Annotated in this window: 433 protein-coding genes, 48 tRNA genes, 6 rRNA genes, 2 other RNA genes, 6 pseudogenes, 1 riboswitch and 1 other annotated feature (2 of these 497 cut by a window edge); of the genes and pseudogenes, 406 read left to right on the top strand and 89 right to left on the bottom strand. The window is 40.9% G+C overall.

Annotated elements, in window-relative coordinates; genetic code table 11:
- The 3 genes from ACJYYY_RS09710 to ACJYYY_RS09700 all read left to right on the top strand — a co-directional run.
- Positions 1–316 carry the final stretch of an ABC transporter ATP-binding protein gene (locus ACJYYY_RS09710; RefSeq protein WP_035314974.1) on the top strand. It extends 359 nt beyond the left edge of the window, so only the last 316 of its 675 coding nucleotides appear in the window; the start codon falls outside the window, past its left edge; it ends in the stop codon at positions 314–316.
- Positions 313–2,742: an ABC transporter permease gene (locus tag ACJYYY_RS09705; RefSeq protein ID WP_408868881.1), complete on the top strand. Its 2,430-nt coding sequence runs from the start codon at positions 313–315 to the stop codon at positions 2,740–2,742. Before ACJYYY_RS09710 ends, ACJYYY_RS09705 begins: the two co-directional genes overlap by 4 nt.
- Before the next feature lie 404 nt (positions 2,743–3,146).
- Positions 3,147–3,392: a restriction endonuclease gene (locus ACJYYY_RS09700; RefSeq protein ID WP_408605188.1), complete on the top strand. Its 246-nt coding sequence runs from the start codon at positions 3,147–3,149 to the stop codon at positions 3,390–3,392.
- Between the two features lie 471 nt (positions 3,393–3,863).
- Here the strand turns inward: ACJYYY_RS09700 and ACJYYY_RS09695 are convergent, their stop codons facing one another.
- Complete coding sequence (locus ACJYYY_RS09695; RefSeq protein ID WP_035314971.1) at positions 3,864–4,415, bottom strand: TetR/AcrR family transcriptional regulator; 552 nt, start codon at positions 4,413–4,415, stop codon at positions 3,864–3,866.
- Between the two features lie 168 nt (positions 4,416–4,583).
- Here ACJYYY_RS09695 and ACJYYY_RS09690 point away from each other — a divergent pair, with 168 nt between their 5' ends.
- Entirely contained in the window at positions 4,584–6,029 is a 1,446-nt protein-coding gene (locus ACJYYY_RS09690; protein ID WP_051456980.1) for an MDR family MFS transporter, read from the top strand.
- A gap of 51 nt (positions 6,030–6,080) precedes the next feature.
- Here ACJYYY_RS09690 and ACJYYY_RS09685 read toward each other — a convergent pair whose 3' ends face one another.
- Positions 6,081–6,452, bottom strand: a complete 372-nt coding sequence (locus ACJYYY_RS09685; RefSeq protein ID WP_035314970.1) for a YxeA family protein — start codon at positions 6,450–6,452, stop codon at positions 6,081–6,083.
- Between the two features lie 136 nt (positions 6,453–6,588).
- On the opposite strand from ACJYYY_RS09685, the gene ACJYYY_RS09680 reads away from it, so the two are divergent.
- The 7 genes from ACJYYY_RS09680 (at position 6,589) to ACJYYY_RS09650 (ending at position 11,736) form a co-directional block, all read left to right on the top strand.
- Positions 6,589–6,957, top strand: coding sequence for an iron chaperone (locus tag ACJYYY_RS09680; RefSeq protein ID WP_408868880.1), 369 nt, complete (start codon positions 6,589–6,591; stop codon positions 6,955–6,957).
- Positions 6,958–7,053: 96 nt separating this feature from the next.
- Positions 7,054–7,461: a DUF2871 domain-containing protein gene (locus ACJYYY_RS09675; RefSeq protein ID WP_035314969.1), complete on the top strand. Its 408-nt coding sequence runs from the start codon at positions 7,054–7,056 to the stop codon at positions 7,459–7,461.
- A gap of 137 nt (positions 7,462–7,598) precedes the next feature.
- Complete coding sequence (locus tag ACJYYY_RS09670; RefSeq protein ID WP_035314968.1) at positions 7,599–8,576, top strand: ring-cleaving dioxygenase; 978 nt, start codon at positions 7,599–7,601, stop codon at positions 8,574–8,576.
- A gap of 119 nt (positions 8,577–8,695) precedes the next feature.
- On the top strand, positions 8,696–9,139 hold the full coding sequence (locus tag ACJYYY_RS09665) for a MarR family winged helix-turn-helix transcriptional regulator (protein ID WP_408868879.1): 444 nt from the start codon (positions 8,696–8,698) through the stop codon (positions 9,137–9,139).
- 24 nt (positions 9,140–9,163) lie between these two features.
- Complete coding sequence (locus ACJYYY_RS09660) at positions 9,164–10,096, top strand: VOC family protein (RefSeq protein WP_035314966.1); 933 nt, start codon at positions 9,164–9,166, stop codon at positions 10,094–10,096.
- Position 10,097: 1 nt separating this feature from the next.
- The gene (locus ACJYYY_RS09655; RefSeq protein ID WP_035314965.1) at positions 10,098–11,153 is read left to right on the top strand and encodes an LLM class flavin-dependent oxidoreductase; all 1,056 of its coding nucleotides are present in this window, start codon (positions 10,098–10,100) and stop codon (positions 11,151–11,153) included.
- A 16-nt stretch (positions 11,154–11,169) separates the two neighbouring features.
- Positions 11,170–11,736, top strand: a complete 567-nt coding sequence (locus tag ACJYYY_RS09650; RefSeq protein ID WP_035314964.1) for an NADPH-dependent FMN reductase — start codon at positions 11,170–11,172, stop codon at positions 11,734–11,736.
- A 327-nt stretch (positions 11,737–12,063) separates the two neighbouring features.
- On the opposite strand, the gene ACJYYY_RS09645 is transcribed toward ACJYYY_RS09650, so the two are convergent.
- Positions 12,064–12,642, bottom strand: coding sequence for a TetR-like C-terminal domain-containing protein (locus tag ACJYYY_RS09645; RefSeq protein WP_051456979.1), 579 nt, complete (start codon positions 12,640–12,642; stop codon positions 12,064–12,066).
- A gap of 184 nt (positions 12,643–12,826) precedes the next feature.
- On the opposite strand from ACJYYY_RS09645, the gene ACJYYY_RS09640 reads away from it, so the two are divergent.
- The 5 genes from ACJYYY_RS09640 to ACJYYY_RS09620 all read left to right on the top strand — a co-directional run bounded on the left by ACJYYY_RS09640 (position 12,827) and on the right by ACJYYY_RS09620 (position 17,616).
- On the top strand, positions 12,827–13,585 hold the full coding sequence (locus tag ACJYYY_RS09640; protein ID WP_035314963.1) for an SDR family oxidoreductase: 759 nt from the start codon (positions 12,827–12,829) through the stop codon (positions 13,583–13,585).
- A 370-nt stretch (positions 13,586–13,955) separates the two neighbouring features.
- Entirely contained in the window at positions 13,956–15,140 is a 1,185-nt protein-coding gene (locus ACJYYY_RS09635) for an MFS transporter (RefSeq protein ID WP_035314962.1), read from the top strand.
- A gap of 25 nt (positions 15,141–15,165) precedes the next feature.
- Positions 15,166–15,579 carry a MarR family winged helix-turn-helix transcriptional regulator gene (locus ACJYYY_RS09630; protein ID WP_035314961.1) on the top strand — a complete coding sequence of 138 codons (414 nt, stop codon included), beginning with the start codon at positions 15,166–15,168 and terminating at the stop codon, positions 15,577–15,579.
- A gap of 18 nt (positions 15,580–15,597) precedes the next feature.
- On the top strand, positions 15,598–16,764 hold the full coding sequence (locus ACJYYY_RS09625) for an MFS transporter (RefSeq protein WP_408868878.1): 1,167 nt from the start codon (positions 15,598–15,600) through the stop codon (positions 16,762–16,764).
- Positions 16,765–17,064: 300 nt separating this feature from the next.
- On the top strand, positions 17,065–17,616 hold the full coding sequence (locus ACJYYY_RS09620; RefSeq protein ID WP_035314960.1) for an NADPH-dependent FMN reductase: 552 nt from the start codon (positions 17,065–17,067) through the stop codon (positions 17,614–17,616).
- Positions 17,617–17,733: 117 nt separating this feature from the next.
- Here the strand turns inward: ACJYYY_RS09620 and ACJYYY_RS09615 are convergent, their stop codons facing one another.
- From ACJYYY_RS09615 to ACJYYY_RS09600, 4 genes are all read right to left on the bottom strand, one after another.
- Complete coding sequence (locus tag ACJYYY_RS09615) at positions 17,734–18,165, bottom strand: GNAT family N-acetyltransferase (protein WP_035314959.1); 432 nt, start codon at positions 18,163–18,165, stop codon at positions 17,734–17,736.
- Positions 18,166–18,317: 152 nt separating this feature from the next.
- A complete protein-coding gene (locus ACJYYY_RS09610; protein WP_198015754.1) occupies positions 18,318–19,793 on the bottom strand; it encodes an aldehyde dehydrogenase family protein in 1,476 nt (491 codons plus the stop codon).
- Between the two features lie 194 nt (positions 19,794–19,987).
- Positions 19,988–21,463, bottom strand: coding sequence for an aldehyde dehydrogenase family protein (locus ACJYYY_RS09605; protein ID WP_035314957.1), 1,476 nt, complete (start codon positions 21,461–21,463; stop codon positions 19,988–19,990).
- 141 nt (positions 21,464–21,604) lie between these two features.
- Positions 21,605–22,816, bottom strand: a complete 1,212-nt coding sequence (locus ACJYYY_RS09600) for an NAD(P)/FAD-dependent oxidoreductase (RefSeq protein WP_035314956.1) — start codon at positions 22,814–22,816, stop codon at positions 21,605–21,607.
- A 321-nt stretch (positions 22,817–23,137) separates the two neighbouring features.
- Between ACJYYY_RS09600 and ACJYYY_RS09595 the strand changes: the two genes are divergently transcribed.
- The 11 genes from ACJYYY_RS09595 to ACJYYY_RS09545 all read left to right on the top strand — a co-directional run bounded on the left by ACJYYY_RS09595 (position 23,138) and on the right by ACJYYY_RS09545 (position 33,817).
- Positions 23,138–23,926 (top strand): transporter substrate-binding domain-containing protein, encoded by a 789-nt coding sequence (locus ACJYYY_RS09595; protein ID WP_035314955.1) that lies wholly within the window; start codon positions 23,138–23,140, stop codon positions 23,924–23,926.
- Positions 23,927–23,959: 33 nt separating this feature from the next.
- On the top strand, positions 23,960–24,628 hold the full coding sequence (locus tag ACJYYY_RS09590) for an amino acid ABC transporter permease (RefSeq protein WP_156921194.1): 669 nt from the start codon (positions 23,960–23,962) through the stop codon (positions 24,626–24,628).
- Positions 24,621–25,346: an amino acid ABC transporter ATP-binding protein gene (locus tag ACJYYY_RS09585; RefSeq protein ID WP_035314954.1), complete on the top strand. Its 726-nt coding sequence runs from the start codon at positions 24,621–24,623 to the stop codon at positions 25,344–25,346. Before ACJYYY_RS09590 ends, ACJYYY_RS09585 begins: the two co-directional genes overlap by 8 nt.
- 85 nt (positions 25,347–25,431) lie before the next feature.
- Positions 25,432–26,115: a YjjG family noncanonical pyrimidine nucleotidase gene (locus tag ACJYYY_RS09580; protein WP_035314953.1), complete on the top strand. Its 684-nt coding sequence runs from the start codon at positions 25,432–25,434 to the stop codon at positions 26,113–26,115.
- Between the two features lie 80 nt (positions 26,116–26,195).
- Positions 26,196–29,120 (top strand): insulinase family protein, encoded by a 2,925-nt coding sequence (locus ACJYYY_RS09575; RefSeq protein WP_408868877.1) that lies wholly within the window; start codon positions 26,196–26,198, stop codon positions 29,118–29,120.
- A 162-nt stretch (positions 29,121–29,282) separates the two neighbouring features.
- Positions 29,283–29,645, top strand: a complete 363-nt coding sequence (locus ACJYYY_RS09570) for a helix-turn-helix domain-containing protein (RefSeq protein WP_408868876.1) — start codon at positions 29,283–29,285, stop codon at positions 29,643–29,645.
- 152 nt (positions 29,646–29,797) lie between these two features.
- Complete coding sequence (locus tag ACJYYY_RS09565; RefSeq protein WP_035314950.1) at positions 29,798–31,153, top strand: Nramp family divalent metal transporter; 1,356 nt, start codon at positions 29,798–29,800, stop codon at positions 31,151–31,153.
- A gap of 129 nt (positions 31,154–31,282) precedes the next feature.
- Positions 31,283–31,353, top strand: a tRNA-Gly gene (locus ACJYYY_RS09560).
- Positions 31,354–31,434: 81 nt separating this feature from the next.
- The gene (gene queG, locus ACJYYY_RS09555) at positions 31,435–32,574 is read left to right on the top strand and encodes a tRNA epoxyqueuosine(34) reductase QueG (protein WP_035314949.1); all 1,140 of its coding nucleotides are present in this window, start codon (positions 31,435–31,437) and stop codon (positions 32,572–32,574) included.
- Between the two features lie 8 nt (positions 32,575–32,582).
- Positions 32,583–33,095 (top strand): tRNA (uridine(34)/cytosine(34)/5-carboxymethylaminomethyluridine(34)-2'-O)-methyltransferase TrmL, encoded by a 513-nt coding sequence (gene trmL / locus ACJYYY_RS09550; protein ID WP_035314948.1) that lies wholly within the window; start codon positions 32,583–32,585, stop codon positions 33,093–33,095.
- 257 nt (positions 33,096–33,352) lie between these two features.
- The gene (locus tag ACJYYY_RS09545; protein ID WP_035314947.1) at positions 33,353–33,817 is read left to right on the top strand and encodes a hypothetical protein; all 465 of its coding nucleotides are present in this window, start codon (positions 33,353–33,355) and stop codon (positions 33,815–33,817) included.
- A 47-nt stretch (positions 33,818–33,864) separates the two neighbouring features.
- On the opposite strand, the gene ACJYYY_RS09540 is transcribed toward ACJYYY_RS09545, so the two are convergent.
- Entirely contained in the window at positions 33,865–34,878 is a 1,014-nt protein-coding gene (locus tag ACJYYY_RS09540) for an inorganic phosphate transporter (RefSeq protein ID WP_035314946.1), read from the bottom strand.
- A 21-nt stretch (positions 34,879–34,899) separates the two neighbouring features.
- A complete protein-coding gene (locus ACJYYY_RS09535; RefSeq protein WP_035314945.1) occupies positions 34,900–35,520 on the bottom strand; it encodes a DUF47 domain-containing protein in 621 nt (206 codons plus the stop codon).
- Between the two features lie 323 nt (positions 35,521–35,843).
- Between ACJYYY_RS09535 and ACJYYY_RS09530 the strand changes: the two genes are divergently transcribed.
- The gene (locus tag ACJYYY_RS09530) at positions 35,844–36,674 is read left to right on the top strand and encodes an aldo/keto reductase (protein WP_035314944.1); all 831 of its coding nucleotides are present in this window, start codon (positions 35,844–35,846) and stop codon (positions 36,672–36,674) included.
- 381 nt (positions 36,675–37,055) lie between these two features.
- Here ACJYYY_RS09530 and ACJYYY_RS09525 read toward each other — a convergent pair whose 3' ends face one another.
- Entirely contained in the window at positions 37,056–38,360 is a 1,305-nt protein-coding gene (locus ACJYYY_RS09525) for a hemolysin family protein (protein WP_035314943.1), read from the bottom strand.
- Positions 38,361–38,824: 464 nt separating this feature from the next.
- On the opposite strand from ACJYYY_RS09525, the gene ACJYYY_RS09520 reads away from it, so the two are divergent.
- The 7 genes and pseudogenes from ACJYYY_RS09520 to ACJYYY_RS09490 all read left to right on the top strand — a co-directional run.
- Positions 38,825–40,891, top strand: coding sequence for a transglycosylase domain-containing protein (locus ACJYYY_RS09520; RefSeq protein ID WP_408868875.1), 2,067 nt, complete (start codon positions 38,825–38,827; stop codon positions 40,889–40,891).
- Positions 40,892–40,963: 72 nt separating this feature from the next.
- Positions 40,964–41,320, top strand: coding sequence for a YlbF family regulator (locus tag ACJYYY_RS09515; protein ID WP_035314942.1), 357 nt, complete (start codon positions 40,964–40,966; stop codon positions 41,318–41,320).
- 133 nt (positions 41,321–41,453) lie between these two features.
- Positions 41,454–42,695: a DNA repair exonuclease gene (locus ACJYYY_RS09510; RefSeq protein WP_035314941.1), complete on the top strand. Its 1,242-nt coding sequence runs from the start codon at positions 41,454–41,456 to the stop codon at positions 42,693–42,695.
- Entirely contained in the window at positions 42,692–45,436 is a 2,745-nt protein-coding gene (locus ACJYYY_RS09505) for an AAA family ATPase (RefSeq protein ID WP_408868874.1), read from the top strand. The genes ACJYYY_RS09510 and ACJYYY_RS09505 overlap by 4 nt, the downstream gene beginning before the upstream one ends.
- Positions 45,437–45,507: 71 nt before the next feature.
- Positions 45,508–46,458, top strand: a complete 951-nt coding sequence (gene yhaM, locus ACJYYY_RS09500) for a 3'-5' exoribonuclease YhaM (RefSeq protein WP_035314938.1) — start codon at positions 45,508–45,510, stop codon at positions 46,456–46,458.
- 190 nt (positions 46,459–46,648) lie between these two features.
- A complete protein-coding gene (locus tag ACJYYY_RS09495; protein WP_408868873.1) occupies positions 46,649–46,876 on the top strand; it encodes a hypothetical protein in 228 nt (75 codons plus the stop codon).
- 50 nt (positions 46,877–46,926) lie between these two features.
- Positions 46,927–47,395: pseudogene (locus tag ACJYYY_RS09490) on the top strand (IS30 family transposase); the annotation flags it as partial.
- 48 nt (positions 47,396–47,443) lie between these two features.
- Here the strand turns inward: ACJYYY_RS09490 and ACJYYY_RS09485 are convergent.
- The 4 genes from ACJYYY_RS09485 to ACJYYY_RS09470 all read right to left on the bottom strand — a co-directional run bounded on the left by ACJYYY_RS09485 (position 47,444) and on the right by ACJYYY_RS09470 (position 49,980).
- The gene (locus tag ACJYYY_RS09485; protein WP_035315587.1) at positions 47,444–48,352 is read right to left on the bottom strand and encodes a peptidylprolyl isomerase; all 909 of its coding nucleotides are present in this window, start codon (positions 48,350–48,352) and stop codon (positions 47,444–47,446) included.
- A gap of 106 nt (positions 48,353–48,458) precedes the next feature.
- Complete coding sequence (locus ACJYYY_RS09480) at positions 48,459–49,013, bottom strand: DUF3267 domain-containing protein (RefSeq protein ID WP_035315585.1); 555 nt, start codon at positions 49,011–49,013, stop codon at positions 48,459–48,461.
- Between the two features lie 153 nt (positions 49,014–49,166).
- Positions 49,167–49,520, bottom strand: coding sequence for a YtxH domain-containing protein (locus tag ACJYYY_RS09475; protein WP_035315583.1), 354 nt, complete (start codon positions 49,518–49,520; stop codon positions 49,167–49,169).
- A 28-nt stretch (positions 49,521–49,548) separates the two neighbouring features.
- Positions 49,549–49,980, bottom strand: coding sequence for an HIT family protein (locus ACJYYY_RS09470; RefSeq protein ID WP_035315581.1), 432 nt, complete (start codon positions 49,978–49,980; stop codon positions 49,549–49,551).
- A gap of 152 nt (positions 49,981–50,132) precedes the next feature.
- Here ACJYYY_RS09470 and ACJYYY_RS09465 point away from each other — a divergent pair, with 152 nt between their 5' ends.
- Positions 50,133–50,879, top strand: a complete 747-nt coding sequence (locus tag ACJYYY_RS09465) for an ABC transporter ATP-binding protein (RefSeq protein ID WP_035315579.1) — start codon at positions 50,133–50,135, stop codon at positions 50,877–50,879.
- Positions 50,869–52,080, top strand: a complete 1,212-nt coding sequence (locus ACJYYY_RS09460; protein ID WP_408868872.1) for an ABC transporter permease — start codon at positions 50,869–50,871, stop codon at positions 52,078–52,080. Before ACJYYY_RS09465 ends, ACJYYY_RS09460 begins: the two co-directional genes overlap by 11 nt.
- 395 nt (positions 52,081–52,475) lie before the next feature.
- Here ACJYYY_RS09460 and ACJYYY_RS09455 read toward each other — a convergent pair whose 3' ends face one another.
- Complete coding sequence (locus tag ACJYYY_RS09455) at positions 52,476–52,997, bottom strand: hypothetical protein (protein ID WP_408868871.1); 522 nt, start codon at positions 52,995–52,997, stop codon at positions 52,476–52,478.
- Positions 52,998–53,194: 197 nt separating this feature from the next.
- Between ACJYYY_RS09455 and ACJYYY_RS09450 the strand changes: the two genes are divergently transcribed.
- On the top strand, positions 53,195–54,190 hold the full coding sequence (locus ACJYYY_RS09450) for a lipoate--protein ligase (RefSeq protein ID WP_035314012.1): 996 nt from the start codon (positions 53,195–53,197) through the stop codon (positions 54,188–54,190).
- Positions 54,191–54,235: 45 nt separating this feature from the next.
- On the opposite strand, the gene ACJYYY_RS09445 is transcribed toward ACJYYY_RS09450, so the two are convergent.
- Both ACJYYY_RS09445 and ACJYYY_RS09440 read right to left on the bottom strand, forming a co-directional pair.
- On the bottom strand, positions 54,236–54,772 hold the full coding sequence (locus tag ACJYYY_RS09445; RefSeq protein WP_051456883.1) for a nitroreductase: 537 nt from the start codon (positions 54,770–54,772) through the stop codon (positions 54,236–54,238).
- Positions 54,773–54,867: 95 nt separating this feature from the next.
- A complete protein-coding gene (locus ACJYYY_RS09440) occupies positions 54,868–55,479 on the bottom strand; it encodes a competence protein ComK (protein ID WP_035314014.1) in 612 nt (203 codons plus the stop codon).
- Positions 55,480–55,667: 188 nt separating this feature from the next.
- Here ACJYYY_RS09440 and ACJYYY_RS09435 point away from each other — a divergent pair, with 188 nt between their 5' ends.
- From ACJYYY_RS09435 to addA, 3 genes are all read left to right on the top strand, one after another.
- Complete coding sequence (locus ACJYYY_RS09435; protein WP_035314016.1) at positions 55,668–55,904, top strand: IDEAL domain-containing protein; 237 nt, start codon at positions 55,668–55,670, stop codon at positions 55,902–55,904.
- Positions 55,905–56,057: 153 nt separating this feature from the next.
- The gene (gene addB / locus ACJYYY_RS09430) at positions 56,058–59,537 is read left to right on the top strand and encodes a helicase-exonuclease AddAB subunit AddB (protein ID WP_035314017.1); all 3,480 of its coding nucleotides are present in this window, start codon (positions 56,058–56,060) and stop codon (positions 59,535–59,537) included.
- Positions 59,527–63,288 carry a helicase-exonuclease AddAB subunit AddA gene (gene addA / locus ACJYYY_RS09425; protein ID WP_408868870.1) on the top strand — a complete coding sequence of 1,254 codons (3,762 nt, stop codon included), beginning with the start codon at positions 59,527–59,529 and terminating at the stop codon, positions 63,286–63,288. The genes addB and addA overlap by 11 nt, the downstream gene beginning before the upstream one ends.
- Before the next feature lie 97 nt (positions 63,289–63,385).
- Here addA and ACJYYY_RS09420 read toward each other — a convergent pair whose 3' ends face one another.
- Positions 63,386–64,201 carry a Cof-type HAD-IIB family hydrolase gene (locus ACJYYY_RS09420; protein WP_408868869.1) on the bottom strand — a complete coding sequence of 272 codons (816 nt, stop codon included), beginning with the start codon at positions 64,199–64,201 and terminating at the stop codon, positions 63,386–63,388.
- 165 nt (positions 64,202–64,366) lie between these two features.
- Here ACJYYY_RS09420 and ACJYYY_RS09415 point away from each other — a divergent pair, with 165 nt between their 5' ends.
- From ACJYYY_RS09415 to ACJYYY_RS09305, 23 genes are all read left to right on the top strand, one after another.
- The gene (locus ACJYYY_RS09415) at positions 64,367–64,675 is read left to right on the top strand and encodes a metal-sulfur cluster assembly factor (RefSeq protein WP_035314053.1); all 309 of its coding nucleotides are present in this window, start codon (positions 64,367–64,369) and stop codon (positions 64,673–64,675) included.
- A 153-nt stretch (positions 64,676–64,828) separates the two neighbouring features.
- Entirely contained in the window at positions 64,829–66,241 is a 1,413-nt protein-coding gene (locus ACJYYY_RS09410) for an amino acid permease (RefSeq protein WP_035314021.1), read from the top strand.
- A 227-nt stretch (positions 66,242–66,468) separates the two neighbouring features.
- The gene (gene nrdD, locus ACJYYY_RS09405) at positions 66,469–68,340 is read left to right on the top strand and encodes an anaerobic ribonucleoside-triphosphate reductase (RefSeq protein WP_035314022.1); all 1,872 of its coding nucleotides are present in this window, start codon (positions 66,469–66,471) and stop codon (positions 68,338–68,340) included.
- A complete protein-coding gene (gene nrdG / locus ACJYYY_RS09400) occupies positions 68,333–68,884 on the top strand; it encodes an anaerobic ribonucleoside-triphosphate reductase activating protein (RefSeq protein WP_035314023.1) in 552 nt (183 codons plus the stop codon). Before nrdD ends, nrdG begins: the two co-directional genes overlap by 8 nt.
- A gap of 106 nt (positions 68,885–68,990) precedes the next feature.
- Entirely contained in the window at positions 68,991–69,953 is a 963-nt protein-coding gene (locus tag ACJYYY_RS09395) for an AEC family transporter (protein ID WP_084038534.1), read from the top strand.
- 179 nt (positions 69,954–70,132) lie between these two features.
- Positions 70,133–71,329 (top strand): ammonium transporter, encoded by a 1,197-nt coding sequence (locus ACJYYY_RS09390; RefSeq protein ID WP_035314024.1) that lies wholly within the window; start codon positions 70,133–70,135, stop codon positions 71,327–71,329.
- Positions 71,330–71,344: 15 nt separating this feature from the next.
- A complete protein-coding gene (locus tag ACJYYY_RS09385; RefSeq protein ID WP_035314025.1) occupies positions 71,345–71,698 on the top strand; it encodes a P-II family nitrogen regulator in 354 nt (117 codons plus the stop codon).
- A gap of 420 nt (positions 71,699–72,118) precedes the next feature.
- Positions 72,119–72,607, top strand: a complete 489-nt coding sequence (purE, locus tag ACJYYY_RS09380) for a 5-(carboxyamino)imidazole ribonucleotide mutase (RefSeq protein ID WP_035314026.1) — start codon at positions 72,119–72,121, stop codon at positions 72,605–72,607.
- Positions 72,591–73,721, top strand: a complete 1,131-nt coding sequence (gene purK, locus ACJYYY_RS09375; protein WP_408868868.1) for a 5-(carboxyamino)imidazole ribonucleotide synthase — start codon at positions 72,591–72,593, stop codon at positions 73,719–73,721. The genes purE and purK overlap by 17 nt, the downstream gene beginning before the upstream one ends.
- A gap of 16 nt (positions 73,722–73,737) precedes the next feature.
- On the top strand, positions 73,738–75,042 hold the full coding sequence (gene purB / locus ACJYYY_RS09370) for an adenylosuccinate lyase (RefSeq protein ID WP_035314028.1): 1,305 nt from the start codon (positions 73,738–73,740) through the stop codon (positions 75,040–75,042).
- Between the two features lie 150 nt (positions 75,043–75,192).
- Positions 75,193–75,900, top strand: a complete 708-nt coding sequence (purC, locus tag ACJYYY_RS09365) for a phosphoribosylaminoimidazolesuccinocarboxamide synthase (protein ID WP_035314029.1) — start codon at positions 75,193–75,195, stop codon at positions 75,898–75,900.
- Between the two features lie 45 nt (positions 75,901–75,945).
- Positions 75,946–76,200 carry a phosphoribosylformylglycinamidine synthase subunit PurS gene (gene purS / locus ACJYYY_RS09360; RefSeq protein WP_035314057.1) on the top strand — a complete coding sequence of 85 codons (255 nt, stop codon included), beginning with the start codon at positions 75,946–75,948 and terminating at the stop codon, positions 76,198–76,200.
- A complete protein-coding gene (purQ, locus tag ACJYYY_RS09355) occupies positions 76,197–76,877 on the top strand; it encodes a phosphoribosylformylglycinamidine synthase subunit PurQ (protein ID WP_035314030.1) in 681 nt (226 codons plus the stop codon). Before purS ends, purQ begins: the two co-directional genes overlap by 4 nt.
- Positions 76,867–79,086, top strand: a complete 2,220-nt coding sequence (gene purL, locus ACJYYY_RS09350) for a phosphoribosylformylglycinamidine synthase subunit PurL (protein WP_408868867.1) — start codon at positions 76,867–76,869, stop codon at positions 79,084–79,086. Before purQ ends, purL begins: the two co-directional genes overlap by 11 nt.
- Positions 79,071–80,504: an amidophosphoribosyltransferase gene (purF, locus tag ACJYYY_RS09345; RefSeq protein ID WP_035314031.1), complete on the top strand. Its 1,434-nt coding sequence runs from the start codon at positions 79,071–79,073 to the stop codon at positions 80,502–80,504. Before purL ends, purF begins: the two co-directional genes overlap by 16 nt.
- 13 nt (positions 80,505–80,517) lie before the next feature.
- Positions 80,518–81,558, top strand: coding sequence for a phosphoribosylformylglycinamidine cyclo-ligase (gene purM, locus ACJYYY_RS09340; RefSeq protein ID WP_035314032.1), 1,041 nt, complete (start codon positions 80,518–80,520; stop codon positions 81,556–81,558).
- 1 nt (position 81,559) lies between these two features.
- On the top strand, positions 81,560–82,141 hold the full coding sequence (gene purN, locus ACJYYY_RS09335) for a phosphoribosylglycinamide formyltransferase (RefSeq protein WP_035314033.1): 582 nt from the start codon (positions 81,560–81,562) through the stop codon (positions 82,139–82,141).
- Positions 82,141–83,676, top strand: a complete 1,536-nt coding sequence (purH, locus tag ACJYYY_RS09330) for a bifunctional phosphoribosylaminoimidazolecarboxamide formyltransferase/IMP cyclohydrolase (protein WP_035314034.1) — start codon at positions 82,141–82,143, stop codon at positions 83,674–83,676. The genes purN and purH overlap by 1 nt, the downstream gene beginning before the upstream one ends.
- A gap of 34 nt (positions 83,677–83,710) precedes the next feature.
- Positions 83,711–85,000, top strand: a complete 1,290-nt coding sequence (purD, locus tag ACJYYY_RS09325) for a phosphoribosylamine--glycine ligase (protein WP_408868866.1) — start codon at positions 83,711–83,713, stop codon at positions 84,998–85,000.
- 205 nt (positions 85,001–85,205) lie between these two features.
- Positions 85,206–85,454 carry a hypothetical protein gene (locus ACJYYY_RS09320; protein WP_408868865.1) on the top strand — a complete coding sequence of 83 codons (249 nt, stop codon included), beginning with the start codon at positions 85,206–85,208 and terminating at the stop codon, positions 85,452–85,454.
- Positions 85,420–86,595, top strand: a complete 1,176-nt coding sequence (locus ACJYYY_RS09315) for an ABC transporter permease (protein ID WP_408868864.1) — start codon at positions 85,420–85,422, stop codon at positions 86,593–86,595. Before ACJYYY_RS09320 ends, ACJYYY_RS09315 begins: the two co-directional genes overlap by 35 nt.
- A gap of 10 nt (positions 86,596–86,605) precedes the next feature.
- Positions 86,606–87,244: an ABC transporter ATP-binding protein gene (locus ACJYYY_RS09310; RefSeq protein WP_408868863.1), complete on the top strand. Its 639-nt coding sequence runs from the start codon at positions 86,606–86,608 to the stop codon at positions 87,242–87,244.
- Positions 87,245–87,439: 195 nt separating this feature from the next.
- Positions 87,440–88,141, top strand: coding sequence for a sensor histidine kinase KdpD (locus ACJYYY_RS09305; protein WP_035314038.1), 702 nt, complete (start codon positions 87,440–87,442; stop codon positions 88,139–88,141).
- A 288-nt stretch (positions 88,142–88,429) separates the two neighbouring features.
- On the opposite strand, the gene ACJYYY_RS09300 is transcribed toward ACJYYY_RS09305, so the two are convergent.
- From ACJYYY_RS09300 to ACJYYY_RS09275, 6 genes are all read right to left on the bottom strand, one after another.
- Positions 88,430–89,065 carry an ABC transporter ATP-binding protein gene (locus tag ACJYYY_RS09300; RefSeq protein ID WP_035314039.1) on the bottom strand — a complete coding sequence of 212 codons (636 nt, stop codon included), beginning with the start codon at positions 89,063–89,065 and terminating at the stop codon, positions 88,430–88,432.
- Positions 89,062–90,561: a hypothetical protein gene (locus ACJYYY_RS09295; protein ID WP_408868862.1), complete on the bottom strand. Its 1,500-nt coding sequence runs from the start codon at positions 90,559–90,561 to the stop codon at positions 89,062–89,064. The genes ACJYYY_RS09300 and ACJYYY_RS09295 overlap by 4 nt, the downstream gene beginning before the upstream one ends.
- 53 nt (positions 90,562–90,614) lie before the next feature.
- Complete coding sequence (locus ACJYYY_RS09290; protein ID WP_035314042.1) at positions 90,615–91,160, bottom strand: hypothetical protein; 546 nt, start codon at positions 91,158–91,160, stop codon at positions 90,615–90,617.
- 21 nt (positions 91,161–91,181) lie between these two features.
- Positions 91,182–91,544: a hypothetical protein gene (locus ACJYYY_RS09285; RefSeq protein WP_035314045.1), complete on the bottom strand. Its 363-nt coding sequence runs from the start codon at positions 91,542–91,544 to the stop codon at positions 91,182–91,184.
- Positions 91,545–91,640: 96 nt separating this feature from the next.
- The gene (locus tag ACJYYY_RS09280) at positions 91,641–91,964 is read right to left on the bottom strand and encodes a hypothetical protein (RefSeq protein ID WP_156921139.1); all 324 of its coding nucleotides are present in this window, start codon (positions 91,962–91,964) and stop codon (positions 91,641–91,643) included.
- Positions 91,965–92,081: 117 nt separating this feature from the next.
- A complete protein-coding gene (locus ACJYYY_RS09275; RefSeq protein WP_408868861.1) occupies positions 92,082–93,161 on the bottom strand; it encodes an IS30 family transposase in 1,080 nt (359 codons plus the stop codon).
- Positions 93,162–93,736: 575 nt separating this feature from the next.
- On the opposite strand from ACJYYY_RS09275, the gene ACJYYY_RS09270 reads away from it, so the two are divergent.
- The 21 genes and pseudogenes from ACJYYY_RS09270 to ACJYYY_RS09170 all read left to right on the top strand — a co-directional run bounded on the left by ACJYYY_RS09270 (position 93,737) and on the right by ACJYYY_RS09170 (position 117,358).
- Positions 93,737–94,915 (top strand): MFS transporter, encoded by a 1,179-nt coding sequence (locus ACJYYY_RS09270; protein WP_408868860.1) that lies wholly within the window; start codon positions 93,737–93,739, stop codon positions 94,913–94,915.
- 86 nt (positions 94,916–95,001) lie between these two features.
- Positions 95,002–95,310 carry a YerC/YecD family TrpR-related protein gene (locus ACJYYY_RS09265; protein WP_035314895.1) on the top strand — a complete coding sequence of 103 codons (309 nt, stop codon included), beginning with the start codon at positions 95,002–95,004 and terminating at the stop codon, positions 95,308–95,310.
- A gap of 339 nt (positions 95,311–95,649) precedes the next feature.
- Complete coding sequence (gene pcrA, locus ACJYYY_RS09260; protein ID WP_408868859.1) at positions 95,650–97,854, top strand: DNA helicase PcrA; 2,205 nt, start codon at positions 95,650–95,652, stop codon at positions 97,852–97,854.
- A 12-nt stretch (positions 97,855–97,866) separates the two neighbouring features.
- Positions 97,867–99,876 (top strand): NAD-dependent DNA ligase LigA, encoded by a 2,010-nt coding sequence (gene ligA / locus ACJYYY_RS09255; RefSeq protein ID WP_051456969.1) that lies wholly within the window; start codon positions 97,867–97,869, stop codon positions 99,874–99,876.
- Positions 99,876–101,042 (top strand): CamS family sex pheromone protein, encoded by a 1,167-nt coding sequence (locus ACJYYY_RS09250; protein WP_408868858.1) that lies wholly within the window; start codon positions 99,876–99,878, stop codon positions 101,040–101,042. Before ligA ends, ACJYYY_RS09250 begins: the two co-directional genes overlap by 1 nt.
- A 259-nt stretch (positions 101,043–101,301) precedes the next feature.
- Positions 101,302–101,592 carry an Asp-tRNA(Asn)/Glu-tRNA(Gln) amidotransferase subunit GatC gene (gatC, locus tag ACJYYY_RS09245; protein WP_035314896.1) on the top strand — a complete coding sequence of 97 codons (291 nt, stop codon included), beginning with the start codon at positions 101,302–101,304 and terminating at the stop codon, positions 101,590–101,592.
- Between the two features lie 22 nt (positions 101,593–101,614).
- Positions 101,615–103,066, top strand: coding sequence for an Asp-tRNA(Asn)/Glu-tRNA(Gln) amidotransferase subunit GatA (gatA, locus tag ACJYYY_RS09240; RefSeq protein WP_035314897.1), 1,452 nt, complete (start codon positions 101,615–101,617; stop codon positions 103,064–103,066).
- A 12-nt stretch (positions 103,067–103,078) separates the two neighbouring features.
- Positions 103,079–104,509 carry an Asp-tRNA(Asn)/Glu-tRNA(Gln) amidotransferase subunit GatB gene (gene gatB, locus ACJYYY_RS09235; RefSeq protein ID WP_035314898.1) on the top strand — a complete coding sequence of 477 codons (1,431 nt, stop codon included), beginning with the start codon at positions 103,079–103,081 and terminating at the stop codon, positions 104,507–104,509.
- 173 nt (positions 104,510–104,682) lie between these two features.
- Positions 104,683–105,513, top strand: a pseudogene (locus tag ACJYYY_RS09230) (transposase).
- A gap of 234 nt (positions 105,514–105,747) precedes the next feature.
- The gene (locus ACJYYY_RS09225) at positions 105,748–107,490 is read left to right on the top strand and encodes a M4 family metallopeptidase (RefSeq protein ID WP_408868857.1); all 1,743 of its coding nucleotides are present in this window, start codon (positions 105,748–105,750) and stop codon (positions 107,488–107,490) included.
- 236 nt (positions 107,491–107,726) lie between these two features.
- Entirely contained in the window at positions 107,727–107,894 is a 168-nt protein-coding gene (locus ACJYYY_RS09220; RefSeq protein ID WP_408868856.1) for a hypothetical protein, read from the top strand.
- Between the two features lie 86 nt (positions 107,895–107,980).
- Positions 107,981–108,961 (top strand): hypothetical protein, encoded by a 981-nt coding sequence (locus ACJYYY_RS09215; protein WP_035315659.1) that lies wholly within the window; start codon positions 107,981–107,983, stop codon positions 108,959–108,961.
- Complete coding sequence (locus ACJYYY_RS09210; protein ID WP_408868855.1) at positions 108,930–109,856, top strand: sensor histidine kinase; 927 nt, start codon at positions 108,930–108,932, stop codon at positions 109,854–109,856. The genes ACJYYY_RS09215 and ACJYYY_RS09210 overlap by 32 nt, the downstream gene beginning before the upstream one ends.
- A 128-nt stretch (positions 109,857–109,984) precedes the next feature.
- Positions 109,985–110,353, top strand: coding sequence for a GntR family transcriptional regulator (locus ACJYYY_RS09205; protein WP_035315658.1), 369 nt, complete (start codon positions 109,985–109,987; stop codon positions 110,351–110,353).
- Positions 110,350–111,222, top strand: coding sequence for an ATP-binding cassette domain-containing protein (locus ACJYYY_RS09200; RefSeq protein WP_035315657.1), 873 nt, complete (start codon positions 110,350–110,352; stop codon positions 111,220–111,222). Before ACJYYY_RS09205 ends, ACJYYY_RS09200 begins: the two co-directional genes overlap by 4 nt.
- Positions 111,212–111,943 (top strand): hypothetical protein, encoded by a 732-nt coding sequence (locus ACJYYY_RS09195; RefSeq protein ID WP_035315656.1) that lies wholly within the window; start codon positions 111,212–111,214, stop codon positions 111,941–111,943. The genes ACJYYY_RS09200 and ACJYYY_RS09195 overlap by 11 nt, the downstream gene beginning before the upstream one ends.
- A gap of 106 nt (positions 111,944–112,049) precedes the next feature.
- Positions 112,050–112,661, top strand: coding sequence for a superoxide dismutase (locus ACJYYY_RS09190; protein ID WP_156921232.1), 612 nt, complete (start codon positions 112,050–112,052; stop codon positions 112,659–112,661).
- A gap of 248 nt (positions 112,662–112,909) precedes the next feature.
- Positions 112,910–113,114 (top strand) — a binding site (T-box leader).
- A gap of 62 nt (positions 113,115–113,176) precedes the next feature.
- Positions 113,177–114,439 carry a tyrosine--tRNA ligase gene (gene tyrS, locus ACJYYY_RS09185; RefSeq protein WP_408868854.1) on the top strand — a complete coding sequence of 421 codons (1,263 nt, stop codon included), beginning with the start codon at positions 113,177–113,179 and terminating at the stop codon, positions 114,437–114,439.
- Positions 114,440–115,275: 836 nt separating this feature from the next.
- Entirely contained in the window at positions 115,276–115,884 is a 609-nt protein-coding gene (locus ACJYYY_RS09180; protein WP_408868853.1) for a hydroxyethylthiazole kinase, read from the top strand.
- Positions 115,885–116,226: 342 nt separating this feature from the next.
- A complete protein-coding gene (locus ACJYYY_RS09175) occupies positions 116,227–116,886 on the top strand; it encodes a transposase family protein (protein ID WP_408868852.1) in 660 nt (219 codons plus the stop codon).
- Complete coding sequence (locus tag ACJYYY_RS09170; protein ID WP_408868851.1) at positions 116,792–117,358, top strand: transposase; 567 nt, start codon at positions 116,792–116,794, stop codon at positions 117,356–117,358. Before ACJYYY_RS09175 ends, ACJYYY_RS09170 begins: the two co-directional genes overlap by 95 nt.
- A gap of 236 nt (positions 117,359–117,594) precedes the next feature.
- Here the strand turns inward: ACJYYY_RS09170 and rpsD are convergent, their stop codons facing one another.
- Positions 117,595–118,197, bottom strand: coding sequence for a 30S ribosomal protein S4 (gene rpsD / locus ACJYYY_RS09165; protein ID WP_035314202.1), 603 nt, complete (start codon positions 118,195–118,197; stop codon positions 117,595–117,597).
- A gap of 229 nt (positions 118,198–118,426) precedes the next feature.
- Positions 118,427–118,870 carry a GAF domain-containing protein gene (locus ACJYYY_RS09160; protein WP_035314204.1) on the bottom strand — a complete coding sequence of 148 codons (444 nt, stop codon included), beginning with the start codon at positions 118,868–118,870 and terminating at the stop codon, positions 118,427–118,429.
- Between the two features lie 170 nt (positions 118,871–119,040).
- Between ACJYYY_RS09160 and ACJYYY_RS09155 the strand changes: the two genes are divergently transcribed.
- The 7 genes from ACJYYY_RS09155 (at position 119,041) to ACJYYY_RS09125 (ending at position 127,289) form a co-directional block, all read left to right on the top strand.
- Positions 119,041–120,750 (top strand): septation ring formation regulator EzrA, encoded by a 1,710-nt coding sequence (locus ACJYYY_RS09155; RefSeq protein ID WP_035314206.1) that lies wholly within the window; start codon positions 119,041–119,043, stop codon positions 120,748–120,750.
- A gap of 78 nt (positions 120,751–120,828) precedes the next feature.
- Positions 120,829–121,968 carry a cysteine desulfurase family protein gene (locus ACJYYY_RS09150; protein ID WP_035314208.1) on the top strand — a complete coding sequence of 380 codons (1,140 nt, stop codon included), beginning with the start codon at positions 120,829–120,831 and terminating at the stop codon, positions 121,966–121,968.
- A gap of 3 nt (positions 121,969–121,971) precedes the next feature.
- Entirely contained in the window at positions 121,972–123,186 is a 1,215-nt protein-coding gene (gene thiI, locus ACJYYY_RS09145; protein ID WP_035314271.1) for a tRNA uracil 4-sulfurtransferase ThiI, read from the top strand.
- Between the two features lie 73 nt (positions 123,187–123,259).
- The gene (gene tpx / locus ACJYYY_RS09140; RefSeq protein WP_156921149.1) at positions 123,260–123,757 is read left to right on the top strand and encodes a thiol peroxidase; all 498 of its coding nucleotides are present in this window, start codon (positions 123,260–123,262) and stop codon (positions 123,755–123,757) included.
- Positions 123,758–124,438: 681 nt separating this feature from the next.
- Entirely contained in the window at positions 124,439–124,945 is a 507-nt protein-coding gene (locus tag ACJYYY_RS09135; RefSeq protein ID WP_269479267.1) for a methylated-DNA--[protein]-cysteine S-methyltransferase, read from the top strand.
- Positions 124,946–125,063: 118 nt separating this feature from the next.
- Complete coding sequence (locus tag ACJYYY_RS09130) at positions 125,064–126,056, top strand: class I SAM-dependent methyltransferase (RefSeq protein WP_035314215.1); 993 nt, start codon at positions 125,064–125,066, stop codon at positions 126,054–126,056.
- A 27-nt stretch (positions 126,057–126,083) separates the two neighbouring features.
- A complete protein-coding gene (locus tag ACJYYY_RS09125) occupies positions 126,084–127,289 on the top strand; it encodes an acetate kinase (RefSeq protein ID WP_035314217.1) in 1,206 nt (401 codons plus the stop codon).
- A 58-nt stretch (positions 127,290–127,347) separates the two neighbouring features.
- Here the strand turns inward: ACJYYY_RS09125 and ACJYYY_RS09120 are convergent, their stop codons facing one another.
- The 3 genes from ACJYYY_RS09120 to proC all read right to left on the bottom strand — a co-directional run bounded on the left by ACJYYY_RS09120 (position 127,348) and on the right by proC (position 129,128).
- Entirely contained in the window at positions 127,348–127,824 is a 477-nt protein-coding gene (locus tag ACJYYY_RS09120; RefSeq protein ID WP_035314219.1) for a universal stress protein, read from the bottom strand.
- A gap of 127 nt (positions 127,825–127,951) precedes the next feature.
- Entirely contained in the window at positions 127,952–128,086 is a 135-nt protein-coding gene (locus tag ACJYYY_RS09115; protein ID WP_269479268.1) for a hypothetical protein, read from the bottom strand.
- A 244-nt stretch (positions 128,087–128,330) separates the two neighbouring features.
- Positions 128,331–129,128 (bottom strand): pyrroline-5-carboxylate reductase, encoded by a 798-nt coding sequence (proC, locus tag ACJYYY_RS09110; protein ID WP_035314221.1) that lies wholly within the window; start codon positions 129,126–129,128, stop codon positions 128,331–128,333.
- A gap of 146 nt (positions 129,129–129,274) precedes the next feature.
- On the opposite strand from proC, the gene ACJYYY_RS09105 reads away from it, so the two are divergent.
- The 4 genes from ACJYYY_RS09105 to ACJYYY_RS09090 are packed head-to-tail and all read left to right on the top strand — an operon-like array spanning position 129,275 to position 133,685.
- Positions 129,275–130,054, top strand: a complete 780-nt coding sequence (locus ACJYYY_RS09105) for an ABC transporter ATP-binding protein (RefSeq protein WP_035314223.1) — start codon at positions 129,275–129,277, stop codon at positions 130,052–130,054.
- On the top strand, positions 130,029–131,948 hold the full coding sequence (locus ACJYYY_RS09100) for an FtsX-like permease family protein (RefSeq protein WP_408868850.1): 1,920 nt from the start codon (positions 130,029–130,031) through the stop codon (positions 131,946–131,948). The genes ACJYYY_RS09105 and ACJYYY_RS09100 overlap by 26 nt, the downstream gene beginning before the upstream one ends.
- Before the next feature lie 16 nt (positions 131,949–131,964).
- The gene (locus ACJYYY_RS09095; RefSeq protein ID WP_035314230.1) at positions 131,965–132,639 is read left to right on the top strand and encodes a response regulator transcription factor; all 675 of its coding nucleotides are present in this window, start codon (positions 131,965–131,967) and stop codon (positions 132,637–132,639) included.
- Between the two features lie 14 nt (positions 132,640–132,653).
- Positions 132,654–133,685, top strand: coding sequence for a sensor histidine kinase (locus ACJYYY_RS09090; protein WP_408868849.1), 1,032 nt, complete (start codon positions 132,654–132,656; stop codon positions 133,683–133,685).
- Positions 133,686–133,796: 111 nt separating this feature from the next.
- Here ACJYYY_RS09090 and ACJYYY_RS09085 read toward each other — a convergent pair whose 3' ends face one another.
- Together ACJYYY_RS09085 and ACJYYY_RS09080 are read right to left on the bottom strand one after the other, a co-directional pair.
- Positions 133,797–134,888: an iron-containing alcohol dehydrogenase family protein gene (locus ACJYYY_RS09085; RefSeq protein WP_232217923.1), complete on the bottom strand. Its 1,092-nt coding sequence runs from the start codon at positions 134,886–134,888 to the stop codon at positions 133,797–133,799.
- Positions 134,889–134,895: 7 nt separating this feature from the next.
- Positions 134,896–135,798 (bottom strand): LysR family transcriptional regulator, encoded by a 903-nt coding sequence (locus ACJYYY_RS09080; protein ID WP_035314234.1) that lies wholly within the window; start codon positions 135,796–135,798, stop codon positions 134,896–134,898.
- Between the two features lie 218 nt (positions 135,799–136,016).
- Between ACJYYY_RS09080 and ACJYYY_RS09075 the strand changes: the two genes are divergently transcribed.
- The 27 genes from ACJYYY_RS09075 to ACJYYY_RS08945 all read left to right on the top strand — a co-directional run bounded on the left by ACJYYY_RS09075 (position 136,017) and on the right by ACJYYY_RS08945 (position 156,997).
- Entirely contained in the window at positions 136,017–137,135 is a 1,119-nt protein-coding gene (locus ACJYYY_RS09075; protein WP_035314236.1) for a DEAD/DEAH box helicase, read from the top strand.
- Between the two features lie 15 nt (positions 137,136–137,150).
- Positions 137,151–137,387, top strand: coding sequence for a hypothetical protein (locus ACJYYY_RS09070; RefSeq protein WP_035314238.1), 237 nt, complete (start codon positions 137,151–137,153; stop codon positions 137,385–137,387).
- Between the two features lie 37 nt (positions 137,388–137,424).
- Entirely contained in the window at positions 137,425–138,804 is a 1,380-nt protein-coding gene (murF, locus tag ACJYYY_RS09065) for a UDP-N-acetylmuramoyl-tripeptide--D-alanyl-D-alanine ligase (protein WP_035314240.1), read from the top strand.
- Positions 138,805–139,236: 432 nt separating this feature from the next.
- Complete coding sequence (locus ACJYYY_RS09060) at positions 139,237–140,775, top strand: DEAD/DEAH box helicase (protein WP_035314242.1); 1,539 nt, start codon at positions 139,237–139,239, stop codon at positions 140,773–140,775.
- Positions 140,776–140,877: 102 nt separating this feature from the next.
- Positions 140,878–141,348 (top strand): PH domain-containing protein, encoded by a 471-nt coding sequence (locus ACJYYY_RS09055; RefSeq protein ID WP_035314244.1) that lies wholly within the window; start codon positions 140,878–140,880, stop codon positions 141,346–141,348.
- Entirely contained in the window at positions 141,341–142,777 is a 1,437-nt protein-coding gene (locus ACJYYY_RS09050; RefSeq protein WP_408868848.1) for a PH domain-containing protein, read from the top strand. Before ACJYYY_RS09055 ends, ACJYYY_RS09050 begins: the two co-directional genes overlap by 8 nt.
- A gap of 79 nt (positions 142,778–142,856) precedes the next feature.
- Positions 142,857–143,213 (top strand): holo-ACP synthase, encoded by a 357-nt coding sequence (gene acpS / locus ACJYYY_RS09045; RefSeq protein WP_408868847.1) that lies wholly within the window; start codon positions 142,857–142,859, stop codon positions 143,211–143,213.
- 3 nt (positions 143,214–143,216) lie between these two features.
- A complete protein-coding gene (gene alr / locus ACJYYY_RS09040) occupies positions 143,217–144,335 on the top strand; it encodes an alanine racemase (protein ID WP_035314251.1) in 1,119 nt (372 codons plus the stop codon).
- Between the two features lie 63 nt (positions 144,336–144,398).
- Positions 144,399–144,746 carry a type II toxin-antitoxin system PemK/MazF family toxin gene (locus tag ACJYYY_RS09035; protein ID WP_035314253.1) on the top strand — a complete coding sequence of 116 codons (348 nt, stop codon included), beginning with the start codon at positions 144,399–144,401 and terminating at the stop codon, positions 144,744–144,746.
- Between the two features lie 214 nt (positions 144,747–144,960).
- The gene (locus ACJYYY_RS09030) at positions 144,961–145,266 is read left to right on the top strand and encodes a hypothetical protein (RefSeq protein WP_408868846.1); all 306 of its coding nucleotides are present in this window, start codon (positions 144,961–144,963) and stop codon (positions 145,264–145,266) included.
- Positions 145,263–146,273 (top strand): PP2C family protein-serine/threonine phosphatase, encoded by a 1,011-nt coding sequence (locus ACJYYY_RS09025; RefSeq protein ID WP_408868845.1) that lies wholly within the window; start codon positions 145,263–145,265, stop codon positions 146,271–146,273. The genes ACJYYY_RS09030 and ACJYYY_RS09025 overlap by 4 nt, the downstream gene beginning before the upstream one ends.
- A gap of 15 nt (positions 146,274–146,288) precedes the next feature.
- Entirely contained in the window at positions 146,289–146,642 is a 354-nt protein-coding gene (locus tag ACJYYY_RS09020) for an anti-sigma factor antagonist (RefSeq protein WP_035314256.1), read from the top strand.
- Positions 146,623–147,063, top strand: coding sequence for an anti-sigma B factor RsbW (rsbW, locus tag ACJYYY_RS09015; RefSeq protein ID WP_198015716.1), 441 nt, complete (start codon positions 146,623–146,625; stop codon positions 147,061–147,063). The genes ACJYYY_RS09020 and rsbW overlap by 20 nt, the downstream gene beginning before the upstream one ends.
- Positions 147,064–147,076: 13 nt before the next feature.
- Positions 147,077–147,868 carry an RNA polymerase sigma factor SigB gene (gene sigB, locus ACJYYY_RS09010; RefSeq protein WP_035314257.1) on the top strand — a complete coding sequence of 264 codons (792 nt, stop codon included), beginning with the start codon at positions 147,077–147,079 and terminating at the stop codon, positions 147,866–147,868.
- Positions 147,869–148,002: 134 nt separating this feature from the next.
- A complete protein-coding gene (locus tag ACJYYY_RS09005) occupies positions 148,003–150,171 on the top strand; it encodes a Tex family protein (protein WP_035314258.1) in 2,169 nt (722 codons plus the stop codon).
- Positions 150,172–150,636 carry a SprT family protein gene (locus tag ACJYYY_RS09000; RefSeq protein WP_035314259.1) on the top strand — a complete coding sequence of 155 codons (465 nt, stop codon included), beginning with the start codon at positions 150,172–150,174 and terminating at the stop codon, positions 150,634–150,636. It abuts the gene before it with no gap.
- A gap of 109 nt (positions 150,637–150,745) precedes the next feature.
- A tRNA-Ser gene (locus ACJYYY_RS08995) sits at positions 150,746–150,833 on the top strand.
- Positions 150,834–150,844: 11 nt separating this feature from the next.
- Positions 150,845–150,916 (top strand) — tRNA-Glu (locus tag ACJYYY_RS08990).
- A gap of 2 nt (positions 150,917–150,918) precedes the next feature.
- A tRNA-Asp gene (locus ACJYYY_RS08985) sits at positions 150,919–150,995 on the top strand.
- 43 nt (positions 150,996–151,038) lie between these two features.
- Positions 151,039–151,115, top strand: a tRNA-Asp gene (locus ACJYYY_RS08980).
- Between the two features lie 5 nt (positions 151,116–151,120).
- A tRNA-Gln gene (locus ACJYYY_RS08975) sits at positions 151,121–151,192 on the top strand.
- Positions 151,193–151,338: 146 nt separating this feature from the next.
- Positions 151,339–151,423, top strand: a tRNA-Leu gene (locus ACJYYY_RS08970).
- A 68-nt stretch (positions 151,424–151,491) separates the two neighbouring features.
- The gene (locus ACJYYY_RS08965; protein WP_035314260.1) at positions 151,492–151,878 is read left to right on the top strand and encodes a CrcB family protein; all 387 of its coding nucleotides are present in this window, start codon (positions 151,492–151,494) and stop codon (positions 151,876–151,878) included.
- Positions 151,875–152,219, top strand: a complete 345-nt coding sequence (locus tag ACJYYY_RS08960) for a CrcB family protein (RefSeq protein WP_035314261.1) — start codon at positions 151,875–151,877, stop codon at positions 152,217–152,219. The genes ACJYYY_RS08965 and ACJYYY_RS08960 overlap by 4 nt, the downstream gene beginning before the upstream one ends.
- A gap of 96 nt (positions 152,220–152,315) precedes the next feature.
- Positions 152,316–153,713, top strand: coding sequence for an amino acid permease (locus ACJYYY_RS08955; RefSeq protein ID WP_051456907.1), 1,398 nt, complete (start codon positions 152,316–152,318; stop codon positions 153,711–153,713).
- A 117-nt stretch (positions 153,714–153,830) separates the two neighbouring features.
- Complete coding sequence (locus ACJYYY_RS08950) at positions 153,831–155,189, top strand: amino acid permease (protein ID WP_035314262.1); 1,359 nt, start codon at positions 153,831–153,833, stop codon at positions 155,187–155,189.
- A gap of 332 nt (positions 155,190–155,521) precedes the next feature.
- Positions 155,522–156,997, top strand: a complete 1,476-nt coding sequence (locus ACJYYY_RS08945; RefSeq protein ID WP_035314263.1) for a DEAD/DEAH box helicase — start codon at positions 155,522–155,524, stop codon at positions 156,995–156,997.
- Positions 156,998–157,039: 42 nt separating this feature from the next.
- Here ACJYYY_RS08945 and ACJYYY_RS08940 read toward each other — a convergent pair whose 3' ends face one another.
- Both ACJYYY_RS08940 and ACJYYY_RS08935 read right to left on the bottom strand, forming a co-directional pair.
- Entirely contained in the window at positions 157,040–157,237 is a 198-nt protein-coding gene (locus tag ACJYYY_RS08940) for a YdiK family protein (RefSeq protein ID WP_408868844.1), read from the bottom strand.
- A gap of 19 nt (positions 157,238–157,256) precedes the next feature.
- Entirely contained in the window at positions 157,257–157,934 is a 678-nt protein-coding gene (locus ACJYYY_RS08935) for a CPBP family intramembrane glutamic endopeptidase (protein WP_051456902.1), read from the bottom strand.
- 183 nt (positions 157,935–158,117) lie between these two features.
- Between ACJYYY_RS08935 and groES the strand changes: the two genes are divergently transcribed.
- From groES to ACJYYY_RS08920, 3 genes are all read left to right on the top strand, one after another.
- A complete protein-coding gene (gene groES, locus ACJYYY_RS08930; protein ID WP_035314264.1) occupies positions 158,118–158,402 on the top strand; it encodes a co-chaperone GroES in 285 nt (94 codons plus the stop codon).
- Positions 158,403–158,440: 38 nt separating this feature from the next.
- A complete protein-coding gene (gene groL / locus ACJYYY_RS08925; protein ID WP_408868843.1) occupies positions 158,441–160,069 on the top strand; it encodes a chaperonin GroEL in 1,629 nt (542 codons plus the stop codon).
- A 352-nt stretch (positions 160,070–160,421) separates the two neighbouring features.
- Entirely contained in the window at positions 160,422–162,311 is a 1,890-nt protein-coding gene (locus ACJYYY_RS08920; RefSeq protein WP_232217922.1) for a heavy metal translocating P-type ATPase, read from the top strand.
- A 42-nt stretch (positions 162,312–162,353) separates the two neighbouring features.
- Here ACJYYY_RS08920 and ACJYYY_RS08915 read toward each other — a convergent pair whose 3' ends face one another.
- From ACJYYY_RS08915 to ACJYYY_RS08900, 4 genes are all read right to left on the bottom strand, one after another.
- Positions 162,354–163,394, bottom strand: coding sequence for an NADPH dehydrogenase (locus ACJYYY_RS08915; protein WP_035314265.1), 1,041 nt, complete (start codon positions 163,392–163,394; stop codon positions 162,354–162,356).
- 165 nt (positions 163,395–163,559) lie between these two features.
- Positions 163,560–164,912 carry a glycerol-3-phosphate transporter gene (gene glpT, locus ACJYYY_RS08910; protein ID WP_035314266.1) on the bottom strand — a complete coding sequence of 451 codons (1,353 nt, stop codon included), beginning with the start codon at positions 164,910–164,912 and terminating at the stop codon, positions 163,560–163,562.
- Between the two features lie 318 nt (positions 164,913–165,230).
- Positions 165,231–168,257 (bottom strand): GW domain-containing glycosaminoglycan-binding protein, encoded by a 3,027-nt coding sequence (locus tag ACJYYY_RS08905; protein WP_408868842.1) that lies wholly within the window; start codon positions 168,255–168,257, stop codon positions 165,231–165,233.
- A gap of 86 nt (positions 168,258–168,343) precedes the next feature.
- Entirely contained in the window at positions 168,344–168,631 is a 288-nt protein-coding gene (locus ACJYYY_RS08900) for a DUF6509 family protein (protein WP_035314268.1), read from the bottom strand.
- Positions 168,632–168,805: 174 nt separating this feature from the next.
- Between ACJYYY_RS08900 and ACJYYY_RS08895 the strand changes: the two genes are divergently transcribed.
- From ACJYYY_RS08895 to ACJYYY_RS08805, 19 genes are all read left to right on the top strand, one after another.
- A complete protein-coding gene (locus ACJYYY_RS08895) occupies positions 168,806–170,767 on the top strand; it encodes a thioredoxin domain-containing protein (RefSeq protein WP_198015717.1) in 1,962 nt (653 codons plus the stop codon).
- Positions 170,764–171,201 carry a GNAT family N-acetyltransferase gene (locus tag ACJYYY_RS08890; RefSeq protein WP_035314269.1) on the top strand — a complete coding sequence of 146 codons (438 nt, stop codon included), beginning with the start codon at positions 170,764–170,766 and terminating at the stop codon, positions 171,199–171,201. The genes ACJYYY_RS08895 and ACJYYY_RS08890 overlap by 4 nt, the downstream gene beginning before the upstream one ends.
- Before the next feature lie 276 nt (positions 171,202–171,477).
- Positions 171,478–173,025, top strand: a 16S ribosomal RNA gene (locus ACJYYY_RS08885).
- 301 nt (positions 173,026–173,326) lie between these two features.
- Positions 173,327–176,256 (top strand): 23S ribosomal RNA (locus ACJYYY_RS08880).
- Positions 176,257–176,522: 266 nt separating this feature from the next.
- A 5S ribosomal RNA gene (gene rrf, locus ACJYYY_RS08875) occupies positions 176,523–176,638 on the top strand.
- Together the 16S, 23S and 5S rRNA genes form the textbook arrangement of a ribosomal RNA operon.
- Positions 176,639–176,791: 153 nt before the next feature.
- Positions 176,792–178,087 carry an NAD(P)/FAD-dependent oxidoreductase gene (locus tag ACJYYY_RS08870; protein WP_035314986.1) on the top strand — a complete coding sequence of 432 codons (1,296 nt, stop codon included), beginning with the start codon at positions 176,792–176,794 and terminating at the stop codon, positions 178,085–178,087.
- Positions 178,080–178,778, top strand: coding sequence for a tRNA (adenine(22)-N(1))-methyltransferase TrmK (locus ACJYYY_RS08865; RefSeq protein WP_035314987.1), 699 nt, complete (start codon positions 178,080–178,082; stop codon positions 178,776–178,778). Before ACJYYY_RS08870 ends, ACJYYY_RS08865 begins: the two co-directional genes overlap by 8 nt.
- Positions 178,779–179,576: a Nif3-like dinuclear metal center hexameric protein gene (locus ACJYYY_RS08860; protein WP_035314988.1), complete on the top strand. Its 798-nt coding sequence runs from the start codon at positions 178,779–178,781 to the stop codon at positions 179,574–179,576.
- A 24-nt stretch (positions 179,577–179,600) separates the two neighbouring features.
- Positions 179,601–180,974: an exodeoxyribonuclease VII large subunit gene (xseA, locus tag ACJYYY_RS08855; RefSeq protein ID WP_051456982.1), complete on the top strand. Its 1,374-nt coding sequence runs from the start codon at positions 179,601–179,603 to the stop codon at positions 180,972–180,974.
- Positions 180,946–181,182, top strand: a complete 237-nt coding sequence (xseB, locus tag ACJYYY_RS08850; RefSeq protein WP_035314989.1) for an exodeoxyribonuclease VII small subunit — start codon at positions 180,946–180,948, stop codon at positions 181,180–181,182. The genes xseA and xseB overlap by 29 nt, the downstream gene beginning before the upstream one ends.
- Positions 181,182–182,060 carry a polyprenyl synthetase family protein gene (locus ACJYYY_RS08845; RefSeq protein WP_035314990.1) on the top strand — a complete coding sequence of 293 codons (879 nt, stop codon included), beginning with the start codon at positions 181,182–181,184 and terminating at the stop codon, positions 182,058–182,060. The genes xseB and ACJYYY_RS08845 overlap by 1 nt, the downstream gene beginning before the upstream one ends.
- A 37-nt stretch (positions 182,061–182,097) precedes the next feature.
- Positions 182,098–182,922, top strand: coding sequence for a TlyA family RNA methyltransferase (locus ACJYYY_RS08840; RefSeq protein ID WP_035314991.1), 825 nt, complete (start codon positions 182,098–182,100; stop codon positions 182,920–182,922).
- Positions 182,923–183,070: 148 nt separating this feature from the next.
- A complete protein-coding gene (ahrC, locus tag ACJYYY_RS08835; protein WP_035314992.1) occupies positions 183,071–183,520 on the top strand; it encodes a transcriptional regulator AhrC/ArgR in 450 nt (149 codons plus the stop codon).
- A 51-nt stretch (positions 183,521–183,571) separates the two neighbouring features.
- Positions 183,572–185,245 (top strand): DNA repair protein RecN, encoded by a 1,674-nt coding sequence (recN, locus tag ACJYYY_RS08830; protein WP_035314993.1) that lies wholly within the window; start codon positions 183,572–183,574, stop codon positions 185,243–185,245.
- A gap of 98 nt (positions 185,246–185,343) precedes the next feature.
- Positions 185,344–186,432 (top strand): butyrate kinase, encoded by a 1,089-nt coding sequence (buk, locus tag ACJYYY_RS08825; RefSeq protein WP_035314998.1) that lies wholly within the window; start codon positions 185,344–185,346, stop codon positions 186,430–186,432.
- A gap of 16 nt (positions 186,433–186,448) precedes the next feature.
- Positions 186,449–187,864, top strand: a complete 1,416-nt coding sequence (gene lpdA, locus ACJYYY_RS08820; RefSeq protein ID WP_035314994.1) for a dihydrolipoyl dehydrogenase — start codon at positions 186,449–186,451, stop codon at positions 187,862–187,864.
- Positions 187,865–187,878: 14 nt separating this feature from the next.
- A complete protein-coding gene (locus tag ACJYYY_RS08815) occupies positions 187,879–188,901 on the top strand; it encodes a thiamine pyrophosphate-dependent dehydrogenase E1 component subunit alpha (RefSeq protein ID WP_156921196.1) in 1,023 nt (340 codons plus the stop codon).
- Between the two features lie 2 nt (positions 188,902–188,903).
- Entirely contained in the window at positions 188,904–189,887 is a 984-nt protein-coding gene (locus ACJYYY_RS08810) for an alpha-ketoacid dehydrogenase subunit beta (RefSeq protein ID WP_035314995.1), read from the top strand.
- An 18-nt stretch (positions 189,888–189,905) separates the two neighbouring features.
- Positions 189,906–191,159, top strand: a complete 1,254-nt coding sequence (locus ACJYYY_RS08805; RefSeq protein ID WP_035314996.1) for a dihydrolipoamide acetyltransferase family protein — start codon at positions 189,906–189,908, stop codon at positions 191,157–191,159.
- Positions 191,160–191,469: 310 nt separating this feature from the next.
- Here the strand turns inward: ACJYYY_RS08805 and ACJYYY_RS08800 are convergent, their stop codons facing one another.
- The 3 genes from ACJYYY_RS08800 to prli42 form a co-directional block, all read right to left on the bottom strand.
- Positions 191,470–191,847, bottom strand: a complete 378-nt coding sequence (locus ACJYYY_RS08800) for a hypothetical protein (RefSeq protein ID WP_408868841.1) — start codon at positions 191,845–191,847, stop codon at positions 191,470–191,472.
- 34 nt (positions 191,848–191,881) lie between these two features.
- Positions 191,882–192,139: a hypothetical protein gene (locus ACJYYY_RS08795; RefSeq protein WP_408868840.1), complete on the bottom strand. Its 258-nt coding sequence runs from the start codon at positions 192,137–192,139 to the stop codon at positions 191,882–191,884.
- A 140-nt stretch (positions 192,140–192,279) separates the two neighbouring features.
- Positions 192,280–192,375, bottom strand: a complete 96-nt coding sequence (gene prli42 / locus ACJYYY_RS08790) for a stressosome-associated protein Prli42 (protein ID WP_408868839.1) — start codon at positions 192,373–192,375, stop codon at positions 192,280–192,282.
- A 404-nt stretch (positions 192,376–192,779) separates the two neighbouring features.
- On the opposite strand from prli42, the gene gndA reads away from it, so the two are divergent.
- The 7 genes from gndA to ACJYYY_RS08755 all read left to right on the top strand — a co-directional run bounded on the left by gndA (position 192,780) and on the right by ACJYYY_RS08755 (position 201,052).
- Positions 192,780–194,195 (top strand): NADP-dependent phosphogluconate dehydrogenase, encoded by a 1,416-nt coding sequence (gene gndA / locus ACJYYY_RS08785; RefSeq protein ID WP_035313514.1) that lies wholly within the window; start codon positions 192,780–192,782, stop codon positions 194,193–194,195.
- Positions 194,196–194,738: 543 nt separating this feature from the next.
- Positions 194,739–195,881, top strand: coding sequence for a radical SAM family heme chaperone HemW (gene hemW / locus ACJYYY_RS08780; RefSeq protein ID WP_408868838.1), 1,143 nt, complete (start codon positions 194,739–194,741; stop codon positions 195,879–195,881).
- A 160-nt stretch (positions 195,882–196,041) separates the two neighbouring features.
- Complete coding sequence (locus tag ACJYYY_RS08775) at positions 196,042–196,266, top strand: hypothetical protein (protein WP_035313513.1); 225 nt, start codon at positions 196,042–196,044, stop codon at positions 196,264–196,266.
- Positions 196,267–196,479: 213 nt separating this feature from the next.
- Positions 196,480–197,520: a heat-inducible transcriptional repressor HrcA gene (gene hrcA, locus ACJYYY_RS08770; protein ID WP_035313512.1), complete on the top strand. Its 1,041-nt coding sequence runs from the start codon at positions 196,480–196,482 to the stop codon at positions 197,518–197,520.
- Positions 197,521–197,537: 17 nt separating this feature from the next.
- Complete coding sequence (gene grpE, locus ACJYYY_RS08765) at positions 197,538–198,086, top strand: nucleotide exchange factor GrpE (RefSeq protein WP_035313511.1); 549 nt, start codon at positions 197,538–197,540, stop codon at positions 198,084–198,086.
- 56 nt (positions 198,087–198,142) lie between these two features.
- Positions 198,143–199,969, top strand: a complete 1,827-nt coding sequence (gene dnaK, locus ACJYYY_RS08760; protein ID WP_408868837.1) for a molecular chaperone DnaK — start codon at positions 198,143–198,145, stop codon at positions 199,967–199,969.
- Positions 199,970–200,098: 129 nt separating this feature from the next.
- A complete protein-coding gene (locus ACJYYY_RS08755; protein ID WP_035313510.1) occupies positions 200,099–201,052 on the top strand; it encodes a DnaJ C-terminal domain-containing protein in 954 nt (317 codons plus the stop codon).
- Between the two features lie 85 nt (positions 201,053–201,137).
- On the opposite strand, the gene ACJYYY_RS08750 is transcribed toward ACJYYY_RS08755, so the two are convergent.
- Together ACJYYY_RS08750 and ACJYYY_RS08745 are read right to left on the bottom strand one after the other, a co-directional pair.
- Positions 201,138–201,821: an LPXTG cell wall anchor domain-containing protein gene (locus ACJYYY_RS08750; RefSeq protein ID WP_198015685.1), complete on the bottom strand. Its 684-nt coding sequence runs from the start codon at positions 201,819–201,821 to the stop codon at positions 201,138–201,140.
- A 75-nt stretch (positions 201,822–201,896) separates the two neighbouring features.
- Positions 201,897–202,496 (bottom strand): Ig-like domain-containing protein, encoded by a 600-nt coding sequence (locus tag ACJYYY_RS08745; RefSeq protein ID WP_051456837.1) that lies wholly within the window; start codon positions 202,494–202,496, stop codon positions 201,897–201,899.
- 261 nt (positions 202,497–202,757) lie between these two features.
- Here ACJYYY_RS08745 and prmA point away from each other — a divergent pair, with 261 nt between their 5' ends.
- The 13 genes from prmA (at position 202,758) to era (ending at position 213,137) form a co-directional block, all read left to right on the top strand.
- Positions 202,758–203,699, top strand: a complete 942-nt coding sequence (gene prmA / locus ACJYYY_RS08740) for a 50S ribosomal protein L11 methyltransferase (RefSeq protein ID WP_035313509.1) — start codon at positions 202,758–202,760, stop codon at positions 203,697–203,699.
- 1 nt (position 203,700) lies between these two features.
- A complete protein-coding gene (locus tag ACJYYY_RS08735; RefSeq protein WP_035313508.1) occupies positions 203,701–204,447 on the top strand; it encodes a 16S rRNA (uracil(1498)-N(3))-methyltransferase in 747 nt (248 codons plus the stop codon).
- 159 nt (positions 204,448–204,606) lie between these two features.
- Entirely contained in the window at positions 204,607–204,780 is a 174-nt protein-coding gene (gene rpsU, locus ACJYYY_RS08730) for a 30S ribosomal protein S21 (protein ID WP_029091162.1), read from the top strand.
- A 19-nt stretch (positions 204,781–204,799) separates the two neighbouring features.
- Entirely contained in the window at positions 204,800–205,243 is a 444-nt protein-coding gene (locus tag ACJYYY_RS08725; RefSeq protein WP_035313507.1) for a GatB/YqeY domain-containing protein, read from the top strand.
- Positions 205,244–205,329: 86 nt separating this feature from the next.
- Entirely contained in the window at positions 205,330–206,085 is a 756-nt protein-coding gene (locus tag ACJYYY_RS08720) for an NfeD family protein (RefSeq protein WP_051456836.1), read from the top strand.
- A gap of 43 nt (positions 206,086–206,128) precedes the next feature.
- Positions 206,129–207,136, top strand: a complete 1,008-nt coding sequence (gene floA / locus ACJYYY_RS08715) for a flotillin-like protein FloA (protein ID WP_051456835.1) — start codon at positions 206,129–206,131, stop codon at positions 207,134–207,136.
- A 20-nt stretch (positions 207,137–207,156) separates the two neighbouring features.
- Positions 207,157–207,666: a hypothetical protein gene (locus ACJYYY_RS08710; RefSeq protein WP_035313506.1), complete on the top strand. Its 510-nt coding sequence runs from the start codon at positions 207,157–207,159 to the stop codon at positions 207,664–207,666.
- Positions 207,667–207,782: 116 nt separating this feature from the next.
- Positions 207,783–208,745: a PhoH family protein gene (locus ACJYYY_RS08705; RefSeq protein ID WP_035313505.1), complete on the top strand. Its 963-nt coding sequence runs from the start codon at positions 207,783–207,785 to the stop codon at positions 208,743–208,745.
- A gap of 34 nt (positions 208,746–208,779) precedes the next feature.
- Positions 208,780–210,915, top strand: coding sequence for an HD family phosphohydrolase (locus tag ACJYYY_RS08700; RefSeq protein WP_408868836.1), 2,136 nt, complete (start codon positions 208,780–208,782; stop codon positions 210,913–210,915).
- Positions 210,916–210,937: 22 nt separating this feature from the next.
- Positions 210,938–211,420, top strand: a complete 483-nt coding sequence (ybeY, locus tag ACJYYY_RS08695) for an rRNA maturation RNase YbeY (protein WP_035313503.1) — start codon at positions 210,938–210,940, stop codon at positions 211,418–211,420.
- Positions 211,413–211,808 (top strand): diacylglycerol kinase family protein, encoded by a 396-nt coding sequence (locus ACJYYY_RS08690; protein WP_269479252.1) that lies wholly within the window; start codon positions 211,413–211,415, stop codon positions 211,806–211,808. Before ybeY ends, ACJYYY_RS08690 begins: the two co-directional genes overlap by 8 nt.
- A gap of 14 nt (positions 211,809–211,822) precedes the next feature.
- Positions 211,823–212,218: a cytidine deaminase gene (locus ACJYYY_RS08685; RefSeq protein WP_408868835.1), complete on the top strand. Its 396-nt coding sequence runs from the start codon at positions 211,823–211,825 to the stop codon at positions 212,216–212,218.
- Between the two features lie 4 nt (positions 212,219–212,222).
- Entirely contained in the window at positions 212,223–213,137 is a 915-nt protein-coding gene (gene era / locus ACJYYY_RS08680) for a GTPase Era (RefSeq protein ID WP_035313501.1), read from the top strand.
- Positions 213,138–213,302: 165 nt separating this feature from the next.
- Here era and ACJYYY_RS08675 read toward each other — a convergent pair whose 3' ends face one another.
- A complete protein-coding gene (locus tag ACJYYY_RS08675) occupies positions 213,303–214,457 on the bottom strand; it encodes a toxic anion resistance protein (RefSeq protein ID WP_035313500.1) in 1,155 nt (384 codons plus the stop codon).
- A 15-nt stretch (positions 214,458–214,472) separates the two neighbouring features.
- Complete coding sequence (locus ACJYYY_RS08670; RefSeq protein ID WP_051456834.1) at positions 214,473–215,132, bottom strand: 5-bromo-4-chloroindolyl phosphate hydrolysis family protein; 660 nt, start codon at positions 215,130–215,132, stop codon at positions 214,473–214,475.
- 144 nt (positions 215,133–215,276) lie between these two features.
- Between ACJYYY_RS08670 and ACJYYY_RS08665 the strand changes: the two genes are divergently transcribed.
- The 41 genes from ACJYYY_RS08665 (at position 215,277) to ACJYYY_RS08465 (ending at position 249,693) form a co-directional block, all read left to right on the top strand.
- On the top strand, positions 215,277–215,828 hold the full coding sequence (locus tag ACJYYY_RS08665) for an NUDIX domain-containing protein (protein ID WP_035313498.1): 552 nt from the start codon (positions 215,277–215,279) through the stop codon (positions 215,826–215,828).
- A gap of 165 nt (positions 215,829–215,993) precedes the next feature.
- Positions 215,994–216,440, top strand: a complete 447-nt coding sequence (locus ACJYYY_RS08660) for a Fur family transcriptional regulator (protein WP_408868834.1) — start codon at positions 215,994–215,996, stop codon at positions 216,438–216,440.
- Positions 216,441–216,588: 148 nt separating this feature from the next.
- Positions 216,589–217,482 (top strand): site-specific tyrosine recombinase XerD, encoded by an 894-nt coding sequence (gene xerD / locus ACJYYY_RS08655; protein WP_035313494.1) that lies wholly within the window; start codon positions 216,589–216,591, stop codon positions 217,480–217,482.
- A gap of 29 nt (positions 217,483–217,511) precedes the next feature.
- A complete protein-coding gene (locus ACJYYY_RS08650; RefSeq protein ID WP_035313492.1) occupies positions 217,512–218,327 on the top strand; it encodes a purine-nucleoside phosphorylase in 816 nt (271 codons plus the stop codon).
- A gap of 25 nt (positions 218,328–218,352) precedes the next feature.
- On the top strand, positions 218,353–219,663 hold the full coding sequence (gene lysA, locus ACJYYY_RS08645) for a diaminopimelate decarboxylase (protein WP_035313521.1): 1,311 nt from the start codon (positions 218,353–218,355) through the stop codon (positions 219,661–219,663).
- A 1-nt stretch (position 219,664) separates the two neighbouring features.
- Positions 219,665–220,402: a segregation/condensation protein A gene (locus ACJYYY_RS08640; RefSeq protein WP_035313490.1), complete on the top strand. Its 738-nt coding sequence runs from the start codon at positions 219,665–219,667 to the stop codon at positions 220,400–220,402.
- A 5-nt stretch (positions 220,403–220,407) separates the two neighbouring features.
- Positions 220,408–221,034, top strand: coding sequence for an SMC-Scp complex subunit ScpB (gene scpB, locus ACJYYY_RS08635; RefSeq protein ID WP_035313489.1), 627 nt, complete (start codon positions 220,408–220,410; stop codon positions 221,032–221,034).
- Positions 221,006–221,737: a pseudouridine synthase gene (locus ACJYYY_RS08630; RefSeq protein WP_035313487.1), complete on the top strand. Its 732-nt coding sequence runs from the start codon at positions 221,006–221,008 to the stop codon at positions 221,735–221,737. Before scpB ends, ACJYYY_RS08630 begins: the two co-directional genes overlap by 29 nt.
- A gap of 18 nt (positions 221,738–221,755) precedes the next feature.
- Entirely contained in the window at positions 221,756–222,478 is a 723-nt protein-coding gene (locus tag ACJYYY_RS08625; RefSeq protein WP_035313485.1) for a response regulator transcription factor, read from the top strand.
- A gap of 75 nt (positions 222,479–222,553) precedes the next feature.
- Positions 222,554–224,392, top strand: coding sequence for an ATP-binding protein (locus ACJYYY_RS08620; protein ID WP_051456833.1), 1,839 nt, complete (start codon positions 222,554–222,556; stop codon positions 224,390–224,392).
- Positions 224,379–224,894 carry an acyl-CoA thioesterase gene (locus ACJYYY_RS08615; RefSeq protein ID WP_035313483.1) on the top strand — a complete coding sequence of 172 codons (516 nt, stop codon included), beginning with the start codon at positions 224,379–224,381 and terminating at the stop codon, positions 224,892–224,894. The genes ACJYYY_RS08620 and ACJYYY_RS08615 overlap by 14 nt, the downstream gene beginning before the upstream one ends.
- A gap of 125 nt (positions 224,895–225,019) precedes the next feature.
- Positions 225,020–225,475, top strand: coding sequence for a helix-turn-helix domain-containing protein (locus ACJYYY_RS08610; RefSeq protein WP_051456832.1), 456 nt, complete (start codon positions 225,020–225,022; stop codon positions 225,473–225,475).
- 150 nt (positions 225,476–225,625) lie between these two features.
- Complete coding sequence (locus ACJYYY_RS08605; RefSeq protein WP_156921114.1) at positions 225,626–225,799, top strand: hypothetical protein; 174 nt, start codon at positions 225,626–225,628, stop codon at positions 225,797–225,799.
- On the top strand, positions 225,796–226,401 hold the full coding sequence (locus ACJYYY_RS08600; RefSeq protein ID WP_035313482.1) for a hypothetical protein: 606 nt from the start codon (positions 225,796–225,798) through the stop codon (positions 226,399–226,401). Before ACJYYY_RS08605 ends, ACJYYY_RS08600 begins: the two co-directional genes overlap by 4 nt.
- 51 nt (positions 226,402–226,452) lie before the next feature.
- Positions 226,453–226,788 (top strand): hypothetical protein, encoded by a 336-nt coding sequence (locus ACJYYY_RS08595; RefSeq protein WP_035313479.1) that lies wholly within the window; start codon positions 226,453–226,455, stop codon positions 226,786–226,788.
- Positions 226,785–227,627, top strand: a complete 843-nt coding sequence (locus ACJYYY_RS08590) for a hypothetical protein (protein WP_156921110.1) — start codon at positions 226,785–226,787, stop codon at positions 227,625–227,627. Before ACJYYY_RS08595 ends, ACJYYY_RS08590 begins: the two co-directional genes overlap by 4 nt.
- Entirely contained in the window at positions 227,620–227,937 is a 318-nt protein-coding gene (locus tag ACJYYY_RS08585) for an ATP-binding cassette domain-containing protein (RefSeq protein ID WP_051456831.1), read from the top strand. The genes ACJYYY_RS08590 and ACJYYY_RS08585 overlap by 8 nt, the downstream gene beginning before the upstream one ends.
- Positions 227,900–228,256 (top strand): ATP-binding cassette domain-containing protein, encoded by a 357-nt coding sequence (locus tag ACJYYY_RS08580; protein WP_198015684.1) that lies wholly within the window; start codon positions 227,900–227,902, stop codon positions 228,254–228,256. Before ACJYYY_RS08585 ends, ACJYYY_RS08580 begins: the two co-directional genes overlap by 38 nt.
- Before the next feature lie 79 nt (positions 228,257–228,335).
- Positions 228,336–228,458, top strand: a riboswitch (FMN riboswitch).
- A gap of 159 nt (positions 228,459–228,617) precedes the next feature.
- Positions 228,618–229,190 carry an ECF transporter S component gene (locus ACJYYY_RS08575; protein ID WP_035313475.1) on the top strand — a complete coding sequence of 191 codons (573 nt, stop codon included), beginning with the start codon at positions 228,618–228,620 and terminating at the stop codon, positions 229,188–229,190.
- A gap of 14 nt (positions 229,191–229,204) precedes the next feature.
- Positions 229,205–229,453 (top strand): ferredoxin, encoded by a 249-nt coding sequence (locus ACJYYY_RS08570; RefSeq protein WP_035313474.1) that lies wholly within the window; start codon positions 229,205–229,207, stop codon positions 229,451–229,453.
- A 109-nt stretch (positions 229,454–229,562) separates the two neighbouring features.
- Positions 229,563–230,600 carry a helix-turn-helix domain-containing protein gene (locus tag ACJYYY_RS08565; protein ID WP_035313472.1) on the top strand — a complete coding sequence of 346 codons (1,038 nt, stop codon included), beginning with the start codon at positions 229,563–229,565 and terminating at the stop codon, positions 230,598–230,600.
- The gene (locus ACJYYY_RS08560) at positions 230,593–232,023 is read left to right on the top strand and encodes an ATP-dependent DNA helicase RecQ (RefSeq protein ID WP_051456829.1); all 1,431 of its coding nucleotides are present in this window, start codon (positions 230,593–230,595) and stop codon (positions 232,021–232,023) included. Before ACJYYY_RS08565 ends, ACJYYY_RS08560 begins: the two co-directional genes overlap by 8 nt.
- Before the next feature lie 96 nt (positions 232,024–232,119).
- The gene (locus ACJYYY_RS08555; protein ID WP_408868833.1) at positions 232,120–232,797 is read left to right on the top strand and encodes a LysM peptidoglycan-binding domain-containing protein; all 678 of its coding nucleotides are present in this window, start codon (positions 232,120–232,122) and stop codon (positions 232,795–232,797) included.
- Between the two features lie 204 nt (positions 232,798–233,001).
- Complete coding sequence (gene cmk / locus ACJYYY_RS08550) at positions 233,002–233,685, top strand: (d)CMP kinase (RefSeq protein ID WP_035313468.1); 684 nt, start codon at positions 233,002–233,004, stop codon at positions 233,683–233,685.
- A 96-nt stretch (positions 233,686–233,781) separates the two neighbouring features.
- Positions 233,782–234,969, top strand: coding sequence for a 30S ribosomal protein S1 (rpsA, locus tag ACJYYY_RS08545; RefSeq protein ID WP_035313466.1), 1,188 nt, complete (start codon positions 233,782–233,784; stop codon positions 234,967–234,969).
- Positions 234,970–235,082: 113 nt separating this feature from the next.
- Entirely contained in the window at positions 235,083–236,393 is a 1,311-nt protein-coding gene (der, locus tag ACJYYY_RS08540) for a ribosome biogenesis GTPase Der (protein ID WP_035313464.1), read from the top strand.
- Positions 236,394–236,413: 20 nt separating this feature from the next.
- Entirely contained in the window at positions 236,414–237,421 is a 1,008-nt protein-coding gene (locus tag ACJYYY_RS08535; protein ID WP_408869240.1) for an NAD(P)H-dependent glycerol-3-phosphate dehydrogenase, read from the top strand.
- Between the two features lie 177 nt (positions 237,422–237,598).
- A complete protein-coding gene (locus tag ACJYYY_RS08530) occupies positions 237,599–237,874 on the top strand; it encodes an HU family DNA-binding protein (protein ID WP_035313461.1) in 276 nt (91 codons plus the stop codon).
- 235 nt (positions 237,875–238,109) lie between these two features.
- Positions 238,110–238,670 (top strand): GTP cyclohydrolase I FolE, encoded by a 561-nt coding sequence (gene folE, locus ACJYYY_RS08525; RefSeq protein WP_408868832.1) that lies wholly within the window; start codon positions 238,110–238,112, stop codon positions 238,668–238,670.
- A gap of 21 nt (positions 238,671–238,691) precedes the next feature.
- Complete coding sequence (locus ACJYYY_RS08520; RefSeq protein WP_035313457.1) at positions 238,692–239,420, top strand: heptaprenyl diphosphate synthase component 1; 729 nt, start codon at positions 238,692–238,694, stop codon at positions 239,418–239,420.
- Positions 239,417–240,142: a demethylmenaquinone methyltransferase gene (locus ACJYYY_RS08515; protein WP_408868831.1), complete on the top strand. Its 726-nt coding sequence runs from the start codon at positions 239,417–239,419 to the stop codon at positions 240,140–240,142. Before ACJYYY_RS08520 ends, ACJYYY_RS08515 begins: the two co-directional genes overlap by 4 nt.
- On the top strand, positions 240,143–241,120 hold the full coding sequence (locus ACJYYY_RS08510) for a polyprenyl synthetase family protein (RefSeq protein ID WP_232217897.1): 978 nt from the start codon (positions 240,143–240,145) through the stop codon (positions 241,118–241,120).
- 60 nt (positions 241,121–241,180) lie between these two features.
- The gene (ndk, locus tag ACJYYY_RS08505) at positions 241,181–241,597 is read left to right on the top strand and encodes a nucleoside-diphosphate kinase (protein ID WP_408868830.1); all 417 of its coding nucleotides are present in this window, start codon (positions 241,181–241,183) and stop codon (positions 241,595–241,597) included.
- A 183-nt stretch (positions 241,598–241,780) separates the two neighbouring features.
- The gene (gene aroC / locus ACJYYY_RS08500) at positions 241,781–242,950 is read left to right on the top strand and encodes a chorismate synthase (RefSeq protein ID WP_035313455.1); all 1,170 of its coding nucleotides are present in this window, start codon (positions 241,781–241,783) and stop codon (positions 242,948–242,950) included.
- Between the two features lies 1 nt (position 242,951).
- The gene (aroB, locus tag ACJYYY_RS08495; protein ID WP_408868829.1) at positions 242,952–244,028 is read left to right on the top strand and encodes a 3-dehydroquinate synthase; all 1,077 of its coding nucleotides are present in this window, start codon (positions 242,952–242,954) and stop codon (positions 244,026–244,028) included.
- A 25-nt stretch (positions 244,029–244,053) separates the two neighbouring features.
- Entirely contained in the window at positions 244,054–244,425 is a 372-nt protein-coding gene (gene aroH, locus ACJYYY_RS08490) for a chorismate mutase (protein ID WP_035313453.1), read from the top strand.
- A 2-nt stretch (positions 244,426–244,427) separates the two neighbouring features.
- Positions 244,428–245,534 (top strand): prephenate dehydrogenase, encoded by a 1,107-nt coding sequence (locus ACJYYY_RS08485; protein WP_035313451.1) that lies wholly within the window; start codon positions 244,428–244,430, stop codon positions 245,532–245,534.
- Between the two features lie 10 nt (positions 245,535–245,544).
- Complete coding sequence (gene aroA / locus ACJYYY_RS08480; protein WP_408868828.1) at positions 245,545–246,822, top strand: 3-phosphoshikimate 1-carboxyvinyltransferase; 1,278 nt, start codon at positions 245,545–245,547, stop codon at positions 246,820–246,822.
- Positions 246,823–247,101: 279 nt separating this feature from the next.
- Positions 247,102–248,370 (top strand): lipopolysaccharide assembly protein LapB, encoded by a 1,269-nt coding sequence (locus tag ACJYYY_RS08475; RefSeq protein WP_035313449.1) that lies wholly within the window; start codon positions 247,102–247,104, stop codon positions 248,368–248,370.
- A gap of 11 nt (positions 248,371–248,381) precedes the next feature.
- A complete protein-coding gene (locus ACJYYY_RS08470) occupies positions 248,382–248,930 on the top strand; it encodes a YpiB family protein (protein WP_035313447.1) in 549 nt (182 codons plus the stop codon).
- An 85-nt stretch (positions 248,931–249,015) separates the two neighbouring features.
- Positions 249,016–249,693 carry a zinc metallopeptidase gene (locus ACJYYY_RS08465; RefSeq protein WP_035313444.1) on the top strand — a complete coding sequence of 226 codons (678 nt, stop codon included), beginning with the start codon at positions 249,016–249,018 and terminating at the stop codon, positions 249,691–249,693.
- A 159-nt stretch (positions 249,694–249,852) separates the two neighbouring features.
- Here the strand turns inward: ACJYYY_RS08465 and ACJYYY_RS08460 are convergent, their stop codons facing one another.
- The 6 genes from ACJYYY_RS08460 to cymR form a co-directional block, all read right to left on the bottom strand.
- On the bottom strand, positions 249,853–250,059 hold the full coding sequence (locus tag ACJYYY_RS08460) for an IS3 family transposase (RefSeq protein ID WP_408868827.1): 207 nt from the start codon (positions 250,057–250,059) through the stop codon (positions 249,853–249,855).
- Between the two features lie 259 nt (positions 250,060–250,318).
- Positions 250,319–250,588 (bottom strand): hypothetical protein, encoded by a 270-nt coding sequence (locus ACJYYY_RS08455; RefSeq protein WP_408868826.1) that lies wholly within the window; start codon positions 250,586–250,588, stop codon positions 250,319–250,321.
- Positions 250,582–250,860, bottom strand: a complete 279-nt coding sequence (locus ACJYYY_RS08450) for a helix-turn-helix domain-containing protein (RefSeq protein ID WP_035312926.1) — start codon at positions 250,858–250,860, stop codon at positions 250,582–250,584. The genes ACJYYY_RS08455 and ACJYYY_RS08450 overlap by 7 nt, the downstream gene beginning before the upstream one ends.
- Positions 250,861–250,958: 98 nt before the next feature.
- Positions 250,959–251,330, bottom strand: coding sequence for a hypothetical protein (locus tag ACJYYY_RS08445; RefSeq protein WP_035315687.1), 372 nt, complete (start codon positions 251,328–251,330; stop codon positions 250,959–250,961).
- A 126-nt stretch (positions 251,331–251,456) separates the two neighbouring features.
- Positions 251,457–251,741, bottom strand: a complete 285-nt coding sequence (locus tag ACJYYY_RS08440) for a hypothetical protein (RefSeq protein WP_408868825.1) — start codon at positions 251,739–251,741, stop codon at positions 251,457–251,459.
- Positions 251,742–251,758: 17 nt separating this feature from the next.
- Positions 251,759–252,178, bottom strand: coding sequence for a cysteine metabolism transcriptional regulator CymR (gene cymR / locus ACJYYY_RS08435; RefSeq protein ID WP_035315690.1), 420 nt, complete (start codon positions 252,176–252,178; stop codon positions 251,759–251,761).
- Between the two features lie 186 nt (positions 252,179–252,364).
- Here cymR and ACJYYY_RS08430 point away from each other — a divergent pair, with 186 nt between their 5' ends.
- Positions 252,365–253,651, top strand: coding sequence for a replication-associated recombination protein A (locus ACJYYY_RS08430; RefSeq protein ID WP_156921236.1), 1,287 nt, complete (start codon positions 252,365–252,367; stop codon positions 253,649–253,651).
- Between the two features lie 7 nt (positions 253,652–253,658).
- Here ACJYYY_RS08430 and ssrS read toward each other — a convergent pair.
- Positions 253,659–253,844, bottom strand: a non-coding RNA gene (ssrS, locus tag ACJYYY_RS08425) — 6S RNA.
- A gap of 185 nt (positions 253,845–254,029) precedes the next feature.
- On the opposite strand from ssrS, the gene ACJYYY_RS08420 reads away from it, so the two are divergent.
- Together ACJYYY_RS08420 and mnmA are read left to right on the top strand one after the other, a co-directional pair.
- Positions 254,030–255,172 (top strand): cysteine desulfurase family protein, encoded by a 1,143-nt coding sequence (locus tag ACJYYY_RS08420; RefSeq protein WP_035315693.1) that lies wholly within the window; start codon positions 254,030–254,032, stop codon positions 255,170–255,172.
- A gap of 14 nt (positions 255,173–255,186) precedes the next feature.
- On the top strand, positions 255,187–256,305 hold the full coding sequence (mnmA, locus tag ACJYYY_RS08415; protein ID WP_408868824.1) for a tRNA 2-thiouridine(34) synthase MnmA: 1,119 nt from the start codon (positions 255,187–255,189) through the stop codon (positions 256,303–256,305).
- Between the two features lie 241 nt (positions 256,306–256,546).
- Here mnmA and ACJYYY_RS08410 read toward each other — a convergent pair.
- Positions 256,547–257,456: pseudogene (locus ACJYYY_RS08410) on the bottom strand (IS30 family transposase).
- Positions 257,457–257,643: 187 nt separating this feature from the next.
- On the opposite strand from ACJYYY_RS08410, the gene ACJYYY_RS08405 reads away from it, so the two are divergent.
- The 8 genes from ACJYYY_RS08405 to ACJYYY_RS08370 all read left to right on the top strand — a co-directional run bounded on the left by ACJYYY_RS08405 (position 257,644) and on the right by ACJYYY_RS08370 (position 264,195).
- Positions 257,644–258,441 (top strand): hypothetical protein, encoded by a 798-nt coding sequence (locus ACJYYY_RS08405; RefSeq protein ID WP_408868823.1) that lies wholly within the window; start codon positions 257,644–257,646, stop codon positions 258,439–258,441.
- Positions 258,438–258,869: an ATP-binding cassette domain-containing protein gene (locus ACJYYY_RS08400; RefSeq protein WP_408868822.1), complete on the top strand. Its 432-nt coding sequence runs from the start codon at positions 258,438–258,440 to the stop codon at positions 258,867–258,869. The genes ACJYYY_RS08405 and ACJYYY_RS08400 overlap by 4 nt, the downstream gene beginning before the upstream one ends.
- Positions 258,870–258,998: 129 nt before the next feature.
- Entirely contained in the window at positions 258,999–259,361 is a 363-nt protein-coding gene (locus ACJYYY_RS08395; protein WP_035314086.1) for a hypothetical protein, read from the top strand.
- A 134-nt stretch (positions 259,362–259,495) separates the two neighbouring features.
- Positions 259,496–260,158 (top strand): tetratricopeptide repeat protein, encoded by a 663-nt coding sequence (locus tag ACJYYY_RS08390; RefSeq protein ID WP_035314084.1) that lies wholly within the window; start codon positions 259,496–259,498, stop codon positions 260,156–260,158.
- Positions 260,159–260,174: 16 nt separating this feature from the next.
- Positions 260,175–262,556 (top strand): ATP-dependent RecD-like DNA helicase, encoded by a 2,382-nt coding sequence (locus tag ACJYYY_RS08385; protein ID WP_408868821.1) that lies wholly within the window; start codon positions 260,175–260,177, stop codon positions 262,554–262,556.
- Positions 262,557–262,668: 112 nt separating this feature from the next.
- Positions 262,669–263,088, top strand: coding sequence for an organic hydroperoxide resistance protein (locus tag ACJYYY_RS08380; protein ID WP_035314082.1), 420 nt, complete (start codon positions 262,669–262,671; stop codon positions 263,086–263,088).
- A 19-nt stretch (positions 263,089–263,107) separates the two neighbouring features.
- Complete coding sequence (locus ACJYYY_RS08375) at positions 263,108–263,539, top strand: MarR family winged helix-turn-helix transcriptional regulator (RefSeq protein ID WP_051456889.1); 432 nt, start codon at positions 263,108–263,110, stop codon at positions 263,537–263,539.
- Complete coding sequence (locus tag ACJYYY_RS08370) at positions 263,536–264,195, top strand: nitroreductase family protein (RefSeq protein ID WP_035314079.1); 660 nt, start codon at positions 263,536–263,538, stop codon at positions 264,193–264,195. The genes ACJYYY_RS08375 and ACJYYY_RS08370 overlap by 4 nt, the downstream gene beginning before the upstream one ends.
- Before the next feature lie 135 nt (positions 264,196–264,330).
- Here ACJYYY_RS08370 and ACJYYY_RS08365 read toward each other — a convergent pair whose 3' ends face one another.
- From ACJYYY_RS08365 to ACJYYY_RS08355, 3 genes are all read right to left on the bottom strand, one after another.
- On the bottom strand, positions 264,331–264,861 hold the full coding sequence (locus ACJYYY_RS08365) for a hypothetical protein (protein WP_408868820.1): 531 nt from the start codon (positions 264,859–264,861) through the stop codon (positions 264,331–264,333).
- Between the two features lie 100 nt (positions 264,862–264,961).
- The gene (locus ACJYYY_RS08360) at positions 264,962–266,386 is read right to left on the bottom strand and encodes an ATP-binding protein (RefSeq protein WP_408868819.1); all 1,425 of its coding nucleotides are present in this window, start codon (positions 266,384–266,386) and stop codon (positions 264,962–264,964) included.
- Positions 266,387–266,391: 5 nt separating this feature from the next.
- On the bottom strand, positions 266,392–267,087 hold the full coding sequence (locus ACJYYY_RS08355) for a response regulator transcription factor (protein ID WP_035314076.1): 696 nt from the start codon (positions 267,085–267,087) through the stop codon (positions 266,392–266,394).
- Between the two features lie 412 nt (positions 267,088–267,499).
- Between ACJYYY_RS08355 and alaS the strand changes: the two genes are divergently transcribed.
- From alaS to ACJYYY_RS08310, 9 genes are all read left to right on the top strand, one after another.
- Complete coding sequence (gene alaS, locus ACJYYY_RS08350; RefSeq protein ID WP_035314075.1) at positions 267,500–270,148, top strand: alanine--tRNA ligase; 2,649 nt, start codon at positions 267,500–267,502, stop codon at positions 270,146–270,148.
- Between the two features lie 84 nt (positions 270,149–270,232).
- On the top strand, positions 270,233–270,502 hold the full coding sequence (locus tag ACJYYY_RS08345; protein ID WP_035314074.1) for an IreB family regulatory phosphoprotein: 270 nt from the start codon (positions 270,233–270,235) through the stop codon (positions 270,500–270,502).
- Positions 270,503–270,505: 3 nt separating this feature from the next.
- Positions 270,506–270,922 carry a Holliday junction resolvase RuvX gene (ruvX, locus tag ACJYYY_RS08340; RefSeq protein WP_035314072.1) on the top strand — a complete coding sequence of 139 codons (417 nt, stop codon included), beginning with the start codon at positions 270,506–270,508 and terminating at the stop codon, positions 270,920–270,922.
- A 23-nt stretch (positions 270,923–270,945) separates the two neighbouring features.
- Positions 270,946–271,269, top strand: a complete 324-nt coding sequence (locus tag ACJYYY_RS08335) for a DUF1292 domain-containing protein (protein ID WP_035314070.1) — start codon at positions 270,946–270,948, stop codon at positions 271,267–271,269.
- A 181-nt stretch (positions 271,270–271,450) separates the two neighbouring features.
- Positions 271,451–272,521, top strand: coding sequence for an endolytic transglycosylase MltG (mltG, locus tag ACJYYY_RS08330; protein ID WP_035314068.1), 1,071 nt, complete (start codon positions 271,451–271,453; stop codon positions 272,519–272,521).
- Between the two features lie 18 nt (positions 272,522–272,539).
- Positions 272,540–273,172, top strand: a complete 633-nt coding sequence (gene udk, locus ACJYYY_RS08325) for a uridine kinase (protein WP_035314067.1) — start codon at positions 272,540–272,542, stop codon at positions 273,170–273,172.
- Positions 273,173–273,281: 109 nt separating this feature from the next.
- The gene (gene greA / locus ACJYYY_RS08320; RefSeq protein ID WP_084038540.1) at positions 273,282–273,758 is read left to right on the top strand and encodes a transcription elongation factor GreA; all 477 of its coding nucleotides are present in this window, start codon (positions 273,282–273,284) and stop codon (positions 273,756–273,758) included.
- Between the two features lie 145 nt (positions 273,759–273,903).
- Entirely contained in the window at positions 273,904–274,587 is a 684-nt protein-coding gene (locus ACJYYY_RS08315; protein ID WP_408868818.1) for a YrrS family protein, read from the top strand.
- Between the two features lie 15 nt (positions 274,588–274,602).
- Entirely contained in the window at positions 274,603–275,301 is a 699-nt protein-coding gene (locus ACJYYY_RS08310) for a 5'-methylthioadenosine/adenosylhomocysteine nucleosidase (protein WP_035314065.1), read from the top strand.
- Between the two features lie 133 nt (positions 275,302–275,434).
- Here ACJYYY_RS08310 and ACJYYY_RS08305 read toward each other — a convergent pair.
- The 5 genes and pseudogenes from ACJYYY_RS08305 to ACJYYY_RS08285 all read right to left on the bottom strand — a co-directional run.
- Positions 275,435–275,629, bottom strand: a pseudogene (locus tag ACJYYY_RS08305) (IS3 family transposase); the annotation flags it as partial.
- Between the two features lie 259 nt (positions 275,630–275,888).
- Positions 275,889–276,440: a transposase gene (locus tag ACJYYY_RS08300; protein WP_408869236.1), complete on the bottom strand. Its 552-nt coding sequence runs from the start codon at positions 276,438–276,440 to the stop codon at positions 275,889–275,891.
- An 85-nt stretch (positions 276,441–276,525) separates the two neighbouring features.
- Complete coding sequence (locus ACJYYY_RS08295; protein ID WP_408868817.1) at positions 276,526–277,071, bottom strand: transposase family protein; 546 nt, start codon at positions 277,069–277,071, stop codon at positions 276,526–276,528.
- A 115-nt stretch (positions 277,072–277,186) separates the two neighbouring features.
- Positions 277,187–277,393: a DDE-type integrase/transposase/recombinase gene (locus ACJYYY_RS08290; protein ID WP_035315625.1), complete on the bottom strand. Its 207-nt coding sequence runs from the start codon at positions 277,391–277,393 to the stop codon at positions 277,187–277,189.
- A 380-nt stretch (positions 277,394–277,773) separates the two neighbouring features.
- A complete protein-coding gene (locus ACJYYY_RS08285) occupies positions 277,774–279,567 on the bottom strand; it encodes a M3 family oligoendopeptidase (RefSeq protein ID WP_035315588.1) in 1,794 nt (597 codons plus the stop codon).
- Between the two features lie 269 nt (positions 279,568–279,836).
- Between ACJYYY_RS08285 and ACJYYY_RS08280 the strand changes: the two genes are divergently transcribed.
- From ACJYYY_RS08280 to holA, 12 genes are all read left to right on the top strand, one after another.
- Complete coding sequence (locus ACJYYY_RS08280; protein WP_035315626.1) at positions 279,837–280,349, top strand: YqeG family HAD IIIA-type phosphatase; 513 nt, start codon at positions 279,837–279,839, stop codon at positions 280,347–280,349.
- Positions 280,350–281,459, top strand: coding sequence for a ribosome biogenesis GTPase YqeH (yqeH, locus tag ACJYYY_RS08275; RefSeq protein WP_035315589.1), 1,110 nt, complete (start codon positions 280,350–280,352; stop codon positions 281,457–281,459).
- Between the two features lie 18 nt (positions 281,460–281,477).
- Entirely contained in the window at positions 281,478–282,299 is an 822-nt protein-coding gene (gene aroE, locus ACJYYY_RS08270; protein ID WP_035315590.1) for a shikimate dehydrogenase, read from the top strand.
- On the top strand, positions 282,293–282,586 hold the full coding sequence (yhbY, locus tag ACJYYY_RS08265) for a ribosome assembly RNA-binding protein YhbY (protein WP_035315591.1): 294 nt from the start codon (positions 282,293–282,295) through the stop codon (positions 282,584–282,586). Before aroE ends, yhbY begins: the two co-directional genes overlap by 7 nt.
- 18 nt (positions 282,587–282,604) lie before the next feature.
- On the top strand, positions 282,605–283,177 hold the full coding sequence (locus tag ACJYYY_RS08260; protein WP_035315592.1) for a nicotinate-nucleotide adenylyltransferase: 573 nt from the start codon (positions 282,605–282,607) through the stop codon (positions 283,175–283,177).
- The gene (gene yqeK / locus ACJYYY_RS08255; protein WP_035315593.1) at positions 283,167–283,757 is read left to right on the top strand and encodes a bis(5'-nucleosyl)-tetraphosphatase (symmetrical) YqeK; all 591 of its coding nucleotides are present in this window, start codon (positions 283,167–283,169) and stop codon (positions 283,755–283,757) included. The genes ACJYYY_RS08260 and yqeK overlap by 11 nt, the downstream gene beginning before the upstream one ends.
- A complete protein-coding gene (gene rsfS, locus ACJYYY_RS08250) occupies positions 283,750–284,103 on the top strand; it encodes a ribosome silencing factor (protein ID WP_035315627.1) in 354 nt (117 codons plus the stop codon). The genes yqeK and rsfS overlap by 8 nt, the downstream gene beginning before the upstream one ends.
- Positions 284,048–284,836 (top strand): class I SAM-dependent DNA methyltransferase, encoded by a 789-nt coding sequence (locus ACJYYY_RS08245; protein ID WP_408868816.1) that lies wholly within the window; start codon positions 284,048–284,050, stop codon positions 284,834–284,836. The genes rsfS and ACJYYY_RS08245 overlap by 56 nt, the downstream gene beginning before the upstream one ends.
- A gap of 221 nt (positions 284,837–285,057) precedes the next feature.
- A complete protein-coding gene (locus ACJYYY_RS08240) occupies positions 285,058–285,660 on the top strand; it encodes a helix-hairpin-helix domain-containing protein (RefSeq protein ID WP_035315595.1) in 603 nt (200 codons plus the stop codon).
- Between the two features lie 79 nt (positions 285,661–285,739).
- The gene (locus tag ACJYYY_RS08235) at positions 285,740–286,285 is read left to right on the top strand and encodes a ComE operon protein 2 (protein ID WP_035315596.1); all 546 of its coding nucleotides are present in this window, start codon (positions 285,740–285,742) and stop codon (positions 286,283–286,285) included.
- Positions 286,286–286,301: 16 nt separating this feature from the next.
- Positions 286,302–288,563, top strand: coding sequence for a DNA internalization-related competence protein ComEC/Rec2 (locus ACJYYY_RS08230; protein WP_408868815.1), 2,262 nt, complete (start codon positions 286,302–286,304; stop codon positions 288,561–288,563).
- A 68-nt stretch (positions 288,564–288,631) separates the two neighbouring features.
- Positions 288,632–289,636, top strand: a complete 1,005-nt coding sequence (holA, locus tag ACJYYY_RS08225) for a DNA polymerase III subunit delta (RefSeq protein ID WP_408868814.1) — start codon at positions 288,632–288,634, stop codon at positions 289,634–289,636.
- A 52-nt stretch (positions 289,637–289,688) separates the two neighbouring features.
- On the opposite strand, the gene thrB is transcribed toward holA, so the two are convergent.
- From thrB to rpsT, 4 genes are all read right to left on the bottom strand, one after another.
- The gene (gene thrB / locus ACJYYY_RS08220; protein WP_035315628.1) at positions 289,689–290,564 is read right to left on the bottom strand and encodes a homoserine kinase; all 876 of its coding nucleotides are present in this window, start codon (positions 290,562–290,564) and stop codon (positions 289,689–289,691) included.
- Positions 290,560–291,618: a threonine synthase gene (gene thrC, locus ACJYYY_RS08215; RefSeq protein ID WP_035315599.1), complete on the bottom strand. Its 1,059-nt coding sequence runs from the start codon at positions 291,616–291,618 to the stop codon at positions 290,560–290,562. Before thrC ends, thrB begins: the two co-directional genes overlap by 5 nt.
- Before the next feature lie 3 nt (positions 291,619–291,621).
- Positions 291,622–292,902, bottom strand: coding sequence for a homoserine dehydrogenase (locus tag ACJYYY_RS08210; RefSeq protein WP_035315600.1), 1,281 nt, complete (start codon positions 292,900–292,902; stop codon positions 291,622–291,624).
- Positions 292,903–293,076: 174 nt separating this feature from the next.
- On the bottom strand, positions 293,077–293,331 hold the full coding sequence (gene rpsT, locus ACJYYY_RS08205; protein ID WP_029091252.1) for a 30S ribosomal protein S20: 255 nt from the start codon (positions 293,329–293,331) through the stop codon (positions 293,077–293,079).
- 323 nt (positions 293,332–293,654) lie between these two features.
- Here rpsT and lepA point away from each other — a divergent pair, with 323 nt between their 5' ends.
- From lepA to srtB, 15 genes are all read left to right on the top strand, one after another.
- Entirely contained in the window at positions 293,655–295,472 is a 1,818-nt protein-coding gene (lepA, locus tag ACJYYY_RS08200) for a translation elongation factor 4 (RefSeq protein ID WP_408605193.1), read from the top strand.
- A 216-nt stretch (positions 295,473–295,688) separates the two neighbouring features.
- The gene (locus ACJYYY_RS08195) at positions 295,689–296,300 is read left to right on the top strand and encodes a glycoside hydrolase family 73 protein (RefSeq protein WP_408868813.1); all 612 of its coding nucleotides are present in this window, start codon (positions 295,689–295,691) and stop codon (positions 296,298–296,300) included.
- Between the two features lie 14 nt (positions 296,301–296,314).
- The gene (gene pepT, locus ACJYYY_RS08190; protein WP_035315603.1) at positions 296,315–297,538 is read left to right on the top strand and encodes a peptidase T; all 1,224 of its coding nucleotides are present in this window, start codon (positions 296,315–296,317) and stop codon (positions 297,536–297,538) included.
- 89 nt (positions 297,539–297,627) lie between these two features.
- Positions 297,628–298,515 carry a DUF975 family protein gene (locus ACJYYY_RS08185; protein WP_035315604.1) on the top strand — a complete coding sequence of 296 codons (888 nt, stop codon included), beginning with the start codon at positions 297,628–297,630 and terminating at the stop codon, positions 298,513–298,515.
- Between the two features lie 456 nt (positions 298,516–298,971).
- Positions 298,972–299,964, top strand: a complete 993-nt coding sequence (locus tag ACJYYY_RS08180; protein WP_035315605.1) for a serine hydrolase — start codon at positions 298,972–298,974, stop codon at positions 299,962–299,964.
- Between the two features lie 5 nt (positions 299,965–299,969).
- Positions 299,970–300,302: a thioredoxin family protein gene (locus tag ACJYYY_RS08175; RefSeq protein WP_156921229.1), complete on the top strand. Its 333-nt coding sequence runs from the start codon at positions 299,970–299,972 to the stop codon at positions 300,300–300,302.
- Positions 300,299–301,105 (top strand): DUF1444 domain-containing protein, encoded by an 807-nt coding sequence (locus tag ACJYYY_RS08170; protein WP_035315607.1) that lies wholly within the window; start codon positions 300,299–300,301, stop codon positions 301,103–301,105. The genes ACJYYY_RS08175 and ACJYYY_RS08170 overlap by 4 nt, the downstream gene beginning before the upstream one ends.
- Positions 301,102–301,716: a YtpR family tRNA-binding protein gene (gene ytpR, locus ACJYYY_RS08165; protein ID WP_035315608.1), complete on the top strand. Its 615-nt coding sequence runs from the start codon at positions 301,102–301,104 to the stop codon at positions 301,714–301,716. The genes ACJYYY_RS08170 and ytpR overlap by 4 nt, the downstream gene beginning before the upstream one ends.
- A 105-nt stretch (positions 301,717–301,821) precedes the next feature.
- The gene (locus ACJYYY_RS08160; RefSeq protein WP_035315609.1) at positions 301,822–302,649 is read left to right on the top strand and encodes a hypothetical protein; all 828 of its coding nucleotides are present in this window, start codon (positions 301,822–301,824) and stop codon (positions 302,647–302,649) included.
- 39 nt (positions 302,650–302,688) lie between these two features.
- The gene (gene murC / locus ACJYYY_RS08155; RefSeq protein ID WP_035315610.1) at positions 302,689–303,996 is read left to right on the top strand and encodes a UDP-N-acetylmuramate--L-alanine ligase; all 1,308 of its coding nucleotides are present in this window, start codon (positions 302,689–302,691) and stop codon (positions 303,994–303,996) included.
- 168 nt (positions 303,997–304,164) lie between these two features.
- Entirely contained in the window at positions 304,165–304,824 is a 660-nt protein-coding gene (gene isdC, locus ACJYYY_RS08150; protein ID WP_035315611.1) for a heme uptake protein IsdC, read from the top strand.
- Positions 304,825–304,833: 9 nt separating this feature from the next.
- A complete protein-coding gene (locus ACJYYY_RS08145; RefSeq protein WP_408868812.1) occupies positions 304,834–308,556 on the top strand; it encodes an NEAT domain-containing protein in 3,723 nt (1,240 codons plus the stop codon).
- Between the two features lie 58 nt (positions 308,557–308,614).
- Positions 308,615–309,487 carry a heme ABC transporter substrate-binding protein IsdE gene (gene isdE, locus ACJYYY_RS08140; protein WP_035315612.1) on the top strand — a complete coding sequence of 291 codons (873 nt, stop codon included), beginning with the start codon at positions 308,615–308,617 and terminating at the stop codon, positions 309,485–309,487.
- Entirely contained in the window at positions 309,477–310,448 is a 972-nt protein-coding gene (locus ACJYYY_RS08135; protein ID WP_035315613.1) for an iron ABC transporter permease, read from the top strand. Before isdE ends, ACJYYY_RS08135 begins: the two co-directional genes overlap by 11 nt.
- A 12-nt stretch (positions 310,449–310,460) precedes the next feature.
- Positions 310,461–311,180: a class B sortase gene (gene srtB / locus ACJYYY_RS08130; protein ID WP_408868811.1), complete on the top strand. Its 720-nt coding sequence runs from the start codon at positions 310,461–310,463 to the stop codon at positions 311,178–311,180.
- Positions 311,181–311,229: 49 nt separating this feature from the next.
- Here srtB and ACJYYY_RS08125 read toward each other — a convergent pair whose 3' ends face one another.
- Positions 311,230–312,345: an aminopeptidase gene (locus tag ACJYYY_RS08125; RefSeq protein ID WP_035315614.1), complete on the bottom strand. Its 1,116-nt coding sequence runs from the start codon at positions 312,343–312,345 to the stop codon at positions 311,230–311,232.
- Between the two features lie 268 nt (positions 312,346–312,613).
- On the opposite strand from ACJYYY_RS08125, the gene ACJYYY_RS08120 reads away from it, so the two are divergent.
- The 5 genes from ACJYYY_RS08120 (at position 312,614) to rlmD (ending at position 317,592) form a co-directional block, all read left to right on the top strand.
- The gene (locus ACJYYY_RS08120; RefSeq protein ID WP_408868810.1) at positions 312,614–313,054 is read left to right on the top strand and encodes a DUF948 domain-containing protein; all 441 of its coding nucleotides are present in this window, start codon (positions 312,614–312,616) and stop codon (positions 313,052–313,054) included.
- A gap of 16 nt (positions 313,055–313,070) precedes the next feature.
- Positions 313,071–313,598, top strand: coding sequence for a YtxH domain-containing protein (locus ACJYYY_RS08115; protein WP_408868809.1), 528 nt, complete (start codon positions 313,071–313,073; stop codon positions 313,596–313,598).
- Positions 313,599–313,847: 249 nt separating this feature from the next.
- The gene (locus tag ACJYYY_RS08110) at positions 313,848–314,918 is read left to right on the top strand and encodes a bifunctional 3-deoxy-7-phosphoheptulonate synthase/chorismate mutase (protein WP_035315615.1); all 1,071 of its coding nucleotides are present in this window, start codon (positions 313,848–313,850) and stop codon (positions 314,916–314,918) included.
- Between the two features lie 229 nt (positions 314,919–315,147).
- Positions 315,148–316,146 carry a catabolite control protein A gene (gene ccpA, locus ACJYYY_RS08105; protein ID WP_408868808.1) on the top strand — a complete coding sequence of 333 codons (999 nt, stop codon included), beginning with the start codon at positions 315,148–315,150 and terminating at the stop codon, positions 316,144–316,146.
- 78 nt (positions 316,147–316,224) lie between these two features.
- Positions 316,225–317,592, top strand: a complete 1,368-nt coding sequence (gene rlmD, locus ACJYYY_RS08100) for a 23S rRNA (uracil(1939)-C(5))-methyltransferase RlmD (RefSeq protein ID WP_035315616.1) — start codon at positions 316,225–316,227, stop codon at positions 317,590–317,592.
- Between the two features lie 58 nt (positions 317,593–317,650).
- On the opposite strand, the gene ACJYYY_RS08095 is transcribed toward rlmD, so the two are convergent.
- The gene (locus ACJYYY_RS08095) at positions 317,651–317,956 is read right to left on the bottom strand and encodes a hypothetical protein (RefSeq protein WP_035315617.1); all 306 of its coding nucleotides are present in this window, start codon (positions 317,954–317,956) and stop codon (positions 317,651–317,653) included.
- A 235-nt stretch (positions 317,957–318,191) separates the two neighbouring features.
- Between ACJYYY_RS08095 and ACJYYY_RS08090 the strand changes: the two genes are divergently transcribed.
- The 4 genes from ACJYYY_RS08090 to ACJYYY_RS08075 all read left to right on the top strand — a co-directional run bounded on the left by ACJYYY_RS08090 (position 318,192) and on the right by ACJYYY_RS08075 (position 325,011).
- The gene (locus ACJYYY_RS08090) at positions 318,192–318,680 is read left to right on the top strand and encodes an Rrf2 family transcriptional regulator (RefSeq protein ID WP_035315618.1); all 489 of its coding nucleotides are present in this window, start codon (positions 318,192–318,194) and stop codon (positions 318,678–318,680) included.
- 16 nt (positions 318,681–318,696) lie between these two features.
- Positions 318,697–321,423, top strand: a complete 2,727-nt coding sequence (locus ACJYYY_RS08085) for a YhgE/Pip family protein (protein WP_408868807.1) — start codon at positions 318,697–318,699, stop codon at positions 321,421–321,423.
- A gap of 240 nt (positions 321,424–321,663) precedes the next feature.
- A complete protein-coding gene (mprF, locus tag ACJYYY_RS08080; protein ID WP_408868806.1) occupies positions 321,664–324,270 on the top strand; it encodes a bifunctional lysylphosphatidylglycerol flippase/synthetase MprF in 2,607 nt (868 codons plus the stop codon).
- Positions 324,271–324,351: 81 nt separating this feature from the next.
- Positions 324,352–325,011 carry a DedA family protein gene (locus ACJYYY_RS08075; RefSeq protein WP_035315622.1) on the top strand — a complete coding sequence of 220 codons (660 nt, stop codon included), beginning with the start codon at positions 324,352–324,354 and terminating at the stop codon, positions 325,009–325,011.
- 32 nt (positions 325,012–325,043) lie between these two features.
- Here ACJYYY_RS08075 and ACJYYY_RS08070 read toward each other — a convergent pair whose 3' ends face one another.
- A complete protein-coding gene (locus ACJYYY_RS08070; RefSeq protein WP_035315623.1) occupies positions 325,044–325,979 on the bottom strand; it encodes a TIGR01777 family oxidoreductase in 936 nt (311 codons plus the stop codon).
- A 66-nt stretch (positions 325,980–326,045) separates the two neighbouring features.
- Between ACJYYY_RS08070 and recX the strand changes: the two genes are divergently transcribed.
- Positions 326,046–326,843 (top strand): recombination regulator RecX, encoded by a 798-nt coding sequence (recX, locus tag ACJYYY_RS08065; protein WP_035315624.1) that lies wholly within the window; start codon positions 326,046–326,048, stop codon positions 326,841–326,843.
- 295 nt (positions 326,844–327,138) lie between these two features.
- On the opposite strand, the pseudogene ACJYYY_RS08060 reads toward recX, so the two are convergent.
- Together ACJYYY_RS08060 and ACJYYY_RS08055 are read right to left on the bottom strand one after the other, a co-directional pair.
- Positions 327,139–327,395, bottom strand: a pseudogene (locus ACJYYY_RS08060) (transposase); the annotation flags it as partial.
- 144 nt (positions 327,396–327,539) lie between these two features.
- Positions 327,540–328,532, bottom strand: a complete 993-nt coding sequence (locus ACJYYY_RS08055) for a metal-dependent hydrolase (RefSeq protein ID WP_408868805.1) — start codon at positions 328,530–328,532, stop codon at positions 327,540–327,542.
- A gap of 139 nt (positions 328,533–328,671) precedes the next feature.
- On the opposite strand from ACJYYY_RS08055, the gene mutY reads away from it, so the two are divergent.
- From mutY to ACJYYY_RS07815, 48 genes are all read left to right on the top strand, one after another.
- On the top strand, positions 328,672–329,766 hold the full coding sequence (gene mutY, locus ACJYYY_RS08050; protein ID WP_035315413.1) for an A/G-specific adenine glycosylase: 1,095 nt from the start codon (positions 328,672–328,674) through the stop codon (positions 329,764–329,766).
- Positions 329,759–330,511 carry an enoyl-[acyl-carrier-protein] reductase FabL gene (gene fabL / locus ACJYYY_RS08045; protein WP_035315410.1) on the top strand — a complete coding sequence of 251 codons (753 nt, stop codon included), beginning with the start codon at positions 329,759–329,761 and terminating at the stop codon, positions 330,509–330,511. Before mutY ends, fabL begins: the two co-directional genes overlap by 8 nt.
- Positions 330,512–330,749: 238 nt before the next feature.
- A complete protein-coding gene (locus ACJYYY_RS08040; protein WP_051457039.1) occupies positions 330,750–331,313 on the top strand; it encodes a DUF402 domain-containing protein in 564 nt (187 codons plus the stop codon).
- Positions 331,314–331,441: 128 nt separating this feature from the next.
- Positions 331,442–331,879 carry a peroxide-responsive transcriptional repressor PerR gene (gene perR, locus ACJYYY_RS08035; RefSeq protein WP_035315411.1) on the top strand — a complete coding sequence of 146 codons (438 nt, stop codon included), beginning with the start codon at positions 331,442–331,444 and terminating at the stop codon, positions 331,877–331,879.
- A gap of 463 nt (positions 331,880–332,342) precedes the next feature.
- Positions 332,343–333,890, top strand: a 16S ribosomal RNA gene (locus ACJYYY_RS08030).
- Between the two features lie 301 nt (positions 333,891–334,191).
- Positions 334,192–337,121, top strand: a 23S ribosomal RNA gene (locus ACJYYY_RS08025).
- 265 nt (positions 337,122–337,386) lie between these two features.
- A 5S ribosomal RNA gene (gene rrf / locus ACJYYY_RS08020) occupies positions 337,387–337,502 on the top strand.
- A 3-nt stretch (positions 337,503–337,505) separates the two neighbouring features.
- A tRNA-Val gene (locus ACJYYY_RS08015) sits at positions 337,506–337,581 on the top strand.
- A 7-nt stretch (positions 337,582–337,588) separates the two neighbouring features.
- A tRNA-Thr gene (locus ACJYYY_RS08010) sits at positions 337,589–337,661 on the top strand.
- A gap of 88 nt (positions 337,662–337,749) precedes the next feature.
- Positions 337,750–337,822, top strand: a tRNA-Lys gene (locus tag ACJYYY_RS08005).
- 3 nt (positions 337,823–337,825) lie between these two features.
- Positions 337,826–337,897 (top strand) — tRNA-Gly (locus tag ACJYYY_RS08000).
- Between the two features lie 24 nt (positions 337,898–337,921).
- Positions 337,922–338,007: transfer RNA gene (locus ACJYYY_RS07995), tRNA-Leu, on the top strand.
- A gap of 21 nt (positions 338,008–338,028) precedes the next feature.
- Positions 338,029–338,102: transfer RNA gene (locus ACJYYY_RS07990), tRNA-Arg, on the top strand.
- Positions 338,103–338,110: 8 nt separating this feature from the next.
- Positions 338,111–338,184: transfer RNA gene (locus ACJYYY_RS07985), tRNA-Pro, on the top strand.
- A 39-nt stretch (positions 338,185–338,223) separates the two neighbouring features.
- Positions 338,224–338,299: transfer RNA gene (locus ACJYYY_RS07980), tRNA-Ala, on the top strand.
- 33 nt (positions 338,300–338,332) lie between these two features.
- Positions 338,333–338,406: transfer RNA gene (locus ACJYYY_RS07975), tRNA-Met, on the top strand.
- Between the two features lie 10 nt (positions 338,407–338,416).
- A tRNA-Ser gene (locus ACJYYY_RS07970) sits at positions 338,417–338,506 on the top strand.
- Between the two features lie 25 nt (positions 338,507–338,531).
- Positions 338,532–338,605: transfer RNA gene (locus ACJYYY_RS07965), tRNA-Met, on the top strand.
- 26 nt (positions 338,606–338,631) lie between these two features.
- Positions 338,632–338,705: transfer RNA gene (locus tag ACJYYY_RS07960), tRNA-Asp, on the top strand.
- 8 nt (positions 338,706–338,713) lie between these two features.
- Positions 338,714–338,786: transfer RNA gene (locus tag ACJYYY_RS07955), tRNA-Phe, on the top strand.
- An 11-nt stretch (positions 338,787–338,797) separates the two neighbouring features.
- Positions 338,798–338,870: transfer RNA gene (locus ACJYYY_RS07950), tRNA-His, on the top strand.
- 8 nt (positions 338,871–338,878) lie between these two features.
- Positions 338,879–338,949: transfer RNA gene (locus ACJYYY_RS07945), tRNA-Gly, on the top strand.
- Positions 338,950–338,964: 15 nt separating this feature from the next.
- Positions 338,965–339,038, top strand: a tRNA-Ile gene (locus ACJYYY_RS07940).
- Between the two features lie 6 nt (positions 339,039–339,044).
- Positions 339,045–339,117, top strand: a tRNA-Asn gene (locus ACJYYY_RS07935).
- Positions 339,118–339,120: 3 nt separating this feature from the next.
- Positions 339,121–339,208 (top strand) — tRNA-Ser (locus ACJYYY_RS07930).
- Between the two features lie 13 nt (positions 339,209–339,221).
- Positions 339,222–339,293 (top strand) — tRNA-Glu (locus tag ACJYYY_RS07925).
- Positions 339,294–339,327: 34 nt separating this feature from the next.
- Positions 339,328–339,400 (top strand) — tRNA-Thr (locus ACJYYY_RS07920).
- 70 nt (positions 339,401–339,470) lie between these two features.
- A tRNA-Lys gene (locus ACJYYY_RS07915) sits at positions 339,471–339,543 on the top strand.
- A gap of 3 nt (positions 339,544–339,546) precedes the next feature.
- Positions 339,547–339,618 (top strand) — tRNA-Gly (locus ACJYYY_RS07910).
- A 24-nt stretch (positions 339,619–339,642) separates the two neighbouring features.
- Positions 339,643–339,728 (top strand) — tRNA-Leu (locus tag ACJYYY_RS07905).
- A gap of 21 nt (positions 339,729–339,749) precedes the next feature.
- A tRNA-Arg gene (locus ACJYYY_RS07900) sits at positions 339,750–339,823 on the top strand.
- Positions 339,824–339,831: 8 nt separating this feature from the next.
- Positions 339,832–339,905: transfer RNA gene (locus tag ACJYYY_RS07895), tRNA-Pro, on the top strand.
- Between the two features lie 39 nt (positions 339,906–339,944).
- Positions 339,945–340,020, top strand: a tRNA-Ala gene (locus tag ACJYYY_RS07890).
- A 28-nt stretch (positions 340,021–340,048) separates the two neighbouring features.
- Positions 340,049–340,122: transfer RNA gene (locus ACJYYY_RS07885), tRNA-Met, on the top strand.
- An 18-nt stretch (positions 340,123–340,140) separates the two neighbouring features.
- A tRNA-Ile gene (locus ACJYYY_RS07880) sits at positions 340,141–340,214 on the top strand.
- A gap of 25 nt (positions 340,215–340,239) precedes the next feature.
- Positions 340,240–340,329: transfer RNA gene (locus tag ACJYYY_RS07875), tRNA-Ser, on the top strand.
- Positions 340,330–340,369: 40 nt separating this feature from the next.
- Positions 340,370–340,459 (top strand) — tRNA-Ser (locus tag ACJYYY_RS07870).
- A gap of 39 nt (positions 340,460–340,498) precedes the next feature.
- Positions 340,499–340,588 (top strand) — tRNA-Ser (locus ACJYYY_RS07865).
- Positions 340,589–340,628: 40 nt separating this feature from the next.
- Positions 340,629–340,718, top strand: a tRNA-Ser gene (locus ACJYYY_RS07860).
- Between the two features lie 25 nt (positions 340,719–340,743).
- A tRNA-Met gene (locus ACJYYY_RS07855) sits at positions 340,744–340,817 on the top strand.
- Between the two features lie 26 nt (positions 340,818–340,843).
- Positions 340,844–340,917 (top strand) — tRNA-Asp (locus tag ACJYYY_RS07850).
- A 10-nt stretch (positions 340,918–340,927) separates the two neighbouring features.
- A tRNA-Phe gene (locus tag ACJYYY_RS07845) sits at positions 340,928–341,000 on the top strand.
- A gap of 10 nt (positions 341,001–341,010) precedes the next feature.
- Positions 341,011–341,083: transfer RNA gene (locus tag ACJYYY_RS07840), tRNA-His, on the top strand.
- Positions 341,084–341,091: 8 nt separating this feature from the next.
- A tRNA-Gly gene (locus tag ACJYYY_RS07835) sits at positions 341,092–341,162 on the top strand.
- Positions 341,163–341,177: 15 nt separating this feature from the next.
- Positions 341,178–341,251, top strand: a tRNA-Ile gene (locus ACJYYY_RS07830).
- 6 nt (positions 341,252–341,257) lie between these two features.
- Positions 341,258–341,330, top strand: a tRNA-Asn gene (locus ACJYYY_RS07825).
- A gap of 3 nt (positions 341,331–341,333) precedes the next feature.
- A tRNA-Ser gene (locus ACJYYY_RS07820) sits at positions 341,334–341,421 on the top strand.
- A gap of 13 nt (positions 341,422–341,434) precedes the next feature.
- Positions 341,435–341,506 (top strand) — tRNA-Glu (locus ACJYYY_RS07815).
- 148 nt (positions 341,507–341,654) lie between these two features.
- Here ACJYYY_RS07815 and ACJYYY_RS07810 read toward each other — a convergent pair.
- Positions 341,655–341,828 (bottom strand): annotated as a pseudogene (locus ACJYYY_RS07810) (transposase); the annotation flags it as partial.
- A gap of 565 nt (positions 341,829–342,393) precedes the next feature.
- On the bottom strand, positions 342,394–343,314 hold the full coding sequence (locus ACJYYY_RS07805) for a 1,4-dihydroxy-2-naphthoate polyprenyltransferase (protein ID WP_051456984.1): 921 nt from the start codon (positions 343,312–343,314) through the stop codon (positions 342,394–342,396).
- 213 nt (positions 343,315–343,527) lie between these two features.
- On the opposite strand from ACJYYY_RS07805, the gene ACJYYY_RS07800 reads away from it, so the two are divergent.
- The 16 genes from ACJYYY_RS07800 to ACJYYY_RS07725 all read left to right on the top strand — a co-directional run bounded on the left by ACJYYY_RS07800 (position 343,528) and on the right by ACJYYY_RS07725 (position 361,943).
- Positions 343,528–344,919 carry an isochorismate synthase MenF gene (locus ACJYYY_RS07800; RefSeq protein WP_408868804.1) on the top strand — a complete coding sequence of 464 codons (1,392 nt, stop codon included), beginning with the start codon at positions 343,528–343,530 and terminating at the stop codon, positions 344,917–344,919.
- Positions 344,900–346,645, top strand: a complete 1,746-nt coding sequence (gene menD / locus ACJYYY_RS07795; protein ID WP_408868803.1) for a 2-succinyl-5-enolpyruvyl-6-hydroxy-3-cyclohexene-1-carboxylic-acid synthase — start codon at positions 344,900–344,902, stop codon at positions 346,643–346,645. The genes ACJYYY_RS07800 and menD overlap by 20 nt, the downstream gene beginning before the upstream one ends.
- Complete coding sequence (gene menH, locus ACJYYY_RS07790; RefSeq protein WP_035315000.1) at positions 346,632–347,438, top strand: 2-succinyl-6-hydroxy-2,4-cyclohexadiene-1-carboxylate synthase; 807 nt, start codon at positions 346,632–346,634, stop codon at positions 347,436–347,438. Before menD ends, menH begins: the two co-directional genes overlap by 14 nt.
- Positions 347,439–347,451: 13 nt before the next feature.
- Positions 347,452–348,273, top strand: a complete 822-nt coding sequence (gene menB / locus ACJYYY_RS07785; RefSeq protein WP_035315001.1) for a 1,4-dihydroxy-2-naphthoyl-CoA synthase — start codon at positions 347,452–347,454, stop codon at positions 348,271–348,273.
- Between the two features lie 17 nt (positions 348,274–348,290).
- Positions 348,291–349,727, top strand: coding sequence for an o-succinylbenzoate--CoA ligase (locus ACJYYY_RS07780; protein ID WP_035315002.1), 1,437 nt, complete (start codon positions 348,291–348,293; stop codon positions 349,725–349,727).
- A gap of 74 nt (positions 349,728–349,801) precedes the next feature.
- Entirely contained in the window at positions 349,802–351,148 is a 1,347-nt protein-coding gene (locus ACJYYY_RS07775) for a MurT ligase domain-containing protein (RefSeq protein ID WP_408868802.1), read from the top strand.
- Between the two features lies 1 nt (position 351,149).
- Entirely contained in the window at positions 351,150–351,890 is a 741-nt protein-coding gene (locus tag ACJYYY_RS07770) for a type 1 glutamine amidotransferase (RefSeq protein ID WP_408868801.1), read from the top strand.
- 349 nt (positions 351,891–352,239) lie between these two features.
- On the top strand, positions 352,240–352,446 hold the full coding sequence (locus tag ACJYYY_RS07765) for a hypothetical protein (protein ID WP_156921197.1): 207 nt from the start codon (positions 352,240–352,242) through the stop codon (positions 352,444–352,446).
- A gap of 374 nt (positions 352,447–352,820) precedes the next feature.
- Entirely contained in the window at positions 352,821–353,120 is a 300-nt protein-coding gene (locus ACJYYY_RS07760; RefSeq protein WP_035315004.1) for a PTS sugar transporter subunit IIB, read from the top strand.
- Positions 353,121–353,137: 17 nt separating this feature from the next.
- Complete coding sequence (locus ACJYYY_RS07755) at positions 353,138–354,382, top strand: PTS sugar transporter subunit IIC (protein ID WP_198015755.1); 1,245 nt, start codon at positions 353,138–353,140, stop codon at positions 354,380–354,382.
- 25 nt (positions 354,383–354,407) lie between these two features.
- Positions 354,408–354,755, top strand: coding sequence for a PTS lactose/cellobiose transporter subunit IIA (locus ACJYYY_RS07750; RefSeq protein WP_035315006.1), 348 nt, complete (start codon positions 354,408–354,410; stop codon positions 354,753–354,755).
- Between the two features lie 27 nt (positions 354,756–354,782).
- Complete coding sequence (locus ACJYYY_RS07745; RefSeq protein WP_408868800.1) at positions 354,783–356,678, top strand: BglG family transcription antiterminator; 1,896 nt, start codon at positions 354,783–354,785, stop codon at positions 356,676–356,678.
- A 6-nt stretch (positions 356,679–356,684) separates the two neighbouring features.
- A complete protein-coding gene (locus ACJYYY_RS07740) occupies positions 356,685–358,136 on the top strand; it encodes a glycoside hydrolase family 1 protein (protein WP_035315008.1) in 1,452 nt (483 codons plus the stop codon).
- Positions 358,137–358,205: 69 nt separating this feature from the next.
- Positions 358,206–359,042 carry a YitT family protein gene (locus tag ACJYYY_RS07735; protein WP_408868799.1) on the top strand — a complete coding sequence of 279 codons (837 nt, stop codon included), beginning with the start codon at positions 358,206–358,208 and terminating at the stop codon, positions 359,040–359,042.
- A gap of 97 nt (positions 359,043–359,139) precedes the next feature.
- Positions 359,140–360,255 carry an FAD-binding oxidoreductase gene (locus tag ACJYYY_RS07730; protein WP_035315009.1) on the top strand — a complete coding sequence of 372 codons (1,116 nt, stop codon included), beginning with the start codon at positions 359,140–359,142 and terminating at the stop codon, positions 360,253–360,255.
- A gap of 257 nt (positions 360,256–360,512) precedes the next feature.
- Positions 360,513–361,943, top strand: coding sequence for a helix-turn-helix domain-containing protein (locus ACJYYY_RS07725; protein ID WP_035315010.1), 1,431 nt, complete (start codon positions 360,513–360,515; stop codon positions 361,941–361,943).
- A gap of 11 nt (positions 361,944–361,954) precedes the next feature.
- Here the strand turns inward: ACJYYY_RS07725 and ACJYYY_RS07720 are convergent, their stop codons facing one another.
- Positions 361,955–362,287 carry a hypothetical protein gene (locus ACJYYY_RS07720; protein ID WP_035315011.1) on the bottom strand — a complete coding sequence of 111 codons (333 nt, stop codon included), beginning with the start codon at positions 362,285–362,287 and terminating at the stop codon, positions 361,955–361,957.
- A gap of 136 nt (positions 362,288–362,423) precedes the next feature.
- Between ACJYYY_RS07720 and ACJYYY_RS07715 the strand changes: the two genes are divergently transcribed.
- Both ACJYYY_RS07715 and ACJYYY_RS07710 read left to right on the top strand, forming a co-directional pair.
- Positions 362,424–363,314 (top strand): ABC transporter ATP-binding protein, encoded by an 891-nt coding sequence (locus ACJYYY_RS07715; RefSeq protein WP_035315012.1) that lies wholly within the window; start codon positions 362,424–362,426, stop codon positions 363,312–363,314.
- Positions 363,307–364,164, top strand: a complete 858-nt coding sequence (locus tag ACJYYY_RS07710; RefSeq protein ID WP_051456987.1) for an ABC transporter permease — start codon at positions 363,307–363,309, stop codon at positions 364,162–364,164. The genes ACJYYY_RS07715 and ACJYYY_RS07710 overlap by 8 nt, the downstream gene beginning before the upstream one ends.
- 59 nt (positions 364,165–364,223) lie before the next feature.
- Here the strand turns inward: ACJYYY_RS07710 and ACJYYY_RS07705 are convergent, their stop codons facing one another.
- The gene (locus tag ACJYYY_RS07705; protein ID WP_035315013.1) at positions 364,224–364,511 is read right to left on the bottom strand and encodes a hypothetical protein; all 288 of its coding nucleotides are present in this window, start codon (positions 364,509–364,511) and stop codon (positions 364,224–364,226) included.
- 561 nt (positions 364,512–365,072) lie between these two features.
- Positions 365,073–365,432, bottom strand: coding sequence for a Lin0512 family protein (locus ACJYYY_RS07700; RefSeq protein ID WP_035315014.1), 360 nt, complete (start codon positions 365,430–365,432; stop codon positions 365,073–365,075).
- A 159-nt stretch (positions 365,433–365,591) separates the two neighbouring features.
- Between ACJYYY_RS07700 and ACJYYY_RS07695 the strand changes: the two genes are divergently transcribed.
- The 6 genes from ACJYYY_RS07695 (at position 365,592) to ACJYYY_RS07670 (ending at position 370,979) form a co-directional block, all read left to right on the top strand.
- Complete coding sequence (locus tag ACJYYY_RS07695; RefSeq protein ID WP_035315015.1) at positions 365,592–365,927, top strand: nucleotide pyrophosphohydrolase; 336 nt, start codon at positions 365,592–365,594, stop codon at positions 365,925–365,927.
- Positions 365,924–366,718 carry a 4-hydroxy-tetrahydrodipicolinate reductase gene (dapB, locus tag ACJYYY_RS07690; RefSeq protein WP_035315016.1) on the top strand — a complete coding sequence of 265 codons (795 nt, stop codon included), beginning with the start codon at positions 365,924–365,926 and terminating at the stop codon, positions 366,716–366,718. Before ACJYYY_RS07695 ends, dapB begins: the two co-directional genes overlap by 4 nt.
- A gap of 11 nt (positions 366,719–366,729) precedes the next feature.
- On the top strand, positions 366,730–367,917 hold the full coding sequence (locus ACJYYY_RS07685; RefSeq protein ID WP_035315017.1) for a CCA tRNA nucleotidyltransferase: 1,188 nt from the start codon (positions 366,730–366,732) through the stop codon (positions 367,915–367,917).
- Complete coding sequence (locus ACJYYY_RS07680) at positions 367,898–368,869, top strand: biotin--[acetyl-CoA-carboxylase] ligase (protein ID WP_035315018.1); 972 nt, start codon at positions 367,898–367,900, stop codon at positions 368,867–368,869. Before ACJYYY_RS07685 ends, ACJYYY_RS07680 begins: the two co-directional genes overlap by 20 nt.
- Positions 368,870–369,310: 441 nt before the next feature.
- Positions 369,311–369,568, top strand: coding sequence for a hypothetical protein (locus ACJYYY_RS07675; protein WP_035315019.1), 258 nt, complete (start codon positions 369,311–369,313; stop codon positions 369,566–369,568).
- A gap of 550 nt (positions 369,569–370,118) precedes the next feature.
- Complete coding sequence (locus ACJYYY_RS07670; RefSeq protein ID WP_035315020.1) at positions 370,119–370,979, top strand: Cof-type HAD-IIB family hydrolase; 861 nt, start codon at positions 370,119–370,121, stop codon at positions 370,977–370,979.
- 167 nt (positions 370,980–371,146) lie between these two features.
- On the opposite strand, the gene ACJYYY_RS07665 is transcribed toward ACJYYY_RS07670, so the two are convergent.
- From ACJYYY_RS07665 to ACJYYY_RS07650, 4 genes are all read right to left on the bottom strand, one after another.
- Positions 371,147–371,566, bottom strand: a complete 420-nt coding sequence (locus ACJYYY_RS07665) for a hypothetical protein (RefSeq protein ID WP_035315021.1) — start codon at positions 371,564–371,566, stop codon at positions 371,147–371,149.
- A gap of 109 nt (positions 371,567–371,675) precedes the next feature.
- Positions 371,676–372,242, bottom strand: coding sequence for an ATP-binding cassette domain-containing protein (locus ACJYYY_RS07660; protein ID WP_408868798.1), 567 nt, complete (start codon positions 372,240–372,242; stop codon positions 371,676–371,678).
- Between the two features lie 715 nt (positions 372,243–372,957).
- Positions 372,958–373,428 carry a hypothetical protein gene (locus tag ACJYYY_RS07655; protein ID WP_408868797.1) on the bottom strand — a complete coding sequence of 157 codons (471 nt, stop codon included), beginning with the start codon at positions 373,426–373,428 and terminating at the stop codon, positions 372,958–372,960.
- 198 nt (positions 373,429–373,626) lie between these two features.
- Entirely contained in the window at positions 373,627–374,430 is an 804-nt protein-coding gene (locus ACJYYY_RS07650; RefSeq protein ID WP_035315024.1) for a hypothetical protein, read from the bottom strand.
- A 726-nt stretch (positions 374,431–375,156) separates the two neighbouring features.
- Here ACJYYY_RS07650 and ACJYYY_RS07645 point away from each other — a divergent pair.
- The 15 genes from ACJYYY_RS07645 (at position 375,157) to ACJYYY_RS07575 (ending at position 392,385) form a co-directional block, all read left to right on the top strand.
- Positions 375,157–376,101, top strand: a complete 945-nt coding sequence (locus tag ACJYYY_RS07645; RefSeq protein ID WP_035315025.1) for a sugar-binding transcriptional regulator — start codon at positions 375,157–375,159, stop codon at positions 376,099–376,101.
- Positions 376,102–376,196: 95 nt separating this feature from the next.
- Positions 376,197–376,862, top strand: coding sequence for a deoxyribose-phosphate aldolase (deoC, locus tag ACJYYY_RS07640; RefSeq protein WP_035315026.1), 666 nt, complete (start codon positions 376,197–376,199; stop codon positions 376,860–376,862).
- Positions 376,863–376,979: 117 nt separating this feature from the next.
- Positions 376,980–378,164: a NupC/NupG family nucleoside CNT transporter gene (locus ACJYYY_RS07635; RefSeq protein ID WP_035315027.1), complete on the top strand. Its 1,185-nt coding sequence runs from the start codon at positions 376,980–376,982 to the stop codon at positions 378,162–378,164.
- Between the two features lie 90 nt (positions 378,165–378,254).
- Positions 378,255–379,556, top strand: a complete 1,302-nt coding sequence (locus ACJYYY_RS07630; protein ID WP_408868796.1) for a pyrimidine-nucleoside phosphorylase — start codon at positions 378,255–378,257, stop codon at positions 379,554–379,556.
- Between the two features lie 174 nt (positions 379,557–379,730).
- Positions 379,731–382,499: an ATP-dependent DNA helicase DinG gene (gene dinG / locus ACJYYY_RS07625; RefSeq protein WP_051456989.1), complete on the top strand. Its 2,769-nt coding sequence runs from the start codon at positions 379,731–379,733 to the stop codon at positions 382,497–382,499.
- A 126-nt stretch (positions 382,500–382,625) separates the two neighbouring features.
- Positions 382,626–383,162 (top strand): DUF5590 domain-containing protein, encoded by a 537-nt coding sequence (locus ACJYYY_RS07620; RefSeq protein ID WP_408868795.1) that lies wholly within the window; start codon positions 382,626–382,628, stop codon positions 383,160–383,162.
- Between the two features lie 13 nt (positions 383,163–383,175).
- Positions 383,176–384,366, top strand: coding sequence for a pyridoxal phosphate-dependent aminotransferase (locus ACJYYY_RS07615; RefSeq protein WP_035315028.1), 1,191 nt, complete (start codon positions 383,176–383,178; stop codon positions 384,364–384,366).
- A gap of 20 nt (positions 384,367–384,386) precedes the next feature.
- Positions 384,387–385,679 (top strand): asparagine--tRNA ligase, encoded by a 1,293-nt coding sequence (asnS, locus tag ACJYYY_RS07610; protein WP_035315029.1) that lies wholly within the window; start codon positions 384,387–384,389, stop codon positions 385,677–385,679.
- Between the two features lie 179 nt (positions 385,680–385,858).
- Positions 385,859–386,587: a DnaD domain-containing protein gene (locus tag ACJYYY_RS07605; protein ID WP_051456991.1), complete on the top strand. Its 729-nt coding sequence runs from the start codon at positions 385,859–385,861 to the stop codon at positions 386,585–386,587.
- Positions 386,588–386,603: 16 nt separating this feature from the next.
- Positions 386,604–387,263 carry an endonuclease III gene (gene nth / locus ACJYYY_RS07600; protein WP_408868794.1) on the top strand — a complete coding sequence of 220 codons (660 nt, stop codon included), beginning with the start codon at positions 386,604–386,606 and terminating at the stop codon, positions 387,261–387,263.
- An 82-nt stretch (positions 387,264–387,345) separates the two neighbouring features.
- The gene (locus tag ACJYYY_RS07595; RefSeq protein ID WP_035315030.1) at positions 387,346–387,945 is read left to right on the top strand and encodes a TetR/AcrR family transcriptional regulator; all 600 of its coding nucleotides are present in this window, start codon (positions 387,346–387,348) and stop codon (positions 387,943–387,945) included.
- A gap of 85 nt (positions 387,946–388,030) precedes the next feature.
- On the top strand, positions 388,031–389,110 hold the full coding sequence (locus ACJYYY_RS07590; protein WP_035315031.1) for an ABC transporter permease: 1,080 nt from the start codon (positions 388,031–388,033) through the stop codon (positions 389,108–389,110).
- Positions 389,111–389,113: 3 nt separating this feature from the next.
- Entirely contained in the window at positions 389,114–389,800 is a 687-nt protein-coding gene (locus ACJYYY_RS07585; RefSeq protein WP_408868793.1) for an ABC transporter ATP-binding protein, read from the top strand.
- Between the two features lie 158 nt (positions 389,801–389,958).
- Positions 389,959–391,623, top strand: coding sequence for a PTS transporter subunit EIIC (locus ACJYYY_RS07580; RefSeq protein WP_408868792.1), 1,665 nt, complete (start codon positions 389,959–389,961; stop codon positions 391,621–391,623).
- Positions 391,624–391,626: 3 nt separating this feature from the next.
- Positions 391,627–392,385 carry an HAD-IIB family hydrolase gene (locus tag ACJYYY_RS07575; RefSeq protein WP_035315032.1) on the top strand — a complete coding sequence of 253 codons (759 nt, stop codon included), beginning with the start codon at positions 391,627–391,629 and terminating at the stop codon, positions 392,383–392,385.
- Positions 392,386–392,466: 81 nt separating this feature from the next.
- Here ACJYYY_RS07575 and ACJYYY_RS07570 read toward each other — a convergent pair whose 3' ends face one another.
- Positions 392,467–393,240, bottom strand: coding sequence for a MurR/RpiR family transcriptional regulator (locus tag ACJYYY_RS07570; protein ID WP_408868791.1), 774 nt, complete (start codon positions 393,238–393,240; stop codon positions 392,467–392,469).
- 251 nt (positions 393,241–393,491) lie between these two features.
- On the opposite strand from ACJYYY_RS07570, the gene ACJYYY_RS07565 reads away from it, so the two are divergent.
- The 3 genes from ACJYYY_RS07565 to ACJYYY_RS07555 all read left to right on the top strand — a co-directional run bounded on the left by ACJYYY_RS07565 (position 393,492) and on the right by ACJYYY_RS07555 (position 396,636).
- Positions 393,492–394,835: a DEAD/DEAH box helicase gene (locus tag ACJYYY_RS07565; protein WP_408868790.1), complete on the top strand. Its 1,344-nt coding sequence runs from the start codon at positions 393,492–393,494 to the stop codon at positions 394,833–394,835.
- 17 nt (positions 394,836–394,852) lie between these two features.
- Positions 394,853–395,743: a deoxyribonuclease IV gene (locus ACJYYY_RS07560; RefSeq protein WP_035315046.1), complete on the top strand. Its 891-nt coding sequence runs from the start codon at positions 394,853–394,855 to the stop codon at positions 395,741–395,743.
- Between the two features lie 74 nt (positions 395,744–395,817).
- A complete protein-coding gene (locus ACJYYY_RS07555; protein ID WP_035315035.1) occupies positions 395,818–396,636 on the top strand; it encodes an undecaprenyl-diphosphate phosphatase in 819 nt (272 codons plus the stop codon).
- Between the two features lie 52 nt (positions 396,637–396,688).
- Here ACJYYY_RS07555 and ACJYYY_RS07550 read toward each other — a convergent pair whose 3' ends face one another.
- Both ACJYYY_RS07550 and recU read right to left on the bottom strand, forming a co-directional pair.
- The gene (locus ACJYYY_RS07550; RefSeq protein WP_408868789.1) at positions 396,689–399,061 is read right to left on the bottom strand and encodes a transglycosylase domain-containing protein; all 2,373 of its coding nucleotides are present in this window, start codon (positions 399,059–399,061) and stop codon (positions 396,689–396,691) included.
- A 19-nt stretch (positions 399,062–399,080) separates the two neighbouring features.
- A complete protein-coding gene (recU, locus tag ACJYYY_RS07545; protein ID WP_035315036.1) occupies positions 399,081–399,686 on the bottom strand; it encodes a Holliday junction resolvase RecU in 606 nt (201 codons plus the stop codon).
- Between the two features lie 176 nt (positions 399,687–399,862).
- Between recU and ACJYYY_RS07540 the strand changes: the two genes are divergently transcribed.
- The 15 genes from ACJYYY_RS07540 to ACJYYY_RS07470 all read left to right on the top strand — a co-directional run bounded on the left by ACJYYY_RS07540 (position 399,863) and on the right by ACJYYY_RS07470 (position 413,464).
- Positions 399,863–400,219 (top strand): DUF1798 family protein, encoded by a 357-nt coding sequence (locus ACJYYY_RS07540; RefSeq protein ID WP_035315037.1) that lies wholly within the window; start codon positions 399,863–399,865, stop codon positions 400,217–400,219.
- A complete protein-coding gene (locus tag ACJYYY_RS07535; RefSeq protein ID WP_035315038.1) occupies positions 400,216–400,764 on the top strand; it encodes a DUF1273 domain-containing protein in 549 nt (182 codons plus the stop codon). The genes ACJYYY_RS07540 and ACJYYY_RS07535 overlap by 4 nt, the downstream gene beginning before the upstream one ends.
- 131 nt (positions 400,765–400,895) lie before the next feature.
- Positions 400,896–401,213 (top strand): cell division regulator GpsB, encoded by a 318-nt coding sequence (gene gpsB, locus ACJYYY_RS07530; protein WP_035315039.1) that lies wholly within the window; start codon positions 400,896–400,898, stop codon positions 401,211–401,213.
- 50 nt (positions 401,214–401,263) lie between these two features.
- Positions 401,264–401,632, top strand: an RNA gene (rnpB, locus tag ACJYYY_RS07525) — RNase P RNA component class B.
- Between the two features lie 207 nt (positions 401,633–401,839).
- Positions 401,840–402,988, top strand: a complete 1,149-nt coding sequence (locus tag ACJYYY_RS07520) for a class I SAM-dependent RNA methyltransferase (protein WP_408868788.1) — start codon at positions 401,840–401,842, stop codon at positions 402,986–402,988.
- A 368-nt stretch (positions 402,989–403,356) separates the two neighbouring features.
- Positions 403,357–404,865: a carboxypeptidase M32 gene (locus ACJYYY_RS07515; protein ID WP_035315400.1), complete on the top strand. Its 1,509-nt coding sequence runs from the start codon at positions 403,357–403,359 to the stop codon at positions 404,863–404,865.
- Between the two features lie 237 nt (positions 404,866–405,102).
- A complete protein-coding gene (locus ACJYYY_RS07510) occupies positions 405,103–405,333 on the top strand; it encodes a glutaredoxin domain-containing protein (RefSeq protein WP_035315398.1) in 231 nt (76 codons plus the stop codon).
- 16 nt (positions 405,334–405,349) lie between these two features.
- Entirely contained in the window at positions 405,350–405,718 is a 369-nt protein-coding gene (locus ACJYYY_RS07505) for a ribonucleotide reductase stimulatory protein (protein ID WP_408868787.1), read from the top strand.
- Positions 405,693–407,864 carry a class 1b ribonucleoside-diphosphate reductase subunit alpha gene (nrdE, locus tag ACJYYY_RS07500; RefSeq protein WP_035315394.1) on the top strand — a complete coding sequence of 724 codons (2,172 nt, stop codon included), beginning with the start codon at positions 405,693–405,695 and terminating at the stop codon, positions 407,862–407,864. Before ACJYYY_RS07505 ends, nrdE begins: the two co-directional genes overlap by 26 nt.
- Before the next feature lie 30 nt (positions 407,865–407,894).
- Positions 407,895–408,860, top strand: coding sequence for a class 1b ribonucleoside-diphosphate reductase subunit beta (nrdF, locus tag ACJYYY_RS07495; protein WP_035315393.1), 966 nt, complete (start codon positions 407,895–407,897; stop codon positions 408,858–408,860).
- Between the two features lie 165 nt (positions 408,861–409,025).
- The gene (locus ACJYYY_RS07490; RefSeq protein ID WP_408868786.1) at positions 409,026–410,030 is read left to right on the top strand and encodes a DUF916 and DUF3324 domain-containing protein; all 1,005 of its coding nucleotides are present in this window, start codon (positions 409,026–409,028) and stop codon (positions 410,028–410,030) included.
- Positions 410,031–410,296: 266 nt separating this feature from the next.
- Entirely contained in the window at positions 410,297–411,319 is a 1,023-nt protein-coding gene (locus tag ACJYYY_RS07485) for a branched-chain amino acid aminotransferase (protein ID WP_035315387.1), read from the top strand.
- 214 nt (positions 411,320–411,533) lie between these two features.
- On the top strand, positions 411,534–412,115 hold the full coding sequence (locus ACJYYY_RS07480; RefSeq protein ID WP_035315385.1) for a xanthine phosphoribosyltransferase: 582 nt from the start codon (positions 411,534–411,536) through the stop codon (positions 412,113–412,115).
- Positions 412,116–412,200: 85 nt separating this feature from the next.
- Positions 412,201–413,082, top strand: a complete 882-nt coding sequence (locus tag ACJYYY_RS07475) for a 5'-3' exonuclease (RefSeq protein ID WP_035315383.1) — start codon at positions 412,201–412,203, stop codon at positions 413,080–413,082.
- 13 nt (positions 413,083–413,095) lie between these two features.
- Positions 413,096–413,464 carry a YrvL family regulatory protein gene (locus ACJYYY_RS07470; protein ID WP_035315381.1) on the top strand — a complete coding sequence of 123 codons (369 nt, stop codon included), beginning with the start codon at positions 413,096–413,098 and terminating at the stop codon, positions 413,462–413,464.
- A gap of 21 nt (positions 413,465–413,485) precedes the next feature.
- Here the strand turns inward: ACJYYY_RS07470 and ACJYYY_RS07465 are convergent, their stop codons facing one another.
- The gene (locus ACJYYY_RS07465; protein WP_035315379.1) at positions 413,486–413,884 is read right to left on the bottom strand and encodes a ribonuclease HI family protein; all 399 of its coding nucleotides are present in this window, start codon (positions 413,882–413,884) and stop codon (positions 413,486–413,488) included.
- A gap of 336 nt (positions 413,885–414,220) precedes the next feature.
- Positions 414,221–414,427, bottom strand: coding sequence for a cold-shock protein (locus tag ACJYYY_RS07460; RefSeq protein ID WP_035315377.1), 207 nt, complete (start codon positions 414,425–414,427; stop codon positions 414,221–414,223).
- A gap of 229 nt (positions 414,428–414,656) precedes the next feature.
- On the opposite strand from ACJYYY_RS07460, the gene mntR reads away from it, so the two are divergent.
- Entirely contained in the window at positions 414,657–415,067 is a 411-nt protein-coding gene (mntR, locus tag ACJYYY_RS07455) for a transcriptional regulator MntR (protein WP_408868785.1), read from the top strand.
- A gap of 43 nt (positions 415,068–415,110) precedes the next feature.
- Here mntR and ACJYYY_RS07450 read toward each other — a convergent pair whose 3' ends face one another.
- Positions 415,111–415,380 carry a glutathione S-transferase N-terminal domain-containing protein gene (locus tag ACJYYY_RS07450; RefSeq protein ID WP_035315376.1) on the bottom strand — a complete coding sequence of 90 codons (270 nt, stop codon included), beginning with the start codon at positions 415,378–415,380 and terminating at the stop codon, positions 415,111–415,113.
- 457 nt (positions 415,381–415,837) lie between these two features.
- On the opposite strand from ACJYYY_RS07450, the gene ACJYYY_RS07445 reads away from it, so the two are divergent.
- Genes ACJYYY_RS07445 through ACJYYY_RS07415 form a run of 7 tightly spaced genes read left to right on the top strand, consistent with a single transcriptional unit; the run spans position 415,838 to position 421,622 of the window.
- A complete protein-coding gene (locus tag ACJYYY_RS07445) occupies positions 415,838–417,529 on the top strand; it encodes a formate--tetrahydrofolate ligase (protein ID WP_408868784.1) in 1,692 nt (563 codons plus the stop codon).
- Positions 417,530–417,558: 29 nt separating this feature from the next.
- Positions 417,559–419,454, top strand: coding sequence for an ABC-F family ATP-binding cassette domain-containing protein (locus tag ACJYYY_RS07440; protein WP_035315374.1), 1,896 nt, complete (start codon positions 417,559–417,561; stop codon positions 419,452–419,454).
- A 14-nt stretch (positions 419,455–419,468) separates the two neighbouring features.
- Entirely contained in the window at positions 419,469–419,729 is a 261-nt protein-coding gene (locus tag ACJYYY_RS07435; protein ID WP_035315372.1) for a NifU N-terminal domain-containing protein, read from the top strand.
- 15 nt (positions 419,730–419,744) lie between these two features.
- Positions 419,745–420,704 (top strand): thymidylate synthase, encoded by a 960-nt coding sequence (locus ACJYYY_RS07430; protein WP_035315371.1) that lies wholly within the window; start codon positions 419,745–419,747, stop codon positions 420,702–420,704.
- Between the two features lie 11 nt (positions 420,705–420,715).
- Entirely contained in the window at positions 420,716–421,201 is a 486-nt protein-coding gene (locus ACJYYY_RS07425; protein WP_035315369.1) for a dihydrofolate reductase, read from the top strand.
- 43 nt (positions 421,202–421,244) lie between these two features.
- A complete protein-coding gene (locus tag ACJYYY_RS07420; RefSeq protein ID WP_156921220.1) occupies positions 421,245–421,418 on the top strand; it encodes a hypothetical protein in 174 nt (57 codons plus the stop codon).
- A 30-nt stretch (positions 421,419–421,448) separates the two neighbouring features.
- Positions 421,449–421,622 carry a hypothetical protein gene (locus ACJYYY_RS07415; RefSeq protein WP_156921219.1) on the top strand — a complete coding sequence of 58 codons (174 nt, stop codon included), beginning with the start codon at positions 421,449–421,451 and terminating at the stop codon, positions 421,620–421,622.
- A gap of 57 nt (positions 421,623–421,679) precedes the next feature.
- Here the strand turns inward: ACJYYY_RS07415 and hisJ are convergent, their stop codons facing one another.
- A complete protein-coding gene (hisJ, locus tag ACJYYY_RS07410) occupies positions 421,680–422,513 on the bottom strand; it encodes a histidinol-phosphatase HisJ (RefSeq protein ID WP_035315368.1) in 834 nt (277 codons plus the stop codon).
- Between the two features lie 565 nt (positions 422,514–423,078).
- Here hisJ and ACJYYY_RS07405 point away from each other — a divergent pair.
- From ACJYYY_RS07405 to ACJYYY_RS07350, 12 genes are all read left to right on the top strand, one after another.
- Positions 423,079–423,492, top strand: coding sequence for a hypothetical protein (locus ACJYYY_RS07405; RefSeq protein ID WP_035315366.1), 414 nt, complete (start codon positions 423,079–423,081; stop codon positions 423,490–423,492).
- Between the two features lie 663 nt (positions 423,493–424,155).
- Positions 424,156–424,995, top strand: coding sequence for a DegV family protein (locus ACJYYY_RS07400; RefSeq protein ID WP_035315364.1), 840 nt, complete (start codon positions 424,156–424,158; stop codon positions 424,993–424,995).
- Positions 424,996–425,005: 10 nt separating this feature from the next.
- Positions 425,006–425,740, top strand: a complete 735-nt coding sequence (locus tag ACJYYY_RS07395) for a GDSL-type esterase/lipase family protein (RefSeq protein ID WP_035315362.1) — start codon at positions 425,006–425,008, stop codon at positions 425,738–425,740.
- A 13-nt stretch (positions 425,741–425,753) separates the two neighbouring features.
- A complete protein-coding gene (locus ACJYYY_RS07390; protein ID WP_035315361.1) occupies positions 425,754–426,353 on the top strand; it encodes a YpmS family protein in 600 nt (199 codons plus the stop codon).
- A 13-nt stretch (positions 426,354–426,366) separates the two neighbouring features.
- Positions 426,367–426,897: a peptide-methionine (S)-S-oxide reductase MsrA gene (msrA, locus tag ACJYYY_RS07385; RefSeq protein WP_035315359.1), complete on the top strand. Its 531-nt coding sequence runs from the start codon at positions 426,367–426,369 to the stop codon at positions 426,895–426,897.
- 2 nt (positions 426,898–426,899) lie between these two features.
- The gene (gene msrB, locus ACJYYY_RS07380; RefSeq protein WP_035315357.1) at positions 426,900–427,343 is read left to right on the top strand and encodes a peptide-methionine (R)-S-oxide reductase MsrB; all 444 of its coding nucleotides are present in this window, start codon (positions 426,900–426,902) and stop codon (positions 427,341–427,343) included.
- A 15-nt stretch (positions 427,344–427,358) separates the two neighbouring features.
- Positions 427,359–427,589 (top strand): YozE family protein, encoded by a 231-nt coding sequence (locus ACJYYY_RS07375; RefSeq protein WP_035315355.1) that lies wholly within the window; start codon positions 427,359–427,361, stop codon positions 427,587–427,589.
- Between the two features lie 38 nt (positions 427,590–427,627).
- Entirely contained in the window at positions 427,628–428,335 is a 708-nt protein-coding gene (gene deoD, locus ACJYYY_RS07370) for a purine-nucleoside phosphorylase (RefSeq protein WP_035315354.1), read from the top strand.
- A 302-nt stretch (positions 428,336–428,637) separates the two neighbouring features.
- Positions 428,638–429,747 (top strand): helix-turn-helix domain-containing protein, encoded by a 1,110-nt coding sequence (locus ACJYYY_RS07365; RefSeq protein WP_035315352.1) that lies wholly within the window; start codon positions 428,638–428,640, stop codon positions 429,745–429,747.
- Between the two features lie 3 nt (positions 429,748–429,750).
- Entirely contained in the window at positions 429,751–429,960 is a 210-nt protein-coding gene (locus tag ACJYYY_RS07360; protein WP_051457036.1) for a PLD nuclease N-terminal domain-containing protein, read from the top strand.
- Positions 429,954–430,865, top strand: a complete 912-nt coding sequence (locus ACJYYY_RS07355; RefSeq protein WP_035315350.1) for an ABC transporter ATP-binding protein — start codon at positions 429,954–429,956, stop codon at positions 430,863–430,865. The genes ACJYYY_RS07360 and ACJYYY_RS07355 overlap by 7 nt, the downstream gene beginning before the upstream one ends.
- Positions 430,862–431,623 carry an ABC transporter permease subunit gene (locus ACJYYY_RS07350; protein ID WP_408868783.1) on the top strand — a complete coding sequence of 254 codons (762 nt, stop codon included), beginning with the start codon at positions 430,862–430,864 and terminating at the stop codon, positions 431,621–431,623. The genes ACJYYY_RS07355 and ACJYYY_RS07350 overlap by 4 nt, the downstream gene beginning before the upstream one ends.
- Positions 431,624–432,364: 741 nt before the next feature.
- Here ACJYYY_RS07350 and ACJYYY_RS07345 read toward each other — a convergent pair.
- The gene (locus ACJYYY_RS07345; RefSeq protein ID WP_035315348.1) at positions 432,365–432,982 is read right to left on the bottom strand and encodes an acetate uptake transporter; all 618 of its coding nucleotides are present in this window, start codon (positions 432,980–432,982) and stop codon (positions 432,365–432,367) included.
- A gap of 159 nt (positions 432,983–433,141) precedes the next feature.
- On the opposite strand from ACJYYY_RS07345, the gene ACJYYY_RS07340 reads away from it, so the two are divergent.
- The 3 genes from ACJYYY_RS07340 to ACJYYY_RS07330 are packed head-to-tail and all read left to right on the top strand — an operon-like array spanning position 433,142 to position 434,837.
- Positions 433,142–433,366: a PLDc N-terminal domain-containing protein gene (locus ACJYYY_RS07340; RefSeq protein WP_035315346.1), complete on the top strand. Its 225-nt coding sequence runs from the start codon at positions 433,142–433,144 to the stop codon at positions 433,364–433,366.
- The gene (locus ACJYYY_RS07335; protein WP_408868782.1) at positions 433,366–434,277 is read left to right on the top strand and encodes an ABC transporter ATP-binding protein; all 912 of its coding nucleotides are present in this window, start codon (positions 433,366–433,368) and stop codon (positions 434,275–434,277) included. Before ACJYYY_RS07340 ends, ACJYYY_RS07335 begins: the two co-directional genes overlap by 1 nt.
- Positions 434,274–434,837, top strand: a complete 564-nt coding sequence (locus ACJYYY_RS07330; RefSeq protein WP_035315344.1) for an ABC transporter permease subunit — start codon at positions 434,274–434,276, stop codon at positions 434,835–434,837. The genes ACJYYY_RS07335 and ACJYYY_RS07330 overlap by 4 nt, the downstream gene beginning before the upstream one ends.
- A gap of 240 nt (positions 434,838–435,077) precedes the next feature.
- Here ACJYYY_RS07330 and ACJYYY_RS07325 read toward each other — a convergent pair whose 3' ends face one another.
- The gene (locus tag ACJYYY_RS07325; RefSeq protein WP_035315342.1) at positions 435,078–435,824 is read right to left on the bottom strand and encodes an NADPH-dependent oxidoreductase; all 747 of its coding nucleotides are present in this window, start codon (positions 435,822–435,824) and stop codon (positions 435,078–435,080) included.
- Positions 435,825–436,025: 201 nt separating this feature from the next.
- On the opposite strand from ACJYYY_RS07325, the gene ACJYYY_RS07320 reads away from it, so the two are divergent.
- Positions 436,026–436,226 (top strand): hypothetical protein, encoded by a 201-nt coding sequence (locus ACJYYY_RS07320; protein WP_035315340.1) that lies wholly within the window; start codon positions 436,026–436,028, stop codon positions 436,224–436,226.
- Between the two features lie 114 nt (positions 436,227–436,340).
- Positions 436,341–437,822 (top strand): S41 family peptidase, encoded by a 1,482-nt coding sequence (locus ACJYYY_RS07315; RefSeq protein WP_035315338.1) that lies wholly within the window; start codon positions 436,341–436,343, stop codon positions 437,820–437,822.
- 63 nt (positions 437,823–437,885) lie between these two features.
- Here the strand turns inward: ACJYYY_RS07315 and ACJYYY_RS07310 are convergent, their stop codons facing one another.
- Positions 437,886–438,767 (bottom strand): TetR/AcrR family transcriptional regulator, encoded by an 882-nt coding sequence (locus ACJYYY_RS07310; protein WP_035315336.1) that lies wholly within the window; start codon positions 438,765–438,767, stop codon positions 437,886–437,888.
- 157 nt (positions 438,768–438,924) lie between these two features.
- Between ACJYYY_RS07310 and ACJYYY_RS07305 the strand changes: the two genes are divergently transcribed.
- The 7 genes from ACJYYY_RS07305 to ACJYYY_RS07275 all read left to right on the top strand — a co-directional run bounded on the left by ACJYYY_RS07305 (position 438,925) and on the right by ACJYYY_RS07275 (position 452,916).
- On the top strand, positions 438,925–440,406 hold the full coding sequence (locus tag ACJYYY_RS07305) for a DHA2 family efflux MFS transporter permease subunit (protein ID WP_035315334.1): 1,482 nt from the start codon (positions 438,925–438,927) through the stop codon (positions 440,404–440,406).
- A gap of 371 nt (positions 440,407–440,777) precedes the next feature.
- Complete coding sequence (locus ACJYYY_RS07300; RefSeq protein ID WP_408868781.1) at positions 440,778–445,637, top strand: bacterial Ig-like domain-containing protein; 4,860 nt, start codon at positions 440,778–440,780, stop codon at positions 445,635–445,637.
- Between the two features lie 570 nt (positions 445,638–446,207).
- On the top strand, positions 446,208–447,620 hold the full coding sequence (locus ACJYYY_RS07295; RefSeq protein WP_408868780.1) for a lytic polysaccharide monooxygenase: 1,413 nt from the start codon (positions 446,208–446,210) through the stop codon (positions 447,618–447,620).
- 257 nt (positions 447,621–447,877) lie between these two features.
- On the top strand, positions 447,878–448,837 hold the full coding sequence (locus ACJYYY_RS07290; RefSeq protein WP_408868779.1) for an IS30 family transposase: 960 nt from the start codon (positions 447,878–447,880) through the stop codon (positions 448,835–448,837).
- Positions 448,838–449,215: 378 nt separating this feature from the next.
- Positions 449,216–451,258 carry a BglG family transcription antiterminator gene (locus tag ACJYYY_RS07285; protein ID WP_408868778.1) on the top strand — a complete coding sequence of 681 codons (2,043 nt, stop codon included), beginning with the start codon at positions 449,216–449,218 and terminating at the stop codon, positions 451,256–451,258.
- Positions 451,251–451,532 (top strand): PTS sugar transporter subunit IIB, encoded by a 282-nt coding sequence (locus tag ACJYYY_RS07280; RefSeq protein ID WP_035315290.1) that lies wholly within the window; start codon positions 451,251–451,253, stop codon positions 451,530–451,532. Before ACJYYY_RS07285 ends, ACJYYY_RS07280 begins: the two co-directional genes overlap by 8 nt.
- A gap of 19 nt (positions 451,533–451,551) precedes the next feature.
- Positions 451,552–452,916 carry a PTS ascorbate transporter subunit IIC gene (locus ACJYYY_RS07275; protein ID WP_035315291.1) on the top strand — a complete coding sequence of 455 codons (1,365 nt, stop codon included), beginning with the start codon at positions 451,552–451,554 and terminating at the stop codon, positions 452,914–452,916.
- A gap of 300 nt (positions 452,917–453,216) precedes the next feature.
- On the opposite strand, the gene ACJYYY_RS07270 is transcribed toward ACJYYY_RS07275, so the two are convergent.
- Positions 453,217–453,801 carry a GNAT family N-acetyltransferase gene (locus ACJYYY_RS07270; protein WP_035315292.1) on the bottom strand — a complete coding sequence of 195 codons (585 nt, stop codon included), beginning with the start codon at positions 453,799–453,801 and terminating at the stop codon, positions 453,217–453,219.
- Between the two features lie 284 nt (positions 453,802–454,085).
- On the opposite strand from ACJYYY_RS07270, the gene ACJYYY_RS07265 reads away from it, so the two are divergent.
- From ACJYYY_RS07265 to ACJYYY_RS07240, 6 genes are all read left to right on the top strand, one after another.
- Entirely contained in the window at positions 454,086–455,114 is a 1,029-nt protein-coding gene (locus ACJYYY_RS07265) for a hypothetical protein (protein WP_035315293.1), read from the top strand.
- A gap of 27 nt (positions 455,115–455,141) precedes the next feature.
- Positions 455,142–456,254: a glycerate kinase gene (locus ACJYYY_RS07260; RefSeq protein WP_035315294.1), complete on the top strand. Its 1,113-nt coding sequence runs from the start codon at positions 455,142–455,144 to the stop codon at positions 456,252–456,254.
- 369 nt (positions 456,255–456,623) lie between these two features.
- Complete coding sequence (locus ACJYYY_RS07255) at positions 456,624–457,964, top strand: aldehyde dehydrogenase family protein (RefSeq protein ID WP_051457029.1); 1,341 nt, start codon at positions 456,624–456,626, stop codon at positions 457,962–457,964.
- A gap of 366 nt (positions 457,965–458,330) precedes the next feature.
- Entirely contained in the window at positions 458,331–459,107 is a 777-nt protein-coding gene (locus tag ACJYYY_RS07250; protein ID WP_408868777.1) for a MurR/RpiR family transcriptional regulator, read from the top strand.
- A gap of 113 nt (positions 459,108–459,220) precedes the next feature.
- On the top strand, positions 459,221–460,807 hold the full coding sequence (malX, locus tag ACJYYY_RS07245) for a maltose/glucose-specific PTS transporter subunit IIBC (protein ID WP_035315295.1): 1,587 nt from the start codon (positions 459,221–459,223) through the stop codon (positions 460,805–460,807).
- Positions 460,794–461,373, top strand: partial view of a MalY/PatB family protein gene (locus ACJYYY_RS07240; RefSeq protein ID WP_408868776.1) — the beginning only. Its footprint extends 614 nt past the window's final position; 580 of the gene's 1,194 nt are visible here — the first part of the coding sequence; it begins with the start codon at positions 460,794–460,796; the stop codon falls past the right edge of the window. The genes malX and ACJYYY_RS07240 overlap by 14 nt, the downstream gene beginning before the upstream one ends.

The following is a 461,373-nucleotide window of genomic DNA, read 5'->3' as shown; positions in this document are numbered from 1 at the left end:
AGTATATGCAAATGACATCATTACCACACTAGGTATTGAGAATCGGATCCATAACCTCCCGAATACATTATCTGGTGGACAGCAGCAGCGAGTCGCAATCGCAAGAGCCTTAATCACAAAACCAGAAATACTTTTTGCAGATGAACCAACCGGTAATCTTGATTCAAAAACAAGCGACGAAGTAATTGGCCTGCTAAAAATGACGGCAAAAAAATATGGTCAGACCATCGTGATGATTACACATGATGATGAAATTGCACAGGTAGCAGACCGTATCTTAATCATTGAAGATGGACAAGTGGTGGATTTCCGATGAATACAATTACTAAAATCGCATTCAACAATAACAAGCGGAATAAAACGAGAAGTATCCTTATCATATTTGCTATTTGTTTAACGACAATGCTACTTACTATTATCAGCACTATTGGAAATGGCGTTATTAACCTACAAAAAGAAAATGCAGCGGACAGATATGGAAGAAATTATGGACTGTTCTTATCTGTAGATGATACGCAGTTACAGGAAATCGAACGACGAGCTGAAATAGATACGGTCGGGCTGATGTCTACAGCAGGTATCTTAAAAGGGAATGAGAAAGGCGCATTTGTTAGTGCAGACGAGCATGTCCGAGAAATGCTACCTTACAATCAAGAATATTTACTTTCGGAAGGATCCTATCCAAAGAGTCCACAGGATATTGCTGCAAGTAAAGCTTTCTTTAAGTCGCAAGGCTATGAGCATGTGAAAATTGGAGATAGTATTCGTCTTGAATATCGTTCTGGAATGAACGAGGAATATAGTAAGCAAGATTTTGTAGTTAGTGGCATTCTATTTGATCGAGAGGCATATAAAGCTAAGTCTTCCTATATAGTATTCACTTCTTCCGATTTTTATGATAGTCAATTTGTAGAAAACGAGCGAGCATACAATGTCTATTTTACATTGAATGATTCTGTCCATGTTTCTATGAATAACATTGATTCAGTGCTTACGAACATTGCAGATTCTTCCGGAATTGATAGCAAAAACCTGATTGTAAATGATTATTTCTTGTCTTGGACACTAGAGCCGAGCTATGAAATGATTGCGGTATGTGGCATTCTAATCTTAGGGATTGTGCTGTTTTCGGTTGTTGTTATCTATAATATTTTTCAAGTGGGTATCGCTCAAAAGATACAGGAATACGGAAAAATCAAAGCCTTAGGTGCAACAAAAAAGCAGATGAAACAGTTGATTTTTCGAGAAGGTATGATTCTTTCAGTGCTTTCAATACCTATTGGATGGGTACTTGGATTTTTTATGGCAAAAGTAAGCTTTGGTTGGTTAATCGAACAAGGGAATATGGCATCTATTGGAATACCAAATAGTCAGGTACCATTATTTTCAGCCACATTGATGCTAGTTAGTATTCTGATTTCATTGCTAACAGTGATATTAGCACTTCGAAAGCCGATGAAAATTGTTTTTAAAATATCTCCTATTGAAGCAACACGATATTTGGAAAACTCAACAAAAAAGAACCATGGAATGCGGAAAGGCCAAAAAAATATATCTGTATTCTCTTTGGCAATGGCAAATGTAGTTGGTAATAAGAAAAGAACAATCGGAACGATTCTTACAATGGGTCTTGCTTGTGTATTATTTGTGATTATCGCAAACTTTGTAGGAAATATCGATACGGAATACGAAGCAAGAAAAGGCATGAATCACGGGCAATTTGAATTGAAGCTTGATTATTCTTATGAGTGGGATGAAGCTTATCCAGAAAATAATCTGGATTCGATTCTTAAAAAGAATCCATTGAATGACACACTTATTGCAGAAATTGAGCGTATACCAGGCGTTAATAAAGTGCTAACGAGAGAAATTGCTGTTGCAAAAATAAATGGTTCAAAGCAGGTCGTCTCGATTGTGAATAAAGAAGATTTTGAAAAGATGCGATATGAAGGCGACCTTGGCCCAATGGATTATAACGAGGCTGTAAGAAATGGAGATGTTTTCTTCGGTTGGTCTATGTGGATGGCGTCAGATGGCTATTCATTGAATGATCCGATGACTTTTGAATTAGATAATGGGACAGAAGAATTTACTTATAAAGGAAATATTGATGGTGCATTTACAAGTGCGGATACCTATCTTGTCATCCCAGAGGAGGTCTATCAAGCGATGCAGCCAGAAGGGGTATCCTATGGCTATATCTGGATTGATACGGACGAAGGCGATGTAGCTTCGGTGGAGCAAAATGTAAGAAACCTAATTGCAGATACATCTTATGTCAAGTTTAAAACTTACCATGATGAATTGCAGACAGCTGAATTCGCAAGTACCATGATGAAGTTGGGAAGTTATTTATTTATGGCAATTGCAGGCTTGATTGGATTTATGAATCTTGCCAATACAATGATTATAAATATCATAACAAAAAGACAAGAATATGGCGTATTGCAAGCTGTTGGAATGACGAACAAGCAATTAAATATTGGCTTGCAGCTACAAGGCTTGATTTTCACACTAGGAACAATATTCGTCTCTCTTGTTGTAGGATTACCGATTGGATATCTACTCTTTTCTTATGCGAAGGTGAATGGCGTATTTGGAATGAATGTTTACCATATTCCATTTATACCTATTCTGGCGATGATTTTGGTGGTTAGTTTCTTGCAGATTGTACTATCTTTTGTTTTAAGTCATAATCTGAAAAAAGCAACTTTGGTTGAAAGAATCCGTTATCAAGGTTAATAGATGTAATTTTCAAATAGGAATTAAAGAAAAATTCATTATAAGCAAAATTTAGCCGACATACTAATATGTTCCCGAAAATGGGAAGATTGATAAAAAGACCCTCGATTTGTTCCTACGAACGTTCGAGGGCATTTAATATACATGCAATTTACTCGTGCCATGTTTAAGTTGCTATAAAGCTAACATTAAAATAAGAGCGAAATAGAAAAAATGGCGAACCTTCACGGTACGCACGACGAATGGCCGGCTGACTGAATTTTTCAGTTAGAGATATTAATTGGAGGAAATTTGAAGCTTTCACATGTGAATTCTTTGAAAAACAAGGATATTATATTGAAATTGATGACGGAATTGATGCAAGAGTTTGGTTGAAAGAGAATGAATAGTCTGGACCACCAACTATTCTTATTCAATGTAAGAGGTATAAAACAAAAATTGAAAAGATGGTGGTAAAATCTCTTTGGGCGGATATTCAAGAGTACGGTGCAGAATCTGGACTTATCGTTACAATAAGTTCCCTGTCTCCGGGTGCTGAAAAGGTATGTACAGCAAGAAATTATCCTATTCCTCAAGCAAATAGGGAAACACTAAAACAATGGGTTAATGTTATGAGAACTCCATATAAGGGTGTTTTCACGGCAGAATAACTTACATATATTCTTAAAAAAATTAAGCGATTTTGCTGAAGATTGAATCACAGATTATGATCAATCTTTTTTATAAAAATTGTACAATGGTTCACAAAGAAAGAAACCGTTTTGATCAAACTTTTTTCAAAACGGTTTCTTTTAATTTTAGGAGAAATATGGGTTTTGTGAGGTATCTTTGATCAAACTTTATTCCAAACCGACATCAACAGTGTATAAATTGGAAACATCGTGCTCGCGACTATTTCCCGTTGCTGACATGTTTTCTGAAATGTGAAAGATTCTGCGTGGAATTAACTGAAGAAACGAAAGCATCTTACAACCGGTTAGAATTAATGAAATTGGAACGGGCGAAATTGCCGAAGTTCTAGTTGAAAGTGAATGAAGCTCAATCACTTCAAAATTTTTAAGGATACACAAAAAAACGATCCCCCTGTCTGTCATAAGCAGGGGGATCGTTTTTTTATTTAGTCAAGAACGCAATGACTCAAAAAAAATGGGATGAAGTAGTTTGGTCAAATAGGCATCAAGCACCTGTGGTTGTTCTTGCTTACCGTTTTTGAGCCAATAGACGAGGATTGAACCAATCGTATGGGCATAGACTGGAAAAACAATCTCGAGCGGTACAGGAAAAACTTCGACATCGATGAGAAATTGCAGGTCAGCTCCTAAAATTTGTTCGACGACCGTGCCGACCAGCTGATTGAAGTGGCTATCGTCTTGGTTATTCAAGGCAATCTGCCACAATAAATCATAATTTTGCTGTTGCGCAAACATTTGAAACGGCTGTAGCAGTCGCTTTTTTCGTTGGTCAATTGTAATGGCATCGGTTAATGATATCTCAGCAAAAAAGAGGTCGTATTTATCGGTGTAGTAGTGATAAAAAGTGGAACGATGAACCATCGCTCGTTCGCAAATTTGTTTAACAGACACTTCCGCAAACCGTTTATTTTCAGTTTTTATTAACGTTAAGAGGCTATCATATAAAAGTTTTTTGGTGCGACGTACGCGTAAATCGGGCAAAAATACCACCCTCCTTTCGGCTAAAGTTACTTCGATTGTAACCCGGAAGGCGACAGATATGCAACTGTGTCGGATAACTATACAGTAGTGCGAAATTGACTGTTTTATTCTAACTAGTATTTTCATATAATACAAAGATACTATTAAATAACGAGAGGAACGTGTCACATGCAAGCAGCACAACAAAGCAGTAAATGGTCACCGATTGAATTGAAGAAGAAACAGCGTACCGGCATATTAGTGGCCCTCATTATTGGGGCCTTTGTCGCAATGCTCAATGAGACATTACTCGCGAATGCCTTAAACGTCTTAATGGGCGAATTTAAAGTAGAGGCGACAACGATTCAATGGTTGTCAACTGCCTATATGCTCGTCGTGGGGATATTAGTGCCGATTACGGCGATTTTACAAAAATGGTGGACGACCCGCCAAATGTTCTTAACAGCGATGATTGTGTTCTTTGTCGGAACAGTAATTGCGGCCTTTTCACCAACGTTTGGCTTGTTACTCGTTGGTCGGATTGTGCAAGCGCTCGGAACAGGCTTGATTTTGCCATTGATGATGAATACCATCCTCATTATTTATCCACCCGAAAAACGCGGGGCCGTGATGGGAATTATGGGACTTGTCATCATCTTTGCACCAGCGATTGGTCCGACCATCTCAGGTTTGATTATCGATAATCTAACATGGAAATGGTTGTTTTACTTAATTATTCCGTTTGCCTTACTGTCGATTTTAATCGGTCATAAATTTTTAAGTAACGTTTCAACCGTAACGAAACCAAAAGTGGATTATCTATCGATTTTTCTCTCAAGTATCGGTTTTGGTGGCGTTGTATACGGCTTTAGTTCAGCAGGCAGTGCGAGCTGGGATGCCCTTGAAGTATACGGTACGATATCAGTCGGTGTGATTGCCTTAATCATTTTCGTTTTCCGTTCATTAAAAATTACCAACCCGATTTTAGATTTACGTGCCTTTAAGTTTCCAATGTTTAGTTTAACAGTCATTTTAATGGTTGTTGTGATGATGGCGATGTTTTCATCGATGACGTTATTACCGATGTTCTTGCAAGGTGTGTTAGTCATGACCGCCTTCACTTCAGGCTTGATTATGTTGCCTGGTTCAGTGTTAAATGGTATTTTAGCACCGATTACAGGTAAGTTGTTCGATAAATTTGGCCCGCGTGTGCTAATGGCACCCGGCTTATTATTAGTCGCAGCAGCAATGTTCTTCTTCTCACGTCTCGGACTGGATTCAAGCACCGGTGAAGTGATTGCGATTCACATGCTGTTGATGGTCGGATTAGCCTTAGTGATGATGCCGGCTCAAACGTTTGGACTCAATCAATTAACAGCTGATTTATACAGTTCAGGTTCAGCGATTATGAACACGATGCAACAAGTGTCTGGCGCAATTGGCACAGCCCTGTTCATCTCAGTGATGTCGTCGCAAACGGATAACTACCTTGAAACAAAGGTTACTAATCCCCAAGATCCACAACAATTAGCAGCGGCAGCCTTACACGGGTTTGAAAGTGCCTTCCAATTAGGAATGGTGTTAGCTCTCATTGCCTGTGTCATTTCATTGTTTATTAAAGCCGCTAAAAAATAACGAGTACAGCCCCTTTCTAAGCTAGGTATCACTTAGAAAGAGGCTGTTTTTTTAGTTGAGTGCTTCACGTGCAGCCACAGGGACTTTATCACGAGGCACTTCATTGTATGTATTCACATGGCCACCTTTGGTGCTGAGTTCAAGGTAGTGGTCACGTTTTAGTTCATGATCAGCCGTAAATGAGATTGGGCGTGTGTTGCCATTGGCTTTAGCCCCCGTTTGACTGTAGGTGGCCGTGCCATAACCATTGATTGATTCGGCCTCTGTTGTCTTAACATAGAGTACAGATTCTTGTACTAGTGGATTTAACTGATCGATGAGTGCCGCAAATTCGCTGCTGCTATTTTTGGTGAAAAAAAGCGCGCCTCCGAGGACTGCTCCGATTATAAGGACGAGTATAAGTAAGGCTTTAATTGCTTTCATAAGTAGATGTGCTCCTTTAGTAGTTGATAGCTTAAGTATAACGGCACGAACTATTAGAAACATCGGACGTTAGTTGTAGCGCGACCAAGACTTAGTGCGGATATGCTATACTGAAAAAAAGGAAGGAGTGTGGCTAATGGCAGTGTTTGAAGCCTATATCGCAGACTTACCAGCTGAACACCAAGGACGGGTAAGTGAGGTGCTCAATTGGATCGCGACAACGTACCCGCAATTAGAGCAAGAAATCAAATGGAAGCAGCCGATGTTCATCGACCATGGCACCTTTATTATCGCTTTTAGTGTGGCGAAGCACCATTTAGCTGTTGCGCCCGAAGGGGAGAGTATCATTCATTTCGCAAGCGACATTGCTGCGGCAAACTATCAGCCGGGCAAAAAATTTATGCGGATTAAATGGGAGCAAGCTGTTGATTATGATTTGTTGAAGCGGATAATTGAGTTTAACATGCTCGAAAAAGCGGCGTGTCAAACCTTTTGGCGAAGCTAAAGATGGCAATACAGTGAACAATTGGCCTAAGCGTTGTTGTTCAGCAGTATCAGTGGTACGATTAGTTATAACTAATGATAACAAAGGAGCTGTAATATGAGAAAACTTGTGATGACTGCATTTGTCTATTGTTTATTGGGCTTAGCCTCTGGTGTTTATTACCGTGAATTCACTAAATACAATGACTTTACGGGCGACACACAACTGAGTGTGCTACATACCCATCTACTCATGTTAGGGATGTTTATGTTTTTAATTGTGCTACTACTTGAAAAAGCATTTGCCCTAACAACGAGCAAGAACTTTAAATTATTTTACTACTTATATAATGCTGGCGTGCTCTTAATGGCGACGATGTTTACTATTAAAGGATCAATGACGGTGTTAGGTAAAGAGACTGGGGCAGCTTTAGCGGGTGTTTCAGGCATGACCCATATTTTATTGACCGTTGGTTTAGTCTACTTATTCATCGTCTTATTCGAGAAAACAGCTAAAAAAACGTAACCAAAAACGGCAGAACTGACGAACGGAGTCAGTTCTTTTTTTATGAAATAGACAGTAAAAAAAGAAACAAGCGACTTGCTTTTTTATCACTTTACATGTAAACTGATGATATCGAAAACAAATAGGAGGTTATTAAAATGAACGAACTAATAGGGATTCATCACGTAACAGCAATTACAAGCAGTGCCGAACAAAACTACGCATTCTTTACCGAGGTATTAGGCATGCGCTTAGTAAAAAAAACAGTCAATCAAGATGATATCCAAACGTATCATTTGTTTTTTGCCGATGATAAGGGCAGTGCGGGCACCGATATGACATTTTTTGATTTTCCGGGCATCCCGCAAGGACGTCATGGAACTGATGAAATTCGGCGGACGAGTTTTAGAGTGCCAACCGATGCGTCATTAAATTATTGGCAAGCCCGTTTTGAACGTTTAAATGTTAGCCATGGTGAAATTACAACGCAATTTGGAGTAAAAAACTTACCGTTCGTTGATTTTGATAACCAACAGTATCAACTTGTGTCTGATGAAGGTAATCAAGGCATTGAAGCTGGAACACCATGGCAATTAGGTCCGATTCCGTTAGAACATGCAATTACAGGTTTAGGACCGGTACAAATTATCACTCCGCAGTTTAGTGATTTTAAACAATTGCTCGAAATTGTCTTTCAGTTTAAAGAGGTGGCACAAGCAGCTAACGCTCATCTGTTTGAAATGGGTGTTGGTGGTAATGGGGCGAGACTAGTAATTGTCGATCAGCCAAATGAAGCGGTCGGTTACCAAGGTTATGGCACAGTTCATCACGTAGCGTTTCGCGTCAAAGACCGTGCGTCCTTAGATGAATGGACCGAGCGACTCCATGGTTTTGGACTACGTACCTCAGGTTATGTCAATCGTCATTTTTTTGAGTCACTCTACACCCGTGTGAGCGGTAATATCTTATTTGAAATTGCGACTGATGGACCGGGATTTATGGGCGATGAACCGTATGAAACCCTCGGTGAAAAATTATCATTACCACCATTTTTAGAAGCGAAACGGTTTGAAATCGAACAACAGGTGCGCCCGATTAACACAATCAGAAGTACACGCACATTTGATAAACAGTAAGTCTATCTAGTGGTGAACAGATGGGTAATTATGGCAGATATGTGAATAATGATTGCAAAAAAAGCTTTAGCAAGTTAAAGTAAGAGTGGTATTACTATTACACAGAGGAGTTTGTCACGATGGAAAAAAACACAATTGGTTCACTCATTTGGCTTCGCTTAATTCGCTTTACCCATATCAGTAATCAACTTTCGAATGACTTTTTAAAGCCGTTTGGTTTAACCACCGCTCAATTTGACGTACTAGTACAAATTCAAGTGTATAAATCGCTGACTCAATCGGAGTTAGCCCAAAAGGCGACGGTGACACAGGGTGGTATTTCACGCATGCTCAGTCGTCTGGAAAAAGAAGGTTTTATTAGAAAAACGCAAGATTGGAAAACTAAATATATTACGTTGACTGCTCTAGGTGAAGACATTGTTAACAAGGCGATGCCACATCAATTAGCTTTTCAAAGTTCCTTTTTTGAGGAAGCACTCACAGTAGAAGAACAAAAAACAATGTATCGTTTAATGACAAAGGTTCATAAAAATAGCTTAAAAAAAGGGAATACTCAGAAATAAACACAGCATAAAGGAGTGAAACGAATGCCACTAATAGATGGTCATCATCATGTATCGATGTATACGAAGAATGTGCAAGCCAATAAACGTTTTTATACACAAACATTAGGGTTACGCCTCGTTAAACAAACAGTCAATCAAGATAACCCGACGATGTACCATCTTTTTTATGGCGATGCAACGGGGGCACCAGGAACGGAACTGTCGTTTTTTGAATTGCCGCGCTCAGGACATACTGTTGTTGGGACAAATCGGATTGCCCGTATTGGCTTAAGTGTGGCTTCACATGAGAGTCTCTTGTATTGGCAGGCGCGCTTTTTAACGATGGGGGTGACACATAGCGCTATTAGCGCTGATGGCACATCACTGTCGTTTGAAGACGATGAAGGTTTGACTTTCGTCATAGTCGTGGCAGCTAAGGCGAGACGTTGGCAAGCGTGGTCGCGCTCACCTGTGCCTGCTGACCACCAGTTACAAGGCATTCATACGATGGCGGTGGAAGTGAAACATCCGGAACGTTTTGCCACCTTTTTAGAAACTGTGCTTGATTATCGTTGCCTTGGTAATAATGGTACTGGCAAACGCTATCAATCGGTTCGTCAAGGTGGTGTCGGTGATATTACCGTCTATCAACGCGAAGGTCGGATGCAAAAACCGGGAAAAGGCAGCATCCATCACTTGGCTTTAACCGTCGCAGATGAAGCGAGTCTGGCGCGAATTAACGACCGTCTGCTTGCTTTTGGTTACGATACAACCGGAATTGTTGATCGCCATTTCTTTAAGAGTGTGTATGTGCGCGAACGCAATGGGATTTTAATTGAATTAGCGACAGATGGTCCAGGTTTAATTGCGGCTGATGCGCCACTGATTGGCAGTGAAATTGAACTGCCACCGTTTTTAGAACCGCAGCGAGAACAAATTGAACAAAACTTAATACGACTGGATGAGGAGGAATAGTATGGCACAATTGAACATTAACACAGCAAAGGGAATGGAATTTGGGTTGTACTCGATTGGTGATTTGACACCTAATCCGCATACAGGTGTTGCGATTTCAGCGCAACAACGCATTCATGAATTAGTGCAAGCCAGTCAATTGGCCGATCAATCGGGCTTAGATGTGTTTGCAGTGGGTGAAAGTCATGAACATTACTTCACGACTCAAGCACATACAGTGATACTCGGGGCTATTGCCCAAGCGACAGAACGAATTAAAATTGCCAGCTCGGCTTCGGTTATTAGTACAGCTGATCCTGTGAGACTGTATGAAGACTTTGCAACGATTGATTTGCTTTCAAATGGTCGTGCTGAAATTGTAGCAGGTCGTGGTTCACGAATTGGTGCCTATGATTTATTAGGGTACGACGTACAAGATTATGAAGAGTTATTTGAAGAAAAATTAGAGCTGTTATTACAACTCAATCGAGAAAAACGAGTGATTTGGGAAGGGCAATTTCGAGCGCCACTTAACAACGCGACGATTCTTCCTCAACCAGTCGACGAACGCCTGCCAATTTGGCGAGCTGTTGGTGGGCCGCCAGCCAGTGCGATTAAAGCAGGAGCTGCTGGCGTACCGATGATGTTAACAACGCTCGGAGGACCTGCAAGTAACTTTAAAATAGCAGTCGATGCGTATCGGGAAACGGCAACGGCCAATGGTCATGATATTACAAAACTACCGTTAGCGACGACGTCGTTATTTTATGTGGCAGAGAACTCACAGGATGCATTACGCGAGTATTATCCACACTTAAATACAGGGATGCAAGCTATTCGTGGTGTCGGCTATCCAAAACAACAGTTTGCCCAAGCGATTGATACCCGTGATGCATTAATGGTCGGAAGTCCGCAGCAAATCATTGAAAAATTATTGTATCAATACGAATTGTTTGGCCAACAACGTTTTATGGCACAGATTGATTTTGGTGGCGTACCACTCGCTAACATTGAACGTAACATTGAACTCATTGCAACGCAAATTATGCCAGCAATTAAGAAATATACAGCAAAATAAAGGGGAACACAGCGAGATGAAAATTATTGGATTAGCAGGCTCTAATGTCGGCAAGAAAACACGAACAGCGATGGATGTCGTCTTGAAACTGATGCGAACAAACTATCCGAGTGCAGAGGTTGAACTGCTAGACTTAGCAGACTATCAAATGGTCTTTAGTGACGGCCGAGATTATCGGAGTTATACCGGTGACACCTTAAAAGTAACCGAAGCTATCATGGCCGCAGATGCGATTATAATTGGCACACCGATTTTTCAAGCGTCGATACCGGCAACCTTGAAAAATATCTTTGATCTGTTACCCGTCAATGCCTTTCGTGATAAGGTTGTCAGTTTTTTTGTGACAGCCGGCTCACCGAAACATTTTTTAATCGCTGAACATCAGTTGAAACCAATCCTTTCGTATATGAAGGCAAGCATTGTTGAGACGTATGTGTTTATTGAAGAAAAAGATTTTTTACGCAATGAACTTATCAATGATGACAGCCATTTTAGACTGGCACGCTTAGTCGAAGATACTTATCAATTAACACTACTGCGCGAACGGCTACGGATTGAAAAAGACGCGGAGTATGATTTTTAGAGTTGAAAGTGGAATAAAAGTGGAATCAGCTCGTTCAACTTCGCAGATATTGGAGTGTAAAAGAATAGCGACTATTTCGCGTCGCTGACTTTTGCATGAAATATCCTAGAAGTTAGCTGATGAAACTAGAAGAATAAAAGTGGAATCAGCTCGTTCAACTTCGCAGATATTGGAGTGTAAAAGAATAGCGACTATTTCGCGTCGCTGACTTTTGCATGAAATATCCTAGAAGTTAGCTGATGAAACTAGAAGAATAAAAGTGGAATCAGCTCGTTCAACTTTGCAGATATTGGAGTGTAACAGACCGCGAATCATTTCGCGGTCTGTTTAATGTAAGAGCTTTGAACTGACGATTTTCAATAGTTGTTTGGACATGTAATGTGCACTGTATTTAAAATCACTTTCAACCCAAGTAACAATTAAGCCGAAGATGGCATGTGCTTGGTAACTCGCTAATAAGTCTAAATCAATTGTTTGATCATCGAGTTGTTGATTTATTTCGACAAGTGACAGTCGTTTAAGTTCAGACGTTATACGCTTTTGGAATAATAAAAAGCTTTCCTCCGCCAAAATAAGTTGGTAAAACGAAGCATGTGCTTCAACATGATTGAATATTTTGATTGATGAAGCAGTTAAGCGTTTGAAATCAAATATTTCTTCATTTTCTAAAGGTGAACGATACGAATTAATTAAATCGGTAATGACCTCGGTTATAATGTCATCTAAAATTTGTTCCTTACGTTCGTAGTTAGCATAAAAAGTGCCACGGTTTAAATCAGCGACTTGAACAAGTTTTGAAATGCTAATGTCATGTAGTCGTTGTGTCTTAAGGAGCGTCAGCAAGGCGGTTTGCAGCGCTTGTTTTGATTTACGAATGCGGCGATCGGTATAAGAATCTTTAGTCAACAGTGACACCCCTTTTTGTTGGATAAGTTAGTTAAGCACACGAAAAATGTAAGCGTGTTCACAAACGGACGATAGCATCTGGATTTGCTGATTGTGGAACGAATTATAATTGATTATACTAAAGATAGTAACAAATAACAAACAGTTGTTGATTATCTAAAATAATTTAATGGAGGGATTTACAATGAAATTAGCAGGGAAAGTAGCCGTTGTTACAGGCGCAGCTTCAGGTATGGGAAAAGCAATTGCAGAACTTTATGCAACTGAGGGAGCGAAAGTTGTTGTCTCCGATTTGAATTTAGATGGCGCGAATGAAACAGTTGTAGCAATTAAAAGCGCGGGCGGTGAAGCTTTAGCAATTAAGACGAATGTTGCAAGCTTAGAAGATATTAATACGTTAATCGATACGACGGTAGAAACTTATGGTCAAGTCGATATTTTAGTTAATAATGCCGGTATTATGGATGGGATGGAACCAGCCGCTGATATTACCGATGAGCGTTGGGATCTTGTGTTTGAAGTAAATACAAAAAGTGTGATGCGAACAACACGCAAGGTCATTCCTTTTTTTCAAAAACAAGGATCAGGTGTTATCGTTAATATTGCCTCAGCTGGGGGCTTATTCGGAGCACGAGCAGGTGGTACGTATACAGCCTCTAAACATGCAGTTGTCGGTTTTACCAAAAACACAGCTTTCATGTATGCCGATGAAAACATTCGGACGAATGCGATTGCACCCGGTGGGGTTGCAACGAACATCGGCTCATCGATGACGAATATTAATCCATTCGGTGCCGGTCGCCAACAATTAGGAATGGCGATTAACCCACGGATGGGTACGGCAGCAGAAATTGCGAAAGTAGCGTTATTCCTTGGTAGTGATGACTCAAGTTTCGTAAATGGTCAAATAATCGCAGCCGATTCAGGTTGGAGTGCCTACTAGAACGAAAGCAATTTAAAGCCGTTCTAAACTGCAGTAATTGGAGAAAATAACATCTCGACTATTTCCCATCGTAACTTTTCCATGAAATATCATCGAAGTTAGTTGATTAAACGAGCGGATAGAACAATATTTCCATTCAATCTAATCAGCTCGTAAACAAAGTCGCTTGATTACTTTTCACAGAAAAAGCAGTGTAATTCGATTTTGTTTACAATCTGAAGCACCGACAATGACTGTCGGTGCTTTTTTGAATGGTGATTGACAAAGACCACTTACAGGTACATAATAGCTCTGTATTAGTTTCGCTAACTAACTAATTAAACAATAGGTTAACAGCTGAAACGGTAATAAAAGGGAGCGTTTAAGAAAAATGAAAAAAGAAAAATTATTTACGAAGGATTTTATATCTACTTCGGTCGTTACATTCGTGTTAATGCTATCAATGTACTTGTTATTAGTTATTATGACAAGTTATTCAATTGAAAAATACGATGCCTCTACCAGTTTAGCGGGATTAGTATCGAGTATCTTTATTATCGGTTCGTTATTCGGCCGTTTAGTTGCAGGCCGTTTTATTACGCAGATTGGGACGCATAAAATGCTATTGATGGGTCTCGTTATTGTTGTCGTGACATTAATGCTTTATTTTATCCCAACGAATATTTACGTTTTAATGCTTATCCGTTTAATTCATGGTTTAGGCCTCGGGTTAGCAACGACGGCAACTGGGACAATTGTTTCCCAAATTTTACCACCGAGCCGCAGTGGTGAAGGAATTGGTTACTTCAGCTTGAGTACTGTGTTGGCGACAGCGATTGGACCACTAATCGGGATTGCCTTGCTCGGTCATTTTGGTTACACAAGTATTTTTGTGTTCTCATTCGTTGTTGGTATTATTAGTTTAGTGCTAGCCGGCTTTATTAAAGCGCCAGTCATTGTTGCTAAAGCACATCAAAAAGGTTTTCGCTTTAGTGACTATTTTGAAAAAAGAGCGTTACCGATTTCAATTGTGATTTTTTATGCCGCCTTTGCTTACTCTGGCATCCTCTCATTTATTACAGCTTATGCGAATGAAATCAAGCTCGTTCAAGCGGGAAGTTTTTACTTTTTAGTTTATGCTCTAGCTATTTTAGTATCACGCCCGTTTACTGGCCGTCTCTTAGACAGTAGAGGGGGCAACAGCATTATTTATCCCGGATTGATTTTATTTGCTGGCGGTTTATTCCTTTTGAGTCATACGACAACAACAGTGCTCTTTCTTTGTGCCGCTGTTATTATCGGTTTAGGTTATGGAAACTTACAATCAACGACACAGGCGATTGCTGTTAAAGTCACACCAAAAGAACGGATGGGCTTAGCAAATTCGACCTACTTTATCTTTTTAGACTTAGGTTTAGGGTTTGGTCCGTTCGCTCTCGGCTATTTAGTACCGACGTACGGTTACAGTGGTGTGTATTTGGCCTTAGCTATCTTTAGTTTGATTGGTCTTGTGTTATACTTTTTCTTACATGGTCGTAAAGATCACGACTTATTATTTCCAAATGGAAGAAAGTAAGCGTTGAAGTGAAAGAGGTGTCGTTATGAATCAGCATCGGGAATTATTTTTAGCCTTTTCACGGTTGCAACAACCGTATCGAAAACATTTAAATGAACGTCTAGAAAAAATTAATTTATCGAGTGCTCAATGGTTTGTGTTGTATTTCATTTCAAACGAAGGACCACAAACAGTCAGTGCAATTGCTACGCATCAACACATTGAACGTCCAACATCAACCAAAGTTGTTCAAAAATTAGTCGAAAGTGGTTATGTCGAAGTGACCCCAGGAGCAGATAAACGGGTGAAACATGTTTCTTTAACCACTGAGGGAAAAAATATTTGTGACGATGTCGAAGCATATTTGAGCAACTACCAACAAGAACTAGCGGCTGATTTCACGCAGGAAGAACAGGCGCTCGTCACCCGCTTTTTAAAAACAGTAATGAACAAACTATAAAAAAGAAGGTTTTAGCAGATGGAAAAAGAGAGATTATTTACCGGCAATTTTATTGCTACCTCCGTCGTCAACTTCGTTTTAACACTCTCAATGTATTTAATGCTGGTGACGATGGCAAGTTATGCAATGAGTGTGTATCATGCTTCGACAAGTCTTGGTGGGCTCGTCGCGAGTATCTTTATTATTGGCTCAGTCATTGGACGTCTCCTTGCAGGTCGATTAATCAATCAGCTTGGTTTAATCCGTATGCTCTGGTTTGGCATGGCGCTATTTTTAGTGATGACGCTCTGTTATTTTTTTGCAACATCACTTGTATCACTCATGGTCGTACGTTTTTTTCATGGCCTCGGTTTTGGTGTGGCAACGACAGCGACGGGAACAATCATCTCGTTAATTATTCCAGCTAGTCGTGCCGGTGAGGGCATTGGTTACTTTAGTTTAAGTACAGTTGTTTCGACTGCGATCGGCCCTTTAATCGGCATTGCGATGATGAATCGTCTCGGATTCACAAGTATTTTTACCTTTTCATTTATCATCGGTGTATTATGCTTAATCGCGATGTTCTTTGTTAAGGCACCTCCACTAAAAAAAGTGCAAAGTTTAAAAGGCTTCAAACTCAGTGATTACGTTGAAAAATCGGCATTACCAATCGCGCTTGTGATGTTCTTTATGGCATTAGGTTATTCCAGTGTGCTCTCATTTATGACGAATTTTACAGCTGAATTAAAGATGATTCAAGCGGGGAGTTTATATTTTCTCATCTATGCCTTAATTGTCTTAATCTCACGACCGTTTTCAGGACGCCTATTAGATAGTAGAGGGGCTAATGTCATTGTGTATCCATCCTTGCTTTTATTCGCTTTAGGATTTGCGATTCTTAGTCAAGCAACAACAATGTCGTTTGTCTTGTTAGCGGCTTTAATTATGGGCTTAGGCTACGGTAATTTTCAGTCAACAACGCAAGCCTTAGCCGTTAAACTGGCTCCGAAAGAACGGATGGGTTTGGCAAATTCAACCTATTTTATTTGCCTCGACTTAGGCTATGGTATTGGTCCGTTTTTATTAGGATACATCATTCCTGCCTCTGGTTTTCACGGCGTCTACTTAGGACTTGCATGTTATGTGTTACTTGGAATGGGGCTCTATTATGTGTTACATGGTCGTAAAGAAAGACAGTCAACCTAAAACGTCACATTATCCTCACATAATAGTGGTCTTATTTATGCTAAAATTAAACCATAAAGGATTCGGAGGAATTGATATGGCAGTAAGCCTTTTACTTATCATCGCGTTAGGATTACTCATTAGTGTTATTTTTTGTGTGAAAGTTTGGCGGACGAAATAGTCCTTAACATAGAATACTGCTCAAAAAAGACAGTTGCCACGGGCAACTGTCTTTTTTGAGCAGTATTACAGAGCTTTTAAACAAGAGTCGTTATAATGGGGAAGAAGAGAAAGTAATGCGTTTTGAAAGGAAGAGAGAAAGTGAATATTGTCGGATTAACAGGTGCTGTCGTTGGTAAGAAAACGCGAATAGCGATGGATCATGCGTTAACAACATTACGAAATAGGTACCCATTACATCAGGTAACCTTAATTGATATTAGTGACTATGAGCTTGTGTATAGTGATGGAAGACCCTATGAGACCTATACAGGTGATACACGCTATGTTACTGAAACGTTGATGGCTGCCGATGCAATTATTGTCGGAACACCAACATTTCAAGCCTCAATTCCCGGTGCGTTAAAAAATGTCTTTGATTTACTACCGATTGATGCCTTGAAGCAGAAGAAGGTCGGGATTATTGTCACAGCGGGATCACAAAAACATTTCTTGATGGTAGAACAACAGTTAAAACCGATTTTATCTTATATGAAGGCGGATTTACTGCCATCCTATGTTTTTTTAGAAGAGGCAGACTATGCGAATGATGCGATTATCACCCCGAACTGTTTACAGCGTTTAGAGGAACTGGCTCTTGCACTCGTTACGGGTGCCGAACAGTTAGAGCGAAAAGTGAAAGCAGCTCATTAAACTTTGAAGCTATTGGAAGGGTAAGGCAAGCGACGATTTGCCGACGATGAAGTTACTGTGAAATAGCCAAAAAGGAGTGAATCAGTCGTTACTGATTTACTCCTTTTAATTTATGGTCTATAAGTTTTTACTCATTTCAACATGTGGAATAGCTTCTTCGTAAAAAACAGCTGAGACGGTTTCGTAGCCGAGTTTATTATAGAAAACCTCAGCCTGTGTTTGTCCATGAAGAATTGCTCTAACTTGCTGATGAGCACGCGCATGTTCTTCAAGTCCGTCGATAATTAAACGTCCCATGCCACCTTTCCGATGATTTGCAAGCACACAAATTCGTTCGAGTTTAGCGGTATCATTTGCGATAAATCGTAGCCGAGCCGTACCAACGGGGCGCTCACCGTCAGTTAAGAGAAAATGATGAGCAGCGGTTAAAGTATCGTAGGCGTCAAGTTCATTGTCGGGGGCAACACCTTGTTCATCAACAAAAACCGCCATCCGAATTGCGAATGCAGCCTGTAGTTGTTCTGTGGTCTTAATCTCAATCAGTTTCATCAAAATCCTCCTAAGTATTGAAAGTTATGCTCAATTATAGCATAAAAAACACAGCCGCTTTCGGCTGTGTCCGATTGTATATCAAGTCGATAGCATTGAAAATAATTAAAAGTAAACGCCTTTTTACGAACAGCTAAGACTAACAGTCTTAGTTAATAAAGTCCGTCGGTCGCTTCTTTTGTGCTAATATAAATGTTTTTTGATTGTGAATAAGCATCGAGCATCATCTTATGTGTTTCACGACCAATGCCTGATTTCTTAACACCGCCAAAAGGAGCTCCGGCTGGAATTTGGTTATACGTATTGACCCAAACACGGCCTGTTTCCATGCCACGTGCGACCTTAAGTGCGGTGTTAATATTTGTCGACCACACACCGCCTCCTAAACCATAGTCAGAATCATTAGCGAGTGTGATGACCTCGTCGATTGTTTTGAATTTAATGACCGTTGCAACGGGGCCAAAGATTTCTTCTTGAGCGACGCGCATATCATTTGTAACATTAGCCAATAAGGTGGGCGCTAAAAAGGCCCCGTTACGATTGCCGTTAACTTCTAAGGAAACACCACCTGTAATCAAGGTAGCCCCCTCAGCTTCACCAATGGCAACATAGTCTTTGATTTTTTCTAGTTGACGCATATTCACTTGGGCACCCATTTGCGTATCCATTTCCCACGGTAAGCCAACCTTAACCTTTTCGAAGGCAGTTTTTAAGGCAGCGATGAACTTGTCATAAATACCTTCTTGGACAAAAATACGTGAACCGGCACAACAAACCTGACCTTGGTTAAATAAAATTCCCAGTTGAGCCCCTTCAATAGCACGATCAAACGGCATGTCATCGAAGAAAATGTTGGCTGATTTCCCACCTAATTCCAAGGTCGCAGGAATGAGCCGTTTGGCAGCTTGCTCCGCGACTTCGTAACCAATTTCAGTCGAACCAGTGAAGGCAAGTTTGGCAAAGCCGTCGTGTTTCAACATGTAGTCCCCAGAGTCAGAACCACGACCTGTTATTAAGTTAACGACTCCAGCAGGTAGTACTTGATCCAATAGTTTGAATAATTCAAGCAAGCTCAGACTTGTTGAAGAAGAGGGGTGAATTACTAAGGTGTTTCCTGCAGCAATCGCAGGTGCTATTTTCCAAGCTGCCATTAAGATAGGGAAGTTCCAAGGGACGATTTGCCCAACAACACCAATTGGTTCACGTAAAACGAGCGATAATGTATCTTCATCAAAGTCTTTAACACTGCCTTCTTCAGCACGGATAACACCCGCAAAATAGCGGAAGTGATCGGCAGCTAAGGGTACATCAACCGTTGAGGTTTCTCTAATTGGTTTACCATTATCGAGCGTTTCAATCATGGCTAACTTATCGGTATTAGCATCAATTAGGTCAGCGATTTTAAGTAACATTTTACTGCGGTTTACAACATCAACCTTTTTCCAACTTTTGAAAGCAAGATGGGCAGCTGCGACCGCTTGGTCAACATCAGCATGTGTCGCATCAACGAATTCAGCTAATGGTTCACCATTACTTGGGTTTTCGGCAGTAATAAATCGGGCATCATTTGCTGTTTGCCATTGTCCATCAATATATAGTCCGTAACGTTTGTCAATAAGTGTTGTCATCATAAAACTTCCCTTCGTAGTTGAATTGAGTATGTAGTGAAACGTGACGCTTCTCTTTTGGTAAGCGCTTACAAAGTAAAGTATAGTACAGTTCATGCTATTTGTAAAACAAAGGAGCTTAACAAAAAACAAGCTAGCAAGGTTAATAAAAGTGCTAGCTTGTTGCCTAGTAATTAACAGTGAGTGCGTTGTTGTTAATAGAGTCCTTCTGTTTCGGTTTTGGTACTAATATAAATATTTTTTGTTTGCGTATAAGCAGCCAACATCATTTTATGGGTTTCGCGTCCAATCCCAGATTTTTTCACACCGCCGAAAGGTGAGCCAGCAGGGACTTGGTTGTAAGTGTTGACCCAAACGCGTCCAGTATGAAGACCACGTCCCACTTTAAGTGCTGTGTTGAGATTAGTTGTCCAAACACCACCACTGAGACCATACTCCGAGTCGTTAGCGAGTGCAATGACCTCATCAATCGTCTCGAATTTTATGACAGTAGCAACCGGTCCGAAAATTTCTTCGCGGACGACACGCATTGAAGGTGTCACATTGGTGAGGAGGGTCGGTGCTAAAAAAGCCCCATTAGCTTGTTCATCAATCGCTAGCGTTACGCCACCAGTTAAGAGTGTTGCGCCTTCTTTTTGACCAATTGCAATATAGTCAGTGATTTTTTTGAGTTGACGTTGATTAACTTGAGCACCCATTTGAGTCTCTTTCTCCCAAGGGAGTCCCACCTTTACTTGTTCAAATGCTTTTTTCAGTTCGGCAATGAAGCGGTCATAAACACCGGCTTGAACAAAAATACGTGAGCCAGCACAACAGACTTGACCTTGATTATATAAAATGCCGAGTTGTGCTCCTTCAAGCGCACGATTAAACGGCATGTCATCAAAAAAGATATTGGCTGATTTTCCACCAAGCTCTAAGGTTGCCGGTATCAGCTTATTGGCAGCATGTTTAGCGACCTCGTAACCAATTTCAGTTGAACCGGTAAAGGCGAGTTTAGCAAAACCAGGATGTTCTAACAGTGCTTGCCCCGATTCTGAGCCACGGCCGGTAATTAAATTAACGACACCTGGAGGTAACACCTCTGCCATTAATTTGAACAACTCGAGTAAACTTAAACTTGTGGCTGAGGAAGGTTTAATAACTAAGGTATTACCAGCAGCAAGGGCGGGGGCCAGCTTCCAAGCGGCCATTAACAAAGGGAAGTTCCAGGGAATAATCTGACCTACAACCCCAATCGGTTCGTTTAAAACAAGCGAGAGGGTATCATTATCAAAGTCTTTGACGCTGCCTTCTTCGGTGCGAATGACACCGGCGAAATAACGGAAGTGATCAGCTGAAAGTGGCACATCAATCGTTGTTGTTTCTCTAATCGGTTTACCGTTATCGAGCGTTTCAATTAGGGCGAGCCGCTCACAATTAGAGTCGATTAAATCAGCTATTTTCAAGAGCATGTTGCTTCGGGTTACGACATCTACAGCTTTCCAATCATTAAAGGAAGCAGTGGCAGCGACAACTGCGTTATCAACATCAGTCGCAGTGGCATCAATAAACTGTGATAATATGTCGCCATTACTTGGATTAGTAGCGTTCATAAAGATGGCTCCTTTAGGAATAACCCATTCACCGTTAATAAATAAACCGTATCGTTCATCTAGTCTTGTTTGCATTTCACATCATCCTTTCGATTTGAAGTAATGGTAGAAAACGCTTACAAGTAAAGTTTAACGAACTGTAATCTGTTTGTAAAACGAAACAGCTTGCGAACAAAAAAAGATGACCGAATGGTCATCTTGAATGGTGTCTGTATCTTAAACAGTATACATGCTTTTCTTGCGGAAAATCTTTTGCTTTTTGAGGACAGTGTCGACGCCACCGATTAAAACAATTGATCGTGTATCAATCACCTTTTTTAAGACTGAGGCAGTAACGCCGCGTAATTGTTTCCCCATGACGACACCAACGGCATCATGACGGCCAATTGAGCAAACAGTGCCTTTTGGTCGATAAATAAACTCTTTTAGATTGCCCCCTTTGAGTAAGGCTGCAATATTGTTGGCGGCACAATCGGCTTGCTGCATTGCGATTTGGGCAGTAGTTGGATAAGGAAAGCCGGTTGTTTCATCCATCACAATGGAACAATCCCCAATCATCATTACATCTCGACAATCCGGTACCGTTAAGTTTTTATGAACCAAGACACGTCCACGATCGGATGTGAAGTTTGAGTTTGTAATAACAGAACTACCACGAACACCACCGGCCCAAACAAACATATCAGCAGGTTCAATCGAACTCGTTGCCGCGTCACGGTCAAGTTTATGATAGACGCTATCGACCGTTATTTTAGCAACACGACCTTTAATAAAGGTGACGCCTTTTTTCTCAAGTTTCTTAATGATGTAGTTACTTAATTCAGGTGAAAACATCGGTAAAACATTTGATTGGATACACGATACTTTGACCTGATTGCGTTTTATATTCGCTGCTTTTGTAAGGAAGGGCAGTTGTTCGACTAGTTCACCGATATATTCGATGCTTGTGAAACCTGCACCACCAACAACAATTGAGAGCGTTTCTTCGGGCTGTAATGCCCGTAATTTTTCATTTAATTGGTCATAAATATTTTTGACAGATGGAATATTTGTAATTTGATACGCATAATCATTTAATCCATCAATGCCAAACGATTCAAATTCAAAACCGAGGGCGATGAGTAGATAATCATAAGTGAGGGCTTCGTGATTATCAAATAAAACCATTTTTGTTTGATGATCGATTTGTGAAACTGTCGCTTCAATAAATGTTGTGTAATGAGGGTCGACAACACTTGAGACAGGATAACAAATATCGCCGGGATTAGCAGCTCCCGTTGCAACTTCATGTAAGGCTGTTTTTTCACAGTGATAACTGTGTTTATTAACTAAAATAAGCTCAGCATCTGGCTTTAAGTCTTGTAATCTTTTTAGTGCCCGTAAACCACCATAGCCAGCACCTAAAATGACGATTTTTTTCTTACCCAACCTACTCAACTCCTTTTGCCATTGATGACAAAAATTTGACACAACCTTAGTATAACGCAGTTGTAAGCGTCTTACAATTTAAAAAAACAACATGATTTTGATAAGTATCTTTCATTATAATTTATCAAATGAAATATCTGAAAATATAAATTAATGCATAAATGTATAAAAATACGAATAAAAAGGCTGTATTTTGTATAAAAACATCATTTTATTTATAAAAAGGACTTGACGTGCATAAATATTACAGGTAATATAATTAAATATAGAAGCGAAATGATAAATGATAAACTAAAAACAAATAGATGGGGGAAATGAAAAATGAAAAAAGTTATAATAATGATGATGACGGCATTATTGGTTGTGTTAGCGGCTTGTGGTGCGAATGCAGAGGCACCAACAAAGAAAAGTGAAGACGGCAAGAAAACAATTGTGATGGGTACAAGTGCCGATTATCCACCATTTGAATCTGTTGATACAAAAACAAATGAAATCGTTGGATTTGATATTGATGTTGCAAAATACATCACAAAAGAATTAGGTTACAACTTAGAAATTAAAGATCAAAAATTTGGTGGTTTAATTGCTGCCTTGAATAAAGAAAGCGTTGATTTCGTTATGGCGGGTATGGTTAAAAACGAAGAGCGTGCGAAACAAGTTGATTTCTCGAGTGTTTATTTCACCTCACATCAAGTTGTGTTAGTGCCAAAAGGTAGCGACATTAAAACAACAGCCGATTTAAAAGGTAAAAAAGTCGGCGTTCAAATCGGTTCGACACAAGCTGCTTTAGCTGAAGACTTGAACAAAAAAGCACCAATGAAAGTGGAACAATGGGATAAAGTAAACGAGATGGTTGAAGCAATGGCTGGTAACAAACTCGATGCGATTATTACAGTAGACACTGTTGCCTATGGTTATACGAAGGATTCAGATCGTTTAGCACAGTTTAATGTTGAAGATGATTCGTTAGAAACAGGTGACCCAATGTCAATCGCACTTCCTAAAGGCAGCAAATTAACAGCTGACTTCAATAAAGTATTGAAAGAAATGGAAGAAAATGGCGAAATGGATAAATTAGTTGAAAAATGGATTAAAAGTGGCGGTCAATAAGCATCGCAAAAATTGGAAGGAGTGAACGATGGCATGCAAGGTATGATAGACGTTTTTAATCAGTTAAAACCATCGATTCCTTATATATTAAACGGTGTGTGGGTTACGTTACAAATTGCCTTTTTCTCCGCTTTGTTTGGCTTTATATTAGGAATCATCTTAGCAATCTTCAAAATTAGTAAATTGAAAGCATTGAGCTTATTCGCTCGTTTTTATACTTCGATTTTTCGTGGCACACCGTTAATTATGCAATTATCACTCGTATACTTAGCGTTACCACAATTATTTCACTTCGATATTGAACCATTAACAGCTGCAATCATTACCTTTTCTTTGAATTCAGCAGCTTACATGTCTGAAATCATCCGTTCTGGATTAAATGCGGTTGATAAAGGGCAGTATGAAGCAGGTAAGGCTTTGGGCGTTCCTTATGGTAAACTAATGTTAGATATCATTTTACCGCAGGCAATCAAAAACATCCTACCGGCTTTAATGAATGAGTTTATTACGTTAACAAAAGAATCAGCAATCGTATCAACCATTGCTGTAACAGACTTAATGCGTCGTGCAGAAATTGTCTCAGCAAATATGTACATGTACTTCCCACCAATGATTGTGGCATTTATTGTGTACTACTGCTTAACAATGATCTTGACGTTCATTGGTTCGTTAATTGAAAGGAGACTGGGTCGCAGTGATTAAGATGGAAGCCGTTAATAAAAGTTTTGGTAAATTACATGTTTTAAAAGATATCACGACAACAATTAATGATGGTGAAGTTGTCACAATTATTGGACCATCAGGCTCTGGCAAATCAACCCTCCTTCGGACAATCAACTTGCTCGGTGAACCAACGACGGGTGCTATTTTTATCGATGAGCAAAACATCACATTATTAAAAGAGAAACAAGTGATGCAAATGCGTAGTGAAGTCGGCATGGTGTTTCAACACTTTAATTTATTCCCTCATAAAACAGTGCTTGAAAACATTACCTATGCTCCGATTAAGGTCCGTAAAATCGAAAAGGCACAGGCTGTAAAAGAGGCTGAAGCATTGCTACAACAAGTTGGCTTAGCCGACAAAGCCGATGTGTACCCATCGAAATTATCAGGTGGTCAAAAACAACGGGTGGCAATTGCACGTGCCTTAGCAATGAAACCGAAATACCTCTTGTTTGATGAACCGACTTCGGCGTTAGATCCAGAAATGGTTAAAGAAGTACTCGAAGTGATTCAATCATTAGCCACAACAGGTATTACAATGGTGATTGTTACGCATGAAATGGCCTTTGCTGAACGCGTATCGAGTAAAATTATTTTTATGGATGAAGGCAAAATTATCGAGGAGACAGAACCAAGTATTTTCTTCGAAGCACCACAATCTGAACGTGCTAAAATTTTCTTAGAAAAAGTATTGTAAGCCAAACTAAAGCTGTTAGAAATAGTAATTTCGAACGTGCTAACAAAAATGTTAGCACGTTTCTTATGTATAAAGGAGAGTACTTATGCCAACCTATAACACCTTATTATTCGATGTCGATGACACGTTGCTCGATTTCGCAGCGACAGAAAAAGCGGCCTTAATTAAATTATTTGCTCACGAACAAGTCACTTTATCATCTGCCATTGAAACACGCTATCAAATAATCAATCATCACCTGTGGCGTCGCTTTGAACAGGGCCAAATATCGCAACAAGAAGTTGTTTCTGGTCGTTTCCAGCAACTCTTTGATGAACTCGGAATTGCACGAGATGGGTCTGTTTGTGATGAGCGTTTTCGCGAGTATTTAGCAGAAGGGCATTTTTTAATCGAGGGTGCAAGACCATTAATTGAAAAATTACATCAGCAGGTCGCGCTTTATGTTGTAACGAATGGCGTCTCAAGTACACAGTATCGTCGCTTAACTGATTCGGGTTTGATGCCTTATTTTAAAGATGTCTTTGTATCAGAAGATACTGGGTTTCAAAAACCGATGTCGGGCTTCTTTGATCATGTATTTGAACGGATTCCGCAGTTTAATAAGGCAGACACAATGATTATTGGTGATTCGCTCACCTCTGATATTAAAGGCGGCAATATGGCGGGGATCGCCACCTGTTGGTATAATCCGGCACGTAAAGATAGTCAGGGTTATACGCCAACATTTGAAATAGCACATTTAGATGAAGTCATAGGGCTCACGCTATAAGTCGTAATAGGTTAAATGCCCCGTTTAATTTGCTATAATAGAATCATTGAACAAATAGAGTATTCACTAGGAGGAAATAGATGTTAGATTTAAAACTAGCTGCAAATTACCATGGTTTTAAGTATGAAGAACGTGAAGAAATTGCTGAAATCGAATCAGTGGTTCACCGCTTTACTCATAATAAGAGTGGGGCAAAACTGCTTTATATCGAAAATGATGATACAAATAAAGTGTTTTCGATTTCGTTTCGGACGCCACCAGAAGATGACACCGGCGTGTTCCATATTTTAGAACACTCTGTTTTATGTGGTTCTAAAAAATACCCATTAAAAGAACCTTTCGTCGAGTTGGTAAAAGGGTCGCTTAATACGTTCTTAAATGCAATGACGTTCAGCGATAAAACGATGTATCCGATTGCGAGTCAAAATGACAAGGACTTCCAAAACTTAATGGATGTATATTTAGATGCGGTTTTTAATCCTTTATTGACTGAAAAAGAAACGATTTTACAGCAAGAAGGTTGGCATCATGAGTTAACGCGTGCGGATGCAGATATTAGTTATAAAGGTGTTGTCTACAATGAAATGAAGGGTGTCTTCTCATCGCCGGAACAAATCTTGATGCGCAGTATTCAAAAATCACTCTTTCCTGATACACCATACCGCTATGAATCAGGTGGCGATCCTGTTGCAATTCCTTCGTTGAGTTATCAACAATTTGTTGCGGATTATAAACGTTTCTACAACGCATCTAACAGTTATATTACGCTTGCAGGAGACCTTGATTTACTAGAAAAGTTAGCATTCTTAGATGAAGCTTATTTAGCACAGTATCAACAGGTAGAAAATACGACAGCTCTTCCTTACCAACTTGCATTAGGTGATTTAAATGTTGAGGTCAAGCAGTATGCAGTATTGCCGACTGAAACATTAGAAGATAAAACGTACCTCAGTCTAAACTATGTTATTTCTGATATTTTTGATGCTGAAAATTACTTCGCTTTAGACGTATTAGAGTATATTTTATTAGAAAGTTCAGCTGCACCATTGAAACAAGCTTTACTTGATGCCAAATTAGGTAATGATGTGTTTGGGATGTATGAAAATGGTGTGCTACAACCGTTCTTTAGTATTGTCATTAAAAATGCCAATGCGAGTGATCAAGCACGCTTTCAAACTGTTGTACGAGAAACGTTACAAAAACTCGTGTCTGACGGTATCGACAAAGAGCTGATTGAATCAGCGATTACCTTGAAAGAATTCCAATTGCGTGAAGCTGATTTTGGCTCAATGCCAAAAGGGTTAATCTATTCGATGCGTGCGATGGATAGTTGGTTGTATGATGGTAAACCAACGACACATTTACAATATGAAAAAACGTTGGCAGGTGTTAAAAATGCCCTTCATTCGCCTTATTTTGAAAAGTTAATCGATCGTTATTTCCTCAATAGTTTACATGAAAGTCTAGTGATTGTTGAACCATCACATACATTGGCTGATGAACTGAATGAGGCAGTCGCAGCTGAATTGAATGACTTTAAAGCGGGGTTAACAGAAGCCGAAGTTGCTCAACTTGTTGCAGACAATCAAACGCTGAAAGCGTTACAAGAAAGTGTGGATACGGAGTTCGATTTACAAAAGCTACCGATGTTAGCACGCACTGACGTTGAACCGCAAGCGACCGATTATCCAATCGCTTTGAGCGCAGCTGATCAAATCCCAGTGATGTTCTATGAAACCAATACAAATAAAATTGCTTATTTGACACTGATGTTTAATACATCTCATATCGCACAAGCTGATATTCCTTATCTTGGGTTACTCGAAGATTTAGTCGGACAACTTGCAACAGGTAAATATAGTTATGGAGCGCTTTCGAATGAGTTGAACATTGTGACGGGAGGAACTAGTTTTTATAACAGTATTTTGAGTGAAAAAGTACCGTCTGAAAAATTCCAAACGTATTTTGCAGTTAAAACAAAAATCCTGCAAGGAGGCATCCGTTCGGGCTTAACTTTTGTGATGGACATCTTAAAAGACACGCGCTTTGAAGATCAAAAACGCATCACTGAAATTGTCCAAATTATCAAGTCGCGCATCGAAATGAGTATGAACCAAGCCGGTCATAATATTGCTGCTGCTCGTTTAGCATCGTATGTGGAACCTGTTAGTAACTATTCAGAAGATATTCGTGGTTTAGGTTACTATGATTTTATTTGTGAATTAACAACTGCATTAGAAACCGATTTTGCCACGGTTCAATTAAAATTGAATGAGTTACTTACGCAATTAATTAGTAAAGAAGCATTAAGTGTCGCGATTACGGGTGACCAAGTGATTTATGATGAAGTTGTGGCAGCTCTTGCGACGATAGACTTACCTCATAGTGATAACAAGGCTGATGCCAATCGAACGTATCCGTTAAATCCTTCAATTAACGAAGGCTTAAAAACGTCGAGCAAAGTACAGTATGTTGTTAAAGGTGGTCTCATTGATCAGACCAAATATCCATATTCCGGTCATATTACCGTCTTGAAGAAGATTTTATCGTATGATTATTTATGGAACCAAGTGCGTGTCTTAGGTGGCGCCTATGGATCGGGCTTTGTGATGCAAGACAATGGCAAATGGTTATTCTGGTCATATCGTGATCCAAACTTAGTCGACACGTTGGCCGTGTATGATAAAGTGGTCGCTTATTTACGTGCCTTTGATGCGAGTGATTACGAAATGACAAAATACATTATTGGCACAATGGGAAGCATGGATATGCCATTATCAGCCCGTCAAAAAGGCGCACGTGCAGTGGCACGCTACCAAAAAGGTCTGCAATTGGCTGATATCCAACAAACCCGTGATGAAATATTGAGTACAACAGCAGCCGATATTCGTGAGATGGCAAACATGTTTGCAGATGCTTTAGAAGATGCAAAAGTATGTGTGTTTGGGAACAGTGATCAAATCGATGCCCAAAGTGAGTTGTTTGATCACCTCCGTGAACTGTAGTTTGTTCAATTTTTAATATTCTAGTAGATGTTTAATTAGACTTTGTCTACAATCTGAAACGTATACGCATTAGTCGTATACGTTTTTTTAGGTTGAGGGCAACGCAAACGGTCGGATAAATGCTAAAATAGAAGTAGAAGCACGATAAAGGGGCCGATTACAATGAACATTGGTGAAAAGATTAAGGCAGAACGTTTAAAACGAGGCTATACACAAAAAGAATTGGCTGAACGCATTAAGGTTAATCCCTCTGCGATTAGTAAATATGAAATGAACCGTAACCGACCACCACTCAATATTTTAGTGGCGATTGCCCAAGAGGTCGGCACACCGGTGAACTACTTTGTTGATGACGTCAATGGTTTACGTGATGAAACAATTAATTCGACATTCCCACTGCTCGATAATCCAGAATTAGAGGCGTGGTACTTAGAACTACCCTATCGTTTAACACGTGAGCAATTACAACTATTAAAGCAACTTTCAAATCAATTGGAGACGTGGCAAATTTCAGAAAAAAAATAATTTTTTTTTAAGGTTGTTAGAATAGGTAATGAAGCGGTTACAACTGTAATCGTTTTTTATTTTGACGTTGACAATAATGTTTCCTTAGGGCAAAATATACAGTGTAGAAACAAAGCGAATAAAACAGTGTATAAACGAAGGAGATGTTGTGAATGACACATAAAGTAAAAGACGAGCATCACTCAGTCGTGGAACATGCGAATGGTGCCAGTTTAGAAGAGATTAACAACACCGTAGCGATGCCTGAAAAAGGTGGTTTCTGGAAAAAGTTAGCAGCCTATAGTGGACCAGGTGTATTGATTGCCGTTGGTTATATGGATCCTGGGAATTGGATTACCTCGATTGCAGGTGGTGCTCAATATGCCTACGCTTTACTGTCAGTTATTTTGATTGCTAGTGTTGTAGCGATGTTATTACAAAGCATGGCCGCCCGGTTAGGGATTGTTACAGGGATGGACTTAGCACAGGCCACACGTAAGGCAACCAGTAAACCCGTCGGTGTTGTTCTATGGATTATTACCGAGTTAGCAATCATGGCAACAGATATTGCCGAGGTTATCGGTGGTGCTATCGCCTTACATTTATTGTTTGGGATGCCTCTCATAGTCGGTGTAGCGATTACAGCCCTTGATGTAATGCTATTGCTGTTGCTTTCAAAAGTTGGTTTTCGTAAAATTGAAGCGATTGTAGCGACCTTAATTGCAACCATCTTCATTGTCTTTTTATACGAAGTTATTTTAGCGAGTCCAGAATGGGGACCGATGCTAAAAGGCTTTATTCCTGACCCACAAATTGCGTTACAACCAGGAATGTTATTATTAGCATTAGGTATTGTTGGTGCAACCATCATGCCCCATAACTTATACTTACATAGTTCGATTATTCAAGCGCGTCAGTTTAAGCGGACGAAAAAAGGTAAAAAAGAAGCGATTCGCTTTGCAACCATCGATTCAAACATTCAATTAACAGTCGCGATGATTGTTAACTGCTTATTGCTCATCTTAGGAGCAGCAATGTTTTATGGATTGGATAGTGAACTAGGCCGTTTTGTCGAATTATACAATGCCTTAAGTGATAATAAAATCGTCGGTGCAGTCGCGAGTCCGGTGTTAAGTACCTTGTTTGCGGTTGCCTTATTAGCCTCTGGTCAAAACTCAACCATTACTGGTACGTTATCAGGTCAGATTGTTATGGAAGGCTTTATCAAAATGAAGATTCCAATGTGGCTCCGTCGTGTTGTAACTCGTTTGTTAGCGATTATTCCAGTCATTATTATGGTAATTGTTTTCAACGGTCAAGATGCAAAGGTGGAAGAATTACTTATTTACACACAGGTGTTCTTAAGTATTGCCCTCCCATTTGCGATTATTCCATTAACGATTTTCACAAGTAGTAAAAAGTTAATGGGGGAATTTGCTAATCCGACATGGATGAAATACACCGCGTGGATTATCGCGATTTTCTTAACAATTTTGAACATATATTTAATTTACGGAACCTTTACTTAAGGCTAGTCAACGTTGTCAGTTTTTTATTGTGAAAAGCTGATGACGTTTTTTTATACTGTTTTAGCCTAAAAGACTTGATTTTCAATCGTTTTTTGGTATACTAAAGAAGTAATAAATAAGGAGTAATTAGCGGGTGTAGTTTAGTGGTAAAACTACAGCCTTCCAAGCTGTTGTCGTCGGTTCGATCCCGATCACCCGCTTAATGAACATAAAGCACTGCCGGGTTATTATTAACTGGTGAGTGCTTTTTTTTGATAATAAAGGGCACTGGGGGTGAAAAGATGGTGGATACGTTAAAGGACGAAATCAAGGCTTATGCAAAAACAATTGGCATTCAAAAAATCGGTTTTACAACGGCGGACTACTTTCAAACGTTAGAAAAGCGCTTAAGCTTTGCCCAAGAGCATGATTTATTAACTGGTTTTGAACATCCGGTCATTGCAGAACGGGTCAACCCCAGTCTCATTTTCGAGCAACCGCAATCGATTATTGCGATTGCCTTAGCCTATCCCAATCAGATGGATAATACGTTACGAAGTAAGCGTGGCGAGTGGCGTGGTGTCTTTGCGCGTGCCTCATGGGGGGTCGATTATCATACCGTCTTGCGTGAAAAACTGGCTTTATTAGAAGCGTTTATTAAAACAAAGGTGCCAGAAGCGCGTACAAAGTCGATGGTCGACACCGGGGAGTTATCCGATGTGGCAGTGGCCGAACGGGCAGGGATTGGCTGGCGGGGCAAGAACACGCTTTTAATCACACCAGAGTATGGTAGCTTTGTTTATCTCGGTGAAATGATTACCAATATTGCGTTTGAACCAGATGAACCGATGGGTGACCAGTGTGGGGAATGCACACAGTGCATTAAGGCATGCCCAACAGGTGCCTTGCTTGGTGATGGCAAGATGAATGGCAAGGAATGCTTGAGTTATCAAACCCAAACAAAGGGGATGATGCCGGAGCGATTCCGTGATAAACTGCATAATCGTCTTTATGGCTGTGATACCTGTCAGGTCGTTTGTCCGTATAATCGTGGCAAAGACTTTCACCTTCATCCGGCGATGGAGCCTGATGAGGCGAAGGTGAAACCGTTATTGAAACCATTGCTGACGATTTCTAATCGCGAGTTTAAAGAAACATTTGGACCGATGGCGGGGTCGTGGCGAGGAAAAAAACCACTCCAACGCAATGCGATTTTAATTTTAGGACGCTATAAGGACGAAACGGCAATTCCTGATTTGGTCAATTGCTTACTGGCTGATCCTCGACCAGTCATTCGAGGCACTGCTGCCTATGCCTTAGCTAAAATTGGTGGTCATATTGCCTTAGAGGCACTTCAAACCGCTCAACAAGAAGAAACAGATGACGAAGCACGCGCTGAAATTACAGCGGCATTATTAAACTTATCTCAGAAAGAAGGATGAACATAACCATGAATCATATTGTCTTATTCCAACCCGAAATACCAGCTAATACAGGAAATATTTCCCGCACGTGTGCCGGCACCAATACAGCCTTACATTTAATCCGCCCACTCGGATTTTCAATTGAAGATAAGTATTTAAAACGAGCAGGACTCGATTATTGGGACAGTGTTAATTTATCAATGCATGATTCATTAGAGGAGTTATTTGATAAATACCCTGACGGCAAATTTTATTTCATTACAAAATTCGGTGAGCATACATACAGCGACTTTGATTACAGCGATACAAGCTCAGATATTTTCTTCGTTTTCGGTAAAGAAACAACTGGTTTACCGGATTCTGTGTTGCGTGATCATCGTGAAAATTGCCTCCGCATTCCGATGTCAGATAACATTCGTTCGTTGAACTTGAGTAATACAGCAGCGATATTAACATACGAAGCGTTGCGTCAACAAAACTTTCAACATATGAATGTTGAGGCGCCAACGTATGATCATATTGTATTCGAGAAGGATTAGTAGTAATCCAAAAAAGTAGCAAACCAAAAAGGTTTGCTACTTTTTTTAAAATAATTAGTGCGTTGTTAAATTATGGTGTATTTATAATTACGCAAAAGATGGATTAAGAGTGGACAATACTTACAGTTAATGTCTCATTATGTTATTTTAAAAGGGGATTTGCAAAAAAACGACTGGAATTCATCGTCAAGAAGTATTTATTAAACGGCACAATCAGAAGAAATTGTTTATGATGTTTTTAAAAGAGGGGGGAACAGATGAAAAAAATACAGGCTGTTAAAGTGTTAAAACAATTCAATTTACGATTTAAATACGCGGATCAGTTATTTATTCGTGCGTTTATCGTGCCAGAAATCTGGTCGTTCAAAGAAATGGAAAAGTATTTACGAAAAACGTTTAATAAAAAAGACATCCATATCCTAAATCATCGTCAAGTAAAAGTATATGCCATCCAAGAAAACCTCTCTAAATCTAGAGTAAATAAAGCAGACACGATAAGCGAATATTGGAATGATGGTTTGCAAAGAGATATAGGAATTAAGTTAGAGGATGAGTGGATTGTTGTCAATTATATTACAGATACAAAAATAACTGTGGAGTCTTTTTTAGAGCTACTTAAAAAGCTGTATCCGTATTTACTGAGAATTGAAATGTTATATCAAGCTGAATGTTTAATAAAAAACGATTGTTTTGAATGTGATGACTTAGGTGATTACAGATAAAGCTGAAAAAAGGAGCCACTTAAGATGGCTCCTTCCTTTCAAATGGATTACATAAACAAGGTGAAAATATAATATACGAGCCCAGCAACTGCGGCTGAGATAGGTAAGGTAATGACCCAAGTGATAACCATGCGTTGGGCTGTATCCCATTTAACACCACGGATTCGGTGTGATGAACCAACACCAAGAATAGATGAACTAATAACATGCGTCGTACTTACGGGCAATCCTAAGCCAGTCGCAGTGAAAATAACAGACATCGAACCAAGGTCAGCAGCTACCCCGTTAACAGGTTTGATTTTCATAATCTTACTACCGACGGTTTTAATGATTTTCCAACCACCAATTGAAGTCCCAACTGCCATTGCAGTCGCGCAGGCTACCTGTACCCAGAAATGGACGCCATCAGCATCTGTTTGGTACCCATTAGCAATTAAGGCTAATGTAATGATACCCATTGATTTTTGGGCATCATTGGTACCATGAGCGTAGGATTGAAACGCAGCCGTTAGTACTTGTAAGTAACGAAAACGGCGGTTAGTCGCATCTAAATTAAAGTTTTTCAAGGTTAGCTTGAAAATTGTATAGATGATATAACCAGCAGCAAAGGCTAAGAACGGTGCTAAAATTAGAGCTTGGATAATTTTAGTGAATCCAGCGTAGTTAAGCGGTGACGATTGACCAGCTATAAAAGCAGCAGTTAAGGCTGCTCCGGCGATCGAACCGATTAATGCATGTGAAGAACTACTTGGAATTCCAAAATACCAAGTCAATAAATTCCAAATGATAGCAGAGATAAGCGCTGCTAAAATAACGATGTCACCATGTGGTAAGGCAAATGGATCAACAATATCTTTTGTTAACGACTTTGCTACACCTGTAAATGAAATCGCGCCTAAAAAGTTCATAATGGCTGCCATAATGATGGCGTGTTTTGGTTTAATTGCTTTAGTAGAAACACTCGTAGCAATGGCGTTCGCTGTATCATGGAAACCATTGATAAAGTCAAACACAAGCGCTGCAGCTACAATCGCAATTGTAATGATTAGTATATTATCCATAGATTATATAATTCTCCTTAATTAGGCGTTCTTCATAACGATGGTTTCAAGCGTATTAGCAACTGATTGGCAATCATCTGCAATATCTTCTAAATCTTCGTAAGCTTCACGGTATTTGAAAAATTGAATCGGATCAGTAATGTTATCATTTAAGTGACGGATTGAATCACGGTAAATATCATCACAGATTGATTCGTAATCCTTAATTTGAATCGCTAATTCACGGACGTTTTTAAGCTTTTTATCAAAGATATAACCAGTTGCTACAGAGATATCAGCTGTTGCTTTTGAAAGGTTTTCTAAAAACTTCGTAATGTATTCATCTTTTGGTGAAATATTGTACATTTCAAGGATGAAGGAAGCTTGTTCGAAACCATCTAAAATATCATCTAAGCGGTTTGTTAACTCAAGCATGTCTTCACGCTCAATTGGTGTAATAAAGGCGTTGTTTAACTCTAAGATGATTTTATGAACAAGCGTATCACCTTTAAGTTCATATTCTTTCATGACTTCTGCAAGTTTACGTAAATCATCTTGTGATTCAACTTGACACTCGCTGAAATATTTACCGGCCTCATTGATATTTAATGAGATTTCATGTAATAAATGTGCAAAACGATCTTTCTTATTCTTGAAAACCATTTTTTTATTCCTCCATTATATGAATATGTAATTTGTATTTACTAATTTATTAATTTATTATGACACCCAATTCAGCAAAGTACAATCTAATTCTAACATAAAAACAAAAACATTAGTGCTTTCTTAACAAAATCTTTACATTTGAAAAATGTCGTATTTTTGAGTAACGAATAATAACAAAAATAATGATATGAATTAGCTTGAAATCTAACTTTTACGGTCTTTTTCAAGGACTAATTGATTGGATTAATAGAGATACACGAACAAATGCGGTAAACTAGAAATTAGCAGGGATGTTTTAGTGAAAAAAGGAGGGAATCAATATGGAAACAATCTATTCAAAAAGAATCGTATTAAATAACGGTGTCGAAATGCCCCAAATTGGGTTTGGTGTCTTTTTGATGGAAAATCAACAACCCATTGAAGATGCCTTAGCGAGTGGTTATCGTGCGATTGATACTGCTAAACGTTATGAAAATGAGCGATTAGTCGGTGCAGCAATCCAAACTTCTGGCATTGCCCGTGATGAATTGTTTATCACCTCAAAAGTATGGGATGCTGATCAGGGGTATGATGAAACCTTGCAGGCATATGAACGCTCTTTAGCGGAATTAAAACTTGATTATTTGGATTTATACATGATACATTGGCCGATGAAAGCACATTTTAATGACACATGGCGGGCAATGGAAAGGCTCTTATCTGAAAAACGGGTTCGTGCCATTGGTGTTTGTAACTATGAACAACCGTTACTCGAACGTTTGATTAAGGAGCACGATATTATTCCGGCTGTTAATCAGGTTGAAACACATCCTTATTTTGCGCAAACAAACTTAATGGCTTATTTAGCAGCACATCATATTCAACATGAAGCATGGGGACCATTAGGTCAAAATAAAAGTGATGTGCTACAAAATGACGTGCTGCAAAAATTGGCACGACATCATCAAAAATCGCCGGCTCAAATTATTATCCGTTGGCATTTACAACGAGGGTCAGTTGTTATTCCTAAATCACAAACGAAACAACGGATTCAAGCTAACATAAGTGTAGCTGATTTTGAATTATCAAGTCATGAAATGCGGTTGATTAATGAGTTGAATAAAAACGAACGTGTCAGTCATGACCCAATGATTCGATATGAGCAGTCATAGAAAAAATCTCGTTTTTTATAAAGGGCCCCCTTTTTGTATAGCACATTTTGAAAAACATAGGCAATTTTTTCAGCACCTGTCTGTATTTTACAGACGGTAGCTTCTTTAAATTGTATTGACCACGATAGTAAATGTCAGATAACGCTTAATTTCTCATTTCACTTCTGCTATTGTGTGCATCTGTTAATTTTAACCTCATCCTTAAAGAAACTAAGAAACGAGTCTTGTACATTATGATTGTATTTTAAATTTTTCATGAAAGCTTTTTAGGCAGTTTAATCTGTTCCAATTTCTTTTTTTATTATAAACACAAAAACCCTCTAAGATGCGCTTTTTAAGTGGCGATCTTAGAGGGTTCATTTTATTAGATATTAAGCTTTTTTAGGCTTCTTCTGCTACACTCTTCGTTATTTCAATGAAGGAAATATGATGATCTTCTATCTCTTTTAGTGTGAAGAGATAGTTATCACAAGTAAGAGAGTCGCCTTGTTTTGCATCGAATTTTTGCGTTAAGAACCAACCGCCAATTGTATCAACATCCTCATCTTCGAGGTCGACGTGTAAAAGATTATTGATTTCATCAATGAGAACTTTACCTTCAACAACATAATGGTTATCAGCAATCTTCGTAATTTCAGCGATTTCATCATTATCAAATTCATCGCGAATATCTCCGACAATTTCTTCGAGAATATCTTCAGCAGTAACAAGTCCTTCGGTACCACCATATTCATCGAGTAAAATCGCAATATGGTTACGTTCTTTTTGCATTTTCAGCAGTAAGTCATTAATCGGAATTGTTTCAATGACACGAATAATCGGTTTTACAAGAGAAGCAATTGTATCACTCGGTTGTAACTCACCTGTTACATAAATACTCAATAAGTCTTTTAAATTAAGGACGCCGACGATATTGTCTTTATCGCCATCGATAACCGGGTAACGAGTATAGCGTTCAGATAAGGTAGTACTCGCTGCTTCTTCTATTGTATCTGTAATAGACAAGGTAACGATTTCTGTTCGAGGAACCATCACTTCTTTCGCTAGACGTTCATCAAATTCGAAAATCTTATTCAAATACCCGTATTCGGATTGATTAATTTCCCCACTCTTAAAACTTTCGGTTGCGATAAACCGTAGTTCTTCCTCAGTGTGGGCAACATCATGTTCCCCATTCATATCTAAGCCAAACAAGCGGCTTATGGCACGAGCAGAGTGGTTTAAAAACCAGATAAACGGATACATTACACGATAAAAGACATTTAACGGTTTCGCAACAGCCAATGTTACTTGCTCTGTTTTTGTAATTGCCATTGTTTTTGGAACGAGCTCACCAACAACAACATGTAAATAAGTGATGATTGAAAAGGCGATAATAAACGAAATTAAACTAACAGCGGCTGCAGGGAGATTAAAATAGTTGAAAACAGGTTCAAGTAAATGTGCAATCGTCGGTTCGCCGAGCCAACCAAGACCTAAAGATGTTAGCGTAATACCGAGTTGACATGCCGATAAATAGGCATCAAGATTGTTATGAATTTTTTTTGCCATCTCGGCATTGGGATGACCTTCTTCAACCAGTTGTTCTAAACGACTGCCTCGCATTTTTACAACCGCGAACTCTGTTGCAACGAAAAATGCTGATGCTAGTATTAAAATCACAATAGCCAATAAATTAAATATCAAATAAGTGGATCGCTATTCGAACTGAATAGGATCCAAACACCTCCTAGTAGTTTTTTAAAATAATGATTCAAGATGAATTGTATATATGAGTTAACGAATGGCAATAGTCCGATAGTTAACTAGCGTATAGACAATAACATCTTTAATAAAGTAGTAATAGGCATTAATGAGCCTAATAATTAGTTTTTCTGCCCCATCGGAATAATCCCCCCTCGTGTAAGTTTGAAAATTAGTGTAGCTATTATTTAATTATATAGTAGTTGATATAGCAAGGCAACTATTAGGAATAGCGATTTGAGAATGGCTATTAGAAAAAAACAACGACGAGTTTCTCAATATAATGAAATTGTTTGATAGAAGCAAAGAGCTCACATCGTCATCTTCGATTATCCTATGTTTTTATGATAAGATGAATTAATACCAAAACGAATGAAGGATGGCTTAAAAAGAATGGATGACAAATTATGAAAAATGAACAAATTAATTTTTTAAATATGAATAATATTACTCGTAAGTGGGTACTGTTCTGGCAAAAATATTACGTGACTAAAATCGTTATTATTACTATTCTAACGGTTGTCTTTTTGACAATTTTATACTTCACATTTATGGCTAAACAAGCAAATGTTAATGGGCTAAAAGCTGCGCTTGAAACAACGACAGGTCTTTACGATAAAGATAGCGATAAGGCGACAGAGGTGTCATCACGCAATGCAACTTTTGTCAAAATTGATAAAATATCTCCTAATATTAAAAACGGCCTTATATCTATAGAAGATAGACGCTTTTATACTCATAATGGCTTTGATATTCGTGGGATGGCTCGAGGTGTTGTCGGTTTACTAACAACGGGTCATATTACAGGTGGAGGATCGACTATCACACAACAACTTGCGAAAAATGCACTACTAACCGATAAACAAACATTAAAGCGAAAAGTTGAAGAATTATTTTTAGCAGCTGAAATTGAAAATAAATACACAAAAGATGAAATTTTAGAAATGTATTTGAATACGGTCTATTTTGGTAATGGTGAATGGGGCATCGAGAATGCGTCGCAAAAATATTTCAATAAAGCGGCTAAGGATGTTTCAATTGAAGAAGGTGCACTGCTAGCAGGGTTGGTTCAATTACCCTCTTCTTACGATCCAACAAAGTACATTGAAAAAGCGACAACGCGTCGAGATCAAGTGTTAAAAGCAGAATTAGAAAACGAAAAAATCACGCAGGAACAGTATGATACAGTTATTAAACAAGCCATTGTTTTGAATACGAAAGAAACGACTACAGCACAGACTAAATATCCGTTTTATACCGACGCTGTCTTGAATGAAGCTATCAATAATTATGGTTTGTCACAAGATGATTTACTTACAAAAGGTTACAAAATTTATACGATGATGGATCAAAACCTCCAAACAGCGATGGAAACAGTCTACAACAATGATTATAACTTTCCGAGCGATATGAACGGCGAGATGGTTCAAAGCGGTGGTGTGATGATGGAACCAAAATCAGGAGGAATATATGCACTAGTCGGTGGTCGTGGCGAACATGTCTTTAGAGGCTTTAATCGAGCAACACAATTGCGTACGCAAGTGGGGTCAACAATGAAACCGTTAGCTGTTTATGTGCCAGCACTCGAGGAAGGATTTGAAACAACTGACCAACTCCAAGATAAGTTCACTGACTTCAACGGTTATAAACCAACGAATATTGGCGGAGTTTATCAAGGGAAAATGCCGATGTATGAAGCAGTGCAAAATTCGATTAATCTACCGGCTGTATGGTTACTCAAAAAAATCGGTCTGAACACTGGTGTTAAATCAGTCGAACGATTTGGTCTTTCAGTCGCAAAAGCAGATGAAAACTTGTCTTTAGCTTTAGGTGGTACAAAAACAGGCTATTCACCAATGACGATGGCGCGGGCCTACGCTACTTTTTCAAACGAAGGTAAATTACCAGAAAAAGGGCATCTAATTAGAAAGATTGTTGATGCGAGTGGCCGAATCATTGTCGATAATGAAGAAACAACGAGTAAAAAAATCATTTCTGAAACGGTTTCGAAAGATATGACTTCGATGTTGTTAGATGTTGTGAAAAGCGGAACAGGTCAAGGTGCAGGCGTTCCAGGTTATGATATAGCAGCGAAAACAGGCTCAACTCAGGTGGATTGGACAACGGATGGAACCAAAGATCAATGGTTTGTTGGCTATACTCCTAACGTTGTACTATCGATGTGGATGGGCTTTGATAATACAGATGAAGAACATTATTTGCAAACTGACAGTTCATCAGGTGTTGTTAGTGTTGCGGGTAAAATCTTAAGTCAATCATTACCACAAATGAAAAACGAGAGCTTTGATATTGAAAGTGCTGCGACAGCAGAACAAGAACGCCAAACGACCAAGGAAACAGAAGAAAAAGGTATCTTTGATAGTGTGAAAGACACAGCTGACTCAGTCGGATCAGGAATAAAAAAAGGTGCTCAAAAAACGAAGGATTTCTTCAATTATTTTTTTGGTAACTAGTAGAAGTTTTTTGTGTTATCGAAATTGAAAACATGGTATAGTAATTATGAAATCGACTAGGAGGAATGCATAATGTCTGAAAATCTTTATGATATCGCAAACAATTTAGAAAGTAACTTACGTCAATCGGAGCAATACACTGAACTGAAAAATGCTTACCAAGTTGTCAAGGATACACCAGCATCGCAAGCATTATTTGATCGATTCCGTGTGATGCAATTAGAATTACAACAAAAACAAGTACAAGGCCAAGAAATTACTGAGACTGAAGTTGAGACTGCGCAAAAATTAGCGCAAGAAGTACAAGAAAATGAACATATTTCAGCCTTAATCGAATCAGAACAACGCATGTCGGTTGTAATTAATGACTTGAATGAAATTATTACACGTCCGTTACGTGACTTATATCAAGAAGAACCAAAAGCGTAAAGTTAAAGAGTGAATTACAAGCAAAGCAGTCACCCCTCGGTGACTGCTTTTTTGTGTGGGATAGTATTCTCTTTAAGGGGTAAGGTTTTTCGTGTTATACTAGAACATATATTCGTATCGAGGGGGATGGGTGATGAAAGACCTACGATTTATGCACATTGCTGACTTGCATTTAGATAGTCCGTTTGTCGGCTTGAAGCAGTTACCACCGCTCATTTTTCAAACAATGAAAGAGAGCACATTTAAGGCATTAACCGAACTCGTTACAATCGCAATCAATGAAGATGTAGAGTTTGTAATTATTGCCGGTGATATTTATGATGAACAAACACAAAGTATTCGTGCTCAGGCGCGTTTTATAGCAGAGATGCAGAGGCTAGAACAGGCTGATATTGCAGTGTATGCTGTAACCGGAAATCATGATTACCGTGGCAATCATGAGGTGGCGTTAAGTCTTCCGAGTAATGTAACGTTGTTTCCGAGCGAAACAACAACTGTGATTCACGAGTTAGGTGATGGCAGATCAGTCGCACTGCATGGTTTTAGTTATGACCGACGCCACATTAAAGACCGACGTGTCGATACCTATGTTAAGGATAAAACAGCATCTTATAATATTGGGATATACCATGGCGAAGAGCTAACTGAAGGTGGGAACTATGCACCATTTTCAATAGATGAGTTATTAGCAAAGCAGTTTGATTATTGGGCATTAGGTCATATTCATAAACGAGCAGTATTACATAAAGAGCCAATGATTGTTTACCCGGGCAATATTCAAGGTCGTCATCGTAAAGAAACGGGGCAAAAAGGTGGCTATTTGGTCACTCTAAATGAACTGAAAACGAAACTGTTATTTAAAGAAGCAGCTGCAATTGTATGGCACGAATGTTTTTTGGAAATCGAGGCAGATATGAGTCTAGATCATTTGTTGCAAAAATTAACTGAGCAAGTTGATGCTGTACGTCAGCTTCAAAAGGGGCAGGCCTTTTTAAGAATCGTCATTCGTTCAAATCGGAAATTAGGAAAGATAGTGCAACAAAAAATTAATAACAATGAAGTATTGGAACGGTTGCAAGATCTTGAACAAGAGCGTGATGATTTTGTCTGGGTTTATCAGATTGAACAACGATTAAACACTGATGTTTCAGCCAGTTGGTGGCAAGAAGATAGCGCCTATCAAACGCATTGGTTGGGTGCTATTAATCAATTGAAAGAAGCACAAGCATTTAATGATAGTATTCAAGAGATGATAATGCAACGTCTTGCTCGACGCTACATCGAAGTGCCTACTGATAGCGAACGCGAGCAGTTAATAACAGAGGCAACCTTGCTGATTGGGCAGTTGATTGCGGAGGAAGGTGAAACAAAATGATTATTAAACAGCTTGATGTGTATGGCTACGGTAAATGGCGTCAAATAACGTTTCCAACTTTTGGAAAAACACAATTGATTTATGGACCAAATGAAGCAGGGAAATCAACAATGATGGCCTTTATTGAAGCTATTTTATTTGGGTTTCCAACAAATAAAAGCAGTGAAAGACGATTAGAACCGAAGGATTACGATGGATTTGGCGGTCGGATAACGGTTGCAACCGATACCAATGAAATCGTCATGATTGAACGGAAGAAAGGCAAGGCGACTGGTGATGTCACCCTTTATTTTGCTGATGGTTCACGGGGCGATGAAGCCGATCTTGTGAAATTATTGCAAGGAATGACGAAGCAGATGTTTAAGGCCATCTATAGTTTTGATATCCATGGTTTACAAAATGTGCAAGCCTTAAAAGAATCTGATTTCAATCGTTATTTATTGGCAGCAGGGACAGTTGGTTCAGATGTATTGTTAAGAGTCGATACTCAATTGCAAAAAAAACGTGAAGATATTTTCAAACCAAATGGACGCAAGCCAAGCTTAAATAAGAAACTAAATCTTTTAAAAGATTTAGAACTGAAGTACAAGCAAGCAAAGGCAAATAATGGTGCTTTTTCACAGCTTACAGAGCAAGCGGGTTTGCTTGAACGACAGCTAGAGCAATCCCAGAAAAAAGAGGCTGACTTAAGCATACAACAGGAACAATACACTGACTACTTAAGCAAATGGTCAGTATTTGAAGAAGCGGAAAAAGGCCAACAAACGTTAAAAAAACTTGCGGTTACTCGTTTTCCAGCAGATGGATTTGAACAGATGAAGGCGTTGGTGACAGAACGAGAACAGCTGGAAAATGAGGCTTATAAACTGGAATTATCTTTAAATCATGTGTTGCGTCAAATGGTTGAAAGCAACCAGTTTGAAGGACTAGAATGGGATGAAATTGAACCTTATTTAGCAGATTGGTCACTTTTTCAAGAGCGTGAACGTCGCTTAACAGCATTAGGAACAGAGGCTATAAACGAACAGTTATCGCGTCAAATAATAACTGATCTGACCGAAGCTAATCTAGCAGAGGTGACACAATTGGTACAAAAATATGAACGCTTACAATGGCAGCTACAACAAAAGCAGCAAGAAAGTCAATCGCTGCTCGCTAAAATTGAACGGCAACAATTAAATTGTGATGAAATTGAAGAAAAGCTACAAGATGAGAGTGATCAAACTGACGTAACAAAAGCACCGTTGATTGGTAGAGGTGTTTATGTCAGTGTTGGAGCGATCATTGTTAGTGTTCTGCTCGCTACAGTTATTCATCCGCTGTTCTATTTGATGGCTTTGGGCGCGCTTATTCTACTGTTTAAAAGCTATAGTAGTTATCGTACGAAACCAGGAAAACTCGTGGAATCGAGTTCAACTCATACCGAGTGGGAAAAAATTTGGCAACAGCAGTGTGCCGTATTAGATGAACTGCAATTTGTAAAGTCAGAACATGATCGAACAAATGAAGGATTACTGGAGCAAAGTGAAGTTATTTGGCAAAGTTTAGCCTGTTATGCCCAACAAGCAAAACTGTCTCTTTCGCCGACGGAAACAGACGTCTTTTTAATCGCCTTCAACAAGCGACTTAACGAACAACGACACTGGCACCAAAAACAAGCAGAACAAAAGCAAATGACTGAGCTGATAATGGCACAAAATCAGTGGCTAAATGGGTTACAACAGGTGACAGCGGCTGTGAAGGATGAGCTAGATTGGGCTAATGTTCCAGCCACACTAGACCGCTTGTTGACTGAGCAAAAGGCCTATCATCATCAGACCGAAGCTGCGATTAATGCACGACAAGAAAAAGAGCAGCTACTCAACAATAAGACGCGCGTTGAGGCAACACTTGTTCGTAATGAGGAAAAACAAGCAGCTTTGTTGGCTGAAGTCAATGTGCCTGATATAGCAGCCTTTTATCAGAAGGCAGAACAAAAAAGACAAGCAGAGACAATTAAGACACGTTTGATGGTGCTACAGATGCAAGTCAGCAATAATGAGCGCAAAGCATTACGACAATTCGCTTCGAAAACAGCTATTTTAAAAGCATTAGCCAATCTAAAAGAACAGCGTCTAACGATCCAGAAAGAGCGCCAAATAGCACAAAAAAACTTACTTGAATTGAACCATCAAATTCAATTGTTAACAAAAGGTGAAGTTTTCGCGGATATAGCACACGAATATTTTTTACTAAAGGCTGAAGTAGCTAATCTCAGTCAGGAGTGGATGCGCTATAAAACTGCACAAACAATTGTCAACGAGATGGTCGAACGACTGCAAGCTGAACGACTTCCACGGGTACTGAAAAAGGCGAGTGAATTCTTAAGTTATTTAACGGAGGGACGTTACTATCGCATCGACTTTTTCGCGGATGAACTGCTCGTGCAACGACAAGATAATTTTCAATTTAAGGGTGAAGAATTGAGTCAAGGAACAAAGGAACAGTTGTATTTATCGATTCGATTTGCCTTTATTGAGGTGTTGGAATCGGCAATATCCTTACCGATTATAATTGATGATAGTTTTGTTAACTTCGATAAACGTCGAACAGACTTAATTATGAAATTATTAGACCGTATTAAAGATAAACAACAAATCATCTATTTTACCTGTCATGCCTATATGAAAGATTACTTGCCGGCTGAACAATGTTTGGATTTAACGACCTACCGCCAAAATGACACGGAGTCTGAATACTAACGTTTTTTTATAGTGACGAGCATTATGTTATAATAAGGGTAACGATTATGATTACGAAAGAGGAGATTTTGATGCAAAAGAAGTTGTTAGAGTACAATGTTGGTGAGGCTGTTGAGGCCTATGCTTTTATTAAAAGTGCTCAAAAAGGAATTGCTACAAATGGAAAACCTTTTTTATCGATTGTGTTCCAAGATAAATCAGGTGAGATTGAAGGGAAATTATGGGATGTTTCTGATGAAGATTTGAAACGTTACATACCTGAAAGTATTGTAAGTGTGGTTGGTGAGGTGCAAAATTATCGTGGACAAAAGCAAATGAAAATTAAAGGTTTACGTGAAACGAGCGCGTTAGACAGTGTATCGGCCGATCAATTTTTAAAAACAGCTCCAATAAAACGAGATGAAATTCAACAAGAACTGATGCATTACTTATTTGCGATTAAAAATGCGAACTTACAACGTGTCACGCATTATCTTGTGAAAAAGTATGAGGCAGAATACTTTAGTTATCCAGCTGCGATGCGTCACCATCATGAATTTGTCTCTGGTTTGTCATTCCATTCGTTATCGATGTTGCGCATTGCTGATCAGCTCCAACAACAGTACACTGAATTGGATGCCGATTTACTCTATGCGGGTATCATCTTACATGATTTAGGGAAGGTGATTGAATTAAGTGGCCCAGTGGCAACGACGTATACGATCACTGGTAATCTGTTAGGTCATATTTCAATCGTGTCGAATGAAATTGCTAAAGCAGCAGCTGAATTGCAAATTGACAGCGAAGAAATCGTCGTCTTACAACATATTATTTTATCTCATCATGGTAAAGGCGAATGGGGCAGTCCTAAACCGCCACTAGTGATGGAGGCTGAGTTGATTCATCTGATTGATCAAATGGATGCCTCATTAAATATGTTAACGAAGGCGCTTGCTCATACCGATCCAGGAACATATAGTGAACGGATTTTTGGTTTAGATAACCGCTCGTTTTATAATCCGAAGTACAATAAAGAAGAGTAATAGACTTAAATAAAGAGTGTCAGTGATTTGTAATCATTGCCACTCTTTTTATTATATGCCGCCGATAGTAAAATTAAGCGAGACAAATAAAAAAGCCATTTTGTGCGACACTCAAAATAGTTCCGACCAAAGAATTATTTTGAGTGTAGACAAATGACCTATAAACATCTCTACACCAAATGTACTTGTAATGATAGAAGCCTATTTCCAAACGAAACAATCTGTTTTAACCGGATTGAAGATACTAGGATGTTCAAGACAAACGATTGATAATGTCTACAATTTTTTAAAGAAAAGTTCCTCGGCCAGTGCTTTTTATCAAAAACACAAAGAAAATAAAACATATTGTGGCAGACGACCGATCATTTTAAGTACGGATCAACAAACCTACATTCAGAAAATGACGGCTAAAGGTTAGCCACCTGATGTATAGCTATTTCATGTTCTGGTAGAACGCTCTATTGCCTATTTAAAGCCAACTACTTCGGTATCACAAAGCTACCAATGAAAGGTAAACGTAAGCCAAACGGACACAACGAACGTCGAGGAAGGCGATACAATTGTCGGTGTTTATCATAAAAGTGAAAATCAGCAAATATCGAAAAAGAGACGACGGATTGTTTACAATCTATTCTCAAAAACATGTTTAAATCACTCACGTTTGATTGTGGAAAGAAATAAGTAACTCCAATGAGAGCTCTATTTTTTTGCAGAGACTGGAACACCTTCACAACGCGGGCTAAACGAAAATTCTAACGGCATTTTACGTAGAAATGGCTTGCCAAAAAAGCTGGACTTTTACCAAGTTAACCAAAACTTCGTTTCAGCTGTTGCTTCAAAAAGAAATCACATACCAAGGAAATCATTAAACTACCGGACACCATTGGAAGTGTTTTTGAGTTACGTAAACGAAGAGCAATTGTCCAGCTTAATTTGACAAATAATATGCAAAAAAAAACAACCCAGTGGGCTGTTTTTTTGCATATTATTTGTCTGATGATTTGTATGAAGCAAAGACATCTTTAAAGTCAGAATCTTTCACTTTAACATCAGAAGCTTTGTAAAGTTTTTTCAATGCAGCAGTTTGGGCTTCTTGAGTTGCTTTAGTAGTGTAATAAGATTCTGTTACCGTTTTTTTGTCTTTATCGAATGTTGATTTAGCTGGTTTTTTAACCATCTTGATTATTTCATAAGTACCAGAACTTGTTTTGATTGGTGCAGATACAGCACCTTCTTTAAGTTTGTAAACGTCAGCATAGAAATCACCATAGGCTGTTTGTGCAGCAGTTACACTGATAGGATCGGTTTTACCGCCGTTAGCACCAGTTGTTGTGTCTGTAGAGTCTGATTTTGCAAGTTTAGCAAAATCGCCACCATCTTTAAGTTTTTTAGCGACTTTTGTTGCAGCATCTTTGTCAGCTAAAACGATTTTTGAGATAGTGAAGTCTGGTTGCCATGTTTTGTCATAAAAAGTTTTTAATTCTTTAGTTGAAGGTTTTACATAATCACGAGCTGCTTGATTAAGCAACGCTTGTAAGCGTAATGTATCTTTATATGCTGCGATTGAAGTAATACCACTTTGTTGTAAGGCAGAAACTAAAGCATCTTTACCACCGTATTGTTTTTGTAAAGCTTCGACTTGATCATCGATTGTTGCTTTTTTAACTTTAGAACCAAATTTATCTTCTAAAATTGTTTTGAATGTTAGTGATTCAACAGCACTTGCTCCCGATGCATCTTTCATATAATCGTAAAGTTCTGTTTTTGTTACGTTACCACTTTTTGTTTTGACAATAGCACTGCTACTGTTTGAGAATAACATCACTGAAAGGACAATTACTGCGACAACAAGCACAATAATACTACCAATCATTAAATTGATTTTTGATTTCATTAATTTGACACACTCCTTAGGTAAATTGAATTAGTCTACAACATTTATCATATCAAGAACGGTCTGAAAAGACAAATTAAATAACTATTAACTAAATATGAATAAACTATGACCACTCGTCATCAAACTCATCTTTAATAAGAACTCTAACTCCACGGGAAGAGTCCTCAATAAAGCTGTTGTTGGGAAATTTCAAGTAGGTGAAAAAACAATAAATATCGGTTGTACAGATAGCTAAGTGTATCGCCAAGGCTAAATACATATAGACCGACTTTAAATCATAATAATAATAAATTAATAACCAAAGAAGCGACATGGTGAGAAATGGGGTAATTAAAGCGAATAAGTAACGGCGTTTTGGAACTGCTTTGTCTAACTTTACCTCGATAAAGGGAACAACAACAAAGTGTCGCTGGATTTGAAGATAGATTTCTCGTTTGTCAGGCATGATGATGTAATGAAATAACTTATGGAAAGGATAGATTAGTAATAAAATGAGAAAGCCGATTAATGGGTACTGGTACGTATAGTTATTTCCGAGCAATAGGTGATGCGTAATAATGAGCGTACTTAAGACAGTGATGAATACAAGGAAAGATACGATGAATAAACGGTAAAAACTTTCTTCTTGTTCATGTTTAATAGAGCGGATGCAATGCATGCCATATCTCCTTTCTAACTTCAAACAGTATTCTATCGTGATTGGTCACTGAAAGCAAGTACAAAAAGACCTCATAAACAAACGTTTCATGAGGTCAAAGTGATATTTTGAGGTTCTGTCTTTTTTATGAGCTATCGAAGGGCGGTGCTAAGCTTAACCTTTGACTGTTTTTTCAAGGGCACTGACAGTCTTTTGGAGATCTTTCAATTCATCTTTTAAGCGTTGTTTATCAGGTTCAATTGTTTTGTTCCAGTTACCAACGACTTCCTCAATTTCTTCGACAACATCTTTAACAACTTCAATCCCTTCGGTTGAGAAGGTTTTTAATTGTTCTGTTAACGTGTTGGCATTATAGGCAATTTCTTTTAAAACGCCGCCCATGCTAACTGATCGTTCAGCAATATCGTTACGTAATTCTTTACCTGCTTTTGGAGCTAAGAAAAGGGTTGCAATCGCCGAAGCACTTGCACCGATAACTAAGCCTAACACTAATGATTTTGATTTCATAAGTAACTCTCCTTTAGTAATAGTTTTATTAATTGATTGATTGCTTAATGATAGAGGCAATCGCTGTGAGTTGTTCGGCTGTGTAATCTTCACCATGTTCTTGCCATTTCAAGCCAAAGCCGTCGTCTGTTTTTGAATAACGAGGGATGAGGTGAACATGCCAATGAAAGACGCTTTGTGAGGCGATGTCGCCGGCATTACTTAATATGTTCATGCCTTCACAATCAGGAAACGCTGCCTGAATCGCGCGAGCAATTTTAGGGATGCGAGCAAAGACAGCACTAGCTATCTCGCTATCGGCCGTTAATATGTTAGTGGTTGCTTTTTTAGGAACAACGAGAGTGTGTCCTTTTGTAACCTGTGATAAGTCTAAAAATGCATAAACAGTATCATCTTCATAGACGGTGTAAGATGGGATTTCTTTACGGATAATTTTCCCGAATATTGTATCTGTTGTCATGGGGAATTCACGCCTTTCTATTGAACTAGTGTTATCTATAGATTACCACAAAATACGCTCGTCTAACAGTTTTTACAATGAATGTAAGTTTGTGTCTTTCTTAAATGAATTTTGTTATGATAAAGATGACTATGAAGAAAGTAGGTAGAAGAATGGCATTACTTGAAATTAAAAACCTCGTTGGAGGCTACACGAAATATCCTGTCTTAAAAAATATCTCATTTGACGTGAATGCTGGCGAATTAGTCGGTTTAATAGGCTTGAATGGTGCCGGAAAAAGCACAACGATTAAACATGTGATTGGTTTAATGCAACAGCAAAAAGGTGAGGTTAAAATTAACGGACGACAACTGCTTGATGGAGCGGATGAATACCGCCAACAATTTGCCGTTATTCCCGAAACACCGGTTTTATATGATGAATTGACTTTAAAAGAACATATTGAATTGACGGGGATGGCTTATAACTTAACGGAAGCAGAAATCAAAGCACGTATGATGCCGTTATTAGAAATGTTTCGTCTGACTAAACGACTTAATTGGTTCCCTAATCATTTTTCAAAGGGAATGAAACAAAAGGTCATGCTCGTTTGCGCTTTTTTAGTGGAGCCAAAACTGTATGTCGTTGATGAGCCATTTGTCGGTCTTGATCCGTTAGCGATTACAAATCTCCTACAAATATTACAAGATAAACGCGATGAAGGCTGTGGTATTTTAATGTCGACCCATATTTTAGCAACCGCTGAAAAATATTGTGATAAATTTGTTATTTTACACGAGGGTGAAATTAGAGCAGCGGGTACGTTGCAAGAATTACAATTGGCCTTTGCGATGCCGGATGCCTCTCTTGATGATATTTATATTCAATTAACAAAGGAAGAAACTGCTCATGGCAAATAATTTATGGCAAAAACGCTTAAGCGATTATTTAAAAGAAATTACGAAATATTTACGGTATATTTTCAACGACCATTTAGTGTTGGTAATGGTATTCATGTTAGGTGCTATTGGTCTGTATTATTCACAATGGATTAAAACATTAGGTCCGTCTTTTCCTGTTAATCCAATTATGATAGTGATACTTGTGCTTGTTTTATCATTAACGCAGGTAAATACACTGCTAAAAGCAGCCGATATGGTTTACTTAACAGTGATGGAAACACGAATGAAGGTCTATTTTAAGAAGGCAATTGTGACGTCTTTTTTCACGCAATTACCGCTCGTATGGGTGGCTTTTATTGTGCTTTTGCCGATGTATACAAAGGTTATGCCGCTTACTGGGTGGCAAGTGCTAGTTATACTGGTGTATTTAACGTTACTTAAGGGCTGGAATATTCTGATTTGGTGGTTTATTCATAAGCAACCACAACGCTTAAAAGGCAACATCGTTATCTGGTTCGTTAATGCCGCTACTGTGGCATTAGTTGTTTTATTCCCGGTTTGGTGGATGATTATCCTTTTAGTATTAGTAGCAGCAGCTGTCTTGTTAGGGACGATAAAGGCCGGTGCACACTGCTATATTAAATGGGATGTGTTAATTGCGAAAGAAGAAGCGCGTTTAAATCGCTTTTATCGTTTTGCTAATATGTTCACTGATGTACCGCATTTGAAAAACACAACGAAAAAACGGCAATGGCTTAATTGGTGTTATAAGGGTATTTCTTTTGCACAAAAAAACACCTATACGTATTTATGGCGTCGTGCTTTTATTAGAACGGATGAATTTAGTGGGTTATTTGTTCGTTTAACGCTGATTGGCTTATTGATTACGATTTTTATGTCTAATACGATTATGGCCGTGTTAGTCTTGCTGTTATTTAGTTATTTAACGGCGTTTCAAATGCTGCCGATGATTCGACTTTATGAATTACATCCAACGCGTTTGCTTTATCCGGTGCCGATGATAAACTACCGTCGATCATTTGTGCAGTTGTTACGGAGTTTGATGGCGATTCAAACCGTCTTGTTTATCGCGGTTGTCTTTATCACCTTTAACTTTAGTGCGGCGTTATGGATGAATGTGTTATTACTGTTGTTTTACCTGTTCTTCAACTTCATTTATGCCCCAAGCAAAATAAAAAAATTGACCGATAGTTTTTAAATAAGAAAAGAGCCAGCTATGCTTAGCTGGCTCTTTCAGATTGTAGACAAAGTCTAAACAGACTTCGTTTTCTTTGTAATGCTAGTACAGTGACTTTGTATACGAGATGATAAGACTGAATAGAAATGTTGTTATATCCTCTCGTATTTAAATCCTAAACTTGGGTGATTTCAAAAATAACGCATCGATGGGAAATAGTCGAGACGTTATTTTCTCCAATCACTGCCGTTTAGAACGGCTTTAAATTCTTTTGTTCTAGGAAAAACGAGCCTTTGAGGTGAGTGTACAGATGGTACTCGACTCCGATAAGGGGAGGCATTGACGACCTAGAACAGCATTTATCTTCAGCCTCGAGCCAGCTATGCTTAGCTGGCTCTTTTACTGTAGAAAGTATGTTAAATTGGTCTTTCAGTCCCTTGTTGTTCATCAGCAGGGTCATGAATAAGATAGTTTGTAATATGACCATAATCAAGTTGTCCCACTGGTGCGGTATATACGAATTTTTCTAATTTAGCATAGGCATCTGTTAAGGTGAAGGCCAGTCGGTCTTGTGATGTTTTCCACCCGATGAGTAAGGAATAAGGGGCTTGGTTGTGGCGCTTTCCGAATGCCAAATAGGTAACGCCCTGAGGTAATTCAGTCGCTAAACGATGGATAATATCGGTTAAGAACAGAGCATCTTCGGTTGAGACTGAAAACAGATAGGCATCGAGTCCATTGGATAAGGTCAGTGCGCCAGTTTGTTCAATCACATCATAGGTCGTACCACCAGCAAACGGCGTTTTTTTGCTACCTGTATTATCCAACAGCATTGTTTCGTGTGGGCTTGTTAAATAATAAAGTCCTGGCCGGCGATGAGCCTCGTAATATTTTGCTAAATAATCAGCTGTACCATGAGTAACATAAAAAGCGGTCATAAAAATCCCTCCTCAATCTAAATGAAAGGCGTTTGGTTGCGTCAATTGTTGGGCGCTCGTCTTTATGCCCATATAGTAACACATAACTAGCTCATTACGAATGAAAAAGGTCAGGGGCACTAACTCTTTACTTGTATATGTGTTCGAATTTTGGCATACTGAAAGCAGAATAAACGATTGAGAGGAGCAACACAACCATGTTATATATTGACAATAAAGGTATTACTGACCCATCGATTAATATCGCTATCGAGGAATTTGTGTTGAATAATTTAGAAGTGACAGAACCGTATTTGCTATTTTACATCAACCGTCCGTCAATTATTATCGGCCGCAATCAAAATACGATTGAAGAAATTAATACGGACTATGTCAATGCTAATAACATTAAGGTGGTTCGACGTTTATCAGGTGGTGGAGCCGTTTATCACGATTTAGGTAACTTAAACTTTAGCTTCTTAACGAAGGATGATGGCAATAGTTTCTCAAACTATCAAAAGTTTCTTGAACCGGTAATTGCCGCCCTCCAAACAATGGGTGTGAATGCAGAGCTTAAAGGCCGTAATGATATGGTCGTAGGTGAACGAAAGGTTAGTGGTAACGCACAATTTGCGACGCACGGTAAGATGTATTCACATGGAACATTAATGTTTGACAGTGATATTGATGAGGTCGTTAACTCATTAAAAGTCCGCAAAGAAAAGATTGAATCCAAAGGGATTAAATCGGTCAGAAGCCGCGTGGCCAATCTATCAGAGTTTATGTCAGAAAAAATGACAACCGAACAATTCAAGGAACGTTTGCTCTTATCGATTTTCGCGGTTGAGGCTATCGAAGATGTGAAAGAATATGTTTTAACTGAAGCAGATTGGGCCGAAATTAAAGCGATCTCTGAACGACGCTATGCTAATTGGGATTGGAACTACGGTAAATCACCTAAGTTCGATATTGAATTAACGAAACGTTTTCCAATTGGTTCGATTGATGTGCGGTTAAACGTAAAAAAAGGACATATCGTTGCTGCCAAAATTTTTGGTGATTTTTTCGGTGTCGGTGATGTAACAGATATCGAGCAACGTTTAATCGGTGTGAAATATGAGCGAGAATCCATTCGAACAGCGTTGGAAGTTTTATCGATTAAACATTATTTCGGTCAAATTACTTTGGATGATTTTTTAGCAGTTATTTATTAAAACAAAAGACCTTTCCAACATTTTTTGTTGGAAAGGTCTTTTGTTTTATTTTGTAATGACAGTGAAAACGTCTGCTGCAGGTTTACGTTCACGTCCAGGCTTAAGTTCACCTTCAGGTGTACCGACATGTACTAATGCCATCACGCGTTCGTTTGATGCAATGTTTAAAGTTGTTTTAAATGAATCAGAATTAATATAACCAGGTGTTTTCCAAGCGGTACCGATATTGTTGGCCCAAGCAAGTAAAGCAAAAGTTTGTGTCAAGGCCGCGGTTGCTTCTGTATCTTCTAACGCAACGCCGGCATCTTCGTGTGTCGTATTAATAACGAGTAAAATACCAGGTAAAGACATTAATTTTTCGTATTTTTTACCACTTTTGTCTGGAAACGCAGCAGCTGCAACCTTAGCGATGGCATCATTTGTGTAATATTCAAAGCGCCAAGGTTGTGTAAGACGGTGGTTAGGGACCCAAACGGCAGTCTCTAATAATTCTTCAATTTCTGTTGATGGAACAGGTGTTGTACTAAAAGCCGAAACCGACCGGCGTGTTTTAATGAGTTGTTCTAAATCTACTTTTGTCATCTAAGTAACCTCCTATAAGTAACTATTGCTATCATAGCACTTTTCGCTCGTTTTCGGGAAGGAGATTTTATTAAATGACGAAATTAACGGCGAAATTAACGTTGCTGCCGGTGTTGCAGTATATTGTGGTCAATGCTTTTTGACGGTGAAACTCGTGTGTGATATGGAGGGTCTCCCTCCGCAACTTGCATACTGTTGTAGGTGGCATCGGCATAGGTCGCTTTTCGTTTCGTCTTATCAAAGTTGCCTAATAATTTCATGTGTAATAAAGAGGTGCGGGCTAATTGATTTGAGAAACTATCGAAGGACATATCAAGTGTGAGTTCAAAACCGTTATAAAAAACTAAATGTGTTTTAGCATGAGGTGCTTTATGATACTGTGATAGATGTTGGGGGAAAATCCAAGTGCAATCTGTTTTTCGTTTCGGACTCGTTGTGGGAAATGTAAAAATAGACGACATACTGTCAATCATAATTGGTGCTTTATGCGTGAAACCAATCAAGTGTTTTGTCGCTGATTTACGCCCTTCAAAACTGGAACCGAAAAATTTACAACCATCCGAAATGAGTTTTACAGGATTTTGTGCAATTTGATGTGATCCTTCGGAATCAATCACAATAGCATGACAATCATATTTAGAGATCATTAAGGGTTGAATGATCATTGTACTCGCATTTATCTCATACTCATTTAAAATCGTCGTCATCGTAATCCCTACTTTCTTTTTTATATAGATACTACAGGTAACAAAATAAGCGTAGCATATTAAAAACGAACGGTTATCAATTTGGTATAAATGTTAAAAAAACAAGTTTATGCAATTTTCTGACAATTAACTTGTAAACAATCAGAATGTCACGTATAATTTAAAATAAAATGTGAGGAGTGATTATAATGGAAAACAAATTCAATGGTTCTTTCTTGACACAGCAACAAGGAAACGCACTGGATGGGAACGTTCCAATCAACCAAACAGTTGAATCGCTATTTGAGCATTGTCTTATGAACAATCGTGTTCTAAATCTGCAAGGGGAAATCGATGAGGCCTTAGATAACCGCCAACAAGAGCGTTTTCGTCTGTTAGTAAGTGAATTAAGTAGCGTTCAAGCACACATTCTGTCATATACATAGGAGGCAATCAGGTGGATAAAATAGTAACCTAGTGTAGTCACTGTTAAAAACAACGGTGACTACACTTTTTTTGCTGCCAAAATAATGCTTTTTTATCATCTGTTTGATACGGTGTGCTAAAATTGAACTATTAGAATAAAAGAGGTGACAAGCATGAGTTTACAATCTGTTATTGGTCGAAGCGGTAGTGGTAAAACAACGTGGATGATTGAAGCAATTATCCGACGAACAAAACAGTATCCAGATGAAATGATTTTTATCATTGCTCCCGATCAAATGACCTACCAAATTGAACATGAGTTATTAATTCATCCAGAAGTCGAAGGGTTGTTAAATGTACAGGTTTATAGTATGAACCGTTTAGCTTGGCGTGTTTGTCGTGAAACCGGTGGCTTAGCCCAAACTTATTTATCAAGCAATGGTTTGAATATGCTCATTCGCAAATTGCTAATGAGTGAGGCACCAGCTTTAAGTGTCTTTACGAAAGCGGCATCGAAACAAGGGTTTATTACAGAAGTACATGACACTTTTCGTGAATTTAAACAATATGAGGTTACACCGGATATTTTAGCAGCAGTTAAAGATAATCAACTGCCAATCAGTATCGCCTTGCGAGATAAATTAGCAGATATCAATGCTATTTATCAACATTATTTAGCTGAAACAGCCGATAAATATTTAGAAACAGAGGATTACCTAACGCTACTGGTTGATGCGATACCGAACTATCAAGAATTCAGTAATGCGAGCTTCTTTATTGATGGTTTCTTTGAGTTTTCACCACAGGAATACAGCGTAATTGAACAGTTACTATTAGTTGCTAATCGAGTGACGATGACGTTTACGATGAATCCGGCGGATACGACCAATGAATTAACTGATTTGGATTTGTTTAGCCTCGCGAAACATACGTATCGAAAAATCGCTGAGATGGTTCAACGCAATGGTATTGAAACGGAGCCTGAGCATTATGTCACAACGAATTATCAAAGTGAGCCGCTACAACATATCGAGGCGAATTTTGACCGTTTAACACATAAAATACCAAGTGATGAGGAACATGTCCATATTAGTATTGCCAACAATCGTCGAGCAGAAGTTGAAGGGATTGCCCGTGAAATTCGGCGTCAAATTGTACATCAAGGCTATCGTTATAAGGATATTGCTGTATTTATCCGCAATGCTTCAGCCTATCAAATGCTCCTGCCGGCTGTTTTTAAAATGAACGAACTGCCATTCTTTATCGATGAAGCTAAAAAAATGGCCAATCATCCGTTGATTGAACTGTTAAGAGGCAGCTTGGAAGCTATTACTACCAACTTTAATTACGATGCGATGTTCCAAATTGCTCGCACGGAATTGTTTGTACCACCGCGTTTTAATCCGAAAACAGGCCGACAACGGATTGATCAACTTGAAAACTATGTTTTGGCTCGTAACTATTATGGTAAGAAATGGTTTGATGAGGCTGATTGGGTCTATCGACGCTACCAACAAACGGGACAAGCGGTCGTTCAAACGAATGCTGAACGTGAGCAACAACAACAAATAAATGATACGCGTCGATGGATAACGAAGCCACTGGCTCAGTTGCATCGATGCTTAAAACAAGCAGAAACGGTACGAGAACAAGCTGCGGCCTTGTTTTATTATATGGAAGACTTGCAAGTTAGCGAGCATCTCAATCGCTGGCGCAACGAGGCTATTGCTAACGGGACGATTGAACAAACACAGATGCATGAACAGGCCTATAAGGCGAGTCTGCAATTGCTCGATGAACTTGTCGAAGTGATGGGGGATGAAACGCTCAGCATTACTCAGCTACGTGACATTCTTGCCACTGGGTTTGATGAATTAGAATTTACTGGTCTACCACCAACAATTGATCAAATTACCGTTGCCAATATTCAAACATCGCGGGTGTTAAACGTTAAGGTGGCGTTTGTGCTTGGCTTTAATGATGGCGTCTATCCGCAACGAGGGACTGATAAAGGCGTATTTAAAGAAGAAGATCGTCAATTGCTAGTCGATTCTGGCTTACCGATTCAATTAAGTGCCCGCCAACAGCTTGCATTAGAAGATTTCTATGCGTATCGTGCGTTAACCTCAGCTTCACAACAGTTATTTTTAAGTTATCCAATTGCTGATGAAGAAGGTCGGAGTTTATTAGTTTCACCGTATCTGCGTCGGATTGAACAGATGTTTAGCACAATGATTGTGCCACAAAAATATTTATCAGATATGTCTGATTTAAGTGAGGTTGAACAATTCCCTTATATTGCTCATCCAAAGGCGAGTCTCAATACCCTTGTGGCTCAGATGCAACAACTGAAGGTTGGGTCTGAACCGAAGCCGATTTGGCAGGAGGTTTACAATTGGTTTTTAACACCGGCTCATGGTTACGTTGATGTGACGAAACAGGCGTTAACGAGCTTGAGTTATGAAAATATTGCTAAACCACTGACCAAGGCAACCGCACGCTCACTCTTTCAGCCGGAGATTACTGCGAGCGTAAGTCGGATGGAGAAATTTTTCGGCTGTCATTTTTCTCATTTTGCCTCACATGGTTTAAAACTGCATGAACGTGAAATATATCGCCTCGAGAGTGTTGATATTGGTCAGATTTTTCATACGGCGATGGAAGATATTAGCCGTCGTTTAGCCGAGTCCGCCATTGAATGGGGAGCGTTAACAGCAGACGACATTAAAACATTGGCACAGGATGCCATCGATGTGCTGCGACCTGTTTATCAGTACGAAATTTTACTCAGCTCTAAAAAAATGGGCTATATTTCACATAAGTTGCAGATGATTATCGAAAAGGCGACTACCGTTTTAAATGAGCAAGCACGTCATAGTAAATTTAAACCCTCTAATTTTGAAGTCGGTTTTGGTAAGGATGAGGTCATTCCAGCCTTAACGCTACCGTTGAAAGACGGTACGATTTCATTGCAGGGGCGGATTGACCGGATTGATACCGCGGGCTACGAAGGACTTAATTATTTACGAATTATTGATTATAAATCAAGTGATCGTCATGTTGATTTTACAGAGGTGTATCATGGCATCGCCTTACAAATGTTAACCTACCTCGATATTGCGGTGACGAATGCGGCCAAACTTGTTAATGGTCCCGCTGAAGCAGCCGGGATGATGTACTTCCATCTCCACAATCCTTTCATCGAATATAAAAAAGAATTGGATGAACAGGAAATTGAAGCCGATACGTTAAAAGCGTTTAAGATGGATGGTTGGGTGCTTGATAATAAAAACATCGTTGAATTGATGGATACAACGCTCGAACCGGGCAAAAGTTCTGCGACAATTCCAGTTAACTATGTTAAATCAGGTGATTTTGGCAGTCGTTCAAAAATTTTATCAACGAAGGACTTTGGGGTCCTCAGACAACATGTACGTCAACAATATCAAACAGGTGGTAATTTAATTTTAGAAGGTAATATTGCGATTAATCCGTATCAACTGGATAAAAAAACACCGTGTCAATATTGTGATTACCGTTCAATTTGTCAGTTTGATGTGGTGAATGAAACAAATAGTTATCGGGTGATTGAACCAGAGAAGCAAGCTGACTTATTACGAAAAATGGGAGATGAAATAGCCGATGATGAGTAAAACAATTCCACAAAAACCCGCGGGTACCCAATGGACCGATGCCCAATGGCGGGCAATTCATACGACAGGCCAATCAACCTTAGTAGCGGCTGCGGCTGGCTCTGGTAAAACAGCTGTGCTCGTTAATCGGGTAATTGAACGGGTGAAAAATGCTACCGATCCGGTTGATATCGATAAGATGTTAATTGTAACCTTTACAGAAGCGGCTGCCGCTGAAATGAAGCAACGGATTGGACGAGCGTTAGAAGCCGAAATTGAAACGGCAACCCAACAAGTACTGCAAGGTGAAGCGGACATAACCGAAGCTCATTTACTGAATTTAAAACGACAGGTCAAGTTGCTCCATCATGCCTCGATTTCAACCATGCATAGCTTTTGTAGTCGTTTGATTCGCGACTACTACTATGTATTGGATTTGGATCCGAGTTTTCGTTTGCTCGATGAAATCGAAGGGGCATTACTGAAAGAAGAAGTGATTGAACAACTGTTAGAGGATGAGTATGCCGATTTAGAAAATACGGCCTTTTATGAGCTGATTGACAGTTATACGAATGACCGCAGTGATACAAAACTTTACCGTTTGATTTTAAAATTAAGTGAAATTGCCTTAGCACAGCCTGAACCGCAAAGATGGTTGCAAGAGTTACCACGGCTTTACGATACGACATCGTACCCAACTATCGATAATCTGCCGTATTATTCTTATATTCATCATGATATATGTACGAGTCTCGAAGCAATCGATGCTTATTTAGAGCAGGCGAAAAAAATTGCGGCTGCCCATGAGGTCGGTGTTAAATGGTATCCGCTACTTGATACGGAACAAACGGCTGCGCGTGAGTTGTTAACGATCGTTAAAGACCAATCGTTCGCTGCAATGCAGGCAATCCTCGCGACGCTAAAATTTGGTCGTGCTCCTGCCGTAAAAAAAGATGACGAGGTTGACCGTGAAGCGATTAAACAAATCGCTAGTTTACGCGACGATGCAAAAAAACAAATGAAAGATCTCACGGAAAAATGGTGTCAACGGACAGCCGAAAGTTTTTTAAGTGATTTTGACATTCTGCGTCCACAGGTTGAAAAATTAGGCGACATTGTGCAACAATTTTTAGCCGCTTATCAAGTGGCGAAGCGAAAGCGAGCTGTACTTGATTTTAGTGATTTAGAACACTATGCGATTGAACTGTTAGGCACACCTGATGCGCAGGGCGTGTTTCATCCGACTGAAATTGCCGCACATTATCGTCAAAAATTTGCCGAAGTTTACACCGATGAGTATCAAGATACGAATAAGGTACAAGAAACGTTGCTGTCGTTAGTGGCGCAACCAGAAGGAACCGATAGTGGTGGCAATCGTTTTATCGTTGGTGATGTGAAGCAGTCGATTTATCGTTTCCGTCTCGCTGAACCGGAGCTGTTTATCGATAAATATCAACGCTATCCGACGACGGCGGGTCCAACCGGCTATCGGATTGATCTATCACAGAACTTCCGTAGTCGCTCTAATATTATCAAAACAACCAATGCATTATTTGCACAATTGATGGATGAGCGTTTTGGTGAGATTGCCTACGATGAGGATGCCGCTTTAAAATTGGGGGCAAGTTACCCACCGCTGCCGGGCAACGAGGCCGCTCAATTAGCAGCAGAAGCAACCGAGATTATCTTAGTTGAAGGTGATTTTAAAACGGATGAGTTAGAACCAGAAACATACGTCGGCAGTAATCATGAAAAAGAAGCCGAAATTGTCGCTCGTCGTATTAAAGCCTTAAAAGAAGAAAAATACCAAGTGTATGATGGGAAAAAAGGCGCATACAGGGAGATTGACTATAAAGACATTGTTATCTTAGCTCGTTCGATGACCCAGGCCGACATTTACGAACGTGTCTTCCAAAAATACGAACTGCCGTTGTATGCCACCACTAATAATGGTTATTTTGAATCAATTGAAGTGATGACAATGATGGCGGTGTTAAAAGTGATTGATAACCCGTATCAAGATATACCGTTGGCAGCAGTATTGCGTTCTGCTATTGTAGGTTTAAGTGAAGAAGAACTCGCACAGATTCGTCTCGCCGATACAAAAGGGTATTTCTTTGATGCGCTTAGAGCAGATGTGGCTGAAACGAGTCCGTATCAAGCAAAATTGGCTTTATTTGTCGAGCGGTTGGAACGTTGGCGTCAACAGGCGCATCAAGCAACGACAGCTGAGTTAATTTGGCAAATCTATGAAGAATCGATGTACTACGATTATGTAGGGGGCTTAATTGGCGGTCGTCAGCGCCAGGCTAATTTACGGGCGCTTTATGATCGGGCGAATCAGTATGAACAAACGTCCTTTAGAGGATTGTTTCGTTTCATTCGTTTCATCGATCGTCTCCAGGTAAAAGGGAAGGATTTAGGAACTGCTAAATCGCTAGGTGAAAATGATAATGTCGTGCGGATGATGACAATTCATAAGAGTAAGGGACTTGAATTCCCAGTTGTGTTTGTTGTCGGTTTAGGCAAGGGCTTTAACCGTCAGGATATTAATAGTGCTGAACTGGTTGATAAAACCTACGGCTTCGCCTCGGTATTGACGCAGTTAGAGACGCGCACAAAACAGCCAACGATTGCCCAATATGCTTTTCGTTGCAAACAATTGAAGGAATTACAGGCTGAAGAAATGCGAGTGCTATATGTGGCTTTAACCCGGGCCGAAGAAAAATTGATTTTAGTCGGTTCATGTAAACAGTATGCCAAAACGATGACAAAATGGGCGAGTACCCGCCATTTTTCGGACATCGTTTTACCCGAGTACATCCGTTCGTCGGCGATGACTTACCTCGATTGGATTGGCTATGCCTTTAGTCGGGATGCGAGTTTTGTCGCTTTTAGTGGAGCGGATGTGGATGGTCGGAACTATCCGATGGACGAAACACCAATTATTAGCTGGCAAAAAGAAGACACCTTAATTACGAAAGACTCAGTGGCACAATCGAGTAGTCATGACTGGTTAATGGCTGCCCAAACTGCGACACCACTTGAAGCGGTTGATGTCAGTTTAGCTGTTTCGACCTTATTGGATTATCAGTATGAGTCACAGGAGGCGACAGGAATCCCATCTAAAACAAGTGTTACTGAGGTGAAGCGTCGCTTAGCCGAACGGGAATTGGCCGAGAGTGCGCCATATGGAGAAGAACTGACACCAATTTCGCTTGAGCGTCCGAAATTTTTACAGGCTAAAAAATTACAGGCCAATGAAATCGGAACGGCGATGCATAGTGTGATGCAGCAGGTGCCGTTAACAACGACGCCAACCTTAGCGAGTATCGCGACCTTATTAGAGGCGCTAGTTGCTAAAAAAATCATGACGCAAGCAGAGGTTAATGTGATTAATGTGGAGGCCATCGTTGCATTCTTTGCCTCAGATTTAGGACGGTTGGTGTTGACACATCGTACGCGTCGAGAGGTACCGTTCATGTATTTAATTGATGCCAGTGATGTTTATGAAACACAGACGAATGACCAAACAATCGTTCAAGGGATTGTTGATTGTTTAATTGAAACCGAGGCAGGCTTAATTATTATTGATTATAAGACCGATCGCATTGTTGGCGATTGGATCGAAGTAGAAGAAACGTATCGTGAAAAATACCGGGTGCAATTAGCGTTGTATGCGAAAGCGATTGAAGCAGCGAGCAATCGACCAGTCATTGCGAAGTATTTATATTTCTTTGATGGCGGTCATGTGAGCGAAGTGTCAGCATAAAAAACCGACCATTGTTGGTCGGTAGGAGCGTAGCAGTGAAAACAACCCGTTAAAACTGTCAAAAAAGGCGCAAACCAACTTGGTTTGCGCCTTTATATTATTTGTTCAACACATTAGCGGTTAAGAAGGCAGCAATGCCATCTTCTTCATTACTTAAGGTGATTTCATTGGCAATCCGTTTTGTTTCAGCATCGGCATTTCCCATCGCTACGCCGATACCAGCTTCTGCTAACATTTCCCAGTCGTTATCAGCATCGCCAAAGGCAATCACGTCAGCCATTGAAAAACCGAGATCACTGGCGGCTTGGCGGAGGGCGACGGCTTTATTAAGACCGGATTTTGTCAGTTCTAAATATTCGTAAGGCTTGCCCCAACTGCGGTGTTCAATCACGCCAGCAAAGGCGCTATCGAGCTGTGCTTTAATGGTCGCGAGTTGCTGATTATTTGCCGAGAACATTAAGGCGGTTGGATCAGATTGAATCAGTTGTGAAGGGGCGCCATAATGAATCAGACGTGGATCAGCCTCACGCATATTTTGTGGAACAGATTGATCGTTTTTCCAAATGTAGACAGACTCGTCAACTTCGGCAATGATATTGTTGAGATCAAGTGTTTTTGCGAAATCAAACACATCATGTGCTGTTTTTAAAGCAATATTTTGCCGGAAACCTTCGTAACGTGTGTTGGTTGGATGGTGTAAGTAGGCCCCATTAAAGTTGACGATAGGCGTATCTAAGCGTAACTCTTTATAAAACTGTTGGCTCATACGATAAGGGCGCCCCGTAGCAATCATCACGGCATGTCCTTGCGCTCGAACTTCAGCAAGTACGCGTTTCGTTTCATTTGAAATAGTAGCATCATTTCGTAACGTTGTGCCATCGAGATCAATGGCGATTAATTTTTTTTGCATCATCAAAGTCCTTTCAGTTTTACTTAATCAGTAAAGGTGTTAGCGTATAAGTAACTTCTATCTTGCCACATAAATGAACAATCGGCAAGTGACGAAAGATAATACAAGCATTCAACAATCGAATTTGTTATAATTGTTTCAGATAAAGAGGTGAGCTGAATGGCAGAAATGACAGAAGAATTACAAGATAACATGTTGGCTTGTCTCGAACAAGTCATCGATCCAGAACTTGGGATTGATATCGTCAATCTCGGCTTAATTTACGGCGTTGACATTGATGATGATGGCTTATGCACTGTAACAATGACCTTAACCTCAATGGGGTGTCCGTTAGCGGGCATCATTGTTGAACAGATTGAAAGTGCATTAGAAGATTTACCAGAAGTGAGTGAGACAAAGGTCGATATCGTCTGGGATCCGGTTTGGACCAAAGACCGGATGTCGCGTTATGCGAAGATTGCATTAGGGATTCGTTAAGTAAATAAAAAAACATCCTCTTGAGGGTGTTTTTTTATATATTAATTCTAAAATTCTAATTTAGAACAACATTAGAGAAATGATGGTAACGGCTCAGTCGCTATTATATAGTAGAAGCAGGAGCTGATTGACAATTTTTTGGAGGTGTTACTGATGACAAGTTCACTTTTTAAAAAGAAAGACATCGCAGAGCTGTTGCGTTATCAATCACCATTAAAGAAAGAACTAACCACTTTTGACCTCGTCTTTTTAGGAATCGGCGCGATTATTGGAACCGGGATTTTTGTCTTAACAGGTGTTGGTGCGTTAAAGGCGGGGCCATCACTGATGCTTTCGTTTGTACTGGCTGCACTCTGTTGCTTATTTGCCGCTTTTTGTTACGCAGAATTCGCCTCGACAGTGCCGATTTCAGGTTCTGTCTATACGTATACGTACATTACGTTAGGTGAATTTTTAGCCTTCATTATTGGCTGGGATTTAATCTTAGAATATTTACTTGCGACTGCGACCGTATCCGTTGGATGGTCAGGGTATTTGGTCTCATTCATCGAAGGTATTGGCATTCACTTACCGCAGGCCTTAACCGCAGCTGCGGGAACCTATGCTAATAAAACGACCTTTATTAATTTACCGGCTATTTTTATTATTGGTGTTATCACCTTGGTCATCGCGATGGGCATTCGCCAAACAAAACGGGTGAACAACATCTTAGTGGCCATAAAAGTCGCAATTGTGCTATTATTTATCGTTGTGACAATTTGGTATGTTAAACCCGAAAATTGGACACCATTTGCTCCGTTTGGTTTCTTTACACATTCTGGTGGTGAATCGGTTGGTATTTTACCAGCGGCATCCATTGTGTTTTTCTCTTATATTGGTTTTGACGCGATATCCTCAAGCGCCGAAGAAACGGTGAATCCGCAAAAAAGTATCCCACGGGGGATTTTAATTTCACTTGGAATTTGTACGATATTGTACGTGATTATGACGGCCATTATGACAGGGGTTGTTTATTACCCTCATTTTGCTGATTATTTAGCAGCACCGGTATCCTATGTCTTACAGTCAGTGAATCAAAACTGGATGGCAGGGATTGTTAATGTCGGTGCCATATTAGGGATGACGACGGTGATGATTGTGATGTTCTATGGTCAGACCCGTGTAGCCTATGCCATGAGTCGTGATGGACTGTTTCCAAAAATATTCTCGAAAATAAATCCTAAAACAGATACACCGTTTACCGCTACGTTAATTACGGGTGGGATTTGTGCCTTAGCGGGAGGGTTTATTAATTTGAACGTCTTGTCTGAATTAGTAAACATCGGAACATTAACAGCCTTCTTCCTCGTGTCTATTGCCGTTATTATTTTACGGAAAACACAGCCCGATTTGAAACGCTCATTTAGAGCACCCTTTGTACCGGTATTGCCGATTGTGGCTGCCCTCTTTTGCTTAATGCTGATTGCCGGATTACAGTGGCAAACATGGCTACGCTTCCTCGTGTGGTTGCTAATTGGCGTCGCGGTTTACTTCTTATATGCCCGTCATCATTCGAAGATGAAATAAAAGCTTTACAACCTTATACTTTCGGAGTGAAAGTCTTGTTAATTAGTTGCAAAGTAGCGCTCTTTCTAAAAGCTAACACTAGCCTCATTAGAGGGTGGTGTTTTTTGTTAACGAAACTTTAATAAAATACCGACAACTTTATGACGGATACAAAAATGTGAAAAAAGTCGAGAGCGTGTGTGCTAACCTTAAATCAGTTATATATCGATTAGTAATGGAGGGATAGTATGGGGAAGCACAAGCGATTTAGGCCATTAGAACAAGACATCAAAAAATTATGGCGTAAGGATAAACATATTGTGAATGAAAATGCGAATAAAGACAGCACGGTTTTTAATACGCAACGGGATTTAACGGCAGGAATTGTAGCAAAGTATTATGCGATGCGTTACCAGTTACCTGAAAATGTTGCAGCAGCACATGAGGCTGGCGATATCCATTTTCATGATTTAGACTATTCACCGTATCAACCGCTAACGAACTGCTGTTTAATTGATATTGCAGGCATGTTGGAACATGGCTTTCAAATAGGGAATGCGAGTGTGGAGCCACCGCATTCGATTCAAACCGCAGCTGCTCAAATCGCGCAAATCATTGCGAATGTATCGAGCTCACAGTACGGTGGCTGCTCAGTTGACCGGATTGATGAAATATTAGCGCATTATGCGGAGTGTAATTATGAAAAACATCTCGTTAAGGCGAGCGAATGGGTGGAACCGAGTCGACGTGAAGACTATGCGCTGTCATTTACGAAGAAGGATATTTATGATGCAATGCAAAGTTTAGAATATGAGATTAACACCCTTTATTCAAGCAACGGTCAAACGCCGTTTGTGACCTTAGGGTTTGGTCTGGGAACATCTTGGATTGAGCGTGAAATTCAACAAGCCATTTTAAACGTACGGCTTGCTGGCCTTGGTAAACAACGGCAGACCGCAATTTTTCCAAAGTTGGTGTTTAGCTTGAAACGTGGCGTAAACTTGGAAACGACGGATCCCAATTACGATGTAAAAAAATTAGCATTAGAATGTTCAGCAAAACGGATGTACCCCGATGTGTTGAACTACGATAAGCTTGTGGAGATTACTGGTGATTTCAAGGCGCCGATGGGCTGTCGTTCTTTTTTGCCGGCTTGGAAAAATGCGAAGGGCGAATTTGAAAATGCAGGCCGGATGAATATGGGAGTGGTGACATTGAATTTACCGCGTTTAGCGATTCGTTCGCAAGCTAATAGCGAGCGTTTCTGGCAGTTATTTGCTGAACAGATGGTGACGATGAAAGAAGCCTTGCTATATCGTATTGAACGAACAAAAGAAGCGAAGCCAGAAAACGCCCCGATTTTATACCAATATGGTGCCTTCGGCGAACGGTTACAAAAGGGTGAGGCTGTTGATACGTTGTTTAAAGACGGTCGAGCGACAATCTCGATTGGCTATCTCGGATTATATGAACTGGCGGCACATTTCTTTGGTGCTTATCCCGAAAAAAATACCGAAGCGAAGGCCTTTATTTTAAGTGTGCTCCAAAAATTAAATGACTATGCCGCTGAGTGGCGTGAGGAGACTGGCTATTGGTTTAGTGTCTATGCGACTCCATCTGAAAGTTTAGCTGATCGTTTTAATCGCATGGACCGGGAACGCTATGGCGAAATTGCCTTTTTGACAGATAAGGATTATTATCAAAATTCATTCCATTATGACGTGCGAGAAAAAGTCTCGGCGTTTGAAAAAATCGACTATGAAAAAGCGTTTGCCCCTTTATCGTCAGGTGGTTTCATTCATTATTGTGAATACCCTGTATTAGTACATAACTTAGCTGCGCTTGAGAGCGTATGGGATTATGCTTATGACCGCGTTGCTTATTTAGGTACGAATACCCCGATTGATAAATGCTTTGAGTGTGGCTTTGAAGGCGAATTTAGACCGACTGCTAAAGGGTTTGAATGTCCGACCTGTCATAATCACAATCCGCTGACCTGTGATGTGGTGAAGCGAACCTGTGGATATTTAGGAAATCCTGTGAAGCGGCCAATGGTTCATGGGCGTCACGACGAAATTGTAAATCGCGTTAAACATACGAAGGCATCAAACGATGAGTGAGCTGAAACAATGGGTGGCTGAAGCGGTTAGTAAGCAACGGATAGCGTCCTATCAACCATTTAACGCGATTGATGGTGAAGGAATACGTTGCAGTGTGTATGTATCAGGCTGTCTCTTTAATTGTGAAGGCTGTTATAACAAGAGTGCTCAGTCATTTAATTATGGCATGGTATACAGTGCGTCCTTTGCCGACAAGGTGTTAAAGGATGTTGGTCATGAAGGTGTGACAGGTCTGTCGCTGTTAGGTGGGGAGCCTTTTTTGAACACGCAGGTGTGTTTAGATCTTGTGAGGAAGCTCCGTGAACTATACGGTCAAACACGTGATGTTTGGATTTGGACAGGCTATACGTATGCTGAACTATGTCAGGCGAGTGCGGATAAACAAGCATTACTGTCTTACTGTGATGTGCTTGTCGATGGCAAGTTCGAGCAAGCCTTATTTAGACCGAACTTACCTTTTAGGGGCAGTTTGAATCAAAAAATCATTGATGTCAAACAAAGCCGTGAACAACGACGGGTTGTACTTTATAAACAGTACGATTAGCAAATAACAAAGTGAGCAGCCATTTGGCTGTTTTTTTTTGCAAATAGTCACGGTAGTAGTTGAGTAATGGTATAATGAAATAGTTTCAAAAAAGGACAGGAAAGAGATGATTTTTATGGCGGTTCTCTTACAGGGCGCCGAAGGCATTTTAACAATTTTAGTGATGATTGCACTTGGCTATTATTTATGCAGTAAAAAGTGGTTCGATGACCGAACAACCGGCGTGATTGTGCGCTTAATTATTATGGTAGCTTTACCGCTATACATGGTTAATAATATTTTAACGGATTTTACACGGTCACAATTGATTGACTTAATTCCAGGGTTAATCTATCCCTTTATATCAATGGCAGTGATGTTTTTACTCTCATTATTGGCAGTTAAGGTAGTTGGTGTTAATGAAGGACGTCGTGGCACCTTTAAATCGATGTTTCTTAATTCGAATACGATTTTCATTGGTTTACCAGTGAACCTCGCGTTGTTTGGCACAACGAGTTTACCGTATGTGCTGATTTATTACATGGCAAATACGATTTGTTTTTGGACACTTGGTGCGTATCTAATCGCCAAAGATGGTGAACATGAGCTCGAACGACCTTCTTTAAAAGTGACTTTATCACGGGTGTTCTCACCACCTTTTCTCGCTTTTTTAGTGGCGGTTGCCTTGTTGATGTTTAACGTCAAACTGCCAACGTTTATCATGGCAGATATGAATTATTTAGGCAGTATGACAACGCCATTATCAATGTTGTTTATCGGGATTTGTATTTTTAATGCGGGTCTTGAAAATGTTCGCCTAACAAAGGATGCCTGGGGAATTTTACTTGGTCGCTTTATTTTATCGCCCTTTGTGATGTTATGTATCGTTTATTATGCGGATATTCCGCAACTGATGAAAGAGGTTTTTATTATTCAAGCGGCAATGCCAGTCATGACCAATGCACCGGTGATTGCGAAGGTAAGTGGGGCGGATTCTGATTACGCTGCAATCATGGTGACGTTAAGTACCTTAACAGCTTTAATTGCAATTCCGTTCCTATTATTAGCAGTTTCGAATATTCAGTTTTAAGCGTTTTATTAACCAACGAGAACAGTATTATCTTAACAAGCTATCAAAAACGCCAATTTTGTTAGCTTATCTCACAAAAATAACGGAATATTCTGACAATTATTGCTTAGTACCTAAAAGTTGCCGTATAATTCAATCTCATAGAAGGATAACTTTCTAAATGCTTATCTTAAAAGGAGATGGTTCTTATGGCAGATACAGGTTTTGTATTTCTTTGCACATTGTTAGTATGGTTAATGACACCCGGATTGGCATTCTTTTATGGCGGTATGGGACAAACGAAAAATGTTTTGAGTACCGCGATGTATAGTTTTTCTGCAATTGTTGTTGTTTCTATTTTATGGGTAATGATTGGTTATAGTTTAGCTTTCTCAGAGGGCAATGCTTTCTTTGGTGGTTTTGATTATATCTGGTTAAATGATCTTGGTTTTAACATTCCGAAGGAAGGGATTCCTGATGTTTTAAATATGATGTTCCAACTGACCTTTTGTGCGATTACAGTCGCTATTATTAGTGGGGCAGTAGCCGAACGGATGAAATTTAGCGCATGGTTATTGTTCATCACCTTATGGGTACTATTAGTGTATACCTTCGTTGCTCACTGGGTATGGGGGGGCGGTTTTATCGGTGTTAATATCGGGGCCCTTGATTTTGCAGGAGGAACGGTCGTACATATTGCATCAGGTGTAACGGGATTAGTACTGGCGTTAATGCTTGGTAAACGGAAAGAAGTTACCTTACCGCACAATTTAACTTTAGTAGGTATTGGTGGTACGCTCGTGTGGTTAGGTTGGTTTGGTTTCAACACAGGGAGCGCGCTTAGCTTAAACGATGTCGCGATGCATGCCTTTGTTAATACGAGTACAGCTGCAGTCTTTGGGATTGTCGCTTGGGTAGGTCTTGAATGGGTGGTGAATAAGAAACCGACGTTACTAGGCACGATGAGTGGGGCATTAGCTGGTTTGGTAGGTATTACACCAGCTGCAGGTTTCGTTACCTTAACTGGTTCGTTGTTTATTGGTTTGTTAACAGGAGCCGGGTGTTATTGGGCAATTACGTTCTTGAAACCACGTTTAGGATATGATGATGCGCTTGATGCCTTTGGCTTACATGGTGTGGGTGGTGCGATTGGCGCGCTACTTACAGGTGTCTTTGCTAACAAAACAGTCGGTGGTGTTGATGGGTTATTGACTGGAAATCCACTGCTTGTTTGGGATCAGTTTTTAGCTATCATTATCACGGTTGTATTTGTAGCAGTCATGACGTTTGTGATTGCTAAGGTTGTTGGTTTAGTTACATCTTTACGCGTTACAAAACAAGCAGAACAAACGGGGTTAGATATAACAATTCATGGGGAACGGGCTTACCGCGAATAAGAGGAGGATGATACTATGGTAAATACAGGAATCTATAAAGTTGAAATCATTACACGAGATGGCAAGTTTTATGAGTTGCAAACAGCTTTGAAAGAAGTTGGGATTACCGGTATTACGGTGACAAATGCATTGGGAACAGGCCTTCAAAAAGGAGAACTTGAATTATATCGTGGTGTTAAACATGATACAAGCGTCTTTGAGCGAATCAAGATTGAAATCGTTGTGTATGAAGTGCCGGTCGAAACGGTGATTGATGTCACGAAAAAAATCTTGAGTACCGGCGAACCTGGTGATGGTAAAATTTTCGTTTATCCAATTTCACAGGTTGTTGATATTCGGACTGGTAAAGAAGGTAGCGAAGCGTTATAGGGAGAACTGAAAGTATTTTAAAGCCCGTTCTAAACTGCATTGATTGAATTAGGGGAAACGAAAGTGAAATCAGTTTGTTCAAGCGTTTATCAATTCGACAGGTCGTTCAAGCGCTTGTTTACCAGCGCTCGTAAATAAGTTGGACTTGGTCTACAATCTGACAGGAATCGCTCATTGCGATTCCTTTTTTTGAGCACCCAAAATAGCCAGATAGGGTGTTAAGTGTAACGAGTTAGTGATAAGGAAAACAATAAACGTGTAAAACACGAACATTAAATAAATACTTTGTAAAATCGTTCGATTATAAGTTGACGGTATTTATGTTTGTTTGTTACAATGAACATGAAAGCAAGACACGTGATTTTAGGGAAGAAAGATGGACTCAAAGTCGTATTAGAACAAACAACTCAGGAGGCGTCTATGACAATTGAAATTGGTGTAGTGATGGGCAGTACGTCAGATTGGCCCACAATGAAACTTGCCTGTGATTTATTAGCAGAATATGGTATCGCTTATGAGAAAAAAGTTGTGTCAGCACATCGAACACCAGATTTAATGTTTGACTATGCTAAAACAGCTCGAAAACGCGGTCTCAAAGTTATTATTGCCGGAGCAGGTGGTGCCGCTCATTTACCAGGTATGATAGCGGCACAAACAACCTTGCCTGTTATCGGTGTTCCGATTAAATCAAAAGCACTCAATGGCCTCGATTCATTGTTATCAATCGTGCAAATGCCAGGTGGTGTGCCTGTGGCAACAGTAGCAATTGGTGAGGCAGGTGCTAAAAATGCCGCTTTACTGGCCGCGCAAATATTGAGTATCACAGATGAGACAGTAGCTGAAAAATTAGCGCGAACACGCGAAAATATGCGCCTAAGCGTAATAGAAAGTAGTGATTCGCTTGAATAAACAGTTGTATCCCGGCCAAACAATTGGTATTATCGGGGGTGGGCAGCTTGGTCAAATGTTAGCCTTAACAGCAAAAGCAAAGGGCTTTTATGTGATTGTGGTTGATCCGCAAAGAAACTGTCCGTGCTCGCAAGTATGCGATGAACACATTGTTGCAGACTACACCGACCAAGCCGCATTAACAGTGTTAGCTGAACGTGCCGCTGTCGTGACCTATGAATTTGAAAACATTGATTACAATGCGTTACAACTGATTGAAAAAACAACAGTGGTGGCGCCTTCTGCATCGATATTAGCGATTACGCAGGATCGTATTCTTGAAAAGACATATTTGAGTGATTTAAGCATCAATGTTGCACCGTTTGCGGTCATCGTCGAACGTGATGACATCGATCAGGAAATTGTTGGCATTGGTTATCCGTGTGTCTTAAAAACAAGTAATGGTGGCTATGATGGTAAAGGACAAGTCGTGTTACACTCAGCAACAGATATTGATGAGGCCGTTGGATTATTAGCACACGGCCCCTGTGTATTGGAGGCTTGGATTCCGTTTGAAGCAGAGGCATCAATTATTGTGGCACGAAACCATGGGGGGATGATAGAAACCTTTCCCGTGGTCGAAAACATTCATCGGCATAATATTTTGCATCAAACATTGGCGCCGGCACGCTTATCTGCAGCCGTTGTGCAACAAGCAGAAGCGATTGCACAGAAACTCGCGTTAGCACTCGATCTGGTAGGTGTGTTGGCGATTGAGTTATTTGTGGCAGCAGATGAGATTGTGTATGTGAATGAACTTGCACCACGACCTCATAATTCGGGGCATTATACGATGGAAGCCTGTGATGTGTCGCAGTTTGACCAGCATATTCGCGCCATTTGCAACTGGCCGTTGCCAAAACCGCAGTTGTTAAGTGGGGCGGTGATGACGAATGTTCTTGGTCAACACGTCGAGCAAACTTATGCTCAGATTGGCCAAAAGGCGCACTGGCACATTCATATGTATGGCAAAGATGAGGCCAAACACAATCGGAAAATGGGTCACCTGACCATTCTAACGGACACACTCGAAACAACTCAAGCAGAACTAAAAAACACCCGTATTTGGGATTAATTGGAGGAAATTACAAATGATAGAACGTTACACTCGACCAGAGATGGGCAATATTTGGACAACAGAAAACCGCTATAAAGCATGGCTCGAAGTTGAAATTTTAGCTGATGAAGCATGGGCGGAACTCGGTGTGATCCCGAAAGAAGATGCCAAAAAAATTCGTGCGAATGCAACATTTGATAGCGCGCGTGTTGCTGAAATCGAAAAAGAAACGCGTCATGACGTGGTAGCCTTCACGCGTTCAGTCTCAGAATCGCTCGGAGACGAAAAAAAATGGGTACATTACGGCTTAACTTCAACGGATGTTGTCGATACAGCGAACGGTTATTTACTCAAACAAGCGAATGATATTTTACGCACAGATTTACATAACTTCATCGAAATCATTAAAAACAAAGCGATTGAACATAAAGATACCGTAACAATGGGACGGACGCACGGTGTACACGCCGAGCCGACAACCTTTGGTTTGAAGTTAGCCCTTTGGTACTCAGAAATGAAACGTAACTTGGAACGTTTTGAACATGCGGCAAAAAGCATCGAATGTGGCAAAATTTCCGGTGCGGTTGGCACATATGCAAACATTGATCCGTTTGTTGAAAAATATGTTTGTGACAAAATCGGCATCGATGCGGATCCAATCTCAACACAGGTGTTACAACGCGACCGTCACGCTGAGTATGTGAGTACATTAGCGTTAATCGCGACCTCAATCGAAAAATTCGCGACTGAAATTCGCGGATTACAAAAATCTGAAATTCGTGAAGTTGAAGAAGCCTTTGCCAAAGGGCAAAAAGGATCATCAGCGATGCCGCATAAACGCAACCCAATCGGTTCTGAGAACATGACAGGTTTAGCGCGTGTGGTTCGTGGGCATGTGATGACAGCCTTTGAAAACGTAACGTTATGGCATGAACGTGATATCTCACATTCATCAGCTGAACGTATTATTTTACCTGATGCAACCATCCTCTTAAACTACATGTTGAATCGTTTCGGGAACATTGTGAAAAACTTAACTGTTTTCCCTGAAAATATGAAGCGCAACATGGAAGCAACGCACGGCTTGATTTATTCACAACATGTGTTATTAACACTAATTGATAAAGGTTTAGCACGTGAAACAGCTTATGATACAGTGCAACCACTTGCGATGCAATCATGGGAAGAAGCTGTGCCATTCCGTACGCTAATCGAAAATGATCCATTAATTTCTGCTAAGTTATCAGCAGCTGAAATTGAAGCCTGCTTTGACTACAATTACCACCTCACAAAAGTTGATTTTATCTTTGAACGTTTAGGTTTACTCACTAAAAAATAAAGAAATGGCAGCGTGCAATGCTTATCACCAGTTGGGTTGATAGGCATTGCACACTACTTGTAAGGGATGACGACATACCGTTTTCTCTTATTCAATATACCGAATTTTCGGAGTATTCTAAATAAATAAGGCTATATAGGGGGAAATACCATGCAAAAAGGTCACTTACTATATGAAGGAAAAGCAAAATCGTTGTACGCAACAGATGAACCAAACGTCATTTGGATGACGTATAAAGATGATGCAACAGCATTGAATGGGGCACGTAAAACGGCATTTGCTAATAAAGGTCGTTTGAATAACCAAATCTCAACCTTATTATTTCATTACTTGGAAAAAAACGGTGTGCAAACACACTTACTTGAGACATTATCAGAAACAGAGCAACTCGTTAAAAAAGTGGATGTCATTGCGCTTGAAGTCGTCGTTCGTAATGTGATGGCGGGTTCGCTGGCTAAAAAACTAGGCGTGGCTGAAGGGGCTGTCTTGGCGGAACCCATCGTTGAATTTTATTACAAGGATGATGCCTTAGATGATCCGTTCATCAATGAAGATCACATCCGTTTTTTAGGACTAGCGACCCTGGCCGAAATCGCAGAGCTTAAAACAGTCGCACATACGATAAACGCCCTTCTGCAAGAGCGTTTCAAAGCCGCAAATATCGAACTTGTTGATTTTAAAATTGAACTTGGGCGTTTAGCAGATGGCTCAATTGTGCTGGCGGATGAAATATCGCCGGATAGCTGTCGCTTATGGGATAGTGAAACGAAGCAAAAACTCGATAAGGATGTTTTTCGCCGCGACTTAGGCGACCTAGTATCGGTTTATGAAGAAGTATTGAGACGATTAACGGCATAAGGTAGTGAGACACACATCATAAAATAAGGAGTGAATGTCATGACGATGTTTAAAGTAAAGGTGTATGTAACGTTGAAGAAGAGTGTGTTAGACCCACAAGGGGTGGCAGTTAAAGAGTCATTAAACAGTATGGATTATCAAGAGGTACAAGACATCCGTGTCGGTAAGTACATGGAAATCATGATAGCCAAAAGTGAGCGTCCAGTTGAGGAAGTCGTCAATGAAATATGTGATAAATTACTTGCAAATCCAGTGATGGAAAACTATTGGTATGAGATTGAGGAGGTTGAAGAAGCGTGAAATTTGCAGTCATTCAATTTCCAGGCTCAAACTGTGATTTAGATATGTTACATGCAATTCGCGACAACTTAAACGAGAAGGCAGACTACGTTTGGTATCAAGCGACATCGCTTGAAGGCTTTGATGCCGTATTATTACCAGGTGGCTTTTCTTATGGCGATTATTTAAGAACGGGTGCGATTGCTAAGTTTGCACCGATAATGTCAGAGGTGATGCGCTTTGCCACCGAAGGCAAACCAGTGCTCGGTGTTTGCAATGGTTTTCAAATTTTGACAGAAAGTGGATTGTTACCCGGGGCGTTAATTCGTAATCAAAACCTCCATTTCATCTGTAAGACAGTGACACTCAAAGTGGCGAATAATGCGACCTTATTTACGAATCAATATGACAAGGAGGCGCGTTTAAGCATTCCGATTGCCCATGGTGAAGGAAATTATTATTGTGATGATGCGACTTTAGCTGAACTGACAGCCAATCAACAAATTGTCTTTACGTACGAAGGTGAGAATCCAAACGGATCGCGTGAGGCGATTGCAGGTATAACAAACAGAGCGGGCAATGTATTAGGAATGATGCCTCATCCAGAACGAGCGGTTGAAGACTTGCTCGGTAGTGCAGATGGTTTAAAACTATTTCAATCAATCGTCAACCAATGGAGGGAAACAAATGCTAACTAAAACAGAGCCTAGTGCAGCAACAATTGCAACGGAACAACTTTACTTAGAAATGGGCTTGACTCCCGCTGAGTATGACCTCATTTGTACCATCTTAAAACGCCAACCGAATTATACCGAAACAGGGCTGTTCTCAGTGATGTGGTCAGAACATTGCAGCTATAAAAATTCGAAACCGGTGTTGGCGAAGTTTCCAACAACGGGTGAGCAAGTGTTAATGGGACCTGGTGAAGGTGCAGGGATTGTTGATATTGGTGATGGACAAGGTGTTTGTTTTAAGGTAGAAAGTCATAATCATCCGTCATACGTTGAACCGTATCAAGGAGCAGCGACAGGTGTCGGTGGCATTATCCGTGATATTTTCTCGATGGGCGCTCGACCGATTGCAATGTTAAACTCGTTACGTTTTGGTGAGATTGATAACGCCCATACAAAGTACTTAGTGAATGAAGTAGTCGCGGGTATTGCTGGTTACGGGAATTCAATTGGTATTCCAACAGTCGGTGGTGAAATTCAATTTGAACCAAGCTATGCTAAAAACCCGCTTGTTAACGCGATGTGTGTCGGTATTATCGATCAAAAAGACATTCAAAAAGGAAAGGCTGCTGGCGTCGGAAACTCGGTAATGTACGTGGGAGCAAAAACAGGTCGTGATGGCATTCATGGTGCAACCTTTGCCTCGGTTGAATTCAGTGAAGAAGGCGAACAACAACGGTCAGCTGTTCAAGTAGGCGATCCATTCATGGAAAAACTACTAATCGAAGCCTGTTTAGAAGTCATTCAAAACCATTCGGCTATATTAGTCGGAATTCAAGACATGGGTGCAGCCGGATTAGTGAGTTCATCGAGTGAAATGGCATCAAAAGCCGGATCAGGCTTACGCTTGAACATGGATGCTGTCCCGCAACGTGAAACGCAGATGAGTGCTTATGAAATGCTCTTGTCGGAATCACAAGAACGGATGTTACTCTGTATTAAAAAAGGGCATGAACATGAGATTCAAGCGCTGTTTGAACGCTATGGCTTAGAAGGCGTTATTATTGGCGAGGTAACTGATGATGGCATGTATACCATTAGTCATGGCGGTGAAATTGTCGCGAATGTGCCGGTAGATGCATTGGCAGAAGATGCACCCGTTTATCATAAAGAAGCACGTGAACCACAGCAATACCGTGATTTTCAAGCACAGGCACCGTTTGTGCCGGTCATTGCTGATACTGCGAAGTTGTGGGAGCAATTAATTGCCCAACCGACAATTGCGAGTAAACGTCATGTGTATGAACAATTTGACTACCAAGTACGTACAAATACGGTCGTGTTACCAGGTTCTGACGCCGCAGTGCTGCGCGTTCGTGGGACGAACAAGGCGATTGCGATGACGGTTGACTGCAATTCACGTTACCTTTACTTAGACCCAAAAGTCGGTGGTCAAATTGCGTTGGCTGAAGCCGCACGGAACATTGTGTGTTCAGGAGCGCAACCGTTGGCGATTACAGATGGCTTAAACTTTGGAAATCCCGAAAAACCCGAAATTTTTTGGCAAATTGAGCAAGCAGCGGATGGTATTGCAGAAGGCTGTCGTGTGTTAAATACGCCCGTTATTTCAGGAAATGTGTCCTTGTACAATGAAACAGATGGTGAGGCTATTTATCCGACACCGGTCATTGGGATGGTTGGTTTGGTGACGGAATTAGAACATGTCACAACGCAATCGTTCAAACAAGCGGGCGATTCCATCTTCTTAATCGGTCAAACGAAGGCTGAATTTAACGGTTCAGAATTGCAAAAACTGCAAGAAGGTGCGATTAGTGGTAAAGCTCCGACGATTGATTTAACTATCGAGCAAGCGTATCAATCACAATTATTAACAGCGATTCGTAGTGGATTAGTCGCTTCGGCTCATGATTTAGCTGAGGGTGGTTTGGCAATTGCATTGGCGGAATCAGCCTTTAAAGGCAAGTTTGGTGTTAATGTGACAGTGCCATTTACGAGTGACCTCTTGTTCAGTGAATCACAATCACGCTTTTTAGTCTCAGTCTCAGCGGCTAACCACGACGCTTTTGCGGCTCAGTTTGGTGAAGCAGCTGTTGCAATTGGGCAGGTGAGTGCTGACGGTGTGCTACGGGTACAGGCAACAAATGAAGACGTTGAAGTGAACACAGCTGTTTTAGAAACTGCTTGGGAGGCGACACTGCCATGTCTACTGAAATAAGAGGATTAAATGAAGAATGTGGGGTCTTTGGTGTTTGGGGACATGATGAAGCGCCATCTGTTACTTATTTTGGTTTGCATAGTTTACAGCATCGAGGGCAAGAAGGCGCAGGCATTTGTGTCACTGACGGCGAAAAAATCGACGGTCACCGTAACTTAGGCTTGCTCGCCGATGTTTTTAAAAATGGTGAATTGGATGAGCTACAGGGAGCAGGTGCCATTGGTCATGTGCGCTATGCCACAGCTGGTGGTAAGACGTTGCAAAATGTGCAACCGATGTTGTTCCACTTTCAAAACTCATCGTTAGCACTTGCTCATAATGGTAATCTAATTAATGCTGACACATTGCGTGGCAAGCTCGAGCGTGAAGGTGCTATTTTTCAGTCGAGTTCAGATACGGAAGTGCTTGCCCATCTTATTAAGCGCGGGATTTCAGATGACTTTTATGATAATCTAAAAGCAGCTCTCTGTCAGGTAAAGGGTGGTTTTGCCTACTTATTATTAACAGAGGATGCGATGATTTGTGCGTTGGATCCGAGTGGATTTCGTCCCTTGTCGATTGGTCGTTTAGGCGATTCGTACGTCGTTGCTTCAGAAACGTGTGCCTTTGATGTTGTTGGTGCTGAGTTTGTTCGCGATGTTGAGCCGGGTGAAATGATTATCTTTGATAAGGATGGCATGCACATTGACCATTACCGTACAGATACACAACATGCCATTTGTAGCATGGAATATGTTTACTTTGCGCGTCCTGATTCTAATATTGCTGGAATTAACGTGCATACGGCACGTAAACGGATGGGGGTTACCTTAGCCCAAGAAGCACCAATTGAAGCTGATATGGTGATTGGTGTCCCTGATTCAAGTATTTCAGCAGCGATTGGATATGCCGAAGAAGTCGGGTTGCCGTATGAACTCGGCTTAATTAAGAACCGTTATGTCGCCCGCACGTTTATCCAACCAAGCCAAGAGCTTCGTGAGCAAGGTGTGAAGATGAAACTGTCGGCAGTTAGTGGTGTCGTTAAAGGCAAGCGTGTCATTATGATTGATGATTCGATTGTCCGTGGTACGACGAGTAAACGCATTGTGAGGTTGCTGCGTGAGGCGGGTGCGTTAGAAGTACACGTGCGGATTGCCTCACCACCGTTAATGTACCCTTGTTTTTATGGCATTGACATTCAAACACGTCGCGAATTAATTGCAGCCAACTACACTGTGCCTGAAATTTGTGAGCAAATTGGGGCTGATTCATTGGCGTACTTAAGCTGTGATGGACTCGTCGATGCGATTGGTCGTCCGTTCCCGAATGAGAAGTATGGTGGCATTACGATGGCCTACTTCAATGGCGATTATCCAACGGGCTTATATGACTATGAACAATCGTACCGTGAGAGTTTAAAAGAGAGTTCAATACGCTAAGGAGGACGAGATGATGACAAAGAATGCTTATGCACGTGCCGGTGTTGATGTAAACGCAGGTTACGAAACAGTTGAACGTATCAAAAAACATGTGAAGCGCACAGAGCGCGTTGGTGTAATGGGGGCAATTGGTGGGTTTGGCGGGATGTTTGATCTCTCAACCCTTGGCTTAAAGCAACCGGTGCTTATTTCGGGCACTGACGGGGTCGGTACTAAATTAATGGTTGCTATTGCGGCCGATAAACATGAAACAATCGGCATCGACTGTGTGGCTATGTGTGTCAACGACATCGTTGCACAAGGAGCGGAACCGTTGTTTTTCTTAGACTACATTGCAACCGGCAAGGCGATACCAACACGACTTGAACAAATCGTAGCCGGTGTCGCGACGGGTTGTGAGCAGGCGGGCTGTGCTTTGGTCGGCGGTGAAACAGCTGAAATGCCAGGCATGTACGGTGAAAACGATTATGATTTAGCAGGCTTTACTGTCGGTGCAGTTGAAAAAGAGCAGGTGATTACGAACGAGCGGGTGCAAGCCGGTGATGTCTTGATTGGCATTCCTTCGAGCGGCATTCATAGTAATGGTTACTCGCTTGTACGTGCGATTATGTTTGAACAAAATAACTTTAGCCTCACTGAACAATTACCTAAATTAGCAGAACCACTTGCTGATGAGTTATTGAAACCTACGAAAATTTACGTCAAACCGATTTTAGCCTTACAAAAGGAAGTTGCAATTCATGGGATTAGTCATGTAACTGGTGGTGGTTTTGTCGAAAACATTCCACGGATGTTACCGTCAAACTATTCAGCCAAAATCACACTAGGTTCGTGGCCGATGTTACCGATTTTTGGGGCTTTACAAACGTATGGTGCTGTACCACCACTTGAAATGTACGAAATATTCAACATGGGGATTGGGATGATTGTCGCGGTTGCACCAGCAGATGTGGCGACGGCCCAAGCGGCCTTGCTAGCAGCTGGTGAGGCTTCTTATGTGATTGGTTCGGTTCAAACTGACGAAGCCCATACTGTTTATTTTGAGGAGGCCTAAGATGAAATTAGCAATTTTTGCTTCAGGTAACGGCTCGAATTTTGCGGCTTTGTTACGTGCGAGTCAGACGGGTGCATTAGCTGGTGAAATTGCCTTGCTCGTCTGTGATCGCGCGGAGGCACTCGTGATTGAACGGGCCAAAAGTCAAGGCATTGCAACATTGGTGTTTAATCCACGTGCATTTGAAACAAAGGCGGCGTTTGAAAAGATGATCGCACAACGCTTAGTGGAATTAACGATTGAGTTAGTCGTACTCGCAGGCTACATGCGACTGATTGGCCCAACCTTACTGGCGGCTTACGAAGGCCGAATCATTAATTTGCATCCGTCGTTACTACCACTTTATCCAGGTAAGGCGGCAATTGAGCAAGCGTATAATGCGGGTGACGCCCAAACAGGCATTACGATTCATTACGTCGATGCAGGAATGGACACTGGCAGACCGATTGCCCAATTTAAGGTACCACGCTTAAAAACAGATACATTAGACCAATTGGAAGAACGGATTCATCAAGCAGAATACAAACATTACCCAGCAGTCATTCAAGCACTTATACAATCGAAGGGAACGGTGGCAAAATAATGAAACGAGCATTAATTAGTGTGTCAGATAAAACAGGAATATTAGAGTTGGTTGAGCAATTAATTGCCCTTAATTTTGAAATTGTATCGACTGGAGGTACAAAGGAGTTAATCGCTGAGGCAGGTTTACCTGTAATCGGGATTGAAGAAGTAACAGGCTTTCCTGAAATGTTAGATGGTCGTGTCAAAACCTTACATCCACTCATTCATGGTGGCTTATTAGCCCGTCGAGATGATGAACAACATATGGCAGCAGTTGCTGCACACGATATCACACTGATTGATCTTGTTGTGGTCAATTTATACCCGTTTCAAGCAACGATTTCAAAGCCAGATGTGGCGTTAGCCGATGCGATTGAAAACATTGATATCGGTGGTCCCTCAATGTTACGTTCGGCAGCAAAAAACTATCAAAGTGTCACTGTGATTGCTGATGCGGCTGACTATGATGTCGTCTTAGCTGAATTACGCGAGCATGACGACACGACGTTTGCAACACGTCAACGTTTAGCTGCAAAAGTATTCCGTCACACAGCTGCTTATGATGCATTGATTGCTGGGTATTTAACGACGGTTGTTGGCGAAGAATACCCCGAAAAATTAACGTTAACCTATAATCGTAAACAAGCGTTGCGTTATGGTGAAAACCCGCATCAATCAGCGAGTTTTTATGAGGAACCGATTGCAACACAGGCATCGATTGCAACGGCTGATCAATTACATGGCAAAGAATTGTCCTACAATAATATCCGTGATGCTGATGCGGCCTTACAAATCGTCCAAGAATTTACTACTGAAGCAGCGGTTGTGGCTGTTAAACATATGAATCCTTGTGGTGTCGGTTTAAGTACAACGATTGAAGCGGCCTTCTTGAAAGCATATGAAGCCGATCCAACCTCGATTTTTGGAGGAGTACTCGCATTTAACCGTGAGATTGATTTAGCTACGGCTGAACATTTAAGCAAAATGTTCCTTGAAATATTAATTGCACCAAGTTATAGTGAAGCGGCCTTAGAGCTGTTGACACAAAAGAAAAACCTCCGATTATTACAATTACCAATTGATGGAGCGGCACCTGTGTCACATGTTAAAACAAGTGTAGCGGGCGGTTTACTGATTCAATCGAGTGATGTTGTCATAGAAGATGAGTCTCAGTGGGAAGTTGTCACTGAAGTGGCACCAACAGCTGAACAACTCGCAGCGCTTGCATTTCAGTGGAAGGTTGTTAAACATATTAAATCAAATGCGATTGTCATCGGTGACCATCAACAAACAGTTGGTGTCGGCGCCGGACAAATGAACCGCGTTGGTGCAGCTAAAATTGCTTTTGAACAAGCGGGCGAACGTACGCAAGGCGCGGTATTAGCAAGTGATGCGTTCTTCCCAATGCCTGATACGATTGAAGAAGCAGCAAAGGTAGGTATCCGTGCGATTGTTCAACCGGGTGGTTCAATGAAAGATCAAGCATCGATTGATGAAGCAAACAAACATGGTATCGCGATGGTATTTACGCGTGTGCGTCATTTTAAACATTAATTAATGGCTGTTGCTTAACTGAGGAGGAATTGAAATGAAAGTGTTAGTGATTGGCAGTGGTGGGCGTGAGCATGCCATCAGCAAAAAACTACAAAAAAGTCCCCAAGTGACTCGCGTCTATTGTGTACCAGGCAATGCCGGTATGGCGCAAGATGGTATTAAATGCATCGCTATTGCTGAAACCGATAGTCAAGAACTGATTGCCTTTGCAAAAAAACAGCGGCTTGATTGGGTCTTTGTCGGGCCAGAAGTGCCATTGTTAGCAGGTGTAGTCGATGACTTACAGGCAGCCAACATTCAGGTGTTTGGTCCGCAAAAAAAGGCGGCGATTATTGAAGGAAGCAAGGATTTTGCCAAACAGCTGATGCAATCGTATCACATTCCGACGGCAGCCTCTCAAACATTTACGGTTTATGACGAAGCGAAAACCTACATCGAAATGAAGGGAGCGCCAATTGTGATTAAGGCGGATGGGCTTGCAGCTGGTAAAGGTGTCGTTGTCGCTGAAACAACGACCGAAGCACTCGAAGCCGCCTATGCAATGCTCTGTGATAACCAGTTTGGCGCCTCAGGTGCGGCAATTGTAGTGGAAGACTTCTTGGTTGGTGAAGAATTTTCATTGATGGCCTTTGTTGATGGTGAAAACGTCTATCCGATGGTTATTGCTCAGGATCATAAGCGGGCCTTAGCGGGAGATAAAGGCTTGAACACGGGTGGAATGGGGGCATATGCGCCTGTACATCATATCAGTCAAGCGGTCATTAATGAGGCGGTTGAAACAATCTTAAAACCGACGGCGGTAGCAATGGTAACGGAAGAACGTTCGTTTACAGGGATTCTATATGCCGGACTTATCTTGACAGCATCAGGTCCGAAGGTAATTGAGTTCAATGCCCGCTTTGGTGATCCTGAAACACAGGTGGTACTCGATCGCTTGACCTCGGATTTCGCGACTGTGATTACCGATATATTAGCGCATCGCACACCCACACTTACATGGCAAACTGACGGTGTCACCTTAGGTGTTGTGCTCGCGAGCAAAGGCTACCCACAGGCGTATGAAAACGGCAAATTACTCGCTGGGTTTGAACAACTCAATCATGACACGGCTGTGTTTCATGCGGGTGTGGCTTTAAATGCCACAAACGAACTCGTTACTAATGGTGGTCGTGTCAGTTTGTTAGCAATGCGGGCGAAGACAATGCAAGCAGCCCAAGCAATGCTCTATCAAGAATTGAAAAAAATCGATACGCGTGAACTCGTATACCGTGAAGATATTGGACATCGGGCAGCGACAGCAGAACGACCAACGTCACCAAGATAGTCTTAATCGGTATTCGTAGCCAGAGTTGCTGCAATTAGTGTCACAGAAATAGCAGTTTAATTCGACTTTGTCTACAAGCTGGCAGGTAATCATTTGATTACCTGTTTTTTTGCGTGTAGCAACTTCATCTTAACTTCACATAGGGTTCATTCATGCTTTATATCGATTGTTTATACTAACGTTAACAAAGAAGAGGAGTGATTAAGTGAAGGTTTTAAAGCGAATGCTAAAGAGCACAATTAATTTAAAAAAGAGGACGTTAATTCTAGGGTTGTTATTTTTAGTCGTCTTAACTTTTTTAATATCAGGTTCCGCGGTGCAACAATCATTGAAGGAAGTCTTAAATACGAATCGCGATAAAGTGAATGCGATTGTCTCAATTAATATCAATCTTGATACGATTATGCAAGAGATGATGAGTGCTGATTCGGGAAAATCAAAAAAAAGCGATTGATGCAGAAATGGTCAAAAAAGTAAAAAAATCAAAATATGTGAAAGATTTTTCTGTGCAAGCAAAAGAAAGTGTCTTTACACAGTTTTCAAGTAAGGAAAAAGATCCACGTGCAGGTTATGCTGCAACAGATACACAGGTGTCAATTTTAGATAGTACTAATAAACAAGTGGCTTCATCAAACATTGATTTGTTAGATGGTAAGCTTCCAAGTGACTCGAAAGTCAAAAATCCAGTGATTGTATCACAGGCTTATATCGATGAATACAAGGTTAACATTGGCGACACCTTAGAGTTAGAATTACAAAATATGGATGACAGCCAAACAAAGAAAAAATTCAAAGCAACAATTACAGGTGTGTTTGAATTAACAGCCGATAACCCGGATGTTTTGAAACAGCAAGAAAAAACGTTGATGTATGCAAATGAAAAGCTAGTTAACACATTGAAAAAAGAAAACTTGGCAGGTCAAGCACCTTCACCCTTTACAGGCTATGACAAGATTAAAGTAGAACTTAAGGATCCCGCTGATACGGATAAGTTTATTGCCGAAATGAAAGCTGATGGCGGTGATTATGGTTGGCTTGAGTTCAAGAGCAGTTATGGTGAATTTAAAACGATTAGTGAAATGATTGATAAATTGATTAGCATGTTTACGACATTGAAAATTGTTATTTTTATTGTGGCAGCCTTAATTATCAGTTTGGTGATGCTGTTATCATTACGCGAACGAAAAAGAGAAATTGGCCTATTACTGGCGCTAGGTGAGAAAAAAGTGAATATCTTAGCCCAGATGTTTTTAGAAGTGGCCTTTGTGCTCATCGCAACTTTTATTATTAGTTTTGGGGTGGCTAGTTTTGTAACAACCCCACTGGCGACCAATTTTGTCAATGAAGAAATGTCGACGACCATTAGTGAAAATGACAGTGCCAATACGGGCATGCCAAAAGGGCCGAATTATGTCGAAGACACGAGTACAAAATTAGATGCTGATACAGGAATTGATGAAAAAAATAAGCTGGATATCACAGGTGCCCTCTTTGTATTCTTGATTACGCTTGTAATTACGGCGATATCGACCTTGATACCAACGATGCGTCTACTGAAAAAAAGTCCAACAACAATATTATCGACGAAAGAATAGGAGGAATACTATGTTAGAAATAAAAAAAATCTCACATCATTATCATGAGCAACAGGTGTTGAATCAAATTAGTTTTACGTTCGAAGCGGGTAAAATATACGCGATTGTAGGGGAATCTGGTGTTGGTAAAAGCACGTTTTTATCCGTTATATCAGGATTGGATTTTTTACAAACAGGTGAAATTTGGTATCAAACAAAAAAAGTGACGAACTTCGATTGTTACCGTCGCCAAATCGGCTATGTTTTTCAAGCCTTTAATTTAGTACCGTACTTATCAGCGGTTGAGAATGTTCGATTGGCACTCGACATTCATGCTAAAGTGAAAACAATCGCGCAGATAAAAGAAATTTTGAAATCTGTTGGAATTGTGGGACAAACGTTAGAGAAAAAATGTGCTGATTTATCAGGTGGTCAACAGCAACGGGTAGCGATTGCACGGGCGGTCGCCTTAGATGAAAAATTAATTATTGCTGATGAACCAACGGGAAATCTTGATAAAAATAATGCGAAACATGTGTTGGAAATCTTCGAGCATTTAAAATTAGAAGGTAAATGTATTATTATGGTGACGCACGATCGCCAACTAGCGAATCAAACCGATATCGTTTTAACGTTAAAGGCAGGGGAGTTAGTTGTGTTGAAAGATTAAGCTGATGTATCAAAACAGCCAGGTCGATGATAACATCGCTTGGCTGTTTTTATCGTAGTACGAGGGGAGTTAGTTGTACTGTAAAAGTGAGTCTGTTAGATTGAAATAAAGAGGTGAAACGATGTCTAAAAACATTTTGATTATTGAAGATAATATTACGATATTGAACAGCAGGTCAAACAGTTATATGCCTCATTGGAACAATCTCAGCGAAAAATCGAAACAGAAATGCAGGTCGTTAAGTCATTAGAACAGTCAAATTTAGCACTCTTACAAGGCATTACGCATGAAATGAAAACACCGTTGATGTCGACCAAGCTGTTGTTGAATGAATTGCAATTGGACGATGCCAATCGGACTGTAATTGGGCAGGTCAATCAACAAATGACTAATTTAGAAAAACTTATCAGAGAAATCTTATTTGTGACACAACGAAAATATTTAGCAAGTAATAATATGAAAAGTGCGGTTTCACGAGTATTAGATCGTGTCATTACCAACTATGATGTGTTGTTAGATGATAAGCAGTTGACGGTTGAACGAACGATTGAAACTGAGTTTTATATGAAGCTCGATGAAAAAATGTTAGAGAAAATTTTGTCGAATTTAGTGAGCAATGCCATTCATTATACAGTCGAGCGAACGGCAATTAAAATTTACGTATTAGCTGATCGCATCATCATTGCCAATCAGTTTGAAGATAAAGGGAAGATTAATTGGAATCGAATTGGTGAGCCGTTTATGGCCTTTGGCTCTGAGCGAGGAACGGGCTTAGGTATTTATATAATCAAAACGATTTTAATTAATACACCCTATGTCTTTACGATTGATCATCAAGCCAACAATTACTTCACGGCGGAAATCAGCCTTAAGAGTGCTCCTTGCGACGGTAAATAATCGCTCACCTTTTTCTTCCAAGCTGTTTGCTTCTAACGGGTTGCTTTCACTTTTAATTGTCCAGTTCAATCAACCAGAAGCTTTCACCTTTCAGAAAAAGGCTTGCGACGGTAAATAATCGCTCACCTTTTTCTTCCAAGCTGTTTGCTTCTAACGGGTTGCTTTCACTTTTAATTGTCCAGTTCAATCAACCAGAAGCTTTCACCTTTCAGAAAAAGGCTTGCGACGGTAAATAATCGCTCACCTTTTTCTTCCAAGCTGTTTGCTTCTAACGGGTTGCTTTCACTTTTATAAATAGATTACATCATCATAGCAGTTGTCGTACGTATCATCATGTGTGACTAGCACAACTGTACAGCCACTCGCATTAATCGCTTGGAGCAATCTCATGATGTCGGCAGCATTATCACGGTCGAGGGCGTTAATTGGTTCATCCGCAAATAATAGGCGTGGTTGTCGGAGTAAGCAGCGAGCAATGGCGACCCGTTGTTGCTCGCCACCACTCAAACGGAAAATCGGTTCATCAAGAAGGGTGTCAGCTAAATTAACCTTGCATAACACAGCTAGGCAACGTTGTTTGCACTTTTTAGCGGATAATCGTTCGTATCTTAGCGCGATGATAAGATTTTCCATGACGGTTTCGTTGGGCATTAAGCCGAAGTCTTGGACGATAAAACTGATGTCCTGGCGGTAAAGGCGACTTTTTTTAGACCAGGACAGCATGGTAACATCGGTTTCATCGAACAATAATTGACCACTTGTGAGGGGTTCAATTAAGGCGAGGCAATTGAGTAAGGTGGATTTTCCAGCACCACTTTTACCTTTAATGGCGACAAAGCTGCCAGATGGAATCGTGAAGGAGCACTGTTTGAATAAGATTTTATCATCGAAGCGTTTGGTTGCGTGACGTAAGGTGAGTTTCATTGCCGACTTCCTTTCAGTAAACTATTTTTAATACGGTAGAGGTAGCAATAGAGCAAACCGGACTCCAACAATGCGAGTGTGAAAAACAGCCAACTATAAATGACCTTATGTGTCCCAAATAAGTTGTAACAAAGTAGTACGAGCCATGGAAGGCAAGCGATGAGGAAGAGTGGGGCAAACAAGCGTGTCAGCGAGTAGCCGTGTTGGAGCAGTACCTGGTTTTTTTTTACATGGAGCAATAAATAATGGTGAGTGAAGGCAAAGGTTAGCAGTAAATAAAGCAAGCTTAAGACTCCGAGCAATGTGCCAAGCAGGCGTAAAAGGCTACTGTAATCACTCAATTTGTCTTTGAGATAATGCTGAGCAGGAATGATTTGGGGATACGTTTTTTGAAACCCGTGTTTTCGGATGATTTTTTTGAGTGATGCATGCGTTGTTGAGGGGTTTCCAACAAAAAAACTGTTTGCGTTGCCACTCATACTATCCGCATAGGCCGATAAGTTCGGATCAACATTTTGAACAGTTAACACTTTAATGACGGGATTTTTAAGCGGACGTTGATAGGGAAGAAAGGTGAGTAATGGCTGATTATCGAGAATTTCAATATAGCGGTAATGTAGTGGTTCAGGCTTGCTTTTTAAACCGAAGGCCTGTCCTAATTCAATGTTTTGGAAGCGATGTTCTTCTTCAATCGCTTTTTTGATGTGTGCGCGTTGCGAATAATAGTGCGAGGGTATGAGCGTGATGAGCGTGTCATCGTCATTGTTAAAGTGGAGTGCTTGTCCGTTCGTATCGCGGATATCGTTTAGCGCCAAGTAGTCAGGTGAGACCCAGACCTCATTCGTTGTATAAGGTTCATGACCTGGTGAGTAACGATTTTCCTGTAATTGTTCGTCGGTGTCAGAGGTTGGATAAAAAAGTAAGAGTCCTTCTTTGTAATAATCAGCAAACAGTTGATTGTGACGCACAAGTTGGCTCAAAATTGCTTTTTCGTCGGCCTTTTGTGTTAAGGCGAACCGTAGTGGTAAGTAATAATGATGAGCGACGGCAGTGATGATACGGTCTGTTTTTGCTTGTTCTGTCACGACATAATAAAATTGTTGATAGCCTAGTTGTAAAAGCAGTAGTAATAGAAGGCTGATGAATAGTTTTGCACCAAGAAGCAATTGTACCATTCGTTTGAGGGGAGTATCACCTTTGAGTGAGCGGGCGTTAAAAGGATAAAGACTGAGGGCAATGCTGAGGATGATATAGCTAATAATGAAGGCAAGTAAACCGAGGGAAATCGCAAATAAAGCAACCTTAAAGGCTGGCTGAATTCCATGATAAAAATAATCGAACAGGGCGAATGAAAGCGCCACCAATGGAATGAGTAGGGTATAGGGCAACTGTTTGCGGAGAATATCATGTAACAGAGAAAAGCGCCGGAAACCGAGCATTAATTTGATGCTATTGTGGCGGTAGTTAATGTAGTAATCACAAATTAACAGGAGCATTAAAATGAGGACTGTTAAAACGAGGCTAAGAAAAATAGCGGCTTGAGCCCCAATTATAGGGGGACTTCCTCCCGTTTGAGGTGGGGCGCGATGGTAATGGCAACACCTGTTTCTTGTTGGATATGTGCAACGATTATTTCGATTGCTGGCGAAGTCTTACTTCGTTGAATGCGATAGTTGCCACTTTTAAGGTCGTCGTCTGTCATTTGATTCAAAGGTAAAAGAACCAACTGATTCATTGCTGAAAACAGGTGGTTCCGATTACTATAATGGCTATTTCCAATCGCTTCAAGGTCTAATTCAGCCAGAATTCGTTGCTTATTCTGCGTTAATTGAGCATAGACGACTTGGGTCGTCGCGTTTGAGCGCGCGGCTATTTTATAAAGATTAAACTGATAGGTCTGACTAAGTGTCTTTAATTGTTGTGACCACGAGTGTGTATCGATGACATCAGCGTTATCCGCAAATGTCACGTTATAGGAGCGATTATCTTTGACTGCTTGGTAGTGCTGCGCTTGTTGAACTGTTAAAAAAAAGCGTGTTGAGAAGAACAAGAGCAAAGCAATGGTAGTGAAACTAAGGAGTAACGCTTTTTTCATTAGGGATGCACCCTTTCTTTATTAACGTGTTGACCAATAAGAGTTATTAGAGCTATAACTCCAATACCACGCAGTCTGAGCTTTTGCCGTTTTTTTTGCTTTAACCCATGGTGAATAGGAATAAACATCGTTCATCATCGATGTCGTCCGGTGTTCTTTTTTAGAGTGATCGTATTCACTCTTTTGTCTGTATTGAAATATTATTGACATTTGAACCATGTATCGGAATTTCCCACCACCGGCATCTATTTCTATCCGATTGATATCTGTAGGTGTCTGGTCAATATTAATTGAATCAGACAGAGTCTGTGCGTTAACAGGAGGGACGATGGATGTACTGAGGATGAGGAAAAGGAAAAAACACTTCACTGGAAAGTTAATCATGAAAATCATCTCCTTTATAATTGATAGACTTAGTCTAAAACATCGAATAGCTAATTACAAGGTAAATAGACTTTAAAAATTATTAAGGGTGAATAATTAAAGCGCGCTAGGCATGACTTTGATTGTTTTTATCAGTGTATGTTGTTCATCATAAAAGTTGAGTCGTTTGATTTTAGTTAAATCAAACACAGAAGCATTAATTTGCAGATGTTCTTTGTTGGTTAATGAGAAATCATTCGAGACAGATAAATAAACTTCTAACATAGCTGAATCTGTTTGATTGTTGTTACACCAATAACTTGTAAGGCTTTTATAAAAGGGTAAATCAGTGTAAACATCAATTGTAGCTTTTGCGGCATCCATGTGCGCATTAAGTATTTGTTGTGGCTGCGTGATACTTGTAACCTTAGGGTGAGCCACAAAAAAAAAAACAGAGCGAGAGTGAAAATTAAAATATAGCTAGACAGTATTTTAATTTCATGAATTGCAAGAATAAGTTAGCCACCACGTGCCGAATCATGATAGTAAGTTTACTTTTTAATTTGTGAACAGCTGAAGTTTTGTAATTTCTTCTAAAAATAGCTCTTTTGGTGTTTGAAATCCTAAAATCCGACGTGGCAAATTATTCATCCATGTTTGAATCCTTTGGACAAGTTGATCACTTACATCACTGACAGAACGTCCTTTTGGAATGAATCTTCGAATGATTCCATTATGATTTTCATTGGTGCCACGTTCCCAAGAGGAATAAGGATGTGTGAAATAAATAGCCAGTGTATCTTTGAGCAACTCATTGATGCCTGAAAATTCTTTGCCATTATCCGCAGTAATGGTTTTAAAGAGGGCTCCAAAATATGATCCACACTGTTTCTTAAGGTGTAAGAGGGCTTTATTCACAAAAGATGCTTGTTTTCCTTCGACTTTGAGTATGAATTCAAATCGTGTTTTACGCTCAGTCAATGTTAATAAAACAGCGTCTGCTTTATTTTTCAGACCAACAACAGTATCAATTTCCCAATGCCCTAATTCTTCTCGGACATCAACGATGTCTGGACGTTTTTCAATTGATTGTCCTAATATACGCTTGTTCTTACGACTTTTTTGTTTCTTAATTTGTCGTGATACCTTTTTATTCAAGTCAATGTTTTTGACGCCTAAGAAACCAGCATCAATCAGATGATAAAGTGTTTTTACTGAAAGCATTTCATCGTCTGAAAAAAGCTGATGGCGTTTGGCATAGCCAACGATTGCATCAGGTGACCATTTATCAATTGCTATTTTTCGAGTGACATATTCAATGAAGGCAACGCAGGAAATCCATTTGTATTTACGGCCACAATTTTTGCGCTTGAGTTCATAACAAGCTTGTCCCTTTTTGTGCGAGTAAGAACGAACAAGAAAGACGGTGCTTTGTTTTTTGTTTACTTTCAATCGAAATCTTTTCGTGATTATTCCCCTTTTAACTTCGTTGTTAATTGTTTGAGGTGACCGGTTGAGTAAATAAGCAATTGACCGATGTGATTCTTTCTTGCGGAGTAACATTTGTATCATCCTACGTTCGGCAACAGAAAGGTGTGTATGTTTTGTTTTAAATGTGTTATTCTTTATGAGTGTCATAGCAAAATCATCCTTTATTGTTTGGTGTCGTAACCTCAATAATACATGATTTTTCGCTAAGGCACTTTTTTTATAAATTCAGGTGGCTAACTTGATTATACAATTCGCCAGTATTTTAATTTTAAAACTTTTTTTTTACGTTGTTTAGTATCATTGGCAATATGTGTGACCACAGTTTCATCTCCTTTTAAGAGCGCATCTAACGAAATATCCAAGATGTTTGATAAATCAACAATCATTTGAATATCAGGGTAATTGCGGTTTGTTTCTCAATTTGAAATCGTTGATCGACTGACCAGGGCTTTTTCCACGAGTTGCTCTTGTGTGTAATTGAGTGCTTGACAAATCTTCATCTAAAAACCTCCTATATCCAATGTACCGCTGCTGCAAAGAATTAACGAGCCTGTATCTCGCACAAACAGAGAAAGATTGTGCGAGGTACGCACATCCTATTGTAACGGAGTTTTGGGAGAAAATAGTCTGCAAAATAGTAACACGTGTAGTCAGCTAGTCACATTAAACTATGCTAAAATAGATAATATTGAAACAGTTACTGTACGATGGAGGAGGAACGGATGAAAACAACACATAATGTTACAATCGGCATCTTATTAGCCAATTTATTTATCGCCTTTATTGGGATTGGCTTAGTCATTCCTGTAATGCCGACTTTAATGAACGAATTACATATTTCAGGAACAGTCGTCGGATACATGACCGCTGCCTTTGCCTTAACGCAATTAGTCGTATCGCCTTTTTCGGGTAAAGCAGCCGATAAATTCGGTCGAAAAATCATGATTGTGATCGGCTTGTTTATATTCTCGCTCTCTGAACTGCTGTTTGCAGTCGGTACCTCGGTGGAGCTCTTGTTCGTCTCCCGCATTTTTGGTGGCATGAGTGCCGCTTTTATTATGCCAGCGGTAACGGCTTTTATTGTCGATTCAACCACCTTAAAAGGCCGCGCCAAAGCATTAGGGTATATGTCAGCCGCAATCGGTACCGGCTTTATTATCGGCCCTGGTATTGGTGGCTTTTTAGCCGAATACGGCACACGAGCACCCTTTTTTGCGGCAGCAACCATGGCCTTGATCGCAGCCGTCATCTCGTTAGTGTTTTTACGCGAACCCGAACGACAAAATCTTGAAACAGCTGATAGTAAAGCAGCCGCTAAAGGCGGTCTGCGCAAAATAGTGTTGCCGATATTCTTAATGGCCTTTATCGTCATTTTTGTATCTTCCTTTGGGATGGCCTTGTTTGAGTCGTTTTTCAGTTTGTATACCGATCATAAATTTGGTTTCACACCACGTGACATCGCGATTGCGATTACAGGTGGGGCAATTATTGGCGTTGTGTGTCAAATCGTTGTCTTCGATAAACTCGTGCGAGCAATTGGCGAAGTCAATCTTGTACGAATGATGTTGATTTTATCAGGCTTACTCACTTTTGCAGTGACGATTACACATTCATATTGGCTCATTATGGCGGTCGTCTTTTTACTATTTACAGGCTTTGACCTTATCCGTCCGGCAGTCACCAACTACCTCTCGCGTATTGCGGGTAATGACCAAGGCTTTGTTGGGGGGATGAATTCCTTTTTCACCTCGCTTGCAAATGTGTTCGGTCCGGTTTTGGGAGGAATCTTTTTTGATATAAATATTGACTATCCTTTTTATGTCGCGACAATTGTGATTGTATTAGGGACAATCTTAGCGTTCTTTTGGAAAGACCCAACCCGTCATCAGACGGCTGATTAAGACAGAGAAGGCTTGCGTTTTAGTCATGTAATGCGTTAAAATGTTAAAGAGAGATACAGCAGAAAATGGATGAGGGGGAAAGTAACATGCAAATTGAAAAATTACGTGGTGAAGGCCTCGATGAGTTCTTTCGTGGTGTGTTAACAATGAAGAGTATTGAAGAATGTTACGATTTCTTTGATGATGTGTGTACAGTCAACGAAATTCAAGCATTGTCACAACGTTTTCAAGTCGCAAAAATGCTACGAAGTGGTCATACGTATAGCAAGATTGAAGCGGCTACCGGTGCGAGTACAGCAACGATTTCACGCGTGAAACGTTCGCTTAACTGGGGTAATGATTCGTATGAGCTTGTATTGGGACGTTTAGATGAAGAAGATAAAACTAAAGGCTAATACAACCAGCGCATATAACAATAGGTTTAGTCAGTCTAATGATTTCACAGTCACTTGCTTATTTTTAAATCAAAAAGAAGTCTTGTAAGACTTTGTCTACAATCTGAAACTTTAAAAGACCTGTGCTTTTAAAGTTTTTTTGTTTTCTAACGGAATGAAAACGGTGGATTACGCTAGGGCAACGAGTACCTTTTATGCGTGATGTTTGTTATAATTAGGCTAGTGTTTTTAAGAAGAAAAACAACGTGAATACAACACAAAGAAATAGGCAGCGAGATTAGTGTTTGCCTGTTTTTTTATGTATAATAAGAACGAATGTTCTGAAATAGGTGGTGCACAATGGAAATTACTGGAAAACAACTCATAGAAGGATTGAATCCTGAACAACAGAAGGCTGTCGTGACAACAGAAGGGCCCTTACTGATTATGGCAGGTGCCGGCAGTGGGAAGACACGGGTGTTAACACATCGTGTTGCATATTTAATTAAAGAAAAAAATGTTAATCCGTACAATATTTTAGCGATTACCTTTACAAACAAAGCCGCACGTGAAATGAAAGAACGGGTCGGAGCTATTTTAGGGAGCGATGCCGATGCAATTTGGGTATCGACGTTTCACTCGATGTGCGTGCGGATTTTACGTCGTGACGCAGAAAGAATGGGGCTTAGTCGTGCCTTTACGATTCTGGATTCAAGCGATCAATTAACCGTCGTTAAAAAAATTATGAAGGATCGTAACATCGATCCTAAACGGTACCAACCACGGGCAATGCTCGCATCGATTAGTAACGCCAAAAACGAACTAATTAATGCGACTGACTATGCGAAAGAAGCCGCTGGTTTCTTCGAAAAAATGGTTGCAGATGTTTACACAGATTACGAAAAAAAATTACGAAAAAACCAAGCGCTCGATTTTGATGATTTAATCATGATGACCATTGAACTGTTTCAACAAGTGCCAGAGGTGCTTGAATTTTATCAACGTAAGTTCCAATACATTCATGTTGATGAGTACCAAGATACGAATAAGGCACAGTATACGCTCGTTAAATTAATGGCGGCACGGTTCCAAAATATTTGTGTCGTCGGTGACTCAGATCAGAGTATTTACGGTTGGCGTGGCGCTGACATTAGTAACATTTTGGATTTCGAGAAAGATTATCCGAAATCAACGACGATTGTATTAGAGCAAAATTACCGCTCTACAAAACGGATTTTAGCGGCAGCTAATGGTGTCATTACGAACAACAGCAACCGTCGTCCGAAAGAATTATGGACAGGTAATAGCGAAGGAAATAAAATCAGTTACCACCGCGCGTTATCTGAACGTGAAGAAGCGACCTATGTCGTCGGAAAAATCCAAGAACGTTTAGCTGATTATAAATATAAAGATATGGCAATTTTATACCGTACAAATGCACAGTCACGTGTTCTTGAGGAGACGTTACTTAAATCATCGATTCCCTACACAATGGTCGGCGGTCAAAAATTCTACGATCGTAAAGAGATTAAAGATGTACTCTGCTACCTCCGCCTCATTGCCAATAACGCGGATGATATTAGTTTAGCGCGGGTGGTCAATGTGCCTAAACGAGGCGTTGGGCCAGGTTCGCTCGACAAATTAGCGGCGGCAGCCTTAGCTTATGATACAACAATGTTTGCGATGATTAATCAAATCGAACAAGTAGGCTTATCGACGAAGGTCAGCCGTGAGCTACTCGGTTTTTATGACATGATACGTGGCTTCTCACAGATGCAAGATTATTTATCTGTCGCTGAACTGATCGAACAAGTGCTTGATAAGTCAGGTTACCGTGAGATGTTGAAGGCTGAAAAAACAATTGAAGCCGAAACCCGCATTGAAAACATTGATGAGTTTCTCTCAGTGGCACAGCAATTTGAAAAAGACACCGATGATAAATCATTAATCGCCTTTTTAACGGACTTGGCATTAGTGGCGGATGTTGATTCGCTCGAAGATCAAATCAATGCAAAAGATGGGGCAATTACGTTAATGACGCTCCATGCTGTTAAAGGCTTAGAATTCCCGGTTGTTTATTTAGTGGGAATGGAAGAAGGTATCTTCCCACACAGTCGTGCGTTAGCAGACGAAGATGAGATGGAAGAAGAACGTCGAATTGCCTATGTAGGTATTACGAGAGCTGAAAAAGAATTATATTTAACCGCGGCATATTCACGTACGTTGTATGGTCGTTCAACCAGCAATGCAGAATCCCGGTTTATCAATGAAATTCCGGCTGAATTACTCGAACGTGCGAGTGACGCCAAGAACAAGCAAGCGATTCCGTTTGCCACAAAACAACGCTCATACGCCAAAACACCACAGGTTAAAGCGTTGCAAGAAACCGGAGCCAGTGCGGTTAGTTGGACCGTTGGCGACAAAGCAAAACATAAAATTTGGGGAATCGGTACCGTTGTTAGTGTTAAAAATGCCGGTAAATCAATGGAATTGGATATTGCCTTCCCAAGTCCAACAGGTGTAAAACGTCTCTTAGCTGAGTTTTCACCGATTGAAAAAGTATAGGACGGTGTCAAAATGAGTGAACGATTAAATGAATTGAAACAACAAATACAGGCGCTTAGCTATGCCTATTATGTGTTGGATGCACCGACGACAGAAGATAATGTCTACGATGCACTTTATGCTGAATTGGTGGCAATCGAAGCCAAACATCCCGAACTAGTCACAGCTGATTCACCAACCCAACGAGTTGGTGGTATCGTGCTCGATAAGTTTGAAAAAGTACCCCACGATGTTCCGATGCTTAGTATGGGGGATGTTTTTAACGAAGCTGAAATCCGTCAATTTGATCAGCGCGTCCGTAAAGAGCTCGGTGTTGAGCAAGTTTCTTATACCGTTGAACTTAAAATCGATGGACTTGCGTTATCTTTAAAATATGTTGACGGACAACTTGTTCAAGGGGCAACCCGCGGGAATGGAACAATTGGCGAAAACATTACTGCCAATGTACGGACGATTCGTTCTGTGCCATTGAAATTAACAGAACCGTTAACGATTGAAATTCGTGGCGAAGCCTACATGCCGAAACGATCATTTGCGCAGCTTAATGCCCAACGTGAAGTCGACGGATTGGCCTTGTTTGCCAATCCACGGAATGCGGCGGCGGGTTCGCTACGTCAATTAGATACAAAAGTGGCGGCTTCACGTAACTTGGATACTTACTTGTATGCTGTTGCGGATAGTTCCGTGCTTGATGTGACGACACATAGTGAAATGTTAGCCGCGATTGCGGACTTAGGCTGTCACGTCAATCGCGAATATCGAGTGGTTGATTCGATTGAAGCTGTGATGGCTTATATTGCGGAATGGACCGATAAACGCAGCTCGCTTCCTTATGACATCGATGGTATCGTTATTAAAGTGAACGATTTTGCAGCCCAACGACAGCTCGGTGCTACTGTTAAGGTGCCGCGTTGGATGATTGCCTATAAATTTCCAGCCGAAGAACAGTCAACGCAGCTCATTGATATCGAATTGAGTATTGGCCGTACCGGTGTCGTGACACCAACGGCCATCTTACAACCGATACAATTAGCAGGGACGACGGTACAACGGGCCTCGTTACATAACGCCGATTATATCGCCGCCAAAGATATTCGTCTCAAGGATGAGGTCATCGTCAAAAAAGCGGGTGATATTATTCCAGAAGTGGTCCGCGTTTTATTGGACAAGCGTCCTCCAACGAGCGAACCATACGAGATGCCAACCCATTGTCCATCGTGTGACAGTGAACTGGTGCGTTTAAATACAGAGGTGGCACTCCGTTGTATTAACCCGAAATGTGGGGCACAAATTCGTGAAGGTTTGATTCACTTTGCTTCACGGAACGCAATGAACATTGAAGGACTTGGCGATAAGGTCGTTTCGCAATTACATGACAATGGCTTAATTGCCGACATTGCTGATTTATACAAGTTGACAGTGGCAGATGTGTTACCGCTCGAACGAATGGGCGAAAAATCGGCCGCCAAACTGATGGCCGCGATTGAAGCGTCGAAGGCTAATTCACTTGAGCTGTTGCTGTTTGGCTTAGGTATTCGTCACGTTGGTGCCAAAGCGGCTAAATCACTCGCGCAACACTTTAGCACCATCGCTGCTTTGCAAGATGCAACGAGAGATGAGCTGATTGCGATTGCTGATGTTGGTGAAATTATGGCTGATTCGATTCTGGCTTATTTTGCGAATCCACAAGTGCATGAATTAGTGAATGAACTGCGTCAGGTCAATCTTAATTTAAGTTACACAGGCCCGGTCTTGGCAAATAAGTCAGCCAAGGAACTAGTTTTTAATGGTCAAACAGTGGTATTAACTGGTAAACTAGAACAAATGACACGGACTGAAGCAAAAGACTTGATTGAAAGCCTCGGTGGCAAAGTAACCGGAAGCGTGAGTAAAAAAACTGACGTAGTCGTTGCTGGTGCGGATGCAGGCTCGAAACGGGCTAAAGCAGAAAGCCTCGCGATTCCAATCTGGTCAGAAGCTGATTTACTCGTGTACTTAAAAGATGAAGGTGACCAAAAATAATGAAAAAACTAATTGTAGTTGTTGCCGGTTTAACACTTGCATTGGCAGGTTGTTCACCGCAATTATCAAGTGAAAAAACAGTTGATAACGATAGCTCAAGCAACACAAAAAAAGAAGCGCAAATCGTTACGAAAAATAATATATCAAGTGATTATTACCGTACGCTTTTGCCGTATAAAGAAAGTCCAACCCGTGGGTTAATCGTCTCTAATTTAAATACGCGTTATGACATTAATGAGATGGAAGTTGGCTTACAACGCATTGCAACAGGCATGTATAATACGGATGATTTTGTCTTCCAAGAAGGACAATATTTGAAAAAGGAAACCGTTGTGTCATGGTTGAATCGGAAGTATTCCGATAAACAACTGAAAGAGAAGAAGTTAAGTGACAGTGATAACGTTGGTCTGAATCCGGAATTCAACGGTAATGGTACCGATCGTAATCCGATTTACTTAGCGCACATCCTCGAGCAAAACTACTTGGAAAACAAAGGGGACACGGTTAATTTAAGTGGTGTCACTATCGGTTTGGCGATGAATTCGGTCGATTATTACCAAAAAGAAAGCTATGGTGCAACCTATACGACACCGATTACGACTGAAAAAATGAAAGCTGAAGGCGAGAAAATGGCTGCGACGATTATTACACGAATGCGTCAAATGAAAGGTCTCTCAGAAGTGCCAATTACAGTAGCCATCTTTGGACAAAACGCCAAAGATGCGATGGTGTCAGGCAATTATATCGCGTCTGCAACAGCTAAAGCCGGTTCATCTGAACTCGATAAATGGAATAGCACCGATGAAAAGTATGTTTTATTCCCATCTGATGATGCCAAAACCAATTATTTAGATGATTATAACTGGTTTAAGAGCTTCTCTGGTGATATTCAAACGTACTTCTCAAACTACAATGGGGTCATCGGACGTGGGTTCTACCAAGGAAAAGAGATGAAACGTGTAACGATTGATATTCCGGTTAACTTCTTTGGCGAAGCAGAGATTATTGGCTTTACACAGTTTGCTGCGGATATGGTGGCGAAACATGTACCATCGAGTGTTGATGTGGAAGTTAATATTAAAACAACTGACTCACAGGCGAATGCCGCTTTAATTACACGTGATTCAGGGAGCAAAAAGGCTGAAGTTCATATCTTTGACCGTTAAAGATGATAAAGGAAGTGGCACGTTCAACAGCAGTTCTAGTCATTCAAGTCATCTTGCAGCCAAAGTCACTTGAACTAACGTTCAAAGTAAAATCAGTTTAATTCGACTTTGTCTACAATCTGAAACGATGTGCCATAGGCGCATCGTTTTTTTCTCGTTCAAATACGTAAACAATTGACCGAAATCATTTATTTTAAAAGGGTTTTCGTGTAGAATAGAGGAGTATGTATCATAAAGTAGATATTTTAGGAGGGTTATTATGTCTGTTATTTCAAAAGCAGAAGTTGAAAAAGTAGCGAGTTTAGCTCGTCTTGAAATTACTGAAACCGAAGCGGAGCAATATGCAACGCAGTTGGAGCAAATTATTCAAATGGTTGAAAAATTAAATGAGTTAGATACGGATAACATCGAACCGACAACACATGCCGTGCCATTAACAAATGTGTTACGTGAAGATAAGGTCGTTGCAGGCTTACCACGCGACGTTGTTTTAAAAAACGCACCAGATTCACAAGATGGCTATATTAAAGTACCATCAATTATGGACTAGTAGGGAAGGAGCCCGATTAAACATGGCATTACTTAATTTAACAATTAAACAATTACATCAAAAATTAGTAGATAAAGAAGTGACGGCAGTTGACTTAGTCAATGAAGTTTACGCTCGCGTAGACGCCGTTGAAGATAAGGTACAAGCCTTCATTACTTTGACAAAAGAAACCGCGTTAGCACAAGCTGCAGCGCTTGATGCTAAAGGCATCGATGCAACAAATGTGCTAGCGGGAATTCCAATCGGTATTAAAGATAATATCGTAACGAAAGATATTTTAACAACAGCCGCATCTAAAATTTTAACAGGATTTGAACCTGTTTATGATGCAACTGTTATGACGAAATTGCATGAAAAAGACATGATTAATGTTGGTAAATTAAACATGGATGAGTTTGCAATGGGATCAACAACCGAAACGTCTTACTATGCAAAAACAGCGAATCCTTGGGATTTATCACGTATTCCTGGTGGGTCTTCAGGTGGTTCAGCAGCAGCGGTTGCTGCCGGTGAAGTCTCTGTTGCCCTCGGATCTGATACAGGTGGTTCAGTGCGTCAACCAGCCGCTTTTTGTGGGGTTGTCGGGATGAAACCAACTTACGGTCGTGTGTCTCGCTTCGGTTTAATTGCCTTTGCGTCTTCACTTGATCAAATTGGGCCCATTACGCGTACAGTCGAAGATAATGCCCTTGTGTTAGAAGCAATTGCAGGTGTTGATGTGCACGATTCAACATCGGTACCACAACCGATAGCTGATTTCACAACTGATATCCATAAAGATATCAAAGGCATGAAGATTGCTGTACCGAAAGAATACTTAGGCGAAGGCGTTCAAGCCGGTGTTAAAGCCCGCGTTTTAGAAGCGATTGAAACACTTAAAGGCTTAGGTGCAACAGTTGACGAAGTGAGTTTACCACACATCGAATACGGTGTGGCTGCATACTATGTCTTGGCTTCAAGTGAAGCTTCATCGAACTTATCACGCTTTGATGGCGTGCGTTATGGTTACCGTTCACCAGAAGCACATGACCTCGAAACGTTATATACAAAAACACGTGCTGAAGGTTTTGGACCTGAGGTTAAACGTCGTATTATGCTAGGTACCTTTGCGTTAAGCTCCGGTTACTATGATGCGTATTATAAAAAAGCGCAACAAGCACGTACGATGATTATTGAAGATTTCAAGAAAATCTTTGCTGATTACGATGTCATTGTTGGACCAACTGCACCAACAGTTGCCTTTAAATCAGGTGACTATGCTAAAGACCCAATCACAATGTACATGAATGACGTCTTAACGATTCCAAGTAACATGGCAGGTGTACCGAGTTTATCAGTGCCATGTGGCTTAAGTGAAAATATGCCAGTTGGCTTACAAATCATCGGGAACCAATTCGATGAAGCAACTGTTTACCGTGTCGGACAAGCATTTGAAACAGCAACTAACTTTAATGAGTTAACAGCTGAATTGTAGGAGGAAGATAGAATGAATTTTGAAACAGTAATCGGACTTGAAGTCCATGTAGAGTTAAAAACAGAATCAAAAGTATTCTCTTCTTCACCTGCACATTTTGGTGCTGAACCGAATACAAACACAAACGTCGTTGATTTAGGTTATCCAGGTGTGTTACCGACCTTAAATAAACGTGCCGTTGAATTTGCAATGAAAGCTGGGATTGCCCTCAATTGCCAAATTAATCGTGAAACGAAGTTTGACCGAAAAAACTACTTCTATCCTGATAACCCAAAAGCTTACCAAATTTCACAATTTGATAAACCAGTTGCTGAAAATGGTTGGATTGATGTGGTTGTTGGCGGCGAAACAAAACGTATTCGTATCGAACGCGTACATTTAGAAGAAGATGCGGGTAAATTAAACCATGCGGGTAAAGGCTATTCATTAGTCGATTACAACCGTCAAGGAACACCGTTAATTGAGATTGTATCAGAAGCTGACATGCGTTCTGCTGAAGAAGCGTATGCGTATCTTGAAGCTTTGAAATCAATCATTCAATACACTGGCGTATCGGATGTGAAAATGGAAGAAGGCTCATTGCGTTGTGATGCCAATATTTCAATTCGCCCATTAGGTCAAGAAAAATTCGGTACAAAAACAGAAATTAAAAATTTAAACTCATTCTCTTATGTTCGTAAAGGAATTGAATTTGAAGAAAAACGTCAAGAAAAAGTCTTACTTGCTGGTGGTATCATTGGTCAAGAAACCCGTCGTTTTAACGAAGCAACTGGCGAAACGTTGTTAATGCGTGTCAAAGAAGGATCAGACGATTACCGTTACTTCCCAGAGCCTGACTTAGTGAACTTAGTGATTGATGATGCGTGGATGGAAGCTGTTAAAGCAGAAATCCCTGAATTACCTGATTCACGCCGGACACGTTACATTAACGAATGGTCAATTCCAGCGTACGATGCGATGGTCTTAACCTTAACAAAAGAAATGTCTGATTTCTTTGAGGCAACAGTTGCAAGTGGTGCCGATGCGAAACAAGCGTCTAACTGGTTAATGGGTGAAGTATCAGCGTACTTAAATGCCGAACAATTGGAATTACATGACACAGCGTTAACACCTGACAACCTTGCGGGCTTAATTAAGTTGATTGAAGACGGTACGATTTCATCTAAAATCGCTAAAAAAGTTTTCCGTGATGTGATTACAGAAGGTGGCAACCCTGAAGAAATCGTTAAAGCTAAGGGCCTCGTGCAAATGTCTGATGCGGGCGAATTAACAAAAATCATTACAGCGATTATCGATGCGAACTTACAGTCGGTCGAAGACTTTAAAAACGGTAAAGATCGTGCCGTTGGTTTCCTTGTTGGTAAAACAATGAAAGAAACTAAAGGACAAGCGAATCCGAAAATGGTTAACCAAATCATTGTCGATGAATTAAATAAACGTTAAATATTTGATAAAAGTACTTATTCAGCTGTTTTATACGGTGGGATAGGTGCTTTTTCTATTTGAAGTAAAGTAGGTTAGTTTTATGGAAAAGTGAGTGTTTAAAGCGTTACAAAATATTTTCCGAAAAGCTTTTTTATTTTTGTTTACGCCGATAGTTAAATTAAGTTAGACAATTGACCTATAAACATCTCTACACCAAATGTGCTTGTAATGATAGAAGCCTATTTCCAAACGAAACAATCTGTTTTAACCGGATTGAAGATACTAGGATGTTCAAGACAACGATTGATAATGTCTACAATTTTTTAAAGAAAAGTTCCTCGGCCAGTGCTTTTTATCAAAAACACAAAGAAAATAAAACATATTGTGGCAGACGACCGATCATTTTAAGTACGGATCAACAAACTTACATTCAGAAAATGACGGCTAAAGGTTAGCCACCTGATGTATAGCTATTTCATGTTCTGGTAGAACGCTCTATCGCCTATTTAAAGCCAACTACTTCGGTATCACAAAGCTACCAATGAAAGGTAAACGTAAGCCAAACGGACACAACGAACGTCGCGGAAGGCGATACAATTGTCGGTGTTTATCATAAAAGTGAAAATCAGCAAATATCGAAAAAGAGACGACGGATTGTTTACAATCTATTCTCAAAAACATGTTTAAATCACTCACGTTTGATTGTGGAAAGAAATAAGTAACTCCAATGAGAGCTCTATTTTTTTGCAGAGACTGGAACACCTTCACAACGCGGGCTAAACGAAAATTCTAACGGCATTTTACGTAGAAAAGGCTTGCCAAAAAAGCTGGACTTTTACCAAGTTAACCAAAACTTCGTTTCAGCTGTTGCTTCAAAAAGAAATCACATACCAAGAAAATCATTAAACTACCGGACAACATTGGAAGTATTTTTGAGTTACGTAAATGAAGAACAATTGTCCAGCTTAAATTGGCAAATAATAGGGTTATTTATGGGGCATGTATATACTACAGAAATATAACCTTAAATATAACGATACATTTGGTTAATAATATCTTATTTGCTTTGCTTCCATACACAGGCATGTTCATAGAGGGATACTTGTAATTGTTTGTCATTTCACTAGTTATTTGATACTATCTAATTGTGACTATAATCTGATAATGGGGACTGATTTGATGACTGAACATCTTGATGAAAAAGAGCATTACACGATAATAGAAACGACTATACATAAGGAAAAAGGAGTTTGTTTATGAAACATAGAGACATTCAAGTGAAATCAAAGAAAATACTAGCAACAATTCTATTAACGACAACATTTTTCACAGTAGGATTTTCAACTATGACAGCTTCTGCGGACATCAATCCTGATACCGTAAAAGCAGAGGAACTGGAAAAGAAATTACCACAACTGATGGGTGGGGAAATTGATTCTAAGATTTTAGAACAATATAACGTAATCGGTAAAGTATCTGATGATAACGGTTTCACTCACTATGTCATGCAACAAATGGTTAATGCTATTCCAGCAGAAAACGGTGAATTGCACGTGCATGTCAACAAAGACAATATCATCACATCTGTTACAGGTGATGTGAACGAAAAAGAGATTCATTTGAATGGTAAAATCACAGTTGATGAAACAAAAGCGCAAGACATAGCAAAAGCTGCTTTTGGAGCTGAAGATGGCTTTGTATATCAAATCAAACAGTATGCAACGACAGACGGAATTGCATACTGGCAAGTAAGTGTCGGAAGTAAAGAAGGTTCAGAAACAGCTACAGTTTATAAAGTAGACGCAATGAATGGAACCATTATTGAGACTTACAAAGCCAACCATGATGTTGCAAATATTTCAGGGAAAGCATCAACAGGTATAGGGAAAACAACCGCAGGAAAAGACGTCACTTTCCCAACGTTAGTAGACCAACAGGGCACACACTATATGCAAGATTCTCCAGCAGATGACGCAAAGAATACCGTACTTGATATTCTTTCAGTTAAAAAGGATGCTAGAAATAATAAATTATATTCAGTTGGAATTATTAATAGTATCAATGGGCAGTTCACAGATAGAGGTGCGGTAGATGCTTATATAAATGGACGTGCTGTTTATAACTACTACAAAAATAACTTTAACTTTAGAGGAGTAGATGGTAAGAAACAACAAATTGTGTCTATGGTCAATGACTCATCAAGTCCAAGTAATGCTTTTTGGGATCCAAGTTCTCAGACAATGAAATACGGTGCGCGTAATGGATTGTCACTTGCTGCAGCAATGGACATAGTCGGTCACGAAACAACACATGGGGTGATTAATAATAGTTCAAATCTTGATTATAAAGGTCAATCAGGTGCACTGAATGAATCCCTTGCAGATACTTTCGGTCACTTCATGGATAACAAAGACTGGACAATGGGCGAAGATATTGGTTGGATTTTACGTGATTTTGAGCATCCAACTAATCACAATCAACCAGACCACATGAATAATTTTCAAAACTTACCAGAAACAAATGACCAAGGTGGAGTACACATCAACTCTGGTATTATGAATAAGGCAGCTTACAATGTGATTAATGCGATTGGTCAAGAAAAAGCACAACAAATTTTCTTTACAGTAATGCGTCACTACTTAAACCATGCCTCAGACTTTAACCAAATGAAAGAGGCAATGGTGCAAGCATCACATGACTTATATCCAAATGAGCCACAAGTAGCGGTTGAAGTGAACAACGCATATGCAAATGTGGGTCTGGGTGAAATAATTAATAATATTAAACAATCAAATATCTTACCAGAACAACAAATTGAAGTGACACAAACAGACAACGTGACATCGATAGAATTCAGCGAAGAATCTGGGACCTTACCAACTATTTACGGTCAAAAAGAAGAAAAAATAAAAAACGGTCAGCCTAAAGATAAAAAAGAATTCAAAAAATCAGGTTCAATATTTGATATGTTAAACGAAATGTATGGTTGGGACTTGTAAGAAACATGGACTCCTATAATCTGGGGTCTGTTGCAGAGTTATAAATCGCCGAGAGTAAAATTAAGCGAGACAAATAAAAAAGCCATTTTGTGCGACACTCAAAATAGTTCCGACCAAAGAATTATTTTGAGTGAAGGCAAATGACCTATAAACATCTCTACACCAAATGTACTTGTAATGATAGAAGCCTATTTCCAAACGAAACAATCTGTTTTAACCGGATTGAAGAGACTAGGATGTTCAAGACAACGATTGATAATGTCTACAATTTTTTAAAGAAAAGTTCCTCGGCCAGTGCTTTTTATCAAAAACACAAAGAAAATAAAACATATTGTGGCAGACGACCGATCATTTTAAGTACGGATCAACAAACTTACATTCAGAAAATGACGGCTAAAGGTTAGCCACCTGATGTATAGCTATCTCATGTTCTGGTAGAACACTCTATCGCCTATTTAAAGCCAACTACTTCGGTATCACAAAGCTACCAATGAAAGGTAAACGTAAGCCAAACGAACAAAAGGAAGTAAAAACAGTGCGTGATTTAAAAGCAGAACTAGCAAAAATCAGCGAAGATAAGCAGACGCTTTATTTTGATAATACAGCAATTATTAAATGGGCGAATGAACGATTGATCGCAAACTACAAAAAGGAAAGACCACCGTCACAGTTACAAGAGACAAGTTCCGAGACGATTGATGATGAGTACTATTATTATTTGGAAAATGTCACGAAGAAAACGAGTATAAGTAATATGCCGCAATTAGCTAAGAATGCATCAAGTAGCGAGATACGTGATCAATTTCACTCGCTTTTAAGCATGAAAGGCATAGATCCTAGTGATTTCTCACAATTAATTAACGAGGAAACAGTTGTTGTTGATGTGCCAGCGATGATTATCAATGATATTGAAGGTGATGCAATCAAGGAAACAAGTGATGTGATGTATGAGACGTATGCGATTAACAAAGCGCAATTGTCGCATTTTTTAGACAATAAACAACTTTCACAGCGTACTCGGATAATAAGCAGTGTGTCCTTAGTTCTAGGTTTACTATTACTTGGCGGTGCCACTCGGTTCATCCTTAAAGAACAAAATGACATCAAAAGTGCTTTACAACCCGTCACAATCACCACCGCAGTCGCCACATTCATAATCGGTATCGGCAGTGGATTAGTGCTTTTAATGTCAAATGAGATGCGGTGGCCGGTATTATTATTCATCAGTGTGCCGGTAGTACTTGCTGTTTCAGGAATACTTGTGCTGATTGTAGCTAGTAAAAAGAAGTGGCAGAGTATCTATGATGGTAAATTAGGTATTTACGTGAAACTGCCAATCATCGTTCACGGGCTGATTCTCCCCGTTCTCGGATTGATTTTATTAGTAACTTTAATCGTAATTTATCAAGATAACTTTTTTTGGTTTGTTATTACTGTTAGTGACGCTCGGATTATATCTTGTTTGGTGTAGTCTACCGTTTATCTATCGCTATCAACGAAGACGACAATTGAAACGAGCAATCGCAAACAGTTTACCACGTCATTTATTGACTGAGTTTGTCCCAGATGAAGTTTTAACTAATAAAGAGCCTCAAACAGTCGCTACACTATTCGCTGAATATGAGCAACTTCGCCAACTTATTTTACGTAAAATGAAACAAACGACAGCAAGTGAAACCTTAAAAACAGATTTGTTAACAAATGTAAGTCATGATTCACGCACGCCTTTAACAGCAATTATCAGTTATAGTGACTTGTTGCAGGCCACTGCTTTAGAAACGGATGAGCAGCAACAATATCTTGCGATTATTCAAGAGAAGGCGCAGCGTATGAATGAAATGATTACGGATCTATTTGAAGTAACGAAGATGGATAATGGTGCGGTGGCACTAAACTATGAAAACATAGATATCGTTGCGTTAATACAACAAATGATTGGTGAGTACAGTGAAGAAGCGGTTGAAAACCGTTATACGTTACGCATAACTTATTCCCAAGAAACGATAAGGTTAACGATTGATGCCAATAAAATATGGCGTGTATTGGATAACTTGTTGAAAAACTGTATGAAATATAGTTTGCCAGAGTCACGGATTTATCTGAAAGTTAGCGAAACAGCCGATGGATGTCGACTCGTTATTAAAAATATTTCACGGTATGAATTAGATGAAGATGCTCCTTTGTTGATTGAACGATTTAAACGCGGAAAGTTCGATGAAGCAAGGCAATCAGATGGTTATGGTTTAGGCTTGGCGATTGTTGCTTCGATTATTAATTTACACAAAGGAAACCTCGACATTAGCGTTGATGGTGATATGTTTAAAGTTGTCATCGACTTACCGAAAGGGCCACCAGTTACAGTGTAATAATAGCACTAGCGTTCTGTCTGTTCTCATTACGAGAATAGCAGGACGTTTTTTTGTTGACAAGGAGAAGAATAGGTTATATAGTTAGTTACATAAGTAACTAACCTAATCGATTAGGGGGAGTCATAATGGAATTTAACAGCACGAGTCGTTTACCACTGTTTCAACAGGTGGCAGAACAAATTGAAGAGGCTATTTTAAATGGCTCATTTAAAGAAAATGCACAAATTCCATCCACAACTGAAATATCAAAGGCGTTTCAAATTAACCCAGCGACGATTTTAAAAGGGATGAATATTCTCGTTGAACAAAATGTTTTAGTTAAACAAAGGGGGATAGGGATGTTTGTTGTGGACGGTGCGCAAGCTCAATTACAACAGCAACGCTCGCAACAATTTTTATCTACCAATCTGGTGCAATTTATTAAGGAAGCACAACAATTAAATATCACAGCAACACAACTCATTACATTAATTGAAAGAGGGTATGAAAGATGACACTAACGATAGCGAACTTAAGCAAGGTTTATAGTAGGAAACAGGTACTCTCGAATGTGACACTCGAATTGAAAGCAGAGACTATCTATGGTTTACTCGGACGCAATGGTGCGGGTAAAAGCACGTTATTGAATATCATCAATAACCGTAGCATTGCCACAGCTGGAGCAGTAGAACTAGACAGTATGCGTGTATACGAAAACGAAACGTGTTTGAATCGACTGTATTTGATGAGTGAAGACACTTTGTTTCCGTCGCAGATGAAAATTAAGCAAATGTTCAAACAGACCGCCGCGTTCTATGACGGCTTTGACGAAAATTTCGCTAAAAAGATGTTAACTGCCTTTGGTCTTGATGCGAACAGCTCGCTTCGTAAACTATCAACCGGTTACCGCAGTATTGCCAAACTAATTGTGGCTTTAGCGGTTGATTGTGATTACATCTTTTTGGACGAACCCGTTTTAGGATTAGATGCGCATCATCGTGAACTGTTTTATCAGTTTTTGCTCGAGACTTATCAACAAAAGCCACGCACCTTTGTGATATCGACCCATTTGATTGATGAAATTACGTATTTAATTGAAGAAGTGATTATAATGAATGAAGGTGAAGTTATCCAAGCGGCATCGACAGAAGAAATACTCCAAACAGGGGTGGCTATTACAGGACCAAGTGAATTAGTTGAAGCGTTCGTTGTCCTTGTAAAGGTCCTGGATAAAGAAACATTCGGTGGAACAATGACAGCTTATGTGACGGATGCTGATAAATTAGGTGCAGAGCTCCCCGAACAATTGCGACTAACGCCACTGAACTTGCAAACCTATTTTATTAAATTAACGAAAGAAGGCGGGCAAACAGATGAAATTTAAAGCGGCACTCAACTATCAGTTTAGCTATCAAATACGTGCATTCCTTATATATAGCGCTATCTATATTACTTCGGCTATTATTTTCCCGTTAATTGGGCTTTATTTTAGCAATACAACCGAGGTAATCAAATCAGATGTACTAATATCACCGCTTGTATTCATGGTGATATTAATGGCGGTGGGGAGTAAAATCGCATTTAATTTGTTTGTACAAAATAGCACCTCACGCCAGACAATTTTCTTGTCGTTACTAGTGAGTAATGGTGTCATTGCGATAATGACGACAGTTCTTAATATGCTATTAATTACGATAACAAATCATTTTAGTAACGGAAGTTTACAGTTATACAACTTCATTGGAAAAATCTATCGGAATGATCCGTTTTTCGGGATTGTGGCAACTTGTTTCTTTGTATTCTTTAGTGCGGGTTTGTTAGGCATGCTGATTACCACCTTTTCACAGCGTTTTTTAACAACGACAAAATTACTCGTGAGTGCAGGGATTGTCTTTTTAGGTATCATTCTTAGTATCGTTTATCAATTTTGTAATGAACAGTTGCAACAATCTTTTCAAACGTTCGTTCCCCGTTTGTTCGGTTTTACAGGCAATCAACCACAGGTGTCCTCCTTTATGTTAACGGTTGTCATTGTAATTATCCTAGAAGCAGTATTCCTTTATTTGATGAACCGTCATCGTGAGATAAAAACCAAGACAGCCTAAGAAAAAAAGGGTCTAAGCCGATAATCATCAAGCCGAAACCGTGAAAAACACCCTTAAATATGTTATCTTTGTTATAGTAATAAAAATAGATTCAAGGGGGCAACATATAATGACTTATACTTTACCAGAATTACCTTACGAATACGCGGCGCTTGAGCCACATATTGATGCAAAAACAATGGAGATTCACCATACTAAACATCATCAAACGTATATTACAAACGTAAACAATGCGTTAGCTTCATACCCAGAATTAGCAGCTAAATCAGTTGAAGAATTAGTGACAGACTTAGCATCTGTACCTGAAGAAATCAAAGGTGCTGTACGTAACAATGGTGGTGGACATGCCAACCACTCATTCTTCTGGCAATCACTTTCTGCTAACGGTGGCGGTGCTCCTGTCGGTGAATTGGCTGCAGCAATCGATGCAACATTCGGTTCATTCGAAGCGTTCCAAGAAAAATTCTTAGCAGCAGCAACAACTCGTTTCGGTTCTGGCTGGGCGTGGTTAGTTGTAACTGATGGCGAATTAGCGGTTATTTCAACACCTAACCAAGATTCACCGTTAACTGAAGGACATACACCATTAGTTGGAATTGACGTTTGGGAACATGCTTATTACCTAAACTACCAAAACCGTCGTCCTGACTATGTTAAAGCCTTCTTTAACGTCGTTGACTGGAACAAAGCTAACACGTTATATAACGCTGCGAAATAGTCTTGAAAGTGAAGTCAACCGGTTAGAAGCAACCAACTTGGAAGGGCAAGCGACTATTTACCGTTGCTCCCATTTTTTCTGAAAGTTGAAAGCTTCTGGTTGAAGTAGCTGGACAATAAAAGTGGAATCAACTGATTAGAAGAAAAATGAGAGCACTTTGAGAGAGCCATGTGGCTCTCTTTTTTTAGGGTTAGTGTAGTTGACAAAACGCATAAAATTCTCTAGTATAAGGGGTAACAACTTCATGAATCGATGCAAAGAAGGAACGAAGTAAATCCCTTATCCCTAGTTAAGAGAGCTTGTGGTCGCTGCAAACAAGTCTATATAAGGTGTTGAATTACACTCTGGAGCATTTGTACAGCAATGTACAACGGGTCATACCGTTAACTATACAAGCAGTAACCGTAATGGTTATTAAAATAGGGTGGTACCACGGTAACTATCGTCCCTTCGTTTCATTGTGAAACGGAGGGGCTTTTTTTGTGTCCATGAAGATAAAAAAGGAGCTGGCTGGAATGAACATTATTGAAGAATTACAATGGCGTGATGCGATTTATCAACAAACAGATGCAGCAGGGTTAAAAGAGTTAACTGAAAAAGAACGTATTTCATTATATTGTGGCATGGATCCAACCGGAGATAGTATGCATATCGGTCATTTAATTCCATTTATGGTCTTACGTCGTTTTCAATTAGCCGGTCATCGTCCGATTTTCTTAATGGGTGGGGCGACCGGTTCGATTGGTGATCCGAGTGGTAAGGCAGAAGAACGTCAATTACAATCGATGGATCAAATCAATGCGAACGTTGAAGGTCTCCGTGCACAACTTGAAAAATTGTTTGATTTTTCAGGAGAGAATGCCGCGGTCTTGGTGAATAACTATGATTGGACAAAAAACTTAAACGTGTTGGATTTCTTACGTGACATTGGAAAACGTTTTAATGTTAACACAATGTTAAGTAAAGATATTGTCGCGAACCGTCTTGAAACAGGGATTTCTTTTACGGAGTTCAGCTACCAAATTTTACAAGCGATGGACTACAAACATTTATATGAAAACAATAACTGCCGTTTACAAATCGGTGGTAGCGATCAATGGGGGAATATTACGGCCGGTTTAGAATTAATTCGTAAAGAACATGGTGAAGCATCGAAAGCCTTTGGTTTAACAATTCCTTTGATGTTAAAATCAGACGGTACTAAATTTGGTAAAACGGCTGGTGGAGCTATTTGGTTAAATCCAGAAAAAACAACCCCTTATGAGTTTTACCAATTTTGGTTAAATACGGATGACCGTGATGTCGTGAAATATTTGAAATACTTTACTTTCTTAGATGAGGCAACGATTACTGCTTTGGCAGAAAAAGTGGCAAACGAACCGCATTTACGAGCTGCCCAAAAAACATTGGCAAGTGAAATGACTATTTTTGTTCATGGTCAAGCCGCGTTAGATCAAGCGATTAAAATTTCTGCAGCCTTATTCAGTGGAGATATTAAAGTGCTAACTGCTGATGAAATTGAAGTTGGCTTTAAAGATGTGCCAACATTCACGGCAGCGAAAGAAACAGCGTTACCAATTATCGATTGGTTGGTTGATTTGAAAATCGAACCGAGTAAACGCCAAGCACGAGAAGATGTAACTCATGGTGCAATCTATATTAATGGTGAACGTCAACAAGATACAACAAAAATAATTGATGCAACCGATCGTATTGGCGATCGCTTTACAATCGTCCGTAAAGGGAAGAAAAAATATCATTTAGTTAATTATAAGTAATTAAAGCAACTGTAAACCGTGATTCTCCGTGAGACTTAAAGAGATAAAAATCGTGTAACTAAAATAGTAGTGGCTGAAGAGCCACTACTATTTTTATTTACCGTAATAGAAGTTAAAGGTTTAGTAAAAAAGATAGCGGGTATAATAGTAATGTAACAGGTCACCAGAAAATCGGAGGGAGTGATAACAATGATACGACAAGAACTTCGTCAACGTCACATGTTATTTCAACTGACGATGGTGCGTGCACCGGAACGAACAGATAATACATAAGGCTATTGCGAGTCCACCGGGACGCCCATTCGTAGATGTTAAACGAACATGTGCAAAAGATTGTAACGAATCGTGAGCAATATGAAGTTAAAGCATTAAGAAGGGTTAAGCAGTCAAATGAACAAAGCAAGAGAACAAAGCAAGAGAACAAAGCAAGTGAACAAGTGGAAATTTGCATTGGATCGGATAATAAAACACAAATTAATTGCGCCTTTTATACAAAAAACTGCAGACTATTTATAAGTGTTTAACTAAAGCTCATTAGTGAATCTGAAGTTAAAATGATGGTTTGCATGTCACTAGTGTATAATATTAATTAATTTAGAGGGAGGGTGTGTAATTCAGCACTCTCTTTTTTTGTTACTTACTGATATGATATAATACTTATTATACAATCTAAAAAGAAATGGAAGGTGTTCGTGATCAAAAAGATAAACAAATTGTTAACAATACCTAATAATAACTCGAAGTTACTATTTATTCGTAATGAACAAATAAAACTATCTGATTACTTTAGTGCGATTAACCTTTCATATGACTTTTTAACGTATCAACAACTTTTTTTGAAACCAAAAGAGCAACTAGCTGATTATGATGTTCTTGTTTTAAGTTTCGGAAAAATAACAGTTAATAAATTTGAGTGTTTATTAGCTCTTGGCAAGCAAGCTAATAAGAGAAAAATCCCACTTTTATTTAGCTTGGATGGATTGAGTGACAATAGCGTAAGTTTTCAAGCATTTGATAAGTTAAGTAATCAATTGACGTACACTGTGATGATTGGAAATTATCAGGATGTAATGGCGAGTGCTGGCTATAAAGGTGAACCTGGAGAATCACATGATATGGAATTAATAAAAAAGATAGCACGAGTTTATCGAAGTGTCGTTGTGATTAAAACAGAAAAAATCACAATTACTGATGGTGAAAATTGCTTTATTATTAATGATATGCAGGATCAATTGGCAATTTATGATATTACATTAATAGAGGCGCTCATTTCCCGCTATTTGGGAGAGAACAATGAACAGAAAATCATAAAAAAAGTCATTTTAGCTTGTCAGCATTATCAGCGAATTTTGGGAGCAATTGAAGCGGGGCCAAAACAACAACAAATATTAGAAATTATAAATACAGTGAATTTAACTGAAGCAATCAGTGGAACTGATATATGACTCAAGTGAAGGTCAGTTAAATCAAAATAAAAAGGACAGACGGCACAAGGCTATAGCTAAACACTGTTCTAGCTTGTTAAGTCTTGTAAAATGATCGTTACCTGTGTGTCATGTCGGAATGAAAGTGAAATTAACCGGTTTGAAGCAAACAAGTTGGAAAAAAAGTTAATTATAATTTTCTACAATCCGAGACAGTGCAAACGACACTGTCTTTTTTGGTTCTATAATTTATGGTGTTGGTGAATTTTCACTGATGCCTATTTTTCCGCGAAAAAATAGCAACATTTTCAAAATCCCTATAATATTAAGTCATCACAACAAATTTATAAGCGGGATTCGACAATGTCAGCTATCACTTTTAATAATATCGCGAATTCCTCTGGAATTACAGATGAAACTATTTCTTTTCCAAAAACATGGTGTTTAACTCAGTTAATTAAAGGTGTTTTAAGCACTTGTTATTTTGGCACACTCTCTTACATACCCTCACGGTGTGCGAATTGCGGCTTCAATAATAAAACAGTTAAACTCATTAAACACGGAACTAAACTATCACGTATCACACTCCTTAAAACCAATAACCTTCCAACCTATCTCTTTTTAAAGAAGCAACGCTTCTTATGTAAAGGATGTAAAACAACCTTTATCGCTTCAACTTCGATGGTAAAACGAAATTGTTTTATCTCCAAACGTGTCATCCAAACACTAGCTGCCGAAGGACAGTTTATTACTTCTGAAAAAGATATCGCTTTTAGACAGAGTGTTTCAACAACTACTGTTAATCGTGCTTTACACCAATGGTCTCCTCAATTCAAACCGAACTATCAAAGGCTTCCACTACATCTTTCAATGGATGAATTCAAATCGGTAAAGAGTGCTGATAGTCAGATGCGTTTTATTTGCACTGATGCGAAAAAATATGAAATCATTGATATCCTCCCATCTAGAAGATTGCATCATCGATCGTTTTCATTTGTCCCAATTAGTAACACGCTCCCTTAATCAAACACGTATTAAACTCATGAACCGTTATGATACTTCAAACTCAGAAGATAAAAAGATTTATCGTAAACTCAAAGCGTATTGGAAATTACTTCTCAAAAACAAAACAGACTTAAGCGATTTTGATTATCGCTATCATCGTTTATTTAACGGACAAAAAAGTTCGACAGGAATCATCGATTACTTTATGACACTGGATGTTGAATTCAAAGAAACATACGAACTAGCACAGCAATTACTGATTGCGCTACAACACAAAAATTCCCCTGCTTACCAATCACTGATTCAGACTAAAAAACCTTTCGTTTCTTCACAACTGAAACGCAGTTTAAAAACATTAAACAAGCATTTACCTGCAATCGAAAATAGCTTTAAATACGAGGATTCCAACGGGCATTTAGAAGGGATCAATAACAAACGTGCACGTCATGACGTTTGTGAAGGCGACTCTAGCGGGAAAAGTGGCCGCTGAATACCCCACAGCGGAGCGCGGAGGATGAAGCGTCACCCGCAGAAAGCGTCCTTCACATTAGGAATGACTACAAAAAAGCAACTACCAAAAAAGATAGCTGCAAAAATGACTTATTTTACTAAATTTTGAATAACAACACTATTTGACATAGTGCCTCTTTTTTTTGTGCGAAAAAAGACCCTGGATTCAATAAAGAATCCAGGGTCTTAAAAATTGCACAATAGAAAGTCTGAGACCTAACGAGAGTAAAACTCAACGATGAAGGCTTCGTTAATTTCTGGGTGTAATTCAGAACGTTCTGGTAAGCGAACTAATGTTCCAACGGTTTTTTCAGCGTCGAAAGATAAGTATTCAGCTACAGCTGGAGCCACTTCCAAAGCTTCTTTAATAGAAGAGTTGTTAAGTGATTTTTCGCGAACTGAGATAACTTGACCAGGATCTACTTGGTATGAAGGAATATCAACACGTTTACCATCAACCAATAAATGGCCATGGTTTACTAATTGACGAGCTCCACGACGAGTACGTGCTAAACCTAAACGATAAACCACGTTATCTAAGCGTTGTTCTAAAAGGATCATAAAGTTTTCACCTTGTTTACCTTGTAATTTACCAGCGCGTAAGAAAGTGTTGTGGAATTGACGTTCAGTAATACCGTAAGTGTGACGTAATTTTTGTTTTTCTTGTTGTTGTAAAGCGTATTCGCTTAATTTTGTACGTTGCGTAGGGCCATGTTGACCTGGAGCATACGGACGTTTTTCTAATTCTTTACCTGTTCCTAGAAGTGAAAGGCCTAAGCGGCGAGACAATTTCCAAGATGGACCTGTATAACGAGCCATTGAGAGACTCCTCCTTTGAATTTGTTTTAGCATAAAACAAATACGGATATGATTTACTACTGGCGGATTTCATCTTTACATACCTTCACCATGCAGCCGCAGGTTACACGATACACCTCATTATTAAAAACGGGAATGAAATACTGACCCAACAGCCACATACCAGCTGCACTATTTTACACAATATCTAGTATAACCCAGTAACTGATAATAAGTCAAGAACTAATCATTAAAGATAACGAACCACTTGTTCTAAATAGTGTTGGTCATCGGTCGAGAAACGCTCTTTTACGGGTGAATCAATATCTAAGACACCGATTAATTGCCCTTCTTTAATAATTGGAATCACAATTTCAGACTGTGATGCGCTGTCGCAAGCAATATGTCCTGGGAATTGATGGACATCAACTACGACGATACTTTCACGTTGTTGCGCAGCGGTACCACAGACTCCTTTGCCGATGGGGATATGAACACAGGCGACTTTCCCTTGAAAAGGCCCTAAAATAAGTTCTTCATTTTCATATAAATAAAAACCGACCCAGTTTATGTTTTCAAGTGTTTCATTGAGTAGCGCTGATAAATTACTCATGTTGGCAATGAGATTGGTCTCGCCAAATAAAAGGGCTTCTGTTTGTTTTACTAACCGTTCATATTTTTTAATATCACTCATATTTTATCCTCCCTTATCCATAGCACAAATTAAATAGAACAGACGAGCCAATTAACGGCTAAAATGTTTTATTTTTAAGCCTAATAGTGGTATTATAAACTATGTCTATAACCATTTACAATTAAAAAAATCACGTCGACATTAAAGTAATAACTGACAGGAGGATGACCATGTTTTTAAAAATCTTAATCGTTTTTATCATCATTGTATTTATTATGTTATTGGTGTTTTACACGATGAGACGTCGTGCAGATAAGTTGATTGAGACAATTGAAACACGTAAAAAAGTTTTATTCGACCGACCTGTCATTGAACAACTAAATACAGTAAAAAAAATCGCCCTTAGTGGTGCAACAAAAGTTGCTTTTGAAGAAGAACGTCAACGTTGGGAAAAAATCGTTGATGTTGATTTACCACAAGTGGAAAAAGCAATTGATGAGATGGAACAAGATAACGAAATGTTTCGTTTCACATCAATTAAACCGGCGATTGGACAAACGGAGCAAAGTTTAGCTAAGATAGAACAAACGATGAATCAAATAAGTGAAGCGTTAGCACTGCTACAAGAATCACATGAAACGGTGGGTGAAGCATTGCAGCAGGCAGACACCGATTTAGTTGAAGCTCGCAAAGTGATGTTGACACAAGCCTACACTTTTGGTGATCAAATTGACCGGCTTGAAAAAGAAGAAGAACGTTTACGAGCTGAAATCACAACAGCGGAAACAGATTATTATGAGGGTGATTTTTTAGCGTTTTATCATCGCAAAGATGAAATTGAAGCTGACATCGCGAAACTGAATGTCCAAATTATTGAAATTCCGCCATTATTACAACAGATTAATCATGAACTGCCTAATGAATTCATCCAGTTATCTCGTGGCTACAATGGTATGAAAGCGCAGGGATATTCTTTGAATTTAATTGATTGTGATGGTGCCATTGAACGATTGACTGCTGAAATTAATGGTGTGAAATCGTTACTTAATGCTGGTGAGAATCAAGAAGCCTTCTCAGAAGTAGAACGGATGAGCAACGAAGTGAATGGGTTGTATGATCAATTAGAAGCAGAGGCAGTGGCGCGTCAATTTGTCGAGGCGGAGCAGTTAGAAACAGAACAGCAACTCCAAGCAGAAAAAGCGGCGGTTGATCTATTGTATGCAGAGGCGAAACTCGTGTTTGAAAAGTACGAACTCGATGAAGAGATGACAGCTAAGCCAGCGACAATGCGCAAGCAATTAAAGGCAGCTGAACAATCGTATGAACGTGTGAAACTTGCTTATGGTGAAGGAACAGTTGATCATTCACAAATTGCAACTGTCATTAAAGACCTTCAACAGACAGTCTGTGATAATCGTGACGAACAATTGGCATATAGTGAACAGTTGAAAAAAATCCGTAAAGATGAGATGGCAGCACAAGCGAAAGCTCAAAGTTATCTCGAACGCCTGAAGCGTGTCGACAACTATATTCGACGTTGTCGCATACCGGGTGTGCCAGCAGATGTTAATGAAAAGATTGAGGAAGCTTATGCAGCTGTTCAAACCTTGAATACGTCGTTAGAAGCTTCACCGATTAATGTGAGTGAGATGACGGGGAATTGGCGTTCTGCTGACAATAGCACGACGCAAGCGGAAGATACTGCTCATGAAATGGTGGAAGATGCACGCTTAGTGGAGGCTATTATTCAATACGCCAACCGCTACCGTTTTAAGAATCAAGAGATGGCGATGCAATTGCAAATAGCAGAAAGTTATTATGACTCCGATTATAATTATAAGAAGGCGTTAGAAGTAGCTGCTAAACAGTTAGAGAAAGTCGAGTCGGGTGCTGTCAATAAAGTTGAAGCACAGTTAAAAGAAGGCAATCAACCGTATTAAGCTGAACGTTATTAAAGGAAGGATGCCAGATGAATCTTTCGGTTTATCTGGCATTGTTGTGTGAAGAAAGGTGATAAAATGATTTATTTAGATAATAGTGCAACAACCCAACCTTATCCTGAGGTTGTGAAATCCTACAGTCAAGTGGCAACACAGTTTTTTGCCAATCCATCGTCGTTGCATGGCTTAGGTGGAACGGTCGAAAAGTTATATCGCGAATCGAAAAAACAAATGGCGCAGTTATTACAAGTCGATGCCCATGAGCTCATTATGACAGCGAGTGGGACTGAAAGTAATAATATGGCGCTTAAAAGTGTCGCCTGGACATTTAGAAACCGCGGTAAACATATTATTACGACGCAGATTGAACATCCCTCAGTCTTGAACACGATGGCTTTCCTCGAAAAAAACGGTTTTGAAGTGACGTACTTACCGGTTGATAAACAAGGACAGGTGGCGGTGGCAGACGTCGAGAAACATTTGCGCCCAGATACAATTTTAGTATCGATTATGCACGTTAATAATGAAATTGGTAGTATTCAACCGATTCAAGCGATTGGTGATCTGCTTGCAGACTATGATCATGTCTTGTTTCATGTTGATGCGGTGCAGTCACTGACAAAAGTACCGCTCGCGATTAAAGCGATGAAAATTGATTTATTAAGTGCGTCTGCCCATAAATTTCATGGTGTACGTGGCGCTGGAATCCTATACAAAAACAAATACTTGCGTTTAGAACCACTGTTACATGGTGGTGGACAAGAAGAAGGCTTCCGTAGTGGCACTGAAAATGTTGCAGCCGTTGTTGCGATGGCGAAAGCGCTCCGCATGGAGATGGCGCGAATGCAAACAGAAGTTAGTCAATTAGCTGCCTTGAAAAACGATTTCATTTTATGGTTGCAAACAATCGAGGCGGTAACTGTCTACTCGTCAACCATAGGCGCGCCGCATATTTGTTGTTTTAGCATAAAAGGGCAAAAAGGCGAGGTCGTCGTTCATGCGCTAGAAGCTGAAGGTATTTACATTTCAACAACAAGTGCCTGCTCATCGAAGTCAGCGACGATTGACGGCACATTGATTGCGATGAAGGTGCCAAATCAAGCAGCAAAAGGTGCTGTTCGTTTTAGTTTTAATTTTGATATTACAGCAGCCAAAATGGCACAAGTGAAAACAGCAGTGACGAAAGTTATAAAAAATTTAAGTGAAGTGGTGAACTAAATGATAGAATATGATCGTATTTTAGTACGTTATGGTGAATTATCAACGAAAGGGAACAACCGCAAAGTGTTCGTTCGTCGATTAGAAAAAAGCGTCCGTCAACTGTTAAAAGATATGCCAGAAGTGCATATTTCCGCAGAGCGTGACCGCATGTTTATTACGTTGAATGGGGCCGATTATGCTGTTATCATGGAACGTTTACATTTGATTTTTGGCATTCAAAGTTACAGTCCTGTGATTAAAGTTGAGCGCGACATCGAGGCGATTAAAATGATGGCAGTCGCCTTGTTTAAACGTCATTTTACGGAAGGAAAAACATTTAAAGTGCGCACGAAGCGTGCCGACAAAACGTTCCCGTTCGATACGAACGATGTGAACCTCATGGTCGGAGATGCTATTTTTGATGCCTATAACGATGATGTTGAAGTGAGTATGCGTCAACCTGACATTGAAATTACCGTCGAAATTCGTCAAGAAGCAGCCTACCTCTCGAGCGAGACGGTAATGGGGCAAGGTGGCATGCCAGTGAGCTCAGCAGGTAAGGCGATGTTAATGCTCTCAGGTGGGATTGATAGCCCTGTAGCAGGTTATTTAGCGATGAAGCGTGGCGTTGAGATTGAAGCTGTTCACTTTTACAGCCCACCATATACAAGTGAACGTGCTAAACAAAAGGCAATTGACTTAACTCAAAAATTAACGCGCTATACAGGTGATATTAAAATTCACCTTGTACCATTTACTAAAATTCAAGAAACAATTAAACAACGGATTCCAGAAGGTTACATTATGACATCAACACGTCGTTTTATGATGCGGATTACAGATGAGTTGCGTCGTCAACATGGTGGTTTAGCCATCGTTAACGGTGAATCGCTTGGGCAGGTCGCTTCGCAAACGATGATGAGCATGTTAGCAATTAACGATGTGACATCAACACCGATTATTCGCCCGTTAATTACGATGGACAAAAATGACATTATTAAAATCGCTGAAGAAATTGATACGTTTGAATTATCAATTCAACCGTTTGAGGACTGCTGTACGATTTTCACTCCGAAACAACCGAAAACGCAACCACGACTCGATAAGGTTGAACGATTTGAGTCGAATGTCGATTTTGATACACTTATTGCGGAAGCACTTGCTAATGTCGAGACAGTCGTTGTTTCAATTGAATCGAATACAGGTGCAGACGATGCGTTCGAGGGCTTACTGTAAGCTGATATAATAGCGTACGTACTGAATTAATCGTATAATAAGAGGGTAGCAATTAAAGAGTGAGAGGATGATTATAAAGATGACAACATTTAAAGGCGGACAAGTCACGTTATTAGGTAATAAAGTAAAAGTGGGGGACAAAGCACCAGACTTTACAGTGATTGATAATGCAACGGCGCCAAAAACATTAGCTGATTATAAAGGGAAAGTGAAATTAATTGCAGCTGTTCCTTCAATCGATACAAGTGTTTGTTCACAAGAAAGTCGTCGTTTTAACGTCGATGGTGGCAGCTTAGAAAACACGGTCGTTTTAACAATTTCAAACGATTTACCATTTGCACAAAAACGTTGGTGTGCAGCAGAAGGTTTACCAAACGCAATTACGTTATCGGATCATAAAGATTTATCATTCGGAATGGCTTATGGCGTTGCGATTGAAGAGTTACGTTTACTTAGCCGTGCTGTTTTTGTGGTTAATGCAAACGATGAAATCGTTTATGTTGAGTATTTAGACGAGGTAACAGATCACCCTAATTACGAAGCAGCACTTGAAGCGGCTAAAAACGCTTAATTTACTTCAGAGTAAAAGTAAATGATGAAATGCCCCCTCGAAGTTCGGCTGAAAAGCTAATTTCGAGGGGGCATTTTTTTATGGCTTTAAAAAGCATCGTCAACGCAAGGGGAAATTAAACAGTTGAATGAAGATGGGATAAAGGATGCTCGTGATGTATTTTAAATGGTATCCGAATAGTAATTTTTCTTTAACAACAAATTAAGCTCAATATATATATAAAGAAGCAACTGATGTTTTCACAATGTAATGCAAGTTAAAATATGTTTTTTTTATGAATTTTTCGCAAGGAATAAAAACGTTGAAGGATATAACAAAAACGTAATAGGTTTGGCGTGTGTCGAAAACAGTGACAAAAACAACTAAATGAAAACGCTTTAAAAACAAGTGGTGCGGTGGGTTTGTGTGGGTGGTGTGAGCGGAACTGTTATAGTTTATTTATTTATCCGAATGATACACATATAATCAAAATGGTATGACTATGAAAGAAGGCGCTTGAAACAAGTTGAAAGAAACGGTTTAAACCAATGGGATTAATAGAAAAACACCACATTATCTGCTATTATTAGAGGTGAAGAAACACCATTAAATAGCAATACAGAAGGAATCTATACTAGTACAGATACTTTTTCTGTACTAGTTGTAAATCGGAGATGTCAGTTAATGGAGTTGAACGCAAGGATGGAAATTGAGTGGGCCATTTGTGAGGTTGAACCGTTTCAATTATGCCTGGCTGTGTCCAACAATCGCTTGGTGTTTGTTGGAGGCGATGCTAAAGGGGAAGCTGAGTTGTATCAATGGTTTCGTCAATCAAAAACGAAGGTGCATTATTGTTATAATCACTCCATCACTAAGGAGTATGCAACTCAACTAGAAGTTGCTTTGCGCGGAGAAGTAACGAGGCTGGTTGTTGAAATGTCGGGAACAGCTTTTCAACAGGCTGTGTGGTCAGCCTTACAAACAATTCCATACGGTGAAACGAGAAGCTATAGTGATATCGCGGCGCTGATTAACCGTCCGACAGCAACACGGGCAGTGGCAACAGCGATTGCCAAAAATCCGTTAACAATTTTGATTCCTTGTCATCGCGTGATAGCTAAAAATGGGCACCTCGCGGGTTATCGCGGTGGAATAGCGATGAAGAAACAGCTGTTGCACATCGAAGCGCAAAACAAAGGTATAATGTAGAGGCTAGCAAATCATTTATAGCGAAGTGAACTGAAAAAAGTGAACTTGCGTGGCTAGGCGTTACTCGATACAATATAAAGCGTATTGAGTCAGTAAAAAATAGGGGATGAATCAAATTATGTCAACAGAACAAACTTTCGAACAGCTATATGAGCAACTCAATCAAGTGATTGAAATGCTTAAAGGTGCACTTGGTACAACGTATTTAGAAGCCGTTTATCAAACGATTGAAAATATGTTTGAAGGGGAAATCAAGCAAGCTGAAGTGGCGCCAGAAACAGCGAAAACTTTATTAACAAGCTATCAAACAATTGATTTGGCGGATGTACCGGCTGAAGTCGTACGTCGTGCGTATCAATTGGTGTTGTTAAAAGGGTTACGTGAAGACAAAGTGCAAACTAATCATCAAATGACGCCTGATTCAATCGGTTTTATAATGGGGTACTTGGTTGATAAATTAACAGCTAAAACGAAAGAAGTGACCTTGTTTGATCCAGCGATTGGGACGGGAAATCTACTGATGACTGTGCACAATCAATTGAAGGCACGCGATGCGATTAACTTAGTCGGCGTTGAAGTCGATGATTTACTCGTGTCACTTGCGTATGCAGGTGCCAATTTACAAAGCACTCCAATTGAGTTAATGCACCAAGATGGCTTAGGCAACTTGTTGATTAATCCAGTGGATGCAGTTGTAAGTGACTTGCCCATCGGCTATTATCCAAATGATGAAGGGGCAAAAAGTTTCACCTTAAGAGAAAAAGAAGGGCATTCATTTGCTCATCTTTTGTTTGTCGAACAAGCCTTTAATTATTTAAAAGCAGATGGCTATGCAGTTCTTCTATTACCTTCTAATATTTTAGCAGGTGACGTTGGTAAGCGTTTAAACGCCTACCTCCAACAAGAGGGCAGCTTGGAGATGGTGTTGCAATTACCAGATTCATTGTTTGCTCAAAAAGAAGCTGTGAAAAGCATTATTGTCTTCAGAAAAAAAGGCAGTGTGGCTAAACCAGCCCACGATGTGTTAATCACACAGTTGCCTAATTTATCTGATGCTAAGAAAATGCTAGCTATTATTAAAAAATTGGAAGCGTGGTTTGAAAACACATAAAATATATCACGGAAGAGGTCGTATAATATGCATAAAATTATGGCAGTAAACGCAGGTAGCTCATCATTAAAGTTTCAATTATTTGAAATGCCAAGTGAAGATGTATTAGCAAAAGGTTTGATTGAACGTATCGGTATGAAAGATGCTGTTATTTCAATTAAAACACATACAGGCAAAAAACATGAGGAAGTTTCACACATCGCGGATCATGACCAAGCAGTAAAAATGATTTTAGAATTTTTAATTTCACTTGAAGTGGTTAAAAACCTCAAAGAAATTTACGGAACAGGTCACCGTATTGTTCATGGTGGTGAACAGTTTACTGGCGCAACAATTGTAACACCAAAAGTATTGGCTAAAATTGAACAGCTGGCAGAATTTGCGCCACTACACAACAAAGCTAATGCCACTGGTATTCGTGCGTTCCAAGAAGCAATTCCAACCGCTAAAACAGTTGCGGTATTTGATACAGCATTCCATCAAACAATGCCTCCAGCTTCATTCTTATACAGCATTCCTTACCGTTATTACCAAGAACATAAAATTCGTAAATATGGTTTCCATGGTACGAGTCATAAATATGTCTCACGTGAGGCTGCTAAATTTATGAACCGTGACTTAAAAGATTTACGTATTATTTCATGTCACTTAGGTAATGGTGCAAGTTTATGTGCGATTAAAGATGGTAAGTCAATCGATACAACAATGGGCTTCACACCGTTAGAAGGTTTAACGATGGGAACGCGTACTGGTAATATTGATCCAGCTGTTGTGCCATACATCATGGAAAAAGAAAACATGAGTGCGGCAGAAGTGATTGATGTCTTCAATAAAAAATCAGGTTTGTTAGGTATTTCTGAACTGTCGAGTGATTTACGAGATGTGACTTCGGCAGCTCAAGAAGGCAACTATCAATCAGGTTTAGCCTTATCAATCTTTATTAAACGGGTAAGAGAAACAATTGGAGCTTATGCTGTTGAGATGGGCGGCGTTGATGCCATAATATTCACTGCAGGTGTCGGTGAAAATAGTGTTATTGTACGAGAACAAGTGATTGATGGTTTACAATTTATGGATATTAAAGTTGATAAAAACTTAAATGAATCAAATGAAAACCGTGGGTCAACACGTTCAATCAGCTCATTCAATTCAAAAGTTGAAATCTTAGTGGTTCCAACCGATGAAGAAGTTGAAATTGCTCGTGACGTATTAAGTTTATCAAATCAAGGGTAATTAAAAAGAGCCTCATCTAAATAAATTAGATGAGGCTCTTTTTGTATTTGAAACGCTATTATAATTCTTCTTTAACGACTTCATCAAGATCAGAAGCTGTTCCTCGCACGATGAGAACGTCGCAAGGTGCGTGGCGGATAACGTATTCAGTTACACTACCAACGAGTAAACGTTCAACAGCATTAAGGCCCGTAGCTCCACACATAATTAAGTCGGCATTAAAACTCTTCGCTACCTCACGTGAGATAACTGTTTTAGGTGAGCCGTATTCGATATGAATTTCAACATGTTCAAGTCCGTTTTTGATAGCGACATCCTTGTATTCGCCTAATAACTTTTCGGCATACTCAGTAGCTTTATCTGTCATGGCGCCGTCGTACGATGTAACGGCAGAAAACGCGCGTGTATCAATCGCGTGTACAAGACCTAAGGTTGCGTTGTTTCGACGCGCTACCGCAGTTGCTTCTTTAAAAGCTTGTTCGGATGCTTTCGAACCGTCGATCGCTACTAAAATTCGTTTGTATGATAATGTCATGATGGATGTCCCCCTCAAATTTTAATCTTGTTCTACTTATAGTATACCCTTTAATTACTTATTTAAGCCCATGTCACAAAAAGTTCATAAAAAAGCCCCCTATCAAAAGATAGGAGGACTGAGCAATTTATTTAATTACTTTTTGTTTGCGTATTAATGAAGATTCTTTAGGGTTAGGAATCATTCCGTTCAATAATTGACGAAATTCATCATTGTTACGCGCTAAAATAACTTCTTTTTTAGAGTTATTTGTATAAATCATACAAGCACTTCCTTTCTTAAAGTACAACACTGCTAGTTAAATTTAACAATCGAATCAAGGCGGGTTCAATTATTAAAGCTCCGTATTAACCACGTGTAACAATAGTATATACCCACTAAGGCTAAAAGTAAACCATTATGTTTATAAATCACTATGATTATGACTTATATGAGAGGAAATGAAGTGAAAAAAGGTCTAATTATCTCTAGTGATAATGATTTTTTTGTGTAGGGATAAAGCACTGTTATTCTTTTGCTTTATCGACACAACGGCCAATCGCATCAATAACGGCATAACGGAAGTTGTGTTTTTCGAGTGTCTTTACAGCTTCGATAGTCGTTCCGCCAGGCGAACAGACCTGGTCTTTCAGTTCACCAGGGTGCAATTTTGAGACCTGCATTAATTTAGCACTTCCAATTAATGTTTGAGTCGCCATATCATAAGCCAGTTGACGAGGTAGGCCTTTTGCAACTGCGCCATCTGCTAATGACTCGATAAACATATCGATGAGGGCAGGAGCTGATCCAGCCAATGCCGCAGTAACGTCCATTAAGCGTTCTTCGATGACGACGGTTTGACCGAGCGGTGCAAATAAGGCTTCAACCGTTGCTAATTCGGCGGCTGAAACATTTTGATTAGGAACGATACTCATCATTCCTTCACCAACTGAAACAGGTGTATTAGGCATGATACGGACTAATTTGATAGCAGTCGATAACTGTTCTTCATATGAGGCGATGGTTAAGCTACCTGCTATTGTGATAATAAGTGTCTGTGGTGATTTGAGGAGTTCCGTTTTAATTTCAGCCAAGACGCTTGGCATAATAATCGGTTTAACACCTAACACTAAAATATCAGCCATGGCTGCTACATCCTTATTCGTTGTTAATTTGATACCTGTTTTTTGTTGCAGGGCTTTTGTACGGGGACCAGTTCCGCCAGACATGATGAAATTGGCTGCAGTCATAGTTGGTTGCGTAAGTAAGCCTTCAATAATTGCGCCGCCCATATTGCCGACACCGATAAATCCGAGTTGAGTCATGATAAATAACACACCTTTCGATTCTGAATATGCATTTACTGTACAGTTTTTCACAAAAGCTGTCTAGTTATTTGCCCGTCATAGGTGAAACATGCAATTTAGCTCAAAAACAGCTAAAATAAGAATGATAGTGAAAGGGTGACGAAATGGATCCGATTTTATCAGTAAAACATGTTCGTAAAATATATGGGACAAATGAAGCGGTCTCGACTGCAATTAATAGTATTTCATTCGATGTGCCAAAAGGTGAGTTTGTTGGAATTATGGGACCATCGGGTGCAGGAAAATCAACACTCCTAAATATTATGTCGACAATTGACGAGGCTTCAAGTGGTGATGTCTTTATTGAAGGCGTTGATATTACACAATTATCAGAAAAGAAAATGGCACAGTTCCGCAAAGAAAAACTTGGTTTCATCTTTCAAGAATATAATTTAATTGATACATTGACGGTGAAAGAAAATATTATTTTGCCGCTTACCATCATGAAACAGAAACGACAAATAATTGAAGCGAAGTTCCAACGGATTGTAAAGGCGTTTAGAATTACAGAGATGGCTGAGCGCTATCCGTCCGAACTGTCAGGTGGTCAGAAACAGCGAACAGCAGCGGCTCGGGCGTTCATTTCAAATCCAGCCGTGTTATTTGCCGATGAACCGACAGGGGCACTTGATTCAAATGCCTCGACACAGTTGCTCCAAATGCTCGAACAGGCGAATGAAGTCGAAAAAACGACAGTGTTAATGGTGACCCACGATGCTTATGCAGCGAGTTATTGTCAGCGAATCCTTTTTATTAAGGACGGGAGCATTTTTATTGAATTGTATAAGGGCGGTAAATCGCGCCAAGTGTTCTTGAAGAGTATCTTAGATGTGCTTGCAGTTATAGGAGGCGCTAACGATGATTTTTCGAATGGCCATACGTAACATTCGACGTAGCCTTAGTATCTATCGTGTTTATATGACAGCCTTAGTGTTTGCTACGACCGTTTATTATTTATTAGCGACATTAAAATACAATCAACAGCTCATGCGTTATTTTGATGTTAAAGGCTATGTTCAATTGGGCTTTAATATGTCAGCGGTCGTGCTCCTATTTGTTATGGCAATTTTGATTTTTTTCTCCAGCAATTATTTTTTCAAGGAGCGTCAACAGGAGTTAGGGATTTATTTTTTAATCGGGATGCGTAAATATCAAGTGCGCTTGTTAGTGTTTTTGGAAACCGTCTGTATTAGTAGTGTCGCCTTAATCGGCGGCTTTTTAGCAGGCATGTTTTTTTCACGCTTAGCGACAATGATATTATTTAAATTTATCGGATTGAATGAAACGACCGAGGTTGTGAATCATCATCTTGCCTTGCTTGAAACAGGTACGGTTTACGTTTCCTTGATTGTATTGGCTTCGTTGACAGGTCTATCACGCTTAAAACATTTTCCAATCATTCGTTTGAAGGAGAACAAAAAGAAGAGGGGTCATCTATGGCTCCGCTGGTTGTTAAGTATTTTAGGACTGGTAATGTTAGCGTCAGGCTACTATATCGCCTATGAGATAAAAGGAATCGATGGTCAGTTTATCGGCATCTCTTACTTGCTATGGATACCTTTGGTTACGATGCTTGTTAGTCTGGCGACGTATCTTATTATTCAATCGGTGATACCTACAGTTTTAGAGGGCGCTAGAGCACTGAAATTGTATAGTTATCATGGGATTAATATGATGTGGTTGTCACAACTAAGAGCACGAATGGGTTCCCAAGTGGTGATGATGACGACGATTACGCTATTGAGTGCAGTGACGATAACTTTTTTTTGTATCGTGAACAGTTTATTTATTTCCGAAAAAATCAAGGTCGATCAAAGCCCCATTATTAATTATCAAATCGTTAATCCAACAGCAAAATTGAGCGCAAACATTCTCGCAGGCATCGATAATAACAGTGTAGCGTTTAGTTTGAAAACGACATTAATAGAGGACGCTGTGAATGATGCAGCGAAAACCAAACCGTATCAATTATCGATTATTTCGTGGCAGACATATGCACAAATTAGTGAAACGTATCACTTTCCTGTCGGAGAGCAATTGCAAGGGGATGAAACAAAACTATTATTGGCTCAAGAAAATACTAAAGATGAGAGTAATACTACTCAGAAGTTAATACCGTATCAATTAAAGAAGCAGACGGTTAAGTTCGATGTTTCCAACGTAAGTGAACGGCAAAATGTGTTCAGTCGTTACGATGATTATTTAGTCGTGAGTCAACAAAAGTACAAGACGCTAAGTCGTGTGGTTACACCAACGTCGGTGTTGTATATCAAAATGAAAGCTCAGCAAGATAGCCCGCAGGTCGTTAAGACAATCAAACACGTGCTGAAAAACGCAGAAGATGTTTACCTCTATTCAGTTGAAGAAGATGCAAATTTCTTTAATTTAACTTTCGGTATTATTATGTATATAGGTATCTTTTTAGCGCTTGTGTTTATTGTGGCAACCGGCACGATTATTTACTTTAAACAAATGCTTGATGCCACCAAAGCTAAGCAAACATATCAGACTTTGTATCGTATGGGTGTGTCTTATGAAGAAATGCGCATGATTGTTATCAAGCAGTTAGGCTTCGTTTTCTTTATGCCATTGTTGTTAGCAATTGTCCATAGTTTGTTTGCCCTCAAGGCCTTTTATGCAATCATCGAGAGTTCGTTTGACCCGCTTATTTTAGGTAGTATCTTGTTGTATGCGCTGATTTATTTTGTCTATTATGTGATGGGAGTGCATCATTATTTAAAAATCGTCTGCCCACCCGAGATGCGCACAACTATTTAATTAAAGGAGTGAGACCATGAAAGTCTATGTTGTAGAAGATGATCCCGTTATTATTGAATCAATGGCCCTTAATTTAGGGCGTTGGGGTTTAGAGGTATTTAAGGTAACCGATTTTGAAAAAGTGTTAGAAGAATTTATTACAATTGAACCTCATTTTGTTATTTTAGATGTGACACTGCCGAAGTTTGACGGTTTTTATTGGTGTCGTCAAATGCGTGACATCTCGAAGGTACCGATTATTTTTATTTCATCACGTGATTCACAGATGGATCAAATTATGGGAATGAATATGGGGGCTGATTATTATATTGAAAAACCGGTCGATATGGATATTTTGATGGCACGAGTCAATGCCTTATTGCGCCGAGTGTATTCTTATAATGAGATTGCACAACCAGTCGTACTTGAACAAGATGGTTTAGTGTTACAGGTCGATACGAATGTAGTCAGCTATCAAGATGCCAAACAAGAGCTTACGAAAAATGAGTTTTTAATCCTCTACACACTGATGCAACAACGGCAAAAAATCGTATCACGTGATGAAATCATGAGAGTTCTATGGGAAGATGAAAGTTTTGTTGATGACAATACATTAACCGTTAATATCGTACGCTTACGAAAAAAACTGCTTGAAATTGGCATCAAAGACCGCATTCAAACGAAAAAAGGACAGGGTTATATGCTTAATTAATCGGAGGTGTCAATGTGAGTCTGTTGCATTATTTGAAAGAGAAAAAAAACTTTTTAGTATACACCAGCGTGCTTTTTACGGTTATTTCACTGTTTTTGATGACGCAACCTGGCAATCGGATGATGTTGACTGATTATCGTTATTTATGCTTAATATATATTGGTTTAACCTTGTTGTATTTAGTTAGCGATTATTTTAAAATGCGTCGCTTTTGGCGTGCGATTGAGGCAGTGATGTCACGCAATGAAACGATTGATAATATTGCAGCCTTGCCACGTGGTTACTCGACACAACAAAAATTATTTGTAAGGGCGCTAAAAAAGCAAGTGAATAATTATCATCGTTTTGTCGCCACGTCGATTGATAAAGATAAGGATAAACAAAATTTCGCGATGTACTGGGCTCACGAAATTAAAACACCGGTGATTGCCAGTAAGATGTTATTAGCGGATCATAAAGAGGTGCTACCAGAAAAAGTAAGGCAGCAGCTCGACTACCAATTGAATGAAGTCGATCGTTTGACGATGCAATCGCTCTATTTCGCACGATTGGATTCCTTTGAAGCGGATTATATTATAACAGAAGTTAATTTAGCGCGGATTATTAAAGATGTTGTTAAGCGTCAGGCAACGCTCTTTATAAGTAAAAAAATCAAGTTAACAATGACTGTGCCAGATGTATGGGTACGCTCTGATTCGAAGTGGTTGAGTTATGTGTGTGATCAAATCATTTCTAATGCAATCAAATATACACCTCCATCTGGTGAAGTGACCTGTTCAATTGAACAAAGAGATAATCATGTGAGTTTAAGCATCAGTGATAATGGTCCAGGCATTGCTAGCGAAGACCAACAACGAGTGTTTGATAAAGGATACACCGGCTCCTTAGGAAGAAGCAGCCATAAGGCTACAGGGATGGGGTTGTACTTAGCGAAACAAATGGCGCTGAAACTCGGACATGAGTTAAGCTTGAAGTCCGAACTTGGCAAGGGGACAAGCATCCAGATTATATTTGAGACGAAACCCCAGTATTTTATGCCAGAATAAAAGTGACAGCAACCGTTTAGAACTATCGAAATAGACTCGATATATTAAAATAGGCAAGACAGTGAATGAGCGACTGTCTTGCCTGTTTGTATGTAAGCTTCCTAAGATATGTTAGTTGGCTTGTTGTTGAAAGCTCTCTAATGCTTTGATTGTGTCAACGACCCGTTCTGGAGTAACGGGACTTGCTAAAAAGTGAATGCTTTCACCTGGTGCACAGGCACGTTGCGCAATCGTTAATAAAGCGTCGTCGTTTAGCTCAGAAAGGTTGAGATCAGCTAAGGTTTGAGGAAGCTTAAACTGCTCATAAAAAGGAGCTAGTTTAGTGATTTCGCTCCATTTATCCTCAAGTGCAAGTTGCACAAGCACACCGTAAGCGACTTTGAATCCGTGTAAAAAAACATGTGTTTCAGTTCGAGCGGTCAAGGCATCATGGATTGGATGGGCAGCAGCGGTGCGACCGTAATCATCGCCAAAACCGCCAACGAGTCCACCGGCCATGATGTTGGTTTCCATTACTTTGAGCCATGCATAACTGGGGTTCTTGTCACGCATATCAGTGACGGCCTGTTGGGCGAGAGCTAAAGGGATATCATGGCACTGTTGTGCAGCATAACGACATAAATCTAGCGCAAGACTCGGTTGTTCAACCTGCGATAAGATTGCATCAGCTTCATACCATTTGGCTAAGGTGTCGGCAATACCGGCAATGAAAAAAGCGATGGGTGAATCGATGACGACACGTGGCTCGACCAACAGTAAGGCTGTCTGTTGGGCGTAGACTTCAAAACCAGTTGAGCTACCGTCTTCAGTATAAAGGACGCTTAACGGTGTCCAAGCCGCACAATTACTTGCCATTGTCGGCAGTAAAATCACCGGGACATAGCCACTACGGAAACCGACAGCTTTAGCTGTATCCATCACTTTTCCACCACCTAAGCCGATAATAGCATCTGCTTGAGCCGCTTTGAAGAGTGTGAGTAACCGTGTGATTTCAATGTCAGAGCATTCACCGTTAAATTGCACAGTAATAACCTCTATATTGCCGAATTCAGGTAAAAAGGGTGCGGCTACACGATAGGCATTTTCACCATGCAAGATCAGTACCTTTTTGATAAAACGTTCCGCTAGTTTGCCCGGAAGCTGTGCATAAGCGCCTTCCTGGCATAAATATTCTTGTGGTGCTGGTCGGAGTGTAAGGTTCATCGTCACGTTAAAGCACCTCTCTTTCTGAAGTGTAATGATTGATTAAAAAATCTTTGAACAGCTGTTCGCTCGGAGAAAGACGACGTTGGAGGGTGAAACCAATTCCGACAGTCCGGGTTAAGCTTGGGTTTTCAATTGTTAAAATATGAGAGTCGTTTGAATGAGCATCGGCTAAAATGATTTCAGGTAAAATAGCAATGCCTAAACCGGCTTCGACAAGGCCATTAATCGTGTGTAAATCAGCACTTTGGAAAATAATATCCGGTTTAAAACCGACACTTTCACAGGCGTTAATGATGTCGGTATAAAGTGAAAAGGTTTCAGGAAAAAAAACGAATTTTTCGTTTTTTAAATCGACTAAGTTAATTGTTGTTCGTCTGTTTAAAGGATGATTTTTAGGAACGACAAGTTTTAGTTTTTCTTCAAAGAAGGTAAAAGTGTCGACTAAGGTTGTTTGCTCAGGCAAAGGTGAAAAAAAGGTTAAGTCCAAATTGCCACTTAACAAATTCTCATTTAATTCCTTGTTTGACCCCTCAACAAATTGATAATTAACGTCGGGGTATTGCCGACGAAATGAAGAGATTAACTTTGGCACAAGGTTCGTAGCTAAAGATGTCGGGAACCCAATCTTAACGGTGCCAATTTCGGGATTGGCATACTCAGACACGATATTGGTTGCCTTGTTTAATTCATTCAAGGCAATCTTGACTTGAGCTAAATAAAGCTCGCCAATTTTTGAAAGGTGTAAATTACGGCCCATGCGATTAAAGAGGGCGACACCAAGTTCATCTTCTAAGTTAGTAATTTGGCGGCTAATGGCAGATTGTGCCACGTGTAGTTGCTCGGATGCTTTTGTCATATGTTCAAACTTAGCGACCTCGACAAAGTAATGCAATTGGCGTAATTCCAAAATATATCCCTCCAATGAAAATCGATTAATTATATACATGCTATCGCAAAAAAGCATAACTGACTAGTGTTTTTTGCAAATTAACAGTAATTTATTTGAAAATTCAAATAAATAAAAAAGAAGAGAACGGGTCTTCGCTTAAGAAACTAATGCAATCTAAGGTGCTTTCTGTCATAATAAAAGAGAAGAATTGAGCAAAGAAAGGTTGTTATTTTTAAATGAATCAATCAAATTGGCCGAAAGAATGGCAAGATAAATGGGTAGAATTAGGATATAGTGAAGCAACACCCATTCAACAACAAAGTTATGAGCCACTAATGTCAGGTAAAGATGTCGTTGGCCAAGCACCAACGGGCACTGGTAAAACACTTGCATTTGCATTAGGGCATCTTGAACGAATTACAACTGAGAAAAAGAGTCAATGGCTCATACTAGCACCATCACAAGAACTTGTCGTTCAAATTGCAGATGTAATCCGTCCGTTTTTATTAACGGGACAAACGATGACAACACTGGGCGGCGGAGCCAATATTAAACGTCAGCTCGAAAAATTAAAGAAAAAGCCGAATGTGCTTGTAGGGACACCAGGTCGTGTGGCCGAATTAATCAAGCAAAAGAAATTAAAAATGCATGAAATCAACTATATTACAATTGATGAAGCCGATGTTTTATTAACTGAAGAACACGAAGCAACAACAGTCTTTATCTGTCAGTCAGCCAATCGTGATCGTCAAATCAGTCTGTTTTCAGCGACGACATCAGATCGGTTAGATGAATTTTTTGCCAACGTTGAAAGCGTTGAGCAAGTGGAAGTTGTGGCAGGTGATGCGAAGATGCCTGATTCGATTACGCATGTTTATATTCAGTCAAACCCACGAGATAAAGTGAAAACATTATATCGCCTTGCTCAAATTGAGGGCATGAAAGCAATTGTTTTTGTCAATACGATTGGACGACTCAATACGATTTATGAAAAATTGAACTTTGATGGATTGAAAATCTCAGCTTTACACAGTGATCTTTCTAAAATTCAACGTCAAGAATCAATCCGAGATTTCAAAAAAGGTGAGACAGCTTTATTATTAGCAACAGATGTTGCCGCACGTGGGATTGATTTGCCCAATCTGCCTGCGATTATTCAATTCGATTTACCAAAAAGTTTAACACAATATGTTCACCGTAGTGGTCGTACTGGCCGAATGGGCGAACCAGGTGCTGCTATAAGTATCGTAACGGATCGCGAGGCACGTGAATTAAAACAAATGGTCAAAGAAAATGATGTTGAAATGATCGAGAAACTAGTGAAGTTCGCACATTTAGTTGATCCTAAAAATTAATAAAAGGGGCGAGTGATGATGATTGATTTGATTGTTTTAATCTTCGTCATGTTAATAACGAGCTTTGGTATTTACTTTAGCACTTTACCGTTTGTTCCAGATATAATGATTAATGCACTTTGGGCTTTTTTTATCCTTTATCTGATTGTACGGATGGTATGGGGGAAATTTTCGCGTAATCGTGAAGTGACCGTGGTCTTGTTTACACTAGCTTGGGTTATTATCACGTATGTTATCGCGTATTTCATTTGAAAAGGACAGTAAGACTATATTAAGGGAGTATACTAACATGATTAAAGAAACATTAGAAACAATTGCACAGTGGGTTAACGGAACAATTGAAGGTGACCAGGCAACTGAGGTTAAAGGGATATCGTTTGATACACGTAAAATTAGCCGTGGCAACTTATTTATTCCATTTGTAGGTGAGCGCGATGGTCATGCTTTTGTCGTGGATGCTTATCAAAAAGGAGCTGTGGCAGCCTTATGGCAGGTCGATTCAGAGGCTAATAAGCCCGAGGGATTGCCAATCATTTTAGTCGAAGATACGTTGGTTGCATTACAAACGTTAGCCTCAGTCTATTTGCAACAGGTGAATCCGAAGGTGATTGGTATTACGGGTAGTAATGGTAAGACAACAACCAAGGACATGTTGGCGAACGTATTGGCAACGACCTATCGTGTGCATAAAACACAAGGGAACTATAATAACCATATTGGTGTGCCGTTTACGATTTTGAATATGCCGTATACGACAGAAGTGTTGGTGCTTGAAATGGGCATGAATCATGCGGGTGAAATTGCAGTGTTAACTAAAATCGCCCAGCCTGATATTGCGATTATAACGAACATCGGCGAAGCCCACCTCGAATTTTTAAAATCGCGTGGTGGTATTGCTGATGCTAAACTTGAAATTGCCGAGGGATTAACTGCTGAAGGGGTGCTTATTTATCCAGATGATCCATTACTAACAGAGCGTCTCATGGGAAACACGCCATTTGAGCGTCAACATTTTGGTGTATCTGAAAATAATGCTATCTATCCAACTGCAATAACAGCCTTAATGACGGCAACTGAATTTAAAACATCGTTAACAGCTAATACAGAATTTCACGTGCCAATTGTTGGTGTGCATAACGTTTATAACGCCTTGGCAGTCATTTTGGCCGCTCGTCGTTTAGATGTAGCTGCTGATGAGATTAAAGCGGGATTAGCAATTGTCGATCGAACAGCTGACCGACTCGAATGGATAGATGGTACAAAAGGTATTAAAATTTTAAGTGATGTTTACAATTCAAGTCCAACGGCATTGAAAGCAGTGCTTGAAACATTTGCACAAATACAATCAGATCGTCGCAAAGTTGTTGTTGTGGCTGATATGCTAGAATTGGGTGCTCAAGCGCCGATGTTACATGCAGGTATTGCCGATTCACTAACACCCGCTATTGATGAGGTATTTGCCTATGGACCATACATGTCGTACTTTAGTGAGGCTGCTAAATCACTCTTATCTCCAGAAAAAGTACATTATTTTACTGATTTAACAAAATTAACAGCTGCCTTACAGGACTCGCTCGTTGGTGATGAGCTCCTGCTGTTTAAAGGGTCTAATTCGATGAAGTTGAATCAAGTGGTCGCTAAGCTAACTGATGAGGCATCATCTAATTAAGTGAATGTTGTTGTCACAATGGCTTCGCTTATTTTTAAATTAAAAAAGTGCTCTTTTGGGACTTTTGCTACACTTGCGACACACTGTGAAAACAGTGTGTTTTCTTTCATTTTGAAGCTGTAAATTAATGAAAGAAAATAACGAATGTGTCAAAAAATGAACGAAACTATTTGAAATATTAAACTGTACGTGTTATTATTAAACTAGATTAGTAAGCCGAGCTAATTAAGGCGAGGGCTTTTTGAGTGAATATTAGTTTATAAGTAGTTACTGTGAGACACACTTGCTTGGTACGCAATACTAGACCAGGCTTTTATTATGGATAAAACTAAGACTGTAAAAAAACAGTGACAATTGTAGAAGAGATCATACAGAAGCTCTCCTGAATAGATGGTTAAACACCAATTTTGTTTCACAAAGGAGAAGAAGATATTGACTAAATTTTCAGAACTAGGTTTAGATGAAAACGTATTAAAATCAGTAGAACGCATGGGGTTTGAAGAAGCAACACCAATTCAAGCGAAAACAATCCCACTTGCAATTGCAGGTAAAGATTTAATTGGACAAGCACAAACAGGTACAGGTAAAACTGCTGCCTTTGGTTTACCACTTATCCAAAAAATCGATCCTAAAAACGACAGCGTGCAAGCAATCATTATTGCACCTACTCGTGAATTAGCGATTCAAGTTGCAGAAGAACTTTACAAATTAAGCTATGACAAACGTGCACGCGTTTTATCTGTTTACGGTGGTAGCGACATTGGTCGTCAAATCCGTTCATTGAAAAAAAACCCACAAATCGTTGTTGGTACACCGGGACGTGTGTTAGACCATATTCGTCGTAAAACATTGAAATTACAAAACGTTGAAACTGTTGTAATGGATGAAGCAGATGAAATGTTAAACATGGGATTCATTGATGATATCGAAACAATCTTAAGTGAAATTCCAAAAGAACGTCAAACATTACTTTTCTCAGCAACAATGCCTGATCCGATTCGTCGTATTGCGGAACGTTACATGCAATCGCCAGAAATTGTTCGTGTTGCAGCTAAAGAGATGACTGCTTTATTAATTGAACAATTTTACGTGAAAGTTCAAGAAAAAGAAAAATTCGAAGCATTAGTACGCCTCTTAGATGTACAAGCTCCGAAATTATCAATCATCTTTGGTCGTACAAAACGTCGTGTTGATGAAGTTTCTCGTGCATTAGACATGCGTGGCTTTAACGCTGAAGGTATTCATGGTGATTTAACACAAGCGAAACGTTTAAGTGTTTTACGTAAGTTTAAAGAAGGAAAAATCGATATCTTAGTTGCAACCGATGTAGCAGCTCGTGGATTAGATATTTCTAACGTTACTCACGTTTATAACTTTGATATTCCGCAAGACCCAGAATCATATGTTCACCGTATCGGCCGTACAGGTCGTGCAGGTAAAGAAGGTATGGCTGTAACTTTCGTCTCTCCTCGTGAATTAGGCTACTTACGTATTGTTGAACAAACAACTAAAAAACGTATGACACCTCTTGCTCCACCAAGTGAAGATGAAGCATTCACAAGCCAATTAACACAATCAGTTGAAACAGTAATGGAAAAAGTGCGTGAAGGTAAATTAGAAAACTTTGTTGCATCTGCTCGTGATTTATTAGAAAACGTGTCAGCAGAAGATGCTGTAGCAGCGATGTTAGCATTAGTAACTAAAACACCAGATCAAACACCAGTACATATTACTGAAGAACGTCCATTACCTAACCGTGGTGGCGGACGTGGCGGCAGCGGCGGCGGTTACAAAGGTAAACGCAGCAGTGGCGGTGGCAGTAAAGGCGGTTACAAAGGTAACGGTGGCGGTAATCGTCGCAGTTCAGGTGAACGTTCTAAAGATGGTGGCGCTCGTCGTGAACGTCCAGCCGGCGGTAACGGTGGCGGATCTCGTCGCAGTTCAGGTGAACGTAGCTCATTCAAAAAATAAGCACAATCAAGAAAACCAATTCGTTGGTTTTCTTTTTTTTTGACTAAGATAGTTGTGAAATAAGCAGACCTCCATTACACTGAAAGAAAGGGTAGGTGTGTTATGCAACAACAAAAATTACCACTAACGATTCGTAAGGTGTGGCGTCAAGTCACTTATATTAACAGTTCGGTTATTATCGGATTGACAGGTCTATATTTAATGTTAGCAATGTTCTTCCACTGGAGTTGGCTCTTTAGTTTAATTGGTGTAGTCCTCATTATCTATCAATTATTTGTCAAAGAAATGTTTATTAATAAGTGGCGGTGGGCGCGCTTTAGTTATAGTATTTATGATGAAGAAATTGAAATTGTGACAGGTGTTATATTTAGAAGTGAGGAACTGATTCCGATGATTCGTATCCAACATGTTGAAACAAATCAAGGACCACTATTACGAAAGCAACAATTGAAAGAAGTGCATATTTATACAGCAGCCTCGACGCATATAATACCTGGTTTAGCTGAGGAGAGTGCGACTCATTTACAGGCGAAAATTATTGAACGTGTAAAGGTGGCGACAGAAGATGTCTAATGAAGTTAAGGCATCAAGAAGGGAACACCCGATTCAACTTGTAATGATTATAGTGAAATACTGTAAAGATTTTTGGTTTCCGATGCTTTTTATGGGCGTCTATAGTATGTTTGAAGGGAAATTGAGTTGGACAAATTGGCGTTTGTATGTTGTGCTTGTATTATTTAGTGTTTTAGTGTGTCAACTACTCCAGTATTTTTTTAGGCGTTTTTATATCAATGAAGATGGGGTAGGCTATTATGAAGGGATTTTTTTTAAAGAACATATCTTCATGCCTTATGAACGAATGCAAGCAATTGATGATAAACAATGGTTTTTTTATCGTCCGTTTAAGGTCTGTGAAGTTCAAATTCATGTAGCAGGAACCGAAAAAACACTGACGTTGCATGCAATTAAAGTCACGGAAGCAGTTGAGATAAAGCAACGACGAACGAACAATTTTGGCGTGATTGATGTCAACGATGAAACGGAAGGGAATTCGGTTATCGAACAGGCGAAGTGGACAGTTGAATTATCGGTGTATCATACCGTCTTGGAAGCGGTTTTATCGCTAAAAACCTATGTCGGTATGTTTGTGTTGCTCAGTTTTATCACACAAGTAAGTGAATATTATGATAGTCATCAATTGGAGGCGTCGGTTTCAAAAATTATTTCTCTCGGTTTTTTTGTGATTGTTATCGTTGTGATGGGGGCATTTATCATCAGCACACTACTAGGGATACTAATGAAGTTAATCCGTCATTACCACTTTATCGTGTCAGGGTTCGCGGATTATTTTGTCATTGAACGAGGTTTGTTTCAACGTCATCGGACCACGATTAATCATGCAAAAATACAAGCGTACACTTTAAAACATAATTGGCTAATGCACTTGTTAGGTTATACGAGCATCAGAGTTATACAAGCAGGTGACGACACCGAAAGTAGCAATTTAATCATGCCTTTAATAAAAAAAGACGAGCTAAGTGTTTTTTTTGAAAAGATAGCGCCTAATAATATCTTTCCAATAGTAGAAAAAGGGCTTGCTCCAAAGGCTTCTTTGCGGTTGTTTTTGACGAGGGTTGTCTGGATAATTATCCCGATTATGGCTGTGATGTTTGTTATTTCATTTAAATATGCTGTGTATCTCTTAATTATTCCAGTTGTTCTTGGGGTGAAATGTCGGATTGAGCAGAAACATAGTGGTTATAATCTAGCGGAGCACGTACTTGTATTTCAGATGATTCGTTTGTGGGGTGTTGAAGTGGTTTATACCGAAAAAAAGCGAGTGCAATCTTTGGTGCATCGTCAATCGGTTTGGATGAAGCAATCAGGTCTATCTCATCTGACGATAACTTTGGCGGAACAAGGGGCGTATCAGCTACGACTAAACTATTTAAAAAATACAGATGCTGAAAAAATCTATTTTTGGTTTCGCCGTAAATCCTAACAGATGTGCTAAATCAGTCGTTTAATCGTAACGAGCTATGTTAGAATAAGTGTATATTATGTAGAAAAGAAGGTATGAGATGATTTTTGGAATTGGAATAGATACAGTTGATTTAAATAGAATAGCAACCTTATTACAAAAAAATGACCGTTTTCTTAATCGAATTTTAACCGCTGCTGAAACGTCGGCCTATCGTCAATTAAAACAAACACGTGCGATTGAATTTGTCGCGGGCCGTTTTGCTGCTAAAGAGGCTTTTTCAAAAGCGTATGGCACAGGGATTGGGCCGGAATGCTCCTTTCAAGATATCGAAATATTAAACACAATGAATGGCAAACCAATTGTAACTCATCCCTTTGAATTGAAAGCGTTTGTTTCGATTACGCATACCGACACAGTAGCGATGGCACAAGTTATTTTAGAAGAGAGGGACTAATAGATGGAACCAGCATTACACCGTAACACTTGGCTTGAAATTAACACAACAAATATTTGTTACAACATTAAACAGCAACAAAAACAATTGCCGCCAGGAACCGTTATCTTTGCAGTCGTGAAAGCTAATGGCTATGGTCATGGTGCAGTTGAAGTAGCCCGTACAGCAATCAAGGCAGGTGCGAAAGGTTTATGTGTGGCAGTTCTAGATGAGGCATTATCACTAAGAGCTGCCCGAATTACAGTTCCTATCTTAGTATTGGCTCCAATTAGAGCAGAAGATGTGGCACTTGCTCAGTTGAAGGACATTAGTGTGCCGATAACAAGTGCTGAGTACTGGCAGAAACTCGTGCCGTTTATCAGCGCTGAGAAGCCGTTAAAAGCGCACCTCGTGATAGATTCCGGCATGGGCCGAATTGGAGTGCGGACCGCGACAGAGTTATCGAGCTTAGAACAACAGATTCGACAAGAAACGTTTGTCGAACTTGAAGGAGTCTTTACTCATTTTGCGACGGCAGATCAATTAAACCAAGTATACTTTAACCGTCAACTAAGGGTGTTTGAAGAAATGGTAGCAGTGCTAAAAGAACGACCTCTCTATGTACATTGCTCTAATAGTGCAACCGCCTTACTCCATTCACAGTTGCAACAGTCAAGTGTCCGCTTAGGTATTGGTATGTACGGCTTATCACCATCGCCCGAAATTGTTGAGGCATTACCCTATCAGTTACGACCAGCCTTAAGCTTATATTCGCAATTAATTCATGTTAAATGGGTTGAGGGTGGGGAAACGATTGGTTACGGTGCGACTTATACAGTTAAAGCACCGGGTGAATGGATTGGGACGATTCCGATTGGTTATGCAGACGGTTGGTTGCGTGATCGAACAGGTAGTCAAGTGATTGTCGCTGATCAATTCTGTGAAATCGTCGGACGTGTTTGTATGGATCAATGTATGATTCGGTTACCGCAACGCTATCCATTGCAAACGAAGGTGACCCTAATTGGACAAGATAAAACGAAACAGCTGACGGCTGATGATGTAGCTCATTATACAGATACAATCAATTATGAAATCATTTGTTTACTGAGTGATCGCATACCACGTGTTTATACTGAATAAAGTCGTAGGCTTGATGAGTTCGTGTGGAGAAGGACCAACTTCGGCAGATGGAGGGGTGGGAGAATGATAAAACGAGGTGAGATATATTATGCAGACTTATCTCCTGTCAAAGGATCGGAGCAAGGTGGAATTCGTCCTGTTTTGATTATTCAAAATGATATTGGTAACAAGTTCAGTCCGACTGTAATTGTCGCTGCGATAACTGCAAAAATACAAAAAGCAAAGTTATTAACACATGTGGAAGTGAAAGCCACTAAAAAGGGCTTGAACAAAAATTCTGTCGTATTACTAGAGCAGATTAGAACGATTGATAAACAACGACTTACTGATCGAATTACTGTATTAGATAAACAAACGATGGAAGCCGTCGATAATAGCTTGAAAATCAGCCTTAGTTTAGTTACTTTCTGATTTTTTGATAAATTTCAAAACGAGTCTATCCTATAAAAATAGTCTATACTAAGAAGAGTAAGTATTATAAGTCTCTTGACTGATTATAGGTGATAAAATGCGAATAAAAGAAAATTATGAAATAAACAGTGAGTGGGATATCGTTGACGCCAGACGCTACACTAAGAAGGTATGTATAAAATTAGGATTCGATTTTATAACTCAAGCATACATTGTGAATTTTATTAGTGAACTATGCCAAAATATGTATACAGTGGCACAATCAGGTATTTTATCAGTCGAAGCTATTATTGAGGAAACACGCAGAGGGATTGCGATTAAGGCTGTTGATAATGGCCCTGGTATTGCGAAAATGACCGATTTTTTATTAGAAAATAATATTAATGAGGACTCATCTGATAGTCGCTTAAATGTGATTGGGATGCGACGTTGGTTCGATGAATTTGCAATAGCTTCGGTTGAAGCGGGGGTAAAAGGCCTAGAAATAACAGTTATCAAGTGGTTAACCACAGGGGAGTGATTAGTCTGAAACAAAAGTTTGAGCAACAGTATCAGCATTTTTTTAACTTATATTTGGAAAGTGGCGATGAAACTAATTTATACCAACTCAAAAAATGGAGCGATGAAGTATTAGCGTATGGTATATCGCCAGATGAAGTGGTAGCAATTCATCGTAAGGCACTGCTCAGTCAATCTACTAAAGTTTCAAACAGTATGGTGTTGGCTTTAGAAATATTAATGACAGTAATGATTACATATGGCACGGATTTCAGACAAAGTTTAATGATAAAAGAAAAGCAAATGGAACTACAAACTGAAATTAAAAAAGCAAGTAAAATTCAGCGGAAACTATTAGAAACGAAGGTGCCGCAAACGGATTACTTGGAAATCGGCATTTGTCATCAGCCAGCGCATCAACTTAGTGGTGATTTATATCATTTTAACGAGAACAACGGTGGGATTTCAGTCTGTTTAGCTGATGTGATTGGAAAAGGAGTGCCTGCGGCGTTAATTATGTCGATGCTTAAATATGCGATGCTTAATACACCAGACACGATTAAATCAGTCAATTCATTATTGAGTTATTTGAATGATGTAACCGTGGAACACTTAAGTGAAAATATGTTTGTGACGATGTTTTTAGGGGTATATGACAAGTTGAATGGGTCTTTTAAATACAGTTCAGCTGGTCATGAAATTGGTTTTTTTTATCAAGCAGAAACCGGTAAGTCACAAGATTTGTATGCGAAAGGTTTAATTTTAGGAATCCAAAAAGAAGAGGTATATCGTGAATATGAACAAATGTTACAAATTGGCGATATCATCATTATTTTATCAGATGGCGTGACAGAAACGCGTGTAGCTGACGGTTTCATTGAACGGTCTGAATTGAAACGATTAATAAATAAATATCATTGTCTGCCAGCTCAGGCGATTGTTGATCAAGTGTATCATTCATTAGCGGCTTTACAGGATTTTAAATTATATGATGATTTTACATTAATCGTCTTGAAACGTGTGCGTTAAGAAATGAGGGAGAGCATGGGACTACAAATTAAGTGTGAACAACAAGCTAACAACACTGTTTATTTCACATTGAGCGGTGAGATTGATGGTAATACTGCCCCGCATTTAGAAGCGGAACTGGCCCGTTTTTTCACCATAACTCAAGGGGTGATAACAGTTGATTTTGGGTCTGTTAGTTATATGGATAGTACAGGATTAGGTGTGTTAGTAGGCACATATAAAGCGATGGTTGCAAATAAAAGTCAACTCATTATTACTGAGGTATCTGAACGGTTATTTCGATTGTTTTCGATTACTGGTCTGGATAATATAATGACAATAATTCGTCAGAAAAAGGATGGCATTGTGGATGACAATAAAAAAAGGTGAGGTTATAGAACTGAAGATTCCAGCTAAATCAGAGTATATTTCGTTAGGGCGATTAGCAATCGCTAGTGTTGCTAATCGTTGCGGATTTAACTTTGATATAATTGAAGATTTGAAAATCGTGATTAGTGAGGCGATTACCAATGCGGTAAAACATGGCTACGTCTGTACGGATGATGGCGTGATTGATATTCGTTTCACTATTTTTGAGGAATACTTAAGTGTGCTCGTTAAAGATAATGGCAAACTTGCGAAGGGCTCATTACCAGAAGAAACGCTCCCGTATTCGACAGATGTGACGAGCGATACATTAGAAATTGGCGGTTTGGGGCTCCTATTAATCAAATCACTAACAGATGATGTTATAATAAAAGAAGATAAGGGACTCTCAATCGAAATGATTAAATACTTTGGCAAAGAGTAGGTGACTACAACATATGGCGCAAAGAGGGAAAATAACTGAAACAACAAAAGAAATGGTGGATGAATGGATACAGCGGGTGCAAGAAAGCGATGATGACGCGGCGAAAACCGAATTGGTACTTCATTATGCAGGTCTTGTTGAAGCGCTCGCTCGAAAATATTCTAAGGGCAAGGTTGCCTACCATAATGATTTGGTGCAAGTTGGTTATTTAGGATTATTAGGGGCAATTTCTCGATTTGATGCAACATTTGATCGAAAATTTGAATCGTTTGCGATTCCGACAATTATTGGCGAAATAAAGCGCTATTTACGAGATAAAACATGGAGTGTTCATGTGCCACGTCGGATAAAAGAATTAGGGCCTAAAATTAAAAATACAGTTGAAGAGTTAACAACGGAGCTACAACGTTCTCCTTCAATTATTGAAATAGCACAGACGATTGGTTGTGAAGAAGAAGAAGTGCTGGAAGCGATGGAAATGACGCAAAGCTATCAAGCGTTATCGGTTGATCATACGTTTGAAACGGATAATGATGGCTCACAAATGAGTTTGTTGGATGTCGTGGGAAATGAAGACGAGGGCTATGAACTCGTCGAAGAACGGATGATTTTAGCGAAGGTAATGCCCGTTTTAAATGAGCGGGAACAAATGGTAATACAGTTGACTTTCTTTGATAATTTAAGTCAAAAAGAAACAGGTGAAAAAATGCAAGTGTCACAGATGCATGTCTCACGATTACAAAGAGGCGCGATAAAAAAATTACGAACGGCCTTATTAGAATTGAATGAACATGATCAAACATAAAAGACAAAGCCACTTTAATTGCTGTGACGTTGTCTTTTTTGTTTGATGATAAATAATGCGTCTAAAAGACAAACTATGATAAACTAAAGTTAGTTACGACTGCAAACAGACTCACACTTAAAAGGGGTAATCGAATGAATGAACTAATCATCCAACAATTAACAACTGAATTAAATATAAACAAACAACAAATAAAGACGACCTTAACCTTACTTGAAGATGGCAACACAGTTCCTTTTATTGCTCGTTATCGTAAAGAAGCAACCGGCGAATTGGATGAGGTGCAAATACGGGCGATTGAAGACCGTCACACGTATTTAACAAAATTAATGCAACGCAAAGAAGATGTCATTCGTACAATTGCCGAACAAGAGAAGTTAACACCGAGTTTACAACAGGCAATTGAACAAGCGACGAAGCAACAAGTAGTTGAAGATTTATATCGTCCCTTTAAAGTGAAGAAACGCTCAAAGGCAACAATTGCAAAAGAACGAGGCCTCGAACCGTTAGCGAAATGGGCGTTAGCCTTACCACAAAGTGGCTCGATTGACGTTGAGGCCCAAAAGTACGTGTCGCTTGAACAAGAATTACCTGACGGAGAGGCGGTCATCGAAGGCGTGGTCGAGATTATTGCGGAGGTCATTAGTGATAACCCGACCTATCGAACATTTATTCGGGATCTGAGCTTAACAAAAGGGCGAATTACAGCCGTTAAAAAGAAACAAGCTGAAGATGAACAAGAAGTATTCGCAATGTATTACGATTACAGTGAAGCAGCGAATAAAATTGTGCCACATCGCGTGTTGGCGGTTAACCGTGGTGAAAAAGAAGGTGTCTTAAAAGTGACACTCGAAGTGGATGTTGAAGCGGTACACCGTTATTTAGCGCGTCAACTGCTACATAACAAAACAACAGTTGCTGACATGCTTTTAAATGACGCGATTACGGCAGCCTATAAACGTTTTATTGGACCCGCAATCGAACGTGACATTCGGAGTGATTTGACTGAAAAAGCGCAAACACATGCGATTGACATCTTTGGGAAAAACTTACGTAAATTATTATTACAATCGCCACTTAAAAATAAAACAGTATTGGCACTTGATCCAGCTTATCGTACCGGTTGTAAATTAGCGGTGCTTTCTAAAGATGGGCAAGCGGTGACGACAGCGGTCATTTATCCGCATAAGCCTGTTAATAAACGAGCAGAAGCAGAGCGTATTATGCTTGAGTTGATTGCCCAATACGACGTTGAAATTATTGCAATTGGTAATGGAACGGCATCCCGTGAATCGGAGCAGTTTACGGCGGCGTTAATTAAAGAAAAGCACTTAAATGTATCGTATATTATTGTCAATGAAGCGGGTGCTAGTGTTTACTCAGCGAGTGAAATGGCTCGTGAAGAATTCCCGGATTTAACAGTTGAAAAACGCTCAGCTATTTCGATTGGGCGTCGCTTACAAGATCCGCTCGCCGAGCTTGTCAAAATCGATCCGAAATCGATTGGCGTCGGTCAATATCAGCATGACGTTTCGCAAAGAGAACTGAGTGATTCGTTAACTTTTGTCGTCGAGACGGCGGTTAACCAAGTGGGTGTTAATGTCAATACGGCTTCGAGTGCGTTGTTAGAATACGTCTCAGGACTCAACAAAACAACGGCACATAATATTCGCTTATATCGTGAAGAAAATGGTCCGTTTAACAGCCGCGCCGAGTTAAAAAAAGTGCCGCGCTTAGGTGCGAAATCGTATGAACAAAGCATTGGCTTTTTACGTATTCCAGAAGGGAAAAATAAATTGGACGCGACTGCCATTCATCCAGAAACGTATGATGTCGCTAAGTTAATTTTACAACAATTGGAATTAAAACCAAGTGATTTGGGTACAGAGCTGTTGCGTGGAAAAATTAAAACAATTAAACTCGAAGACTTGAGTGAAGCAACCGGTGTCGGTATGCTCACATTAGCAGATGTAATTGAAGCAATGGAAGCTCCGAGTCGTGATTTGCGAGATGATATGGCCGCACCGTTGCTCCGTCAAGATGTTTTGACTGTCGAAGACTTAAAAATCGGGATGGAATTACAAGGCACAGTTCGCAATGTTGTAGATTTTGGTGCCTTTGTTGATATTGGTCTCAAACAAGATGGTCTCGTTCACATTTCGAAGTTAGCCACTAAATTTGTGAAAGATCCGATGAAAGTCGTCTCAGTTGGTGATATTGTGACTGTTTGGGTTGATAAGATCGACAGTGTCAAAAATAAAGTAGGGTTGTCAATGGTGGCAGCAAAAGTGAAGGTCGTTTAAATGAACAATCAGGAATTACAAAGTTGGGTCGAGGAGGTGTCCGAACGTGTATTCGGATACCCTTTTGTTCATCAAGCCACGTTTAATCGTCGGTTACGGACAACCGGGGGGCGCTATTTGCTAGCGACACATCATATTGAAATGAACGAGCGTTATTTGTTAGCCTATGATGCAGCTTATTTTGAGACAATCATCAAGCATGAATTATGTCATTATCATTTACATTTACAAGGAAAAGGCTACCAACATAAGCATCAAGATTTTAAACGACTGTTAAAACAAGTAGGAGGCTCACGTTTTTGTCAGCCGATTGAAACCGACTGGCGTTACTGTTATCAATGCGTGAACTGTCAAGCGCTGTTTCAACGTCGTCGTCGCTTCAATGTCGCTAAATACAGCTGTGGTCAGTGTCGTGGTCAATTGCAAGAACGGTCACAAAATGTTAGGCAAAAGACAATCTTTTAATTAAGGGAAACTTTTTTTATTTTTTTAAGATAGTTTCAAAAAAATGGTTGACGCTAGCTCTTAAAGTCTATATAATACTAAGAGTAGTCGAGAGCAATACTTCTTTTAAGGAGAAATACTCAAGTGGCTGAAGAGGCGCCCCTGCTAAGGGTGTAGGTCGCGAAAGCGGCGCGAGGGTTCAAATCCCTCTTTCTCCATAGCGCAATCAGGCCCGTTGGTCAAGCGGTTAAGACACCGCCCTTTCACGGCGGTATCACGGGTTCGAATCCCGTACGGGTCATTGGTCTGGTAGTTCAGCTGGTTAGAATGCCTGCCTGTCACGCAGGAGGTCGCGGGTTCGAGTCCCGTCCAGACCGCCAGTTTTTTAAAGAAAGTGACGTAATAAGAGATAACACCTATATTGGTCTGGTAGTTCAGCTGGTTAGAATGCCTGCCTGTCACGCAGGAGGTCGCGGGTTCGAGTCCCGTCCAGACCGCCAGTTTATGGGGTGTAGCCAAGCGGTAAGGCAATGGATTTTGATTCCATCATGCGTAGGTTCGATCCCTGCCACCCCAGTCATAAAACAGTGCAGAGTTGCACTGTTTTTTTTATTGAAAAAAACAAAAATACTTTTAAAAAGCTGTTGACACTGGTGCGGTAATACGGTAATATAAGTGTTGCAAGTGTTGTTTATCTATTTTTGAAAATAACATAAACAATCAGCGGCCATGGCGGAATTGGCAGACGCGTCAGACTAAGGATCTGGTGCCCGTTTAGGGCGTGGAGGTTCAAGTCCTCTTGGCCGCATAATTTAAGACAGTCGGATATTAATCTGACTGTCTTTTTCTTTTGAAAATAATGGAAGGAGGCATGGAATGAACTACTTAATGGTCTTTGTTTTTGGCGGTTTAGGTGGCATTAGTCGTTATAGTCTCAGTCTGATGCTACAAGGAAACGTGTTTCCGTTTAGTACATTAATTGTTAATTTACTGGGCTGTTTCTTGCTCGTGATAGTGAATGAATATCTGAGTCTTAAATGGAAGTTACCGAAGGCTATCATTGTTGGAATAGGAACTGGTTTTATCGGTGCCTTTACGACTTTTTCGGCCTTTAGCATGGAATTTATGCAATTATATAAGGCAGGTGAAGTCGCCTTAGCGCTTACATATATTGGTGCGAGTTTAATTGGTAGTATGATTGTGATTAACCTTGCGTATTGGCTCGTTCATCACGCGTTGAATAAGAAGGGGGGCAATGTATGAGTTTTTTACTTGTGGGTATAGGGGCGGCCTCAGGAGCGTTATTACGCTATCTTGTCTCTCGACTTGTGCACCTTTTTTATAAGGGCAGTTTTCCGTTAGCAACCTTCCTTGTTAATATGGTCGGTTCATATATGATGGCATTATATCTCATCACAAAACCTTCGGAAACAGTCAGCTTAGTGATGTTAGTTGGTTTCTTAGGTGGCTTGACGACCTTCTCAACCTTTGCGGTTGAAGGCGTGCAATTATTAAAGAAAAAAGAAGTGTTTACTTTTATTTATTACATCGGGATGTCTTATGTTTTAGGGATACTATTAGCTTCATTACGTTACGTTTTATAATAGGATAAAGAAAGTAAGGTGGAGTAAGTGACAGGCAAGAATGAACAAGAAACACAACCGAGTGTGAAACGGCAACTAAAAACGCGTCATTTATCGATGATTGCGATTGGTGGTAGTATCGGTACAGGCTTATTTGTGGCCAGTGGTTCAGCCATTTCAACAGCAGGGCCAGGTGGGGCGCTTTTAGCTTACATCGCCATTGGTATCATGGTGTTTTTCTTAATGACGAGTTTAGGTGAAATGGCGACTTATTTACCGGTATCAGGATCTTTTAGTACATACGCAAGCCGTTTTGTTGATCCGGCCTTTGGTTTTGCCATGGGTTGGAATTATTGGTTCAACTGGGCAATTACGTTAGCCGTCGATGTCAGTACGGCCGCTTTAATTATTGGCTATTGGTTACCAGATGTACCTGGTTGGATTTTTAGTCTCTTTTTCTTAGTGGTAATCTTTTTGCTGAATGCGATGACAGTTAAGGCGTTTGGAGAGGCGGAATACTGGTTTTCAGTCATTAAGGTCGTGACGGTCATTGCCTTTATCATTATTGGGTTATTAACGATTTTTGGTATTTTAGGCGGTCATTATTACGGTCTCTCGAATTTCACACATAAAGAAGCGCCATTTGTTGGTGGTATGCCAGCTATTTTAGCGATGTTCGTCATCGCCGGTTTTTCGTTTCAAGGAACAGAGTTAATTGGGATTACAGCAGGTGAGTCAGAAACGCCTGAAAAAAGTATTCCGAAAGCGATTAAAACGATTTTTTGGCGTATCTTACTGTTTTATATTTTGGCGATTGCGATAATCGCTGCAATTATTCCGTACACGAGTCCTGACTTATTAGGTGGTAGTGAAACGAACATTGCAATGAGTCCATTTACGCTCGTGTTTAAAAATGCCGGCTTAGCGATAGCGGCTGGAGTGATGAATGCGATTATTTTAACATCGGTACTATCGGCAGGAAACTCCGGCATGTATGCCAGTACACGGATGCTGATGGCAATGGGTCAATCAGGCCAAGCACCAAAGGCAATGGGAAAAGTGAATAAACGTGGTATTCCGATGAATGCCCTTATTTTCACAGCCGTGATTGGAGCCTTAGCGTTACTGAGCTCTATTTTAGGGCCACAAGTTTATTTATATTTAGTGGCTGCCAGTGGTTTGACCGGCTTTATCGCCTGGGTTGGTATCGCGGTATCGCATTTCCGGTTTAGACGAGCTTATATTAAGCAAGGTCACCAACTAAGCGCATTGAAGTACAAAGCTAAATGGTTCCCGTTTGGACCATTGTTAGCATTGATTTTATGTATCTTTGTTATTATCGGCCAGGATTTAGGTTCGTTTGCTAAATTTGATTTACAGGCGATTTTAATGACTTATATGAGTATTCCGTTGTTTTTATTCTGTTTTATCTTTTATAAGATTAAGTATAAAACTAAGTTGATTCCGTTAGATGAGGTCGATTTAGAACAGATTGATCTCAAAAAAGAGCAGTAAGAATAGAATATAAAAGGCGGACAAACAGAGCATGTTTGTCCGTTTTTGTTTTTATCAAAAAATAAAATGTTATATTAATAAAAAAAGCGTATGATAGAAGAAAGGAAGAGGGATATTATGTCAAAAGAAACATTGCAACGCTCATTAACAGGAAGACATATTATGCTGATTGCCATTGGTGGCGCAATCGGGACAGGTTTGTTCTTAGGTGCCGGTCGGAGTATTAGTTTAGCAGGTCCTTCGATTTTACTCGTGTATGCGATCATTGGTTGTTTGTTGTTTTTCTTAATGCGTGCCTTAGGAGAATTGCTATTATCAAACACAGACTTCAATTCATTTGCAGATATTGCGCGTGCCTACTTAGGTAATTGGGCGGGCTTTTTTACCGGTTGGACGTATTGGTTCTGTTGGGTTGTAACAGGTATGGCTGAAATTACAGCTGTTGCTAAGTACATTGGTTATTGGTGGCCAAGTATTCCCCAATGGCTTTCAGCTTTAGCCTGTGCACTCTTATTATTAATGATTAACTTATTAACAGTGAAAGCCTTTGGTGAGTTTGAATTTTGGTTTGCAGTCATTAAAGTAACGACAATTGTCGTCTTAATTGTGATTGGTGCGGTGATGATAATCATGGGAACAAAAACACCGAGTGGTCACGTTTCGCTCACACATATATGGAGCCATGGCGGTTTCTTCCCCAATGGGGCTAAAGGCTTTATTCTAGCCTTCCAAATGGCGGTGTTCTCGTTTGTTGGTGTGGAATTAATCGGTGTTACTGCAGGTGAAACGAAGGATCCCGAAAAAACATTGCCAAAGGCAATCAATGCGATTCCAATTCGGATATTGCTGTTTTATATCGGAACGCTGATTGTGATTATGTCAGTGACGCCTTGGAACAAAATTTCGGCGGTAGATAGCCCGTTTGTAACGCTATTTGCCTTTGTCGGTATTCCAGCCGCAGCCACAATTATTAATTTCGTCGTTATTTCAGCCGCTGCGTCTTCATGTAATTCTGGCTTGTTCTCAACGAGTCGGATGTTATATGGGCTTGGGAAACAAGGAGATGCTTCTCCAAAATTCGCACAATTAAACAGTAAAGGTGTTCCGGCTTTAGGTTTGATTTTTTCAGCAATAATTTTATTGTTTGGTGTCTTGCTGAACTACTTTTTACAAGCCGATCAAGTGTTTACGATTGTAACAAGTTTAGCAACGGTGTTGTTTGTTTTTGTATGGGCCATTATTACCGTCTCATACATCCTTTACCAACGTCGTGATCAAGTGTTGGCAGCTAAACAAACCTTTAAGATGCCATTTTCAAAAGTGATGCCATGGATTTTAATTGTCTTTTTTATCTTTGTATTAGCCGTTTTATGTTTAGATGTAGAAACACGAATTGCGATATATGTCGCGCCGATTTGGTTTGCTTTACTAGGGTTATTTTATGTGCTGAAACAACGACACGCGCATAAGCAGTAACAATCTCAGATGAGTAAGACTGTTCTAGGGTGTTATTCCTTGCTTGTTCGGGATGACTTACTAGCAGTAAGTGCACCAATCTTGACCAATGACGATGACAATGTCGCTATTCAGTCATATCATCTTGTAGCCAAAGTCACTTGAACTAACGTTCAAAGTAAAACCAGTTTAATTCGACTTTGTCTACAATCTGAGAGGAGAATGTTTCTCCTCTTTTTTTTATGCCCGATTAAAAAGCAGCTACACCTTTTAGCAAGTTTGTGTTACGCTAACTGTACACAATAAAATGGATACGTCTATGCTGTCAGAGGCATACAGGAGGAATAAGTCGAATGAGTACATTTAAACAGTTTCAGTTAAGTAAAGAAATTATCGGGGCGATTGAAAAATTAGGGTATAATGAGCCAACAACGGTACAAACCGAAGTTATCCCAGCCTTATTAGAAGGTAAAAATCTGATTGTTAAATCACAAACAGGAAGTGGTAAAACAGCGGCCTTTGCAATTCCGATTTGCGAACGTGTACAATGGGAAGAACGCAAACCACAGGTGCTTGTCTTAACACCAACACGTGAATTAGCATCGCAAATTCAGCAAGATATATTTAACATTGGTCGCTATAAACGTTTAAAAGTTGAAGCGATTTTTGGTCGCAGTTCATATGAACGTCAAGCCTATAACTTAAAACAACGAACACATGTTGTGGTTGCAACGCCAGGGCGCTTAATTGATCATATGACGCAAAAAACAATCGATTTAAGCATGATTGATACGGTTATCATTGATGAGTCGGATGAAATGTTAGCAATGGGCTTTATTGAACAAATTGAAAATGTAATGAAAGTCGTACCACCAACAGCAACATTGGCGCTGTTCTCGGCGACAATGCCAGCCGAAATTAAAACGTTAGCAACACGTTACTTGAAAGATCCGCTCTTAATTGAAGTGAAATCAGAAAATAAAGTAACGCAACGAATTAAACAACAGTATTACGAAATTCCGTATGATGAAAAAATCACTGTACTCGAAGACGTGTTAACGGTTGTTAATCCTGAAAGTAGCATTGTTTTTTGTAACACTCGTGCCGCGGTTGAAGAAATTGCAGAAGCACTCGAAGCGTTAGAGATTGAAGTAGAAACATTACACGGTGGGATGGAGCAACGTCATCGTACGGCGGTAATTAACGACTTTAAGCATGGTTACTTCCGTTATTTAGTCGCAACCGATGTGGCAGCACGTGGCTTGGATATTGCTGATATTGCCTTAGTTGTTAACTTTGACTTACCTGAAAATGTTGAAAGTTATGTGCATCGAATTGGTCGTACAGCTCGTTTTGAAAATGATGGACATGCGATTAGTTTTGTTTCGTCATCAGATTACCGTTACTTAAACCCCATCCAAGCGATGATGGACGACCGCCTCGTAGCGATTGAACGCCCGACCCAAGAAGAGGTGTTGGATGCTCAAGCGGCCTTTAAAGCAACACAACAAACAAAAATGAAATTAAAGAAAGAAAAAGGACATGATTTTAAAGAAGAAATCATGAAATTACATATTAATGCAGGTAAGAAAACAAAAATGCGTGCGGGCGATGTTGTTGGGGCTTTATGTAATATTGAAGGTATGACGGGAGCTGACATTGGTGTTATCAGTTTATTAGATGTCTCGACCTTTGTTGAAATTTTAAATAGTAAAGGTGAAATGGTGTTGGCGGCCTTACAAGATTTTCCGATTAAAGGGCGAGTTCGTCGTGTTAGCAAAGCGAATGAAACAACGTATGAGAGTGATTTGAAAAATGAGGAAGACTAAAAAAACGTTCAAAAGCGTCACACGCTTTTGAACGTTTTTTTATTATTTTTTGATGTCTTTTTTGTTTTTTTGAAGAAACATTAATAAGTTGACTGCACGAATGTAATCAATGGCAGCGAAACAGATGAGCATAATTGGATAGAAGGTCCAACCATTTTCTGTTACTGGTCGAATTGCTAAATAAGTGAAGATGACTCCGAAAAGCAAATTGAAGATAATTTGATTGCGGATAGATTGCATAATAAAACCCCATTCTTAGTTAATTAGGTAGAAAGACACTTATTAATAAGGCAGTGCCGTTCATTAAAGCATGAATACTAAACGAGACAAGCAGTCGTTTTGTTTTGTAATAAAAATAACTGAAGACGAGTCCCATTCCAGTGTAAACGAGTAAGTAGGCAAAGTCGAAATGGATTGCTGCGAACACTACAGAGCTGAATAATGCGGCCACGCCGACCGGAAGCTTGTTGGTTAAGCCACCGAATAACACTTTTCGAAAGACGACTTCTTCCAAAAAAGGTGCGATAATCACAATCGTTAAAATGAAGAGTGGATTCGTTTGGGTAATCCCGATTAAGTCAGCAGTATTCTCTGATTGCGCAACGGTTCCTCTAATCATCGCTGTAATTGAGGCAGTAATCGCTTGAACGATAAAGGCAACAATCACACCACCAATAATGTAAAGCGTGCTTTTTGCAAGCGGCATTGGTGCTTGTTGATCAATGTATGATGAACGCGGAGCTGTTTTTAGCAACCAAAGAAAGAGTAATGCCCCAACCGCAAAGGTGCCAATCGACCAATTTGTGACAATTAAGTTGGCTTGTTCTTTTGTGAATGGTGTCGCGTTATCGAGTAGCGCGACGTAATAAATACCGAAGGTGGACACCACTTGAATGATGAGGTAGAGTACTAAAATCCACCAATACTTCTTATTCATGGCGCTAGACCCCTTTGTTTATTGTATTTTGTTATAGTCTCATTGTAGCGATAATTGGTCGCTTGAGCAACTAAAATTATTCATATGACTTGCAAATTTGACCAAAATTGTCTATTATAAATGATGTGATTAGCACTTGCTTAATGCGAGTGCTAACATTAAATTATCTGAGGAGGTTGTACTATGTTAAAACCATTAGGCGAGCGCGTAGTTATCGAAGTTATTGCAACGGAACAAAAAACAATTGGTGGAATTGTCCTACCAGATTCTGCAAAAGAGAAACCATCTGAAGGTATCGTTATTGCTGTTGGGACAGGTCGTACATTAGCAGACGGAACAAAAGTTGCACTTGAAACAGCAGAAGGCGACCGTGTTGTCTTTTCACAATATTCTGGTACAGAAGTAAAATACGATAACAAGGACTACCTTATCTTGCGCGAAGAAGATATTTTAGCGATTGTCAAATAAGCAGTACAAATAGTAAATGAATTAGAGGAGGAACTCACATGGCAAAAGAATTGAAATTTAGTGAAGATGCACGTGCAGCAATGTTACGTGGTGTTGATCAATTAGCAAACGCAGTGAAAGTAACATTAGGACCAAAAGGACGTAATGTCGTACTTGAAAAATCATTCGGCTCACCACTTATTACAAATGATGGTGTGACAATTGCAAAAGAAATTGAATTAGAAGATGCTTTTGAAAACATGGGTGCGAAGTTAGTTTCTGAAGTCGCAAGTAAAACAAATGATGTTGCCGGTGACGGGACAACAACAGCGACTGTATTAGCGCAAGCATTAATTCAAGAAGGTTTAAAAAATGTGACATCTGGAGCTAATCCAGTCGGTATTCGTGAAGGAATGGAAAAAGCGACAGCAGCAGCAATTGAAGCACTGAAACGTATCTCTAAACCAATCGAAGGGAAACATTCAATCGCACAAGTTGCAGCTGTTTCAGCAGGAAGCGAAGAAATTGGCGAATTAGTAGCTGAAGCGATGGCACGTGTAGGTAATGATGGTGTCATTACATTAGAAGAATCAAAAGGTTTTAAAACTGAACTTGATGTCGTTGAAGGGATGCAATTTGACCGCGGTTACCTTTCTCCCTACATGTCTACAGATCAAGAGAAAATGGTCGCTGAATTAGAAAATCCTTATATTTTAGTAACCGATAAAAAGATCAATAACATCCAAGATATTTTACCCGTATTACAACAAGTGGTTGAACAAGGACGTGGCTTGTTAATTATTGCCGAAGATGTTGAGGGCGAAGCCTTAGCAACACTCGTGTTAAATAAATTACGTGGTACGTTCAATGTTGTTGCTGTAAAAGCACCAGGATTTGGTGATCGTCGTAAAGAAATGTTACAAGATATTGCGATTATTACTGGTGCATCAGTGGTGACAGATGAGCTTGGTTTAGAACTAAAAGATGCAACCCTTGATCAATTAGGAACAGCAACCCGTGTTAACGTTACGAAAGAAAATACAACAATCGTAGAAGGTGCGGGTCAATCAAATAACATTGAGGCACGTATTGGCCAAATTAAAGCACAACTAGAAGCATCAACATCTGAGTTTGATCGTGAAAAATTACAAGAACGTTTAGCTAAATTAGGTGGCGGTGTCGCAGTCATTAAAGTCGGGGCTGCAACTGAAACAGAATTAAAAGAACGTAAATTACGAATTGAAGATGCGTTAAATTCAACCCGTGCCGCAGTTGAAGAAGGAATCGTCTCAGGTGGGGGAACTGCCTTAGTTAACGTTTACAACGACGTAGCTGCGCTCGAAGAAACAGGCGATGTGCAAACAGGGATTAACATAGTTTTACGTGCGTTAGAAGAACCAGTTCGTCAAATCGCTATTAATGCTGGTGTTGAAGGTGCAATCATTGTCGATCGCTTGAAAAAAGAAGCGATAGGCATCGGTTATAACGCGGCCAATGGTGAATGGGGTAATATGATTGAGCTTGGTATTGTTGATCCAACAAAGGTAACGCGTTCAGCTTTACAAAATGCAGCCTCAGTGGCGGCGCTCTTCTTAACAACCGAAGCTGTTGTAGCAAACAAACCATCAACAGAACCACCAATGGCACCAGATATGGGTGGCATGGGCGGCATGGGCGGCATGATGTAACTAGAAAAACATCAGTAAAAGCAATCGGTTAGAAGCCAATAACTTGGAAAATAACTGAAGGCGACTATTTATCGTCGCAACTTTTCGGTGAAATATCATCTTGTAGCCAAAGTCGCTTGACCACTTTTGACAGAACAAGCAGTTTAATTCGACTGTGACTACAATTTGGAGCCAGCATGCTACTAAGTATGCTGGCTTTTTACTTTTATTAGTGAATCTCTCTTTTGTATGTTATAATCATTATAAAGTAGAAAAACATAAAACTGATGTCCTAATCCAAAGGATATCAGTTTTTGTTGTTTTTATAACTATGTGAGAGTGGTAGTCATTCTCAATTGAGAGGGTGATTAAATTGAAAAAAACGAAAATTAAAAATCTAATTGAGAAAAGTCGTCGTCATCAGGAATTGATTGCTGCGTTGGTAGCAGGGGTAATGATTGTTCTGGCCCTTTGTTTACAAAAGCCTCTGCCACAGGTGACACCGATTGTTTTTTGTAGTGCTTATGTGATTGGAGGCTATGCCAAGGCAAAAGCTGGCTTGTTAGAGACCATCACTTCGAAAAAATTGAATGTCGAGTTGTTGATGATATTAGCTGCGATAGGTTCAGCACTCATTGGCTATTGGTTAGAAGGTGCCTTATTGATAGTTATTTTTGCGCTTAGTGGCGCACTCGAAACGTATGCACTGAACAAAAGCCAACAAGCAATGAGTGCCTTGTTAGCGATGCAACCGCATGAAGCATGGTTACTTGATGAACAGAAGACGGTGACACGTGTTCAAATTACTGAGTTAGTTGTGGGTGATAAAATACTTGTTAAGCCAGGTGAACAAATACCAGTTGATGGCAATGTACGTTTAGGGAAATCCGTTGTAGATGAAGCGGCTCTAAGTGGTGAAGCACAAGGAGTTGGTAAAAGCTATGGTGATAGCGTGTTTGCAGGCACCTTTAATCGCCAGGCCACACTGACGATTGAGATGACAACCTTGCCTGAGCAAAGTCTCTTTCAAAAAATAATCGACTTAGTGAGAGAAGCACAGTCAAAGAAAACAAATAGTGAACAATTTATCGATCGTTTTGAAGGGGTGTATGTCAAAATTGTCTTATTTGCTGTAGTTCTAATGATGGTATTACCGCCTTTATTAGGAGGTTGGACATGGCAAGTGGCAACTTATCGGGCGATGGTATTGTTAGTTGTTGCTTCTCCTTGTGCGTTAGTGGCATCGATAACGCCTGCTTTATTAGCTGTGATGTCTAATGGAGCGAAACACGGGGTGCTATTTAAAGGTGGCGATCAAATCGAACGGTTAGCTCGTATTACAACAATCGCCTTCGACAAAACAGGTACCTTAACAAAAGGGCAACCAATAGTGACAAGGTGTTATGTTGCTCCCACTGAAAACGTGCGCGAAGCGTTAGCGATAGTCGCAGGGATGGAAGCTCAAACGACACACCCACTGGCAGCGGCAGTAATGGATTATTGCAAAACAAAAGCAATTGAACTAGCGCAAGTAGATAGTATCATAGATCACCCCGGCTTAGGCATCTCAACAACGGTGGCAGATACGACCTATCTTGTTGGAAAAGGAGCTTTTATGAACAAGGCGGCATTAACAAGCTTTAGACGTATTAAAGGTGAGGTGGATTCTGAAACAGTGGGGACTGTTATTTATATGCAACGAGGCACTGAGGTCATCGTCGAATTAACCGTGAACGATACGGTTAGGGCTGAAAGTCATCGGGCAATCAATCAATTAACAAATTTAGGCATTCATACAGTGATGCTTACCGGTGATAATGAACAGACAGCGCGACAGATTGCGGCAGAAACGAAGGTGGAAAAGGTTGTCGCCAATTGTCTACCAGCGGAAAAGGTCGAAGCGATTACACAGTTACAACAAGCCGGTGAAGCAGTCGCGATGATTGGTGATGGCATTAATGATGCGCCTGCCTTAGCAACTGCCTCACTTGGGATTGCGATGGGTGAAGGATCTGATATCGCGATTGAAACCGCGGATATTGTCTTAATGAAAAATGATTTACTTAAATTAGTGAGTGCTGTCAAATTAAGTCGGCGGGCGAGTCGAATTATTAAACAAAATATTATGTTTTCATTGAGCGTTATTGTGTTATTGATTGCATCGAATACGCTCCAATGGATTAATTTACCGTTTGGTGTCATTGGCCATGAAGGAAGTACAATTTTAGTAATTCTTAATTCACTACGATTATTACGTCATTAACAACGAAAAGAGAATCGCAATGCGATTCTCTTTTCGTTGTCTTTATTTTGTTGCGGCAGGAAACGCCCGTACATATTGTTTGGGTAGCTCAATCGTTTTGTTTAAAGTGTCGGCTGCATTCAATGCCCAATAAGGATCGCGTAATAAAGCGCGACCAACAGCAACCATATCAGCTTGGTTATTGAGAATAGCTGCATTTGCCAACTGTGGATTGCTAAGTTTTCCGACGGCAATCACAGGCGTTGTCAAAGCTTGTTTATAAGCTGCGGCAAGTCCAAGTTGATACCCCGCATCGCTTCCAATTGTAGCAGACGGTCCGGTGGGACTTTCACCACCTGCACTGACATGAAAAACATCGACGCCAGCTTGTTGGTAAGCCGTCGCCAGTTGTAAGCTCTCAGCTAACCGGTAGCCGTTTGCGTCAAATTCAGTGGCTGAGATTCTGAAAAGTAATGGCATCTCAGTCGGCATCACCTGCTTAACAGCTTGAATGACTTCGGTACCGAATAAGGCTTTATCGGCGCCGTATCGATCGGTACGTTTGTTTGTTAAAGCCGATTGAAATTGATGGATTAAATAGCCATGGGCGCCGTGCAGTTCAATCGCATCAACACCGGCTTTGACTGCCCGTTTAACAGCAGCAGCATACTTGTTAACCATGTCAGACACTTCAGCTGTTGAGAGCGCCCGTGGTGTTTTTGAAGCGCCGTCAAACGGGATGGCTGAGGCGGAGACCGGGGTGATTGCGTCGGTAGCCTTTCGCCCAGCGTGCGCAATTTGAATCGCGACTTTGGCACCCGCAGTATGACAGGCTGCGACGATTTTTGCGAGGCCTTCGATTTGACCGTCTTCCCAAAGGCCAAGGCAGTTGTTTGAAATACGACCGTCGGGCTCGATGTTGGTCATCTCGATAATGATTAAACCTGTACCACCAATGGCCCGTGAGGCATAGTGCATCACATGCCAGTCTGTACTGTAACCATCTTGGTTGCGGGCAGAGTACATACACATGGGTGGCATGACGATGCGGTTTTTTAACGTTAAGCCCTTAATTGAGAGCGGTGAATATAAGTCAGTTGTCATTAAAATTCCCCCTTAAAGATATCTCTTACTATAGCTGTAAATCGCGGTTACGACAAATGAAGTGCCTAAAAAACAGAATGGCAAGGGCCATTCTGTTCAGGTTGTTGACACTAGTCTCTTTAAAAAAGCAGTCAAGCGGTTTTTCGCTAAGAAGATAAACCACTGTTACTTAGTTTGTTCTTGGCCACGAATATTCCAAGTGAAGGCAAACACGATTGCCGCTAAGATACATGAGATGAAGATGAGTGTGAAACCAACATCCCAGCTATAGGCATCTACAACGAAACCGAGTAACGCATTAGCCATCACAGCCCCACCGAGGTAACCGAATAATCCAGTTAAGCCAGCCGCTGTTCCAGCTGCTTTTTTCGGTACAAGATCGAGGGCTTGTAAGCCGATAAGCATAACAGGACCATAGATTAAGAAACCGATGGCGATCAAAGCGATGTTATCGATTAAAGGATGGCCAGCAGGGTTGAGCCAGTAGACTAAGACCGCAACCGCGACACCGAGCATAAACACAACACCGGCAGGCCCACGACGCCCTCTAAAGAACTTGTCTGAAATCCAACCACAAAGTAAGGTACCAGGAATTCCTGCCCATTCATATAAGAAGTAAGACCAACTTGTCTTACTTAAATCCATGCCTTTAACTTCGTTTAAATAGGCAGGCGCCCAGTCTAATACGCCATAACGTGTAAAGTAGACGAACACGTTGGCGATCGCAATCATCCACACCCATTTATTGCTAAGGACGTATTTGAATAAGATTTCTTTGACGCTGAGTTCTTCTTCAAGCGTTTCATGAGAAGAGTTGGGATAATCGTTACGATATTCTTCAATTGAAGGTAATCCTTCAGATTGAGGTGTGTCACGCATTAAAATGTACGAAATAATCGCAACGATAATCGCGATCAACGCAGGGAAGATGAAGACGCCATTAAAGGCTTTAATGCTAATTATGTACGTTGAGGTTAAACTGATCCCTGCAACTGCAATCGGAGCCATAATTCCGCCACCGACATTGTGAGCAACGTTCCAAATTGCTGTTTTGCCACCGCGCTCATTTAATGAAAACCAATGAACGAGCGTTCGACCAGCAGGTGGCCAACCCATGCCTTGGAACCAACCGACTAAGAACAGCATCACGAACATTGTCGTAATTGAAGACGTGAAATACGGGATAAAACCTAATAATAAGTTAATAATAGCAGCTAAAACTAAACCAAGTGGTAAAAAGATACGGGCGTTACTACGATCGGAGACAATCCCCATCACAAATTTACTGATACCATAGGCGATTGAAACAGCAGATAAAGCTAGACCCAATTGTCCCTTAGTAAATCCTTCTTCCATTAAGCCAGGAATTGCGAGTGAAAAGTTTTTACGTAATAAGTAATAACCGGCGTAACCGATAAAAATTCCGATGAATACTTGTAGCCGTAAACGACGATAAACAGGGTCGATTTCTTCTTTTGGTAACCGCTTTTTGGCGGTTGGTGGTGCTAAAAATGACATGTAATTTCCTCCTTTTAATAAGTAATAGGGTCAGTATAGCAAGGAATAATAAGGTTGTAAGCGTTTTTTTTATAAAAGTGACTTTAGTTCGACGCATTAAACGCAAGAAAACCTCCATTTTAGGAATGTTTATATCAAAAAAAAGAACAACGAAGCTTGTCTGTACAAGTGGAGAGGCTAGCGGTGTATACCACTTAAGGTCGAATTGTGAAAAAAGCCAGTTCTGTGAGTATAGTCCTGTTCTTGTCGGTAGTTGTGAAGGCAATAAAAAAACGCTTAAATCTACTCGGAATTTGAGCTGATTTAAGCGTTTGACAATTATTTAAAGGCTTTATAGTACATCCAACCAATTGTTTTACCCTTTACCTGGAACTGATAATAGATACCGTTTTTAGTAGTGGCTTGTTTGATGATATGGACTTTTTTTGCTTGGTATTTTTTGCCGGAGTTTAATTTTTTGTAGCCATATTCTTTATAAGGGAGTGTTGCAACGGCATAATCTCTCCCGTTAATTACAACTGTTCGATTGAAGGAAACTTGTTTTTCGGCAGTGACCTGTGGAGCAACAAAGGCTTGTTTTAATACCCACCCAATTATTTTGTTATTGTACGTGAATTGATAAAAAGTACCATTACTTGTAGTTGTCTCAGCAGAAACAGATACTTTTTTGAGGTGATAGCTGCTGGCTTTTGCTAACACTTGTGTTTTTAGCTGTCCGTTCGGCTGGCTATAAATTGTATCCTTTCGATTTGATTGATCAATAAACAGTGTGCGTTTTATTGGCTTAATCGAAAGCGGTTCGGTCGTAACAAAAGCTTTATGATACATCCACCCAATCGTTTTGCCATTCAGTTGGAATTGATAATAGAGGCCATTTTTAGTAGTGGCTTGTTTAATGACAGTCACTTTTTTATTTAAATAGGGTTTGCCAGCGCTTAATTTTTTGTATCCGACTTCTTTATAAGGAAGTGTTGCAACGGCGTAATCTCTGACGGGTAATGAAATGTAGCGTTCAAATGACACCGTCTTCTCCGAGCTTACTTTTGGTGTAACAAATGCTTGTTTAGCGAGCCAACCAATTGTTTTGTTGTTTGAGCTGAATTGATAAAATGTCCCTTTACTGGTGGTGGTTTCGGCAATGACTTTTACTTTTTGGTAATGATAAATTTTGGCGTTTCTAACAGTTGTGACATTGAGTAGACCGTTCGGACGACTATATATTTTATCCGCACGACTGCTTTGATCGATGTATTTTGTAAGATTCACTGTTTTAATGGTTATTTTCTCTTCTGGGACGAAAGCTTTATGGAACATCCATCCGATTGTTTTACCATTGATTTGGAATTGGTAATACAAACCGTTTTTAGTGGTTGCTTGTTGAATAATGTGAACTTGCTGACCTTCATATTTTTTGCCAGCGCTTAATTTTTGATAACCAATTGCTTTATAGGGTTGTGTTGCAACGGCATAGTCTTTGTTAGGCAATGAGATAAAGCGATCTGACGAGAGGGTTTTATGGCTCAAAATATCGGAGGCGCTAACAAAGGCTTGTTTAGCAAGCCAGCCAATTGTTTTATTGTTATAACTGAACTGATAAAAGTTTCCTTTACTAGTGGTGGTTTCGGCAATGACTTTTACCTTTTGATAATGATAGGTTGTGGCATTTTCAACTGTTGTGACATTCAGCAGACCGTTCGGACGACTGTATATTTTATCGACACGACCTGTTTGGTCGATGTAGCGGTCCAAATTGACGGCTTTAACAACGGTCTTTTCTTCGTCAACGAAGGCGCGTTTATCCATCCACCCAATTGTTTTGTTATTTACTTTAAATTGGTAATAAGCCCCTTTGGTAGTGGTCGCTTCAGCGATGATGTCTGCTTGTTGTCCATCGTAAAGGGTACCGCTAGCTACCTTAGATGTGCCATTTATCCGATAAGGCTGTGACCAAATGGTATCTTTACGTGTTGTTTGTTTGATAAACCGTTGCAAACTAATCGCTTTTTTTGTCGTCGTATCCGGTTTGAAAAAGGCTGCCTTATGAAGCCAACCAATGACCTTGTTATTGGCTTTAAACTGGTAGTATGTGCCACTGGCTGTGGTTGCTTCGGCAACGATAGTGACCTCCTTGTCGTGCCAACTGGAAGCTGTCCCGCTTTTTTTTACACCGACAATATTATTAGGTTTGGACCAAATGATATTGTTCTTATTCGTTTGATCAATGAAGCGGGTGTAATTAACCGTTTTTTGAGAAAGCAGTTCGTCATACTGTTTGAAGGCTTTCTTATCGAGCCAACCAATTGTTTTTCCAGCAATCTGAAATTGGTAGTAGGTGCCTTTTGTTGTAGTTGCTTCAGCGATTACGGTTGCTTGTTGTTGGTTGTATTTACTCGCGGCCCCGACTGATGTAGCGCCGGCTGTATTATAAGGTTTGGACCAGATAATATCTTTCTGGTTACTCTGTTCAACATATGTCGTAATATTCAGTTTTTTTTGACTGGTAATAGCGTCGCTCATTTGGTTGTAATGACGAACAACAAGGTCATAAAATTGGCTCTGGGTATAGCCGAATTGAGCGAAATAACCGCTCGGATCACTATGATTTGTTCCTCCTAAAAAAAGTGTAACTGTGGAGTGAAACCAAATCGTACCGATTCCATCAAACTCAGCGTTGTCTGGCTTGAGGTCAAACGTTCGTAAGACAGCGGCCGCATAATACGCTTGATTATTGACACTTCGTGCGAATTTATCATATGTATTGGTTTCTGTTAATTCAACATGAGCCATTAACGCGTTGGCATAGCGTCCTGCTCCCCAAGCGCTATAGGCAGGATCGTGCAATTCGATGATGCTTTGATAATCAACAAAGCTATGAACGAAGGCGTTTCCCCAATTATTGACCATGTAATTAATTTCGTTATCAATTTTATCATTTGGCCCACCAGCTGTCGCATGAATGACGATGCCATTTGGTTTTTTTGAGGTTGTTTTATAAGGCATTGTTTGATTTTCTTTATCGAGTACCTGTTGTAATAAAAAACGTTTGTTTTGAATTGCATTCGGTGTGAGTTTCTGCGCTAAAAGATAGTCGTTGACCGGTGGATAAACAACTTTAGCGCTGAAACTTCGTAGTTTGGGAGAGTTCTCATCGTCTGCAACCGCTGTTTCCGGATGATCATTTGCATTAGTTTTACTATCGTACAGAGAGAGGTCTTCGTCTTTTAATGTTTCGAGTGCAGTTGTGGCGTCGACGGCTGTCTCTGTTGTTAATGCATTGGTAGTGAGTGGGCTGAATAAAAGACCGACAGTGGCAATTAAAGTAGCTGGTAATAAAAGGTGGCGCATAGAAATCCTCCAATCAAATCGTGTAATAGGGTTAAACAAGGTAATAAAAAAACCTCACTTTTACAAGGAAGGTTCATCTAAGATGTTTATTGTTCGGTGATTTTAGCGCTACAATAGGCTAAAATTTCTGCTTCTTCATCTTCGTCTAATGCAATGTCAATCTGTGTGTCTTTAGCGATTGAACGAATATGGTAAGTAATCAGACGGATGTTTTCGTCTTTCTTGCCAATTAAGACGCGTAATTCAAGGCCGTTTGCTTCATACAGTTCATCATCCTCATCAACCGTAAAATTAATAAAGAATTCAAAACGTTCACCTTCAATAATACCAGTTGGATCAAATAAGAGATCCATAGTGTGGGAAAGTAGTTCCATTTAGTTCAACTCCTTTAGTCGTTCTATCTTCTATTATCAAAGGTAAGGCCAGAATAGTAAAGGTTTTTTACAATAATTATTGTAATTAAGCGAGACAACAGTGATGTTAAAGCGGAAACGTGTATAATAAAGAACAAAGCAATCAGATGAATTATTAGAGGATGGATGACGAAAATGAAACGATATAATCACTTGAAGAATGAAACATCACCCTATCTAAAAGCGCATGCAACAGATATTGTTAATTGGTATCCTTGGAGCGAAGCGGCTTTTTTGGCGGCAAAGTCAGAACAAAAACCGGTATTTTTAAGTAGCGGCTATTCGACCTGCCACTGGTGTCACGTCATGAGTGATGAATCGTTTAATGATCCAATCGTGGGCGCCTATTTAAATGCGCATTTTATCGCGATTAAAGTTGATCGTGAAGAAAGACCTGACATCGATTCGCTCTATTTAAAAGTGTGTCAAATATTAACGGGGACTGCCGGGTGGCCGTTGAATGTCTTTTTAACGTCAACACAGCAGCCGTTTTATGCCGCGACGTATTTACCAAAGGTGAGTGAGGGTAGCAGACCCGATATTATGTCAGTCTTGCGTCATTTAAAACGGATGTATGAAGAAAAACCGGTAATGATTACCGACATAGGTCACCAATTGGTGGCAGATTTGGAGCGAAGCAGTAAAAGTGAGCCGCTATTAGAACCGTTGCCATTACAGCGAATGTATCGCTCATTATTACAGGCCTTTGATGTCAAAAATGGTGGTTTTGGGGCAGCACCTAAATACCCGACAAGTGCACCTTTGCGTTTTTTGATGGCTTATCAGACAGCGTATGCAGATGTTTATTCGAGTCGAATGGTCATTCAAACCTTAGATGCTTGGAAAAATAGCGCGCTTTATGATCAGCTTGAATATGGTTTTTTTAGATATAGCTCAGATTCCCGTTACCGCATGCCTCATTTTGAAAAAATGCTCTATGATCAAGCGTTGCTGCTTGAAGTCTATATTGAAGCTTATGAAAAGTATCGGTTGCCACGTTATCAAAAGGTCGCGAGACAGATGCTTCAGTTTATTGATGAGAACTTTAAACAAACGATGCTATATGCAAGTGCGATAGATGCAGATAGTAATCAAATAGAAGGCGATTATTATACGTGGACATTAGATGAAGTGCTTGCCGTTTTAGGTGTTGAGCGAGGTGTTCCGTTTGCTTATCGATACGGTATTAAACAAGAAGGTGATATCGCAGGGGAAAATATTCTCTATATCAACGAAGCGGAGACGGATCTAACAGCTGTTGAATTGCGTGAATGTCGTGATAAACTGGTTGAAAGCCGTCGTCGACGAACAGCTCCTTACATTGAAACGCAACAAAAAACAGGTTGGAATGCATTGATGATAAAGGCGATAGCGAAAACAGGGCGCGTGTTGCAGGCAGAAGTGCTTATAAATCAGGCGATTCAACAGTTTAAGGCCTTATATGATAGGAGTTATAAAAATGAACTTTATGCCATCGTCAATCAAGGGGTGAGCGGCAAAAAAGCATATTTAGAAGACTATGCTTATTTTATAAGTCTCTGTATCGAAATGCACCAATCAACCTATCAAACAGCTTACCTTGAGATTGCTATCAGGTTAGCTGCAGAACTGTGTGAATGTTTCGAAGATAAAGAAACAGGGGGATTCTTCTATACAGCCGAGCAGTCGGAGCGATTGGTTGTACGTGAGAAGGATGGGCTTGACACCGCCTTACCAAATGCCAATGCTGTAATAGCAATCACCTTTGTTCAGATAACACAGCTGACAGGGGATGAAAAGTATGCGCAGCTTGCGGAAAAAGCCTTTCGTTTTTTTAGTGGAGATATTGAGCGTTATGGCTTGTCAGCAACGAGTTGGGGCAGTTACTTAATCGCCCAAGACAAGGCTGATACAACTTTTGTTTTTCAAGGGAAAGAAGTCATCCGAAAGGTGAAGACATTACAAAAATATCAAAAGATGACTGATATTTGGCAAGTGTATGAAACCGAAGGGCCGCTCCGTTTGCAAATTTGTTATGAAAAAACCTGTCGCTTCTATAATGAAGAAGCGATAAAAGATTATTTTGAAAAACGTGTGATGGAGGCGATGGATAAATGATTATTAGGGAAATGCAAAAGACTGATGCGCTACAATTACGCCTGTTGTTTAATAAGGTTAGGAAGGAATGTTTTTCTTGGGAACGAAAGGAGTATCATATTATGGAATTTGATCAGCAAACGATTGATGAAGCGATTTATGTCTGCGAAAAGAGAGGTCGAATTATTGGTTTTATTAGTGTTTATTTGCCAGATAAGTTTGTTCATCACCTGTATGTTGATCAAGTAGAAAAAGGTCGTGGCGTCGGTCGTGCGTTACTACAAACAGTGATTGATCTAATTGATGAGCCAATAAGTTTAAAATGTGTGTGTCAAAATGAAACGGCATTGCGATTTTATAAGCAATTAGGCTGGAAGTCGGTTAGTATAGGGCATGATGAATCTTCGTATTGCTTGTTAAAGTATTTTAAAAACACCTTGACCGAAGAAAGGTGACGTGGTATTATTAGGAAGTTGTCAAAAAGAACACAGCGATGTGAACAAAATGATAACGAAAAAAGATGTTGACGCAAGTTAATAGACATGCTATACTAAAGTAGTTGTCAGCGAGAGCCGATAACGATTGACCTTTGAAAACTGAACGAACAAAAAAGATGTTATATGGTTAAACTCTTAGGAGTTTAACCAATTAATTTCGTAACGACAACAAGTAATAAATTTTTAGCTAGCGAACTAGTTAAGGATCATTTGACGGTTTAAACACCGTTACTTTTTAACGAGAGTTTGATCCTGGCTCAGGACGAACGCTGGCGGCGTGCCTAATACATGCAAGTCGAACGAACGGATAAGGAGCTTGCTCCTTTGAAGTTAGTGGCGGACGGGTGAGTAACACGTGGGTAACCTGCCTCACAGCTGGGGATAACATCGAGAAATCGATGCTAATACCGAATGTGCTGAACATCATAAGATGTTCAAGTGAAAGACGGTTTCGGCTGTCACTGTGAGATGGACCCGCGCTGGATTAGCTAGTTGGTAAGGTAATGGCTTACCAAGGCGACGATCCATAGCCGACCTGAGAGGGTGATCGGCCACATTGGGACTGAGACACGGCCCAAACTCCTACGGGAGGCAGCAGTAGGGAATCTTCGGCAATGGACGAAAGTCTGACCGAGCAACGCCGCGTGAGCGAAGAAGGCCTTCGGGTCGTAAAGCTCTGTTGTTAGAGAAGAACAAGGGTGAGAGTAACTGTTCACCCCTTGACGGTATCTAACCAGAAAGCCACGGCTAACTACGTGCCAGCAGCCGCGGTAATACGTAGGTGGCAAGCGTTGTCCGGAATTATTGGGCGTAAAGCGCGCGCAGGCGGTCTTTTAAGTCTGATGTGAAAGCCCCCGGCTCAACCGGGGAGGGTCATTGGAAACTGGAAGACTTGAGGACAGAAGAGGAGAGTGGAATTCCAAGTGTAGCGGTGAAATGCGTAGATATTTGGAGGAACACCAGTGGCGAAGGCGGCTCTCTGGTCTGTTACTGACGCTGAGGCGCGAAAGCGTGGGGAGCAAACAGGATTAGATACCCTGGTAGTCCACGCCGTAAACGATGAGTGCTAAGTGTTAGGGGGTTTCCGCCCCTTAGTGCTGCAGTTAACGCATTAAGCACTCCGCCTGGGGAGTACGACCGCAAGGTTGAAACTCAAAGGAATTGACGGGGGCCCGCACAAGCGGTGGAGCATGTGGTTTAATTCGAAGCAACGCGAAGAACCTTACCAGGTCTTGACATCCTTTGACCATTCTGGAGACAGAACTTTCCCTTCGGGGACAAAGTGACAGGTGGTGCATGGTTGTCGTCAGCTCGTGTCGTGAGATGTTGGGTTAAGTCCCGCAACGAGCGCAACCCTTGATTTTAGTTGCCAGCATTAAGTTGGGCACTCTAAAGTGACTGCCGGTGTAAGCCGGAGGAAGGTGGGGATGACGTCAAATCATCATGCCCCTTATGACCTGGGCTACACACGTGCTACAATGGATAATACAAAGGGTCGCGAAGCCGCGAGGTGGAGCCAATCCCATAAAATTATTCTCAGTTCGGATTGCAGGCTGCAACTCGCCTGCATGAAGCCGGAATCGCTAGTAATCGTAGATCAGCATGCTACGGTGAATACGTTCCCGGGCCTTGTACACACCGCCCGTCACACCACGAGAGTTTGTAACACCCAAAGCCGGTTTGGTAACCTTCGGGAGCTAGCCGTCTAAGGTGGGATAGATAATTGGGGTGAAGTCGTAACAAGGTAGCCGTATCGGAAGGTGCGGCTGGATCACCTCCTTTCTAAGGAATAGGAACACACCTTCGGGTGTGATAAGTTACATTAATTGTTGTATGACATCTGCTTGTTCGTTTAGTTTTGAGAAGTCAATCTTCTCATTTATGTTTGTTCTTTGAAAACTGAATACTAATTGATATGAAATAGAAAGACCAAGTAACAACCGAGACTCATTTTAGGTGATTTATAATCATCAGGTCGTATCGCACGACCAACCAGACATATGTTCATTATGTCGAACTAAAAACCGTAAGGTGATTAGTAAAGAGGCGTTAGTAGTTGTTTAACAACGAACACAAATCTGAAGGTTAAGTTAGAAAGGGCGCACGGTGAATGCCTTGGCACTAGGAGCCGATGAAGGACGGGACTAACACCGATATGCTTTGGGGAGCTGTACGTAAGCTTTGATCCAGAGATTTCCGAATGGGGAAACCTACTATGCTTGATCGCATAGTGTCTACAACTGAATACATAGGTTGTTTGACGGCAGACGCAGGGAACTGAAACATCTTATTACCTGCAGGAAGAGAAAGAAAAATCGATTTCCTGAGTAGCGGCGAGCGAAACGGAAACAGCCCAAACCAAAGAGCTTGCTCTTTGGGGTTGTAGGACATTCTACACGGAGTTACAAAGGAAGCGTTTAGTTGAGTAACCTGGAAAGGTTAACCAAAGAGGGTAACAGTCCCGTAAACGAAAAGCGCTTCTCTCCAGAATGTATCCTGAGTACGGCGGAACACGAGAAATTCCGTCGGAATCCACGGGGACCATCCCGTAAGGCTAAATACTCCCTAGTGACCGATAGTGTACCAGTACCGTGAGGGAAAGGTGAAAAGAACCCCGGAAGGGGAGTGAAATAGTTCCTGAAACCGTGTGCCTACAAGTAGTTAAAGCCCGTTAATGGGTGATAGCGTGCCTTTTGTAGAATGAACCGGCGAGTTACGTTTACTAGCAAGGTTAAGTCGAGAAGACGGAGCCGCAGCGAAAGCGAGTCTGAATAGGGCGAATTAGTTAGTAGGCGTAGACCCGAAACCAGGTGATCTACCCATGTCCAGGATGAAGGTAAGGTAAAACTTACTGGAGGTCCGAACCCACGTAAGTTGAAAATTGCGGGGATGAGGTGTGGGTAGCGGAGAAATTCCAATCGAACCTGGAGATAGCTGGTTCTCTCCGAAATAGCTTTAGGGCTAGCCTCGAGGTAGAGAGTCGTGGAGGTAGAGCACTGTTTGAACTAGGGGCCCATCTAGGGTTACTGAATTCAGATAAACTCCGAATGCCATCGACTTATACTCGGGAGTCAGACAGTGAGTGATAAGATCCATTGTCGAGAGGGAAACAGCCCAGACCACCAGTTAAGGTCCCTAAATATACGTTAAGTGGAAAAGGATGTAGTATTGCTTAGACAACTAGGATGTTGGCTCAGAAGCAGCCACCATTTAAAGAGTGCGTAATAGCTCACTAGTCGAGTGACACCGCGCCGAAAATGTACCGGGGCTAAACGTATTACCGAAACTGTGGATGAACATCTATGATGTTCGTGGTAGGAGAGCGTTCTAAAGACAGCGAAGTCAGACCGTGAGGACTGGTGGAGTGTTTAGAAGTGAGAATGCCGGTATGAGTAGCGAAAGACGGGTGAGAATCCCGTCCACCGAATATCTAAGGTTTCCTGGGGAAGGCTCGTCCGCCCAGGGTTAGTCGGGACCTAAGCTGAGGCCGATAGGCGTAGGCGATGGACAACAGATTGATATTTCTGTACCAGTCATTAATGTTTGAGCGATGGGGGGACGCAGTAGGATACGAACGCATGCTGATGGATATGCATGTACAAGCAATTAGGCAGGAAAGTAGGCAAATCCGCTTTCCGCGTAAGCTGAGTTGTGATGTGGTGGCACCTAGTGCCGTAGGTTCTGATTCCACACTGCCAAGAAAAGCCTCTAGTTAGTTAATGACTGCCCGTACCGCAATCCGACACAGGTAGATGAGGAGAGAATCCTAAGGTGAGCGAGAGAACTCTTGTTAAGGAACTCGGCAAAATGACCCCGTAACTTCGGGAGAAGGGGTGCTCTATTAAGGTGAAAGCCTGAGAGAGCCGCAGTGAATAGGCCCAAGCGACTGTTTACCAAAAACACAGGTCTATGCAAAATCGTAAGATGAAGTATATGGGCTGACACCTGCCCGGTGCTGGAAGGTTAAGAGGAGTGCTTAGCGCAAGCGAAGGTGCGAATTGAAGCCCCAGTAAACGGCGGCCGTAACTATAACGGTCCTAAGGTAGCGAAATTCCTTGTCGGGTAAGTTCCGACCCGCACGAAAGGTGTAACGATTTGGGCACTGTCTCAACAAGAGACTCGGTGAAATTATAGTACCTGTGAAGATGCAGGTTACCCGCGACAGGACGGAAAGACCCCGTGGAGCTTTACTGCAATCTGATATTGAATGTTTGTGTCACTTGTACAGGATAGGTAGGAGCCTTGGACTCCGGAGCGCTAGCTTCGGATGAGGCGTTGGTGGGATACTACCCTTGTGACATGACCATTCTAACCCGCACCCCTTATCGGGGTGGGAGACAGTGTCAGATGGGCAGTTTGACTGGGGCGGTCGCCTCCTAAAGAGTAACGGAGGCGCCCAAAGGTTCCCTCAGAATGGTTGGAAATCATTCGCAGAGTGTAAAGGCACAAGGGAGCTTGACTGTGAGACCTACAAGTCGAACAGGGACGAAAGTCGGGCTTAGTGATCCGGTGGTTCCGCATGGAAGGGCCATCGCTCAACGGATAAAAGCTACCCCGGGGATAACAGGCTTATCTCCCCCAAGAGTCCACATCGACGGGGAGGTTTGGCACCTCGATGTCGGCTCATCGCATCCTGGGGCTGTAGTCGGTCCCAAGGGTTGGGCTGTTCGCCCATTAAAGCGGTACGCGAGCTGGGTTCAGAACGTCGTGAGACAGTTCGGTCCCTATCCGTCGCGGGCGCAGGAAATTTGAGAGGAGCTGTCCTTAGTACGAGAGGACCGGGATGGACACACCGCTGGTGTACCAGTTGTTCCGCCAGGAGCATCGCTGGGTAGCTATGTGTGGAAGGGATAAACGCTGAAAGCATCTAAGCGTGAAGCCCCCCTCGAGATGAGATTTCCCATCACTTTATGTGAGTAAGACCCCTGAGAGACGATCAGGTTGATAGGTTCGGAGTGGAAGTGCAGCGATGTACGGAGCGGACGAATACTAATAGGTCGAGGACTTAACCTTATTAAGTTTTAAAAGCGAAAATGACGATGGGTTGTTACCTTTCGAAAAAACATCAATTAGTATTCAGTTTTGAGAGTGCAAGCTTTCATGATAATTTCATAATTATCCAAGCAATTAGTAGATGATTTATCTATTAATGTGAATTTTAGATAAGCGAGTTATTCAAGGCGTCAATGAGTTGATTGCGGAGCATACGTTTGTATGTGACAATTGAGACGAAGGAGACAACGATGAAGAACAATGGTTAGATGAAATTCAAACACATGTTTGGTGACGATAGCAAAGAGGATACACCTGTTCCCATCCCGAACACAGTAGTTAAGCTCTTTAGCGCCGATGGTAGTTGGGGGTTTCCCCCTGTGAGAGTAGGACGTTGCCAAGCCATTATAAACATCCGAAAGGGTGTTTTTTTTGTATTTAATTAATATGAGAGCATCGTTGTTTTTAACGGTATCTCAAAGAGGTCAAAGCTATAAAAACAAAGGCTTCTATGCTAAAATAAGAGTAAATAAAAAATGAGTTTGAGGTGGCGTATTTGACTAACTTTGATGTGGTTGTAATCGGTGGTGGACCTTCAGGTCTAATGGCTTCGATTGCGGCTTCTGAACAAGGTAAAAAAGTTTTATTAATTGAAAAAGGTCATAAACTAGGCCGTAAATTAGTTATGTCAGGTGGCGGACGATGCAACGTAACAAACCGCTTACCAGTCGATGAAATTATTAAACATGTGCCAGGTAACGGCCGGTTTTTATACAGTGCTTTTGCGATGTACGATAATGAAGATATTATCCGTTTCTTTGAAGGTGTTGGCGTCGGTCTTAAAGAAGAAGATCATGGGCGGATGTTTCCTACCACGAATAAATCGCGTGATGTGTTAGCAGCATTAGCCCAACGCATGGAAGAATTAGATATTACAATTTGGCAAGACTGTCCCGTTAAAGCGATTCACTACAACGAAGATACCATTGACTATGTGGAAACAATTCGTGGCGATAAAGTATACGCTCCAAATGTGGTTGTGTCTGTAGGAGGTCAAGCGGTTCCTAAAACAGGTTCGACAGGGGATGGCTATGCATGGGCCAAAGCAGCGGGACATAAGATTACTCCATTGTTTCCGACTGAGGTACCAGTCTTATCGGATGAACCATTTATTTTAGATAAGACCTTACAAGGAATCTCGCTACGAGAAGTAAATCTAACGGTTTTAAACCCGAAAAACAAAGTGGTCGTCACACATAAGATGGATATGATTTTCACCCATTTTGGCGTATCAGGACCAGCAGCCTTACGTTGTAGCTCTTTTGTGATTAAAACAAAGGAGAAATATAAGGTAGAGACAGTCACGATGAAATTGGATCAGTTTCCCGATAAAACGTTAGCTGAAATTCAAGCTGACATTAACCAACGTGTGAAAGAAGATCCAAAAAAACAAGTGAAGAATGCTTTGAAAGGTTTAATTCAAGAGCGCTTACTCGTGTTTTTCTTAGAGCGCTTGCAAATCGATGCCGAAGAAATGAGTGTCGCCATCTCACCTAAAAAATGGGTGCAACTCGCAACTGAATTAAAAGATTTTCGCTTTGTGGTCAAGGGAACATATGATTTTGATAAGGCCTTTGTTACAGGCGGTGGTGTCTCCGTTAAAGAAATTATTCCAAAGGAAATGCAAAGTAAAAAGATTAAAGGACTCTTTTTCAGTGGCGAAATTCTTGATATTCACGGGTACACCGGTGGATTCAACATTACCTGTGCACTCGTTACCGGTCGGTTAGCCGGTTATCATGCAGGAACACGTGTACTTGAAAATGAAACAGGAGGTCACAGCGATGAATGAACGAGCACTATCAGTGCGACTAAAAACAGTCGTTGATTATTTTCCAGCAGAGGCACATATTGCCGATATTGGTTCGGATCATGCTTATTTACCTTGCTATGCGATTCTAACTAACAAAGCGTTATCAGCTATTGCTGGCGAAGTGGTCGAAGGTCCTTATCAATCGGCTTTACAGCATGTCCAGTCATTAGCCTTGAGTGACAAAATCAGTGTACGTAAGGGTAACGGTTTAGCCGTCTTACAAGCTGATGATGCTGTTAATACCATTGCGATTGCCGGTATGGGTGGCCCGTTGATTCGTACGATTTTAGAGGAAGGTCAGGCGAAATTAACAGATACGATGCGACTAGTGTTACAACCGAATATTGCTGCTCATGCGATTCGAGAGTGGGCGCAAGTGAATGATTATTGTATCATCGCTGAGACAATCCTTGAAGAAGAAGGTAAGATTTATGAGGTACTCGTCTTAGAAAAGAGTTTCACGCCGATTAACTACACACCACAACAGCTCCGTTTTGGGCCTCATCTAATGGTTGAAAAAACGGCTGTCTTTAAAAAGTACTGGTTAGCAGAGCAGGCGAAATTAGCGACTATAATTGAACGGATTGAACAAGCGAATGTTAAAGCAGCCAACACAGCTAAAATAGCGCAGTTACAAGCTGCAATTGCTGAGATTAATGAGGTGATATAGATGGTAACTGTAGGCAAAGTAATCGAAGTGATGGAGCAATGGGCGGATCCACGTTTGAAAATGAACAATGATCCGATTGGTCTACAGATTGGTTCAACTGAACAAGCAGTTACCCGTGTGCTTGTGACGCTAGATGTGCTTGAAACGGTCGTTGATGAAGCAATTGTTAACAAAGTCGATTTAATTATTGCCCATCATCCACTGTTATACATGCCACTGACAGCGATTGACACAAATCATTCACGTGGTCGGATGATCGCTAAACTATTGAAACATAATATTGCAGTCTATGCCGCCCATACGAACCTCGACATTGCTAATGGTGGCGTCAATGATATGTTAGCTGCCTCACTTGAGTTGAGCGATGTACGTCTCTTGGAGAAAACAACGACATTGGCTGATGAAGTGTATGGCATCGGTCGTATTGGCCGCTTAAAACAACCGCTGACCTTAGAACAACTCGCATTAACATTAAAAAAAGTGTGGCAGTTAGATGGTGTTCGATTTGTTGGGTTACCGCAAAAAAGGATTGAGACTGTCGCGCTGTTAGGTGGCGATGGCAATCGCTATATTAAGAAAGCGGCCCAGTCAGAGGCCGATGTGCTCATCACAGGCGATATCTATTATCATCAGGCACATGATGCGGTTGAACTGGACTTTGCACTGCTTGATGCAGGGCATACAATCGAAAAGATTATGATTCCAGGTGTTATTGCGAAACTCAGTGCTACACCCGAATTAGCTAGTCTCGTCTGGATAGCAGCAACTGTTTCGACCAATCCCTTTCACTACCGCTAGTCAATCGAAACGAGGTGTGCCAAAATGACAGCGAACTATTTGTCGGTAACATTATTAACCGGGTACATTGCGCGTAAGTTTAATGCCGACCCGTATTTAAAAAAAGTATATGTCCAAGGTGAATTATCGAATTTCAAACGTCAGGCGAGTGGACATCTCTATTTCACTTTGAAAGATGATAAGTCACAAATTCGGACCGTGATGTTTGCAAAAGCGGCTCAAACGATAGGCTTTCAGCCTGAAGATGGAATGAAAGTGCTAATTAGTGGCCGAATTGACGTGTATGAACGTGGTGGCAACTATCAGTTTTATGCCCAAGAAATGCAACCTGATGGTGTCGGAGCCTTATTTGTCCGCTTTGAACAACTCAAAAAAATGCTGACAGACCAAGGTGTTTTTTCTGAGGCACATAAACAACCTTTACCAGCATATCCGCAACGAGTCGGTGTTATTACCTCACCGACGGGTGCAGCTGTTCGCGATATTATGACAACCTTAAAACGACGTTCACCGCAAACAGACATCATTTTATTTCCAGCGGCTGTTCAAGGCGATCAAGCGATTGTCGAAGTGGCACGTCAAATTAAGCGAGCTGATCAATTTGAACCCCCGTTGGATGTGTTAATTGTTGGACGTGGTGGTGGCTCAATTGAGGACCTTTGGGCCTTCAACGAGGAACAAGTTGTCCGTGCCATTTATGAGGCCAAGGTGCCGATTATATCGGCTGTCGGCCATGAAACCGATACAACTTTAAGTGACTATGTTGCCGATTATCGAGCAGCCACACCAACAGCAGCTGCTGAAATTGCAGTTAAACAAACAGTGGAGTTACTAACTACCATTCAACATCAACAACAACGATTAACAGACAGCTTGAAGAATGTGCTTGCTGATAAGAAACAACGGTTAGCACATTATCAAGAACGTCTGGCGAGACAGCAGCCACAACGGCTGATTGAACAGCAGTATCAACAGCTAGATAATTATCAGCAACGTTTAATAGCGGCCTTAAAAGCACGTGTAACAGCACAGCGCTTTAGCTTTGAAAGACTCAGTTGGCAGCTACAACAAACGAATCCACAGGCACGTATTCAACGTGGTCAAGAACAATTAGAGCAACAAACACTTAACCTCGTTAAAGCATATCGTGCACAACTTGAACATAAACGTCTCACACTCAGTCATAAAATCAATCAAATTGAGAGCTTGAGTCCACTACAGGTGATGCAACGTGGCTTTTCACTTGTTGAAACAAAGACGGGAACAGTCTTAAATAAAGTCACTGATGTGGCATTAAATGAAGCCGTACGGATTCGAATGCGCGATGGTGTTTTAACCGCGACAGTTACTAAAAAGGAGATGTCAGCCCATGGAAGCAGCAAAAACAGTAAACTTTGAAACAGCAATGTCGCAACTCGATACAGTTGTTAAACAGTTGGAAAACAGCGAAATCGGTTTAGAAGAAGCATTAGAATTGTATCAACAAGGTGTTAAACTGGCGGCTTTATGTGACAGCCAATTGAAAAATGCTGAAGAAAAAATGGTGCAACTCGTCCAAGCAGACGGTGAAACAACACCATTTGCAATGAAGGGAACTGACGCCTGATGTTTGAATCGTTTGTAACGAATAGTAAGAAACAACTAGAAGCAACGATGACAGCAACCTTACAGCAACTGCCCGACGTTAACCCACGTCATCAGGCAGCACTCGACTATTCATTAGCGGCTGGTGGCAAACGGATTAGGCCGTTACTTGTTTTAGCGACAGCAACCTTGTTTACCTCTGATCTCAAAGCAGCGATGATACCTGCCATGGCGATGGAATTTATTCACACATATTCGCTAATTCATGATGATTTACCTGCGATGGACAACGATGATTATCGTCGAGGACGTCTGACGAGTCATAAGCAATTTGATGAAGCAACCGCTATTTTAGCAGGTGATGGGCTGTTAACATTAGCCTTTGAACAGCTTGCAACAGCGCCACATTTAAGTGAGACAGCACGTATAAAATTAATCCGCTTGTTTGCCTATGCGGCGGGGCCTAGTGGGATGATTAGCGGGCAACAAAGTGACATTGAAGCTGAAACACGTGCAGTTAGCTTGCCTGAATTGGCACAAATTCACAGCCAAAAAACAGGGGCGCTTTTACAGGCGAGCGTATGTGCCGGTGCGATTGTCGGTGGGGCGAATATGTCAGAGTATCAACTGTTAGAAAACTTTGCCACTAAGATTGGGATTGCTTTTCAAATCCAAGATGATATTTTAGATGTAATCGGTGACGCTACCAAAATGGGTAAACAAACCGGAATGGATGCACAGTTAAACAAGAGCACCTATACATCACTGTTAACTTTAGCAGGGGCGCAACAACAATTAACAGCTTATACAGAGGCGGCTTATGCGTTATTGGAGCAACTACCCTACGATACAGCCTACCTTGAGGCACTGACAGCAATGATTGCTGAGCGAGAGGCATAAATAAGTAAAAAGTGGCAAGATAAAGGAGTTAAAGACGATGAAATTAAAAGAACGGGTCGATGTGTTATTAGTCCAACAAGGATTATTCGATACGAGAGAACAGGCGAAGCGTGCTGTGATGGCAGGTCTTGTTTACATTAAAGAAGAACGGGTCGATAAACCGGGTGAAAAAATTGAACTCACGGTTGAATTAAATGTTAAGGGACAACGGATGCCTTACGTCAGTCGCGGGGGACTTAAGCTTGAGAAGGCTTTACAAGCCTTTGATTTTGTCGTAACAGATAAAATCATGTTAGACATTGGGAGTTCAACGGGTGGTTTTACCGATTGTGCCCTCCAAAATGGTGCGAAGATGAGTTATGCCCTTGATGTCGGTTCGAACCAACTCGCTTGGAAATTACGGAACGATGAACGTGTAGAAGTGATGGAACATACGAATTTTCGTTATGTTGAACCAGAAAACTTTACGAAGGGTGTACCTGAGTTTGCCACGATTGATGTGTCCTTTATTTCATTGCGCTTAATTCTACCAACCTTAACGAAGGTGATTGCTGCTAATGGCGATGTGATGGCCTTAATTAAGCCACAGTTCGAAGCTGGGCGTGAACAGGTCGGTAAAAAAGGAATTGTCCGTGATGAAAAAGTGCATCAACAAGTAATCGAAGATGTACTAAGCTTCTCACAAAAACTAGGGTTTGACGTAAAAAACCTCAGTTTTTCACCGATAACAGGTGGCGAAGGTAATATTGAATTTATTGCCCATCTTAACTATGCTGGTGAAACAAATTACGAAGGTCAATACCTTGCGCCAGATACGATTAAAGAAATTGTGACACGCGCTCATCATACGCTAAAAGGATAGTTTAATGACTCGGTTGACGCCAATTTGCGTTTTCCGAGTTTTTTTATGTGTTATGGAGGTTAGCTCTTAATCGCATCAACTGCATAAAAATGGTATAATTATAGGGTATGTTCCAATAATAGTAACGAAACAGAAAGGTGTGACTGATATGAATAAAGCACAACGTCATGTGCTCATTAGAGATTTAATTGCCAACAACGATATTGATACACAAGAAGAATTGGTGTCATTGCTCGAAGAAAAAGGAAACAGTGTGACACAAGCGACCGTCTCACGTGATATAAAAGAATTACATTTAGTGAAAGTGCCTTCTTTACGCGGGGGGTATCGCTATAGTTTACCAGCTGATAACCGTTTTAATCCATTAGATAAACTGAAACGCACGCTTGTTGACTCGTTTATCCGCATGGTAAAAGTGAATAATACATTAATTATGCATACCTTACCAGGAAATGCGAATGCGATTGCCTCATTAATTGATAACTCACAATTCAAAGGTATTGCCGGCACAATTAGTGGCGATGATACGATTTTAGTTATTTGTTTATCTGAGCAAAATGCTGAAGAATATGAACTGATGTTTTTAGAAATGCTCTAAGCGTAGGACTAGTGCTTAGCAGAAAGACCGTAGAAAGAGGAGGATGAGATAATGCTCCAAGAATTATCAATACGTCATTTAGCAATTATTGAAGAAGTCGCATTGTCTTTTAAAGGAGGTTTAACCGTTTTAACAGGAGAAACCGGTGCCGGTAAATCGATTATTATTGATGCCTTAGGTTTAATTGTGGGTGGGCGTGCCTCGACCGATTTAATACGACATGGAGCTGAAAAGGCCGTTTTGGAGGCCTTGTTTACAATTGAAAACAATAAACGAGCTTATGCCGTATTAGGTCAGTTAGGGATTGAAGTCGGAGAAGATATGGTTGTGCTCAACCGCACATTAATGCGCAGTGGTAAAAATGTCTGTCGGATTAACGGTAAACTCGTGACAACAACGAACTTGCGAGATGTCGGTGAGACACTTCTCGATATTCACTCTCAACATGAAAGCCAAGACCTGATGAATGAAGCGCACCATCTGTTTTTAATCGATCAATTTGCTCATGAAGAAATCGCGCAACCATTGGCAGACTATCAGCAGCTCTATCAGCAATTAAAAGTGAAAAAACAAGAGTTCAAACGTTTCAATAAAAATGAGCAAGAAATTGCTCAACGAATTGACATGCTCGTTTTCCAAAAGAAAGAATTAGCGAGTGCTAATTTAGTCGACGGCGAAGAAGAAACGCTCGAAGCAGAACGGTCATTACTGGCAAATTATGAAAAAATCAATCACAATGTTGAAGCAAGTTACGACCTTTTCCAAGGAGAACAATCAGCCCTTGACCAAATAGCGAAAGTGATGAACCACCTCAATGCCATCCAGGATGTTGATGGTCGCTATAAAACGTGGCTTGAAACGGTGCAATCGGCCTACTATAGCTTAACCGACGTCGCAACGGAACTGAATCAAGAATTAGCGAGTCTTGAATTCAATCCTGAACAGTTGAATCAAATCGAAACACGGATGGATGCGCTCACCCAATTGAAACGTAAGTATGGCGATTCAGTGAGTGCGATGATGCAATATCATGACAAAATAAGCCGTGAATTAGATAATTTACAGCATAGTGAAACGCATGCCGAACAGCTTCAAACTGAAATTGAAACGATAGCGACGCAATTGACACAAAAGGCCGAAGGGTTAACGCACATACGTCGAACAGCGGCAGAGGTTCTTACTGCGGCTATTCATGATGAATTTAAAGAGCTATACATGGACAAGGCGATTTTCAGTGTGCAGTTTGCTGAACAAGACTTGAATGAACGCGGCAGTGATCGCATTCAATTTTATACGTCGACCAATCCTGGGGAACCGCTTAAACCGTTGCATAAGATTGCCTCCGGTGGTGAACTATCACGGATGATGCTGGCAATGAAAACGATTTTTTCGAAACATCAAGGCATTACAAGTATTATTTTTGATGAGGTTGATACCGGCGTAAGTGGTCGTGTGGCACAAGCAATCGGCCAAAAAATTTACTCGGTCTCAGTTGATTCACAAGTACTCTGTATTTCGCATTTGCCACAGGTGGCTTCGATGGCGGATCACCATTATCATATTGAAAAACAAATTACCGGTGAACGGACGTTAACAAGTGTCACGGAACTCTCATTTGATAAACGTGTGGCTGAAATTGCAATGATGATGAGTGGCGCTGAAATGACAACGTCGACAGAACTGCATGCCCGTGAACTAATTCAGCAGGCTGAGTCGATGAAATAAACGTTCATGCAAGAAGCGAATAGCTATGACTTGCTAAAAAAAAGATAATCACCTATGATATAGTATGTGGAGTTATTACCAGGTCTTAAAAAGGGGGTATTACCATCATCAGTCACCATATCTTAGTCATTAATACGGGTATCCAGTCACTGAAAATAGCTGTTTTTAAAGATGACAAATTAGTTTTTAATAAAACAATTCGTGACAATCTTATATTGACCATCGATGATGAGACACGACGCCAAAAGCAACTAACGGTCATGAAACAACGGTTGCTTTTACAGCTAAAGCAAGCGGGGATCGAGATGAAAAAAATTGATTTAGTTATCAGCAATACGGGCTATCTGAAACCATTGAGTAGTGGTGTCTATACGATTAATGCAGCGATGGTAGCTGACTTGATTGCTAATGCCTCATACACAGTCGAAGGCAGTTTTGGAGCGATTTTAGCGCAGTCATTATCCGCCTATTATCACATACCAGCCGTTACGTATGACCCACCAACCGTTGATGAATTACAACCAGAGGCTCGTATTTCGGGACATCCACAATTTGAACGCCGCAGTTATTTCAATGCCTTAAATCAAAAGGCGGTCAGTCGACAAGTGGCTGAAAAAATCGGGAAATCGTATGAGAGCTCACGTTTCGTTGTGGCCCATTTAGGATCTGCTATTTCAGTCGGAGTACACAAAGATGGCAAAGTAGTCGATGTCAACAATGGCTATTTTGGTGGTGGTCCTTTTAGTACGATTAGAACAGGGTCCTTGCCATTAAGTGGATGGTTGATTGAATACCGTGATGCCTTAATTGAACCGAAAAAAATTGATAAACTAATCCACGAGGGTGGTTTCTCCGCCTATTTAGGCACTGATTCATTAACGGATGTTGAATGGGAAATTGCAGCAGGTAATCAGAAAGCCATTGCGATTTATGAGGCGATGCTTTATCAAATCGCCAAAGAAATCGGTGCCTATGCCACGGTCTTAAAAGGGGATATTGATGCGATTATTCTCACTGGTGGAATGACCATTAGCCCTTATTTAGTTGAACAACTAATCCCTTATATCGAATGGATTGCACCGATATATACCATCGAAGATCAGTTAGAAATGAAGACGATGGGTGAGATTGGTTTACGTATTTTACAAGGGACTGAAACAGTTAGGGACTATCAATCTTCTAGATGAAAGAGGTTATAATAAAATGTCGAAAGAATACGATTTAGTCGTCCTTGGTGGCGGTACCGGTGGTTATATTGCCGCGATTCGTGCCAGTCAGTTAGGTTTGAAAACTGCCTTAGTTGAAAAAGCAGAACTTGGAGGCACGTGTTTGCATCGTGGCTGTATTCCAAGCAAAGCACTGCTACGTTCGGCCGAAGTGTTACGCCAAACAAAGGAGGCGACACAATTCGGTGTTGACGTCAATCAAGTGACACTGAATTTCACAGCAGTACAAGCACGTAAAACAGCGATTGTAGCCCAACTTGAAAAAGGGGTGCAGTATTTAATTAAAAAGAATAAAATTGATTTTTATGCTGGCAAAGGGACGATTTTAGGTCCGTCAATCTTTTCACCGATGGCGGGGACCATTTCTGTGCAGTTGGCAGATGATGAACTCGAAACATTAATTCCTAAAAACGTTATGATTGCGACCGGTTCACAACCACGTCAATTAGGCGAACTCGCATATAGCGACCGCATTTTATCATCTGAAGGAGCCTTGCAACTGGAAACACTACCAAAAGAGATGGTGATCGTAGGCGGTGGTGTGATTGGAATGGAGTGGGCCTCGTTGTTACATGACCTAGGTGTACAGGTGACAGTGATTGAATACGGACCGACCATCTTACCGACAGAGGATGCGGCAGTCGCGCGCGAATTAACACGTTTGATGAAAAAACGCGGCATTACGATTGTAACGAAGGCAGCGGTCGATGCTACCAGTTTTGTTGAGACAGCTGAAAACGTTAGCTTTGAAGCGGTCATTAATGACAAGCGCCAACGTTTTACCGCTGAAAAAGTGTTGATTTCAGTCGGTCGTGAAGCAGTAACGGCAAATATCGGCTTAGAAAATACGGCCATTCAATTAGAGCAGGGCGCGATTAAGGTCAACGCTAATTACCAAACAAAAGAAAGTCATATATATGCAGTTGGCGACTGTATTGGTGGCCTGCAACTGGCGCATGTGGCGATGCATGAAGGCATTCATGCCGTCGAACATATCGCGGGTGTGAAAACAATGCCAATCAAAGCATCAGCAATTGCACGCTGTGTGTATACCTATCCAGAAGTTGCCTCGATTGGTTTAACCGAAGCCGAAGCAGCGGCGCATTACGATATAAAAACAGGAGAGTTTCCTTTCAGTGCCGTCGGAAAAGCACTTGTATATGGTGAAACAGATGGTTTTGTGAAAGTAATTGCTGATGCCAACACCAATGATGTGCTCGGCGTACATATGATTGGCCCCCATGTGACTGATTTAATTAGTGAAGCGGGTCTCGCCTTTGTGCTCGATGCGACCCCATGGGAAATCGCTGCGACGATACACCCACATCCAACCCTATCAGAAGCGTTCGGTGAAGCGGCTTTAGCCGTAGATGGACACGCTCTACAGTTTTAAGGAGGAACGTATAAATGATTGAATTAATGAAATTATCAGAGGTGCATGAGCAATTAGGCTTATCGAATGAGACCTTGATAGAGATGTACAAAAAGATGGTGTTAACCCGACGTGTGGATGAACGCATGTGGTTATTAAACCGTGCAGGAAAAATTCCTTTTCTTGTATCAGGTCAAGGACAAGAAGGCGCTCAAATTGCGACCGCCTTTGCGATGGATTTAACACAGGATTATTTACTGCCGTACTACCGTGATTTAGGTGTTGTGTTAAGCAGTGGTATGACTGCAAAAGACATTATGTTATCAGCGTTTGCGAAGGCCGAAGATCCCAATTCAGGGGGGCGTCAAATGCCGGAACATTTCGGCGATAAAAAGAACCGAATTGCAACGCAGTCATCACCAGTAACGACACAGTTTCCTAATGCGGCTGGTTTTGCCTTAGGCATTCAACTGCTTAATTCAACTGCGGCTGTCTACACAAGTACCGGTGACGGCTCATCGAACCAAGGTGATTTTCATGAAGGTATTAACTTCGCCAGCGTGCATGATTTACCAGTAGTGTTCGTGATTGAAAACAACGGATATGCGATTTCAGTGCCGGCTGATAAACAGTATAAGGCTGCACGGTTGTCTGATCGTGCAATTGGCTATGGCATTCCAGGTTTTACGGTAGATAGCAACGATATTTTTGCTGTTTATGCCGTGATGAAAGAAGCGTTTGACCGTGCCCGTCGTGGCGAAGGACCAACCTTGATTGAAACGATGTCGTATCGCTTTGCGCCTCATTCATCTGATGATGATGATATGACCTATCGAACAGCAGCAGAAGTGAAGGAAGCACGTGATGAACGTGATCCCGTTGTTATCTTTGAAAACTACTTGTTGGCTAATCAGGTGATTGATGAGGACTTAAAAGCGACGATTGAAGCCGAGGTTAAAGCGGAAATTAACGAAGCGACTGATTATGCTGAAAATGCAGCCTATGCTGAACCAGAATCAGCGTTACGTTACGTGTATGAAGAAACGGAAGGTGTTTAATTATGGCAGTAATGAGTTATATTAATGCAATCACGTTAGCGATGAAAGAAGAAATGGCGCGTGATGAAAAAGTATTTGTACTCGGTGAAGATGTCGGTGTTAAAGGCGGTGTTTTTCGAGCAACAGATGGCTTATATGAGCAATTTGGAGCGAAACGTGTGATGGATACGCCATTAGCGGAGTCGGCGATTGTCGGTGTCGGTATTGGAGCTGCCATGTTTGGCACCCGTCCGATTTGTGAAATTCAATTTGCGGACTTTATTTTACCAGCAGTCAATCAAATTATGACCGAGGCTGCCCGAACACGTTACCGGTCAAACAACGATTGGACCGTGCCAATGGTCATTCGTGCACCGTTTGGTGGAGGCGTTCACGGTGGTTTATACCACTCACAGTCAGTTGAAAAAATCTTCGCGGGTCAACCCGGTTTAACGATTGTTATTCCCTCAAATCCTTATGATGCCAAAGGTTTATTGAAAGCGGCGATTCGCTCAAACGATCCCGTACTTTTCTTCGAACATAAACGTGCCTACCGTCTCATTAAAGGCGAGGTACCTGAAACTGATTACGTTGTTCCGCTTGGCAAAGCAGATGTAAAGCGTGAGGGTGACGATGTCACTATTATTACTTATGGATTGATGGTCAACTTTGCCTTGCAAGCGGCCGAAATGGCGGCGCAAGATGGGATTGAAACACATATTTTAGACTTGCGGACGATTTATCCACTTGATAAAGCGGCGATTATTGCTGCAGCTAAAAAAACCGGGAAGGTCATCCTCGTAACCGAAGATAACCTTGAAGGCAGTGTGCTCGGTGAGGTAGCGGCAATTATTTCAGAGTCGTGTTTCTTCGAGATGGATGCGCCAATACGACGGATAGCTGCACCTGATGTGCCATCGATGCCTTATGCACCGACACTCGAAAAATTCACGATGATTACACCTGAGCAAATCGAACATGAAATTCGCGAACTCGCAGCATTTTAATTAGAGGAGGTTATTCGTTTGGCAATTGAAAAAATGACAATGCCTAAACTAGGAGAAAGTGTCACAGAAGGAACAATTACAAAGTGGCTCGTTGCCCCTGGTGATCAGGTTGAAAAATATGAAGCGATTGCGGAGGTCATTACCGATAAGGTAACGGCTGAAATCCCATCAAGTTTTACCGGTGAGATTAAAGACATTATCGCGCAAGAAGATGAAGTGATGGCAGTTGATGCTGTTATTTGTACGATTGTAACAGCAGAGAGTGGCACAGAAACGCCTATTGCCCCAATTGAACAAACCGAAGCGGCTACGGTCAGTGCAGCGTCAACAAAGCCCCTAACTGCGCCAGCCAACAAACGCTATTCACCAGCAGTCTTACGCTTATCACAAGACCATAACATTGACTTAAATCAACTCGTTGGTAGTGGTCATGAAGGACGGATTACACGTAAGGATGTGCAACAGGCCATTAAAAAGGGTGTGCCTGTGCCATCGACAACATCAACAGAAGCGGTAGTAACACCAGCTCAGCCACAGCCAACAGCACCAGTCCAATCATCACCGGTTGCAACCGGTGACACAATGATTCCGGTGACCGGTGTACGTAAAGCGATTGCGACCAATATGGTGCGCAGTGCTACTGAAATTCCTCATGGTTGGACGATGATTGAAGCTGATGTTACAAATTTAGTCGCTTTTCGTAATGCCCTTAAAGATGAGTTTCGTCACAAAGAAGGTTTTAATTTAACGTATTTTGCCTTCTTTGTGAAAGCTGTTGCGCAAGCACTTAAAGAAGTGCCGATTATGAACAGTTCGTGGCAGGGTGATAAAATCGTGATGCATCAAGATATTAATATTTCGATTGCAATTGGGGCAAATGACGCCTTATATGTCCCAGTTATTCGCCATGCTGATGAAAAATCAATCAAAGGGATTGCTCGCGAAGTATTGTCTTTTGCCAAAAAAGCGCAAAACAATCAATTGACCGCTGAGGATATGAAAGACGGGACCTTTACTGTTAATAATACGGGTTCATTTGGCTCAATCCAGTCAATGGGCATTATCAATCATCCGCAAGCCGGTATTTTACAAGTTGAATCGATTGTAAAACGGCCAATGGTTGTGAACAATATGATCGGTATTCGTGATATGATCAACCTCTGTCTCTCAATGGATCATCGTGTGATGGATGGCGTTGCCTGCGGTCAATTTATGCAAGCCGTTAAACGTAACGTCGAGCATATCTCCGCTGATACAACAACGATTTACTAAATAAAAAACGTCTGCGACCAAGCTTCAGTGGGTCACAGACGTTTTTTTGTGGCTCTATGTCAAATAGTGTTGTTATTCAAAATTTAGTAAAATAAGTCATTTTTGCAGCTACCTTTTTTGGTAGCTGCTTTTTTGTAGTCATTCCTAATGTGAAGGACGCTTTCTGCGGGTGACGCTTCATCCTCCGCGCTCCGCTGGGGGGTATTCAGCTGCGACTTTTCCCGCTAGAGTCGCCTTCACAAACGTCATGACGCTGCACGTTTATTATTGAGGCTCTCGCGTATTAAAAGACAGTAAAAGAGTCAATTAATTACGAGTTGGGAGCGATGCGTTTATGATTGAATCCGAGTAGAATCCTGTTTCGGAAATTTGAAAAGTAATCTCTGAGATGATGCAATCTTCTAGATGGGAGGATATCAATGATTTCATATTTTTTCGCATCAGTGCAAATAAAACTCATCTGACTATCAGCACTCTTTACCGATTTGAATTCATCCATTGAAAGATGTAGAGGAAGCCTTTGATAGTTCGGTTTGAATTGAGGAGACCATTGGTGTAAAGCACGATTAACAGTAGTTGTTGAAACACTCTGTCTAAAAGCGATATCTTTTTCAGAAGTAATAAACTGCCCTTCGGCAGCTAGTGTTTGAATGACACGTCTGGAGATAAAACAATTTCGTTTTACCATCGAAGTTGAAGCGATAAAGGTTGTTTTACATCCTTTACATAAAGGTTGGAAGGTTATTTGTTTTAGGGAGTGTGATACGTGATAGTTTAGTTCCGTGTTTAATGAGTTTAACTGTTTTATTATTAAAGCCGCAATTCGCACACCGTGAGTGTGTGTAAGAGCGTGTACCAAAATAACAAGTGCTTAAAACACCTTTAATTAACTGAGTTAAACACCATGTTTTTGGAAAAGAAATAGTTTCATCTGTAATTCCAGAGGGATTTGCGATATTATTACAAGTGATAGCTGACATTGTCGAATCCCGCTTATAAATTTGTTGTGATGACTTAATATTATAGGGATTTTGAAAATGCAGCTATTTTTTTGCGAAAAAATAGGCATCAGTGAAAATTCACCAACACCATAAATTATAGCACCTTTTTTGTTCGTTATTTAGAAGAAGAATAAAGCACTGCTCAAGAGTGACGATAAGACGAGTACGATAATTAAGACATAAACGACAATTTTGACCATTTTATTAGAACCCAACATAAAAACTCCTTTAGCTAATTATTCGATACGTACAATGAGATGACATGAACCTATCTTAATTGTAGCTGAAACGTATTAAATTACAAGCTATAAGCGATGGTTGATACAACAAAGTGTTGGGATTAATTGTTGTAGGACCGAGTGTTCTTGCATAACAATTACTATATATTTTAATCATCATGACGATAATGTCTTAGAGCCATGACAGTTAAAGAACGGGATGGAACAACTGCATTTAGTAAAACGCTTACTATTTATAAAAATAAAGTGAAGTATCGCATAGCAGATGATTGAAGAAAGGCTCATCTTTTGATATGATGATACGGTAGAGCCAATGTTAACATAGCATCACGTTAGCAAAAGTATCCATAAAATTCATGAATTGGAAGGACGCGTAAAATATGAGCAAACAACAAATTGGTGTTATTGGAATGGGCGTAATGGGCAAAAACCTTGCGTTAAACATTGAAAGTCGAGGTCATTCGGTTTCTATTTTCAACCGTTCAGCTTCAAAAACAGAAGATGTTATGAAAGATCATTCTGACAAAAACTTAGTACCTTATTACACAGTCGAAGAATTTGTTAACTCACTTGAATCACCACGTCGTATTTTGTTAATGGTTAAAGCCGGCGTTGCAACAGATAAAACAATTGATTCACTTAAACCTTTCTTAGCTAAAGGTGATATTTTAATCGATGGTGGTAACACATTTTACGAAGATACAATCCGTCGTAACGCTGAATTAAGCGCTGAAGGATTCAACTTTATTGGTACTGGCGTTTCTGGTGGTGAAGAAGGCGCGCTTAAAGGGCCTGCAATCATGCCTGGGGGACAAAAAGAAGCGTATGAATTAGTTGCTCCAATCCTTAAAGAAATTGCTGCTCGTGCTGAAGATGGCGAACCATGTGTGGCTTATATTGGTGCGGATGGTGCGGGTCATTATGTCAAAATGGTACATAACGGTATCGAATATGGTGATATGCAATTAATTGCTGAAGCGTATGCATTACTCAAACATCATGTTGGTTTATCACATGACGAATTAGCTGACGTGTTTGAAGATTGGAACACTGGCGAATTAGACAGTTATTTAATCGATATCACAAAAGATATCTTGAAGAAAAAAGACGAAGAAACAGGCTTACCATTGGTTGATGTTATATTAGACCGTGCAGGTAACAAAGGGACTGGTAAATGGACAAGCCAAAGCGCATTAGATTTAGGGACACCATTACCACTTATTACTGAATCTGTCTTTGCTCGTTACATTTCGGCTTTAAAAGAAGAACGTGTGGCAGCAAGTAAAGTCTTAACTGGTCCTGCTAAAGTACCGTTTACAGGCGATAAAGAAGCTGTCATTGAAGCGGTTCGTCGTGCATTGTACTTAAGTAAAATTGCGTCATATGCACAAGGTTTTGCTCAAATGCGAATGGCATCAGATGAAAACAACTGGGACTTAAACTTCGGTGAGATTGCTAAAATCTTCCGTGCAGGTTGCATCATCCGTGCTCGCTTCTTACAAAAAATTACGGATGCCTTTAATAAAGCACCAGAACTTAAAAACTTGTTCTTAGATCCTTACTTTAAAGATATTGCTGACAACTACCAAGAAGCATTGCGTGATGTTGTGGCAACAGCTGTTAAAGCGGGTATTCCGGTACCAACATTCTCGGCTGCTGTTTCTTACTACGATAGTTACCGTACAGAAACATTACCAGCGAACCTTATCCAAGCGCAACGTGATTACTTCGGTGCTCACACTTACGAACGTACAGATAAAGAAGGTACTTTCCATACTGAATGGATGGACAAATAAGCATTTTTCTACAACTGAAGCAGGTATTTCATTCCGTTAGCGGGTGAAGTACCTGCTTTTTTTGTGCTGAAAATTGAAAGGAATAAAAAAACCAGTCGTTGACAGCGACTGGTGAAAAAGGGAGAAACTGTTAAGCGACTGAGTGACAAGGCTCAGCACTTAGTAAAAGAAAAAAAAGAACAATAATAATGATAGGAGCAAAAACTGCCACTTCATTTGGTTTACTCATTAAATATAACAAGTGAATGTGAAAAAAACATGAAGAAAATGCTACCTTTTGAAGAAATAAAAACGGCGAAATATGCGGGTAATAAAAATCGAACAAACAATTGAAAGAAAGTGTCGAACTCAAAATGACTAAACTAGAACAACGGATTAAAAATAGATTTTTAAAATAAATTAAGGTCAATGAAGAAGAAGCAAAGTCTAACGTCGTTGCATGGATAAAAACGTAGTCTAACTGATTGTTTTAAACGACCGACTTGAATTAAGCCTCCGCTTCACGTAAAATGAAAAGCGTTAAGTAAGAAAGGAAGGCCAATTATGACAGCCGTTTATATACACATCCCATTTTGTGAGCACATTTGTTATTACTGTGACTTTAACAAAGTTTTTTTAGAAGGGCAACCCGTTGATCGTTACATTGATACGTTGTTGTTAGAAATGAAAATGCGACTTGAGCAAACACCAGTCGATCATGTTGAAACAATTTTTGTTGGCGGTGGAACACCGACAACGTTGACGCCAAACCAACTCGATAAGTTATGTCGTGGTATCCGTGAGCTACTGCCTTATGATGAAGCAACGGGTGAATTTTCATTTGAAGCAAATCCCGGTGATTTATCGATTGAAAAATTAGCGGTGATGCATCAACACGGTGTCAACCGCCTTAGTATGGGGGTACAAAGCTTTAATCAAGATTTGTTGAAAAAAATCGGACGGATTCATACGGTGGCTGATGTGTATCAATCAGTTGATAACGCTCATGCTGTCGGTTTCGAAAATATTTCTATCGACTTGATTTTTAGTTTGCCGGGTCAAACCGAGGCGGATTTCAAAGACACGCTCACAAAAGCGTTAGCGCTTGATCTCCCGCATTACTCGGCCTATTCACTAATCGTCGAACCGAAAACGATTTTTTATAACCTCATGCAAAAAGGCAAGCTCATCTTGCCAGGGCAGGATGCCGAAGCCAATATGTACGGTTATTTAATGGACACAATGGCTGCCCATGGCCGCAACCAATATGAGATTAGTAACTTTTGTAAGCCAGGTTATGAAAGTCGTCATAACATTACGTACTGGGCCAATGAACAGTATTATGGCTTTGGTGCGGGTGCTCATGGCTTTTTAGGGGATGTTCGTTATGCGAATGCCGGTCCGCTAAAAAAATACATGACACCACTTGAAAATGGTCAATTACCAACTTTTCAAACAAAGGAACTAGCCTTACAAGAACATATTGAGGAAGAAATGTTTCTCGGTCTGCGTCGGGTGCAAGGTGTATCGGTGTCGCATTTTAAAGAGAAGTTTGGTCAAAATATGTTTGATATTTACCACGAACCGATTGCGCGTTTTGTGGCGAAAGGTTTAATGGCACACGAAGATGGTTTTGTTAAACTAACCCGACAAGGTCGCTTTTTAGGAAATGTCGTCTTTCGTGATTTTTTATTTGAACGAGAGTAACAACCAGCAAAAAGACACTTAGTTACGTGCACAAACACAGATGTTGTGCGCCCTCTAAGTGTCTTTTTCGCTGCCTACTCATTTGACAGCACGGTCGTCAAATAGCTAAGTTAAAAAGAGAGGCTAGCAAAACAAAACGTGTTAATGAGGAGGAGCACCGATGGTGAAAAAACAAACAACGTCGGAACGTCCGACCGCGCTTAAGGTGTGGCCACATTTTTTTATAACGCTGCTATTAAGTCTACTATTAGCACTACTGCTATTGTTCAAGCTGCCTAAACGTTTCATTATCATAGGCGAACTAATCATCGCTAGTTATTTCACAACGATTATCGTCATATATATAATGCAAAAAATGGTGGCCTTTTTAGATGATATGAATTAACAAACTTGCAAGTACAGCTGTTAGCTATACAAACTGCCCGAATAAAATGACCGCTTTTCAAACAGTTGAGAGGCGGTTTTTGAGGACTGAAAAAATATTGGTCAAAAAAGGTCATTTTTCGAGTGTAAGTTATTGACATGTTCTGACTTATTTGTTAAATTAAGAATGTAGTTAGCACTTGAACGATCAGAGTGCTAAAAGGAGTGATGCTAAATGTTATCAGAAAGACAGCTACTGATACTGAAAACCATTGTCCGCAACTACATTGGAACGGCAAAACCGATTGGCTCAAGCTCATTAGTGAAAGAAGGTCAATTGCCATTTAGTTCAGCGACGATTCGTAACGAAATGGGTATTTTAGAACAACAAGGTTTTATCGAAAAGACACATTCGTCATCAGGACGCGTCCCATCTGAACAAGGGTATCGCTACTACGTGGACTTTCTTGTTGGTAAGATGGCCATTCACCCGACTGATATGCAAGTCATTCAGCAACTTTTCACTCATGATTATGTTGAAATGGAAGAGCTGATTCGTAAATCAGCAACGATTTTAGCTGATTTAACGAACTACACGGCGATTGTACTTGGTCCTAATTTACAATTGAATCGCCTGGCGAGTTTTCAGTTGATTCCAATTGGTGAACGACAGGTTGTTGCGATTTTAGTTACAACAAGTGGTCATGTAGAGAATCATCGATTTACGCTTGAAGCAGCCGTTTCACCGACTGATATTGAACGGGTCGTGAATATTTTAAATGATAAACTGGTGAACCTACCATTATCAGATATAAAAATGAGACTACCGCGAGAAGTCAATCAGTTATTAAAACAACAAACGAACGAATTTGATGCGATTCAACAATTATTGCAAAACGTGTTTCATCAAACACCTCAAGAAAAAATTGTCTTTTCGGGACAATCGCATATTTTAAATCAACCTGAATTTAGTCAAACCGCCCAAATTCGCGATGTGATTAAATTACTCGAGCAACGCGATGATGTTTTTGAACTCGTCAACGATGTGCCTGAAGGTATCAACGTGATGATCGGTGAAGAGATTTCTAACGACTTGTTTAAAGATTTCAGCTTGATAACAAGCACATACAAGGTTGATAACCAAAAGGCAGGTGTGATTGCCTTGCTAGGACCAACACGTATGTCGTACGATCATTCGATTCAAGTGATTGATGAGGTGAGTAAAGATTTATCCCGCTTTTTAACAACACGTTATGATGAGGGAAATATAAACTGATAAAGTGAGGGAATAATGTGAGCGAAGAAGTGAAGTCAGATAAGGTTGAAGAAGTAACTGAAACAAATGAAACGGTTGAAGAGGCAGTTGAAACAACCGAAGAAGAAGTGGTTGAAGTATCTGAACTTGACCAACTAACAGCCAAATATGACGCGCTTGAAACACGTTACTTACGTTTACAAGCTGACTTTGATAACAGTCGACGTCGTCAAAAAATCGAAGCACAAAGCGCTGCGAAGTTTCGTTCGCAAGCGGTGATTGAAAAATTATTGCCAGTCTTAGATAACTTTGAACGGGCAATGGCGACAGACTTGGCGGGGGAAGATACGAAATCATTCCTTGAAGGAATTGAAATTGTCCAACGCCAATTAATAACAGCATTAGAAGCGGAAGGCTTAGAAGTCATCGCAACTGTTGGTGAAGCGTTTGATCCAAACATTCATCAAGCTGTTATGCAAGATAGCGACGACGCCTTTGAAAGCAATGTCGTTACTGCCGAATTACAAAAAGGATACCGCTTAAAAGAGCGTGTTATCCGACCTGCCATGGTTAAAGTTAACCAATAAACACGTGCAGATAACAACGCAACATCAAAAAAACATTTTCTAGGAGGAAATTTATTATGAGCAAAATTATCGGTATTGACTTAGGTACAACAAACTCTGCTGTCTCAGTTCTTGAAGGTGGCGAAGCTAAAATCATTCCAAACCCAGAAGGTGGCCGCACAACACCATCTGTTGTCGCATTCAAAGACGGTGAACGTCAAGTAGGTGAAGTAGCAAAACGTCAAATGATTACAAACCCAAACACAATTGCTTCAATTAAACGTTATATGGGTACTGACCACGTTACAACAATCGAAGGTAAAGATTACTCGCCACAAGAAATTTCAGCAATCATCTTACAATACTTAAAAGGTTATGCTGAAGATTACTTAGGTGAAACAGTTGATAAAGCGGTTATTACAGTGCCAGCTTACTTCAACGATGCACAACGTCAAGCAACGAAAGACGCTGGTAAAATTGCTGGTTTAGAAGTCGAGCGTATTGTTAACGAACCAACAGCTGCAGCTTTAGCTTACGGTATTGAAAAAACAGATGAAGACCAAACTGTCTTAGTATTTGACCTTGGTGGTGGTACATTTGACGTTTCAATCCTTGAATTAGGCGATGGTGTCTTTGAAGTATTAGCAACAGCAGGTGATAACTCACTTGGTGGCGATGACTTTGACCAAGCGATTATCGATTACTTAGTAGCTGAGTTTAAAAAAGACAACGGCATTGATTTATCGAAAGATAAAATGGCAACACAACGTTTGAAAGATGCTGCTGAAAAAGCGAAAAAAGACTTATCAGGCGTTTCTTCAGTACAAGTATCATTACCATTCATCACAGCAGGTGACAATGGTCCAATGCACTTAGAAGTGACATTATCACGTGCTAAATTTGATGATATTACAGCTTCATTAGTTGAACGTACGGTTGTTCCTGTTCGTCAAGCAATGAAAGATGCCAAATTATCAGCAAGCGAAATCGACCAAGTTATTTTAGTAGGTGGTTCAACTCGTATTCCTGCCGTACAAGAAGCTGTTAAAAAAGAATTAGGTAAAGAACCACATAAAGGTGTTAACCCAGATGAAGTTGTTGCAATGGGTGCAGCAATCCAAGGTGGTGTGATTACCGGTGACGTGAAAGACGTTGTTTTACTTGATGTTACTCCACTTTCATTAGGTATCGAAACAATGGGTGGCGTTTCAACAGTCTTAATCGAACGTAACACAACAATCCCAACATCTAAATCACAAGTATTCTCAACTGCGGTTGATAACCAACCAGCTGTCGATATCCATGTGTTACAAGGTGAACGTCCAATGGCGAAAGACAACAAAACATTAGGTCGTTTCCAATTATCTGACATCCCAGCTGCTCAACGTGGCGTGCCTCAAATCGAAGTATCATTCGATATTGATAAAAATGGTATCGTAACTGTTAAAGCGAAAGACTTAGGTACTGGTAAAGAACAAAACATTGTCATCAAATCATCTTCAGGTTTAACTGATGAAGAAATTGAACGTATGGTTAAAGATGCTGAAGCAAATGCTGAAGAAGATGCTAAAAACAAAGCAGCAGTTGATACGCGTAACGAAGCCGATCAATTAATCTTCTCTGTTGATAAAACATTGAAAGACTTAGAAGGTAAAATCGAAGCTGATGAAGTTAAAAAAGCTGAAGAGGCACGTGATGAATTGAAAACTGCCTTAGAAGGCGAAGACATTGAAGACATCACAACTAAAAAAGATGCTTTAAATGAAATCGTTCAAGCGTTATCAGTTAAATTATACGAAGAAGCGGCTAAAGCACAACAAGCTGAACAAGGTGAAGCTGGCGACCAAGCTGACGATAACGTTGTTGAAGCTGAATTCGAAGAAGTTGACGAAGATAAAAAATAAGTAATCTAATCGTCAGAATAAAAGGCCATGTCCGCAGTTTGTGACGATGGCCTTTTATTTGTAACTAGCCTATTTGGGCAGTAAATGATAAAGTAAACCAATACGAGTTAAACAGGGAGTGACATTAAAATGGCAAATAAAGATCCATATGACGTTTTAGGCGTTAGTAAGTCTGCAACGGCACAAGAGATTAAAAAGGCATACCGTAAACTTTCAAAACAATATCATCCAGATATTAACAAAGAAGAGAGTGCCAAAGCAAAATACCAAGAAATATCAGATGCTTACGATATTTTAGGTGATGAGGATAAAAAAGCTCATTTTGACCGTTTTGGGCACGCTGACCCGAACGCTGGCTTTGGTGGCGGTGGTTTCGGTGGTGGCTTTAGTGGTGGCGGCTTTGGCGGCGGTGGCTTTGAAGACATTTTTGAAAGTTTCTTTGGTGGTGGCCGACGTCGTGACCCGAATGCACCGCGCGCAGGACAGGACATGCAATACACGATGCGTTTGAAATTCCGTGAAGCAATTTTCGGTAAAGAAATTGAAATTAGTTTCCGTCGTGAAGAAATTGACGAAAAAACGAATGAACGTGTGACAAAAGTGAAAAAATTAAAACTAAAAGTACCTGCTGGTGTCGATGACGGGCAACAAATGCGCGTTTCAAACCAAGGGGCTGCTGGTTACAATGGCGGACCAAATGGTGACTTATATGTCGTGTTTGATATTATTCCCGATGAGTTCTTTGAACGTCATGGCGATGATATTTACGCTGAAGTACCGATTACATTTGCGCAAGCCGCGCTCGGTGCTGAAATTGAAGTGCCAACCTTACATGGTAAAGTGCGCTTAAAAGTACCTGCTGGGACACAAAATGGCACTAACTTCCGTCTCCGAGGCAAAGGGGCACCGCGCCTCCAACGTACCGGACACGGCGATCAACACATTCAAGTGCGTGTAGTCGTACCGCAAAAAATGAACGATGCCCAACGTAAGGCTGTGAAAGATTACGCGAAAGCAACAGAAGGTGATAACAGCAACGATGGTTTCTTTGATAAGATGCGAAAAGCATTTAAAGGAGAATAATTGCTGATAGAATAAATAAAAGCTAACTCTCTATCGGTAACTTACCGATAGAGAGTTAGCTTTTTTGATTCGTTAAAGAAATAATTTAAGTGATCGTTATTTTTTTTATTTGTCTAACAGCAATTAATAGAAAAGTTAAACCAACCCATAAATACCAAGGGAGTTGTTGATTTTCACCTGTTTTGGGCAAATTATGTTGAGATATTGTTGTTTTTAGTTGGTTTTCTGAAGAATCAGGCGTAATTATTAGGTTGGAAAGTGATTGCTTTGAGTGAGTCTTAGTGGTATGTGTTATCTTTTCTTGTGAGATGTTTGAACCTATTTCAATTGCATCTGAGTTTGAGTCGTTTGAACTCGAATCGCTTGAACTGAAATCAGTTGAACTGGAATCAGTTGAACTCGAGTCGATTGAACTGGAATCGGTTGAACTGGAATTGCTTGAACTCGAGTCGTTTGAGCTTGAATCGATATTACCGCCACCTTCACCACCATATTTTTCTGAATAACCTATTATATGGTGGTTTTCTAGAGTGGAAGCACCATCAATTTTGGCGGTTACTTCAGCGGTGTTTGTGTATTGTGATTTAGAAAAATCAGTTTTCGTCTTATATGTGATGAAAATCCGTTCATTTGTATCGCGTAAGGGGATTTTAAAAGTTTTACTATCGATCCATTCAACTTCAACCTGTTCATCGATTGAGGCTGTCGCAGTGCTAGAGCCATAGACAACTCTTACTGAATTGCTTTGTTTAGAGCCGATAAATGTCAAACCGTCACCTAAGGTGTCGATGAAATAGCCATCTTGAAAACTTTTTTTATCTTGGAAGGTATTGATGTAAATTTGTCACGTTAAGGTATCTTTTGGGTCTTGTTTTCCTTCGTACTTTCCATTTTTTGTAATCCAAGCACCTGAGCCAGAACCAGTGTTTGACTGAGTGATTAGTATTTCTTTCTCGACTGTGCCATTAATTGTTTCAAAAGGGATAACATTCATTTCGTCAATGGTAATATTATTAGCGTTAAAGTTTGCCCAAATATCGAAATAGGCCATACTAATACCTTGTTCAACGTTGGTGTTAAACGTTATTTCTACCTGTCCATTTTTTATCGAAGCGGTTCCGAAAATGAGGCCGTCACTAGTCTTTAAGGGAACGTCTGTCATGTCGATATTATTATATCTTATTTCAGGTGGAACCGAAAAGCTAGCTCTGTCTCCACCGAGAACAATTAATTCCTTAGGAATTGAAAACTCATAAGAAAGAATGAATTTTTTACTACTGTCAATTTCAGTGATAATTTGTCCGCCATTTGCAGTTGTATCTGCTTTGAAATTAACATCAGTTACAATGCTACTTGTGATGTTTTTAGCGAAAACAACTGGGTTTTGAAAGAAAGCAGCTATTATTACTAGTGCTAGCACAATTGAACGTTTTATTTTTTTCATTATTACTCCTCCTTTATTTATACATATATTAAGAATAAGTTATTTTTAAAAAAAAGAAACGATCGAGTTTCAAAAATCATAATAATCAGACGATTGAGGAGGCTATAAGCGTGTGACTGAGCGTAGGGCGATTTTTGCATCAACTTTTACAGTATGAAGTTTAGCGTGATGAATCAAGCTGTTTTTTGAAGAGATTTACTTTCAAGCCAATCATAGATAAGGTACAATCAAACAGAGAGCTAAAATAAAGGAGATGCAAAAATGGATTTTATCGAAGTGAGTGTCACAACGACGCATGCCGCAATGGATGCAATTTCAAATGTATTTATGGAAAATGGCGCCAATGGTGTCGCAATTGAAGATAGTGCGGACTTAACACGTGAACATCCCGACCAATTTGGCGAGATGTACGCGCTCGATTCAGCAGATTACCCAACAGAGGGTGTGATTGTAAAAGCGTATTATGAAGATAACGAAGATGTGACGATTGATTTTGAGGCTGTTCATGCTTTGATTAAAGGACTTGTTCAATATGACATCGACCTCGGACCGATTGATTGGACCTTAACTGAAGTGAAAGAAGAAAAATGGGCGACTGCTTGGAAAGAGTTTTATCATCCGGTCCAAATCACTGATAAATTAACGATTGTCCCAACTTGGGAAGAGTATACACCGCATTCACCTGAGGAACATATCATCGAATTAGATCCTGGGATGGCCTTTGGAACAGGGACGCATCAAACGACCCGTCTGTGCCTCGAAGCCGTTGAAAAATACGTTGTGGCGGGCGATGATGTCATTGATGTTGGTACCGGTTCAGGCGTCTTGAGTATTTTAGCGGCCAAGTTAGGTGCTAACTCAGTTTTAGCGTTAGATTTAGATGATGTCGCTGTTCGTGCGGCACAAGAAAACATCGACGTGAATAAGGTTGGTGACGTGGTTGAAGTCACAACCGGTAATCTATTAGAAGGTGTTGACCGCACGGTTGATGTGGTGGTTGCAAATATTTTAGCCGATATTATTTTACTGTTCCCCGACGACGTATACCGCGTCTTAAAACCAGGAGGCTTGTTTATTGCCTCTGGTATTATTGAGACGAAGGTTGAAGAAGTGGCCGCGGCGATTGAAGCTGCTGGTTTAACAATGATTGAGCGTGACAACAAGGACGATTGGTTTGCCTTGATTGCTCGAAAAGAGGGCTAAGATGCAACGTTACTTTATTGAAACATCAACACCGAACGAACCAACCATCGCTATCGGTGCACCACATTACCATCACCTGATTAACGTGATGCGTCATGAAGTCGGAGACGAATGCATTGTAGTCTTTAACGACCGCAACAGTTTCATTGCCACTTTGGTTACGATCACGAAAGCAGAAGCACACCTACAGTTAAAAACAAAGCTTGAAAAAACAGTCGAGTTACCAATAGAGGTGACCCTTGCCTGTGGCCTGCCTAAAGGAGATAAACTCGAGCTCATCGTGCAAAAAAGTACTGAATTAGGTGCGTTTGCGATTCAACCCTATGTGGCAGAACGCTCTATTGTGAAATGGGATGATAAAAAGCAAGGTAAAAAAAGACAACGCCTGCAAAAAATCGCCCAAGAAGCTGCCGAACAATCACATCGGATTCAGGTGCCTGAAATCAAAGCATTGCTAACGACGAAACAGTTAGCGGCAGCAGCCACTCAATATACCCACCTGTTTGTTGCAGACGAAGAAGAGGCTAAAATAAATGAAAACCAAGCGTATAAAGCGCTTTTAAGAAAAATCCCTGTTGGCTCACGCTTATTAATTATTTTTGGACCAGAAGGTGGTCTCTCTCGTTCTGAAGTTGATTTGTTCTGTCAAAACGGCGCTATAACAGGCTCTTTCGGTCCGCGTATTCTGCGGACGGAGACAGCACCACTCTATGCAATGGCAGCAATTTCATATGAATTTGAATTATAAACGATAAAACGTTGACGTTTAATTCTTACTATTATATAATTGCATAGAGTGATTGTTGTTTAGGCAATCATCTAGGTATTTTTAAGGAATACTTAGCAGGTAAATATTGATTCACGTTATTTACTGAGTAACTCCAGTGTGCGGAGGGAGGGTTAAGAGATGTCAAAAACAGTTGTTCGCAAAAACGAATCGCTTGAAGATGCTCTTCGTCGCTTTAAACGTTCGGTATCGAAAACAGGTACTATGCAAGAATTCAGAAAGCGCGAATTTTATGAAAAACCAAGCGTAAAACGTAAGAAAAAATCAGAAGCAGCACGTAAACGTAAGTTCTAATTAGTGAGGATGAAAATTCATGAGTCTTTTGGGACAATTAAATCAAGATATGAAGGATGCAATGCGTGCGAAAGATAAAGCACGTTTATCTGTCATTCGAATGGTTAAAGCTGCAATCCAAAATGAGTCTATTAAAAAAGGCGACGAATTGGATTCAGAAGAAGAACTAACGGTCTTATCTCGTGAATTCAAACAGCGTAAAGAATCGATGGTTGAATTTAAGAGTGCAGAGCGTGAGGACCTTGTAGCAAGCCTTGAGGCGGAATTACAAGTCATCGAACACTATTTACCAACACAACTTACTGAAGAAGAAGTGTTAGTGATTGTTGATGAAGTGATTGCTGAAACGGGAGCATCATCTAAAGCTGATTTTGGAAAGGTAATGAAAGTTATTTTACCAAAAGTTAAAGGTAAAGCGGATGGTTCATTAATTAGCAAACTTTTAAAACAAAAATTATCTTAATCTGATGTAATTAAAAATTGTAAAGCCGGGAGAACTCATGTTTTCCCGGCTTTTTTTAAAAATATCAAATAAATGAGGTGAAGCAAATGAAAAAATCAGCTTTGGCAAGCTGGCTTGCCATTGTTACTGTCTTTGCGATTTTACCCGCACAACATGTTTTGGCAGCGACACAGGTCTCGTCATCAAGGATTGACCATCTGGCGTCTTTTCTAACGCAACCAGTTGTGATTGCGACCCTGCTCGTGCTAGCAGGCGCTTGCTTTGCAATCGAACTTTTTACTAAAGGCTTTAGCATTTTTGGCATCATCGGACTGTTGTTAATATTCATTTATTTCTTCAGTCATATTATGATCGGACTTGCAAGTTGGCTTTTAGTAATGGTTTTCATTATTAGTTTTGCACTCGTTCTGTTAGAATTATTTGTACCGGGAGGAATTGTCGGGGCATTAGGCGTTATCGGCATCGTCGTTAGTATTTTCTTAGCCGGCTTTGAAGATTGGGTCACCATAATGATTGCGCTTGCTTGTGCAATGCTCGTGATGTGGGTCACAATATTAATAATGATAAAGGTGTTGGGAAAACGGATGAATATTTTTCGAAAACTCGTGTTGCGTGATGCGACAAAAACAGAAGAAGGTTACGTTTCAACTGAAAATCGTCCTGAATTAGTCGGCCAATCTGGTCTGACAAAAACAGCCTTGCGCCCAGCCGGATCAATGGTGTTAAATGGTCGTTTAATCGATGTAGTGTCAGAAGGCGATTTCATTGAAAGCGAAGTGCCAGTAACAGTTATCAAAGTAGAGGGTATGAGAGTCGTTGTTCGCGAGCAAACAGCAAAATAAGACGTGAATAAAGGCTTTTAAACAACAATAGGAGGTTAGACAGATGGAAGCATTAATTGGGCAAAACATGGGTGTGATTGTGATGGCAGTTATCGTTATTATTTTATTGATGATTATTTTCACAATTGTTCCTGTAGGATTATGGATCAGTGCATTAGCAGCTGGTGTCAGAGTAAGTATTACAACGTTAATCGGGATGCGCTTAAGACGCGTAAGCCCTGGGGGCATCGTCAACCCGCTCATTAAAGCACAAAAAGCGGGCTTAAACACAACGATTAACCAGCTTGAAAGTCACTATTTAGCAGGTGGTAATGTCGACCGTGTCGTCAATGCATTAATTGCTGCACATCGTGCCAACATTGAATTGACGTTTGAACGTTCGGCAGCAATCGATCTTGCAGGTCGTGACGTGTTACAAGCGGTTCAAATGTCAGTTAACCCGAAAGTGATTGAAACACCATTTATTTCAGGTGTGGCAATGAACGGGATTGAAGTAAAAGCAAAAGCACGGATTACAGTGCGTGCTAACATCGAACGTTTGGTTGGTGGTGCGGGTGAAGAAACAATTATCGCCCGTGTTGGTGAAGGGATTGTTTCGACAATCGGTTCATCAGTTGAACATAATAAAGTGCTTGAAAACCCCGATTTGATTTCAAAAACAGTCTTATCTAAAGGACTTGATGCGGGGACTGCCTTTGAAATTCTCTCAATTGATATTGCAGATGTCGACATCGGTACGAACATTGGGGCAGAGTTACAAACAGAACAAGCCGAAGCCGATAAAAACATCGCTCAGGCGAAAGCCGAAGAACGTCGTGCGATGGCCGTAGCTTCTGAGCAAGAAATGCGTGCCAAAGTTGAAGAGATGCGTGCGAAGGTTGTTGAGTCAGAAGCACAGGTACCACTTGCGATGGCGGAAGCGCTTCGGTCAGGTAAAATTGGTGTGATGGATTATTACAATCTTAAAAACATTGAATCAGATACAGACATGCGAGCGGCGATTAGCCAATTAAACGAAACACATGAAGAGGGTAAAAATAACAAACAATAGTTTAAAATGGAGGCGACCGAATGGAGTTTCTATTGATGATTATCGGTGGTGCTGCTTGGTTAATAACAATGTACCTCGATGATAAAAAGAAAAAAGAACGCAAGGCCGCTACTGAAGCGGCTAAGCAATCTAAACCTATTCGCACAGCCGATGAACCACGTCGACGAACAGCTAACCGTTCGTCCACCCGACAAAAAACACAGTCAACGGCAACGCCAGTTGCTGTTGAAGAAGTGCCAGTGAGGCCGCGTCGCTCAACAGAGCCACGTCGTCAAACAGTACGTGAAACTTCGACCAGGCAAGAGCGACTACAGTCCACTAAGGGGCAACGTCAATCGACACGTGGTCAGACAACTGAACTGAGCGAAGTAAGGGTGTCTCACCGTAAACACCAGCCTAAACAAGTTGTGCAGGCTGTAAATGTTGCAACGGGCGATGTGCTTCTAGGCAAGCAAGAACTTGTACGAGGTGTGATCATGGCTGAATTATTGGCTGCACCGAAGGCATTAAAAGGGAAACGACGGTTTTAAAGGAGCATCCTTGTGATGCTCCTTTTTATTTGGGGTGTTTTTCTTGCTAAGATTATGAAACAGACCGCGATTAGGGTAAAATAGAAGTATAACTTAATCGTAAAGGGGTAGTGGCGATGACTAATGCGAGTAATCAGTTAACAGATACATTTACACTCAGTTCATTAGAAGATGTTCAATTACTTATTGGTACGAATGATGCCAATATCCAATATCTTGAAGAGGCCTTTGGTGTCGTTATTATTACGCGCGGTGAAAGTTTCACGGTGACCGGAACCGCAGAAAACATCGTGGCAGTTAAACAAATTTTGGTGAGCCTCAATGAAATATTACAACGACAAATAGCGATAGACTTACGTGATGTGACGCAAGCTGTGAAGATGGCGAAAACAGGTAAACTTGCCAACTATAGCCGTCTCTATGACGAACATATCTTTAAAACAAGCAAGGGGAATCCGATTCGACCGAAAACATTTGGACAAAAAAACTATATTCAGACGGTCAAAGCAAAGGCTATTACTTTTGGAATTGGCCCAGCTGGAACGGGTAAAACCTACTTAGCCGTTGTAATGGCCGTCGAAGCCTTAAAAAGTGGTAAGGTAAGTAAAATATTATTAACACGTCCGGCAGTAGAAGCGGGCGAAAGTCTCGGCTTTTTACCCGGTGATCTGAAAGAAAAGGTTGATCCTTATTTACGCCCAGTCTACGATGCCTTACACGAGGTACTAGGAAGGGATACAACCACACGTTTGCTAGAACGTGGTGTCATCGAGATTGCTCCGTTAGCTTATATGCGCGGTCGCACCATTGAGCAGGCCTTTATTATTTTAGACGAAGCCCAAAATACAACAACAGCCCAAATGAAAATGTTCTTAACACGACTCGGTTATGGGTCGAAGATGATTATTAATGGTGATGTGACACAGATAGATTTACCAAAGGGGAGCAAAAGTGGCTTAATCCATGCCGAAAAGTTGCTACAACCAATTAAAGACCTCGGATTTGTCACCTTTAAAACCGAAGATGTCGTGCGTCATCCACTGGTTGGTAAAATTATTGACGCATACGGTGCTGAGTAGCATGTCGTATTAGCAGAGGAGCGTGAAGCTGACGATGAAAAAAAACCGCAAGAAGCTAACCGCAACACAAGATAGACGGCTTAACATTACGACCTTAATCGTGTTGGCCATTATGTTGGCGGTTGTATTGAATGTGGCGAGCACGATGAAACCTTATCATATCATGAAAAATGAAATAGCACCGACAACCATTAGGGCGTCACAAACAGTTGTTGACGATAAAAAAACCGAGAGTGAAAAAGTTGCCGCTGCGGATAATGTGCAAGATGTATACACCATCAATTCGAACATTACCCAAAATCAAATCGACTCGGTTAATATGATTTTTACAGTGCTTGGTACCGTCCAAGATGATGAAGACAAAGCCGAGGAAACCGCGAAGAAAGAGAAAAAACAATTCGAACCTTTTTCGAATCAAAATATCGTAAAGCGGGCACGTGCATTGTTAAATAAGAGCGATCTGACATTTGAAGAGACATCGATTAGCGATGCGAGTTTAGTCACCTTGTATCATTTTAAACCATCAAAATTGACCGATTTTCAATCAACGTTAGTGAGTGTGATAACGAAACAACTACAAAAAGGTGTGACTAATACACAGTTGTTAAACATTCGAGCAGATTTACAAATAAGCATGAACGAGTTAGCGATTGCCTCATCGTTACGAGCTGTCGCGACTGAAATTATTAATGCTGGCATTACCGTTAATAGTTTTTATGATGCGTCTGCCACCAATCAACAGCGCTTGATTGCACAAAATAGTGTCCAACCGGTTCGAATCTTACAAGGGCAGGTGATTGTTCAAGAAGGCCAACTCGTAACCGATGATATTTATCGTCAGCTAGAACTAGTACATATGGTGAAATCATCGCTAAATTGGCTTGTTCTCCTGGGAAATGTCTTGATGGCGATTGTGATTGCAATTATGACCTTTTTCTTGGTCTATCGTTCACGGCGCGAGCAGCATGATGTCACGATTGTGTTTATGATTTTTAGTGCCTTAACTGTTTTGAGTTATTTAATACTTTTATTGTTCCGCTTTGCATTTGAACATCGGGTTGATAATTTAATTTACGTTTTGCCCGTTGTGTTTGTGCCGATGATATTACAATTGTTAGGTTATCGGGCACTTAAGCTCTTAGGCATATTGCAAATTGTAATGGCAGCAGTCCTCATATTACAAAGTAGTCAAAGTACCTTCAACATCGTTTATTTCATTGCTTATATTTTATTATCGAGTTTAGGTGCAACACTTATTTTAAACAAACCGAAAACGCGTAATGACTTATTCGTCGATTCAATGTATATTTCATTGTTTAATGGAGCTGCTATTTTTATCATTCAGCTTATTAGTGCAGTATCGATTTCAACTTTATCATTTTGGTGGCCTATCTTTTATGGTATGATAGGAGGGTTGATAGCATTTATTTTAAGTTTAGGATTACAACCGCTATTTGAGACGATTTTTGGGGTGTTATCACCGAATCGTTTAATGGAACTAGCGAGTCCATCACAACCTTTGTTGAAGCGGATGATGAATGAAGCACCGGGAACCTATCATCATTCCTTGATGGTTGCTAATTTGGCGGAGGCGGCAGTCGATGCCATTGGTGGTGATTCGTTGTATACACGTGTGGCTTGTTATTATCATGATGTAGGTAAAATGTCGAATCCAGCCTTTTTTGTTGAAAATCAATATGGTGATAAAAGTCCCCATGAGCAGTTAACAGCAACCGCCAGTCGTGATATTATTATCGCGCATGCGAAGGATGGTGTCGCAATGTTGCAAGCGGCCCATTTTCCTAAACCAATTGTTGATATGGCAGAACAACATCATGGCACAACGGTTTTGCGCTATTTTTATTATGCGGCCCAACAAGAGGATGCTAGCGTTGCAGAAGCAACGTTTCGTTATCCAGGACCTAAACCACAAACAAGAGAAATTGCCGTTGTTAATATTGCAGACTCAGTTGAAGCGGCAGTACGTTCGATGAAAACACCATCGACTGAAAAAATGGCGGACTTGATTCATTCAATCGTCGAAGAGCGTTTGTTGGACGGTCAGTTTGATGAATGCGAGCTGTCGATGAAAGATATGCTAACCATTAAAGACACTTTGTTGAAAGTATTAGTGGGTGTGTATCATCAGCGAATAGAATACCCTAAGTAGGGCGAAGGAAAGAGGGAACGGTATGCGTTTTGTAATTGATAGTGTAGACGAAACGGGTAAATTAGCAAATAAACAGCTGACAGATGTGGAAGACTTGTTGCAATTTGCAGCTGAACATCTGCGAATAGAGGAAGGCACTGAAATATCGCTTTCGTATGTAACGAATGCAGCAATTCAAGTCATCAACCGTGATTACCGACATAAAGATATGCCGACAGATGTTATTTCATTTGCATTAGAAGAAACAGGTGATGATGAAGTGGCGATTGTCTGGGAAGATGGAGAGATGCAACCACGCGTATTAGGGGATATCATTATTTCGATTGAACGGGCACAGGAACAAGCTGAGCGTTATGGTCATTCATTTGATCGTGAAATCGGCTTCCTAGCCTTGCATGGCTTGTTACATTTACTAGGCTATGATCATATGGAACCGGGCGAAGAAAAAATCATGTTTGATAAACAAAAAGAAATATTAGCAGCATATGGTTTAACACGTGACTAATGAAAAACCTGTTCTGACATTTAAAAACAAAACGTTTAGACGCTCTTTCCGGTTAGCGTTTAATGGTATCTGCCTTGTTTTTAAATATGAAAAGAACATGAAGGTACATTGTCTTAGTGCAATCTTGATTACTGTATTAGGACTATCTTTTAAATTGACCCAAACTGAATGGCTCTTTTTAGTTTTAGCTGTAGCCTTTGTTATTTTTGCAGAAATGGTCAATACAGCATGTGAACGCATTGTAGACTTATGCACCGGCGAGTATAATGAGTTGGCGAAACATGCGAAAGACATTGCCGCTGGAGCAGTGTTAATTGCGACGATTGGTGCGGTTATTATCGGTGCGATTATCTTTATGCCTTATCTACTAGCATTTTTTATAAAATAGAAGGAGTGATACAGATGAACACTGAACAACTAATCGTAGCAGCAAAAGCGGCACGTGAACAAGCGTATGTCCCTTACTCAAAATTCAAGGTAGGTGCAGCCTTAGTCACACCAACAGGCCAAGTGTTTGGTGGTTGTAACATTGAAAATGCATCATATGGTCTAACAAACTGTGCCGAACGAACAGCTATTTTTAAGGCAGTCTCAGAAGGTCAAACAACGTTTTCGAAAATGGTGATTGTGGGCGAAACAGATGGGCCAATTTCACCTTGTGGCGCATGTCGTCAAGTGATTGCCGAATTTTGTGAGCCAACAATGCCTGTCTTTTTAACCAATTTAAATGGCAACACACAAGAAACGACTGTGAGTGACTTGTTACCAGGCGCTTTTACAGGAAAGGATATGGACTAATTATATGACTAATTCAGCTTTTAAATCGGGGTTCGTAGCAATTGTCGGACGCCCGAACGTAGGTAAATCAACACTATTAAACAATATCGTCGGTCAAAAAATCGCGATTATGAGTGATAAAGCTCAAACCACACGTAATAAAATTCAAGGGGTATACACGACTGAGAGCGCACAAATGATCTTTATCGATACTCCTGGTATTCATAAACCAAAACATAAACTGGGCGATTTCATGGTTAAAAGTGCCTTGAGCACGTTACGTGAAGTTGAAGTGATTTACTTCATGGTTAATGCGATGCAAAAATTAGGACCGGGTGACGAGTTTATCATTGAAAAACTACAAGCAATTGTGGGCGAAACACCCATTTATTTAGTCATTAACAAAATTGATCAAGTGCATCCTGATTACTTAATGGGCTTTATTGATGAATACCGTCAGTTGTTAGACTTTACTGAAATTGTGCCTATTTCAGCTCTAGAAGGTAATAACGTGCATAAATTACTTGAATTGACTGAAGCACAATTATCAGAAGGACCAATGTTTTATGACGAAGATCAGGTGACCGATCACCCAGAACGCTTTATTATTTCTGAGCTTGTTCGTGAAAAAGTATTGGAATTAACACGTGAAGAAATTCCCCACTCTGTTGCAGTAACGACAGATAAAGTTCGTCAAGAAAATGATGGTGAAAAAATCCACGTCATGGCAACAATTGTTGTTGAGCGTTCATCACAAAAAGGAATCATTATTGGTAAGCAGGGCTCGATGTTGAAACAAATTGGTACGAAGGCACGTAAAGACATCGAAGTGATGCTGGGCTCTAAAGTCTATCTTGAATTGTGGGTTAAAGTTCAAAAAGATTGGCGTAACAAAGATGTTTACTTGAATGATTATGGGTTTAATAAAGACGAGTATTAGGCCGTAAAGCAAAAAGAAACCGCCACTTCAATCAAATCGAAGTGGCGGTTTCTTTTTGTTTCTTTCAAACGTTAAGGGCTTTCAAAAGGGATTATGCTGCCAAAGGAAGTCAGTGTGTTACCTTTTTCCAAGTCCTATACATTTAAGCGAGTGTCATTGTTTTTATTATTTAATTTCAAGTAAATGTTGTTTTAATTCATCTTCCATCTGCAACAGTTCTTTTTCGGCTGATTGACGTTTTTGACGGCCATCAGCTTGGATTGCCAACGTTTCTTTGATTGTTTCGACGAGTTTGGTTTGGGTTTCTTTTAAGGTTTCAATGTCGACTAAGCCACGTTCGTTTTCAATTGCGGTCTCAATGGTATTGGTTTTGAGCAATTCCGCATTATGTTTCAACAGGTCATTCGTTGTGCGTGATACCTCTTGTTGCGCCTTGACAGCTTGCTGTTGACGCATTAAGGTGAGGGCAATCGCCACTTGGTTTTTCCATAAAGGAATAGCGGTCATGATTGATGATTGGATTTTTTCAGCAAGCACTTGATTCGTATTTTGGATTAAGCGGATTTGAGGGGCTGATTGAATCGTTATTTGGCGGCTTAATTTTAAATCATGCACACGTTTTTCAAGCCTGGTAGCGAATTGTTGTAAGTCATTCACGTCTTGAACGAGCATTTGGTCATGACTAGCAGCAGCCTTTGTTTGCAAGGCGGGTAAGTCAATCGTTAAAATAGTGTGAACCTTTTGTTCACCAGCGGCAATGTATATGTTTAAGGCTTGGAAATAGTCTTTGTTTTTATCGTATAGTTCATCAAGAAAGAGGTTATCTTCGACTAATACTTTTTTTGCTTGATCCAGTTTAATTGCAATACGATCAATTTGCGTCCCCATTTGTTGGTATTTTGATGAAATTTCGTTAATTGAACGTTTCATCTTACTAAAGAGCTTCGTGAAGACATTTGTAGTGCTGGCAAGTTCTTCGGGGCGTGCTTCTTCGATTTTATGCATTAATTCAGTGATGATATCACCAATCGGACCAACATCCTTACTTTGGACGTGCTGAAGCATGCTCTGTGAAAAATCATGCAATTTCTCTTGTGCGGGTGAACCATATAACAGCACAGATTGGCTATTGTTTGCATCAATTTGTTTGACGAGGTCATCGGCCATCTGCTTACTTTCAAGCGGTAAGCTGTCATACATTGTCACTGTTTTTTGTTCGGCCGTAGCTTCGAGCGCTATCGGTTCGGCAAATGGATTTGCCATTAAATTTTCCAATTCGGCAGAAACTGCCTTTGTGTGTGTGTTATTTGTTTCAGTCATCATATCTACGCCTTTCTATTTCGATTCGGTTGGTTGTTTCGTTTTATTCTGCGCTCTGTTAACCGTTTGCTGTGCAACGGCAACTTCAAAATCAAGGGATGAGACATCTTGTTGCAGCAACATTACTAAATCATTGCGGATGATGCCATCCATTTCGGTAATCATCTGTTCAGTCTCATTCAAGGTTGCTAACATCTTAGTATCTTTTGTTGGTTGCGCTTGGAGAAAGTCGTAACGACTAACAAGCTCAACTAAGGAATCCAAGTGGGAGAAGAAGAAGGCTTCTGTTGAAAAGAAACGGGCAGGTGTTTGATTGACAAGCCCATATAGTTGTTTGATGATTTTAATCGTGTTGTCTTTGCCTTTTAAGCAAGGAATTGTTTTATTCCGATAGGCTGCCTTTTGTAATTTAATGATTTTTTTACGGGCTTCGACTAAGTTACCAGAAATATAACGCATGTCTTTGCGACTTAAGCCGTGTTCTTTAGCAGAAGGTGGTGCGGGCGTTTGTTTATGTGAGAAATAATAGCCGAGGCTACCAACGAGTAAAGTGAGGATAACAATTGGGATAAATGTATCGTCGTCGAACTCTGTTAAAAATAATAAGACGATGAAAAGCGTGATTGCATACCAGCTCGTAATCGTAAAACGAAAAATGTTGCTAATTAGTTTCATTGGTGTTCACTCCTTTTAAATGACCGTTTTGCTACTTCGATAGTTTAAGCTTAGCATAATTAGCGACTGATTGTATCAGTCGTTAGTTGTAGTTTTCACCCTTTACTCGGTATGATATACTGACAAAAAAAGGGGGCGTTGATGATGAAAGAGCTAATTGAAAAAACAATCGCAACAGAACAAGTGTTTAACGGACGCATGATTGATTTACAAATCGATACGGTCAGCCTACCTAACGGTGCAACAGCCACACGTGAAATCATTCGCCATCCTGGTGCGGTCGCTATTTTAGCAATTACAGCCGATAAAAAAATGATATTTGTCGAACAGTACCGCAAACCAATCGATCGCGTGATCTTTGAAATACCAGCAGGTAAGATTGATGCAGGTGAAATAGAACATCTGCTCACAGCTCAGCGTGAACTCGAAGAAGAAACCGCCTATCGTGCGGCAAACTGGCAGTTGCTGACCGCACTTTATACCGCGCCAGGTTTTGCCGATGAAATTATTCATATTTATGAAGCACGAGGCCTTGCAAGGCAAGAAGCGCCATTAGCGATGGATGTCGATGAATTTTTAAATGTACACACTCTAACATTAACAGAGGCAAAGGCGTTAATTGGCGAAGGTAAAATCGTTGATGCAAAGACAGTGTATGCGATTCAACACTTCGAATTAAATTATAATAATTATTAATAAGGCTTATTTCCAATTGATAATACTTCTGATTATCTGTCTATTTTTAAAAGAAACCGAGGTTCTATAAGATGATGGACAATTAGGAGGATATATGTTATTTTAAAGTTAAGAACACCTAATTGAGAATAGATAGAGATAATCAATGGAATCAGAGGCGATCATATGGCAATCAGAATGGAAGCGATTAAAAAAAAGTTGCACCGTGAAAAATACAAATTAACGCCTCAACGTGAGGCAACCTTACAGGTTTTAATTGAAAATGAAAAGAGTCATCTGAGTGCAGAAGAAGTGTACCTACGCGTTAAAGAAAAGGCTCCTGATACAGGTTTGGCGACGGTTTATCGTACGCTCGATTTGTTATCGGAACTCGACATTTTAGATAAAATTAATTTTGGTGACGGTGTGGCGCGCTATGAAATTCGGCAAGAAGGTGCGAAGCATTTCCATCATCATTTAATTTGTCTTGATTGTGGTGAAGTCAATGAGATTCAAGAAGACCTATTAATGGATGTCGAAGAAAAGGTGTCGACTAAATATCACTTCTTAATTAAAGACCATCGTTTAATTTTTCATGGTATTTGTGACAGCTGTCAAAAACAACAAAAATAGCACAAACATGTCGCGGCAATTTGCTGCGCTTTTTTTTAGCGAAAAAACGGATAAAATCGTCTTAAAACAACGAAGATATAGGGCTTCTTCCGCTTTTATGATATAATGAATTAGATTAATTATGTGAGGTAAGGAGGGGTAGTTGTTGATGAAAACGAGTATTGAAGATTTTTTACATTATATTCGTGTCGAAAAAGGGTTGTCTGACAATACGATGCAAGCTTATCAACGCGATTTGACCGCATATTTGACGTATTTACGTGAACATCGTCAACTGACGAAGTTAGCGGATATTACACGTGAGGATATTGTCGGTTTCATGGCATTGATGAAAACCACAGGGAAATCAGCGCGATCGGTCGCTCGTTACATGGCATCAATTCGTTCGTTTCACCATTTCTTGTTAATCGAACAGAAGGCGACGAATGATCCAACAACACAAATAGCCACTCCGAAGCAAGCCCAACACTTACCTGATATTCTTCATATTGATGAGGTTGCTGCATTACTTGAAACCCCTGACAAAACGAGCGTGCTCGGTTTACGAGATGCCGCGATGTTAGAGTTATTGTATGCAACAGGATTACGTGTATCAGAATTAATCACCTTAACATTATCTGATTTACATCTGAATATGGGCTTCATCCAAACATTAGGTAAAGGGCATAAAGAACGGATTATTCCATTAGGTGAAACAGCGAGTCACGTGTTGACGACCTACTTAGCAGACTCACGCCCACAGCTCACCCGTGAAAAATATAAAAACGATACTGTCTTTTTGAATTTTCACGGTCAACCAATGACACGACAAGGTTTTTGGAAAAATTTAAAGAAATTAACACTTAAAGCGGGTATTAGTAAGGAAATCACACCGCACACCCTCCGACACTCGTTTGCAACTCATTTACTCGAAAATGGAGCGGATTTACGGTCTGTGCAAGAACTACTCGGACATTCTGACATTGCAACAACGCAAATTTATACACACGTAACAAAAAATCGTTTGGCTGATGTTTATCAACAGTTCCATCCCAGAGCTTAAAAATAAATCACTTCAAAGGAGATATTACTATGTATGAAAAAGCTTTAGAATCAAAAAACTATATTGCAAGCAAGGTCGCAACATTACCGACGGTCGGTCTTATTTTAGGATCAGGTTTAGGTGTTTTAGCGGATAAAATTAACAATCCGGTTGTGATTCCATATGAAGAGATTCCTTACTTCCCTGTATCAACGGTCGAAGGACATGCTGGGCAATTAGTGATTGGTGAATTGCAAGGTAAGACAGTTGTGGCAATGCAAGGGCGTTTCCACTTTTATGAAGGCTATACGATGCAACAAGTGACCTTCCCCGTACGTGTGATGAAATTACTTGGTGTTGAAAAGATGATTGTCACTAACGCAGCAGGTGGGATTAACGAAACGTTTTTACCAGGCACGTTAATGTTGCTAACTGATCAAATTAATTTCACCGGTACAAGTCCGTTAATCGGTAAAAATGATGAACGCTTTGGACCGCGCTTCCCTGACATGACAACCGTCTTTGATAAAGAGCTGTTAGCGATTGCCCGTCAATCAGCGACGAAATTAGGTTTAGCCAATGTTAAAGAAGGCGTGTACTTAGGCTTAACCGGACCAGCTTATGAAACCGGTGCTGAAATTCATATGATGCGTGGTATGGGAGCATCAGCAGTCGGGATGTCAACTGTCTCAGAAGTGATTGTGGCAGCACACATGTCAATTCCTGTGCTAGGAATTTCATGCATTACGAACTTGGCGGCAGGCATTTTAGATCAGCCACTTAATCATGCTGAGGTAATTGAAGTGAGCAATCGCGTTCAAGATGAATTTTTAGCGTACATGGAAGATATTATCGCAACAATTTAATCAGAAAGGGGACATTTAGTTGGAAATCAAGTTACATGGCACAAGCCAAATCAATCAACAACAGCATCTTCAAATCGGCGGAGTCGATGCCGTTACATTAGCACAGACATATGGCACCCCGTTGTATGTCTATGACACCTCCTTTGTGCGCAACCGTGCGCAGGCGTTTAAAGAGACGTTTGCAACCGAACAAGTCAAGGCACAGGTTGCTTATGCCAGCAAGGCATTTGCGACGGTAGCGATGTATCAATTGATGCACGAAGAAGGATTGTCGTTAGATGTTGTTTCGGCAGGAGAGTTGTACACAGCTGTTCAAGCCGGATTTCCAGCTGAACGAATCCATTTTCATGGCAACAACAAAACGGAAGCAGAACTACGTTACGCCATTAGCGAACAGGTCGGTTGCTATGTGATTGACAATTTTGATGAAATCGAATTGCTCAATCGGTTGGCGTCAGAAATGAGTGCAACGGTTAATGCGCTGATACGTGTCACACCAGGTGTAGAAGCACACACACATGAATTTATTACAACCGGGCAAGATGATTCTAAATTTGGTTTTGGTTTATTAAATGGGCAGACTGAAGCAGCGATTCAATTGTTGCAAACGAAGGCACACATTAACCATAAAGGGATTCATTGCCACATCGGTTCCCAAATTTTTGAGATGGATGGTTTTATCACGGCGGCTGATCGCATCATTACTAAAATGGCAGAATGGCAAATGACGTTAAATTATACTGTTGATGTGTTGAACTTAGGTGGTGGCTTCGGGATTCACTATACCGACGAAGATGAGCCATTAGCACCAGAAACGTACGTTCGTCATATCATTCAAGCGGTGAAACAGCAAACAGCGGCACTCGGACTTGACCTGCCCGAAATTTGGATCGAACCAGGACGTTCCCTTGTAGGTGAGGCAGGCACAACCTTGTATACTGTCGGTTCATCAAAAAAAGTACCGGGTATCCGTCAATACGTTGCCGTCGATGGTGGCATGGGTGATAATATTCGACCTGCTTTATATGAAGCAAAATACAGCGCAGCCTTAGCCAACCGCATGAACGAACCAGCCGATACAACCGTGTCGATTGCTGGTAAATATTGTGAATCAGGTGACATGCTCATTTGGGACGCACAGTTACCTCAACCAGTCGCTGGCGATGTGTTAGCAATGTTTAGCACGGGAGCATATGGTTATTCAATGGCCAGCAACTATAATCGTGTGCCCCGTGCCGCGGTAGTGTTTGTCGCTGATGGGCAACACCGACTGGTTGTTAAACGAGAATCGTTTGCCGACTTAGTCCGCAATGATTTACAGCTTAGAGGTGAGTAAGATGACAGAAATAACATTTAAAACAGCCGTGTTTGAAGGCCCACTCGATCTCTTGCTCCATCTGATTGGCGAACTCGAGATTGACATTTATGATATTCCGATTGCACAAATAACCGATCAGTATTTGGAGTACATTCATACGATGAAAGAATTGAAATTAGACGTTGCGGGTGATTATATCGTGATGGCAGCCAGTTTGCTGGCGATTAAAAGTCGCACACTCCTGCCACAGAAACCTGTGATGGTCGCTGAAGATGAGCAAGGTTATGAAGGCGAAGATCCACGTGAAGAATTAGTTGAACAGTTGGTTGCTTATAAGAAATTCAAAGAAATCGCGGTTGACTTAAAAACAAAAGAAAAAGAACGGCAGCAGTTGTATACGAAAGCACCGCTACCATTAGTCGAAAAGGCAGTTGTCGTCACTGAGGATGAAGAACGCGTAACGATGGCTGATTTACTCGGTGCCTTTCATAAAATGATGCGTCGTAAGAAATTGGCGAAGCCATTGCAAACAACGGTCGCGCGTTCAGAGATATCGATAGAAGATCGGATGGCAGATATGATAGAATTAATAAAAGGTAGTAAAGAAGCGGTTCTGTTTGAAACCTTATTTGAAACAGCGAGTCGTTCAATGCTTGTCGTTTCGTTTCTAGCCTTGCTAGAATTAATGAAACGTCAACTTATTATTGTTGAACAGGCTGACAGTTTCACTGATTTAGTGGTATCTTTAAGGGAGTGACATAAATGAAATTCAAAAACGAACAGGCAATTGTTGAAAGTCTCTTGTTTGCTGCAGGTGATGATGGTTTATCATTAAAACAACTCAGTGAAGTGATGACGATTCAACGCGATGTGCTGTTAGAAGTGCTTGAAAATTTACGATTGAAATATCAGTCGGATGACAGTTCCGGCATTCAGTTAATTGAGTTAGCGAACAGTTACCAATTAACAACTAAGGCGCAGTATGCGGATTACTTGCAGAAACTAGTGGATAGCCCTCATGCCTCTGCATTGACGCAAGCGTCGTTAGAAACGTTGGCGATTATCGCCTATAAACAACCAGTCACCCGAATTGAAATTGAAGAAATTCGTGGTGTTAGTGCGGATGGGCCTGTGAGAACCTTAGTGTCAAGAGGCCTGATTACCGATAAGGGACGCTCTGAAAAAGTAGGGCGTGCTCGCTTGTATGTAACGACAAAAGAATTTTTGGATTATTTTGGCTTAGCCAATTTAAATGAATTACCCGATGTATCTGAAGAATGGGAAAACGATAAACTCCAGGAAGAAATGGACTTATTTTTTAAAACGTTTCAAGATACGACTATAAAAGGACGTGTTGAAGATGGAAAGACTACAAAAAGTAATAGCTAACGCAGGCATTAGCTCGCGACGTAAGGCAGAAGAATTAATTACCAATGGCCGTGTGACTGTCAACGGTAAAACAGTACGCGAACAAGGCATTAAAGTATCACCAAGCGACAAAGTTGAAGTGAATGGTGTGCCGTTATCAAAAGAAGAAAACCGTTACTTTGTGTTATACAAACCACGCGGTGTTTTATCAGCTTCTTCAGATGATAAAAAACGTAAAGTTGTCACCGACTTCTTTGAGATGATTCCCGAACGTGTGTATCCTGTTGGCCGTTTAGACTATGATACATCTGGTTTAATTGTGTTAACCAATGACGGTGAATTTGCGAACATGTTAATGCATCCTAAATTCAAAGTTGAAAAAACGTATGTTGCCCGTGTCAAAGGCTTGCCGACACGTGAAACAATTAAACAACTACAAGACGGTGTGAGAATCGATGGTCGTAAAACAGCAAAAGCGAAAGCACACTTTATCTCAGGCGATAAAGGCAAAGATAAAGCCATTGTTGAATTGACCATTCATGAAGGCCGTAATCACCAAGTGCGTAAAATGTTCGAAGCCGTTGGTCATCCCGTTCAAAAATTAAAACGTGAACAATATGGCACACTTGTACTCGGTAATCTTTCGCCCGGCGAATGGCGTGAATTATCAGTCCATGAAGTGAAGCAAATGTATGCACTAGCAATGACAGGTAAACATCAATAAATTTCAGGGGGCATTTGTGTGGAAACAGTTGAAAATAATATAAAAGTATTAGTAGTTGATGATGAGGATAGAATTAGACGGTTATTAGCGATGTACTTAGAGCGCGAAAACTATCAAGTTGAACAAGCCGATAACGGTATCACTGCGTTAGAGTTAGCCTTAAACAATGAATATGATCTCATTTTATTAGATATTATGATGCCTGGAAAAGATGGCCTCGAAGTCCTAAAAGAGCTTCGACAAGTCAAAAAGACACCCGTAATATTACTGACTGCCAAAGCTGAAGAAGTTAACGTCATTGATGGCTTTAATACAGGTGCGGATGACTATGTCGCGAAACCGTTTAGCCCACGTGAAATTGTGTTGCGTGTGAAATCGCTCTTGCGTCGTGTCAATGAAAATCCGAAACAAACGATGGGTTCAGAAAACAGTGACGTAGTTGTGTATCACGAGTTATACATCGATAACGATGCACATCGCGTGACGGTTGCTAACAATGTCGTGAGCTTAACACCGAAAGAATATGATCTCTTGATTTTCTTAGCGAAGGCACCGAATAAAGTATTTGAACGTGAGCAGTTATTAAAAGAAGTGTGGCAGTATGATTACTTCGGTGATTTACGAACAGTCGACACCCACATTAAACGTCTGCGTGAAAAACTGTACAAACATTCTGAGGAAGTATCGAAGATGATTGTAACTGTTTGGGGTATCGGGTATAAATTTGAAAGCAGAGATTAATCTCAATAAGAAAATAGCTGTCTCGTTCTGACTTATCAGGCGAGACGTTTTTTCTTTCAAGTGAAAGGAGATACGATGAAACAATTTTTTATTAGTGTTGTCGGTAAACTCTGGGTAACAATTATTTTGCTATCGACGATTGGCTTAACGATTATTGTCGTGCTACTCATTCAAATTTTCACGACGAGTAACTTAAAGGATAATAAACAATTGCTTAAACAGACGACCACGAAGGTCGTGCAGATGGTCAAACAAAATTATACGAGTGATACCATCCAAGAGCAGTCGTTGGAAATGCTTCCTAAAAACATGAACGTTATCATTACGTATCCGACCAAAGACGAGGTTTATCGTTCGTCGGATCAACATTATTTGACTGCTGATATGCGTCAAACGTTAGAGAAGGAAGGGAAACGGATTATAGCGACAAGTGACAATGGCGATAGTTTTAAAAAGGTTGCAATTGAAAATAAGAGCGATGACGAGAAACTCGTGCTTTACGTTAGTGCCGCCGCTTATACCGTCAAAGGTATTCCAGGTAAAGGTTATGTCTACGTCTTTAAATCAAATGAAGATATTTATAAATCAATGGTAACGATGACAAAAACAGTCACCATCTTTTACTTCTTAAGTATTATTGCAGTGACGGTGTTTGCTTTGTTCTTATCGACGCGTATTGCGGCGCCGATACGTTCGATGCGCAATGCGGCCAGTCAAATCGCTTATGGTGACTTTGACATTCAGGTGCCGATTGTGTCAAATGATGAAATTGCCGATTTAGGTCGGTCATTTAATCGAATGGGTCGCATTCTCAAAGCAAACATTCAGACGATTGAAGCCGAAAAAGATCAGTTAAGCGGGTTGTTAGGGGCGATGGCGGATGGCGTGTTACGGTTTACACGTGACGGCCAAATTATCTTGAAAAACCCACCGGCTGATATTTTCTTATCAAAATGGCAGTCGTCGTTAGCCAATGAAAACGAGAGCTTAGTACCGCCGATTTTAGACGCGGCTGTGCGGGAAGCCTTCGTGACACAAACAACGCAGGAAGTGGAAATTGACATCGATAAATATTCATATGCGGTGGTGTTAACCTTGATTCGTGATGAGAGTGGCGAGATTAATGTGATTGCAATCACCCGTGATTATACCGAATTGAAACGGATGATTAATATGCGTACCGATTTCATCAGCAATGTGTCGCATGAATTAAAAACGCCACTGTCGATGATGACCGGCTACAGCGAAGCGATTATTGATGGTGTCGCAGAATCAACAGCCGACGTGATTGAGTTTTCGACAATTATTAACGAAGAAGCCAATCGCTTGGCACGGCTCGTGAATGATCTCTTAGATGTTACGCGGATGGAATCAGGCTTCATTGACTTGAATTTAAAATTCCAAGAAATACATCCGGTTGTAGATAAGGTGCTGCGTCAGTATGAATCCTATGCGACTGAGCATCAAGTCACGATGGTAGCTGATTTTGAAACGGCTGATTTTGTCTATAACTATGACGCTGATCGGATGCAACAAGTATTCGTCAATTTAATCTCAAACGCACTGCGCTACGCCTCAGGTCAAAGTGAGGGCGGTCGCGTAACGATTAAACAATATGTAACAGATTACTTCTTAGTGTTTGATATTGTTGATAACGGCCCGGGTATTACAGCCGAAGATCTACCTTACGTCTTTAATCGTTTTTACAAAGCAGATAAGGCACGTAAACGACATAAAACAGTCGGAACGGGTATTGGCCTCGCAATTGTCAAAAGTATTATAGAGGCTCATAACGGACGCATTAGTGTGCTCAGCGAATATGGAGAAGGAACAACCTTCCGGATTGAGCTGCCGCTCGTCAGTAAGAGTACTTTAACAATCGGTAAGGGAGATAAAAAACATGAAAATGCATAAAACGTGTATCGATTCATTTACAGCTAAAACAAGTCGGGTGTTTCCATTCGACATTAACGCCTTTGATACTTTATTTGGTGGTAATTTAATGTCGATGATTGATGATATTGCCTCAGTGAGTGCATCACGTCATTCGCAACATAACTGCGTGACGGCGAGTACAGATAATGTCAGCTTCTTTGCACCGATTCATCTCAACGAGTCGGTCTGCTTGCAGTCGTATGTGTGCTATACAGGCCGGACATCAATGGAAATCTTTATTAAAGTCGTCAAAGAGAACATGATGACAGGTGAGCGCCAGTTGGCGGCAACGGCCTTTATGACCTTTGTTGCGATTGGTGAAGATGGCAAACCGACACCAGTGCCGACGGTTGAACCGGTGACAGCCGAACAAAAAATCGTCTGTGCCGGTGGTGCTGACCGTGCGGCTGAACGCAAACAAAAAGTCGCGAAACAACGTGAATTAGCGAGTCAATTGGGCTTAGCAAGACCATGGGAGTAACTAAAAGACGTTAAAACACGCTAATAATCTGTAACACCCGTGAAGTAGTCACGGGTGTTCTTTTTTTGTTTCGATTGACAATCGGCAATAGTTTTCGTTATTCTTTTTTTAAAAGGAGTGATGCGATGTTAGGGGCAAACATTCGGAAATATCGCAAATTAAAAGGCTATTCACAAGCATTTGTGGCACAGCACCTACATGTAACACCACAAACAATTTCTAAATGGGAAACGAATAAGAGTATGCCGGATGTGGGAAGTTTATATCAGTTAGCGCTCTTTCTCGATGTATCCTTTGAACAATTGCTCGGACCACTGAATGAATCAGAGCCAGCGCTGCCTGTGCCTACTGGGTGGCTCTGGTGTAATCCCGTCGTCAGCAGTTGTTTGATTATGACTTTGAATCTATTACAACAGCAACTGCCGCTCGTACTGTTGTTACTGCTGTTTTTAATAGGCAGTTACGTGATGGTGAGACCTTGGCTGAAACCAATGTACATCCGTCATTACACGATTTTGTTTGCAGGTCTAAATTTTTCTTTGTTGCTCTATCTTTGTAGTTTAGTCTTATTTAACAAATAACAACGGAACGTTGCGTTAAAACAACGGTGCGTTGATGTCGTTTCCTCCCTTTACTTGCTAAACTAAGGGAACGAGAGTTGTCGAACGACTATTAGATGAGTGCAGCTATTATAGTTGTCTCAACGCTTGTTAGAAGGAGGAGAACGAACAATGAAAAAACTCATCCAAACAACCTTAGTGCTACAAATCATTGTGTTCTTTTTGATTGCGCTTTACTGGGCAAATCTATTTAATCAAAACAAGTTGTTATATAGCGATGCTGAAACAGTGATTGTCCTATCAGAACAGCCAGATAAACAAGCACTACCTTTGGCAAAAAAGTGACAGGCTTACAAACGGTTGCTCGTGACACAAAGGTAGAAGTGACTAAAGTTGTTTGGCAATCGGCCACCAACATGCTCCTTTATACGAATGCACCAGAGCGATTTATCGCGAATACGAACGGAGCCAACAAAACAGATGGGCGTTTATCTAATCAACGTGGTGATTTTAAGTGGTTTGATCAACGGCAAACAATCGAGCTAAAGTTGTTAGCACAGCTCAGTGAAAGTGGCACCGATGGCACCTATTATTTGCGAGGGACAACAGCGGAGCTGGCAAAGGCGAAAACCCAATTAGCAACCGTCCTCCAAGCAAATGTAGCTGTTGACGAAAATTTCCTGGGAAATCTTTATTTTTTAATCGCCTTTATCACTGAACCGTTGTTAATTGCTATCGTTCTGCTCTGTTTGTCGATGACGACCTATGCTTTGATTTTTATGTTGATTCAACAATCGAAAAAAAGCGCCTTAATGCAGGTGATGGGCTATCGTAAAGGCCAACAATTACAAAAAATAATGCAGCTGTTTTATCGTCAATTGGCAATCGGAGTTGGTAGCGGGAGTGTGCTGATGTGTACGTTGCTGCTTTGGCGTTATCAGAGTTGAAGCAATCTCACCCAAACGCTAGTCTTTGTGGGATGTGCAATTCTGCTGCTAATGTGCTTAATTGTGAGTGTGACACTCAGTTGGCTACTTATCGTCAATCGTGCCAACCATTGTCACCTTTACATTAAAGCGAAAAAACCGACCTTGTCGGTGCTGATTGTTAGTAAAGTGACTTTGATTATCTTTTTAATCGTGTTGCCACTGTTTGTCAAACAGTCAGTCAGCCATTACTCAGCGATTAAAAAAAGTCAGCAAGCAAATGCACTGTGGCAGCAAACCAAGGCGGTTGATCAATTCAGTGCCCAGTTTATGACGCAGGACTACGAGGCCTTGCAACCGTATGAAGAAAAAGTGAAGACGTTTACCTTGAGAACGCCACTAACTTGATGATTATTGATGCCCCTCATTATCAAGATGATGAAAAATGGCAACTCCGTAGCGCTGAGGCGCAAATTGATCCCGATGAAGGCAATACCATTACGGTGAATGCGACGTATTTAAACCGTCACACAATCTATCAAACCGATGGCAAAGCGGTCGGTAAGGCCGATATCGTGACGGCACCTTACACACTCAATCTACTCGTGCCAGTAAAATACAAGGATGAGGAAGAAACGATTCATGAGCGATTTGCAGCGGATTTTTTATTTTCAGCCTATGAGTTGTCTCCGATCTATGATGAAACGGCCAATCAGATTCCCGACCCGATTGTGACGGTAGACACCGGGAATTTAGCCGCAAGCGTGTATTATTCCATCATGACCCGCAACATGTTTTTAATCCGTCATGACGCCCATATAGATACGGGGCAGTGGCAAGCAAAGCTAGTCGACAGTGGCATTCGTGAGTTGATTCAAACAATTACCCCGGTCTATGATCAACGCGCGGCACAACTGCGACAACACGAACAACGGGTCTTTTTTTATACCAGTTTACTCGGCTTAACCATCATGACCATTGTCTTTGCCTTTTTAAGCTTTAACTATGCCTTATTTGAGCGCCACAAACGTAAAATCATCTTGGAAACATACTATGGTTCGTCCTTGCTGAGCATTTTAGCGCATCATTACGTGAAATGGATGGGGCTAGACATTGTTGTCCTCTCTTTGGCAATGCTACTGTTTTATCGAAGTGCGTTTGTGCCGCTGCTGCTGTTGATGATTGGTCTGCAAGGTGTTTTAATTAGTATTCATTTAAACAAAAGAAGAGGTGAAGGCAATGATTGAGCTTGAAAATGTGATGAAACAATATGACAAAACCACCGTTATTCGCGAAACAAATTTAACAAGCTCAGCCCCTGGATTAACGTGTTTAACCGGTGTCAGTGGCTCAGGAAAAACAACGCTATTAAATCTCATCAGTCTGATTGAAACGCCGACGCAGGGGCGGATACTGTTTGATGGCGAAGCGATTACAACGCAAAAACAAGTGCGTGCCTTCCGTCTGGAATTTGGCTATGTCTTTCAAAATTATGGTCTCGTTGAAGAAGAAAGTGTTGTTGATAATTTGGCGCTGGCGACTCGCGACTCGCTTTAGTCCGTTAAAGAAACAAGGGCGGTTATTGGCTTACCGGGAAGCGATTGAACAAGTCGGTTTAAGAGGCGATTTTTTACTGAAAAAAGTGCATACGCTCAGCGGAGGCGAGCAACAAGGAGTTGCGTTAGCCCGCCTCTTACTGACGAAGCCACGGATTGTCTTTGCTGATGAGCCAACCGGCAACTTGGATAATGCCAATCGTGACCTTGTTTTTAAGCTGTTAAAACGGATTGCCCAGCAAGGCACACCAGTCATCTATGCGTCGCACGATCCAGTACTAATTGCGGATGCACAAGAAGTGATCCAATTGCCGCTCTAATAATTAGTTACAAAAAGTAAGCGAACTGGCTTGAATATTTAAACGGATATGCTATACTGATGGAGTAATAAAATAAAACGTTCATCTTCAGGGCAGGGTGTGATTCCCGACCGGTGGTAAAAGTCCACGACCTTCTTGCAAAAGAGGCTGATGCGGTGTAAGTCCGCGACCGACTGTATAGTCAGGATGGGAGAAGATGTGATCGCAGGCTGTTACGCGGTCCTATTTCCCTTTGCCTAAAATAAGAGGCCAAGGGGATTTTTTTTAGGTGTAAATAAGACGTCACTAAAAGGCTGTTTATTTTAACGTGTTTCAGACTGTAGAACTCTTCACTTGATGAACAACAAGGGAGAGAATTTGGATGACAAATTCAAAAGTAAAAATGCTTGTCAGTGTCTCGATGTTAAGTGCGCTAGCGTACATCTTAACATTAATTAAGTTTCCGTTACCGGTGTTCCCCGATTTTCTCACGATTGATTTTAGTGATATCCCGGCCATGCTCGGTGCCTTTATTTTTGGACCGGTGGCAGGCGTGTTGATTCTCTTTATCAAAAATGTGATTAATTATATGACGATTGGTAGCCCAGTGGCATTTCCGATTGGTCAAGCTGCTAATTTTGTGGCAGGGCTGCTCTATGTCTTACCGACACACTACATCTACCGCCACTTTAAAGGCAATAAAAAGGCGTTAATAACCGGCATCGGTGTGAGTACCGTTTTAATGACCGTCTTTATGTCGTTGTTTAACTATTACATCCTCTTACCGGTCTACTTGAAATTATTGCATTTTGATTTAGGTGTCTCGTATGCCAAAACAGTGGTTGTGAGTATTATGCCATTCAACCTTATCAAAGGAGTGATTGTCGGCTATCTCTTTCTGTTAATGTTTGGCCGGATGCAAAAATGGATTGAGCGACAACGTAAGCAAACTTAAAAGGAAGTGACACAATGGCAGTCTATACAATTATTGATCAATCAACCTGTATCGCCTGTGGTATGTGTGGCGTGTGTGCTGACAAGATATATGACTATGACGATGAAGGCATTGCGTATGTGGTGCATGATAATAATAGCGGTACTATCGCAGTCAACGAAGCGGACGAAGACGATGTGATTGATGCCCAAATGAGTTGTCCAAGCGACTCTGTTAAAGTTGCAACGTGCAGCTTCGAGGGTAATCCCGAGCGTTTTAGCTAACACCAGCCCCAATGTGCCTTGCAGCCATTGGGGTTTTGTTGTTTTAGCGCTTAACTGTTCACGGATACAGTCGATTCGTTTATACTAGAGGGAGAAGGAGAGGTGTCACATGACGGATTATGAACGGTTAATCTTAGATCTTGTGCGGCAATTAAACGGCTCCAAAAAGCGGCGCCAAGTGACAGATATTTTACAAGGGAATAAAACGAGTCAAAACATGATTGACATTTATTTGCACCGCATCCTTCCGTTTTTTGGTGTGCTTGAAAACGAACATTTTATGACCTTAAAAACAATCATCCAACAGTTGCTAGAAACCGGGACCTTAATTGAACGTGAGGACGGCCGTCTACAACTGACTGATAAAGGTTTGAGCGCGGTGTCAGACTTTACCTTACAAACGAATTATCGCCATCTTAATGGCTGGCGGTGGCATCGTCGTCTACCGTTATTTGCAATGGCCTTGCAGTTAACCACGCAGATGACCGCCAATGCACATCAAGAAATCGCCCATTATTTTCCGATTGTGCGCGATACGAGCGTGCAAGTCTATTGTAAACAGTGGTGGCTTAAAGCTGCGAGCGGCGATAAAACCGCTTTAGCAAAAAGTTATCATGATGAATTGATGAGTTTACTCGAAACGATTGAAATCGCACCGAATGTCATTGTTGATCGCTTAACGGGCGGTCCCATCATCGGTTTAACCGCCGAACAATCAGCTCAAAAACAACACATTCCTACCGAACGTTGCAATTTACAATGGTTAGCAGGGCTGTCAGAAATGATGGATTTATTAGAACGCTATCCAAAAAGTTGGCCGCTATTAGCACAGTTAGTGCCGATCCGAGCACTACAACTAACAGAATCGGCCCAACAAACACATCAACTTTTATTGGCAGGTGTCCCTGTGCGGGAAATTGAGCCACGCAGACGGCTGCAACAATCAACCATTGTCGATCATTTCGTGCAGCTGATTGGGTTGCAAATTCTGCCACTTGAGCGCTTTGTTTCGGCTGCTAACATTGCCTACTTTAAACTAAATCAGCAACGGGCAACGTCACTTAAGGCGGCCCGTGACTTTGTTCCAGCATTAGGTTACGATACGTTGAAACTTTGCCTCGTATCAGAAGGAGGTTATCATGCTTGAAACAGCCCTAAAACAACATCTCGGTTTTGAGCATTTTCGCACCGGCCAAAAAGAAGTAATTGAAGCCGCTGTTGCAGGTGAAAACACCTTTGTGATGTTACCGACTGGTTCTGGTAAGACCGTTTGTTTTCAGCTAGCTGGTTATTTGCGGGAAGGGCTGGTTATCATTATTTCGCCCTTGCTTTCATTGATGCAAGACCAGGTTGAACGGATGAAGGTCTATGGTGAAAAACGAGTTGTCGCCTTGAACTCCTTTTTAGATGCCGCCGAAAAAACGACGATTTTAAATGAGTTAGACCGCTATAAATTCATCTTTATCTCACCAGAAATGATTCAGCAAGACCATGTGTTAGCCGCATTCAAGCGGCACACTATCGGTCTGTTTGTCATTGACGAAGGCCACTGTATTGCACAATGGGGGCCGGACTTTAGACCGGATTATTTGCAGTTAGGCAACGTGCGCACAGCGCTCAATACGCCAGTGACAATGGTGTTGACAGCGACGGCAACTAAAAAAGTACGAGCAGAAACACAAAAAGTGTTACAGCTTGAAAAAATGACGCAGTTTATTTACAGTGTTAATCGCCCCAACATTGCCTATGAGGTGGTGAACTGTGAGACTCGCAAACAAAAGGATGAGACCTTGTTGAAAACAGTGCAAGGCTTGCAAGGGCCGGGTATCATTTATTTTAGTAGCCGCAAAAAATGCCAAGAAGTGAGTGAACTGTTAGCCGATCGTCTCAATTTAAGTGTCGCCTATTACCATGGTCGCATGGACCCCGCTGATCGGGTCGCCATCCAGCAACAGTTTACCCATCATCAATTAAATATCATTTGTGCAACGAGCGCCTTTGGGATGGGGATTGATGTGCCCGATATCCGGTTTGTGATTCATTATCATCCCGCCCAAAACATTGAGAGTTTCATCCAAGAAGCGGGCCGTGCAGGACGAGATGGTCAATTGTCGCTCAGTCTGTCGCTTTGTCATCTGGATAGTGATTACCAGTTGGCTCAAAATCTCGCGCAAAGTGATTTGCCAGACTATGATACGATTTTAAATCCAAAATCGTATACGAGTGAAGCATTTATTAATCATTGGGTCGGTGAGACACAATGGCGTTTCTTAAAGACGTATAAAGAAATGGGCTACAGTCCAGCGGCTATTTGGGAAGTGGTCAAGGAGCGTAGAACGGTTAAAAAGAACCAAATTGATGCCTACTTTAATTGGCTACGATCGCAAAACTGTCGTCGAGATGGTTTATTACGCTTTTTTGACGAAGAACCGATTCAACAGGCGGAAGATTGTTGTGATAATTGTGGCCTAGAGCGCGAAAAATATGCCCAACAGCAAAAAAGACCTAAATTAATAGCAGAAAAAGATTGGAAAATGACACTTTGGGAAATATTTGTAAAGAAAATGTAATATTTACAGGGATATTTCTTGTTGAAAACCTGTTTTAAAAGTATACTGGATATATACGATAATTGAAAAAATAGTAATAATGATGGAGGTGCCTAAATGTCTAATTATAATAATGACGACTATAAAGAAGAAAAGAATAAGATTGCAGAGGATGAGTTGAGTCGCGCAAATCGACGCAATCAAAAAAAGAAGAATGTGATTTTTAAGTATCCTTTTTTGAGTACGTTGCTTATTGCCATTATCATCATTCCACTCGCGTGTCTGATTACTTATGCCTATGTTCATGAAAATGCTGAAAATAAAAATGACGTTGTGAAAGATACGTCATCAGATAGCAGTGTTGTAATCGAGAAAAACACGTCGGCAGCTTCGAAAGAAACAGTAACTGCTGCTCAAAAAGCAAAAGAAGAAGCAAAAGCTGAAAAAGCTTCGAAAGAAAAAGCTGAAAAAGCCAAAGCTGAGTCTGATAAAAAAGCGAAAGAAAACGAAAGATTAGCTTCGGAATCACGAGCGAAAGCTGAAAAAGCAGCAGAATCAGCTAAAGCACGTGAATCCGAAACAGCTCAAACAAGTACGTCAGAAGAATCAAGTGAAAGTGAAGAAAAGACACCAGCATCAACTTATACAGTACAAGCTGGTGACACCTTGTATCATATCGCATTGATTAGTTACGGGTCTGGTAATGCAGAAAATCAAGCGTTAATCCGCAATGCAAATGGTCTTTCGGGTAATACTGTTTCTGTTGGCGCAACGTTGACAATCCCGGCTAATTAGTTATAGAAGTGAAATCATCTCAGTTTTGACTTTAATTACTGAAGAAAAAATGAAGTCAGTCTGCTAAAAGCAAAACCCTCCCAGCGAGTGGTTTTGCTTTTTTTAGATAATGCATTCATTTTGAATTTTATTGCATATCCTACCAAAGATAGGTATTATAGTTAGTGGATAAATAACAGTTTGATGAGGAAAGAGAGTGAGCAAATGTCTGGAATTTGTATAGCAATCGATGGACCAGCTGCAGCCGGTAAAAGTACAGTGGCAAAAATTGTTGCCAATCGTTTAGGATATATATATTTAGATACAGGAGCTATGTACCGAACATTGACGTATGCGGCCCAACAAGCACAGGTGACATTGTCAAGTGAATCAGAGTTAGAACACCTTTTACCGACAGTTGCAATTACGTTTGCACCTGACGAAGTGAATGGTGGGCAACGTGTTTTTTTAAACAATGTTGATGTTAGTGACGCCATTCGCTCAGAAGCGGTCACAAACAATGTCTCAATCGTGGCCCAAGTGTTGAGTGTACGTGAAGAAATGAAAAAACGCCAACTTGCCTTTGCTGCTGATGGTGGTGTTGTGATGGACGGTCGTGATATCGGTACGAATGTCCTCCCTAACGCTGAATTGAAAATATTTTTACTCGCATCAGTCGATGAACGTGCGATTCGTCGCTTTAATGAAAATAAGGCGAAAGGTTATAAACATGTGCCACTTGAACTCTTAAAAGAAGAAATCGAAGCACGTGATAACCTTGATTACACGCGGAAACATGCGCCGTTAAAAAAGGCAGAGGACGCAATTGAATTGGATACAACTTCACTTTCAATCGATGAAGTATCCACACGGATTTATGATTTAGCTCAGACAAAGTTGCACGCATAAAAAAACGTTTTTATATTTGCAGTAAAACTGTGGTAAAATAAGGATAACTGTATATTAAACAGATAATAGAGTGATGGTAGAGAGAGGATGAACGAAATGACTGAAGAAATGTTTACGTTTGAAATTGCTGAATTGAAAAAAGGTGATACTGTTGTAGCGACTGTATCAAGTGTTGAAAATAAAAAAGTGTTTGTAAGTATCCCAAATGCAAAACAAGATGGGTTATTACCAGCTTCTGAATTAGCAGTAGAACCTGTTGAAGATGCTCATGAACTTGTAAAGGTTGGCGACGAATTAACACTTGTTGTTACACGTGTTGAAGATGATTTAATCGTTTTATCAAAAACAAAAGCAGCTGAAGGTGAAACTTGGACTGACTTAAAAGAAAAATTCGAAAACGGTACAATCTTTGATGCAACAGTAACAGAAGTTGTTAAAGGTGGGTTAGTGGCTAATGTTGGTATTCGTGCCTTTATTCCAGGCTCATTAGTATCTGATCAATTCGTTGAAGATTTTTCATCATATAAAGGTCAAACATTGGCCGTTAAAATTGTTGAATTTGTTCAAGAAAAAGGGCGCGTTGTTTTATCTCATCGTGCAATTGTTGAAGCAGAAAAAGCAGTTAAACAAGCTGAATTATTTGCAACAATTAACGAAGGTGATATCGTTGAAGGTACTGTCGCTCGTTTAACAAACTTTGGTGCGTTCGTTACAGTTAACGGCGTTGATGGCCTTGTGCATATTTCACAATTGGCTAACAAACGTGTGTCTAACCCGAACGAAGTTGTTACTGTTGGTGAAACAGTGAAAGTGAAAGTAATCGGCGTTGATAAAGACAAAAACCGTTTAGCACTTTCAATCAAAGCAACATTACCACAACCTTGGGATAACATCGCTGAACAAGTAGCACCTGATGATGTGTTAGAAGGAACTGTTGCTCGTTTAACGACCTTTGGTGCCTTTGTTAACATCTTACCTGGTGTTGATGGTCTTGTGCATATTTCTGAAATTGCACACGAACGTATTGGTACGCCACAAGAAGTATTAAAAGAAGGACAAGCTGTAACAGTGAAAGTCTTAAGTGTTGATACAGCAGAACGTCGTATTAGCTTATCAATCAAAGCTTTGACTGACGCACCTGTCGTTGAAGAAAAAGCACCAAAAGCACCAAAAGCAACTAAAAAAGCAGTGGAATCATATACACTTCCAGAAGAAGAAAGTGGTTTCTCTTTAGGCGAATTATTTGACGCTGATAAACTGAAAGCAATGAACTTAAAAGACTAATTGTATGATAGTAAAGCGTCTCTCTTGTCTTTAATCACACGTGATTGATTCAGTCGGTGTGAAGTACAGGTGAGGCGCTTTATTAATTAATGTAAAGAAAAGAAGGTGATTGTATGGCAAAACCAGTAATAGCAATTGTTGGCCGTCCGAACGTCGGCAAATCAACAATATTTAACCGTATTGTCGGAGAACGTATCTCAATCGTTGAGGACGTTGCCGGAGTAACTCGTGACCGTATTTATTCAGCAAGTGAGTGGTTAACACAACAATTTAACGTCATCGATACAGGTGGGATTGAATTGAGTGACGAACCGTTTATGGAACAAATTCGTCAACAAGCCGAAATCGCGATTGAAGAAGCGGATGTCATTATTTTTATCGTCAACGGGCGTGAAGGTGTCACTGATGCTGATGAAGCTGTTGCGAAAATTTTATATCGTTCAAATAAACCGGTCGTGTTAGCAGTTAACAAAGTCGATAATCCAGAAATGCGTTCAGAAATTTATGATTTCTATGCACTTGGATTTGGCGAACCGTACCCGATTTCAGGTTCACATGGTCTTGGTCTTGGTGATTTACTTGATAAAGCAATCGCAAGCTTCCCTGAAAAAGATGAGATTGAATACGAAGAAGGTACCATCAAATTTAGTTTAATTGGCCGTCCAAACGTTGGGAAATCTTCATTGATTAACGCGATGTTAGGAGAGGAACGTGTCATCGTTTCGGATATCGCTGGTACAACGCGTGATGCAATCGATACACCGCATACGTTTGATGATCAAGAGTACGTGATGATTGATACAGCCGGTATGCGTAAAAAAGGTAAGGTTTATGAAAATACTGAGAAATACAGTATTTTACGGGCATTGCGCGCGATTGAACGTTCAGATGTTGTTTTAGTCGTAATCAATGCTGAAGAAGGCATCCGTGAACAAGATAAAAAAATTGCCGGTTATGCACATGAGGCAGGCCGTGGGATTATTATCGTTGTTAATAAATGGGACACATTGGATAAAGACAATAAAACAATGGATAAATTCACAACTGATATTCGTGAACAATTTATCTTCTTGGATTATGCGCCAATCATTTTTGTGTCAGCTTTAACGAAACAACGTTTACCTAAATTGTTCCCAATCATTAACGATGTGTATAACAGTCACTCAATGCGCGTGCAATCAAGCGTCTTGAATGAAGTTATTACCGATGCCGTTGCGATTAACCCAGCACCGCAAGATAAAGGCCAACGTTTACGTATTTATTACGCAACACAGGTGGCAATTCAACCGCCAACCTTCGTTGTCTTTGTCAATAACCCAGAGTTAATGCATTTCTCTTACCAACGTTTCTTAGAAAACCGTATTCGTGATGTCTTCACGTTTGAAGGGACACCGATTCGTTTGATTTCTCGTCAACGTAAATAAATTCATGTGAATGAAGGGTGATTATAATGAGTAAAATTGCAGTGTTAGGTACAGGGAGCTGGGGTACTGCCTTAGCTTCTGTATTAGCCGATAACCAAGTGGACGTCACAATGTGGTCTCATCGTGAGGCTGCCGCCGTGGAAATTAATGATCAACACCGTAATCAGAAATACTTACCTGATGTCGAACTACCAACTAATTTAAAAGCGACTGCATCAATGGCAACGGTTTTAAGAGACATTGATATACTCGTGTTGGCAGTGCCGACAAAGGCGATTCGTGAAGTGATTGCGTCAATTAATACGCAGCTTGATCATCCCGTGGTTGTTGTTCATGTCAGTAAAGGAATCGAACCAGAAACGAATTTACGAATCTCGGAGATTATTACTGATGCAATGACACCGTCACTCGTGGCGGCGGTTGTCGCTTTGTCTGGCCCAAGTCACGCCGAAGAAGTGTGTCGGCGGATGCCAACAACACTAACAGCAGCTTCAACAGATGAGTCGGCTGCAAAGCTTGTTCAAAATGCCTTTTCTAATTTGAATTTACGGGTTTATACCCACCATGATATTATCGGTACAGAAATTGGTGGTGCCTTAAAAAACATCATTGCCCTCGGTGCCGGAATATCTGATGGTGTCGGTAATGGCGACAATGCCAAAGCCGCTTTAATTACGCGTGGCATGCGCGAAATTATTCGTCTTGGTGAAGCCGTCGGTGCGGAGGAAGAAACTTTTTCGGGCTTAACAGGCATCGGTGATTTGATTGTCACTTGTACGAGTCAACATTCACGTAACTGGCAAACTGGTTATCGTTTAGGTAAAGGTGAAACGTTAACGGAAGTGTTGGCATCAGTTGGTATGATTGTTGAAGGAGTTCGCACAACCGAAGCTGTTTATTTGTGGGCAAAAAAACTGCAGATTTCAATGCCGATTACCGAGGCGATTTACGGTATTTTGTATGATGAGAAATCCCCTACTGTCGCAGTCGATGAGCTGATGGGTCGCCAGAAAAAAAGCGAATATTAAGCTAAAACTAGTCATTATATAGTCTAAAAGGTGTGAAAACGCTTAAAAAACGTCTAATCACTTGCAGTGACAAGGTTTATGTGATAATCTTTTAATGAAATTAAGTTTTTTAAATCACTTGATTTTTCAAACCGTACGATTTTTAATTATCCTTTTTCAAGGAGGTGAAAACATACAATGGCAAACAAGACAGATTTAGTAAACAGTGTTGCAGAAGCAACAGAATTATCTAAAAAAGACGCAACTAAAGCGGTAGAAGCTGTTTTCGCTTCTATTCAAGACACTTTAGCTAAAGGCGAAAAAGTTCAATTAATTGGCTTTGGTAACTTTGAAGTTCGTGATCGTGCAGCTCGTAAAGGCCGTAACCCACAAACTGGTAAAGAAATCCAAATTCCAGCAAGTAAAGTACCTGCTTTCAAACCAGGTAAAGCACTTAAAGATGCTGTAAAATAATTACATATTTTACAGATAGTGTTAAGAACTGCCTCGGCAGTTCTTTTTTTTTTGCCTAAGTCGCGCTAGCTAATGGTTTAAGTGTAGCGGTTATAATTTATCTCCCAAAACAGCAGTTTATAAAATGCTTTTAAGATAACGGTAAGTCAGTGAGACAGTAGAAAGACGTATTTATTTCTAAAAGGGTGTATGATATGATGTATTAGAAGTATTTTATAAGGTGGAGAAGGTGTCTATGACTGTTAATAAAGAAAAAATCGCAGCCGCAGTGAAAAGTATTTTAGAAGCTGTTGGCGAAGATCCGACAAGAGAAGGTTTAATCGATACGCCAATGCGTGTAGCGCGTATGTATGAAGAAATTTTTAGCGGTCTTCACACCGATGCTAAACAGCATTTAACGACCGTGTTTGATGAGCCATACAGTGAAATGGTCTTAGTCAAAGATATTCCATTTTATTCCGTCTGTGAACATCATCTTGTTCCTTTTTTTGGAACAGTTAGTATTGCCTATTTACCTCAAAATGGTAAGGTCGTCGGTTTAAGCAAACTGGCACGAATTGTCGAAGAAATAAGTAAGCGTCCCCAAGTCCAAGAACGTATTACAGTGACGGTGGCGGAAATGATTATGACTGAACTCAAGGCAGCGGGTGTGTACGTCTTTGTTGAAGCCGAACATATGTGTATGACGATGCGCGGTGTTAAAAAGCCAGGAGCAGTGACAATTACGACAGCAGCACGAGGCCATTATGCTGACAATGATGCTGCACGTCTTGAATTATTGAATATGATTAAGTAACCGTTTAGAAAGGGGGATAAGATGTTCCAACAAACAACCGACGATGTGAATAACATCTTGTCATATATTCGCAAGCGAGCAGACTACCCCTATTTAGAACAGCATTTTCAAGTGCCCCAAAGCACGTTAACCGAAGTGCTGGTCACCTATGAAATTGTCCAGCAGCAACCATCAGTTGAGAAGCGTTCGCAAATTATGTGTGCAACCCTACTCATTAAACAAGCGCTCGACATTCATGAAGCTGTGAGTGAAGGGACCTTAGCGACCGAAGCAATACGCAAAGAGCGTCAACTGGCTGTGTTAGCAGGAGATTATTATAGCGGTTTATATTACCGTGAATTAGCTAAGCTAGCGAATGAAGATTTACTCGCTATCTTTTCACAGGCAATTGGTGACATCAATCAAGTACGGGCCAATTATTACGAACAACTGCCACAGACCAAGGGCGATTTAGGCCAATTAATGGTGACGGAGTCGCTCATTCATACGTCATTAGCAGGCTACTTTGGCTTTACGCAACAGCAACAAACAATCTATCAATGGGCACTTGCTTTGGCCCGGTTAAAACAGCGTCCAACACGTCTGATTGATACTCAAATAGAACAGCGACAAAGTCTGATTGAAACGTTAGTCGCTAAGTTGGCGACTGCGTTGAAACAAGCTGAAGAAGGAACCGTGAGTGTGCAGTTAAAGACGCATTTAAACAACCTCATTGATCCGAATAGTAAAGGGGAGACCGTTAAATTATGAGTAAAGAAGAATTAGATCAACAGTCAAAACTCGAAAAAGTACATGATGTGTTTGAAAAAGTATCGCCCGGTTATGATAAAATGAACGCGGTTATCAGCTTTCAATTGCATAAAGGTTGGCGGAAACAAACGATGTCAGACATGATGATTAAACCAGGTTCCAAAACCTTGGATGTATGTTGTGGTACGGCTGATTGGACCTTATCAATGGCCGAGGCTGTTGGGCCAACGGGTGATGTTACCGGTTTTGATTTTTCAGCCAATATGTTAGCTGAAGGACAAAAAAAGGTCGATGCCTCTGCCTTCGATAACATTACATTAATTGAAGGTAATGCAATGGAATTGCCATTTGCTGATAACAGCTTTGACTATGTAACAATTGGTTTTGGGTTGCGAAATGTCCCTGACTACTTAACGGTTTTACAAGAAATTAACCGGGTGTTAAAACCAGGCGGCTTATTGGCTTGTTTAGAAACCTCACAACCAACCATGCCGGGTTACCGTCAACTATACTTTGGTTATTTTAAATATGTAATGCCGTTATTTGGACGTGTTTTTGCTAAGAGTTATAAAGAATACGCTTGGTTAAATGATTCGACACGTCTGTTTCCCGATAAAGAACGATTGGCACAGTTGTTCGTGAAAGCAGGTTTTGTGGCAGTGACGTATAAATCATTTTCGGGTGGCGCTGCTGCAACGCACATGGGTGTGAAGAAAAGTTAAATGGCAAAAAAAATGTTGGATTTAATGAGTCTTTATGCCAGCTTGAAAAAAGACTTAAAAACAATTGATAAAGCGCTCCTTAATCTTGTCGAATCGGAAGAATCACCGATCATTGAACAAGCGGCGAATCAATTGTTAGCAGCAGGTGGCAAACGTATCCGTCCGATTTTTGTGCTGCTATGTGCCCGGCTCGGTAAAATTAATCAAGCCGCTGCAATGAAACTCGCTGTTGCGATTGAATTAATTCACTCGGCGTCAATTTTACATGATGATGTGGTCGATGATTCAGACATGCGTCGCGGCAAAATATCGGTCAAGGCGAAATGGGATAATCATATCGCCATGTATGCAGGCGATTATCTCTTTGCTAAAAGTTTGGAAAGTGTTGCTCAAATGGGTAACCCGCAAATTCATCAGATTTTGAGTCAAACAACCTATGAATTGAGCTTAGGTGAGATTGAACAAATCCGCTATCAATACGATGCCACACAAAACATACGTGTGTACTTACGTCGCATTAAACGTAAAACCGCGGTGCTGATCGCAGCTAGCTGCCAATTAGGTGCAATTGCCGGTGGGCTTGAGCAACATGCGAAGAAACTGTATTTGTTTGGCTATTATGTCGGTATGTCTTTTCAGATTAGAGATGACATTTTAGATTATACGATGACAGCGGCTGCAATTGGCAAACCAGTCGGTGAAGATTTACGCCAAGGGAACATCACTTTACCGGCCTTGTTGGCGATGAAGAACCCTCTCATACAGGCGCAAATAGCAAGTGTCAATGAAACAACATCACCAGCAGAGCTACAAGCGGTATTAACAGCCATCCGCTCAAGTGGCGCGATTGAACAAGCACAGCTTGTGAGTGAACAATACTTACGGAAAGCAGTTGCGATTCTTGATTCATTTCAAAACCCAACAGCAACAAAGCCGTTACGTCAAATTACTAATTATTTATTAGATCGCGACGATTAAACGTAGGTAACAATCGAGTCTGATAGCAACGGATGAGTTTAAATAAAGGGGTGCATAGTCATGGAACAAACATTTATTATGGTTAAACCTGATGGTGTAAAGCGTCAGTTAATAGGGGAAGTTATCAAACAATACGAACAAAAAGGCTTGCAACTTAAGGCAGCAAAATTAATGGTGATTTCGGAAGAACTTGCCAAACAGCATTACGCTGAACACGAAGGTAAGGCTTTTTATGCAAAATTAATTACATTCATTACTTCAGGTCCAGTTTTTGCGATGATTTGGCAAGGGGAAAATGCTGTGGCAGTAGGTCGTAAATTGAATGGGAAGACGAATCATTTAGAGGCCGATTTAGCATCAATTCGTGGTCGGTTTGCGACGGATACATCATTAAACGTCGTGCATGGCTCAGATTCACTTGAAAGTGCAGCGCGTGAAATTGGTTTGTTTTTTAACAAAACAGAACAAATTGGTTAAAGAATAACAGAAAGTCGGGCAAAGGTAACGGAGATGTTGCAGCTGTCGGACTTTTTTTACGTCATTAAATAGACTTACTATTTCGATAATTGGCAAAAAAGGGTATACTAGGTTGAAGCAGTTTCTAAATTATGCTAAACTACTAATATACTTTAAAGCGATAAAGAACAGGAGTGTTAAACGATGAGATATTTAACCGCAGGAGAATCACATGGTCCACAACTTACAACGATTATTGAAGGGTTACCAGCAGGTTTTACGATCCTTGCTGAAGATATAAACAAAGACTTAAAACGACGTCAAGGTGGCTATGGGCGTGGTGGACGTATGAAAATCGAAAAAGATCAGGTGGCAATCACAGCCGGTGTACGTCATGGCAAAACCTTAGGTTCACCTGTTGCCTTAGCAGTGACAAACCTCGATTACCGTCATTGGTTAAAAGAAATGGGCAGTGAACCAATCGCTGACGATGTGGTGGTGAAACGTACTGTAACACGCCCACGTCCCGGTCACGCTGATTTAGTCGGTGGTATCAAGTATGGGCACCGTGATTTACGAAATGTCTTAGAACGCTCGTCAGCACGTGAAACGACGATGCGAGTGGCAGCTGGTTCAGTTGCCAAACAACTATTAAGTGAATTAGGCATTACCGTTGCGAGTCATGTACGTAAAATTGGTGGTGTGACAGCGACTGTTGATATTTCACAACTAACAGCTAGTGAAATTCAAGCACGGGCTGAACAATCCGAAACGCGTACCTTAGATGAAGAAGCCAATGAACAAATGAAAGCACGGATGGACCAAGCGCGTCGTGATGGTGATACAATCGGTGGTTTAGTTGAAGTTGTGGTAGATAACGTGCCTGAAGGCATCGGCAGCTACGTTCATTATGATCGTAAACTGGATGCCCGCATTGCGGCAGCAGTAATGAGTATCAATGCCTTTAAAGGGGTTGAATTTGGCCTAGGTTTTGAAATGGCTAACATTCCTGGTAGTGAAGTGCAGGATGAAATCCTTTACAACGAAACAGACGGTTATAGCCGTCGGACGAATCATTTAGGTGGATTTGAGGGGGGAATGTCAACTGGAATGCCGATTGTCGTCCGTGGTGTGATGAAACCAATTCCGACGTTATACCGTCCACTCCAAAGTGTTGATATTGATACAAAAGAACCATTTAAAGCGAGCGTTGAACGTTCTGATTCGTGTGCTGTGCCAGCGGCGAGTGTCGTAGCTGAGCATGTGGTTGCTTGGGAAGTTGCCAACGCGATTTTAGAAGAGTTTTCACACGCGACCTTAGCTGATTTAAAACGTGAAGTCGCAGCCAGACGTCAAAGCGCAAAGGAGTTTTAAAATGCCTACGATTACAGTGAAAACGGCAACGGCTAGTTATCCTGTTGTCGTTGAGCAAAACTGTTTGCAACAACAAAAAAAGACGATAGAGGGATTGTTGGCCAACTATTCACATGTATTAGTCATCACCGATCAGCATGTATCCATCTTGTATAAAGAAGTTTGTGACTGGTTACAGAACAGCAGCAATAGTGTGTTGCCGTTTGTGACACCAAACGGCGAGTCTGCTAAAACATTTGCAATCTACGAAGCGGCGATGACACATATGATTAGCCATAACTTGGACCGTAAAAGCGTTATCGTCGCCTTAGGTGGTGGAGCAGTCGGCGATTTAGCCGGCTTTGTGGCCGCCTCATACATGCGCGGCATTGATTTTATCCAACTGCCAACCACTGTCTTAGCACATGATAGTGCTGTTGGTGGCAAGACCGCTATCAATCATCCCTTAGCTAAAAACATCGTTGGTGCCTTTCATCAACCGCAGGCAGTTTATTACGATACAAGTTTATTGGCGTCCTTGCCTGAACGCCAAATGCGATCAGGCTTTGCCGAGTTAATCAAACACGGACTAATTGCCGATGCCACTTTGTTAGCCGAAGTGATGGCTAATTATCAAAATTGCGCCTCGTTATACGCGCGCGACATGACACCATTTTTAACCAAAGGGATTCAAATTAAGGCCGATATCGTTGCCGAAGATGAGCGTGAACAAGGCATCCGTGCCTATCTCAATTTTGGGCATACATTTGGCCATGCGGTCGAAGCAGCTGGTGATTTCAAACACTGGTTCCATGGTGAAGCAATCATGATTGGCATGAAATTCGCCTTATTATTATCACAGCAACTAACCGGTTTGCAGTTTGATGTCACCAGATGGCAACACTGGGCCGAAAAGCTCGGCTATGACTTTTCATTACCACCAACACTGACCTTCGAACAATTGTATGATAAAATGATGCACGATAAAAAGACAACCTATCAAGCGATTCATTTTGTTTTGTTGAACGCGGTCGGTCAACCGATTTCACAAGTTGTGACGAAAACACAGTTAGCAGAAGCATTTGAAGCAATGCACTAAAACATAGAAGAGCGAGGCGAACGAGATGATGAGAGGGATTCGAGGGGCAACGACAATTGCTCAAAATACAACCGCAGCCATTGAAACGGCAACGGTGGCCTTACTAACCGAAATAATTGAGAGGAACCAGTTGCAAGCAGAACAGATTAGCTCAGTGTTCTTTTCTGCAACAGCAGATGTCACTGCTTGTTTTCCGGCCAAGTTTGTTCGTTCCTTTAAAGGTTTTGAGTATGTGCCAGTGATTGACATGCTTGAAATGTCGGTACCAAATGCCTTACCACTCTGTATTCGTGTGATGGTTCACTGTGACAGTGATCTGGAACAGGCGGCCATCCATCACGTTTACCAAAACGAAGCGGTACAGTTGCGCCCGGATTTAACATTAAAAGAGGTGTGACAATGACAAAACGACTTTTATTAATAGGCATCGGTTTAATTGGCGGCTCCTTAGCGTTAGCAGTTAAACGTGGAGCACCCGATGTGAGAATTATTGGTCATGATGCCCATCTAGCAACCTTAGCAGAAGCATTGCGTCTAGGTGTGATTGATGAGGTGGCAACTGATTTTGATGCCCAGGCTTCGCAAGCGGATGTGATTGTGTTAGCAGCGCCAGTCCGACAAACGAAGGCGATGATTCAGCATTTAGCCCAACTCCCTCTGCAACAAACGGTGATTATTACCGATACGAGCAGTACGAAGGCAACGGTCGAACAGACAGCCGCGGTTTTAACGGCACAGGATTATACGTTTATTGGCGGTCATCCAATGGCGGGCTCACATAAGAGTGGTGTGCAAGCGGCGAAGGCGATATTATTTGAAAACGCCCTCTACATGCTCACACCTGCCAATGATCGTGCGGCTGCCCGTATTCCAGAATTGCAACATTACTTAGAAGGAACAAAGGCCCATTTTTTAATTAGTTCAGCGCAGCAACATGATCAAATGGTGGGAATGATTAGTCATTTACCGCATTTAATTGCCGCCGGACTGATTCAACAAACCGCTAAATATACGAAACGATTGCCACAGACGATTCAGCTGGCTGCGGGTGGGTTTCGGGATGTGACCCGGATTGCTGCAAGTAACCCCAAAATGTGGACCGACATCATCTTAGAAAACCGCGACAACCTCGTTGAATTGTTGGCGATGTGGCAAAATGAAGTAGCCTTGATACAAGCACTTGTTGCCAATGGTAATGAAGAAGCCATCCATGCCTTTTTTGCCGAAGCTAAAACGTACCGCGAGGAGTTACCGAATAAACAGCGTCATGCCTTACACGGCTATAGTGACCTGTTGATTGATATCCCCGATTATCCTGGTGTGATTTCAGAAGTAACAAGCGTCCTTGCGGCTGCTCATATTAGTTTGACGAACATTCGTGTTGTCGAAACGCGCGAGGATATTATGGGGATTTTACAGATTAGTTTTCAGTCTACACAAGAGCGTCAACGCGCCAAACAAGTCATTGAACAAGCGACGTCATTTGAATGCAGCGTCCTAGAATAGAGGTTAAGCGATGAGAACAATAACACGAGTACAACAATTAAACGGCACGATTGAAGTGCCGGGTGATAAGTCGATTTCACACCGAGCGATTATGTTTGGTGCATTGGCGAAGGGTGAAACAACGATTCGTCATTTTTTAAAGGGAGACGATTGTTTAAGTACAATTGCCGTTTTTCGCCAGTTAGGGGTTGCCATTGAACTTGAGGCTGACTGTGTCCGCGTGCATGGGCAAGGGATTGCTGCGCTCCGACAGGCAACAGATATTCTCGATGTAGGCAACTCAGGCACAACGATTCGTCTCATGATGGGTATTTTAGCAGGCCGTCCATTCACGAGTCGCTTAACCGGTGATCTGTCGATTCAAAAACGACCGATGAACCGTGTCATTGCACCGTTAACACTGATGCAAGCCACGCTAAAAGCACAGCCTGGTGGATTGGCACCGGTAGAAGTGAACGGTCATTCGCAACTAAGAGGTATTCATTACGACATGCCAGTTGCCAGTGCACAGGTGAAGTCCGCTATTTTATTTGCGGGAATGCAAAGCGAGACGGAGACAACCGTTGTTGAAAAAGAAAAATCGCGTGACCATACCGAACGGATGTTGCAACAATTTGGTGGTGAAATTGCGATTGATGGTTTAACACTTACGTTAAAAAAACAGCCGGAATTACAAGGACAAGACGTCTATGTACCAGGTGATATTTCATCAGCAGCCTTCTTTTTAGTGGCAGCAAGCTTGGTTGCCAATTCACAGGTGAGGTTGACCAATGTCGGCGTTAATCCAACTCGAACGGGTATTCTTGAGGTGTTGGCGCAAATGGGCGCAAACATTACGCAAACAGCAAACAAGACTACCGGAGAACCAATGGCGGATTTAACAGTGAGCACTGCCAAATTAACGGCAACTGAAATCGGCGGCAGTCTTATTCCACGCTTGATTGATGAACTGCCGATTATTGCCTTACTGGCAACACAGGCAACAGGTACGACCGTCATTAAAAATGCCGAAGAACTGAAGGTGAAAGAAACAAACCGCATTGATACTGTCGCAACAGAATTACAAACGTTAGGGGCCGATATTATCCCAACCGCGGACGGCTTAATTATTAACGGACCAACCCCCTTACATGGTGGGCTGGTCTCCTCACATGGTGATCACCGTATTGGGATGATGTTAGCGGTGGCAGGTTTAATTGCAAGTGAACCTGTCGAATTGGCGGATGCGGCAGCGATTACCGTGTCGTACCCGACCTTTTTTGAGGATATTGCTGAGTTGGCAAAATAAATGTTTAATCAAACCCCTAACGGATTAAACGACAATTTGAGACAAAGTCGAATTAAACTGGTTTTACTTTGAACGTTCGTTCAAGTGACTTTGGCGAAAAGATGACTTGACTGAAAAGAAACGTTGTTATATCCTCTCGTTTATCTTCAGTCTGAGACAGCCACACTACGTGATGGCTGTCTTTTTCCGCCTAATAATTTTTCTAAACAGGCGACAGTCTTTTTTTGTCATAATATGGTACAATTAGTAACCATGAGCAAGAGAAAGGATTTGAAATAAATGGCATATGGTATGAAAATGATTGAAGCGCTACATAATGATGATTTAGAAGGTGCACATGTTTATCTTAACAAGGCACTGGAGAACGACAATGATGAAGAACAATATGATTTAGCAGAACAACTTCTCCAACTCGGTTTTTTAGATGAGGCAGAAGCTTTATATGGAACATTACTGATTAATTATCCCGGTGAAGGTGAGTTACTCGTTGCCCTAGCTGAAATAAATGTTGACCGCGATGATGAAGATACGGCGTTGACATACCTAGACCAAGTACATCCAGAAGACGACAGCTACCCACGGGCGTTATTAGTATTAGCTGATTTGTATCAATCACAAGGTTTGTTCGAAGTAACCGAACAAAAATTATTAGAAGCAAAAGATATGGTACCAGAAGAACCTATTATTGATTTTGCCCTCGGTGAACATTACAATCAAATGGGTCGTTTCGTTAACGCGATTAACTACTATAATACTGTTCTTGAAGCAGGCATTGATGAAGTATCAGGGGTCCTCATTCAACAACGCTTAGCAGAATGTTACAGCAGTGGTGGGTCATTTGAAGAAGCAATGAGCCATTATGAAGCAGCATTGGACCAACATGCTAATGTCGATACCTTATTTGGTTTAGCTTTTACGGCCTTCCAGGCGCATAAAATGGTTCGTTCAATTGAAGCCTTTAACCAATTAAAAGAATTGGATCCAAACTATACCTCACTTTATCCGTACTTAGCGAAAGCCTATGAACATGAAAATAAATTAGTCGAAGCATTCACGGTGATTAAAGAAGGAACAGTGCTTGATAACTTCAACAAAGAGCTTTACTTTGAAGGTGGAAAAATTGCCCTTAAATTAGATGATCAAGAGGCTGCTGAAAAGTACTTACGTGAAACACTAGTGCTTGACCCTCATTTCATGGAAGCCGCGCTCACTCTAAACAAACTGTTCTTAAAACAAGCAGACTTTGCGGCAGTGATTGATTTGAGTTCATGGATGGAACAAGAAAATGAAGAAATCGATCCGCAATTGGACTGGGATTCAGCTATTGCGTATAAAGAATTAGAGGAATTTGATAAGGCAGCGGCAGCGTTTGAAAAAGCGTATGCACGTTATGCAGAAAATCCACTGTTCTTAAAAGACTATGGTTACTTTATGCGTGAAGAGGGGCAAACAGCAAAAGCACTTGAGCTGTGGACGAAGTATTTAGCGCTTCAACCAGATGATGCCGAAATTTTACAAGAAGTGAGTTACTTAGACGATAACGAATAGGAGTGAGGACCGTGGCGATTACAGTGACGGAAAAACGCGACTTTTTAACGTGGTTTATACAACATTTTCGGATTCACGTGCCAGAGGTGCGCATCTTATTGGAATTTTTAAAAGGAGATGACACCTTATTGGCAAGTGTTCATTTTGTCTCAGATAGTACCAAATGCGAACGGGCGTTATTAATCTCGACCGACACTGAGAAACAAGAACCGTTTTTGTTTTTTAAACAGCAGCTTGTAACGACTGACCCTCAAAAAGCTTTTCATGATATTCGGATGCATCCAGAGCAGGAGCTGTATCTCGATATTGATTTTCCGAACGCGATGCTTGCACCACAATATGCTCGCGTCCATGAAGAAAATCCCTTCAAGTTGGAGCAAAAACTTAGTGCGGACGAACAACAAACAGTCAACCACTTTGTTGATGAAAAACTTCGGCAAGAACGAATTGAGCAATTGGAGCAAGCGATCAATGAGGCCTTAGATGCAGGTGATGCACAAAAATTTACAATCTATGCAAGCGCTTTGAATGAATTGCACGGCATCACGTTATCAGAGTAGCCCCGTCTAGCTTATCAATTGCGTTGGTGTTATAAAGACGGTAAACTATTAAGTAATACATATTAAAAATAAGGATGTGTTAATAATGGGTTCATATTTAATTTATATTGTCGTCATCATGATTATTCCGCTGTGGGCACAATATCGTGTCAAAGCGACGTATGAAAAATACCAAAAAGTACCCAACCGTAATGGGATGACAGGTGCACAAGTGGCACGTCGTATTTTAGATGAGAATGGCTTGTTTGATGTAACAATTCACCCTGTTAAAGGGCATTTAACCGATCACTATGATCCGAGTAAAAAAGGTGTCTTTTTATCAGAAGCGAACTATCATGGGACAACAATCGCTGGCACAGCAGTCGCTGCACATGAAGTTGGACATGCGATTCAAGATGCGCAAAACTATAACTTCATGCGCGTACGCAGCGCACTTGTTCCGGTAGCAAACATCAGTTCAAATATCTCGTATGTGTTTATTTTAATTGGGATTATTTTCACTGCATTAAACAGTTTCTTGTTAATCGGGATTGCTTTAATGGCTGCTGGTGTGCTGTTTCAACTCGTTACCTTGCCAGTTGAATTTGATGCATCAAATCGGGCGTTAAATCAATTGGTAGCTACTGGTATTTTGCAAAGTGATGAAGAGCCACAGGCACGTAAAGTGTTAAGTGCCGCTGCGATGACGTATGTTGCAGCTGCAGCAGTTGCTGTGATGGAATTATTACGTTTGGTAATGATTTATTTAGGCCGGAGAGACTAACAGTATGTCGATTTAGCCTTATATTCTCGTAGCTAAAGTCACTTGAACTAACATTCAAAGTAAAAGCAATTTGATTCGACTTTGTCTAAAACCTAAAAGAGAACCGATAGAAAACGGGAATGCAACTACTTTTTGACACAATTTAAAAAGAGCATCTCATTAGGTCATCTTTTTCCGGTAATCTACTGGTGAAAGATGACCTAATTTCGTTAAGACTCGTTTGTTATTCCAAAATGTAATGTAGTTTTCAACACTATCGATTACAATGTTATTAGAACCAATCGGTTCTTTGTTAATGTAGAATGTTTCAGACTTTAACGAGGAATGAAACAATTCTATTGGTGCGTTATCTGAGGGCGTCCCCATACGGGACATACTTCGGATAACGTTTTTTTGCGGGCTACTTCAAAAAATTCTTTTGTAGTGTAGGTTGAACCTTGCTCACTAGGTAAAATGGCTCCTTTTGGAAATTTATCCATTTGCTTTAAGGTAGCTAAGTAATAGCCATTGTCACTTTACAAAGAGGTATAGCTATTGCCCAATCCTTAGTAATGACATTTCCAAAAAATTCATTTGGATTACCAAGCTTCTTAAATTTTTTCTTCTTCACAATACAATTTTATCCCTATTTACGCATAATCCTAGCTCCTTTATTAATACCTACAAAAAACGCGTTACTGATAAGTGCATGAATTTTCCGATAGCCATAGAGTAAGTGATTTTCTTTCGTTAGTTTTTGAATCCTTTGCTCTAGATAGGAAAATTTAAATGTCTCTTTATTTTGGTGACGATAATAAAAACTTCTAGATATTCCAAATAATTCCGTTAATTTAGTAATGGAAAAGGTATCTGTATTTTGTTTAATAAACTGCACTATATTTTCAGCTATCACCATCTTTCTTGAGAAAAATATTTTTTTAATAAGTTTAGCTCTTTCGTTACTTTATCCAATTGTTCAGATATAGAAATATCCTTTTCTAATCGTCGTCCAGAAGAACTTTCTAGACTTCTTATTTCACCATTTAGGTACCAATCTTTCCATCTGTAAAGAGTTCCACTACTAGGGATTTTAAATTCTTCACGAAGTGAAGCTGCGCTTTCACCATTCAGAAACCGTTTAATAATTTGAATCTTTAATTCAACAGGATAAAAATTATGTTTTGACATCAGAAAACACCTCCAAATTTATTTTACCAAATTTGAGGTGCTCTTTTTTAGTTGTATCTAATTATAGTGGCAGTTTCTCCAACTGTCGGCTCTCTTTTTTATTTAATTAATGTCAGTTTTTGAATGCTGACCTCATTTGCTAACATGTCATAATTACGTTCGTTCGACCAAAATGGACCCTCGAGTCGTTCTTTCTTTTTTGATGAAAGCTTATGTTTATTTTTATAAGTAGCCTTTACTTCATAGCGATGATTGGACTGGGTCGCTTGCCAGAGTTTATCATTGAGCTTGAATTTAAAATGTTGGCTGCCAGCACCTTCAATTAAGCCTCTAATGTCGTTGGAACCCTCTTTTTCTTGGACGAGCATCACGAAGGTAACGTCAACTTGTGAGGCACTCCATCTTTGAACGCAGAAAAAAAGCACAAGCAACAAGGCGATGATTATCGTTATGAGCGGTAGACGTTTCATTAAGTATCACTCCAATCGAAGTAGCACACAGTAATATAGTTTAGTGCTTGTAATTTCTATTATATAGTTGTCGGCTTTAAAAGACAAAGGATTATACCAGACAGTGCTGATATAATCCGTGTAAGCCTATTTTTTTTCGTTAGTAAATAAATTCCGCGTAATCATAATCAGTAAAATACTGAACAACGCACCGCCAAAAAACATTGATCCAATTTGTCCGTATAAAAAATTATTAAAGTTACGTTGGAAGATGGCTACCAGTAAAAAAGACACACTCGTCATAACGAACAGTGTTGGAATTAAAAATAAAAAGCGCTGTTTGAGAAAACGCAAATGCAATACCGTTAAGACGAGTGCGAGTAAATAAATACCGATTAATAAAAACCAAAAGTAAGTAAAGGGAGAGGTCATTCAAATCTTCCTTTCTGTTAGATGTAAAACATATAGCCACTGGAATCATCCGATTCATTATAGTTGGCTAAGTCATCAATTGTCGTTGAATCGAGCACGTCTTTAACCGCATCTCGAATACGACTCCAAAGTTCACGTTTAGCAGGTTCTTCGTTTTCGAGTCCTTCAACGAGTGAAATCGGTCCTTCAAGCAAGCGTAAAACATCACCTGCAGTAATGGTGTGAGCTTCTTTAGCTAACACATAGCCACCATAGGCACCACGGATTGAGCGGACAATGCCGGCATTACGGAGAGGTGAAATAAGTTGTTCTAAATAATGTTCACTTAAATCATGCGTTTTCGCGATTGTTTTTAAGGATGTTGGTCCTTGTCCTTCACGTTTAGCCAATTCAATCACAATGGTTAAACCATAACGTCCCTTAGTTGAAATTTTCAAGCAAAACCCTCCTACACAGTATAATATCTACTCGAATTATACCACAAATCGCCTTATCTCGGGGTTATATCGTTCTTTTAAGGTGCAGTCCACCGGATGAATGACTGAATAAGGCGATGATTTATGATAAACTAGAGAAGCAAGTAACAGAGACTCGACAAGGGCAAGGAGCTGAAAAAAATGGAAATGGATACACCGCTAGCTTATCGGATGCGTCCACAACGTCTCAGTGAGATTATTGGTCAAAGTCATCTCGTGGCACCAGGTATGATTATTGATCGGATGGTAACAGCGAAACGCTTAACATCGATGATACTGTATGGACCACCTGGAATTGGCAAAACATCAATTGCAAATGCGATTGCTGGCAGTACGAAATATGCCTTTCGCTCACTTAATGCGGTGACTAACAATAAAAAAGACCTCGAAATTGTGGCAGCTGAAGCACGGATGAGTGGCCATGTTATTTTACTGCTCGACGAAGTTCATCGCCTCGATAAAGCAAAACAGGACTTTTTACTGCCACATCTCGAAAGTGGGCGGATTATTTTGATTGGGGCGACGACGAGTAACCCTTATATTGCAATTAATCCCGCGATTCGTAGTCGGACACAAATTTTCGAATTAAAACCGTTAACGGCCGCAGAAATTGTGGTTGCGTTAGAGCGTGCCTTGGCCGATACCGAAAAAGGCCTGGGGATGTATCAAACGGAAGTCAGTGAGGCTGCGTTAGAACACTTTGCTTATAGTAGCAACGGCGATGTGCGTGGCGCACTTAATGGCCTAGAACTGGCAGTTATTTCAACCCCAGCTAACGAAGATGATAAAGTTGTGGTGACGATAGAAACAGCGGAAGTGTGTTTGCAACGTAAAAGTCTAGCGATGGATAAAGATGGTGACGGCCATTATGATGTGCTAAGTGCCTTGCAAAAAGCAATTCGCGGCAGCGATGCCGATGCGGCCTTGCATTATTTGGGGCGCCTGATTGAAGCCGGTGATTTATTTAGCATTAGCCGTCGGTTGCTCGTGATGGCATATGAAGATATTGGCTTGGCTAATCCGCAAGTAGGTGTGCATGTGTTGGCAGCCATTCAAACAGCCGAAAAAATCGGTTTCCCTGAAGCGCGCATTCCACTGGCTAATGCCGTGATCGAGTTAGCGTTGGCACCGAAGTCGAATTCTGCCTATTTAGCAATCGATGCCGCATTAAGTGATATTCGTAAAGGGGTCAGTGGTGAAATACCGGATCATCTCAAGGATGGTCACTATCGTGGCGCGGCTAAGTTAGGTCGAGCGGTCGATTATAAATATCCTCACGCCTACCCAACGACACATTTTCCCGGTTATTGGGTTAAGCAACAATACTTGCCAAATAACATCAAAAAAAAGCATTACTACTTACCGAAACGATCGGGTAAGTTCGAAAATGCTTTGGCAGACATGTATGAATTGCTTGAAAAACATAAAAAATAGCAAAAAAAAGAACCCCGATTGTGCCGTCGATTTTCCCTAAATTTTGTACCCGCTCTTACAGCAGGTGGGTGACACTCACCGGGGCTCACAAGTCCTCATGAAAAGGCTTTTGTTCACCACGTTTTTTACGTCTCCCGTAACAAATATGTTCGGTCAAAATAAATAGGTACTCTAACGCACACATCAGGTATTCCTTATGACCTAAATATAGCACTTTTAAAAAAGTTTAGCAACTGAAGTTCACTGAAAACTGACAGTTTTAAATTACAAACCAGAAACTTGCTTTTTAGTGATTTCTTTTTTAAAATCAATAGATATGGAAATTTAATCGTATAGCTTCAACAGCCACGATTAGTATAATAGAGGAGATGCAGTCAAGTGAAACAAATATATGTAGATCATGCCGCAACGTCACCAACACATCCTGACGTTATTACAGCAATGGTAAAGGTGATGCAATCATTACCCGGTAATCCAAGTAGTGTGCATCATTTTGGTCGCGAAGCCCGCTATGCATTAGATACAGCGCGTCACACATTAGCCCAATCGATTGGAGCTAAAGACAGCGAGTTGTTAATGACGAGTGGCGGCACCGAGAGTGATAATTTAGCGTTAATGGGGACGGCATTAGCTCGTCAACATGAAGGTAAGCATATTATTACAACAGCGATTGAACATGCTGCAGTCTTGAAAACGGCCAAAGAGTTGGAACGACAAGGGTTTGAACTGACATATTTACCTGTTTCGCGCGAGGGACAAGTGGCTCTATCAGATATCCGCGATGCCCTTCGTCCGGATACAATCTTAGTATCGATTATGTATGGCAATAACGAGGTGGGAACGGTGCAACCAATCAAAAAAATTGGTGCCTTGCTCGCGAATCATTCGGCAACATTTCATACGGATGCCGTACAGGCGTATGGCCTTGAAGCGATGAATGTCGATGACCTCCAAGTTGATTTGTTGTCGACCAGCGCGCATAAATTAAATGGTCCTCGTGGTGTTGGTTTTTTATATGTTCGTGCTCAAACGAAATTGCACGAACTAATGTACGGTGGTGATCAGGAACGTAAACGTCGTGGCGGCACTGAAAACCTTCCGGCAATTGTTGGTTTTGCAGAAGCGGTTAAAATTGCTGAAGAGACACGTGCTCAAAAACAACAAGATTACGAAGGCTTTAAACAAATTATGATAGGTGCGCTCGATGTTGCGGGCGTTGACTATGAAATTAATGGCAGTTGGGAAAATAGTTTAAGCCATATTTTAAATATTCATTTCAAACATGTCTCTGTTGAAGCCTTTTTAGTGAACCTTGATATGGCAGGAATTGCTGTTTCGAGTGGCTCGGCATGTATGGCGGGGAGCATTGAACCGTCACATGTCTTGGTGGCGATGTATGGGCCCGAAACACCAGCATTAAAAGCGAGCTTGCGCTTTAGCTTTGGCATTAATTTAACAAAAACAGCGATTGAAGCCGTAGCAGCCGAAACGGTTCGTATTTATAAACGATTGGCGAAATAAAAGGAGTGGAAATGATGGAAACGAATGATAATGCAAACACACGTGTCGTCGTGGGAATGTCTGGTGGGGTTGACTCATCAGTAACGGCGTTAATGTTAAAAGAACAAGGTTATGATGTAATTGGTGTATTCATGAAAAACTGGGACGATACCGATGAATTTGGCGTTTGTACAGCGACCGAAGATTACGAAGATGTCCGTAAAGTAGCGAATGAAATTGGCATTCCGTATTATGCCGTTAATTTTGAAAAAGAATATTGGGATAAGGTGTTTACTTACTTTTTAGCAGAATATAAATTAGGACGTACGCCTAATCCAGATGTGATGTGCAACAAAGAAATTAAATTCAAGGCCTTTTTAGAACATGCCGAAAACCTCGGTGCAGATTACGTTGCCACCGGTCACTATGCCCGTTCAGTTCGCGATGAAAACGGTGAAGTGAAGATGTTACGTGGGGTTGATAATAACAAAGATCAAACGTATTTCTTGAATCAATTGTCACAAGCACAATTAAAAAAAGTAATGTTCCCGCTGGGTGCGATTGAAAAGCCCGAAGTACGTCGTCGTGCCGAAGAAGCAGCGTTAGCGACAGCAAAGAAAAAAGACAGTACGGGTATTTGCTTTATCGGTGAACGTAATTTCAAAGACTTTTTGAGTGAGTATTTACCAGCTCAACCAGGAAAAATGACGACGCTTGAAGGCGAAGTGATGGGTCAACATGATGGGTTGATGTATTATACGATTGGCCAACGCCAAGGCTTAGGCATTGGTGGCGAAGGTGAACCGTGGTTTGTTGTCGGTAAAGATGTAGCGAGCAATACGTTATATGTTGGTCAAGGCTTTGACCACCCGGCCCTTTTATCAACGGCTTTAATCGCCAATAAAGTGAGCTGGACGTCTAAAACACCTAAGACAGGCTCGTTTGAGTGTACAGCTAAATTCCGTTACCGCCAAACAGATGTGGCAGTGACCGTTGACGTCATCGGTGATGAAATTAAAGTGACGTTTAAAGAACCTGCTCGTGCCGTCACACCCGGTCAATCGGTCGTGCTTTATGATGGCGAAGAATGCCTCGGCGGTGCGACAATCGATCGCCTATACCGTGAGGGTGAATTGATAACGTACGTAGGCTAAAAATAACAGTGAAATCAGCTCGTTTAACTTTGAAGACATTGGAATGGAAAAGAAGAGCGACTAGTTGCCGTCGCTACTTTTCCATGAAATAGCATATAAGTTAGCTGATTGAACTAGAGGACATAACAACGTTTCTTTTCAGTCAAGTCATCTTGCAGCGAAAGTCACTTGAACTAACTTTCAAAATAAAAGCAGTTTGAAGCAGTGCGATGAGCACTGCTTTTTTTGTCTTTCTTATTTGTCAAATTAAGCTGGACAATTGTTCTTCATTTACGTCACTCAAAAACACTTCCAATGGTGTCCGGTAATTTAATGATTTTCTTGGTATGTGATTTCTTTTTGAAGCAACAGCTGAAATGAAGTTTTGGACAACTTGGTTAAAGTCCATCTTTTTTGGCAAGCCATTTCGACGCAAAATGCCATTAGAATTTTGGTTTAGACCGCGTTGTGAAGGTGTTCCAGGATCCGCAAAATAGATAGAGATATCATTCGAGTTACTCATTTCTTTCCAGTTTGAGAATTCTTTTCCACAATCAAACGTGATTGATTTAAACATGTTTTTGGGAATAGATTGTAACCAAGCCGTCGTTGCTTTTTCGATATCTGCTGGTTTTAATGTGATAATCACTTTTTGAAAGTCGCTCAACTAACGTGATAACAGCACTTTTATGATGAACACCGACAATTGTATCACCTTCCAAGTGTCCAAATTCTTCATTGAATTGCGTATAATCAGTCAATCGTTCCGAAATATTACGCTTAAATGCTTGCCTTCCGCGACGTTCGTTGTGTCCGTTTGGCTTACGTTTACCTTTCATTGGTAGCTTTGTGATATCGAAGTCGTTCGCTTTAAATAGGCGATAGAGCGTTCTAACAGAACATGAGATAGGTATCTCAGCACGACCAATAATCACATCAGGTGTCCAGCCTTTAGCTGTCATTTTCTGAATGTAAGTTTGTTGATCCGCACTTAAAATGATAGAACGTCTGCCACAATATGTTTTATTTTCTTTGTATCTTTGATAATAATCATTAGCTGATAAACCTTTTTTAAGAAAATTGTAGACATTATAAATCGTTTGTCTTGAACGTCCAAATATCTTCGATACGGTTAAAACAGATTGTTTCGTTTGGAAATAGGCTTCTATCATTACAAGCTCATTTGGTGTAAGATGTTTATAGGTCATTTGTCTTCACTCCTAATAATTCTTTGGTCGGAACTATTTTGAGTGTCGCACAAATGACTTTTTTATTTGTCTAGCTTAATTTTACTATCGGCGAGACTATAAAGCCCTACAGTTGAATCAAGCGGGTTTACAGTTTGCTGACATGCATTTAATGGAAGGTACATTCTTTACAAGCCCAACATTTCTGCAAACGTACGACATGAATGTGCCAGTGCTGTTAGGTGCGGCTTATCGTCCTTACCACAGCATTAGTGACACGTTGAAAATTGAGTATTTAGGCGCGGTTATGAACGTAGTGGTTCAAGGTTTTACTGCACAAAATCAAGTGTTATTTTTACGGGAGGATGAAACATTTGATTTGAATCGTTACCTTATTTTGCCATTTTTAATTGATTTAGCCCTGCCACAGTCCGAGCAGACAGCTGCCTTTCAACAGCGTCATTTTTTGAATGCAGTGAATGGGTACTTGTATACCAATGACTCTCTTAGTCATGTTCAACACGCAATCGCTCAGGCTTCAGCAACAATTAACAATTTTCCGTCATTGCAAATTATTGGTGTTAGTACTCAATTCATTAGTGATTTTATAGCGGGATTACAAGAGAGTCAGTTGTATTTACGCTTAATAACGATGGTGCTATTTATTTGTACAACAGCTGCAGTTACAGCCTTAGCAGTCTATAAAATCAAACTTTTTCGAGCCGATTATGTGTTGCATTTAGTTATCGGAGCGAAATGGTATTTTTTGACAACCGTCGTGATGGTCGAACTGCTGTTACAAACGGTGCTTGCAAGCTTTATTGTTGTGTTGCCCTTGTATTGGTTTAGTGGGAGTTGGTTAGTAGTTGGGCGCTTAGCGATGTTGCTTTTGGTGATGCAATTACTACCAGGTGTGAGTATTGCGCAGGTGTTTTATCATTTGAGTAAAGATGAAGGAGGTCAAAAATGATTGTGTTACGGCAGGTGGCAAAAAGCTTTGAGGATGGCGAAAGACAAAAACAATTGTTTGAAGGACTTAGTTTAAAAATTGCCCGTGGCTCCTTTGTTTGTATTCGCGGCCGCAGTGGTGCGGGAAAATCAACCTTATTAAAAATCCTTGCCGGTTTAATTGTTAGCGATCGAGGTGACGTTTTTTTTGAAGGAAAGGCTTTTAGCACATTTACTGCGAATGAGCGGAGTGATTTTTGTCGTGATAAGATTGGCTTCATTTTTCAAGAAGCACCACTCATTAGTCGTAAAACAGTCTTTGATAACATTGCGTTGCCATTGAAATATCAACAGATAGCGCCGCAAGAAATTGCACAGCGGGTTGAACAGTGGTTAACGAAGTTAGCAATCAGTCCGTTGCACTTGATGATGAAAATGAACGTCAGGTGATGTCATTGTTACAAACGCATCGCCAGCCGGAACAAACGCTTGTGCTCGACACACATAATGATGCTCTGGCTCAAGCAGCGGACCAGGTGATTGATATTAGCTAGCAAACTAACAAGGAGAATGAAGAATATGAAACGTGGCCTACTTTTAACTGGAATCGTTTTAGGTATAATGCTAGTAAGTCAGACCGTTCAAGCTGATTATGCTTATGTTGGATGGATTGAAGGAGAAGGGTATCAACCATTGGCGAAGGTCGCTAGTAAACCTGAATCACATAGAGGATGGACAAATTATGCAGGGAATTATAAACAGGGTCATGCCGAGACAAAGTGGAAAGGGAAAAAACATTATAGTCGTGTACAGATGAAAACAACCATTTGGCCGCACTATGTTAGGGTAGATACAGGTCGTGTATGGGTTAAAGATAAAACTTCGGCACATGTTAGTAAGAGTGTGATGAGAAATACAACCGATACGTATTGGGGAAGTTGAGCAAAAGTTAAAAGTTGTAAGCTGTCTCTTAAAAAGAGGCAGCTTTTATTACGCTAAAAGACGTGCAATGGTTTTAAAACCTGTAATATATGGTAAAATGAAAGAATGATTAGATAAAGAGGAGCGAAAGACACATGACAGATTTAAATGCAAAAGCGTTAGAACATATGCAAAAAGGTGAAGTAGAAGAAGCGGTGAAAGTGTTAACCGCACAAATTGAAAACGAGCCGACCGATGTTGTCGCATACGTCAACTTTGGTAACGTGTTACTGTCAATGGGTGATGTTGAACGCGCAGCCCGTTTTTATGACCGTGCCATCGAAGTCGATGCAGAGGCACCGACGATTTATTATAGTTATGGTAATCTGTATTACCAAGCTCAAGAATACACAAAAGCAGCTCGAAAATTTCAACTAGCACTCGAAAAAGGCTTGGATGAAGCTGATGTTTATTTCATGCTGGGCATTTCGTTATTAACAGACGGTAAAGCAAAACTAGCGTTGCCTTATTTGTTAACAGCTACCGAAAAAAATCCGACCGATACCGAAGCCTTATTCCAATATGCCCTTGTATTAGCGCAACTTGAAATGATGCCAGAAGCGATTGCTGCGTTTGAACAAGTATTAGTACTGGATGAAACACAGGCTGATGCGTTGTATTATTTAGCAACTGCCCGCTTGATGAATGGTGAAGATTCAAACCTCATTACACCATTATTCGAGCAAGTATTAGTGCTTGATCCAACACATGAAATGGCGCAAAGTGCGCTTGATGCTATTCGTGCTTACGAACAATAAGGGGAGGTAAAGACCGATGGTTGAACAAAGTAAGACAGATGCAGCTGTAACTGAACCACTCTATGTTAAAGGTAATGTTGTTACAACCATCTTTCATAATGCCACGAACCTTTTTTCAGTATTACGACTGGAAGTAAAAGATAGCAATGTTGAGTGGGAGGACCGCGAAATTGTCGTAACAGGCTATTTGCCACAGTTATCGCCGGAAGAACGCTACCATCTCGAAGGCACCGTGTCTGAGCATCCTAAGTATGGCCGCCAGTTCCAAGTCACCACCTTTAAAAAAGAATTACCAGCGACAAAAGCAGGCGTTGCGAGTTACTTATCGAGTGACATGTTTAAAGGGGTGGGGAAGAAAACGGCCGAAAAAATTGTTGATGTATTGGGTAACGACGCCATCTCACGTATATTACAAGATGCCACCGTCTTAGACCAGGTTCCTAAATTGACGGCTAAACTAAAAAAAACACTGGCACAAACCTTACAAGAAAATGAAGGCCTTGAGCTCGTGATGATTAAATTAAATGAGATGGGCTTTGGGCCCCAACTCGCGATGCGTATCTTTCAAACGTATCAACAAAAAACGCTCGAAGTGATTAACGAAAACCCTTTCCAATTAATCCATGATGTTGCCGGTATTGGCTTTGGCCGTGCCGATGAACTCGGACAAAAAATCGGGATGGGTGGTAATCATCCTGCTCGCCTCAGTGCGGCGCTAATGTTTACCGTTGATTCTGAGTGTATGCAAAATGGCCATGTTTACTTAGAATATGATGAAACAGTCATGAGTACGAAGCGATTGCTCGTAACGAGTGATGGCACGAGTATTGCCGAAACTGAAATTAGCGATGCCCTCCAAAGTTTGCTGCAAAATAATGAGCTCGTGCAAGAAGAAACGCGTATTTACTTGCCCTCGTTGTATCATGCCGAAAAAGGGGTGGCACATCATTTACTCCGTCTGCAAAAGGCACAGGCGAAGCGGACTTTATTCGAGAAAGCTGATTTTTTAAAGGCGCTTGGAGAATTAGAAGAACGCATCAATGTCGCCTATGCACCCTCGCAAAGTGAAGCGATTGAAACCGCCCTTAATTCAGCAACGATGATTTTAACCGGTGGTCCCGGTACCGGTAAGACGACCGTCATTAAAGGAATTGTTGAATTGTTTGCTGAATTGAATGGCCTCAGTTTAGATCCGAGTGCCTATAAGGATGGCGGTCCGGCGTTCCCGGTCGTGTTGGCAGCACCAACTGGACGTGCAGCGAAGCGGATGAGTGAATCGACCAACTTACCAGCGATGACGATTCATCGACTGCTCGGTATGACCGGGCAAGAGAACAAGTCCGATGATGTTGAACGTGAACTCGAAGGGCAGTTACTCATTATCGATGAATCAAGTATGGTTGATATTTGGTTAGCGAATCAACTGCTTCGTTCCGTCCCGACCAACATGCAGGTCATCTTTGTCGGTGATAAAGATCAGTTGCCATCAGTCGGACCAGGCCAATTTTTAAAAGATATCTTAGCTTCAGCGGCTTTGCCGACGATTTCATTGACTGATATTTATCGTCAAGCTGAGGGGTCGTCAATTATCGAATTGGCCCATCATGTTAAAGAAGGCGTGTTACCCGCTGATTTCAAACAAAATACTGCCGATCGCTCTTTCTTCCATTGCAATACGCAACAGTTATCTGAGGTGGTCGGAAAAGTCGTCAAAAATGCAGCGAAAAAAGGCTTTACTGCCAAAGACATTCAAGTGCTCATTCCACTTTATCGTGGTCCTGCCGGCATTACAAAAATGAATGAAGAACTGCAAGCGATTTTAAACCCGAACCCTGACGGTAAACGCAAGGAAATTCAATACGGTGATGTGCTTTATCGAGTGGGCGATAAGGTGTTGCAACTCGTGAACCAACCCGAAAGCAATGTTTTTAACGGTGATATGGGAACGATTGTCAGCATCATTTATGCCAAAGAGACGATTGAAAAGCAAGACACGTTGGTGATTGAATTCGATCAAACGGAAGTGACTTATTTGCGGGGCGATTTAAATCAAATTACACATGCATACTGCTGTTCGGTACATAAGGCACAGGGCTCAGAGTTTCCCATTGTGATTTTACCGATGTTGAAGTCGTATTACCGGATGTTACGCCGCGATATTTTATACACTGCGATGACGAGAAGCCGGCAGTTTTTAATTATGTGTGGTGAAGAATCAGCCTTTGAACAGGCAACCGTCCGCCAAAGTGATATTTCACGACATACATCCTTACTGCAACGACTAACGCGCACGACTGCGGAACCCGAACCGGTGAGTGCAACAGCTGACTACATTTTAACACCTGAAAATGTCCATACGATTGATCCGATGATTGGCATGACCGAAGTGGAAAATTAAAGCGAAACCAGCTGTTACGATTCAATCACGTGACAGCTGCTTTTTTTTATGGTAAATTATATTGTGCGCAACTTAATTGTGAACAATTAAAAAAACGAGAGGATGATCAATAATGAAAAAATTATATGAAACAACGATTATTAATACTGGGGGACGCAGTGGTGAAGTATCGTCACCCGACAATATTTTTTACTATGATATTTCAGCTCCGACTGAATTAGGTGGCGATGGAGGTTCAGGTACCAATCCAGAACAGCTGTTTGCAGCAGGTTATAGCGCTTGTTTTAACAGTGCTTTAGAAGTTGTAATGCAACGTGCACAAATTAAAACAACAAGTACAGTAACAGGGACTGTGACACTTTATGGTGATCCAGTCGACAACGGTTTCAAAATTGGTGTTATACTAGACGTACAAATCGCTAATGTCGACCATGAAACAGCGCAAGCACTCGTAGCTAAAGCGCATGACGTTTGCCCGTATTCAAAAGCAACCCGCGGCAACATCGATGTCACATTAAACGTTGTAGACTAATTAAAGTGAGGGAATAAGCGTGATTCTAAATCAACAAGTGTGTTTTACTGTCCACAAGCTGGCCCGACAATTTGACCAACTCTATCGTCCTCTTTTAGAACGTTTTGAGCTAACTTATCCGCAATACCTCGTCTTGCTTGTGTTATGGGAAGAAAATCAGTTAAGTGTGACGCAAATTGGTGAACGCGTCCAGCTAAACTCAGGCACGTTGTCGCCAATGTTGAAACGAATGGAAGCTAGTCAACTAGTGCTACGTCAACGTTCACAAACAGACGAACGTAAAGTCGTCATTGTCTTAACCGATAAGGCGAAGATACTAGAAGCAGATGTTAAAGCAGCCGTCGTGAACTGTTTCGGCGCGCTCGATTTGCCCGTAGAACAAGAAGAAAACATACTTGCCAAACTAAATGATTTAATCACAGTAATAAACAAAGGGAGTAACATTAAATGACTAAAGATATCCGCTTAATTGACGCAATCAACAGCCGTCATTCCGTTAAAGTATTTGATGAAACGGTCAAAATACCACGAGCTGAAATGGAAGAGATGCTGACCCTAGCAACACGAGCACCTTCTTCGATTAATTTACAGCCCTGGCGCTTCGTGATTGTTGAAGCTGCCGAACAAAAACAAAAGTTAGACAAACTGGTTCGCTTTAATCAGGGGCAGTTACACAGCTCAGCCGCGATGATCTTAATTTTAGGCGATGCGAACCATGCCGATAGAGTCGAAGAAATTTTCGGACAAAATGTGGCTGCTGGAACAATGACGCCCGAAGTGAAGGACTACTTTGTGAAGGCTGTTAATGAAACGATAATTGCCGCCCCAACGACAGTTCGTCATGCACTTGCGACGAACGATGCAAACTTAGTTGCCATGCAATTAATGCTCGTTGCAAAAGCCTACGGTTATGATACAAATCCGATTGGTGGGTTTGAACGTGAAGAAGTGATGGCGGCCTTAAACATCGATAGCGAACGCTACCAAGCCGTCATGTTTGTTGCAATCGGGAAGGCGGCCAAAGTTGCCCATCCATCGCCACGTTTACCAGTGAGTGAACTTATCAGTTGGAATGAAGGAACCAACGGAATAGTCGGTCGCAAATAAAAACAGAATTATTTGCATCCCAATGCTGTCCGAAAGCGTGTCGGTGAGTTATCTGCACTGCAGCTTCGTAAAAAAGACAGTATAAAAAAGCGTGTCACACAATGTTTTAAGTTGTGTGACACGCTTTTTTGTACCTTATTCAGCTGCACCATGGAATTTACGCATGATTTTATCGGCTGCTTTGTAATGTTCTTCAGTGAAAACGTATTTTTCACGTTTGTACACTTTTTGACGCTCGCCCCAACCCTCAGCTGTGCGCGGACGTTCATTTTTATATTCTTTGTATTCAACGTTTAATGTTTTTTGTGCAACTTGCACATCAACCATCTTCAGTTTATACACATCAAGCATTGAATAAAACGCTTGTTTACGTTCTTCAGCCGGTGCGTTAGCATCCTTTATGCGTGTCATTGCTGCAGTCATAATGGCAAATTCAGGTGCATCTTCACCGTAGATAAAGTTCGTATCTGCCTTTTCAAGTGACGCATCATAGTTGTTATCCTCAGTAATACCATATGATTCTTTGATTTTAGCAACAAGCACCTTGTGATCCATTGCTTCTTTAGCCGGTTTAGCGACTGTTTTTTTAAACTCATTTGAGAAAAAGATGTCTCTTACATTTGCAAGGTCAATCGATTTTTCCATAATTTTTACGCGACGTGCCATTAAAAAATTCCTCCTCTATCGATACATTAATATAGTATAGCACAAATCACGAATAAAAGAATAGAGGCTGAAGGCGATTAGCCTTCAGCCTCTGCTCAGGTTAGTTGTGTGTTTCTGCTGTTAAGCGCGGGAGGGTCACAGTAAAACAAGTGCCGTGTCCTTCTTCGCTCCGGACGCTAATAGTGCCATCATGAAAAGCGATTAACTGCTTCACGATTGATAAACCAATGCCGGATTCGCCATACTTTGTATTCGTCCGCGAAATATCGGCTTTATAAAATCGTTCCCAAATTTCTTCAATCGCTTGTTTGCTAATGCCAATGCCACTGTCTTCAATTTCAATTATTGTATCAGTCGCCGTTTGAAAACCACGTAAGGTAATCAAACCGTTATCGGTAAATTGAATGCTGTTTTTGACAATGTTAATTAAAACCTGTGTAATGCGGTCATAATCGGCATTTAATAAAATCGAGGCATCGATTTCGAGACGGATTTCGTTGTTTTTTTGTTGCGCACTAAATGCCAGTGAGTCTTTTACAATCTCAAACAACTCCAGTAATTGAAACTCATTTTTATGCAATACCACTTGATTCGTTCGAATCCGTTCGTAATCGATATTTTCATTCACTAACCGAATTAAACGCTTCGCTTCTGTTTGTATCAAGCGGATACTTTCATGTGATTCCTCAGGCGGTATCACATCTGTCACTAACGCATCAGCCACACCGCTAATAGTGGTAAGCGGTGTCCGCAGTTCGTGTGAAACATCGACGGTGAATTGACGACGTCGCCGTTCCTGTAAGGCGATTTCTTCATTCGATTGTTTTAAAGATAAGGCCATCCGATCGAAGTCATTCGCTAAGTTACCGATTTCATCGGCGTCTTTCGAATGCAGTTGCACATCAAAATTACCATCACTAATCAATTGTGTCGCTTGTTGTAATTTGTTGATTCGCTTCACTTGAAACCGAGAGAAAATATAACTTAACACTAGGGCTAGCAGCAACGAAGCGCCACTGGCAATTACGACGTTATTACGTAAAGTATTAATCGCCTTCTCAATCTCCGACACAGGTGAAATTAATAAAATACCACCAGCGAAAACGCCCTTAGAAGTGGTGATTGGTGTCAGCACAAACGAAACTGTGCGATTGAACCGACCATCTTCAAAAGGAACGGCGATTTGATTGCCGTTTTTTAACTTTTCCCATTCGTTCGTATCAATTTGAAATGTTAGGCCTGTTTGTGCATATAAAAACGTCTTTTGAGCATCGAATAAGGTGATGGTAATATCCTTGGCATTCAATAAGGTCTGGTATTGCTCGACCTTATCAATACTGACTGTATTATCGGTCTTTTTAAATTCTTTCGCCATCGCCGTGCCAAAGGCCTTCAGTTCATCAACCTTACTATCATAGACATAACCGGATAAAAAATGGGTCATTAGAACGGCTATCACAGCACTCGTCATTAGTACAATGAATAAATTAGTTAAAAAGAGTTGGGTGAAATATTTGATTTTCATCGGAATCATTCCGTTTCATCGAATTTATAGCCAATACCCCAAACCGTGTGAATAAAGGCGTGTGTGTCAGTCGATATTTTTTTGCGAAGCCGTTTAATGTGAACGTCAACCGTCCGTTCGTCGCCATAAAATTGATAGCCCCACACCTGTTCAAGCAACTGCTCACGCGAAAAAACTTGGCGTGGATGCGCCATTAAAAAATAAAGCAAATCAAATTCTTTCGGCGTTAACGCGGCAACAGGAGTATCCTCAAAGAACAGTTCGTGCGTGGAGCGGCTAATTTTAAAAAAAGCGGTCGTTAAGGTATCTGCATCAGCAACTGTTTCTTTTTCTGTTGCTTGTGAGCGACGGGTAACGGCTTTAATTCGCGCCATCAATGTTAAGGCGTTGAATGGTTTCGTGACATAGTCATCGGCACCGAGTTCGAGTCCGAGTACCTGATCGGCTTCAGATTCTTTTGCCGTTAAAATAATGATAGGCACCTTACTCGTTTCCCGAATCGCCATGACAATCGACATCCCATCAAGCGAAGGGAGCATCAGGTCAACAATTATAATATCAAATTGCTCGGGTGTCTCCTTGTATAAATCGAGCCCTTGTTGGCCATCGTGGCTAAACGTCGCCTTGAAACCTTCCTTCTTAAAAAACATATTGACCATCTTACAAACACTTTCATTATCTTCAATCATTAAAACTTGCATGTGTAGTCCTCCAATTGGTTAATAGCTCGTACCATTTTATAATATATGCTCTACTATACTAGAATAAAGCACGAGCTGGCTAGTATAAGCCTTTCAAAGAAAGCGTAACTGCCTATTGAAATAATTGGTGAAATCATCTAAAATGATGATAAACACATAAAGTTAAATTTTGAAAAGGAATATTAAGGCATTCTTCATTTAAAGAGAGGCAGTTGCTCGGTTGAAACAACTGCTAATGAAAGCCGCGATACGCTACCTTTTTCGAGCATAACCTGCCGTCTCATCAACGTTAAAGGATGTTTAAGAGGTAATGATGTCTATGTCGTTGCAATTAGGGTGGTACCGCGATTTTTCGTCCCTAATATTGCAAAGGGATAGCTTTTTTTATTTTTATAGAGGAGGAAACTAACTAATGAAAGCTTTATCAGGTGCAGAAATCAGACAAATGTTCTTGGATTTCTTTGAATCAAAAGGTCATAAAATCGAACCAAGTGCGTCACTCGTTCCAAAGGAAGATCCAACCTTATTATGGATTAACTCAGGTGTAGCAACCCTCAAAAAATATTTTGATGGGACTGTTATTTCAGACAATCCCCGTTTAACAAATGCCCAAAAAGCAATTCGAACAAACGACATCGAAAACGTCGGTAAAACAGCCCGTCACCATACGTTCTTTGAAATGCTCGGTAACTTCTCAATCGGTGATTACTTCCGTGAAGATGCCATCAAATGGGCATGGGAATTATTAACAAGCGACGAATGGTTTGCAATGCCCAAAGAAAAACTGTACGTAACAGTTTTTCCCGATGATACGGAGTCAATTGCGGCTTGGAAAGCATTGGGCTTAGAAGATGAACGCATTATTCCGATTGAAGATAACTTCTGGGAAATTGGTGCAGGACCGTCTGGACCAAACACTGAAATTTTCTACGACCGTGGTGCAGCGTACGATGAAGCGAACATCGGACTCCGTTTATTGGCAGAGGATCTTGAAAACGATCGTTACATTGAAATCTGGAACGTTGTCTTATCACAATTCAACGCGGATCCAGCTGTACCAAGAAGTGAATACAAAGAATTACCGAATAAAAACATCGATACTGGGATGGGTCTTGAACGAATGGCATGTGTGTTACAAGAAGTTGAAACAAACTTCGAAAGTGACTTGTTTATGCCAATCATTGCCCATGTCGAACAAATTTCAGGCATTGCGTATGCAACAAGCAATGCCCAACAAAAACCAGCCTTTAAAGTGATTGCCGATCATATTCGAACAGTTTCATTTGCAGTTGGTGATGGTGCGTTGCCTTCGAATGAAGGACGAGGCTATGTGTTGCGTCGTTTAATTCGCCGTGCGGTTCGTTATGCGAAGTTTTTAAACATCGAAAAACCATTTATGTATGAATTAGTAGGCACAGTTGCTCGCATTATGAATGACTTCTATCCAGAAGTGACAAAAAATCAAGCCTTCATCGAAAAAGTTGTGCGTAACGAAGAAGAACGTTTCCACGAAACCTTAAATGACGGTTTAGCAATTTTAGAAAAACTAATTGCTGATGCAAAAGCCACCGGAACAACCGAATTACCAGGTGCAGCCATCTTTAAATTGTATGACACATATGGTTTCCCAGTTGAATTAACTGAGGAATACGCTGAGGATCAAGGCTTACAAGTCGATCATGCTGCGTTTGAAGTTGAGATGAACAAGCAACGTCAACGTGCGCGTGATGCTCGTAGCACAACGGATTCAATGAACATTCAAAGTGATGTGTTAGCAAAACTAACCATTGCGAGTGAGTTTGTTGGTTACACAGAGACACACACAGCCGCAACAGCTGTTGCAATCATTAAAGATGGTGAGGCAGTCGCTACACTCGTTGCAGGTGAAAAAGGTGAGGTTATCTTTGATAAAACACCGTTTTATGCGCAAGCAGGTGGTCAAGTTGCGGATACAGGTACGATTACATCTGCCACAACAGCAGCTGTCGTATCAGCTGTTCAAAAAGCACCACAAAAACAAAACATGCACAGTGTCAGCGTTCAAACAGGTGCGATTACAGTTGGTGAAGGCTACGACCTCCAAGTTGATGAAGCAGCCCGCCGTTTAATCGTTAAAAACCATACAGCAACGCATTTGCTACATCGTGCGTTGAAAAACACTCTAGGTGAGCATGTCAACCAAGCCGGTTCATTAGTAGAAGCAGAACGTCTCCGCTTTGACTTCTCACACTTCGGTCAAATTACAGCTGCCGAATTACAAACAATTGAAGCGGAAGTTAATGCGCGTATTTGGGATGAACTTGACGTGATGATTGAAGAAAAAGCAATTGAAGATGCAAAAAAATTAGGTGCGATGATGTTGTTCGGTGAAAAATACGGCGATGTCGTTCGTGTCGTTGAGATTGGCGATTACAGTCTCGAGTTTTGTGGGGGTGTTCATGTGCGTAACACTGCTGAAATTGGTCTCTTTAAGATTGTTTCTGAAAGTGGGACGGGCGCAGGGATTCGACGCATTGAGGCAGTTACAAGCAAGGCCGCGTACTTATTCGATGCTGATTTAATTAACGCCCTCAACACAGTAGCAATTGACCTGAAAGCGAAAGCATTAGATGTACCTGCTAAAGTCACACAACTTCAAGCCGATTTCAAGGCAGCTCAAACAGAGAGTGCAACCTTAGCTGCCCGCTTATCAGCCCAAGCAGCCCAATCAATCTTTGAAACACCGACTGTTGTGAACGATGTCAATGTGACGACAGCGAAGGTCGATGTTAAAGACATGAACCAATTACGTCAATTAGTTGACCTTTGGAAGCAAAAAGACGAAAGTGGCATTGTGGTCCTAATGGCAGCACCAGCCGCTGATAAAGTTAATATTATTGCAGCCGTTTCACCGGATCTTGTTAAAAAAGGCTATAAAGCTGGCGCCTTAATTAAAGAAGTTGCCATCATTTGTGGTGGTAACGGTGGTGGACGTCCTGACATGGCTCAGGCTGGTGGTAAAGACGCAAGTAAAGTTAGCGAGGCATTGGCAGCGGTAGCAACTTGGGTAGATGCACAGTAAGTGATGTTGCATTATGTTTGTGAGAACTAGGTAAATAGTGTAGAATAAAGGTGTATTCTAGCTTAGGAAGAAGAGGTGTTACGAATGCGTCCTTTTGATGAAACGATGAGATATGACTTTGGTGATGAAATCGAAAAACCAGTCGTTAAACAAGTTTTGCAACAAGTGTATGTAGCATTAGAAGAAAAAGGGTATAACCCAACAAGTCAAATCGTGGGCTATTTGTTAAGCGGAGACCCTGCTTACATTCCACGCCATAATGAGGCGCGACAATTAATCCGTGGCTTAGAACGCGATGAAATTATCGAAGAGTTGGTTAACAGTTATTTAACAGTAGAAAGTGAGACAAACTAACTTATGAGAACGATGGGATTAGACGTTGGTTCTCACACAGTCGGCGTTGCAATTAGTGATGCCTTGGGCTGGACCGCTCAAGGGATTGAAACAATACGCATTAAAGAAGATAAAGAACAGTTTGGTTTTGAGCGCGTCGCGGAGTTGATTGAGGAATACGTTGTCACTAAAATCGTTGTTGGTTATCCTAAGAATATGAATAATTCAATTGGTCCACGGGCAGAAGCGGCTGAACGTTATGCGCAGTCGCTCCGTGATCAGTTTAAGATTCCCGTTGTTTTATGGGATGAACGACTAACGACAGTAGCAGCAGAACGCACCTTGATTGACGCAGACGTACGACGAAGTAAACGCAAAGGGGTCATTGATAAATTAGCAGCAGTGTTAATTTTACAAGGCTACCTAAATTCACAATCATAAGATTGTTAAGGGGAGATTTTATAATGAGCGAACATAATCATGAACAAGCACATGACCACGAACACATTACGGTAATTGACGAAAACGGTAACGAAGAGTTATACGCTGTCTTACTTACTTTCGCACCAGAAAAAGAAAGCCCATTCTTTGGTAATTCATACGTTTACTGCTACCCAGAGAGCGATCACGACGCAGAAGAAGTTGAATTACAAGTGTATACTTACATTGAACAAGAAGACGGTACTGCAGGAGACTTGAAACCAGTTGTTGAAGATGATGAGTGGGATATGGTTGAAGAAGTATTAAATACGTTTTTAATTGATGAAGAAGAAGCTGGCGAAGAATAATATCGTATTACTTGCTTTGTTCCGATTTTGGAACAAGGCTTTTTTATTTAGGTCTTAATGAGAATAATTGCGCAATATGAGAGCATTATTGCTAGTTCACGTCTGATAGTGCTTGAAAAAATGCCGAAAGATAGCTATTATAGATAATGAAACTTGAGGACTCACAGAAAAGAGGAGAAAAATGAAGAAACGTAAAAAGTCATCCAACAAAGGTAAGATGATTGTTTTAACCGTTTTGAGTTTAATAGTAATCGTAGCGATAGGCGGCTACCTCTATTTTAACTACAGTATAGGTGCTGTTGATAAAACTAATAAAACAGATGTGTATATTAAAGTGAAGTCGGGTGATACGGTGGCGACCTTGGCAGATGAATTAGCTGCTAAAGATGTCATTCATCAGCCTATGATATTTAAATACTATGCAAAATATTTAAAACAAACAGAACTACGAGAAGGGCAATTTGCGGTTAATAAGACGATGACTGCCGAAGAAATTATGCAACAATTTGTCAGTGGGGATGAAGCGAGTGCGCCAGCCTTAACAATTCCAGAAGGGCTCAACTTACCGCAAACAGCGACTAAAATAGCTAAATATACCGGTCTCAAAGAAAAAGATGTACTGGTCCAAATGAACGATCAAGTGTTTGTGAAACAGATGATTGCGAAGTATCCGAATCTCTTAACCACTAACGTGTTAAAAGAAGGGGTGATGTATCCTCTTGAAGGTTACTTATTCCCGGCGACATATACATTTGCAGTCGGTGATAAACCAACAGTGCAAGAAATTGTCGAACAAATGATTATAAAAACAAATAAGGTGATTGAACCTCGCTTAGCCGAGATTAAAAAAACCAACTTAAGTGTTAATCAATTTTTAGCATTTACGTCGTTACTAGAAAAAGAAGCGACAGCACATACCGATCGTTCGAAGATTGCAAGTGTCTTTTACAACCGACTGGCGGCTAAGATGCCGATTCAATCTGATGTAACTGTCCTTTATGCCTTGAAAAAGACCGGGACAACCTTTGTCAGCTACGATGACATCGAAGTCGATTCACCATATAACACGTATCAAATCGACCATTTACCAATCGGTCCGATTAGTAACAGCAGTGAGTTGTCGATTGATGCGGCCTTAAAACCAGCAACAACTGATTATTACTATTTCTTAGCAGATACAGAAACAGGCGAGGTTTTTTACGCTAAAACATTAAAAGAACATAATAAATTAGCCGCAGAGCATATTAAATAAAAATAAGGGGAGTTAGACATGGGTAATCAATCAATCGTCATCGGTATCACAGGAGGAACAGGTTCAGGCAAGACGAGTGTGTCACGCTCAATCATCGAATATTTTTCAGGGAAATCTATTTTAATGATCGAACAAGATGCCTACTACAAAGATCAAAGCCACCTTTCCTTCGAAGAAAGACTTAACACGAACTATGACCATCCATTTGCCTTTGATACGGATCGTTTCATTAAAGATATTAAAGCGTTGCAAAGTGGTGAGGCCATCAAAAAACCGGTGTATGATTATGCTAATCACACGCGCTCAGCAGAAACAATCCACCAAGAATCCCAAGATGTTATTATTGTCGAAGGTATTTTAGTACTAGCTGATGAGCGTCTTCGCGACTTGATGGATATTAAAGTGTATGTCGATACCGACGATGACATTCGGATTATTCGACGAATGCTCCGTGATATTAAAGAACGTGGCCGTACGATTGAATCAGTCATCGAACAATACACAACTGTTGTTAAGCCAATGCACAATCAATTTATCGAACCGACCAAAAAATATGCTGATGTGATTATTCCTGAAGGTGGCGAAAATAAAGTAGCCATCGATTTATTACAAACAAAAGTGAGTCATTTCTTCCAAAATAAGGAAGGATAGTAGACAATTCAAGAAATAATATGTTACATTGATACAATAGTGTGTGCAGCGTGTAAGCGCTGTTCATCCAATAGATATCAATGCACTACAATTAAAGGGAGCGATTACTGTGGAAGAAAAAGTATTTCCAATGACATTAGAAGGTAAAGCAAAATTAGAAGATGAAATCCATGAACTTAAAACGGTCAAACGTAAAGAAGTGGTTGAACGTATTAAAATCGCGCGTGGCTTTGGTGACTTGAGTGAAAACTCTGAGTACGATGCAGCCAAAGATGAACAAGCCTTTGTTGAAGGTCGTATTACAACGCTTGAAAACATGGTACGTAATGCTCAAATTATTAATAGTTCAGAAGCAGCGACTGATATTATCTCAATTGGTAAAACAGTCACTTTCAAAGAATTACCAGCTGGTGATGAAGAAACATATACGATTGTTGGTAGTGCAGAAGCAGATCCGTTTAAAGGTCTTATTTCAAACGATTCACCAATCGCGAAAGCGTTACTTGGCCATAAAGTAGACGAACAAGTAACTGTACCTACTCCAGGTGGGGACATTGAAGTATTAATTACTGGATTAAAAGCATAAGCTGACTCTATTTAGCTATCGAAGCCGTGCCGACAGTTTATGTCGGTACGCTTTTTTTAGGTCGCATAAAAAAAGCAGTCTGTGTTAACCTTAGATTAATTATGTGATGTATGATAGTATTATTATGTAATTCGGAGGTGGAAACATGAGTGAACAAAAACGCTATCGTGGACAAGGGAAGCGGCAACGTACGCAGCCAAAGCAACCAATGGAAACGTCAACAACAACTGCTGGTAATTCACGGTTAACGAAGAGCCAAAGACGAAAAAAAACAAATCTGATTTTAAACATCATGATTGGTGTGTTGCTCGTGCTAATTGCAACTACCTTGTACTTTGTCATTTTAACTACAGGCAACAACGAGCCACTTGATGGGGTAAAAGTGGCGAAGAATGAAGTGTCATCTGAGCAGGTAAAGCAACGTTCAGATGATGATGCTTCATCATCGACTAAAAAAAAACAAACAACTCAACTGACAAAAAAAATCACTAAAGGTGAATCCAATAGTACGATTAAAGAAACATGGACTGCCGACTGGCAACCAATCGGAACGAAGCAAACCGGTCAGCATGTCAACTCGTATGAGAGTACAACGGTCGATTGGTCAGAAAAGCTCGCTGCTGTTGCGGCAGCCTTAGAACAGCCAGTCAACGTACTCGAAATCTGGTATGTGGAAAATGGGAGTGCAGCGGGCAGTGATTCAATCGCGACCGTTTCATTGAAAAGTGGTGGCGCACCGGCTTATCGGGCATACTTAAGCTGGGTCGATCAAAAAGGGTGGCAGGTCGATAAAATCGAAGTGTTAACCGTTAACGATAAAAAAGAATAGTGGGGATGGATAGAGATGAAATTTGGTATTATTGGTGCAATGGAATCAGAAGTAGAACAATTAAAAGCACAGTTAAGTAATCGCGTGGAACATCGCATCGCAAGTGGCTTATTTTATACGGGTCAATTAGCCGGTAAAGAGGTTGTATTATTACAATCGGGTATCGGCAAGGTGAATGCTGCCTTAACAACGGCATTGATGCTTGATTGTTTTGCACCAGACGTTGTGATTAATACAGGCTCAGCTGGTGGCTTGGATAGTGCCTTGAATGTCGGTGACGTTGTGTTGGCTAATCAAACAACCTATGGCGATGCTGATGCAACTGCTTTTGGTTACGCCTACGGTCAAGTTCCGCAAATGCCAGCCTTTTACGAGCCAGATCAGCAATTACAAACAAAAGTATTAGCGATCTTAACAGCCAACAGCAGTGAGCATCAAGTGGCGGAAGGTTTAATTGTGACAACCGATTCGTTTATTCACCGTCCTGATCAACGCGAGCATATTGTCTCGCATTTTCCAATGGCCAAAGCAGCCGAAATGGAAGCGACTGCAATCGCGCAAACAGCCTTTCAATTTAATGTGCCAAGCATTATTATTCGCTCGTTATCAGACATTGCGGGTAAAGAGTCGTCTGTCACTTATGATGAATTTTTACCATTAGCGGCTAAAAACTCAGCGAATATTGTCACAGCGATTGTAAAAGAGCTGAATTAAAGTAATGCAAAAAAAGACAACTTAGTTGCATAACAGCACGGGAATGCAACTGCTTTTTGACACAATTTAAAAAGAGCATCTCATTAGGTCATCTTTTTCCGGTAATCCGGTAATCTATTGGTGAAAGATGACCTCATTTAGTTAAGACGCATTTGTTATTCCAAAATGTAATGTAATTTTCAACACTATCGATTACGATGTTATTAGAACCAATCGGTTCTTTGTTAATGTAGAATGTTTCAGACTTTAACGAGGAATGAAACAATTCTATTGGTGCGTTATCTGAAGGCGTCCCCATACGGGACATACTTCGGATAACGTTTTTTTGGCTCTATGTCAAATAGTGTTGTTATTCAAAAGTTAGTAAAACAAGTCATTTTTGCAGCTACTTTTTTGGTAGCTGCTTTTTTTGTAGTCATTCCTAATGTGAAGGACGCTTTCTGCGGGTGACGCTTCATCCTCCGCGCTCCGCTTGGGGTATTCAGCTGCCACTTTTCCCGCTAGAGTCGCCTTCACAAACGTCATGACGCTGCACGTTTATTATTGAGGCTCCTCGCGTATTAAAAGACAGTACAAGAGTCAATTAATTACGAGTTGGGAGCGATGCGTTTATGATTGAATCCGAGTAGAATCCTGTTTCTGAAATTTGAAAAGTTACGGTAACCAAACGAAATCCGTTTAATCACTTTTATTTTGTTATTGATCCCTCCTAAATGCCCGTTGGAATCCTCGTATTTAGAACTATTTTCGATTGCAGGTAAATGCTTGTTTAATGTTTTTAAACTGCGTTTCAGTTGTGAAGAAACGAAAGGTTTTTTAGTCTGAATCAGTGATTGGTAAGCAGGGGGATTTTTGTGTTGTAGCGCAATCAGTAATTGCTGTGCTAGTTCGTACGTTTCTTTGAATTCAACATCCAGTGTCATAAAGTAATCGATGATTCCTCTCGAACTTTTTTGTCCGTTAAATAAACGATGATAGCGATAATCAAAATCGCTTAAGTCTGTTTTGTTTTTGAGAAGTAATTTCCAATACGCTTTGAGTTTACGATAAATCTTTTTATCTTCTGAGTTTGAAGTATCATAACGGTTCATGAGTTTAATGCGTGTTTGATTAAGGGAGCGTGTTACTAATTGGGACAAATGAAAACGATCGATGATGCAATCTTCTAGATGGGAGGATATCAATGATTTCATATTTTTTCGCATCAGTGAAAATAAAACGCATCTAACTTTCAGCACTCTTTACCGATTTGAATTCATCCATTGAAAGATGTAGTGGAAGCCTTTGATAGTTCGGTTTGAATTGAGGAGACCATTGGTGTAAAGCACGATTAACAGTAGTTGTTGAAACACTCTGTCTAAAAGCGATATCTTTTTCAGAAGTAATAAACTGTCCTTCGGCAGCTAGTGTTTGGATGACACGTTTGGAGATAAAACAATTTCGTTTTACCATCGAAGTTGAAGCGATAAAGGTTGTTTTACATCCTTTACATAAGAAGCGTTGCTTCTTTAAAAAGAGATAGGTTGGAAGGTTATTTGTTTTAGGGAGTGTGATACGTGATAGTTTAGTTCCGTGTTTAATGAGTTTAACTGTTTTATTATTAAAGCCGCAATTCGCACACCGTGAGGGTGTGTAAGAGCGTGTACCCAAATAACAAGTGCTTAAAACACCTTTAATTAACTGAGTTAAACACCATGTTTTTGGAAAAGAAATAGTTTCATCTGTAATTCCAGAGGAATTCGCGATATTATTAAAAGTGATAGCTGACATTGTCGAATCCCCCTTATAAATTTGTTGTGGTGACTTAATATTATAGGGATTTTGAAAATGTTGCTGTTTTTTTGCGAAAAAATAGGAATCAGTGAAAATTCACCAACACCATAAATTATAGAACCGTTTTTTTGGGGGCTACTTCAAAAAATTCTTTTGCAGTGTAGGTTGAACCTTGAGCACTATGCAAAATGGCTCCTTTGGGAAATTTGCCAATCTGCTTTAAGGTAGCTACGGCTAATTTAGTATCTGGATGATCTGAAATTTTGTAGGCTACAATCTCACTGTTAAAGGTATCGATAATAGTTGATAAATAGAGCATAGATTTACCAAAAGGTAGCTAAGTAATAGCCGTTGTCACTTTACAAAGAGGTCTAGCTATTGCCCAATCCTTAGTAATGACATTTTTAAAAATGTCATATGGATTACCAGGCTTCTTAAATTTTTTCTTCTTCACAATACAAATTTATCCCTATTTACGCATAATCCTAGCTCCTTTATTAATATCTACAAAAAACGCGTTACTGATAAGTGCATGACTATTAAGAAAATGTTCAATAATATGAATCTTTAATTCAACAGGAGAAAAATTATGTTTTGACATACGAAAACACCTCAAAATTCATTTTACCAATTTTGAGGTGCTCTTTTTTAGTTGTATCTAATTATAGTGGCAGTTCCAACTCAAGTTGTCTTTTTTTGTTAGATTAAGTCTTCTGTTAAGGCTAAAAAGTCAGTGACATCTTTTAGTACAACATCTACGGCTGCTTGCCAAAAGTCGGGTTGTGTTAAGTCAACACCGAGGTGTTTTTGCGCAAGGTTTTCGGTTGTCATTGAGCCTGTGTCTTGTAATAAGGCAATGTATGCCTGCTCGTAACTCGTTTCAGACGAGGCTGCTTGAGCATAGATACCAGCAGAGAAGAGGAAACCAAAGGTGTAAGGATAGTTGTAAAACGGAATGTCATCGATGTAAAAATGCAATTTCGATTGCCAAAACGTTGGGTTATAGTCTTTTAAACTGTCAACAAACGCTTCTTTTTGCGCCGTCTCCATTAATTCGTTTAAGACTTCGACAGTGAGCGCTCCGTTTTTACGAGCCTCATGGAAACGTTGTTCAAATAAGAAGCGGGCATGGATGTTCATAAAGAAAGCGACACTGCGCTGGATTTTATCTTCGAGTAACTGAATTTTTTCAGCCTTTGATGTCGCTGCTTTGATGGCTGCATCCGAAATTAAAATCTCAGCAAAAGTTGAAGCTGTTTCGGCAACATTCATCGCATAATCACGGTTTAAAGCGGATTGGTCCCGCATCACATGAGAATGGAAGGCATGGCCTAATTCGTGTGCTAAGGTCGAAATTGTATTGGCTGAGCCGTCGTACGTCATGAAGATACGACTTTCACCGTCTTCTGGAAATTCGATGCAGAAGCCGCCAGGTCGTTTGTTGTCACGGTCTTCGGCTTCAATCCAACTGTTGGCAAAGGCGTTGTGAGCAAAGGCAGCCATTTCAGGACTGAATTTGGCGAAGTTTTCTTCAATGAAGTCGGCACCGGTTTGAAAGTTACGAATTGTTTGAGTAGCGCCTAAGTTCAGTGGTGCTTCCACGTCAACCCAACCGAGTTGATCGAGTCCTAATAAGGCCGCTTTTCGTTTCAAAAAGGCCAGCAAAGGCGTCTTGTTTTGAGCGACAACAGTCCAAATGCTTGTCAAGGTAGCTTCATTGAGGCGGTTTAAACGAAGCGATTCATCAAGTACATCCCAGTGGCGAGCCTCATACTTCGCCAGACGAAAACCGATGAGGTGGTTCAATGTATCAGCAAACAAGGGCGCTTTTTCTTGCCACGTTTTTTGCCATACGGCAAAGGCATCATGACGAACTTTGTAATCAGCAGCATTGAGTAAGTTGTCGGTTTGACCGGCTGATAGTGAGGCTATTTCACCTGTTTCCGTCACAACATCAAAGCGCATTGTGCCGACTAAAGTGTCATAGTGTGCGGCCCAGGCGTTGTAACCGTCAACGCTAAGGTTATTTATTAAGGTTTCCTCCTTGGCTGATAAGAGATGGGCTTGGTTTGAACGCAGTTCAGCGAGGACGAAGGCGACGTCATGCAGTTCAGTTCGAGTGAGCCATTCTTCCCAAGTGGCATCCTCCAGTAGTAACGTTTGTTGCGCTAAGTCATTTGACGCATTTTTCAAGGCAGCGCTCAACGAACCGATTTTATTTAAGAGTGTATCGCTGTAGGTATCGCTGGCATCAGCAGCAGCGACACATTCAATAAAGGAGCTCATTTGAAAAAGGGCCATCCGTAATGTTGTATAGGTGTCAATTAAGGTTACAAAAGAGTTGTAATCCGTCCCGTTCCAGTCAGAAACAGCAGTGCTGAAGGCGTGCAGTTCCTTAGTGGTGTTGTCTAGTTTCGCTTGAAAGGCCTCAGAGTGTGAACCACCAGTAAAGAAAGTGTCGATATCCCATGATAGTGAGTAGTTTGTTGTCATTTATAAGTCCTCCTTGTTGTACGCCGTATGGCGGTGTGTCTTTCTTGAATTATACACTTAGTTTTTGGTTAATTCAAAATATTGTGACAGGTGAATTGTACGTATCTTTTCATCGTAATGATCGATAAAATCGACACTTTTTGTGTGTCTATGTTATAATAATAGGATTTAGTAGCGTGAATAGACATAAAGTTTATGCGACAAACACATTTTTTTCAGTTATAATAAATAAGAATGAGAAAAAGCGAGGTGCCTGAAATTTGTTGAAAATGTTTTTACCGAATCGGATGGTTCATACACCATACGACATTACAGCCGACCAATTAAAGCAACAAGGTATTAAAGTTGTTTTTACCGACTTAGATAATACCTTAATTGCTTGGGATGACGAAACAGCTCCCAGCCATTTAGTGGAGTGGATTAATCATTTGAAAGCTGCAGGGATTGAAGTAACGATTGTATCAAATAATAGTGAAGAACGTGTACGTAAAATTGCGGACGAAGTAGGCGTTCCGTTTGTTTACCGGGCCCAAAAACCCTTAACTACTGGCTTCAAACGTGCGATGCGTTTATACGCTGTGCGCCGTGATGAAGTGGCTATGTTTGGGGATCAACTTTTGACAGATGTTTTTGGCGGAAATCGTGCACGTTTATTTACCATTCTAGTAAAACCGGTTAAACAGAGTGATGCTTGGAACACGAAAATTAACCGTAAAATCGAGAAAATAGTGATTGCGCTATTAAAACGAAAAAAACCATTAACATGGGAGGATCAACTATAAATGGAAACAGAAGAATTACAAGAACTACATTGTATCGGTTGTGGGGCAACAATCCAAACCGAAGATCCGCAGGCGCTTGGATTTGCACCAGCATCGAGCCTTAATCGAGAAGATATTATTTGTAAACGGTGTTACCGCTTGAAACATTACAATGAAGTACAAGACGTGTCGTTAACTGACGATGACTTCTTACGGATTTTAAACGGCTTAGGAGACAAAAAGGGCTTGATTGTGATGCTCGTGGACATTTTTGACTTTGATGGCAGCTGGTTACCAGGTTTGCAACGCTTTGTGGGCAACAACCCGATTTTATTATTAGGTAACAAGGTTGATTTATTGCCACATTCAATGAAGCGTCCTCCATTAATGAACTGGATGCGTGGTCGTGCGAAAGAATTAGGCATGAAACCAGTCGAGGTTGATTTGATTAGCTCATTACGTGACGGTGATTTAGATCCGATTTTGAAAAAAGTCGAAAAATTACGTAAGGGCGGCGATGTGTATGTTGTTGGCTGTACAAATGTAGGGAAATCAACCTTTATTAACCGCGTGATTCACGAAGTCAGTGGAGAAAAAGATGTGATTACGACCTCGCATTTCCCAGGGACAACCTTAGATATTATTGAAATTCCGTTGGATGATGGCAGTATGCTTGTTGACACACCAGGGATTATCAATCATCACCAAATGGCTCACGTTGTAACAGATAAAACGTTGAAGGCTATTACACCTAAAAAAGAAATCAAACCGGTAAGCTATCAATTAAACGAAGAGCAAACACTTTTCTTTGGCGGTTTAGCACGTCTTGATTACATTAGTGGTGGACGTCGTTCACTTACCTGTTATTTACCAAACAGCATTAAAATTCATCGTACAAAACTTGAAAAAGCCGATGACTTGTATGCGAACCACCTCGGTGACTTGTTACAACCGCCGTTTGCAGACGATGTTGCAACCTTTCCGAAACTTGTGGCACAGGAATTCCATGTTAAAACGAAGATGGACATTGTGTTCTCAGGATTAGGATGGGTAACGTTGGAAGAAGGCGCACATGTTAAGGCATGGGTTCCTGAAAACGTCAACGTGACAATTCGTCGCACAATTATGTAAAAAGGATGGTGCTCTGTGATGAAAAAAACGTATGCGGTTATCGGTCAACCGGTTGGTCATAGTATCTCTCCAACAATACAACAAGTTTGTTTTGATGCTTTAGCGATTGAGGCGGCCTACGTCCCTTTTGAAATTGCAGCTGAAAAGCAGGCAGACGCCTTCAAGGGCCTAAAAGCTTTGGGAATAGCTGGCTTCAATGTGACAGCGCCTTATAAGGAAGCAATCATGCCTTACTTAGACGGCATTGATGAGAGTGCGCGTCTCGCACAGGCGGTCAATACCGTCAAACAGACAGATGCAGGTTACATTGGTTACAATACCGATGGCGCGGGCTTTATTCATAGCTTGAAAGCTGACTTCAAACAGTTAACGACTGCCTCAACGATTTTAATTATCGGAGCAGGCGGGGCAGCTAAAGGCATTTTAGTGGCCCTTTTGGCAGCAGGCTATCGACGGATTACCATTACGAACCGCACGGTTTCAAAAGCAGAGCAGTTAGCCATTGCGACAGGTGTTGAAGCAGCGAGTCTAACAGTGGCTGCAGCACAGTTAGAACAGTTCGATTGCATTGTACAAACGACATCGTTAGGAATGAATCCAACGGATGATCAACTCCCACTCGATTTAACAAGATTACGAGCGGATACGTTTGTCAGTGACTTAATTTATAATCCGCAAGAAACAGCCTTTTTAAAGGCTGCACAAAGCAACCCGAAACAAAATGGATTGGGCATGCTAATATATCAAGCCGCAGTGGCGTTTGAAATATGGACAGGTATTTGGCCTGACATTGATAAAATGATTGCTGCAGCAAATGAGAAAGGGTTTAAAAAATGCTAACAGGTAAACAAAAACGATTCTTACGTAGTGAAGCGCATCATCTTACACCAATTTTCCAAATCGGAAAAGGCGGCGTTAATTCAAACATGACGCGTCAAATTAAAGAGGCACTTGAAGTGCGTGAATTAATTAAAATCAGTGTCTTACAAAATAGCGACGAAGTACCGGCTGAAGTTGCGCAAATTTTAACACGAAAAACAAAATCATTATTGGTACAAGTCATTGGTAAAACAATTATTTTATACCGTACATCTAAGACTGATCCTAAGATTAAACTTCCATCATAATATAATCGGGGTGTAACAATGACAAAACGTGTTGGTATACTAGGTGGCACATTCAATCCACCTCATTTTGGACATTTATTTATAGCCGAACAAGTTTTCGAGGCTTATCAATTAGATGAAATTCGGTTTTTACCTAATGCAATCCCACCGCATAAAGCAGTGGTTGATGGCATTACTGATGAAGCGCGTATCGCTCTAGTGAAGGGGGCAATTGCAAACAATACCCACTTCACTATTGATACACGTGAAATCACTCGCGGTGGAAGTTCATATACGTATGATACAATGTTAGAAATGAAACAGTTAGAACCAGATGTACAGTTTTATTTCATCATCGGCGCCGATATGGTTGAATATTTACCGAAATGGTACAATATAAATAAACTGATGGAACTTGTAACATTTATTGGAGTAACGAGAAAAGGTTATAGATTACAATCAGACTACCCGATTGAAACGCTTGCCTTACCGTTGATGGATTTATCATCATCAGCGATTAGAGCGCAGCTTAAAGCAGGCCAATCAGTTCGTTATATGGTACCTGAAAATGTCTATTACGCGATAAAGGAGAGCCAATTTTATGAATCGTGAAGAAGCATTAGAACGAGTGAAACCACATTTGACTGAACAGCGTTACATTCACACATTAGGTGTTGAAAAAACGGCAGTTGAATTAGCCCGCAATCATGGTGTCAATCCCGAAAAAGCGAGCTTAGCAGCGATTTTTCATGACTACGCTAAAATTCGTGACATCGATGAAATGCGTCATATTATTATTAAAGAAGATTTAGACCAAAGTTTACTCGAGTATCATCCCAATCTATGGCATGCTCCAGTTGGTGCGGTCTTAGTGAATAAGGAGATTGGAATTGATGACTCTGAAATTTTAGGAGCTATCACGTTTCATACAACCGGTCAACGTAACATGTCGACACTTGAAAAAATTATTTTTGTTGCTGATTACATTGAACCAAACCGTGAATTCCCTGGAGTTGAAGAAGCGCGGGAACTGGCGAAAATATCATTGGATGAGGCCGTCCGGTTTGAATTATCACAAACGATGAATTATTTAATTCAACGGAAGCAACCTATTTTCCCTGATACATTTGAAGCGTACAATATGATCACAAAACAGTTAAAAGAAGAAGGAGAGCGAAATTTTGATAAATAGCAAAGAGGTATTAATGTTCGCAACGAAAGCTTGCGATGATAAACGAGCAGAAGAAATTATAGCTTTAGATATGACTGCGATGGGGTCAATGACAGATTACATTATTATTTGTCACGGGAACTCTGAAAAACAAGTTAAAGCCATTGCAACAGAAGTAAAAGACCAAGCGCATGAACACGGTATTGATGTCGGTCGCATTGAAGGTATTTCAGCATCACGTTGGGTCTTAGTTGACTTAGGCGATGTTGTCGTTCATGTTTTCCATAGCGAAGACCGTGAATACTACAACCTTGAAAAATTATGGGGCGATGCACCAACGATGGATGTATCTGCAGCTTTCGCTTAAGATGGAAAATTACGATACGTTTCCCCTCGTTTACGATGATTTAATGGATAAATCACTGTATGAAAAATGGGTCAACTTTGTCGTACGTCATAGTACGCATAACACCTCGTTATTGGATTTAGGCTGTGGTACTGGTGAGTTTGCTCTGCGCTTAGCAGAGCGATACGATGTCTCTGGTCTCGATTTAGCAGCGAATATGTTAGTGTTGGCGCAAGAAAAATTCACCCGAGCAAACATCGGAATTCCGTTGTTTGAAGCGAATATGCTTGATTTTGATTTAGGCCAAACATTCGAGACAATCACATGCTTAAGTGATTCGCTCAATTACATGCCTGATGAAGCAAGCGTCTTAAACGTGTTTGAACGCGTACTGGCCCATTTATCCGACACGGGCACCTTTATCTTTGATGTGCATAGCACACATAAGGTCGATGTCTTGTTTGATAATTATGTCTTTGCCGATAATGATGACGATGTGTCATTTATTTGGCGCTCATTTAAAGGCGAGCATGACCATAGCGTTGAACATGATCTTTCGTTCTTCTTATATGATGAAGAAATGGACATGTACACTCGTCGTGACGAGTTACATTGTGAACGCACCTATCCGATTGCAACGTACGAACGTCTCTTAGCAGCGGCGGGCTTTCAGTCTGTAAAAGTCTGTGCTGACTTTACTGATGACGCACCAACTGCAACATCAGAGCGCTTGTTCTTCGTTTGTCACAAATAAAATAGTAGAAGTCTCATCAAACGTAGCCCCCGTGCACAGTGATGAGACTTTTTTTATGCGTTTTTTTTAGCAGGATAACCAATTTTACAGGGGCACTACTTACAAAAAGGAGCTTTTTAAACGGTAACTACAGTTTTATAAGTTAAGTTCATGGGAACAATTGTGGTCAAAAAGAGGTAAGCCATCCCCAATCACGTATAAGGATAGTGAGGAGGACTGTGATGAATCGAATCAGAACGTTCTACGAGCTTTATCGTATCCGTGTTATTTGCGGAGTGGCAATCGTCGTTATCATTGTTAGTATTGCTGTCGTACTCAGGCAACCAATAGCCACACCCCGACAGGTTCAAACAATTGCCCCGCCAGTAGTCGAACATACGACTGACACACCTGCTCTACCAACGCATGTGTTTGTCGACATTAAAGGGGCTGTTAAAGAGCCTAATGTGTATGAGATGGCCACCGATGCTCGTGTTAAAGATGTCATTCAACGGGCAGGAGGATTGCTCCCTGAGGCTGACGAAACACAAATTAATTTAGCGCAGAAGGTAACGGATCAAATGGTCATTTATGTCGCTGTTGACGGCGAACAAACAACAGCGATAGCAGGCAATGCTGCTAATGACAGCCCAACAAAGGTGAATTTGAATGAGGCCGAACTGGAACAGTTGCTGACGGTGCCAGGTATTGGTCCAGCTAAAGCCGCAGTTATTCTTGCTTATCGTGAAGAAAATGGGTTGTTTTCAAGAATCGAAGATTTATTAGCAGTGAGCGGTATCGGTGAGAAAACGTTGGAACGCTTGAGTGACTATTTAGAAGTGTAACAATCTGCAACTGAAGTGTTGACGTAAGTGAAGTTGTGTGACTATACTGATAATAGTTTAAAAAAAGGAGTGGCACACAATGGGAAGAATTACGTGGGAACAATATTTCATGGCACAAAGTCATTTGTTGGCTTCACGCAGTACATGTGACCGGCTAATGGTTGGGGCTACAATTGTGCGTGATAATCGTATTATCGCAGGCGGGTATAACGGCTCTGTCGCTGGGGAAACACATTGTATCGATGAGCAATGTTTAATGGATCATGGGCATTGTATTCGAACGGTTCATGCTGAAATGAATGCCATTTTACAGTGTGCTAAGTTTGGTGCCTCAACTGAAGAGGCGGAATTATACGTGACACACTATCCATGCGTTAATTGCAGTAAGGCAATTATTCAAGCGGGTATAAAAAAGGTATCCTATGCTAAAAACTATCATAATCATCCGTATGCCGAGCAATTATTTGAACAGGCTGGCGTGGCGTTGCACTATGTGCCACTAGAAGAGATAAATAATATTAAAACAGCAGAACCACTTAAAAAGGAAATTGTAGCGGCCTTAAAACAACTGCCTGACTCGATTGAACACGACGCCTTAATTAGGGCAGTTAAGACCCAACTATAATGCGGGAGGTGAGGGAATGCCACGTCATCTGTTAATTGTGAGTGTCATCGTAACATTGATGGCTTTGACACAAGAGCAGGTGGTGGTATTGACCTGCCTTTTTTTAATGAGCAGCCTCTATGGACTCATCTACCGTCAATGGTTAGCGTTGGTCACCGTCATCATGTATGTCACGCTAATAATACCGGTGCCACAACCATCACAACCGATTTTTTCCGAACCTTTTGTACTGCAAGCCATTGCGATTGATGGCGATTATGTACAAGCCGTCGTTAAACAGGGCAACAGCCGGACTAAACTAACAGGGACGATTGACAGCTTTGCGCAAAAACAGCAGCTTGAAACATTCGCTCCCGGACAACAGCTACACATCGAGGCCGAATTGAGGCCAATGCAACAGCGGCGTAACCCGCAGCAATTTTCTGAAAATGAGTATTTAAAAAGGCAACGGATTGATTATGTAGCAACCATGACGGAGATGACGGCACTCTCTACGGAAACGGTTGGCGTGATTAATCGTCTCGCGCACCTGCGACAACTGTTGATGCAACAAATTGAACAACGTGCCTCGAAACGAGTCGTGGCCTATACGCATGCCTTGATTTTTGGTGATCGCTCAGCCATTGCGCCTGATGTCACGAAGGCCTATCGCGATTTAGGCGTAATTCATTTACTCGCGATTTCAGGACTGCATGTAACCTTAATAGGAGGGGGCTTGTTTGTCGGTTTGCTAATCATGCGTTGTTCCCGCGCAACGGCTGCCATGCTGACGATTGCGTTTTTGCTCGTATTTGCTGTTATGGCAGGCGCCAATGCACCAGTAGTACGAGCGGTAACGATGATGGTCTTACTATTGGTCAAAGAGTTGTCGCCGCTAAGGTTTACAACCTTCACCGCCTTAATCCTCAGCTATAATTTGCAGTTGATACGCGATAGCTATCAACTTTTTCAGATTGGTTTTCAACTGTCGTATGCCGTTTGTTTAGGACTCGTACTGAGCCGTCAAATCATTGCGCGTTATCGCTATAAACCGCTTCAATTAGCAATTGTCTCTTACATGGCGACAGTGTTTACACTGCCCATTTTAAGTTATCATTTTTTTCAGTTTTCATTGGCAAGTGTCTGGGCCAATAGTTTGTTCGTGCCTTTTTATACCGCGCTATTAATTCCGGTTGTTATACTGAGCGTTATTTTAATCCCGCTGCAGTTGATGCCCGCTTTCGCAAACAACACACTCGAATGGCTTCTCCTGAAAAGTGAAAGACTTGCCCTTTATTTTTTGGACTGGCCAGCAACTGTTTACGTCACTGGCCGCGCGCCACCAGTTAGTTATTGGCTGTTAGGCTGCTTAATTGTGTATGTGTTTGTTTGTTGGGAGAATCACCGTTTTATCAAGCGCACTCAGGTGCTGCTATGGCTGTTTATTGCGTCACTGCCACTCCAAACACAGTGGGCCAATGGCGGGATGATTGCCCTGCTTGATGTTGGTCAAGGTGATGCCCATTTTATTCAATTACCAAACCGTCAAGGGACGATGTTGATCGATACCGGGGGTAAATACGTGTGGCAGAAGCCTGCTGCTTGGCAACAACGGCAAAAAGCACCGTTTACAATTGGTGAAAATGTGGTGAATCCGACCTTGAAAAGTTGGGGGATTCGTCACCTTGATAAAGTGGTCATCACCCATAGTGATTATGACCACATGGGTGCCTTGTTGGAGGTCGCTGCAGAACTATCGATTGGTGAACTGATTATCGGCAAAGGAGCAGCAGCTGATCCTTTGATGGCGAGTATGTTAGCACAGTTACAAACGGTTAAGCAGCGGGAAGTGAAAGAAGGTGATACGATAATGCTCGGTGTAACTCAATTTACCGTGTTAAATCCGTTGCCTGAGGGTGGGATTGGCGAAAACGAACATTCGGTCGTCTTAAGTGCTCGATTGGATGAACAAAATTGGTTGTTTACAGGCGATATGGAAATCGCCCAAGAAAAACGGTTGATGAAACAGTATCCAACCTTGGCAATGGATTTTTTAATGGTCGGTCATCATGGTAGTAAATTTTCAACAGACGCAGACTTTGTCGCTCAAATTGGCCCAAAGGAGGCGTGGATTTCAGTCGCGCAAAACAGCCAATACGGGCATCCTCATCCTGAAGTGTTGGCAATTTTAAATCAACAGCAGGTAAAAATACGCAGTACAGCGGAGAGTGGTGCAATTGTGTATCGTTTTAATGGTAAGAAACCGCGGATTGAGCTGACAATCACCCCGTCAGACTGATAGTCGATAATCACTCGGATATCAGTTATAATAAAGGTAAGTAGCTGTAAGAATGTGGGGATGACAAAATGATCAAAGAATGGCAAGCAATCGAACGGGGCGAATTTGCACCGATTTATTTAATTACAGGAACGGAATCATACATTATTCAAGAAACAATTAAGCGCATCGAGATGGCTGCCTTAGCCGATGATGAGGCGGAGTTTAACTATGCGAACTTTGATTTAACGGAGGTGCCAGTTGAACAGGCGATTGCCGAAGCCGAATCAGTCCCTTTTTGGGGGGAGCGGAAGGTGGTTGTCTTGCAACGACCGACCTTCTTGACGACTGAAAAAAGCAAACTTGAACACCAAACGGATAGTTTCGCCCATTACATCGAGCAACCTGTTCCTTTTACTGTTTTGGTGATTGTTGCTGGTGTTAATAAATTGGATGCGCGTAAAAAAATCAGTAAAGCCTTGCAAGAACAAGCAGTTGTGATTGATGCGTCTGCACCGAACGAACAAGGGATGCAACGATGGTTAACCGCACATGCCCAACAGTTAGGGATGGATTATGAGCCCGCCGCGATGGATGAATTACTCGTCTTGACGAATTTTCAATTGTCGGTGGCGCTTAAAGAACTCGAAAAAATCGCTTTGTATGTCGCTGGTGGCGTCATGACGAAGGCGATTGTCGTTGACATGGTTGTACGCTCGCTCGAACAAAACGTCTTTCAACTGACCGAAAAAGTCGTTAATAAACAAACAGGTGAGGCGTTACAAATATACCGTGACCTTATAAAACAAAAAGAAGAGCCGATTAAAATACTAGCATTGTTAATCAGTCAGTTTCGTCTGATGAATCAAGTCAAAATTATGAAACGAAAAGGCTACAGTGATCCGGAAATGGCTCGAACCTTAAAGGTACATCCATACCGTGCGAAGTTAGCGGCCCAATCAGTCCGTCACATCGAATTGGCACCATTACAAACAGCAATGGCCTTGTTAGCCAAAGCGGATTTTGAATTGAAAACAGGACGGGGTTTGCCCGTCCAAAAAGTGGAATGGTTTATTTTTCATTGGAATGCCTAACTAAAAGAGCGACCGCACTACTCGATATCAGTCGAGAGGTGCGGTCGCTCTTTTAGTTAGAGCTTGATGAATCGCTTTGTACGCCATGAACATCGACCTGTAAGCGTGTAAGGGTCGCGTTAGCATCATACTGTTGCAAGGTAGTCATAATCACGTGTGACTGTGATGGAGGGCTGAGAACGAGGACAGTCGGTCCAGCACCTGATAAACAGCAGCCATAAGCACCTAACGGACTGACGAGCGTGCGGATGTTCGTTAAGTCAGGCACGAGTGCCTGGCGATAATGTTCATGCAATAAATCGGCAGCCATCATTTGGCCAACCTGTGCGAGGTTACCGCTTAATAAACTCGCGACCATCACATTGCTAATGGCGCTTGCCTTAACTGCTGTTTGATAGGACAAGGTTGTCGGTAAGACACCACGACTTAAGCTTGTTGCTAATTCTGTCGAGGGAATAAAGGCAATCAGATCACAGTCAGGAAAAGCGTGCTGTGTATAATGCGTCTGGTCACCGAGTTGCACAGCCACAACCAATCCACCAAAGACAGCCGGAGCAACATTATCAGGATGTCCTTCAATCAGTGTTGCTAACCGCATTTTTTCGGCACGACTCCAATGGAGTTGCCCCCAACTGTCAGCCAGTTCAATCCCGGCCACAATCGCAGCCGCACTACTGCCTAAGCCACGCGTTGACGGAATGTCGCAGGTCATCACTAAATGGTGAGGCGGCATCGTTGGCGCAAACCGAAGCGCTGTCTGAATGATGAGATTAGATTCATCGGTTGGAATTGACGCGCCTAATTGATGGTCAACAGACCACCTCACTGCAGGTGTTGCACTCAAAGTTAAATAAAGAGACAGTGCCAGACCACAGGAATCAAAGCCAGGGCCGAGATTGGCTGTCGTAGCAGGCACCTTTATCTTAATCATTTTTAGTCGCAGCAGCTAAGTAGGCTGCGATTTCATCGTACGTGTTGAGGTTATGGACCTTAGCAGGCACCTTATTAATGGCCGAGTCAGGGTCTTTCAAACCATTACCAGTAAAGACAGCGACGACTGTTTCACCGGGTTTGATTTTGCCGGCCTTCACATGCTTAATGACACCCGCTAATGAGGCAGCTGAACCCGGTTCGATGAAGACACCGTCGCGTCGAGCCACCGCCTTGTAAGCTGCTAAAATCTCATCATCTGAGACTGCATCGATGTAACCACCAGATTCATTACGCGCTGCTTCGGCAAACGCCCAACTGGCAGGATTGCCAATTCGAATCGCTGTCGCAAATGTTTCGGGAGCAGCAATGGGTGCGCCTTGAACAATGGCAGCGGCGCCTTCAGCCTCGAAACCGTGCATCCGTGGCAGCCCGCTTTGTTGGGCAGCATCAAATTCTTTAAAACCTTTCCAATAGGCCGTAATATTACCCGCGTTGCCGACTGGGATAGCAAGCACATCAGGTGCTTTTCCAAGTTGTTCAACCACTTCGAAGGCGGCTGTTTTTTGCCCTTCAATCCGATAAGGATTCACCGAGTTAACGAGCGTAACGGCTTCTTTTTCGGCAATATCACGTACCATTTTGAGGGCGTCGTCGAAGTTGCCGTCAATTGAAATGATATCGGCCCCATACATTACCGCCTGTGCTAATTTACCGAGCGCAACCTTGCCTTCAGGAATCACAATGTAAGCTTTTAAGCCCGCCCGTGTTGCATAGGCTGCGGCTGCGGCTGAAGTATTACCTGTTGAGGCGCAAATAACGGCTTTGGCGCCATCTTCTTTGGCCTTGGCAACAGCCATCACCATGCCGCGGTCTTTAAAGGAACCGGTTGGATTCACGCCTTCTGTTTTGGCATATAAAGTAATGCCGAGCTCGGCCGATAGATGAGGCAGGGGCACTAAGGGGGTGTTGCCTTCGTGTAGCGAAAGAGCAGGTGTGTTTTCTGTTACGGGTAAATAAGCAGCATATTTAGCTAATAATCCTTTATACATAAATTAATCCTCCACTCGGTAATGTGAATGAACCACAATCCCATTGTCATTTTTTAAGGCAGCAAGCGCTTCATGTAAATTGGCACGACTAGTTGTATGCGTAATCACAACGACGGTCGCTTGATCATCGTTTTCAGGCAGCTGTAAAATGCGACTGAAACCGATGTTCTGTTCTGTGAATCGTTGGGTCATCTTTAAGAACGTACCTGTTTCATCAGTCATTTTGAGACGGACGAAGTATTTGGCATAGCAGTTGGCATCAGCTAATTTGTTCGTCTCGTGCACATACGAGTTAAAGACATTGCCCGTTGTACCAAGCTTGATGTTTTTGGCGATACTAATAATATCGCTCACGACACTGGAAGCGGTCGGTAATTCACCTGCGCCAGGTCCATAGTACATTGTTTCGCCAGCAGCTTCACCAATAACAAACACCGCATTGTTTTCGTTATGAACACCTGCCAATGGATGTGTCTTTGGTAAGAGCGTCGGTGTCACGCAGACATCTACTGCACCATTCGTCTCTTCTGAAATACCGAGCAATTTAATGGTATAGCCAAGTTGGTCGGCCAGCTTAATCTCGTCAACCGTTAAGTTGCGAATCCCAGTTGCAGACACATCGTCTAACGAAACATTCATCCCGAAGCTGAGGCGCGTTAAAATTACCATTTTGCGAGCGGCATCAATCCCGTCAACATCGTTGGTCGGATCGCTTTCGGCAAAACCTAAAGCTTGAGCTTGTTGCAGCGCATCGTTATATGTAAGGCCTTCACTGGTCATTTTAGTGAGCATGAAATTAGTTGTACCGTTGACGATACCCATTACTTTTTTGAGATGGTCTGATGCTAAGCCGTTGACAATTGTTCTTAATATCGGAATCCCGCCCGCAACACTCGCTTCGTAAAAGAGGTCACAGTTATTTTCACGCGCAATTGTAATTAAATGATCACCGTGTAAGGCGATTAAATCTTTGTTGGCAGTCACGACATGTTTACCCGCCTGTAAGGCTTTTACGACATAGTCATAGGCCGTTTCTATCGTACCCATTACTTCGACAATAATAGCAATTGAAGGGTCACCGATGACATCGTTCGCATTGGTCGTTAAAGTGATACCTGTATTTTCGTAACGTCGTGCTTTGCTTAAATCACGCACAAGCACTTTCGTAATGGCAATATCATACCCTGTAATTTGACTGATTTTATCTTGATGTTCATTTAAGATGCGGACAACACCACTTCCGACTGTACCGAATCCAAGAACACCAACGTTTAATGATGACATAAAAGACCTCCTTCTAATTTCTATTGTTATTAAGTTCAGAATAATGCGACTTTTTAGAAATTAATAAACTCAGTATATAAAAAATATCAAAATAAAGCAACCTCATGACAAAAATTCGGGGCTTCTTTAAAAATGAGCACAAAAAAAGAGCCTAATGAAAGGCTCTTTAAGAGATTATTTAGCTAATTTTTTAGCAAGACGTGATTTACTACGGTCTGCTTTGTTTTTGTGAATCAAACCTTTTGAAACAGCACCATCAAGTTTTGAAACAGCTTGGCTATATAATTCACTTGTGTTATCAGCGTTAGCTACAACAGCAGCATCGAATTTACGAACTGCAGAACGAACAGCAGCACGTTGTGAAGATTTTAATTCGTTACGAGTTTCTGTTTGTTTTACGCGTTTAATTGCGGATTTAATGTTAGGCATTTATGTCACCTCCGTTGAAATAATCATACTATGGCTCATCTAATTAGATAGCTCTAATTCCAACCATAAGACAGACTTAATTATATATGAAAACGTGTGGGAATGCAAACCTCAAATTTAAATTTCTTTTTACAGTCAGAATTCCCCACAATCCAACCGTAAGTTGCCAATTATTTCAGGCTACTATATAATGAATAAGAGTTGCCTTTTTAAAGGCGAAACGAACAGACGAATGACTAAATTGAGCGGACAATCGTTCGCGTTAACCAATAAATTAGTGTTTGTAAAGAGTGATAGGAGTGGACAAATTGGATTTAAACGAAATGAAAGCACGTCAAAAAAATATCCGAAATTTTTCAATCATTGCCCATATTGATCATGGGAAGTCAACATTGGCTGACCGGATTCTAGAAAAAACGAACGCCTTAACCCATCGTGAAATGAAACATCAACTGCTTGATTCGATGGATTTAGAACGTGAACGTGGAATTACGATTAAATTGAATGCCGTGCAATTGAGCTACGATGCCAAAAATGGTGAAACGTATACCTTCCATTTAATCGATACACCGGGACATGTCGATTTCACCTATGAAGTATCCCGTAGTTTAGCTGCCTGTGAAGGGGCTGTGCTTGTGGTCGATGCCGCTCAAGGAATCGAAGCACAAACGTTAGCAAACGTTTATTTAGCATTAGATAACGACTTAGAAATTATCCCTGTGATTAATAAAATCGATCTACCAGCGGCTGAGCCTGAACGTGTTCGTGCTGAAATTGAAGATGTCATTGGTCTAGATGCAAGCGATGCTGTCTTGGCATCAGCAAAAGCAGGAATCGGGATTGAAGAAATCTTAGAACAGGTTGTTGAACTTGTGCCTGCACCAACCGGTGATCTTGAAGCGCCCTTACAAGCCCTTATTTTTGACTCTGTTTACGATGCGTATCGTGGTGTAATTACGAGTATTCGGGTGATGAGTGGAACGGTTAGAGCTGGCGATAAAATCTTTATGATGCAAACGGGTAAGTCATTTGAGGTAACTGAAGTCGGCGTCTTTAATCCGAAAGTATCACCACAAGAAGTGTTAATGGCTGGTGACGTTGGTTACTTAACAGCTGCGATTAAACAAGTGGCTGATACGCAAGTGGGTGATACAATTACACATGCAGATAACCGTGCCGCCGAAGCGTTACAAGGGTATCGTAAAATGAATCCGATGGTGTATTGTGGTCTTTATCCAATTGATTCATCTGACTATGTTGATTTACGCGATGCGCTAGAAAAACTTGAGTTAAATGATTCAGCCTTACAATACGAAGCCGAAACATCTCAAGCGCTCGGTTTTGGTTTCCGTTGTGGTTTCTTAGGCTTATTGCACATGGAAATCATTCAGGAACGGATTGAACGTGAATTCAACATTGATTTGATTACGACCGCTCCAAGTGTTATTTATCATGCAACCTTAACAGATGATACTGAAGTAATTATTTCAAACCCATCTGAAATGCCTGATCCTTCAACGGTAGCCTTTATTGAAGAACCATACGTTCAAGCCTCAATTATGGTGCCGAATGAATACGTTGGATCTGTAATGGAATTAACGCAACGTAAACGTGGAAACTTCATTACAATGGATTATATGGATGACATTCGCGTCAACGTGAAGTATGAAATTCCATTATCTGAAATCGTCTATGACTTCTTTGACCAATTGAAATCGAACACCCGTGGCTATGCGTCACTCGATTACGAAATCATTGGTTACCGTCAATCGAAATTAGTGAAGATGGACATTTTATTAAATGCTGAACCAGTCGATGCCTTAAGTTTTATCGTTCACCGTGATTTTGCCTATGATCGTGGTAAAGTTATCGTTGATCGTTTGCAAAAATTAATTCCACGTCAACAATTCGAAGTGCCAATTCAGGCAGCAATTGGAAATAAAGTCGTGGCGCGTTCAACGATTAAAGCGTTGCGTAAAAATGTCTTGGCTAAGTGTTATGGTGGGGATATCTCACGTAAGCGTAAATTGCTCGAGAAACAAAAGGCGGGTAAAAAACGGATGAAATCAGTGGGATCGGTCGAAGTGCCGCAAGAAGCGTTCATGGCGATTCTTAAAATTGATGAAGAACCGAAAAAATAAGCAAAAACAGTTGTGGCTCAGGCTGCAACTGTTTTTATTTTAAAAAAACTGAAAATACACACTATTACAAATGTTTTTGTTGGTATATACTAAATGTACGACTTAGCGGGAGGGTGAGGCCTTTTAATGAAATTAAACCCTTTTGAGTTGCTATTGATGACATCTGTCAACTAAAATAGAACGAAATAGAAACTGGTACAAAAGGGTGATTTATCAATGAAGAAACAACGGAAGCGTAGCAAAGCTAATCTCAAACGATTGTTGCTAGGACTGTTGAGTATTAGCGTTGTATTAGTGCTATGGCAGGGCGTTAGACTGCTGCCACAACAGCAAACGATAGCGACACCGACTAATGAGGCAAACCAAAAAGCAGACTTTATTGCGACGTTAAAACCAATCGCACAAAAAAACTACCAACTAAGTGGTTTATTGCCGAGCGTTAGTTTAAGCCAGGCCATTTTAGAATCAGACTGGGGTCAAAGTGAGTTGGCCGTCGAAGCAAAAAATCTCTTTGGTATCAAAGGGAAATACCATAATCAATCGTTGAGTTATCCGACGCAAGAATTTCAAAATGATGAATGGGTGACGATAACCGCGGCCTTTCGTAAATATGACACGTGGGAGCAATCGATGAACGATCAGGTAGCGCTCTTTCAAACGGGTACAAGTTGGAACGCGACTTTATATCATCCCGTGCTAGCGGCTCAGACTTATCAAGAAGGGACAAAGGCGTTGCAAACAGCTGGGTATGCAACCGACCCTGATTACGCTCGTAAACTCAACGAAGTAATCGAACGCTACGAACTAAACCAATATGATCAATTATAATAAAGGGAGTGTTAATGATGGAAAAAATCACTGAACGTTTTATTAATTATGCGAAAATCGATACACAGGCGGATGAGGACAGTACGACAACGCCTTCAACTCCCGGACAATGGGATTTATTACATCTGTTACAAAAAGAGATGACCGACATTGGCTTGAGCGATGTTAGTTTGGATGAAAATGGTTACTTAATGGGCACCTTAAAAGGCAATATCGATGTTGAAACAATCGGCTTCTTAGCGCATGTCGATACCGCTTTGGATGTGACTGGTAAAAATGTCCAACCGCAAGTGCATGTTAATTATGATGGACAAGACATCGTCTTAAATAAAGAACGAAACATTGTAATGAAAACAGCGGACTTTTCTGAATTAGCGGCCTATAAAGGTCAAACGCTCATTACAACCGATGGAACCACATTGTTGGGCGCAGATGACAAGGCAGGGATTGCTGAAATTATGACTGCAGTCGAATATTTTATTGCCAACCCCGAGGTAAGGCATGGCGACGTGCGTATTGCCTTTACACCGGATGAAGAAATCGGTCGTGGTCCTGCTAAGTTTGATGTTGACCGCTTTAATGCTAAGTTTGCTTATACGATGGATGGCGGACCAGTTGGCGAGTTAGAGTATGAATCGTTTAACGCAGCCAGTGCAAAGCTAGTCATCCAAGGTGAAAGCGTTCATCCAGGGACAGCCAAAGATAAACTCGTTAATGCCAGTGCCATTTTTGCCGAATTCCATGCGTTACTGCCCACTGAGGAAGTACCAGAAAAAACGGCGGGCAAAGAAGGTTTCTTCCATCTCGCGAGTATAAACGGTGGTGTCGAACAAGCTAAAGCGTATTACATCATTCGAGACTTTGATAAAAATAGTTTTGCGACACGTAAAACGACAATGCAAGCAGCCGTTGCTAAATTACAGTCGAAATACGGTGAAACAGCGTTAACCTTAACGATTGCCGATCAATATTATAACATGCGCGAAAAAATCGAACCCGTGATTGAAATTGTCGAATTGGCACAGAAGGCCTTCGCCAATGTCGGCATCGAACCAAACATTGTGCCGATTCGTGGCGGAACGGATGGTGCCCAACTATCATATAAAGGCTTACCTACACCAAATATTTTTGCCGGTGGTGAAAACATGCATGGGAAATATGAATACGTCGCGCAAGAATCAATGCAAAAAGCCGCCGCCGTTATTATTGAAATCATTAAAGAACATGCCAAGGCGTAGTTATTTAGTCTTATGTTATCTCAAACAGATAGGTTAATACCCTAATACATGTTATAATTTGAGATAACAATAATAAATGAGGTGTAAGCTTGAAAACAATTCGTACAATTAAACGTGAAGCAAAAGCGGCATTAAAAGGTCATTGGGGTATAGCTATTGGTATTTTAATTATTATGTACCTCATTACAGGGGCGTTAAACTTAGTTGCTCCAACGGAAAATAATTATGACAGCACAGCAATCGTCCTGTCTATCCTTAGTGTTTTGATTGCAGTCTTTGTAACCTTATCGATTTCAACCGGCTTTGTCTGGTTCTACCTTCGTCTGTTTGATGGGGAAAGTTTGAAGGTCGTTAATTTATTCGATGCCTTTAAAAAAGGTATGTACTTGAAAGCAATTTGGGCCAACATTTTAATCGCGCTGTTGCTAATTATGTGGTCTTTACCAACGATTATTTTAGCGATTGTTATAAGTATTGCAGCGGCAGCTAACATGCTTAGTTTTTGGTATTTAATTGTTCCAGTATTATTAATGCTGTTACCTATTATAAAAACACTTGGTTATGAGCAAACTTTTTACCTTATTAAAGATAATCCAACGATTTCAGCATATCAAGCAGTTAAAACAAGTGTTGTTTTAATGAAAAATAAACGCATGAAATTATTCTTAACTTATTTGTCATTTATCGGATGGATGATTGTTCCGCTCATTTTATTAGCTTATGGGACGTATTTAGCAATTATAGATTTCATGCGTAATGGTGATGGTATCGAGGCAATCATTGGTGTCGGTCTTATCCTGTTGGGCATGTTCATTGGGATGATTGTTTGTCTTTATGTGATTCCGTATTTCCAGACAACGATGGCGTCATTTTACCGGAGCTTACAACCTAAAGAGGTTGTTGAGAGCAGTAATGACAATCGTCAAACAGAGAGTCTCAATGATACGAATGAGCCAGAACCAAGTAGAGATGAGTAGTTAAAGTTACTAAATGAATATTGAATAAAAACGCTGTTCTAGGTCGTCAATGCCTCGTTTTATTGGAGTCGAGTACCACCTGTACACTCATTTCTAAGGCTCGTGTTTCCTAGAACAAAAGAATTTAAAGCCGTTCTAAACGGCAGTGATTGGAGAAAATAACGTCTCGACTATTTCCCGTCGATGCGTTATTTTTGAAATCACCCATGTGTAGGATTTAAATACGAGAGGATAGAACAACATTTCTTTTCAGTCAAGTCATCTCGTAGCTAAAGTCACTGTAATAGCATTTCAAAGAAAATGAAGACTGTTTAGACTTTGTCTACAATCTGGGAGTGATGTGCTATTGCACATCACTCTTTTTGTGGTGGAAAATCAGCTTAGATTGCGAAAAAAAGCGGCTAAATATGATATAGTAACGTTAGAGAAGCGTAAGGCGCAGGGAGGTTTGTTGAAATGCACGAAATGCTCACACAGATGTTAGAGAGAGGTATCATTCCCGGGGCAACTTATGGCACCTATGCAAGTGGGGAATGGTTTAATCAGCAAATCGGACAGGCTCAAATTGAACCGACAAGAGCAGCTTTTACGACACCGGCCTATTATGATTTGGCCTCGTTAACGAAGGTACTTGTGACGACGCCATTGCTGTTAATGTTAATGGAAGATGGGAAAATCGACTTAAATGACAAAGTACAACAGTACTTGCCGCGTTTTAAATACGCTGAGGTGACCGTCAAGCATTTACTGACACATGCCTCAGGCTTAGCAAAAAACATCCCACAGTATCCGATGATGAAAGCAACTGCAGTGCTTGACTACATGTACGCTGTACCTCAAATAACCGCCGTTGGCCAGATTGAATACTCTGATGTAAACTTTCTACTGTTAGGTGAATTGATTACGACAATTAGCGCAGCAACAATGGCGCATTTATATGAACGGAAAATCGCACAGCCACTTGGTTTAAAGGAAAGTGGCTATTGTCCCAATCGGATGCAACAAGCAAGTTGTGTCCCAACCGAATTACATCCGACCAGAGGATTAATAAAAGGCATTGTACATGATCATAAAGCCTTCTGTCTGGATGGTATGGCGGCTCATGCCGGCTTGTTTGCGACACTTGAGGATATCGAAATACTCGTGTCACATTTGTTCGGATTTGCGAGTCCATTTCTCTTAACAGACAAAAGTCGCCAGCTGTTAATGACTATCCAATCGCAAGACGAATCAAACCAACGCGCGCTTGGTTGGGATCTGCTGTTGACGAAGAGCGCCGTGCCGATTATGTACCATACTGGTTTTACAGGAACCTTTATTTTAGTGAATCCAACTAAGGCTGAAGCGGCTGTCGTTTTGACGAATCGGATTCATCCACACCGTCATAATCCGACTTTTTTAAGTGAGCGCGATCAGTTTATTGAACGATATCTTAATCGAGAGGAATGAAGAACATGAAAAAAATTGAAACAAGAAATGAATTTGATACGAGTATTGCAACACAAAAAACGGTCGCGCTGTTTAGTGCCGATTGGTGTGGAGATTGTCGTTATATCGAGCCACACTTGCCAGCCATTGAGGCCGCTCATCCTGATTTTAACTTTATTCATATCGATCGCGATCAACTGCTTGATTTATGTCAAGAATTAGCCATTTTTGGGATACCAAGTTTTGTGACATTTGAAAACGGGATTGAACGTGATCGGTTTGTGAGCAAAGAGCGTAAAACCGAGGCTGAAATTACTGCCTTTATTAATGCATCACGGCTGAAGGGGCAAAGCAAATGAAAGAAACAATTGTAACTGTTAAAAGCAAATTAGAGACTGCCTTGGCAGCTGAACCGTATCGTTTTGACTTTAAGCGTGATACAGGTACATTGAAAATTAGTGACACTCGCAGCACCAACGCAGTCACAATTCAATTAGGTGAATTAGTTAAACAAGTGGAACAAAAAGGTGAAACGGCTATTGCCAAGCAAGTGTATTATGTTACCAACAGTTTTAAGGCAGCCCAAACAACGAAGCAAGTACATCAACATCAAGCTGAGTTGTTTCCTGTTATTCGTTCAAGTTCTTTTCCACGTGAAACAAAAACAGGTGAACAGTTCATCACAACGGATCATACAGCTGAAACCCGTATTTACTATGTGCTCGATTTAGGTAATACGTATCGTCTGTTGACAATGAAAGATACAGCTATCCTATCTGAAGCCCAAATTAAACAACTGGCAGAGCGCAACCTCAACAAAAAGACAATTCCGTTGAAAATTGATACCGTAGCAGACAATACCTTTTACTTCGTCCGTACGAACGATGGCTACGATGCCAGCCGCTTATTAAATCATGACTTTATGAAAAAGATGGAAAAAGAAGCAAAAGGTCAGATCGTTGTGGCAGTACCGCATCAGGATGTGTTATTATTAGTAGACGTAGTGAATGATGCTGGTTACGATGTTATTGGTCACTTAACGCTTGATTTTTATGCGTCTGGACCTGTACCAATTACAACGCTTGCCTTTGAATATACCGCCGGACACTTAACACCCGTGTTTATTCTGGCAAAAAACAAACAAAAGGGGTTATCAAAATGATACTAAATATGTTTTATAATGAAAAAGGGATTGGCGATGTCTTAATCGTTCAATTGAATGGTAAGAAAGCCGAGCAGGTTAACATTAAATCAAACGGTAATGTCACTGAAATTAAAAATGCTGAGACGGATGAAGTCATTGGCTATAATATATTTAACGTGAAAGAAACAGACTTAAACACTACTACAAAAATGACGGTTTCTACTGAAACGGTAGCATTTGTCAATCAACAATTAGCAACTGTAGGCTTTGCACCACTTGAAGCGGTCGATACAACACCTAAATTCGTGGTTGGTTACGTGCAAGAAAAGACAGTCCATAGTAACTCTGATCATTTAAGTGTCTGCCAAGTTGATTTGGGCACACATGTTGAACAAATCGTTTGTGGCGCACCCAATGTGGAACAAGGCCAATTTGTGGTCGTTGCTAAAGTGGGAGCTGTGATGCCAAGCGGTTTAATTATTGAACCGTCTGCTTTACGTGGCGAAACAAGTAACGGTATGTTGTGTGCTGCACGTGAATTAGCGATTCCTGATGCGCCACAAGAAAAAGGAATCTTAGTGCTTGATGGTGAACTAACAGCAGGTGAAGAATACGTCGTTAATTTTTAACGAACGATAACTGATTGGCTGCATGGTTTGTAATAGCATAACAGCAGCTAGTTTGCTACACTTAAATGAGTAGCTAATAGACCAATAGAAATGGGCGTGAGAGACATGGCAGGCTGGTTTAAAAAAATGATGAGTAACGATGAAGAAAAAGGACAAACTGAGCAGAGACCAAGCGCTGATAAAGCTGTGGAGCAACGCTCATCGACCCGCAACAAGACAACACGTGATTACAATGAAGGTAGAGTCCGGATTGTAACGATGGACTCCGCGCATAAAAATAACCGTTTATCGGCCTCGACACCGTCGGATCAGTCCGAGGGAGAGCGCGTAAAACCACCAGTAGCTAAACCAACAAACGAAACAGTTAGTCAAACTGCTGAAACTGAGTCAAAGTGGCAGCCATCATCACGTGAATCACATTTTAAAGCACGTGAGATTCCGTCGCCTGTGTTCGGTTTTCAAAAACGTAACATGCAACAATTTTATCCGTCGAAGCCATTAACTAATGAGAGTAAACCAATGTCTCAGGCGATAACAGCGGAAGAAACGGGTGAAAAAATGGTGCCACCTGTTGAGCAAGTAGAGGCACAACAGCAACCAGTACCAGTCGAACCACCTGTTGAAAAAACAGCTGAGGTTGAAGCGATTGTTAGTGAAGCTGTTTTACCAATTGAAGAGCAACCAGCTTTGACGGAGACGTCAACAGCACCGGATGTATTAACAATTACAAAAGATGGCCGCGTTAAATTACCGCAATCAATTAAGCCTAAAGGTGAACAGTTTTCAAACGAGGAAATTCAACAGATTGCTCGTGTCGCAGCAGTTGAAATGACACGCCAAATTCGTTCAAAACAACGTAAAGGTGGACAAGCACAGACCGAACTTAATAACCGTTTGCAATTTTTTGGTGAACTGTTAAGTAAGAAAAAATAACGGAAGCGCAACTAAATCACTATGATGGAGGATTTTTAAATGAGTACATATCATTTTATCGGTATAAAAGGAACAGGGATGAGTGCATTAGCACAAATTCTACACGATGAAGGCAAGACCGTTCAAGGCTCAGATATTGACAAAGAATTTTTCACCCAACGTGCACTTGAACGTGCCAACATTAAGTTGTTACCGTTCGCTAAAGAAAACATTACAGCCGACATGGTTGTGATTCAAGGTGCAGCCTTTCCCGACACACATGAAGAAGTCGTGGCAGCCAAACAATTAGGTGCGACACTTTATCAATACAATGACTTTTTAGGGAAGTTAATTGAAGGCTATGCAAGTATTGCAGTGACAGGCTCACATGGTAAGACATCAACAACCGGTTTATTATCGCATGTGTTAGAAGGGATTACGTCAGTCTCATATTTAATTGGTGATGGAACTGGCCGTGGTGTTAAAGCAGCTAATTACTTTGCCTTAGAAGCCTGTGAATACCAACGACATTTCTTAGCCTATAAACCTCATTTTACGATTATTAATAACATTGATTGGGATCATCCTGATTATTTCAAGACCGAAGATGATGTTGTTGATGCCTTTCAATCGCTTGTTTATCAAACGAAAGAAATTGTTATTGCTAACGGTGATGATGAAAAAGTACGTTCATTAAAATTAACAACACCGGTTGTTTATTTCGGTTTAGGGGAAGAAAACAACTACCGCGCTACAAATATTAACCGTCATACAGCAGGCTGTACCTTTGATGTGATGATTGATGGCAAGTTATACGGCTCGTTCAATGTACCAACTTTTGGTGAGCACAATGTTCGTAATGCCTTAGCTGTCATTGCTTTTACACAATTACAAGGCTTGCCAATTGAAGCGGTACAAGCGCGGATGCGGACGTATGCAGGCGTGAAACGTCGCTTCAGTGAAAAAGTGATCGGTGATCAAATTTTATTTGATGATTATGCTCATCATCCTGCTGAAATTGAAGCAACGATTAACGCGGCTCGTCAAAAGTATCCTGATCGTCAGGTGATTGCGATTTTCCAACCTCATACATTTAGCCGAACAAATGCTTTCTTGCAAAATTTTGCTGAATCATTGAGCAAAGCAGATGCGACCTATTTATGTGATATTTTTGGATCAGCCCGTGAGCAAACTGGTGATTTAACGATTCAAGACCTCGGAGATTTAATTGAAGGTAGCCACATCATCCAAGAGCAACATACAGAAGTTTTAAAAGCATACAAAACGGGCGTATTACTCTTCATGGGTGCGGGTGACATTCAAAAATTCCAAAAAGCTTACGAATTAACGTTAACTGCGCAACAATAAGCACAGATAAAAAGCCCTCACTCAAATTGAGTGAGGCTTTTTATCTGTTAATAAAAGGGATAAAAAAAGCGATTGACAATGATAATCGTTATCAATTACAATTGAGAAGTGTAATTGAAACTATCAGTAACTCGAAGGCTTACTGTTACTTATAAGGGGGATATAAAGATGAAGAAAATAAGTATCTTAATCGCAGCGATTATTACAATGGCTGTGTGCAACATTTTTTTGGCAACACCAAGCAAAGCAGCGATAGCGGACGGGAATTACAAGGTTAATTATACTGTCTTAGACAGTGAGGCAAGTTCAGCTTCAATGGCAAATGACTACTTTGATAAACCAGCAGCCTTAACTGTGACTGATGGTAAAGCAACGTTGGATTTGCAAGTGAATCATAGTACCTGGATTACAGGCTTAACAGTCGCTGGCAGTCAAGGGCAAGTCTTGAGCTCGAGCAAAAGTGCGGATACCCGCAAAGTTCGATTTAATATCGGCGAAGCAAAACAATCGTTACCAGCAACGATTAAAGTTGATATTGATAACGAGAGCTTAAACTATCACCATAATTATAAAATCAATTTAAGTTTAGATTTATCAACAACTGATGAAGCCACTGCTGCGACGAGCAAAACGACTAAAACAGACGATAGTAGTGACGCAGCCGTTTCAAAAACAGACACAAATACGAGCGCTACAGGACAAACAAGTGCTGCGAAAGTCGCGAATCCAAAATCAGGCGATACGAATAGTTTAGCCTTATATGGTGGCCTAGCACTAGTAGCTGCGGTAGGTTTAATTATTAGCCGCAAAAAAAGAACAGTTAAATAGGGGGAGACAATGAAAACGTTAATTAAAAAATTAGGGATATTGGTAATTATCGCAACTGTTGTCATTAGCTTTTTGCCAGCCTATACAGCGACTGCAGCGACGTCGACGGACTTACAAGATGGTGCTGAATACAGGGTCGACGTTTCCTTATTAAAACCAGGAACCGGTGCAACAACCAAAGAAACGTCAGCAGCAAATCGATACATAAAACAACAGGCTACTATTAAGGTTGAGAACAACCAACCATACTTATACATAACGTTAAACAACCAAACGTATTGGCAAACACTCGCAACGAATTTAGCCTCAACCGCACCACAAGTCCCATCACCAGAGTCTAATTATACAGATATTTATCAAAATGTTACTGATGTCTCAACAGACGAAGCCAACAACACGAAAGTCGTAAAGATTAAATTTGATGATGTCAATGCGATTATTTATTCGTACATGCATATCAATGTTGCAGAGATTAAGTACGACAGCTGGTATCAAGCAGATATGAAAATGGATGTGTCGACACTTCAAATAGTGACAGAAGCACCGACATCACCGGATGCAAACAGCTCGATTGAAGCGCCAACAACTGTTTCAAGTGAGCCACAAAGTAGTACATCAACCGAACAAAACATCAATGTTGAAAATCCGGTTTTATCACAGAGTTCAGAAAGTGACACGCAAACGAGCACACCTTCAAGCAGTACAACACCCGCAACAAGTGAAGAAGCGCCAACAGTTATAACACCAACGCCTCCAACGTTAGATGAAGGAACCTATAACCTACCGTTCGAAGCGAAACATGCAACAAAAGATCAAGCGAGTACGATGCAAAAGTATTTCAATAACCCCGCTTTGATTCAAATAAAAAATGGTCGTAAATTTGTCGTCATGACGATAAATGATTCGAAGACAGTCACATCATTCCAAACAACAGTTGATGGGTCACTAACAGATGTGACCGTTTTATCAGAGGACACTGAGAACAACACCCGTACCGTTCAATTTGAAATCACAGATGAAACGGCCGAATTACTTGCACACGTTACGTATGCCGCAGTTATCGGTAACGGAAATATATACAATGGTAAGGCTGATTTCCGTTTGTTATTTGATACTACCGCCGCCAAATCAGCAGACGCGACGGATTATCCAACAGTCACAAAAACGGCCCTAGCTGACGGCACCTATACGTTACCGTTCGATGCACGCCATGCCACTAAAGAGCAAGCGAGTAGCATGCAAAAATACTTTAATAATCCTGTCTATCTTCAAATTAAAGACGGCAAAAAATACGTCGCAATGACAATTAACGACTCAAAAACCGTCACTGCCTTTCAAACAACAGTCGGTGATGGGTTAACAGACGTAACAGTCCTATCAGAGGACACAGATAATAACACCCGTACCGTTCAATTTGAAATCACAGATGAAACAGCCACATTATTAGCACACGTTAACTATGCTGCAGATATGGGCAATGGTAGTATTTATAATGGAACAGCTGATTTTAAATTACTCTTTGATACGAACTATGCAGTGAAAGTTGCTGATAGCAGTTATCCACAAGCCGCGAAGCCAGCCTTGGAGGACGGTACGTATCGTCTAAACTTTGAAGCAAAACATGCAACCGAAGATAAAGCGAGTAGCATGCAAAAATATTTCAATAACCCTGTCTACCTTCAAATTAAAGAGGGTAAAAAATATGTCGCAATGACAATCAATGACTCAAAAACCGTCACATCCTTTCAAACAACAGTCGGTGATGCGTTAACGGACGTGACCGTCTTATCAGAGGATACAGAGAAAAACACTCGCACCGTCCGATTTGAAATCACGGATGAAACAGCCGAGTTACTAGCACATGTTACGTATGCCGCAGATATGGGGAATGGTAATATCTATAACGGGAAGGCCGACTTCTATTTGTTATTTGAGACAGAAACAGCGACGAAGGTTGCCGATAGTGAATTCCCGGTAGCTCCAAAAGTTGCTTTAGCTGATGGTACCTATACGTTACCATTTGAAGCAAAACACGCAACCGAAGATAAAGCGAGTACGATGCAAAAATACTTTAATAATCCTGTCTACCTTCAAATTAAAGATGGAAAAAAATATGTGGCCATGACGATTAATGACTCGAAGACAGTTACTGCTTTTCAAACAACAGTCGGTGATGCGCTAACAGACGTGACCGTTCTTGCTACGGATGATGCAGCAAATACGCGCACAGTTAAGTTCCCGCTAACAGATGAAACTGCAGAATTACTTGCTCATGTTGGTTATCAAATCGAGATGAAAACGCGTAGTCTATATGTTGGGGCTGCCGATTTCCGCTTATTATTTGATACAACAAAAGCAATTAAAGTAGCTGATAGTCTGTTTCCTCAAGCTGGAACGATTGTTGACCCGGGCATACCAACAGAACCAACAGAACCAACAGAACCAACAGAACCAACAGAACCAACAGAACCAACAGAACCAACAGAACCAACAGATCCTTTACAATTAGTTAACAATCATCAATACACCATTAATTTCAAAGTGATGAAAGCAACCAGTGATGAACTCTCAATGATGGATGAATACACTGAAAAACCAGCAACAATCAAAGTTGAAGAGGGACAAGCCTATGCCTATTTAACACTCAAAAATAGCCATTGGATTACATCGTTTGCAACTGAGCAAGCGGGTAAATTTGTCGAGGCAAAAGTTGTGTCGAGTAATTTAGCGAACGACACCCGTGTCGTTAAGTATCCAATTGCAAATGCAACCGCTAAAACAAAAGCACAAACACATGTTGTAATTGATGATTTACCAGCAGTGTTTGGTGAAGATGGGTATGATGGGTTTTATGATGTTACCATTCAGCTAGAGAGTAACACGTTAACAGATGTTACGTTAACAGCCCCAACGGAACCAATTGATCCAACAAAACCGATTGAGCCAGTATTACCATCACCATCAGGACCAACATCACCTTTACCATCGGATAACGAGGATGAGGAAACAACACCAACTACCTACGTTGATCCATTTAATCTACAAAACAATCTTAAGTACACGATTGATTTTAAAGTATTACAAGCAAATTCAAACGAATTGTCTAAAATGGATGATTACACAGAAAAACCAGCCACAATAAAGGTTGAGAACAACCAACCATACTTGTATTTGACATTAACAAATAGTCACTGGATTAAAACGTTTGAAACAAATCAAAATGGTCAATATGTTGCGGCAGAAGTGGTTTCAATTAATAAAGAAGCTGACACTCGTATCGTTAAATACCCAGTAGTTAATGGTGCAGCTAAAACACCTGCACGTACACATGTACTTATTGATGATATTACCGGCTTTAGTTACGATCATACGTACGATGTAATTGTGGCATTAGATGCGGATTCGATTGTTGATATGACAGGTAAAGTCATTACGACGACGCCTGCAAAAACAGCTACAAACTCTGTAACTATGACTAGTCTTGTTGCCCCTGCTGTAGCAGACGAAGCAAGCACATTAAACACAAGTACAACGGTGCCTAATAATAATGCAGGTGATCACTTATTGAAACCGGCCTTTAACGGCGTTACAAATCAAAATGCAACCACAACAACCGAAAAAAATGCCAAAACAGCAGATACAACAAGCCTGATTATCTATGGTATGATTATCTTGCTAATTGGTGGCTATTTTATGCGACGTATACGTTTAGCAAAACGTATAAAAGAATAAAGTAACAAAGCCTTAGCAATTAATATCTGCTAAGGCTTTATTAAATAAGAGGTGACTTATGAAAAAAATAAAACAACTAGGTATTGTTCTATTAATGTTAGTGTTAGTAAGTGGGTGCGCAAAAGAAGAAACGAGTACAGCCAAAATGGTATCAGACAGTAAACGTGTGGTGTCAACAACTGTTGCAGCAACAGAAATCATGGCCAAACTAAATTATGAGCTCGTCGGAATTCCGACATCTGACAAAAAGTTGCCGTCGCGTTATCAAGAGGTGACTAAAACAGGCTCACCGATGAGTCCGGATTTAGAAATTATCCGTTCATTGAAACCCGATTTGGTACTGGGAACTAAAACCTTAGCCGGCGATCTGAGTGATGGCTTTAAACAAGCCGGTGTAACAGTTGATTTCCTTGATTTCAGAACAGTGGCAGCAATGCAAGCTGAAATCAAAAAACTCGGCCAAACACTAGATCGTGAGCGAGAAGCAACAGCCTTAAATAAAACATTAACGGATAAAACAGCTGCCGTTGCAAAGGCCGTTGCGGATAAAAAGAAACCTAAGGTTTTGATTTTAATGGGTATTCCTGGCAGCTATTTAGTTGCAACAGAACATTCGTACATCGGCGACCTCGTCAAATTAGCTGGTGGCGAAAACGTCATTCAAGATCAAAAACAAGAGTATTTAGCGTCGAATACTGAATTTTTACAACAGAGTAATCCCGATATCATTTTACGCGCTTCGCACGGCATGCCAAAAGAAGTGATTGAGATGTTTGATGAGGAATTCAAAACGAATGATATTTGGCAACACTTTAATGCCGTTAAAACTAAGCGAGTGTATGACCTTGACGAAACGTTATTTGGAATGACAGGTGCCCTTAATATGCCTGAAGCACTCGATCAAACGGTGGCCTACTTATATGAAAAATAGAACGATTTTGATGTATACACTATTGACAATCGCGATACTAGCGGTGCTCATTTGGGCGTTAATGACAGGAAGTATAAAGGTATCGCTCGCTGAATTAGTGACCGATTTTTTTAAGGCAAGCAATGAAAAGGTTGCGATTGTAAAAGACCTCCGCCTCCCCCGAATTATTTTGGCATTGGTTGCGGGCGCAGCCCTATCGGTATGTGGCTTATTGTTACAAGCAATTATGCGTAACCCGTTAGCAGACGCGGGCGTGATTGGTATTTCAGCTGGTGCGCACTTGATGCAAGTCTGTGTCGTTGTGTTGGTACCACAGCTGTTTTATTGGACAACAATGGTGAGTTTTGTGGGTGGCGCCTTAGCTTGTTTCCTCGTCTTTCTTTTTAGTGCACGTGCGAAATTAAATCCGCTGTCTTTAATTATTATTGGTGTTGCAATCAATGCTGTGTTCACAGGCTTAGGCGATTTTGTCCAAGGACTCAATCCGCAACTGACTTCGCAAGCCACCGTCAGTTTTGGTATGAAAAAGTGGTCAGATGTCGAATCCCTCGTATTATATGGTGGACTAGGATTAATCGCAGCCCTGTTTTTAACACGTTCATGCAATTTACTGGCGTTAAAAGATGAGGTGTTGATTGGGTTAGGCGTCTCATTGAAACGAAAACGATTGCTGATTGCAACGGTTGCTGTTTTATTAGCGGCGAGCGCGACTGCCATTGTTGGTGTGATTGCCTTTATCGGACTACTTGTACCGCATATTGCCCGCTCTTTATTGAAAACAAACGACCATCGAAAACTACTGCCATTTGTAATGATATTAGGAGCTTTCTTATTACTGGTCGCAGATACGTTAGGACGTAGTCTTGTGCCTAATGTTGAAATTGCGGCCGGAATTATGATGATGGTCATTGGCGGTCCCTTTTTAATCGCCTTAATGTGGCGCCAACAAATCATTCGTTAGAGGAGTGACGCGATGAAACGGAAAATAATCAATGGTGTATTGATTGTTGTATTAGTGTTTGCAAGCTATCAATTTATTAGTATTTACCTTGAAAATAAACATAATTTAAAAGTATTGGATGAGGTACAGTCAGTCTATCAAGAAGCCAATCAACCGAGTGAGCTAGGGAATACGAGTGCCTTTGCTGAGTTGCATAAAATTAATCCGGATATAACCGCATGGCTGACAATTGCGGGTACTGCGATTAATTATCCCGTCTTACAAGCAGCTGATAACGACACGTACTTAAAAACCAATTATCAAGGTGAACAGGCGAGAGCTGGGAGCATTTTTAAAGATTATCGCAACACAGAGGTGACACCGAAACATACCATTCTTTATGGGCATAATATGAAAGATGGTTCGATGTTTGCCGATTTACAAAAATATACCGATGCGGCTTTTTTTAAACAGCATCCAACCTTTGACTATGATACTCCTGAGGCAAGCTATCGCGTTGAAGTGTTTACAGTTTATGAAACGACCACCGATTTTTATTACATCGATACTGACTTTACAAAACCAGCAGCCTTTGCTCAATATTTACAAGACGTAAAAAAACGCTCGCTCTACGAGACAAACGTGAAAGTAACTGATGAGGATCATATCATTACTTTATCAACGTGTGACACCGGCTTTGATTACGAAAAAGGCCGTTATGTCGTCCAAGGAAAACTTCAGAAAAAGGAATAAAAAAGACAGCGACCAAATAGTCGCTGTCTTTTTTGAGGTTTATATCAATCTATTGTAAATTTTCAGGGTTTAAGGCTTCTAACTCAGGAAGAACGAATAAACCATCGTTACGAATAAGGACATCATCAAAGTAGATTTGACCACCACCGTAATCAGCACGTTGAATATTTACCATATCCCAGTGAATGCCCGATTGGTTACCGTTGTATGCTTCATCGTAACATTGACCTGGTGTAAAGTGGAAACTGCCGCGGATTTTTTCATCGAATAAAATATCTTGCATTGGCTCAGCAATGTAAGGGTTAACGCCAATTGCAAATTCACCGATGTAACGGGCGCCTTCATCTGTATCTAAGATAGCATTTAATTTAGCGGGTTCGTTTGAACAAGTTGCGTCAATAATTTTACCATCCTTAAATGTGAGTGAGACGTTTTCAAAGGTCGTTCCGTTATAAGGTGATGGCGTATTGTGAGTGAGCACACCGTTGACAGAGTCGCGTACAGGAGCCGTATAAACCTCACCGTCAGGAATATTGTTTTGACCCGAACAGCGAATCGAAGGAATAGCTTTAATCGAGAAGCTAAGGTCAGTACCAGGGCCGACGATCCGCACACGATCCGTTTTATCCATCAACTGTTGTAATGGTTTCATCGCTTCATCCATCTTGCTGTAATCCAAGTTACAGACGTTAAAGTAGAAGTCCTCAAACGATTCTAAGCTACTGCCAGCTAACTGTGCCATCGCTTGGTTTGGATAACGTAATACTACCCATTTCGTTTCTTTTACACGTACGTTGCTGTGCATACTTCCAACCGTTTGACTGTGAATTGTGTTTTTCTCTGCTGGTACGTCTGCTTTTGCATTGATGTTATCGAATGCACGTAAGCCGATGTAGGCATCCATTTCTTTCATGACCTTTGTTTCAAAGTCGGCCTGTAATTTAAATTGTGGTAATGACGCACCGAGCAAGAGCTCGCGTTCAATTTGATTATCTTTTAAGGATACAAATGGTTGTCCACCTACGGCATACGCTTCTTTTACTAACGCTTTTACAAACTCGCGTTGGATGCCGAAATTTTCAATTAATACTTTTTCGCCTGCTTGTAAATTAATTGAATAATTAATCAAATTATGAGCCAATGTGTCTAGTCGTGAGTCTCTCATGTTATAATTCCCCCTTAGATTATGATGCACTCTCATTTTAACGCAATCAGCGCGATTACTCAATCCTAGATGGCAATCAAGCAAAATTAAGCTTGAAAAGAACAAGTTTAGCGGTTTTCGGTTAAATAAGTAGGAATTTTTTTGTTTTATTGTTAAAATAAATGTATGAACGTACTGCTATTTTGTTGAATGAGGTTAAAACTTCATATTAATAGTAATAGTAGCATTTGTTTCATCTTGAAAATAAGCATAAAAGGAAGGTGTACACATGATTGCGATTTTATATTGGGCTGCAATGGTTGCAGCAGTAGCATTATTGATTGGCGCCATCTTTTTAGCGAAAACCTTAAACGCGATGGCAAAAACAATGGATGCAGTAACCAAAACAATGGGAACGTTAGATACACAAGTAACAGGGATTACAACTGAAACGGAACTCATTTTAAACAAGGTAAACACTTTGGTTGAAGATGTTAATGGTAAGGTGGCTAAAATTGATCCTGTTTTTGATGCGCTCGGTGATATTGGTGTGTCAGTCCAAGATTTAAACTCATCTGTCAGAAACATGTCATCAACTGTTTCCAATAGCGTTAAAATGACGGAAGAAAAAGTTAGTAACACGGTTTCATACAGTAATGCCTTTGTAATGGTACGAGAATTGTTGAAAAAACGAAAAGAACATAAAAAAGCACAACAAAACGAAAACTAACGAGGAGGATTTCAAAATGACAGAAAAAAAAGGTCTTTCAACGCAGGATTTTGTATTAGGTAGTTTAATTGGTGTCGCAGTTGGTGCCGTCGCAGCTCTCTTGTTAGCGCCAAAATCCGGTCGTGAATTACGTTCTGATATTAATGATCAAGTTGGTACCATTAAAGAAAAAGCAGTCGATTATAAAGAGGTAGCTTTAGAAAAAGGTGCAGAATTCACAGATTATGCCAAAGTTCAAACGGGTGTAATTAAAGACCAGACAGCCCGTTTAACAGATACAGTTAAAACGAAGGCAGTTGAAGTAACCGATGCTGCTAAAAAATACGGTGTTAAAATCAAGTCATCAGCAGTCGATACGGCAGCTGAAAAAACAGAAGATATCGCAGTCTTATCACATGAAGTAAAAACAGCGTTGGCTGACAAAGCAACTGAGGCAACAACAAAAGTAACCGATGTGGCTGAAGTAACCGCTACAGAAGCAAAAAAAGTAAACAAAACAGCAAAAAAAGCAGTCGAAAAGATTGCGGATGAAGCTACAAAATAGTTAACGAGTTACATAAGGACTGTACGACAGGTGAATCTAAGGTTAATGACACGAACTGTCATTAACCTTTTTTATTTAGAAAGAAACAATAGTGAGAATTTTTACACAATTCAACTGCGATCTATGATAAAATAGAAGAAATTCACTACATAACGTTGTCAGAGGTTGTGTATTATGGTATTATAAAAACACATACACGCTTTAACGCTTAAAAGTGTAAAACATATTTGAGATGAGAGGGATTAAATTATGAGCAACCAAACATTAGAAGAACTACGTGCCAAAATTGATATCGTAAACAAAGAAATTTTAGATGCCGTCAATAAACGTCAATCGTATATTGCTGAAATTGGCAACGTCAAAAGTAAACAAGGTGTTCATCGCTACGATCCTATTCGTGAACGAGATATGTTAAATAAATTAATAGCAGTTAACGAGGGCCCGTTAACGAACCAAGAACTAGAGCATACCTTCAAAGAAATTTTTAAAGTTGGCTTAGAAAAACAAGAGCAGAGCAAACAAAAAGAATTATTGGTTTCACGTAAGCGCCAACCAGAAAATACAATTGTCCAAATTAACGATGTTGAGATCGGTAATGGCAAACCTGCCTTTGTCTTTGGCCCATGTGCGGTAGAATCATTAGAACAGACGGCAGCAGTAGCCACTAAAATCAAAAGTAAAGGGTTGCAATTAATGCGTGGTGGCGCCTTTAAACCTCGTACATCACCCTATGATTTCCAAGGCTTAGGTGTTGAAGGACTTGAAATTTTAGACACTGTCCGTAAGCAATCCGGCTTAGGTGTCATCAGTGAAATTGTTTCACCAGTAGATGTTGAAATCGCCTGTGAAAACATCGATGTGATTCAAATCGGTGCCCGTAATATGCAAAACTTTGAATTGTTAAAAGCCGTTGGTAAAACGAATAAGCCAGTTTTATTAAAACGTGGTTTAGCGGCAACAATTGATGAATTTATTCATGCAGCAGAATACATACTTGCACAAGGTAATCCAAATGTTATCTTATGTGAACGTGGTATTCGTACGTATGAAAAAGCGACACGTAATACGCTTGATTTATCAGCAGTACCGATTTTAAAACAAGAGACACATTTACCAGTAATGGTTGATGTAACACATTCTACCGGACGGAAAGACATTATGTTACCGTGTGCGAAAGCAGCTTTAGCTGTTGGTGCAGATGGTGTGATGGCAGAAGTTCATCCAGATCCAGCTGTCGCTTTATCCGACTCAGCCCAACAAATGAACTTCGAAGAATTCGATGCTTTCTGGTCTGAATTAGAATCCTTTTCGCAAAAATAATTAGTTCTGTAACAAACGGATATATTTGAGGGAACTGTCTAGTTTACACTAGATAGTTTTTTTGTTTTCATTAATTTTCAAAGAATAAATCATAGGTTATGAAAAAGTTTGCAAAACATAGCATTTAGTAGTATTATAAATGTATATTGGTTACGTTTACATTTCAAGGTTTAAGTGAATATAAACTACATGGATGAAAAAATATAAAAACAACTGAAGGAGAATTTACATGACAATTACAATTTATGATGTGGCCCGCGAAGCAAGTGTCTCAATGGCAACGGTTTCCCGTGTCGTTAATGGCAATCCCAATGTTAAACCAGTAACAAGAAAGAAAGTGCTTGATGTTATCGAACGTTTAGGCTACCGCCCAAATGCGGTTGCACGAGGGTTAGCAAGTAAAAAAACAACGACTGTCGGTGTCATCATTCCAGATATTTCAAACGTGTTTTTTGCGGAACTTGCCCGTGGAATTGAAGATATTGCAACGATGTATAAATATAATATTATTTTGAGTAATTCAGATAATAATGCTGAAAAAGAATTAGTTGTGTTAAACACATTACTCGGTAAGCAAGTCGATGGTATTGTTTACATGGGTAATAAAATTTCGGATAAGGTGCAAGAAGAATTAACGCGTTCACACACACCAATCGTATTAGCGGGGGTATTGGACACAACGGATACGATTCCAAGTGTTAATATTGATTATAAGCAATCAACTTACGCCGTTGTATCTGAGTTGTTGGCTAAAGGGCATCAACACATTGCCTTTTTAAGTGATGGTCATGAAAACACGAATACGCGTGCTAAATACGATGGCTATGTGATGGCATTGACTGAGGCAAAACTAACAGTCAACCCTGATCTTGTTGTGGAATTGAGCGGCAACAATTACAACCAAGGTACATTAGGATGGGCACAATTGGCGGATAAACAAACGAAAGTTGAGGCGATTTTTGCTTCAGATGATGAAATTGCTATCGGTGCTTTAAACGCGGCACAAGACGCGGGTGTGAGTGTACCGAACGAGTTAGAAGTTATTACTTCGAACAATACGAAAATCACGTTAATGGCACGGCCACAATTGACAACAGTCGTACAACCATTGTATGATATCGGTGCAGTTGCAATGCGACTTTTAACGAAATTACTCAATAAAGAAGAGCTCACATCACCGCATGTGACATTACCTTATACGATTCAAAAACGAGGCACAACCAAATAGCACCAACGCGGGCGATTGGGTCAAACTGACTCAGTCGCCTTCTGTGAGTTAGCCGTTGGATGAAGGAGAGAATGTATCATGTATCAAGCACTACCAGTGCATAAAAACGAAGAAATTGATTTAATCGTTGAAAGCTTATCACACGAAGGTGTCGGCGTTTGTAAAGTTAACGGCTATCCGATTTTTGTGAAAAGTGCCTTGCCCGGAGAAACAATTAAAGTGAAAATCACTAAAACGTTGAAGAACTATGGTTTTGGACGTTTACAAGCAATCATTACACCGTCTCCAGAGCGTGTTACGCCACCGTGCGCCGTTTATGCGCAATGTGGCGGTTGTCAATTACAGCATCTCTCATATAAAGGACAGCAGGAATTCAAACAACAACATGTTATTGATGTTTTTCAACGATTAGGACATTTTGCAGATGTCACTGTTTTACCAACGAAAGGGATGGACAATCCTTGGGCTTACCGCAATAAGTCACAGCTCCCTTATGGCGAAGTCAACGGTATGAATCGTCTTGGCTTTTATCGTGAACGTAGTCATGACCTAATTGCCACTGAGACATGTTTGATTCAAAACACGCATAACGATGCAGCGATGCAAGCTATTAATACAATCTTAGCGAAGCATGAGGTGTTTCCTTACAATGAGCGTACAAACAAAGGTACCTTACGTCATGTGATGTTACGTTATGGTCGCAGTACGAATGAATTGATGGTCGTTTTAATTACACGGACACCCGATATGCCACGTCGTCGTTTAATTGTTGAAGAAATTGTGGCTGCTGTCCCTGAGATTGTCAGTGTCTATCAAAATGTGAATAAACTGAAGACAAATGTCATCTTCGGAGACCAAACAATCCATCTCTATGGACAAGATACTATCGAGGATACGATTCACGATGTTAAATTTAAAATATCACCACGGTCATTTTATCAAATCAATCCGGAGCAAACAGAAGTGTTGTATGCCGAAGCACTTAAAAGTGCAGGCTTAACAGGTTCTGAGAATGTCATCGATGCATACTGTGGTATCGGTTCAATTTCATTATGCCTCGCGAAAGGTGCCAAACATGTCTACGGTGTTGAAATTGTGCCAGAAGCAATTGAAGATGCGAAAGAAAATGCCTTGTTGAACGGCTTAACGAATACAACCTTCGAAGCAGGTCCTGCCGAAGTTGTCATTCCGAACTGGTATAAACAAGGTGTTACAGCCGACGTTATTTGTGTCGATCCGCCCCGTAAAGGCTGCGATGAGAAATTATTAAATACACTTCTAAAGATGAAACCAAAACGAATTGTGTATGTTTCATGTAATCCAGCCACCTTAGCACGTGATGCACGCGTGCTCGTTGATGGTGGTTATACCCTCAATGAGGTGCAACCAGTGGATATGTTTCCGCAAACTGCTCATGTAGAGGCGGTTTGTTCGTTCAGTTTATAGTGAAAAAAGACAAAAAAAGTCGTACCGACCACAGTGTAAGTGGTTAGTACGACTTTTTTTATTCGAATTCAATCGAGATGATGGCTTCATCAAGCGAATCTAACATCTCGTATTTAGCGATGAAATCTTCCCATGAAGATACGCTCGTGTCTTTACGGACTTCGAGTTTTAGTTTTTCAAACACGTTTCCAACAAAGTCGAGCCACATTTTATTTGTGGCTCGCATCATTTTTTCTTCCGTCCATCTTTTCTTGTTCGGACGACGTTTGTTTTTGGCCTCTTGGTAGGCAAAGGCATTCTCGATGAAAATCGTATGTGCCGATAAATTCGCTTCCAAGTATTCGGTCAGTTCTAACTTTGTCATATAGCTGTACTCCTTTATCATTGATTAGTTGTAAATAACAGTTCGCTCATTAAATACCTCACTATCTATTATAGCACTGCGAGCTCAGACTGCCACCATTCTATCTATATTAACGAAAATTAGAATTTTTTTTGCCAAAAGACTTGCCTTTTTTGAGAGAAAGTACTATATTGTATTAGGGACAACAAAAGACCCTAAAGGACAATGAAAAGCGCTATAGTGAGGTGGAGAACAAATGAAGTTTTCTAAGAGTATGAAGCAAGCGATTTGTATCATGGTGTTACTTGCGACGCAAACGGCCGATAAGTCGCTGAAATCACAAGATATTAGTGAGCGATTGCAAATGTCACAGGCTTATTTGAAGAAGATTATGCGTAAATTAGTTGTGGCAGATTTAATTAAATCGGTTTCAGGCAATAACGGTGGTTATATGATTGCCAAATCAATTGATGAAATGACCTTGTATGACATTTATTATGCGGTATGCGGCCCAGTGCAAACATTCAGTGATGAAGATGATATGCTGTTACAAGCATTTAGTGGTGGCATGTATGCCGAAGATGGCTTGCAAGCACTGGAAAAAGTGTTTTTACAAATGGATGCGGGCATAGAACGGTTTTTAAAAGGTATTATTGCTGGACCGTTTTTAACTAATATATTAGGTGTCACAGACATACCACAAGTCGATTGGACCAACAGGGACCAAAATATAAGTAGTAAGTAAATGGGGGAATAGGTGTATGTGGAAACAACAATGGAAAACTTTAGCAAGTAATCGTACCTTATTAATTTCGGTGATTGTGTTACTTTTTATCCCGATAATGTATGCAGGCACTTTTTTAGGATCGATTTGGGATCCGTATGGCAAGACTGAAAATTTCAAAGTCGCGGTCATCAATCACGATCAAGCGGTTGAAATGGACGGCGAAAAATTAAATGTCGGAGAACAATTGGTTGATAACCTGAAAGAAAATGACACCTTTGATTGGCAATTCGTTAAAAATGAGACCAAAGCGAATGAACAACTTAAAACAGGTGACTACTACATGGTTATCACTATTCCAACAGATTTCTCGAAAAATGCAGCGACACTATTAGATGATGAACCGCAAAAAATGCAGTTAAATTATGCTACGAACCCGGGTAAAATTATGACAGGGGACTTAATCGCCACTCAAGGGGCGACAACAATTAATCAAACGATTTCACAAACAGTAACGGAACAGTACAGTCAAGCCTTATTTGCACAAATCACTAAAATGGGTGATGGCTTTGGTGAGGCAGCTGACGCCTCTAGTAAATTGACCAAAGGGACTAACACAGTCAAAACCGGTAATGAAACAATTGCCGAAAACCTCAAAAAAATGTCAGATAGTACCTTAACGTTTCAATCAGGTAGCGAACAATTGGTTGTGGGGGTAGAAGCCTTACAAACAGGTGTAAACCAATTGAATACAGGTGCAACAGCATTAACAACAGGTGTATCAACCTATACAAATGGCGTCGGTCAACTGGCTGAAGGTTCGACACAGCTGGCAAGTGGCGCGAATCAGCTCACAAGTAATTCAGCCCAATTAACAACGGGAGCCAACAGCCTAGCAAACGGATTAGGTCAATTGCAAGCGGGTAGTTCAACACTACAAACAGGTGTGAGCGCTGTTGCTGATGGGAATCAGCAATTAAGCACTGGTTTAAATGAGTTAGCAACAAAAGCACCAGCCTTAACAGCGGGCATCGATCAACTCGTAGACGGTCAAACGAGTTTAACTGCCGGTTTAACGACGCTGAGTGATAAAGGTGGAGACTTAGTAAGTGGTGTGAAACAATTACAAGCCGGTATCAGTCAATTAAGTGATGGTTTGGCTGGTGATTTACCGGCGATTGATACGGCAGCGATTGAGTCAGAGTTAACCACTGTTGGTACAAGCATGCAAACAATTGCTAGCAGCGTACAAGCGCCAGCTGACTCAGCTGAAGTGAAAGCGGTGCAGCAGACAGCCGCCTTCAAAGCATTAACACCCGCACAACAAACCGAATTGATGACGGCTTTACAAGGAGCAGTCGGATCCAAAGCACAACAACAAGGCGCAGCATTAGCAAGTGCTAAAGAAAGTCTTACAAATGTGGCGACAGCTTTACAGGCGATTGGTGATGCTGGTTTAACTGAAAAAGTGACTGCTCTGAAGACTGGCGTAGCTCAACTTCAAACCGGGATTGACCAACTTGCACCAGGATCAGAACAATTAATCGCGGGCCTTAATGAGGCTCAAACAGGTAGTGAAGCGTTAGTCACAGGAGCGAAAAAAGTACAAGCAAGCGCTCCAACATTAACAGATGCAATTAATACAGCAGCAGCTGCAAGTGCGAAATTAGCAAATGGATCCTCTCAAGCTAATGAAGGTGTTTCACAACTTGCAACGGGACTCAACAGTGCTTCAACCGGTTCAGAAACGCTTAATAGTGGCCTAACAACTTATACAAATGGGGTGGCAACCTTAGGTGAGGGTGTTACTACTTTACATAATGGTGCAGCTGAACTTGCTGCTAATTCAGGTCAACTCCAAGCGGGTGCGTCTCAACTAGCAGACGGCACACAACAATTGGCAGCTAAAACACCTGCTTTAGCTAGTGGTGTCGGACAATTAAATGATGGTGCAAGCCAACTGCATGACGGTTCAACTAAATTAGCAGAAGGCTCTAATAAATTAACAGATGGTTTAACTCAGGTAGCAAGCGGTACTGTTAAATTAGGTGACACTTTAGGTGAAGCCTCAAATAAAGTAGCAGATACGAACTTGAAAACAGCCAATGCAAAAATGGTGGCAAAACCAACTGATTTAAACAAAACAGAATTAAGTAAAGTACCTAACTATGGTCATGGTTTAGCACCTTATGTAATGGCCTTAGCCTTATTTGTAGGCTCATTAACCTTTAATGTTATTTTCCCGATTGAGGTACCTGTCTCTTATCCGAAATCAGCACTGTCATGGTGGTTTAGTAAATTCAGCGTGATGATTGCGCATGCGATTGTCCAAGCGCTCTTATTAGATGTTATTATGGTGTTAGGGCTCGGTTTAGAGGTGGAACATATGGGACAATTTGTGCTTGTATCACTCTTTACATCACTTGCCTACATGTCGATTGTATCGTTCTTAGCGATTACCTTTGGTAACCCAGGTCGTTTCATGGCAATGATTTTACTTGTCTTACAATTAGGTGCAAGTGCCGGAACCTTCCCATTACAATTAACGAATGGTTTCTTCCAAGTCTTGCATACAGCTTTGCCAATGACATATGCAGTCAATGGTTACCGTCAGGCGTTAACAGACGGTTTATCAAACGGTGTAGTGGGTCAAACACTCGTTGTTATGACACTCTTTATCCTTGCATTCAATGCCCTTTTAATCGGAGTCTTACATTTGAAACGAACAAAAAATTACCGTTTAGAAGGAACTATCGAAGCTTAATTGCATGAAAATAACTATTCAGTCTTATCATCTCGTAAACAAACGCACTGTAATAAAATGCGAAAGAAAATGAAGTCTGTTTGGATTTTGTCTACAATGTGAAACAAGTCGTCTAAAGGCGACTTGTTTTTTTTGGACTCATTTGACTAACGTGACAACAATGTAAGTAGTGTTGAGGTAGTAATTTATAACCAAAACAGTTAGAATGGAGATATTATGTCATGTTAGGGGTTTTATACTATGAAAGTACTGTTTAAACGCATATTACAGTTTTTAAAAACAAATAGTCGGACTGTTAAATTTGTTTTCATTGGTTTGATTGTGGCTGTTTTAACTTTTGTGTTAGTGTCTGAAGGGCGCAACATCAATTATCCGCTGTTGAAAGCACATATGGTCGAACAAACGCCGCAAACAATCGGTTTAGTGTTATTGGTCGGTGTTATCGCCTTGCTCCCGATGTTATTGTATGATTTTGTACTTGTTACATTATTACCGCGTAAATATTCAAAAATGCAAATTGTACAAGCTGGGTTTATTGCCAATACCTTTGCCAATATTGGTGGTATGGGTGGGGTAGTTGGCGCTTCAATACGAATGTTGTACTACGGTAATGAAGAGGTTAAAAAGAAAGATTTACTGTATGCCTTATCTAAAATTGGCTTATTCTTATTATCTGGCCTATCAGTCTTAGCTGTTGTCATCTTATTGTTTTTCATGGTTCCTAGTTATACACAACATGTTCATAAGTACTGGCCATGGCTAGTGGCGTGCTCGCTTTATTTACCTGTTCTGTGGTTTTTGACGAACAGTAAAAAGTACACGTTCTTTACAGATTTGACGCCGAAGAAGAAAGGTGTACTCGTGTTTGCTTCAACGATGGAATGGCTCGCCTCAGGCTGTGCGTTTGTCGTGATTGGCTGGTTGTTAAATGAACCGGTGAATGTCATTAAACTATTCCCGGTCTTTATTATCGCATCGATAGTCGGAATTGTTTCATTGATTCCCGGTGCTTTAGGATCGTTTGACTTAGTGATGTTGCTTGGAATGAGTGCACTCGGAATTAATAGTGAACTTGCGATTGCATGGGTGTTGTTTTACCGGATTGCGTATTATTTTGTTCCATTTTTCTTATCAGTCTTTATTTTAATGAGTCATGGCGTGCGCAAGTTGAATTTGTTTTTAGAAGGCATTCCGGCGCTAGCAATCCGAAAAGTCGCTCATATTACACTGGTTTGTTTCGTTTATTTAGCAGGTATATTGCTCATTTTAACTGCTGCCGCGCCAAATGTCGGAAACCATTTTAAACTGGTCCATGACGCAAAAAGTTTTGGTTTTATCTTTTTATCTCAGCTGACGGCTGTTACATATGGCTTTATCTTAATTGGTCTCGGACGAGGGATTGAGCGTAAAACAAAAAAAATGTACCTAGTGACCGTAATAGTCCTTGCCTGTGCGATTTTAAATACTATCTTACGAGGTGTTTCGCTTAAACAAACGCTTATTTTAGGAGTAGTATTACTTTGTTTAGTATTAGCACGCAAGGAGTTTTATCGTGTTAAATTTGTCTATACGTGGAGTCGAGCGTTAATTGATACCTTTATTTTTAGTGTCGCCATTTTTGTTTATCTCTGGATTGGTATTTATAATCGTCCATCACTCCGAAAACCTCACGTTGTCCCCGACTGGATGGTTGTTAAATCGCAAGAAATTTGGTTTTTAGGTATCATGGGAATTTTAATTGCTGGTCTTATCTTGGCGTTGCTTTATGTGTATACGACTTATACAACCGAAACATTAGGTTCACCCTATAATAAAACGAAAATCGAGAAGCACTTTGCAACCTATGGTGGGAATGATATTTCGCATTTGGTTCATTTAAGAGATAAACATATCTTTTGGTCAAGTGACGATAAACTGATGTTTATCTACCGTACATATGCCGATAAGATGGTCATTATGGGGAATCCGATTGGCGATCTCAGCTACACGCAGACGGCAGTAGAAGAACTAATGGTTCGGGCCAATCAGTTTGGCTACCGTCCAGTCTTTTATGAGATTGATGAGGCAATGATTGCGATGTTGCATGAACATGGATTTGACTTCATGAAAATTGGCGAACAAGGCTATGTCGATGTGGAAAACTTCACCTTAACAGGTAAAAAGAAAAAAGGCTTGCGGGCTGCTATCAATAAAGTTGAACGTGAGGAATTTGTCTTTGAAATGATCCAGCCGCCATTTACGGCGGAATTGATGGCGGAGTTAAAAGCGGTATCTGATAATTGGTTAGGTAACCGCAAAGAAAAAGGCTTTTCGCTTGGTTTCTTTGATGCAAGTTATATCGAAGCGGCGCCGGTTGCAGTCGTTAAAAATGAAAATGGGCGTATTGTCGCTTTCGCGACGATGATGCCTTCACATACAACCACATTATCTTCGATTGATTTGATGCGCCATTCAGAAGAGGCACCATCAGGTATTATGGATTTCTTGTTCGTCAATTTATACCAATGGTCGCAAGCGAATGGTTATCAAGAATTCAACCTCGGGATGTCACCGCTCTCAAACGTCGGTGCAAGTCGCTATGCGTTTGTCAGTGAACGAATTGCCGGGTTTATTTATCGCTTCAGTCAAGACTTCTACGGATTTCAAGGGTTGCGTAATTATAAAAATAAATTTGTTTATGACTGGCGCCCACGTTATATTGCCTTTCGTAAAAGTAGTTCAATTGCCTTTACGATGATTCAACTAATGTTATTAATAAGCAAACGACGCTTGTTAGCGCCACAAGATATTCAGTATGATGATGTAACAGTGAGCGAGGACTCTTCTGAAGTAAGCGATCGTTCTTAAATCCTAGCTTATAACTTTATTTATCCCTCGAGGGTATGCTATTATTTAAGGGTAAGTAAAAGTAGGAAAGAGAGCGATTGAATGACAATTATACAGAGTATCATTAGTTTCATAATCCATATCGATACACATTTAGTAGAGATTATCCAAATGTTCGGTGGCTGGTCGTATGGTATTTTGTTCGCCATCGTCTTCGTTGAAACCGGCTTAGTTATTTTCCCCTTTTTACCGGGAGATTCGTTGCTTTTTGCTAGTGGCGCATTAGCTGCAATGGGCTCGTTTGATTTAAAATGGTTGTTGATCATCTTTTTAGCAGCTAGTATTATTGGTGATTCGGTCAACTACGAAATCGGTAAGTTAATCGGGACATCGATTCCGAAAAACAGCTGGTTAGGTAAGGTTATTAGTGAAGAACGAATTGCGGTAGCAACAGCCTTCTTTGATAAACACGGGGGCAAGACGATTGTCTTTGCACGTTTTATGCCATTTATTCGAACCTTTGCACCCTTTATTGCGGGTGCTTCACGGATGCGTTATCGTCAGTTTTTAATGTACAATGTCATTGGTGCCGTTTTGTGGGTATTCCTCTTTGTAATTATTGGTTTCTTTTTTGGCAATATCCCCTTTGTGAGTGAGAACTTCTCCGTAGTCATCTTGGCGATTATTTTTATCTCGATTTTACCAGCGGTAGTTGGTTGGCTCAAGACGAGCCTACAGGAGAAGAAAAAAGAACGAAAATAAAGTACATAAACAGTAAGAGAGGTATCCGTGTATTAGCGGATGCCTCTCTTTGTTTGAACTAACATTGTTAAGGCCTCTTTTAAAAAGGGATAGTTAAAAGTGAAGCCAGCGTCTGTCAATTTAGTGGGGATTACACATTGGCCCTCGGTGATTAAAACAGCTGAATCACCTAAAAGTGTGTGTAGCATGAAGCGTGGTAACGGAAAAAAGCACGGTCGGTGAAGTGTTGTTGCTAATTGTTTGGCAAAGTCAGCTTGTCGAACAGGATGAGGGGCACTCAGATGAACGACACCATCCAATTGTGGTTGTTTAATGATAAATAGTAAGGCTGCAACACAGTCTGCGAGATGAATCCAAGAATACCACTGTTCACCAGAGGCGATTTTGCCACTGAGGCCCAATTTAGTAATCAGTCGCAGTGGCGCAAAGGCTCCTCCTTTAGGGGCGAGAATTAAGGCGAAGCGGCAATAAACGACTCTCACACCTAGTTGAGCGACTGCAGCTGCACTAGCTTCCCACTGTTGAACCACTGTGCTTAAAAACGAATCGTCAGGTGAATAGCTCTGTGAGTCGTAATAGGGGGTATCATCCGCTGGATAAAAGCCGATAGCACTAGCGTTAATCCAGACATCAGGTTTGACTGTAAGCTGTTGGACAAACAAAACGAGAGCACGTGTGCTATCGAGACGACTCGCCGTTATTTCAGCTTTTGCTTGCGTCGTCCATCGTCGAGGCCCAATCGGGGCGCCTGCTAAATTATAAATCACGTCAAATTTCAACTGTAACTGCTCGACAGTATAGCTGATTACGTTAGCTGAGGGTGGACACCATGTGATAAAATGAAGATAGGTTGAGGATTTGTTAGTCGGTGATCTCGTTAAAATGTAAACATGATGTTGCTCGGCAATGAGTGCTGCCGTTAAGTGTGAACCGATTAAGCCGGTTCCACCGCTAATAAGTATATTCATCCCAAAACCTCCTCGGTTGATAACTCTAGTTTAGCTTATCAACGAGCAAAAGGAAGGAAGAGTGACTTGAAGAAAATCACAAAGATTGAAGTACAGAAGAAAAATGAGGAACGTTTTAATATATATATCAATGATGAATTCAGCTGTGGCGTTGATATGGCTGTTTTGACGAAGTTAGGATTGCGTAAAGGCATGGAAGTTGATGATGACTTGTTGGCAGAAATGACCGATGAAGAAACGCATCGGAAGGCGATTAACCGTGCCTTGGTCTACCTAGCGGTGAGGATGCGATCAGAAAAAGAAATCATTGCTGATTTACAAAAGAAAGAGTATGAAGAAGATGCGATTGATGCAGCCTTAGTATATTTACGCTCGAACAAGTTTGTCGATGATAATGCCTTTGCAAAAATGTTTTGTCGGACGATGGTTAATACAACCTTAAAAGGACCGCAGTTAATTATTAGAGAGCTGCGCCAAAAAGGGATTGCTGAAAATGACATTGAAGAAGCCCTCACTTATTTTACCGATGAACTACATGATGAGCATTTGTATAAGGTCTTGCATAAGGTGGCTCGGACACAACATAACGTATCGCAGGTTAAGTTGAAACAGAAATTACAAACAACTGTCATGGTTAAAGGGTATTATGGCAATAAAGACGTGTTAGAATCTGTCTTGCAAGAGTTTGTTTCTGATGAAGAAGAAGCGGATGCCCTGAAACTACAGTATGAGAAATTCGAACGGAAGTTTAGCAAGTATAAAGGTTACGAACAAAAGAGTAAGATTATTAAAGGATTAATGCAAAAAGGTTTTAAATATGAAGCGATTCAAAACATGTTAGCAGATTTAGACGAAGAGTATTGAAATAAGGAAGTAGTATGTTAACCAAAAAGAAAGCACTCATTTTTTGAGTGCGTCAGACTGAAGATAAACGCTGTTCTAGGTCGTCAATGCCTCGCCTTCTCGGAGTCGAGTACCATCTGTACACTCACCTCAAAGGCTCGTGTTTCCTAGAACAAAAGAATTTAAAGCCGTTCTAAACGGCAGTGATTGGAGAAAATAACGTCTCGACTATTTCCCGTCGATGCGTTATTTTTGAAATCACCCAAGTTTAGGATTTAAATACGAGAGGATATAACAACGTTTCTTTTCAGTCAAGTCATCTTGTAGCAAAAGCAAATTGTCTATCGATGATTTTCGATAGAAAATTTGCTTTTTTTGTTATTGTCATTAAAAAAATGACTTTTTTTATTTTAACAGAGGGATTCCAATCCCAATTCACCATTTTTTTCAAGTTCATTACAGTATAAGTCAACATCATCTGCAATGTCACGTATCGATTCCACGATAACGCGTCCATCGCATACCATGCTTTTCTTTTGCATCAGCAAAAATACGTTCAACAGATTTTTTCCGACCGATTTAAGGGGGGACTGCGCGTAATGGGAAAGCGTTAGACGAATACACCGCAGCGAGGAGGATGAGGCAACGCCCGCAACAGCTTCCCTCATAATTGGAAGGGAAAAGTAGCAAACCATATTGGTTTACTACTTTGCTGTATTATAAATAATGTTCATCTAAGTATAGTTTTTTTTGTAGTTTTCCTTGTTTGAAAATCCACCCCGTATAAGAAGAATGGATATGTAGGTGTTGATCGAGTTTAACGACAGCTACAAACGGATAATGTCCGTTGCTACGATATCGTAGATCGGTAAAGACGACTAAATAGCCATTGTCAGAGAGACGTTCGAGTTGCCAACGGTATACTTTTGAAAACGATAGAAATGAACGAATGTTCTCATCTTCTAACGCTTTTAATATAATAGGGTCTTCCATCGGTAAAGGAAGTCGTTTGAATTTTTCAAGCATCGTGACCTGTGTCCGATAGGCGCGTGCAACATAATAGGTATCTTTTGTAATGACAGCAATACGCCATTGAAAAAAATGTGAAGTTGATGAAATCATTATTTCTTCGACCTCATCGTCGATAAGACGAATAGTTGAGCGACGTACACTACGTTGGATGGAGTAGCGCAATACGTAATAAGCGATTAAACTCAAATACATCGTACCGAAAATGATAAGTGGTTGCCGGTACAGCATCCACAGAAGAACTGCTAGTACATGACTTCCGAAAATATACCAATCAAAGGTATTGATGAAACCAAGTCCAATCCATTGTCTGCTGAAAGGTCTTAAGGCTTGTGTGCCGTAAGCGTTGAATATATCAACAAACACATGCAGACAAACAGCGAAGCAACTCCAAAGGAATAAATGGAGCCAATTAAATTGAAAGGCGTATCCGAAAACAAGCGTTATTAAAGCAGGCCAGATGAGGAGAAACGGTAATGAGTGCGTGAGGCCACGATGATTCCGAATGTAAATGCCGTTTCCTTTAAGTTTTAAGATAGTATCAATATCAGGGGCCTGTTGAGCAACAACCATCGCACCCATCAGTCCAAGCATACTAATATCAGGTGTTTGAAAAGCAGGGTCAACGGTTGCCAAGCCGCCAATTGCAATCCCCATAGCTAAATGTGTGGCTGAGTCCATTAAATCTCCTCCTAGTAATCATAGTGAATACTCGTTATAATAAAAAAGATAATAAATGCGTTACTGACTAATACCATTATCTAATTGTTATTATACAGTGTTGTCACTGATGTATCAAAAAGGAGTCGCTAAAAGAGTGATGAGTAATTGGAGTGAACAAGAAAAACAACAATTCCCAGATAATCTCGTTACCTGGTATGAAGATGAAAAACGTGAGCTTCCGTGGCGTGAAAACAGAGACCCTTATCGGGTATGGGTATCAGAAATAATGTTGCAACAAACACAAGTAGATACAGTTATCCCTTACTTCGAACGTTTTATGACACTGTTTCCGACGATGCATATTTTTGCGGAGGCACCAGAAGAATTGATTTTAAAAGCGTGGGAAGGATTAGGTTATTATTCACGCGTGCGCAATTTACAAACAGCTATGAAAGAAGTCGTGGAACTGTATGATGGCATAGTGCCAACCGATAAAGAAACGGTTTTAGCGCTTAAAGGTGTTGGACCTTATACAGCCGGTGCTATTTTAAGTATCGCTTATAATCAACCAGAGCCAGCAGTGGATGGTAATGTGTATCGTGTCTATTCACGTTTGATGGAAATTGAAGATGATATCGCGAAAGCTAAAACACGCAAAGTGTTTGAAAAGGTCGTTGCTGAAACAATATCACAGACAAATCCAGGTGCCTTTAACCAAGCATTGATGGATTTGGGTGCCACTATTTGTACGCCTAAAAACCCAAAATGTGCTGCGTGTCCAGTGGCGCAATATTGCCGTTCGCATGCTAGTGGGACCATGCTTAACTTTCCAGTCAAAACAAAAAAAATTAAAACAAAGCAAAGGTACTTAGTAACAGCGATTATTCAAAATAACGCTGGCGAAATTCTCGTGCAGCAACGACCCGAGACAGGGTTATTGGCTAATATGTGGATGTTTCCTTCTATAGAAGCGGATAAACCCTTTGCCGACCTAGCGACAAGTTTCAAAATCGGTCTTGATTTACCGGTGTATGTCAATCAAGAGTCGCTCGGGCAAGTCAAACACGTCTTTTCGCATCTGAAGTGGGAAGTTGAGACACTAACCGGTATCATCACAACCGATGAGTTTAAACTACCGGAAAACTACCGTTTTGTTTCGATTACTGCAATGAAACACTTACCGTTTCCGGTACCGTATCAAAAAGTATGGCAATTATATTTAAAAACAAGGAGTGGAATGAGAGATGAATAAGGTAGCATTAGTAACAGGTAGTAGTAGAGGGATTGGGCGCTTAATAGCAATTCGTTTAGCGGAACAAGGCTATGATATTGTTGTTAATTTTAATCGTAATCGTAAAAAAGCCGAAGAAGTACAGGCGGAAATAGAAGCCTTAGGTCGAAAATGTTTAATCGTCAAAGCTAATGTAGGTGACGTCACTAAAATCCAAGAATTGTTTGCAACAGTCGCATCAGAGTTCGGTCGTTTAGATGTGTTTATTAATAATGCAGCCAGTGGTGTCTTGAAACCGGTGATGGAATTGACAGAAAAACATTGGGATTGGACGATGTCAATCAATGCTAAATCACTTTTGTTCGCAGCGCAAGAAGCGGCTAAATTGATGACTCGTACCGAAGAAGGCGGTGCGATTGTGAGCTTGAGCTCAATTGGTTCAATGCGCGTACTTGAAAATTACACAACGGTGGGCGTCTCGAAAGCCGCAGTCGAAGCCTTGACGCGATATTTAGGTGTTGAATTAGCGAGTGAAGGTATCCGCGTAAATGCAGTGTCAGGAGGCGTTGTACAAACAGAGGCGCTGGACCATTTCCCGAACCGTGAGGAGTTGTTGGCGGATGCAATTAAACACACACCAATGGGCCGCATGGTACAAGCGGAAGATCTTGTTGATGCGGTGATGTTTTTAGTTTCAGATCAAGCTAAAATGATTTGTGGTCAGACGCTTGTCATTGACGGTGGGCGCTCATTACCCGTTTCATAAAATAACGGTACCGCTTTAATTTTATTACATCCTTATGGTATACTTATTAGTGAAATTAGTTGTAAATAGAATATAACCATGAACACTAGTTATATTGTGCTTGTATTTAGATGCTATCAAGCAGTATTTGCCGCAAAACAGCCATAATGATGCCGTAGTCGTTGCTTAGATGACTTAATAAGTGAGTCGAAGAACGAGTGTTAGAGTTATGAGTTATTCCAGAAAGTAGGTTATAACAATGTGTCTTCCGAATGAAGGGGACGTCATTAAGATTCAAAGTTATAAACACGACGGTAAACTTCATCGTACCTGGAAAAAGACGACTGTTTTAAAGGCGACTGATCAATTACTTATCGGCGGAAACGATCGAACGCTGGTGGTGGAATCTGATGGACGCAAATGGATTACGAGAGAACCAGCAATTTCTTATTTTCATAAAGAACATTGGTTTAACGTAATTTCGATGATACGTGCAGATGGGGTCCATCATTATTGTAATATTGGTTCTCCTTATCTGATTGATAACGAAGCACTTAAGTATATCGATTATGATTTAGATATTAAAGTGTTCCCAAATGGGAGTTTTCATTTGTTAGACGAAGATGAATATGAGTTCCGAAAACGTTCAATGCATTATCCCGAAGAGGTTGATCGTATCCTGAAACAACAGCTAGGCATTTTGACAGAGTGGGTACTCGATAAAAAGGGACCTTTTTCAGATGACTATATTGATTTTTGGTACTATAATCAATACCGTTCGCTGCATCCGAATAATGACGTTGTGAAAAACACTGATCTTTAAAGATTAGTGTTTTTTTTGAAATAATGAATTCTTTAATGAAAAACAGCGATAGGAATCATTGACAGTTGGTCGACCTTAACAGTAGAATGAGAATAGTTATAAAAAAGTAAGTGAAAGGATGATATATCATGGAACATACACATGATCATCTACAAGAAGCGATTGATGTTTTAAAACATCGAGGTGTGAGAATTACGCCACAAAGACGAGCAATTTTAAACTTTCTAATCGAAGCCCATACACATCCGACTGCAGATGAGATATATAAAGCGTTGGCTCCGAATTATCCAAATATGAGCGTTGCAACTGTCTATAATAATCTTCATGTATTCAAGGATGCGGGGATTGTGAAAGAACTGTCTTATGGTGATGTATCGAGTCGCTTTGATTTTGCCTCGCATGAACATTACCATGCGATTTGTGATAATTGTGGAAAAATAGTTGATTTTTCGTATCCAGGTTTAGAAGAAGTTGAAAGCTTAGCAGCTCATGTCACTGGGTTTGCTATTTCACGTCATCGGCTAGAAGTTTATGGTCTTTGTGATGAGTGCAAAAAGAAAGTTTGAAAACTTGTTGACGGCAGTAAAATGATTTGGTATTATAGAAAATGTCCTTGATAAGAGAAGGAAGAAAAACAGTTGCGGGAATGCAAAATGATTTTTTTGAACTACTCTTATATTGAGAGTACGTTGATTTTGTAAAGCTAGGTATGAGAAACAATGCCTTCGAAAAACAGTTGACAAACTGAGAGACAACATGTTATTATTAGTAAGTCCTAAAGAAGTTTCTTGGGAGAAACAATTTTATTTGATAGAAAAGTTGTTGACTCAAATCAGCGGGCGTGATATACTAAAGCAGTTGTCAGCGAGAGCCGATAACGATTGACCTTTGAAAACTGAACGAACAAAAAGATGTTATATGCTTAAACTCTTAGGAGTTTAACCAATTAATTTCGTAACGACAACAAGTAATAAATTTTTAGCTAGCGAACTAGTTAAGGATCATTTGACGGTTTAAACACCGTTACTTTTTAACGAGAGTTTGATCCTGGCTCAGGACGAACGCTGGCGGCGTGCCTAATACATGCAAGTCGAACGAACGGATAAGGAGCTTGCTCCTTTGAAGTTAGTGGCGGACGGGTGAGTAACACGTGGGTAACCTGCCTCACAGCTGGGGATAACATCGAGAAATCGATGCTAATACCGAATGTGCTGAACATCATAAGATGTTCAAGTGAAAGACGGTTTCGGCTGTCACTGTGAGATGGACCCGCGCTGGATTAGCTAGTTGGTAAGGTAATGGCTTACCAAGGCGACGATCCATAGCCGACCTGAGAGGGTGATCGGCCACATTGGGACTGAGACACGGCCCAAACTCCTACGGGAGGCAGCAGTAGGGAATCTTCGGCAATGGACGAAAGTCTGACCGAGCAACGCCGCGTGAGCGAAGAAGGCCTTCGGGTCGTAAAGCTCTGTTGTTAGAGAAGAACAAGGGTGAGAGTAACTGTTCACCCCTTGACGGTATCTAACCAGAAAGCCACGGCTAACTACGTGCCAGCAGCCGCGGTAATACGTAGGTGGCAAGCGTTGTCCGGAATTATTGGGCGTAAAGCGCGCGCAGGCGGTCTTTTAAGTCTGATGTGAAAGCCCCCGGCTCAACCGGGGAGGGTCATTGGAAACTGGAAGACTTGAGGACAGAAGAGGAGAGTGGAATTCCAAGTGTAGCGGTGAAATGCGTAGATATTTGGAGGAACACCAGTGGCGAAGGCGGCTCTCTGGTCTGTTACTGACGCTGAGGCGCGAAAGCGTGGGGAGCAAACAGGATTAGATACCCTGGTAGTCCACGCCGTAAACGATGAGTGCTAAGTGTTAGGGGGTTTCCGCCCCTTAGTGCTGCAGTTAACGCATTAAGCACTCCGCCTGGGGAGTACGACCGCAAGGTTGAAACTCAAAGGAATTGACGGGGGCCCGCACAAGCGGTGGAGCATGTGGTTTAATTCGAAGCAACGCGAAGAACCTTACCAGGTCTTGACATCCTTTGACCATTCTGGAGACAGAACTTTCCCTTCGGGGACAAAGTGACAGGTGGTGCATGGTTGTCGTCAGCTCGTGTCGTGAGATGTTGGGTTAAGTCCCGCAACGAGCGCAACCCTTGATTTTAGTTGCCAGCATTAAGTTGGGCACTCTAAAGTGACTGCCGGTGTAAGCCGGAGGAAGGTGGGGATGACGTCAAATCATCATGCCCCTTATGACCTGGGCTACACACGTGCTACAATGGATAATACAAAGGGTCGCGAAGCCGCGAGGTGGAGCCAATCCCATAAAATTATTCTCAGTTCGGATTGCAGGCTGCAACTCGCCTGCATGAAGCCGGAATCGCTAGTAATCGTAGATCAGCATGCTACGGTGAATACGTTCCCGGGCCTTGTACACACCGCCCGTCACACCACGAGAGTTTGTAACACCCAAAGCCGGTTTGGTAACCTTCGGGAGCTAGCCGTCTAAGGTGGGATAGATAATTGGGGTGAAGTCGTAACAAGGTAGCCGTATCGGAAGGTGCGGCTGGATCACCTCCTTTCTAAGGAATAGGAACACACCTTCGGGTGTGACAAGTTACATTAATTGTTGTATGACATCTGCTTGTTCGTTTAGTTTTGAGAAGTCAATCTTCTCATTTATGTTTGTTCTTTGAAAACTGAATACTAATTGATATGAAATAGAAAGACCAAGTAACAACCGAGACTCATTTTAGGTGATTTATAATCATCAGGTCGTATCGCACGACCAACCAGACATATGTTCATTATGTCGAACTAAAAACCGTAAGGTGATTAGTAAAGAGGCGTTAGTAGTTGTTTAACAACGAACACAAATCTGAAGGTTAAGTTAGAAAGGGCGCACGGTGAATGCCTTGGCACTAGGAGCCGATGAAGGACGGGACTAACACCGATATGCTTTGGGGAGCTGTACGTAAGCTTTGATCCAGAGATTTCCGAATGGGGAAACCTACTATGCTTGATCGCATAGTGTCTACAACTGAATACATAGGTTGTTTGACGGCAGACGCAGGGAACTGAAACATCTTATTACCTGCAGGAAGAGAAAGAAAAATCGATTTCCTGAGTAGCGGCGAGCGAAACGGAAACAGCCCAAACCAAAGAGCTTGCTCTTTGGGGTTGTAGGACATTCTACACGGAGTTACAAAGGAAGCGTTTAGTTGAGTAACCTGGAAAGGTTAACCAAAGAGGGTAACAGTCCCGTAAACGAAAAGCGCTTCTCTCCAGAATGTATCCTGAGTACGGCGGAACACGAGAAATTCCGTCGGAATCCACGGGGACCATCCCGTAAGGCTAAATACTCCCTAGTGACCGATAGTGTACCAGTACCGTGAGGGAAAGGTGAAAAGAACCCCGGAAGGGGAGTGAAATAGTTCCTGAAACCGTGTGCCTACAAGTAGTTAAAGCCCGTTAATGGGTGATAGCGTGCCTTTTGTAGAATGAACCGGCGAGTTACGTTTACTAGCAAGGTTAAGTCGAGAAGACGGAGCCGCAGCGAAAGCGAGTCTGAATAGGGCGAATTAGTTAGTAGGCGTAGACCCGAAACCAGGTGATCTACCCATGTCCAGGATGAAGGTAAGGTAAAACTTACTGGAGGTCCGAACCCACGTAAGTTGAAAATTGCGGGGATGAGGTGTGGGTAGCGGAGAAATTCCAATCGAACCTGGAGATAGCTGGTTCTCTCCGAAATAGCTTTAGGGCTAGCCTCGAGGTAGAGAGTCGTGGAGGTAGAGCACTGTTTGAACTAGGGGCCCATCTAGGGTTACTGAATTCAGATAAACTCCGAATGCCATCGACTTATACTCGGGAGTCAGACAGTGAGTGATAAGATCCATTGTCGAGAGGGAAACAGCCCAGACCACCAGTTAAGGTCCCTAAATATACGTTAAGTGGAAAAGGATGTAGTATTGCTTAGACAACTAGGATGTTGGCTCAGAAGCAGCCACCATTTAAAGAGTGCGTAATAGCTCACTAGTCGAGTGACACCGCGCCGAAAATGTACCGGGGCTAAACGTATTACCGAAACTGTGGATGAACATCTATGATGTTCGTGGTAGGAGAGCGTTCTAAAGACAGCGAAGTCAGACCGTGAGGACTGGTGGAGTGTTTAGAAGTGAGAATGCCGGTATGAGTAGCGAAAGACGGGTGAGAATCCCGTCCACCGAATATCTAAGGTTTCCTGGGGAAGGCTCGTCCGCCCAGGGTTAGTCGGGACCTAAGCTGAGGCCGATAGGCGTAGGCGATGGACAACAGATTGATATTTCTGTACCAGTCATTAATGTTTGAGCGATGGGGGGACGCAGTAGGATACGAACGCATGCTGATGGATATGCATGTACAAGCAATTAGGCAGGAAAGTAGGCAAATCCGCTTTCCGCGTAAGCTGAGTTGTGATGTGGTGGCACCTAGTGCCGTAGGTTCTGATTCCACACTGCCAAGAAAAGCCTCTAGTTAGTTAATGACTGCCCGTACCGCAATCCGACACAGGTAGATGAGGAGAGAATCCTAAGGTGAGCGAGAGAACTCTTGTTAAGGAACTCGGCAAAATGACCCCGTAACTTCGGGAGAAGGGGTGCTCTATTAAGGTGAAAGCCTGAGAGAGCCGCAGTGAATAGGCCCAAGCGACTGTTTACCAAAAACACAGGTCTATGCAAAATCGTAAGATGAAGTATATGGGCTGACACCTGCCCGGTGCTGGAAGGTTAAGAGGAGTGCTTAGCGCAAGCGAAGGTGCGAATTGAAGCCCCAGTAAACGGCGGCCGTAACTATAACGGTCCTAAGGTAGCGAAATTCCTTGTCGGGTAAGTTCCGACCCGCACGAAAGGTGTAACGATTTGGGCACTGTCTCAACAAGAGACTCGGTGAAATTATAGTACCTGTGAAGATGCAGGTTACCCGCGACAGGACGGAAAGACCCCGTGGAGCTTTACTGCAATCTGATATTGAATGTTTGTGTCACTTGTACAGGATAGGTAGGAGCCTTGGACTCCGGAGCGCTAGCTTCGGATGAGGCGTTGGTGGGATACTACCCTTGTGACATGACCATTCTAACCCGCACCCCTTATCGGGGTGGGAGACAGTGTCAGATGGGCAGTTTGACTGGGGCGGTCGCCTCCTAAAGAGTAACGGAGGCGCCCAAAGGTTCCCTCAGAATGGTTGGAAATCATTCGCAGAGTGTAAAGGCACAAGGGAGCTTGACTGTGAGACCTACAAGTCGAACAGGGACGAAAGTCGGGCTTAGTGATCCGGTGGTTCCGCATGGAAGGGCCATCGCTCAACGGATAAAAGCTACCCCGGGGATAACAGGCTTATCTCCCCCAAGAGTCCACATCGACGGGGAGGTTTGGCACCTCGATGTCGGCTCATCGCATCCTGGGGCTGTAGTCGGTCCCAAGGGTTGGGCTGTTCGCCCATTAAAGCGGTACGCGAGCTGGGTTCAGAACGTCGTGAGACAGTTCGGTCCCTATCCGTCGCGGGCGCAGGAAATTTGAGAGGAGCTGTCCTTAGTACGAGAGGACCGGGATGGACACACCGCTGGTGTACCAGTTGTTCCGCCAGGAGCATCGCTGGGTAGCTATGTGTGGAAGGGATAAACGCTGAAAGCATCTAAGCGTGAAGCCCCCCTCGAGATGAGATTTCCCATCACTTTATGTGAGTAAGACCCCTGAGAGACGATCAGGTTGATAGGTTCGGAGTGGAAGTGCAGCGATGTACGGAGCGGACGAATACTAATAGGTCGAGGACTTAACCTTATTAAGTTTTAAAAGCGAAAATGACGATGGGTTGTTACCTTTCGAAAAAAATCAATTAGTATTCAGTTTTGAGAGTGCAAGCTTTCATGATAATTTCATAATTATCCAAGCAATTAGTAGATGATTTATCTATTAATGTAAATTTTAGATAAGCGAGTTATTCAAGGCGTCAATGAGTTGATTGCGGAGCATACGTTTGTATGTGACAATTGAGACGAAGGAGACAACGATGAAGAACGATGGTTAGATGAAATTCAAACACATGTTTGGTGACGATAGCAAAGAGGATACACCTGTTCCCATCCCGAACACAGTAGTTAAGCTCTTTAGCGCCGATGGTAGTTGGGGGTTTCCCCCTGTGAGAGTAGGACGTCGCCAAGCAATGGGGGTTTAGCTCAGCTGGGAGAGCATCTGCCTTACAAGCAGAGGGTCGGCGGTTCGAGCCCGTCAACCCCCACCATTTTTTTGCCGACTTAGCTCAGCTGGTAGAGCAACTGATTTGTAATCAGTAGGTCGCGGATTCGACTTCTGCAGTCGGCATATATTTTTTGAAAAAAATTCGGAAAATAGTTGTTAAAACAACAAAAAAATGTTATACTTATCTTTGTTGACAAAAACAAACAGATAAGAGCCGTTAGCTCAGTTGGTAGAGCATCTGACTTTTAATCAGAGGGTCGCTGGTTCGAGCCCAGCACGGCTCATACGCGAAAGTAGTTCAGTGGTAGAACATCACCTTGCCAAGGTGGGGGTCGCGGGTTCGAATCCCGTCTTTCGCTTGTAAGTAGAATATACCCATATTAGCCGGGGTGGCGGAACTGGCAGACGCACAGGACTTAAAATCCTGCGGTGAGTGATCACCGTGCCGGTTCGATTCCGGCCCTCGGCATTGTAACACAATTTAAAATGAGCGCCCATAGCTCAACTGGATAGAGTACTTGACTACGAATCAAGCGGTTAGAGGTTCGACTCCTCTTGGGCGCATTACCGAACGGGAAGTAGCTCAGCTTGGTAGAGCACTTGGTTTGGGACCAAGGGGTCGCAGGTTCGAATCCTGTCTTCCCGATTGTATGAATTTACAATCGAAATATCATACCCGATTAATGGGGCCTTAGCTCAGCTGGGAGAGCGCCTGCCTTGCACGCAGGAGGTCAGCGGTTCGATCCCGCTAGGCTCCACCATTATTTTTCAATAAAAAATGCAATAAACATCATGGCGGTGTAGCTCAGCTGGCTAGAGCATTCGGTTCATACCCGAAAGGTCGTGGGTTCGACTCCCTCTGCCGCTATTATATTTCCGGAGGATTACCCAAGTCTGGCTGAAGGGAACGGTCTTGAAAACCGTCAGGCGAGTAAAATCGCGCGGGGGTTCGAATCCCTCATCCTCCTTTTTATCATGTATCATTTATATTATCGCGGGATGGAGCAGTCTGGTAGCTCGTCGGGCTCATAACCCGAAGGTCGTTGGTTCAAATCCAGCTCCCGCAATTGCAAGAGATTGCAAACACGTTTTTGGTCTGGTAGTTCAGCTGGTTAGAATGCCTGCCTGTCACGCAGGAGGTCGCGGGTTCGAGTCCCGTCCAGACCGTTTAGTAAGGCTCAGTAGCTCAGTTGGTAGAGCAACGGATTGAAGCTCCGTGTGTCGGCAGTTCGACTCTGTCCTGAGCCATTAAAATAATGGCGGTTGTGGTGAAGTGGTTAACACACCTGATTGTGGTTCAGGCATGCGTGGGTTCGATCCCCATCATCCGCCTTTTATATGCGAGTGTAGTTTAGTGGTAAAACTACAGCCTTCCAAGCTGTTGTCGTCGGTTCGATCCCGATCACTCGCTTTAGCACAAAAAACAGGGCCTATAGCTCAGCTGGTTAGAGCGCACGCCTGATAAGCGTGAGGTCGATGGTTCGAGTCCATTTAGGCCCATTGTTATCCGCAATAGCTCAGTTGGTAGAGCACACGACTGTTAATCGTGTTGTCGTAGGTTCGAGCCCTACTTGCGGAGTTAGGGGAAATACTCAAGTGGCTGAAGAGGCGCCCCTGCTAAGGGTGTAGGTCGCGAAAGCGGCGCGAGGGTTCAAATCCCTCTTTCTCCGTTTCATTTTTTAAGGCCCGTTGGTCAAGCGGTTAAGACACCGCCCTTTCACGGCGGTATCACGGGTTCGAATCCCGTACGGGTCATTGCAACACTTGCATCAAATCAATACTTTTTTTAGCCGACTTAGCTCAGCTGGTAGAGCAACTGATTTGTAATCAGTAGGTCGCGGATTCGACTTCTGCAGTCGGCATACATTTTGAAAAAAATGATTGTCAAATCGACATTAAAATGTTATTATTAATCTTGTTGTTCAACAACAAGAGCCGTTAGCTCAGTTGGTAGAGCATCTGACTTTTAATCAGAGGGTCGCTGGTTCGAGCCCAGCACGGCTCATACGCGAAAGTAGTTCAGTGGTAGAACATCACCTTGCCAAGGTGGGGGTCGCGGGTTCGAATCCCGTCTTTCGCTTGTAAGTAGAATATACCCATATTAGCCGGGGTGGCGGAACTGGCAGACGCACAGGACTTAAAATCCTGCGGTGAGTGATCACCGTGCCGGTTCGATTCCGGCCCTCGGCATTGTAACACAATTTAAAATGAGCGCCCATAGCTCAACTGGATAGAGTACTTGACTACGAATCAAGCGGTTAGAGGTTCGACTCCTCTTGGGCGCATTACCAAACGGGAAGTAGCTCAGCTTGGTAGAGCACTTGGTTTGGGACCAAGGGGTCGCAGGTTCGAATCCTGTCTTCCCGATTGTATGAATTTACAATCGGAATATCATACCCAATTAATGGGGCCTTAGCTCAGCTGGGAGAGCGCCTGCCTTGCACGCAGGAGGTCAGCGGTTCGATCCCGCTAGGCTCCACCAACTTTTAAGTAACTCATTATAACAACATGGCGGTGTAGCTCAGCTGGCTAGAGCATTCGGTTCATACCCGAAAGGTCGTGGGTTCGACTCCCTCTGCCGCTATTATTATTTTGTAATGTAGGACCTTTAGCTCAGTTGGTTAGAGCAGACGGCTCATAACCGTCCGGTCGTAGGTTCGAGTCCTACAAGGTCCATTAACAAAATAACATTTATTATTTCGGAGGATTACCCAAGTCTGGCTGAAGGGAACGGTCTTGAAAACCGTCAGGCGAGTAAAATCGCGCGGGGGTTCGAATCCCTCATCCTCCTTAACTCACTTATGAGTAACAATTTAATAGCAACACATTTCGGAGGATTACCCAAGTCTGGCTGAAGGGAACGGTCTTGAAAACCGTCAGGCGAGTAAAATCGCGCGGGGGTTCGAATCCCTCATCCTCCTTAACTCTTATGAGTAACAATTTAATAACAACACAATTTCGGAGGATTACCCAAGTCTGGCTGAAGGGAACGGTCTTGAAAACCGTCAGGCGAGTAAAATCGCGCGGGGGTTCGAATCCCTCATCCTCCTTAACTCACTTATGAGTAACAATTTAATAGCAACACATTTCGGAGGATTACCCAAGTCTGGCTGAAGGGAACGGTCTTGAAAACCGTCAGGCGAGTAAAATCGCGCGGGGGTTCGAATCCCTCATCCTCCTTTTTATCATGTATCATTTATATTATCGCGGGATGGAGCAGTCTGGTAGCTCGTCGGGCTCATAACCCGAAGGTCGTTGGTTCAAATCCAGCTCCCGCAATTGCAAGAGATTGCAAACACGTTTTTGGTCTGGTAGTTCAGTTGGTTAGAATGCCTGCCTGTCACGCAGGAGGTCGCGGGTTCGAGTCCCGTCCAGACCGTTTTTTTTTTGGCTCAGTAGCTCAGTTGGTAGAGCAACGGATTGAAGCTCCGTGTGTCGGCAGTTCGACTCTGTCCTGAGCCATAGTATTATGGCGGTTGTGGTGAAGTGGTTAACACACCTGATTGTGGTTCAGGCATGCGTGGGTTCGATCCCCATCATCCGCCTTTGATATGCGAGTGTAGTTTAGTGGTAAAACTACAGCCTTCCAAGCTGTTGTCGTCGGTTCGATCCCGATCACTCGCTTTAGCACAAAAAACAGGGCCTATAGCTCAGCTGGTTAGAGCGCACGCCTGATAAGCGTGAGGTCGATGGTTCGAGTCCATTTAGGCCCATTGTTATCCGCAATAGCTCAGTTGGTAGAGCACACGACTGTTAATCGTGTTGTCGTAGGTTCGAGCCCTACTTGCGGAGTTAGGGGAAATACTCAAGTGGCTGAAGAGGCGCCCCTGCTAAGGGTGTAGGTCGCGAAAGCGGCGCGAGGGTTCAAATCCCTCTTTCTCCGTTTCATTTTTTAAGGCCCGTTGGTCAAGCGGTTAAGACACCGCCCTTTCACGGCGGTATCACGGGTTCGAATCCCGTACGGGTCATCTTTTAAAGCATTAGCTCGAGTAGCTGATGTTTTTTTGTTGAAATAATGGGCTCTATGTCAAATAGTGTTGGTGAGTAAACTTTCGCTTAAATTAAGAAGCTTTTTGGATTGTAGATTAAGTTCTACAATCCTTTTTTTGTATATGATTAATTAGTGATGCAGAGAAGAATGCGATTTCGAAAATTAGTGAAATTCTGATAACCAAAACTAACATGTTTGATAAGCTTAATCTTGTTATTGATGCCTTCTAAATGTCCATTTGAATAACGATAGATAAAACTATTAGTGATTGCGTCTGAATATTTACGTAACGTTCGTAGGTTTTTTAAAAATAGTGAGAAACAGCGCTATGTTTTTGATGAAGAAGTGCATTGTAAGCTTAAAAATTACGCTGGTCAAAGACAACTGTCAGTTGCTTTGAATGACTCATTCAAGTGAGTCAAGTAATTTATAATACCAGGAGAGGTCATCATCTATTTGAACAAAGGTGTATAGCGATACGCGACGTCTTAACATCATATGTGATGATGTTGAAATTTTTAGAAGTTCTGCCATAATGAGAGCAGCGCTCTGGTTTATAAGTGAGTGATTCGAAATAACAAATACCCTCAGTACCGTTCACTTTTTGACGAGAACACCAATTTTCAGTGGAGTTTATATTTACAGCTTTAATTCCTGTAGAAAATGCGATCGAATGAGTGGTATGAGACATATATAATTCCTCCTTTGGATTGGTTCAGCGACTTTATTTTAAAGGGAATTTATATATGTTTCTCTTTTTTTGCCTAAAAATAGTGTTAGCGACATATTTCGTCACCAACACTATAAATTATAGAACCCATCAAAAAAAGCCCCACTTCGGATAATCTTCGAAGTGGGAGAGCTTTAAAAGGCTAAACTAATTAATAAGGCTAAGGTCGTTAGCAATCCGTAATATTTAATCGCTTTTGAACAGTTCGCCATACCTGGAATCATTTTGATGACTTCTGTTTGACGCCAAAAGACGATGACAGAGATTGCAGCAGGAGGTATAGCGATTAGAGTTAACAATAAGAATGGTGTTAAATGAATCGTGAAGATGAGTGACCAAGTCCAACCAAAAGAAATTAACCAGAGAGCTGCATATAAGACAGTGCCCCAACGTTTCCCTAAGAGGATGGCCAGTGTTAAGCGACCGTTACGGGTATCTTCTTCAAGATCACGTAAACTATTGGCTAACAGCATATTACCAATCATTAAGATTAACGGCAATGAGAGATAAACAATCACCTGATTGATGAAATCGGTTTGAATAAAGAAACTAATGTAGGTAATAATACCACCCATGAAAAAGCCGGCCATCAATTCACCTAAAGGCGTATGAGCGATTGGCAGTGGCCCACCGGTATATAAAAAACCAACAATCATCGAAATAAGACCGATGAGGGCTAAATACCAACTAACAGTCACACATAAATACAGACCGAGTAGTAAGGCGATGATAAAACTTAAAAAGGCAAGGTTACGGATGAAGCTTGCTGACATTTTTTCGTTTGTAATAGCCCCACCATGCCCGACCTTATTTTCATCGTCGTGCCCACGTTTATAGTCGTAGTACTCATTAAACAAATTCGTACCTGTCTGAATTAAAAAGGCTGCAAAAAGCATTGCTAAAAATGGTAACACCTTAAATGTTGTATAGTGTAATGCTGCGGCGCTACCGACAAATACAGGAACATAACTCGAAGCCAACGTGTGTGGGCGTAAAAGTTTCCACCATTTATTTTGTGTTATACGAGCCAGTTTTGGTGTCTGACCTTGTTTCAAAAAAATCCTCTCCTTTTATCCAACGTTATTCAAATCTAACTATACCATATTAAAGTAGTCGAACAATAAGTAAAAGTATGATAGCACGCTATTTTTTGTTATAATTGTTGTGGCATAGTAAACATAAGCTTATTGAGAACAAGAACAGTTAGAAACTGAGGATAAGTAGGGCCACTAACATCAATAAGCCCATCTATTTAGGAGCGATATAAAATGAAATTAGTAAAGACAGTAACTGCTTTAATTGAAGAAGGAGTTGAGCGAGCAAAACAGAGCGACCAAGCCACCTTAATTAGTTGGGTGCAAACACAGTCGAACAATGACTTCAATACATTATTAACCAATTTATCACCTGGTGAAGATGCGTTTTATTGGCAAACACCTGATGATGAGTTACGCTTTTTAGGGTTGAAAAGTATCAAGGTCTTTGATACAACGACTGCTAGTATTCAGCGTGCATGGGATAACTTGAAAGCAAACGCGATTTTATATACAGATGGCTCAACACGTGATGGCGAACCGCTTATTTTTGGCGGCTTTAACTTTAATGCGGAGGTCCCAACAGATGGGACAATCTGGCAAAACTATGGCAGACAGCTGTTCATGTTGCCCGAAGTGATGTGGCGTAGTACAGTTGACCGCGATACAATCACTCTGAACTATTTAGTACAACCGCATCAAACAGTGGCAGAAGTCGAACGTGAACTGCGGTCGAAAATCGTGTTATCGGTAAAAAAACAGATTAATGAACACAATGCGATTGTGAGTGAAACGGATTTAATTACACCAGCCAATTGGACAATGATGATTCAAAAAAGCATCGATGCGATTAAGGCTACTAGTTTTACAAAAGTGGTGTTGTCGCGTCAAAAAGCAGTTGAACTTAAGCGAGACTTGCACAGTGGTCAGGTGATGGCAACGTTAATTAGCCAACAACCAAACTGCTATCGCTTTTTAATGCGTTATCAAGGAACTAGTTTTTTAGGTGCATCACCTGAACGTTTACTGTTTAAGGAAGCTGAAACGATTTATTCAGCAGGCGTAGCCGGTTCAATCGAAACCGGTTCAACAGACACCGAACGCAACCAATTAGCGCAAGTACTATTAGCCGATGCTAAAAACCGACATGAACATGCAATTGTTGTGAATATGATTACAGCTAAGCTAAAACCGTTATGTCATGATATGGTTTATCAAGAGACACCAGCCATCTTAAGCAACCGCGACATCCAACATTTATATACGCCGATTAAGGCACAATTAAATGCCGGGACATCATTTTTAAGCTTGGTCAAAAAAATGCATCCAACCCCTGCGTTAGGAGGGTTTCCTTCACAAAAAACGCTCGAGTGGATCGCCCAAGAAGAACCACAAATTCGAGGCTTTTTCGGAGCCCCGATTGGGTGGTACGATGCGAGTGAAAATGGCGAGTTTGCCGTTGGTATCCGTTCACTTGTGGCAGCTAACCAACAGGTTCGATTATTTGCTGGTTGTGGCATCGTGGCTGACTCAGAGCCGCAAACAGAATGGAATGAAACAGCCTTGAAGTTTCAACCGATGTTAAGATTATTAGGAGGCGCTCACAATGACAAAACATCAAATTGAAATGACGCAATATTTAGCCGCATTTATCGAAGAAATCGTACAAGCCGGCGTTAAAGAGGCCGTTATTAGTCCAGGTTCGCGGTCAACCCCATTAGCGATGTTAATGGCAGAACATCCGACCTTGAAAATTTACATCGATATCGATGAACGTTCAGCTGGTTTTTTTGCACTCGGGTTAGCAAAAGCATCATTACGACCTGTTGTGCTATTGTGTACTTCAGGCACAGCAGCTGCCAATTACATGCCAGCTGTCGTTGAGGCGAATTTATCGAACATCCCGTTGGTGGTACTCACTTCAGATCGTCCACATGAATTGAGAGGTGTTGGTGCACCCCAAGCAATCGATCAAATTCATTTATACGGTCACCATGTGAAAGAATTTGTGGAGATGGCCTTGCCTGAGGCGAGTGCCGAATTACTCAACTATGCGAAGTGGCAAGGTGCTCGGGCAGTAGATATCGCCTTAAAAGCCCCTCGTGGACCTGTTCACTTGAATTTTCCATTAAGACAGCCATTGATGCCATTATTAGAGCCATCGCCGTTCAGCGGCGAACAGAAGCGCCATCACGTGCATATTTATTCGACCAACGAGACAGTCAGCTCGGAATTGTTGGCAGAAATGTTAACCCTGTGTCACGGTAAAAAAGGCTTGATTGTCATGGGCGATTTACAGGTTGCACCAGCATTAGCAGCACAAATAGTGCAATTATCACACCAACTGGGTTTTCCTGTTTTAGCCGATCCTCTGTCACAACTGCGTTCTTTTGGTCAGAATGAGTATCAGGTGATTGATCAATATGACAGTCTCTTTCGTTTCGCGAGTGTGAAAGAACAAGTTAGAGCAGAGGTCATCATCCGAATGGGGGCAATGCCTGTTTCAAAATTTTTAAGTCAGTATCTTGAAACGCTTGTTGATGCTCGTCATATTATCATCGACCCAGGGTCAATGTGGCGTGATCCAATTAAAGCAGCTACTGATATGGTGCACTGTGATGAAACAGTATTTGTCGAAGGCTTGCTTGCATCAGTCGATCAAGCACAACGTGACAGTGAGTGGTATGACCAATGGCAGCGATTAAATAGGCTGAGCAAAACATGTATGAACCAATATTTAGCAGCGATTGAAACGCTCGATGAAGGCAAAGTCGTGGCACAATTACAACAACATTTACCGAATGAGGCCGCATTATATGTTGGAAACAGTATGCCAATCCGTGATATTGATACGTTCTTTATCCAGACGAATAAACAGGTGAGAATCGTCGCTAACCGAGGTGCAAATGGGATTGATGGTAATATTTCAACTGCATTGGGGATGAGCGTTACCCAACAACCGATGTATGCCTTAATGGGCGATGTCACCTTTTATCATGATATGAACGGGTTGTTGATGGCACGTACGCATCAATTAAATTTGACGCTGATTGTGATTAATAATAATGGGGGTGGTATCTTCTCATTCTTACCACAGTCCGAGAGTCCACGTCATTTTGAACAGTTATTTGGAACACCAACCGATATTTCAATTGAAAAAGCGGCCAATTTATACGATGCAACGTACCATGCTGTGCAAGATTGGGAAGATTTTCAAGACACACTTGATCGCGCCGAACACCATAAAGGCTTAAATATTATCGAAGTGAAAACAAATCGGTATGAAAATGTAGTCACACACCGCAGTGTATGGGATAATATAAAAGCAGTGATTGACCATGAGTTGTTATGAGTTAACGGTCAATGACCGTTCGTATCGCGTGATTGATGAGGGCGCAACACACCTGCCTGTTATTTTGTGGTTACATGGCTTTACCGGCAGTCCAGCAACCTTTGAACGCACGAGTTTAAAGCTATCGCATCACCGTCACCTGCGCATTGAATTAGCGGGTCACGGTCTTGCGGCACAGTCGGCCTGTTCGTATGCTGAGCAAGTGACTGATTTAATCGAAATTGTAAATGTGCTTGACATAAAGGCCTTTGCAGTTGTAGGCTACTCAATGGGGGGCAGGCTCGCACTTGGCTTGACCTGTACATATCCGGAGCGTGTCACGCACTTAGTGCTTGAAAGCAGTTCACCAGGGCTTAGGACACAAACTGAGCAAGAGGCACGTCGCGAACATGATGAACGACTGGCCCAACGTCTTGAACAGGAGGGCTTAGAGGCTTTTATTTCCTTTTGGGAAAAAATTCCCCTCTTTGTCTCCCAACAGCAGTTACCGACACCACAGCGTTTAAGACTTCGTCAACAACGCTTGCACAATAGCGTTGCGGGATTAAGTGCATCATTGCGCGGAATGGGCACCGGTGCTCAACCGAGCTATTGGTCTGAGCTATCGCAGTTGACCTGCCCAATCCTTAGTGTTGTGGGGCGCTTAGATGCGAAGTATCGCCAACTTGCTTCCGAGATGCAGGCCGTTCAGCCACAACTTGAAATTGCTACTGTCGCTAACGCCGGACACATCGTCCATTTCGAAGCGCCAGAGGCATTTGATAGACTACTAATAAAATGGTTCAAAAAATAGGAGGAATTATACAATGAAAACATTTGATTGGCAACCAGTAAAAGAGTACCAAGAAATTAAATTTGAAAAAACAAACCACGTGGCTAAAATTACGATTAACCGCCCACACGTGCGTAATGCCTTTACACCATTAACAGTAATGGAAATGATCGATGCTTTTACAATCTGTCGTGATGATGCCGATACAGGCGTTATTATTTTAACAGGTGAAGGTGACCTTGCCTTCTGTTCTGGTGGCGATCAAAAAGTACGTGGTAACGGTGGCTATGTTGGCTCAGATAACATTCCTCGATTAAACGTATTAGACTTACAACGCTTAATCCGTGTTATTCCAAAACCAGTTATCGCGATGGTTCGTGGGTACTCTATCGGTGGCGGTAACATTTTACAATTAGTATGTGATATTACAATTGCAGCTGATAACGCTAAATTTGGTCAAACAGGACCAAACGTTGGGAGCTTTGATGCCGGCTATGGTTCGGGCTACCTCGCACGCGTAATTGGACATAAACGTGCCAAAGAAGTTTGGTTCATGTGTAAACAATACTCAGCTGAAGAAGCGTATGAAATGAACTGGATTAACAAAGTTGTGCCGCTTGCAGAGGTTGAAGAAGTAACGATGGAATGGGCAACTGAAATGTTGAAGAAAAGCCCGACAGCAATGCGCTTTATTAAAGCAGCTTTCAATGCTGACACAGACGGCTTAGCTGGCTTACAACAATTTGCCGGCGATGCAACAATGCTTTACTATACAACAGATGAAGCGAAAGAAGGCCGTGACGCTTTCAAAGAAAAACGCGATCCAGACTTCGATCAATTCCCTAAATTCCCATAAGGCGAGAAGGTGCAAACATGCGTGTTAGCAATTGGTTATTACAAAGGGTGCAACAAACACCAACAGCAGTTGCGCTCATCACTGATGAACAAACGTTGACCTTTGCCGACGTATGGCAAACGGTCACTCATTTAGCTGCCAAACTGCAAACAGTCGTGGCGGCGGGTGATCATGTTGCTGTACTCGGTGAAAATAAACGCGACTTCTATGAACTGATTTTGGCGTTGCAACAAGTCGGTGCGGTGACGGTGTTTCTTAACAACCGTCTCACACCACGTGAAATTAATTATCAATTGCAGCAAAGCGATGCCACGCTGCTTCTTCATGCCACTAACTTTAAAGAGTTGGTTGATTCGTTGAACGTAACGAATCTGCCTGCTCTTTCGTTTGTATCAGTGGCTAACATGACGGCAACGCCCCTGCAATTGCGCTCAACGCTGGAGCTTAAAACAACCGCATCACTGATGTTTACCTCGGGTTCGACCGGGCATCCAAAGGCGGTGCAACAAACGTACGGCAATCACCTGGCCTCAGCGACCGGAACAGCGATGATGAGTGGTCTCTCAACGACGTCTCGGTGGTATTGTGCCGTGCCGTTGTTTCACATTAGTGGCTTATCGATACTGATGCGTTCACTCTTATTTGGCTGTGCCGTTGTGCTAGCGCCCAAGTTTAGAGCAGAGCAGTTACAACAGCTGTTAGCGACGGGCGCAATCACACATGCCTCAGTCGTTACAACGATGCTCCACCGCTTGATGCAAGCAAAAACACCGTTCACTTGTCATCCTAACGTGCAACTCGTCTTGTTAGGTGGTGGTCCTGTTACACGTGAACTCTTAACAGCCTGCCAAGCGTGGCAGCTGCCTGTGACCCCATCATATGGGATGACCGAAACAGCAGCTCAAGCGGTAGCAATGCCGTTAGATCAAGTAGCAACAAAACTCGGATCAGCAGGCATTCCTCTGTTTCAAACTGAATTACGGATTGGTAATGGCGACACGCCACCTCAAACCGTTGGCGATATTTGGCTTCGTGGTGGCAACATTACACCTGGCTACTACCAGCATCACTCGGATGATTTTATTGATGGTTGGTTTAAAACAGGTGACATTGGCTATCTTGATACTGACGGTTATTTATTCGTTAAAGAACGGGCAGGTGACCTGATTATTTCGGGCGGTGAAAACATTTATCCGACCGAGATTGAGCACGTTTTATTACAACATCCGCTCGTGAGCGATGTCGCTGTTATCGGTGAGTATCACCCTCAGTGGGAACAAGTGCCAATCGCCTACATCGTGAGCGAACACCCCTTGCACAAGGCTGATTTAGAGGCTTTCATCGCCACCAAATTAGCGAAATACAAGTGGCCGCAACGCTACGTGACAGTGGCCAAAATACCGCGGACAGCAACGGGGAAAATTCAACGGCATCGCCTCCGTAACAAAAGCTAGCGTACAGTTTGGGTCAAGCGATAACTTATGGTAAAATGAAATGAATTAAAGAAGCGATTGGAAGGGGAAATAACATGTCACTACGTAGTAAAATGGCAGCGGTAGTAGGGAAAACCGTCTACCTGACCGTTCAAAAGTTAACAAAAGGGGGCAGCAGTTTCCCAGGTCGGGTGGCGTTGAAATTAGACCCAGCCGTGTTACAAGAGATTTCACGTAACTATGAAGTCATCATTGTAACGGGTACGAATGGTAAAACAGTGACATCAGCTTTGATGCATAACGTTTTGAAGCAAGCACATCCAGACACGATTTCAAATTCAACTGGCGCCAATATGTTACAAGGGATTACATCAACCTTTTTGAAAAATTATCAACCGAGCCGTAAAGAAAAACGGGTGGCAATCTTAGAAGTCGATGAAGCCAGTTTAACGAGCATCACAAAATACGTTAAACCGCGGGCAATGGTCTTTACTAATGTTTTTCGCGATCAATTAGATCGCTACGGTGAAGTGTACACCACCTTGAAATTAATGGTTGATGGTGCGAACTTAACACCAGAAACGACTTTATTTGTCAATGGCGATGCCCCTATTTTTCACGATATGGCTGTCAAAAATCCGGTCGTTTACTTTGGCTTTGACCTCGAAAAAGGTGAGGCTCAAGAAGCGCAAACAAATGCGACAGCCACACTTTGCCCACATTGTAAGAAACCGTTAAAATATAACTTTATTACATACAACAACCTCGGTGATTATTACTGTGCAAGCTGTGAGTATAAACGTCCAGAACTGACATACCGCCTCAATGAAGTGACTCGTTTAACGGATCAAGAAGCGGATGTTCAAATCGATGACGAACCGTATCATTTAACGGTGGGTGGGTTATACAACAGCTATAACGCGTTGTCTGCCTATGCAATCGGGCGCGAATTTGGACTCACAACGGCTCAAATTAAAACCGGCCTCGTGTTGGATCAAGCGGTCTTTGGTCGTCAAGAAGCAGTTCAGGTCGGCACGAAGCGTGTGCACGTTATTTTGGTGAAAAACCCCGTTGGCTTTAACCAAGCAATTGAAACGATTGGCTTACATGACGAAGCTTTTTCACTCTTCTTATTAATGAACAATCATTATGCAGACGGCATCGATGTGAGCTGGATTTGGGATGTTAATTTTGAAAAATTAGCAGAAATGCCGATTCCAAATTACAATGTTGGTGGCGAGCGTTACTATGATCTCGGCGTACGTTTAAACGTGGCTGGAATTCCAGAAGAAGAGATTGGGGTCGTGCCAACTATCGATGGCTTAGTCGATGCTATTCAAGCGGTAGAAACAGAAGACGTTTATGTTTTAGCGACCTATACTGCGATGTTGCGTTTCCGAGAAGAACTGTATAAAAAGAACATGTTGAAAGGAAAGTGGTAACATGGAAATGTCATTAAACATGTGCCATTTATATGCCAACTTGTTAAACACATACGGCGATAATGGTAACTTACTTATATTAAAACACCGTGCGCAAGTACGTGGCATTGCCTTCAATATTGAAACCGTTAGTATTGATGAAACCTTTGATGATTCAAAATATGACATGGTCTTTATTGGTGGTGGGCAGGATTATGAGCAACTGCTCGTTGCTAAGGACATGCAAACGAAAAAAACGGCTTTAACGCAATATATTGAAGACGAGAAAGTCATGCTCGCGATTTGTGGTGGTTATCAAATGCTCGGTCAATATTATTTAGATGCCGATGGTAATAAAATTGCGGGTATTAACGCAATGCCTCATTACACCGTTAACGGCGATGAACGTTTTATCGGCGATGTTATTTTACACAATGCTGATTTCGATGAAAAATACGTGGGCTTTGAAAATCATGGCGGACGTACGTACCTTGGTGAAGGTCAAAAACCATTGGCACGGGTTGAAAAAGGCCGTGGTAATAATGGGGAAGATGGTACCGAAGGCTCAATTTATAAAAACACGTATTGCTCATATTTACACGGGGCGTTATTAGCGAATAATGCGGAGCTAACTGACCGTTTATTGTTAACGGCCTTACAACGTAAATACCCAGAGGTGAAAGAATTACCGCCGTTTGCGAGCAAGTTCCAACAAACAGCTAAGGCTGAACGCTTGGTGGGCCGCGACGCTACTGATAAGTAATAAAAGCTGAGACAGGTCATTTAACTTCGAAGCGATTGGAATTCAAGAGAGTGTCGACTATTTACCGTCGACAGGAGAGAAATTGGAATTTCAAATGTTCTGGTTGAAGGAACTAGAAAAATAAAACAAAAAGAACAGTCATGCCCATAAGGTATGACTGTTCTTTTTGTTTTATTGGCAAATGAACTTCGAATCAGTTATGATTACATGTAAACATAATGTAGAACCTATGAATAAAATACCGGTTGGACGATTTCAGAGAGGATACAAGTCAAATAATAAAATATTTTTTCACTTAGTAGTCTTATTAAATAGAAGATAAGATTATATAGCAGATGGAGGGGATAGCGTGATGAATAAAATGATTTTAGTTGGTGCAATTATTTTTGGAATCGGATTATTTATTCAATTAATTACCGCAAAATGGAGTTGGAGACTGGGAGGGTATTATAAATCGAAGAACAAACCACTTTCCCTCATTGGTTTATGTATCATCATATTAGGTTTAGTTATCATCGTGATGTCAGCAATTGCTAATGGGCAATTGAAAATCTAACAGCTTAAAGAAAAATAAAATAGGTAAATAATAAAGCATTTCTTGTTGAATTCAGATGAACTTAATTCAGCAAGAGATGCTTTTAAATAGCCATCAAACAAAGCGTTCTTGTTTGACGATTTAGTGTCGCTAGTCCACCTGTTTGTGAATTTAATCAAGCATAAGATGGAGAATAGCCAATTTTACACCTATAATTGAGAATACATTACTTGAATACCCTTTCAAAAAGGGAGTGTTCATTCGTTACACGCCAATAGCATAAGAAAATAATAGCTAATTTCCTAAGTAGGCGGAAATAATGCATTTGTATGGATAGGCAATTGAAAATATACTAAGGTTATCAACAAAGACAAACTAATAAAGGGGAGATTGAAATGGAACGTGTATTACTAATTTGTGGTGCAGGAGCATCGAGCGGTTTTATGGCACAAGCAATTCGAAAGGCAGCAAAGAAAGAAGGGTATGAGCTGAAATGTGAAGCCCGCAGTGAAGCGCAGCTAAATGAGTACTTAAGTGAAATCGATATTTTATTAATCGGGCCACATCTTGCTTATATCAAGGCTGAAATTATGAAACAAATCGGCGATCTGCCAATTAAAGTAGAGGTTATGCCTCAAAGTATCTATGGTATGTTAGATGGCAAAAAAGCGTTGGAACTTATAAAAACACTATAAGTAATTGAAGGAGGCGTATGATGAATAAGCTCTTTGAATTCATGAATACAAAGTTTGCACCAATCGCGAATAAAGTGAGTAAAAACTTTATTGTGTCGTCGATTCAAGATGCAATAATGACGATTTTGCCACTTATTTTAGTCAGTTCAATCGTAACAATTTTATCGCTCATTAATGAGATAAAACCGGATTTAGTGAATCTTGGTAAAATGTCTGATTTTTCTTTTGGAATCGTCGGCATTGGTGTTGCCTTTTTAATCGCTTACAACATTATGGAAAAAAGCAATTTAGGTGATAAAAAACTGTTGGCAGGTGTGACATCATTATCGTTATTTTTAATCAGCATCGGTCCTAAAATAACAGATACGGGCACCATAAGTTTTGAACAAGCTCGCTTTGGCGCAACCGGTTTAATCATGGCGATGATTGTTGGTATCTTTGTTGGTGTCGTGATGCGCTTGTTTTCAAAATTTTCATTTTTCAAACAGGATTCAGGGATTCCCGATTTTGTAATTGTGTGGTTTGACTCATTGATTCCCATCACATTAATGCTTGGATTCGGCTTGATTTGTACCGATTATTTTAATCTCGATATTTACAATGTGATTTTAAGTGCGTTTCAGCCGCTATCTGGTATCATCCAAACATTCGGAGGCTTTGTGCTGATTAACTTCATCCAAGCATTCTTATACTCTTTTGGTATCAGTCCCTGGATTTTAACACCGATTGCCTATCCGGTCTATATGCAAGCAATTGCAGATAATCATGCGCTTGTTGCAGCTGGTGGTGAAGCGGTTAATATTGCAACAAATGAGACTGTCTACGGTCTATTTTTAATCGGAGGCTTAGGTGCGACATTAACACTTGTGCTATTGATGGCGTTCATGGCAAAATCAATGCGCTTAAAAGCAATTGGTCGAGCGACACTTATTCCTTCACTCTTTAACATCAATGAACCGGTCATCTTTGGCGCACCAATTGCCTTCAATCCGTTCTTTATGGTAGGGATGTGGATTAATGGCTTGCTCTTACCAGCACTTGCTTATCTCTCAATGTATTGGGGCTTTGTTAATATTCCGAGTGATTCCTTTATGCTTTGGTATTTACCGTATCCACTACAGAGTTTCTTTGCCACAGGTGGCGACTGGAAAGCGATTGTTGCCTGTTTTATCTTCATGGGCGTGTCATTACTTGTCTGGTTCCCGTTATTCAAGATGTACGATGCACAGCAGCTTAAAGTCGAAGCAGATACGCAGGATTAATCAACTAAACTAACGGAGGTTACTTATGATTACAGAAGAGATGAAAGAACAGTTTAACGAACAATCAATGTTAATGATTTTACATGCTGGTGATGCGCGCGAAAAAGTTAATGAGGCGCTCGATCAAGCAATGACTGGTGCTTATAATACCGCGGCTGAACTAATTAAAGAAGCTAAAGAAAATATAAATAAATCACATAAAATTCAAACAGTTCAAGTGCAAAAAGAAGCGAAGGAAGAAGCGTATTACTATTCAATGTTATTTGCCCATGCGCAGGATACATTAATGACAGTACAAAGTGAATACAATATCACCAAAAAATTAATTCCATTACTCGAACGATTGGAACAAAAGATAAATGAAATAGCGTAAGGTTATTAACCTTAAAGGAGAACATGGATGAAAGAAGTCAAACTTTTAAACGTCTTAAAAGATAAAAAAAGCCCTGCATCTGCCCGTGTTTTGGCTGAGAGGCTGAAGGTATCGGATCGAACGATTCGTAACTATGTAAAACAAATCAATCAAAAACTAGGTGAAGAAGTTATACAAGCGAGCACTAAAGGTTACTATCTTGATAAAACACTCTATGAAAAATGTCTCTATTTGTATGAGGATAGCCGCATGCAGACAGTCAATGGCCGTATCAATTACTTAAGTGGTCTATTGCTTAAAGAAAGTGAACCTGTGACGACAGATGCCTTATTAGCTGAACTAGAAGTATCTGAAACAACATTACAAAAAGATTTACGACGTTTGAGTGATTATTTTAAAACGCATAATTTGCAATTAGTCAAAAAAGCAGGACATTATCAATTACTTGGGTCAGAACAACAAAAACGCACGCTCATTCGACAAATTTTTTCGGCAGAAACACAAGATCAAATGACCGCATTTTATACGAACCAAGATGTTTTAAAAGAATATGAAGTAACACAACTACGAGCGATTGTGGAAAAAAACATCAATAGCGCACAGTTGAAAATGAACGAGTTCGCCTTGAGCAATGTTATTTTACACTTGGTTGTTGCTATCATGCGCTTGAAACAACGGAAGTATATTGAAAGTAATGAAAGTGTTAATCGTCATAGTGAATCAGCAGAGTATCTCGTATCACAGGCTATTTTTAATGCGCTTGCAATTCAACATGACTTTCAAGTGACAATTGAAGAAGTCGAAGCGTTGCGTATTTTATTAATCGGTAACACGACATCCAACGAAGGGGATGTTGTCGACGCGGCTATGATTAAACTCACAAACGAGATTGTTGCACAAATAAACCAAACCTACTTCCTCGACTTTGATAACCATGCCTTTATACGTCGCTTCTCGATACATTTAAATAACTTAGTTGTGCGTCGAAAAAAAGGCATCTTTAATAATAATCCAATGGTTGAAATTTTGAAAAAACAAAATTTAATGATGTATGATCTGGGATTATTTGTTGCTAACATTATCGAAGCAGAGATAGGTATTGCTGTGCCTGATGATGAAGTGGCCTATCTAGCCTTACATATCGGTATCTTTTTAGAAGAAGAATCGTCTAATAATCTCGTATCTGTCGCGATTGTCTCACCCGCGTATAATGAGATGGAACAACGTATTGTACAAAACTTAGAACATTATTTTCAAGACCAAATTAATATTAAAGAGATAATAACAACCTACCCTGATAGTACAAAAGAAATCGAGGCAGATATTGTCATTTCGACCATCTCATACATAGGCACATCCGAACAAGAAGTTATCATGTTAACACCCTTTTTCAATATGTCAGATATTAAAAAGGTTGAGCGCAGTATTGCTAAAATAAAATTAGCAAAAGATGTTAAGTATTATCAACGAATGGCACATGACTATTTCGATGAAAACTTTTTTTATTACGATGTAATCAAAGAGAGTAAAGAGGACTATATCGCTTTTTTAGGGCATGAATTAGTCGATGCAAAAATTATCACGTCAAGTTATTACGAATCCGTACTCGAACGTGAAAAAATGTCTTCGACCTCCTTTAATACAGTTGCGATGCCACATTCGTTATATCGCACGGCTAAACAATCAATTTTTGCAGTCCTATACAATAAGGCCCCCATTATTTGGGATGTTCACCAAGTCGACCTCGTGTTATTTATGGCGATTTCACAAGATGATTCTGATCGGTTTAATGATTTTTTACAGCTGATTATTGAAATAGCATCGGATCCAATCGCTGTGAGGGCGATTGTGGAACAAACGCATTACGAGGGTTTTATGACAGTAATTACAACCTTAATCCAAAAAAAATTAGAGAGCGAGTGATTTTAAATGAAAAAAAATCCAACAGTATTTCCAAACGATTTTTTATGGGGTGGCGCAATTGCCGCTAACCAAGCAGAAGGGGCTTATTTAGAAGATGGTCGTAAAATGTGTGTCCAAGATATTTATCCATACGATAATACAGAAGATATTAAGAAAAAATCAAATAAAGAAATTACAACCGATGCCATTCAAAAAGCAATTGAAGACAAGGTCAATTACTATCCAAAACGTCATGGTATTGATTTTTATCATACCTACAAAGAAGATTTACAAATGCTAGCTGACTTAGGCATCAACTCATTCCGTATTTCAATTAGCTGGGCACGTATTTTTCCTAATGGTGATGATCAACAACCGAATGAATTAGGTTTGCAATTCTATGATGATTTACTCGATGAAATGATTCGTCTTGGGATGGAGCCACTTGTGACGATTTCACATTATGAAATGCCGTTGAACTTAGCGGTTAAATATAACGGGTGGTATAATCGTAAAACAATCGACTTCTTTACTAATTATGCAGAAGTCTTATTCAAACGCTATCAAGATAAGGTGAAATATTGGATTTTAGTCAATCAAATTAATCTTATTGTCCATGAATCATTTAATCATTTAGGTATTCCAGCTGATAAAGTTGAGAATTTAAAAGAAGCGAAGTACCAAGGCGTGCATCATGAGTTAGTCGCATGTGCTCAAGCAACGAAACGGGCAAAAGAGATTAATCCAAACTTTGAAATCGGTATGATGTTGTTAGGTGAATTGGCGTATGCTGAAACAGCAAAACCAGCTGATCAATTGGCAGCAATGAAGTTCAATCAAATGGAACTGTTCTTCTCCGATGTGTTAATGCGGGGCGCTTATCCTGGTTATGCTTTCCGCTACTTTGAAGATGAACAGATTAATATTACTTTTGCTGAAGGTGACGAAGAAATGCTTAAAAACACTGCCGATTTCTTAACTTTTTCGTACTACTACACAGCGATGACAAATGAAGCAGTTTATGAAAAAGGCAAGGCAAATGACACAAAACGCTTTTTGAAAAATGATAACTTAACTGAAAGCGATTGGGGTTGGTCAGTCGATCCAATCGGCTTACGAATTACACTTAATGTTTTATATGAGCGCTATCAAAAACCAATGATGATTACTGAAAATGGCATGGGAGCATTTGATGAATTGACATCAGATAATAAAATTCACGATCCCTATCGTGTGGATTATTTAAAACAACACATCGAACAAATGAAAGAGGCCATTCATGATGGTGTTGAGCTGATTGGTTATTATCCATGGGGACCAATCGATATTGTAAGTTGTTCATCGTCAGAAATGAGTAAACGCTATGGCTTTATCTATGTCGATATTGACGATTATGGTAACGGTTCAAAAAAACGAATCAAAAAAGACAGTTTTGATTGGTACCGTCAAGTCGTGACATCAAATGGTGAGCAACTGTAATAAGACGATTAAACGGTTGGAAGTGACTTCCACCGTTTTTGTCGTTTTAGAGATGAGAGGAGAATAAGAATGAAACATTTTTTTACAAAAAAAACAGCCATAAATGCATTGCTAATGCTTGTTGGGACGCTCTGTATCGCTATCGGAATTCACGTGTTTTTTCTACCATTTAACATCATTGCAGGTGGGATGAATGGGATAAGTATTTTATTTTTCCGTCTCTTTAATATTTCACCTGATTTGACGCTGTTTGTCTCAAACTTTCCCTTGTTACTGGTGAGTTTCTTATTTTTAGGGAAGAAATACACCCTCAATACGATTGTCTGTGCTTTTTTATTACCATTCTTCCTTTGGTTAATAGCAGATATGCCGATATACAAAGATAATGCCATGTTGGCAGCCTTATTTGGTGCAGTTATTACCGGAGCTGGGATTGGCCTTGTTTTCAAAGGAGGGAGTTCAACTGGCGGAACAGCGATTATTCAACAAATTGTGCACAATTACTTTCATATGCCGTTGGGAACCGCGGTGTGGCTGATCGATGGTCTTGTTTTATTATCCTCGTTTATTTTCTTTGACTTAAGCACGGGAATGTATTCAGTCATTTCATTGGTTATTATTGGAAAAATGGTCGATTTAATTCAAACAGGGGGGCAATCAGCGAAGACACTCTTTATAATTGCAAATGAACCAAAAGAAATCGCGAGGCAGTTAATTGTGCATCACAATTTAGGTGTGACACGAGTGGATAGTTATGGGGCCTATTCAAACAATGCGAATGGCTTGTTAATTAGTACCTGTCCACCGAGAAAAATCAAAGCGGTAAAACGAACAATTAAACAGCGGGATGAAACAGCCTTTTGTCTTGTGTTTGATACGAAGGATGTAATGGGAAACGGGTGGTGAATTATGACGAATGCATGAATAATATCGTTTGCTGAGGTCGTAATCAATCACTAATGGTATACTAAAGGTGGATTTTATCGACAAGGGAGCGAAACAGATGAAGATTACGATTGTTGGAGGCGGTATTGTCGGCATGACAGCGGCTTACCTCTTATCAAAAGAACAAGACATACAAGTGACGGTGATAGACCGTGAAGGAGCGGGGCAAGCCTCCGCCGCCGCATCAGGGATTGTGTGTCCTTGGGTATCGAAACGTCGTAATAAAACCTGGTACCGATTGGCAGTAGAAGGGGCCCGTTTTTATCGCGAGTTGATGCCACAGTTAACAGCGGAAGCCACGGTGAATCCTGGCTACGAACAAAAGGGAGCGTTAATTTTACGCGATTCACTAGCAAAAATTAACGAGTTAGCGGGGATTATTGAGGAACGTCTTGTTGAAGCCCCTGAAATTGGTGACTTAACCGTCTTATCAGCGGCAGCGATTCAACAACAGTTTCCCTTTATCGCAGAAGGACTAAGCGGTTTACATGTCTCCGGTGGCGCACGTGTGGATGGCAGTAAACTGGTGGCAGCTTTAAAAGAAGTCGCCGTTCACAACGGTGTCGATTTTATAACAGCAACAGCTCGTCTGGCGCGTAAAGACAACCGCCTCACTGTCTTGGTTGAAGGACTTGAAATCGCAGCGGATAAAGTGCTGTTAGCCACGGGAGCATGGCTCGGTGAAATGTTTGATGAAGCGGTTTATTGTGATATTACGACCCAAAAGGGGCAGTTGCTCCATTTGAAAACAATCCAAAATAGCAGCGACTGGCCGGTAATTATGCCAGCTTCAGCCTTTAGTTTTGTCCCATTTGCTGATCATGTTGTCATTGGTGCCTCACATGAAAAAAACAAAGGGTTTAATCTCGCCCCAACTATCGGTGAATTGACCGCAATTGCCAATGAAAGTTTACGGTTTGCTCCCGGATGGGAAACCGCTGAAATTATCGGTGTCCGCACAGGAACCCGGGCTTATACAGCGGATTATACGCCGGTGCTTGGTCAAGTCCCCTTCGCTGATAATGCCTATGTTGCCAATGGTCTAGGCGCCTCTGGCTTAACTGTGGGTCCTTATGTCGGCAAGGTATTAGTCGACTTAGTACTCAATCGTTCAGTCAAAATCGATTTAGCCCAGTATCCGGTTGAGCGTTACCTCCGGTTAATACACGAATAATTAAAAGTTATCCGTTCTCGCAATTCAAAGAGAAGGATAATTTTTTTTTTCCAAAACAGGTTGCTTTTGAAGAAAAAAAACGCAAGAAATATAGAGGGAAAGGCGGTTATACTAGGACTATGTTTCAACTGAAACGAATAGATGACTAACAGTTGTTAACCGAAATGAGGTTGAAAAAGTGATTGTGCAGTTATGCAATTGCTTTTTTAATGAGGAAATAGGAGCTCGTTAACTGTGAGTGGATAGGAGGTTGTTAGATGGAAACAGTGCTCGAAAATGATATCAGTCGGAAATTAACACTTATTAGTGAGTTGTATAGCACCCATCATTATCTTGAAATACAGAAAGTCGCTTGTTTGTTAGGATGTTCAAAGAAAACCTTAATTAAAGACATTGCCCAAATCAATGAGCATCTAGCTGTTATTCAAGTGCATCGAACAAAGGGATTGTTGTTTGATCGGAGCAAAGGCGTCAATTTTCATTATTTTTACTCGGTCTATCTTAACGATTCAATTTCAGTCAAAATGTTGTATGAAATCCTTAAAAAGGAACCGTGCATTACCAGTTTGGCGCTCGATCTCTATGTATCAGAATCGAAGCTTAGAGGTCTAGTGGATAAATGGAATGCGTACTTTTTAAAACGGCAGTTGCGCATGTCAATCAAAACAAAGTTAAACGTATTATCACTGACAGGAAACGAAACAAATATTCGCTTGTTTACGCATTACATGTTATATGAACTACAATTCAATCAAATATACACCCGCGAAATCCGCAAAGATGAAGTCTATCAAGCTTATATGGCCTTTATTAGCAGTCAGTTTCAGCTCGAACACAGCGATCATTACGAAATGACACAGTCGTATTTTTACGTGTTAGCCTCAATTTATCGGACTAAAAAAGGACATTTCGACCATAATCTCCCCAATTATTACTCGGCAGTAAAACACGTCGAAACAGAAGCGTTTTCAACTTGGCAGGAAACGATGATGAAAGCCTTTCAATTGCCGTTTACGCTCACTGTAGCCAATCAATTATTGCATCGGTATTATTTAGCCCGTTATTGTCGCCAAACAGTGTTGCATTATGAGATTCAACAAAAAACCAGTCGATTCGTTGAGGTTGTCTTACAAAACTTCACAAAATTAACTGTTTCAGACCAACTGAAGCAACGAATGATTAAAGATTTAACCGTTAACTTTCAATATGAACCTGATGTTACCTTCTTTCTTTTTAACACCTCTGCGTTAATATTCAAAAGTCAGCATGAGTATTATCACCTGTTTTTTATGGAACTCGATGCGATTTTCAAAGAGAATGAACTGAAATTTTCGACAATTGCCCGTAAGCAGTCGTTTCATCGTGAAATGATTTATACGATGAATGCCGAAATAAACTTAGCGAAGTATATTTTAAAGCGGCCGATTGTAGCGGTTTATTTATTTGAACGGGAAGAAATTATTAAGGCATTAACGAATGTTTTACAGATGTTTTTTGGCGACCGCATCGAGATTCAACGCGTGATAGAGCCTAACTTGCAACTGGAACAGGCTGACTGGGTGATTACGAACTATCAATTGCCGGATGAATTTGAACAGCAGCGAATTGATTTTCAAGGGATTGTAACGATTGACTGGCTTTATCGGATGGATGAAAAAATCAAACTGCAATCGCTGCTTCGAGAATAGTAGGTGCCGTCTTATTTTGTTTGGTCGCTAGAGAGGTCACGATTAATACCAACTTGAATAAAACTAATAACGAAAATAACCACACCAATCAACAGTATGGTGAATGCTGAATAGTCCGTAAGGCAGCTGAAATAGATAGTGGCGATTATACTGAAGAGCAGCGACTTGGTGAATAGTACGCCAAGCGGCGCTGTTTTTTTGTTAGCCAAAAAAGCACTGCTAGAAACAATTAGGAGCGACATTAACATGAAAATAAAAGTGTCACGAGCCGAAAGTTGTAAAACGAAGAGAGCGAAAATAGCGGCGCCAAACGTTAAGAGATAGGGTAGAGTTTTAGTTATCATTCGTAGTCATCTCCTCTGATTAGTTATAGCTAGTATGACAGGGAGTAGCATTAGTGTCAATTTAGAACAGACGAATGTTTGATAGGCGACCGCTTAATTTGATATGCTGAAAAAAAGTGCGATAGGGGGATGGTAAATGACCTATGTAGCAGTGAAAAACGTCAGCAAGTTTTATGGGACACACTGTGCACTAAAAGCAGTGTCGCTCACAGTTAATAAAGGGACAATGGTTGCCATTTTGGGAGCTAATGGTGCGGGAAAATCGACTTTAATTAGTCTGTTATGTACTTTAACAACGCCGACTTCAGGCCAAATTAGCTTGGCGGGTGACGATTTGACGACTGCAACAACTCGTGTCCGCGCTAAAATTGGGGTTGTCTTTCAACAAAGCGTTCTTGATGAGCGTCTCAGCGTCTATGAAAACTTACAGATACGCAATCGTCTCTATCAAGGCGATGAAGTGGCTGTAGAGCGAAGTATGACCGCGTTAAACATTGGTGGGATTGCCAATCGGTGTGTTGGTGCTTTGTCAGGGGGGCAGCGTCGCCGTGCTGATATTGCTAGAGCCTTACTGCCGCAACCAGAGGTATTATTTTTAGATGAACCTACAACTGGCTTAGATGCGCAAACACGTCGACAATTGTGGTCAATCATTAAAGCAAAACAGCGGTGTGAACAGTTAACGATTGTTTTGACGACCCATTATTTGGAAGAAGCCGAACAGGCGAATTATATTTATATAATCGACCAAGGTCAAATTGTACGTGAGGGTACACCTAGTGGCTTGAAGCAACACTACACCCAAACGCGTATGCTCATTTATAAAGGCAATTTGCAACGGATTATCACGATTGAACGTGCGGCAGGACGACCGTGTGAATGGGAAAATCAGCATCTTTTAATCGTGCTAACATCAGTCGCACAATGCGTGGCGTTATTACAACGCTATCAAACAGACATCAGCCGGTTTGAAGTGAAGGAAGGCAGTCTTGAAGATGTCTACCTCAGGAGGTTAGATGATGGCTAATCCTTTAATTAGGCGGAATCTACTGCTGTTCTTCCGCGACCGTTCAGCTTTGTTTTTTGCAATGCTCGGTGTCTTTGTGGTATTGCTACTTTACGTCATTTTTTTGCGTGAAACAATGCGCGTTAATTGGGCAACAGTGCCAGCAGCGGGCGAATTACTCGATTGTTGGATTTTAGCGGGAATGCTTGCTATTACTGGCGTTTCGACGACCTTAAGTGCCTATGAGCAAATGATTAATGATCGTGCGACCGGTATCATCAAAGATTTTAGCGTGTCACCGCTCAAACAGCGGTGGGTGCTGTTGAGTTATATTAGTACCGCTGTTGTGATTGGCTTTCTTTGTACGGTGTTTGTACTCGTGTTAGGTTTGGCCTATCTCTCCTTCGTCAATGGTTTTAGCATCACCATGTTGCTCGTTATGCAGTTGCTCGGACTGAGCTTACTGTCCGTTCTAAGTGGGGCCAGTTTGAATTTAGTGATTGTGAATAGCGTGCGTTCTTACAATGTGTTTAATTCGATTGCGACGATGGTGGGAACGTTGTCGGGTTTTATAGCAGGTGTCTATGTGCCACTTGGTTCCTTGCCAACCGTAGCGCAAACAGTCATTAAATGTTTTCCAACCTCTTATGTGGCAGCCCTCTACCGGCGCGTGTTGATGACTGACGAGGTGAATAACAGTTTTATTAATGAAACTGTGGCTCAGCGCAATGATTTTGAAATACAGATGGGGATTGGTTATGAGCTGGGGCGTTTCCCAACAACCACTTGGTTGGAACTAAGTGTTGTCGTCGGAGCAATTGTCGTGTGTTTTGGAGTGGCATTAATGAAGCAACAAGCAGAGAAACGTTGATATGAATAAAAAGCAGCACACAACGATGGTCGGTTGTGTGCTGTCGCTGTATAGTGGGATTAGCCACCATAGCGGATGGCTGATAGGGCTGTTAGTTCTGTGAAAAGTACTTGTGTCGAAGGATCTAACACGAGCGGATGCTTTAATAAACACTGCGCGATGCTTAACTGCAGTCGACTTAAAATAAGAGTCAGTGATTGTGTCGGCTGTGTGAGTTCATTCCGACCACTTTCGAGAACGGTTATTAACGGCTGTGCAGTTTGAAAATCTAATGAGGCAATTAGTTTTGTAATGAGAAGTTCAGCTTCAGTTGCTCGTTCTGCACCTGATGCGTACCAATGGACCATGATAACACCTCTTTTCTTGGTATAGTGTAACATAGCAGATAGAGAAGACTAAAAGCCAACATTAAATAGTGATATTAAGTAAAAGCTTTAGAAAGTAATATGAGGATGCTCGATATCATATTAATTGCAGCACTTTAGGCTGCTCTGAAAGGGTGAAATAGGAAGAGAGCATTTAATTATTGTCTAGGAACTTTAATTAGACAGGCTCATATTGAATGAGTCCTTTTTTACTTTATTGTGGTGCACTCATAGTACAATTCGGCATGCAAAAAAAGCCAGCTTAACAAGGTGGTTTAGAGAGTAGACAAAAGCGAATTAACCTTCTTTTTTTGAAAACAACTGAAGTAACTCTGGCTACGAAATAAGCTCTCAAGTGCAATCAAGCAAAAGTTTTCAACAAATAGAACCACGTGTATCTTCAGTCTAAGCCACTTAAACAGACTGTCCAATGATATTATTTTAAAAAGCTCCCATAGATTAGCATGCTTTTATATGTTTCTAAATAATTATGAAATGTGTAAAGATAGCGATAAATATTGTCATACCTATGTTTCACATCAATTAATAACCTGCCTCAACACTCGCATTCACGATGTACATCAAATCGTTTTTGTCACCTTTTTCAGGGATAACGATGCCATGAGTCGTAACCATTCCGCCACGTTGAGTTTCAACAGTAACTGTGCCGAACGGAATACGGGCTTTTACCGCATTAACATCTAGCTCAGACACATCTGTTGGAATCGCGAGTTTGACAGTGACACACATATTATTTAAGTCTTTCCCAGGCAATAAATCCTTAATGCCTGACATTGAATTGTGGTAGATGGCATGGTTAACGGCACGTACAGCTGCTTTCGTAACATCTTGGCCATGAACATCGACACCAAAACCGGTTTGGATAAAGAGACATTTTTTCATTTTCATTCCTCCATTCAGTTACGTTTAGTATAGATGTCAACCGCATGCAAATCAAGTTGTTAACTGTGAAACTTAAATGATATAATAAAGACACAAGCAATAGCATTGCTGAACGTGCGTTCAAGCTGTTGCTCAAATAAGGCAAGTCGAGGAGCGCTTATGACAGATAAAACAATGCGAACGATGCAAACAGAAGTCGATGATCATATTAGTCAATTTAAAACCGGTTATTTTTCACCGTTGGCAATGATGGCACGTATCACCGAAGAAACGGGGGAATTAGCGCGTGAAATCAACCACTATCATGGTGAAAAACAAAAGAAAACGACTGAGACGGAAGTAACAGTCCAAGAAGAACTAGGTGACTTATTGTTTACAGTCATCTGCATGGCCAATGCTCTTGAGATTGATTTACAAGACGCACACGATCACGTGATGCATAAATTTAAAAACCGCGACAAAGACCGGTGGGAACGAAAGGATGAAGCAAAATGATTAAAATTGCAGTGACAGGTTACACAGGACGAATGGGATCAGAAGCGGTTAAACTTGTCTTAAATGATGAGGCGTACGAACTTGTTGCGGTGTTAGGTCATTCGGCCAAACATCAAAACCTTAATGAAATTAATGCGTATGCAGAAACCGATGTGCCTGTTTATCATGAGATTGAAACGTTGTTTGCAAAAGAACAGTTCGATGTGTTGATTGAATTGACGACCCCAGAAGTCGGATACAAACATACGAAACTGGCATTATCTCACCGGGTGGCACCTGTTGTGGGCACGACTGGTTTTACGCCAGCTCAAATTGAAGAATTACAAGCGTTAGCCCTGGCAAATGAAACCGGCGGCTTAATTGCACCGAACTTTGCAGTTGGCGCTGTCTTAATGATGAAATTTGCGCAAATGGCAGCGAAATATTTCCCTGATGTTGAAATTACTGAACTACACCATGACCGTAAATTAGATGCACCATCAGGAACAGCTGTTAAAACAGCTGAAATGATTGCTGAAGTACGCCCGGCGCACGAGCAAGGACATCCCGATGAAACGGAAACAATGCCAGGTGCACGTGGTGCCAACTATGAAGGCTTGCGCATTCATAGTGTGCGTTTACCCGGTTTAATCGCTCATCAAGAAGTATTGTTTGGTGCATCGGGTCAAGGCTTAACGATTCGTCATGACTCTTATGATCGTGCATCGTTCATGTCAGGGGTTAAACTAGGAGTTGATTATGTGACGGTTCATCCAGGATTAGTTTACGGATTAGATAATATTTTAGATTAGGTTGTGAGAAGATGTTAACAGGTAAATTTTTGGAGGCGTTACCGCTCCTAGAAACATTAACAGCAGCGGGATTTGAAGCATACTTTGTGGGTGGTTCTGTCCGCGACTTCCTCTTGAACCGTGAGATTGCCGATGTCGATATCGCTACCTCAGCGTTTCCGGATGAAGTGAAGCAGCTGTTTAAACATACGATTGATACGGGGATTCAACACGGAACGGTGACGGTAATGTTAGCTAAAGAAGGTTATGAAATCACGACGTTTCGAACAGAATCGACCTACCAAGATTTTCGTCGCCCTGACGAAGTAACGTTTGTACGTTCACTTGTCGAAGATTTGAAACGACGCGACTTTACGATGAATGCGATTGCGATGGACCAATTTGGTGTCATGCATGACCCTTATCACGGCCAAGCAGCAATTAAAGCAGGTCATATCGAGGCGGTTGGCATTGCGGATGAGCGTTTTTCAGAAGATGCTTTGCGGATGATGCGGGCCCTGCGGTTTGTTAGTCAATTGGGTTTCACGCTCGATGAAGCAACGAAGGCCGCCATTACCGCCAATAAAGCGTTACTTTCGCATATCGCGGTTGAGCGTTGCTACATTGAAATGACCAAGCTATTAACTGGTGCGGATGTCATTAAAGGCTTAGCCTTAATTAAGGAGACCGGCTTATTTACCTATCTTCCGGGTATGACTTCAAGTGCAGCGACCTTAGCGCAATTGCTCAACTGCAGTTGGTCAGAGCAGCGCACACCGTTAGAGGCGTGGACACTTTTATGTGCGGTTGTTTGTCCGACAGAGGCCAAGCCCTTTTTAAAGCAATGGAAGGCTTCGAATGAGACAATGACGACCGTGGCAAAAGCGTTACGTTATTACGAAGAAATAAGTAGTTGGTCTGACTTAACCTTGTATGATGCTGGCGAAGCAACCATCAAACTAGTTGAACATCTGAAAGCGGCACAACAGATTGCAACGGATACCGCAGCTGTGTTTGCCCAATATGAGGCGCTACCAATGCACAGCCGTGCTGAATTGAAAGTGAGTGGGCATGACCTTATGGCATGGTTGGATAAAAAACCCGGTGCTTGGTTAGCAAATGCCCTACGACAAATTGAAGAGGCGGTTGTGCAAGGGGAGTTAAGCAATGACACAGCGGCAATTAAGGGGTGGGTATTAGATGAAAACAGATATTCGTAAAGCCTTGCTTGAACTTTTTTCGGCAACCGAAACAGCGTTTGTATCGGGACAAACGATTGCCGATCATTTAAACTGTTCGCGTACAGCAGTTTGGAAACATATGAACGCCTTAAAAGAAGAAGGTTTTTTAGTTGAAGCGGTCCGCAATAAGGGCTATCGACTTGAGCAAAACACCGATCAAATTTCCGAAAACGAACTGTATTTAGGGCTAAAAACAACCGTTATTGGTCAAAAAATCGTCTATCATCCTGAGACGAGCTCGACACAATTAATCGCGCAACAATTGTTGCATCAAGGCACACCAGAAGGCACATTAGTCGTGACCAATTTTCAAACCGCCGGTCGCGGACGGCTCTCACGCGTGTGGCTTTCACAACCTGGCGACAACATCGCGATGAGTTTAATCTTAAAACCACAGTTATCGATGCAGCAGTTTCCACAATTAACGTTTCTAGCATCCGTGTCGATTGTGGCTGCCATTAAAGAAGTGGTCGGTATCGATGCTCAGATTAAATGGCCGAACGATATTTTTATTGATGGTAAAAAAGTATGTGGTGTTTTGACCGAACTAGTGAGCGATCCCGAAGAAGTTAAAGCTGTTATTATTGGGATGGGCATTAACGTTAATCAAGCGGACTTTGCACCTGAAATTAAAACCATCGCAACGAGTTTACGACTTGCGAGTGGTGAAACGTTGCAACGAAGCGCCTTGATTCAAGCGATTCTAACAAAATTCGAAGCTTTTTATCAACAATATTTAACCGAAGGCTTTGCCCCGATTAAACGCAATTGGGAGGAACACGCCTTGCAATTTAATAAACACATTAAAGCGCGCTCGCTTAAAGGCGTTTTAGAGGGCGAATTTAAAGGCATTACCGATGATGGTGTCTTAGTGTTGCAAGATGCTAACGATGAATTGCATTATGTGTATTCTGCGGATATTGAAGTGTAGGAATAAAAGTGAAAGCAACCGGTTAGAAGCAAACAGCTTGGAAGATAAAAGAAAGCGACTATTTCCCGTCGCTGCCATTTATCTGAAAGTTGAAAGCTTCTGGTTGATGTAACTGGAGGAATAAAAGTGAAAGCAACCGGTTAGAGGCAAACAGCTTGGAAGATAAAAGAAAGCGACTATTTCCCGTCGCTGCCATTTATCTGAAAGTTGAAAGCTTCTGGTTGATGTAACTGGAGGAATAAAAGTGAAAGCAACCGGTTAGAAGCAAACAGCTCAGAAGAAAAATGAAAAGAATTCTTTCAGTCTTTGTGTACAATCTGGACAGTCCCTTAAGGGGCTGTTTTTTACTCTGAAAATAATAAAGGATGAGTGGCATCTCTGTTTCTAAAGACAAACAGCATAATATGATACGGGTGTTCAAAACGGTAAGGAGCAGCTTAAATGAAGAACTCCCGGAATCTATTGGTGCTTTTCATGATAGTGCCTTTAATGTCAGTAAATATCGTTAGCCAGGCAAATGAAACTCATAATAACAGACAGATGGTCAATGATCCAAGTGCGTTTGATAACAGTCAGTATTGCATTTCACAAACAGCAACTGGTCGAGTGGTTCAGGCTATAAATGGGTTATTGGTGAAAATATCAGGAGAAACTTCAGGTAGTCGAACCATTCAATTTAAGGCGGAAAGTCGCAAATAAATCGCATCTATAAAGTTATTTTAATATCAAATGGGGGTCATAAATTAGTATGGCAAGATGTTGGTCGAAAACAGCAAACAGCGACTTATTCTGCTTACGGGGGAGCTAAAGCTGATATGAAAAACAAGCCATCTTCTAACTTGAAGACAGAACATGGCTATTTACGAGTCAAGGATGGCTCTTATTGGACGGACTCGCGTCTATAAAGGAAGGAACAGCAATGTTATTTTATGATCAACTACCGAAATTTATCAAAATGGTGTTTGTCTATTTGGTGTTGTCGTATGCCTATGCGTGGAAACAAAATGAATTGTCATTACGATTATCCTCCTCTTGTTATTGCCACTCATCCACGAGTGGTTGAACTATTATCGAGTGACAAATCCATCGTAAAAAATAGAGGGAAAGGTTTGTGAGACACAAGTCGTTCTCTTTTCAGCATAAAAGCAGAGGTATCCGCATTTTAATGCATAACTGTAGGTGTTTTCTAAGAGAGGGTTGTAAGCGCTTCATGATATAATAAAAGCATCAGAGAAAGGAGCATGAATAGATGACATTAGCAGCAATTATTTTAGATATGGATGGAACCTTACTTAATGAACAGCAACAAATCAGTGAGGAGACACGCAAAAGTCTTATCGCCGCCCAACAGCAAGGCATGCAACTTGTACTGGCATCGGGCCGACCGACCAAAGCAATGTTTGCCTATGCGGCAGAACTCCAAATGGACCGTTATGATGGTTTATTGGTGTCTTACAATGGGTCAAAGGTGACCGATTATGCGACCAAAGCGGTCTTGTTTGATGAGACCATCGCGGTGCCAACCGCAAAAGCCGTATTGGAGCACTTGAAACAATTCGATGTCAAAGTAATGATTGAACGCGGCGATTACATCTATGTCAATGATGTGTATAATCAAGCGATTCAGCATGAAGGAACGACTTATAACGTATTCGAGCATGAAGCCCGCAGTGGCGATTATCGCTTATGTGAGGCGCCTGATTTAGCTGTAATGCTCGACTTTGACCTTAATAAAATTGTGGTGGCTGCCGAACAAGCCTATTTACTTGCACATCATGAGGCTATCTATGCTCCGTTCAAAGAAAGCTTAAATGCGATGTTTACCGCGCCGTTTTATTTTGAGTTCACCGCGCAACATATCGATAAGGCGGCTGCGCTTGCCGCAGTGCTTGAACCGCGTGGGATTACCCCGGCCCAAATGGTCGCCTTTGGTGATGGTTTGAACGATGTCAGCATGCTCACATACGTTGGAACGGGTGTGGCAATGGGGAACGCAGTGGCAGAATTGAAAGAAATCGCGACAACTGTGACCAAATCGAACAATGAAGACGGGATTGCACAAATGCTCCTTAGTTTATTAGCTTGTGACATGAAAAATAAGGGTCAGTAAGTTATCGATTGCTATGACTTTACTCTTATCGATGGTGGATTAGCTGTTTTTCGTATTCAACACAGTAATAAAAGAGCGTCACATCAATACTGTCTGATGTGACGCTTTTAATGTGTTTGAAACAGTGTTTTAGGAAGCTGTAGGCTGTCTTTGTAGTATTGCTGATGCTACTTGAATAGAACTTCAAAAGAAACAGCTTGTTTACTGCCAACAATGCGTTCTCTAGGTAGCGAAAAGGTAACGATTCCATCCACATCATCATGTTGTTGCCAATACTCGTTGTTTATGACTACACCGTCAGTTGTTTGAAAGGTAACGGATTGGTTAAGTCCCTGATAGTGCGGTGTTAGCCATAAAAATGGTAAAACAGATAGACTGGTTGCTTGAGGATCGGTTTTGTGGATTTTGAGCGATACTTCAATCCGATAGACATCTTCATCTCCTTGGTAGCAGGCTGTTGTTTTTGTTGCTGTGATATTAAAGTTAGGGGTACTCACATGTTCATTTAATTCAAAAGACCGTGTCTGTAGTTGCTGTGCATTGACTATGCGATTCAGACTGTAATAGCGATAACTACCACAAATCACAAGAATAGCGATTATAATTAGTGAAATCCGTTTTTTTTGTAAGGGTCATAGCAAGCGACCGCCTTCCATTGTAAAGTGTTCGTCAGCTACTTCTTCGATAAAACTAGTATCATGGCATGTTAGTAAAATGGTTGTGCCGTTGGCTGCTAACTTTTTTCAAGGTTGTTTTAAGGCGAGCGATGCTGTTAGCATCGAGGGCATTGGTCGGTTCATCTAAGACGAGCGGTTCATTATTACCTAAAAAGGCTTGGGCGAGTCCTAGTTTTTGTTTCATTCCGAGCGAGTATTTTTTGACCTTGCGTCGATCAGAAGGATCTAAACCGACGAGGAGTAAAGCATCCTCAATATCTTTTTGAGTGGTGTTGGTCTGGAGATGGGCAATTAATTGCAGGTTTTTAACGGCTGAGAATTCGCTAATGACACTCGGGTGCTCTAGCAATGCCCCTACTTTCACAGGAAAAGGTTGGTTTAACGTAACGGGTTGTTGTTTAAGTGTAATCGAACCAGTCGTTTTTATGAGGGCTAGAATAGCTCGCAATAACATTGTTTTGCCTGAGCCATTAATACCGTTAAATCCATAAATTTTACCAGCATCGAGTGAGAAAGTTATATCATCGAGTACCGTGTAACCGTTGATTTTTTTTGAGACGTGATTAACAGAAAGGTAAGTTGTCATGATTTGGACTCCTTTAGATAAAAATATTGTCGTAAGAAAAAGTGAATGCCGCAGATTAAGACAACACCGTAAAGTAGTAGCCAACTGCTGACTTGAGCAAGGGTCGCGTCTTGCCAACGACTCAACATTGAGAAATTGAATGGGTTACAAAAAAATATTTTTTTATTGTGGTTGTAAGTAAAATGAGGCAGCTAAGTAGTGATAGCAGCGGGGTTAATTTGAGTGAAAAACATAAATGTATGTGCTGTAACAGGCACAATAGTAAGGTTTGTGAAACAAATAGTAGCGTGAACAGAATGAGCGGCTGCTGCAGACTGACTTGTCCTATTAAATGTGTAGGCAATGTTTCATCACTTAAAAGAACTAATAGCGTTAAACTAAAAAAAGTGTAGACGGATATAAAGAGCGCCTGAATAAACAGGTGAATGAACACGATCGTTTGTCGGCGAAACTGTTGTAACAACAAAAAAGGCAAGCGATGAAAAATGAACCGTTGACAATAACCCGCTAAAAAAAGAGTGGGGCGATATAATAACTCAACCAAAAAATCGGGAAAGTAAAGCCTCTTTGAGATCCGGGCTGCCTAATACCGTCAAAAGCAGCCACAATTAAGCTGTCGTGTGATGAGCCGATTGCAAAAAAAGCAACTAACGCAATAAGTGTAAGCAAGAACAACAGTAGTGGACGCTGCATTAGCTTGATGAAATAAGTAAGTTCACAGCGAAGTAAGTGTGCCATTGATAAAATCCTTTCTTAACATGAGCCAAGTGAGCAGCCACAATAGTAATAATTCCAGACTAAGCGTTAACAGGCCGTTACTGATAATCGCTAAAGAAGTCGGTTTAAATCCAAAAAAAAGTAATGAGGGCAGATGTGCCATCCGCAAAAAAAAGTTACATAGCAAGAGCCCAATCGTTAAGAGTAGCGCGGAAACTGTGAGCAGTTTTGTTTCTTTGATCAGCAACGTCAAGGCACCCATAATCCCTAAACAAAGCGATTGATTGAACAGTAAGCCAATCACTTGTAATAGCTGTATGTGGGAGAGCGGTGGAAGCGTGATGAAGAGGCCGATACTGTAGAAGAAAGTCATCGTCAGTTGTAGCGATAGAATCGCGATGCGTTGTTTGACAATAAAGGTTAGACGTGTTCCGGTAGCAAACAAATCAGTTAACTGATAGGGATTCAATGAAAAAAGACAAATGATAATCAAAGGATAACAAACAAACGCATGTAACTATCATTTATTTCGTCAAAAATTAATAAGAAGCCGTCGTCTTTTGTAACGTCAATCGCGTGAAAAAGCAAGTATGACATCGTCAGGAGTATGAGTGAACAAAGAACTAATTGACGCCATTGTTGATCAAACACTGATCGAAAAAACTGTTTAGAGCCAAACATGACGTTTCACTCCAATTACATAGAACAACGATGAACAAACAATCAAGCAAAGGGCCGTACTGAGGACAACACTTAACTGCACGCTCCGCAATAAAACTGTTTCTGGTAAAAAGTCAAAGGGTGTGATGGTCGTGTTCATAAATAGGAGTGAATTGAGTAAATAAAGGAGGAGTTGTAAAAGAAAAGCGGCAAATAGTGCGACTAAAGGCTGTTTAAGCCAGAGAGATAATGCCAACGTAAAACAAGCAAACAAACCAAAACCACCGAAGATGGCAGCTAGTAAAAGGTAAAACAGTTGGTGTAATACAGGATGGCTATAATAAAGACCAACGAATAAGGTACTATTAGCCCGCATTGCGATGTTATTATTGAGGAGTTCGTCAGGAAGGTAACTCGGTAGAACTAAACTGCTTGCGACTAAATTAATCAGAAGCGGTAAAGCGATGAGACAGGCACCGCTAATGAAGGTGACCCAAAAAATGATGCGGTAATACCGTCGAATCGGCAAGCTTAATTTTATTTGTTGTAAAAATCCACTCGTAATGTCACGTTTAAGGAAATCGGCAAAGGCCAAACTACTTAAAAAGGGCAATAACAAATAAAAGAGGAGGTTGAGGACACTAAAGGAATCAATTCCAAGCCACATCGTAAACGGTGTAAACAGAACATCATTTGAGGTTATGAGTGGCAATACGCGTGTGAATACATGTAGCAAGGCGAGTAACACACCGAGCCAAATGCCGACGTGAAAACTTTGCCGCTGCATCCGCTGCCAAATAAATTTTGTCATAAAAACACGTCCTTTGATTAAAAAATAAAAGCTGCTACGGGATGATAAAAGGTTATTTTAAGCTGTCGGGACTCCAAACGCCTATGGCTGATCCATTACCAAACCGTTGCGAGTCAATTCGAACTTTTTTGCCAGGATGTTTTTCGTGGGCAAGGTTATATACAAAGGTGACATCACCTTTGTATGTTTTATACGTGTGACCGGCAGAAACATCAGTCCCATCACTTAGGGCAGCCCAGACATTAATATAAAGCAGTCCTTTAGTTAATGTCTTGATTTTTTGATAATAAGCCGTTCCATTATCTTTTTTTCGAGCAGGTGTATGGTCATTGGGACTCCAAATGCGGTATTCATTGGCCCAGTTGGTATCACCTGTATTGGCAGCTAAGACAGTGCCGTTAATGCCTAAACAGAAAAGGGTGATAAATAAAATAAGTGTGTTTTCATTGTTAATACGCTCCGTTTCTATCCCGTTAGCAACTTAATGCCACTTTAATATTTCTTTGAGCGTTTACAATGTCAAAAAAAACCGTTTAAAACAACCGATTTGATAGAACATATCTATGCGATTGTCAATAGGTTTCTTTAGGGTTACACTGATATTACTAGTAACTACAAGTATGTCTAGTTTAAAGATATTTTGTTTTTTGTGAAACAACACTCGCTTTTAAGATGATAAATCGCTATCATTTAAAGAAAGAGATAGAAGCTAAAGGAGACGACCAGATGCCAACAGAAAAAGGACAACTCAGTGTGAATGTCGCACGGCTATACTATGAAGCCGAATTAAGCCAACAAGAAATTGCCAACCAACTGCAAATATCACGACCGACTGTGTCGCGTCTGTTAGCCTATGCCAAAGAAAAAGGCTACGTCCAAATTACAATTGCCGATCCCTTCAGTGATATCGAAGGCGTGCAACGTCAATTGCGAGAGCGTTATCAACTAAAAGATGTTCAACTGGTGTTTGCACCAAGCATTTCTGAAGCTAAATTGTATGATACCTTAGGTGAGTTTGCCGCCCGTTACATCGAAACGCTAACGCAGGATGATGACGTTATCGGTGTCAGTTGGGGCAAAACGATTGAGGCGATTGCCAAACATTTGCGACCGCAAGAAACCAAAAACATCCAAGTGGTGCAATTAAAGGGTGGCATCAGCCAATCGAAGGTCGATACCAATGCCAACGAAACGTTAAATACCTTTGCCCGCGCCTTTCGGACAATGCCACACGCCTTACCATTACCGGTTGTGTTTGATAATGAAGTGACGAAACAAGTTGTAGAAAAAGACCGTCACATTCAAGCGGTAAGTAACCTTGGTAAACGTGCGAATACCGCGATTTTCACTGTCGGTACAGTACGGCCAGAAGCGCTGCTGTTTCAACTGGGTTATTTAACTGCGGCTGAAATAGAGCTGCTAAAAACAAAGGCAGTCGGTGATATTTGTTCCCGTTTTTACGACGCTAGTGGTGCCATCTGTGCACCAACGATTGATAATCGTACGATGGGAATTGAACTGGCGGACTTACAAATGAAAGAACATGCCATTCTTGTGGCCGGTGGGGTGCGAAAAGTGCAGGCGATTGATGCCGCCTTAAAGGGGAAATATGCTAACATTCTCTTGCTTGATTACGAGACAGCTAAAGCGTTGTTAACGTTTTCGACATAAAATAACTCGATGTGAACAAAAGTTCTTTGGTTGTTTGCACAAACGTTCATCATGTAGTATACTCAAGCTATTAAACGAAAAGGAGTGATTTAATCATGACATTAGCAAATATGATTGATCATACATTATTAAAACAAGACGCAACACGCGCACAAGTAGAAACATTAATTGCGGAAGCACGCGAACATGATTTCGCTTCAGTTTGTGTGAACCCTTACTGGGTGCCGTTAGCAGCAGAAAAATTAGCAGGCGCCTACGCTAAAGTATGTACTGTTATAGGTTTCCCTTTAGGTGCAACATCAACTGCTGCTAAAGTATCAGAAGCAAAAGATGCTGTGGCAAACGGAGCCGATGAAGTCGATATGGTGATTAACGTTGGTGCTTTAAAAGATGGCGATAACGCAACAGTGCAAGCTGATATTCAAGCAGTGGTTGAAGCGGTTAAAGGCCAAGCACTCGTGAAAGTAATTATCGAAACATGTTTATTAACAGATGAAGAAAAAGTACGTGCCTGTGAATTAGCAGTCGCTGCCGGCACTGATTTTGTTAAAACATCAACAGGTTTTTCAACGGGAGGGGCAACAGTAGCAGACATCGCTCTAATGCGTCAAACAGTCGGACCAAACATCGGTGTTAAAGCATCAGGTGGCGTTCGTTCAAAAGCAGACGTTGATGCAATGATCGCAGCCGGCGCAACACGTATTGGCGCAAGTGCAGGTGTCACAATCATCGCAGGTGGCACATCAGATTCGAATTACTAATCCTAATGAGCTAAGTTTTTTGAAAATTTCTCTTATTTTTCACCAATAGCCTTCAAGATGTTGTATAATATTTGATGGAAACGATTGCAATATTAAACTAATAAAAGGTGGTCTATGATGAAATATTTAATTGGTATTATCGGTCTGATTGTCGTCTTGCTCTTAGCGTGGTTATTTAGTAAGGAAAAGAAAAAAATCAAATACCGTCCAATTGCAATAATGCTCGTATTACAATTTTTACTCGCGGCATTGTTACTTAATACAAGCTTAGGTAATGTGTTGATTGGTGGGTTTGCTAAAGGGTTCGAATTCTTATTAGGGTATGCAGCCGAAGGTGTTAACTTTGTCTTCAGTGGTTTGCTTAACGAAGATGCCGGCTCAAACTTCTTCTTAAACGTCTTATTACCAATCGTCTTTATTTCAGCTTTAATCGGTATTTTACGTTATTTAAAAATCTTACAGGTCATTATGGGTGGGATTGGTTACCTCCTAAGCAAAGTGAATGGTATGGGTAAATTAGAATCATACAACGCGGTTGCTTCAGCTATTTTAGGCCAATCAGAAGTTTTTATTTCAGTTAAAGATCAACTAGGTTTATTGAATGAAAAACGTTTGTACACCTTATGTGCGTCAGCCATGTCAACTGTATCAATGTCAATTGTTGGTGCATATATGACAATGCTTGAACCAGAATATGTTGTAACAGCAATCGTCTTGAACTTGTTTGGTGGCTTTATCATCGCGTCAATCATTAACCCTTATGAGGTTGATCCAAGTGAAGATATTTTAGAAGTAAAAAAAGATCATAAACAATCATTCTTCGAAGTGCTTGGCGAATACATTATGGATGGTTTCAAAGTAGCCATTACCGTTGGTGCAATGTTAATCGGTTTCATCGCGATTATCGCCTTAATTAACGGGATTTTCTCAGCTATCTTCGGCATCTCATTCCAAGACATGCTCGGTTATGCCTTCTCACCATTTGCCTTCTTAATGGGTGTGCCGTGGTCGGAAGCAATTCATGCCGGTAGTGTGATGGCAACTAAATTAGTCTCAAATGAATTTGTTGCAATGGAATTCTTAGCGAATAATACGTATGACTTCTCTGGTCGTACAACAGCGATTGTTTCAGTATTCTTAGTGTCATTTGCTAACTTTGCGTCAATCGGTATTATTGCTGGTGCTATCAAAGGACTTAACGAAGAAAAAGGGAACTTGGCCTCAAAATTCGGCTTACGTCTTCTTTATGGTGCGACATTAGTTAGCTTCTTAACAGCAACAATCGTAGGTTTAATTTATTAATAAACAAAGCATGTGATGCTGTCAGCGTCCGCGTGCAACAGAACAAATTGATTGGTACGAACTAAATTGACAAAGGACTGGTGATTTTACATGAGAATGGTTGATATTATTGCAAAAAAACGTGATGGTAAAGAATTAACAACAGCAGAAATTAACTTCTTCATCGACGGATATACAGCAGGCGACATTCCGGATTATCAAGCAAGTGCTCTAGCAATGGCGATTTTTTTCCAAGACATGACAGATTCTGAACGCGCGGATTTAACGATGGCAATGGTCAATTCAGGTGATACGATTGACTTATCGGGTATTGAAGGGATTAAAGTTGATAAACACTCAACTGGTGGCGTTGGTGATACAACAACGCTTGTATTAGCACCACTTGTTGGGGCGTTAGACATCCCAACAGCTAAAATGTCAGGGCGTGGCTTAGGTCATACGGGTGGAACAATCGACAAACTTGAAGCTGTTAAAGGCTTCCATGTTGAAATCTCAAATGAGAAATTCATGGAAATCGTTAACCGCGATAAGGTAGCGGTGATTGGTCAATCAGGGAACCTAACACCGGCGGATAAAAAAATGTATGCGTTGCGTGATGTAACGGGTACAGTCAACTCGATTCCCTTAATTGCAAGTTCAATTATGAGTAAGAAAATTGCCTCTGGTGCTGATGCAATTGTGTTAGATGTTAAAACCGGCGCTGGCGCTTTTATGAAAACGGAAGAAGATGCGCAAAACTTAGCACACGCAATGGTTCGTATCGGTAATAACGTTGGTCGCCAAACGATGGCCGTTATTTCAGATATGTCGCAACCACTTGGTTATGCAATTGGTAATGCACTTGAAGTGCAAGAAGCAATTGATACATTAAAAGGCGAAGGCCCTGCCGATTTAACTGAACTTGTATTAACATTAGGTTCGCAAATGGTTGTGTTAGCAAAAAAAGCGGATACGTTAGCCGAAGCACGCGTTATGTTAGAAGAAGTGATGGCCAACGGTAAAGCGTTAGCAAAATTCAAAACATTTTTACGCAATCAAGGTGGCGACGATTCAGTTGTTGATCACCCAGAACGTTTACCGCAAGCGCAATTCAAAATCGAGGTGCCTGCTAAAACAACGGGTGTTGTCGCTAACATGGTTGCCGATGAGATTGGGATTGCTGCGATGTTGCTCGGTGCAGGCCGTGCGACGAAGGAAGACGAGATTGATTTAGCAGTTGGCTTAATGCTCCGCAAAAAAGTGGGCGAGGCTGTTGAAGCAGGCGAATCACTCGTAACAATTTATGCCAACCGCGAAAATGTGGCGGATGTTATCGCTAAAATTTACGACAACATTACGATTGCCGATAGCGGTGTTGAACCAACTTTAATCCATTCAGTTGTCACTGAATAAAAAAGTACTTTCAACCGTTTATCTTCAGTCTTAAGGAACCGACAACATATTGTCGGTTCCTTTTTTGTTATCACGGTTATTCACCTAACAACTGTAAAAGTAAGGGTATATTTGTTATAATAATAGAGATTATTGTAAACAGAATGAAGGCATCAAAGAAAAGAGGGAACTCGTGTGACGCGCTACGTTGTTGTAGACATCGAAACAACAGGTCATCGTCCAAAGGAAGGCGACCGCATCATTGAATTTTCAGCGATTGTAATTGAGCATGGTGAAATTGTCCATGAGTTTTCGACGCTCGTAAATCCAGATCGAACCATACCACCGTTTATTGCAGAACTCACTAAAATAACGACTAAAAAAGTCGCTGGGGCACCTTATATCGATGATATTATGGCAATTATTGCAAGTCTTCTAAGTGATACCGTATTTGTCGCTCATAACGTCCAGTTTGACTGGCCGTTTATCGAAGCAGAAGCACATCGACTTGGCTATGATTTTACGATTGCTCGTAAAATTGACACTGTTGAGTTAATGCGTATTTTATATCCAACATTAGACAGTTATCGTCTCAGTGATTTAAGTGAAGAATTTAATATTAGCCATGATCAACCGCATTCCGCTGCAAGTGATACGTTAGCAACGGCAGCCTTGTTTTTAAAGGCAATGACTGCCATTAAACAACTGCCCTTGCCAGTCTTGCAAAAACTATACGCGTTAATGCCTGAATTGCTCAGTGATTTTTCGAACGAATTATACGAGTGTATCTCTTATAATGAGCGTCATAATCAGTTACTTGATCCGCAGTGGACGGCTTTTGAAGGGTTGGTGTTTAAAACACCTGAAGCGATTGCAAACAAGGCTGTGTCAAACAGCGTGTATCCGCATGAAGAAAGGGCCAAACAGGCCTTAATTAGTGCGGTTTTCCCCGATTTTGAACCACGTCCGAATCAATTTGTGATGATGGATACCGTCTATGAGCAATTACGACTTAATCATCATCAAGCGATTGAGGCAGGAACTGGTATCGGCAAAACGCTCGGCTACTTATTGCCAGCAGCCTATTTTTCGCAAACGGGTCAACCGGTCGTGATTGCAACGTATTCGTTGTTGTTACAAAATCAAATGATGAGTCAAGATGTGCCCCGTCTACAGCAAATGTTACCGTTTGATGTGACGGTTGCCACCGTCAAAGGCCGATTGCATTACATCAGTTTATCGAAATTTGCCACTGTGCTGCATGGGCCATCAACGAATTATGATGAGGCGTTAACAAAGGCGCAATTACTCATCTGGTTATTACAAACGAACACCGGCGATTTAACCGAACTTAATCATCCGGGTGGTGGTAAAAACATCGTCTATCAAATTACGAGTAGTGCTAAGGATGATGGCTCTATCTATGAGCCATATGATTTTTATCAGCGGATGAAACGGAAAGCGGCTGCCGCTCACTTGATTGTGACAACCCATGCCACGCTTTGGCTCGATACGGTTGAACAGGTTGATGTGTTAGGAGATTATGACCATGTCATTATTGATGAAGCGCACCATATTCCAGATTCAGCCCGCCAATTTTTAGGGGCGCAGTTTTCGTTGCAGCAGGCCCGTTTTATGCTGAATCGCATTGCCGCCCTCCATAAAGAGAACGGCTGGAGCATAATGAAAAAAGAAACGACATTACAACCGTTATTATTCGATATTGGCCTAACAGTCACGAGCCTTGACCTAGGTTTAACGCAATTATTTGATGACATTAATGACCTGTTTTTACGTGAAAAAGAGAAACGACCGAGTGCTTTTAGAGTGGCGTTGTCAGATGGGCAAACAGAAACGTTAACGCAACTGCGCCCACAGGTACAAAAAATCTATCGTCGTTGTCAACACTTATATACAACCTTAGTCACTCAACTAACTGAGCTTGAACAGCAACAAGCTGTGAAAGGTGAACCGCTGTTTGAAATAGAAGTCAGTCGTGCCCTTAGTTTTTCAATTGAGATGCAACAACAACTGACGCGCTTAATGGCTGATTCGACAGTACCAATGGTTGTTTGGTATGAAACGGACCGCAAGAACAGTCGTAATGGGAGCCGTTTGATGGGTGAACCGTTAGAAACTGCTGACCTGATTCAAAACAGTCTGTTTAGATCCAATGCAGCGGTTATTTTAACCTCAGCGACGTTGGCCACGAATCAATCGTTTGCTTACTTCGAACAGCAACTCGGTTTTAGAAAAGATGAATTACCGACGATGTTGTTGGCGGCAAGCTTTGATTATGCAACGCATGTACGCCTGTGTTTACCGAACGACATGCCATCAGTGAAAGAAGTGTCGTTGCACACTTACGTTGATCATTTGGCGCGTTATTTAAGTGAGTTGGCACAGCAAACAAATGGACGCATGCTCGTGTTGTTTACCGCCTACGACATGCTGAGTGCAACCTATCAAAAACTAAATCATAACAAGCAATTGGCGAACTACCGAATTTTGGCACAGAACCTGACCTCAGGCAGTACGCAACGTTTAATCCAACAGTTTAAGCGAACCGATAAGGCGATATTGCTCGGTACGACCAGTTTTTGGGAAGGATTAGACATTCCTGGTGAAGCGCTCAGCTGCTTAGCAATTGTCCGCCTTCCATTTGTGTCACCCGAAGATCCGTATATGAAAGCGCAAATGAAACGTTTTAAGGCACAGGGAGAAAACGCCTTTAGAAAGTACGCGTTGCCGCAAGCAATTCTGCGTTTTCGCCAAGGATTTGGCCGGTTAATGCGACATGAAAATGACCGGGGAATTATTGTTGTGTTTGACCAGCGGATTGATAAAACCGATTTTGGTCAGGCCTTCTTGCAGTCAATCCCATTCGTGGATATGGTACAGGGAAGTCGGGCAGAGATTCTACCAGCAGTGGCCGAATGGTTGCCGCTAAATAGCGAGGACTAAGCGGCTTAAACATTATGTTGAGATGATAACTTTCGCTTTATTTTAAGGCGTAAGATTGCTATAATATGCAAGTAAGACTAGCACAGGCATATGACTTTAAGAGAATTAAAATAAAGGATAGAAAGTGTGAGACTTATTAAAATAAAACTGCAAAACAAAGGCTATCAAAAGAAAAAAAAGTGGCCTTGGATAGTAACAGGTTTGATTGTCGCTATCATTGTTTTTTTAGTTGTGAGTTATATGATTGCAACGGCACCAAAACGTGAGGCGAAGGCCGAGGCATTTAAAATTGCCCAAGCAAAAAAAGGCATTCAATCAATTAGCGCTTTTTATTACTATAACGGCATTAAAGATACGTATTCAGTCATCGTTGGTCCAAATAAAAAAGGGGTTGAAACCGCCGTTTTTGTTCCACGTGGTAAAAAAACAAATAAAAGTTCTAAAGTTGTTAGTTATCGAATGAGTGATGGTATTAGTAAAAAAGATGCTAATAATATCGCCATCAAAGAGAAACAGCCAGCAAAAATCTTAACGACCAACATTGGGATGGATGAGGGAACACCAATTTGGGAAATTTCATATCGTAAAGAAGATGGTACCTTGAATTATTTTGAAATTAACTTTATTACAGGTGCTTGGTATCGTCAGATTAACAACTTATAAGGGGGTCGTAAAGATGAGTTTTACATTATCGCAACGCGCGTTAAATATTACACCATCAGCAACATTAGCAATCACAGGTAAAGCAAAAGAAATGAAGGCCGCCGGTATGGATGTGATTGGCCTTGGCGCAGGTGAACCGGACTTTAATACACCTGAGTACATCTTAACGGCTGCCAAACAAGCGATGGATGAAGGGAAAACAAAATACACCGCAGTCGGTGGTGTGATTGAACTGAAACAAGCGATTGTTGATAAGTTAGCTGTTGATAATGGTTTGACGTATACAACAGACGAAGTGATTGTTACAACCGGCGCTAAAAATGCAATTTACACATTATGTCAAACAATCTTAAATCCAGGCGATGAAGTCATTGTTCCATCACCTTATTGGGTGAGCTATACTGAGATGGTTAAATTGGCCGATGGTGTACCCGTTATTATCGAAGGGAAACATGCCAATCAGTTTAAAGTGACTGCCACAGCAATTGAAGCAGCAATCACACCAAAAACAAAGGCCCTTTTTATTAATTCGCCTAGTAATCCAACCGGAACGGTATATAATAGAGAAGAGCTTCAAGCGATTGCGGATGTGGCTGTCAAACATCAAATTATGGTTATTTCGGATGAAATATACGAAAAATTACTTTTTGGTGAGGCAGAACATGTTTCAATCGCCTCATTAGGTCAAGCGATTAAGGCGTTAACCATTATTATTAATGGTGTCTCTAAATCGCATGCAATGACGGGTTGGCGAATTGGCTATGCAGTTGGTGATGCGACGGTTATTAAAGCGATGACCCAATTAAATGGTCACGCGACAAGTAACCCAACCTCGATTGCCCAATATGCAGCCTTAGGCGCATATACAGGCGATCAAACGGCCATCGCGACAATGAAACAAGCCTTTGGTGAACGTTTAGATACGATTTACCCACAAATCACTGCGATTCCAGGCTTTCAAGTCGATAAACCGAGCGGTGCGTTTTACCTCTTTATCGACGTCAGTGAAGCGGCAGCTAACTGTGGTTATGACACGGTGGATGCCTTTGCTACCGCCTTGTTAGAAGAAGCACAGGTCGCAGTTATTCCTGGCTCCGGCTTTGGAACACCACGTTACATTCGTATCTCGTATGCAACATCGTTAACCTTGCTAGAAGAAGCAGTACGACGAATGAAAAACTTCGTAGCAACGAAACAACACTAATATTTATTGGAGGAACACAAGTGAAAATTACAATTAAGCAAGCTAAAGATTACGTTGGACAAGTCGTTACAATCGGTTGTTGGTTAGACAACAAACGTTCAAGCGGAAAAATCGCCTTTTTACAATTGCGTGATGGCTCTGGTTTTATGCAAGGTGTAGTCGTTAAAGCCGAAGTGTCAGAAGAAATGTTCGATTTAGCAAAACACATTACACAAGAAACAAGCCTTTATGTAACAGGTGAAATCCGTGAAGATTCACGTTCTAAATTCGGCTTTGAAATGGGTGTTCAATCAGTTGAAGTAATTGCTGAAGCGAAAGATTACCCAATCACACCAAAAGAGCACGGTACTGAATTCTTAATGGATAACCGTCATTTATGGTTACGTTCAAAACGTCAACATGCGATTATGAAAGTACGTAACGAATTAATTCGTGCAACGTATGAATTCTTTAACGACAATGGCTTTACAAAAGTGGACCCTCCGATTTTAACAGGAAGTGCACCTGAGGGCACAACTGAATTATTCCATACAAAATATTTCGATGAAGATGCCTTTCTTTCTCAAAGTGGTCAATTATACATGGAAGCTGCAGCAATGGCTTTGGGTCGCGTGTTCTCATTCGGACCAACCTTCCGTGCTGAAAAATCAAAAACGCGTCGTCACTTGATTGAATTTTGGATGATTGAGCCTGAAATGGCCTTTGTTGAACACGAAGAAAGCCTCGAAATTCAAGAACAATATGTGTCTTATATTATTCAATCAGTGCTTAAAAACTGTGAACTGGAATTAGATGTACTTGGCCGTGACACATCAAAACTTGAACTTGTAACAGGCGACTTCCCACGTATCACTTACGACGAAGCGATTGAATTGTTACATAAATTAGACTTTGATGATATTGAATGGGGCGATGACTTTGGTGCGCCACATGAAACAGCGATTGCGAACCACTTCGATAAACCTGTCTTTATCACAGAATACCCAACAGCCATCAAATCATTCTACATGCAACCAAAACCAGGCCGCCCAGAAGTCGTATTATGTGCGGACTTAATTGCGCCTGAAGGTTACGGTGAAATCATTGGTGGGTCAGAACGTATTCACGATGCAGAATTAATGTTACAACGCGTTAAAGAACACGGTTTAGATCCAGAAGCTTACTCATGGTACCTCGATATTACTAAGTTTGGTGATGTGCCACATGCTGGTTTTGGTTTAGGATTAGAACGCCTTGTTGCTTATGTAACAGGTGTTGACCATGTTCGTGAAACAATTCCATTCCCTCGTTTATTAAACCGTATTTACCCATAGGGATATGAAAAACAAAAGTGGCTTCAACCGTTCTGAACTGTAGAAATTGGAACTGTCGACCATGCCGATTTTTTTCATCGGCAAAGGAGCCAGTGAAATTAAGTTAGTCAATCACACATTTAAGCGCAGCATCATGTCAGCATGGTGGTGCGTTTTTATTCAGAGAAGGAGGAATCCAGATGGATTATCAATTTTTAGCAAAAAGCATGATGAGTGGAGCGGCAAATGTGCCATTACCCTTGTTGCAATATCACCATCAATTAGGTCTTAGCGATGCGGATGTACTGTTGCTGATTCACTTGCATGCCTACATTCAGCAAGGACAAGTACTGCCACCAATTACTGAATTAAGCACACGGATGTCAGTCTCACAAAGTGAGTGTTACATTCGCATTCAACGCTTAATTGATCAAAAAGTATTGAAGATTAACACCGAAATTGATGCGCAACGACGTGTAACAGAACGTTATGATTTAACCCCATTATGGGAAAAAATTGCCTTGCAAGCTTTGAATCAAATTGAAGAAGCCCAAGTTGAACAAAAAGCCCAACTCGATATGAGTGTTTATGCGTTAATTGAGCAAGAATTCAGCCGCCAATTATCGCCAATTGAAGGAGAAACGATTGCCAATTGGACAAAAGAACAGCATTCAAATGAGTTGATTAAAGAAGCTTTAAAGGAATGTGTTATTGCGGGTAAAAAGAATATCCGTTACATTGATCGTATTTTAACAAATTGGCGCAATGAAGGTGTAAAAACACTTGAAGATGCTAAAAAAGCGAGTGAACAATTTGGGGCTTACACGATGAAAAATCATACAGGTTCGACCCGTAATCTAACATCTGAAGCAAAACCAGTTAAACCATTTAAAATGTATAACTGGCTCGAAGATAATCAATCGAAGTAAGCCATAGGAGGTCATTATGCTTTCAAAACAAAAAACAACCGAAGTCGTTGCTGAAATGGGCCGTCTTTATCCGAATGCTCATTGTGAACTTGTTCATGCAAATCCATTTGAATTACTCGTCGCTGTGATGATGAGTGCTCAGTGTACCGATAAACTTGTTAATCGTGTCACCGCCGACTTGTTTGCCAAATATCACTGTCCCGCTGATTATCTCGCGGTACCACTCGAGGAACTGATGGACGATATTAAATCGATTGGACTCTATCGCAACAAGGCAAAAAACATTCAAGCGACTGCGAAGATTATCCATGAACGCTATCACGATACCGTGCCTGAATCAATGAGTGCCTTAGTCGCTTTGCCGGGAGTAGGGCAAAAGACCGCCAATGTTGTTATGTCAGTTGCCTTTGATTATCCCGCGATTGCGGTCGATACACATGTCGAACGTATTTCGAAACGTCTAGGTATTTGTCGTTACAAAGACAATGTCAAAGAAGTCGAGTCAACCTTGCAAAAAAAAATACCAAAAGAGTTGTGGTCAGTCTCACATCATCGCATGATTTTCTTTGGTCGTTATTTTTGCACTGCCCGTAATCCGAGATGTCCCGAATGTCCTTTTCTAGATATATGTCGCGAAGGTAAACAGCAAGCAAAGGCACGTGGCTTTGATGGCTAGCGCAATTGACAAATAATCAGTCAATCGTTAAGATAAACACAGAAGTAACACAGCTCCAATTCCTTTGAAGGAGGCAACTTCGATGGTTAAACAAACTAATCGAGCGTTAGAAATGCAAAAAACGCGACAACGAATCATCGTTACAGCAGAGCGTCTTTTTATGGATAAAGGCTATCGTTTTGTAACAACGCGTGAAATCGCGAAAGAAAGTAATATTACGCAACCAGCACTCTATCATCATTTTAAGGATAAAGAAATGATTTATGTCGCAGTCCTTCAAGCAGTTACCACAGATGTCCGTCAAGGCATCGATAAGCTCAAAATGGAAAGAAAAACAGCTAAAGAAGCATTGACGGCATATTTTAAATTATTAATTGTGGAACATCCCTCAAATTTAGCGATGATGGTCAATGATATCAATTCACAAATATCAGCAGAAAATCAATTGTTATTGTTTCAATTATGGCAATCGACCTACTTTATCCCAATGATTGCTTTTTTTGAAGAAAAACAAGGTGCGAATGAAATAAGAGCTGATAAATCCGCTAAAGCAATGACACAATATACCTTTGGAGTCCTGATGTCACTTGTATCTTTAAAGATACCCTACCAAACAGAAGAACAACTGCTAATTAAAGTAAGCGAAAGTGTTGATTTTTTATTGGAAGGTATAGTAAGATAAACACATGATTTAGTTGCCTTTTAACTAAGGCTTTTTTTACGGAAATTCACTTATCAAACGATAAGTAAAAAAGGAGAGACAGACGATGTTTTTAGGATGGAAAGAAATAAAGCATGCCAAATTACGTTATGGTTTAATTATTGGTGTGTTAGTCTTAGTGAGCTATTTAGTATTTGTGCTATCAGGTTTAGCAAATGGTTTGAAAGATTTAAATCGTGAGGCCGTTGATTCATGGGGTGCATCAGCCATTATTTTAACAGCAGATTCAGATATTAGTTTACCATCATCATCATTTTCGTTAGCAGAGGGTAAAAAGATTGATGTACCAGAAAAAAACAAAGCCTACTTAGGTAACTTATCAACTGTTATTCAAAAAGTAAAAACAGAGGATAAAGAAAAGGTATCAATTTTCGGAATTGATGAAAAGTCATTTGTAATGCCTGAGCTTTCGTCAGGTAAAGCATTTAGCAAAATCGGCGAAGTTGTGGCCGCAGATGCGCTTAAAGAAGATGGTTATAAAGTAGGGGATACATTTAAAGTAGCGTCGTCAGATAAGAAGGTGACGATTGTTGGTTTTACACCAAAAGCTAAATTTAATGCAGCACCTGTTTTATATACATCAATGGATACATACCAAGACATTAAATTCGACCGCATTGCTGAAGATGATAACTTTGCAATTAATGCGATTGCCTTAAAAGGTAATAAGGCAAGTAAGGTGGACGTAAACAGTGATTTTGAAGTCACAACAACAGAAACATTCATTGAAAAATTACCGGGTTACTCGGCACAAAGTTTAACATTAAACTTCATGATTATTTTCTTGTTTGTGATTGTGTCAATCATTATCGCTATTTTCTTATATGTGTTAACAATTCAAAAAGTGAGTATGTTCGGTGTGATGAAAGCTCAAGGGATTTCAAGTGGTTTCTTAGCCCGCTCAGTTGTAGCACAAACATTTATTTTAGCATTTATCGGCGTTGTGATTGGGTTTGGGTTAACGGCGATTACTGGAGCTGCCTTACCAGCTGCCGTACCAATTTCAATCGATTACATTACACTTGTCTTTTATGCGATTCTTTTTATCATCGTAGCGATTATCGGTGCACTTGTATCGGTTCGTACGATCGTGAAAATTGATCCATTGAAAGCAATCGGAGGTTAGGATATGTCAATATTACAATTGAAAGATGCCAATAAAACATACGGTGAAGGTCATAAAAAGGTTGAAGCAATGAAAAACACTAATTTTGTCGCTGAACAAGGTGAACTCATTGCGATTATAGGGCCATCTGGTTCAGGTAAAAGTACCTTTTTAACGATTGCAGGCGGACTGCAATCACCAAGTGAAGGCAGTGTCTTCATCAATGGTCATGATTTTACTAACATGAAAGAAAAACAACGAGCTGCGACGCGTTTACAAGAAGTCGGTTTCATCTTACAAGCGTCAAACCTTGTGCCGTTTTTAACTGTTGCAGAACAGCTAACGTTATCGGATAAGGTGAAAAAAGATAACATGAACGCAGCAGAACGAGATCGTTTATTAACTGAATTAGATATTACCGACTTATTAAAAAAATACCCTTCTGATTTGTCAGGCGGGGAACGTCAACGTGTGGCGATTGCAAAAGCGCTCTATACGAAACCAAGCTTGATTTTAGCCGATGAACCAACAGCTTCATTAGATTCAGACCGAGCGTTTGAAGTGATGAAAATTTTATCGCGTGAAACAAAAGAAAATAAAAAGGCGACAATTATGGTTACTCATGATCAACGTCTAACTAAATTCTGTGACCGCGTCTATAAAATTGTTGATGGTAAATTGAGCGAAGAACCACATACAAAAGCTCAATAAAAAAAAGAAACCCGTAGCGGTTTCTTTTTTTTATTGAGTATAATACTACTCACATCGTAAAAAATAATATTATAAAAAAGAAACTTAAGTATTCCTATTATCGTAAGGTCGTAATGCTAAACTAAAACAAGTAATACAGATAGAAAGGGATGATTAGGTTGGGGAAAGCAATAACAGGACAAACAAAAAAAAATCAGTTTCTCAATATTTTCGAGACATTTGGTCGGTCATTTTTATTACCAGTATCGGTATTGCCAGCTGCTGGTATTTTAAAAGGTATCGGTTCTGCTTTTACGAATGAAAATACAATGGCGATGTATCCATGGATGAATAACGTAGCCCTCCAATTTATTATGGGGATGTTTAATATGTTAGGCAGTGTCGCCTTTGATAACTTACCGGTTGTCTTTGCAGTCGGTGTTGCAGTTGGCCTAGCGAAACATGAGAAAGGTTCAGCGGCTTTATCTGGTTTACTTGGCTTTTTAGTCCTTCATAACACCTTGAATTTTTTATTGTCGGCTAGTGGTAAATTGGTCGATACGTCGGCTGAAAACGCAAGCGCTTTAATAGCGAAAAGTATGCAGACAACCGTTTTAGGTATCCAAACAATGGATCTCAATGTCTTTGGTGGTATTATTACGGGTGTCATCGTTTATCTCGTTCATAAACGCGCGATTAAAATACAGGTTCCACAGGTGTTCGGCTTTTTTAGCGGTCCACGCTTAGTTCCGATTCTAATTATTCCAGTGATGGCAATTGTCGCTGTAGGTTTCTTTTTTATTTGGCCCTTATTACAACAAGGCATTAACGTCTTATCAGAACTCATTTTAAAATCGGGCTATATCGGTACATTTGCTTATGGTGTGATTGAACGCTTATTATTGCCATTTGGCTTACACCACGGTGTGAATTGGCCAGTACGTACGACTCCACTAGGTGGTGTCTTTAATATCGATGGTGTTGATTATGCTGGAACGGTCAATGCTTACATGGCTGCGTTGGGGAGCAATGGCGCGATTGATCCAATGATTACTCGTTTCTCATCTGGGAAATTTGTAATGAACATGTTTGGGTTAGCTGGTGCTGCCTTAGCAATGTATGTGACAGCAAAACCTAAAAATAAAAAAATTGTGGGTTCATTGTTATTGACGGCTGCACTGACAGCTTTCCTAACAGGTATTACCGAGCCACTTGAATTCACCTTCTTATTTATTGCACCTGCATTATATGCAATTCATGCACTGCTAGCTGGTGTCACCTTATTAGTAACTAATATGTTAGGTGCAGCCTTTTTAACACCGACTGGTCATGGCTTGATTAACTTTATTATTTATGGTGTGTTACAAGGCGAGCGAACCAAATGGTATCTACTTCCAATCATCGGTGTATTCTGTTTTGCAATGTACTTCTTTGTATTCCTATTCGTAATTAAAAAGTTTAATTTCAAAACACCAGGTCGTGAAGATGACCCGTCAACAATTGTTTTGCATGGAAAAGATGAGACCCGTAAAAAAATGGGGGTTGAAACACAAAAAGATCTAGCAGCCAATCAAGCGATTAGTAAAAAACTTGATTTAACAACGCAGGCAGAAGCTTTAATTGCCGCTCATGGTGGCGCAGACAATATCGAAGCAGTTGATGCCTGTATCACCCGTTTACGTATTAACGTAAAAGATGCCAGTGTAGTTGATAGTGAACATATAAAACGTGATCTAGAGGCGTTAGGTTTTAATCAATCGGGTATGCAAATGCAGTCGATTTACGGCGGTCGCGCTAACCAATTAAAAATTGAAATCCAAGACATGCTAGGGATGGGAGACTAGAAGATGACAAAAACAAAAGTGCTAATGACTGATCTGGACGGCACCTTAGTGAAGGACTCAAAGACTGTCACTCAGACCGATAAAGCAGTGTTAATTACGCTAAGTAAAGAGTATGAAATTGGTATCGCAACGGGTCGTTCAATTAAAGAAATCGGATATGTTGAAGCGATAACGGGAGTGTTCGCAGTTTATAAGATTGGGTTTAATGGTGCAATCATTGCTGTCAATAATACGATTGTTTATGAGAAACCGATTGCTCAAGCCGAATTGAATCAGGTGTTAGATTTTATTAAAAAACAGAAATTGTTGTTTGATGCCTTAGATGGTGAAGTCCGTATCGGAACATACAGTGAAGCTGATCAGACACGTCTTTGGAATATGGAGCTGATTACAACAAAAGACCCTTATGCCGATATCGCGACACGCAAAATTTTCAAACTCAATATTAGACCACAGGCTGCTAAAGCTGATGAGGTGTTGAATGCGTTACAAGTGGCGTTTCCATCGTTAGCAATTTGTAAAAGTGGCCCGCGTCGAATTGAAGTGACAGCCGCGGATGTTACGAAAGGTAACGCAATTGCCTATTTACGTCAACACTATCCTGCTTCATATATCGCAGTGGGAGATTCCGAAAATGATGTGTCGATGTTTGTCGAAGCTGATACAGCTTATGCGATTAGTGATACGACGACCGTGACAGAGGTGACGACTGCTGCTGATTATATCATTTCTAATTTTCATCGCTTAGGTAATTACCTATAATAAAAAAGGCTGTATCCAATAAGGAGACAACCTCAGTCTGAAGTAGTAAACCATTAGGGTTTGCTACTTTTTTTCGGATTTTTATGATCGAGTATTATTTTTTTGCATCATCAACGTTTCGTATAAGACTTCGGCAGCGACTGAAAGCATTAAGCGTGAGCGATACTTGCGTCGACCTTGTAATGATTGGTGAGTCATGATTGCAAGATTACTTAAGTTATTGAGGCGATTGACAGAGAGGCCAGTCACTGATAAAATTTGGCAACCACTTGCCTTACAAGACGAAATGAAATCAATGATTTGTGGCTCAGCCCCGCTTAAAGAAAAGACTAAGATGGCATCGTTGGCTTGAATGATGTCGGCAATATCACGAATTTGAAAAATTTCGGAGTACTCATTGGACCAAAAACCAGCACTCTTAAGTCGGCGATTAAAAGTATGTGCAACACTAGCACTTGAGCCGATCCCCACACAAAAAACGCGGCGACAGGTTAACAGTGTATCAGCCATTGCGATTATTTTTGTTTGATCGAGCATAGCCATTGTTTTTGTGAAATCAGTTTCAATAAGGTCGGTGATTTGGTCAAACGAATTAAGTTCCGTTGTTGTTGGTGTAACATCTGCATTAGTATTTAACAGAGCATATTTAAACGCTGTAAAAGAAGGGAACTGTAACTTTTTGATTGCTCGAACGATAGTTGGTGCACTGACGTGTAGTTGTTCTTCGATGATTTTCAGCTTGAGTTCGGTAGCGTCGGGGTAGCGTAACATAAAATCAATGACTAATTGTTCTGTACTTGAGAGCGTGTCATAATGGTTTTGTAAGTGTAAAAAGACAGAGTTCATTATCATCATCCGATCATTTAAGGTTTTATAAAAAGTATAGCATAAAAATAATCGCTTATCTATAGCTGTTGTAAGCGGTTTAAATCGCAAGGGAACTCAAATTAATTTTTCGATAGATAACGTTTTCATTCGATGGTTGTGTTCTTTTTCCAGAGAATAGTACGAAAAGACAAGCCATTTGACTCAAAATAAGTTATAATTAAAAGCGAGTGTAGTGCGATCATGAACGTAAAGGAATCGCAACGAAGGAGAGAAATCGAATGACAGATAAAAAAACGAAATTTGATATTTTTGGTTTTAAGCCATTTATCAACGAAGCAATTGCTAAAAAGGCATTCTTTAAACCAACAAAAATACAAGAACAATTAATTCCAACAATCCAACGTGGAGAGTCGGCAATTGGGCAATCACAAACAGGGACAGGTAAAACACATACGTATTTACTCCCTCTAATGGATAAAATTGACCCAAGCTTGAATGAAGTCCAAGTGATTATTACAGCACCTAGCCGTGAGTTAGCTTCGCAAATTTACGAAGAAGCCCGCCAAATGGCAAAATTATCTGATCCGGAAATTCATACCCGTCTGATGATTGGTGGAACAGATAAAAAACGTGCGATGGGACAATTAAAAACACAACCGCAAATCGTTGTCGGTACACCAGGTCGTATTTATGACTTGATGCGTGAAAAAGCATTAGAAGCTTATACAGCAACAACACTCGTTGTCGATGAAGCCGATTTAATGTTAGATATGGGCTTTTTAGAGGACGTTGATAACATTGCCAGCCGTTTAGCTGAAAAATTACAAATCCTTGTTTTCTCAGCCACTATTCCAGAGAAATTGAAACCATTCCTTAAAAAATACATGGAAAACCCTCGCTATGCGCATATTCAACCCGAAGCGATTATTTCGCCAACAGTAACGAATATCTTGGTTGACTTAAAGTCGAAATCACGTGAACAACTTGTTTATGATATTACGACAACGATGACACCATTCTTAGCTTTGATTTTCTGTAATACGAAGGCAGAAGCTGACGTATTAACAACGTTCTTGTTAGAGAAACAAGTAAATGTTGCTAAGATTCACGGTGGTGTGCCTGCCCGTGATCGTAAACGAATTATGAAACAAATTCGTAACCTTGATTATCAATACGTTGTAGCAACTGATTTAGCTGCCCGCGGTATTGACATCGAAGGTGCCAGCCATGTTATTAACCATAATTTACCAGATGATCCTGATTTCTTTATTCACCGTGCTGGCCGTACTGGTCGTGCCGGTCAAGAAGGTATTAGTATCTCAATTTACGAACCAGATGATGAAGAAAAATTAGTGGCGCTTGAAAAACGTGGCGTTGAGTTTTCTTACCAAAATCTTAAAAAAGGTGAATGGATTCAAATGGCTGACCGTAACCGTCGTAAATTCCGTAAAGAAAAACGTGACGATGTTGATGCACGTATCGGTGGAATGGTTAAAAAAGCGAAAGCGAACATCAAACCGGGTTATAAGAAAAAGATTAACCGTGCAATTGAAAAAAATAAAGAACGTGCCAAACGTGCCGGTACCCGTGCTGGTAAAAACTCACAAGGTAAACATAATTAAGTAGGAGGTAGCGTATGTTGAAAATTGGCTCACATGTCTCAATGGCCGGGACGAAAATGTATGCTGGAGCAGCAGAAGATGCTCATAGTTATGGTGAAACAACGTTTATGGTTTACACAGGCGCACCGCAAAATACGCGCCGTAAGCCGATTGAAGACTTGAAAATTGCTGAAGGACAAGCGCTAATCGAGCAATATGGCATGAGCGACATCGTTGTGCATGCCCCATATATTATTAATTTAGCGAACACAACAAAACCAGCAACTTTTGAATTAGCAGTTGAGTTTTTAACAAAAGAAATCGTTCGAACAGAAGCGTTAGGCGTTAATCAAATCGTCTTACATCCCGGTGCTCACGTTGGTGCTGGTGCAGATGTTGGAATTGCGCGTATTATCGAAGGTCTCAATCAAGTGTTGCACTCTGGTCAAACAGCGCAAATTGCGCTTGAAACAATGGCGGGAAAAGGCACTGAAATCGGCCGTTCATTCGATGAACTCGCGCGTATTATGGACGGTGTTACTCATAGTGATAAGTTATCTGTCACGATGGATACGTGTCACGTCAATGATGCGGGTTATAACGTTAAAGAAGACTTTGATGGCGTGCTCAACGAATTCGATAAAATCATCGGGTTAGATCGTCTCAAGGTGCTACATATTAACGACAGTAAGAACGAACGTGGTGCAGGCAAGGATCGACATGCCAATATCGGCTTTGGAACGATCGGTTTTGCCGCCCTTAATTACATTGTTAACCATCCACAACTGCAACATTTACCGAAAATTTTAGAAACACCGTTCGTTGGTGAAGATAAAAACAATAAAAAAGCACCTTATCGTTTAGAAATCGAAATGTTTAGAAAACAAACATTTGATCCGGATATTTTAGCGAAAGTGTTAGCTGAATAATAATGACAACCACTCGTACGTTAGGGTGGTTTCATTTTTACTAAAAAGAGAAAAGAGAAAAGAGGAACAGACAGATGAGTTTATGGATTGTAGCAGTTATTCTTGGAATTGTCGAAGGATTAACAGAGTTTTTACCTGTGTCGTCAACCGGCCATATGATTTTAGCAGCAGAACTGATGGGTGTACAGGATACCTGGAAGCAAATCAATACGTTTGAAGTGGTGATTCAACTCGGTTCAATCATGGCGGTTGTCGTCGTCTTTTGGCGTCGTTTATGGGCCGTTGTAGGTGTCCGCACCGGTGAGTATAAAAACAAACAAGGTCAACTGAATTTAATGCACGTTATCGTCGGCTGTATTCCAGCGATTATTGCGGGTCTATTGTTTGATGACTTGATTGATGAGCATTTATTTTCGTATCAAACGGTCATTGTTGCGTTAATCGCGGGTGGTATTTTAATGTTAATCGCCGAAAAAGTAGCGGCGAAAAACAATCATTTATCAGAGTCATTGGATAAATTATCATACCGTCAAGCCTTTTACATCGGCTGTTTTCAACTGATTGCTTTGTGGCCAGGTTTTTCTCGTTCAGGGTCAACGATGTCTGGTGGGTTAATCGTTGGCGTTGGACGTAAGACCGCTGCCGAATTTTCGTTTATTATTGCGGTGCCAATGATGATTGGAGCGACCGGTTTAAAAGTGTTTAAAGCACTTGATACAATGAGCATGAGTGATGTGCCCGTCTTTATCGTCGGTGCAATTGTCGCATTCATTGTCGCGATGATTGCCATCGTCTTTTTCTTGAAACTAATTAGTAAAGTCACCTTAAAAGGCTTTGCGTATTACCGCTTTGCCATCGCACTGGTATTCATCGCTTATATGATTTGGCGTTAATAAAAGCATCGAATAAAAGGCCCGTAATCAACTGATTACGGGCCTTTTATTGTTAATTATCGTTTTTTTTATCTTGATCAGTAGGCGGTTTAGGAACTTTGACGGCTTCTTTCGACTCTGATTGACTACTTGAAGATGGTGGAGTCGTAGCGCTAGTCGAACTGCTCGATGTTGATGTGCTTGAACTGCTTGTACTTGATGACGTTGAACTTGCAGTTTGTTCTTGCGTTTCCTTTGCAGTGGAAGAACGAGCAGCTTCTTTTTCTTTTTGTTTGGCAGCTTCAGCTTTTTTCTTAGCTGCCGCCTTACGTTTCTCGGCATCAACAGGAGATACTCCGTATGAAGTTGGCTGTGTGCCATCAATAAACAATTCTGTAACAGCAGTCGTTCCTTTAGCTGCTAATAGTGGTGGATTTGATTTGGCCGCAATACTACGGCTGACTACGTCGTTTGGCTGAACAAAGTCATTTGTTGAAACCTTGCTGGACATATAGCTCATCATTTCACGATAAATTAATTTTGCATAGTTTTGTTCGTATTTAGACAAGTATACTTTTTTCTCTTCATATCCAGTCCAGACACCCATCGTATAACGAGTTGTATAGCCAGCGAACCAAGAATCGGGCACACTCTCAGAACTTGAAATACCATAGTCAGTCATCTCTTGATCGGTATAGTTGGTCGTTCCTGTTTTACCTGCTGCGGGTAGTCCATAAATAGCAGCGGAAGTTCCGGTACCTTTTGTTAATGTGTCTTTTAACATATCAGTTACCATGTAGGCTGTATGAGCTTCCATTACACGTTCGCTTTCCGGTTCCATATTGATGGTATCGCCTTGGCGGGTTTCGATTTTATTAACAGTATGTGGTGTGTTGTAAACACCGTTATTAGCCAGTGCGCCATAGCCACCTGTCAGCAACAAGGGATTGACTTTATCATAAGCACCGATTGAAATCGATTCACCTAGTTTGTCGCGGTCAAAACTGAAGCCCATTTTTTCCATGAACGTTAATGAGCGTTCAAGTCCAACAGCTTGTAATGTTTTTAAAGCTGGAATGTTACGTGAGTCATACAAGGCTTGACGAATTGAAATTTCGCCTTGATATTGCCGGTCCCAGTTATTAATCTCATCGCCACTGCTATATTCGTATTTGGAATCATCGATGATGTGTGCTGTCGACCAGTTTAAGTATTCAATTGCAGGCGCATAATCAGCGAGCGGTTTGAAGGTTGAACCGGGTTGACGGTTAATGTCGGTTGCAAAGTTGAAACCAAGTTTAACATCTTGTTTTGAATTACGATTGCCGCTCCCAATTGCAAGGATTTGTCCATTGCTGCTATCCATAAAGACAAAACCAGTTGTGAGACGATCATCTGAGTACGTAATAATATCATTGGTTGTAGCTAATTTATCAGCATATTTTTGAGCAGATGTATCAAGTGATGTATAAATCTTAAGGCCATCAGTGTAAACGTCATATTTTCCGTTTGCTTGAACTTCTTTAATGACTTGTGTTACATAGTTGTTGTATTTTGAATCTGTTTGTGAATTCATCGAAGCGATGCGTCTTTTCTCAGAAACGAGTCCTTTATTGATCGGGACAGCTTTATATTCTGCGAGTTGTGCAGCAGTGATTTTCTCATTATGATACATGCGTTCGAGAACCGTATCACGTCGCGTTTTAGCATCTTCGGGATGGTCAAATGGATTTAATTCGTTAGGACTGTTAGGAATACCAACGAGTAGAGCCATCTGAGGCACAGTTAGTTCACTCAGCGGTTTACCGTAAAAATGATCCGCACCAGTCGCCATACCATAGATGCTATCCCCCATGTAGACTTTGTTGATGTAAATTTCTAAAATATCAGCTTTACTGTATTTTTTCTCGATTTCCATTGCAAGGTAGGCTTCTTGCGCTTTACGCTTAATTGTGGCATCAGTATTATTAAGCGATAGTTTGATTACTTGTTGTGTTAAGGTACTACCACCTTGTGAACCGAAACCACCCGTCAGATTGGCTACTGCAGCGCCGACAATCCGAATCGGGTCGACGCCATGATGATCGTAAAAACGAACGTCTTCCACGGAAATTAAAGCGTCGGTCAATTCTTTTGGCGTATCCTTTAAAGAGATATGTTCACGTTTCTCGGTACCAAGTTCAGCAAAAACTTTACCATCACTATCATAAATTTTGGATGATAACGTATCAGCTAACAGGTCATCGGTTATTTTAGGTGCATCACTTGTATAATGTTTAAAGAGCGCAAAACCAGCAATAAGGGCGACTATCGTAGCCATTAAGATAGCCAAAACAAAAACTTTAATGACAGTCCAGAGTTTATTTGTTTTTTTGTTTGTTTTCCTTTTTGCTTGTTTAGTGTTTGCTGCTTTTTTCTGTACTCGGGATTTCGTTTCGTCTGACATTTAAAAAGTTCCTCTCTGTTTACAAATTATAGACAGTTTTAACGATGGCAAGATAGTCTAAGCGAGGATGATAACCGCTATTGACTACATGGCCCGTTGAATCTAACTCACTCAGTGAAATAGATTTCCGTCCATTGTTGAGCTTTCGTTGCCAATAAAAAGCAAGTTGACTAATATCTAGTAAATAATTGGCATTTAATGAAGTGAAGCGAATGATGACAAAGGCGATACCACCTTGCTTTTGTACCTGTAACATATGTTTCACCTGATGCTCGTGAAAGTTTTTTAGTGGGAACGAAGAAGTGCTCGTCGTTTCCTTCGCTTCGAAATCGAGGTGTTTTCCCAAATAGACACCATTGTAATCGGTTGTAGAAGCTTGTGAAAAATAAGCCTCGGTAATGACAGCTTGCGCCCGACTGGGGTAGCGGACGTTAACGATGCGAATCGGTGTCGGTTTTTTATGAACGACAGCGATGTTGTGCGTCAAATAATAGCGATTCGTATCATTGAGATCATCTTCTAAACGCATGCCGCGTTTGGAATGGCTAACTATCTTAGGAGCGATTGAAGCGCCTTTGTTGGTGGAAGGTGTATAACTTTTTCCGTTTGGGTAATTAATTTTCATACACAAATTCCTCCCAATTATAATAACTCATACATTCTCATTGTACCAAAAATTTGAATTAAAAGAGTAAATAAACAGTAAAAAAACAAAAATAGCCTAAATTAGTCAATAAAGCGGACAATACCAAAGTAACAATGATATTATAGAAGAAAGACGTTTTATAAGGAGTAAAAATGATGATTAAAGAAGATATAATAGCTGTTCTGGCTGCGCTCGAAGAGGTTAAAGATATAAAAGAACAAGCTGCGAATGGTAGAGTATTTGAGTTTAAAACAGAGATGGAACCGTTTGTGAATCGTTTATCTGCGATTGCGGATCAGTACAAAAAGAATGGCGTCGCTTACATAGCAGAAACACCGGTTAAATATATGTCGAGTGAACAAATTATTACGGCCGGCGATAACCTTAAACGGTTAGCGGTTAGTTGTTTTGCGCCGAAGGTTAACGAGACGCAGTATAACCGCCACCTATCTGCGGTAACCTATACACAAGAACGCTTTTTAGAAGGATTAGAGGTAGGTGACGAGCAATGAAACGGTTGCTTATCACCGGCTATAAATCATTTGAATTAGGTATCTTTAATGATGAAGATGCGAGTGTGTCATTTATCAAAAAAGCAATTCGAAAGCGATTAGAACAATATATCGATGAGGGACTAGAATGGGTGATTGTTTCTGGTCAACTTGGAGTTGAGTTATGGGCAGCACAAGAAGTGCTAGACCTAAAGGGAGTTTACCCAGAGCTGAAGTTAGCAATCATCACCCCGTTCATTGACCAAGCCAATAAATGGAATGAGAAAAACAAACTGATGTACAATACACTGTGTAGTAAGGCCGACTATACGAATAGTGTTTCAAAAACCGCCTATGAATCACCACAACAATTTCGAGATAAGGATGTATTCGTCATCCGTAATACCGACGGTGCCTTAATTATTTATGATGAAGAACAGGATGGCGGTCCCAAGTTTATTTTAAAACTAATGCACCAATACGCGGAATCAAATGAATATATGATTGATCAAATTGATTTCTTTCAGTTACAGGATATTGCGACAGGTGATGAATTTATTGATTAGTTGAGTGGGATAGATTGACAAGACGTGTGATTTTTGAAAAAATAGAAAGGGAGAACTATCACTAGGATAGTTATTGAAAGAAACGAACAGGTTGTACCTGTAGCATAAACTACAAAGAAGGTGGTATTCATATGACGATGGAAAACTTAAACTTAACGGCACAAGAAATCTTAGATAAAGAATTTAAAACAGGTATGCGAGGCTACTCTGCTGAAGAGGTCGATCAATTTCTTGACCTCGTAATTAAAGATTACAATACGTATAATGCTGAAATCAAACAATTACAAGCAGCTGTCATGCGTCTTGAACAAATGGTGAGCACAACTGTTTCTGAGCAAGAAGCACCTAAAGAGCAAGTTGTTGAAAACCAAGGGACAAGTAATTATGATATTTTAAAACGATTATCGAATTTAGAACGACATGTGTTTGGTAATAAAATGAACGACTAATTGAAATAAGGCTTGCAATTTCAGCTAGGAGTTCTATAATAAAGAATGTAGTGTTCGGGTAATCGCTGTGACAGCAATGTTGCAGAGGAAAGTCCATGCTCGCACGGTACTGAAATGTCCGTAGTGTTTGTGCTCGGTGAAACAATAAGCCGAGGCCCGCTTAGCGGTGATGGCGAATGAACCACCTAAGTTCGTAAGAATAGGGTGTTAATTCATAAAGTGCCACAGTGACGTAGTCTTTTTGGAAACAAAAAGAGTGGAACGAGGTAAACCCCACAAGCGAGCAACCCAAATTTTGGTAGGGGCACTTTGTTCACGGAATAACAACGTAGAACAGAGGCGTATTAATCGTAGACAGATGATTATCGCTCTTATATTAGTACCTGGCTATATAAGAGTACAAAACATGGCTTATAGAATACTACATCAGGTTTTTTATGACTTTAAGACAATATGTCTATCATAGAGTATGTCAACATCGGTTTGGCAACAGTCCTTCGCGTGCTTCTTGTGAAGGACTTTTATATTGTAATGGACACCGTGTGTTAAACTTAGCCAAGAGCAGTTGTTTGGTTATTTTTACGCTAGCAGTTAAAATAGAAACAAAAGAAGAAAGTGGGAATAGCATGTCAAGAACATATAATTTAGTAGCGACCGCAGCTTCAGGTCTTGAGGCAGTCGTTGGACAAGAAATGCGTCATTTAGGAATCGAGCATCGCGTTGAAAACGGGAAAGTGTATTTTTCAGGAGACGAAGCGACCATCGCCAAAGCCAACTTATGGTTACGCGTGGCAGACCGTGTTAAAATCATCGTTGGTACGTTTAAAGCGACAACGTTTGATGATTTATTTGAACAAACAAAAGCATTGCCATGGGAAGATTACCTCCCATTAGATGCGGCTTTTCCTGTTGCAGGTAAAAGCGTTAAATCAACATTGTACAGTGTGCCGGATTGCCAAGCAATTACAAAAAAAGCGATTGTCGATCGTTTGAGTAAAGTGTACCACCGTTCATCACGTCTCCAAGAAAACGGCGCCCTCTATAAATTAGAAGTGTCGATTTTAAAAGATGAAGTAACCTTAACGTTAGATACATCAGGTGCTGGCTTACATAAACGTGGCTATCGTGTCGCACAAGGTGGGGCACCCTTAAAAGAAACAATGGCTGCAGCGTTAGTGTTATTAACGAACTGGCATCCTGATCGCCCATTTGTTGATCCGCTCTGTGGTTCAGGAACGCTAGCGATTGAAGCCGCATTAATTGGTCAAAACATCGCCCCAGGGTTCAACCGTGAATTCGCGTGTGAAGCCTGGGATTGGATGCCAAAATCAGTCTTTGAAGAAGCACGTAAAGAGGCTGAAAGCTTAGCGAACTATGATCAAGTGTTAAATATTAAAGGTCGTGACATCGATCATCAAATGATTAAAGTGGCGACGCAAAATGCGATTGAAGCTGGCTTAGGTGACATTATTGACTTTAAACAAATGCAAGTACGCGACTTTGCGGATGATGGCGAAGCGTATGGTGTTATTGCCACCAACCCACCATACGGAGAACGTTTATCTGACGAAGCGGGTATCATTGAAATTTACCGTGACATGGGCGACGCTTTCAAGAAATTAACAAACTGGTCAACATACGTGTTAACATCGTATGAAAACTTCGAAATGGAATTTGGCAAACGCGCAACAAAAAAACGTAAATTATACAACGGCTTCTTGCGTACCGATTATTACCAATTCTGGGGACCACGACCAAAACGCAAACAAGACTAAACGCGGTCTGTACCGTATAACAGCGTAGAAATTGGAAGGTCTGCCCAAGCGATAAGTTGTATCGCTAGGCGGAACTGAAATTTGAGAGCTGTTGGTACAAGCAAGCGAGCCAAGACTAAACGCGGTCTGTACCGTATAACAGCGTAGAAATTGGAAGGTCTGCCCAAGCGATAAGTTGTATCGCTAGGCGGAACTGAAATTTGAGAGCTGTTGGTACAGGCAAGCGAGCCAAGACTAAACGCGGTCTGTACGGCTAGTGGCCTTAAACTACGTACAGACATATGAATAACTATCCGTTTCTCTCGCTGTTAGAGGAACGGATTTTGTATTAGATGTACGAGTCAAACAAATGATGAGGAGTGGTTGAAATGACGAATAGTCACACAGTTAGCGCGGCATTTATTGAACAGTGTAAAAAAATTAAAGGCTATGAAGAAGCGCTTGCATTGGTTTATTGGGATATGCGTACCGGTATTCCGACACAGGGAACAACGCAACGTTCCAATGTTGTCGGTTTATTATCAGCTGAAATTTTTCGTTTATCAACAGAACCAGCATTGATTGAGAATGTCACCTATCTAGAGGCACATCATGATGAGTTGGAGCCACTCGTGCAAGCATTAGTGACGGATATTTCTCAAAAAACAGCACGTTTTGCGGCGATTCCGCCAGCCGAGTACGAAGCTTACACAGTTCTTCAATCAAATGCTGAGGCCGCGTGGGAAGAAGCGCGTGCACAAAATGATTACAGCCTCTTTCAGCCATACTTAGCGGAGATTATTGCGTACAAGAAAAAATTTATCTCATATTGGGGCGAAAAAGACACACCGTATGATACACTGTTAGATCAATTTGAACCAGGCATGACAGTCGCTGTATTAGACGAGCTCTTTGCCGAAGTAAGAACAGCAATGGTAGACTTATTAAAAAGGACGCAGGCAGCTGAGCATCAACCAGATGCGAGTGTGTTAGAACGTCCGTTTGCGAAGGATAAGCAAATCGCCTTCAGTGAAGAAGTGTTGCAAAAAATGGGCTTTGACTTTGAGTCTGGTCGGATTGATGATACGATTCACCCATTCGCAATTTCGCTCAATCAAGGTGATGTGCGCATCACAACCCGTTATGACGAACTGAATTTTAAAACAGCTGTCCTCGGCTTAATCCATGAAGGGGGTCATGCTATTTATGAACAAAACATCGATGCACAGTACGATGGGACTCCTTTATCAGAAGGCGTCTCAATGGGGATACATGAATCGCAGTCGCTTTTTTATGAAATCATCCTTGGTTCGAGTGAAGCGTTCTGGCAGGATAATTATGCCCGTCTGCAACATTATGCTCAACCAGCCTTCGATGATGTGCCATTCGATGTGTTTTATGAGGCGTTAAACGAAACAAAACCGTCACTTATTCGGATTGAAGCTGATATTTTAACCTATGCTCTTCACATTATTATTCGCTATGAGATTGAAAAGGCGTTATTCAATGATAATTTGGACGTAGCGGAGGTACAAACCGTTTGGCAAGCTAAGTACCAGGAACACCTCGGAATCACCCCAGCGAACGATGTAGAGGGCTTGTTACAAGATATTCATTGGGCAGGAGGTGACTTCGGCTATTTCCCATCGTATTTACTCGGGTTATTGAATGCCGCTCAACTGGAACAGGCAATGCGCCAAACAATCGATATCGAGTCTGTTATTGCAAGTGGTAATTATTTGCCGATTAAAAATTGGTTGACCGAACATGTTCATCAGTATGGTAAAACAAAAACACCGACAGCTATCATGAAAAATGCAACAGGTGCGTCACTGCAACCGCGTCATCTCATTGATTTTTTAGAAAAACGTTATACAAGCGTGTACAAACTAAAATAAATGGGAAGTTTTGAACGCGAAAAAAAAGTTTGTTTCGCTAAAAGGGCATGGGAATTGACTTTTGCTTGTCAAGCTTTTTTTTCAAGAGTTAGAACACTACATTTTGTGTTTGCAATATGATAGAATAGTTTTTGTACACAATATGATGTTAAATAAAAGAAGGCGTTCCTGTCGTTTAAGGTTATAAAACGAACTGTGGGAAGGCACTTTCTTTTTGTAACAGAGGAGGAAGAAGACGTGAGTAAAACAATTGTTTATACAAAATATGGCTGTCCACAATGTGACATGACCAAGACGTTATTAACAGGCGAAGGAATTGAATTTGAAACACGTAATGTGATGGATGATGAAACCGCCTTAGCTTTTTTAAAGGACAATGGCTACAGTAGCACACCAGTTACCTTTAAAGAAGGCTTCGACCCAATCGTTGGTTTTGCACCAGACAAGTTGAAAGGCTTAGCTGAGTAACATGTTAATTGTCTACATGACATTAACGGGACAAACACGTCGCTTCGTTGAAAAATTACCGTTTGAATGCTATGAACTATCAACCGCCTTTCCAACCAAACAAATGACGGCAGATTTTGTTGTTGTTGCACCAACGTATGATTTTGAAATGACCGGTATTATTGATGACTTTATTGATTATCAAGACAATCGTCGTTATTTTAAAGGAGTTGCGGGCAGTGGCAATCGTAATTTTGCTGAGCTATATGTTTTTACCGCGCGTGATTTAGCAAAGAAATACGACGTACCAATAATCGCTGAATTTGAATTCAACGGTACAGAGAAGGACGTCGACAAATTTATTAAAGGGGTTGAGTCGATTGGAAACACCTCGTTTACACAGTAAACCGAAAGAAATCACTTATTTCAAATTAAACAATGAATTGAACCGCCCGGTTGATGGAAAAATCCCATTGAATAAAGACCGCGAAGCTGTTCATGCGTATTTCCTTGAACACGTCAATCCTAATACAGTATTCTTTCATTCATTGAAAGAAAAACTGCATTATTTAATTAATAATGATTATATCGAACGTGAATTTATTGAATTATACTCGATGGACTTCGTCAAAGAAGTTTTCAAAAAAGCCTATGCTAAAAAATTCCGTTTTCGCTCATTCATGGGCGCTCATAAATTTTACACACAGTATGCTTTGAAGATGAATGATGGTGAACGTTATTTAGAACGTTATGAAGACCGTGTTTCATTTAACGCCTTATACTTCGCTAATGGCGATGAACAATTGGCACTTGATTTAGTCGATGAGATGATCAACCAACGCTATCAACCGGCAACACCTTCATTCTTAAACGCAGGTCGTAAACGTCGTGGTGAGTTGGTATCATGTTTCTTAATCCAAGCAACCGATGACATGAACAGCATTGGCCGTATCGTCAACTCAGCCTTACAACTGTCACGTATTGGTGGCGGTGTGGGTGTCTCACTTTCAAACTTACGTGCAGCCGGTGATCCGATTAAAGGCTACCAAGGTGCCGCAAGTGGTGTCGTACCGGTCATGAAAATTTTAGAGGATTGTTTCAGCTACAGTAACCAACTCGGTCAGCGTCAAGGTGCCGGTGCGGTTTACTTAAGCGTATTTCATCCAGACGTTGTTTCTTTCTTAGCAACTAAGAAAGAAAACGCCGATGAAAAAATTCGCGTAAAGACCTTATCACTCGGTCTAGTCGTACCAGATAAGTTTTATGAATTGGCCCGCAACGATGATTTTATGTATTTATTCAGTCCTTACGATGTCGAACGTGTCTATGGCCGTCCGTTCTCATACGTTGATATTACAGCCGAGTACGAAGCACTCGTAAACAACCCCGAAATTCAAAAATCAAAAATTCGTGCCCGCGAGTTAGAAACTGAAATTTCGAAACTCCAACAAGAGTCGGGGTATCCGTATGTGATTAATATTGATACAGTCAACAAAGCGAACCCGATCGATGGTAAAGTCGTGATGAGTAATCTTTGCTCTGAAATCTTACAAGTGCAAAAACCATCAGTCATTAATGATGACCAAACGTTTGAAGAATTAGGTACTGACATTAGTTGTAACCTCGGCTCTTCAAACATTGTCAACTTGATGGCATCACCTGATTTTGGTAAATCGGTACGGACGATGACACGTGCGTTAACGTTTGTGACTGACTCATCATCAATCGACGCTGTACCATCAATTAAACACGGGAACGATTTAGCTCATACTATCGGTTTAGGCGCGATGGGGTTACACACTTACTTAGCGATGAATCAAATGAGCTACGGTTCGAAGGAATCACTTGATTTCACGAACATTTACTTCTTGTTGTTGAATTACTGGACACTTGTTGAGAGTAATAACATTGCCAAACAACGTGGGGAATCATTTGCCGGATTTGAAAAATCAGATTACGCAAGTGGTAGCTACTTCGATAAATACATCAACGAAACGTGGGCACCTGAAACAGACAAGGTTAAAGACATCTTTAAAGATATCTTTGTACCGACTGCTGAAGATTGGGCGACACTTCGTGATGAGATTAAAGCGAGTGGTTTATACAACCAAAACCGTTTAGCAGTCGCACCAAACGGCTCGATTTCATACGTCAACGAAACGAGTGCATCATTGCACCCAATCACGCAACGCATCGAAGAGCGCCAAGAGAAGAAAACAGGTAAAACCTATTATCCAGCACCGTATTTATCGGATGAAACCATTCCGTATTATACATCTGCTTATGATATGGACATGCGTCGCGTCATTGATGTGTATGCAACAGCGCAACAACACATCGATCAAGGCATGAGTCTTACGTTGTTTATGCGCTCAACGATGTCAACTGACATTTATGAATGGAAATCAAGTGAGAAACAGACAACACGTGATTTAACCATCTTACGTCATTATGCACACCGTCAAGGCATTAAATCACTGTACTACATTCGTACTTACACAGATGATGCAGAAGAAGTTGGCAGTAACACGTGTGAAAGCTGCTCAATCTAACCAATCCGAAACAGAAAGGGGCTCACACTCGTGACAACTAACAAGCAAGCCTATACAGCAATTAACTGGAATGAGATTGAAGACATTCTCGATAAAAAGACCTGGGAAAAAGTGACTGAACAATTTTGGTTGGATACGCGTATTCCTATCTCTAATGATTTAGATGACTGGCGCTCATTGTCTGAAACAGAAAAACATTTGGTTGAACGTGTCTTTGGTGGCTTAACATTGTTAGATACGCTGCAATCACAAGATGGGATGGCGGCGCTGCGTCAATCTGTTCGTACACCGCATGAAGAAGCGGTTTATAACAATATCCAATTTATGGAATCTGTTCATGCTAAAAGTTATTCATCGATTTTTTCGACGTTAAACACTCCGAAAGAAATTACTGAAATCTTTGCATGGACAAACACCAATGAATTTCTACAAAAGAAAGCCGGCATGATCAACGATGTATACCAAACAGGGACACCGTTCGAACAAAAAATTGCCAGCGTTTTTCTGGAGAGCTTCCTATTCTACTCTGGTTTTTATACACCACTTTATTTCTTAGGTAACAATAAGTTGCCTAACGTTGCGGAAGTTATTAAATTAATCATCCGTGATGAAAGTGTTCACGGCACGTATATTGGCTACAAATTCCAATTGTCGTTCAATGAAATTACCGAAGCAGAGCAAGAAAAAATCAAAGGTTGGGTGTACGCCTTCCTTTATGAACTGTATGAAAACGAAGTGAAGTATACCGAATCTCTCTATGATGAGATTGGTTGGACAGAAGATGTTAAAGTCTTTTTACGCTACAATGCGAATAAAGCATTAGCAAACCTCGGTTTCAGCCCATTATTCCCTGATACGGCCGAAGATGTCAGTCCAATCGTAATGAATGGACTTTCGACAGGAACGAACAACCATGACTTCTTCTCGCAAGTCGGTAATGGCTATTTACTCGGTCAAGTGGAATCAATGTCTGATAGTGATTACGATATCGTCTAAACGTTTGCAGCCCTACAATTATGTAGGGCTTCTTTTTTTGTATTTTAAAAGACAAAAATGAGAACGGCATATCAGCTTGATGTGTTTGCAACAGCCCTAGTGAACTGTTATATTGAAACGACAATAGAACGGTTTAAAACAGCGAACGATAAATGGAGGAACGTTATGAAAAAAATTATTAGTTGTATTATTATTGTATTCGCATGCACGAGTTTAATGCCTTATGTTACGCAGGCTGATGCAATGGCATTTAATGTTAAAGCAATTTTACCAACAACTCAAAACAATCCAGATGTGAGTTATTTTGATTTGCGCCTTAAGCCGGCTGCCAAGCAAAAAATTGCAATTGAAATGAGCAATAATACCGCGAAAGCAATCACGTTAAAAACGGCGGTTAATACCGCATCAACAAACAGTAATGGCGTTATCGATTACAGTGCAAGTAAAGTGAAACAAGATAAATCAATGAAAGTAGCGATTGCTGAGCTTGTGACAGGGCCAACCCAAATCACCTTAAAGGCCAATGAAACAAAGACAGTGGCTTATCAAATTAAGATGCCACAAGAGTCATTTGATGGTGTTTTATTGGGCGGTTTTTACATAGCGAAAAAACAGGACGAACAAATGAATGAAACCGAAGAGAAACAACAAATTAAAAATGAATTTTCATATGTCATTGGATTGAAAATTAGTAATACGGATAAAAAAATCATACCTAAATTAGCGTTGAATGCAATTGCAACAACCGAAAAAAATGATAAAACACTGATTGCAGCTACACTGCGAAATACACAGGCCGCCATCATCTCTGGCTTGAAAATTGAAGCGAAACTAACAAAAAAAGGCAGTGAAAAAACGATTGTCACATTGAAAAAAGAACAACTTGGAATGGCACCTAACAGTGCTTTTTCATTGCCGATAGATTTGGAAAAGAGAGCACTTTCAAACGGCGAATACACCTTGACGGTAGCAGCGAGTGATAAAACGAATAACAAATGGCAGTTGACCAAAGACTTTACCGTGAGTCAGGCTGTCACAGCACACGAAGAACAAACGACTACACCAAAGCAAGCCTTCCCATGGACACTGACAATTAGTGTTGGGATAATCGTTATCGCACTTATAGTGGTATTAGTGCTCGTAATCGTTCGCAAAAACAAACGAAACTAAGTTGCAAATCGAAAAAATAAGCCTTGCTAAGGAGGGATAAAAACTTTTTAGTGGGCTTTATTAGTAGGGACAAAGAAGAAGAATCGCCAATTGTGATAAGACGTGAATTTGTTAGTAATAACAGGTATAATAGCAAGGTGAGCAGAGATTCAGTTAAACAGCGGATAAATTTGAATTTTCTGTTATTTTGACCTTTTTTTTGCTATACTAAATAAAATGACGATGACGTCACTACATCATCGCTAAAACATAAAGGTGGGGTTACAATGAGTGCAAAAGACATTGATTTTAACAATCTAGGATTTAACTATATTAAAACAGACTACCGTTTCCGATCGAACTATAAAGACGGACAATGGGATGCTGGTGAACTCACAAGCGACAACACCGTGACGATTTCTGAAGGATCGCCGGCTTTGCATTATGGTCAACAATGTTTCGAGGGCTTAAAGGCATACCGTTGCAAAGATGGTTCGATTAATTTATTCCGACCAGATCGAAATGCTGTTCGTATGCAACAAAGCTGTCAGCGTTTATTAATGCCAGAAGTACCAACAGACGTATTTGTTGAAGCCTGTCGTGCGGTAGTAAAAGCAAATGAAGCATACATTCCACCGTATGGCACAGGAGGCTCACTTTATCTCCGTCCCTACTTAATTGGTGTCGGTGACAATATCGGTGTGAGCCCAGCTTCAGAATATATCTTCTCAATCTTCTGCATGCCAGTGGGCCCTTATTTTGCAGGTGGTTTAACTCCGACTAATTTTGTTGTATCAAGCTATGACCGTGCTGCTCCTAATGGGACTGGTGCTGCTAAAGTGGGTGGTAATTATGCAGCTAGTTTTATTGCGGGTAAAGAAGCACATGAGCGCAAATTCAGTGATGCGATTTACTTGGATCCTGCGACCCACACTTACATTGAAGAAGTCGGTGCCGCTAACTTCTTCGGTATTACGGCAAACGATGAATTTGTGACCCCGTTATCGCCATCGATTTTACCGAGTATTACAAAATATTCGTTGCTTTATTTAGCAGAGCATCGTCTTGGGTTAAAAGCAACTGAGCGTAAGGTTGCAATTGCTGACTTAGCAGAATTCAAAGAAGCAGGTGCCTGTGGGACAGCGGCTGTTATTTCTCCAATTGGCGGCATCCAACATGGCGATGATTTCCATGTCTTTTATTCTGAGACTGAGGTTGGTCCGATTACAAAAAGATTATACGATGAGCTCGTTGGTATCCAATACGGTGATGTAGAAGCACCAGCCGATTGGATTGTTAAAGTTAACTAGGAACTTTTTTATTTATGATAAGTAAACCGTGACTCTTCTTTAAGTAGGAAGAACGCACGGTTTTTTTGCTGAAAGCGAAGCTGTTGGGTGTTTTGTTGTGCATTTCTCGAAACGGCATAGTGCACTAACGCCCCTTATTGCGTTAGTATCTATTCAAACGCATGTCGTTTATGATATAATAAAAGATAAATTCAATCTATAGGGGGCTTTTTTTGTGAAACAACTAGAAACAAAGATTCTTGAAAGTGGTAAGGTTATTGGCGACGACATTTTGAAGGTAGATGCTTTTTTAAACCATCAAATTGACCCCGTATTAATGGCAGGCGTGGGTAAAGCCTTTGCAACAGCCTTTAAAGACATGGGTGTTACACGTATCTTAACATTAGAATCTTCAGGCATTGCACCAGCTGTTATGACTGGTTTAGAAATGGGCGTACCGGTCGTATTCGGACGTAAGAGCAAATCATTAACATTAACTGACGGCTTATATACTGCTGAGGTTCGTTCTTACACGAAACAAACAGTGAATGAAATTGCTGTTTCGAAAAACTTCATTGAAAAAGACGACGTTATTTTAATCATCGATGACTTCTTGGCAAATGGGCAAGCAGCCCTCGGTTTGAAATCATTAGTGGATCAAGCCGGCGCTAAAATTGCTGGTATCGGAATTGTAATCGAAAAAACATTCCAACCAGGACGAGCATTACTCGTTGATCAAGGGATGAAGATGGTCTCATTAGCACGAATTGAAAAATTTGAAGAGGGTCGCGTCATTTTTGCACCAGCTGATATTTAAATAGAATGAGCGAGATAGCCAGGTTGATACGATCAGTGTCATAATCTGGCTATCAGTCGTTTAATCGTAAAGGAAGTGACTATCTTTGGAAAAGAAAAAAGTACTGTTGGTCGATGGGATGGCGTTACTATTCCGCGCCTTTTATGCCACAGCAGTTTCAAACCAATTTATGTATAACGAGGCCGGCGTGCCGACTAATGGTGTGCAAGGTTTTGTGAAACATCTTTTAACCGCAATTGATGAGCATCAATCGGATTATGTGGGGGTTTGTTGGGATTTAGGAGGCGGCACGTTCCGCAATGAGATGTGGGGCGAGTACAAGGCACATCGTTCTGCACCGCCAGCCGAATTAATTCCACAGTTTGATTATGCGAAGGAAATTGCAGATGCCCTCGGTTTTGTTAACATTAGTTGCCAAGGCTATGAGGCGGATGATTGTTTAGGAACCCTAGCTGATCATTACCGCCACGAAGGTGTGCATACGACAATCGTGACGGGCGATAAAGATATTTTACAACTTGTCGATACTGATACCGATGTTTGGATTTTACAAAAGGGCTATGGCAACTATAAAAAATATGATCCCATCACATTTGTGAACGAATGGGAAATCCAACCTAAACAATTAATCGACTTAAAAGCGTTTATGGGGGATACAGCCGACGGTTATCCTGGCGTTAAGGGTATCGGTGAAAAAACAGCCACAACCTTAATCAAAACATACGGTGATGTAAAAACTGTGATTGATCATGTCACAGAACTACCAAAAGGGCAGATGACAAAAATTCAAACCGATCTCGAAATGTTGAAAATGTCATTACAGTTGGCTGAAATTCATATTAAGGTGCCGATTACTGTCAATTTAGCCGATTTATTTTACCGTGGCTTTAGTGAAGACAGTTTAGGTATTTGTGATTATTATGGTTTGAAAGTGGTGCGACGTGAATTGGCCAAATTACTCGCTTAATTAGGAGGCTATTGTGAAACGAGAGAAACTGTTTGAAGTAGCCATTGTGATTGTCATCGTTTTACTACTCGGTGCTCTTATTTTTGGTTTAATGTTAGGTGTTTTGAATTTTGCAGGCATCAAGTATGAATCAAAGGGTGCAATGGTAGCCTTTATTGGCTTGGTTGTTCTTCTTGACCTTTTAACCTATCTTCCGTTTCAAGCCATCGGTCGTTTCGTTGGCCGCCGCTGGCGTGTGATTTGGTATGTTATTGAAAATACGGTTACAATTGTCTGCGCCGATTATTTAATGTCATCGGTTGAGTTAACGCCACTGACGCTTGTGATTGTTGGGCTGCTTTTTGCAGCCTTCGAATATGCATTGGACGATAAAAAACCGTAACAGCACCTGAATAGGTGGCTGTTACGGTTTTTTTAGTGTGTTGATGGCTGAACGCGCCAATTGATCAGCTTTCTTATTTTGTGCCCGTGGTAACCACGTACAAAACACAAGTGGATAGGCATCAAGTAGCGTTAAAATGCGGTCTATGTAGTCGGCATATGGTGCTTTTTTAGCGTAGCGTTTATTAATTGCAGCAATGACGGCTTGTGAATCAGAGCAGAGCTGGAGCGTGTGATTGGTGCCAAAGTCTTGGCATTGTTCGAGTCCCCAAATCACAGCCAAAAATTCTGCCTCGTGATTGTTGTGACAGCCAAGTGCGTGACTCAATTGCCGCTGCGAGCCGTTAACCAAAATAACGACACCGACACCACTTGCCCCCGGATTGCCAGCACTGGCACCATCGACATAGAGTTTGATCATCAAAACCCCTCCTAAAATAAAAGTGAAGTCCCCCAGTAGGAGCAAACAACTTGGAAGCAAAAAGGCGACTATTTCCCGTCGTTGCGATTTTTCACCATCGCAAATAGAGAACTTGAAATTTACGAGCTGTTAGCTGATGGAACTGGAGGAATAAAAATGAAGTCCCCTGGATAGAACTGTAGAAATTGGAACGACCGAACTTGTCGATTGTTTCCATCAGAATTTTCAAGAGCATATGAAAAAAGGCAGCCGACTTTCGCCAGTCACTGCCATTCTGGTATGATATAGATGGAGAATTTGCGCTCGTCTATACAGACAAAGGCACATCATACGTATTTAATTATCGGTTTTAATGACATTAGCTGCTTGGGGGCCACGGGTACCTTCAATAATGTCAAAGGTGACAGCTTGACCTTCATCGAGTGATTTAAAGCCTTCTACTTGAATAGCTGTAAAATGAACAAACACATCGTCACCCTTATCAGTTTCTAAAAAGCCGTAGCCTTGTTCATTATTGAACCATTTTACTTTACCAACATACATGATAAAAGCCTCCCCAATTTTAGCGATAAATGGATATCATTGATAGCCACTTTATACTACGAATATAGCCTAAATTAACAACGAGGTCAACTTTTAGCTTTTACTATAGCAAATCGATGTGACTAAGTCAGCTTTTGTTTGACTCGCAGGAAAAAGTTTGTCTTTGCGAAAACATTTTGATTGGTGTACAATATTAGTATAAGTTATCATCGCATTGGAGGGATTTTTAATGACTACGCCAAGTATGGAAGATTATATAGAACAAATTTATCTATTGATAGAACAAAAAGGCTATGCCCGGGTTTCAGATATAGCAGATAGTTTAAATGTACACCCGTCCTCTGTTACAAAAATGGTTCAGAAGCTCGATAAGGATGCGTACCTTATTTATGAAAAATACCGTGGATTGATTTTAACACCTCAAGGTAAAAAAATGGGTAAAAAATTAGTCGAACGTCACGCGTTATTAGAACGTTTTTTATTAAATCTTGGCGTCGATAAAGACCAAGCCTATAAGGATGTTGAAGGCATTGAACATCACTTAAGTTGGGACTCGATTAATGCGATTGGCAACCTCGTAACCTATCTGGAAAATCACCCGGATGTGACAACTGCTATTATAAATAAGGAAACTAAATAAAGGCAAACAAAAAAGATAGCAATAATTGCTATCTTTTTTGTTTTTATAAGGCGATATGTTCTTCCATGAATGGCACAATCGTAGCGGCTTGAGAGTCGCTTAAAACGTCGCCAGTCGTCAAATCGATAAATGTTGGTACTGTTAAAAATTCATATTTAGCACGCAATTCAGCAAAACGTTCAGGTTGATCCTCACGGTTGATGAATTCGATATGGTCGTTATAGTCGCCTTCAAGTGCACCGTTTAAAACAACTTTGGCACGATCGCAATAAGGACAAACAGTTTGCGTTAACATTAAAACATTTTTAGACATAATGACACCTCCTTGCTTAATATCGTTATTATACCATTGATTGAAATAAAATTAAAAAGACGAGCTCAAACAAGTGATTTTAACCGTTTTTCCTTTCATAAAAACTGTTTTTGAACGAATGGAAGGCTAAAGCGAGAACGAAAAGGACCGATGCTAAAAGCAGAAGATTCGTCCATTTATGTTTTATCTACTGCTTATACATGTTAATATAGAAGAGTAGTGAAATGCCGACTGAGACCAACACCTGTTGCTATCTTGGCAAATTAGCCAACTGTTTCTGAAACAGTTGCAACATATCATCAAACCCACTAGAAACAGCGTTGGCAACACTTGTATTATGAACGGACGACTCACTACGATGGATGCTTAAACAGTACGACTAGTATTGGCACGTAGCTCGAAGGACTGACGTAAGTAAGACATGTACCACCTGTAAGCTCACTAAAAATACACAACAATGGGGGAATTTAGCATGGTAGCATCAGACATTCAAATTGCGCAAGAAGCTCATTTAGATTCGATTTTAGCGGTAGCAAAAAAGGTTGGTTTAAGTGAGGACGATCTCGAACTTTACGGTAAGTATAAAGCGAAATTAACATATGACGCGTTAACGCGGATTGAAGAAGAAACGACAGCCGGAAAACTGATTTTAGTTACCGCCATCAATCCAACAGCCGCCGGCGAAGGCAAGTCAACCGTTACTGTTGGCTTAGGTGATGCCTTAACGAAAAGTGGTCATCAAACGATGATTGCCTTACGTGAGCCATCACTCGGACCTGTCTTTGGCCTCAAAGGTGGTGCCACAGGTGGCGGTTATGCTCAAGTAATTCCAATGGAAGACATCAACCTGCATTTTACAGGTGATTTTCATGCGATTACTTCAGCTAATAACCTTTTAGCAGCGATGTTAGACAACCATATCCAACAAGGTAACGAACGTCAAATCGATGCCCGTCGTATCGTATGGAAACGAGTGGTCGATCTCAATGATCGTGCCTTACGCCAAGTGGTGATTGGCTTAGGTGGGCCGTTTCAAGGCGTGCCTCGCCAAGATGGGTTTGATATTACTGTGGCGTCGGAAATAATGGCCATCATTTGCCTAGCTCGTGATATTGATGACCTTAAACGACGTATCGGTGCGATTGTCGTTGGTTATAACTATGCTAAACAACCGATTACAGCGAAAGACATCGGTGCTGAAGGGGCGTTAACCGTCCTCTTAAAAGATGCATTGAAACCAAATCTTGTACAGACGCTCGAACATACACCAGCCTTAGTACATGGTGGGCCATTTGCCAATATTGCCCACGGTTGTAACAGTATTATGGCAACAAAATCAGCCCTCCATTTAGCCGATTACACGGTTACAGAAGCGGGCTTTGGTGCCGACCTTGGTGCTGAGAAATTTTTAGATATTAAAGTGCCTCAACTTGGCAAAGCGCCTGATGCCATTGTGATTGTCGCAACAATTCGTGCCTTGAAACTACACGGTGGGGCACTAAAAACAAACTTGGCGCAAGAAGATGTGACCGCACTAGAAGCGGGTTTTGCTAACTTAACGAAACATATCGAAACCGTGCAACAGTATGGTGTGCCGTTTGTGGTAGCGATTAACCGCTTTAGCGGTGACAGCGATGCCGAACTGACTGCACTTGAAAACTGGTGCAAGGCTAACAACGTCAATTATTCATTGACGGAAGTTTGGGAAAAAGGGGGTGCAGGTGGCTTAGACTTAGCAGCAAAAGTGGTTGAAGCAATCGAAACCACTACCAGTACCTTCCGTCCAATTTATGAAGCGAATCAACCACTTGAAGAAAAAATCTTAGCGATTGTGCAAAAAGTATACGGCGGCAGTGGCGTCGAGTTTACAACAAAAGCACGCAAACAATTAATCGAATTCAAACAACATGGATGGGATCAATACCCAGTCTGTATGGCCAAAACGCAATATTCATTGTCCGATGATGCAACACGTGTCGGTCGACCAACCGATTTCATCATCACGATTCGCGAATTTGTTCCTAAAATGGGCGCAGGTTTTATCGTGGCTTTAACCGGTGACGTGATGACAATGCCAGGTTTACCAAAACACCCGGCTGCATTAGACATGGATGTTGATAATAGTGGCCGTATTAGTGGGCTCTTCTAAGGATGAAACGATAAAAAAGGATGTTGACATTGAAACAAATTACAATTGAAAAGTTATCACAAACATACGGCGAACGCGCCCTCTTTAACGACCTCTCGTTTGTCATGAACGAAGGCGAAATCAGTGGCTTGCTCGGTATTAACGGCACCGGAAAATCAACCTTGATGAAAATGGTTGCGGGCATCGATACACCAGATGCAGGGAAGATTACGCATCCGCGTGATTACCGCATTCATTACTTACAACAACAACCATCAATGGATGATAACTTAACGATTATTCAGCAAATGTTTGTGGGGGATTCACCTGAATTACGCGCTTTGCAACAGTATCAAACAGCGATGGATGGGTTAATGCTTTATCCCGAAGATGAGAAATGGCAGCATGCGTTTGAAAAGGCGAGTGAAGCCGTTGAATCAACTAACGCTTGGGACACACAAACCCGTGCTGAAATGATCCTTAACAAATTGGGCATTGAAAACATTCACCAATCAATTAGTGAACTATCAGGCGGCCAACTTAAACGCGTAGGACTCGCACAAGTGTTATTACAACCAGCCGATTTATTATTACTCGATGAACCGACCAACCACTTGGATTATCCGTCGATTCAATGGCTCGCTGATACGCTCAAAAATTATCGTGGTGCAGTGTTAATGATTACCCATGACCGGTATTTCCTCGACCAAACGACGAACCATATTTTTGAACTCGATAAAGGAAAGCTCTACCGTTACGATGGTAATTATCAAGTGTATTTAGAAAATAAAGCCTTGCGTGAAGAGCAAAAACGCAGTGAGATGAATAAGGCCAACAATTTATACCGCAATGAGCTAGCGTGGATGCGTCAAGGGGCTAAAGCACGTAGCACGAAACAAAAAGCACGGATTGACCGATTCTCGGAGATTGAAAAAGTGGTTAAAAATGCCGATGAGGATGTCGACTTAAGCATTAGCCTCCAAACAAGCCGCCTCGGTAAAGACGTCTACGAACTATCGAATGTCGGTCAAACATTCGATGATAAAGAGCTGTTCCATGATTTCTCAGCAATTGTACAAAATGGCGACCGCATTGGTATTACCGGCTTTAACGGCTCCGGCAAGACGACTTTGCTTAACATGTTGGCAAGTCGTTTGACACCTGAATCAGGTACCTTAAAAGTCGGTCAAACGGTACGTGTCGCATACTATACACAGCATAATGAAGGCTTGGATGATAGCAAACGCATCATTAGCTTCTTAGAGGAAATTGCCCAATCAGTCGTCAATGCCGAGGGTGAACGCGTCAGTGTGTCACAATTGCTTGAAACGTTCCTGTTCCCACCAAGTGAACACGGAAAACTAATTAAAAGTTTATCAGGGGGCGAAAAGCGACGTCTCTACCTTCTTAAACTGTTAATGACACAACCGAACGTGCTCTTACTGGATGAGCCGACTAACGATTTGGATACAACGACCTTAACAGTGCTTGAAAACTACCTTGAAACCTTCACAGGAACTGTTATTGCCGTTTCCCATGATCGCTATTTCCTCAATAAAGTGGCGGCTAAATTGTGGGTCTTTAATGAAGATCGTAGCGTGTCACCGTATTTAGGCACCTATTCAGAGTGGTTAGAAGAGTATGGCACAGTTAAACCAGAGAACAAAAAGAAAATGGTAACAGCCGGATCAAAACCGAAGAAAACAAAACAAGTGGACGAACCGATTAAAAAGAGCCTCACCTACAAAGAACAACAAGAGTGGGATGGCATCGAAGCTAAAATTGAACAACTCGATGAGACTGTTACAGACTTACGTCAACAATTAGAAGCGGTAGGCGCGGATTATACAGCGGCTCAACAAATTAGTGAAGCGATTGAAGCGGCTGAAAAAGAGAGCGAACAGACACTTGAACGCTGGGAATACTTGTCGCAATATGCGCAATAAGGGAGGGCAATACAGTGAAATTGCTAAAAGTGCAACGCACGCCTAATCCATTAGCGATGAAGCTCACCATCGATGAAACCTTAGTTGATGAGAGCGCAAGCGGTGTGACGTATTCACGCCACGAAGCAGGTTTGCCGCGTGATATTTTACGGCTGTTCACCATCACTGGTATTAACCAAATTTATCGCTATGCTGATTTTATGACAGTAGAGAAAAAAACGAACGCGGATTGGAAAGATATTTTGCCGCAAATTAAGACGATTTTAAACGGATAGGGAGCGAATAACGACATGAGTAATCAAGCAGATGCAGTTTATCTAGACATGTGCCGTCATATTTTAGCGAACGGTAACCAACGCGGTGATAGAACAGGGACAGGAACGTATTCCGTGTTCGGCTACCAAATGCGCTTTGACTTGCAACAAGGGTTTCCGTTGTTAACAACGAAACGCGTGGCCTTCAATCAAATTAAAAGCGAATTGCTTTGGTTTTTAAAGGGTGACACAAACATTCGTTATTTGTTGCAAAACAACAATAACATTTGGAATGAATGGGCCTTTGAAAAATGGGTTAAAAGCGCTGCCTATACAGGACCAGACATGACCGATTTTGGTCACCGCGTCCTTACGGATGAAACGTTTAAAGCAGACTACCAAGCGCAGATGGCCATCTTCAAAGCACGCATTTTAACCGATGATGCCTTCAGTGCAGAATTCGGATCACTCGGCAATGTCTATGGCTCGCAATGGCGTCATTGGCAAACGAAACGCGGTGAGGCAATCGATCAAATTCAAGATGTGATTGATACGATTAAGCGTTCGCCTGAATCACGTCGTTTAATTGTGTCTGCTTGGAATCCTGAAGACGTACCGACGATGGCTTTACCACCATGTCATTCCCTCTTTCAGTTTTACGTGCATGATGGTAAATTATCATGTCAACTGTATCAACGCAGTGCGGATACCTTCTTAGGAGTGCCGTTTAACATTGCAAGCTACGCGTTATTAACGCATTTAATTGCGAAAGAATGTGGCCTCGCTGTCGGTGAATTTGTGCATACCTTTGGCGATGCCCACATTTACCAAAATCATCTCGAACAAGTCAACCTGCAGCTCAGTCGTGAAGCCCGTGACTTACCGACACTTGTCTTGAATGATGATGTCTCATCAATTTTTGAGTTTGAAATAGACGACATTACAATTGAAGGCTATGAGCCGCATGCAGGCATCAAAGCACCAATTGCGGTATAGGAGGAGAAGCAATGTTACGTTATTTATGGGCCCAGGACAAAAACGGCGTGATCGGTTACAAAAATGACTTACCGTGGCATTTACCGGCCGACCTTCGTTATTTTAAAGCGCAAACGGTGGGCAAAACAATTGTGATGGGGCGCAAAACCTATCAATCGATTGGACGGCCTTTGCCACAGCGTGTCAACATTGTTTTAACAACCGATTCAACCTTTCAAGCAGAAGGCGTGCGCGTGATGCATAGCAAACAAGCGGTGCTTGATTATGCTGCCACAGCAGATGAGGCGGTCGTTATCACTGGTGGCTCTGCCATTTTTGAACTGTTTAAAGATGAGGCCGATGAACTGTTAATGACCTTTATCGATGAAAGTTTTGAAGGCGATACCTACATTCCTGCCTTTGATTGGAACAAGTATGAGCTCGTTAAGTGTGTGCCAGGCGTCGTCGATGAGCAAAATATATACGAACATGAATACCGTACCTATCGAGCAAGATAGTTTGCGATGCCATGTAAGTTAATGAATTATTGGAGGAAATAACGTGAGTGTAACCTTATTTATTAGTTTAATAGTTGTTATTTTAATTTTGTCAGCTGGCTCAACCTTTGTGGCCTTTAAGTTGTTTAATGCAACTAAAATTCCACCAAAGAAAACCGATTGGCAAAAAGATGAACCGTTAGATGACTGGGATAAAGACGATTGGAAAAACAGTTAATCGTCTCTATGAGAGAAAGGGAGGATGTTCATGTCTCATTTTATGTGGGGAGACTTCTTTTTCTTGATTGCTTCGATGCTACCATTTATAGTTGTCATCGTGCTCGTAATAGTGACAAGCAACCGTCTGAAAAAACGGGGACAACGGTTACGAACCTTGGAACAACGGATTGAACAATTAGAAAAGAACAATCTGAGTAAATAAAAAAGACCGCTAGGGTCAGTCCGTTATGGAACTGCGACTAGCGGTCTTTTGTTTGAATTAACGATAAATGTCGCTGTAGTGGGCGTATCCGCGTCCGACATCTTTAATGCTGTGTGCATCCGAACCGTAAATGAACGGAATCCCTTTCGCAAGTGCAATCTTGGCGAGTCCTTTATGCGGATAGGTGTCACCACAATCGGCCTTATATAAGCCGGCAGTGTTGAAATCTAAACTGTATGACTGACTTGCGACTTGATTGAGGAACTGTATGTATTGTTGCTTTTGCTTGGCACTGTAACACGTCTGTTCCGCTGGATACTGCCGTTGGAATTTTTGTGCCAATGAGATGTGACCAATGCGAGCGGGCTTAAAACGACCGACGTCCCACGTTAATGAATCAGTCAGATAGTTCAAATAGACATTCTGTACCTCTGTAAACGAGCCATAGTGTTTAACTAATCCGGCATCAAAATCAGCCGCACTATAGTCGATAAAGCGCCAGCCATCGGTTCCGGGTAAAAAATGAACGGATAACAGATTATCTGATAAATAAGGCCCGTATTCGTTAAGGAAGTCACGTACCCAATCTGTCTGTTCTGGTAAATAGTCAATTTCAAAACCAAACTTAATAGTGAGATCACTGCCATACTGATACTGCAACCGTTTCATCTTTTTGATGTAATGCTCAACATCGTTAACTGCCATTGCAGTGGTATCAATCTCGGCTGTTGAATTAGCCATTGATTGTTTAAATGCATGAGGTAATGGTGGGTGTTCTGTAATACTGTAATGTGTGAACCCTTGCTTAATAGCGGCTTCGATCATTAATTCGACCGGTTCGCCACTGCCATGTGGGCAATATTCTGTGTGTGTATGTCCATCGTATTTCATCCCTTACTCCCCCTTTGTATGTGTGACTAGAAATAAAAGAGTGACTCAAATGATGATACTTTTAAAATAAGTCGTTTTTGATAGATGCACTCCCTCAGCGCATGAATTAAAATGAGACAACCTTAATTAAAGCATATCATCGTTTTAGCGAAAGTGAAATATGTTTATTATATTTAATCGATAAATATCTCGATAAGAAGTTTAGAGCCGAAGTCAAGCTGCGAGAATAGAAGCTGTGATTGATTGTTAACGTTCAACTAACTGAAAAGTGAGTCTGTATCTGGTGAATAGGAGCAGGGGAACTAATCGACTGCTAGTTACTTTCATAAGATACATCGAAAGCAGCTCAATCTATGAGGGCAATAATCACGGAACTGCCTGATGAAATTCAACCGGAATGTGTAGTGCATGAAAGAGGGGTGTTTTTTGGACTTTACGCTATTATCTATTGTAAATAGTTGTCGAGGTGTTATATACTTGTGCTATATAAGGATAAATGTAAGATAGGTTGTAATTAATAATCAAACGATGCCGAAAATAATGGGGATTTGGAGGTGGAGAGTTGATGGAGATGGTTACGCAACTACAAATTGAAGAAATAAAAGCGCATTTTGATACAAAAATAAAAGTAAACGAAGTGACCGTAGAGAAGAAATTTGAGGAATTAGAGCGAAAAATGACGATTTTAGAACAAAGAATAAGTAAATTAGAGCGAAGAATGACGATATTGGAACAAAGAATGAGTGAATTAGAGCAAAGAATGAGCATGCTGGAGCAAAAAATGGAGACACTCGAGCAAAAGATTCAAATAGAAGCGATGCGAGTACAAACAAATTTAAAGGCGTTTATTCTGCAAGAAAATGAAAAAATCGTTAAAGATAAAACGAGTGCTTTTCGCTTTTGGAGCGGAAGTATTATATCACCGGCTATTGTTGCTGGTTTAGTATTATATTTTACAAAGGTGCTGCAAATTTTCTGATAATATATCTGCAATCCGAGCAGACTGAATAGAAACGTTGTTCCCTTTTCTAGTTCCATCAACCAGAAGCTTTCACCTTTCAGCAAAATGATGGCGACGGAGAATAGTCGCTCTTCTTTTACATTCCAATATCTGCGAAGTTGAACGAGCTGATGTCACTTTCGTTCCTCCAGTTCCATCAGCTAACTTCTGGGATATTTCATGTAAAAGTTAGCAACGGAAAATAGTCGCTCTTCTTTTACATTCCAATATCTGCGAAGTTGAACGAGCTGATGTCACTTTCGTTCCTCCAGTTCCATCAGCCATTATCCTTTAGGTTAATGGCTTTTTGACGTATGCCTATCCATTCTACCAAAAATCATATCGAAACATAGTGTTTTTTTATAAAAATATTTGGCAATTTAGATTGCCTATGACAAGTGAGGTTTAGTATAATTTAACAAGAGTAGGCAATCACAAAAAATAAGACATACCTACTGTTGGTTGAATGTTCGTTCTGTTAGCCGGAAATGAGACCGTTTTCTTTTTTTTGCACTAAGTAAACAATCATTTCTTTAGTTAAAAGTAGTGGAAGTTAGTATTCCTTACGGACATAAAGGATTTAGGTGTTAATTTCAGCTCAAACAAGCTATAATTAAACTATTATTTAGAAGGAGGCAAATTATGCCCAACATTAAAATTGTAACCGATTCAACTGCAGGATTATCAGAGGATGAAATAAAAAAATTTAATATAACTGTCTTACCGTTAACCGTCCGTTTGAACGACGAAGCGTGGTTACCAACAAATGAAGCAGACTATGCGAAATTCATCAAAACAATGGAGGCCTCAAAAGTATTGCCGCAAACATCACAGCCCGCTATTGGGACGATGGTTGAAACGTTTGAACAACTAACAGCGGATGGCTCGGAAGTCATTGCGATTTCGTTGACGAAAAACCTAAGTGGCACAGTCGATACCTTCCGCCAGGCAGCTGAGATGGTCGACGGTGACATAACCGTGATTGATTCACAGTTTATTGCCCGTGGATTAGCTTTTCAAGTGCTCGAAGCAGCCGAATTAGCCCAACAAGGCGCAACAAAAGAGGCGATTATTAACCGCATTACCTTTATTGGTGAACATACACGTTTGTTTATCGTCGTCCTCAATTTAGATAACCTTGCAAAAGGTGGTCGTATCGGTAAAATGACATCAGCGATTGGTCACTTGCTGTCGATTAAGCTGATTGCGGAATTAACGGAAGATGGTCTTGAAGCCAAAGCGAAAGTCCGCAGTGAAAAACAAATACATAAGTTTTTCGAAAATCACTTTAAAGAAGTACCCGCAGCGGTTAAGTACTGTGACATGATGCATGCGATGAATGAAGAGTTAAGTGTTGCAGTTAGCAAAACAATTCAATCAATCAAACCACAAATTAAAGCAATTCCCCAATACTTTGCTGACCCGATTATTGCGAGTCATGCCGGCGCGGGTGCTTTTGCTGTGATGTATTGTACGGAATAGGAGCTAAGTAATGAAGAAGCGTGTCAAAGTAGTGAGTTTAATCATCATCATTATCGCCTTATTAGCAGGCGCATTTTACCTTTTAAAGGATGAAATATTGCCACAACCGCAAAAGCTTACCATTATCGGCTTAGGTGATTCACTGACCTTTGGTGTCGGTGCGACGGAAGGTCATAATTATTTAGCGCGGATAGAAGCTAAATTAGCGGCCGAAGCTGATATTGAGACAGTAACTGCTATTAATTATGGTGTTACTGGTAATACATCTACGCAAATTAACGGTCGTTTACACGAAGATAAACAATTGCAAAAAGATATAAAAAAAGCTGACATTGTCACAATTACTGCAGGTGGGAATGATTTGATGGGAGTCGTCAAAAAATCATTATTGCGTACAACGACTGATAGTTTTGATGGTGCGTTAAAGACGTACGAAACACAGGTGAGCGACATCATCGCGACGATTCGTAAAAAAAATCCAACAGCCCAAATTTATGTGTTAGGCATTTACAATCCCTTCACCCAAATTTTAGGTGATAATGCTGAAGCCAATGCTATTTTAGACAGCTGGAATGCAGCGTTAACAACAATTAGCAAGCAAAAGAACGTCACATTTGTACCAGTAGCGAAGGAATTTAAGGCAGCTGGGGCTGATTATATATCAACCGCGGATCAGTTCCATCCGAATGATGCAGGCTATGCACTGATGGCAAAGAAACTCTATGCTAAAATAAAAGAACAATAAGGGCGGAATGACAATGGCACGAACAACTAAACGCAGTAAAAAAACAAATGGTTGGAAAATTTTCAGCTTTATTCTGATTACGGTTATGATTATTCCTTGGATCGTGATTGCGGTGCAATTAACAGATGATTCGGCATACACACCCGAAAAAGCAGCGTTACCCACGAGTACACCAAAGGTAACAATGTACTTTTCACCAGCGGATTTAAATAAGGTGATTGCAGGCTACTTGAGTGCCAATACAAAGGACAGCTCGAAGTATCAGGTGACAGCTGCAGATGGTTATGTTTATTTTAAGACTAATTTTGAATTTTTAAAACAGGCCATCAATGTGACCTTAACCTTTAAACCAGAACTAGACGAGGCAGGAAATGTTATCCTTCATCAAGAAGGCATGGAATTAGGTAAGGTAAAACTGCCCGTAAGTCTTGTGATGAATGCTGTCAGTAAAAACTTTGATTTTCCGGAGTGGATTCACGTGCAAGGGGCTAAAAAACAAGTTTACCTCGCCTTGGATGAAATTGAATCGAAGACATTTCCGCGTTTAGCAATCGATTCGTTTGCATTTGAAGCTGAGCGGATTACAATAACATTATTACTACCAACAAATTAAGGGGGAATAAGGGATGGGAGCACAATTAGAAGTTGCAACATTTGCTGGCGGGTGTTTTTGGTGCATGGTTGAACCATTTGAAAACCAACCAGGGATTGAACAAGTCGTTTCGGGTTATACAGGGGGCCATGTGGTTAACCCAACCTACGAGCAAGTCTGTTCACAAACAACAGGACATACCGAAGCGGTACAAATAACGTTTGATCCAACGCTGTTTTCATACGAACAGCTACTCGAAGTATATTGGCAACAAACTGATCCAACCGATGCAATGGGCCAATTTGCTGACCGAGGCGATAGCTACCGTCCAGCGATTTTCTTCCATTCAGAGCAACAACAGCTTGCGGCTGAGCAGTCAAAAGTGGCCTTACAAGCAAGTCGCCGTTTTAAGAAAGAGATTGTAACGGCAATCTTACCAGCTGAACCCTTTTATGCTGCCGAAGATTATCATCAAGATTTCCATAAAAAGAATCCGGTTCGCTATCAACAATCACATATTGGCAGTGGACGCGTCGCCTTTATTCAACAAAACTGGGAGGGTTAATAATGGATGAACAACAAAAAGCACAACGTCTCCAACAGTTAACACCCTTACAACGTGAAGTGACACAGAATGCAGGCACCGAACGACCGTTTACACATGACTACAATCAGGTGAAAACGCCTGGTATTTATGTCGATATCGTCTCAGGCGAGCCACTTTTTTCAACCTTACATCAATATGATGCGGGGTGTGGGTGGCCAAGTTTCACTCAACCAATCAACAAGGCTGAGGTGACTGAAAAAATGGATGATAGTTTAGGTATGCGTCGTGTCGAAGTGCGTTCGCATACAGCTGATTCGCATTTAGGCCATGTTTTTCCTGATGGTCCGCAGGCAGCTGGTGGTTTACGCTACTGTATTAATGGGGCAGCCTTACAGTTTATTCCGTTTGACGAGTTAGAACAAAAAGGTTATTCCGCTTATAAACAAGCGTTTTTGAGTGAGTAAAGATAGGAGTAAGAGATGGCACGCACATTTTATCATTATTTAATGACTTATCGAGATCCAATTAAAAAAGACGCTGCAACCGAGTTTGCTAATGCAGCCTTTCGCGATCACGCTTTTCCGAAGCAAGAAAAAAATTACCACAACGTCAGTGACTACCTCGAAACAGAGGTTGATTACATCGAGTCACTGAGCTTGTTTGATGAAATTTGGGACCAATACATTTTAGATGAACATAAAAACAAGTAGCTTTGAGCTACAACAACTAAACTTTGGAGGTTATACAGATGAGTATTCATATCGAAGCAAAACAAGGTGAAATTGCTGAAACAGTTTTATTACCAGGAGATCCGTTACGTGCCAAATACATTGCCGACACATTTTTAGAAGATGTTGTGCAATACAATAGCGTGCGTAATATGTTTGGTTATACCGGCACATACAAGGGTAAACGTGTATCTGTTCAAGGATCAGGCATGGGGATTCCATCAATTTCAATCTATGCGAATGAGTTAATGATGGAATATGGCGTTAAAAACTTAATTCGTGTCGGTACGATGGGTGCCCTATCAACCGATGTACATGTCCGTGACGTTGTGTTAGCACAAGCGGCATCGACTGATTCACAAATCAATCGTAACACGTTCTCACGTGGCGTTGACTTTGCGCCAGTCGCCGACTTTGACTTACTGTACACTTCCTACCAAAAAGCGAAGGAAGCCGGCTTAAACGTCCGTGTGGGTAATATTTTCTCGGCTGATCGTTTTTACAACGCACAATTGGATAAACAACAATTAGCTGATTATGGAGTTCTTGGCATTGAAATGGAAGCGGCAGCACTTTATACGTTAGCTGCCCAGTACAATTGCCGTGCCTTAGCAATCCTGACCGTCAGCGACCACATCTTCCTAGACGAGGACACAACCTCTGAAGAACGCCAAACAACCTTTGTCGATATGATGAAAATCGCGTTAGATACAGCCGTCGAATTTTAACAAAAGCGGCTGAAACCGTTTCGAACAGCCACAAACTAAACAGCACTGTCAACTCGAGTTCGTTCGAGTCGTCAGTGCTGTTTTTTGCTAGCGAAGGGTGACAAGTGTTTCGATAGTTACACAACGTCCGGTTGATAAATAACAACGTACAGTTGAATTCGAAGCAGAGACAGGATGAGTGAGATTCAACTGACAAATCGGTGACAAAATATACTCGAAGGATACTTTTATCTACTTAGTATACTTCAACTCGTTTGATATTCCGTCACCTTCCCTTATAATTAAAGAAGGAGGTGAGTGTGATGGAGCAATTTCGCTGCGGAACAATCATTAAAACGCATCGTAAAAAACAGGGACTATCACAGGGGCAGTTGGCTGCTGCGATGGCAGTCACAAAAGGAGCCGTTTCCAAATGGGAAACCGGTCAATCCCTTCCCGATATAACATTATTACCAACATTAGCCAATTATTTTGGTGTCACAATTGATGCCTTGCTTGGATTTGACCCACAACTGAGCCAAGTCGAGATTCAAACGCTCTATCGTACCTATTGCCGCCAGTTTGCCACAGAACCATTACAGCAGGTGATGGCTGCTGTGCAACAAACGATTAGCAACTATTACGGTTGTATGCCGTTGTTGCTCCAACTCGGCATTTTAATCGTCAATCATGCGCCGTTGGCAAGCGAACCTACTGAGCAACAGCAGATGATTATGCAAGCACAGCAGTTATTCGAACGCGTTGAAAAGCATACGACAGAGGTAGCACTCTTACAACAAACTGAAATGATGTTAAGCTATTGTGCGATGGCTTTAGGTGAACCCGCAACAGCCTTAGCGCTTATTAAACCGAATCATCGTCTGATTTTACCGGTCGAAATTATCAAGGCGAATGCCCAATTGCGTTTAGGTCAGACCGAGGAAGCCTACGAAACGATACAAGTAAGTGCCTATCAGTACATCCTCAATTTTATTGGCCTTGTGCCAACCATGCTAACATTAGCTGCAAGCGACCGTGCTAAAGTGAAGCGAACAGTGACGACCGTTGAAGCGGTGAGCGCCACATTCGGACTGAACGAGATGCATCCTGCCATTATGCTGCCAATCTATGTAACAGCTGCCCAATCGTACGTTCGTCTTGAAGCGACCGACGACGCGTTAGCGGCACTGCAAAAATACGTGGCACTGGTCGAAACCATGCATTTTCCTTTGGAACTACAAGGGAATGACTTTTTTGATGGTATTAGCGACTGGTTGACAACCTTGGATTTAGGGACACAGGTTCCTCGTGATTCCGCCGTGATTAAGGCGAGTTTACTCGAGACGGTCCTGCAGTCACCGTTCGATACGCTTGCACACCGTGCTGATTATCAGCAGTTGATTTCCCAATTAAAACAGAAAGTGGAGGAATAAATAATGGCTCTCTTAATGCAATATCAAGCACTGTTAATTCCGTTTTTTATCGCCCAACTCGTCTTGATGGTGAGTGCCTTAGTGCATTTGTATAAGCAACCAGCTGTTCGTGGGTTGCCAAAATGGGCTTGGGTAGTGGTGATTGTTTTCATCAATTTCATCGGTCCGATTGTGTACTTCTTAATCGGTAAAAAAGAAGGTGGCTCATGTTAGAAGTTGTGGGCTTAAGCAAGTGTTTTAAAACAAAGACAGTTCTATCAAACGTAACGTTCACCATTCCAACCACAGGGATTCATGGGTTAATTGGAGCCAATGGCGCGGGTAAAACGACAACGATGAAGTTGCTGTTAGGGCTGCTTGCGCCAGATGAAGGGACGATTACCTTTAATGGAGAACGGGTAAAACCGCATCAGAATGCGATGACCCCTTCCATCGGTTATTTGCCGGATGTGCCACAATTTTACGGTTATCTGACGGCCGCTGAATATTTACTGCTCTGTGGTGAACTCGCGGGTCAATCACCCGCTGAACGAAACCAAACCACACAGACACTCTTGAAAAAAGTCGGCTTGGAGAAACAGGCAACCCAGCGAATTCAAGGGTTTTCGCGTGGGATGAAACAACGTTTAGGCATAGCCCAAGCGCTTGTGACACGACCGCAACTACTCATCTGTGATGAACCCACCTCCGCACTTGATCCTAAAGGACGACACGAGGTGCTCGCCTTATTGACTGAATTGAAACGAGAGATGGCCATCGTCTTATCCACGCATTTATTGCAAGATGCCGCGGCAATTTGCGACAGTGTGATGATGATGCACCAAGGCACGATTGTGTATGCGGGAACGTTGCCCGACTTATATGCCAACTACGAAACCGAAGCCGTGTTACTCGCCTGTCACACCGACGAAGCGGTTGCTACTTTAAGGCAATCTTTGGCTACCTGTGCTTGGGCTAAAAACATTAAACAGGTGGGAACGACACTTGAAGTGAATGTGAGCGCTTATGATCAAGTGTATCCGTTGCTGTTGCAACTGTTAATAACAGTCGGACTCCAACCCGATATTAGTCGGGTTGAACCACAGCTCGAGCAGATTTATTTGGAGGTGATACAATGAGAGGGTTTAAGGTGTTTTTCAAAAAAGAATGGCTGGAGCAGTGGCGCACAAAACGCACATTAATCGTCCTGATTGTTTTTTTTATCCTCGGCTTAATGGGTCCACTCATGGCTCTCATCACGCCCGAAATTTTAAAAAGCGTCGCGACGGAAGGCATGGTGATTACGTTACCGGAACCTAGTGCGAGTGATAGCTATGCACAGTTTTTTAATAATATGGGTCAAATGGGTCTCATTCTGTTCTTGCTGATGTTTAGCACTAGTCTGACAAAAGAGTATGAACAGGGCACCTTGCTTAACTTACTCACAAAAGGCTTAACGAAACAAGCAGCGCTGCTTGCCAAGTATGCCATTGTGTTCGTATTATGGTCGATTGCCTACCTAGTGGCAGTGACTGGTCATCTGTTTTATACCGCTTATTATTTCGAAACAGCCGCGTTGGTGCATGTCGGTTTAAGTCTCTTGATGATGTGGCTGTTTGGTGTGTTACTACTTACACTTTTAGTTACATTTGGTGCCTGTTTTAAACAGGCCTATGCCAGCCTAATCGGTGTAGGGCTATTTTTCGGTTTACTGTTGGTAGTCGGGTTGTTTCCTGTGATTGACAAGTATAATCCGTTGCATTTAGCGACCGCGGGTGTTGATCTGATACTAGGTAACAGCATCGCAATTAAGCGAATCGGTATCTTTGTTGTAACGCTGCTAGTGATGAGTGCCAGCGTGGTGAGCGGATTACAAATGATAAAGCGACGCTCATAAAAATAGTTTGACAGAAGCTCTAAGCTTACAAGTGTTGACATAGAACCGAAGGAGATAGCTGAGTAAACCAGAGAAACCGCTGTGAGCAAAGAAATCCGCTTGCAAGTATGCTCTGTTCTAAGCGTCTCGTGGCTTCAGTCATGAGAGGTTCAAATTATCGTTATTCTGTCAAAGGTTACTGTTGGTATTTGAAAGCAAGATAATACTAGGAAGACACGCAAGAGATGACTGATGTCATCTCTTTTTTTGTTCAACTTTAGTTTAACGAGGCAAACAGCACTGAAAGAAACAAGGCGATTAAATCAGCTCATGAATTGGACCAAGCAGGCGACCCTATGCCAAAGTCACGATCGAGCCTTTCATTCGTTTGATATAACGTTATTGCATCTCGCCTGAATTGAACAGCATGTTTTTTGATGAATGCGTTCTAACTAGACCTTCCTCACTGAATTGTTGCTATGTATAAGCCATCTTAGTAGCTGTTGCTCTTGTTTAATTCATCGTTATTTGCTAGTGCTGTGCTTCCTTGTTCATCAAGTCACTTTTTTACGCTTTTAATTCAGAGTCAACGTATTTTGGGGCATGAAAATAGCGCCCTCCAAATGTTAGCTTTTGGGTCTAACTTTTGGGGGGCGCTTCAGGTTTTAGTTGCTTGTTGTATTTTAGTTACTTCTTAATACTTTGAATTTAAACAATCATACCATTTAAACGTTAGTAAGAGCGAGCTGTAGTACAGTTAACTTATTGCTCTGTTTGTTTGATGATATTAAATTTTTTACCGATTGGTAAAAAGGTAAAGCCGAAGTGAGCGTTTAAAACAGCAGCACCACAGCCATATAATGATAAGATTGACACGGTGAATTCAGCCCAGGCTGCCAGTTGATGAAATAGTTCAGGCATTATACCAAGCGTCGATAAAGCTAAGCCAAGGTATAAGAAATTGATGACGAAGAAGATGAAAAAGAGCAGTTTATTCGTCTCTAAAGCGCCAATTGTCATAAATAAGGTAAAGACAAGGTAGCCGATAAACGCAAAACCGATCTGTTTCGCATCAAAGTCGGCTGCTAAATTTTGACCAAAGACGCCTGCTTGAATCATCCAAGTGAAACCAGTGCCAAGCCAGAATAACCCGTAAGCAAAAAAGGCAGTTGCACCGAAGACATTGTTGATTTTTGCATCATAAATACCAGCAATGACTTGTCCAAGTCCACCAAGAATTAATGCCCACGCAATCATTCCTGCATTATTTTCAGTCCATTCTAATTTTTGTGAAGAGGCAACGAGTGTCACAATCGCAAGGCTAAAGAGGCCGATTGCTGATGGATCCATCACGCTGTGTTTCTTTTCAATACTTTTCATTTCAAATCTCCTTTAGTGAAATATAACAACCTTCTCATAGTAACATTTAACTGACTGAAAATAAATAGGTATAGTCCGTTTAGTGCTATTTTATGTCTTTAATATGTTTTTTCGCTAAGCTAGTTCTAATTACGCAACTTGTGAACAGGAGTGACATGTATGTATAACCTTATTATGAAATATCCGCTGTACTATACGATGATTAATTTAGCCTTACTCACTTTTGTTCTTATTCATGCATCGAAACAGCCAAACAGTCGCTTTCTCCCAAAATGGGGCTGGCTTCTCATTATCCTCCTCATACAAATCATTGGTCCCATTCTTTATTTCATTTTTGGTGTCAATCGTCGTGCAAAGAATGCAAGAGATGAAGGGGACTACTGATGTTGTGTTTGGAGGAGGTTAGTAAGGGGTTTAAACAAAAACAACTGTTAAAAAAACTGTCGTTCACAGTGCCGAGCTCTGGCATCCATGGTTTTATTGGTGCTAACGGGGCAGGGAAGACGACCACTTTCAAACTGATTTTAGGTCTGTTACCCATCGAAGAAGGTGCGATTTATGTCGCTGGTGAACGGGTCATTTACGGTCAGACGAACAGGTCGCAAACGGTGGGGTATTTACCTGATGTGCCGTCATTTTATCCGTATATGACCGCCACCTCCTATCTGAAGCTCTGTGCTGCGATCGCACAGGTGCCACGCCAACAACAGGAGGACTTATGTGAGCGTTTACTGCAACAGGTCGGACTCGCGCAGGTTGGTCAGCAAAAAATTCGGAGCTATTCGCGGGGAATGAAACAACGACTCGGGATTGCACAAGCGCTAATCAATCGGCCGAAATTACTGCTCTGTGATGAACCGACCTCAGCGTTAGATCCCCAAGGTCGTAAGGAGGTGCATGAATTGTTAACCTCGCTAAAAGAGGAGATGACTATCGTGATGTCGACCCATTTGCTCAGTGATGCCGAACAGGTCTGTGATAGTATCATCATGCTTAATAACGGGGCGATTACGCTGTCCAATCGTTTGAGCACGATATACGAACGCTATCAGACGCAAGTAATCGTGCTAAACTTTACGAACACAACTAACGCTAAAGACTGCGCCGAGGCTCTAGACGCATCTGACTGGTGTGTGGTGACACAGCAATCAGAACAGGTGAGTCTTAACGTTGCCACAATTACGAGCGGCTACCCCCGTGTCATAGCCTGGTTGCATGGCCATCCTCAGTTCATGCCGGCCTTGACGATTGCGACACCAACACTCGAAGATATCTTCATGGAGGTGGTGCAATGAACGTCTTTTGGCCGTTTCTAGTCAAAGAATTATTAGAACCGATTCGTACAAAATACATCTGGCTCCTACTCGGTCTGTTTGGCTTCTGCGGTTGTTTAGGTGTGGGTGTACTCAAACTGACCGAATGGTCGGTCAGTGAAGAAGCAGGCGTGGCGGTGGATTTACCACCGCTGGGAGCACTCGATGCCTATGATCTCTTTTTGCAAAATCTCTATTTTATTGGGATTTTTTCACTGGCGCTCATTTTAGGAACAACGCTCACTCGCGAATACAAGCACGACACCTTAGTTAACTTAGTGACAAAGGGCTTGTCGAGGGAAGTGGTCATCCTTGCAAAAGACGCTGGTATGGTTGCCTATTTTGAAGTGGCCTTACTCTTAGCCTTTGGGATTAACCGGCTTTTCTTACGCTATTACTTTCCGACGGATACCTATGCGAATGAGTCGCTCAGTTTTGGGGCTGTTAGCTTGTATGGCATGCTCCTAATCGCCTTAATGATGATGGTCAGCGCATGGTTACGGAGTAGCTATGGCAGTTTTGTGGATGTGATGTTGTTTTAGTTTATCGCTGTTAGCTTCGTTCGATAAATTAGCGAAGTATCTGCCGCTCTGTTTAACCGATAATGCGAGTAAGATGCTCGCAGGCTCATTTAAGCTCAATACACTTTATCCACAACCGGTCTGATTGTCTTGTTCATCGCATCGGCACTGCTACTGTTTAAACGACAACAACTGTAAACACTAAAAAACACCGTCGGGACCTTTTGCAGTGGTCGCTGACGGTGTTTCGCTCTCAGTACGTTAATACTGGAGAAAACCTTGCTTTTGGGCAATTGCAAGCAGTTCATGACGTTTTTCGAAGCGACGGTCCATCGCACCTGCAATCTGGGTAGTGAAATGGTCGACCCGTTGATTGGCTGCCCTTAAATCATAATACTGATGCACCGCCTCATCGTAGTCGCTTAATTGCGTCACCAGGTTAGCCTGCTGCACGTAGCTATTTTCGAATACAACTTGATTGCGTGGTAAACGCGGTTTTAATTGTGGCGCTTGGTCTGGGTGACCAATGGCTAAACCAACAACAGGGAAGGTGTGGGCCGGTAACTCGAGTAAATCAATCACCGCTTGTGCATCGTTGTTCAGGCTACCTAAAAAAACCGTCCCTAAGTCGAGACTCTCGGCTGCGACAGTGGTTGTTTGGGCGGCAATCATTGCATCAGCCGTCGCGAATAAGAAGTAGTCCATCGAGCCGATAATGGCAGTCGACTTACCTTTTTCACTTGCGATTTGGGCGTTGCGGTGATGATCAGCCACAAATACGAGTAGCATCGCTGCGTCGGCAATGTAAGGTTGTTTTCCAATTGCTGCTAAGGCTGCTTTTTTTGCCGGATCGCTCACGTGAATAATCGAATACGACTGCATGAAACTACTGGTAGCCCCATGTTGTGCCACCTGTAGGAGACAATCCGTTTCGGCAGAACTAAGTGGTGTTGCCTTGAATTGACGAATACTGCGATGTTGCAATAACTGTTCAATCGTTGCGTTCATAATATCCCTCTTTCTTATGAGAATGATGTTGTTCATTCTATTATAACGTAAATTAGAGGCAACACTAAAGAAACGTTTTAACGTTATGTGACAACCGTTCATAAAAACAGCATGGCTGAATGTAAGCGATTGTCAAGCCTTACTCCGACTGGTATACTAATAAAGAAGTGAAGCCAATTGACGTGCGAAAGGAAGATTAAAATGAAGATTAATTTTGAAATTAAAAACTTGATTTCACCACGCGTACTGTTACAAACCCTCGTGTTTATGGTGCTCTATTACGTAATTGCCCAATACCAAGACAAATTCAGCTGGGGTTATTTTGCCCTCATCTCCTTTTTAGTTTGGTCAGTCTTCGGATTCACACCTAAAAAAGAGCGTCCAAAGAACACATCTAAATAACGATTTACGTGATGGCAATCACTCAAGGAATACTTGATGCAACGAACGGTAGCAACGCTTTTTTAGCATAATGTTGCCGTTTATATTATATTTTAGCTAGGAGCAGTGATAGTCATGACTAACAATGAACCCGAACAAACAGACCCACAGCAAGAAAAACCACAATCGAAAATGGTTGTAATGCGCAAACGCTCATTGGTGATCGCCTTAATCAGTTTGTTTATCGTTGGTGTGCTCATTACCGCCGTCGCAGCGGTCACCTTTGTTAAAGTCCAAAGTAAAACGGCCGAGCAATCCTCGTCGTTTTCAAAAATAGATGAAGTGTACACGAATATTAGCGATAACTATTATAAAAAAGTTGATTCGCAAAAACTAATTGACGGAGCAATTTCAGGCATGCTCGAGTCGTTGGAGGATCCTTATTCAACTTACTTTAATCAAGCCGAAACAAAGAGCTTTAATGATGATATTTCATCTTCATTTGAAGGTATCGGAGTCGAAGTTCAGATGACCAATAAAACGTTGACGGTTGTTTCACCGATTGGGGGTTCACCAGCCGAAAAAGCAGGCTTGAAACCAAACGATCAAATTTTAGAAGTCGATGGTAAATCAATTCAAGGCAAAACATTAACGGAAGCCACCAATAAAATCCGTGGTGAAAAAGGCACGAGTATCATCTTAACGATTCAACGACCAGGTGAAGCGGATACCCGTAAAGTGAGTGTTACTCGTGACACCATTCCGATTGAAACAGTCGATACAGCGCTGCTTGCTAATAAAATTGGTCATCTCCGTATTAGCAGTTTTTCGACACACACACATGAAGAAGTGTTAGCGGGGCTTAAGAAACTAGATAAACAAGGGATGAAGGGGCTCGTCGTTGATGTTCGGCAAAACCCGGGTGGCTTACTCGATCAAGCGATTGACATTGCAAGTCTCTTTATCGAAGATGGCAAAGCGGTTGTTAAAATTGAAAATCGTGCAGGACAACAACAAGTATACAACGCGGATTCTTCAGCATCCGATGGGTATAAGGTAACTGTTCCTGTAACAGTCTTAACGGATGACGGCAGTGCCAGTGCGTCTGAAATATTAGCAGGCGCATTAAAAGAGTCAGCCGGTGCAACCCTTGTGGGAAACACCACCTACGGTAAAGGTGTGATGCAAACGGCAGGAGAACTCGACGATCAGTCAGAAGTGAAATTAACGACTGCCAAATGGCTCACACCTGATGGAAACTGGATTAACAAAAAAGGCATCAAGCCAGATGTTAAGGTTGATGCACCAGCCTATGGTAACATTTCATTGTATGATATTACAAAAACATATAAGAGTGGTGATGTTTCAAACGCTGTGAAAAGCATCCAAGCAATTCTTAATGTCTTTGATGCCAACTTAAGTCAAACAAAGGGCAGTTTTGATGATGCAACTGTTACTGCAGTCAAAGCCTTTCAAGCTGACCATAAGTTAACGCAAACCGGTGAGGTTGATGCGAAAACAAGCACGGCCTTAATTGCAGCGCTACAAGATAAGTTGGCAGCAAATGATAACCAACTTAAAAAAGCACAGGCGGTTACCGCCAACAAAGTGAAGTAAATAAAAAGCATCAAAACAATCATGAGACTGATTGTTTTGATGCTTTTTTGTCGAACATAAAAGCTAATCGGCTTTGAGGTATTGCCAAACGTGCATTGCCAACATTTTAGCCGCGGTTGAGCAGTCAGTTTGCGCAAAAGCCTGATGAAAGGCCGGTAATACCGTTTGAATCAAGTGTTTTTTCGGGGTCTCACTGGCAATCTGTTCATTCAGGAAGGTTGCGTACTCAAGTCCTTCAAGCGGTGTTGTAGCAGGTAAAGCGGCGATAAACAGCTTGAATTCTTCAATTAAAGAGACGCGAGTCACTGCCTGATAATGAATCGAACAACGGATGTTCTCTAGTAAATCATCTGAAATTGTCAACGTTTGTGAGCCTATTAATTGCGGGATAATCGCTTCGAGATGTTTTAAGGCATTTTTAACGATATTTTCGGGATGCGCTGGTTTAAAACCGGACGAAACCACCAGTTTAAGGACATGATGAATCATCCCGTACGTGAGCACGGCAGCTTCATAACTGGCCGGAATAATTGCAGGGCCATACACTTCAACAATACGTGCCGCCAACCAATCAACCTCTGATAAATGATGTAAATTAAGCATTCGTTGAATTTCTTTATCATTCGAATGGTTAATCGACTCAAAAATACGGATTAAATTGTTCTTACGGTTAAGACGGATGACAACACCGATTTGTTTTGCCAAGACCTCCATGTCATTCGCAGCGGTACCTATCGCTAGCTCATGACGCAAAAGACTTGCTTCAACTCGGCTTTCTTCTAAAATTGCGATTAAACACTCGCTTTTTGAGCTGAAGTGGTTATAAAAGGTCCCTTTTGAAATTTTAGCGGCCGCAATAATATCAGCCATCGACGTATCGGTAAAGCCTTTTTCAATAAATAAGTCACGGGCAGCGTTAGTAATTTGTGTTTTACGAAGGTTCATAATAGCTCCTTTTTATAAAATGTATACCATTATTCTATCGTCTAAATCTCATAATAGCAACGTTTTAAATTCGATTATAAAAAAAGATTGCTAAAATTGGACTGTTGGTATAGAATAGTTCTAGCATAGTAAAAGAAATGATAAGGAGATTCGCATAATGACAAAACAGACAGTTGTACAAAAAGCACCAATGGGCATGCTGATAATCTTGTTTATTGGGGCATTCGTCGCCTTCCTCAATAACACATTACTCAATATCGCTTTACCAACAATTATGAAAGACTTTGATATTAGTTACTCAACAGTACAATGGATTTCAACAGGGTATATGCTTGTGAGTGGAATTTTAATTCCAGCTTCAGCCTTTTTTATTACCCGTTTTAAAACACGTACACTTTATATTACGGCGTTATCAATTTTCACAGTCGGTACTGTATTAGCAGCTATGTCACCAAACTTCGGTATTCTATTAACCGGCCGAATGGTGCAAGCTGCTGGGGCATCAGTCATGTCACCGATTTTAATGAACGTCTTACTTAAGAGTTTTCCAATTGAAAAACGTGGCGCTGCTATGGGTGTGTTTGGACTCGTTATGTTCGTAGCACCAGCAATTGGACCGACTTTATCAGGTTGGATTATCCAAAACCATGACTGGCGCATGTTGTTCGAAATGATCGTGCCATTTGCAGTCATTAGTTTATTGTTAAGTATTTGGAAATTAGACAATGTGTTAGAAACACGTAAAGTCAAACTCGATTACTTATCACTCGTGTTATCGACCGTCGGTTTTGGTGGCTTATTATACGGCTTTAGTACTGCCGGCGATAAAGGTTGGTCATCACCACTTGTTTACGGAATGATTGCCATCGGTGCGGTTGGTGTTACGTTATTCATCCTCCGTCAATTACGGATGAAAGAACCAATGCTCGAAATGCGCGTCTACAAATACCCAATGTTTGCCTTAGGATCAGCCATTTCAATGATTTTATCGATGGCAATGTTTGCCGGTATGATTTTAACACCAGCATACGTGCAAAACGTTCGTGGCATTACGCCATTAGACGCTGGGTTAATGATGTTACCAGGAGCAGTCGTGATGGCGATTATGTCACCGATTACTGGTCGAATGTTTGACCGTTTTGGACCGCGTATTTTAGCTGTTATCGGTCTGCTTATTACAGCCGGTGCAACCTTCTTCTTAACACAATTAAAAGTCGATTCAACTTATACGTACATTATTGTTGTTTATACCATTCGGATGTTTGGTATGTCACTCGTAATGATGCCAATTATGACAAACGGCTTAAACCAATTGCCACAACGTTTGAACCCACATGCAACGGCTGTTAATAACACCGCCTCACAAGTTGCCGGTTCAATCGGAACAGCCTTACTAGTCACAATCATGAACAAACACATTGCGACCCGTGCCACTGAATTAGCGGCAGCAGCCAAAGAAAAAGCAATGGCTGCGGGCACAGCGATGAATGCCGATCAAGTGGCTGCCTTAAAAGCGCAAATTACACAAAAAGCATTGCTTGACGGAATTAACTACACCTTTGTTGTTGCAACAGGTATTACAGTACTTGCACTTGTGTTGTCATTCTTCTTATCACGTGGTAAACGTGCGGAAGATTGAAACACAGCAGTCAAGGCCGCTGTAATAGAATATGAAAGATAATGCAGTTTATTTAGTCTCAAAGATCCCATTTGGCATGTTCGAATGGGATCTTTTTTCGTTTGATCTTGTTTGATTTGTTAGTGAAAGGCAATGAACCTCAGAGAATGTGAGTTACGTTATAGTCTAATGATGTTTTCTTGTTTTTATAAAAAAAAAACGAGAAAGTTTAAAGCTCATCGTTTAAGGGAAGAGTTAAGAAGGGGTCATTTTATGTCCCTGTTGTTTTAAAAAACAGAGAATTTCCTTTCGATGGGAAAAGGATGGCCCCCTTTGATATAATATTTCAGTTATGCTACTACATAAGTAGATAAAAGAGGGAGGACAAGGAAATGAAAGTGAAACTAAACAAATTGTCACTGAAACTAATTATTGGGGTGATGGTATATTCCACAGGTGTCTCAGCCATTTCTGTGCCAGTTTATGCAGATGAAACAAGTGGTGAAATTAAGACGAGGCAAGATCCACAAGAAGAAGCCGAAAAAACACATGATCAACTCATCGCACCAGCCTTTCAAACGGAATTAGAACAAAGATTAAATAATATTTCTGTTGAAATGGATAATGCGGTTGGAACAATTCTACCGGTCGATTATTTTAATACAGGTATTAAGGACTTCAACTACATGCATGGTTCAGTTGCTCAAATTGGTTTTTACACTGTGTTTACAGAAGCACCGTCATACATCAGTGGTAGCGGTGTGGATGCAACGGGAAATTACAGTGTTTCATTTGCTACGAATGGTCGGGAATTAGTGGATATCGTAGTCACGCAACTAAAGGTTGTGCCAGCTAATACTGTAACCACGATTAATTTAGATTTAATGATTAAGACAGCGTTTCTACAAAAAGGTTATGTTTGGAACACCGAAGGGCCATCTTATAATATTAATCGTAATATGAAAGTGCTTGGTTCAATAAAAGTAACTGCAATGCAAGATTTTACAGCGCTTGATATTATCGAAGAACATGAGCTGAACTTAAACGAAATATTTGAGCCAAAAACATTGTTTAATGGTGCTCTCAATGCTGATGGTGAAGCATTAACTTATGAACAGTTTATCGCAGCCGGTGGCACGGTGAACTCTACCGTTGATACAAGTGTGGCGGGGACTTACACCGTGACTTTTGGGTTGAATAACGAAACCAAAGTCTCGACAGTAACAGTGCTTAACGATTTAACGACAATTGATGTCGTTAACCTCTCAATTTACCAAGGCAGTGATTGGGTAGCAGCCGATAGTTTTACAGCTGCAACCGACAAAGCCGGCAATCAGCTTGATTATAACGGTTTTATTGCAGCCGGAGGTACTGTCTCTCATAACGTGAACCGTGACGTTCCGGGTGTTTATCCAGTTACCTACACACTGAACGAAGTTGAAGAAGTGGTCAATGTAACGGTTATTACGGATCAAACACAAACTGAATTACAAGATGTGTCACTGTATGTAGGGCAAGCGTTTGATAGTAACGCCCCTTTTAAAAATGTGGTCGATAAAGAGGGGCAACCCGTTAAAGCAGCAGACGTTGATTTTTACTACATCAACGAGGAAGTCACTCAAGAACTTGATACATCTAAACCTGGGACTCATAAGGTGAGAATTGTCATACTCGATGGGAGTGGTAAGTGGACATACAGTGATTCGGCTACTGTGACAGTTAAGTCTGACCAAACAGCTGTTGAATTACAAGATGTTACCTTGTATGTTGGTGACACGTTTGATAGTAATGCCCCTTTTAAATACGTGGTCAACAAAGATGGAGAAACAGTCAACGCTGCTGAAGTAACCCACTACACAATTAATGGAGAACAAACGCAAGAACTCGACACATCAAAACCAGGGAGTCATCAGGTTGAAATTGGTATCTTAAACGCGTTAGGCGAGTGGGAATACAGTGAAACGGCAACTGTTACGATTAAAGCGGATGAAACCAGTATTATGACAAATGATGCAACCATTCATGTCGGTGAATCATGGGATGAAGCCGATGGTTTCAAGACAGCGACTGATAAAACCGGAGCTGAATTAACGTTTGCAGAATTCAAGGCAGCGGGTGGAACAATTTCTCACGATGTCGATACAAGTGTAACTGGTGTGTATACGGTTAATTATCTATTAAATGGTAAAACTGAAACAGCAACAGTCACTGTACTTGCGAATGAAACAGCCGTGAAAGCACAGGCAGTCACTCTCTATGTTGGTGAATCATGGACGGAAGCAGATAGTTTTCAATTAGCAACCGATAAAACTGGTACTGAACTCACGTTTGCAGAATTTAAGGCAGCGGGCGGCACCGTTAGTCACGATGTGAACACAGATAAAGCAGGAACATATACAGTGACGTATCACTTGAATGGTTTTGAAGATAGTGCGACAGTGACTGTTTTAGAGAACGAAACAAGTGTTGCGGCACAAAATGTGACACTTTATGCAGGTGAAACATGGAGCGAAAAAGATAGCTTTAAACACGCAACAGATAAAACCGGAGCTGAATTAACGTTTGCAGAATTCAAAGCAGCGGGTGGAACAATCAGCGGAACGGTTAACACAGATAAAGCAGGAACATATACAGTGACGTATCACTTGAATGGTTTTGAAGATAGTGCGACAGTGACTGTTTTAGAGAACGAAACAAGTGTTGCGGCACAAAATGTGACACTTTATGCAGGTGACACATGGAGCGAAAAAGATAGCTTTAAACACGCGACAGATAAAACCGGAGCAGAATTAACGTTTACAGAATTCAAAGCAGCGGGTGGAACAATTACCCAAACTGTTGAGACAGAGCAAGCGGGTGTGTACGACATAACCTTTGAATTGAATGCTGTGAGTGATAAGGCAACGGTGACAGTATTGTTAAATCAAACAAATGTTAAAGGCGAAAATGTTTCACTATATGAAGGTGAAGCCTGGACCGAAGAAGATAGCTTTAAACGCGCGACAGATAAAACCGGAGCAGAATTAACATTTGCAGAATTCGAGGCAGCAGGTGGTAACGTTACGCATGAGGTGGATACGAGTAAACCAGGTGTATACACAGTAACCTATGAACTAAACGGCGTTACAGATACTGCAGTTGTGACAGTGTTTGTTGATCAAACTCGCGTTTCAGCAATAAATAGCACCCTATATAGTGGCGAATCATGGACGGAAGCAGCTAGTTTTCAATTAGCAACCGATAAAACTGGTACTGAACTCACGTTTGCAGAATTCAAAGCAGCAGGTGGAACAATCAGCGGAACGGTTAACACAGATAAAGCAGGAACATATACAGTGACGTATCACTTGAATGGTTTTGAAGATAGTGCGACAGTGACTGTTTTAGAGAACGAAACAAGTGTTGCGGCACAAAATGTGACACTTTATGCAGGTGAAACATGGAGCGAAAAAGATAGCTTTAAACACGCAACAGATAAAACCGGAGCTGAATTAACGTTTGCAGAATTCAAAGCAGCGGGTGGAACAATCAGCGGAACGGTTAACACAGATAAAGCAGGAACATATACAGTGACGTATCACTTGAATGGTTTTGAAGATAGTGCGACAGTGACTGTTTTAGAGAACGAAACAAGTGTTGCGGCACAAAATGTGACACTTTATGCAGGTGACACATGGAGCGAAAAAGATAGCTTTAAACACGCGACAGATAAAACCGGAGCAGAATTAACGTTTACAGAATTCAAAGCAGCGGGTGGAACAATTACCCAAACTGTTGAGACAGAGCAAGCGGGTGTGTACGACATAACCTTTGAATTGAATGCTGTGAGTGATAAGGCAACGGTGACAGTATTGTTAAATCAAACAAATGTTAAAGGCGAAAATGTTTCACTATATGAAGGTGAAGCCTGGACCGAAGAAGATAGCTTTAAACGCGCGACAGATAAAACCGGAGCAGAATTAACATTTGCAGAATTCGAGGCAGCAGGTGGTAACGTTACGCATGAGGTGGATACGAGTAAACCAGGTGTATACACAGTAACCTATGAACTAAACGGCGTTACAGATACTGCAGTTGTGACAGTGTTTGTTGATCAAACTCGCGTTTCAGCAATAAATAGCACCCTATATAGTGGCGAATCATGGACGGAAGCAGCTAGTTTTCAATTAGCAACCGATAAAACTGGTACTGAACTCACGTTTGCAGAATTCAAAGCAGCAGGTGGAACAATCAGCGGAACGGTTAACACAGATAAAGCAGGAACATATACAGTGACGTATCACTTGAATGGTTTTGAAGATAGTGCGACAGTGACTGTTTTAGAGAACGAAACAAGTGTTGCGGCACAAAATGTGACACTTTATGCAGGTGAAACATGGAGCGAAAAAGATAGCTTTAAACACGCAACAGATAAAACCGGAGCTGAATTAACGTTTGCAGAATTCAAAGCAGCGGGTGGAACAATCAGCGGAACGGTTAACACAGATAAAGCAGGAACATATACAGTGACGTATCACTTGAATGGTTTTGAAGAAAGTGCGACAGTGACTGTTTTAGTAAATCAAACGACTATTGACGTGTTCAACTCAGTTATTAATCAAGGTGAAATATGGTCAAAAGAAGCGAACTTTAACTCAGCACAAGATAAATCAGGTAATTTAGTTGACATTACTGAAGTAGAAGTTGTAGGGGAAGTAAATACTGATGTTATAGGTGATTATCAAATTATTTATCGTTACGATGGTGTAGAAGAAACTATTGTTGTTTCTGTTGTTGGTAGTACAGAAAGCACAGAAAGTACAGAAAGCACAGAAAGTACAGAAAGCACTGAAAGTACAGAAAGTACAGAAAGCACTGAAAGTACAGAAAGTACAGAAAGCACAGAAAGTACAGAAAGCACAGAAAGTACAGAAAGCACAGAAAGTACAGAAAGCACAGAAAGTACAGAAAGTACAGAAAGCACTGAAAGTACAGAAAGTACAGAAAGCACAGAAAGTACAGAAAGCACAGAGAGTACTGAAAATACTGAAAGCATAGAGAGTACCGAAAGTAATGAAAGTACAGAGAGTACCGAAAGTATTGCAAATGCGGGGAAAACAAAAGGGGAGGAAAGCACCATGAATAGTAGTGAAGTCAAAACGACTACTTTACCTCGAACGGGTGATAATAATGGAATAACACACTCACTGTTTGGGCTGTTAATGGTGTTAGGTTGTGGTGTTTACCTGAAACGAAAGCGCCATGAAAATTAGTAAGGAGAATCTAATAGGCACAGTTAGTGTGTGGAGTATCTGTGTGAAACGCTAATTTTTTATCGATAGCTGATCCTTTTAGTAAAGAAAAAAACAACCGTCTATTAAATTCGAGCGAACTGAATTTAATGGCTCTATGTCAAATAGTGTTGGTGAGGAAAATTTCTATTAAATAAATAAGCTTTTTGGATTGTAGATTAAGTTCTGGTTCTATCTCAAATCGTGTTGTTATTCAAAAAGCAGTAAAATAAGTAGATATCTATTCAGCTGCACTTTATGTGCGGCTGTTTTTATTTGTTAAATCGTTATTTTATTGAATGTGATATGTAATAGTTTAGTCCCTTGTTTAAGACATTTAGCTGTTTTATTATTAATTCGACAATTGACACAACTGTCTGGCTTGTAAGTCAAATCATAAAGTAACCGACACTCATCAACACTATAGAGTTTTAGTAATGTACTATATTTTTTACACTTAGATAGGCAAACAAAGAAAGTTTTTTTTGTAATCACAGGTATCATTAACTAGTAATTATCTTGATAAAATTGGAATAGAAAGAAGGAATTTAAATGTTAAATGTTAAAATAAAAAACGTAACAACATGTTTATTAGTCACTTCTGCTGTTGCTGCTGGTTTAATCGGGATGGCAAACACTGCTTCTGCTCACGGTTATGTATCCAGCCCACATAGTCGTGCTTATCAAGCACAACTTGACGCACAATCATTAAGTTGGGATGCAGGTATTGCTGCCTTTGGTAATGTTATTACACAACCACAAGGACTAGAAGCGCCAAAAGGTTACCCGACATTAGGTCCTTTAGATGGCTCAATTGCATCAGCTAATGGTGTCTTAGATGGTGGAAACATTGGTAGTAACAAATTAGATATTCAAAACGCGACAAAGTGGACGAAACAAGATATCAAAACAGGGATTAATGAGTTTACGTGGACGTATACGGCAACACACCCTTCTACAAAATGGCATTACTACATGACCAAACAAGGTTGGGACGTTAACGCACCGTTAAACCGTGATGAAATGGAATTAATTGGTACGATTCAACATGATGGTTCTCAAGCAGAGAACAACCCAACACATAAGGTTGATGTACCAGAAGATCGCTCAGGTTACAACGTTATTTTAGCTGTTTGGGATGTTGCTGACACACCCAATGCATTTTACCAAGTAATCGATGTCAACGTTAACGGTGAAGGTACAACGCCAACTGAACCATCAGAACCATCAGAATCTGTTACACCAGACGCCCCTACACAATTGACAGCCAAAGCGATTACAACATCTTCTGTTGAATTGACATGGACAGCGCCAACTAATACAGACATTGAAACATATAACGTTTACCGTGATGGTGAAAAAGTTAAAACGATGTCATCTACATCATTTATAGATACAGACCTAGCAGCAAATACAACATATAACTATTCGATTGAAGCTGTCTCATTTAATGGTAAAACATCAGCTATGAGCGCATCATTAGATGTTAAGACTAAAGAAGTTCCCGTCGTTGATAACGAAAAACCAACAGCTCCATCAAGTGTTCACTCAATGGGAACAACAGCGAACTCTGTAAGTCTTATGTGGACAAAGTCAGTACATAGTGTCGGTGTTGATACATATACTATTTACCGTGATGGCGTTAACATCGCAACTGTTTCAGGAACAATGTATAACGATACAGCACTTAATGCTAGCACAACATATACCTACACAATCAAAGCAACAAGTGTCGGTGGTAATGTTTCAGATGCGAGCGATGCTTTTACTGTTACAACTGCTGATGCAGCCGTTTCGGAAGGAAAAGTTTGGGAGTTAGGTAGTTTTACTGCGCCGACTGAATACCTAGCAGGTGAAATTGTAACACATTTAGGTAAATCGTATAAAACATTAAATACACACCTTAATTACGGTGATTCAAACTGGGCACCAGGTATTGCTCTAACATTGTTTGAAGAACTCTAAATCATTATAATAAGTAAAGTTATAATTTAAGGGAAAACAGCAATCAGTCAGCAGATCATCTGCTAACACTAGTTGCTGTTTTTTTGTTTGCATATATCAAAGTCTGACAATCGAATGCAATACAATGTTATAATAGTTTATTCTCTGTATTTAAATTAACTATAAACACCGATAGTAAAATTAAGCTAGATAAAAAAAAGTCATTTGTGCGACACTCAAAATAGTTCCGACCAAAGAATTATTAGGAGTGAAGACAAATGACCTATAAACATCTTACACCAAATGAGCTTGTAATGATAGAAGCCTATTTTCAAACGAAACAATCTGTTTTAACCGTATCGAAGATACTAGGACGTTCAAGACAAACGATTGATAATGTCTACAATTTTCTTAAAAAAGGTTTATCAGCTAGTGATTATTATCAAAGATACAAAGAAAATAAAACATATTGTGGCAGACGACCTATCATTTTAAGTACGGATCAACAAACCTACATTCAGAAAATGACAGCTGAAGGCTGGACACCTGATGTGATTATTGGTCGTGCTGAGATACCTATCTCATGTTCTGTTAGAACGCTCTATCGCCTATTTAAAGCGAACGACTTCGATATCACAAAGCTACCAATGAAAGGTAAACGTAAGCCAAACGGACACAACGAACGTCGCGGAAGGCAAGCATTTAAGCGTAATATTTCGGAACGATTGACTGATTATACGCAATTCAATGAAGAATTTGGACACTTGGAAGGTGATACAATTGTCGGTGTTCATCATAAAAGTGCTGTTATCACGTTAGTTGAGCGACTTTCAAAAGTGATAATCACATTAAAACCAGAAGGTCGTAAAGCAGCAGATATCGAAAAAGCAACGACTGCTTGGTTAAAATCTATTCCCGAACATATGTTTAAATCAATCACGTTTGATTGTGGAAAAGAATTCTCAAACTGGAAAGAAATGAGTAACTCGAATGATATCTCTATCTATTTTGCGGATCCTGGAACACCTTCACAACGCGGTCTAAACGAAAATTCTAATGGCATTTTGCGTCGAAATGGCTTCCCGAAAAAGATGGACTTTAACCAAGTTGACCAAAACTTCATTTCAGCTGTTGCTTCAAAAAGAAATCACATACCAAGAAAATCATTAAACTACCGGACACCATTGGAAGTGTTTTTGAGTTACGTAAATGAAGAACAATTGTCTAGCTTAAGTTGACAAGTCATATTCATTAAAAAAGGAATTGAAAAAGATATAGAATTTTATCAAAACAAACGATATGTCTCTAAATTTAATGGAGTAATTCCACTAGATTTTAGAAAAATAGGTAAATAAAAACGCCTAGAATTAATCTGGGCGTTTTTATTTACCATGTCTACTTGACAGGTAGTGGTTCATCAAATGATTAGCGAAAGTTATTTTGTTGTTTTAACAACCGTTAAGTCTGTATTGAAAAGTAGCAAACTTTGATATACTTAAATAGTATGAATAATCAGTCTTAAACTTTCATTAAGCACTCTAATAAATAGTGCTTAAATTAAATTGAAATGAGTAAGCGTTTACATTAAGCTAGAATTAGAGATAGGGGAGAACAACATGTTAGATTCAAAGACAGTTTCATTGATGGGTGTGCTGCTCGAACGGGGAAGTGTTTCATTAGCAGAATTTGCGATTGTCCATCAGTTAACCAAAAAGCAGGCTTGGTATGAAATTGAACAATTAAATGCACGTTTAGAGACAATCAGTGACGCACGCATTCAGTTGCATCTCGGTCAGCTAACCATCTCACCTCAATTACGGTCGGATTGGCTTGCTAACGTCTCGACTGCCTTAGTGTTAAATCATCACGAGCGGTGTCAACTCATTATTTTGTATACCTATATCAAGCAAACAGCAGTGTCACAGGTACATTATCAGCAACTCTTACAAATGAGTAAAAACTCTGTCGTGATTGCCTTAAAAAAAGTGAAAGAGCAGTTAGGCCAGTTCTCCCTGGAACTCTCCTACTCGCGCCAACACGGTTATGCGATTACTGGGGCTGAACAAGCGATTCGTCGCTGTATTGAAACGACCTTACAAACAATGCGCCGTTCACCCCAATTTGAGCAATTGTTTGCCCTAGTTTTTTCGAAGTGGGGGCTGAAGCAGTCTACTGCTGATATGGCCGAACGTTTGACAACATTAGCTCAAACGCACAAAGTTAGCTTCGTTGCCGAACGATTTGAGCATCTCGTTGCAATGTTGTCGTTAGTACAGGTGGCTGAACAAACGGCACCGCTTGTGTTTACGGTCAAGCAAAAGCATTACGGCCAAAGCCATCGTTTACGAGTGATGGCTGAAACAATCGTCAAACAGCTGCGGCTAACCACAGATACGGCTGGCAATGTCATCTTTGTGACCGCCCAATTGTTAGCGAGTTTACAAGGTGAACACGAGCATCCACAACCAGAATTCAGACAGTTAACAGAGGCAATCATTGATGAAGTGCAGCGATTAACCTTAACGGTGTTTGAGCAACGTTCACAGCTGAGTGCGAGTCTTTATCAGCATGTCGTTCCTTGTTTTTACCGCCTGTTATTCGGGGCGTCGATTGCTAATCCTTATGTCGCGACAATTAAGGCTGAATATGCGGATCTTTATACGCTTGTTCACAAGGGGTTAAGGCCACTTGAAGCCGCGTTGGATACCACCTTGGAGGATGCTGAAATTGCCTACTTTACCATCCATTTTGGCGGACAGCTCCAGTTTCCAAGTAGAGAACGTCATATTAGGGCCTTAACCGTTTGTCCGAATGGCGTCAGTTCTTCGATAATTATGCAACAACAGTTACAGGACTTATTTCCGAGTATTGCCTTTGAAACGGTGCACAGTGTGAGCGATAGCCAACAGTTAGCCCCAGCGTCGTACGATCTTATTTTTTCAACCATCTATTTTCAAACGAGTAAACCACTTTATGTGACGAAACCAATTTTGAACCCGGTTGAAAAAGAACTGTTGAAACGTCAATTACAACGTGATTTTCAATTGCAACAGTCCCAAAATCAAATAAACGCGAATGATATTATCGCACTTGTTAAACGCCATGCTGACATCAAAGATGAAACAGCCCTTTTTAAAGGGATTTCGCGCTTGCTTAATGTTAGGCGGAAAGATGAAGGAGGAGTTAATTTGACCGATTTATTAATTAAAGACCACATTCAACAAAGTGACGAAGCATTATCGTGGCAGGCAGCCATCACGTTAGCAGCTCAACCGCTCCTTACTGATCATTATATTACGGCTGATTATGTCGCCGCCATGATTGCGATGGTTGAGGATGTTGGCCCGTATATTGTTCTCGCACCGCAAGTGGCTATTCCTCATGCGCGACCAGAAAACGGTGGCAAAAAACTGGGAATGAGCTTATTGCAAATGAAGGTGCCGGTTGATTTTGACCTGAAGCAAGAGGGCGGGGAAGAGTATCAGGTGAAACTGCTGTTCGTGCTAAGCACGGTTGATAATGACAGTCATCTGACCGCTTTAAAGCAATTATCTAATATTCTAGAAGATGATGAAACCATCGATGCTTTAATAAATGCCTCGTCAACTGACGAGTTACTAGCGATTATTAAATTAAAAGGGAGTGCTGACAATGATTAAAGTGATTACAGTGTGTGGCAATGGAATTGGGAGTAGCTTAATGTTGAAACTGAAGATTGAAGAAATTGCCAAGGCAAATGGCATCGAAATCGACGCTGAATCAATCGATTCAAATGCGGCTTCAGGTAAGGATGCTGATTTATTTGTGACGGTGAAGGAATTTGCAGATATTTTCAAACCCGATCAAAAGGTTGTCTTTACCCGTAGTTATATGAACCGTAAAAAAATTACCGAAGATGTGTTGCCAACCTTAATCGAGATGAACAATAACTAATAAGAGAGGAGGAATAACAATGGGATTTTTGGAATTTTTAAAAGATATGCTCAGTGAACCCGCTATTTTAATGGGATTAGTCGCAATGGTTGGTTTAATTGCGCTCAAGTCACCCGGTCATAAAGTCTTAACCGGTACACTTGGCCCAATTTTAGGTTATTTAATGCTATCTGCCGGTGCCAATGTTATTTCGAGTAATTTGGAACCGCTTTCTAAAATGATTGAAAAAGGTTTCCACATTAAGGGTGTTGTACCAAATAACGAAGCCATTACATCGGTTGCGCAAGACTTGCTCGGTGTTGAAACAATGAGTATTTTAGTTGTGGGGCTGCTGTTCAACTTATTAATTGCGCGTGTGACCCGTTATAAATATGTTTTTTTAACTGGCCATCACAGTTTCTTCATGGCTTGTCTGTTATCAGCAGTGCTCGGTGCAACGGGCTTTAGTGGCTGGCAAATGGTCGTTGTCGGTGGCTTCTTCTTAGGGGCGTGGTCAGCGATTTCACCAGCAATTGGCCAACGTTTCACCTTGAAAGTAACCGATGGTGATGAAGTTGCCCTTGGCCACTTCGGTAGTCTCGGTTATTACTTATCGGCTTTAATCGGCAAAGCGGTTGGCGGAAAAAGCGCCAGTACCGAAGATATTAAAGTGCCAGAAAAATACAGTTTCTTACGTAATACAACTATTTCAACTGGTTTAACGATGATTGTCTTTTACTTGATTGCAGCGATTGCAGCGGGTGGAGATTATGTATCAACGTTGTCTGATGGTAAGTCACCGTATATCTTTGCGGTGTTAAGTGGTTTACAGTTTGCCGTTGGTGTGGCGATTGTATACGCAGGTGTGCGAATGATCTTAGCTGATTTAATTCCAGCCTTCCAAGGGATTGCAACAAAATTGATTCCGAATGCAGTGCCAGCTGTCGATTGTGCGGTATTCTTCCCATATGCGCCAACAGCCGTTATTATCGGGTTTGTGAGTAGTTTTGTTGGTGGATTAATTGGGATGTTTGTGCTAGGTATTGCTGGTGGCGTGTTAATAATTCCAGGGCTCGTACCGCATTTCTTCTGTGGGGCAACAGCCGGTATTTTTGGTAATGCAACCGGTGGTCGTCGTGGTGCCGTTGTCGGCGCCTTCGTGAACGGATTACTGTTAGCATTCTTACCAGCCTTATTATTACCAGTACTCGGCGCATTAGGCTTCAGCAACACTACCTTCGGTGATGTCGATTTCGCTATTATCGGCCTCGCATTAGGTAAAGTGGGCGACATGATTGGTACTGGTGGGATTTATGGTTTAGCTGGCATCCTTGTGATTGTGCTTGCCTTACCAAGTATTTTACGCCCTTCTAAAGTGGCAGTTAATAATAGTGAGGAAGATTAAAAGTAAACAACTTGAAATGAGAGTTAAAGCAACAGAAGTTTCATTCGATTTTGTCTACAATCCAAAAAAAAGCAAATTCTCTATCGAAAATCATCGGTAGAGAATTTGCTTTTTCTGTGAAAAGAGTAGACTGAATAGAAATACTGTTATATCCTCTCATGAAATCAGCTAACAGCTCGTAAATTTTAAGCTCTTTGCGAGCGATGGTAAATAATCGCCCGCACGCTCTTTCCAATTTATACGCTGTTGAACGACCTAGCAGAGTGTTTATCTTCAGTCTCAAGCCAATCAATCGATTGACTATTCTTTGGATGGTGCAACAGGCTTTTTTTGATACTCACTTTTCAACAAACCATAAAAAGCATAATCGCAAAATTTGCCTTTAAACCATTTATGTTGCCGAAGGGTGCCTTCATACTGTAAACCGAGTCGCTTCATCACGGCCGCCGAAGCGGGGTTGTTAATGTCGCAGTGCGACTCGACCTTGTTCAAACCTAAGGTTGAGAAGGCCAACTCTAAGAGTAATTGCCCAGCTTCAGTCATATAGCCCTGGCCTTGGTATGCCTTGTTTAGGGCATAACCAAGTTCGGCCCGTTGGTGTAGGGCATCCACCCGGAGGTCAATCGTACCGATCATCTTCTGTGAGTTGATGTGTTCAATCGCGAACTTACCAAGTGGATCACTCATGAAGAAGTTTGCTATCGACTCGCGTGTTTTGGCAAGTGAAGAATGGGTTTCAAAAATGAATTGTGTCGTCGTTGGATCACTAGCATACTCAAAAAGCGCAGTCGCGTCATTAAGTGTAACTGGGCGAAGCTTAATGCGCTTACCGTGCAACACGCTATGTTGTGCTAATAACATCTGTAATTTCGTATTGTCATTCATAGGAACGCCTCCAAGTAAGAGATTTTTAACAGTATAGCAAAATGACGCGACAAAGACAATCAAGCGATTGCTATAAAAAAATAAAAGATATAGAGTGATTATTTAGGTAGATGAAATTTTAAGCGTGTACAATACAGAAGCCTGTCTTTATTATCAAAGGAATGTATAGTTTTACGCTATTTATTTTTTGAGAAATTTAGTAAAAAAGGTAAGGTAGCATGATTAGAAAGTACTGAAAAGGGTTATGTTATAACAAAGGAAATCATAAGGAGGTAAGGATTTAGGTGACTCAATCGCAAATGCTTCATCCAGCGTTAGTGAAAATGATTTTGTTTAGTGGGCATCAAAAAAAGCTTGCTAGCAAAATGAGATTACCATTGTTTTTAAGTGGCAGCCAACTGGAGATTAGCCAGACATACAGTACAGTGAGCGAGATTGATAATTATCAAATCGTGTTCAAGGAATCTGCGCTTTTGACGCTTGAATTCGATACAATAGACTCAACTTTCGAAGGTGTTGTCAATCTCTACAATACGCAAACGAGTGAGGTGGTATCTCGTAATATATTTCAGAATGTATCTGCGCAGCAATTAAAAGTGAGTGTCACGCCTGGTCGTTATGACATTGAGGTAAAGGCGACGAGCGACGGTTATTATGCGTTATCCTCACGGCCGCTAATTAGCGAATATGATAATAATAACATGGTAAAGTTAAATGAATTGGATTTAGCAAAAACGAAACGGCATGTTAAATCTAGTGCGTCTGATAAAGGAAAACAGCTATATCGCTTCAGTGTTAGTGACAGTGGGGCGTTAAGACTAGCTATTAAAGCTGACAGTGCATTGATAGTGACGCTTTATACGAACGAACTGGTGACACAAGCTGTAACGTTCTGTGAGGTGTTAGACGTTCCCTTAACGACGTCATATTTGTTAGAACAAGGTACTTACTATCTTGAGATTTTAGAGGCGTGTTCACATAATCTTAGTGCATATACACTTTGCACAACTTTCGAAAAAACAGCTAATGTCAAATCGATTAAACCGCCACCACCGACGATAAAGCCACTGTTTAATGGTATGACAAATATTAAGGGTGTCGGTGAACCGTTGCGCCAAATTAAACTTGAGCTTGACGAGACCACGTATAATAGTCGGACAGACCAGAAAGGTTTTTTTGAAATAAAAACGCCGGTTTTACGTACTAATCAGCCGGTTAAGGTGTTTGCTTATGCTGTAAATGGTATTAGGAGTGATGTCGTAGCATTATTAGTTGCTAAGAGTGGCATCCTTGCATTGGAATCAAATGAATAATGGCGCAAACAAGAAGGAGGAACCTTAATGAATATTATCATCGCAATGGATGCTATGAAAGGGTCGTTATCGAGTGTCGCGGCAAATGAATTGATTGCCGCTGTGTTTAAAGCACATGGTCACCAAACATACACGATACCGATGGCTGATGGCGGAGAAGGAACAGCCCGGGCATTGCTGGCAAATGCGCCATCCGCCAGTTGGTGTCATACTGCTACGACATCCCCAATAGGGGATGTGATACAGGCGGAGTATGGTTGGGTCGCGGCGACTAAAACCGCTTATATCGATGTAAGTGCAGCCTCAGGTATTCAATTTAAGACGGAGACTGTTCATCCACAACATTATTCAAGTGCTGGTACCGGTGAATTAATCATGACGGCCTTGAATCAAGGGGCCCGCAAAATCGTTGTTGGTTTAGGTGGTAGTGCAACTGTGGACGGTGGAATGGGGCTTTTGTCTGTGCTTGGCGTTCGCTTTTATGATCGAACGGGTACTGTTTTAACTGGTAGCGCACAGCAGTTGGCTGAGATTGCCTACACTGATGTCACGCAACTCGATAAACGCTTGAAAGATGTCACGTTGATTGGTGCGGCAGATGTATCCAGTCCGTTAGTTGGGGCGGAGGGCGCTGTGTATCAGTTCGGTCCACAGAAAGGGTTTGCCCACGCTGAATTAGCTCAGCTAGATGAGGCGATGCAACATTATCTCGAAGTGACAACGGGTGAAGTTAACAGCTCGCCAGGCGATGGTGCTGCCGGCGGGATTGGCTTTGGTTTACGGCATTTTTTAGGGGCAAAACTAGTCTCAGGCGCAGATTTAATAGCTGAACAAGCGCATTTTACCGATGTACTTGAGAGTGCAGATTTGCTTATTACTGGTGAAGGTATGCTTGATCATCAAAGTTTAATTGGAAAACTGCCGCTGTCGTTAGCACGCAAAGCAAAGCAGTCGAAGGTGCCGGTTATCGCTTTGGTTGGCGGTGTTAGCGGCGATGCGGCACGATTCCGTTCAGACGGTGTAACGGTGGTGGTACCGATTGTGCAACGGGTCACTACAATCGATGAGGCAATCGACGAGGCAACAATCAATTTAACTGCTGCTGCTGAACGTGTTGCGTCGCTATTATCGTTACGCTAAAAATGTCTAAAATCAAAACTGTTATATAACAGAAAGTGACCTTTCGGAAACGAAAGGTTTTTTTGCGGTGATAAAACTGTTAATTCGGTTGTTTTTCGATTAAAAATAGCATCGAAACGTAAAAAATGATGAAAGAAATCGTTGAATATGTCCAAAAAAAGACGTCTTTTTGTAAGCGGTTACGTTATTATCTACTTTGAATTGTAAACCTTTACATTGTTTTGAGTTTGAAACTGATTTCACGTGAAAAATGCTATAAAAGCTTTTGTATCAGTGTTAATGTTGCTTTTTTGCCACCCACTTACGATGCTGTTTTTGATACTATTAAGGTGTAAAGAAAAGACAAATAAATGAAATGAGGCGTTTAACATGATTAAAACAACAGCGAACCAAACGGTCACTCAGTTATTATCTAATGCTAAAGAAGCCCAAGCAATTTATCGAACATTTACACAAGAACAGGTCGACAAAATCGTTCAAACTGTATCAGTACAGTTGAGTGCGGTTGCTGCAGAACTAGCAGAAGTAGCCCACCTTGAAACTGGCTTTGGTAATATAGCAGATAAAATCATTAAAAACAAATTTGCAGCAGAGGCGGTCTACAGCAGCATTAAAGCTGTGGCAACAGTCGGTGAAATAGCTCGTGACGAGAAAGCTAAGACAATTGACATTGCGATTCCGATGGGCATCATTGCCGGTTTGATTCCTTCTACCAATCCAACATCGACCGTTATTTATAAAGCATTAATCGCGTTAAAAACGCGTAATGCGATGATTTTTTCACCGCATCCAAAAGCATTGCAAGCGATTATTAAAGCGACACATTACGTCGAACGCGCAGCAGTGAGTGCGGGAGCGCCTGCCGGGCTGATTCAAGTTATTTCTGAGCCAAGCATTGCCGCAACAACTGAATTGATGCGTGCACCGGAGACCGCGCTCATTTTAGCAACCGGTGGTGAAGCGATGGTTAAAGCGGCTTATCAATCAGGGACACCGGCAATTGGTGTGGGTCAAGGAAATGCACCGGCATATATTGAACAATCAGCTAATGTTACAACAGCCGTTGCAACAATTATTCGTAGCAAAACGTTTGATTATGGGACAATTTGTGCATCAGAACAATCAATCGTCGTTGATAAAGCGATTAAATCAGCTGTTTTAACGGAACTGCAAAAACAAGGCGCCTACATTTTAACACGTTCACAAGCACATCAACTTGCCCGTTTTATCATGAAAGAAACAGGTGGAATGAATCCCGCATTTGTCGGTCAACCAGTCGCGACGATTGCCCGTTTAAGTGGCTTAACTATTCCAGTAGGCACAAAAGTCCTTGTTTCAGAAGAGCGGATTGAAACCATTGGCAAGAATGCATACTCGTGTGAAAAACTGATGCCTGTTTTAGGTATGTATACTGTGAACTCATGGGAAGAAGGCGTTGCGACTTGTAACGCGTTGCTCGGTAATGAAGGTGCCGGGCATACCGCCATTTTGCATTCGACCAACGAAGCATATATTTTAGACTTCGGTTTACAAATCGATGCCTCACGTATCCTTATAAATACGTTTGGCTCATTGGGTGCAATTGGTGCTTCAACAAGTTTACTGCCGTCATTAACCTTAGGCTGTGGGGCAGTGGGTGGCAGCAGCACTACCGATAACGTCAGTGTGATGAACTTGCTCAATATTAAACGCTTAGCATATGGTCAATAGAGAAACAAAAGGGAATGCAACCTGTTAGAAGCAAAAAAGCTGGAGAAAAATGAAAGTACTTAAAAGCCGTTTTAAACTGCAGTAATTGGATAAAATAACGTCTCGACTATTTTCCGTCGACCCGTTATTTTTGAAATCATCCAAGTTTAGGCTTTAAATACTAGAGGAATAAAAGTGAAATTAGCTTGATCAACGCTACCAAGCCTCAGTCTCAGACGATAACAATCGCAACAGTTGTTATCGTTTTTTGAGTGCCCTTTTTTAGCGCCGATCGTGTCGCTCTAAACATGCTATGATAGTAAGTGAAAAATACACTACCATGAAAATACATCAGAATAACAAAAAATCAGAAAGTAGGAAAGTTAAATGAACAGTCTCTTTAAAAAACTAAAATTAAAAGCAGCCAATTTAAGTGAACTCGAACGCACCTTTTTGGAGGATGTAATGGCTCAACCTGAGTTGTTTATTACGAGTACGATTGATGCCGTTGCCAAACGTCTATTTATCTCGACTGCGACTATTAGCCGTTGCTGTAAGCAACTTGAGTTTGCCGGTTACCAACAATTCAAGTTCGCCGTCGCACAAGCACTCGAACATGAGACAGAGCTAGTCGTTGATGTCAAAACAGAGTCGTTAACGAGTCAAGCCGAGCGAATCGAACGCGAAATAAACGCGACAATTACGAACTTATCAGCCAACAAGGTTGCAGCGGCTGTTAGTCACATTATGGCAAGCCGATCAATTGAATTTTTCGGTGTCGGCGCCTCGTTGCCGCTCTGTCTTGAAGCGAGTCGCAAGTTGACCTTTGCTGGCAAGTTAAGTTCAGCTCGCAGTGATTGGGATGAATTAGAAATCGTTTCACAACGTCTCACGTCAGCTGATTTAGCGATTATCATTTCGTATTCGGGCGAAACAGAGCATGTCGTCCGCTACGCCACCGCTTTAAATGAGCGTCACGTGCCGATTATTTCATTGATTGGTAACGCGAACAGCAGCCTCGAAAAAAGAAGTGTTGTTACATTACGAGCCCATGTCACCAACGCTTACTACGGCGAACTCGATATGACCTCGCGGATACCTTTTCATGTCATCCTTGAATTAGTGTTACTAGAGTACTTGAAAGCGACCGGTGTCGAACGTTAATGTGTAAGTTTTTTCATAAAATGTAACTTTTACCGTAATATTGAAAACGCTTTCTTGTCTGTAGATGCCATGCTAAAGTAAAGGTATCATAAACGACGAAAGAAGGATGCATAATGAAAAAACAAAAATTTAGTGTTGGTGAATTTTTTCAAGGATTAGGCAAAACCTTTATGTTGCCGGTGGCGCTTCTTGCTTTCATGGGTCTAATGCTCGGCATTGGGAGTTCATTTAGTAGCCCGAGTACCATCGACAAGTTTCCCTTTTTAGATTATGCCTTTTTACAGGTGATTTTTCGTTTCATGTCTACAATTGGTGGTTTTGCTTTTACCTACTTACCACTGTTGTTCGCGATGGCAATTCCACTCGGACTTGCTCGCCAAGAAAAAGGCGTAGCGGCTTTCTCAGGGTTAGTCGGTTACATCATCATGCATTTATCAATTAACTTCTACTTAACAGAAACAAAGGGTTTGGCTGCTAGTGAACATCTACGCGAAGCTGGTCAAGGCATGGTGCTTGGAATCCAAACACTTGAGATGGGTGTGCTTGGCGGTATTATTGTCGGAATCATCGTCTATCTTTTACATAAACGCTTTTACACGATTCAACTGCCCGATGCGTTTGCTTTCTTCGGCGGTCCACGCTTCATCCCCATTATTAGTTCACTTGTATTAGCGATTGTCGGCATAATTCTGCCCATGATTTGGCCGTTTTTTGCGCTAGGTATCGCAGCAATTGGTGAGCTAATTCAAAAAGCAGGTGTGTTCGGTCCGTTCTTATTCGGTGCTGGCGAACGACTCTTGCTACCATTCGGTCTTCATCATATTTTAGTGGCAATGATTCGTTTCACCGAAGCAGGTGGGACAGAAGTGGTCAACGGCAATACGATTTCAGGTGCGCTTAATATCTTCTACGCACAATTACAATCAGGCGGCCCCATTAGTCCTGATGCAACAGCCTTCTTATCACAAGGGAAGATGCCAACCTTTATGTTTGGTCTCCCGGCAGCCGCGTTAGCAATGTATCAAGTGGCATTGCCAGAACGACGTTCAAAGGTGAAAGGGTTGCTTATTTCAGGTGTACTTGCCTGTTTCGTCACCGGGATTACTGAACCGATTGAATTTTTATTCCTCTTTATTGCCCCGGCCTTATACTTCTTCCATGTGATTATGACGGGTTTAGGCTTTATGGTAATGGCACTGTTGCATGTTGTTATCGGGAATACTGATGGCGGTGTGTTGGACTTTCTCATCTTTGGTGTGATGCAAGGGACTGATACAAAATGGTACCTCGTTATCCTCGTCGGTATCATTTGGTTTATTGTCTACTACCTCGTGTTTCGTTGGGCCATTAAAAAATTCAACCTTAAAACACCAGGTCGTGAACCGTTAACGAAGGATGAAATTGAACGGTCTGACGCAGAATTAAATCACGGCAAAGGCAGTCAATATGATGCCGCCCGCATTTTAAACGCCTTAGGTGGCGCAACGAATATTGCGGACTTAGATAACTGTATTACGCGCCTACGGTTAGTGGTCAATGACATGGGTGTCGTTAACGATGCCGAACTAACGGCCAGTGGTGCCCTCGGTGTAATGAAACTCGATGCCACGAGCTTACAGGTGATTATCGGTTCACAGGTGGCTGGGGTTAAAAATGAGATTGCACACTTAATGGAGGACGAACACCATGACAAAAACTAATTTTAACGCCGTAATCGACCGCAAAGGGACGTTTTGTACCCAATGGGATTACATTGAAGACCGTTTTGGGCAAGCCGACTTGCTGCCGTTCACCGTCTCAGATATGGATGTGCTCGTGGCTCCTGCCATCATGACCGCCCTCAACGAACGCATGCAACATCAATTATTTGGTTATACCCGCTGGAACCATGCGTATTACAAAGAGGCAATTACTAACTGGTATCACGAGCGTTATCAAACGACGATTGAATCCGATTGGCTTGTATACAGCCCAGCCGTGATTTTTTCGGTCGCTAAACTAATCGAGATGTGGTCGCAACCTGGTGAAGGTGTGCTCATTCAAACACCAGCCTACGATGCCTTCTTTAAGGTGATTGAAGCAAATGGTCGTCATGTGGTCGATAACCGTTTGCTCTATCAAGACGGTCAGTACACGATTGATTTTAGTGATTTAGAGACGAAGTTAGCATTGCCGACGACTCGCGTGCTCTTACTCTGTAGCCCGCATAATCCAACGGGGCGCGTCTGGACAACAGCTGAGCTGGCAGAAGTCATCACCCTTTGTG

Origin of the sequence: Brochothrix campestris, from assembly GCF_046058945.1 — a bacterium.
Classification (GTDB): Bacteria; Bacillota; Bacilli; order Lactobacillales; family Listeriaceae; genus Brochothrix; species Brochothrix campestris.
The sequence above is the reverse complement of the archived record's forward strand: the minus strand, read 5'-3'. Positions and strand labels throughout refer to the sequence as shown.

Excerpts from the sequence above, each read along its gene's own strand:
- ACJYYY_RS08965 (WP_035314260.1), top strand. The coding sequence starts at position 151,492 with ATGAACTACTTAATGGTCTTTGTTTTTGGCGGTTTAGGTGGCATTAGT.
- purL (WP_408868867.1), top strand. The coding sequence starts at position 76,867 with ATGCTAACTAAAACAGAGCCTAGTGCAGCAACAATTGCAACGGAACAA.
- ACJYYY_RS08455 (WP_408868826.1), bottom strand. The coding sequence starts at position 250,588 with ATGGTGATAGCTGAAAATATAGTGCAGTTTATTAAACAAAATACAGAT.
- aroA (WP_408868828.1), top strand. The coding sequence starts at position 245,545 with ATGAGAACAATAACACGAGTACAACAATTAAACGGCACGATTGAAGTG.
- ACJYYY_RS09570 (WP_408868876.1), top strand. The coding sequence starts at position 29,283 with ATGAACATTGGTGAAAAGATTAAGGCAGAACGTTTAAAACGAGGCTAT.
- rsbW (WP_198015716.1), top strand. The coding sequence starts at position 146,623 with ATGACAATAAAAAAAGGTGAGGTTATAGAACTGAAGATTCCAGCTAAA.
- ACJYYY_RS08145 (WP_408868812.1), top strand. The coding sequence starts at position 304,834 with ATGAAAACGTTAATTAAAAAATTAGGGATATTGGTAATTATCGCAACT.
- ACJYYY_RS08950 (WP_035314262.1), top strand. The coding sequence starts at position 153,831 with ATGTCAAAAGAAACATTGCAACGCTCATTAACAGGAAGACATATTATG.
- ACJYYY_RS08595 (WP_035313479.1), top strand. The coding sequence starts at position 226,453 with ATGTGCTTAATTGTGAGTGTGACACTCAGTTGGCTACTTATCGTCAAT.
- ACJYYY_RS07465 (WP_035315379.1), bottom strand. The coding sequence starts at position 413,884 with ATGATCAAACTCTATGTCGATGGTGCCAGTGCTGGCAATCCGGGGGCA.
- ACJYYY_RS08385 (WP_408868821.1), top strand. The coding sequence starts at position 260,175 with ATGGTTGAACAAAGTAAGACAGATGCAGCTGTAACTGAACCACTCTAT.
- deoD (WP_035315354.1), top strand. The coding sequence starts at position 427,628 with ATGAGTATTCATATCGAAGCAAAACAAGGTGAAATTGCTGAAACAGTT.
- ACJYYY_RS07375 (WP_035315355.1), top strand. The coding sequence starts at position 427,359 with ATGGCACGCACATTTTATCATTATTTAATGACTTATCGAGATCCAATT.
- ACJYYY_RS09200 (WP_035315657.1), top strand. The coding sequence starts at position 110,350 with ATGACACTAACGATAGCGAACTTAAGCAAGGTTTATAGTAGGAAACAG.
- ACJYYY_RS07755 (WP_198015755.1), top strand. The coding sequence starts at position 353,138 with ATGATGAATAAGCTCTTTGAATTCATGAATACAAAGTTTGCACCAATC.
- ACJYYY_RS09485 (WP_035315587.1), bottom strand. The coding sequence starts at position 48,352 with ATGAAATCAAAAATCAATTTAATGATTGGTAGTATTATTGTGCTTGTT.
- dnaK (WP_408868837.1), top strand. The coding sequence starts at position 198,143 with ATGAGCAAAATTATCGGTATTGACTTAGGTACAACAAACTCTGCTGTC.
- ruvX (WP_035314072.1), top strand. The coding sequence starts at position 270,506 with ATGAGAACGATGGGATTAGACGTTGGTTCTCACACAGTCGGCGTTGCA.
- ACJYYY_RS09270 (WP_408868860.1), top strand. The coding sequence starts at position 93,737 with ATGAAAACAACACATAATGTTACAATCGGCATCTTATTAGCCAATTTA.
- ACJYYY_RS08840 (WP_035314991.1), top strand. The coding sequence starts at position 182,098 with ATGAAATTAAAAGAACGGGTCGATGTGTTATTAGTCCAACAAGGATTA.
- ndk (WP_408868830.1), top strand. The coding sequence starts at position 241,181 with ATGGAACAAACATTTATTATGGTTAAACCTGATGGTGTAAAGCGTCAG.
- ACJYYY_RS09135 (WP_269479267.1), top strand. The coding sequence starts at position 124,439 with ATGGAAATTGAGTGGGCCATTTGTGAGGTTGAACCGTTTCAATTATGC.
- ACJYYY_RS08170 (WP_035315607.1), top strand. The coding sequence starts at position 300,299 with ATGAAAGAAACAATTGTAACTGTTAAAAGCAAATTAGAGACTGCCTTG.
- ACJYYY_RS09515 (WP_035314942.1), top strand. The coding sequence starts at position 40,964 with ATGTCTGAAAATCTTTATGATATCGCAAACAATTTAGAAAGTAACTTA.
- ACJYYY_RS07735 (WP_408868799.1), top strand. The coding sequence starts at position 358,206 with ATGAAACATTTTTTTACAAAAAAAACAGCCATAAATGCATTGCTAATG.
- ACJYYY_RS07605 (WP_051456991.1), top strand. The coding sequence starts at position 385,859 with ATGGATTATCAATTTTTAGCAAAAAGCATGATGAGTGGAGCGGCAAAT.
- ACJYYY_RS07750 (WP_035315006.1), top strand. The coding sequence starts at position 354,408 with ATGATTACAGAAGAGATGAAAGAACAGTTTAACGAACAATCAATGTTA.
- aroE (WP_035315590.1), top strand. The coding sequence starts at position 281,478 with ATGAAAAAAACGTATGCGGTTATCGGTCAACCGGTTGGTCATAGTATC.
- ACJYYY_RS07635 (WP_035315027.1), top strand. The coding sequence starts at position 376,980 with ATGAAATATTTAATTGGTATTATCGGTCTGATTGTCGTCTTGCTCTTA.
- scpB (WP_035313489.1), top strand. The coding sequence starts at position 220,408 with ATGAAATTCAAAAACGAACAGGCAATTGTTGAAAGTCTCTTGTTTGCT.
- addB (WP_035314017.1), top strand. The coding sequence starts at position 56,058 with ATGAGTTTACAATCTGTTATTGGTCGAAGCGGTAGTGGTAAAACAACG.
- tyrS (WP_408868854.1), top strand. The coding sequence starts at position 113,177 with ATGAACATTATTGAAGAATTACAATGGCGTGATGCGATTTATCAACAA.
- ACJYYY_RS07250 (WP_408868777.1), top strand. The coding sequence starts at position 458,331 with ATGAACAGTCTCTTTAAAAAACTAAAATTAAAAGCAGCCAATTTAAGT.
- folE (WP_408868832.1), top strand. The coding sequence starts at position 238,110 with ATGACTGTTAATAAAGAAAAAATCGCAGCCGCAGTGAAAAGTATTTTA.
- ACJYYY_RS07490 (WP_408868786.1), top strand. The coding sequence starts at position 409,026 with ATGAAAAAAATTATTAGTTGTATTATTATTGTATTCGCATGCACGAGT.
- ACJYYY_RS08475 (WP_035313449.1), top strand. The coding sequence starts at position 247,102 with ATGGCATATGGTATGAAAATGATTGAAGCGCTACATAATGATGATTTA.
- aroB (WP_408868829.1), top strand. The coding sequence starts at position 242,952 with ATGCCTACGATTACAGTGAAAACGGCAACGGCTAGTTATCCTGTTGTC.
- ACJYYY_RS09070 (WP_035314238.1), top strand. The coding sequence starts at position 137,151 with ATGATGATTGATTTGATTGTTTTAATCTTCGTCATGTTAATAACGAGC.
- ACJYYY_RS09595 (WP_035314955.1), top strand. The coding sequence starts at position 23,138 with ATGAAAAAAGTTATAATAATGATGATGACGGCATTATTGGTTGTGTTA.
- ACJYYY_RS07760 (WP_035315004.1), top strand. The coding sequence starts at position 352,821 with ATGGAACGTGTATTACTAATTTGTGGTGCAGGAGCATCGAGCGGTTTT.
- dapB (WP_035315016.1), top strand. The coding sequence starts at position 365,924 with ATGATTAAAATTGCAGTGACAGGTTACACAGGACGAATGGGATCAGAA.
- lepA (WP_408605193.1), top strand. The coding sequence starts at position 293,655 with ATGAAAGCACGTCAAAAAAATATCCGAAATTTTTCAATCATTGCCCAT.
- ACJYYY_RS09435 (WP_035314016.1), top strand. The coding sequence starts at position 55,668 with ATGGAAAACAAATTCAATGGTTCTTTCTTGACACAGCAACAAGGAAAC.
- ACJYYY_RS07590 (WP_035315031.1), top strand. The coding sequence starts at position 388,031 with ATGTTTTTAGGATGGAAAGAAATAAAGCATGCCAAATTACGTTATGGT.
- ACJYYY_RS07390 (WP_035315361.1), top strand. The coding sequence starts at position 425,754 with ATGGCACGAACAACTAAACGCAGTAAAAAAACAAATGGTTGGAAAATT.
- ACJYYY_RS08315 (WP_408868818.1), top strand. The coding sequence starts at position 273,904 with ATGAGTGAACAAAAACGCTATCGTGGACAAGGGAAGCGGCAACGTACG.
- ACJYYY_RS09225 (WP_408868857.1), top strand. The coding sequence starts at position 105,748 with ATGAAACATAGAGACATTCAAGTGAAATCAAAGAAAATACTAGCAACA.
- ACJYYY_RS08755 (WP_035313510.1), top strand. The coding sequence starts at position 200,099 with ATGGCAAATAAAGATCCATATGACGTTTTAGGCGTTAGTAAGTCTGCA.
- ytpR (WP_035315608.1), top strand. The coding sequence starts at position 301,102 with ATGATACTAAATATGTTTTATAATGAAAAAGGGATTGGCGATGTCTTA.
- ACJYYY_RS08660 (WP_408868834.1), top strand. The coding sequence starts at position 215,994 with ATGGCAATCAGAATGGAAGCGATTAAAAAAAAGTTGCACCGTGAAAAA.
- ACJYYY_RS08440 (WP_408868825.1), bottom strand. The coding sequence starts at position 251,741 with ATGACCTCTCCCTTTACTTACTTTTGGTTTTTATTAATCGGTATTTAT.
- hemW (WP_408868838.1), top strand. The coding sequence starts at position 194,739 with ATGACAGCCGTTTATATACACATCCCATTTTGTGAGCACATTTGTTAT.
- ligA (WP_051456969.1), top strand. The coding sequence starts at position 97,867 with ATGAGTGAACGATTAAATGAATTGAAACAACAAATACAGGCGCTTAGC.
- ACJYYY_RS07615 (WP_035315028.1), top strand. The coding sequence starts at position 383,176 with ATGAGTTTTACATTATCGCAACGCGCGTTAAATATTACACCATCAGCA.
- ACJYYY_RS08670 (WP_051456834.1), bottom strand. The coding sequence starts at position 215,132 with ATGAAACTAATTAGCAACATTTTTCGTTTTACGATTACGAGCTGGTAT.
- ACJYYY_RS08945 (WP_035314263.1), top strand. The coding sequence starts at position 155,522 with ATGAGTACATTTAAACAGTTTCAGTTAAGTAAAGAAATTATCGGGGCG.
- ACJYYY_RS07540 (WP_035315037.1), top strand. The coding sequence starts at position 399,863 with ATGATTAAAGAAGATATAATAGCTGTTCTGGCTGCGCTCGAAGAGGTT.
- murF (WP_035314240.1), top strand. The coding sequence starts at position 137,425 with ATGATTAAAGAAACATTAGAAACAATTGCACAGTGGGTTAACGGAACA.
- ACJYYY_RS08335 (WP_035314070.1), top strand. The coding sequence starts at position 270,946 with ATGAGCGAACATAATCATGAACAAGCACATGACCACGAACACATTACG.
- ACJYYY_RS08555 (WP_408868833.1), top strand. The coding sequence starts at position 232,120 with ATGTCTAATTATAATAATGACGACTATAAAGAAGAAAAGAATAAGATT.
- ACJYYY_RS07630 (WP_408868796.1), top strand. The coding sequence starts at position 378,255 with ATGAGAATGGTTGATATTATTGCAAAAAAACGTGATGGTAAAGAATTA.
- ACJYYY_RS08175 (WP_156921229.1), top strand. The coding sequence starts at position 299,970 with ATGAAAAAAATTGAAACAAGAAATGAATTTGATACGAGTATTGCAACA.
- gatC (WP_035314896.1), top strand. The coding sequence starts at position 101,302 with ATGTCTGTTATTTCAAAAGCAGAAGTTGAAAAAGTAGCGAGTTTAGCT.
- groES (WP_035314264.1), top strand. The coding sequence starts at position 158,118 with ATGTTAAAACCATTAGGCGAGCGCGTAGTTATCGAAGTTATTGCAACG.
- ACJYYY_RS08235 (WP_035315596.1), top strand. The coding sequence starts at position 285,740 with ATGGGAAGAATTACGTGGGAACAATATTTCATGGCACAAAGTCATTTG.
- glpT (WP_035314266.1), bottom strand. The coding sequence starts at position 164,912 with ATGTCATTTTTAGCACCACCAACCGCCAAAAAGCGGTTACCAAAAGAA.
- ACJYYY_RS09680 (WP_408868880.1), top strand. The coding sequence starts at position 6,589 with ATGGCAGTGTTTGAAGCCTATATCGCAGACTTACCAGCTGAACACCAA.
- ACJYYY_RS07255 (WP_051457029.1), top strand. The coding sequence starts at position 456,624 with ATGATTAAAACAACAGCGAACCAAACGGTCACTCAGTTATTATCTAAT.
- ACJYYY_RS09020 (WP_035314256.1), top strand. The coding sequence starts at position 146,289 with ATGGGACTACAAATTAAGTGTGAACAACAAGCTAACAACACTGTTTAT.
- ACJYYY_RS09285 (WP_035314045.1), bottom strand. The coding sequence starts at position 91,544 with ATGATTAACTTTCCAGTGAAGTGTTTTTTCCTTTTCCTCATCCTCAGT.
- ACJYYY_RS08180 (WP_035315605.1), top strand. The coding sequence starts at position 298,972 with ATGCACGAAATGCTCACACAGATGTTAGAGAGAGGTATCATTCCCGGG.
- ACJYYY_RS09450 (WP_035314012.1), top strand. The coding sequence starts at position 53,195 with ATGTTATATATTGACAATAAAGGTATTACTGACCCATCGATTAATATC.
- ACJYYY_RS09415 (WP_035314053.1), top strand. The coding sequence starts at position 64,367 with ATGACAGAAGAATTACAAGATAACATGTTGGCTTGTCTCGAACAAGTC.
- ACJYYY_RS09640 (WP_035314963.1), top strand. The coding sequence starts at position 12,827 with ATGAAATTAGCAGGGAAAGTAGCCGTTGTTACAGGCGCAGCTTCAGGT.
- ACJYYY_RS08860 (WP_035314988.1), top strand. The coding sequence starts at position 178,779 with ATGGTAACTGTAGGCAAAGTAATCGAAGTGATGGAGCAATGGGCGGAT.
- ACJYYY_RS07445 (WP_408868784.1), top strand. The coding sequence starts at position 415,838 with ATGGGGGAATTTAGCATGGTAGCATCAGACATTCAAATTGCGCAAGAA.
- ACJYYY_RS07710 (WP_051456987.1), top strand. The coding sequence starts at position 363,307 with ATGGCTAATCCTTTAATTAGGCGGAATCTACTGCTGTTCTTCCGCGAC.
- ACJYYY_RS08725 (WP_035313507.1), top strand. The coding sequence starts at position 204,800 with ATGAGTCTTTTGGGACAATTAAATCAAGATATGAAGGATGCAATGCGT.
- ACJYYY_RS08240 (WP_035315595.1), top strand. The coding sequence starts at position 285,058 with ATGAATCGAATCAGAACGTTCTACGAGCTTTATCGTATCCGTGTTATT.
- thrC (WP_035315599.1), bottom strand. The coding sequence starts at position 291,618 with ATGTATAAAGGATTATTAGCTAAATATGCTGCTTATTTACCCGTAACA.
- ACJYYY_RS09095 (WP_035314230.1), top strand. The coding sequence starts at position 131,965 with ATGAAAGTCTATGTTGTAGAAGATGATCCCGTTATTATTGAATCAATG.
- ACJYYY_RS07415 (WP_156921219.1), top strand. The coding sequence starts at position 421,449 with ATGTCTCATTTTATGTGGGGAGACTTCTTTTTCTTGATTGCTTCGATG.
- ACJYYY_RS09215 (WP_035315659.1), top strand. The coding sequence starts at position 107,981 with ATGAAAGGTAAACGTAAGCCAAACGAACAAAAGGAAGTAAAAACAGTG.
- ACJYYY_RS09410 (WP_035314021.1), top strand. The coding sequence starts at position 64,829 with ATGACAAGTTCACTTTTTAAAAAGAAAGACATCGCAGAGCTGTTGCGT.
- ACJYYY_RS08560 (WP_051456829.1), top strand. The coding sequence starts at position 230,593 with ATGCTTGAAACAGCCCTAAAACAACATCTCGGTTTTGAGCATTTTCGC.
- ACJYYY_RS07280 (WP_035315290.1), top strand. The coding sequence starts at position 451,251 with ATGATTAAAGTGATTACAGTGTGTGGCAATGGAATTGGGAGTAGCTTA.
- ACJYYY_RS07405 (WP_035315366.1), top strand. The coding sequence starts at position 423,079 with ATGGAGATGGTTACGCAACTACAAATTGAAGAAATAAAAGCGCATTTT.
- purE (WP_035314026.1), top strand. The coding sequence starts at position 72,119 with ATGACAATTGAAATTGGTGTAGTGATGGGCAGTACGTCAGATTGGCCC.
- menD (WP_408868803.1), top strand. The coding sequence starts at position 344,900 with ATGACAAAACATCAAATTGAAATGACGCAATATTTAGCCGCATTTATC.
- ACJYYY_RS07700 (WP_035315014.1), bottom strand. The coding sequence starts at position 365,432 with ATGAAAAAATGTCTCTTTATCCAAACCGGTTTTGGTGTCGATGTTCAT.
- ACJYYY_RS08210 (WP_035315600.1), bottom strand. The coding sequence starts at position 292,902 with ATGTCATCATTAAACGTTGGTGTTCTTGGATTCGGTACAGTCGGAAGT.
- nrdG (WP_035314023.1), top strand. The coding sequence starts at position 68,333 with ATGAGTGAGCTGAAACAATGGGTGGCTGAAGCGGTTAGTAAGCAACGG.
- recU (WP_035315036.1), bottom strand. The coding sequence starts at position 399,686 with ATGAAAATTAATTACCCAAACGGAAAAAGTTATACACCTTCCACCAAC.
- ACJYYY_RS07740 (WP_035315008.1), top strand. The coding sequence starts at position 356,685 with ATGAAAAAAAATCCAACAGTATTTCCAAACGATTTTTTATGGGGTGGC.
- ACJYYY_RS07315 (WP_035315338.1), top strand. The coding sequence starts at position 436,341 with ATGACTAACAATGAACCCGAACAAACAGACCCACAGCAAGAAAAACCA.
- ACJYYY_RS09535 (WP_035314945.1), bottom strand. The coding sequence starts at position 35,520 with ATGGTTTTCAAGAATAAGAAAGATCGTTTTGCACATTTATTACATGAA.
- purN (WP_035314033.1), top strand. The coding sequence starts at position 81,560 with ATGAAATTAGCAATTTTTGCTTCAGGTAACGGCTCGAATTTTGCGGCT.
- ACJYYY_RS09250 (WP_408868858.1), top strand. The coding sequence starts at position 99,876 with ATGAAAAAACTAATTGTAGTTGTTGCCGGTTTAACACTTGCATTGGCA.
- ACJYYY_RS07505 (WP_408868787.1), top strand. The coding sequence starts at position 405,350 with ATGACATTAACGGGACAAACACGTCGCTTCGTTGAAAAATTACCGTTT.
- ACJYYY_RS09480 (WP_035315585.1), bottom strand. The coding sequence starts at position 49,013 with ATGCATTGCATCCGCTCTATTAAACATGAACAAGAAGAAAGTTTTTAC.
- ACJYYY_RS08400 (WP_408868822.1), top strand. The coding sequence starts at position 258,438 with ATGATTGTGTTACGGCAGGTGGCAAAAAGCTTTGAGGATGGCGAAAGA.
- ACJYYY_RS09630 (WP_035314961.1), top strand. The coding sequence starts at position 15,166 with ATGAATCAGCATCGGGAATTATTTTTAGCCTTTTCACGGTTGCAACAA.
- isdE (WP_035315612.1), top strand. The coding sequence starts at position 308,615 with ATGAAAAAAATAAAACAACTAGGTATTGTTCTATTAATGTTAGTGTTA.
- rpsD (WP_035314202.1), bottom strand. The coding sequence starts at position 118,197 with ATGGCTCGTTATACAGGTCCATCTTGGAAATTGTCTCGCCGCTTAGGC.
- msrA (WP_035315359.1), top strand. The coding sequence starts at position 426,367 with ATGGGAGCACAATTAGAAGTTGCAACATTTGCTGGCGGGTGTTTTTGG.
- ACJYYY_RS09520 (WP_408868875.1), top strand. The coding sequence starts at position 38,825 with ATGAAAAATGAACAAATTAATTTTTTAAATATGAATAATATTACTCGT.
- ACJYYY_RS07340 (WP_035315346.1), top strand. The coding sequence starts at position 433,142 with ATGTATAACCTTATTATGAAATATCCGCTGTACTATACGATGATTAAT.
- ACJYYY_RS08515 (WP_408868831.1), top strand. The coding sequence starts at position 239,417 with ATGAGTAAAGAAGAATTAGATCAACAGTCAAAACTCGAAAAAGTACAT.
- ACJYYY_RS07515 (WP_035315400.1), top strand. The coding sequence starts at position 403,357 with ATGACGAATAGTCACACAGTTAGCGCGGCATTTATTGAACAGTGTAAA.
- xerD (WP_035313494.1), top strand. The coding sequence starts at position 216,589 with ATGAAAACGAGTATTGAAGATTTTTTACATTATATTCGTGTCGAAAAA.
- ACJYYY_RS08815 (WP_156921196.1), top strand. The coding sequence starts at position 187,879 with ATGATTGAATTAATGAAATTATCAGAGGTGCATGAGCAATTAGGCTTA.
- ACJYYY_RS08935 (WP_051456902.1), bottom strand. The coding sequence starts at position 157,934 with ATGAATAAGAAGTATTGGTGGATTTTAGTACTCTACCTCATCATTCAA.
- ACJYYY_RS09050 (WP_408868848.1), top strand. The coding sequence starts at position 141,341 with ATGTCTAATGAAGTTAAGGCATCAAGAAGGGAACACCCGATTCAACTT.
- ACJYYY_RS09130 (WP_035314215.1), top strand. The coding sequence starts at position 125,064 with ATGTCAACAGAACAAACTTTCGAACAGCTATATGAGCAACTCAATCAA.
- ACJYYY_RS07400 (WP_035315364.1), top strand. The coding sequence starts at position 424,156 with ATGCCCAACATTAAAATTGTAACCGATTCAACTGCAGGATTATCAGAG.
- ACJYYY_RS08290 (WP_035315625.1), bottom strand. The coding sequence starts at position 277,393 with ATGCTCTATTTATCAACTATTATCGATACCTTTAACAGTGAGATTGTA.
- ACJYYY_RS08365 (WP_408868820.1), bottom strand. The coding sequence starts at position 264,861 with ATGGCACGTCGCGTAAAAATTATGGAAAAATCGATTGACCTTGCAAAT.
- ACJYYY_RS07720 (WP_035315011.1), bottom strand. The coding sequence starts at position 362,287 with ATGATAACTAAAACTCTACCCTATCTCTTAACGTTTGGCGCCGCTATT.
- ACJYYY_RS08610 (WP_051456832.1), top strand. The coding sequence starts at position 225,020 with ATGTTAGGGGCAAACATTCGGAAATATCGCAAATTAAAAGGCTATTCA.
- ACJYYY_RS07570 (WP_408868791.1), bottom strand. The coding sequence starts at position 393,240 with ATGATGATAATGAACTCTGTCTTTTTACACTTACAAAACCATTATGAC.
- ACJYYY_RS07680 (WP_035315018.1), top strand. The coding sequence starts at position 367,898 with ATGAAAACAGATATTCGTAAAGCCTTGCTTGAACTTTTTTCGGCAACC.
- ACJYYY_RS08095 (WP_035315617.1), bottom strand. The coding sequence starts at position 317,956 with ATGACAAAGTTAGAACTGACCGAATACTTGGAAGCGAATTTATCGGCA.
- ACJYYY_RS08605 (WP_156921114.1), top strand. The coding sequence starts at position 225,626 with ATGAAAAAACTCATCCAAACAACCTTAGTGCTACAAATCATTGTGTTC.
- deoC (WP_035315026.1), top strand. The coding sequence starts at position 376,197 with ATGACATTAGCAAATATGATTGATCATACATTATTAAAACAAGACGCA.
- ACJYYY_RS09565 (WP_035314950.1), top strand. The coding sequence starts at position 29,798 with ATGACACATAAAGTAAAAGACGAGCATCACTCAGTCGTGGAACATGCG.
- ACJYYY_RS08735 (WP_035313508.1), top strand. The coding sequence starts at position 203,701 with ATGCAACGTTACTTTATTGAAACATCAACACCGAACGAACCAACCATC.
- ACJYYY_RS09440 (WP_035314014.1), bottom strand. The coding sequence starts at position 55,479 with ATGACGACGATTTTAAATGAGTATGAGATAAATGCGAGTACAATGATC.
- ACJYYY_RS08280 (WP_035315626.1), top strand. The coding sequence starts at position 279,837 with ATGTTTTTACCGAATCGGATGGTTCATACACCATACGACATTACAGCC.
- ACJYYY_RS08310 (WP_035314065.1), top strand. The coding sequence starts at position 274,603 with ATGAAATTTGGTATTATTGGTGCAATGGAATCAGAAGTAGAACAATTA.
- ACJYYY_RS07660 (WP_408868798.1), bottom strand. The coding sequence starts at position 372,242 with ATGACAACTTACCTTTCTGTTAATCACGTCTCAAAAAAAATCAACGGT.
- purD (WP_408868866.1), top strand. The coding sequence starts at position 83,711 with ATGAAAGTGTTAGTGATTGGCAGTGGTGGGCGTGAGCATGCCATCAGC.
- ACJYYY_RS07715 (WP_035315012.1), top strand. The coding sequence starts at position 362,424 with ATGACCTATGTAGCAGTGAAAAACGTCAGCAAGTTTTATGGGACACAC.
- purM (WP_035314032.1), top strand. The coding sequence starts at position 80,518 with ATGACAAAGAATGCTTATGCACGTGCCGGTGTTGATGTAAACGCAGGT.
- ACJYYY_RS09705 (WP_408868881.1), top strand. The coding sequence starts at position 313 with ATGAATACAATTACTAAAATCGCATTCAACAATAACAAGCGGAATAAA.
- ccpA (WP_408868808.1), top strand. The coding sequence starts at position 315,148 with ATGACAATTACAATTTATGATGTGGCCCGCGAAGCAAGTGTCTCAATG.
- ACJYYY_RS07300 (WP_408868781.1), top strand. The coding sequence starts at position 440,778 with ATGAAAGTGAAACTAAACAAATTGTCACTGAAACTAATTATTGGGGTG.
- ACJYYY_RS07520 (WP_408868788.1), top strand. The coding sequence starts at position 401,840 with ATGTCAAGAACATATAATTTAGTAGCGACCGCAGCTTCAGGTCTTGAG.
- srtB (WP_408868811.1), top strand. The coding sequence starts at position 310,461 with ATGAAACGGAAAATAATCAATGGTGTATTGATTGTTGTATTAGTGTTT.
- ACJYYY_RS08135 (WP_035315613.1), top strand. The coding sequence starts at position 309,477 with ATGAAAAATAGAACGATTTTGATGTATACACTATTGACAATCGCGATA.
- ACJYYY_RS09085 (WP_232217923.1), bottom strand. The coding sequence starts at position 134,888 with ATGAACCTTACACTCCGACCAGCACCACAAGAATATTTATGCCAGGAA.
- ACJYYY_RS07360 (WP_051457036.1), top strand. The coding sequence starts at position 429,751 with ATGGCTCTCTTAATGCAATATCAAGCACTGTTAATTCCGTTTTTTATC.
- ACJYYY_RS09175 (WP_408868852.1), top strand. The coding sequence starts at position 116,227 with ATGTCAGCTATCACTTTTAATAATATCGCGAATTCCTCTGGAATTACA.
- fabL (WP_035315410.1), top strand. The coding sequence starts at position 329,759 with ATGAATAAGGTAGCATTAGTAACAGGTAGTAGTAGAGGGATTGGGCGC.
- holA (WP_408868814.1), top strand. The coding sequence starts at position 288,632 with ATGATCAAAGAATGGCAAGCAATCGAACGGGGCGAATTTGCACCGATT.
- ACJYYY_RS09465 (WP_035315579.1), top strand. The coding sequence starts at position 50,133 with ATGGCATTACTTGAAATTAAAAACCTCGTTGGAGGCTACACGAAATAT.
- ACJYYY_RS07770 (WP_408868801.1), top strand. The coding sequence starts at position 351,150 with ATGGAAATGTCATTAAACATGTGCCATTTATATGCCAACTTGTTAAAC.
- ACJYYY_RS07285 (WP_408868778.1), top strand. The coding sequence starts at position 449,216 with ATGTTAGATTCAAAGACAGTTTCATTGATGGGTGTGCTGCTCGAACGG.
- ACJYYY_RS09170 (WP_408868851.1), top strand. The coding sequence starts at position 116,792 with ATGCGAAAAAATATGAAATCATTGATATCCTCCCATCTAGAAGATTGC.
- ACJYYY_RS09495 (WP_408868873.1), top strand. The coding sequence starts at position 46,649 with ATGATAGAAGCCTATTTCCAAACGAAACAATCTGTTTTAACCGGATTG.
- ACJYYY_RS09455 (WP_408868871.1), bottom strand. The coding sequence starts at position 52,997 with ATGACCGCTTTTTATGTTACTCATGGTACAGCTGATTATTTAGCAAAA.
- yhaM (WP_035314938.1), top strand. The coding sequence starts at position 45,508 with ATGCAAAAGAAGTTGTTAGAGTACAATGTTGGTGAGGCTGTTGAGGCC.
- rpsT (WP_029091252.1), bottom strand. The coding sequence starts at position 293,331 with ATGCCTAACATTAAATCCGCAATTAAACGCGTAAAACAAACAGAAACT.
- ahrC (WP_035314992.1), top strand. The coding sequence starts at position 183,071 with ATGAATAAAGCACAACGTCATGTGCTCATTAGAGATTTAATTGCCAAC.
- ACJYYY_RS08570 (WP_035313474.1), top strand. The coding sequence starts at position 229,205 with ATGGCAGTCTATACAATTATTGATCAATCAACCTGTATCGCCTGTGGT.
- ACJYYY_RS07320 (WP_035315340.1), top strand. The coding sequence starts at position 436,026 with ATGAAGATTAATTTTGAAATTAAAAACTTGATTTCACCACGCGTACTG.
- ACJYYY_RS08565 (WP_035313472.1), top strand. The coding sequence starts at position 229,563 with ATGACGGATTATGAACGGTTAATCTTAGATCTTGTGCGGCAATTAAAC.
- prmA (WP_035313509.1), top strand. The coding sequence starts at position 202,758 with ATGGATTTTATCGAAGTGAGTGTCACAACGACGCATGCCGCAATGGAT.
- ACJYYY_RS09460 (WP_408868872.1), top strand. The coding sequence starts at position 50,869 with ATGGCAAATAATTTATGGCAAAAACGCTTAAGCGATTATTTAAAAGAA.
- ACJYYY_RS07800 (WP_408868804.1), top strand. The coding sequence starts at position 343,528 with ATGAAATTAGTAAAGACAGTAACTGCTTTAATTGAAGAAGGAGTTGAG.
- perR (WP_035315411.1), top strand. The coding sequence starts at position 331,442 with ATGGAACATACACATGATCATCTACAAGAAGCGATTGATGTTTTAAAA.
- ACJYYY_RS09155 (WP_035314206.1), top strand. The coding sequence starts at position 119,041 with ATGTTTTTAAAAATCTTAATCGTTTTTATCATCATTGTATTTATTATG.
- ACJYYY_RS09670 (WP_035314968.1), top strand. The coding sequence starts at position 7,599 with ATGAACGAACTAATAGGGATTCATCACGTAACAGCAATTACAAGCAGT.
- ACJYYY_RS07325 (WP_035315342.1), bottom strand. The coding sequence starts at position 435,824 with ATGAACGCAACGATTGAACAGTTATTGCAACATCGCAGTATTCGTCAA.
- ACJYYY_RS07305 (WP_035315334.1), top strand. The coding sequence starts at position 438,925 with ATGACAAAACAGACAGTTGTACAAAAAGCACCAATGGGCATGCTGATA.
- ACJYYY_RS09690 (WP_051456980.1), top strand. The coding sequence starts at position 4,584 with ATGCAAGCAGCACAACAAAGCAGTAAATGGTCACCGATTGAATTGAAG.
- ACJYYY_RS08460 (WP_408868827.1), bottom strand. The coding sequence starts at position 250,059 with ATGGGGACGCCCTCAGATAACGCACCAATAGAATTGTTTCATTCCTCG.
- purS (WP_035314057.1), top strand. The coding sequence starts at position 75,946 with ATGTTTAAAGTAAAGGTGTATGTAACGTTGAAGAAGAGTGTGTTAGAC.
- ACJYYY_RS07780 (WP_035315002.1), top strand. The coding sequence starts at position 348,291 with ATGCGTGTTAGCAATTGGTTATTACAAAGGGTGCAACAAACACCAACA.
- ACJYYY_RS09390 (WP_035314024.1), top strand. The coding sequence starts at position 70,133 with ATGGTTCTTATGGCAGATACAGGTTTTGTATTTCTTTGCACATTGTTA.
- mntR (WP_408868785.1), top strand. The coding sequence starts at position 414,657 with ATGACTACGCCAAGTATGGAAGATTATATAGAACAAATTTATCTATTG.
- ACJYYY_RS09625 (WP_408868878.1), top strand. The coding sequence starts at position 15,598 with ATGGAAAAAGAGAGATTATTTACCGGCAATTTTATTGCTACCTCCGTC.
- ACJYYY_RS08705 (WP_035313505.1), top strand. The coding sequence starts at position 207,783 with ATGACTAATGCGAGTAATCAGTTAACAGATACATTTACACTCAGTTCA.
- ACJYYY_RS09385 (WP_035314025.1), top strand. The coding sequence starts at position 71,345 with ATGGTAAATACAGGAATCTATAAAGTTGAAATCATTACACGAGATGGC.
- purC (WP_035314029.1), top strand. The coding sequence starts at position 75,193 with ATGCAAAAAGGTCACTTACTATATGAAGGAAAAGCAAAATCGTTGTAC.
- ACJYYY_RS08795 (WP_408868840.1), bottom strand. The coding sequence starts at position 192,139 with ATGTCAGCTATCACTTGTAATAATATCGCAAATCCCTCTGGAATTACA.
- ACJYYY_RS09075 (WP_035314236.1), top strand. The coding sequence starts at position 136,017 with ATGAATCAATCAAATTGGCCGAAAGAATGGCAAGATAAATGGGTAGAA.
- ACJYYY_RS07450 (WP_035315376.1), bottom strand. The coding sequence starts at position 415,380 with ATGTCTAAAAATGTTTTAATGTTAACGCAAACTGTTTGTCCTTATTGC.
- ACJYYY_RS08575 (WP_035313475.1), top strand. The coding sequence starts at position 228,618 with ATGACAAATTCAAAAGTAAAAATGCTTGTCAGTGTCTCGATGTTAAGT.
- ACJYYY_RS08940 (WP_408868844.1), bottom strand. The coding sequence starts at position 157,237 with ATGCAATCTATCCGCAATCAAATTATCTTCAATTTGCTTTTCGGAGTC.
- ACJYYY_RS07670 (WP_035315020.1), top strand. The coding sequence starts at position 370,119 with ATGACATTAGCAGCAATTATTTTAGATATGGATGGAACCTTACTTAAT.
- ACJYYY_RS09265 (WP_035314895.1), top strand. The coding sequence starts at position 95,002 with ATGCAAATTGAAAAATTACGTGGTGAAGGCCTCGATGAGTTCTTTCGT.
- xseA (WP_051456982.1), top strand. The coding sequence starts at position 179,601 with ATGACAGCGAACTATTTGTCGGTAACATTATTAACCGGGTACATTGCG.
- ACJYYY_RS07555 (WP_035315035.1), top strand. The coding sequence starts at position 395,818 with ATGAGTTTATGGATTGTAGCAGTTATTCTTGGAATTGTCGAAGGATTA.
- ACJYYY_RS07365 (WP_035315352.1), top strand. The coding sequence starts at position 428,638 with ATGGAGCAATTTCGCTGCGGAACAATCATTAAAACGCATCGTAAAAAA.
- ACJYYY_RS07350 (WP_408868783.1), top strand. The coding sequence starts at position 430,862 with ATGAGAGGGTTTAAGGTGTTTTTCAAAAAAGAATGGCTGGAGCAGTGG.
- ACJYYY_RS08510 (WP_232217897.1), top strand. The coding sequence starts at position 240,143 with ATGGCAAAAAAAATGTTGGATTTAATGAGTCTTTATGCCAGCTTGAAA.
- ACJYYY_RS07290 (WP_408868779.1), top strand. The coding sequence starts at position 447,878 with ATGACCTATAAACATCTTACACCAAATGAGCTTGTAATGATAGAAGCC.
- ACJYYY_RS09610 (WP_198015754.1), bottom strand. The coding sequence starts at position 19,793 with ATGACAACACTTATTGACAAACGTTACGGACTATATATTGATGGACAA.
- ACJYYY_RS08070 (WP_035315623.1), bottom strand. The coding sequence starts at position 325,979 with ATGAATATACTTATTAGCGGTGGAACCGGCTTAATCGGTTCACACTTA.
- alr (WP_035314251.1), top strand. The coding sequence starts at position 143,217 with ATGGAACCAGCATTACACCGTAACACTTGGCTTGAAATTAACACAACA.
- ACJYYY_RS07575 (WP_035315032.1), top strand. The coding sequence starts at position 391,627 with ATGACAAAAACAAAAGTGCTAATGACTGATCTGGACGGCACCTTAGTG.
- ACJYYY_RS08160 (WP_035315609.1), top strand. The coding sequence starts at position 301,822 with ATGGCAGGCTGGTTTAAAAAAATGATGAGTAACGATGAAGAAAAAGGA.
- ACJYYY_RS07730 (WP_035315009.1), top strand. The coding sequence starts at position 359,140 with ATGAAGATTACGATTGTTGGAGGCGGTATTGTCGGCATGACAGCGGCT.
- ACJYYY_RS08040 (WP_051457039.1), top strand. The coding sequence starts at position 330,750 with ATGTGTCTTCCGAATGAAGGGGACGTCATTAAGATTCAAAGTTATAAA.
- ACJYYY_RS08675 (WP_035313500.1), bottom strand. The coding sequence starts at position 214,457 with ATGACTGAAACAAATAACACACACACAAAGGCAGTTTCTGCCGAATTG.
- yhbY (WP_035315591.1), top strand. The coding sequence starts at position 282,293 with ATGCTAACAGGTAAACAAAAACGATTCTTACGTAGTGAAGCGCATCAT.
- ACJYYY_RS08055 (WP_408868805.1), bottom strand. The coding sequence starts at position 328,532 with ATGGACTCAGCCACACATTTAGCTATGGGGATTGCAATTGGCGGCTTG.
- menH (WP_035315000.1), top strand. The coding sequence starts at position 346,632 with ATGAGTTGTTATGAGTTAACGGTCAATGACCGTTCGTATCGCGTGATT.
- ACJYYY_RS09590 (WP_156921194.1), top strand. The coding sequence starts at position 23,960 with ATGCAAGGTATGATAGACGTTTTTAATCAGTTAAAACCATCGATTCCT.
- ACJYYY_RS08405 (WP_408868823.1), top strand. The coding sequence starts at position 257,644 with ATGGAAGGTACATTCTTTACAAGCCCAACATTTCTGCAAACGTACGAC.
- ACJYYY_RS07595 (WP_035315030.1), top strand. The coding sequence starts at position 387,346 with ATGGTTAAACAAACTAATCGAGCGTTAGAAATGCAAAAAACGCGACAA.
- ACJYYY_RS07775 (WP_408868802.1), top strand. The coding sequence starts at position 349,802 with ATGTCACTACGTAGTAAAATGGCAGCGGTAGTAGGGAAAACCGTCTAC.
- ACJYYY_RS09650 (WP_035314964.1), top strand. The coding sequence starts at position 11,170 with ATGAAAATTATTGGATTAGCAGGCTCTAATGTCGGCAAGAAAACACGA.
- ACJYYY_RS09665 (WP_408868879.1), top strand. The coding sequence starts at position 8,696 with ATGGAAAAAAACACAATTGGTTCACTCATTTGGCTTCGCTTAATTCGC.
- floA (WP_051456835.1), top strand. The coding sequence starts at position 206,129 with ATGGAAGCATTAATTGGGCAAAACATGGGTGTGATTGTGATGGCAGTT.
- alaS (WP_035314075.1), top strand. The coding sequence starts at position 267,500 with ATGAAAGCTTTATCAGGTGCAGAAATCAGACAAATGTTCTTGGATTTC.
- ACJYYY_RS09005 (WP_035314258.1), top strand. The coding sequence starts at position 148,003 with ATGAATGAACTAATCATCCAACAATTAACAACTGAATTAAATATAAAC.
- ACJYYY_RS09660 (WP_035314966.1), top strand. The coding sequence starts at position 9,164 with ATGCCACTAATAGATGGTCATCATCATGTATCGATGTATACGAAGAAT.
- ACJYYY_RS08890 (WP_035314269.1), top strand. The coding sequence starts at position 170,764 with ATGATTATTAGGGAAATGCAAAAGACTGATGCGCTACAATTACGCCTG.
- ACJYYY_RS09035 (WP_035314253.1), top strand. The coding sequence starts at position 144,399 with ATGATAAAACGAGGTGAGATATATTATGCAGACTTATCTCCTGTCAAA.
- nth (WP_408868794.1), top strand. The coding sequence starts at position 386,604 with ATGCTTTCAAAACAAAAAACAACCGAAGTCGTTGCTGAAATGGGCCGT.
- ACJYYY_RS08260 (WP_035315592.1), top strand. The coding sequence starts at position 282,605 with ATGACAAAACGTGTTGGTATACTAGGTGGCACATTCAATCCACCTCAT.
- ACJYYY_RS08360 (WP_408868819.1), bottom strand. The coding sequence starts at position 266,386 with ATGAAAATCAAATATTTCACCCAACTCTTTTTAACTAATTTATTCATT.
- ACJYYY_RS07675 (WP_035315019.1), top strand. The coding sequence starts at position 369,311 with ATGAAGAACTCCCGGAATCTATTGGTGCTTTTCATGATAGTGCCTTTA.
- ACJYYY_RS08295 (WP_408868817.1), bottom strand. The coding sequence starts at position 277,071 with ATGTCAGCTATCACTTTTAATAATATCGCGAATTCCTCTGGAATTACA.
- ACJYYY_RS08195 (WP_408868813.1), top strand. The coding sequence starts at position 295,689 with ATGAAGAAACAACGGAAGCGTAGCAAAGCTAATCTCAAACGATTGTTG.
- lpdA (WP_035314994.1), top strand. The coding sequence starts at position 186,449 with ATGTCGAAAGAATACGATTTAGTCGTCCTTGGTGGCGGTACCGGTGGT.
- ACJYYY_RS07460 (WP_035315377.1), bottom strand. The coding sequence starts at position 414,427 with ATGTATGTTGGTAAAGTAAAATGGTTCAATAATGAACAAGGCTACGGC.
- ACJYYY_RS07430 (WP_035315371.1), top strand. The coding sequence starts at position 419,745 with ATGAGTAATCAAGCAGATGCAGTTTATCTAGACATGTGCCGTCATATT.
- ACJYYY_RS08955 (WP_051456907.1), top strand. The coding sequence starts at position 152,316 with ATGATTGCGATTGGTGGTAGTATCGGTACAGGCTTATTTGTGGCCAGT.
- ACJYYY_RS07330 (WP_035315344.1), top strand. The coding sequence starts at position 434,274 with ATGAACGTCTTTTGGCCGTTTCTAGTCAAAGAATTATTAGAACCGATT.
- ACJYYY_RS07565 (WP_408868790.1), top strand. The coding sequence starts at position 393,492 with ATGACAGATAAAAAAACGAAATTTGATATTTTTGGTTTTAAGCCATTT.
- cmk (WP_035313468.1), top strand. The coding sequence starts at position 233,002 with ATGTCTGGAATTTGTATAGCAATCGATGGACCAGCTGCAGCCGGTAAA.
- ACJYYY_RS08075 (WP_035315622.1), top strand. The coding sequence starts at position 324,352 with ATGACAATTATACAGAGTATCATTAGTTTCATAATCCATATCGATACA.
- aroC (WP_035313455.1), top strand. The coding sequence starts at position 241,781 with ATGAGATATTTAACCGCAGGAGAATCACATGGTCCACAACTTACAACG.
- ACJYYY_RS08905 (WP_408868842.1), bottom strand. The coding sequence starts at position 168,257 with ATGCGCCACCTTTTATTACCAGCTACTTTAATTGCCACTGTCGGTCTT.
- ACJYYY_RS09510 (WP_035314941.1), top strand. The coding sequence starts at position 41,454 with ATGAAAGACCTACGATTTATGCACATTGCTGACTTGCATTTAGATAGT.
- ACJYYY_RS07485 (WP_035315387.1), top strand. The coding sequence starts at position 410,297 with ATGAGTGCAAAAGACATTGATTTTAACAATCTAGGATTTAACTATATT.
- ACJYYY_RS08430 (WP_156921236.1), top strand. The coding sequence starts at position 252,365 with ATGGATACACCGCTAGCTTATCGGATGCGTCCACAACGTCTCAGTGAG.
- ACJYYY_RS08865 (WP_035314987.1), top strand. The coding sequence starts at position 178,080 with ATGAATGAACGAGCACTATCAGTGCGACTAAAAACAGTCGTTGATTAT.
- ACJYYY_RS08520 (WP_035313457.1), top strand. The coding sequence starts at position 238,692 with ATGTTCCAACAAACAACCGACGATGTGAATAACATCTTGTCATATATT.
- ACJYYY_RS08900 (WP_035314268.1), bottom strand. The coding sequence starts at position 168,631 with ATGGAACTACTTTCCCACACTATGGATCTCTTATTTGATCCAACTGGT.
- ACJYYY_RS07275 (WP_035315291.1), top strand. The coding sequence starts at position 451,552 with ATGGGATTTTTGGAATTTTTAAAAGATATGCTCAGTGAACCCGCTATT.
- ACJYYY_RS08115 (WP_408868809.1), top strand. The coding sequence starts at position 313,071 with ATGACAGAAAAAAAAGGTCTTTCAACGCAGGATTTTGTATTAGGTAGT.
- ACJYYY_RS09540 (WP_035314946.1), bottom strand. The coding sequence starts at position 34,878 with ATGGATAATATACTAATCATTACAATTGCGATTGTAGCTGCAGCGCTT.
- isdC (WP_035315611.1), top strand. The coding sequence starts at position 304,165 with ATGAAGAAAATAAGTATCTTAATCGCAGCGATTATTACAATGGCTGTG.
- purB (WP_035314028.1), top strand. The coding sequence starts at position 73,738 with ATGATAGAACGTTACACTCGACCAGAGATGGGCAATATTTGGACAACA.
- gndA (WP_035313514.1), top strand. The coding sequence starts at position 192,780 with ATGAGCAAACAACAAATTGGTGTTATTGGAATGGGCGTAATGGGCAAA.
- ACJYYY_RS09545 (WP_035314947.1), top strand. The coding sequence starts at position 33,353 with ATGAAAAAAATACAGGCTGTTAAAGTGTTAAAACAATTCAATTTACGA.
- ACJYYY_RS09310 (WP_408868863.1), top strand. The coding sequence starts at position 86,606 with ATGTTAGAAATAAAAAAAATCTCACATCATTATCATGAGCAACAGGTG.
- ACJYYY_RS07270 (WP_035315292.1), bottom strand. The coding sequence starts at position 453,801 with ATGAATGACAATACGAAATTACAGATGTTATTAGCACAACATAGCGTG.
- ACJYYY_RS08465 (WP_035313444.1), top strand. The coding sequence starts at position 249,016 with ATGGGTTCATATTTAATTTATATTGTCGTCATCATGATTATTCCGCTG.
- pcrA (WP_408868859.1), top strand. The coding sequence starts at position 95,650 with ATGGAAATTACTGGAAAACAACTCATAGAAGGATTGAATCCTGAACAA.
- sigB (WP_035314257.1), top strand. The coding sequence starts at position 147,077 with ATGGCGCAAAGAGGGAAAATAACTGAAACAACAAAAGAAATGGTGGAT.
- rpsU (WP_029091162.1), top strand. The coding sequence starts at position 204,607 with ATGTCAAAAACAGTTGTTCGCAAAAACGAATCGCTTGAAGATGCTCTT.
- ACJYYY_RS08395 (WP_035314086.1), top strand. The coding sequence starts at position 258,999 with ATGAAACGTGGCCTACTTTTAACTGGAATCGTTTTAGGTATAATGCTA.
- ACJYYY_RS08650 (WP_035313492.1), top strand. The coding sequence starts at position 217,512 with ATGTATGAAAAAGCTTTAGAATCAAAAAACTATATTGCAAGCAAGGTC.
- ACJYYY_RS09290 (WP_035314042.1), bottom strand. The coding sequence starts at position 91,160 with ATGAAAAAAGCGTTACTCCTTAGTTTCACTACCATTGCTTTGCTCTTG.
- ACJYYY_RS07645 (WP_035315025.1), top strand. The coding sequence starts at position 375,157 with ATGCCAACAGAAAAAGGACAACTCAGTGTGAATGTCGCACGGCTATAC.
- ACJYYY_RS08630 (WP_035313487.1), top strand. The coding sequence starts at position 221,006 with ATGGAAAGACTACAAAAAGTAATAGCTAACGCAGGCATTAGCTCGCGA.
- ACJYYY_RS09615 (WP_035314959.1), bottom strand. The coding sequence starts at position 18,165 with ATGAAACTGATTGAGATTAAGACCACAGAACAACTACAGGCTGCATTC.
- ACJYYY_RS07425 (WP_035315369.1), top strand. The coding sequence starts at position 420,716 with ATGTTACGTTATTTATGGGCCCAGGACAAAAACGGCGTGATCGGTTAC.
- ACJYYY_RS08370 (WP_035314079.1), top strand. The coding sequence starts at position 263,536 with ATGACTAAAGATATCCGCTTAATTGACGCAATCAACAGCCGTCATTCC.
- ACJYYY_RS08800 (WP_408868841.1), bottom strand. The coding sequence starts at position 191,847 with ATGGTAAAACGAAATTGTTTTATCTCCAGACGTGTCATTCAAACACTA.
- mltG (WP_035314068.1), top strand. The coding sequence starts at position 271,451 with ATGAAGAAACGTAAAAAGTCATCCAACAAAGGTAAGATGATTGTTTTA.
- ACJYYY_RS08125 (WP_035315614.1), bottom strand. The coding sequence starts at position 312,345 with ATGAGAGACTCACGACTAGACACATTGGCTCATAATTTGATTAATTAT.
- yqeK (WP_035315593.1), top strand. The coding sequence starts at position 283,167 with ATGAATCGTGAAGAAGCATTAGAACGAGTGAAACCACATTTGACTGAA.
- ACJYYY_RS09120 (WP_035314219.1), bottom strand. The coding sequence starts at position 127,824 with ATGACATTATCATACAAACGAATTTTAGTAGCGATCGACGGTTCGAAA.
- ACJYYY_RS09470 (WP_035315581.1), bottom strand. The coding sequence starts at position 49,980 with ATGACAACAGATACAATATTCGGGAAAATTATCCGTAAAGAAATCCCA.
- purF (WP_035314031.1), top strand. The coding sequence starts at position 79,071 with ATGTCTACTGAAATAAGAGGATTAAATGAAGAATGTGGGGTCTTTGGT.
- ACJYYY_RS07725 (WP_035315010.1), top strand. The coding sequence starts at position 360,513 with ATGGAAACAGTGCTCGAAAATGATATCAGTCGGAAATTAACACTTATT.
- ACJYYY_RS09445 (WP_051456883.1), bottom strand. The coding sequence starts at position 54,772 with ATGACAAAAGTAGATTTAGAACAACTCATTAAAACACGCCGGTCGGTT.
- ACJYYY_RS08450 (WP_035312926.1), bottom strand. The coding sequence starts at position 250,860 with ATGTCAAAACATAATTTTTATCCTGTTGAATTAAAGATTCAAATTATT.
- mprF (WP_408868806.1), top strand. The coding sequence starts at position 321,664 with ATGAAAGTACTGTTTAAACGCATATTACAGTTTTTAAAAACAAATAGT.
- ACJYYY_RS09275 (WP_408868861.1), bottom strand. The coding sequence starts at position 93,161 with ATGACACTCATAAAGAATAACACATTTAAAACAAAACATACACACCTT.
- ACJYYY_RS08530 (WP_035313461.1), top strand. The coding sequence starts at position 237,599 with ATGGCAAACAAGACAGATTTAGTAAACAGTGTTGCAGAAGCAACAGAA.
- ACJYYY_RS07685 (WP_035315017.1), top strand. The coding sequence starts at position 366,730 with ATGTTAACAGGTAAATTTTTGGAGGCGTTACCGCTCCTAGAAACATTA.
- trmL (WP_035314948.1), top strand. The coding sequence starts at position 32,583 with ATGAATCATATTGTCTTATTCCAACCCGAAATACCAGCTAATACAGGA.
- ACJYYY_RS08345 (WP_035314074.1), top strand. The coding sequence starts at position 270,233 with ATGCGTCCTTTTGATGAAACGATGAGATATGACTTTGGTGATGAAATC.
- ACJYYY_RS08710 (WP_035313506.1), top strand. The coding sequence starts at position 207,157 with ATGGAGTTTCTATTGATGATTATCGGTGGTGCTGCTTGGTTAATAACA.
- ACJYYY_RS08700 (WP_408868836.1), top strand. The coding sequence starts at position 208,780 with ATGAAAAAAAACCGCAAGAAGCTAACCGCAACACAAGATAGACGGCTT.
- xseB (WP_035314989.1), top strand. The coding sequence starts at position 180,946 with ATGGAAGCAGCAAAAACAGTAAACTTTGAAACAGCAATGTCGCAACTC.
- ACJYYY_RS09655 (WP_035314965.1), top strand. The coding sequence starts at position 10,098 with ATGGCACAATTGAACATTAACACAGCAAAGGGAATGGAATTTGGGTTG.
- ACJYYY_RS09395 (WP_084038534.1), top strand. The coding sequence starts at position 68,991 with ATGATTTTTATGGCGGTTCTCTTACAGGGCGCCGAAGGCATTTTAACA.
- acpS (WP_408868847.1), top strand. The coding sequence starts at position 142,857 with ATGATTTTTGGAATTGGAATAGATACAGTTGATTTAAATAGAATAGCA.
- ACJYYY_RS09605 (WP_035314957.1), bottom strand. The coding sequence starts at position 21,463 with ATGCAAACAAGACTAGATGAACGATACGGTTTATTTATTAACGGTGAA.
- ACJYYY_RS09100 (WP_408868850.1), top strand. The coding sequence starts at position 130,029 with ATGATTTTTCGAATGGCCATACGTAACATTCGACGTAGCCTTAGTATC.
- ACJYYY_RS09685 (WP_035314970.1), bottom strand. The coding sequence starts at position 6,452 with ATGAAAGCAATTAAAGCCTTACTTATACTCGTCCTTATAATCGGAGCA.
- ACJYYY_RS09195 (WP_035315656.1), top strand. The coding sequence starts at position 111,212 with ATGAAATTTAAAGCGGCACTCAACTATCAGTTTAGCTATCAAATACGT.
- ACJYYY_RS07345 (WP_035315348.1), bottom strand. The coding sequence starts at position 432,982 with ATGAAAAGTATTGAAAAGAAACACAGCGTGATGGATCCATCAGCAATC.
- ACJYYY_RS07585 (WP_408868793.1), top strand. The coding sequence starts at position 389,114 with ATGTCAATATTACAATTGAAAGATGCCAATAAAACATACGGTGAAGGT.
- ACJYYY_RS08090 (WP_035315618.1), top strand. The coding sequence starts at position 318,192 with ATGAAGTTTTCTAAGAGTATGAAGCAAGCGATTTGTATCATGGTGTTA.
- recN (WP_035314993.1), top strand. The coding sequence starts at position 183,572 with ATGCTCCAAGAATTATCAATACGTCATTTAGCAATTATTGAAGAAGTC.
- ACJYYY_RS09575 (WP_408868877.1), top strand. The coding sequence starts at position 26,196 with ATGTTAGATTTAAAACTAGCTGCAAATTACCATGGTTTTAAGTATGAA.
- ACJYYY_RS08445 (WP_035315687.1), bottom strand. The coding sequence starts at position 251,330 with ATGAAACGTCTACCGCTCATAACGATAATCATCGCCTTGTTGCTTGTG.
- mutY (WP_035315413.1), top strand. The coding sequence starts at position 328,672 with ATGAGTAATTGGAGTGAACAAGAAAAACAACAATTCCCAGATAATCTC.
- ACJYYY_RS08845 (WP_035314990.1), top strand. The coding sequence starts at position 181,182 with ATGTTTGAATCGTTTGTAACGAATAGTAAGAAACAACTAGAAGCAACG.
- ACJYYY_RS07745 (WP_408868800.1), top strand. The coding sequence starts at position 354,783 with ATGAAAGAAGTCAAACTTTTAAACGTCTTAAAAGATAAAAAAAGCCCT.
- malX (WP_035315295.1), top strand. The coding sequence starts at position 459,221 with ATGAAAAAACAAAAATTTAGTGTTGGTGAATTTTTTCAAGGATTAGGC.
- ACJYYY_RS09300 (WP_035314039.1), bottom strand. The coding sequence starts at position 89,065 with ATGAAACTCACCTTACGTCACGCAACCAAACGCTTCGATGATAAAATC.
- ACJYYY_RS08895 (WP_198015717.1), top strand. The coding sequence starts at position 168,806 with ATGAAACGATATAATCACTTGAAGAATGAAACATCACCCTATCTAAAA.
- rlmD (WP_035315616.1), top strand. The coding sequence starts at position 316,225 with ATGTATCAAGCACTACCAGTGCATAAAAACGAAGAAATTGATTTAATC.
- ACJYYY_RS09505 (WP_408868874.1), top strand. The coding sequence starts at position 42,692 with ATGATTATTAAACAGCTTGATGTGTATGGCTACGGTAAATGGCGTCAA.
- ACJYYY_RS07650 (WP_035315024.1), bottom strand. The coding sequence starts at position 374,430 with ATGACAAAATTTATTTGGCAGCGGATGCAGCGGCAAAGTTTTCACGTC.
- ACJYYY_RS07335 (WP_408868782.1), top strand. The coding sequence starts at position 433,366 with ATGTTGTGTTTGGAGGAGGTTAGTAAGGGGTTTAAACAAAAACAACTG.
- ACJYYY_RS09205 (WP_035315658.1), top strand. The coding sequence starts at position 109,985 with ATGGAATTTAACAGCACGAGTCGTTTACCACTGTTTCAACAGGTGGCA.
- ACJYYY_RS07535 (WP_035315038.1), top strand. The coding sequence starts at position 400,216 with ATGAAACGGTTGCTTATCACCGGCTATAAATCATTTGAATTAGGTATC.
- murC (WP_035315610.1), top strand. The coding sequence starts at position 302,689 with ATGAGTACATATCATTTTATCGGTATAAAAGGAACAGGGATGAGTGCA.
- ACJYYY_RS08285 (WP_035315588.1), bottom strand. The coding sequence starts at position 279,567 with ATGACAACAAACTACTCACTATCATGGGATATCGACACTTTCTTTACT.
- ACJYYY_RS08960 (WP_035314261.1), top strand. The coding sequence starts at position 151,875 with ATGAGTTTTTTACTTGTGGGTATAGGGGCGGCCTCAGGAGCGTTATTA.
- rpsA (WP_035313466.1), top strand. The coding sequence starts at position 233,782 with ATGACTGAAGAAATGTTTACGTTTGAAATTGCTGAATTGAAAAAAGGT.
- ACJYYY_RS07550 (WP_408868789.1), bottom strand. The coding sequence starts at position 399,061 with ATGTCAGACGAAACGAAATCCCGAGTACAGAAAAAAGCAGCAAACACT.
- ACJYYY_RS08380 (WP_035314082.1), top strand. The coding sequence starts at position 262,669 with ATGAAAAAATTATATGAAACAACGATTATTAATACTGGGGGACGCAGT.
- ACJYYY_RS08355 (WP_035314076.1), bottom strand. The coding sequence starts at position 267,087 with ATGCAAGTTTTAATGATTGAAGATAATGAAAGTGTTTGTAAGATGGTC.
- gatA (WP_035314897.1), top strand. The coding sequence starts at position 101,615 with ATGGCATTACTTAATTTAACAATTAAACAATTACATCAAAAATTAGTA.
- groL (WP_408868843.1), top strand. The coding sequence starts at position 158,441 with ATGGCAAAAGAATTGAAATTTAGTGAAGATGCACGTGCAGCAATGTTA.
- gpsB (WP_035315039.1), top strand. The coding sequence starts at position 400,896 with ATGACGATGGAAAACTTAAACTTAACGGCACAAGAAATCTTAGATAAA.
- der (WP_035313464.1), top strand. The coding sequence starts at position 235,083 with ATGGCAAAACCAGTAATAGCAATTGTTGGCCGTCCGAACGTCGGCAAA.
- ACJYYY_RS09150 (WP_035314208.1), top strand. The coding sequence starts at position 120,829 with ATGATTTATTTAGATAATAGTGCAACAACCCAACCTTATCCTGAGGTT.
- ACJYYY_RS09160 (WP_035314204.1), bottom strand. The coding sequence starts at position 118,870 with ATGAGTGATATTAAAAAATATGAACGGTTAGTAAAACAAACAGAAGCC.
- yqeH (WP_035315589.1), top strand. The coding sequence starts at position 280,350 with ATGGAAACAGAAGAATTACAAGAACTACATTGTATCGGTTGTGGGGCA.
- ACJYYY_RS09115 (WP_269479268.1), bottom strand. The coding sequence starts at position 128,086 with ATGATTTATACAAATAACTCTAAAAAAGAAGTTATTTTAGCGCGTAAC.
- ACJYYY_RS08120 (WP_408868810.1), top strand. The coding sequence starts at position 312,614 with ATGATTGCGATTTTATATTGGGCTGCAATGGTTGCAGCAGTAGCATTA.
- ACJYYY_RS08620 (WP_051456833.1), top strand. The coding sequence starts at position 222,554 with ATGAAACAATTTTTTATTAGTGTTGTCGGTAAACTCTGGGTAACAATT.
- ACJYYY_RS09475 (WP_035315583.1), bottom strand. The coding sequence starts at position 49,520 with ATGAAATCAAAATCATTAGTGTTAGGCTTAGTTATCGGTGCAAGTGCT.
- ACJYYY_RS08665 (WP_035313498.1), top strand. The coding sequence starts at position 215,277 with ATGAAAGAGCTAATTGAAAAAACAATCGCAACAGAACAAGTGTTTAAC.
- ACJYYY_RS08685 (WP_408868835.1), top strand. The coding sequence starts at position 211,823 with ATGAACACTGAACAACTAATCGTAGCAGCAAAAGCGGCACGTGAACAA.
- addA (WP_408868870.1), top strand. The coding sequence starts at position 59,527 with ATGATGAGTAAAACAATTCCACAAAAACCCGCGGGTACCCAATGGACC.
- ACJYYY_RS09530 (WP_035314944.1), top strand. The coding sequence starts at position 35,844 with ATGGAAACAATCTATTCAAAAAGAATCGTATTAAATAACGGTGTCGAA.
- ACJYYY_RS08615 (WP_035313483.1), top strand. The coding sequence starts at position 224,379 with ATGAAAATGCATAAAACGTGTATCGATTCATTTACAGCTAAAACAAGT.
- ACJYYY_RS08390 (WP_035314084.1), top strand. The coding sequence starts at position 259,496 with ATGACAGATTTAAATGCAAAAGCGTTAGAACATATGCAAAAAGGTGAA.
- mnmA (WP_408868824.1), top strand. The coding sequence starts at position 255,187 with ATGGAAACGAATGATAATGCAAACACACGTGTCGTCGTGGGAATGTCT.
- purH (WP_035314034.1), top strand. The coding sequence starts at position 82,141 with ATGAAACGAGCATTAATTAGTGTGTCAGATAAAACAGGAATATTAGAG.
- ACJYYY_RS08745 (WP_051456837.1), bottom strand. The coding sequence starts at position 202,496 with ATGAAAAAAATAAAACGTTCAATTGTGCTAGCACTAGTAATAATAGCT.
- ACJYYY_RS07695 (WP_035315015.1), top strand. The coding sequence starts at position 365,592 with ATGACAGATAAAACAATGCGAACGATGCAAACAGAAGTCGATGATCAT.
- ACJYYY_RS08230 (WP_408868815.1), top strand. The coding sequence starts at position 286,302 with ATGCCACGTCATCTGTTAATTGTGAGTGTCATCGTAACATTGATGGCT.
- ACJYYY_RS08585 (WP_051456831.1), top strand. The coding sequence starts at position 227,620 with ATGATTGAGCTTGAAAATGTGATGAAACAATATGACAAAACCACCGTT.
- ACJYYY_RS09000 (WP_035314259.1), top strand. The coding sequence starts at position 150,172 with ATGAACAATCAGGAATTACAAAGTTGGGTCGAGGAGGTGTCCGAACGT.
- ACJYYY_RS09635 (WP_035314962.1), top strand. The coding sequence starts at position 13,956 with ATGAAAAAAGAAAAATTATTTACGAAGGATTTTATATCTACTTCGGTC.
- gatB (WP_035314898.1), top strand. The coding sequence starts at position 103,079 with ATGAATTTTGAAACAGTAATCGGACTTGAAGTCCATGTAGAGTTAAAA.
- nrdD (WP_035314022.1), top strand. The coding sequence starts at position 66,469 with ATGGGGAAGCACAAGCGATTTAGGCCATTAGAACAAGACATCAAAAAA.
- ACJYYY_RS08085 (WP_408868807.1), top strand. The coding sequence starts at position 318,697 with ATGTGGAAACAACAATGGAAAACTTTAGCAAGTAATCGTACCTTATTA.
- ACJYYY_RS09420 (WP_408868869.1), bottom strand. The coding sequence starts at position 64,201 with ATGATGCAAAAAAAATTAATCGCCATTGATCTCGATGGCACAACGTTA.
- menB (WP_035315001.1), top strand. The coding sequence starts at position 347,452 with ATGAAAACATTTGATTGGCAACCAGTAAAAGAGTACCAAGAAATTAAA.
- ACJYYY_RS09220 (WP_408868856.1), top strand. The coding sequence starts at position 107,727 with ATGTTCAAGACAACGATTGATAATGTCTACAATTTTTTAAAGAAAAGT.
- ACJYYY_RS09675 (WP_035314969.1), top strand. The coding sequence starts at position 7,054 with ATGAGAAAACTTGTGATGACTGCATTTGTCTATTGTTTATTGGGCTTA.
- ybeY (WP_035313503.1), top strand. The coding sequence starts at position 210,938 with ATGCGTTTTGTAATTGATAGTGTAGACGAAACGGGTAAATTAGCAAAT.
- ACJYYY_RS08775 (WP_035313513.1), top strand. The coding sequence starts at position 196,042 with ATGGTGAAAAAACAAACAACGTCGGAACGTCCGACCGCGCTTAAGGTG.
- ACJYYY_RS08485 (WP_035313451.1), top strand. The coding sequence starts at position 244,428 with ATGACAAAACGACTTTTATTAATAGGCATCGGTTTAATTGGCGGCTCC.
- ACJYYY_RS08720 (WP_051456836.1), top strand. The coding sequence starts at position 205,330 with ATGAAAAAATCAGCTTTGGCAAGCTGGCTTGCCATTGTTACTGTCTTT.
- aroH (WP_035313453.1), top strand. The coding sequence starts at position 244,054 with ATGATGAGAGGGATTCGAGGGGCAACGACAATTGCTCAAAATACAACC.
- ACJYYY_RS09295 (WP_408868862.1), bottom strand. The coding sequence starts at position 90,561 with ATGCTCCTGTTAATTTGTGATTACTACATTAACTACCGCCACAATAGC.
- ACJYYY_RS07705 (WP_035315013.1), bottom strand. The coding sequence starts at position 364,511 with ATGGTCCATTGGTACGCATCAGGTGCAGAACGAGCAACTGAAGCTGAA.
- ACJYYY_RS07295 (WP_408868780.1), top strand. The coding sequence starts at position 446,208 with ATGTTAAATGTTAAAATAAAAAACGTAACAACATGTTTATTAGTCACT.
- ACJYYY_RS08915 (WP_035314265.1), bottom strand. The coding sequence starts at position 163,394 with ATGACAACTGACTTATATTCACCGCTCTCAATTAAGGGCTTAACGTTA.
- ACJYYY_RS09125 (WP_035314217.1), top strand. The coding sequence starts at position 126,084 with ATGCATAAAATTATGGCAGTAAACGCAGGTAGCTCATCATTAAAGTTT.
- ACJYYY_RS07260 (WP_035315294.1), top strand. The coding sequence starts at position 455,142 with ATGAATATTATCATCGCAATGGATGCTATGAAAGGGTCGTTATCGAGT.
- msrB (WP_035315357.1), top strand. The coding sequence starts at position 426,900 with ATGGATGAACAACAAAAAGCACAACGTCTCCAACAGTTAACACCCTTA.
- ACJYYY_RS08110 (WP_035315615.1), top strand. The coding sequence starts at position 313,848 with ATGAGCAACCAAACATTAGAAGAACTACGTGCCAAAATTGATATCGTA.
- ACJYYY_RS07395 (WP_035315362.1), top strand. The coding sequence starts at position 425,006 with ATGAAGAAGCGTGTCAAAGTAGTGAGTTTAATCATCATCATTATCGCC.
- ACJYYY_RS09055 (WP_035314244.1), top strand. The coding sequence starts at position 140,878 with ATGCAACAACAAAAATTACCACTAACGATTCGTAAGGTGTGGCGTCAA.
- ACJYYY_RS09105 (WP_035314223.1), top strand. The coding sequence starts at position 129,275 with ATGGATCCGATTTTATCAGTAAAACATGTTCGTAAAATATATGGGACA.
- ACJYYY_RS09580 (WP_035314953.1), top strand. The coding sequence starts at position 25,432 with ATGCCAACCTATAACACCTTATTATTCGATGTCGATGACACGTTGCTC.
- udk (WP_035314067.1), top strand. The coding sequence starts at position 272,540 with ATGGGTAATCAATCAATCGTCATCGGTATCACAGGAGGAACAGGTTCA.
- ACJYYY_RS07355 (WP_035315350.1), top strand. The coding sequence starts at position 429,954 with ATGTTAGAAGTTGTGGGCTTAAGCAAGTGTTTTAAAACAAAGACAGTT.
- hrcA (WP_035313512.1), top strand. The coding sequence starts at position 196,480 with ATGTTATCAGAAAGACAGCTACTGATACTGAAAACCATTGTCCGCAAC.
- era (WP_035313501.1), top strand. The coding sequence starts at position 212,223 with ATGACTAATTCAGCTTTTAAATCGGGGTTCGTAGCAATTGTCGGACGC.
- ACJYYY_RS08810 (WP_035314995.1), top strand. The coding sequence starts at position 188,904 with ATGGCAGTAATGAGTTATATTAATGCAATCACGTTAGCGATGAAAGAA.
- proC (WP_035314221.1), bottom strand. The coding sequence starts at position 129,128 with ATGACTCAACTCGGATTTATCGGTGTCGGCAATATGGGCGGCGCAATT.
- hisJ (WP_035315368.1), bottom strand. The coding sequence starts at position 422,513 with ATGAAATACGATGGACATACACACACAGAATATTGCCCACATGGCAGT.
- pepT (WP_035315603.1), top strand. The coding sequence starts at position 296,315 with ATGATGGAAAAAATCACTGAACGTTTTATTAATTATGCGAAAATCGAT.
- queG (WP_035314949.1), top strand. The coding sequence starts at position 31,435 with ATGGTGGATACGTTAAAGGACGAAATCAAGGCTTATGCAAAAACAATT.
- ACJYYY_RS08640 (WP_035313490.1), top strand. The coding sequence starts at position 219,665 with ATGACAGAAATAACATTTAAAACAGCCGTGTTTGAAGGCCCACTCGAT.
- ACJYYY_RS07310 (WP_035315336.1), bottom strand. The coding sequence starts at position 438,767 with ATGAACCTTCGTAAAACACAAATTACTAACGCTGCCCGTGACTTATTT.